General features: G+C 63.6%; 434 protein-coding genes, 1 tRNA gene and 8 pseudogenes (2 of these 443 running past the window's edge). 265 read left to right on the plus strand and 178 right to left on the minus strand.

Features of this window, described 5'->3' with window-relative positions; all coding sequences use genetic code 11:
* The 6 genes from nikE to IVB41_RS17580 all read left to right on the plus strand — a co-directional run.
* Positions 1-1,051, plus strand: partial view of an ABC transporter ATP-binding protein gene (nikE, locus tag IVB41_RS17555; RefSeq protein WP_247433268.1) — the 3' portion only. The gene continues 620 nt to the left of window position 1, outside the view; only the last 1,051 of its 1,671 coding nucleotides appear in the window; the start codon falls outside the window, past its left edge; it ends in the stop codon at positions 1,049-1,051.
* A gap of 141 nt (positions 1,052-1,192) precedes the next feature.
* The gene (locus IVB41_RS17560) at positions 1,193-2,794 is read left to right on the plus strand and encodes an ABC transporter substrate-binding protein (protein WP_027569267.1); all 1,602 of its coding nucleotides are present in this window, start codon (positions 1,193-1,195) and stop codon (positions 2,792-2,794) included.
* 17 nt (positions 2,795-2,811) lie between these two features.
* On the plus strand, positions 2,812-3,753 hold the full coding sequence (locus tag IVB41_RS17565; protein ID WP_007593093.1) for an ABC transporter permease: 942 nt from the start codon (positions 2,812-2,814) through the stop codon (positions 3,751-3,753).
* Positions 3,750-4,673 carry an ABC transporter permease gene (locus tag IVB41_RS17570; RefSeq protein WP_247433271.1) on the plus strand — a complete coding sequence of 308 codons (924 nt, stop codon included), beginning with the start codon at positions 3,750-3,752 and terminating at the stop codon, positions 4,671-4,673. The genes IVB41_RS17565 and IVB41_RS17570 overlap by 4 nt, the downstream gene beginning before the upstream one ends.
* A 19-nt stretch (positions 4,674-4,692) precedes the next feature.
* Positions 4,693-5,682: an ABC transporter ATP-binding protein gene (locus tag IVB41_RS17575; protein ID WP_247433273.1), complete on the plus strand. Its 990-nt coding sequence runs from the start codon at positions 4,693-4,695 to the stop codon at positions 5,680-5,682.
* A complete protein-coding gene (locus tag IVB41_RS17580) occupies positions 5,679-6,671 on the plus strand; it encodes an ABC transporter ATP-binding protein (RefSeq protein ID WP_247433276.1) in 993 nt (330 codons plus the stop codon). The genes IVB41_RS17575 and IVB41_RS17580 overlap by 4 nt, the downstream gene beginning before the upstream one ends.
* Before the next feature lie 177 nt (positions 6,672-6,848).
* Here IVB41_RS17580 and IVB41_RS17585 read toward each other — a convergent pair whose 3' ends face one another.
* The 11 genes from IVB41_RS17585 to IVB41_RS17635 form a co-directional block, all read right to left on the minus strand.
* Positions 6,849-7,136: a YciI family protein gene (locus IVB41_RS17585; protein ID WP_247359720.1), complete on the minus strand. Its 288-nt coding sequence runs from the start codon at positions 7,134-7,136 to the stop codon at positions 6,849-6,851.
* An 80-nt stretch (positions 7,137-7,216) separates the two neighbouring features.
* The gene (locus IVB41_RS17590) at positions 7,217-8,191 is read right to left on the minus strand and encodes a sugar ABC transporter substrate-binding protein (protein ID WP_247433279.1); all 975 of its coding nucleotides are present in this window, start codon (positions 8,189-8,191) and stop codon (positions 7,217-7,219) included.
* 42 nt (positions 8,192-8,233) lie between these two features.
* On the minus strand, positions 8,234-9,211 hold the full coding sequence (locus tag IVB41_RS17595) for an ABC transporter permease (RefSeq protein WP_247407871.1): 978 nt from the start codon (positions 9,209-9,211) through the stop codon (positions 8,234-8,236).
* Positions 9,208-10,158 (minus strand): ABC transporter permease, encoded by a 951-nt coding sequence (locus IVB41_RS17600; protein WP_247433281.1) that lies wholly within the window; start codon positions 10,156-10,158, stop codon positions 9,208-9,210. Before IVB41_RS17600 ends, IVB41_RS17595 begins: the two co-directional genes overlap by 4 nt.
* Entirely contained in the window at positions 10,151-11,677 is a 1,527-nt protein-coding gene (locus IVB41_RS17605; protein ID WP_247433284.1) for a sugar ABC transporter ATP-binding protein, read from the minus strand. Before IVB41_RS17605 ends, IVB41_RS17600 begins: the two co-directional genes overlap by 8 nt.
* Entirely contained in the window at positions 11,674-13,068 is a 1,395-nt protein-coding gene (locus IVB41_RS17610) for an FAD-linked oxidase C-terminal domain-containing protein (protein ID WP_027569275.1), read from the minus strand. The genes IVB41_RS17605 and IVB41_RS17610 overlap by 4 nt, the downstream gene beginning before the upstream one ends.
* 55 nt (positions 13,069-13,123) lie before the next feature.
* The gene (locus IVB41_RS17615) at positions 13,124-14,008 is read right to left on the minus strand and encodes an intradiol ring-cleavage dioxygenase (protein ID WP_247433287.1); all 885 of its coding nucleotides are present in this window, start codon (positions 14,006-14,008) and stop codon (positions 13,124-13,126) included.
* Positions 14,009-14,022: 14 nt separating this feature from the next.
* Positions 14,023-14,925, minus strand: coding sequence for an NAD(P)-dependent oxidoreductase (locus IVB41_RS17620; protein WP_247433291.1), 903 nt, complete (start codon positions 14,923-14,925; stop codon positions 14,023-14,025).
* A 20-nt stretch (positions 14,926-14,945) separates the two neighbouring features.
* Positions 14,946-16,319, minus strand: a complete 1,374-nt coding sequence (locus IVB41_RS17625; RefSeq protein WP_247433294.1) for an amidohydrolase family protein — start codon at positions 16,317-16,319, stop codon at positions 14,946-14,948.
* 2 nt (positions 16,320-16,321) lie between these two features.
* On the minus strand, positions 16,322-17,401 hold the full coding sequence (locus IVB41_RS17630) for a maleylacetate reductase (protein WP_247433297.1): 1,080 nt from the start codon (positions 17,399-17,401) through the stop codon (positions 16,322-16,324).
* Positions 17,398-17,721: a Dabb family protein gene (locus tag IVB41_RS17635; RefSeq protein ID WP_247407882.1), complete on the minus strand. Its 324-nt coding sequence runs from the start codon at positions 17,719-17,721 to the stop codon at positions 17,398-17,400. The genes IVB41_RS17630 and IVB41_RS17635 overlap by 4 nt, the downstream gene beginning before the upstream one ends.
* Before the next feature lie 109 nt (positions 17,722-17,830).
* Between IVB41_RS17635 and IVB41_RS17640 the strand changes: the two genes are divergently transcribed.
* The 6 genes from IVB41_RS17640 (at position 17,831) to mdlC (ending at position 25,556) form a co-directional block, all read left to right on the plus strand.
* Positions 17,831-18,754 carry a LysR family transcriptional regulator gene (locus tag IVB41_RS17640; RefSeq protein ID WP_247433301.1) on the plus strand — a complete coding sequence of 308 codons (924 nt, stop codon included), beginning with the start codon at positions 17,831-17,833 and terminating at the stop codon, positions 18,752-18,754.
* Between the two features lie 43 nt (positions 18,755-18,797).
* A complete protein-coding gene (locus IVB41_RS17645) occupies positions 18,798-19,265 on the plus strand; it encodes a MarR family winged helix-turn-helix transcriptional regulator (RefSeq protein WP_247433304.1) in 468 nt (155 codons plus the stop codon).
* 46 nt (positions 19,266-19,311) lie between these two features.
* Entirely contained in the window at positions 19,312-21,021 is a 1,710-nt protein-coding gene (locus tag IVB41_RS17650) for an FAD-dependent oxidoreductase (RefSeq protein WP_247433307.1), read from the plus strand.
* An 88-nt stretch (positions 21,022-21,109) separates the two neighbouring features.
* The gene (locus IVB41_RS17655; protein WP_247433311.1) at positions 21,110-22,435 is read left to right on the plus strand and encodes an MFS transporter; all 1,326 of its coding nucleotides are present in this window, start codon (positions 21,110-21,112) and stop codon (positions 22,433-22,435) included.
* A gap of 28 nt (positions 22,436-22,463) precedes the next feature.
* Positions 22,464-23,912 carry an aldehyde dehydrogenase gene (locus IVB41_RS17660; protein WP_247433313.1) on the plus strand — a complete coding sequence of 483 codons (1,449 nt, stop codon included), beginning with the start codon at positions 22,464-22,466 and terminating at the stop codon, positions 23,910-23,912.
* A 36-nt stretch (positions 23,913-23,948) separates the two neighbouring features.
* On the plus strand, positions 23,949-25,556 hold the full coding sequence (mdlC, locus tag IVB41_RS17665) for a benzoylformate decarboxylase (RefSeq protein ID WP_247433316.1): 1,608 nt from the start codon (positions 23,949-23,951) through the stop codon (positions 25,554-25,556).
* Here mdlC and IVB41_RS17670 read toward each other — a convergent pair.
* The 3 genes from IVB41_RS17670 to IVB41_RS17680 form a co-directional block, all read right to left on the minus strand.
* Positions 25,553-27,088 carry a hypothetical protein gene (locus IVB41_RS17670; RefSeq protein WP_247433319.1) on the minus strand — a complete coding sequence of 512 codons (1,536 nt, stop codon included), beginning with the start codon at positions 27,086-27,088 and terminating at the stop codon, positions 25,553-25,555. The genes mdlC and IVB41_RS17670 overlap by 4 nt on opposite strands.
* Positions 27,089-27,118: 30 nt before the next feature.
* A complete protein-coding gene (locus IVB41_RS17675) occupies positions 27,119-28,294 on the minus strand; it encodes a glycosyltransferase family 4 protein (RefSeq protein WP_247433322.1) in 1,176 nt (391 codons plus the stop codon).
* Between the two features lie 306 nt (positions 28,295-28,600).
* The gene (locus tag IVB41_RS17680; RefSeq protein WP_247433325.1) at positions 28,601-29,947 is read right to left on the minus strand and encodes a lipopolysaccharide biosynthesis protein; all 1,347 of its coding nucleotides are present in this window, start codon (positions 29,945-29,947) and stop codon (positions 28,601-28,603) included.
* A gap of 435 nt (positions 29,948-30,382) precedes the next feature.
* Between IVB41_RS17680 and IVB41_RS17685 the strand changes: the two genes are divergently transcribed.
* The gene (locus tag IVB41_RS17685) at positions 30,383-31,606 is read left to right on the plus strand and encodes an NAD(P)/FAD-dependent oxidoreductase (protein WP_247433328.1); all 1,224 of its coding nucleotides are present in this window, start codon (positions 30,383-30,385) and stop codon (positions 31,604-31,606) included.
* A 32-nt stretch (positions 31,607-31,638) separates the two neighbouring features.
* Here the strand turns inward: IVB41_RS17685 and IVB41_RS17690 are convergent, their stop codons facing one another.
* On the minus strand, positions 31,639-32,775 hold the full coding sequence (locus IVB41_RS17690; RefSeq protein WP_247433332.1) for a GNAT family N-acetyltransferase: 1,137 nt from the start codon (positions 32,773-32,775) through the stop codon (positions 31,639-31,641).
* Positions 32,776-32,988: 213 nt separating this feature from the next.
* The gene (locus tag IVB41_RS17695) at positions 32,989-33,135 is read right to left on the minus strand and encodes a hypothetical protein (RefSeq protein ID WP_247433336.1); all 147 of its coding nucleotides are present in this window, start codon (positions 33,133-33,135) and stop codon (positions 32,989-32,991) included.
* Between the two features lie 37 nt (positions 33,136-33,172).
* Here IVB41_RS17695 and IVB41_RS35805 point away from each other — a divergent pair.
* The 11 genes and pseudogenes from IVB41_RS35805 to IVB41_RS17750 all read left to right on the plus strand — a co-directional run bounded on the left by IVB41_RS35805 (position 33,173) and on the right by IVB41_RS17750 (position 44,363).
* Positions 33,173-34,307 (plus strand): annotated as a pseudogene (locus tag IVB41_RS35805) (O-antigen ligase family protein).
* Positions 34,304-35,328 (plus strand): annotated as a pseudogene (locus tag IVB41_RS17705) (glycoside hydrolase family 5 protein). The pseudogenes IVB41_RS35805 and IVB41_RS17705 overlap by 4 nt, the downstream one beginning before the upstream one ends.
* Positions 35,329-36,284: 956 nt before the next feature.
* Positions 36,285-37,433 (plus strand): ABC transporter substrate-binding protein, encoded by a 1,149-nt coding sequence (locus tag IVB41_RS17710; RefSeq protein WP_247433343.1) that lies wholly within the window; start codon positions 36,285-36,287, stop codon positions 37,431-37,433.
* Between the two features lie 209 nt (positions 37,434-37,642).
* Positions 37,643-38,347 carry a GntR family transcriptional regulator gene (locus tag IVB41_RS17715; protein ID WP_247433345.1) on the plus strand — a complete coding sequence of 235 codons (705 nt, stop codon included), beginning with the start codon at positions 37,643-37,645 and terminating at the stop codon, positions 38,345-38,347.
* A gap of 51 nt (positions 38,348-38,398) precedes the next feature.
* Entirely contained in the window at positions 38,399-39,367 is a 969-nt protein-coding gene (locus tag IVB41_RS17720; protein WP_247433348.1) for an ABC transporter substrate-binding protein, read from the plus strand.
* Positions 39,368-39,369: 2 nt separating this feature from the next.
* Entirely contained in the window at positions 39,370-40,125 is a 756-nt protein-coding gene (locus IVB41_RS17725; RefSeq protein ID WP_247433352.1) for an ABC transporter permease, read from the plus strand.
* Complete coding sequence (locus IVB41_RS17730; RefSeq protein WP_247359695.1) at positions 40,104-40,910, plus strand: ABC transporter ATP-binding protein; 807 nt, start codon at positions 40,104-40,106, stop codon at positions 40,908-40,910. The genes IVB41_RS17725 and IVB41_RS17730 overlap by 22 nt, the downstream gene beginning before the upstream one ends.
* Before the next feature lie 19 nt (positions 40,911-40,929).
* The gene (locus tag IVB41_RS17735; protein ID WP_247433356.1) at positions 40,930-41,739 is read left to right on the plus strand and encodes an ABC transporter permease; all 810 of its coding nucleotides are present in this window, start codon (positions 40,930-40,932) and stop codon (positions 41,737-41,739) included.
* Positions 41,740-41,750: 11 nt separating this feature from the next.
* Positions 41,751-42,410, plus strand: a complete 660-nt coding sequence (locus IVB41_RS17740) for a polysaccharide deacetylase family protein (protein WP_247433359.1) — start codon at positions 41,751-41,753, stop codon at positions 42,408-42,410.
* Between the two features lie 3 nt (positions 42,411-42,413).
* Positions 42,414-43,283 (plus strand): fumarylacetoacetate hydrolase family protein, encoded by an 870-nt coding sequence (locus IVB41_RS17745; protein ID WP_247433362.1) that lies wholly within the window; start codon positions 42,414-42,416, stop codon positions 43,281-43,283.
* 36 nt (positions 43,284-43,319) lie between these two features.
* Positions 43,320-44,363 carry a 5-methyltetrahydropteroyltriglutamate--homocysteine methyltransferase gene (locus IVB41_RS17750; RefSeq protein ID WP_197031191.1) on the plus strand — a complete coding sequence of 348 codons (1,044 nt, stop codon included), beginning with the start codon at positions 43,320-43,322 and terminating at the stop codon, positions 44,361-44,363.
* A gap of 50 nt (positions 44,364-44,413) precedes the next feature.
* Here the strand turns inward: IVB41_RS17750 and IVB41_RS17755 are convergent, their stop codons facing one another.
* On the minus strand, positions 44,414-45,172 hold the full coding sequence (locus IVB41_RS17755; protein WP_247282331.1) for an SDR family NAD(P)-dependent oxidoreductase: 759 nt from the start codon (positions 45,170-45,172) through the stop codon (positions 44,414-44,416).
* Positions 45,173-45,335: 163 nt separating this feature from the next.
* Here IVB41_RS17755 and IVB41_RS17760 point away from each other — a divergent pair, with 163 nt between their 5' ends.
* From IVB41_RS17760 to IVB41_RS17785, 6 genes and pseudogenes are all read left to right on the plus strand, one after another.
* Positions 45,336-46,595, plus strand: a complete 1,260-nt coding sequence (locus IVB41_RS17760) for an extracellular solute-binding protein (RefSeq protein WP_247433365.1) — start codon at positions 45,336-45,338, stop codon at positions 46,593-46,595.
* Between the two features lie 2 nt (positions 46,596-46,597).
* Positions 46,598-47,539 carry a carbohydrate ABC transporter permease gene (locus IVB41_RS17765; RefSeq protein ID WP_407062491.1) on the plus strand — a complete coding sequence of 314 codons (942 nt, stop codon included), beginning with the start codon at positions 46,598-46,600 and terminating at the stop codon, positions 47,537-47,539.
* 34 nt (positions 47,540-47,573) lie between these two features.
* Positions 47,574-48,381, plus strand: a pseudogene (locus IVB41_RS17770) (carbohydrate ABC transporter permease).
* A 22-nt stretch (positions 48,382-48,403) separates the two neighbouring features.
* A complete protein-coding gene (locus tag IVB41_RS17775; protein WP_247433368.1) occupies positions 48,404-49,501 on the plus strand; it encodes a Gfo/Idh/MocA family protein in 1,098 nt (365 codons plus the stop codon).
* A 10-nt stretch (positions 49,502-49,511) separates the two neighbouring features.
* Entirely contained in the window at positions 49,512-50,156 is a 645-nt protein-coding gene (locus tag IVB41_RS17780; protein ID WP_247433373.1) for a ThuA domain-containing protein, read from the plus strand.
* A complete protein-coding gene (locus IVB41_RS17785) occupies positions 50,153-51,202 on the plus strand; it encodes a LacI family DNA-binding transcriptional regulator (RefSeq protein ID WP_247433377.1) in 1,050 nt (349 codons plus the stop codon). Before IVB41_RS17780 ends, IVB41_RS17785 begins: the two co-directional genes overlap by 4 nt.
* 24 nt (positions 51,203-51,226) lie before the next feature.
* On the opposite strand, the gene IVB41_RS17790 is transcribed toward IVB41_RS17785, so the two are convergent.
* The 25 genes from IVB41_RS17790 to IVB41_RS17910 all read right to left on the minus strand — a co-directional run bounded on the left by IVB41_RS17790 (position 51,227) and on the right by IVB41_RS17910 (position 79,056).
* Entirely contained in the window at positions 51,227-51,853 is a 627-nt protein-coding gene (locus tag IVB41_RS17790; protein ID WP_247433380.1) for an NAD(P)H-dependent oxidoreductase, read from the minus strand.
* A gap of 3 nt (positions 51,854-51,856) precedes the next feature.
* Entirely contained in the window at positions 51,857-53,431 is a 1,575-nt protein-coding gene (locus IVB41_RS17795) for an isochorismatase family protein (RefSeq protein ID WP_247433383.1), read from the minus strand.
* A gap of 18 nt (positions 53,432-53,449) precedes the next feature.
* Positions 53,450-54,298 (minus strand): MBL fold metallo-hydrolase, encoded by an 849-nt coding sequence (locus tag IVB41_RS17800; RefSeq protein ID WP_027569306.1) that lies wholly within the window; start codon positions 54,296-54,298, stop codon positions 53,450-53,452.
* Between the two features lie 42 nt (positions 54,299-54,340).
* The gene (locus tag IVB41_RS17805) at positions 54,341-55,225 is read right to left on the minus strand and encodes an amidohydrolase family protein (RefSeq protein WP_247433387.1); all 885 of its coding nucleotides are present in this window, start codon (positions 55,223-55,225) and stop codon (positions 54,341-54,343) included.
* Positions 55,222-56,343, minus strand: coding sequence for a VWA domain-containing protein (locus IVB41_RS17810; RefSeq protein WP_247433389.1), 1,122 nt, complete (start codon positions 56,341-56,343; stop codon positions 55,222-55,224). Before IVB41_RS17810 ends, IVB41_RS17805 begins: the two co-directional genes overlap by 4 nt.
* Entirely contained in the window at positions 56,340-57,221 is an 882-nt protein-coding gene (locus tag IVB41_RS17815) for a MoxR family ATPase (RefSeq protein WP_247433392.1), read from the minus strand. Before IVB41_RS17815 ends, IVB41_RS17810 begins: the two co-directional genes overlap by 4 nt.
* Positions 57,222-57,228: 7 nt before the next feature.
* Complete coding sequence (locus IVB41_RS17820; RefSeq protein ID WP_247282341.1) at positions 57,229-58,251, minus strand: xanthine dehydrogenase family protein molybdopterin-binding subunit; 1,023 nt, start codon at positions 58,249-58,251, stop codon at positions 57,229-57,231.
* A gap of 1 nt (position 58,252) precedes the next feature.
* On the minus strand, positions 58,253-59,839 hold the full coding sequence (locus tag IVB41_RS17825; RefSeq protein WP_247433396.1) for a xanthine dehydrogenase family protein molybdopterin-binding subunit: 1,587 nt from the start codon (positions 59,837-59,839) through the stop codon (positions 58,253-58,255).
* Between the two features lie 11 nt (positions 59,840-59,850).
* On the minus strand, positions 59,851-60,327 hold the full coding sequence (locus IVB41_RS17830; RefSeq protein ID WP_247359679.1) for a (2Fe-2S)-binding protein: 477 nt from the start codon (positions 60,325-60,327) through the stop codon (positions 59,851-59,853).
* Between the two features lie 5 nt (positions 60,328-60,332).
* Positions 60,333-61,151 carry a xanthine dehydrogenase family protein subunit M gene (locus IVB41_RS17835; RefSeq protein WP_247282343.1) on the minus strand — a complete coding sequence of 273 codons (819 nt, stop codon included), beginning with the start codon at positions 61,149-61,151 and terminating at the stop codon, positions 60,333-60,335.
* On the minus strand, positions 61,148-61,597 hold the full coding sequence (locus IVB41_RS17840) for an SRPBCC family protein (RefSeq protein ID WP_247282344.1): 450 nt from the start codon (positions 61,595-61,597) through the stop codon (positions 61,148-61,150). Before IVB41_RS17840 ends, IVB41_RS17835 begins: the two co-directional genes overlap by 4 nt.
* A gap of 5 nt (positions 61,598-61,602) precedes the next feature.
* Positions 61,603-62,040 (minus strand): SRPBCC family protein, encoded by a 438-nt coding sequence (locus tag IVB41_RS17845; RefSeq protein ID WP_007593021.1) that lies wholly within the window; start codon positions 62,038-62,040, stop codon positions 61,603-61,605.
* 9 nt (positions 62,041-62,049) lie between these two features.
* A complete protein-coding gene (locus IVB41_RS17850; protein ID WP_247433399.1) occupies positions 62,050-64,953 on the minus strand; it encodes a flotillin family protein in 2,904 nt (967 codons plus the stop codon).
* 25 nt (positions 64,954-64,978) lie between these two features.
* Positions 64,979-65,812 carry a phosphoenolpyruvate hydrolase family protein gene (locus IVB41_RS17855; protein ID WP_027517172.1) on the minus strand — a complete coding sequence of 278 codons (834 nt, stop codon included), beginning with the start codon at positions 65,810-65,812 and terminating at the stop codon, positions 64,979-64,981.
* Positions 65,813-65,815: 3 nt separating this feature from the next.
* Positions 65,816-68,029, minus strand: a complete 2,214-nt coding sequence (locus tag IVB41_RS17860; protein ID WP_247433402.1) for an ABC transporter permease — start codon at positions 68,027-68,029, stop codon at positions 65,816-65,818.
* Positions 68,022-68,804 carry an ABC transporter ATP-binding protein gene (locus tag IVB41_RS17865; protein ID WP_247433406.1) on the minus strand — a complete coding sequence of 261 codons (783 nt, stop codon included), beginning with the start codon at positions 68,802-68,804 and terminating at the stop codon, positions 68,022-68,024. The genes IVB41_RS17860 and IVB41_RS17865 overlap by 8 nt, the downstream gene beginning before the upstream one ends.
* Entirely contained in the window at positions 68,797-69,930 is a 1,134-nt protein-coding gene (locus IVB41_RS17870; RefSeq protein ID WP_247433409.1) for a branched-chain amino acid ABC transporter permease, read from the minus strand. The genes IVB41_RS17865 and IVB41_RS17870 overlap by 8 nt, the downstream gene beginning before the upstream one ends.
* A 1-nt stretch (position 69,931) precedes the next feature.
* Positions 69,932-70,942: a branched-chain amino acid ABC transporter permease gene (locus IVB41_RS17875; protein WP_247282348.1), complete on the minus strand. Its 1,011-nt coding sequence runs from the start codon at positions 70,940-70,942 to the stop codon at positions 69,932-69,934.
* Positions 70,943-71,142: 200 nt separating this feature from the next.
* Positions 71,143-71,970 (minus strand): AraC family transcriptional regulator, encoded by an 828-nt coding sequence (locus tag IVB41_RS17880; RefSeq protein WP_027569321.1) that lies wholly within the window; start codon positions 71,968-71,970, stop codon positions 71,143-71,145.
* Positions 71,971-72,099: 129 nt separating this feature from the next.
* Complete coding sequence (locus IVB41_RS17885) at positions 72,100-73,350, minus strand: ABC transporter substrate-binding protein (RefSeq protein WP_247433412.1); 1,251 nt, start codon at positions 73,348-73,350, stop codon at positions 72,100-72,102.
* A 343-nt stretch (positions 73,351-73,693) separates the two neighbouring features.
* Complete coding sequence (locus tag IVB41_RS17890; RefSeq protein WP_247433415.1) at positions 73,694-74,659, minus strand: ABC transporter ATP-binding protein; 966 nt, start codon at positions 74,657-74,659, stop codon at positions 73,694-73,696.
* Entirely contained in the window at positions 74,656-75,630 is a 975-nt protein-coding gene (locus IVB41_RS17895; protein ID WP_247433418.1) for an ABC transporter ATP-binding protein, read from the minus strand. Before IVB41_RS17895 ends, IVB41_RS17890 begins: the two co-directional genes overlap by 4 nt.
* A gap of 3 nt (positions 75,631-75,633) precedes the next feature.
* Complete coding sequence (locus IVB41_RS17900) at positions 75,634-76,494, minus strand: ABC transporter permease (RefSeq protein ID WP_247433421.1); 861 nt, start codon at positions 76,492-76,494, stop codon at positions 75,634-75,636.
* Positions 76,491-77,435: an ABC transporter permease gene (locus IVB41_RS17905; protein WP_247433424.1), complete on the minus strand. Its 945-nt coding sequence runs from the start codon at positions 77,433-77,435 to the stop codon at positions 76,491-76,493. Before IVB41_RS17905 ends, IVB41_RS17900 begins: the two co-directional genes overlap by 4 nt.
* Positions 77,436-77,514: 79 nt before the next feature.
* Positions 77,515-79,056: an ABC transporter substrate-binding protein gene (locus tag IVB41_RS17910; protein WP_247433431.1), complete on the minus strand. Its 1,542-nt coding sequence runs from the start codon at positions 79,054-79,056 to the stop codon at positions 77,515-77,517.
* Positions 79,057-79,295: 239 nt separating this feature from the next.
* Between IVB41_RS17910 and IVB41_RS17915 the strand changes: the two genes are divergently transcribed.
* Positions 79,296-80,252, plus strand: a complete 957-nt coding sequence (locus IVB41_RS17915) for a MurR/RpiR family transcriptional regulator (protein ID WP_247433434.1) — start codon at positions 79,296-79,298, stop codon at positions 80,250-80,252.
* A gap of 148 nt (positions 80,253-80,400) precedes the next feature.
* Here IVB41_RS17915 and IVB41_RS17920 read toward each other — a convergent pair whose 3' ends face one another.
* From IVB41_RS17920 to IVB41_RS17930, 3 genes are all read right to left on the minus strand, one after another.
* Positions 80,401-80,676, minus strand: coding sequence for a hypothetical protein (locus tag IVB41_RS17920; RefSeq protein ID WP_247433437.1), 276 nt, complete (start codon positions 80,674-80,676; stop codon positions 80,401-80,403).
* Between the two features lie 464 nt (positions 80,677-81,140).
* Complete coding sequence (locus IVB41_RS17925; RefSeq protein WP_247433441.1) at positions 81,141-81,437, minus strand: hypothetical protein; 297 nt, start codon at positions 81,435-81,437, stop codon at positions 81,141-81,143.
* A 277-nt stretch (positions 81,438-81,714) separates the two neighbouring features.
* A complete protein-coding gene (locus IVB41_RS17930) occupies positions 81,715-81,999 on the minus strand; it encodes a hypothetical protein (protein ID WP_247433444.1) in 285 nt (94 codons plus the stop codon).
* Positions 82,000-82,321: 322 nt separating this feature from the next.
* Between IVB41_RS17930 and IVB41_RS17935 the strand changes: the two genes are divergently transcribed.
* The 3 genes from IVB41_RS17935 to IVB41_RS17945 all read left to right on the plus strand — a co-directional run bounded on the left by IVB41_RS17935 (position 82,322) and on the right by IVB41_RS17945 (position 84,581).
* Complete coding sequence (locus IVB41_RS17935; RefSeq protein ID WP_247433447.1) at positions 82,322-82,840, plus strand: hypothetical protein; 519 nt, start codon at positions 82,322-82,324, stop codon at positions 82,838-82,840.
* Between the two features lie 447 nt (positions 82,841-83,287).
* Positions 83,288-83,563, plus strand: a complete 276-nt coding sequence (locus IVB41_RS17940) for a hypothetical protein (protein ID WP_247433450.1) — start codon at positions 83,288-83,290, stop codon at positions 83,561-83,563.
* A gap of 265 nt (positions 83,564-83,828) precedes the next feature.
* Positions 83,829-84,581 carry an outer membrane protein gene (locus tag IVB41_RS17945; RefSeq protein WP_247407974.1) on the plus strand — a complete coding sequence of 251 codons (753 nt, stop codon included), beginning with the start codon at positions 83,829-83,831 and terminating at the stop codon, positions 84,579-84,581.
* Positions 84,582-84,659: 78 nt separating this feature from the next.
* On the opposite strand, the gene IVB41_RS17950 is transcribed toward IVB41_RS17945, so the two are convergent.
* Positions 84,660-84,866 (minus strand): hypothetical protein, encoded by a 207-nt coding sequence (locus IVB41_RS17950; RefSeq protein ID WP_247433453.1) that lies wholly within the window; start codon positions 84,864-84,866, stop codon positions 84,660-84,662.
* Between the two features lie 168 nt (positions 84,867-85,034).
* The gene (locus tag IVB41_RS17955; protein WP_247433456.1) at positions 85,035-85,391 is read right to left on the minus strand and encodes a hypothetical protein; all 357 of its coding nucleotides are present in this window, start codon (positions 85,389-85,391) and stop codon (positions 85,035-85,037) included.
* A 369-nt stretch (positions 85,392-85,760) separates the two neighbouring features.
* Here IVB41_RS17955 and IVB41_RS17960 point away from each other — a divergent pair, with 369 nt between their 5' ends.
* The 3 genes from IVB41_RS17960 to IVB41_RS17970 all read left to right on the plus strand — a co-directional run bounded on the left by IVB41_RS17960 (position 85,761) and on the right by IVB41_RS17970 (position 88,776).
* A complete protein-coding gene (locus IVB41_RS17960) occupies positions 85,761-86,849 on the plus strand; it encodes an AI-2E family transporter (RefSeq protein WP_247433458.1) in 1,089 nt (362 codons plus the stop codon).
* Between the two features lie 155 nt (positions 86,850-87,004).
* Positions 87,005-88,210 (plus strand): acetate/propionate family kinase, encoded by a 1,206-nt coding sequence (locus tag IVB41_RS17965; RefSeq protein ID WP_247433461.1) that lies wholly within the window; start codon positions 87,005-87,007, stop codon positions 88,208-88,210.
* 107 nt (positions 88,211-88,317) lie between these two features.
* The gene (locus tag IVB41_RS17970) at positions 88,318-88,776 is read left to right on the plus strand and encodes a potassium channel family protein (RefSeq protein ID WP_247433464.1); all 459 of its coding nucleotides are present in this window, start codon (positions 88,318-88,320) and stop codon (positions 88,774-88,776) included.
* Here the strand turns inward: IVB41_RS17970 and IVB41_RS17975 are convergent.
* Complete coding sequence (locus tag IVB41_RS17975; RefSeq protein ID WP_027569337.1) at positions 88,754-89,437, minus strand: helix-turn-helix domain-containing protein; 684 nt, start codon at positions 89,435-89,437, stop codon at positions 88,754-88,756. The genes IVB41_RS17970 and IVB41_RS17975 overlap by 23 nt on opposite strands.
* 318 nt (positions 89,438-89,755) lie before the next feature.
* Between IVB41_RS17975 and IVB41_RS17980 the strand changes: the two genes are divergently transcribed.
* Complete coding sequence (locus IVB41_RS17980; protein ID WP_027569338.1) at positions 89,756-90,379, plus strand: response regulator transcription factor; 624 nt, start codon at positions 89,756-89,758, stop codon at positions 90,377-90,379.
* Positions 90,380-90,576: 197 nt separating this feature from the next.
* Positions 90,577-90,951, plus strand: coding sequence for a response regulator transcription factor (locus IVB41_RS17985; RefSeq protein ID WP_027569339.1), 375 nt, complete (start codon positions 90,577-90,579; stop codon positions 90,949-90,951).
* A gap of 12 nt (positions 90,952-90,963) precedes the next feature.
* Here IVB41_RS17985 and IVB41_RS17990 read toward each other — a convergent pair whose 3' ends face one another.
* Genes IVB41_RS17990 through IVB41_RS18000 form a run of 3 tightly spaced genes read right to left on the minus strand, consistent with a single transcriptional unit; the run spans position 90,964 to position 94,186 of the window.
* The gene (locus IVB41_RS17990) at positions 90,964-91,575 is read right to left on the minus strand and encodes an invasion associated locus B family protein (protein WP_247433468.1); all 612 of its coding nucleotides are present in this window, start codon (positions 91,573-91,575) and stop codon (positions 90,964-90,966) included.
* Positions 91,576-91,604: 29 nt separating this feature from the next.
* Positions 91,605-92,480, minus strand: a complete 876-nt coding sequence (locus IVB41_RS17995) for a S9 family peptidase (protein ID WP_247282425.1) — start codon at positions 92,478-92,480, stop codon at positions 91,605-91,607.
* 17 nt (positions 92,481-92,497) lie between these two features.
* On the minus strand, positions 92,498-94,186 hold the full coding sequence (locus tag IVB41_RS18000) for a transporter (protein ID WP_027569342.1): 1,689 nt from the start codon (positions 94,184-94,186) through the stop codon (positions 92,498-92,500).
* 130 nt (positions 94,187-94,316) lie between these two features.
* Between IVB41_RS18000 and IVB41_RS18005 the strand changes: the two genes are divergently transcribed.
* From IVB41_RS18005 to IVB41_RS18030, 6 genes are all read left to right on the plus strand, one after another.
* The gene (locus IVB41_RS18005) at positions 94,317-94,991 is read left to right on the plus strand and encodes a YoaK family protein (RefSeq protein WP_247433471.1); all 675 of its coding nucleotides are present in this window, start codon (positions 94,317-94,319) and stop codon (positions 94,989-94,991) included.
* Positions 94,988-96,697, plus strand: a complete 1,710-nt coding sequence (locus tag IVB41_RS18010) for a SulP family inorganic anion transporter (protein ID WP_247433474.1) — start codon at positions 94,988-94,990, stop codon at positions 96,695-96,697. The genes IVB41_RS18005 and IVB41_RS18010 overlap by 4 nt, the downstream gene beginning before the upstream one ends.
* A 204-nt stretch (positions 96,698-96,901) precedes the next feature.
* The gene (locus tag IVB41_RS18015; protein WP_027569345.1) at positions 96,902-99,655 is read left to right on the plus strand and encodes a decarboxylase; all 2,754 of its coding nucleotides are present in this window, start codon (positions 96,902-96,904) and stop codon (positions 99,653-99,655) included.
* Positions 99,656-99,669: 14 nt separating this feature from the next.
* On the plus strand, positions 99,670-101,370 hold the full coding sequence (locus IVB41_RS18020; RefSeq protein ID WP_027569346.1) for an aspartate:alanine exchanger family transporter: 1,701 nt from the start codon (positions 99,670-99,672) through the stop codon (positions 101,368-101,370).
* Positions 101,371-101,401: 31 nt separating this feature from the next.
* Entirely contained in the window at positions 101,402-101,839 is a 438-nt protein-coding gene (locus IVB41_RS18025) for a hypothetical protein (RefSeq protein WP_027569347.1), read from the plus strand.
* A gap of 180 nt (positions 101,840-102,019) precedes the next feature.
* Positions 102,020-102,472: a hypothetical protein gene (locus IVB41_RS18030; protein WP_247433477.1), complete on the plus strand. Its 453-nt coding sequence runs from the start codon at positions 102,020-102,022 to the stop codon at positions 102,470-102,472.
* 82 nt (positions 102,473-102,554) lie between these two features.
* On the opposite strand, the gene ppk2 is transcribed toward IVB41_RS18030, so the two are convergent.
* Both ppk2 and IVB41_RS18040 read right to left on the minus strand, forming a co-directional pair.
* The gene (gene ppk2 / locus IVB41_RS18035) at positions 102,555-103,355 is read right to left on the minus strand and encodes a polyphosphate kinase 2 (protein ID WP_247433480.1); all 801 of its coding nucleotides are present in this window, start codon (positions 103,353-103,355) and stop codon (positions 102,555-102,557) included.
* Between the two features lie 36 nt (positions 103,356-103,391).
* Complete coding sequence (locus IVB41_RS18040; RefSeq protein ID WP_247433482.1) at positions 103,392-103,844, minus strand: hypothetical protein; 453 nt, start codon at positions 103,842-103,844, stop codon at positions 103,392-103,394.
* 181 nt (positions 103,845-104,025) lie between these two features.
* On the opposite strand from IVB41_RS18040, the gene IVB41_RS18045 reads away from it, so the two are divergent.
* The 5 genes from IVB41_RS18045 (at position 104,026) to IVB41_RS18065 (ending at position 109,795) form a co-directional block, all read left to right on the plus strand.
* Positions 104,026-104,433, plus strand: a complete 408-nt coding sequence (locus IVB41_RS18045) for a hypothetical protein (protein WP_035962349.1) — start codon at positions 104,026-104,028, stop codon at positions 104,431-104,433.
* Positions 104,426-105,658: an HlyD family secretion protein gene (locus IVB41_RS18050; RefSeq protein ID WP_247360152.1), complete on the plus strand. Its 1,233-nt coding sequence runs from the start codon at positions 104,426-104,428 to the stop codon at positions 105,656-105,658. The genes IVB41_RS18045 and IVB41_RS18050 overlap by 8 nt, the downstream gene beginning before the upstream one ends.
* A 113-nt stretch (positions 105,659-105,771) precedes the next feature.
* The gene (locus IVB41_RS18055) at positions 105,772-107,139 is read left to right on the plus strand and encodes a TAXI family TRAP transporter solute-binding subunit (RefSeq protein ID WP_247434809.1); all 1,368 of its coding nucleotides are present in this window, start codon (positions 105,772-105,774) and stop codon (positions 107,137-107,139) included.
* Positions 107,140-107,243: 104 nt separating this feature from the next.
* A complete protein-coding gene (locus IVB41_RS18060; protein WP_247433487.1) occupies positions 107,244-108,881 on the plus strand; it encodes a DUF3300 domain-containing protein in 1,638 nt (545 codons plus the stop codon).
* Positions 108,878-109,795, plus strand: a complete 918-nt coding sequence (locus IVB41_RS18065; RefSeq protein ID WP_247433490.1) for a DUF2950 domain-containing protein — start codon at positions 108,878-108,880, stop codon at positions 109,793-109,795. The genes IVB41_RS18060 and IVB41_RS18065 overlap by 4 nt, the downstream gene beginning before the upstream one ends.
* Before the next feature lie 112 nt (positions 109,796-109,907).
* Here the strand turns inward: IVB41_RS18065 and IVB41_RS18070 are convergent, their stop codons facing one another.
* The 3 genes from IVB41_RS18070 to IVB41_RS18080 all read right to left on the minus strand — a co-directional run bounded on the left by IVB41_RS18070 (position 109,908) and on the right by IVB41_RS18080 (position 114,249).
* Positions 109,908-111,602 (minus strand): MASE4 domain-containing protein, encoded by a 1,695-nt coding sequence (locus IVB41_RS18070; RefSeq protein ID WP_247433493.1) that lies wholly within the window; start codon positions 111,600-111,602, stop codon positions 109,908-109,910.
* Positions 111,603-111,704: 102 nt separating this feature from the next.
* Entirely contained in the window at positions 111,705-113,072 is a 1,368-nt protein-coding gene (locus IVB41_RS18075; RefSeq protein ID WP_247433496.1) for an amidase, read from the minus strand.
* Positions 113,053-114,249 (minus strand): MFS transporter, encoded by a 1,197-nt coding sequence (locus tag IVB41_RS18080; RefSeq protein ID WP_247433498.1) that lies wholly within the window; start codon positions 114,247-114,249, stop codon positions 113,053-113,055. The genes IVB41_RS18075 and IVB41_RS18080 overlap by 20 nt, the downstream gene beginning before the upstream one ends.
* Positions 114,250-114,275: 26 nt before the next feature.
* On the opposite strand from IVB41_RS18080, the gene IVB41_RS18085 reads away from it, so the two are divergent.
* Positions 114,276-114,611 (plus strand): hydroxyisourate hydrolase, encoded by a 336-nt coding sequence (locus tag IVB41_RS18085; RefSeq protein ID WP_247433501.1) that lies wholly within the window; start codon positions 114,276-114,278, stop codon positions 114,609-114,611.
* Here the strand turns inward: IVB41_RS18085 and IVB41_RS18090 are convergent, their stop codons facing one another.
* From IVB41_RS18090 to IVB41_RS18105, 4 genes are read right to left on the minus strand one after another with little or no spacing between them, the layout of a single operon-like run.
* Positions 114,612-115,427 (minus strand): ABC transporter permease, encoded by an 816-nt coding sequence (locus tag IVB41_RS18090; protein ID WP_247433504.1) that lies wholly within the window; start codon positions 115,425-115,427, stop codon positions 114,612-114,614. It lies immediately after the preceding gene.
* Positions 115,427-116,290 carry an ABC transporter permease gene (locus tag IVB41_RS18095; protein WP_247433507.1) on the minus strand — a complete coding sequence of 288 codons (864 nt, stop codon included), beginning with the start codon at positions 116,288-116,290 and terminating at the stop codon, positions 115,427-115,429. The genes IVB41_RS18090 and IVB41_RS18095 overlap by 1 nt, the downstream gene beginning before the upstream one ends.
* Before the next feature lie 19 nt (positions 116,291-116,309).
* Entirely contained in the window at positions 116,310-117,356 is a 1,047-nt protein-coding gene (locus tag IVB41_RS18100; protein WP_247433510.1) for an ABC transporter substrate-binding protein, read from the minus strand.
* 30 nt (positions 117,357-117,386) lie between these two features.
* Positions 117,387-118,481 (minus strand): ABC transporter ATP-binding protein, encoded by a 1,095-nt coding sequence (locus IVB41_RS18105; protein WP_247433513.1) that lies wholly within the window; start codon positions 118,479-118,481, stop codon positions 117,387-117,389.
* An 88-nt stretch (positions 118,482-118,569) separates the two neighbouring features.
* Between IVB41_RS18105 and IVB41_RS18110 the strand changes: the two genes are divergently transcribed.
* Positions 118,570-119,961 carry an amidase gene (locus IVB41_RS18110; protein WP_247433517.1) on the plus strand — a complete coding sequence of 464 codons (1,392 nt, stop codon included), beginning with the start codon at positions 118,570-118,572 and terminating at the stop codon, positions 119,959-119,961.
* On the opposite strand, the gene IVB41_RS18115 is transcribed toward IVB41_RS18110, so the two are convergent.
* Positions 119,958-120,707: an aspartate/glutamate racemase family protein gene (locus IVB41_RS18115; protein WP_247433520.1), complete on the minus strand. Its 750-nt coding sequence runs from the start codon at positions 120,705-120,707 to the stop codon at positions 119,958-119,960. The genes IVB41_RS18110 and IVB41_RS18115 overlap by 4 nt on opposite strands.
* 2 nt (positions 120,708-120,709) lie before the next feature.
* Positions 120,710-121,420 carry a GntR family transcriptional regulator gene (locus IVB41_RS18120; protein WP_247433523.1) on the minus strand — a complete coding sequence of 237 codons (711 nt, stop codon included), beginning with the start codon at positions 121,418-121,420 and terminating at the stop codon, positions 120,710-120,712.
* 204 nt (positions 121,421-121,624) lie between these two features.
* On the opposite strand from IVB41_RS18120, the gene IVB41_RS18125 reads away from it, so the two are divergent.
* The 21 genes from IVB41_RS18125 to IVB41_RS18225 all read left to right on the plus strand — a co-directional run bounded on the left by IVB41_RS18125 (position 121,625) and on the right by IVB41_RS18225 (position 147,918).
* On the plus strand, positions 121,625-122,365 hold the full coding sequence (locus IVB41_RS18125; RefSeq protein ID WP_247433526.1) for an aspartate/glutamate racemase family protein: 741 nt from the start codon (positions 121,625-121,627) through the stop codon (positions 122,363-122,365).
* An 11-nt stretch (positions 122,366-122,376) separates the two neighbouring features.
* Positions 122,377-123,786, plus strand: a complete 1,410-nt coding sequence (gene hydA, locus IVB41_RS18130) for a dihydropyrimidinase (RefSeq protein ID WP_247433529.1) — start codon at positions 122,377-122,379, stop codon at positions 123,784-123,786.
* Positions 123,787-124,406: 620 nt separating this feature from the next.
* Positions 124,407-125,069 (plus strand): response regulator transcription factor, encoded by a 663-nt coding sequence (locus IVB41_RS18135; protein WP_027517213.1) that lies wholly within the window; start codon positions 124,407-124,409, stop codon positions 125,067-125,069.
* A complete protein-coding gene (locus tag IVB41_RS18140) occupies positions 125,069-126,490 on the plus strand; it encodes a sensor histidine kinase (protein ID WP_247433532.1) in 1,422 nt (473 codons plus the stop codon). Before IVB41_RS18135 ends, IVB41_RS18140 begins: the two co-directional genes overlap by 1 nt.
* A gap of 87 nt (positions 126,491-126,577) precedes the next feature.
* Positions 126,578-127,654 carry an ABC transporter substrate-binding protein gene (locus IVB41_RS18145; protein WP_247433536.1) on the plus strand — a complete coding sequence of 359 codons (1,077 nt, stop codon included), beginning with the start codon at positions 126,578-126,580 and terminating at the stop codon, positions 127,652-127,654.
* 277 nt (positions 127,655-127,931) lie between these two features.
* Complete coding sequence (locus IVB41_RS18150) at positions 127,932-129,239, plus strand: MFS transporter (protein WP_247433539.1); 1,308 nt, start codon at positions 127,932-127,934, stop codon at positions 129,237-129,239.
* Positions 129,240-129,316: 77 nt separating this feature from the next.
* Positions 129,317-130,114 (plus strand): substrate-binding domain-containing protein, encoded by a 798-nt coding sequence (locus IVB41_RS18155; protein WP_247433542.1) that lies wholly within the window; start codon positions 129,317-129,319, stop codon positions 130,112-130,114.
* 53 nt (positions 130,115-130,167) lie between these two features.
* Positions 130,168-132,879, plus strand: coding sequence for an aconitate hydratase AcnA (gene acnA / locus IVB41_RS18160; RefSeq protein ID WP_407062487.1), 2,712 nt, complete (start codon positions 130,168-130,170; stop codon positions 132,877-132,879).
* A 24-nt stretch (positions 132,880-132,903) separates the two neighbouring features.
* Complete coding sequence (locus tag IVB41_RS18165) at positions 132,904-134,223, plus strand: MFS transporter (protein ID WP_247433547.1); 1,320 nt, start codon at positions 132,904-132,906, stop codon at positions 134,221-134,223.
* Between the two features lie 62 nt (positions 134,224-134,285).
* Entirely contained in the window at positions 134,286-135,323 is a 1,038-nt protein-coding gene (locus IVB41_RS18170) for an isocitrate/isopropylmalate dehydrogenase family protein (RefSeq protein WP_247433550.1), read from the plus strand.
* A 4-nt stretch (positions 135,324-135,327) separates the two neighbouring features.
* The gene (locus IVB41_RS18175) at positions 135,328-136,650 is read left to right on the plus strand and encodes an MFS family transporter (protein ID WP_247433554.1); all 1,323 of its coding nucleotides are present in this window, start codon (positions 135,328-135,330) and stop codon (positions 136,648-136,650) included.
* Positions 136,651-136,724: 74 nt separating this feature from the next.
* Positions 136,725-138,383, plus strand: a complete 1,659-nt coding sequence (locus IVB41_RS18180; protein WP_027569375.1) for an acetolactate synthase large subunit — start codon at positions 136,725-136,727, stop codon at positions 138,381-138,383.
* Between the two features lie 73 nt (positions 138,384-138,456).
* On the plus strand, positions 138,457-138,825 hold the full coding sequence (locus IVB41_RS18185) for a phasin family protein (RefSeq protein WP_247433557.1): 369 nt from the start codon (positions 138,457-138,459) through the stop codon (positions 138,823-138,825).
* A gap of 122 nt (positions 138,826-138,947) precedes the next feature.
* Positions 138,948-140,921, plus strand: coding sequence for an acetate--CoA ligase (gene acs, locus IVB41_RS18190; protein WP_247433560.1), 1,974 nt, complete (start codon positions 138,948-138,950; stop codon positions 140,919-140,921).
* Positions 140,918-141,445 carry an inorganic diphosphatase gene (gene ppa, locus IVB41_RS18195; RefSeq protein ID WP_247433563.1) on the plus strand — a complete coding sequence of 176 codons (528 nt, stop codon included), beginning with the start codon at positions 140,918-140,920 and terminating at the stop codon, positions 141,443-141,445. The genes acs and ppa overlap by 4 nt, the downstream gene beginning before the upstream one ends.
* Before the next feature lie 21 nt (positions 141,446-141,466).
* Positions 141,467-142,081, plus strand: a complete 615-nt coding sequence (locus IVB41_RS18200; RefSeq protein ID WP_247433566.1) for an adenylate kinase — start codon at positions 141,467-141,469, stop codon at positions 142,079-142,081.
* A complete protein-coding gene (locus tag IVB41_RS18205; RefSeq protein WP_247282391.1) occupies positions 142,078-143,250 on the plus strand; it encodes an iron-containing alcohol dehydrogenase in 1,173 nt (390 codons plus the stop codon). The genes IVB41_RS18200 and IVB41_RS18205 overlap by 4 nt, the downstream gene beginning before the upstream one ends.
* 22 nt (positions 143,251-143,272) lie before the next feature.
* Positions 143,273-143,947, plus strand: a complete 675-nt coding sequence (locus IVB41_RS18210; RefSeq protein ID WP_247433569.1) for a poly(R)-hydroxyalkanoic acid synthase subunit PhaE — start codon at positions 143,273-143,275, stop codon at positions 143,945-143,947.
* Entirely contained in the window at positions 143,944-145,065 is a 1,122-nt protein-coding gene (gene phaC / locus IVB41_RS18215; RefSeq protein ID WP_027569382.1) for a class III poly(R)-hydroxyalkanoic acid synthase subunit PhaC, read from the plus strand. Before IVB41_RS18210 ends, phaC begins: the two co-directional genes overlap by 4 nt.
* A complete protein-coding gene (locus IVB41_RS18220; protein WP_247433572.1) occupies positions 145,065-146,987 on the plus strand; it encodes an acyl CoA:acetate/3-ketoacid CoA transferase in 1,923 nt (640 codons plus the stop codon). The genes phaC and IVB41_RS18220 overlap by 1 nt, the downstream gene beginning before the upstream one ends.
* 58 nt (positions 146,988-147,045) lie before the next feature.
* On the plus strand, positions 147,046-147,918 hold the full coding sequence (locus IVB41_RS18225; RefSeq protein ID WP_247433575.1) for an alpha/beta fold hydrolase: 873 nt from the start codon (positions 147,046-147,048) through the stop codon (positions 147,916-147,918).
* Positions 147,919-148,165: 247 nt separating this feature from the next.
* Here the strand turns inward: IVB41_RS18225 and IVB41_RS35630 are convergent.
* From IVB41_RS35630 to IVB41_RS18265, 8 genes and pseudogenes are all read right to left on the minus strand, one after another.
* Positions 148,166-148,420: pseudogene (locus IVB41_RS35630) on the minus strand (trimeric intracellular cation channel family protein); the annotation flags it as partial.
* 159 nt (positions 148,421-148,579) lie between these two features.
* The gene (locus tag IVB41_RS18235; RefSeq protein WP_247433578.1) at positions 148,580-149,437 is read right to left on the minus strand and encodes a universal stress protein; all 858 of its coding nucleotides are present in this window, start codon (positions 149,435-149,437) and stop codon (positions 148,580-148,582) included.
* An 800-nt stretch (positions 149,438-150,237) separates the two neighbouring features.
* The gene (mnhG, locus tag IVB41_RS18240) at positions 150,238-150,588 is read right to left on the minus strand and encodes a monovalent cation/H(+) antiporter subunit G (protein ID WP_247433581.1); all 351 of its coding nucleotides are present in this window, start codon (positions 150,586-150,588) and stop codon (positions 150,238-150,240) included.
* A complete protein-coding gene (locus tag IVB41_RS18245; RefSeq protein WP_027516948.1) occupies positions 150,585-150,866 on the minus strand; it encodes a K+/H+ antiporter subunit F in 282 nt (93 codons plus the stop codon). The genes mnhG and IVB41_RS18245 overlap by 4 nt, the downstream gene beginning before the upstream one ends.
* Positions 150,863-151,351 carry a Na+/H+ antiporter subunit E gene (locus tag IVB41_RS18250; protein ID WP_247282397.1) on the minus strand — a complete coding sequence of 163 codons (489 nt, stop codon included), beginning with the start codon at positions 151,349-151,351 and terminating at the stop codon, positions 150,863-150,865. Before IVB41_RS18250 ends, IVB41_RS18245 begins: the two co-directional genes overlap by 4 nt.
* Entirely contained in the window at positions 151,348-152,979 is a 1,632-nt protein-coding gene (locus IVB41_RS18255; RefSeq protein WP_247433586.1) for a monovalent cation/H+ antiporter subunit D, read from the minus strand. Before IVB41_RS18255 ends, IVB41_RS18250 begins: the two co-directional genes overlap by 4 nt.
* Complete coding sequence (locus IVB41_RS18260; protein ID WP_247433589.1) at positions 152,976-153,317, minus strand: Na+/H+ antiporter subunit C; 342 nt, start codon at positions 153,315-153,317, stop codon at positions 152,976-152,978. Before IVB41_RS18260 ends, IVB41_RS18255 begins: the two co-directional genes overlap by 4 nt.
* Entirely contained in the window at positions 153,317-156,238 is a 2,922-nt protein-coding gene (locus IVB41_RS18265; protein WP_247433592.1) for a monovalent cation/H+ antiporter subunit A, read from the minus strand. Before IVB41_RS18265 ends, IVB41_RS18260 begins: the two co-directional genes overlap by 1 nt.
* Before the next feature lie 797 nt (positions 156,239-157,035).
* On the opposite strand from IVB41_RS18265, the gene IVB41_RS18270 reads away from it, so the two are divergent.
* The 3 genes from IVB41_RS18270 to IVB41_RS18280 all read left to right on the plus strand — a co-directional run bounded on the left by IVB41_RS18270 (position 157,036) and on the right by IVB41_RS18280 (position 158,502).
* Positions 157,036-157,527: a GreA/GreB family elongation factor gene (locus IVB41_RS18270; protein WP_247282400.1), complete on the plus strand. Its 492-nt coding sequence runs from the start codon at positions 157,036-157,038 to the stop codon at positions 157,525-157,527.
* Positions 157,528-157,536: 9 nt separating this feature from the next.
* The gene (gene rnk / locus IVB41_RS18275; protein ID WP_035962398.1) at positions 157,537-157,950 is read left to right on the plus strand and encodes a nucleoside diphosphate kinase regulator; all 414 of its coding nucleotides are present in this window, start codon (positions 157,537-157,539) and stop codon (positions 157,948-157,950) included.
* Between the two features lie 288 nt (positions 157,951-158,238).
* Positions 158,239-158,502 (plus strand): hypothetical protein, encoded by a 264-nt coding sequence (locus tag IVB41_RS18280; RefSeq protein ID WP_247433596.1) that lies wholly within the window; start codon positions 158,239-158,241, stop codon positions 158,500-158,502.
* A gap of 157 nt (positions 158,503-158,659) precedes the next feature.
* Here IVB41_RS18280 and IVB41_RS18285 read toward each other — a convergent pair whose 3' ends face one another.
* Positions 158,660-159,121, minus strand: coding sequence for a tyrosine-type recombinase/integrase (locus IVB41_RS18285; RefSeq protein WP_247433598.1), 462 nt, complete (start codon positions 159,119-159,121; stop codon positions 158,660-158,662).
* Between the two features lie 263 nt (positions 159,122-159,384).
* On the opposite strand from IVB41_RS18285, the gene dusA reads away from it, so the two are divergent.
* A complete protein-coding gene (dusA, locus tag IVB41_RS18290) occupies positions 159,385-160,380 on the plus strand; it encodes a tRNA dihydrouridine(20/20a) synthase DusA (protein ID WP_256464240.1) in 996 nt (331 codons plus the stop codon).
* A 32-nt stretch (positions 160,381-160,412) separates the two neighbouring features.
* On the opposite strand, the gene IVB41_RS18295 is transcribed toward dusA, so the two are convergent.
* The 5 genes from IVB41_RS18295 to IVB41_RS18315 all read right to left on the minus strand — a co-directional run bounded on the left by IVB41_RS18295 (position 160,413) and on the right by IVB41_RS18315 (position 165,149).
* Positions 160,413-160,967 (minus strand): TIGR02281 family clan AA aspartic protease, encoded by a 555-nt coding sequence (locus IVB41_RS18295; protein ID WP_027569395.1) that lies wholly within the window; start codon positions 160,965-160,967, stop codon positions 160,413-160,415.
* A 28-nt stretch (positions 160,968-160,995) separates the two neighbouring features.
* Positions 160,996-161,199 carry a DUF1289 domain-containing protein gene (locus tag IVB41_RS18300; RefSeq protein WP_027569396.1) on the minus strand — a complete coding sequence of 68 codons (204 nt, stop codon included), beginning with the start codon at positions 161,197-161,199 and terminating at the stop codon, positions 160,996-160,998.
* A 44-nt stretch (positions 161,200-161,243) separates the two neighbouring features.
* Positions 161,244-162,839: a HAMP domain-containing sensor histidine kinase gene (locus IVB41_RS18305; protein ID WP_027569397.1), complete on the minus strand. Its 1,596-nt coding sequence runs from the start codon at positions 162,837-162,839 to the stop codon at positions 161,244-161,246.
* A gap of 137 nt (positions 162,840-162,976) precedes the next feature.
* Entirely contained in the window at positions 162,977-164,254 is a 1,278-nt protein-coding gene (gene nhaD / locus IVB41_RS18310) for a sodium:proton antiporter NhaD (protein ID WP_247433601.1), read from the minus strand.
* A 22-nt stretch (positions 164,255-164,276) separates the two neighbouring features.
* On the minus strand, positions 164,277-165,149 hold the full coding sequence (locus IVB41_RS18315) for an NAD(P)-dependent oxidoreductase (RefSeq protein WP_027569399.1): 873 nt from the start codon (positions 165,147-165,149) through the stop codon (positions 164,277-164,279).
* A 182-nt stretch (positions 165,150-165,331) separates the two neighbouring features.
* Here IVB41_RS18315 and IVB41_RS18320 point away from each other — a divergent pair, with 182 nt between their 5' ends.
* From IVB41_RS18320 to IVB41_RS18335, 4 genes are all read left to right on the plus strand, one after another.
* Positions 165,332-165,769, plus strand: coding sequence for a VOC family protein (locus IVB41_RS18320; protein ID WP_027517244.1), 438 nt, complete (start codon positions 165,332-165,334; stop codon positions 165,767-165,769).
* 53 nt (positions 165,770-165,822) lie between these two features.
* The gene (locus tag IVB41_RS18325) at positions 165,823-166,965 is read left to right on the plus strand and encodes an Mrp/NBP35 family ATP-binding protein (protein WP_247433604.1); all 1,143 of its coding nucleotides are present in this window, start codon (positions 165,823-165,825) and stop codon (positions 166,963-166,965) included.
* A gap of 217 nt (positions 166,966-167,182) precedes the next feature.
* A complete protein-coding gene (locus tag IVB41_RS18330; protein ID WP_007592593.1) occupies positions 167,183-168,274 on the plus strand; it encodes a TRAP transporter substrate-binding protein in 1,092 nt (363 codons plus the stop codon).
* Positions 168,275-168,694: 420 nt separating this feature from the next.
* Entirely contained in the window at positions 168,695-169,039 is a 345-nt protein-coding gene (locus IVB41_RS18335; RefSeq protein ID WP_247433607.1) for a hypothetical protein, read from the plus strand.
* Between the two features lie 53 nt (positions 169,040-169,092).
* On the opposite strand, the gene IVB41_RS18340 is transcribed toward IVB41_RS18335, so the two are convergent.
* The 4 genes from IVB41_RS18340 to IVB41_RS18355 form a co-directional block, all read right to left on the minus strand.
* On the minus strand, positions 169,093-170,073 hold the full coding sequence (locus IVB41_RS18340; protein ID WP_407062492.1) for a sensor histidine kinase: 981 nt from the start codon (positions 170,071-170,073) through the stop codon (positions 169,093-169,095).
* Positions 170,074-170,478: 405 nt separating this feature from the next.
* Positions 170,479-171,537 (minus strand): alpha/beta fold hydrolase, encoded by a 1,059-nt coding sequence (locus tag IVB41_RS18345; RefSeq protein ID WP_247433610.1) that lies wholly within the window; start codon positions 171,535-171,537, stop codon positions 170,479-170,481.
* 249 nt (positions 171,538-171,786) lie between these two features.
* On the minus strand, positions 171,787-172,644 hold the full coding sequence (locus IVB41_RS18350) for a hypothetical protein (protein WP_027569402.1): 858 nt from the start codon (positions 172,642-172,644) through the stop codon (positions 171,787-171,789).
* 135 nt (positions 172,645-172,779) lie between these two features.
* On the minus strand, positions 172,780-173,841 hold the full coding sequence (locus IVB41_RS18355) for a class I SAM-dependent methyltransferase (protein ID WP_247433612.1): 1,062 nt from the start codon (positions 173,839-173,841) through the stop codon (positions 172,780-172,782).
* 352 nt (positions 173,842-174,193) lie between these two features.
* Between IVB41_RS18355 and IVB41_RS18360 the strand changes: the two genes are divergently transcribed.
* Positions 174,194-174,868 (plus strand): response regulator transcription factor, encoded by a 675-nt coding sequence (locus tag IVB41_RS18360; RefSeq protein ID WP_027569404.1) that lies wholly within the window; start codon positions 174,194-174,196, stop codon positions 174,866-174,868.
* Between the two features lies 1 nt (position 174,869).
* A complete protein-coding gene (locus IVB41_RS18365) occupies positions 174,870-176,261 on the plus strand; it encodes an ATP-binding protein (protein WP_247433616.1) in 1,392 nt (463 codons plus the stop codon).
* Between the two features lie 88 nt (positions 176,262-176,349).
* Here the strand turns inward: IVB41_RS18365 and IVB41_RS18370 are convergent, their stop codons facing one another.
* Positions 176,350-177,651, minus strand: coding sequence for a M20/M25/M40 family metallo-hydrolase (locus tag IVB41_RS18370; RefSeq protein WP_346770845.1), 1,302 nt, complete (start codon positions 177,649-177,651; stop codon positions 176,350-176,352).
* Positions 177,652-177,934: 283 nt separating this feature from the next.
* On the opposite strand from IVB41_RS18370, the gene IVB41_RS18375 reads away from it, so the two are divergent.
* On the plus strand, positions 177,935-179,023 hold the full coding sequence (locus tag IVB41_RS18375) for a TRAP transporter substrate-binding protein (RefSeq protein WP_027569406.1): 1,089 nt from the start codon (positions 177,935-177,937) through the stop codon (positions 179,021-179,023).
* A 78-nt stretch (positions 179,024-179,101) separates the two neighbouring features.
* On the opposite strand, the gene IVB41_RS18380 is transcribed toward IVB41_RS18375, so the two are convergent.
* From IVB41_RS18380 to IVB41_RS18400, 5 genes are all read right to left on the minus strand, one after another.
* Positions 179,102-180,757 carry a TRAP transporter large permease subunit gene (locus IVB41_RS18380; protein WP_027569407.1) on the minus strand — a complete coding sequence of 552 codons (1,656 nt, stop codon included), beginning with the start codon at positions 180,755-180,757 and terminating at the stop codon, positions 179,102-179,104.
* 27 nt (positions 180,758-180,784) lie between these two features.
* Positions 180,785-181,366 (minus strand): TRAP transporter small permease subunit, encoded by a 582-nt coding sequence (locus IVB41_RS18385; RefSeq protein WP_027569408.1) that lies wholly within the window; start codon positions 181,364-181,366, stop codon positions 180,785-180,787.
* A gap of 169 nt (positions 181,367-181,535) precedes the next feature.
* Positions 181,536-182,570 (minus strand): GTP 3',8-cyclase MoaA, encoded by a 1,035-nt coding sequence (moaA, locus tag IVB41_RS18390; RefSeq protein ID WP_247433622.1) that lies wholly within the window; start codon positions 182,568-182,570, stop codon positions 181,536-181,538.
* Positions 182,571-182,678: 108 nt separating this feature from the next.
* Complete coding sequence (locus IVB41_RS18395; RefSeq protein ID WP_247433625.1) at positions 182,679-183,176, minus strand: hypothetical protein; 498 nt, start codon at positions 183,174-183,176, stop codon at positions 182,679-182,681.
* A 137-nt stretch (positions 183,177-183,313) separates the two neighbouring features.
* Complete coding sequence (locus tag IVB41_RS18400) at positions 183,314-184,003, minus strand: HAD-IA family hydrolase (RefSeq protein ID WP_247433628.1); 690 nt, start codon at positions 184,001-184,003, stop codon at positions 183,314-183,316.
* Positions 184,004-184,179: 176 nt separating this feature from the next.
* Here IVB41_RS18400 and rpiA point away from each other — a divergent pair, with 176 nt between their 5' ends.
* From rpiA to gor, 3 genes are read left to right on the plus strand one after another with little or no spacing between them, the layout of a single operon-like run.
* Positions 184,180-184,893, plus strand: coding sequence for a ribose-5-phosphate isomerase RpiA (gene rpiA / locus IVB41_RS18405; RefSeq protein WP_247286714.1), 714 nt, complete (start codon positions 184,180-184,182; stop codon positions 184,891-184,893).
* A 2-nt stretch (positions 184,894-184,895) separates the two neighbouring features.
* Positions 184,896-185,414, plus strand: a complete 519-nt coding sequence (locus IVB41_RS18410) for a DUF2059 domain-containing protein (protein ID WP_027569412.1) — start codon at positions 184,896-184,898, stop codon at positions 185,412-185,414.
* Positions 185,415-185,468: 54 nt separating this feature from the next.
* Positions 185,469-186,857 carry a glutathione-disulfide reductase gene (gor, locus tag IVB41_RS18415; RefSeq protein WP_247433631.1) on the plus strand — a complete coding sequence of 463 codons (1,389 nt, stop codon included), beginning with the start codon at positions 185,469-185,471 and terminating at the stop codon, positions 186,855-186,857.
* Between the two features lie 6 nt (positions 186,858-186,863).
* Here the strand turns inward: gor and IVB41_RS18420 are convergent, their stop codons facing one another.
* The 8 genes from IVB41_RS18420 to IVB41_RS18455 form a co-directional block, all read right to left on the minus strand.
* Positions 186,864-188,003, minus strand: a complete 1,140-nt coding sequence (locus tag IVB41_RS18420; RefSeq protein WP_247433636.1) for a glucuronate isomerase — start codon at positions 188,001-188,003, stop codon at positions 186,864-186,866.
* 334 nt (positions 188,004-188,337) lie between these two features.
* Positions 188,338-188,523 (minus strand): hypothetical protein, encoded by a 186-nt coding sequence (locus IVB41_RS18425; protein ID WP_247433640.1) that lies wholly within the window; start codon positions 188,521-188,523, stop codon positions 188,338-188,340.
* Between the two features lie 63 nt (positions 188,524-188,586).
* Positions 188,587-189,813, minus strand: coding sequence for a carboxylate-amine ligase (locus IVB41_RS18430; RefSeq protein ID WP_247433643.1), 1,227 nt, complete (start codon positions 189,811-189,813; stop codon positions 188,587-188,589).
* Positions 189,814-189,834: 21 nt separating this feature from the next.
* Entirely contained in the window at positions 189,835-190,662 is an 828-nt protein-coding gene (locus tag IVB41_RS18435) for a class II glutamine amidotransferase (protein WP_027569417.1), read from the minus strand.
* A gap of 92 nt (positions 190,663-190,754) precedes the next feature.
* Positions 190,755-191,381: an FMN-binding negative transcriptional regulator gene (locus IVB41_RS18440; protein WP_247433646.1), complete on the minus strand. Its 627-nt coding sequence runs from the start codon at positions 191,379-191,381 to the stop codon at positions 190,755-190,757.
* Positions 191,382-191,440: 59 nt separating this feature from the next.
* Entirely contained in the window at positions 191,441-192,922 is a 1,482-nt protein-coding gene (locus tag IVB41_RS18445) for a PLP-dependent aminotransferase family protein (protein ID WP_247433648.1), read from the minus strand.
* A 50-nt stretch (positions 192,923-192,972) separates the two neighbouring features.
* Positions 192,973-193,569 carry a redoxin domain-containing protein gene (locus IVB41_RS18450; protein ID WP_247433650.1) on the minus strand — a complete coding sequence of 199 codons (597 nt, stop codon included), beginning with the start codon at positions 193,567-193,569 and terminating at the stop codon, positions 192,973-192,975.
* Positions 193,570-193,584: 15 nt separating this feature from the next.
* A complete protein-coding gene (locus IVB41_RS18455; RefSeq protein ID WP_247433653.1) occupies positions 193,585-195,342 on the minus strand; it encodes an MOSC and FAD-binding oxidoreductase domain-containing protein in 1,758 nt (585 codons plus the stop codon).
* 169 nt (positions 195,343-195,511) lie between these two features.
* Between IVB41_RS18455 and IVB41_RS18460 the strand changes: the two genes are divergently transcribed.
* The 5 genes from IVB41_RS18460 (at position 195,512) to IVB41_RS18480 (ending at position 198,241) form a co-directional block, all read left to right on the plus strand.
* Entirely contained in the window at positions 195,512-195,892 is a 381-nt protein-coding gene (locus IVB41_RS18460; protein WP_027569421.1) for a nuclear transport factor 2 family protein, read from the plus strand.
* A gap of 260 nt (positions 195,893-196,152) precedes the next feature.
* Positions 196,153-196,626, plus strand: a complete 474-nt coding sequence (locus IVB41_RS18465) for a tellurite resistance TerB family protein (RefSeq protein ID WP_027569422.1) — start codon at positions 196,153-196,155, stop codon at positions 196,624-196,626.
* Positions 196,627-196,628: 2 nt separating this feature from the next.
* Positions 196,629-196,991 (plus strand): hypothetical protein, encoded by a 363-nt coding sequence (locus IVB41_RS18470; protein WP_027569423.1) that lies wholly within the window; start codon positions 196,629-196,631, stop codon positions 196,989-196,991.
* Positions 196,988-197,623 (plus strand): TerC family protein, encoded by a 636-nt coding sequence (locus tag IVB41_RS18475; RefSeq protein WP_247433655.1) that lies wholly within the window; start codon positions 196,988-196,990, stop codon positions 197,621-197,623. Before IVB41_RS18470 ends, IVB41_RS18475 begins: the two co-directional genes overlap by 4 nt.
* Before the next feature lie 33 nt (positions 197,624-197,656).
* The gene (locus IVB41_RS18480; protein ID WP_247433659.1) at positions 197,657-198,241 is read left to right on the plus strand and encodes a TIGR00645 family protein; all 585 of its coding nucleotides are present in this window, start codon (positions 197,657-197,659) and stop codon (positions 198,239-198,241) included.
* A 37-nt stretch (positions 198,242-198,278) separates the two neighbouring features.
* Here the strand turns inward: IVB41_RS18480 and IVB41_RS18485 are convergent, their stop codons facing one another.
* A complete protein-coding gene (locus IVB41_RS18485; protein WP_247433662.1) occupies positions 198,279-199,226 on the minus strand; it encodes a helix-turn-helix domain-containing protein in 948 nt (315 codons plus the stop codon).
* Positions 199,227-199,321: 95 nt separating this feature from the next.
* On the minus strand, positions 199,322-200,260 hold the full coding sequence (locus IVB41_RS18490; protein ID WP_247433665.1) for a LysR family transcriptional regulator: 939 nt from the start codon (positions 200,258-200,260) through the stop codon (positions 199,322-199,324).
* 157 nt (positions 200,261-200,417) lie between these two features.
* Between IVB41_RS18490 and IVB41_RS18495 the strand changes: the two genes are divergently transcribed.
* Positions 200,418-200,993, plus strand: coding sequence for a hypothetical protein (locus tag IVB41_RS18495; protein WP_247286690.1), 576 nt, complete (start codon positions 200,418-200,420; stop codon positions 200,991-200,993).
* A 33-nt stretch (positions 200,994-201,026) separates the two neighbouring features.
* On the opposite strand, the gene IVB41_RS18500 is transcribed toward IVB41_RS18495, so the two are convergent.
* Entirely contained in the window at positions 201,027-202,109 is a 1,083-nt protein-coding gene (locus IVB41_RS18500; RefSeq protein WP_247433668.1) for a substrate-binding domain-containing protein, read from the minus strand.
* Positions 202,110-202,222: 113 nt separating this feature from the next.
* Between IVB41_RS18500 and IVB41_RS18505 the strand changes: the two genes are divergently transcribed.
* Together IVB41_RS18505 and IVB41_RS18510 are read left to right on the plus strand one after the other, a co-directional pair.
* Complete coding sequence (locus tag IVB41_RS18505; protein ID WP_247434819.1) at positions 202,223-203,707, plus strand: aldehyde dehydrogenase family protein; 1,485 nt, start codon at positions 202,223-202,225, stop codon at positions 203,705-203,707.
* A 187-nt stretch (positions 203,708-203,894) separates the two neighbouring features.
* A complete protein-coding gene (locus IVB41_RS18510) occupies positions 203,895-204,158 on the plus strand; it encodes a hypothetical protein (RefSeq protein ID WP_027517277.1) in 264 nt (87 codons plus the stop codon).
* A gap of 7 nt (positions 204,159-204,165) precedes the next feature.
* On the opposite strand, the gene IVB41_RS18515 is transcribed toward IVB41_RS18510, so the two are convergent.
* Entirely contained in the window at positions 204,166-205,062 is an 897-nt protein-coding gene (locus IVB41_RS18515; protein ID WP_247433671.1) for an alpha/beta fold hydrolase, read from the minus strand.
* A gap of 181 nt (positions 205,063-205,243) precedes the next feature.
* Between IVB41_RS18515 and IVB41_RS18520 the strand changes: the two genes are divergently transcribed.
* The 3 genes from IVB41_RS18520 to IVB41_RS18530 all read left to right on the plus strand — a co-directional run bounded on the left by IVB41_RS18520 (position 205,244) and on the right by IVB41_RS18530 (position 208,840).
* Positions 205,244-206,632 (plus strand): class II 3-deoxy-7-phosphoheptulonate synthase, encoded by a 1,389-nt coding sequence (locus tag IVB41_RS18520; protein WP_247433675.1) that lies wholly within the window; start codon positions 205,244-205,246, stop codon positions 206,630-206,632.
* A gap of 4 nt (positions 206,633-206,636) precedes the next feature.
* On the plus strand, positions 206,637-206,990 hold the full coding sequence (locus IVB41_RS18525; protein ID WP_085395859.1) for a diacylglycerol kinase: 354 nt from the start codon (positions 206,637-206,639) through the stop codon (positions 206,988-206,990).
* A gap of 92 nt (positions 206,991-207,082) precedes the next feature.
* Positions 207,083-208,840 (plus strand): NAD+ synthase, encoded by a 1,758-nt coding sequence (locus IVB41_RS18530; protein WP_247433679.1) that lies wholly within the window; start codon positions 207,083-207,085, stop codon positions 208,838-208,840.
* Between the two features lie 161 nt (positions 208,841-209,001).
* Here the strand turns inward: IVB41_RS18530 and IVB41_RS18535 are convergent, their stop codons facing one another.
* Both IVB41_RS18535 and IVB41_RS18540 read right to left on the minus strand, forming a co-directional pair.
* A complete protein-coding gene (locus IVB41_RS18535; protein WP_247433682.1) occupies positions 209,002-210,186 on the minus strand; it encodes a DUF2865 domain-containing protein in 1,185 nt (394 codons plus the stop codon).
* 129 nt (positions 210,187-210,315) lie between these two features.
* Entirely contained in the window at positions 210,316-210,621 is a 306-nt protein-coding gene (locus tag IVB41_RS18540) for a hypothetical protein (protein ID WP_007592521.1), read from the minus strand.
* Positions 210,622-210,913: 292 nt separating this feature from the next.
* Here IVB41_RS18540 and cysS point away from each other — a divergent pair, with 292 nt between their 5' ends.
* The 4 genes from cysS to IVB41_RS18560 all read left to right on the plus strand — a co-directional run bounded on the left by cysS (position 210,914) and on the right by IVB41_RS18560 (position 214,944).
* Positions 210,914-212,296 (plus strand): cysteine--tRNA ligase, encoded by a 1,383-nt coding sequence (gene cysS, locus IVB41_RS18545; protein WP_247433685.1) that lies wholly within the window; start codon positions 210,914-210,916, stop codon positions 212,294-212,296.
* Between the two features lie 115 nt (positions 212,297-212,411).
* Complete coding sequence (locus tag IVB41_RS18550) at positions 212,412-212,921, plus strand: GNAT family N-acetyltransferase (protein ID WP_247408114.1); 510 nt, start codon at positions 212,412-212,414, stop codon at positions 212,919-212,921.
* Complete coding sequence (cimA, locus tag IVB41_RS18555) at positions 212,918-214,516, plus strand: citramalate synthase (RefSeq protein ID WP_247433689.1); 1,599 nt, start codon at positions 212,918-212,920, stop codon at positions 214,514-214,516. Before IVB41_RS18550 ends, cimA begins: the two co-directional genes overlap by 4 nt.
* A 50-nt stretch (positions 214,517-214,566) precedes the next feature.
* Positions 214,567-214,944, plus strand: a complete 378-nt coding sequence (locus tag IVB41_RS18560) for a VOC family protein (protein ID WP_247433692.1) — start codon at positions 214,567-214,569, stop codon at positions 214,942-214,944.
* Here the strand turns inward: IVB41_RS18560 and IVB41_RS18565 are convergent.
* Positions 214,941-215,546 (minus strand): TIGR00730 family Rossman fold protein, encoded by a 606-nt coding sequence (locus IVB41_RS18565; RefSeq protein ID WP_018459347.1) that lies wholly within the window; start codon positions 215,544-215,546, stop codon positions 214,941-214,943. The two genes, IVB41_RS18560 and IVB41_RS18565, sit on opposite strands and share 4 nt — an antisense overlap.
* Positions 215,547-215,748: 202 nt before the next feature.
* On the opposite strand from IVB41_RS18565, the gene IVB41_RS18570 reads away from it, so the two are divergent.
* The 4 genes from IVB41_RS18570 to IVB41_RS18585 all read left to right on the plus strand — a co-directional run bounded on the left by IVB41_RS18570 (position 215,749) and on the right by IVB41_RS18585 (position 220,327).
* Positions 215,749-217,704 carry an ABC transporter ATP-binding protein/permease gene (locus tag IVB41_RS18570; protein ID WP_247433695.1) on the plus strand — a complete coding sequence of 652 codons (1,956 nt, stop codon included), beginning with the start codon at positions 215,749-215,751 and terminating at the stop codon, positions 217,702-217,704.
* Positions 217,705-217,781: 77 nt separating this feature from the next.
* Complete coding sequence (locus IVB41_RS18575; protein WP_346770858.1) at positions 217,782-218,486, plus strand: phosphatidylserine decarboxylase; 705 nt, start codon at positions 217,782-217,784, stop codon at positions 218,484-218,486.
* An 87-nt stretch (positions 218,487-218,573) separates the two neighbouring features.
* Entirely contained in the window at positions 218,574-219,455 is an 882-nt protein-coding gene (locus IVB41_RS18580; RefSeq protein WP_018459344.1) for a phosphatidylcholine/phosphatidylserine synthase, read from the plus strand.
* 152 nt (positions 219,456-219,607) lie between these two features.
* Complete coding sequence (locus IVB41_RS18585) at positions 219,608-220,327, plus strand: RraA family protein (RefSeq protein ID WP_027569441.1); 720 nt, start codon at positions 219,608-219,610, stop codon at positions 220,325-220,327.
* 18 nt (positions 220,328-220,345) lie between these two features.
* On the opposite strand, the gene IVB41_RS18590 is transcribed toward IVB41_RS18585, so the two are convergent.
* Positions 220,346-220,639, minus strand: a complete 294-nt coding sequence (locus IVB41_RS18590) for a hypothetical protein (protein ID WP_247433701.1) — start codon at positions 220,637-220,639, stop codon at positions 220,346-220,348.
* 336 nt (positions 220,640-220,975) lie between these two features.
* On the opposite strand from IVB41_RS18590, the gene IVB41_RS18595 reads away from it, so the two are divergent.
* The 7 genes from IVB41_RS18595 (at position 220,976) to IVB41_RS18625 (ending at position 229,640) form a co-directional block, all read left to right on the plus strand.
* On the plus strand, positions 220,976-221,749 hold the full coding sequence (locus IVB41_RS18595; protein WP_018459340.1) for a motility protein A: 774 nt from the start codon (positions 220,976-220,978) through the stop codon (positions 221,747-221,749).
* 23 nt (positions 221,750-221,772) lie between these two features.
* The gene (locus tag IVB41_RS18600) at positions 221,773-222,603 is read left to right on the plus strand and encodes a flagellar motor protein MotB (RefSeq protein WP_007592497.1); all 831 of its coding nucleotides are present in this window, start codon (positions 221,773-221,775) and stop codon (positions 222,601-222,603) included.
* 273 nt (positions 222,604-222,876) lie between these two features.
* Positions 222,877-224,775 (plus strand): potassium transporter Kup, encoded by a 1,899-nt coding sequence (locus tag IVB41_RS18605; protein ID WP_247433704.1) that lies wholly within the window; start codon positions 222,877-222,879, stop codon positions 224,773-224,775.
* A 141-nt stretch (positions 224,776-224,916) separates the two neighbouring features.
* Positions 224,917-226,845 (plus strand): potassium transporter Kup, encoded by a 1,929-nt coding sequence (locus IVB41_RS18610; RefSeq protein WP_247433707.1) that lies wholly within the window; start codon positions 224,917-224,919, stop codon positions 226,843-226,845.
* A 171-nt stretch (positions 226,846-227,016) separates the two neighbouring features.
* Positions 227,017-227,343 (plus strand): rhodanese-like domain-containing protein, encoded by a 327-nt coding sequence (locus IVB41_RS18615; protein WP_015686918.1) that lies wholly within the window; start codon positions 227,017-227,019, stop codon positions 227,341-227,343.
* 8 nt (positions 227,344-227,351) lie between these two features.
* Positions 227,352-228,530, plus strand: coding sequence for an aminotransferase (locus IVB41_RS18620; RefSeq protein ID WP_027569445.1), 1,179 nt, complete (start codon positions 227,352-227,354; stop codon positions 228,528-228,530).
* 3 nt (positions 228,531-228,533) lie between these two features.
* The gene (locus IVB41_RS18625; RefSeq protein ID WP_247433710.1) at positions 228,534-229,640 is read left to right on the plus strand and encodes a polyamine ABC transporter substrate-binding protein; all 1,107 of its coding nucleotides are present in this window, start codon (positions 228,534-228,536) and stop codon (positions 229,638-229,640) included.
* A 132-nt stretch (positions 229,641-229,772) separates the two neighbouring features.
* On the opposite strand, the gene IVB41_RS18630 is transcribed toward IVB41_RS18625, so the two are convergent.
* The 6 genes from IVB41_RS18630 to IVB41_RS18655 form a co-directional block, all read right to left on the minus strand.
* The gene (locus IVB41_RS18630) at positions 229,773-230,705 is read right to left on the minus strand and encodes a lipid A biosynthesis lauroyl acyltransferase (protein ID WP_027569447.1); all 933 of its coding nucleotides are present in this window, start codon (positions 230,703-230,705) and stop codon (positions 229,773-229,775) included.
* An 8-nt stretch (positions 230,706-230,713) separates the two neighbouring features.
* On the minus strand, positions 230,714-231,991 hold the full coding sequence (locus IVB41_RS18635) for a beta-ketoacyl-ACP synthase (RefSeq protein ID WP_027569448.1): 1,278 nt from the start codon (positions 231,989-231,991) through the stop codon (positions 230,714-230,716).
* Positions 231,992-232,090: 99 nt separating this feature from the next.
* On the minus strand, positions 232,091-233,296 hold the full coding sequence (locus IVB41_RS18640; protein WP_247286660.1) for a beta-ketoacyl-ACP synthase: 1,206 nt from the start codon (positions 233,294-233,296) through the stop codon (positions 232,091-232,093).
* Positions 233,293-233,763 (minus strand): 3-hydroxyacyl-ACP dehydratase FabZ family protein, encoded by a 471-nt coding sequence (locus IVB41_RS18645; RefSeq protein WP_007608856.1) that lies wholly within the window; start codon positions 233,761-233,763, stop codon positions 233,293-233,295. Before IVB41_RS18645 ends, IVB41_RS18640 begins: the two co-directional genes overlap by 4 nt.
* Positions 233,764-233,773: 10 nt before the next feature.
* Positions 233,774-234,061, minus strand: coding sequence for an acyl carrier protein (locus IVB41_RS18650; protein ID WP_007592476.1), 288 nt, complete (start codon positions 234,059-234,061; stop codon positions 233,774-233,776).
* 234 nt (positions 234,062-234,295) lie between these two features.
* Positions 234,296-234,637, minus strand: coding sequence for a hypothetical protein (locus tag IVB41_RS18655; protein WP_247360403.1), 342 nt, complete (start codon positions 234,635-234,637; stop codon positions 234,296-234,298).
* A gap of 269 nt (positions 234,638-234,906) precedes the next feature.
* Here IVB41_RS18655 and IVB41_RS18660 point away from each other — a divergent pair, with 269 nt between their 5' ends.
* On the plus strand, positions 234,907-235,530 hold the full coding sequence (locus IVB41_RS18660; RefSeq protein ID WP_027569451.1) for a ParB-like protein: 624 nt from the start codon (positions 234,907-234,909) through the stop codon (positions 235,528-235,530).
* A 59-nt stretch (positions 235,531-235,589) separates the two neighbouring features.
* Positions 235,590-235,823, plus strand: a complete 234-nt coding sequence (locus tag IVB41_RS18665) for a hypothetical protein (RefSeq protein WP_035962418.1) — start codon at positions 235,590-235,592, stop codon at positions 235,821-235,823.
* A gap of 17 nt (positions 235,824-235,840) precedes the next feature.
* Here IVB41_RS18665 and IVB41_RS18670 read toward each other — a convergent pair whose 3' ends face one another.
* The 3 genes from IVB41_RS18670 to IVB41_RS18680 all read right to left on the minus strand — a co-directional run bounded on the left by IVB41_RS18670 (position 235,841) and on the right by IVB41_RS18680 (position 239,404).
* Positions 235,841-236,782 carry a hypothetical protein gene (locus IVB41_RS18670; protein ID WP_027569452.1) on the minus strand — a complete coding sequence of 314 codons (942 nt, stop codon included), beginning with the start codon at positions 236,780-236,782 and terminating at the stop codon, positions 235,841-235,843.
* A 200-nt stretch (positions 236,783-236,982) separates the two neighbouring features.
* Complete coding sequence (locus tag IVB41_RS18675; protein WP_027569453.1) at positions 236,983-237,561, minus strand: peroxidase-related enzyme; 579 nt, start codon at positions 237,559-237,561, stop codon at positions 236,983-236,985.
* A gap of 103 nt (positions 237,562-237,664) precedes the next feature.
* Complete coding sequence (locus IVB41_RS18680; protein WP_247286654.1) at positions 237,665-239,404, minus strand: ATP-binding protein; 1,740 nt, start codon at positions 239,402-239,404, stop codon at positions 237,665-237,667.
* 438 nt (positions 239,405-239,842) lie between these two features.
* Here IVB41_RS18680 and IVB41_RS18685 point away from each other — a divergent pair, with 438 nt between their 5' ends.
* The gene (locus IVB41_RS18685; protein WP_247433713.1) at positions 239,843-240,805 is read left to right on the plus strand and encodes a catechol 2,3-dioxygenase; all 963 of its coding nucleotides are present in this window, start codon (positions 239,843-239,845) and stop codon (positions 240,803-240,805) included.
* Positions 240,806-240,808: 3 nt separating this feature from the next.
* Here IVB41_RS18685 and IVB41_RS18690 read toward each other — a convergent pair whose 3' ends face one another.
* Complete coding sequence (locus IVB41_RS18690; protein WP_247433716.1) at positions 240,809-244,333, minus strand: molybdopterin cofactor-binding domain-containing protein; 3,525 nt, start codon at positions 244,331-244,333, stop codon at positions 240,809-240,811.
* Positions 244,333-244,815, minus strand: a complete 483-nt coding sequence (locus IVB41_RS18695; protein WP_027569457.1) for a (2Fe-2S)-binding protein — start codon at positions 244,813-244,815, stop codon at positions 244,333-244,335. Before IVB41_RS18695 ends, IVB41_RS18690 begins: the two co-directional genes overlap by 1 nt.
* A gap of 282 nt (positions 244,816-245,097) precedes the next feature.
* Here IVB41_RS18695 and IVB41_RS18700 point away from each other — a divergent pair, with 282 nt between their 5' ends.
* From IVB41_RS18700 to IVB41_RS18740, 9 genes are all read left to right on the plus strand, one after another.
* Positions 245,098-246,555, plus strand: coding sequence for a 6-hydroxynicotinate reductase (locus IVB41_RS18700; RefSeq protein ID WP_247433719.1), 1,458 nt, complete (start codon positions 245,098-245,100; stop codon positions 246,553-246,555).
* Positions 246,552-247,448 carry a UPF0280 family protein gene (locus IVB41_RS18705; RefSeq protein WP_247433722.1) on the plus strand — a complete coding sequence of 299 codons (897 nt, stop codon included), beginning with the start codon at positions 246,552-246,554 and terminating at the stop codon, positions 247,446-247,448. Before IVB41_RS18700 ends, IVB41_RS18705 begins: the two co-directional genes overlap by 4 nt.
* Positions 247,449-247,475: 27 nt before the next feature.
* Positions 247,476-248,060 (plus strand): amino acid synthesis family protein, encoded by a 585-nt coding sequence (locus IVB41_RS18710; RefSeq protein ID WP_247286650.1) that lies wholly within the window; start codon positions 247,476-247,478, stop codon positions 248,058-248,060.
* Between the two features lie 25 nt (positions 248,061-248,085).
* Positions 248,086-249,288 (plus strand): ABC transporter substrate-binding protein, encoded by a 1,203-nt coding sequence (locus IVB41_RS18715; protein ID WP_247433725.1) that lies wholly within the window; start codon positions 248,086-248,088, stop codon positions 249,286-249,288.
* A 156-nt stretch (positions 249,289-249,444) separates the two neighbouring features.
* Positions 249,445-251,334, plus strand: a complete 1,890-nt coding sequence (locus IVB41_RS18720) for an ABC transporter permease (RefSeq protein WP_247434822.1) — start codon at positions 249,445-249,447, stop codon at positions 251,332-251,334.
* A complete protein-coding gene (locus tag IVB41_RS18725) occupies positions 251,331-252,122 on the plus strand; it encodes an ABC transporter ATP-binding protein (protein ID WP_027569463.1) in 792 nt (263 codons plus the stop codon). Before IVB41_RS18720 ends, IVB41_RS18725 begins: the two co-directional genes overlap by 4 nt.
* A complete protein-coding gene (locus IVB41_RS18730) occupies positions 252,119-252,823 on the plus strand; it encodes an ABC transporter ATP-binding protein (RefSeq protein WP_027569464.1) in 705 nt (234 codons plus the stop codon). The genes IVB41_RS18725 and IVB41_RS18730 overlap by 4 nt, the downstream gene beginning before the upstream one ends.
* A gap of 26 nt (positions 252,824-252,849) precedes the next feature.
* Positions 252,850-253,305: a MarR family winged helix-turn-helix transcriptional regulator gene (locus IVB41_RS18735; RefSeq protein ID WP_007592445.1), complete on the plus strand. Its 456-nt coding sequence runs from the start codon at positions 252,850-252,852 to the stop codon at positions 253,303-253,305.
* A gap of 43 nt (positions 253,306-253,348) precedes the next feature.
* A complete protein-coding gene (locus IVB41_RS18740; protein ID WP_247433728.1) occupies positions 253,349-253,738 on the plus strand; it encodes a hypothetical protein in 390 nt (129 codons plus the stop codon).
* Between the two features lie 56 nt (positions 253,739-253,794).
* On the opposite strand, the gene IVB41_RS18745 is transcribed toward IVB41_RS18740, so the two are convergent.
* Entirely contained in the window at positions 253,795-254,991 is a 1,197-nt protein-coding gene (locus IVB41_RS18745; protein WP_027569467.1) for an amidohydrolase family protein, read from the minus strand.
* Positions 254,992-255,126: 135 nt separating this feature from the next.
* Between IVB41_RS18745 and IVB41_RS18750 the strand changes: the two genes are divergently transcribed.
* From IVB41_RS18750 to IVB41_RS18785, 8 genes are all read left to right on the plus strand, one after another.
* Positions 255,127-255,900, plus strand: coding sequence for a ferredoxin--NADP reductase (locus IVB41_RS18750; protein WP_247433732.1), 774 nt, complete (start codon positions 255,127-255,129; stop codon positions 255,898-255,900).
* A 106-nt stretch (positions 255,901-256,006) separates the two neighbouring features.
* Positions 256,007-256,333 carry a hypothetical protein gene (locus IVB41_RS18755; protein ID WP_027517320.1) on the plus strand — a complete coding sequence of 109 codons (327 nt, stop codon included), beginning with the start codon at positions 256,007-256,009 and terminating at the stop codon, positions 256,331-256,333.
* Between the two features lie 105 nt (positions 256,334-256,438).
* Positions 256,439-257,695 carry a cytochrome P450 gene (locus tag IVB41_RS18760; protein WP_247433735.1) on the plus strand — a complete coding sequence of 419 codons (1,257 nt, stop codon included), beginning with the start codon at positions 256,439-256,441 and terminating at the stop codon, positions 257,693-257,695.
* Between the two features lie 138 nt (positions 257,696-257,833).
* Positions 257,834-258,016: a hypothetical protein gene (locus IVB41_RS18765; protein ID WP_247433738.1), complete on the plus strand. Its 183-nt coding sequence runs from the start codon at positions 257,834-257,836 to the stop codon at positions 258,014-258,016.
* 9 nt (positions 258,017-258,025) lie between these two features.
* Positions 258,026-258,226, plus strand: coding sequence for a hypothetical protein (locus IVB41_RS18770; RefSeq protein ID WP_247433741.1), 201 nt, complete (start codon positions 258,026-258,028; stop codon positions 258,224-258,226).
* Positions 258,227-258,229: 3 nt separating this feature from the next.
* Positions 258,230-258,457: a hypothetical protein gene (locus tag IVB41_RS18775; RefSeq protein WP_247433744.1), complete on the plus strand. Its 228-nt coding sequence runs from the start codon at positions 258,230-258,232 to the stop codon at positions 258,455-258,457.
* 15 nt (positions 258,458-258,472) lie between these two features.
* Positions 258,473-258,736: a hypothetical protein gene (locus IVB41_RS18780; protein ID WP_247433747.1), complete on the plus strand. Its 264-nt coding sequence runs from the start codon at positions 258,473-258,475 to the stop codon at positions 258,734-258,736.
* Positions 258,737-258,770: 34 nt separating this feature from the next.
* Positions 258,771-259,013 carry a hypothetical protein gene (locus IVB41_RS18785; RefSeq protein ID WP_247433749.1) on the plus strand — a complete coding sequence of 81 codons (243 nt, stop codon included), beginning with the start codon at positions 258,771-258,773 and terminating at the stop codon, positions 259,011-259,013.
* A gap of 37 nt (positions 259,014-259,050) precedes the next feature.
* Here IVB41_RS18785 and IVB41_RS18790 read toward each other — a convergent pair whose 3' ends face one another.
* Complete coding sequence (locus IVB41_RS18790) at positions 259,051-260,301, minus strand: DUF763 domain-containing protein (protein ID WP_247433753.1); 1,251 nt, start codon at positions 260,299-260,301, stop codon at positions 259,051-259,053.
* Positions 260,302-260,428: 127 nt separating this feature from the next.
* On the opposite strand from IVB41_RS18790, the gene IVB41_RS18795 reads away from it, so the two are divergent.
* On the plus strand, positions 260,429-261,577 hold the full coding sequence (locus IVB41_RS18795) for a mechanosensitive ion channel family protein (RefSeq protein WP_247433756.1): 1,149 nt from the start codon (positions 260,429-260,431) through the stop codon (positions 261,575-261,577).
* A 78-nt stretch (positions 261,578-261,655) separates the two neighbouring features.
* Here IVB41_RS18795 and IVB41_RS18800 read toward each other — a convergent pair whose 3' ends face one another.
* Positions 261,656-262,636, minus strand: a complete 981-nt coding sequence (locus tag IVB41_RS18800) for a tripartite tricarboxylate transporter substrate binding protein (protein WP_247408159.1) — start codon at positions 262,634-262,636, stop codon at positions 261,656-261,658.
* 115 nt (positions 262,637-262,751) lie between these two features.
* On the opposite strand from IVB41_RS18800, the gene IVB41_RS18805 reads away from it, so the two are divergent.
* Genes IVB41_RS18805 through IVB41_RS18835 form a run of 7 tightly spaced genes read left to right on the plus strand, consistent with a single transcriptional unit; the run spans position 262,752 to position 268,916 of the window.
* Positions 262,752-263,459: a TetR/AcrR family transcriptional regulator gene (locus tag IVB41_RS18805; protein ID WP_247286633.1), complete on the plus strand. Its 708-nt coding sequence runs from the start codon at positions 262,752-262,754 to the stop codon at positions 263,457-263,459.
* Between the two features lie 29 nt (positions 263,460-263,488).
* Complete coding sequence (locus IVB41_RS18810) at positions 263,489-264,373, plus strand: amidohydrolase (protein WP_247434826.1); 885 nt, start codon at positions 263,489-263,491, stop codon at positions 264,371-264,373.
* The gene (gene dctA / locus IVB41_RS18815) at positions 264,370-265,671 is read left to right on the plus strand and encodes a C4-dicarboxylate transporter DctA (RefSeq protein WP_247433759.1); all 1,302 of its coding nucleotides are present in this window, start codon (positions 264,370-264,372) and stop codon (positions 265,669-265,671) included. The genes IVB41_RS18810 and dctA overlap by 4 nt, the downstream gene beginning before the upstream one ends.
* Positions 265,672-265,710: 39 nt before the next feature.
* Complete coding sequence (locus IVB41_RS18820; protein WP_008552603.1) at positions 265,711-266,424, plus strand: PIG-L deacetylase family protein; 714 nt, start codon at positions 265,711-265,713, stop codon at positions 266,422-266,424.
* On the plus strand, positions 266,421-267,104 hold the full coding sequence (locus IVB41_RS18825; protein ID WP_027569479.1) for a 4-carboxy-4-hydroxy-2-oxoadipate aldolase/oxaloacetate decarboxylase: 684 nt from the start codon (positions 266,421-266,423) through the stop codon (positions 267,102-267,104). Before IVB41_RS18820 ends, IVB41_RS18825 begins: the two co-directional genes overlap by 4 nt.
* Before the next feature lie 19 nt (positions 267,105-267,123).
* Positions 267,124-267,993: a hypothetical protein gene (locus tag IVB41_RS18830; RefSeq protein WP_247433762.1), complete on the plus strand. Its 870-nt coding sequence runs from the start codon at positions 267,124-267,126 to the stop codon at positions 267,991-267,993.
* Positions 267,993-268,916 (plus strand): NAD(P)-dependent oxidoreductase, encoded by a 924-nt coding sequence (locus tag IVB41_RS18835; protein WP_247433764.1) that lies wholly within the window; start codon positions 267,993-267,995, stop codon positions 268,914-268,916. Before IVB41_RS18830 ends, IVB41_RS18835 begins: the two co-directional genes overlap by 1 nt.
* 12 nt (positions 268,917-268,928) lie before the next feature.
* Here IVB41_RS18835 and IVB41_RS18840 read toward each other — a convergent pair whose 3' ends face one another.
* Together IVB41_RS18840 and IVB41_RS18845 are read right to left on the minus strand one after the other, a co-directional pair.
* Positions 268,929-269,240 carry a hypothetical protein gene (locus tag IVB41_RS18840; protein WP_247360687.1) on the minus strand — a complete coding sequence of 104 codons (312 nt, stop codon included), beginning with the start codon at positions 269,238-269,240 and terminating at the stop codon, positions 268,929-268,931.
* Between the two features lie 213 nt (positions 269,241-269,453).
* Entirely contained in the window at positions 269,454-270,692 is a 1,239-nt protein-coding gene (locus IVB41_RS18845; RefSeq protein WP_247433767.1) for an amidohydrolase family protein, read from the minus strand.
* A gap of 143 nt (positions 270,693-270,835) precedes the next feature.
* Here IVB41_RS18845 and IVB41_RS18850 point away from each other — a divergent pair, with 143 nt between their 5' ends.
* The 5 genes from IVB41_RS18850 to IVB41_RS18870 all read left to right on the plus strand — a co-directional run bounded on the left by IVB41_RS18850 (position 270,836) and on the right by IVB41_RS18870 (position 275,680).
* A complete protein-coding gene (locus IVB41_RS18850) occupies positions 270,836-271,255 on the plus strand; it encodes a nuclear transport factor 2 family protein (RefSeq protein WP_247360432.1) in 420 nt (139 codons plus the stop codon).
* Between the two features lie 178 nt (positions 271,256-271,433).
* Positions 271,434-272,342, plus strand: a complete 909-nt coding sequence (locus IVB41_RS18855; RefSeq protein WP_247433772.1) for an amino acid ABC transporter substrate-binding protein — start codon at positions 271,434-271,436, stop codon at positions 272,340-272,342.
* Positions 272,343-272,562: 220 nt separating this feature from the next.
* Positions 272,563-274,614, plus strand: coding sequence for an FUSC family protein (locus IVB41_RS18860; RefSeq protein ID WP_247433775.1), 2,052 nt, complete (start codon positions 272,563-272,565; stop codon positions 274,612-274,614).
* Positions 274,611-274,817 carry a DUF1656 domain-containing protein gene (locus tag IVB41_RS18865; protein ID WP_027569486.1) on the plus strand — a complete coding sequence of 69 codons (207 nt, stop codon included), beginning with the start codon at positions 274,611-274,613 and terminating at the stop codon, positions 274,815-274,817. The genes IVB41_RS18860 and IVB41_RS18865 overlap by 4 nt, the downstream gene beginning before the upstream one ends.
* Entirely contained in the window at positions 274,814-275,680 is an 867-nt protein-coding gene (locus IVB41_RS18870) for an HlyD family secretion protein (protein WP_027569487.1), read from the plus strand. The genes IVB41_RS18865 and IVB41_RS18870 overlap by 4 nt, the downstream gene beginning before the upstream one ends.
* Positions 275,681-275,707: 27 nt before the next feature.
* Here IVB41_RS18870 and IVB41_RS18875 read toward each other — a convergent pair whose 3' ends face one another.
* Together IVB41_RS18875 and IVB41_RS18880 are read right to left on the minus strand one after the other, a co-directional pair.
* Positions 275,708-276,919: an acyl-CoA dehydrogenase family protein gene (locus tag IVB41_RS18875; protein WP_247433778.1), complete on the minus strand. Its 1,212-nt coding sequence runs from the start codon at positions 276,917-276,919 to the stop codon at positions 275,708-275,710.
* A gap of 41 nt (positions 276,920-276,960) precedes the next feature.
* Positions 276,961-278,586 carry a long-chain fatty acid--CoA ligase gene (locus tag IVB41_RS18880; RefSeq protein ID WP_247433782.1) on the minus strand — a complete coding sequence of 542 codons (1,626 nt, stop codon included), beginning with the start codon at positions 278,584-278,586 and terminating at the stop codon, positions 276,961-276,963.
* A gap of 178 nt (positions 278,587-278,764) precedes the next feature.
* On the opposite strand from IVB41_RS18880, the gene IVB41_RS18885 reads away from it, so the two are divergent.
* The 14 genes and pseudogenes from IVB41_RS18885 to IVB41_RS18950 all read left to right on the plus strand — a co-directional run bounded on the left by IVB41_RS18885 (position 278,765) and on the right by IVB41_RS18950 (position 290,714).
* On the plus strand, positions 278,765-280,618 hold the full coding sequence (locus tag IVB41_RS18885; protein WP_247433785.1) for an NAD(P)/FAD-dependent oxidoreductase: 1,854 nt from the start codon (positions 278,765-278,767) through the stop codon (positions 280,616-280,618).
* Positions 280,619-280,657: 39 nt separating this feature from the next.
* Positions 280,658-281,476 (plus strand): lytic transglycosylase domain-containing protein, encoded by an 819-nt coding sequence (locus IVB41_RS18890; protein ID WP_247286612.1) that lies wholly within the window; start codon positions 280,658-280,660, stop codon positions 281,474-281,476.
* Between the two features lie 197 nt (positions 281,477-281,673).
* The gene (locus tag IVB41_RS18895) at positions 281,674-281,895 is read left to right on the plus strand and encodes a hypothetical protein (RefSeq protein ID WP_007592399.1); all 222 of its coding nucleotides are present in this window, start codon (positions 281,674-281,676) and stop codon (positions 281,893-281,895) included.
* Between the two features lie 12 nt (positions 281,896-281,907).
* Entirely contained in the window at positions 281,908-282,330 is a 423-nt protein-coding gene (locus tag IVB41_RS18900; protein ID WP_247433788.1) for a hypothetical protein, read from the plus strand.
* A gap of 403 nt (positions 282,331-282,733) precedes the next feature.
* A complete protein-coding gene (locus tag IVB41_RS18905; RefSeq protein ID WP_247286609.1) occupies positions 282,734-283,180 on the plus strand; it encodes a MaoC family dehydratase in 447 nt (148 codons plus the stop codon).
* 92 nt (positions 283,181-283,272) lie between these two features.
* Complete coding sequence (locus tag IVB41_RS18910) at positions 283,273-283,785, plus strand: hypothetical protein (RefSeq protein WP_247433791.1); 513 nt, start codon at positions 283,273-283,275, stop codon at positions 283,783-283,785.
* A gap of 319 nt (positions 283,786-284,104) precedes the next feature.
* Positions 284,105-285,259 (plus strand): helix-turn-helix transcriptional regulator, encoded by a 1,155-nt coding sequence (locus tag IVB41_RS18915; protein ID WP_247433794.1) that lies wholly within the window; start codon positions 284,105-284,107, stop codon positions 285,257-285,259.
* A gap of 229 nt (positions 285,260-285,488) precedes the next feature.
* A complete protein-coding gene (locus IVB41_RS18920) occupies positions 285,489-286,460 on the plus strand; it encodes an AraC family transcriptional regulator (protein WP_247286604.1) in 972 nt (323 codons plus the stop codon).
* A gap of 82 nt (positions 286,461-286,542) precedes the next feature.
* On the plus strand, positions 286,543-286,791 hold the full coding sequence (locus tag IVB41_RS18925; RefSeq protein ID WP_247286603.1) for a DUF6894 family protein: 249 nt from the start codon (positions 286,543-286,545) through the stop codon (positions 286,789-286,791).
* 167 nt (positions 286,792-286,958) lie between these two features.
* Positions 286,959-288,077, plus strand: coding sequence for a helix-turn-helix transcriptional regulator (locus tag IVB41_RS18930; protein ID WP_247433797.1), 1,119 nt, complete (start codon positions 286,959-286,961; stop codon positions 288,075-288,077).
* Between the two features lie 112 nt (positions 288,078-288,189).
* Positions 288,190-289,309 (plus strand): annotated as a pseudogene (locus IVB41_RS18935) (helix-turn-helix transcriptional regulator).
* A gap of 232 nt (positions 289,310-289,541) precedes the next feature.
* Positions 289,542-289,799 carry a hypothetical protein gene (locus IVB41_RS18940; protein ID WP_247433800.1) on the plus strand — a complete coding sequence of 86 codons (258 nt, stop codon included), beginning with the start codon at positions 289,542-289,544 and terminating at the stop codon, positions 289,797-289,799.
* Positions 289,792-289,971, plus strand: a complete 180-nt coding sequence (locus IVB41_RS18945; protein ID WP_247408195.1) for a hypothetical protein — start codon at positions 289,792-289,794, stop codon at positions 289,969-289,971. Before IVB41_RS18940 ends, IVB41_RS18945 begins: the two co-directional genes overlap by 8 nt.
* Before the next feature lie 14 nt (positions 289,972-289,985).
* A complete protein-coding gene (locus IVB41_RS18950) occupies positions 289,986-290,714 on the plus strand; it encodes a sulfite exporter TauE/SafE family protein (RefSeq protein WP_007592375.1) in 729 nt (242 codons plus the stop codon).
* Here IVB41_RS18950 and IVB41_RS18955 read toward each other — a convergent pair.
* Positions 290,647-293,898 carry an efflux RND transporter permease subunit gene (locus tag IVB41_RS18955; RefSeq protein ID WP_247433803.1) on the minus strand — a complete coding sequence of 1,084 codons (3,252 nt, stop codon included), beginning with the start codon at positions 293,896-293,898 and terminating at the stop codon, positions 290,647-290,649. The two genes, IVB41_RS18950 and IVB41_RS18955, sit on opposite strands and share 68 nt — an antisense overlap.
* Positions 293,899-294,046: 148 nt before the next feature.
* Entirely contained in the window at positions 294,047-295,288 is a 1,242-nt protein-coding gene (locus IVB41_RS18960) for an efflux RND transporter periplasmic adaptor subunit (RefSeq protein ID WP_247433806.1), read from the minus strand.
* A 201-nt stretch (positions 295,289-295,489) separates the two neighbouring features.
* On the opposite strand from IVB41_RS18960, the gene IVB41_RS18965 reads away from it, so the two are divergent.
* A complete protein-coding gene (locus tag IVB41_RS18965) occupies positions 295,490-296,095 on the plus strand; it encodes a TetR/AcrR family transcriptional regulator (protein ID WP_247433809.1) in 606 nt (201 codons plus the stop codon).
* 19 nt (positions 296,096-296,114) lie between these two features.
* Here the strand turns inward: IVB41_RS18965 and IVB41_RS18970 are convergent, their stop codons facing one another.
* Complete coding sequence (locus tag IVB41_RS18970; protein WP_247433811.1) at positions 296,115-297,626, minus strand: amidase; 1,512 nt, start codon at positions 297,624-297,626, stop codon at positions 296,115-296,117.
* A gap of 383 nt (positions 297,627-298,009) precedes the next feature.
* Between IVB41_RS18970 and rnz the strand changes: the two genes are divergently transcribed.
* Positions 298,010-298,912 (plus strand): ribonuclease Z, encoded by a 903-nt coding sequence (gene rnz, locus IVB41_RS18975; RefSeq protein ID WP_247433816.1) that lies wholly within the window; start codon positions 298,010-298,012, stop codon positions 298,910-298,912.
* Between the two features lie 9 nt (positions 298,913-298,921).
* On the opposite strand, the gene IVB41_RS18980 is transcribed toward rnz, so the two are convergent.
* Complete coding sequence (locus IVB41_RS18980) at positions 298,922-299,773, minus strand: IclR family transcriptional regulator (protein WP_247433820.1); 852 nt, start codon at positions 299,771-299,773, stop codon at positions 298,922-298,924.
* Positions 299,774-299,875: 102 nt separating this feature from the next.
* On the opposite strand from IVB41_RS18980, the gene IVB41_RS18985 reads away from it, so the two are divergent.
* From IVB41_RS18985 to IVB41_RS19015, 7 genes are all read left to right on the plus strand, one after another.
* A complete protein-coding gene (locus tag IVB41_RS18985; RefSeq protein ID WP_247433823.1) occupies positions 299,876-300,790 on the plus strand; it encodes a dihydrodipicolinate synthase family protein in 915 nt (304 codons plus the stop codon).
* Positions 300,791-300,814: 24 nt separating this feature from the next.
* A complete protein-coding gene (locus IVB41_RS18990) occupies positions 300,815-302,260 on the plus strand; it encodes an FAD-binding oxidoreductase (protein ID WP_247433826.1) in 1,446 nt (481 codons plus the stop codon).
* Positions 302,257-303,363, plus strand: a complete 1,107-nt coding sequence (locus IVB41_RS18995) for a four-carbon acid sugar kinase family protein (protein ID WP_247433828.1) — start codon at positions 302,257-302,259, stop codon at positions 303,361-303,363. Before IVB41_RS18990 ends, IVB41_RS18995 begins: the two co-directional genes overlap by 4 nt.
* Positions 303,360-304,397 carry a 4-hydroxythreonine-4-phosphate dehydrogenase PdxA gene (pdxA, locus tag IVB41_RS19000; RefSeq protein ID WP_247433833.1) on the plus strand — a complete coding sequence of 346 codons (1,038 nt, stop codon included), beginning with the start codon at positions 303,360-303,362 and terminating at the stop codon, positions 304,395-304,397. The genes IVB41_RS18995 and pdxA overlap by 4 nt, the downstream gene beginning before the upstream one ends.
* Before the next feature lie 14 nt (positions 304,398-304,411).
* The gene (locus IVB41_RS19005; protein ID WP_247433836.1) at positions 304,412-305,542 is read left to right on the plus strand and encodes an iron-containing alcohol dehydrogenase; all 1,131 of its coding nucleotides are present in this window, start codon (positions 304,412-304,414) and stop codon (positions 305,540-305,542) included.
* 59 nt (positions 305,543-305,601) lie between these two features.
* Positions 305,602-306,573 (plus strand): tripartite tricarboxylate transporter substrate binding protein, encoded by a 972-nt coding sequence (locus IVB41_RS19010; RefSeq protein WP_247433839.1) that lies wholly within the window; start codon positions 305,602-305,604, stop codon positions 306,571-306,573.
* A gap of 170 nt (positions 306,574-306,743) precedes the next feature.
* A tRNA-Gln gene (locus tag IVB41_RS19015) sits at positions 306,744-306,817 on the plus strand.
* 42 nt (positions 306,818-306,859) lie between these two features.
* On the opposite strand, the gene IVB41_RS19020 is transcribed toward IVB41_RS19015, so the two are convergent.
* On the minus strand, positions 306,860-307,759 hold the full coding sequence (locus tag IVB41_RS19020) for a caspase family protein (RefSeq protein WP_247433842.1): 900 nt from the start codon (positions 307,757-307,759) through the stop codon (positions 306,860-306,862).
* 35 nt (positions 307,760-307,794) lie between these two features.
* Complete coding sequence (locus IVB41_RS19025) at positions 307,795-309,657, minus strand: caspase family protein (RefSeq protein WP_247433844.1); 1,863 nt, start codon at positions 309,655-309,657, stop codon at positions 307,795-307,797.
* Positions 309,658-309,860: 203 nt separating this feature from the next.
* Here IVB41_RS19025 and IVB41_RS19030 point away from each other — a divergent pair, with 203 nt between their 5' ends.
* Positions 309,861-310,232: a DUF1428 domain-containing protein gene (locus IVB41_RS19030; protein ID WP_247433847.1), complete on the plus strand. Its 372-nt coding sequence runs from the start codon at positions 309,861-309,863 to the stop codon at positions 310,230-310,232.
* Between the two features lie 148 nt (positions 310,233-310,380).
* The gene (locus tag IVB41_RS19035; RefSeq protein WP_247433850.1) at positions 310,381-310,710 is read left to right on the plus strand and encodes a hypothetical protein; all 330 of its coding nucleotides are present in this window, start codon (positions 310,381-310,383) and stop codon (positions 310,708-310,710) included.
* Between the two features lie 13 nt (positions 310,711-310,723).
* Here the strand turns inward: IVB41_RS19035 and IVB41_RS19040 are convergent, their stop codons facing one another.
* From IVB41_RS19040 to IVB41_RS19050, 3 genes are all read right to left on the minus strand, one after another.
* A complete protein-coding gene (locus tag IVB41_RS19040) occupies positions 310,724-311,296 on the minus strand; it encodes an invasion associated locus B family protein (RefSeq protein ID WP_247433853.1) in 573 nt (190 codons plus the stop codon).
* Positions 311,297-311,362: 66 nt separating this feature from the next.
* Positions 311,363-314,509, minus strand: coding sequence for a multidrug efflux RND transporter permease subunit (locus IVB41_RS19045; protein ID WP_247433856.1), 3,147 nt, complete (start codon positions 314,507-314,509; stop codon positions 311,363-311,365).
* On the minus strand, positions 314,506-315,678 hold the full coding sequence (locus IVB41_RS19050; RefSeq protein WP_027569524.1) for an efflux RND transporter periplasmic adaptor subunit: 1,173 nt from the start codon (positions 315,676-315,678) through the stop codon (positions 314,506-314,508). The genes IVB41_RS19045 and IVB41_RS19050 overlap by 4 nt, the downstream gene beginning before the upstream one ends.
* A 364-nt stretch (positions 315,679-316,042) precedes the next feature.
* Here IVB41_RS19050 and IVB41_RS19055 point away from each other — a divergent pair, with 364 nt between their 5' ends.
* From IVB41_RS19055 to IVB41_RS19080, 6 genes are all read left to right on the plus strand, one after another.
* On the plus strand, positions 316,043-316,282 hold the full coding sequence (locus tag IVB41_RS19055; protein ID WP_247433859.1) for a hypothetical protein: 240 nt from the start codon (positions 316,043-316,045) through the stop codon (positions 316,280-316,282).
* A 216-nt stretch (positions 316,283-316,498) separates the two neighbouring features.
* Positions 316,499-318,895 (plus strand): TonB-dependent siderophore receptor, encoded by a 2,397-nt coding sequence (locus tag IVB41_RS19060; protein WP_247434828.1) that lies wholly within the window; start codon positions 316,499-316,501, stop codon positions 318,893-318,895.
* Positions 318,896-318,897: 2 nt separating this feature from the next.
* A complete protein-coding gene (locus IVB41_RS19065; RefSeq protein ID WP_247433862.1) occupies positions 318,898-319,587 on the plus strand; it encodes a Fe2+-dependent dioxygenase in 690 nt (229 codons plus the stop codon).
* The gene (exbB, locus tag IVB41_RS19070) at positions 319,584-320,504 is read left to right on the plus strand and encodes a tonB-system energizer ExbB (protein ID WP_027569528.1); all 921 of its coding nucleotides are present in this window, start codon (positions 319,584-319,586) and stop codon (positions 320,502-320,504) included. The genes IVB41_RS19065 and exbB overlap by 4 nt, the downstream gene beginning before the upstream one ends.
* A 3-nt stretch (positions 320,505-320,507) precedes the next feature.
* Positions 320,508-320,963, plus strand: coding sequence for a TonB system transport protein ExbD (gene exbD / locus IVB41_RS19075; protein WP_247433865.1), 456 nt, complete (start codon positions 320,508-320,510; stop codon positions 320,961-320,963).
* 9 nt (positions 320,964-320,972) lie between these two features.
* Positions 320,973-321,788 carry an energy transducer TonB gene (locus IVB41_RS19080; RefSeq protein ID WP_007592345.1) on the plus strand — a complete coding sequence of 272 codons (816 nt, stop codon included), beginning with the start codon at positions 320,973-320,975 and terminating at the stop codon, positions 321,786-321,788.
* Here IVB41_RS19080 and IVB41_RS19085 read toward each other — a convergent pair.
* The 7 genes and pseudogenes from IVB41_RS19085 to IVB41_RS19115 all read right to left on the minus strand — a co-directional run bounded on the left by IVB41_RS19085 (position 321,776) and on the right by IVB41_RS19115 (position 328,185).
* On the minus strand, positions 321,776-322,198 hold the full coding sequence (locus tag IVB41_RS19085) for a hypothetical protein (protein WP_027569530.1): 423 nt from the start codon (positions 322,196-322,198) through the stop codon (positions 321,776-321,778). The two genes, IVB41_RS19080 and IVB41_RS19085, sit on opposite strands and share 13 nt — an antisense overlap.
* A 65-nt stretch (positions 322,199-322,263) precedes the next feature.
* Positions 322,264-322,943 (minus strand): annotated as a pseudogene (locus IVB41_RS19090) (site-2 protease family protein).
* Positions 322,944-323,091: 148 nt separating this feature from the next.
* Positions 323,092-323,484: a GFA family protein gene (locus tag IVB41_RS19095; RefSeq protein ID WP_027569532.1), complete on the minus strand. Its 393-nt coding sequence runs from the start codon at positions 323,482-323,484 to the stop codon at positions 323,092-323,094.
* A gap of 7 nt (positions 323,485-323,491) precedes the next feature.
* Positions 323,492-324,238, minus strand: coding sequence for an SDR family NAD(P)-dependent oxidoreductase (locus IVB41_RS19100; RefSeq protein WP_247433868.1), 747 nt, complete (start codon positions 324,236-324,238; stop codon positions 323,492-323,494).
* A gap of 27 nt (positions 324,239-324,265) precedes the next feature.
* On the minus strand, positions 324,266-324,997 hold the full coding sequence (locus tag IVB41_RS19105) for an SDR family oxidoreductase (protein WP_027569534.1): 732 nt from the start codon (positions 324,995-324,997) through the stop codon (positions 324,266-324,268).
* Between the two features lie 135 nt (positions 324,998-325,132).
* Complete coding sequence (locus IVB41_RS19110; RefSeq protein WP_247408246.1) at positions 325,133-326,962, minus strand: IlvD/Edd family dehydratase; 1,830 nt, start codon at positions 326,960-326,962, stop codon at positions 325,133-325,135.
* A gap of 122 nt (positions 326,963-327,084) precedes the next feature.
* Positions 327,085-328,185 (minus strand): LacI family DNA-binding transcriptional regulator, encoded by a 1,101-nt coding sequence (locus tag IVB41_RS19115; RefSeq protein ID WP_247433871.1) that lies wholly within the window; start codon positions 328,183-328,185, stop codon positions 327,085-327,087.
* A 202-nt stretch (positions 328,186-328,387) separates the two neighbouring features.
* Between IVB41_RS19115 and IVB41_RS19120 the strand changes: the two genes are divergently transcribed.
* The 14 genes from IVB41_RS19120 to IVB41_RS19185 all read left to right on the plus strand — a co-directional run bounded on the left by IVB41_RS19120 (position 328,388) and on the right by IVB41_RS19185 (position 341,268).
* A complete protein-coding gene (locus IVB41_RS19120) occupies positions 328,388-329,449 on the plus strand; it encodes an ABC transporter ATP-binding protein (RefSeq protein ID WP_007592328.1) in 1,062 nt (353 codons plus the stop codon).
* Positions 329,450-329,527: 78 nt separating this feature from the next.
* Positions 329,528-330,841, plus strand: a complete 1,314-nt coding sequence (locus tag IVB41_RS19125) for an ABC transporter substrate-binding protein (protein ID WP_027517383.1) — start codon at positions 329,528-329,530, stop codon at positions 330,839-330,841.
* 66 nt (positions 330,842-330,907) lie between these two features.
* Positions 330,908-331,855 (plus strand): carbohydrate ABC transporter permease, encoded by a 948-nt coding sequence (locus IVB41_RS19130; protein ID WP_247286573.1) that lies wholly within the window; start codon positions 330,908-330,910, stop codon positions 331,853-331,855.
* Positions 331,856-331,857: 2 nt separating this feature from the next.
* Positions 331,858-332,733, plus strand: coding sequence for a carbohydrate ABC transporter permease (locus IVB41_RS19135; protein ID WP_007592322.1), 876 nt, complete (start codon positions 331,858-331,860; stop codon positions 332,731-332,733).
* Positions 332,734-332,809: 76 nt separating this feature from the next.
* Entirely contained in the window at positions 332,810-333,796 is a 987-nt protein-coding gene (denD, locus tag IVB41_RS19140) for a D-erythronate dehydrogenase (RefSeq protein WP_247433875.1), read from the plus strand.
* A 23-nt stretch (positions 333,797-333,819) separates the two neighbouring features.
* A complete protein-coding gene (locus tag IVB41_RS19145; RefSeq protein ID WP_247433879.1) occupies positions 333,820-334,800 on the plus strand; it encodes a sugar kinase in 981 nt (326 codons plus the stop codon).
* A 13-nt stretch (positions 334,801-334,813) separates the two neighbouring features.
* The gene (eda, locus tag IVB41_RS19150) at positions 334,814-335,464 is read left to right on the plus strand and encodes a bifunctional 4-hydroxy-2-oxoglutarate aldolase/2-dehydro-3-deoxy-phosphogluconate aldolase (protein ID WP_204510940.1); all 651 of its coding nucleotides are present in this window, start codon (positions 334,814-334,816) and stop codon (positions 335,462-335,464) included.
* Between the two features lie 59 nt (positions 335,465-335,523).
* A complete protein-coding gene (locus tag IVB41_RS19155; protein ID WP_027569542.1) occupies positions 335,524-336,693 on the plus strand; it encodes an acetyl-CoA acetyltransferase in 1,170 nt (389 codons plus the stop codon).
* A 128-nt stretch (positions 336,694-336,821) separates the two neighbouring features.
* Positions 336,822-337,028 (plus strand): hypothetical protein, encoded by a 207-nt coding sequence (locus tag IVB41_RS19160; RefSeq protein ID WP_027517389.1) that lies wholly within the window; start codon positions 336,822-336,824, stop codon positions 337,026-337,028.
* Positions 337,029-337,149: 121 nt separating this feature from the next.
* Positions 337,150-338,373, plus strand: coding sequence for a CaiB/BaiF CoA-transferase family protein (locus tag IVB41_RS19165; protein ID WP_027569543.1), 1,224 nt, complete (start codon positions 337,150-337,152; stop codon positions 338,371-338,373).
* On the plus strand, positions 338,370-339,506 hold the full coding sequence (locus IVB41_RS19170; protein WP_247433882.1) for a thiolase family protein: 1,137 nt from the start codon (positions 338,370-338,372) through the stop codon (positions 339,504-339,506). Before IVB41_RS19165 ends, IVB41_RS19170 begins: the two co-directional genes overlap by 4 nt.
* Complete coding sequence (locus IVB41_RS19175) at positions 339,503-339,862, plus strand: Zn-ribbon domain-containing OB-fold protein (protein WP_247286567.1); 360 nt, start codon at positions 339,503-339,505, stop codon at positions 339,860-339,862. Before IVB41_RS19170 ends, IVB41_RS19175 begins: the two co-directional genes overlap by 4 nt.
* Before the next feature lie 549 nt (positions 339,863-340,411).
* Entirely contained in the window at positions 340,412-340,939 is a 528-nt protein-coding gene (locus tag IVB41_RS19180) for a carboxymuconolactone decarboxylase family protein (protein WP_247433888.1), read from the plus strand.
* A 26-nt stretch (positions 340,940-340,965) separates the two neighbouring features.
* Positions 340,966-341,268, plus strand: coding sequence for a nucleoside triphosphate pyrophosphohydrolase family protein (locus tag IVB41_RS19185; protein WP_247286562.1), 303 nt, complete (start codon positions 340,966-340,968; stop codon positions 341,266-341,268).
* A 5-nt stretch (positions 341,269-341,273) separates the two neighbouring features.
* Here IVB41_RS19185 and glsA read toward each other — a convergent pair whose 3' ends face one another.
* From glsA to IVB41_RS19205, 4 genes are all read right to left on the minus strand, one after another.
* Positions 341,274-343,121 (minus strand): glutaminase A, encoded by a 1,848-nt coding sequence (gene glsA, locus IVB41_RS19190; RefSeq protein WP_247433891.1) that lies wholly within the window; start codon positions 343,119-343,121, stop codon positions 341,274-341,276.
* A gap of 22 nt (positions 343,122-343,143) precedes the next feature.
* Positions 343,144-345,219, minus strand: coding sequence for a TRAP transporter permease (locus IVB41_RS19195; RefSeq protein ID WP_247433894.1), 2,076 nt, complete (start codon positions 345,217-345,219; stop codon positions 343,144-343,146).
* 35 nt (positions 345,220-345,254) lie between these two features.
* The gene (locus IVB41_RS19200) at positions 345,255-346,421 is read right to left on the minus strand and encodes a TAXI family TRAP transporter solute-binding subunit (RefSeq protein WP_247433897.1); all 1,167 of its coding nucleotides are present in this window, start codon (positions 346,419-346,421) and stop codon (positions 345,255-345,257) included.
* Between the two features lie 165 nt (positions 346,422-346,586).
* Positions 346,587-346,808 (minus strand): acetyl-CoA carboxylase biotin carboxyl carrier protein subunit, encoded by a 222-nt coding sequence (locus IVB41_RS19205; protein WP_247433900.1) that lies wholly within the window; start codon positions 346,806-346,808, stop codon positions 346,587-346,589.
* A gap of 94 nt (positions 346,809-346,902) precedes the next feature.
* On the opposite strand from IVB41_RS19205, the gene IVB41_RS19210 reads away from it, so the two are divergent.
* From IVB41_RS19210 to IVB41_RS19235, 6 genes are all read left to right on the plus strand, one after another.
* The gene (locus tag IVB41_RS19210; RefSeq protein ID WP_247286556.1) at positions 346,903-347,877 is read left to right on the plus strand and encodes an IclR family transcriptional regulator; all 975 of its coding nucleotides are present in this window, start codon (positions 346,903-346,905) and stop codon (positions 347,875-347,877) included.
* On the plus strand, positions 347,807-349,366 hold the full coding sequence (locus tag IVB41_RS19215; RefSeq protein ID WP_247433903.1) for an acyl-CoA carboxylase subunit beta: 1,560 nt from the start codon (positions 347,807-347,809) through the stop codon (positions 349,364-349,366). The genes IVB41_RS19210 and IVB41_RS19215 overlap by 71 nt, the downstream gene beginning before the upstream one ends.
* A gap of 420 nt (positions 349,367-349,786) precedes the next feature.
* On the plus strand, positions 349,787-351,484 hold the full coding sequence (locus tag IVB41_RS19220; protein ID WP_247433907.1) for a GMC oxidoreductase: 1,698 nt from the start codon (positions 349,787-349,789) through the stop codon (positions 351,482-351,484).
* A 258-nt stretch (positions 351,485-351,742) separates the two neighbouring features.
* Positions 351,743-353,257: an ATPase domain-containing protein gene (locus IVB41_RS19225; protein WP_247433911.1), complete on the plus strand. Its 1,515-nt coding sequence runs from the start codon at positions 351,743-351,745 to the stop codon at positions 353,255-353,257.
* Entirely contained in the window at positions 353,254-354,963 is a 1,710-nt protein-coding gene (locus tag IVB41_RS19230; protein WP_247286552.1) for a response regulator, read from the plus strand. The genes IVB41_RS19225 and IVB41_RS19230 overlap by 4 nt, the downstream gene beginning before the upstream one ends.
* A gap of 297 nt (positions 354,964-355,260) precedes the next feature.
* Complete coding sequence (locus IVB41_RS19235) at positions 355,261-355,824, plus strand: hypothetical protein (protein WP_247433915.1); 564 nt, start codon at positions 355,261-355,263, stop codon at positions 355,822-355,824.
* A 221-nt stretch (positions 355,825-356,045) separates the two neighbouring features.
* Here the strand turns inward: IVB41_RS19235 and IVB41_RS19240 are convergent, their stop codons facing one another.
* From IVB41_RS19240 to IVB41_RS19250, 3 genes are all read right to left on the minus strand, one after another.
* On the minus strand, positions 356,046-357,341 hold the full coding sequence (locus IVB41_RS19240; protein ID WP_027569559.1) for an MFS transporter: 1,296 nt from the start codon (positions 357,339-357,341) through the stop codon (positions 356,046-356,048).
* A 110-nt stretch (positions 357,342-357,451) separates the two neighbouring features.
* Positions 357,452-358,648: an acetyl-CoA C-acyltransferase gene (locus IVB41_RS19245; protein ID WP_247433918.1), complete on the minus strand. Its 1,197-nt coding sequence runs from the start codon at positions 358,646-358,648 to the stop codon at positions 357,452-357,454.
* 142 nt (positions 358,649-358,790) lie between these two features.
* Complete coding sequence (locus IVB41_RS19250; RefSeq protein WP_247433921.1) at positions 358,791-359,561, minus strand: enoyl-CoA hydratase; 771 nt, start codon at positions 359,559-359,561, stop codon at positions 358,791-358,793.
* A 147-nt stretch (positions 359,562-359,708) separates the two neighbouring features.
* On the opposite strand from IVB41_RS19250, the gene IVB41_RS19255 reads away from it, so the two are divergent.
* Together IVB41_RS19255 and IVB41_RS19260 are read left to right on the plus strand one after the other, a co-directional pair.
* Positions 359,709-360,248 carry a PaaI family thioesterase gene (locus IVB41_RS19255; RefSeq protein ID WP_247433923.1) on the plus strand — a complete coding sequence of 180 codons (540 nt, stop codon included), beginning with the start codon at positions 359,709-359,711 and terminating at the stop codon, positions 360,246-360,248.
* A gap of 59 nt (positions 360,249-360,307) precedes the next feature.
* Complete coding sequence (locus IVB41_RS19260) at positions 360,308-360,928, plus strand: TetR/AcrR family transcriptional regulator (protein ID WP_247360498.1); 621 nt, start codon at positions 360,308-360,310, stop codon at positions 360,926-360,928.
* A 111-nt stretch (positions 360,929-361,039) separates the two neighbouring features.
* Here the strand turns inward: IVB41_RS19260 and IVB41_RS19265 are convergent, their stop codons facing one another.
* Positions 361,040-361,948, minus strand: coding sequence for a LysR family transcriptional regulator (locus IVB41_RS19265; protein ID WP_247360499.1), 909 nt, complete (start codon positions 361,946-361,948; stop codon positions 361,040-361,042).
* Positions 361,949-362,049: 101 nt separating this feature from the next.
* On the opposite strand from IVB41_RS19265, the gene IVB41_RS19270 reads away from it, so the two are divergent.
* From IVB41_RS19270 to IVB41_RS19305, 8 genes and pseudogenes are all read left to right on the plus strand, one after another.
* On the plus strand, positions 362,050-363,546 hold the full coding sequence (locus IVB41_RS19270) for a CoA-acylating methylmalonate-semialdehyde dehydrogenase (protein ID WP_247408278.1): 1,497 nt from the start codon (positions 362,050-362,052) through the stop codon (positions 363,544-363,546).
* Between the two features lie 119 nt (positions 363,547-363,665).
* A complete protein-coding gene (locus IVB41_RS19275; RefSeq protein WP_247360500.1) occupies positions 363,666-364,811 on the plus strand; it encodes an isobutyryl-CoA dehydrogenase in 1,146 nt (381 codons plus the stop codon).
* Positions 364,808-365,875, plus strand: coding sequence for an enoyl-CoA hydratase/isomerase family protein (locus IVB41_RS19280; protein WP_247360501.1), 1,068 nt, complete (start codon positions 364,808-364,810; stop codon positions 365,873-365,875). Before IVB41_RS19275 ends, IVB41_RS19280 begins: the two co-directional genes overlap by 4 nt.
* A 21-nt stretch (positions 365,876-365,896) precedes the next feature.
* Positions 365,897-366,796: pseudogene (gene mmsB, locus IVB41_RS19285) on the plus strand (3-hydroxyisobutyrate dehydrogenase); the annotation flags it as partial.
* On the plus strand, positions 366,796-368,514 hold the full coding sequence (locus tag IVB41_RS19290) for an AMP-binding protein (protein ID WP_247433929.1): 1,719 nt from the start codon (positions 366,796-366,798) through the stop codon (positions 368,512-368,514). The pseudogene mmsB and the gene IVB41_RS19290, both read left to right, overlap by 1 nt.
* On the plus strand, positions 368,515-368,994 hold the full coding sequence (locus IVB41_RS19295) for a MaoC family dehydratase (RefSeq protein WP_247433932.1): 480 nt from the start codon (positions 368,515-368,517) through the stop codon (positions 368,992-368,994).
* Between the two features lie 275 nt (positions 368,995-369,269).
* The gene (locus tag IVB41_RS19300) at positions 369,270-370,187 is read left to right on the plus strand and encodes an SDR family NAD(P)-dependent oxidoreductase (RefSeq protein ID WP_247433935.1); all 918 of its coding nucleotides are present in this window, start codon (positions 369,270-369,272) and stop codon (positions 370,185-370,187) included.
* A complete protein-coding gene (locus IVB41_RS19305) occupies positions 370,184-371,410 on the plus strand; it encodes a TIGR03862 family flavoprotein (protein WP_256464245.1) in 1,227 nt (408 codons plus the stop codon). The genes IVB41_RS19300 and IVB41_RS19305 overlap by 4 nt, the downstream gene beginning before the upstream one ends.
* 8 nt (positions 371,411-371,418) lie before the next feature.
* Here the strand turns inward: IVB41_RS19305 and IVB41_RS19310 are convergent, their stop codons facing one another.
* Positions 371,419-372,636 (minus strand): MFS transporter, encoded by a 1,218-nt coding sequence (locus IVB41_RS19310; protein WP_247433937.1) that lies wholly within the window; start codon positions 372,634-372,636, stop codon positions 371,419-371,421.
* A 91-nt stretch (positions 372,637-372,727) separates the two neighbouring features.
* On the opposite strand from IVB41_RS19310, the gene IVB41_RS19315 reads away from it, so the two are divergent.
* The gene (locus IVB41_RS19315) at positions 372,728-373,630 is read left to right on the plus strand and encodes a LysR family transcriptional regulator (RefSeq protein WP_247433940.1); all 903 of its coding nucleotides are present in this window, start codon (positions 372,728-372,730) and stop codon (positions 373,628-373,630) included.
* Here the strand turns inward: IVB41_RS19315 and IVB41_RS19320 are convergent, their stop codons facing one another.
* The 3 genes from IVB41_RS19320 to IVB41_RS19330 all read right to left on the minus strand — a co-directional run bounded on the left by IVB41_RS19320 (position 373,631) and on the right by IVB41_RS19330 (position 377,086).
* Positions 373,631-374,710, minus strand: coding sequence for a D-TA family PLP-dependent enzyme (locus IVB41_RS19320; protein WP_247433945.1), 1,080 nt, complete (start codon positions 374,708-374,710; stop codon positions 373,631-373,633). It lies immediately after the preceding gene.
* Positions 374,711-374,774: 64 nt separating this feature from the next.
* Positions 374,775-376,580 (minus strand): ABC-F family ATP-binding cassette domain-containing protein, encoded by a 1,806-nt coding sequence (locus tag IVB41_RS19325; protein WP_247433948.1) that lies wholly within the window; start codon positions 376,578-376,580, stop codon positions 374,775-374,777.
* Positions 376,581-376,588: 8 nt separating this feature from the next.
* Entirely contained in the window at positions 376,589-377,086 is a 498-nt protein-coding gene (locus IVB41_RS19330) for a YaiI/YqxD family protein (protein WP_007609125.1), read from the minus strand.
* A 141-nt stretch (positions 377,087-377,227) separates the two neighbouring features.
* Between IVB41_RS19330 and IVB41_RS19335 the strand changes: the two genes are divergently transcribed.
* Positions 377,228-378,028, plus strand: coding sequence for a hypothetical protein (locus IVB41_RS19335; protein ID WP_247433951.1), 801 nt, complete (start codon positions 377,228-377,230; stop codon positions 378,026-378,028).
* A 166-nt stretch (positions 378,029-378,194) separates the two neighbouring features.
* On the opposite strand, the gene IVB41_RS19340 is transcribed toward IVB41_RS19335, so the two are convergent.
* Entirely contained in the window at positions 378,195-380,567 is a 2,373-nt protein-coding gene (locus IVB41_RS19340) for a xanthine dehydrogenase family protein molybdopterin-binding subunit (protein ID WP_247433955.1), read from the minus strand.
* 211 nt (positions 380,568-380,778) lie between these two features.
* Here IVB41_RS19340 and IVB41_RS19345 point away from each other — a divergent pair, with 211 nt between their 5' ends.
* Positions 380,779-381,846 carry a Ppx/GppA phosphatase family protein gene (locus IVB41_RS19345; protein WP_247286523.1) on the plus strand — a complete coding sequence of 356 codons (1,068 nt, stop codon included), beginning with the start codon at positions 380,779-380,781 and terminating at the stop codon, positions 381,844-381,846.
* Between the two features lies 1 nt (position 381,847).
* Positions 381,848-382,534 (plus strand): RlmE family RNA methyltransferase, encoded by a 687-nt coding sequence (locus tag IVB41_RS19350; RefSeq protein WP_027569580.1) that lies wholly within the window; start codon positions 381,848-381,850, stop codon positions 382,532-382,534.
* Between the two features lie 107 nt (positions 382,535-382,641).
* Here the strand turns inward: IVB41_RS19350 and IVB41_RS19355 are convergent, their stop codons facing one another.
* Positions 382,642-384,132, minus strand: coding sequence for an MFS transporter (locus IVB41_RS19355; RefSeq protein WP_247433958.1), 1,491 nt, complete (start codon positions 384,130-384,132; stop codon positions 382,642-382,644).
* Between the two features lie 401 nt (positions 384,133-384,533).
* On the opposite strand from IVB41_RS19355, the gene guaB reads away from it, so the two are divergent.
* The 3 genes from guaB (at position 384,534) to IVB41_RS19370 (ending at position 387,808) form a co-directional block, all read left to right on the plus strand.
* Positions 384,534-386,024: an IMP dehydrogenase gene (guaB, locus tag IVB41_RS19360; protein WP_007609139.1), complete on the plus strand. Its 1,491-nt coding sequence runs from the start codon at positions 384,534-384,536 to the stop codon at positions 386,022-386,024.
* A gap of 313 nt (positions 386,025-386,337) precedes the next feature.
* Positions 386,338-387,360 carry an NADP-dependent oxidoreductase gene (locus tag IVB41_RS19365; RefSeq protein WP_247433961.1) on the plus strand — a complete coding sequence of 341 codons (1,023 nt, stop codon included), beginning with the start codon at positions 386,338-386,340 and terminating at the stop codon, positions 387,358-387,360.
* 151 nt (positions 387,361-387,511) lie between these two features.
* Positions 387,512-387,808, plus strand: a complete 297-nt coding sequence (locus IVB41_RS19370) for a hypothetical protein (protein WP_081747964.1) — start codon at positions 387,512-387,514, stop codon at positions 387,806-387,808.
* Between the two features lie 54 nt (positions 387,809-387,862).
* Here IVB41_RS19370 and IVB41_RS19375 read toward each other — a convergent pair whose 3' ends face one another.
* Complete coding sequence (locus tag IVB41_RS19375) at positions 387,863-388,522, minus strand: acriflavin resistance protein (protein WP_247433963.1); 660 nt, start codon at positions 388,520-388,522, stop codon at positions 387,863-387,865.
* A 168-nt stretch (positions 388,523-388,690) separates the two neighbouring features.
* On the opposite strand from IVB41_RS19375, the gene IVB41_RS19380 reads away from it, so the two are divergent.
* Entirely contained in the window at positions 388,691-389,113 is a 423-nt protein-coding gene (locus tag IVB41_RS19380) for an MAPEG family protein (RefSeq protein ID WP_247433966.1), read from the plus strand.
* 34 nt (positions 389,114-389,147) lie between these two features.
* The gene (locus IVB41_RS19385) at positions 389,148-390,446 is read left to right on the plus strand and encodes an RsmB/NOP family class I SAM-dependent RNA methyltransferase (protein WP_247433968.1); all 1,299 of its coding nucleotides are present in this window, start codon (positions 389,148-389,150) and stop codon (positions 390,444-390,446) included.
* A 125-nt stretch (positions 390,447-390,571) separates the two neighbouring features.
* On the opposite strand, the gene IVB41_RS19390 is transcribed toward IVB41_RS19385, so the two are convergent.
* The 3 genes from IVB41_RS19390 to IVB41_RS19400 form a co-directional block, all read right to left on the minus strand.
* Positions 390,572-390,781 carry a cold-shock protein gene (locus tag IVB41_RS19390; protein WP_007592195.1) on the minus strand — a complete coding sequence of 70 codons (210 nt, stop codon included), beginning with the start codon at positions 390,779-390,781 and terminating at the stop codon, positions 390,572-390,574.
* Positions 390,782-391,039: 258 nt separating this feature from the next.
* Positions 391,040-391,372: a DHCW motif cupin fold protein gene (locus tag IVB41_RS19395; RefSeq protein ID WP_219683300.1), complete on the minus strand. Its 333-nt coding sequence runs from the start codon at positions 391,370-391,372 to the stop codon at positions 391,040-391,042.
* 156 nt (positions 391,373-391,528) lie between these two features.
* A complete protein-coding gene (locus IVB41_RS19400) occupies positions 391,529-391,900 on the minus strand; it encodes a nuclear transport factor 2 family protein (protein ID WP_027569588.1) in 372 nt (123 codons plus the stop codon).
* Between the two features lie 148 nt (positions 391,901-392,048).
* Here IVB41_RS19400 and guaA point away from each other — a divergent pair, with 148 nt between their 5' ends.
* From guaA to IVB41_RS19415, 3 genes are all read left to right on the plus strand, one after another.
* A complete protein-coding gene (gene guaA, locus IVB41_RS19405) occupies positions 392,049-393,647 on the plus strand; it encodes a glutamine-hydrolyzing GMP synthase (protein ID WP_027517434.1) in 1,599 nt (532 codons plus the stop codon).
* A gap of 109 nt (positions 393,648-393,756) precedes the next feature.
* Entirely contained in the window at positions 393,757-393,900 is a 144-nt protein-coding gene (locus IVB41_RS19410) for an integrase (protein WP_247408307.1), read from the plus strand.
* A complete protein-coding gene (locus IVB41_RS19415; protein ID WP_247433971.1) occupies positions 393,900-394,283 on the plus strand; it encodes a hypothetical protein in 384 nt (127 codons plus the stop codon). The genes IVB41_RS19410 and IVB41_RS19415 overlap by 1 nt, the downstream gene beginning before the upstream one ends.
* Positions 394,284-394,340: 57 nt before the next feature.
* Here IVB41_RS19415 and IVB41_RS19420 read toward each other — a convergent pair whose 3' ends face one another.
* Positions 394,341-395,279, minus strand: a complete 939-nt coding sequence (locus IVB41_RS19420; protein ID WP_247433974.1) for a LysR family transcriptional regulator — start codon at positions 395,277-395,279, stop codon at positions 394,341-394,343.
* 150 nt (positions 395,280-395,429) lie between these two features.
* Here IVB41_RS19420 and IVB41_RS19425 point away from each other — a divergent pair, with 150 nt between their 5' ends.
* Positions 395,430-396,101 carry a glutathione S-transferase family protein gene (locus IVB41_RS19425; RefSeq protein ID WP_247433977.1) on the plus strand — a complete coding sequence of 224 codons (672 nt, stop codon included), beginning with the start codon at positions 395,430-395,432 and terminating at the stop codon, positions 396,099-396,101.
* Between the two features lie 191 nt (positions 396,102-396,292).
* On the opposite strand, the gene IVB41_RS19430 is transcribed toward IVB41_RS19425, so the two are convergent.
* Both IVB41_RS19430 and IVB41_RS19435 read right to left on the minus strand, forming a co-directional pair.
* Positions 396,293-396,886 (minus strand): NADPH-dependent F420 reductase, encoded by a 594-nt coding sequence (locus IVB41_RS19430; RefSeq protein ID WP_247286502.1) that lies wholly within the window; start codon positions 396,884-396,886, stop codon positions 396,293-396,295.
* Between the two features lie 41 nt (positions 396,887-396,927).
* Positions 396,928-397,662, minus strand: a complete 735-nt coding sequence (locus IVB41_RS19435) for an SDR family NAD(P)-dependent oxidoreductase (protein ID WP_247286501.1) — start codon at positions 397,660-397,662, stop codon at positions 396,928-396,930.
* A gap of 266 nt (positions 397,663-397,928) precedes the next feature.
* On the opposite strand from IVB41_RS19435, the gene IVB41_RS19440 reads away from it, so the two are divergent.
* Complete coding sequence (locus IVB41_RS19440; RefSeq protein ID WP_247433979.1) at positions 397,929-398,825, plus strand: LysR family transcriptional regulator; 897 nt, start codon at positions 397,929-397,931, stop codon at positions 398,823-398,825.
* 148 nt (positions 398,826-398,973) lie between these two features.
* Positions 398,974-399,875: pseudogene (locus IVB41_RS19445) on the plus strand (HNH endonuclease).
* 16 nt (positions 399,876-399,891) lie between these two features.
* Here the strand turns inward: IVB41_RS19445 and IVB41_RS19450 are convergent.
* Positions 399,892-400,791 (minus strand): LysR family transcriptional regulator, encoded by a 900-nt coding sequence (locus tag IVB41_RS19450; RefSeq protein ID WP_247433982.1) that lies wholly within the window; start codon positions 400,789-400,791, stop codon positions 399,892-399,894.
* A gap of 109 nt (positions 400,792-400,900) precedes the next feature.
* Between IVB41_RS19450 and IVB41_RS19455 the strand changes: the two genes are divergently transcribed.
* The 6 genes from IVB41_RS19455 (at position 400,901) to IVB41_RS19480 (ending at position 406,337) form a co-directional block, all read left to right on the plus strand.
* The gene (locus IVB41_RS19455; protein ID WP_247433985.1) at positions 400,901-401,545 is read left to right on the plus strand and encodes a DsbA family protein; all 645 of its coding nucleotides are present in this window, start codon (positions 400,901-400,903) and stop codon (positions 401,543-401,545) included.
* Between the two features lie 72 nt (positions 401,546-401,617).
* On the plus strand, positions 401,618-402,514 hold the full coding sequence (locus IVB41_RS19460) for an MBL fold metallo-hydrolase (protein ID WP_247433988.1): 897 nt from the start codon (positions 401,618-401,620) through the stop codon (positions 402,512-402,514).
* A 1-nt stretch (position 402,515) separates the two neighbouring features.
* On the plus strand, positions 402,516-402,920 hold the full coding sequence (locus IVB41_RS19465; protein ID WP_247433991.1) for a nuclear transport factor 2 family protein: 405 nt from the start codon (positions 402,516-402,518) through the stop codon (positions 402,918-402,920).
* Between the two features lie 238 nt (positions 402,921-403,158).
* On the plus strand, positions 403,159-404,040 hold the full coding sequence (locus IVB41_RS19470; protein WP_247433994.1) for a GyrI-like domain-containing protein: 882 nt from the start codon (positions 403,159-403,161) through the stop codon (positions 404,038-404,040).
* A gap of 167 nt (positions 404,041-404,207) precedes the next feature.
* Positions 404,208-404,966, plus strand: a complete 759-nt coding sequence (locus IVB41_RS19475; protein WP_247433997.1) for an SDR family oxidoreductase — start codon at positions 404,208-404,210, stop codon at positions 404,964-404,966.
* A 111-nt stretch (positions 404,967-405,077) separates the two neighbouring features.
* Positions 405,078-406,337 carry a serine hydrolase gene (locus IVB41_RS19480; protein WP_247434000.1) on the plus strand — a complete coding sequence of 420 codons (1,260 nt, stop codon included), beginning with the start codon at positions 405,078-405,080 and terminating at the stop codon, positions 406,335-406,337.
* 7 nt (positions 406,338-406,344) lie between these two features.
* Here IVB41_RS19480 and IVB41_RS19485 read toward each other — a convergent pair whose 3' ends face one another.
* Entirely contained in the window at positions 406,345-407,895 is a 1,551-nt protein-coding gene (locus IVB41_RS19485) for a carboxylesterase/lipase family protein (RefSeq protein WP_247434005.1), read from the minus strand.
* Positions 407,896-408,020: 125 nt separating this feature from the next.
* Between IVB41_RS19485 and IVB41_RS19490 the strand changes: the two genes are divergently transcribed.
* From IVB41_RS19490 to IVB41_RS19500, 3 genes are read left to right on the plus strand one after another with little or no spacing between them, the layout of a single operon-like run.
* Positions 408,021-408,818, plus strand: a complete 798-nt coding sequence (locus tag IVB41_RS19490; RefSeq protein WP_247434010.1) for a helix-turn-helix domain-containing protein — start codon at positions 408,021-408,023, stop codon at positions 408,816-408,818.
* Between the two features lie 56 nt (positions 408,819-408,874).
* The gene (locus IVB41_RS19495; protein ID WP_247434013.1) at positions 408,875-409,537 is read left to right on the plus strand and encodes an SRPBCC family protein; all 663 of its coding nucleotides are present in this window, start codon (positions 408,875-408,877) and stop codon (positions 409,535-409,537) included.
* A complete protein-coding gene (locus IVB41_RS19500; RefSeq protein ID WP_027569605.1) occupies positions 409,537-409,899 on the plus strand; it encodes a helix-turn-helix transcriptional regulator in 363 nt (120 codons plus the stop codon). Before IVB41_RS19495 ends, IVB41_RS19500 begins: the two co-directional genes overlap by 1 nt.
* A 38-nt stretch (positions 409,900-409,937) precedes the next feature.
* Here the strand turns inward: IVB41_RS19500 and IVB41_RS19505 are convergent, their stop codons facing one another.
* The 3 genes from IVB41_RS19505 to IVB41_RS19515 form a co-directional block, all read right to left on the minus strand.
* Positions 409,938-410,342 carry an MAPEG family protein gene (locus IVB41_RS19505; protein WP_247434018.1) on the minus strand — a complete coding sequence of 135 codons (405 nt, stop codon included), beginning with the start codon at positions 410,340-410,342 and terminating at the stop codon, positions 409,938-409,940.
* Between the two features lie 25 nt (positions 410,343-410,367).
* Positions 410,368-410,781, minus strand: a complete 414-nt coding sequence (locus IVB41_RS19510) for a GFA family protein (protein ID WP_247360539.1) — start codon at positions 410,779-410,781, stop codon at positions 410,368-410,370.
* 110 nt (positions 410,782-410,891) lie between these two features.
* A complete protein-coding gene (locus IVB41_RS19515) occupies positions 410,892-411,389 on the minus strand; it encodes a peptide deformylase (protein WP_247434020.1) in 498 nt (165 codons plus the stop codon).
* Between the two features lie 76 nt (positions 411,390-411,465).
* Between IVB41_RS19515 and IVB41_RS19520 the strand changes: the two genes are divergently transcribed.
* From IVB41_RS19520 to IVB41_RS19530, 3 genes are all read left to right on the plus strand, one after another.
* Positions 411,466-412,050, plus strand: a complete 585-nt coding sequence (locus IVB41_RS19520; protein ID WP_247434023.1) for a TetR/AcrR family transcriptional regulator — start codon at positions 411,466-411,468, stop codon at positions 412,048-412,050.
* 103 nt (positions 412,051-412,153) lie between these two features.
* Positions 412,154-412,732: a DUF308 domain-containing protein gene (locus tag IVB41_RS19525; protein ID WP_247434025.1), complete on the plus strand. Its 579-nt coding sequence runs from the start codon at positions 412,154-412,156 to the stop codon at positions 412,730-412,732.
* 273 nt (positions 412,733-413,005) lie between these two features.
* Entirely contained in the window at positions 413,006-414,226 is a 1,221-nt protein-coding gene (locus IVB41_RS19530; protein WP_247286474.1) for an MFS transporter, read from the plus strand.
* A 22-nt stretch (positions 414,227-414,248) separates the two neighbouring features.
* Here IVB41_RS19530 and IVB41_RS19535 read toward each other — a convergent pair whose 3' ends face one another.
* From IVB41_RS19535 to IVB41_RS19545, 3 genes are all read right to left on the minus strand, one after another.
* Positions 414,249-414,635 carry an ester cyclase gene (locus IVB41_RS19535; RefSeq protein ID WP_247434028.1) on the minus strand — a complete coding sequence of 129 codons (387 nt, stop codon included), beginning with the start codon at positions 414,633-414,635 and terminating at the stop codon, positions 414,249-414,251.
* Positions 414,636-414,692: 57 nt separating this feature from the next.
* Positions 414,693-415,565 (minus strand): bifunctional helix-turn-helix transcriptional regulator/GNAT family N-acetyltransferase, encoded by an 873-nt coding sequence (locus IVB41_RS19540; RefSeq protein WP_247434031.1) that lies wholly within the window; start codon positions 415,563-415,565, stop codon positions 414,693-414,695.
* A gap of 72 nt (positions 415,566-415,637) precedes the next feature.
* A complete protein-coding gene (locus IVB41_RS19545; protein ID WP_247286471.1) occupies positions 415,638-415,991 on the minus strand; it encodes an MmcQ/YjbR family DNA-binding protein in 354 nt (117 codons plus the stop codon).
* Between the two features lie 160 nt (positions 415,992-416,151).
* Here IVB41_RS19545 and IVB41_RS19550 point away from each other — a divergent pair, with 160 nt between their 5' ends.
* From IVB41_RS19550 to IVB41_RS19590, 9 genes are all read left to right on the plus strand, one after another.
* Complete coding sequence (locus IVB41_RS19550) at positions 416,152-416,499, plus strand: Lin0512 family protein (protein WP_027569616.1); 348 nt, start codon at positions 416,152-416,154, stop codon at positions 416,497-416,499.
* A gap of 4 nt (positions 416,500-416,503) precedes the next feature.
* Complete coding sequence (locus IVB41_RS19555; protein ID WP_247434034.1) at positions 416,504-417,190, plus strand: GNAT family N-acetyltransferase; 687 nt, start codon at positions 416,504-416,506, stop codon at positions 417,188-417,190.
* A gap of 80 nt (positions 417,191-417,270) precedes the next feature.
* Positions 417,271-418,455: a serine hydrolase gene (locus tag IVB41_RS19560; protein ID WP_247434037.1), complete on the plus strand. Its 1,185-nt coding sequence runs from the start codon at positions 417,271-417,273 to the stop codon at positions 418,453-418,455.
* A gap of 97 nt (positions 418,456-418,552) precedes the next feature.
* Positions 418,553-418,762, plus strand: a complete 210-nt coding sequence (locus IVB41_RS19565; RefSeq protein ID WP_247434039.1) for a DUF2892 domain-containing protein — start codon at positions 418,553-418,555, stop codon at positions 418,760-418,762.
* Positions 418,759-419,280, plus strand: a complete 522-nt coding sequence (locus IVB41_RS19570; RefSeq protein WP_247434043.1) for a sigma-70 family RNA polymerase sigma factor — start codon at positions 418,759-418,761, stop codon at positions 419,278-419,280. The genes IVB41_RS19565 and IVB41_RS19570 overlap by 4 nt, the downstream gene beginning before the upstream one ends.
* Before the next feature lie 3 nt (positions 419,281-419,283).
* A complete protein-coding gene (locus tag IVB41_RS19575) occupies positions 419,284-419,631 on the plus strand; it encodes a carboxymuconolactone decarboxylase family protein (protein ID WP_247434046.1) in 348 nt (115 codons plus the stop codon).
* Between the two features lie 34 nt (positions 419,632-419,665).
* The gene (locus tag IVB41_RS19580) at positions 419,666-420,337 is read left to right on the plus strand and encodes a DUF429 domain-containing protein (RefSeq protein WP_247434049.1); all 672 of its coding nucleotides are present in this window, start codon (positions 419,666-419,668) and stop codon (positions 420,335-420,337) included.
* 114 nt (positions 420,338-420,451) lie between these two features.
* Entirely contained in the window at positions 420,452-420,595 is a 144-nt protein-coding gene (locus IVB41_RS19585) for a hypothetical protein (protein WP_007609210.1), read from the plus strand.
* A 93-nt stretch (positions 420,596-420,688) separates the two neighbouring features.
* Positions 420,689-421,393: a glutathione S-transferase family protein gene (locus IVB41_RS19590; RefSeq protein ID WP_247434831.1), complete on the plus strand. Its 705-nt coding sequence runs from the start codon at positions 420,689-420,691 to the stop codon at positions 421,391-421,393.
* Between the two features lie 2 nt (positions 421,394-421,395).
* Here the strand turns inward: IVB41_RS19590 and IVB41_RS19595 are convergent, their stop codons facing one another.
* From IVB41_RS19595 to IVB41_RS19605, 3 genes are all read right to left on the minus strand, one after another.
* A complete protein-coding gene (locus IVB41_RS19595) occupies positions 421,396-422,178 on the minus strand; it encodes a sulfite exporter TauE/SafE family protein (RefSeq protein ID WP_247434052.1) in 783 nt (260 codons plus the stop codon).
* A gap of 3 nt (positions 422,179-422,181) precedes the next feature.
* A complete protein-coding gene (locus IVB41_RS19600) occupies positions 422,182-422,814 on the minus strand; it encodes a TetR/AcrR family transcriptional regulator (RefSeq protein WP_247434057.1) in 633 nt (210 codons plus the stop codon).
* Positions 422,815-423,027: 213 nt separating this feature from the next.
* On the minus strand, positions 423,028-423,399 hold the full coding sequence (locus IVB41_RS19605) for a tRNA-binding protein (RefSeq protein WP_027569626.1): 372 nt from the start codon (positions 423,397-423,399) through the stop codon (positions 423,028-423,030).
* A gap of 105 nt (positions 423,400-423,504) precedes the next feature.
* Between IVB41_RS19605 and IVB41_RS19610 the strand changes: the two genes are divergently transcribed.
* Complete coding sequence (locus IVB41_RS19610) at positions 423,505-423,858, plus strand: ArsC family reductase (RefSeq protein WP_247434060.1); 354 nt, start codon at positions 423,505-423,507, stop codon at positions 423,856-423,858.
* A gap of 39 nt (positions 423,859-423,897) precedes the next feature.
* On the opposite strand, the gene IVB41_RS19615 is transcribed toward IVB41_RS19610, so the two are convergent.
* Complete coding sequence (locus IVB41_RS19615; protein WP_247434063.1) at positions 423,898-424,545, minus strand: hypothetical protein; 648 nt, start codon at positions 424,543-424,545, stop codon at positions 423,898-423,900.
* A 371-nt stretch (positions 424,546-424,916) separates the two neighbouring features.
* On the opposite strand from IVB41_RS19615, the gene IVB41_RS19620 reads away from it, so the two are divergent.
* The 7 genes from IVB41_RS19620 (at position 424,917) to IVB41_RS19650 (ending at position 431,401) form a co-directional block, all read left to right on the plus strand.
* Positions 424,917-425,672, plus strand: coding sequence for an ABC transporter ATP-binding protein (locus IVB41_RS19620; protein WP_018459153.1), 756 nt, complete (start codon positions 424,917-424,919; stop codon positions 425,670-425,672).
* Entirely contained in the window at positions 425,665-426,411 is a 747-nt protein-coding gene (locus IVB41_RS19625) for an ABC transporter ATP-binding protein (protein ID WP_007609233.1), read from the plus strand. The genes IVB41_RS19620 and IVB41_RS19625 overlap by 8 nt, the downstream gene beginning before the upstream one ends.
* A gap of 33 nt (positions 426,412-426,444) precedes the next feature.
* Entirely contained in the window at positions 426,445-427,668 is a 1,224-nt protein-coding gene (locus tag IVB41_RS19630; RefSeq protein WP_027517482.1) for an ABC transporter substrate-binding protein, read from the plus strand.
* A 72-nt stretch (positions 427,669-427,740) separates the two neighbouring features.
* Positions 427,741-428,604, plus strand: coding sequence for a branched-chain amino acid ABC transporter permease (locus IVB41_RS19635; RefSeq protein ID WP_027569632.1), 864 nt, complete (start codon positions 427,741-427,743; stop codon positions 428,602-428,604).
* Position 428,605: 1 nt separating this feature from the next.
* Positions 428,606-429,574 (plus strand): branched-chain amino acid ABC transporter permease, encoded by a 969-nt coding sequence (locus tag IVB41_RS19640; RefSeq protein ID WP_007592084.1) that lies wholly within the window; start codon positions 428,606-428,608, stop codon positions 429,572-429,574.
* A 158-nt stretch (positions 429,575-429,732) separates the two neighbouring features.
* On the plus strand, positions 429,733-430,377 hold the full coding sequence (locus IVB41_RS19645; RefSeq protein WP_027517485.1) for a DUF47 domain-containing protein: 645 nt from the start codon (positions 429,733-429,735) through the stop codon (positions 430,375-430,377).
* A 16-nt stretch (positions 430,378-430,393) separates the two neighbouring features.
* Entirely contained in the window at positions 430,394-431,401 is a 1,008-nt protein-coding gene (locus IVB41_RS19650; RefSeq protein ID WP_027569633.1) for an inorganic phosphate transporter, read from the plus strand.
* On the opposite strand, the gene sugE is transcribed toward IVB41_RS19650, so the two are convergent.
* Complete coding sequence (gene sugE, locus IVB41_RS19655) at positions 431,394-431,708, minus strand: quaternary ammonium compound efflux SMR transporter SugE (protein WP_027569634.1); 315 nt, start codon at positions 431,706-431,708, stop codon at positions 431,394-431,396. The two genes, IVB41_RS19650 and sugE, sit on opposite strands and share 8 nt — an antisense overlap.
* 161 nt (positions 431,709-431,869) lie before the next feature.
* Here sugE and IVB41_RS19660 point away from each other — a divergent pair, with 161 nt between their 5' ends.
* The 8 genes from IVB41_RS19660 to IVB41_RS19695 all read left to right on the plus strand — a co-directional run bounded on the left by IVB41_RS19660 (position 431,870) and on the right by IVB41_RS19695 (position 440,696).
* On the plus strand, positions 431,870-433,489 hold the full coding sequence (locus tag IVB41_RS19660) for a peptide chain release factor 3 (RefSeq protein ID WP_247360559.1): 1,620 nt from the start codon (positions 431,870-431,872) through the stop codon (positions 433,487-433,489).
* A gap of 225 nt (positions 433,490-433,714) precedes the next feature.
* Positions 433,715-434,293, plus strand: coding sequence for a hypothetical protein (locus IVB41_RS19665; protein ID WP_247434835.1), 579 nt, complete (start codon positions 433,715-433,717; stop codon positions 434,291-434,293).
* 71 nt (positions 434,294-434,364) lie between these two features.
* Entirely contained in the window at positions 434,365-434,949 is a 585-nt protein-coding gene (locus IVB41_RS19670) for an NnrU family protein (RefSeq protein ID WP_247434066.1), read from the plus strand.
* A gap of 70 nt (positions 434,950-435,019) precedes the next feature.
* The gene (locus IVB41_RS19675; RefSeq protein WP_247434070.1) at positions 435,020-436,612 is read left to right on the plus strand and encodes a class I adenylate-forming enzyme family protein; all 1,593 of its coding nucleotides are present in this window, start codon (positions 435,020-435,022) and stop codon (positions 436,610-436,612) included.
* Between the two features lie 168 nt (positions 436,613-436,780).
* Entirely contained in the window at positions 436,781-437,434 is a 654-nt protein-coding gene (locus IVB41_RS19680) for a tetratricopeptide repeat protein (protein WP_027569639.1), read from the plus strand.
* Between the two features lie 26 nt (positions 437,435-437,460).
* Positions 437,461-438,012 (plus strand): hypothetical protein, encoded by a 552-nt coding sequence (locus tag IVB41_RS19685; RefSeq protein ID WP_247408378.1) that lies wholly within the window; start codon positions 437,461-437,463, stop codon positions 438,010-438,012.
* 48 nt (positions 438,013-438,060) lie between these two features.
* Positions 438,061-439,443 (plus strand): ribosome biogenesis GTPase Der, encoded by a 1,383-nt coding sequence (der, locus tag IVB41_RS19690; RefSeq protein ID WP_247434075.1) that lies wholly within the window; start codon positions 438,061-438,063, stop codon positions 439,441-439,443.
* Entirely contained in the window at positions 439,440-440,696 is a 1,257-nt protein-coding gene (locus tag IVB41_RS19695; RefSeq protein WP_247286444.1) for a TCR/Tet family MFS transporter, read from the plus strand. Before der ends, IVB41_RS19695 begins: the two co-directional genes overlap by 4 nt.
* A 42-nt stretch (positions 440,697-440,738) precedes the next feature.
* Here the strand turns inward: IVB41_RS19695 and IVB41_RS19700 are convergent, their stop codons facing one another.
* The 6 genes from IVB41_RS19700 to radA all read right to left on the minus strand — a co-directional run bounded on the left by IVB41_RS19700 (position 440,739) and on the right by radA (position 448,091).
* Positions 440,739-441,965 carry an ABC transporter substrate-binding protein gene (locus IVB41_RS19700; RefSeq protein ID WP_247434078.1) on the minus strand — a complete coding sequence of 409 codons (1,227 nt, stop codon included), beginning with the start codon at positions 441,963-441,965 and terminating at the stop codon, positions 440,739-440,741.
* A gap of 169 nt (positions 441,966-442,134) precedes the next feature.
* The gene (locus IVB41_RS19705; RefSeq protein ID WP_247434081.1) at positions 442,135-443,283 is read right to left on the minus strand and encodes a hypothetical protein; all 1,149 of its coding nucleotides are present in this window, start codon (positions 443,281-443,283) and stop codon (positions 442,135-442,137) included.
* A gap of 78 nt (positions 443,284-443,361) precedes the next feature.
* Positions 443,362-444,102: an SDR family NAD(P)-dependent oxidoreductase gene (locus tag IVB41_RS19710; RefSeq protein WP_247286442.1), complete on the minus strand. Its 741-nt coding sequence runs from the start codon at positions 444,100-444,102 to the stop codon at positions 443,362-443,364.
* A 214-nt stretch (positions 444,103-444,316) separates the two neighbouring features.
* Positions 444,317-445,822, minus strand: a complete 1,506-nt coding sequence (gene purF, locus IVB41_RS19715) for an amidophosphoribosyltransferase (RefSeq protein ID WP_007609288.1) — start codon at positions 445,820-445,822, stop codon at positions 444,317-444,319.
* A gap of 27 nt (positions 445,823-445,849) precedes the next feature.
* On the minus strand, positions 445,850-446,479 hold the full coding sequence (locus tag IVB41_RS19720) for a CvpA family protein (RefSeq protein WP_027569646.1): 630 nt from the start codon (positions 446,477-446,479) through the stop codon (positions 445,850-445,852).
* Positions 446,480-446,645: 166 nt separating this feature from the next.
* Entirely contained in the window at positions 446,646-448,091 is a 1,446-nt protein-coding gene (gene radA / locus IVB41_RS19725; RefSeq protein ID WP_007592053.1) for a DNA repair protein RadA, read from the minus strand.
* 217 nt (positions 448,092-448,308) lie between these two features.
* Between radA and IVB41_RS19730 the strand changes: the two genes are divergently transcribed.
* Positions 448,309-449,466: an ABC transporter substrate-binding protein gene (locus tag IVB41_RS19730; RefSeq protein WP_035962601.1), complete on the plus strand. Its 1,158-nt coding sequence runs from the start codon at positions 448,309-448,311 to the stop codon at positions 449,464-449,466.
* Positions 449,466-451,535: a bifunctional diguanylate cyclase/phosphodiesterase gene (locus IVB41_RS19735; RefSeq protein ID WP_247434086.1), complete on the plus strand. Its 2,070-nt coding sequence runs from the start codon at positions 449,466-449,468 to the stop codon at positions 451,533-451,535. The genes IVB41_RS19730 and IVB41_RS19735 overlap by 1 nt, the downstream gene beginning before the upstream one ends.
* Positions 451,536-451,546: 11 nt before the next feature.
* Here the strand turns inward: IVB41_RS19735 and IVB41_RS19740 are convergent, their stop codons facing one another.
* Positions 451,547-452,272, minus strand: a complete 726-nt coding sequence (locus IVB41_RS19740) for a sulfite exporter TauE/SafE family protein (protein WP_007609293.1) — start codon at positions 452,270-452,272, stop codon at positions 451,547-451,549.
* A 188-nt stretch (positions 452,273-452,460) separates the two neighbouring features.
* On the opposite strand from IVB41_RS19740, the gene IVB41_RS19745 reads away from it, so the two are divergent.
* The 4 genes from IVB41_RS19745 to IVB41_RS19760 all read left to right on the plus strand — a co-directional run bounded on the left by IVB41_RS19745 (position 452,461) and on the right by IVB41_RS19760 (position 455,782).
* Positions 452,461-453,333, plus strand: coding sequence for a L,D-transpeptidase (locus tag IVB41_RS19745; protein ID WP_247434838.1), 873 nt, complete (start codon positions 452,461-452,463; stop codon positions 453,331-453,333).
* A 164-nt stretch (positions 453,334-453,497) separates the two neighbouring features.
* Complete coding sequence (locus IVB41_RS19750; protein WP_027569652.1) at positions 453,498-454,193, plus strand: alpha/beta fold hydrolase; 696 nt, start codon at positions 453,498-453,500, stop codon at positions 454,191-454,193.
* Positions 454,194-454,500: 307 nt separating this feature from the next.
* Positions 454,501-454,869, plus strand: coding sequence for a GFA family protein (locus IVB41_RS19755; protein WP_247434089.1), 369 nt, complete (start codon positions 454,501-454,503; stop codon positions 454,867-454,869).
* A 97-nt stretch (positions 454,870-454,966) separates the two neighbouring features.
* The gene (locus tag IVB41_RS19760; RefSeq protein ID WP_247360579.1) at positions 454,967-455,782 is read left to right on the plus strand and encodes a DUF4886 domain-containing protein; all 816 of its coding nucleotides are present in this window, start codon (positions 454,967-454,969) and stop codon (positions 455,780-455,782) included.
* A gap of 1 nt (position 455,783) precedes the next feature.
* Here the strand turns inward: IVB41_RS19760 and IVB41_RS19765 are convergent, their stop codons facing one another.
* Positions 455,784-456,304: the 3' portion of an exodeoxyribonuclease III gene (locus IVB41_RS19765; protein WP_247434092.1), read on the minus strand. Its footprint extends 250 nt past the window's final position; only the last 521 of its 771 coding nucleotides appear in the window; its start codon lies off the right edge, out of view — the gene reads right to left on this strand; the stop codon is at positions 455,784-455,786.

Raw genomic sequence — 456,304 nt, forward strand, 5'->3', positions numbered from 1 at the left:
GGCGACGATCCTGATCACGCACGATCTCGGACTTGCGGCGAGATATTGCCGTCGCATTGCGGTGATGGAGCGCGGCCGCATCGTCGAAGAGGCAAGCCCCAGGACGCTGTTCGGGGCGCCGCAGCATGCCTATACCAGGCGCCTGGTGGCGGCGTCGCCAACCGCGACCTCCGGGATCGCGGACCTCGTGACGGAAGAAGAGCGGGAAGGCTACGTGGCTGTCGTCAGCAGGCCCAGGCAGGAACCCGTTCACGGGACTCCGCCGCTCCTGGAAGTGCGCAAGCTCGCAAAACGCTTCGACGAGGGCGCTGCGGCGGTGGCGGACTTCTCGATGACGATGGCCGGCGGCGAGAGCGTCGGCCTCGTCGGTGAGTCCGGCTCCGGCAAGAGCACGACGTCGCGGATGATCTGCCGCCTGATCGATCCGAGCGAAGGCGAGATCGTGTTCGACGGGCAGTCGATCGGCCACGTGGCGTCGCGCGACTTTCACCGCTCGCGCTTCCGCAAAGACATCCAGATGGTGTTCCAGGACCCGAACGAGAGCCTCAACCCGCGCTTCACCGCCTTCGATTGCATCGCCCATCCCCTGATGCGGCTCGACGGCATGCGTGGGGGCGATGCGCTGCGCAAGCGGGTGGAAGACTGCGCCGTTCGTGTGGGGCTGCCGCTGGATCTGTTGCCGCGCTTTCCGCATCAGCTCTCCGGCGGCCAGAAGGCCCGCGTCGGCATCGCCCGCGCCATCGCCTGCCGGCCGCGGCTTCTGGTGCTGGACGAGCCGACCGCCGCGCTCGACGTCTCAGTGCAGGCCGTGGTGCTGCAACTGCTCGACCGCCTGCGGCGCGAGAACGACATCGCGCTGCTGTTCGTCAGCCACGATCTCAACGTGGTGCGCATGCTCTGCGACCGCACCATCGTGCTGCGCAATGGCGGCATCGTGGAGCAGGGCGAGAGCCGGGCGCTGTTCGACAATCCCAAGACCGACTACACGCGCAAGCTGGTCGAGGCGATCCCGCATATCGAGACCGGGCCGGTGCTGGCGGCTGCGCTTTGAGGTCTCGACCGGCCCAAATGGTGCGGATATCCCGCTGGCGAAGGTCCGGTTAGTGGCATACCATTTGCACGCCAATGAGCTCTGGTTTCACCTGTTCTTGGCCAACGATGGCCGGCATCACGGCACTATTGGGAGGATTTCATGGATCGCAGGACCGTATTGAAGGGACTGGCCGGCGCGGGCGGTCTGGCATTGAGCGGCCTCTCGGCCCCGGCGATCGCACAAGGCGCCTCCGCGCGCACCCTGCGCTTCGTGCCGCAAGCAAACCTCGCCAATTTCGACCCGATCTGGGGCACGCAATATGTCGTGCGCAATGCCGCCGCGCTGGTCTGGGATACGCTCTACGGCGTCGATTCCTCGCTGCAGCCGCAGCGGCAGATGGTCGAGTCCGAGGAAGTGACCGACGACGGCACCACCTGGACGTTCAAATTGCGGTCGGGGCTCAAATTCCACGACGGCGAGCCGGTGCTGAGCAAGGACGTCGTTGCGAGCCTGACGCGCTGGGCGGCACGCGACCCGATGGGGCTGATGCTCAAGGCACTGCAGCAGGAACTCACCGCTGTCGACGACCGCACCTTCAAATGGGTGCTGAAGCAGCCGTTCCCGAAGATGCTCTATGCGCTTGGCAAGAACAACTCGCCTTGCGCCTTCATCATGCCGGAGCGCATCGCGCAGACCGACCCGTTCAAGCAGATCGGCGATTATGTCGGCTCGGGGCCGATGAAGTTCGCCAAGGGCGAATGGGTCCCCGGCGCGAAAGCCGTGTTCGAAAAATTCGCCGACTATGTGCCGCGGCAGGAGAAGGCGTCGTGGCTCGCCGGCGGCAAGCAGATGCTGCTCGACCGCGTCGAATGGATCGTGATGCCCGATCCGGCGACCGCCGCGGCCGCGTTGCAGAACGGCGAGATCGACTGGTGGGAGAACCCGATCGCGGACCTCGTCCCGGTCCTGAAGAAGAACAAGAACATCAGCGTCGACATCGGCGATCCCCTCGGCAATGTCGGCTCGTTCCGCATGAACTTCCTCTATCCGCCCTTCAACGACGTGCGGGCCCGGCGCGCAGTGCTGATGGCGATGAGCCAGGAAGATTACATGCGTGCGCTCGTCGGCGACGACAATTCGCTGTGGAAGTCGCTGCCCGGCTTCTTCACGCCCGATACGCCGCTCTACACCGAGGCGGGCGGCGAGGTCCTGAAGGGCAAGCGCGATCTCGACGCTGCCAAGAAGCTGCTCGCCGAGAGCGGCTATTCCGGCCAGCCGGTGACGTGCCTGGTGGCGCAGGACCAGCCGATCACCAAGGCGTTCGGCGATGTGACCGCCGATCTCTTGAAGAAGCTCGGTATGAATGTCGACTTCGTCGCGACCGATTGGGGCACGGTCGGCTCCCGCCGCGCACAGAAGACACCGCCCGGACAGGGCGGCTGGAACATGTTCCACACCTGGCACGCGGGTTCGGACTGCATCAATCCGGCGCCCTACACCGCCATTCGCGCCAATGGCGACAAAGCCTGGTTCGGCTGGCCGAACAGCCCCGGCACCGAGAAGGAGGTTACGTCCTGGTTCGAAGCCAAGAACCTCGACGAGGAGAAGGCCGCGGTCGCCCGCCTCAACAAGGTTGCGCTCGAAGACGTCGTCTACGCGCCGACCGGGTTCTTCCTCAGCTACACGGCCTGGCGCAAGAACGTCTCCGGCATCACGAAAGGGCCGCTGCCGTTCTTCTGGGGCGTGTCGAAATCCGCATGACCCTGCGCTGAAGCCAGATGCTCTCCTACATCCTCCGGCGTATCGCCTCGACCTTGCCAGTGATGGCGATCGTCGCGCTGTTCGTGTTCAGCCTGCTCTACATCGCGCCGGGTGATCCCGCCGTGGTGATCGCAGGCGATCAGGCAAGTCCGGAGGATGTGGAGCGCATCCGTCAGAGCCTCGGCCTCGATCGACCCTTCCTGATCCAGTTCGGCAGCTGGGTCTGGCGCATTCTGCACGGCGATCTCGGCACCTCGATCTTCACCAATCTGCCGGTCTCGACGATGATCGGCCAGCGTCTCGGGCCGACGCTGTCGCTGATGATGGTCACGCTCCTGCTCACGATCGTGGTCGCGGTGCCGCTCGGCGTGCTGGCGGCCTGGAAGGCGGGAAGCCTGATCGACCGGGCCATCATGGCCTTTGCCGTGTTCGGCTTCTCCCTGCCGGTCTTCGTCGTCGGCTATGTCCTCGCCTACGTTTTCGCACTGGAGCTCGAATGGCTTCCCGTGCAGGGCTATACGCCGCTCGCCCAGGGCGTCTGGCCATGGCTGCAAAACCTGATCCTGCCCGCGATCGCACTCGGCTGTGTCTACATCGCACTGATCGCGCGTATCACGCGCGCCACCATGCTCGAAGTGTTGCAGCAGGACTATATCCGCACTGCGCGCGCCAAGGGCCTCGGGCAGGGCGGCATCCTGTTCGTCCACGCGCTGAAGAACGCGGCCGTGCCGATCGTCACGGTGATCGGGATCGGCATCGCGCTCCTGATCGGCGGCGCGGTCGTCACGGAGAGCGTGTTCGCCATTCCCGGCCTCGGCCGGCTCACGATCGACGCGATCCTGCGCCGCGATTATCCCGTCATCCAGGGCATCGTGCTGCTGTTCAGCTTCGTCTACGTCCTCGTCAATCTGATGATCGACGTCATTTATACGCTCGTTGACCCGAGGATCCGCTATTGACCGACACGACCGTCAATCCGCAAGCGCTGCCGGCGGGCTTCGTCCTCGCGCCGCAACTGCCCGAGATCCTCCGGCCAGTTACGATCCGGCGCGGCTTCGTCGGGCTGCTGCGCGGCCATCCCACCGTCGCCATCGGCGGCACGCTGCTGCTCATCCTGGTCCTGATCGCGATCTTTGCGCCTTATCTTGGAACGGTGGATCCGACCGCGCTCGCGCCCGCCAAGCGCACCCGCGCGCCGTCGGCTGCCTTCTGGTTTGGCTCCGACGTGCTCGGTCGCGACATCTATTCGCGCGTGCTGTTCGGCGCGCGGGTCTCGCTCACGGTCGGACTGTCAGTTGCGATATGCGCGTCCGCGGTCGGACTTGCCATCGGCATCGTCTCCGGCTTCATCCGCTGGGCAGACGGCATCTTGATGCGCTTCATGGACGGCCTGATGTCGATCCCGCCGATCCTGCTGGCGATCGCGCTGATGGCGCTGACACGCGGCAGCGTCGGCAACGTCATTCTCGCGATCACTGTCGCCGAAATTCCGCGGGTTTCCCGTCTTGTCCGTAGTGTCGTGCTGTCGCTGCGCGAGCAGCCCTACGTGGACGCGGCGGTGGCATGCGGCACGCGCACACCGATGATCATCCTGCGCCACATCCTGCCCAACACGCTGGCGCCGATGCTGATCCAGGCGACTTACATTTGCGCCAGCGCGATGATCACGGAGGCGATCCTGTCCTTCATCGGCGCGGGAACGCCGCCGACCATTCCGTCCTGGGGCAACATCATGGCGGAGGGGCGGGCGCTGTGGCAGGTCAAGCCCTACATCGTGTTCTTTCCGGCGGCCTTTCTGTCCGTCACCGTGCTCGCCGTCAACCTGCTCGGCGATGGCCTTCGCGATGCGCTCGATCCGCGCATGGCCAAGAGCCTCTGATGGCGAGGGGCTGATCGCGATGGCACTGCTCGAAGTCGAGAATTTGCAAACCCACTTCCGTACGCCCAGCGGCATCAACCGCGCGGTGGAAGGCGTGTCGTTCCATGTCAACGAGGGCGAGACGCTCGCCATCGTCGGCGAGTCCGGCTGCGGCAAGTCGGTGACCTCGATGTCGCTGATGCGGCTGATCCCGGAACCGCCGGGCAGGATCGCCGGCAGCATCCGTTTCGCGGGCAAGGACCTTCTGCAAATGTCGGATCGCGAGATGCGCGCGATCCGCGGCAACGACATCTCGATGATTTTTCAGGAGCCGATGACCAGCCTCAACCCGGTCCTGACCGTCGGGCGTCAAATCCGCGAAACGCTGATGATCCACCAGGGCCTGGACAAGCAAGCCGCGGAGGCACACGCGATCGAGATGTTGATTCTGGTCGGCATTCCCGAGCCGAAGCGCCGCGTGCGCGAATATCCGCATCAGCTTTCCGGCGGCATGCGCCAGCGCGTCATGATCGCCATTGCACTCGCCTGCAATCCAAAACTTCTCATTGCCGACGAGCCGACCACCGCGCTCGACGTGACGATCCAGGCGCAGATCCTGAAGCTGATGCTGGATCTCAAGCACCGGGTTGGCGCGGCGATCATCCTGATCACCCACGATCTCGGCGTGGTCGCCGAGATCGCCGAGCGCGTCATGGTCATGTATGCCGGCCGTAAGGTCGAGGAGGCGCCGGTGGCGGACCTGTTCCGTTCGCCGCGTCATCCGTACACGCAGGGCCTGCTCGGTGCAGTGCCGCGGCTCGGCTCGTCGCTGACCGGCACCGCGAGGCGGCTGGCAGAGATCCCCGAGCAGGTGCCTGATCTGCGCAAGCCCATCGTCGGCTGCGTCTTCGCCGGACGTTGCGCGCTCGCGACCGATCTGTGCCGGCAGTACGCGCCGGGGCTCGAAGAGAAGGGGCCACGTCACGTCGCGGCCTGCCACTATGCGGCCAAGGGAGCGGTCGCGGCATGAGTCCCCCGCTGCTCCAGGTCAACGACCTCAAGAAGCACTTCCCGGTCAAAAAGGGCCTGTTCAGCCGCAAGTCCGAATGGGTCTATGCGGTGGACGGCGTGTCGTTCGAGATCGCGCGCGGCGAGACGCTCTCGCTGGTCGGCGAGTCCGGCTGCGGCAAATCGACGGTCGGCCGTGCGATCCTGCGTCTGTTCGACATCACGGCGGGGCAGGTCATCCTCGACGGTCAGCGTATCGACGACGCCCATCCGAGCACGATGCGCCAGATGCGCCGCCGCGTGCAGGTGGTGTTCCAGGACCCGTTCTCGAGCCTCAATCCGCGCATGCGCGTGCGCGATATCTTGGCCGAGCCGATCCGCAATTTCGGCCTCGCCAAATCCGCGATCGATCTCGAGACCCGCGTGACGGCGCTGATGGATACCGTGCGCCTGCCGCGCGAGGCGCTGAACCGCAGGCCGCACGAATTCTCCGGCGGCCAGCGCCAGCGCATCGGAATCGCGCGGGCGCTCGCCGCCGAGCCCGACCTGATCGTCTGCGACGAGGCGGTCTCGGCGCTCGACGTCTCGGTCAAGGCGCAGATCGTCAATCTGCTGCAGGATCTCCAGCGCGAGTTCGGCCTGGCGCTGCTGTTCATCAGCCATGACCTCGCGATCGTCGAGCACATGACCCATCGCGTCGCGGTGATGTATCTCGGCAAGATCGTCGAGGTGGCGCCGCGCTACGAGATCTTCGCCGCGCCAAAGCATCCGTACACCAAGGCGCTGCTCTCGGCCGTGCCGCTGCCCGAGCCGGGGGCCCAGCGCAATCCGATCATCCTCAAGGGAGACGTGCCGAGCCCGATCAATCCGCCGAGCGGGTGCCGCTTCCACACCCGTTGCCCATACGTGTTCGACCGCTGCCGGAGCGAAGAGCCGACATTGCGCGCGGCGGGACCCGAGCAGTGGGTGGCCTGTCATCTCGAAGATGGTGCAGCGGTGGCGAGCGGCTAGCCGTTAGGCCGGCGGCAAACCTTTCGATCGAGGCTTGGGGGCGACAATCGGGTGAGGATGGCACTCTGCTCCTGTTTTGCCCGACGAGTCAAAGACGTTTGCGACGAAAATTCATGTGTAAAAACAACCTCATTCTACTGTGCATGGGGTTGTTTTCGCGTTTTTGCTTAGCCGCCTTCAACCTTGGCGGCGCAGGAAGCCCGTGATCGTGACCTTTTCCCAGATATCGGCCGCTGCAAACGGATCGGCGCGATTGAAAGCCTCGACGTCGCCACGGCCCGCTGCCTCGATCAGGAACAGGCTGCCGATCATGGTCGCGCCGTCGTCGGAGACGAGCGGCCCCGACATCACGATCTTGACGCCGAAGCGCGAGGTGTCGCTCAGGAAAGCCTTATGGGCGTCGTAATTGGCGAGCCGGGTCGGTAGCGCGCCGGCGCGGTCGAGGGCGTGAATGGCGAACAGCATGATGGTCTCCGTTTATGTCTCGTGTTCTTGGGACGGCCGCGGCTGCGGCCGTCCAGGCTTGTGGGGTTGGGTGCGCTTGGTTACTTGCCGCCGAGCTTGCTGGCTTCCTCGAAAGTCGGGCAGCTGCGCTGCTCCAGCGGCACGTCGAACGGCTGGTAATTGTCCTTGGTGATGACGGTTGGCTTCAGCACGATCTCGGCGATGACAGGCTGGTTGCGCAAGGAGCGGATCGCTATCATGGTGCCGAGGCAGCCTTGAAAAAATCCGTTGTAGTCGCCGCTCGCGAGCAGCTTGCCGGACTTGATCGCGTCGATCGCTTCCTTGGTGCCGTTGATGCCGATCACCTGCGCCTTGCGGTTGGCGCCGTCGAGCGCCTCGATCGCGCCGACCGCCATGGCGTCGTTGGCGGCGAGCACGCCGTCGATCTGCGCGTTCGACTGCATCAGATTCTCCATCACCTGCAGCGCCTGGAGCCGCTGGTAATTGCCGGGCTGCGAGGCCAGCAGTTTTGCACCGGCATTTTCCTTCAGCGCGTCGTTGAAGCCGCGGACGCGGTCGACATTGGTCAGTGAGCCCTTGACGCCCTCGATGATGACGATGTTGCCCTTGCCGCCCAACGTCTTGAGCAGGAATCGCGCGGTCTCGAGCCCGAGGCTGTAATCGTCGGCGCCGACGAAGGACAGGAATTTGCCGCCGGCGGAACGATCGGTGATGTTGACGACGGGGATCTTGGCGTCGTTGATCTTCTCGACGCCCGGTACCATCGCCTTGTAATCGACCGGCGTGAAGACGATGGCGCTCGGCTTCTTCACCACGACGTCCTCGATCTGGCTGAGCTGCTCGGGAATGCTGTCGGGCTTGGTCGGAATGTATTGCAGCGTCTTCGCGTTTAGCGTCTTGGCCATGTTGTCGGCGCCGACCCGCACCGTCTGGAAGAACGGGTTGGTCTGGTTCTTGGTGAAGACGGCGATGGTCTCGCCGTCGGCTCGCGCTGGCGTGGTGAGCGCGGCCGCCATCAGCAGCGGCAGCGCCAAATAACCCAGTGTCTGTTTCATGTTGCCTCCATCCCTCGTTTTGCTTGTTGGTCGTTCAAGAACTCATTGCGCGCGGCGGCGGGTCTTCATGTCGAGCCAGACCGCGAGAATGACGATGATGCCGGTGACCAGCGGCTGCCAGTTGGCGCTGACCGACAAGAGGTTCATGCCGTTCAGCACCAGCGTCAGGATCAATGCGCCGATGAAGGTGCCGAACACAGTACCGACGCCGCCGAACAGCGAGGTGCCGCCGATCAGCACGGCGGCGATCGCGGGCAGCGTCAGGCTTTCGCCGATGTCGGCCTCGGCCGAATTGAGCCGCGACAGGAAGATGATCGAGGCGAGCCCGGCCATGGTGCCCGAGACCGCGTAGACCAGCAGCAGGCGGCGCGCGACCGGAATGCCGGAGAGCCGTGCCGCGACCGGATTGGCACCGATCGCATAGATCTCCTGGCCCCAGACCGTTCGCTGCGCAAACAACGTTCCAATCCCGAGGAACACCAGCAGCAGATAAACCGGGATCGGCAAGCCGAACAGATAGCCGCTGCCGATCTGGCGAAAGCCGGCCGGGAAGCCGTGAAGGGTTTCGCCCGCCATGTACCAATAGGTGAGGCCGTTCAGCACCCAGAGCATGCCGTAGGTGGCGATGAAGGAGGGGATGCGCAGCGCAGTGACCATCACGCCGTTGAGCAGGCCAACGAGGCCGCCGCAGGCAAGCCCGGTGAGGATGCCGAGCGCCGGCGAGCCGGTCTTGTGGATCACTGTCCCGGCGATGCAGGCGGACAGCGCGACATTGGCGCCGACGGAGAGATCGAGGCCCGCGGTTAGCACCACCAGGGTCAGGCCGGAGGCGATGAAGAAGGTCAGGCTCGCCTGCCTGAGCACATTGAGGATGTTGCCGAGGCTCAGGAAGGAATCGCTGAGCACGGCGAGCACCGCACAGATCAGCAGCGCCGCGAGCAGGCGATAGAATACCTGGATCGCGTCCTGTGACAGGAACGAGCGGGGCGGCGCAATGGCGTCTTTGCTGATGTCGGTCATGCGCGGCTCCGCAGGCCGTCAAGGAAGAGGGCAACGATGACGAGGACGCCGACGCTCGCGACCTGCACCGAGGAGGGCAGCGAGATCAGGTTCAGCCCGTTGCGCAGCACGCCGACCGAGAGCACGCCGAGCAGCGTGCCGAGCAGCCAGCCATTGCCGCGCTCGAACGACGTGCCGCCGACGGCGACGGCCGCGATCGCATCGAATTCGAGACCGAGGCCCGCGGCTGGATGCCCGGAATTCATGCGCGCTGTCATCAGCAGGCCGGCGATGCCGGCCATGGCGCCGCCAATTGCATAGACCGCGATCAGCAGCTTGTTCGGTGAGAGGCCGGCGTAGCGCAGCGCCTCGCGGTTGCCGCCGAGCGCGAAGATATAGGTGCCGAAGCGGGTGTGATAGAGCAGGCCGTGGAAGGCAGCATAGGTCACCAGCGCCATGACGATCGGCACGGGCACGCCGAGAAGCGTCGCCGAATAGATGTCGCGCACACTGTGGGGGACGCCGACCACGCTCTGGCCGTCGCTGACGATCAGCGACAGGCCTTGCGCCATGCCGAGCGTACCGAGCGTCGCCACGAAGGGCGGGATGCCCACGATGGCGACCAGCCAGCCATTGGCGAAGCCGAAGGCTGTGCCGACGAGGAGTCCGGCACCTAAGCCCAGCAACATCGAGTGGGTTGCGAGCGAGACGATTGCGACGCAGAGCGAGGTCAGCGTCAGCACCGCGCCCATCGACAGGTCCAGCCCCTCGGTCATGATGATCAGTGTCATCGGCAGCGCGAGCATGGTTAGGATCGTCGACTGCACCAGCACATTGGAGAGGTTGGCAACCGACAGAAAGGCGGGCGCGATCGTGCTGAACAGCGCGATCAGCAGCACCAGCACGATGGCAACGCCGGGAACGCGCTGCAGCGGATTCGGTTGAGAGGCGACCGCGGCCTCACGCATGATGCATCCCCAGTCGCACGATGTTCTCCTCTGTCAGCTCATTGCGCGCGAGGTGCCCGGCGATGCGCCCCTCGCGCATCACATAGGCGCGGTCGCAGACATGGCAGATCTCGACCTGTTCGGACGAGATCATCAGCGCCGCCGCGCCTTCCGCGACAAGGCGGTCGATCAGGGCGAAGATTTCGGCCTTGGCACCGATGTCGATGCCGCGGGTCGGCTCGTCGAAGATGAAAAGTTTCGAGCCGGCGGCGAGCCACTTGCCGATCACGACCTTCTGCTGATTGCCGCCCGAGAGCAGACCGACGATCTGGCGCGCGCTGGGCGTCGCAATGCGCAATTGCCTGATCAGGCCGTCGGCGGTGCGGTGCGCGTGGCGCTGGTCGAACAGACCGCTTGGAAACAGCTTTCGCAGCGCCGACACCACCAGATTGTCGCTCACCGATCGCAGCAGCGCCAGGCCCTCGCTCTTGCGGCTCTCCGGGATCAGCGCAATGCCGCGGCGGGCGGCAAGATCAGGCTCGCCGGAGATAGTCTTGCCGTCGAAGACGATCTCGCCTGATGTCACGGGATCGGCGCCAAAGATCGCGCGTGCGACCTCGCTGCGACCGGAGCCGACCAGGCCACACAGGCCGACGATCTCGCCGCGGCGCACCTCGATGTTGATGTCCGAGATCCCGGTGGCGGCGCTCAGGCCCTTGACCTCGAGCAGCAGCTCGCCGGACTTGTCGGCAAAATTGCGCGGATAGGTCATATCGACGTTGCGACCGACCATCATGCGGACGAGTTGGTCCGGCGTGACGTCGGCCGGGCGAGCACCGTCGATGCGACGACCGTCGCGCAGCACGGTGATGCGGTCTCCGAGCGCGAATACCTCCGCCATGCGGTGCGAGATGTAGACGATGGAGACGCCGTCGGCCTTGAGCCGCGCGATCAGCGCGAACAGCAGCTCGGTCTCGCGATCGGACAGCGCCGCGGTTGGCTCGTCCATCACGAGGATGCGCGCGTTCTGGCTGATCGCCTTGGCGATCTCGACCATCTGCTGCTGCGCCACCCCCAATTTGTCGACGATGGTGGAGGGATCGATCTCGAAGCCGATCGTGCCGAGCACGCGCGCGGCGTCGGCCAGAATCCTGCGCCGGTCGATGGTGCCGGGGATACGGCCCTTCGGCTCGCGGCCGAGGAAGATGTTCTGGGCGATATCGAGATGGGGGACCAGCGAGAATTCCTGGAAGATCACGGCAATGCCGAGCTTCTGCGCGTCCGCGGCCGAGCTGATCGCGACCGGCTCGCCCTTGTAGTAGAACTCGCCGGCATCGGCGCGGTAGGCGCCGCACAGCACCTTCATCAGGCTCGACTTGCCGGCGCCGTTCTCGCCCAGCAGCATGTGGACTTCGCCGGGGAAGACGACAAAGGACACGTCATCCAGCGCCTTGACGCCGGGAAACTCCTTGCTGATACCGCGCAGCTCCAGCAGCGGCGTGGGGGCGGCGGGCTCGACGGCCAATGCGGCGGTGCTCATGCGCGCGCTCCGCCTGCAAAGATCTTTCCGGGGTTCATCAGTCCATCAGGGTCGAGCGCGGTTTTGATTGACCGCATCACATCGACGGCCTCGCCGAGTTCGTCGGTGAGATAGTCGATCTTGCCGAGCCCGATGCCGTGCTCGCCGGTGCAGGTGCCGTCCATGGCAATGGCGCGGGCGACCATGCGGGCCTGGAGCGCCTTGGCGCCCTCGACTTCTTCCGGCCTTGCCGGGTCGATCAGGATCAGCATGTGGAAATTGCCGTCGCCGACATGGCCGACGATAGGCGCCGTGAAACCGTGCTCGTCCGCATCGCGCCGGGTATCCGTGAGGCATTCCGCCAATCGCGAGATCGGCACACAGACGTCGGTGATCACGGCACGCGCGCCGGGGCGCAGGCCCAGGCCGGCATAGAGCGTGTTGTCGCGGGCGTGCCAGAGCCGGCTGCGGTCTTCCTGCGCCTTCGCCCAGGCAAAGCCATGGCCGCCATGGTCGCCGGCAATGGCTTGTGCAGCTTCAGCCTGCTCGGCGACGGAAGTCTCGGAACCGTGGAATTCGAAGAACAGGGTCGGAGCTTCGCGATAGCCGAGCTTCGCATAGGCGTTGATGCCGCGCATCATGACGTCGTCGAGCAGCTCGATACGCGCCACCGGGATCGCGGACTGGATCACGGAGATCGCGGTATCGACGGCGTCGTGCAGGGTGTCGAAGCTGCAAACCGCGGCCGAGATCGCCTGCGGCACGGGATGGACCTTCAGCGTGATCTCGGTGAGGATGCCGAGCGTGCCCTCGGCGCCGACGAACATGCGGGTCAGGTCGTAACCGGCGGCGGACTTGCGCGCGCGCCTGGCGGTCCGGATCACGCGGCCGTCGGCCAGCACCACCTCCAGCGCCAAGACATTGTCCTTCATGGTACCGTAGCGCACCGCCATGGTGCCGGAGGCACGCGTGGACGTCATGCCGCCGATCGAGGCGTCGGCGCCGGGATCGATCGGAAAGAAAAGTCCAGTGCCGCGCAGCTCCGCATTGAGCTGCTTTCGGGTGATGCCCGGCTGCACGACGACGTCCATGTCGCTGTCGTGCACCGCCAGCACCTTGTTCATGCGTGCGAAGTCGAAGCAGACGCCGCCCGCGACCGCAGCCGCATTGCCTTCGAGCGAGGTCCCAGCGCCGAAGGGCACGATGGGCATATTCGCGCCAGCGCACAGCTTGACGATCTCCGCGACCTCCTGCGTGGTTTCGGGAAAGACGACGATGTCGGGCGGCAGGTTGCGATAATGCGACTCGCTCTGCCCATGCTGATCGAGCACGCCACGCGCGACGCTCGCGCGCGGGCCGATCATGCCCATGAGGCGATCGGCCAATATGCTCGTGCTGACCCGCGGTCCCATCCTTGCTCCCTGTCTGCCTTGTTGTCGGACTCTTGTCTGGTCCGCGATGTTCAGCTTAAGCGGCTCTTGCGTTGCTAGCGACCTGCTTCAGGCCGAAATCATAGTTGAGGTGAAAATACTCGCTGTCCACCATGCGACCATCGGGCGCACGGCCGGGCGGGCACCGCACAAATTCGCGGATCAGGCTGTCCTTGACGCCGAACACCACGTCAGAGTCGAGATACTGGTCGCCGGCGACGAACACGTGGGTCACGAGTTGCTCGAAGCCGGGCGCCGAGATCATGAAATGCACGTGTGCCGGGCGCCAGGGATGGCGGCCCTGGACCTCCAGCATGTCGCCGACGGTACCGTCATGCGGGATCGGATAGGCGGCCGGCTTGATCGACCAGAAATTGAAGCGGCCATTCTGGTCGGTGTGGAAGCGCGCCCGCATCGCAAGATCGCCGATCTTGTCGAGCTGCTGGACGTCGTAATAGCCATCATCGTCGGAATGCCAGACGTCCACGACAGCGCCGGCAAGCGGCCGTCCGTCGACGGTCGACACCGAGCCGGTGACGAGCATCGGATCGCCTTCCATCGGGCCGGAGATGTCAGCGCCGTTGTCTTTCTCGGGCGACGCCTGCACGAAGAACGGACCGAGCACCGTGGTCTCGGTCGCGCCTTCCGGCACCGGATGGTTGATGGCGTCGACCAGCATGGAGACGCCAAGCGCGTCCGACAGCAGGATGAATTCCTGGCGCTTGTCGTCGCACATGTGGCCGGTGCGGGTCAGGAAGTCGATGCCGTATTCCCATTCCTTCTGGGTGGGTCGCACCTCGCGGACGAAGGCATGGAGGTGGCGCACCAGCGCTTCGCTGACTTGCTTGATGCGCGGATCGGTTGCGCCCGCGATCCGCTCCAGCACTGCATCCGTGATCGTGTTCTCGTTGAAATTGCGCATGGGTGTCTCCGCGATCAGAGTTTGGGCTCGCCAAGCCCGGACAGACGTTCCAGATGCTTGACGGTCGCGATGAAGTCGGCCTCGCCGTCGCCCTGTGCGACCAGCGAGCCATAGGTTTCGCGCACTTGCGCCGCGAGCTGCAGAGGCACGCCGACGGCGTGGCCGGCGCCGAGGATCAGGTCGAGATCCTTGGCCATCTGCCTGCAGGAGAAGGTCGAGTCGAAATCGCGGCTGCGCAGCGGCGCGGTCTTGTACTTCACCATCGGTGAGGCGACTGCGCTGTCGTCGAGAACTTTCAGAATGTCCTGCCAGCCGATGCCGCCCTTGCGCGCCAGCGCCAGGCTCTCCGCCATCATGGCGGCCGACACCGCGATCATCAGATTGACCGCAAGCTTGGCATATCGCGCTTCCTCGCCGGGCCCGAGATAGGTCTGGGCGCGGGTGAAGGCGGCGAGCAGCGCTTTTGCGTTTTCGTAGGCGTCCTTCGGGCCCGAGACGAAGCAGCTCAGCGCGCCGGTATGGACGATGCTGGCATTGCCCGAGACTGGCGCACGCAGGTAGAGGACACCGCGCGCCTGGGCGGCGGCATCGATCTCTGCGGAAGCCTCGACACTCACGGTGCTGGTCTCGATCAGGACAGATCCAGCAGCCATCGCGGCGATGAGGCCGGTGGAGCCGAGCAATGCGCCGCGCAAGGCCGCGTCATCGGGCAGGGACGTGATGATCGCGGCCTTGCCGTCCACGGCTTCGGCCGGCGAAGCGGCAGTCGAAATGCCTTGCGCGCGCGCCTCGTCGAGCCGTGCGGCACTCCGGTCGAACGCGGTCACGGCGTAACCAGCCTTGGCGACGAGCACCGACATCGGTAGGCCCATCTTGCCGATCCCGATGAAAGCGATGTTCTTTGGCGTATCAGTCATTGTTGTTGTCCTTGACGCCATCAGGCGGAATGTCCCTGTCGTTCGATGTCGTGCACCAGCCGCCGGCCTGATTGCACGAGCAGTTCCTTCTTCGCCTCCAGGCCGTCGGCCAGCAGCCGACCATTCCGCTTCTTCCACACGCCGCCGATCATCACGGCCTCGATATTCGCAAGGCTGGTCTGCATCACCACGGTGGAGACGGGATCGTGCACAGGTACGAGGTTGAGATCGCTGGCATTGATGATGACGAGGTCGGCGAGCTTGCCCGGCGTCAGCGAGCCGATCTGGCCTTCGCGACCGAGCATGCGGGCGCCTTCCGTCGTGATCCAGCGCAGCGCCCCGCGGACGGGGATCGTGGTCGTCGCCGGAATGGCGCCGCTGGTCTCGCGCGACTCCGCGTTGTCCAGTGCTCGCTGCATCGAGAGCGCAACGCGCGCGGCGGAGAAGAGGTCGCCGGCCAGCACGGATTCCAGATCGATGCCCATGGTCGGCCGCACGCCGCGCTTGAGCAGCCGTCCGGTGATCGGAAAGCCGTGGCCCTGGATCATCTCGTTCTCCGGCGTCACCGAGAAGGACACGCCGAGATCGACCATCCGGTCCAGCAGTGCGTCAGGCAGGTCGTTGCCATGAACGATGTTGGTGCTTGCGCCGACGAGACCCGCCTCGATCAGCTTCTCCCAGCCACCGGGCGTCTTGGCGGGACCGCCGCCTTGATGCATCGATGCGATCAGCTTGAACTCGCGCGCCAAACGGAAATCGTGCATGGCGACGTCCAGCGTCGAATAATGTGGGCCGAGGATCGCGAGCCCAAGCGTGACCAGGCCGTCGCGGTCGGCGAGGGGCCCCGCCAGCAGTCGCTCGATCTCACGGCGTGGATGCGGGATCTCCGAGAAATGCGGCTCGCCCGGTTTCGGTTCGGGCTTGGGCGAGCCGTGGAAGAAGGCCGCGCGGATACCGCTCTCGATCAGGCCGCGCACGGCGGCATCGGTATGATCAGGCGTCGGATTGTTGTGGCACCAGTCGACCAGCGTGGTGGTGCCTTGGTTGATCTGGTTCAGCGCGCCCACCAAGGTCGCGATGTAAATGTCCTCGGGCCTGAAGACCGTAGCGAGCCCGGCATGCATGCGGCGGAAATATTCCAGCAGCGTCCAGTTGGCGGCATAGCCGCGCAGGCCCGTCTGCCAAGTGTGCATATGGGCGTTGATCAGGCCGGGGATGACGATGCGGCCGGTACCGTCCACGATCTCGGTCTCGGCCGCACTGCCGCCGACGTCGATCGATGGACGCACGTCAACGATGCGGCTGCCCTCGATCAGCACGTCGCCGATTTCGAGGTCGCCGATCGTGTCATCCATGCTGATGATCGTGGCGGATTTGATCAGCGTGCGCCGCATTTTCAAGCCACCGCTTTGCCGGTGACAGGCGGCTCACCGGCCCAGGCGCGCGCGATCAGGTCGCGGATGGCGTCGCGTTCGAGCGGGCGCGGGTTCCAATAGGCGTTGGTGACCGCGAGATCCGCGGCCTTGTCGATGCCGCTTTCGGGCATGCCGATGTCGCGCAATGCGACCTTCGCACCCAGCCGCTTCGCCAGCTCGAAAAGCCCCTGCGATGCATCGGCGGCGCCGATGGCGCGGGAGATCCGCGCCATCGCGTCGGGCACGGCCGGCGCGTTGTAGGCCAGCGCGTGCGGCAGCACGATGGTGTGGGTCTCGGCATGCGGCAGGTCAAAGGTGCCGCCGAGCGTGTGGCAGAGCTTGTGATGCAGCGCCATGCCGACGGTGCCGAGGCAGACGCCGCACAGCCAGGCGCCATAGAGCGCTTCGGTGCGAGCCTCGCGATCGTCGCCCTTCGCGGCGATGGCGGGCAGCGCACGTGCCAACGCGCGAATGCCTTCTTCCGCCATCAGCGACGTGACGGGATTGGTGTCGCGCGCGTAGAGCGCCTCGACCGCATGCGCGATCGCGTTGATGCCTGATGTCGCGGCCAGGCTCGCCGGCAAAGTCAACGTGAGATCGACATCGTAGATCACCGTCTCCGGCAGGTTGGCGGCATCGCGCACAGTGGTCTTAAGTCCGTTCTCGGTCTGGCCGACGATCGGCGTCATCTCCGAGCCGGCATAGGTGGTGGGAATGCAGAGCTGGTTGATTCCTGTGCGCAAGGCGAGCGCCTTGCCGAGGCCGGTCGTGGATCCGCCACCGAGGGAAATGACGCAGTCGGCCTCGCAAGCCTTCATCGCCGCGAGCGCCCGCTCCGTGACCTCGACCGGCGTGTGCATGGTCGCGCCCGGAAAAATGCCGGCGTAGAGCGAACCGAGCGCCGCGCCCAAGCTCTTGCCTTGCGCCTCCTGCTGGGGCGTCGTCAGCACCAGCGCGCGCTTGCCGCCGAGCCGCTCGACCTCGGCCTTGGCGCTAGCCAATGTTCCGCTGCCGAACACGACGCGGCAGGGCAGGTTTTCAAAGGTGAACGTACCGATCATGCGCCGGTCTCTTTGATGGGATAATCGACCTGGAAGCGCCCGATCCGCAAGTCGCCCAGCGCCTCGCGCACGCGCAAATGTTCCGGGTGGGTGGCGTAGGCCTGGAGCGCAGCGTGGTCGGTGAATTCGGAGAACAGAACGACGTCGCAGGCGTAGTCGACATCGCTGACGTCGAGGCCGACTTCGATATGGGTGAGGCCGTCGATCCGGCCGCGCAAGCCCTCGAACAGGGTCTTGACCTTGACCCGGGCGGCGGCCCGCTCCGCGGGCGTCTCCCCGCGCAGCCGCCACATCACGATGTGCCTGATCCGGCCCGACATTTCCCTGTTTCCTCGCCTGCTATCCTGCTTGTGTTTGGTCCATTTTGACTTGCGGGATGTGGAAATAAAGCTCAATAATCGTAAGTCTCTTTTCCTGTTTGCGAAAAAAATGGACCGCCTGCTCCAATTGGAAGTGTTCGCCAAGACGGCCGAGCTCGGCAGCATGTCCAAAGCTGCCGAAGCCCTGCGCATGTCGAATGCTGCCGCGAGCCGCCATCTCAGCGCGCTCGAGGAGCGCCTTGCGGTCCGGCTGATCGAGCGCAACACCCGTCGGCTGTGGTTGACGGAGGCGGGGCAGGTACTGCTGGAGCGCTCGAGCCGGGTTTTGAGCGAGCTGGCGGAAGCCGAGGACATCGTCAGCGATCGCGCGCTGTCGCCGCAGGGCACGCTGCGGGTCACGAGCTCGCTGTCTTTTGCGGTGATCTATCTGGCGCCGATGCTGCCGGCCTTCCGCGCGCGCTATCCGAAGCTCAACATGCAGATCACCACCGCCAACCGCTACTCCGATTTCATCGAGGCCGGCATCGACGTGGCGATCAGGACGCGCGAGCAGGAGCCGGATTCGAACATTATCGTCCGCCGCATCGGCCAGATGCGGCGGGTGCTCGCTGCTGCGCCGTCCTATCTCGCAAGCTGCGGCGAGCCGGAGCAGCCGGTCGATCTCGCGCGCCATAACATGCTGATCTATAATCTCGCCAACGATCCCTATTCGCTGCGCCTGCGCAAAGGCAACGGCGCGCAGACTGTCCGCATCACGCCGACGCTCGACAGCAATGACGGGCAAGTCATCCGCGGCGCAGCACTGGCGGGGCTCGGCATCCTCATCCAGCCGCTCTATATCGTGCAAAGCGACATCGCGGCGGGCCGTCTCGTCCCGGTTTTGATGGACTGGGAGCTGCCGCTGCTGACGATGAACATCGCCTACCAGAACCGTGCCGGACTGCCCGCCAAGATCAGGGTCTTTTCCGACTTCCTGGTCACCCACATCCGCGAGCATTCGCAGCCGGGGATATGGATCGACGCGGCGAAGTGAGCGACATTTTCGAATTCAGGCGGCTTTGCAGAAGGCACATCCATTGAAAGCCAGGATATCCGGCACCGCATGGCGGCATGCCAACATCGGTCGGCTGCTCAACAACGCGGTGCGGCGCTTCGAAGGTCGTGTGCTCGAGCTGATGAGCGAGAAGGGGCATGACGAAACCCGGATCGCGCATGTCGGCCTCACACGCAATCTCGACGTCGAGGGGACCAGACTGACGGAACTCGCCCGCCGCGCCTCCATGAGCAAGCAAGCGATGGGCGAGCTGGTCGATCAATGCGCCGAGCTCGGCCTGGTCGATCGCATCGCCGATCCGACCGATCGGCGCGCGCGCATCGTCATGTTCACGCCGGCGGGACGCAAATGGCTCGATGCGTTCCGCGACGCCGTCGACGTTGCCGAGCAGGAGATGCGCGCCGAACTCGGCAAGGCCACGATGGACACGATCCTGAAGGGATTGGCAGTCTACGGCGCACAATTCGACACGCTCCACGAGCCCGATTAGTCAGGCTACTTGACTATATCGTCAGGCAACCTTACCATGCAGGATAATGCTGGTAGGGAGAAGCGTCTTGGAAACATGTCTGACGGCCTCGGTGCTCATCGTGGGTGGGGGGCCCTGCGGCCTGATGCTCGCCAACGAGCTCGGCCGGCGCGGCGTGTCCGCGATCCTGGTCGATGAAAAGCCGGGCACGGCATTCAATCCGCAAGCCAATGCGACGCAGGCGCGCTCGATGGAGCACTATCGGCGGCTGGGTTTTGCCGACGAGATCCGACGCGAAGGTCTGCCAGCGGATTATCCAACCGACGTTGCGTATTTCACGCGCTACACCGGCTACGAGCTGGCCCGATTTCAGTTGCCGTCGTCGTCACGCGCGGGCGAACTCGTCAAGGGCATGTCGGGCTCCTGGAGCGCGGCCGAGCTGCCGCATCGGGTATCGCAAAAATATGTCGAGGCGGTGCTGCGCCGCCATGCCGAACGGCTTCCCGGGATACGGCTCAGCTACGGTCATCGTCTGATCAGCTACGTCGAGAGCGATGACGGCGTCGTCGCCGAGATCGAATGTCTCGATGACAACAGCCGCTTTCAGGTCCGGGCCGACTTCCTGGTCGGGGCCGACGGGCCGCGCTCGATGGTCCGGCAATCGCTCGGGATCGTCTACGGCGGCGAAACCGGAGCGCAGCGCGACTTCATGGGCGGCCGCATGCTGGCGGTCTATCTCCGTTCGCCCGGATTCTACGCGAGTATCCCGCACGCCAAGGCGTGGATGTACAATTGCTTCAACGGCGACCGCCGCGCCTTCATGGCATCGGTGAATGGGCGCGACGAGTTTGCGTTTCACACGCAGCTTCGGCCCGATGAGGACGAAAGTGCGATCACGATCGACGAAGCCAAAGCAGCGTTCCAGCGCGCCTGCGGCGCGCCGATCGACTGCGAAGTGCTGTCGTTCCTGACCTGGACCGCCGGGCACGCGCTGGTCGCGAATGGAATGCAGCGGGGCAGGGTGTTCCTCGGCGGCGACGCGGCGCATCTGTTCACGCCGACCGGCGGGCTTGGCTACAACACCGCGATCGAGGATGCGGTCAATCTCGGCTGGAAGCTCGCAAGCGTCGTCAAGGGTGTGAGCCCGGCGGGGCTGCTCGACAGCTATGAGGTCGAGCGGCGTCCGGTGGCGCTGCGCAATACCGATTACGCGCGCCGCTTTGCCGACTCGCTCGGTCTGTTCGCTCCCGCGCCTGACATCGAGGACGCAACGAAAGCGGGAGGCGAGGCGCGGCGGATCGCGGGCGTCTATCTCGAACAGCACGCCCGCGCCGAATTCAACATCCCCGGCGTCACCTTCGGCGGGCGCTACGACGGCTCGCCGATCATCGTCCCTGATGGCAGCCAGCCGCCGCCCGACGCCGCGAACGTCTACGTTCCGAGCGCCTGTCCCGGCGGCCGCGCCCCGCATGCGTGGCTGGAAGACGGCGTCTCCCTGTACGACCTGTTCGGGTTCGAGTGGACGCTGCTCCAGTTTGGCGAGGTCATGTCCGCGCATGCGTCATTCGCCGAGACCATCCGGGCGATCGGGGTCGATGTGAAACTCGTCACGCTGCCGAAATCGCTGCGCGATCTCTACCAGGCGGATCTGGCTTTGATACGCCCCGACCAGATCGTGGCCTGGCGTGGCAGCGCATCACAGGCTGGCATGATCGAGCGCGTGCTCGCCCGAGCACTCGGACACAATGCGAGCGACAGCGCACGGCTGGCCAGCTGATCGACTCTTGCCGTCGCATCCGACCAGCGGCTGCGCGGCCAATAACAACAAGACAACAAAACGGCAAATAACACCGGAGGAGGAAACCGTGACGACAAGAGCATTGGAGCACTACGACGATCATGTTGCAACCGCCGCCACTGCCGGGCAGACGGCGAGCAGCCGCCGGCGTATCCTGATTGCCGGCACCATCGGCACCGCGATCGAATGGTACGACTTTTTCATCTACGGCCTGATCGCGCCGCTGGTGTTCGATCAGCTGTTCTTTCCGAAATTCGACCAGCTCACGGCGACCATTGCGGTGTTCGCGACGTTTGCCGTCGGATTTTTGGCGCGTCCGCTCGGCGGGCTTGTGTTCGGCCATTTCGGTGACCGCCTCGGCCGAAAGTCGGTCTTGCTGTGTACGCTGCTCATGATGGGACTTGCGACCATGTCGATCGGATTGTTGCCGACCTACGCCAGTGCAGGCGTGGCCGCGACCGTCGCGCTCGTGGCGTTGCGCTTCGTCCAGGGGTTTGCGCTCGGCGGCGAGTCGACCGCGGCGATCCTTATGGCGATCGAGACGGCGCCCGGGCACCGGCGCGGCTTCTCGGCCGCGGTGATCCAGGCCGCAGGACCCGTCGGTGTCGTGCTCGCCTCGTTCGCGGCGCTCACGATTTCAAGGCTGCCGGAGGCGGACCTGCTGTCATGGGGCTGGCGCGTGCCGTTCCTGATCAGTGCGGTGCTGGTCGCGCTCGGCGTCTACATGCGCCTGCGCATCGAGGAGAGCGCGACGTTCCGCGAAGCGAAGGTGACTGAAGTGGCGCCTGTGGTCGAAGCCCTGAGGGAGCACTGGCGGCCGATCCTCATCGTGTTCTTCGCCGAGATGGCGCAGACTTCCTATTTCTATCTGACCGCCATCTTCACCATCTCCTTCGCGACCCGTCAGCTCGGCGTCCAGAAGGACGTCATCACGCAGGCCGTGCTGTTTGCCAATCTCGTCGGGCTCGTTGCGATGCCCCTCATCGGCGCCTGGTCCGACCGCATCGGACGAAAGCGTCTGTTCCTGGCCGGCGTCGTGCTCGCAGCCATCTCGATGTTTGCATTCTACGGTGTGGTCGCGAGCCGTGACACGATGCTGGTAACGTGCGCGGTGATCCTCGCCGCGGGGATAATCCATCCGCTGATGTTCGGCAGCGAAGGGAGCTATTTCCCGGAGCTGTTTCCGACCCGCATTCGCTTCACCGGCGTGTCGATCGGAAAGCAACTCGGGACGGTGCTCGGCGGCGGCATTGCGCCGCTGGTCGCCACCAGCCTGTTTGCGCAAACGGGCTCCACCTACGCGATCACAGGATACTACGTTGCGCTCGCGCTCGCGGCGATGATCGCGCTCGGCTTCGCGCGTGAAACCGGCAAGTCGCGGCTGCTCGGCTGAGCTTGGCCACAACACCAGGGAGGTTTTCATGGACGTCAGTCTTCTCGTCAACGGGCAGGATCAGGCCGCTTCCAGCGGCAAGGTGTTCGAGCGGCGCAATCCGCTGTCGCAGGAGGTCGCAAGCCGCGCGGCCGCTGCCACGGCTTCCGATGCCGACGCCGCAGTGGCGGCGGCTTCTGCCGCATTGCCAGGATGGTCGGCACTTGGCCCGAATGCGAGGCGAGCCCTGTTGCTGAAGGCCGCAGATGCGCTTGAGGCCAAGCGCGACGCCTTCGTCCGAATCATGATGGCCGAGATCGGCACGACAGAGATCTGGTCGGCCTTCAACGTCAAGCTCGCGACCGGCATGCTGCGCGAAGCAGCGTCGCTCACCACGCAGATCGCGGGCGAGGTGATCCCGTCGGACAAGCCGGGATGTCTCGCCATGTCGGTTCGCCAGCCAGCCGGCGTCTGCCTCGGCATCGCGCCGTGGAACGCGCCGATCATTCTCGGCGTTCGCGCCGTGGCGACGGCGCTCGCCTGCGGCAATACGGTCGTGCTCAAGGCGTCCGAGATCTGCCCGGGAACACACCGGCTGATCGGCGAGGTTTTCAAGGACGCAGGCTTTCCGCCCGGCGTCGTGAATGTCCTGACCAACGCACCGGCCGATGCGCCCGCGCTGGTCGAGCGCCTCATCGCCAATCCTTCCGTGCGGCGGGTTAACTTCACCGGCTCGACCCGGGTCGGTCGAGTCATCGCCGAACTCGCCGGTCGCCACCTCAAGCCGGTGCTGCTCGAGCTTGGCGGCAAGGCGCCTCTGGTTGTGCTCGACGATGCCGACCTCGATGCCGCCGTCGCGGCGGTCGCGTTCGGCGCCTTCATCAATCAGGGCCAGGTTTGCATGTCGACCGAGCGAGTGATCGTCGACGAGGCGGTGGCGGCCGCCTTTGTCGAGAAGCTTGCGAAGAAAACGGCTGCGCTTCCGGCCGGCGACCCGCGCCACGGTCCGGTGGTGGTCGGCTCGATGATCGACGAGGCGCCGGCCAAGCATGTCATTGCACTGATCGACGACGCGATCGCCAAAGGGGCCGTCAAGCTCGCGGGCGGCGACCGGATTGGCACGGTCGTCCCGGCCACCGTGCTCGACCGCGTGGTGCCCGGCATGCGCATCTACACCGAGGAGAGCTTTGGTCCCGTCGTCTCGGTGGTCCGCGCGCGTGGCGCGGACGAGGCCGTGCGGCTCGCCAACGACACGGAGTATGGCCTTTCGGCTGCCGTGTTCGGCCGCGACGTCGCGCGTGCACTGACGGTGGCGCAGCGGATCGAAAGCGGCATCTGCCACGTCAACGGCCCGACCGTGCATGACGAGGCGCAGATGCCGTTCGGCGGCGTGAAGGGATCGGGCTACGGCCGCTTCGGCGGCCAGGCCGGCATCGCCGAGTTCACCGATCTGCGCTGGATTACCATCGAGACGCAGCCGCAGCACTATCCCTTCTAACCGCGCCGCAAGCGAAGCTCACCAGGACGTCCATTCATGAATTCGAAAGTTCTCACGGTTCGGGAAGCGACCCTCGGTGTGCTTCGCTCCTTTGGCGTCGATCGCGTTTTCGGCAATCCCGGCTCGACCGAGCTTGCCTTCCTGGGCGACTGGCCCGACGACATCGACTACGTGCTCGGTCTGCAGGAAGCCTGTGTCGTCGGCATGGCCGACGGCTATGCGCAGGCGACGGGGCGTCCGGCTTTCGTCAATTTGCACTCGGCGGCCGGGCTCGGTCATGCCCTCGGCAATCTCTTCACCGCGTTCCGCAACAAGACGCCGATGGTCGTGACAGCCGGGCAGCAGGCGCGCAGCCTGTTGCGGATGCGACCCTATCTCTTCGCCGAGGACGCCGCACAATTTCCAAAGCCCTATGTGAAATGGAGCGCTGAACCGGCGCGCGCCGAAGATGTTCCAGCGGCGATTGCGCAGGCCTTCCTCACTGCCATGCAGCATCCGCGCGGTCCGACGTTCGTGTCGGTCCCGTCGGATGATTGGGCGCGGCCCGCAGCTGCTCCGCCGGTCCGCCACATCGCGACGGAATTTGCGCCGGATCCGGCGGCGATCGTCCGGCTCGGCGCGGCGATCCGCGCCGCCAAGAGACCTATCTTCGTTGTCGGACCCGAAATCGATCGCAGCGGCTGCGTCGAGGCGATGGTCGCTGTGGCCGAGCAGGCGAGCGCGGCCGTTTGGGCAAGTCCGATGTCGAGCCGTTCGAGCTTTCCGGAATTGCATCCGCTGTTCGCCGGCTTCCTTCCGGCAGCGCCGGGAGGTCTCGCCCGCGCCCTGCGCGGCGCCGATCTGATCGTTGTGGTCGGCGCGCCGGTGTTTACTTTCCATGTCGAAGGACAATGCGAATTGCTCGACGACGGAACGTCGGTATGGCAGATCACGGATGATCCGACAGAAGCCGCATCCGCTTCTGTCGGTGACACCATCATCAGCACGCTCCCGAAGGCGCTGGCTGGGCTGCTGTCGGCGATGCCTGACATCGCGGAGCGCGAAGTGCCGGCCGCGCGGTTGCGGCCTGCCGCTCCTGCCGCGCAAAATCCGATTCCGCCAGGCTATGCGCTCGCCCGTCTCTCGGCGTTGATGCCGGGCGATGCGATCGTGGTCGAGGAGGCGCCGTCGCATCGCCCCGCCATTCAGCAATTCCTGCCTCGGCCGGGCGCGGACAGCTTCTACACGATGGCGAGCGGGGGACTTGGTTACAGCCTGCCGGCCTCCGTCGGCGTGGCGCTGGCGCGGCCGGGTCGCCGCATCGTCGCCTTGATCGGTGACGGATCGGCGATGTATTGCATCCAGGCGATCTGGACCGCGGTGCAACGCCGCTTGCCGATCACCTTCGTGATCATGAACAATTCAGGCTATGGCGCGATGCGCGCCTTCAGCGAGCTGATGCAGGCGCACCGCCCGCCCGGGATCGACCTGCCCGGGCTCGACTTCGTGGCGCTCGCAAGGGGAATGGGTTGTCCGGGGCAGCGCGTGACCGATGTCGGCGACGTCGACGCCATCTTGACCGAAGCGTTGGCATCGAGCGGTCCCGCGCTGGTCGATATCGCCGTCGACGACGCCACGACCGACCTGTTCAGCCATCCGCGCTAGCTGGCGGTAGAGGGACTGGTCCGCGGCGACAAGACGCCCGATGGCAATTTGCTCGTGAGGGCGCGGGTCTTGGGTTGGACACGCGATCCGTCGATCACCTCGAGGCGGCCGCAGCGGTTCAAGGTGTGCAACTTCCTGCCGGGCCATGCTGGCCCTGGCCGCAGAGAGTGGCGGATGATCTGCTTGAACGTCGTCGGCGAGAGTTCGATGATTTCCGCCAGGGCAAGCGCTGCCCCGTATCCGCCGGCACAGTCCTGGACCGGGCGCCACAATTTGTCATTGATGGTGACGAAATTCCCCGCAGGCCGCGTGGTCGCGCGATCGATCAGCACGGGGTTGCTGGCATGCGGCAACCACGGGCCCATGAGGTGCTCGGCGTAATAGATCGCCAGCGAATCCGAATAGCCGCCGGTGCCGTCGCGCCAAGCCCCGAACAGATAGTTCAGGCCGTTGTGCCGCGTGATCGTGGCATCGGCCAGCTCGACGCCCGAAAGCAGCGTCGCATGCCGCTCCCATTTGTCCGGAAACCGAACGCATTTGTAGATGGCGACGTCCCCATTGGTCGAGCTCTCCGGGATCATCCACAACGCGCCATCGTCCTCGATCAAGAACGGATAGGAGAGGTGCCAAGGCTCGTTCAGCACGGGCACAACCTCTCCGACGGGACCGGCATCGTCGAACTCGATTGCCGAAATGATTCCTTTTCCAACCCGGTGATCGAGGTCTTCAAAGAAGACGAATGTTCGCCCCTGCCAGGTGATGGGGAAAGGATCGGCGTAGAAGTGGTTTCCGGGATCGGCAAGGACGTTCCAGCGGGACCCCGACAGATCTCCGGTCTGCCAGACGCCGGCGCCATCATTGAAGCGCCATCCGACATGCCAGTGCGGGGCATAGCAGCAGAGGCGATAGATCTCCTTGGCGATCGATGTCGCCAGGCCGCGCGCGACGTACGCCGCCGGCGGGCGGCCGTTACCAATTCGGGCGGGTCGTGCCATCAGCGGCACGATGCGCGGCCGTCCCGACAGGATGGCCGCCACCATGGTCAGCGTTCGCGCCATGACGGTTTCCAGTCCGCCGCTCAGACCGGCCGCGATTTCGGCGGAGGGGTGGCCGCGATCGAGGACGGCACCGTCGACCTCGTCGACGATTTCGATCACCGGCAGATCTCCGGCGAGAATGGCGGCAAGAGCTGCGTTTTCGCCTGCGACTCCATTGAACAGCGGGCGGAGATACTGCCGGGCGGAGCAGTTCGGATCCCGCGCGCCACCGGTGAAATCGACGATGACTTCTGCCGTGCCGGCGCGAGCCTGCATTCGTTCGGGATTGATCTTCAGCCTGTTGGCGCCGCTGTGTTTGCCCTTGTGCAACACCAAACGTTCGAGCTCGAACAGCATGTCGAGACCGGTCGGCCGCGGCTCCGCCGTTGCGGTCCATGCGATCTGGACCGGTACATCCCGGCCGTCGATCGACAGCATGTCGCGGCCCATCCACTGCCGCGCATACTCAATTTCACAGCGAAACTCGATGGTCATGTCGAGCCGATCCGTTTCAATGCGTCCCGATCAGATGACCTGGCCGAGAATTCGAACGTATTCCTCCACCATGGCGTCCACTGAATAGCGCAGCTTCAGGCCCTTGGCGTTTTGCCGCAGTTCGTCGCTCAGTTTTTGGTCCGTCAGGAGCCTGGAGACCGCGGCCGACAGCTTGGTATGATCGGCGGCATCGACGAACAGCGCTGTCGGCTTTCCCTCGACGGACAAGACCTCGCGCAAGACCGGGAGATCGGTGACGACCGAGGGAACGCCGGCGTTTGCGGCCTCCACAGCGGCGAGGCCGAAGGTCTCCGCCTGCGTCGGAAATACGAACACGTCGAGAGCGGCGAGAAACTCCGCCATCTGGCGCGGGGTGATTTCGCCGAGCAGATGCAGCCTGTCCGATACTCTCAACTCATCCGCCAACTGCCTCAGCCGGGCCTCGTCGGCTCCCTGGCCCGCCAGCGCGAGATGCCAGGAGGGTTGATCCGGCAACAGACGTATCGCCGCGTCGAGCCGCTTGTGCGGGTGCAATCTTGCTGCGCAGCCGAGCAGGGTGCTTTCCGGTGGCAGATTGAATTTCTGTCGCGCGGCTTGCTTCGTCAGGGTGAGCGCCTTGTCGTCGAAGCCGTGCGGGACGTGCACCATGCGCGCGCGATAAGCTTTGGGGTAGCGCGAATACTCGCGCTGCATGTCCTGCGAGTTGAGCGTGATGCGGTCGAAGAAGCCGAGGCTGCCCATGACGATGTCGGCGGTGCGGACCGGCCAGCTCATCGACAGCGCGGATGAAACCTGATTGGCGATGACAGGCACGCGGCAGATCAGGCGCGCCACACCGGCGCCGATGACATTGCCGAAGTGCTGAAAGGTCAGAACGGCGTCGGGCCTGTTGGCCCTGAGATGGCCGCCCAGCGTCCACAGCATTTGCAGCAGCGCCAGCGGATTTCCCGGCCGGCTCGACGCGCAATAGATGGTGTCGGGCGGCTCATCGAACGAATCGGACTTGCGGAAGAAGAACAGATGGGTGACGCGATAGCCGCGGGAGGTCAGCCCGGCGCCAAGCAGGCGCGAGATCTCCTGCGCGCCGGCGTTCTCGGCCTGGGTCTGTACGAGGAGCACGTGCGGCTTTTGTGCGCTACCGTTAGGCGGCGGGAGTGCTGTCGCAGTCGTCTCGCCCAACGCCTTCTTTGGCTGGTAATGGAGCACGGATCCCGCCCACTGAAGAAAAGAATTTTTCAACTTCTTAACCCCGTATCTACCATGCGGGGATCGAGCGGACACCGACTAGCAATAAACGGAGTTAATGCCCGGCCTGCCGCAACGGCATCGTTCGCGAGGGAATTCCGCTGGTTCCTAACCAAGTGAAGAGGACGGGGGTAATCGTCGATTAACCATCGATATTCAGGTTGGAGCGGGGCACTAAAGCATACGAAAACGATGCACATTCCGCTGGTGCGCTCAAGCCGCGGATGCGCTCTCCTTCATGCGGCACAAGTGACGTATCCTGACGCTCTATTCGCCGGAGTCCGCGCCACGGACCGCGTAGGCGCTAGGCTTCGATGGCGAGAAGCGCAGAAGCCCCAGAATCGAAGGATCGACCCCGGTTCGCCGGCGACAGAGGATGTTGAGGGCGATCGTCGCGAGCGCCAGCGACACAGTGGCCGAGATCGCCGCGCCAAGAACGCCGAGCCAGGGAATCAGGACGAGAAATCCGACCAGCCGCAGCGCTACGTTTCCGGCAATCACGGGGACATACTCGCGCTCATAGCCGGTCAGCTGCAAGATCGCCGCAGAAGGACCGCCCGCCGCCTGGAACGCCGTTCCGATCGCGAGCACGATCAGGACCCAGTGCTGCGCAGCGAAATGCGGCCCGAACAGGTTGAGCAGATGGGGACCGCCAATCCAGATCAGGAGAAGTCCGCTGACCACGCACACCGCGGTCACTTCCGCCATCAGCCGCAACGTTCGCTCGAATTCCTGATGGTTCTTGCTGAAGTACAGCGAGGGGAGCCGACGTGCGCCAAAACTGTACAGTGCCGCCGACAGCATGGCGAAGATGTTGGCCAGGCGCGAAGCGGCGAAGTAAATTCCGGCGGTTGCCGGGTCCAGCATCCAGTAGACCAGGATGACGTCGAAATATTGGTTCGCGGCTTCGAGGATGGATGCGATCCAGAAATGAAGCGCGCTCGATCTCCAGCGCGACGTCTCGGACCTCACCGCCGTGCCGCGGAAATCCGGCAGAGTTCGCGCAATCGCGATGATCTGTGCAATCAGTCCGACCGACATGGCAATCGTCATCACGGCGATCAATTCCGCGGGATCGAGCTGGCGATGGCCGAACATGATTGCGAGCAGGAACAGCACGACGCTGACGCGCCAGAAGAACTCCCTGTTTCCTTCGCCCATGAGAATGCTGACCAGCGAGCGTGCGATCTGGCTGCCAAGCATCAGCCCCGCATTCACGGCCGTGTAGGCCGACACCGCGATGACCAGCAACCACGAGGCGCCTTTGATGTTCGCGCCGATCGCCATTGCGCCGATCGCGATCAGCATCGCGACGGAGGAAATCTTCAGGCTCGACAGCAGCACGCCTTTGGTGAGATCGGGCTGATTTCCCACCCGATACTCGTTCAGAAATCGCACCAGCAGCGATTCCTGGCCGACCAGACCGACGACCGCTGCCATCTGGGCCACCGAAAGCCAGGTCGCAAAGATGCCGAACCCATCGGGCGACATCGTTCGTGCCGCAAGCGAGAACAACGCGAACGCAAGCGCGCCGCTACCAACCTTGAGAAGGATGGTTCCGGCAACACCGCGCGTCACGTCGCGCCGCATGAACTGGACGATGGATTCGATCATGGAAATTTAAGAGGCAACTTCCCCTGAAGAGACATTGTTCCGATTACCTGCAAAAGCCTAGCATGCCGAAAAACCGCGAGTGTTAATGAGCGGCCTCCATGATCCCGCCGACCGCGGCGACGTCGCGGCCATGCCTGTTGCTTCACTATGGAACATCGTTGAGCCCATTGTCCCAGATAGAGCAAACTGCAGCCTGATCGCGTGGCGGCATAGCGCCGCATCGACGGCCAATGAGGCGAGATGAACCGCTGGAATGCGGACCGGCTCGCCGGGAATGGCCATCCCGAGCAAGGCGCGTGCCGGATCTCATGGGGCCGCGCAGGTCTCCGCTGCATTAACCGAGATATCGAGAAATGATCGCGTTTGGTCCTGCGATGCTAGATCAGGCGAGAGAATTGCACGGGTAATCATCATTGACCGTGGGAGCACCGGACCATGACGGCGGATAGCAATGTGCCCGAGCCGATTGCCGCAGCCGGCCCTTGGGCGATCGTCGCCGACATCGCGATCGTTGGCGGCGGCCTCGCGGGCTCGCTGGCGGCGGCCGTGCTCGCGCGGGCAGGGCATCGTGTCGCTCTCGTCGACAAGCGCGCGGTCCATCCGGACGAGTTCCGGGTTGAGAAAATCGGCGGCTACCAGCTGGAGATGCTGCGCAAGCTTGGCTTCCTCGACGCGCTCGACAGCGTCGCCTGCCGATATGATCAGGTGCTTAATATCAGGGACGGCAAGGTAGTCGATGTCAGCGTCGGACGGGCTTACGGACTAGCCTATGCCGATCTCGTCGCCATGGCGCGCAGTCAACTGCCTGATCCGTCCAGCCTGATCGTCGACGAGGTCACGGCCGTCAATTGCAGCGACGATATCCAGCATATCGAGTTCGCGTCCGGGAGGCGCATGACAGCGCGCCTCGTCGTGCTGGCCACGGGCATGGCGGGCGTTCTCGGCTACAAGCTCGGTATCAAGCGGCGGGTGCTGGCCGAGCGCCATTCGGTCACGTTTGGATTCACGATCGCGCGCCGGGACGATGTGCCGTTCGATTTCGAGGCGCTGACCTGTTACGGAGAGCGCACGGCGGACGGCATCGATTATCTCAGCCTGTTTCCAGTGCGTGGCGGCATGCGGGCAAACCTCTTCATGTTCCGCGACCCGGCCGATCCTGTTATGCGCGAGCTGCGCCGCGAACCGGAAGCGACGGTGTTGCGCCTGCTGCCGGGATTGCGGCCTTACCTTGGCGATTTCCACGTGACCGACCGGGTGCAGAATTGGGTGATGGACCTATCCGTCGTGGAAGGACATCTTCAGCCCGGCGTCGTGCTCATAGGCGATGCCTTCCAAACCAATTGCCCTGCCGCCGGCACCGGCGTTGCCCGCCTGTTGGTCGACGTCGACCGCCTCTGCACTGAATATGCGCCGCGTTGGCTGGTGACCGAGGGCATGAGCCGGGAGAAGATTGCAGAATTCTATTCCGATCCTGACAAGGTCATGGCGGATCAGCAGTCGCTGAAGATGGCGCGCTTCCGGCAGGCCCTGACGTCCCGCAACGACATCGGCTGGGACGTGCGGCGGCGGCTGCACTTCCTGCGACGCAATATCACTCACCGGGTCGATCAAATGCGGCCAGGCTGGCTCGCGCATGTTCGAAGCGTGCTACGCGCCTGAAAGCCGTCGTATCGTCCGGGGCCTCGCGCGGGTCAGCGCGTGGGCGTTGACGTCCGCGTCGGCAGAAGCCTGAACTCCGACATTCGCTTGGCGGCCAGTTTGAGCCAGGGAGCCTGTTTCAGTGCGAACAAGGAAATGGCGCCCACGGTGCTGCCGGCCTGCGTGACCGCCCACATCGGCGAGGGCTGCGCGCCGAACAATTTCTTGTAGGGCTCGTCACCGATGGTGAAATCGAGCATCTGATCCCCGCGCTCGATACAGTCCTTCGCGACCTGCTCGAACATCAGCGCGCCGAGGGACTGGCTCTTGTATCCCGCAATGTCGAAGGCGCCCATGATGACGAGGAAGCTGCTTTGATGGCAGAGCCCGAGCACGGCGGCGATCACCTCGCCATCCATCTTCATGGTATAGAGCCGGACAAAGGAGCCGAGGCCGCGCTGCGCCATCTCGGAATAGAAGCCGTAATATTCGGGGCGCTGGAGCAGATCTCCGTCGCCTTGCGCCTGAAAGCGCGGACCGCGGAATTTGCGCATTACGTCCAGCGCCTCAATCACGGAGGCGCTGTCGCCGCAGCATGAAAAACTCAGATTGCCCTTCTTCTGGAGCTGCCGGGATTTCTTTGCGAGCTCCTTCTGGTAGGAACGGTCGATCGCGCTGGCGCGCCATTGCTCGAACGGCGCGACAAGGACGGTCGCGTAAGCGTTGGAGTCCATCGCGACGCGGCGGGGCGTAGCCAGGAGGTTCTCGATCGGAAGCCGTCCGTCCGGCAGCTTGGTCATTCGGAGCAGATCGAACGGACGGACGAGGTACCTGATTTCTGCGCAAGCACTCTCGTCCTTGAGCAGCTCGGAAAATACGTGCGGGCTGCACACCGGCGCCAGGTAGTCGGAGACGCGGAGATCCGCGAATTCGACGGTCCGTATCGGGCCGCGCCGGATCCGTAGCAAGGGCAGCACCATCGCAAGGGCGCCCGTCGCGCGGTGGCGGACCACGACAACCAGAGGCGTTGCGCCTGCATGAGACGCGAGCCTGGTATAGAGGGTGTCGAGCCAGAGCGGATGCTGGAACGCGGTGGCAGCCGAGTTGTCAAACAGCTCCGCGTAATCAGGCGACAGGAAGTCGAATCCCTGCTCGATGGCGATGTTGAACGTGCTGCTAGGTCTGTTCATGATACCAGGGAAACCGGATAGCTCGGGACGGTCGAGCCGGACCTGCGCTTTATAGCAGGGTCGTTACGGGCGAGACACCGGCGGCGTGCAGTTTGCATTAATGCGTCGCGCAAGGCTCATATCGTTACCAAACCGTTAATTTCGCAACGGCGTCGCGTCGCAGCGATCGAGATCGACCTGCGCTAGCAAATTATTAACCGCGCTTAAGGAAGGTCATCTCATGGCCAGCCTGCAGACCGAGGTGGATTCCGGAGCACCCGGGAGCGCGATCTGGACGACGCGCAGCGTTGGCGTCGAGAAGATAGCCAGGTTCGCGATCACCTGTTCGATCACCATCAACGTGGTCGCATCGATGGGCATCTTCAACGCCGCGCTACTGCCGGCGGAGCTGAGCTTTCTGCAACAGGCCATAGCCCTTCTGATGTGGGCTGTCCTGATCTACCGCAAGTGCATTCGTGCAGCCGCGCCTGCGGTTGCAGGTCAACCCCGATATGGCGGCGCTGGTCGCATTCTACGCCTTCGCAATTGTCTCGGTGTTCTGGTCCAGCCTGAGCGTCGCGGCGATCATGAAGAGCGCGGCGCTTGCGATGACAACGTTCGGTGCATTTTGCCTCGTCACGCGCGTCGACCTGGACGAAATCGTGAAAGCCACGGCCTTTGGGCTCTTCATATTGGTCGCCGCGTCGGCTGTCTGTGCGTTGGCCGTGCCCGACATCGGGATCGACCATAGCTGGATGCACAACGGTCAATGGCAGGGCGTCTACGAATCGAAGCAGACGCTCGGCTTCGTCGGCGCGTATCTGATGTTCTTGGCCTGCTATCGAAAGATGACGGGGCAGGGGTGGCTGGCCTTCCTCGCCGTGTTCCTGCTGGCGTCAACCTGTGTCTTCGCGTCGGAATCGCGCGGCGCCGGCGCTGTCGCTCTGGCCGCCTGCGCCATGCTCGTGACCTCGATGTGGTCGGTCGGCTGCATGAGGCTCTATGCGCTCCTGCCGTTCGTCATGTGCGTTCTGGCCGGATTTCTGATCCTGTATTTCTACGCGACGGGATACGACGCCATCCATATCGGCGATTCCAGTATCGATTTCACCGAGCGGACCTTCATCTGGCACTACGCGATAAGTCATTTCAACGATGCGCCGCTGCTCGGCTTCGGCATCAACGGCTTCTGGACAATCCCCTCGATCTACGATTATTTCGAACAGAACCACGGCTGGGTGCTCGACAATTATCATAGCGGCTACATCGCGATCCTGATGGAAACCGGATTCCTGGGGTACATGCTCTTTGCCGCGAGCGTCCTCCTGTTCTCGCACAAGATCCTCCATCTGATTTCCGCTCGCACGATCGACCGATCGCATTGTGCCCTCATCATCGGATTTGTCGTCCTCAGCTTTCAGACCAATTTTACGGAGACGACGTTCCTTCGTTCGACGATGTTCACATCGGTGCTCCTGGTGGGCTTTTTCTTTGCGACGTGCAGGCCGGTGCGACCGACGGAATTCCAGGCTTCAGGAATGGAAGCAGTATGACCGCCATGCGCTCGCGTTGGCCGAGAAGCTTCAATCTTGCGGCTATGGTGGTTTTCCTTGCATCGCTGTCCTCCCACGCCCAGGGGGCCGAGCAGGCCGCCTCCCGTGACACGCCAAAACTGGGTCGCGGTATCAATATTCTCGGCTACGATGGAATCTGGGAAGGCGGCCAAAACGCGCCATTTCGCCTGGACAATTTGACCGCGATCAAGAAGGCCGGGTTCGCGCATGTCAGGATCAATTTCTTCGGCTTCAAGTTCATGGGCCCGGGGAATGTCCTGGACGAGATCGTCCTGAGGCGGCTTGACGCCGTCATCGAGGAGGTTCTCGCGAGGAAGCTCGTTCCCATCGTCGACGAGCACGACACCCACCTTTGCCAGCGCGATGTTTCCGAATGCGCCGAGAAGCTCAAGGCGTTCTGGCGGCAGATCGCCGAGCGCTATGCCGGCAGATATCCGGCACTCGTCTTCGAGGTGTTGAACGAGCCTGGTGGAGAAATGACGTCCGCCAGCTGGAATTCGCTCCTCAATGAATGTCTCGGCATTATCCGCCGCACCAATCCCGAACGGCCGGTCATCGCCGCCGTTCTCAACACCGATGAGATCCCTGTCGACGAGCTGGTTCTGCCGGCCGAGGACAGGCATCTCATCGTCGCGTTTCATTATTACGCGCCGATACGGTTCACCCATCAAGGCGCGCCGTGGTCTCCGACGTTTTCGCGGATCGGGCCCCTGGACTGGGGCAGCCCGGAGGATGAAGCCAAGGCTGCCGCCGACTTCAGGAAGATGAGCCTCTGGGGGAGAAAGAGCAGCGCCCGGTTTATGTCGGCGAGTTCGGAGTGTACGAGCGTGCGCCATCCGACAGCCGGCAGAGATATTTGTCATTCGTGGCGAGAAGCGCCGACAGGCTCGGCTGGTCATGGGCCTACTGGCAGTTCGATCATGACTTCGCGGCGTTCGACAGTGCGCGTCAGGCCTGGAAGCCGGGTATCCTGCGTGCGTTGATGCCGCCGACGCGTTGAAATCGCGTCCCGAGTCCGCTCATTTCGCGGAAGGGGTGCCGGGGCCGGACCCGTCGGGCAAAACACCCGCCATCCCGTCAACCCCATCCCATAAAAAAATGCCGCTTTACCGAAATTCGGTTTTGGCGTATGTGTTGCCCATCCTGGCTCATCCTTGAGGGGCGATCTTGTGGTCGTCATGTTCGCGAGCCGGGCTTGCGGTGGACGCGGCAGCGTTCGGGTACGAGAGGCTAAGGGCAGGGCGGATTGCTCTCCGTGAGCCCGAGGCTTCGTTCCGACGAGCGGCGCTGCTAGGCTTCGTCTCGTCTGTAAGTTTCCGGCTTTGTCGACAGGGCTGGGAAAACTGCGGCGAAATGGCGGGCCGTGCGTACGGCAAAACCGTGTGGTCCTGGCCGTCGTTGCTACGGTCAAGCTCTTGCGGATGCGGCACTTGCGTCAACCGGCGCGGCGCCGGTGACTTTCGCGAAGGCGAGGGAGGCCAAAAGGAACTCGGCTCCCGGGAGAGCACGGCATAAGCCGTCCAACCATCGCGCAGGGAAGGCCGAGTGATCGGCACCACCTGTATGCTGCTGTGCGGTTTTCCTGCGTGTGCTTTTCGCGCAGCGGACCGCGGGTGCCAGCCGGCACCCGGCCTTCCCTGCGCCCTCTTGGACACGAGGGTGAAGTGACGAAGCAAAGCTCGGGCGAAACGCGCCGCGAGAACGCGGCTGTGCGTCCGCCCACCCCAATATTCCGGTTCGGGCACCGATGACTTGTCCCTAACGCTAGGGACAGACACGTTGCTGGGATCCGCTTAGCATGGCCCGTCCCGGTTGCTCGGGACCGCAGGAGGAAACGCGTATGTCGGACGACATGCCTCTTGAGCGGCGACCATGTCCTGGGGAGCACTGCAAGCTCGAGTCGGGGCGCCTGATGCAGCCGGCGGAGTCATCGAAGCGGACAGGGAGGAACAGGACATGAAGATCGGTTTCGCGCGAGCCTCGCTTCTTGTGGCATGCGTCCTTTATGGACATGCTGCTCACGCGGACATCAAAATTGGAATCGTGATTTCGGCAAGCGGCCCGGGATCCGCACTGGGCCAACCGCAGCTCAAGACGGTTGCCGCTCTTCCGAAAGAGATCGGTGGAGAGAAGGTGACCTATATCGTCCTGGACGACGAGTCGGATTCGACCAAAGGGGTCCAGAACGCGCGCCGGCTGGTGATCCAGGACAAGGTCGACGTGCTGGTCGGTTCCTCTCTGACCCCGGTGACCATGCCGATGCTGGATGTCGCGCTCGAATCAAAGACGCCGCTGCTGTCGCTCGCCGCCGCTACCGCCATCGTCCAACCGATGGATGAGAAGCGCGCCTGGGCTTTCAAGGTCGTTCCCAATGATGACCTCATGGCGGCCGCCATCCTCAAGCATATCGCGACATCAGGCGTGAAGACGCTCGGCTATATCGGCGTTTCTGATGGATACGGCGAGGGCTACTACAAGGAGGTGAGCCGCCTCGCGCCCGCGTTGGGGCTGACCGTGACCACACACGAGGTCTATGCACGCGCCGACACCAGCGTCACGGGTCAGGCGCTCAAGGTGATGTCGACCAATCCGGACGCCGTCTTCATTGCTTCCGCAGGAACTCCGGCGGTCTTGCCGCAGCAGGCGCTCCGAGAGCGCGGATACGCTGGGAAGATATTTCAGACACACGGCGTGGCCAGTGAGGAGTTCATCAAGCTCGGTGGCGCGAATGTCGAAGGTGCCGTATTCGCGGGCGAGGCTTTTACCATTGCCGCCGATCTTCCCACGGGGGATCCGTTCCGTCGCTCGACGGAGGAGTTCGTGACCGCGTATGAAGCGGCGAACGGGCAAAAGCCCAACATGTTTGCTGCTCACCTCTGGGATGTCGTCGCGCTGATCGGAAAAGCTGCACCGGATGCGCTGAAGATGGCAAAGCCTGGCACAACCGAATTTCGCGCGGCTCTGCGGGACGCACTCGAGCGAGGGCAGAACATCTATCTCAACAATGGGCTGTCGAACATGAGCAAGGCCGATCACAACGGCTATGATGAGCGCTCGGCCTTCCTGATCAAGGTCGAAGGCGGGAAGTTCCGCCTGGCAAAGTAGCGGCGCGCCAATCAGTCTTGTACGAGGGGCGCGGAAAACCACGACTACGCTGATCCTGGTTGATGGTCCGTTTGGATCCAGAGATGGTTGATCGGGGATAGGGGCGTACCATTCCCGGGCGTTCAGCAGAAAAATCGATTTTCGATTTTCTATTGACCCCTCCGCGTTGCCTTGCCATCATTCGACCCATGGGTCCGCTTCAGTTTCATATGACCGGAAGCCCCGGAGATGGTCCGCGCAGCCTGACATCTGCGTTGCACGAGCGCCTGCGCGCCGACATCCTGGCGACGCGGCTGCTTCCGGGGCAGAAGCTGCATATCGCCGGCCTCGCCAAGCAGTTTTCCGTGAGCCTTGCCGCCGTACGTGAGGCACTTTCCCGACTGGTCGCCGACGGGCTCGTGCTGGCGTCCGACCAGCGTGGCTTCCGGGTGAGCCCGGTGTCACTCGCCGATCTCGCCGACGTGACGCAGACCCGGATCGACATCGAGGGCCTTGCGCTCCGTCGCTCGATCGGGCGGGGCGACGATGCCTGGCTTGCCTCCGTGAAATCCGCCTGGGCGGACCTGAAGGCGGTTCCCTATCGCTACCCCGACGATCCGACAGTGCATTATGAGGAGTGGGTGGTCCGCCATCGCATCTTCCATCGTGCACTGGTTAATGCCTGCGGCTCGCCGTGGCTGCTCGGCTTCCGCGACGTGCTGCACGAACAAAGCGAGCGATATCGCCGCCTCTCGATCCGCAGGGAGGTCGGCAAGCCGCGCGACGTCGAGGCTGAACACAAGGCGATTGTCGCTGCCGTCGTCAAACGCGACGCGGATGCGGCGGTTCGCGCATTGGCAAAGCACTTCGGCATCACCAAAGAGTTTGTCGAGCTCGCCTCGCCTCGCATTGCGGAGGTGAACGGCGCGAACTGACGATCCGGAAAATTCCGGCAAAGAAAAACAGAGACCGGGAGGAAACAGATCATGAAAATAACTCGCCGCAAGGCGCTATTGGCGTCGCTCTTCGCAGCCGGCGTGCTCGCCGGCCCTGCCACCGCCGCCGAAACCATTCGCGTCGGCCTGCCGACCAAGACCTACTGGCCGACGACGATCGCCGAGACGGCCGTGCGGCAGAAATTGTTCGAGAAGGAAGGCATCCAGGCCGAGCTGACGATCTACCGCAGCGGTGCAGAGACGTTCGAAGGCATGGCTGCGGGCGCGGCCGATATCATCCTCGATCCGCCCTCGCTGGTCTCCGCGGGACGCAAGAAGGGTGTGATGTCACGGATCGTGGCCAATGCCGCGATGGGAAATTTTGGCTGGCAGTTGATGGTCCCGGCCAAGTCGACGCTCGACGTCAAGGGCCTCAACGGCAAGAAGGTCGCAATCACCGCCGCCGGCTCCGGTTCCGACCTGCTCGCACTGTGGACACTCCAGGACAAGAAAATCGATTTCACGCGCGTCCCGGTTGGGGGCGGCGGTCTGGTGCCGAACCTCTTGGCAGGCAACGTCGAGGCCGCCGTGGTCTATTCGCCGCTGAGCTTCCAGATCTCGAAGTCGGGCGAAGCCAAGTCGATCCTCGACTACGCCACGGCGGTGCCGCCGAACCTCACGGCAGGCTGGATCGTGCTCGACAAATTGGCGGAGACAAAGCCTCAGCTGGTTCAGAAGGCGGTGAACGCTCTCTATGGCGCGGTTGCGTTCATGCGTGCCAATCGCGATGTGACCGTCAAGCTGATCGCCGAGCTCTACGAAATGCCGGCCGAGATCGCCGCCCTGGAATACGACAACACGATCATGAAGCTCGAGACCAGCGGCGACATGGGCGCGCCTGACGTGAACGCGGCCGTGCAGCTGTCGCTGGACCTCGCCAAGCTCGGCGGGCTCAAGGACATCGTGCCGGTCGAGGACGTGATCTCGACCAGGTTCAAGCCGGTTCCAACCAAGCCGTAACGATGCAGAACTCGCTCGCCATCAAGCTCGCACGGATCGCGATCGTCATCGCGGTCCTGGCGCTATGGGAGTTGCTGTCGCGCACCGGCATCGTCAATCCGCGCCTGCTGCCCTCGGCGTCCGACACGTTTGCGACGCTAGGCGACCTCCTGCAGCGCGCGGCCGTGCGGAAAGACCTGATGGTGACGGCGACCGAAGTGCTGGCTGCGTTCGCGCTAGCCGTCCCCTTCGGTGCCGTGATCGGCTTCCTGGTTGCGGAGAACCGCTACTTCGCCGACGTGGCCAAGCCGCTGCTGTTCTTCGCGTTCAGTATCCCGAAGTCGATCTTCCTGCCGATGTTCATCCTCGTATTCGGCGTCGGCTTCGCCCAGAAGGTCGGCTTTGGGTTCTTCTCCACGATCTTCATCGTGATCATGTCGACGACCACGGCGGTGGAGTCGGTCAAGGTCGAGCATCTCACGGTGGCGCGCTCCTATGGCGCAACTCCGATGCAGACTGCGTTCCGGGTCTATCTGCCGAGCATGCTGCCGGTGCTGCTGGAGGCCCTGCGGATCTCCATGATCTTCAACCTCACCGGCGTGATCCTTGCCGAGATGTACGCCTCGCGCGACGGCATCGGCCACCAGATCGCGACCTGGGGCGAGAACTTCCAGATGAAGCAGCTCCTCGCCGGCGTCGTAATGGTCGCCGCGATCGCCATGACCTTCAACGAACTTGTCAGATGGGTGGAAACGCGATGCAGCCATTGGCGAACGTGACCCCGTTGAAGCCTCCCGCGCGCGCCGGCGCGATCGAGGTGAAGAATGTCGGCCAGGTCTTCAAGACCAGGTCCCAGGACGTGGTCGCCCTCGAAGACGTTTCGCTCGATATCAAGCCGGGTCGCTTCGTCGTGCTGGTCGGCCCGAGCGGTTGCGGCAAGTCGACGCTTTTGATGATGATGGCGGGCCTGCGTCAGCAGACCTCGGGCACGATCACCATCAGTGGCGCGCCGATTCCGCAGCCCGACCCGGACAGGGTCGGCGTGGTCTTCCAGGAGGCGAGCCTGTTTCCCTGGCTGACCGCCGAAGACAATGTCGAGTTTCCGCTGGCCCTGCGTGGCGTGCCCAAGGCGGAGCGCCGCGCCAAGGCGCAGGATGCGCTCACGCTGGTCGGCCTCGACGGATTCGGCAGGCGCCATCCGCACGAGCTCTCGGGCGGCATGAAGCAACGCGTCTCGATCGCGCGCGGGCTGGTGCAGGACCCGCCGGTGCTGCTGATGGACGAGCCGTTTGCTGCGCTCGACGAGCAGACCCGCATGACAATGGGTGACGAGCTGCTGCGCATCTGGGCGGCGACAGGCAAGACCGTCGTCTTCGTCACGCACAGCCTCACCGAAGCGGTCTATCTCGCCGACGAGGTGATCGTGATGTCGGCGCGGCCCGGCCGCATCGTCGATCATCTCCAGGTCCAGCTGCCGCGGCCCCGCACCTACGAGATGCTGAGCGGCGATGCCTTCGGCAGCTTGCGGGACCGCATCTGGCGGCATATCCGCAAATCGGCGTGAGGCGGAGATGAGCGCCAAGATGACCGGGAAGATAAGTGCGAAGACACTGCGATATCTGATCGTGATCGGCCTGATTGCGCTGTGGGAGCTGCTGCCGCGCACCGGTCTCGTTCCCGAGCTGTTCCTGCCGTCCCTGTCATCGACGCTGATGGCCGGATGGACCGAGGCACCCGAATACGGTCATGCGCTCGCGGTGACGCTCTACGAAGTCGTGGTCTCCATGGCCTTCGCCTGCGGCGGCGGCATCCTGCTTGGCGCTATCGTCGGCAGCCTGCCGGGTCCGCGCGTCCTGATCATGCCGATGGTGTCGAGCCTCTATGCAGTGCCGCTCGTGATCCTCTATCCCGTTTTCACGGTGTGGCTCGGCATCGGCTCGGAATCCAAGATCGCCTTCGCCTCGATTTACGGTTTCCTGCCAACGATGCTGGCCACCGCCGCCGGCATCCAGACCATCGACCCTCAGCTCCTGCTCGCGGCACGTAGCATGGGCGCCACGCTGAGCCAGCGGTTGGTTCGCGTCATCATTCCCGCGGCGATTCCGACCGTGCTGTCGGGGCTCCGCGTGGGAGGCGCGCTGGTCATCGTTGGCGTCGTCGTCTCGGAGATGCTGATTTCCTCAGCCGGCATCGGTTATCTGATCTCGCGCTACCGCACGATCCTCGACAGTCCGCACGTGTTCGCCGGCGTCCTCCTCGTGCTCTTCATGGCGATCGCCTTCAACGCCGCGATCCGGTGGATCGAGCGCAAGGCGGCGATCTGGCAGACCGGCACGCGCGCTGGTCTGGCCAACGAAGACATCGCATCGGGCGCGATGCAGCCGGCGACCTGAGGGAATTTCGCGTGTTCGATCTGACCCTGTCATTCGACAACGGCCCCGATCCCAACGTGACGCCGCGCGTGATCGACATTCTCGGAGAGCGCGGCATCAAGACCACGTTCTTCGTCATCGGCGAGAAGCTCGCCGATCCCGCGCGGCATGGCCTTGCGATGCGCGCGCACGGGGAGGGACACTGGATCGGCAATCACACCTTCACCCACAGCGTCCCGCTCGGTGAGCAGCCGGATCGCGATACAGCGAAGAGCGAAATTGGCCGCACACAGGCCGCGATCGGTGATCTCGTCCATCCACAGCGCTGGTTCCGGCCGTTCGGTGGCGGCGGCAATCTCGATACGCGGCTGCTGAAGCCATCCGTCGTCGACTATCTCACCCGCCACAAGCACAGCTGCGTGCTCTGGAACGCGATCCCCCGCGACTGGGACGATCCCGACGGCTGGACCGAGCGCGCCATTGTCCAGTGCAGCCGGCAGCCCTGGACGCTGATGGTTCTGCACGATCTTCCAACCGGGGCGATGGACCATCTTGAGCGGTTCCTCGACCGCGCCGAGGCGGCCGGTGCCCGCTTCCGCCAGGATTTCCCGCCGCAATGCGTTCCGATCCGCAACGACGCGATAGCACTTCCGATCAACGACTATGTTTCCTCCATCGAAGAGAGCGTTTGACTGATGAAAATCGCAAGTTTCACGATCGCCGGCACAGCGAGCTTTGGCATTGTCACCGACAACGGCGTCATCGATGCCGGCAAGCGTCTCAAGACCTGTCCGACGCTGAAGACGCTGCTTGCCAAGGGATCGCTCGACGAACTGAAAAAGCTTGCGGGCGAGAAGCCCGACTACGCGCTGCAGGACGTCACGCTGCTGCCGACGGTCCCTGATCCCGACAAAATCTTCTGCATTGGCGTCAATTACGCCACCCATCTGGCCGAAAGCGGCCATCCCACTCCGCCACACCCGATGATCTTCACCCGCTTCGCCAACAGCCAGGTCGGGCATGGCCAGCCGATGATCCGGCCGCTCGAATCCGAGCGCTTCGACTATGAGGGCGAGATGGCGGTTGTCATTGGCAAGGCCGGCCGCCGCATCTCGCGCGAAGCCGCATTGAGCCATGTCGCCGGTTATGCCTGCTACAATGACGGTAGCATCCGCGACTGGCAGCGCCACACCTCGCAATTCGCGCCTGGCAAGAATTTCGCCGGCACAGGCGGCTTTGGGCCATGGATGGTCACGACCGACGAATTGACCGACGTCAGCAAACAGACCTTGATTACCCGGCTCAACGGCGTCGAGGTACAGAAGGCCCCGATCTCCGATCTCGTCTTCGACGTGCCGGCGCTGATTGCTTATTGCTCGACCTTCACCGAGCTCGCGCCAGGCGACGTCATCGTCACAGGCACGACCGGCGGCGTCGGCGCTTATCGCAATCCGCCGCTGTGGATGAAGGGCGGCGACATCGTGGAGATCGAGATTTCCGGGATCGGGATTCTCCGCAATCCCGTCAAGGACGAAGAGCCGGCTAAGGCGACGCGCGCAGCCTGATTGGCTGCGCTCGACAACAACAAGAAGGAGACCCTCATGCCGATGCCAACGCATATCCTTCCGACCACGGTGGTCGGAAGTTATCCGCAGCCGGAATGGCTCGTGAATCGCGCCATGCTGTCGAAGGTGGTGCCGCGCACCCGCCTGCACGACATGTGGCGGCTGCCAGCGGAACATCTGGAGGAGGCCCAGGACGATGCGACGATCGTCGCGATCCGCGACATGGAGCGTGCCGGCATCGACATCGTGACCGATGGCGAAATCCGCCGCGAGAGCTATTCTAACCGCTTCGCCACGGCGCTCGACGGGATCGACGGAGACAATCCCGCGATGATCGTGGCGCGCACCGGTAACACCCAGACCCCGGTGCCGCGCGTCGTCGGCCCCGTGAAACGCAAGGGACCGGTCGAGCTGCACGACATGCAGTTCCTGCGCAGGAATACCGATCGTGCAGCGAAGATCACCCTGCCGGGTCCGTTCACCATGAGCCAGCAGGCCAAGAACGAGTTCTACAAGGACGACGAAGAGCTCGCGATGGCCCTTGCGGAGGCCGTCAATGCCGAGGCGCTCGATCTGCAAAGAGCAGGCGCAGACGTGATCCAGCTCGACGAGCCCTGGGTGCGGAACAATCCGGATTCTGCCAAGCGCTACGCCGTCAAGGCAATCAACCGCGCGCTGAAGGGCATCACAGTGCCGACCGTCGTGCATCTCTGTTTCGGCTATGCGGCGGTCGTGCCGGGCTCGAACAAGCCGGCCGGCTATTCGTTCCTCGCCGAGCTCGACGATACGACTGCCGACCAGATCTCGATCGAGGCGGCGCAGCCAAAACTCGACCTCGGCGTTCTGAAGGACCTCTCCTCAAAGAAAATCATGCTCGGTGTGCTCGACCTCGCAGACCCCCAGATCGAGAGCGTCGATACCGTCGCCGACCGCATTCGCAACGGCCTGAAATATGTGTCGCCCGATCGTCTCGTTCCCGCGCCCGATTGCGGCATGAAATACATGCCACGCGTCGTCGCGTTTGGAAAATTGAAGGCGATGTGCGATGCGGCGGCCAAGGTTCGGCAGGAGCTTGGTTGACGAGGTTCGAGCCGTTCGCCAGCGATTGCACGATCTGGGTCTGGTCCGCCTTAGACCCAGCCGCCATCGACGATGTAGTGCTGAGCTGTGCAGGCGGAGGCCTCGTCGGAAGCGAGGAAGATGGTGAACTTCGCGACCTCGTCCGGCACGAGCTTGCGCTTCAGGCATTGTCGTTGCATCAGCTCGACTTCGCCCTGTGGCGTCATCCATTTATCGAGCTGGCGCTCGGTCATGATCCATCCCGGCGCGATTGCGTTCACGCGGATGTTGTAGGCGCCGTAATCGCGCGCCAGAGAGCGCGTGAGACCGATCACGCCTGATTTGCTGGCGGTGTAGGCGGCCATGCCGCCCTGTCCGGCGATCCACGACACCGAGCCGAAATTGACGATGGCGCCGGCGTTCGCCGCCTTCATGTCCGGCAACACGGCCTGCGCAGCAAAGAACTGGTGCTTCAAGTTGACCGCGATACGGTTGTCCCAATATTCCGGTGTCATTTCCTCGGTGCTGTGCCGCTCGTCATGTGCGGCATTATTGACGAGGATGTTGATCGCGCCGTGCATGTTGCGCGCCTCCGTAACGCCGGCACGTAACGCGGCGATATCGGTCAAGTCGACACGCATGAAACGCGCGCCAAGACCTTGATCCGACAGCTCGCGTGCCAGGGATTGGCCCTCGTCGACTTTGATGTCGAAGAACACGACATTGGATTTCTGCTGGGCGAAGCGCCGCACGATCGCAGCGCCAATTCCAGATGCGCCCCCGGTGACGAGAACGACCTTGCCGGCGAGGTCGGAATAAACGGCAGCCATGGATATCCCTCGATTTGCGTTGGGGCAGCGCGACGCGCCGCCCGACTCTCCCGCGCACCTTAGCGATCTCCTTCGTGAGGTGCATAGATCAGAATTTCAGTTGCGTACCTCAAAAATCGAAGGCAGGATTGCACCAAGAATAAGAGCCGTTGGGAGGAATGTGATGAGACTGCTCGGGAAACTGGGACTGGCCGTTGTCGCATGCCTGTTCGGAGCGAAACTCGCTGCGGCCGATACGACGGTGAAATGGCTGCACATCGAGGCCAACCCGGCCCAGGTCAAAATCTGGGAGGAGGTCGCGCGCGCCTATGAGGGGGCGCATCCGGGCGTCAAGGTCGAGATGCAGTTCCTCGAGAACGAGGCCTACAAGGCCAAGCTGCCGACCATCCTGCAATCCAAAGACCGGCCCAATATCATCTACAGTTGGGCCGGCGGTGTCCTGAAGACGCAGATCGAGGCCGGCGTGCTCGACGACATCACCGATTCTGTGAAGGACTACAGCGACAATCTTACACCCGCGGCACTCGCCGCCTTCACCAGCAACGGCCGGGTTTATGGTCTGCCCACGGCGCTCTCGCAGGTCGGCTTCCTCTGCAACAAGGAGCTGATGGCCAAGGCGAAGGTCGATCCTGCCGGGATCAAGAGCTGGGACGATCTGCTTGCTGCCGTGAAGGCGTTGAAATCCGCCGGCGTGACCCCGATCGTGGTCGGCGGCGCCGACAAATGGCCGCTGCACTTCTACTGGACGCATCTTGCGGTGCGCATCGGCGGCAAGGTGGCGTTCGATGCGGCGCTGCGCGGCGAGAACGGCGGCTTTGCCGGGGAAACCTTCCAGAAATCCGGCGAGCTGTTCAAGCAGCTCGTGGATCTCCAGCCGTTCCAGAATGGCTTCCTGGGTTTCAAGAACCCGCAGGCGGTCGGCTATTTCGGGGACGGCAAGGCGGCGATGACGCTGGCGATCAGCACAGTCTATCATCTGCAGCGCGCTCTCGCCGCCGACAAGGTCGGATTGACCGAGGACAAGATGTGCTGGTTCGACTTCCCGGTCGTGACCGGCGGCAAGGGTGCGCCCACCGATACGCTCGGCGGCATCACCGGTTGGCTGATTACGAAAGGCTCGCCGAAGGAGGCTGTCGATTTCCTGAAATACTTCGTCTCCAAAGAGGTGCAGACGCGGCTTGCCGCCGGCAACTTCATCATCCCAGTGGTGCAGGGCGCGGACGCAGGGCTGAACAACAGCTTCATGAAGCTGATCGCCGCCAATCTGGCGAAGTCGAACTACCACCAGAACTTTTATGACCAGAGCCTGGGTCCGTCGGTCGGCCGCGTCGTCAACGACGTCACGGCCGAGATCGCCGGCGGCAGCATGAGCCCGCAAGAGGCTGCCAAGGCGATCGAGATGGCGTGGAAGCAGGGCAACTGACGGTGGCGCGGCGGACCGCGAGCGTGTCGACGATCGGCGCTGCTGGCGAGATGGTGCCCCAGGTCACGGTCCGTGGCCCGAGTTGGGACGGCAGGCTGACGGTGCTCATCCTGTTCCTGCCGCCGGCGCTGCTATTGTTCACGTTGTTCGTTGTGCTGCCGATCGGCGAAGCAGCCTGGTATTCGGGCTTCAACTGGAACGGGTTCGGCAGGCCGACCAACTGGATCGGCTTGGACAATTACCGCTTCGTGCTGGAGACCCGCGCCTTCTGGCTCACGCTGCGTAACAACGGGCTGATCATCGCTGTTTCGCTCTCCATCCAGCTGCCGCTTGCGCTCACGCTGGCCTTGATGCTCGCCGAGCGCTTTCGCGGGGCAGTGGCGCTGCGCATGCTGTTCTTCATGCCCTATATCCTGGCGGAGATCGCGACCGGGCTGATCTTCAGCTTCGTCTATGATGGCGACTACGGCCTTGTGGCTTCGATCTGGCGCAGCTTCGGCGCCGAGCCTCCGCATCTGCTTGCCTCGACCGATACGGCCATGCTGGCGGTGCTGATCGTGATCGTCTGGAAGTACTTTGGCTTCCACATGATGCTGTTCATCGCAGCGCTCCAGGGCCTCGACAAGAGCCTGGTCGAGGCGGCGCGTATCGACGGCGCGACCCGATCGCAAGCCCTGCGACATGTGGTCATCCCGTTGCTCTATCCGACGATAAGGCTCTCCGTGTTCTTCGCTATCGTCGGCTCGCTGCAGCTGTTCGACCTCGTTATGCCCCTGACGCGCGGCGGGCCAGCGGACTCCTCGAACACGATGGTGAGCTTCCTCTACAACAACGGCATCTCGCGCATGCGGGTCGGCTACGGCAGCGCCATCGGGGTCATCCTGTTTGCGATCTGCGTGACCTTTGCTTTCACGTACAAGCGATGGTTCATGCGCGATGAGTAACGCCAGGACCTTCCATGCGCCGTTCGAGCTCTCAATGCTGTTCAAGCTGGTGTTCCTGGCCGTCATTGCCATCATCGTAATGGTACCGCTGCTTGCGACCTTGTTCGGTGGCTTCAAATCGCTCGGCGAACTGCGCGTCAATCCGTTCGGCCTGCCACGTCACTGGGAGTGGCAGAACTATGCTGATATCCTGTTCTCTGCACGCTTACTGGCAGCTCTTGCGCAACTCGCTGATCATCTCGACCCTCACGGTGGCACTGACCCTGATCGTCGCCTCAATGGCGGCGTTCACCTTCGCCCATATCAGGTTCTACGGCAGCTCGATGCTGCTGAGCTACCTGACGCTGGGCCTGCTGTTTCCGGCCGCGACGGCGGTGCTGCCGCTCTTCATCAAGGTGCGCGACCTCGGGTTGCTCGATACATATCTCGGGGTAGCCCTGCCGCAGGCGGCCTTCGGTCTTGCGATGAGCGTGCTGCTGCTGCGGCGTTTCTTCAAGGACATCCCCTACGAACTGCTGGAGGCCGCGCTGGTCGACGGCTGCAGCTATGTCAAATTCTTCCGCTATGTAACGTTGCCGTTATCGCGGCCGATCCTGGCGACCGTCGGTACCATCACCTTCGTCAACAGCTGGAACGCCTATCTGCTGCCGCTGGTGATGCTCAACACCGACGCGCTCTATCCCTGGCCGCTCGGCATCATGGTTTATCAGGGCGAGTATTCGTCCGAGTGGCATCTGATCCTGGCCTTCATCACGCTTACCATCCTGCCGACGATCATTCTATTTCTTCTGGCGCAGAAACACATCGTCGCAGGCCTCACCGCCGGTGCGGTCAAGGGATGAACGGTACCTCACGGAGATCACAATGAGAAAAGTAGGCATCGGCATCATCGGCTGCGGCAATATCAGCACCGCTTATCTGAAGGCGGCCCAGCGCTTCGCAGTCATGGAAATCAAGGCGCTCGCCGATATGCGCAGCGATGCGGCAGAGCGGCAGGGCGCCGCCTTCGGGCTGCCGGCAATGCGGGTTGATCAGCTGCTCAAGCGAGACGACGTCGAGATCGTCATCAATCTCACTGTGCCACTCGCCCACACTGACGTCAGCCTCGCGGTGCTGAACGCCGGCAAGCACGTTCATTCCGAGAAGCCGCTCGGCATCAACGTCACGGAAGCCCGCAAGGTGATGGACCTCGCCGCGCAGAAGAGCCTTCGCGTCGGCTGCGCGCCCGATACGTTCCTTGGCGGTGGGCATCAGACCGCGCGCAAGCTGATCGACGGTGGCGCGATCGGCACGCCTGTGGCCGGCAGCGCGTTCTTCGGCTGCCCCGGCCACGAGCGTTGGCATCCGGCGCCGGGTTTCTACTATTTGCGCGGCGGCGGGCCTATGCTTGACATGGGTCCGTACTACATCACCGATCTCGTGCAGCTGCTCGGCCCCGTGGCGAGCGTGATGGGCTCGACCGCGCGTCCGAAATCCGAGCGGCTGGTCACCAGCCAGCCGATGAACGGGACGTTGATTCCGGTCGAAGTTGCGACCCATGTCGCCGGCACGCTCGAATTCGAGAGCGGGGCGGTCGTCTCGATCGCGATGAGCTTTGATGTCCCCAAGCACCGGCACGCGTCAATCGAGATCTATGGCGACAAGGGCAGCATGCTCGTGCCCGACCCGAACCGCTTCGGCGGCGAAGTACAAGTCGCCAAGACCGGCGGCGACTGGGAGCCGGTGCCGCTGACCCACGGTCATGTCGATGGCGAGTTCCGTTCCATTGGCGTCGCGGACATGGCCTCCGCGATCCTGAACAACCGGCCGCATCGCGCCAGCGGCGCGCTCGCGTTCCACGTGCTGGAGGTGATGGAAGCGTTCCAGACCTCTGCCGACGAAGGGCGACGCGTCAAGATCGAGAGCTGCGTCGAGCGGCCGGCGATGCTGCCGGCCGGGCGTGAAACCGGACAGATCGACTAAGGACAGAAACATGCGCAAGGCAATGATTGTATGGGGCGGTTGGCCGGGGCACGATCCCGATCTCTGTGCTTCGATGATCCGTGGTTGGCTGAAGGCGGAAGGCTTCGAGGTGCGGACCGAAACCACCACCGCCGCGTTCGCCGATCCCGCGATTCACGACCTGTCGCTGATCATCCCGATCTATACCATGTCGACAATCGAGAAGGCGGAAGCGCTCAATCTCTGCGCTGCGGTCCGCAGCGGCGTCGGGTTCGCCGGCCATCATGGCGGCATGGTCGACGCATTCCGCGATTCCGTCGATTACCAGTTCCTGTGCGGCGGGCAGTGGGTTGCGCATCCCGGCAACATCATCGACTACAAGGTCGACTTGACGAAGCCGGATGATCCCATCATGAAGGGCCTGAAGAGTTTCGAGCATCGTTCCGAGCAATACTACATGCATGTCGACCCCGCCAACGAGGTGTTGGCGACGACGACCTTCACCGGCGAGCACGCGCCCTGGATCGAGGGCGTGGTGATGCCCGTGGTCTGGAAGAAGCGATACGGCGCGGGCAGGGTGTTCTATTCCTCGCTCGGCCACCGCGCTTACGAGCTCGACGTACCGGAGATCCGGACGTTGATGACCCGTGGCATGTTGTGGGCGGCGCGCGAATGACAGCCGTTGCGACCCAGTCGGTGGTTCGTGCCACGCTTGAGGACGTCGCACGCACGGCGGGTGTTTCGCTCGCTACGGTCGACCGCGTCGTCAACCGGCGCGAGGGCGTGCGCGCCAAGACCGTGGCGCGGGTCGAGGCCGCGGTGGCAAAACTCGGCTATCGAGCCGACGTCGCGGCCGCTCGGCTTGCCCGGGGGCAGACGTTCCGCTTTGCCTTCGTGCTGCCGACCGGTAGCAACAGCTTCATGACCAACCTGACCGAGCAGGTCCAGCGCACCGCGGACTGGCTCGCCGGCCAGCGCGGCTTCATTGATATCCTGCATGTCGACGTGTTCGATCCGGATGTTCTCGCCGCCGCGCTGGAAAATCTCTCGCCTGCCTATCAAGGCGTCGCCGTCATCGCGCTCGATCATCCCAGGGTGCGTGCCGCGATCGACGAACTCACCGCGCGCGGGGTCGCTGTGGTGACCCTTGTGTCGGACGCGCCGAGTTCGCGCCGGCTGCACTATGTCGGCATCGACAACCCGGCGGCAGGCCGGACCGCTGCAACGCTGATGGGACGGTTCCTCACTGGTCGCGAGGGGACGGTGGCCGTGATCGCAGGATCGTTGTCGCTGCGCGATCACACCGAGCGGCAGTTCGGCTTCCACCAAATCCTGTCCAGCGAGTATCCGAACCTGCTCGCGCTGCCGGTGATCGAGGGCCGCGATGACAGCGAGCGGACGCGGGAGCTCACTGCGGCACTGCTCGCGCGCCAGCCAGATCTGCGCGGCATATACTGCTGTGGCGCCGGGAACCGTGGCATCGCCGATGCGCTCGAGGCCTCGGGACGGGCACGTGAGGTGGTCTGGATTGCCCACGAGCTGACTCAGTACACGCGGCGTTTCCTGGTCCGTGGCACCCTCGATGCCATCATCAACCAGGATCCCGGCCACGAGGCCCGGTCCGCAGCGCGAGTCCTGCTCGCGCATTGTTCGGGTGAGCCCATCAGCCCCGACCAGGAGCGCATCCGCATCGACATTTTTCTGCGGGACAATTTGCCGTAACCTTTGAATGGCCTGCGGGGCGCATCAGAAGCTCGCGGCCATTACGGCCAGACGTTGGTGGGCTCTTTCGCGGGCCGCCTCAATGGGCTGTTGCGGTCCGGTGGTTGGCCCGATCGGAATGAAACGAACATTGTTGATACCGACAAAACGCAGCATTTCGCGCAGGTAAGGCGTCGCCATGTCGATGCGCCCGCGGTTCATTCCGGTGGCGAAATCGCTGCCACTGGCAATGATGACGACGGTCGGCCGGTCTTTCAGCAACGGGATGTATCCAAGGGATGGGTCGAACCGAAAGGTGAGCCCGGGCTGGACGATGACGTCGAAGAATTGCTTGAGCTTATAGGGAATGCTGAAGTTCCACATCGGCGTCGAAATCAGCACCCGCTCGGCGAGCGTTAAGCGTAGCGCCATCCGCTCGGCTTCCGCGAAGCTGTCCCGCTGCGCGTCGTTGAAGGCTTGCGCCTTCATCCGTGCATATTTGGCTTCGACAATGGGGCCTGAAAACTCCGGCAGGCGCTCGCGCCAGAGATCCATGACGTCCACGTCCCAATCGGGCCGAGCTCGGCGAAAGCCGTCGAGGAAAACGCGTGCGCCGGCGCTTGACCAGGAGTCGTCGCGGGGCGAGCAGGACAGGTGCAGGAGCTTCGCCACCGCTCATCCCAGCGCTTTGACGACCGCATCGGCCTTGGTCACGACGGCGACATTCTGCATGGCGAAGTTGATCGAGGCAGCGTGCCAGTCGGCATTCATGGTCGAGCAGCAATCCTCAGGAACGATCATGAAGTAGCCCTTGTCGGCACCGGTCCGCGCCGTGTGCTCGACCGACATGTTGGTCCAGGCGCCGGTGTTGATGATCATGTCGCGGCCGGAGGCTTTCAGGATCGTTTCGAGCCTCGTGCCTTCCCAGGCGCTCATTCGCACCTTCTCGACCACGAAATCGCCGGGCCTCGGCTCGAGACCTGACACCGGTGCTGCCCCCCAGCTTCCGCGCACCATCGCCTTACTGTCGACGAGACCCTCGAACAGCGGCGCATTCAGCGTCACGCCGGGCGCGCCGGGCTCGACGACGAACCAGACATGGATGATGGCGACGCCGCGCGCCCGGGCGGTTTCAGCCAGGCGGCGGACATTCTCGACGATGTGCTGCTGCTTCGCGTGACCTGGTGCGCCGGAATCGGCGAATGCGCCCCCATCCATGATGACGTCGTTCTGGAGATCCTGGATGATCATGGCACAGCGTCGCGGGTCGAGCTGCATCTCGCCCTCGGCGAGGACGGGTGCAGCGGAAGCAGAGCCGGCGGCTGCTGTGCCGCCGCCTCGCTTGCCGCTCACATAGGGCTCGTGGCGCGGTCCGACCTTGGTGGGAATGGCATAGACCGAGTGCGTCGAAGTCAGGTACAGCGTACGGAAATCCGGACCGCCCCAGGTAAGGTTCGCCACGAGCTCAGGAAGGCGGAGCTTGCCCAGCAGCTCGCTCCGCGGCGAATAGACCCAGACCCCGCCGGGTGCCGTAACCCAGACGTTGCCGTGCTGGTCGCACTTCATGCCGTCGGGCAAGCCGGGCTCGAGCTCGGAGCGGATGCCGCTCGCGAACACACGCGCACTCGACAGCGAGCCGTCGCCGTTGACGTCGAATACGCGGATCAGTGCCTGCACGGTGTCGTTGACATAGAGCAGTTTCTCGTCGGGCGAGAAGCACAGCCCATTCGGCTGATCGAACAGATTGCGCTCGACGACGAGCTTCGGCTCGGCGCCGGGCACGACGCGATAGACGCCCTGGAAGCCGAGCTGCCTCGGCCGCTCGACGCCATAGACCGGCATGCGGCCGTACCAGGGATCCGAGAAATAGATCGCGCCGGAGGAGTGCACGCAGACGTCGTTGGGGCTGTTGAGCTCCTGTCCCCCAAAGTGCGAGGCCAGCACCTCGCGCCGCCCGTCCGGCCGCTCGCGGATCAACGACGATGTCGCGTGCTCGCAAACGATTAAATTGAGCTCGGCGTCATAGGTCATGCCGTTGCATTTGTTCGAGGGACGCTTGACCTCGGCGACGCCGCGCCGCGCATCCCAGCGCCGGCGCACGTCGCCCGGCATGTCCGAGAAGAGCAGATAATGATCGACCGGATGCCAGATCGGTCCCTCCGTGAAGTCAAAACCGGTGCCGATCTGCGCGACTGGTGCGTAAGGATCGATCAGGGTCTCGAATTCGGAGCGTAAGGTGACGTGCGTCATCGGTCGATCCTCTGGCGTCTAGGCCGGAAACCAGTTGCGCTGAGGCAGGGACTGCACGATCGGTCCGGGGACCTGGTCGTGCAGCCGGCCGACGACGTTGCCGCCTTCGATCTTGGCGGGACGGTCGTGGACCGGCAGCAGATAGCGCGAATTGCTGAGCAGCTTCTTGATGGCGGCCTTCTCGGCGCGTTTGGTAGTGCCGTGGTTGCCCGTGGTGCGTGGCTCCCAGTCGTGGATCTCGTTGAAGGGCGTCACGATCTGGTCGTTGAAATCATAGATCACGTCGCCGCAGATCGTGGCGATGCCGTCGGCGGTTTCGACGATGATGTTCATCGAGCCCTCGGTATGCGCATTCGCTGCGTCGCAGTAGACGCCCGGCATCAACTCGATCGGACCTGTGATCTCGAGGTCGAGAAAGCGCAGCGCGCTCTTGGTGTGCAGACGGTCGATCAGATGCTTGATATCCGGCGCCGGATATTGCGGATGCATCAGGCCGGACACGGAATACTCGAGCTCCCGGCGGTTGAGAACGACGGTCGTGTTCATCGGAAACAGATCGTCCTTGCCGGCGTGGTCGATATGCAGATGGGTGTGGCAGACGAAGCGCACATCGCCCATCCGCACGCCGTGCCGCGCAAGCTGGTTCTCGATCATGTGCTCGTGATACTGCAGGCCGCGCATCCCCAGCGTTTCCATGATCTGGTTGGAGCGATAACCCGTATCGACCACGACAGGGTATTTGCCGCCGAGGATCAGGAAGCCGAGGGTGAGGACACGGCGGGTGCGGCCGCAGTCGTGGCCGAGAACCAGAAAACTCGATTCCAGCTCGATGTCGCCATAGTCCAGGATCTTGATCTCCAGCGGCATTCCGTCCCTCCCTGTATCCGTTTTTGTTCGTTTCCTCAGCCCTCAAAGCCGATAGACGCGCATGGCAGTGGTTCTGAAAATGGCTTCGCGCTGATCATCGCGCAGCGGCGCCGCGGCGGCACGGAAGGCATCGATCAGCTCGCGGTAACTGGTCCACAATTTCTCGATTGGGAAATTCGAACCGAACAGGCAGCGTTCGGCGCCGAAGATCGCGATCGTGTCGATCAGGACGGATGCGATATGCGCGGGGTCGTTGGCGTGGATGAAGGTTCCGAGCCCCGACAGTTTTGACACGACGTTCGGGCATGCGGCGAGGCGGGCCATCCCGGCGCGCCACGCGGCGCGGCCTGAGGGTGAAAGGTCCTCCAGCATGCCAGCGTGCTGCAGGATAAAGGTCACCTTCGGGCAGGCTTCCGCAAGGTGTGCGGCGTCCGGCATCTGCGGCGTGAACACCTGAAGGTCAAAGCTCCAGCCATAGTCCGCAAGCCGGGCAATGTTGCGCTGGATCACGGGATCGGTGCAGAGATCCGGCCGCGCGGCAAAGCGATAAAGCGGGTTCTCGTGCCAATGAAGTTGCATGCGGACGCCGCGCACGAGGGCATAGCGCTTCAGGCGGTCGAGTTGTGGACGCACGTCGTCGACTGAAAAATCGGCGTAAGCCACGATGGCATGCGGCCAGCCGTGCTCCTCGGCCGTCTGCTGCACCCAGGCGGCCTCGTCCTCGTAGCGGTCATTGGCCCAGTTGGTCTGGACATAGACCGAGCGGGTGACGCCGCTGCCTTCGAGGTCGCGGAGATATTCCTCTATCGGGTAATCGCGCCGGATCGGCTCGTACGGACCGAAGATGCGCGGCTGCATCGGACCCACCAGCCAGGGCAGGTCGGCCTGGCGCCAGATATGATGGTGCCCATCGACGATGTCGGTCACGCAACTCTCCTTTGTCCCAGCGCCAGCACATGCGCGACGATCGACGCGCTCGATCCTCCATCGACGAGGTCGTCGACGAAGCGCTCGATCGCGACCAGCGCTTCGGTCTGCGGGCGAAAACCGGGGCCGGACGCGAGCGGCGTCAGCCAGCTCACGCGCCACGCGCGGCGCGATAGTTTCGCGACCGCATCGCGCAACGCATCGGGTTCGCCCCGCTCAAGGCCGTCGGAAACGATGATCACGGCGGCGCCCCGCGCGTATCCGCCGAAGCGGGGCACGGCGAGAAAGGCCTGCAGCGCGTCGCCGATTCGGGTGCCGCCGTCCCAGTCGCTGACTGCATAGGCCGCGGCGTTGAGCGCTTGCTCGCGCCGCTTGAGACGCAACGGCCGGGTGATGCGGGTCAGCCGCGTGCCGAAGGTGAAGACCTCGACGTTGGGCGCCGCCTGCACCAGGGTGTGCGCGAACTTCATATTCTCTTCGGTGCGGGTCTTCATCGAGCCAGAGACGTCAATCAGTAGCAACACCTTGCGTGGACGCTGCCGCCGCTTCAAACGTCCCAGCCGGAGAATTTCGCCGTCGCTGCGAACGGAGTCGCGTAGGGTGCGGCGCAAATCCGCGTAGGGCCCGCTGCGAGCCCGCATGCGGCGATGGCCGCGCCGCTTCGGCAGGCGCCTCGGCGCCTCGCGGGCAAGCCGGCGCAGCGCATCGGTGGTCGAGAGCTGCGCAAAGCGGCGCTCGACCAGGGCTTCGGCGCGCGCAGCTGCGAGACCGGACTCGTTGGCCTCGTCCGACAACAGCGGCTCGTCGTTTCCACGAGCCTCCTCTTGCAGCCGAACTGTCTCGTCGTCCTCACCGTCATCGACGCGCTCGATTGCCTCGTTTCCGCGAAAGTGCAGATCGAACAGCCGGTCGAACGTTGCGCGACGCTCCGGTGGAGGGGCCAGTGTTGCGAGGGCTGCGTGCCGAATGTCTTCCAGGCTACGCGGGCCGAGCAACTGGATCGCGGCCAGGAACGAGGTCGTCTGTTCCGGTGCGACGGCAAATCTGTTCGTTCGCAACAACCCGACGAACGAGATGAAAACACGCGCAGCGCGCGGCAGTTCGGGTTCGGCGCTCATGCAGAGGCCTCCGCCAGCAGGGCGTCGAGGCGCGGCGAAATGAAGTGCAGATCTTCCTCGTCTTTCAGGGCAACGCCGATCGAGCGCCTGAAGGCATCGGGCCAGCGCGCGCCGCCCTTGTGCAGCAGTGTGGCAGCCTCAGCCCAGTCGACGGCTTCGGCGATCCCGGGCGCCTTGCTGAGCGGCTCGCGTCGCAGCTTCTCAACGGCCGCGACGACAGCCCGCGCGGTTCCCTCGGCGACGCTGGAGGCCCGCATCATCACGATGCGTGCTTCGCGCTCGGCGGAGGGATAGCCGATCCAGTGATAGACGCACCGCCTCCGCAAGGCTTCATGAAGATCCCGCGTGCGGTTTGAGGTCAGCACGACGACCGGGCGCTCCGAGGCACGCACCGTACCGCGCTCCGGGATCGAGATTTGGAAGTCGGACAGAAACTCGAGCAGGAAAGCTTCGAACTCCTGGTCGGCGCGATCGATTTCGTCGATCAGCAGCACGGTTGAGTCAGGCGCGCGCAACGTCGCCAGCATCGGTCGCTCGATCAGAAACGTTTCGCCGTAGATATCGATGCTCTCATCGCCGGCCTGGCGGATTGCGAGCATCTGGCGCGGATAGTTCCATTCATAGAGTGCGGCGGATGCGTCGATGCCTTCGTAGCATTGCAGGCGGATCAGGCGGCGGCCGAGGGCAGCGGCAATGGCTTTGGCGGCCTCGGTCTTGCCGACACCCGGCGCACCCTCGAGCAGCAATGGCTTGCCGAGTGCCAGCCCGAGATAGGCTGCGGTCGCCAGTCCCTCGTCGGCGAGGTAATAGGCCGCCCGAAGCGCCTTCTCCAGTGCCTCGGGGCTGTCGATGCCGACGATGTTGCTGCGGACGGCCATCGAGACCTCAGCGCCGCGTCTGAGGGCGCGCGCCGCCCTCGGCCTTGATCGCGCGCAACACCTTCTCCGGCGTAATCGGCAGGTCGTCGATGCGGACGCCGACGGCATTGAAGATGGCGTTCGCAACGGCCGGCAATACGGGATTCGCGCACATTTCCCCGGGGCCCTTGGCGCCGAAGGGGCCATCGGGAGCGGGGCGTTCCAACACGGCGATGTCGTGCGGGCAGATGTCGCCAGGACCGGGCATGACATATTCGACGAAGTCGCGAGGGCCGTGGACAGGATCGGGATAATAGGGCTCAGGCGTCTCGTAGAGCGCGTGACTGACGCCCATCCAGGCGCCGCCGACGAGCTGTTGCTCGACCAGGCGTGGGTTGAGCGCGCGGCCGAGCTCATAGGCAGAGTCCATGCGGATCATCGTGACCTCGCCGGTCTCGTCGTCGACCTCGACCTCGGCGACGAGACAGGCATGGGCGTAGCAGGTCGCCGGCGACATCTCGCCGGTTTCCGGATCGACATTGGACAGAGGAACCAGGAAGATGCCACGGCCGGCGATGGTCTTGCCCTGTTTGAACTGGGCGGCGATGGCGACGTCCTTGGTGGAGATCGAGCGGTGCGGCGCGCCCTTGATGTGGATGTTGCCACGTCCGTCGGTTTCGAGATCGGCGGCGTTGACCTCGAGTTCCTCCGCGGCGGCCTCCATCATCACGCCGCGCGCCTCGCGCGCCGCCGCCATCACGGCATTGCCGACCCGATGGGTGCCGCGCGAGGCGAACGAGCCCATGCAATGCGGGCCGGTGTCGGAATCGGCGGTGTCGACATAAACGTCCTCGACGGGTACGCCGAGCGTCTCTGCGCAAATCTGCCGCGTTACCGACTTCATGCCCTGGCCGAGATCGATCGAGGATAGCGCCACAGTGAACTTGCCGCTTGGATTGGAATGAACCAGGGCCTGGCTGGGATCGCCGCCGAGGTTCATGCCGATAGGATAATTGACCGAGGCGATGCCGCGTCCGCGATGTCGGGTCATCTCAACGTCTCCTGGTGCCGAACACGGATGAGAAGCGGCCCGCCCCATGCGAGGGCGATGCTGGTCGCGGTGGTTGCGGTGCGGGTGGTGGGGGCTCGCGCGGTGGTTCGCGCAACGCGGCCGTCGGCAGCCGATCATAGCTCGTGCGCTGCTGCGCTGGGGTGGTCGTCCTCGCCGGGGTCTCGGCAGGCGTCCGCGGAATGGCGGCGCGGCTGCCGCCGCCGTCCTTGCGGGAGGAGGCGCGCTTGAACTCGTCGCGGATCGGCCATTTGGCTTTCTCCGCGGCGACCTGGACGCACTCGATCAGCGCCGTGTTCTTGGCCTCGCGCCGATGCGCCTTCATGTCACCGTCGCGATAGGCATTGAGAATGCGGAACTCCATCGGATCCATGCCGACGAGGTTCGCGAGCTTGTCCATCTGGCACTCGATCGCAAAATCCATTGCGGTGACGCCGAAGCCGCGCATCGCGGTTGCCGGCGTACGGTTGGTGAAGACGCAGTAGACGTCGCCATAGACGTTGGGGATGGTGTAGGGCCCTGGCAGATGGGCCGCGCATTTCACCGCTGCATAGCTCGAGAGCCGCGTATATGCGCCGCTGTCGAAATATGCGCGGATCTTTCGCGCGACGACGCGGCCGTCGCGCATCACGCCGTCCTTGATGTAGATGCGCTCGGCGCCGCGTGGTGGGCCGTATTGCATCTCTTCTTCGCGTCCGAACACGTAGCGCACGGGACGTCCCGTCAGCATCGCACCGAGGATGCATAAAGGTTCGGTCAGCGTATCCACCTTGCCGCCAAAGCCGCCGCCGACGGTGCCGCCGATGAAATGGAAGGTGTTCGAGGGGACGTCGAGAATCTTGGCGCAGGTGTCGACCGAGAAGAACAGCGCCTGCGTCGACGTATAGACGACAAAGCGCCCGTTGGTGTCGGGCGCCGCGATCGACCCGTTGGTTTCGGTCGGCGCGTGCTCGATAGGCGACATCTGGTAGCGCTGTTCGAGCACGTGATCGGCGGTCGCGAGTGCGGCATCGGCATCGCCGAAGCGGAGTTTCTGGTGATCATATGTGTCGTGATAAATGAAGGCATTCTTCGGATAGGTGTCGTTGACGACGGGTGCGCCGGCCTTCAGCGCATCTTCGACGTCGAACACGGTTGGCAACGGCTCGTAGTCGATGCGGACTTTCGAGATAGCTTCAAAGGCCTCGCGCTCGCTGTCGGCGACGATGGCCAGGATCGGCTCCCCCTTGTAGCGGACCTTGTCGACGGCGAGCGAGGGCTCGTCGTCCTTGCCGAAATTGATCAGGCTCAAGAGCGTATTGAGGTTGCGGGGTACGTCGGAGCCGCGGATGATCCGGCGCACGCCGGCTGAGCGCTCAGCGTCCGTGGTGTCGATCCGCCGGATCCTTGCATGCGAATGGATCGAGCGGACGACTTTCAGGTGCAGCATCCCCTGGAGCTTGTGGTCGTTGAAATAGCTCGATGTGCCTGTGACATGGCCGAGCATGTCCTGGCGCTGCGTGCCCTTGCCGATCTCCTTGAGATTGTCGTCGCGCTCGTCGGCGAAAATATCTTTGCGCAGTTCCAGCATGATGTGGTCCTTCAGGCGCTCACCCGGCCGCCGGAGGCGGCGAGGATGGCGTTGATGATCGGCTCGTAGCCGGTGCAGCGGCAGATGTTGCCGGAGATCGCCTCGACGATCTCGGCGCGGCTCGGGGAGGGATTGTGATCGAGTAGTGCCTTGGCGGCCATCAGCATGCCCGGCGTGCAATAGCCGCACTGGGCAGCAAAATTCTCGGCAAAGGCGCGTTGCAGCGGGTGGAGGTTGGGTCCTTGCTTCAGGCTATCCAGCGTCTCGACGGAGCGGCCGGCGACGGTCTCGGCCAGCGTCAGACAGGAGAGATGGAGCTCGCCGTCGATCAGGACGCTGCAGGTGCCGCAGCCGCCCTGGCCGCAGCCGAATTTCGGCGTCATGTCGCCGATGAATTCGCGAAGCGCGACGAGCAAGTTGGTGCCGCCGTCAACGAAAATGGCAACATCGCTGCCGTTGTGACGAAATTGCAGGGCAGTCTTGGCCATACGATCTATTCCTGACCCAAAAGAAGACGACGCAGATGGACGCCGACGATCTCGCGGCGATACCAGGCGCTGCCGAGCGCGTTGTCGGACGGCGATGTTCCTTCCGCGGCTGCAGACGCTGCGGCCGCGACGGTCGCGGCATCGAGCGCGCGGCCTTCGAGAGCGCGTTCGGCCGCCCGCGCACGTATTTGCGTCGGCGCCATCGATCCCAATGCAATTCGTGCACCGGCGATCCGTCCGCCACTGATAGGCAGATGTGCAGCGAGCGTGATGACGGAGCCGCCTTTAGGCTTGATCCGGGCGACCTTGCGGTAGCGAAAAGCCTCCGCGCTGGTCGGTCGCGTGCACGACACCGACAGCACGAGCGTCCCCGCCTGCCTTTCGCGCGACTGCAAAAACTCCTCAATTGGAATGTCGCGCGATCCAAAGCCGCCTTGCAGGGCCACGGTGGCATCGAGCGCAAGCAGGGCGACGGTGAAATCGCCATAGGGACTGGGCGCGAACAGATTGCCGCCCACCGTACCCATGTTGCGCACCGCCGGGCCACCGATCGAGCGGGCGGGAGCGTGCAGGAAAGCAAGGTCGCGCTCGCCCAGAATCTGGGCGAAAGTGACGCCAGCACCCAGGGTGATCCGCGGGCCGGAGGGGGCGATGCGCGTCAAGGCATGGTCATTTGCTCGCACGACGGTCGAGATCGAGATGTCGCCTTCGTTCAGTGCGCGCATCACCAGCGTGCCGCCGCCGAGATAGCGCGCGTTACGATCGGACGACAGCGCGGCGGCGGCCTCGCTCGAGCTCATGAAGGTCTTCACCGTCACGGTCATGTTGACACAGCCTCCTTGAGGTGCCGGCGGATCGCGTCGAATCCTGCCTGGTAGATGTCTTCCGCGACCATGTGGGTGATCCGATCCTTGTCCTCCGGCCGTGTCGAGAAGCGGGATTCCCAGTGCCAGAAGGTGCGGTCGCCGTCCGTCACGGGCAGCAGGCGGACGTGGGCTACGTAGTTGAACATCGGGACCGGCGTATCGAGCAGGCAATAGCTGAAGGTCTGCTCCAGATCCGACAGCGTCAGCAATTGCTCGCGCAGCTCGGAGCCGTCCTGCAGCTTGAACCGCCTGACACAGCCGATCTTGTCCGAAGCCTGCGCGCGCTCGATCGTGGAGGTCGCAACCGCCGGATGCCAGCGATCGTGCCCGTTGAAGTCGCGCAGTACGGGCCACACGGAGCCGGTCGGCGCGTCCAGGATCGTGCTCTTGACGATGTGCGGCACGGCGCTCAGCCTCCGAACTGGCGTTTGAGGGCGTCGAAGCCGCCCTGGAACACGCCGCCGCCGATATTCGCGACGAGCTCCGCCTCCCGCTCGGGTGCGCAGTCGAACTCGGCGGTCCATTCCATGAAGGTCTGGTCGCCATCCGTGACCGGCGTCAGCCGAAGCGTCGCGACGTAGTCCTCGACCCCCATCGGGGATTCGAGGATCGAATAGGTGCAGAACATGTCGTAATCGGACAGGCCAAGCAGCTTTTCCCGGATACGATCGCCATTGCGCAGGCGAAAATCCCTGACGCAGCCGATCTTGTCGGATGGCTCGCCGCCCTCGATGCGGCTTTCCGCAATCGCGGGATGCCAGTTCGGCAGACCGTTGAAGTCGCGCACCCGCGCCCAGACGCGATCGTTGCGTGCGTTGACGACGGTTGAGACGTAGACCCGGGCCATGGTGCCACCTCAGCTCTTCTTCCGGGGGCTGCGCTCGGGGGGCGGCTCCCCGTCGGGCGAGGGCGCAGCAGCTGGCTTCTCGCCACCGCCACTGTCGCTGCCCTTGCGTGCGGAGTCCTTGATGCCCTGCATGTCGCGAGCTTCCCGGATCAGGCCTGGCATCTTGGCGAGGCTGCCACCTTCGACGCCGATGTCCGCCAGAAGCGAGTCGATCAGCGGCGCCTGGACGCGGTAGCGCAGCGCCGAGTCGATCACCTCGTCGGTGGCGCTACGGCCGCCATTGCCACCATGGCCGTTGCCGTTGAGGCCATCGACCTGAAGGATGCGGATGCCCTCGATCTTCTCCATCGGCTTGACGCTCTCGCGGACGATACCCTCGATGCGGTCGAGCAGCTTTCTACGGAACAGCGAGTAGCGTGCCTGGTCGGTCAGCACGTTCTCGGCCTCGTTGAGCATACGCTGCGCCTCGGCCTCGACTGCAGCGCGGATCCGTTCGGCTTCCGCGGCAATTCGCGTTTCCTCGGCCTGCTTCTCGGCGATCAGGATCTCAACGGTCTTACGGCGCTTCGCGATCTCGCTCTCGCGTGCGGTAATGACGCGCTCGGTGGCTTCAGTGGCATGCACCCGCGCTTCCTCGGCCGAGGCCTTGGCCGCAGATTCTTCGAGCGACTTCAGGTGAATGGCAATCGCCTTCTCCATCAGAACGGTCTCGACCTCCTTCTCGCGATTGATTTCAAGCTTGCGCAGCTCGCGCTCGCGGCCGATGCGGGCCTCGTCGAGGCCGCGATCGGAGGCAATGCGGGCGCGGTCGACCTCTTCGCGCGCGGCAATCTCGGCTTCCTGAAGCGACTGGACACGGGCGACTTCGAGTTGTTCGATCGAACGTCGCCGTTCGATTCGCGCCGCCTCCAGCGCTTGTTCGCGCGAGACGTCCGTGGTCTCGATCTCCTTGCGCGCGACAATCTCGGCCTGCCTGACCTGGCGGTCGGCGTCGATGCGCTCGGATTTCTTGGTCGAGAGCGCAATGACGCGGTCCTCGTCCGCGATCTCGATCGCCTTCTTATGCTCGATGTTGAGGACTTCGCGCTTTCTGGAGGAGGTGATGCGCTCGGCTTCTAGCGCGAGATCGACGCCGATGCGCTGGCGCTCGATGGTGTCGCGACGCTTCAGCTCGGCGGCCTCGAGCACGGCTGTGCGCTCGATCTCGAGCGCACGTGTGTCACGCTCGGCCTGGATACGCTCGGCTGCAACGGACTTCTCCTGCGCGATCCGGGCGGCTTCGATGGCTTCGCGTGAGGCGATGTCGGCTTCCTCGACGGCGCGGTTGCCGGCGATCTCCAGGGAGCGCACGCGTTCTTGCTGAGTGATGCGGGCAGCTTCCGTGGCTTCGCGCGCGGTGACCTCTGCGACTTCCAGCGTCTGGTCGCGTTCGATCTCCAACTGCCGCGTATTCTGCTCGACTGCGATGCGCTCGACAGCGAGCCTGTGCTCGCGGGCGATGCGCGCCGCCTCGACCGCGCGCTGCGCCTCGATCTCGGCTTCCTGGATGTTACGCACCTGCTGGATCTCCAGCGCACGGGTGCGCTCATCGGATGCGATGCGCTCGACATTGACAATCATAGTCTGGGCGATGCGGGCCTTTTCGGTCGTCTCGCGGGCAGCGATCTCGGCTTCGTCCACGGCGCGGGTCCGGTCGATCTCGCGGCGCCGGGTCTCCTCTTCGTTGGCGATGCGGGCGTCGGTCACGACGCGGTCCTGCTGGATACGCGCTTTCTCGATCGCCTCGCGGGCGGTGATCTCGGCTTCCTCGACGGTCTGCATCCGCTCGATTTCGCGCTGGCGCACCTCGCGCTCGGAAGCGATGCGGCTGGTATCGATCGAGCGCTGGTTGGCGATCCGGGCCTTCTCGATTTCTTCCCGTGCGAGCAGTTCCTTCTCCTCGATGGTGCGGGTGCGCTCGATCTCCCGCTGGCGGGTCTCGCGCTCCGAGGCGATACGGGCTTCGGCGATCGCCTGGTCGTTGGCGATTCGCGCCTTCTCGATGGTTTCGCGGGCGGAAATCTGCGCCTGCTCCGCTTCGGTCTCGCGCAGGGCCCGCTCGCGCGCGACCTCGGTGCGTTGCAGGGCGCGGCGCATCTCGATGTCACGCTCTTGTTCGAGGCGCGCCGTCTCGCTTTCGCGCTCGATCTCGAGCGCCTGCCGCTCGGCCTCCAGGTTGCGAGAGCGGATCTTGATCATCGAATCCTGCTCGATGTCGTTGCGCAGCTTGCGCTTGGCCTCGATATCCTCCATCAGGCGGGTCAGACCTTCGGCGTCGAAACGGTTCGAGGGGTTGAAGAATTCGAGATCGGTCTGGTCAAGATCGGTGATCGCGACTGACTCCAGCTCGAGTCCGTTCTGGGCAAGTGCCTCGGCCGCGTTCGCCTTGAGGCGGGCGACGTACTCTCCGCGTTGCTCATGCATCTGCTCGAGGGTCATCTCCGAGGCAACGGACCGAATGGCCGAGATGAATTTGCCGGCGAGGAGGGCGTGGAGCTGTTCGGGCTCCATGGTACGGCGGCCGAGCGTGGCAGCCGCGATGGACACGGCTTCCCGGGTCGCCTGCACTCGGACATAGAAATCGGCTTCGATGTCCACGCGCATGCGGTCACGGGTGATCACGGCGTCCTGGCGCGAGCGCACGATGCCCATCGGCTGCACGTTCATGTTGACCGGCGTGTAGTCGTGGATGAACGGCAGCACGAAGGCGCCGCCGTTGATCACAACGCGCTCGCCGAGCAGGCCGGTCCGAACGAATGAGGTCTCCTTGGACGAGCGATGATAGAGCCAGTTCACGATGTAGACGCCGACCACGATCACCACGACGGCGACGATCAGCCAAAGGATCAATTCACCGACCAGAGTCCCTGACATGTTTCTCTCCCTCGACCTTTCGGCGTTATCGCGCGCCGATCGCCTTGAATTTGCGAACCTGATCCGTCAGCGCCCGTTCGACCGGCAGCCGCTCCATCGAGGAGGCGCCGTAGAAGCCGTGGCAATTGCGTGTGTTCCTCATGATGAAATCGGCATCGTCCGGATCGGAGATCGGTCCGCCATGGGCGAGCACCAGAATGTCCGGATTGACGCCGAGCGCGGCGGAGGCCCAGGTGTCGATGTGCGCTGGGCAATCCGTCAGCTTGAGTGCGGTCTGCGCGCCGATGGTGCCCCCGGTCGTCAGGCCCAGATGACAGACGATGATATCCGCGCCCGCGATCGCCATCGCGGCGGCTTCCTTCTCGCTAAAGACGTAGGGCGTCGTCAGCAGGTCCTTCTCGCGCGCCTTTGCGATCATGTCGATCTCGAGCGCATAGGACATGCCGGTCTCCTCGAGATTGGCGCGGAACACGCCGTCGATAAGGCCGACGGTCGGAAAGTTCTGCACACCGGCGAAGCCGAGCGCTTTCAATTGGTCCAGGAAAAGATCCATGTCGCGGAACGGATCCGTGCCATTGACGCCGGCGAGCACTGGCGTTCTGGTCACGACGGGCAGCACTTCGCCGGCCATCTCCAGCACAATGGCGTTGGCGTCGCCGTAAGCCATCAATCCCGCGAGCGAACCTCGGCCGGCCATTCGGTAGCGGCCGGAATTGTAGATGACGATGAGATCGACACCGCCGGCCTCCTCGCATTTGGCCGAAAGGCCGGTGCCGGCGCCGCCGCCGACGATGGGCTCGCCGCGCCTTGCCATGTCGCGGAAGCGCTTCAACAGTGCAGCGCGTTCAAACCGGGCCATCGGTCACCTCGCTAGTCTCCGGCGCGCCCCAGTGCGGCCGAACAATGTTCGGAACGCGCTGACAATGGTGGAGGCGAACTCGGGGTCATTGATGTTCTTAGGAACGCGGATGAGCTGACGGTTGGCGGTCTGCCGCACGTTGCGCTCAAGCGTGCGGAACAGCGCCGCATCGGTGTCCGGATCCCAGAACGGCTGTCCTCGCGCGTCGAGCGCGGAGACGCCGCCCTCGGGCAGGAAGAAGCGCACCGGGCCGTCCATCCGGTTGAGTCGATCGGAGATCCAGTGCCCCATGCGCTCGTTCTCCTCCGCCGTGCTCCGCATCAAGGTAACCTGCGGGTTGTGGACGTGGAATTTCCTGCCGCGGTAGCGCTCCGGGATGGTCTCGGGCGCGCCGAAATTCACCATGTCCAGCGCGCCCGCCGAGCCGACATAAGGCACCCGGCTGCGGATGATGGCGCCGAAGCGGTCGTCGGTCGCCGGGAACACGCCACCCATCAGGAGGTCCCCGACCTCCGTGGTCGTGAGGTCGATGACGCCTGCAAGCTGCCCGGAATCGACGAGTGCCTCCATTGAGCGCCCGCCGACGCCGGTGGCGTGGAAAACCAGGCACTCGAAATCTTCGCGCAAGTCGGCCGCGATCTTCTGCACCGCCGGCGTCGTGACACCAAACATGGTGATGCCGACCGACGGCAATCCGCTGTCGCTCCGATCCTTTCCTGCATGCTGATCAAGGCGCGCCTTGACCATGCCGGCCAGCGCGTTGGCGCCGTTGGCCAGCACGGCGCGCGAGATCGAGTTGAGGCCCTGCACGTCGGCGACCGAATGCATCATGGTGATGTCCGCGGGGCCGACATAGGGCCCGACGTCACCGGAGGCGATGGACGAGATGATGAGCTTCGGCACTCCGACAGGGAGAGTTCGCATACCGGGCGCGACCAGCGACGCTGCGCCCGAGCCGCCGGCTGAAATCACGCCGGCAACATTGCTCTGGCGCCGCAGCCAGCTGGCGAAGGCCTCGGCCATCGCGGTGACGGCGGCGCCGCGGTCGGGTCCGAATACCGCCGATCCGCCGCGGCCATGGTTCAATGCGATCTCCTGGGCGGAGACGTCGCTGGTCGCGTGCCTGCCGCTGGTGGAGACATCGACCAGTCGGGTTCGCAGGCCGGTCCCGGCGATGATGTCGCGGATGAAGCGGAGCTCGGTGCCCTTGGTGTCGAGCGTACCGACGACGAGCACGACCGGAGAGTCCTGCGTTTGTGCCGCGACCGGTTCGCGCCGGCGTCGTGCCGTCTCGTCGAGACGCATCACCTGTGTCGAGAACGTGCGGGCCGCGGCCTCGATGCGGGCGATCGGCACCGGTTGCGACCAGCGTGTCGGCGGCGTCGGGTTGGACAGGTAGATGCGGATCGCGCCGCCTGGCCGCGTCTGCTGCGGAGAGGGCTTCGGTTCCGTATCCGCCGGCGGCACGCCGAGGTCGAGCTCGAGTCCGGCGTGCATTCCGACACCGAGCAGGCGCTGCTGCAGTTCGCGATCGGCGGCAAGCCGCACCGAATCGATGATGCGGTTGACGCGGCCGTTGACCATGATCGCGACGTTACGCGACACGGCCGTCGCCACGCCGATATTCTGCTCGATCACGAGCACGGACATCTCGCCGTCCTCGCCAAGCCGTAGCAGCATCTCCTCGACCTGGGCCACGATGACCGGCGCGAGCCCCTCGGTGGGCTCGTCCATGATCAGGAGCCGGGGGTTGGTGAGCAACGCGCGGGAGATCGCAAGCATTTGTTGTTCGCCGCCGGAGAGCTGGCCGCCGCCGTGATCCTTGCGCTCGGCCAACCGCGGAAACGTCTTGTAGATGCGCTCGACCGTCCATGCGCCGCGGCGCAAGCCGGCGGCAAGCTGCAGATGCTCGTCGACACTGAGCGAACGCCATAGCCGCCGTCCCTGCGGAACGTAGCCGACGCCGAGTCGGGCTATGTGGGCGGGCGGCTGCCGGGTGATGTCATCGCCGCGGATACGAATCGAGCCGCCGCTGACCGGCACCAGCCCCATGATGGCCTTGCATAGCGTGGTCTTGCCCATGCCGTTGCGGCCGACGACCGAGAACACGCCGGCCTCGAGCGTCAGGTCCACGCCCTGCAGCGCGTGCGAATGGCCGTAATAGACGTCCAGGCCGCGGACTTCGAGCGCGGCGGTGGTACGGCGGACCTCACTCATGGCCGCCTCCGAGGTAAAGCTCCTGCACTTCGGGATCGGACTCGATCTCCTGCGGACGGCCTTCCTTGAAGATCCGCCCGTTGTGCATCATCGTGACGCTCTCGACGACGCGCAGGGCCACGTCCATGTCGTGCTCGATGATGATGTAACCGATATGCGCGGGCAGGGAGATCAATATCTCGATCAGCTCGGCACGCTCGGTCGGCGACAGTCCCGCGGCGGGTTCATCGAACAGGACGAATCGCGGCGCGCCGGCAAGCGCAAGTGCAATCTCGAGCTGGCGCTGCTGGCCATGCGCGAGCTCGGCAACGCGCTGATCCTTCACGCCCGAGAGATGGACGGCCTGCACGAGATTTTCGGCCGCGTGCATCAACGCATCGTTCTGACCGGGGCGGAGAAACGAGAAGCGCCCGCGTGAGACGCCCCGGCAGGCGAGGTAGACATTGTCCTGGACGGTGAGGCCGGGAAACAGCGCGGAGATCTGGTAAGTCCGGCGCAGGCCACGGCGGATGCGCTCATAGGGCGGGAAGTGCGTGACGTCCTCGCCGAAGAAGCGGATGGTGCCACTAGAAGGTGGGAAGTCGCCGGTGATGCAGTTGAACAGCGTGGTCTTGCCGGCGCCGTTGGAGCCAAGCACGGCGCGCCGTTCGCCGGGGCGGACGGTAATAGTGATGTCGGTGAGTGCCGCGAGCGCGCCGAACAGACGCGTCACGCCGCGCAGCTCTAGCGCCGCGCTGGCGCCCACGACAGAGAGGCGTTGCGCGACGCTATCCATGGCGGGATCCTTGGGTGGATCCTTGGCCAAGTTCTCGGCCAAGTTCCCGGCCATGTCGTCCATTTGAACTTGCCGCGCCGGAGCGTTGGCGGCGCCGCCAGCTCTGCCAGAGCCCGATGACGCCGTCCGAGGACCAGAACACGATGGCGAGGAAGCCGAGGCCGATCAGGAGCCGAAAGCGGTTGCCGTCGAGCCCCAGCTTGACCAGGAAGTCGAGTGCGAAGGTGCGCAGCAGCACGAAGATCAGCGCGCCGATAAAGGGTCCGACGGGGCGCGTGATGCCGCCGACGATCGCGATGATGAGGATATCGATGCACGCTCCAACGCTCACGGATCCCGGCGAAATCTGCCGGTAGTTCCAGACCTGGAGTACCCCAGCCAGCGCCGCGACGAAGGACGCGAAGGCGTAGGCCGCAACGCGATGCGCATTGACGTTGAAGCCGAGCGCTGCCATGCGGCGGGGATTGTCGCGTACGCCTTGCAGCGCGAGGCCGAACGGTGCGCGGGAGATGTAGTCCACGGCGAAGTAGCACAGCGCGGAGACCGCGAGGACGATATAATAGAAGGGAATGTCGGCACGCCAGTTGACGCCCCAGAAATGCGGCGTGGCAACGGTATTGATGCCGGTATGGCCGTTGAAAATCGCCCAGTTCTGGTTGGTGAAATAATAGAACGCCGCGCCGATCGCGAGCGTGATCATGATGGTGTAGATGCCCTCGGTGCGCACTGCCAGCGCGCCGCCGAGCGTGCCGAAGATGGTCGCGAGCGCGAGCGCCATCGGGACCGCAAGCCACCACGGCCAGCCCAGGCTGATATTGGCGTTACCGCTGACGCCAAACACCGCGACCATATAGGCGGAGAAACCGGCGATGGTGAGCTGCATCAGGCTGACCATGCCGCCATAGCCGGCAAGAAACATCAGACTCAGCGCCATGGTTCCGAGGATCAGCGTGGTCGCAAAGATCTCGATCAGGAAGAAGCCGTTGGCGATCAGGGGCATGATCAGGAGAATGGCCGCGACGGTCCAGGCCGCCGGATTGTCGATCTCCGGCCATCCGCGCAATCTGGAGCGTTGCACAGCAGCGGTGGGACGAACCGGGACGCGGGCGTCGTGAGCGAGGGACATGTCAGCGCCTCGCCAACAGGCCCTGCGGCCGAATTGCCAGCACCAGAACCATGATCAGGAAGGTCACGACGATGGCGTAGGTTGGGATGTAGACCGAGCCGAGCTGCTCGGCGAGGCCGATGATAAGCGCGCCCAGCGCAGCCCCCGGGATCGAGCCCATGCCGCCGACGATCACGACGACGAGGGAGGCGAGCAGGAAGCGGATATCCTCGCCGGGCGAGAGCGACTGGAACGTTCCGCCGACGACGCCGGCGACGCCGGCGAGGCCGGCGCCGAGCGCAAACACCACCACGAAAACGAGTTGGATCCGCACTCCGGTCGCCGCCAGGATGTCGCGATCGTCGACCCCGGCGCGGATGATCATGCCGATGCGCGTGCGGTTGAGCGCCAGCCACATCGCCACGCCGATCACGACGGAGGCGGCGAAGATCACGAGTCGGACCATGGGATAGCGGAGATAGACCGGCTCGCCTGAGGATTTGACCGCGGTGACCAGCGGCAGCTCCACAGGTCCGATCAACCAGTTCGGGGTCTGGATCTGATAGAAATCGCCGCCGCAGGCCCACAGCATCAAATCGGCGAACACGATCGAGAGACCGATCGTCACCATGGTCTGGCGCAGGTCCTGGCCCTCCATGCGGCGGAAGACGAGGACCTGGAGCAGGACGCCGACCAGTGCCGTCAGGATGAAAGCGACGATGAAGCTGAGGACCCATGAACCGGTCGCGGCGCTGATGGCGTAGCCGACATAGCCGCCGAACAAATAGAGTGAGCCGTGCGCGAGGTTGACGTTGCGCATCAGGCCGAAGATCAGCGTAAAACCGCTGGCGACGAGGAAATAGAGACCGCCGAGTGTGATGCCGTTGAACAGAGCGTTGAGGAAGACCCGCTTGCGGCCGAACGCATCTTCAACGCCCTGCGGCCAGACCGCGAAAATCAGCCAGAGTGCTAACGCGATCGCGATGATGACGATCAGTGCCCAGGCGGGATGGCGTTCGACAAAGCGGGTCATGATCGCCGCTCCGTCTTCACGTCACCCCATCTCTCGCCCCGCAAGCGGGGCGAAGGGGCACGCAGACCGTTGCCGGCCGCAGGCCCTGCCATGCACGTGCGCTCCCTATCGCGCGCGATCCTCGTTTCGGGACCGCGTTTGGCGCATCCTAATGCGGCTGTAAGGGAGGCGCTTGATCGTGAGTATCTTTTCGCGTGGCCTCAGGCGCGCAAAACCTTGGCCGCGCGGCGATAATCTGTCGGCGCCATGCCGACGTTGGCGGCGAAGAAGCGGGTGAATCCGCTCTGCGATGAGAAGCCGAGATCGAAGCCGATATCAGCGATCGGCGCTTCGCTCGCCACCAGCGCCTCCAGTGCCTGCTCCATCATCAGCGTATTGAGATAGAGGTGTGGCGTGACGCCGGTCTGGGTGCGGAAGAGCCGGTAGAAATGCGGCCGCGACAGGCCGGATTCGCGCGCGATGGTGTCGAGCTCGATCTCGGCGCCAGGACTCTCCGACATCATCTTGATGCATTTGCGAACGCGAAAATCCGTGACGGAGCCGTTTGCGCGTGGATCGCGCGCGGTCGCCGCCTGTTGCCAGCTTTCGTCGTAACAGATGTCGATCAGGCTTCTCAGCTCGCCATCGAGGCTGTTGAGCGAGGGAGCGCCGCACACGAGGGCGGCTGCGTGCCTGATATGCTTGTCCAGCGCAACGGACCGCGTGAACTGGGTGCGGCCGAAGCGCAGGCGGTCGGCGCCGGGCGCATCGGGCGCAAACCACTCGGCATTGACGTAGAGCACGAAGAAAACGGCGCCGCCTTCGAGATCGGACGGCAAGAAATTATGCGGCTCCCACGGATTGACCGCGACGACGGACCCTTCGGTGAGCTCGTAGCGTCCGTCGCTGACATCGATGCATGCGGAACGCCCGCCGACATGGAAGATCAAATGACCTTCGCGATGTGCGTGGATGTTGAAAGGGCGGTTCAACTGATAGACCGTCGCCCGACCAAAGCGGCCGTGGAAGACGGCGAGCGCCCGGCTCATGCCTCTCCTCCCAAAAGCTCTTGTATTTTTTGGTAGCGTTCAACAACCGGGGAGAGAATGCAAGGGCGCACGTGTCGCGCTTCTGGCAAATCTCTCCCCGGCCGGTCAACGTTCGCGAATGAGACTAGGTCAGTATTTCTTACATTCCGGTACTGTGCGGCTCGGTAAACCGATTTTGGCGAACACCGCGGGATCGTAGCCTAGGGTTTGGTTGACGTTCGGGATCACGTTCACGACCTTTGAGAACAGCGCGCCCTTGCCGTCGTCGACAACCTCGGTGACGAAGTTGGTGCCGATCGCCTGGCGGTTGGAGTCCAGCTTGATCTTTCCGTTGGGTGCGTCGAGTTCGATCTTGGCAAGGGCCTCCTTGTACTTGGCTTGATTGTTGGAGAGATCTCCGTTGACCTGGCGCAGCGCCAGGATCAGCGCCATTGTCGAGCCATAATAGTTGGTGGCGAGCAGCGATGGGCTCGGGAAGCGCTTGTTGGGCGGGAAGGCGTCCTGATAGTCCTTCACGAACTTCTGCCAACTCGGGCTCTCCCAGGTGTCGGCCTGGCCGCTCGCGGCCAGCGTGCCAATCAGGGCATTCTTGGCGTTTCCCTTGGACGACAGGATGGTCTGGTCGATCATGATCGAGCCGCCCATCAGATGCGCCTTGCCGCCGGCCTGCTGGTATTGGTTCAGGAAGTTGACGGCGTCGGCGCCGCCGAGGCCGAGATAGATTGCGTCGACGTCGTCGGGCAGTGCGGCGATAACCGAGGCAAAGTCCTTGGTGCCGAGCGGCACCCATTGCCGGTTGGTGACCTGTCCGCCAGCACCGCAGAACTCGAGCACGAGGCCGAACACCTGCGTATAGATGAAGGAATAGTCTTCGCCGACGGTCGCGATCTTGCGATACTTCTTTTGGTCATAAGCGTATTTGCCGAGGCCCACCTGCCATTGCGCCCCGTCCATGTTGTAGCGGAAAAAGTTCGGAGCGGGATCGACATAGGTCGTTTCCTGGGCCCCGGAGGCGGCATTGATGAAGGTCAGTTCGGGATGGGTCTTTGCAAAATTCTTGACTGCGATGCCTTCGTCGCCAGAGAGCGGCGACAGCAGGATCTGTACCTTGTCCTGCTCGATCAGCTTGCGCACGGCTCGCACGGCGGAGTCCGGCGTCGCGTCGGTCGAAGCGATGACAAATTCGAGTTCCTTGTCGCCGACCTTCTTGCCGAGCACGTTGAGGGCCGTCTGGAAGCCGCGGATACCGTCCTCGCCGAGCACGGTGTAGGTACCTTCGAGCGTCGCCGTGACGCCGACCTTGATCTTCTCCTGTGCGAAGGCGGTGCCCGAAAGTAACAGGCTGCTCAACGCGATCAGTCCTAGACTGCCTTTCAACATTGCTCTCCTCCCAGGGCGTTCTTTGTCGCTGTTTTTCACCGCGCCCTGACGCGTCCGCCGCGCGGTGCGGCGTTCGGACAAGGCCAACGGTTCTTGAAAGGGAGGCTATCCGAACTCGGATGCAGTGCACGTGTCGGAGCCGTGCGCGGCTTAACGGGCAGTCTCATTTTGAATGTTGCGTCGCGATTAACATCGCGGTGCAACAGGCGTCAGGCATCCCGGAATTGGCACTCGCCAGCCGCATGGCGGTTGCGACTGCGGCCGCGTGAACAGGATCGCTCGAATAGAGCGAGAAATCAATCGTAGGCGTTGCGTGATTTCGCCCGCGCGCGGCACTCGCTGGTTATACGTTGTGGCAAGCGATTGTCCTACCGTCCGCGCCGGCAGATCGAAGTTGTGGCACATCGACGAGACAGCGATCGCTGGCCATTGGACAGCGGGGCGCATATGCACAACCGCGCGGTCGCGTGAAGAGACTTGGCGGTTCACCCATTTCGATCGCGCCCTGGATCCGTTTCGATGGATCGGGCTTCGGAATTGCTGCCACCAACGCGCGCGTATAGGGATGGAGCGGATAATCGAGGACCGTCCGCGTCCCGGCCTGCTCTACGATCCGGCCCATATACATGACAGCAACGCGGCTGCTGATCTGTCCGATCACGCCAAGGTCGTGCGAGATGAAAAGCATCGACAGTCTCAACTGGTCACGCAGATCCATCATCAGATTGAGCACCTGCGCCTGCACGGAAACGTCGAGGGCCGAGACCGGCTCGTCGGCGACGATGATGGACGGGGTGGGCAGAATGGCGCGTGCGATTCCGACCCGCTGCCGCTGCCCGCCACTCAGCTCGTAGGGATAGCGAGCGGCGAAAGAGGGGTTCAACCCGACGGCCGTCAAGGTGGCAGCTATGGCCGCGCTTCGCTCGGCGCGGCTCTTGAAGAAGCCGCTGATGTCGGCCGCCTCCGCCACCGAATCTCCAATTGCGCGCCGCGGGTTGAGCGATGCATTGGGATCCTGGAAAACCATTCGGACGCTTAGACGCTTCTCACGGAGGCCGGAGCCGCCGGCTCCGATCAATTCGGTTCCCTTCAATTTGATGTTGCCGCTGTCGGGCTGGACCAGCCCGACGAGGGTGCGGCCCAGCGTGGTCTTGCCGCAGCCGGACTCGCCGACAATCCCAAGGACCTCGCCTTCGGCCAGCGACAGCGATACACCATCCACCGCCTGCACCCGGTATTTCCGACCGGCTCGCCTGGCACTGAACGAGACCATCATGTCCCGGACGTCGAGGATGGCATTGCCGCTCATGGCAGCTCCCCGCCGGCCAGTGGAAATGCGCAGAGCACCTCGTGCCCTTGGGAGGCCTCCAGGCGAGGTGGGGTCGCCACGCGGCACTCATCGCGTACCGCTGCGCAACGCGAGGCAAACACGCAGCCAGCAGCGACCGAACCTGGCAGCGGCGGCTGACCAGAAATTGTAGGCAGCCGGCGCGCGCCGGAATTTCGCGACGGCATGCAATCCATCAGTCCGCGGGTGTAATGATGACGGGGTGCGCCGAACAGCGCATCGACTGCCGCGGTTTCCACAATCCGGCCGGCGTACATGACAGCAACGCGATCGGCGAGCTGCGCAATGACTCCCATGTCGTGGGTGATGAACAATATCGCCATATCGAGCCGATTGCAGAGCTCGCGCAAGAGCCCGAGAATCTGAACCTGTATGGTGACGTCCAGCGCGGTGGTCGGTTCATCGGCGACCAGCACCTGTGGCCTGCAGGCCAGCGCAATCGCGATCATGCCCCGCTGGCGTTGGCCTCCCGACAACTGATGTGGATACGCGGACAGCTGCATTTTGGGGTCGGGCATGCGGACCAGTTCGAGCAGCTCGCGAGCGCGGACGAGCGCCGCTGCGCCCGAAATTCCCTCATGTACGCGTACGGCTTCGGCGATCTGATCGCCGATCCGACGGACCGGGTTGAGTGAGGTCATCGGCTCCTGAAAGATCATTGCCATGCGGCCGTGGCCGGCTTCGACACGTTGCCAGGGCTGCAGCTGCGTTACGTCGCAGCCCTCCAACAGGACCCGCCCGGCCCGGACCCGAGGACCGGGCTGCGGCAGCAATCCCATGACCGCAAGCGAGGTCATGCTCTTTCCACAACCGGACTCGCCGACGAGACCGAGGATCTCGCCCTTGGCCAATCCGAAGGACACGCCCGCGACGATGTCGACCGGCGCGGTTTCCGGGCCCACTGACACCGTAAGGTCGCAAACTGTCAGCACGGCCTAACCCTTCTCACCGAAGACTTGACGGAACCGCGGATCGAGTCGATCGCGCAATGCATCGCCGACCAGGTTCAGAGAAAATGCCGTCGCCACGATCATCATGCCGGGGAAGAAGAGCAGCCACGGCGCGCGCGTGATGAAGGTCCGCGATTCCGCCAGCATATTGCCCCAGCTCGGAATGTCCGGCGGGGCGCCGAGGCCCAGGAAGTCGAGTGAAGCCGCGCCGAGCTGCGCGAACGCGAAGACGAAGCTGGCCTGCACGAGAAGTGGTGAGACCAGGTTCGGCAAGATGTGCCGACTGATGAGCCACGCCGCTCCGGCGCCCATGCTGCGAGACGCCTCGACGTAGGTTTCCGCGCGCAAGCGCAGTGTCAGTCCATAGACGATGCGGGTCGTCGTCGTCATGTAGCCGATCCCGATGGCCAGAATGACGGTGGCCACGCTCGGGCTCAAGATGACAATCAGGCCGAGTGCGAGAAGCAGAGTCGGGAAAGCCATCAGCACGTCGACCATGCGCATCAGCAGGTGCCCCAGCCGCGGAAACAGAGCGGAAAGTACGCCGGCCGGAACGCCGGTCGCGAGAGCGAAGACGACCACGCCGGAGCCGATCAGAAGCGCCATGCGTGCTGAATGAATGGTGCGCGACAGGGTATCCCGGCCGAATTGGTCGGTGCCGAACCAGTGGGTCACGTTCGGCGGCGTCAGGCGGATCAGGGGATCGATGGCATACGGATCGTAAGGCGACAGCCAGGGTGCGAAGACCGCGGCGAGCACGGTTGCCAGAAGAACCCCGAGCCCGGCCAGCGCGATCGGGCGGGCGATGAACGGCTTGAGCCACAATGTCACGCTGTTGCTACTCATTGAAGTTCAACCCGCGGATCGAGCAGACGATAGCTCAGATCGACAATCAGATTGATCAGGAGATAAACCACCACGATGACCAGGATGACCCCCTGGATCACAGGGTAGTCTCGGCGAAGGATCGACTGAACGACGAGGCGACCGATGCCCGGCAGGGCAAACACGGTTTCGGTCACCACCGCTTCGGACAGTAGTGCGGCGAAGGTGAAGCCGAATGCGGACACGACCGTCAGGAGTGCATTGCGCCAGATGTGGCGGCGCACGACCTGCCACGGCCGGATTCCCTTTGCACGCGCCGTGCGCACGTAGTCCTCCCGGGAGACGTCGAGCATGCTGGCGCGCGTCAGCCGCAGGATCAAAGCGGCATTCGGAGCCGCAAGCGCCAGGCTTGGGAGGACGAGATAGCGGAGATTGACGACACCACCTTCGAAGATCGACGGATAACCGGAGCTCGGAAACCAACCAAGCCAGGCGGCAAAGATCAGGATCAGATAGAGCCCGACCCAGAACGTGGGTATCGAGGCCATCAGCATCGCCCCGCCGGACAATCCCTGATCGAGCCACGTGCCGTGCCGGACCGCCGCAATCATGCCGATCGGCACCCCGATGACCGCAACCCAGATCATCGTCATGGTGGCGAGCAAGGTGCTGGTCTCGGCGCCATCGGCAATTACCGACAGCACGGGCGCCTGGAAGAAGATCGACCGCCCGAGGTCGCCCTCGAGCACATGGCCGGCCCAGGTGAGATATTGCAGGATAATCGGTTGGTCGAGACCGAGCTGGTGTCGCAAGGCGTCGATCTGGTCGGGGGTCGCGGTGTCACCGAGCAGAACATAAATCGGGTCACCCGGCACGATATGGATGAACGCGAAGATGATGATGGACGCTGCCAGCAGCGTCACCGCCGTCGTTGCTGCGCGCTTGAATGCGTAAGACCACATGTGATTGAGCGCCTGGTCAGCGGCAACGATGCGCGCCGGCGCCGGCGCTCGACAGTCTTCGCGGCCTCATTGCCCGTCCTTATTTCGTGGACACATTCCAGAACACGGGGCCGTTTGGGTTGAGCCCCTTGAGCTTGGGAGAAGCAATGTCATAGGTGTAGGCATCGCCTACTTTCATCACCGGTACCTGCTCATAGATCAACGACTGGATCTTGTCCCATGTCGACTTGCGCGCGGCTGGATCGGTCGTGTTGATCAACTCAGCTCTAAGTGAGCCGATCTCGGGGCTGTCCCACCAGCCGGGATAGCTCGCATTCAAGAACGTGAGCAGCAGCGGGTCGGGCGCGAAGGAATGGTGGGTGACGAAGATGTCCCATTGTTCCGGCTGGCCGCGCATCTTCAGAAGGGTCGCCCAATCGACGACCATCATCTGAACATTGATCCCGGCGTCGGCCAGCTGGCGGGTGAAGACGGAGGCTTCGTCATAGTGTGCCTGGTAGTTCGTCGAGACCAGCAGGCGGATCGGCGTCCCCGTGTAGTCCGCCTCCTTTGCGAGCTCCTTGGCCTTCTTCGGGTCGTGCGCACTGTAATTGGAGACGCCTTCGCTCGAGTACCAGGGTGTGCCGTTTGGAAAGATCGATCCTTCGGCATTCCACAGGTCCTTGGGACCGAAGGCGACGCGCAGTGCCTGCGACTTGTCCAGCGCGGTCTGGATGGCGCGGCGGAGCTTGTAATTGTCCTTCAGGATTCCCTGCTTCGAGTTCATGAAGAACAGGCCGAAGATCGGCGCGTTGGTACGCTGCACCTGAACCGATGGATCTTTGCTCAGGGACTCGTACAGATCACCGGAGATCATTTCCGCATAGTCGTAGTCGCCCGCCTGCACGCCGCTCACGCGCGTTCCGACGTCAGGCACCGGAATGAACCGGATCTTGTCGAAGCTCGCAACGCGGGCGCCGGCGAAGCCGTCACCCTTTTCCTTCACCGGCTTGTAGCCGTCGAACCTCTCCACCTCGACATAGCGGTTCGGCCGCCACTCCACGAACTTGTAAGGCCCGGTGCCGATATAGTCCTTTTGCTCGATCGGCCGGTTCCCCGCTTTGGCGGCTATGTCTTCCGGATAGATCGCAAGACCGCCATTGACGTCCGCAATGAGAGCCTTCCAGGCGCCGTTCGGCGCGGACAATTTCAGGGTGACTTCATACTGTCCGGTGGCCTCAACCGACGTAGCCGCCGCCATCAGGAGCTTGCCGCGGGCACCGAAACTGCCCCATCGCGTCATCGAGGCGGCCACGTCCTTGGCGGTCATCTCCTTGCCGTTGTGGAAGAGGACACCTTCGCGGAGCTTGATGACGATGGTCCGACCGCCGTCTTCCGTGCGATCGCTCTCGGCCAGCATCGGACGCGGCGTATAGGTCGAATCCAGCGCGTACAGGGTCTCGAAGATGTGGCGACCGATGACCGATGCGACGTCGGCTGTCGTCAGCATGACATCGAGCGGCGGCGGTTCTCCGATGGTGGCTTCGCGCAGCAGCGTGGCGGCATTGGCCTGTGCAAGCAAGAATGACGCGGTGGCCAGCCCCACGACGCCACGCATCAAGACACTTGGACCGTATCTCATGATCGCCCTCCCGCCTTGCTGACCGCCTGCTTCCCGGTGCAGGGGACGTGCCTTTCAGCTGTTGGGCTGCTAGCACGCTATTGGTTGTTTGAAAGTTACATACACAATTTGCCAATTATCAAGCGGAAAATGCTATTCTTGATGGGGCATGCCGATATACGTTTGGTCGATGCTGAAGGTTTCTTACGGCAGCTTCCCGCCAAGGGCGAAGGTGGATCTGACCTGGGGAAGGGCAGGCAATGGCGCGTGCAAAGCGAAATCATCCGGCGAGAGCCGTTGGTGCAGCGATCTCGAAGCCGTCGGGCGACGACAATGTCGTGGCCGGCGACATCATCTCCCTTATCAGGCAGAGCGCTCCAAGCCTCAGTCCGTCGGAGCAGCGCGTTGCCACGGTGCTGCTGGCCGATATGGAGTTTGCCGTTCACGCCAGCAATTCCGAGCTGGCCCGCCGGGCGCGCGTCAGCGAGCCGACGGTAACCCGGTTCAGCCGTTCCGTCGGTTGCCGGGGCGTCCGCGACCTCAAGGTGAGGTTGGCCCAAGCAATGGCGGTCGGGCGGATTTACGTTGAGCTTCCCCCTCACGTCGGGACGGATCTGGCGCGCCCCGCGCTCTGGCGGTCGGTGTTTCAGGAAATTCGCCGCGCAATTGCCGCCGCCGAGGAAGGACTTCGCAAGGAGGACATCGAGAGGGCTGCCGAAGCTATCTCCCGCTGTTCGAAGCTTGCGGCGTTCGGGGTGGGGGGTGGTTCCACTCTTGCGGCGGCGGAGGTTCAGAACCGGTTCTTTCGTCTTGGGATCGCCGTCTCGCATGCCTCCGATCCGAGCTTGATGCGCATGATCGCCGCGACTTTCGGGCGGGATGACGTCGTCGTTGCCATCTCGACCACCGGTGCGGCGAACGAAGTGATCGAGGCAGCCACTATCGCCAAGCAATACGGCGCCTTGGTCGTCGCAATCACCAAGCCGCAAAGCAGGCTGGCCTCAATCGCCGATATTGCGCTTGGCGTGCACGTGCCCGAAGCGCCAGACGCACTTAAGCCGACGGCATCGCGCTATGCATTTCTCGCCACCATCGATCTGCTCGCAGCGTCAACCGCCTATTGCAAGCCGCTCGAAGCCCAGGCACGCATGCGGCGGATTAAATACGAGTTGCTGAAAGGGAGCGACGGGGACGCCAAAGGGCCGCTGGGAGACTGAAAAATCTACAGTGGCCCAACGAGGATTTGGTCGGTACATCGCCGCTCGTATGTGGCAACGCCAATCGCGCTCCGAAACCTGAACCGCACATCCTGCCGAAAAAAGTTATCTGGCAGGATGCGATGTTCGGAGCCGGCAACGAGGGCTATCAGCGGCAGACGTAGCTGCCATTGACCAGCACGCGGACACATGCCGTGCCGACAGCGGCTGCACCGACTGCCGCGCCGCCGACGACCGCGCGCCTGGTGGTGCGCCGTGCTACGCCGGCGACTGATACGGGTGTCAAGGGCCGCCCGACTCGTGCTTCAGCCCGGCCGAGCGCGAGCGAAAGGCCTTCCTCCGCCGACCAGTCGATCGAGCCGGACACTCCGAGGGCGACCACGGCAACCGCGAGTGATAGCTTTGTGACCAAACCACGCTTCATGATAGTCTCCGCCTGTGAGAGTGAATTTGGATCGCTCCACGGACTGGCGCTCGGACCATTGATCAAGATCAAGGAACCGTCGAAATCGTGAAGCTGTTAAGCGAAAGCGAAACACCAGAACGATTCAGTCGGGTTCGGGTACATGCGTCACCCTTTTCGCCGCTTTTTTACTTCTGTATGCAGAGCGGCCTCAGTGTCTCGTCGCTGCTGCGCGCTTTCGCGTATTCCATCAGCGCCGTCCGGGCTGCTTCGCAACGCTCTGCGCTTGAAATTCATGTGTCGATATGACGGCGCCATTCGCGACGCCAAGCCAGCTGATGACGACCAGAACATAGGTCATGGTATCCTCCCCTCAGCCGTCACCTCCTGAGCGCAGACTAGCGCGAGAGGCGGCTTAATGAGCGCCGCCCATCGCGCCATCATAAAGCTCTATTGGCACACGTACATGATGCCTTCGCCGCCCTTCACCAACGAGCCTGGGACGCAACCGATGCCGTTCGCGCCGCATAGTCGGTCCAGCCGCTATAGCCGTAGCTCCACGGTCCGCCAAAATAATAGGCTCGCACCGCGTACCAGGGCAGACCGTCATTCGTGTAGTAGTGACCGCGATAATAGGGAGTGACGTATAATCGCGTCGCCGCTTGCGCCTTGTCGACCTGCAGCGAAATTCCGCCTTGGTCGTTCCAGCCGATGGACAACGTCGTGCCGCATACGAGGACGGCGACGGCAGCGGCAATCTTCCTTGCGCTCGCTGAGTTCATGGACCTTCTCCAAAAATGAACTTCAACGTCATAAGACCAACGCAGCACCAGGGCCGTGGCTTGCTTTAGATCAAGGGATTCAACAAATCGCATCTGCTTCGTCTTCGATTTTACCGGGTCAAGTTCGGATCGCGTTAAGGGAATCTGGATGACGACGCTTTGACGTCGAGTGCAGCCCGCCGGGTCGCATCGGAAAGCATGCTGTCACGTGGTGCACCGGCTCTCTCCACACTTGAGCCAAGTATGCCATCGTGCGAACGCTTCTCGCTCGAATGCGTCAGGCCGTCGGTGACAAGCTCCGAGACGGCATGACGCGTTTGGATCTGCTCTTCATCATTTCTGCCGGCGTAGGCTCGTGTTGCGCCGCGACCAATTTGTTGAAGGCGAAGAATAGCCGGGCGGTGATACCGCCTTTCCATCGGTGCTCATCAGGAAGCGCCTCGGCCGCCAGGCGTGACCAGCTTCTTGCCTCGGCCATCCAGACCGTTTGGTTTGCCGGATCCTCGCTTGCAAGCTGCCGGCAAAGTGCTGCACGCGAGCTCAGTTCGAATTGGCTCATCATCGGCCCTCCCTGCCAGAAGCTCGATGTACGCGGTGAGAGTTCTGCCTTGCCTGCTGCATCTCTGCAATTGCCCTCCCGGCCATCGTACCAAAGGGCATGTCACTGACACTGACCAAGCCGTGCGGCACTACGCGGGGCCCTGTTTGGGACAATTCAATTCGTTGATCTGGCTCAAGCGAAGCCGCGTTCGGACGCGGTGAACATTAGCCTTGCTGCAGCGTGCATGCGCTTACCGACGAAGTGCCGCCATGCCTCAGCAAGTGCTTCACCAGGGGCGCGCCGCGGCTGACGCAACGGCGGGTCGATTTAGGCTACCACGTCCATGCAGGTTGCATTGCTGCGCCAATTCTGCCGCCGTGGGCCGTTGCTTGCCAGACGAAGATCTGCGGCGGCAATGGCGCTGACGATGCCCGTCTCACGATATCTGTTCTATGTCGGCGGTACGTTGCTCGCGATGCTCTTCGTTGCGGATGCCCTGGTGCCGGATCGGCCTGCCGTACGCGGTGAAGCTGCGCGCTCCGCCACCATCCGCATCCATTCCGATTGGAAATTGCCGGAGCTGGTCGTTCTCGACACGAGCCGGCCCACGGTTGTCGCAACCGACATCGCCAAGGTCGAGCTTGGTGCCCTGCCGGGCGCCGACTTCCAACAGACGCGCGTTCGCGAGGCCTTTGCTCAGGTCGGACCGCTCGATGCCGAACGACCGCCAGCGCGTTCGTCGGCAAAGGCTGATGCGAAGCCGCAGCGTCAAAACAAAATTGTGAGGAGGCACATCGAAAAAAATATCCGGCTCGTCGCGCGGCCGCCGCAGTACGGCTGGTTTGGTAACCAGGTTTGGTGAGCGTCTCCGATGGTCGCATCTTCGGAGTGGGGCGCCCGCCATGATACTGTCAACGAGCGCACGTCGAGGCATTGCCCAATCAAATGTCCTTGAAGATCGGGAGTAACTGACATGAGTGAAACGTTGAGGTCTGGACGGGTCGATCGTCGCGAGGCTTTTTCGTTGCTCGGATGGGCCGCTGTACTCGGATTGGCGACATCCGGCACGTTCCTGTTCGGAACAGAAGCGCCGGCGCAGACGATCGGCATGGAGCGACGCCAGGAGAGGCGGGGAGCCCGCCACGAGCGGCGTCAGGAACGGCGCACGGGGTCGGACTGAACGCCGTCAGGAAAGGCGGACAGGGCGCACGGAGCGCCGCGAAGAGCGGCGCAACTAGGACGTCACATGATCTTACCGATCTTCATTTGCCGACAGATGTCCGCTAGATTGAGATCCGGAAGCTGGCGGATGCCGCAAACCTGGTACGTCACGTTCGAGGTGCACAAGCGCGGGACCTTGCCGAAGCGGCGAAGTCCCCGGGAAACGCGCACATTCGAGAACGAAGCCGAGGCGCGGACCTTCGCGCGAGAGAAATTCAACGAGGGATTGATCGTGTTCGCAGGCACGCTCAATCCCTTTTTGCCGCGACGGTTGATTCCCTCGAGCGACATTCCGTCCTGGATCGAGCAAGGCCGAGGCGACGAGATTACCGGCCCCGATGCCAAGCGCGACCCGGAGAAATAGGCGGGCCATCACGGTGGTTGATGCGGATGACTGGAGGTGACTCGGAGCAGACGGCTGCCTTTCGGCCAATTCGGATACTGGCGCCAGTCGTTCGACTCCGCGGGCGAGGCAAACCGAAACCTGGTTCGAAATGTCTTGAGTGTTGCCATTTTGGCACGTGGAGTTTGCGGCCTCGCCCGTAGAGTTTCAGCTGGAAGTTGGGGGATGATTGCAATGCAACAAGCCGCCGTTCGAGCAATCAAAAAGCGGCCGGCAAGGAGAGAGCATGATGAAAAGACTTCTGCTGACAACAATTGGCCTGGTGGCGTTGGCCATGGGACCCGCCATGGCTGCCGATATGGCCGTGAAGGCGCCGCCTCCGGCACCGATCGTTCCAATCTACAATTGGACGGGGTTCTATATCGGTGGCAATGGTGGCTGGGCGCAGAACCACAACTGCGTGGATTTCCTTGACGCGGCTGGCGTCGCCGTCGCTTCCGGCTGCCGCGATCGATCCGGTGGCGTCATCGGTGGTCAGCTCGGTTATCGCTGGCAAGCCAGCCAGTGGGTGTTTGGTCTGGAAGCTCAGGGCGATTGGGCGGATCTCAGTAACCAGCGCGTCAGCCTGTTCGATCCGACGCTCTCTACGCGCGCCAAAACGAGCGCCATCGGCCTCTTCACCGGCCAGATCGGCTACGCCTGGAATGCGTCACTGCTCTACGTGAAGGGCGGCGCGGCGGTGACAGACAACCGGCTGAGCGTCCTTGATACTGCGTCCGGCGTCGAACTCGCCGCGCAAAGTGCGACCCGTTGGGGTGGCGTCATTGGTGTTGGATTCGAGTACGGCTTCACCCCGAATTGGTCGGTGGGGCTCGAATACGATCATCTGTTCATGGGGCACCGGAATAATTCGTTCACGGTCGCCGATCCGCGCCTTGCCGCTTTTGTGAACGACCGGATCACCCAGGACGTCGATATGCTCACCGTGCGCTTCAACTACCGCTTCGGCGGGGCCAACCCGGTCGTCGCAAGGTACTGAGCTCTCCAGGGTCTGACGTCTTCAGGGGGCCGGCAGTCATGTCGGCCCTCATTTTTGTGGCCGTACCGCGCAAGCCAGTCAGCGCCTGTCGGCGCGATCGACCGGACCGCCGCGGTTGGTCGGAGTGCCGGGCCGCACCGCTTCCCGTGCGGCAGCGCGCGCGACGAGACGCACTCCCAAGACGACGCCTGGCCTCGCGACGCAATGCGCCGGATAGTCCACGTTTTGGCAGTATATAATGACGTTGGCGCTTTCAGGACTCGCGAGAACCAGCTCGGTCGTCATGAATGCAGCTGCTAGTCCGATGCGCCTCCTCTGTTCGAAACCGCAAGTCGATGTCAGCGCTCCTGCCTGCGTGCTGATCCAGATCAATGGAGGTATTATCGCGCTCGCGCTGCCATTGCGCCACGGCGACAACAAGAGCGCGTGTGCTCGAGAGAATCCGAGGCAAATCTACCAGCCGGAATAGTAGCTCCGCCTCGCGTAGTAGCCGCCATAACCGCCATGGCTTCCGTAGGCGCTGTAGGCACTGGGCGGACAATAATCATAGCCGTATCCTCCGCCGTAAGAGGAGTATCCGCCGCCGTAGTGGGGATATGCACCATAGTAGCCGGAGCTTGCGATCGCGCCACCGACGACCGCCCCCGCGACCACTGCGCCGGCGCCCCAGCCACGGTAGCCTCTAGATCCGTAACCTCTGTAGCCATATCCGACGCCGCGATACCCCAAGCCACGATAGCCCAATCCCGCTCCGCGGTAACCTCCGCCCCGTCCGCCGCGATAACCCCAGCCTCCGTAGCGCACTTTCATCACGTCGTTATCAAGCGTGGCTCTCATCGCGCCAACATTGGTGGGCAAAGGCGCTGCTTCGCTTTCGGGTACGGAAATCATGGCGCTCGCGACAGTAAGAAATGCTGCCAATGCCCCTTTGATGAACCTCATAATGTCCTCCACCGCGTTGAAATCTCGACTGACCGGCGAGGGAGGGATTCCGTCGCGCCGGCGGCATGACCGTGCATATGAAATGTTGCGATCGTTACAGTGTTTGAGGCCAAGCGTGAGCTGAACCCGCCCGGACTTCAGCTGTAGGAGAGCCGCGACGCTTGATCTGGATCAAGCCAGCTGAGCGAGAGCAGGGGCTAGTTCGCCTCAGCATGCGCGGCATGAGAAGGCGAGTCCGTGAAAACACTCCGCCAGATATTCTCCGGAGACGAGATCATCCAGCTTCTCATCCGGCTGGGGTTGCTGGGGCTGTTGCTCATCTGGGCGCTCCTCCTGGTCCGCCCATTCGTGCCCATATTGGCCTGGAGTGTCGTGCTTGCCGCTGCCCTTAATCCGGTGTTTCGGCGCCTCAGTGACATTCTCGGTGGCCGACCGAAGCTTGCAGCAACGATCCTTACTCTCGTCAATCTTGCTGTTGTGATCGGACCCGCGACCTGGCTGGGCATGGGCGCGGTCGACGGGATCACCGATCTTGCCGCCCAAATGACGGCTGGCGAACTGCACGTGCCTTCGCCGCCGCAGTCTCTCAAGGATTGGCCCGTCATCGGCCCTCAGCTCTTCGATCTCTGGGACCAAGCGACGACCAATCTCCGATCGCTCTTGCGCGCTGTGGTGCCCTACCTGAAGCCATTCGCGGGGACCCTGCTCGGATTTGCAGGCAATGCCGGGGTAGGTACGGTCAAGTTTCTGCTGTCGGTGGCGGTGGCCGGGGTGCTGTTTCCGTATGGACCTCAGCTCGTGGGGGCGGGGCGCAGCTTTCTGTCGCGCGTCGTGCCCGACCAGAGCGAGCACTTTCTCGACCTGGCAGGTGCCACGATCCGTGCTGTGGCCCAAGGCGTGATCGGCGTCGCCATCATCCAGGCATTGCTGGCGGGCATCGGATTCAAGGTGGCCGGCATCGCCAGCGCGGGGCTGCTGGCATTTGCGGTGTTGTTGTTGTCGATCGTGCAAATAGGCGGCGCTATTGTCATCCTGCCGGTCATCATCTGGATCTGGACCGACAAGGAATTTCCGGTCGCGCTCCTGCTGACGGTGTTTTTCGTGATCGTTTCGGTTCTCGACAACATCCTGAAACCACTTGTCATGGGCCGCGGCCTGACCACGCCAGCGCTCGTGATCCTGATCGGGGTGATCGGAGGAACCCTCTTCCATGGGATCATCGGCCTCTTCATCGGACCTATCATCCTATCTGTGGTCTGGGAGCTGACGGTGGCCTGGATTCGTACCGAACGTGCCGTGCCGGCGAAACTGGCGATCGAGCTTTGACCCATATCAATTCGACCGAGCCTTTCAGGCAAAGCGATACAACCACGAGGTCGGAACGTGGTGGTGGAAATGTCTGGCCCGCCTGGTCCGGCTGCTGTGGCCGCCGGTGCTGATGCAAGGCTTCGACATGCTCCGACGAGTGCGACGTGAGTGCCATGGATACCATCCTTGTCATCGATGCCGGCTCTTCCCGCCTCAGGTTCCGGATCTATTCGATCGAAGGAGAAGGAAGCCTGCGGCAACAGATCAAGGGACGGATCGACGGGATTGGGCGTTGCCCGCGACTGCAGGCGAGCAGCGCCGGCGGCGATCCGCTTGCCAATCGCGCCTATCCGATCGACGCAGTGCCGGATATTCTGGCCGCACTGAACATTGCAGGCGCCTGGTTGCGGGATGAGCTTCATATCAGCCCCATTGCTATCGGGCACCGCGTCGTTCACGGCGGTGCAGAGCATGACCGGCCGGTCCTGATTGATCATGGGATCCTGGCGCGCCTGGAAGGAATGACCGCGTTGGCGCCGCTTCATCTGCCGCATAATCTGGCGCCCATACGATCGATCCTGACTAACTTCCCAACGCTGCCGCAGGTCGCCTGCTTCGAGACCGCATTTCATCGAGCCCATGCTGCGGTGGCCGATCACTACGCGATCCCTCGTGGGCTTCATGCCGAGGGCGTACGGCGCTACGGATTTCATGGCCTCTCCTACGAATACATCGCGAAGACCTTGCTGAGGGTTGCGCCGGAAATCGCGATGGGACGCGTGATCGTCGCGCATCTCGGGAGCGGCGCATCAATGTGCGCGCTTCACGAAGGACTGAGCGTCGAGAGCACCATGGGCTTCACCGCGATCGACGGACTGCCGATGGAAGCGCGACCAGGGCAGATCGACGCGGGAGTTGTGCTCTATCTCATCTCGGAAAAGGGAATGGCGGCGTCCAGGGTGCAGGAGTTTCTCCACGGGGATTGCGGGCTGAACGGCCTCTCGGGTCTCAGCGGCGATGTCCGTCAGCTCGAGGCAAGTGAAGATGTCAACGCGAAATTTGCGATCGACTATTTCGTTCACTGGATCGGGCTTAACGCCGGTATGCTCTCAGCTGCGTTGCAGGGGCTCGATGCGTTCGTCTTCACCGCCGGGATCGGCGAAAGCTCCGCGTCGATCCGTTTGCGCGTGGCGGAGCGGCTCGCATGGCTCGGTGTCGAGCTTGATGTGGCGCGGAACGCGCGGCAATCGCAGCTGATATCGTCGTCCGCCAGCCGCATTCCGGTTTACGTCGTGCCATCCGACGTGGATCTCATGATCGCGAGACACACGTTGACGCTGCTGATGAACAGCGGCTCGACAGCACCAAAGGGGGCATAGTGATCGGTTCTCCTTGATCTGTGTCGCAGTCAAGCCTTGAGGGTTTCGTGGTCGGCGCTTGCCGGATCATCGGACGACTTCTTCGATGTCCGCACTAGGAGTGCGCAATGGCGGTCCAATTCCTGCTCGGTACCTTGATCAGCGTGATCAACATCATGATTCACGCGTTGGTGACCGTTGCGGCCATCGACATCGCCCGTACTGCCGGATTGAAGCACACGGGGCGGCCCCGGTCCCACCTGATGGCGGTGATGGTCACCGCCGCTGTCATTCTGATGGTCGCGCACACTGTCGAGGTTCTCATTTGGGCGCTCGCCTATGCGACAGTCGGCGCGGCGCCTCCGGGAAGCGATCTGCTATATTTCACCTTCGTGAACTACACCACGCTCGGCTATGGGGACATCACGCCCGTGGCGGGCTGGCGGCTGACGGGACCCATGACAGCGATGAACGGCATCCTGATGTTTGGTTGGTCAACCGCAGTTCTTTTCGAGGTGCTGCGCAAGACGGTTGAGCATCTTGCGGCGATCGCGGCGCCCCAGTCTAGTTCTGGAGATCGAGGCTAGCGAGCTTCAGCCTGTCCAGCAGCACGATCTGGCGCTGAGTGTTTCCGATGAAGCCGAGGATACCGAGCTCATGCAACCGCGATAGTGCGCGGGAGACGGTTTCCAGCGTTAATCCGAGATAGTCGGCGATATCACGCCGCGACATCGGCAGCGCCATGATCCCGGCCGCCGTCAGCCGCTTGTCCATCTCGATCAGGAAGGCTGCGACCCGCTCCAGCGACGTCTTGCGGCCGAGCAGCAGCATATGGTCTTCCGCATGCTGAAGGTTGGTGGTGGTCATGCTCAGCAGGTTACGAGCCACCACGGCGTCGTCCTGCGCAACCAGCTCGAGACTTTGGCGCCTCACGAGGCGAACCGTGGTGTCGACGATCGCTTCCGTCGTGAACCTGTGCGCGCTGCCGTTTTCCAGCCCGAAGATGTCGCCCGCAAGATGAAATGCGCCGATTTGGCGTCGGCCGTCCGACAGGAGCTTGTAGCTTCGCACAGCACCCTTCTTCACCTGATAGACGTACTCCGCGGCCTCCTTTTCGCCGTAGACTTCCGAGCCCTTCTTATAGGTAAATTCGTTTAAACTGATGATTGGATTTGACTCGGTGTTTAGCCCGAGCTCCCGGAGCGAATGAAGCGGCGAAGAGGCGTCGGCAGCGGTGCGAACGAACATGGCCAACTCCCGAACTGATGGTGGCGCGATATTTCCATGGCCGGGAGTAAGGAGCCGCCGAAAATCCGCTTCCCGCGAGGGTTGTTTAGGTCATAAGTGGGGTTTTCAACCATTGTCTGTAGGTGCATTGTACCAAGGTACAGGTAGGGTTCGATGCGCTGGATTGAGAATCCGTCAGAGTGTCTGTCAGATGGTGCGGCAATATGCCGAAAACGGACGCTCCGTTCGCGGTTGTGGCATCCCAATCGGGCTGCTTTGCTCAGGCATTAACGGCACGTCTGGTTTCTGCATTTGAAGTACCCGTCGAGGGAGAAAAACTTGCCCGGCTTCGTTTATGTCGTGGACGACGACGCATCCTTCCGGATGGCGATCCAGCGTCGACTCAAACTGGCCGGGTATGAAGTTGTGACCTACGCGTCCGCGCAGCAGCTACTGGATGATCCTCCAGGGTCCAGCCATCCGGGATGTATCTTGCTTGATGTGCAGCTTCCGGGCCTGAGCGGGCCGGAGTTGCAAACCTCGCTCCTCCAATGCCAGTCGCCGCTGCCCATCGTTTTCCTGACCGGACATGCCGATACCGCGACGACGGTCCGTGCGATCAAGGCCGGCGCGGAGGATTTTCTGACCAAGCCGGTATCGTCAGAACAGTTGATCGATGCGATTGAGCGCGCGATGGCTCAACAGGAGGCGGTGCGCAGCCAACAGAGCAAGCTCGATTCGCTGCGTTCTCGCTTGACGTCTTTGTCGCGGCGTGAACGACAGGTGTTCGACCTGATCGTACGCGGTAAAATCAACAAGCAGATCGCCTATGAGCTTGGAACGACCGAACGTACGGTGAAAGCGCACCGCCACCAAGTGATGACAAAGATGCAGGTACTGTCGTTTGCCGAACTGGTGTCCGCTGCCGAGCGGCTCGGTCTTCTGGATTCGGAAAAGGCGTAGTGCAGGCCTATTTTCGTGCGCTTCGTCAGGTCTGCGGTGAGACCTGTACGATGGGCCAATATGAAATGTTATTGACATAGTTCGGCCTGGACCGCCTACATACCGGCGTCGTTAGCCGTCGGATTAGCGCAGGAACCATTGCCGCGTGGCGTCGTTGCGACGCAAGTGCCGGGTTTCCAATCAGAAAGACGGGTCCATTGTTTGCACGTAAGTCGATTTACGTCGTGGATGATGATTCATCGATGCGCCGAAGCTTGGAGCGGCTGCTTCGGAAGCACGGCTTTGATGCGGTTGCTTTTGATTCCGCCGACGCGCTGCTTCGTTATGGCTGCATCGACGAGGCGTGCTGCATCGTTCTGGATATCAATCTGAACGGAGAGTCGGGCATCTCACTCCGCCGCAGGCTCGCTAGCGAGGGTGCCACGACCCCCATCATCTACATTACCGGCAACGACTGCCAGGCGAATCAAGTGGCCGCGATTCAGTCCGGGTGCGCCGCCTATCTGGCCAAGCCCTTCGCGGCAAGCGCACTCATCGACTCCATTGAACGCGCCTGCGCCGGGCATAACTGATCTCGCCGTTGCTCACTCCTCGATATCCTGCTCCAGCGTCTGAGCGGGCGCGCCATTGTGAGCTGAGGCGAATTGTGCCAGCGGCAACGATGTCGTCAGAGACAGAAGATTGGAATCGGTGACCTCGAGCACCAGCGCCTTGCCGGCTTCCATGTCCTTGACGAACTTGGGATCGGCGGCGTCGGCGGCGATACAGGCATTGCTCAGGCACCAGGTGTAGGGCAACGACTGGGAATGTCCCTGATCGACGGTCAGCTTGGCAGGCCGTTGCAGATACATCCCGACGGGGACAAACACTTGTAGCCGGGCAATGGGGTCGGCGTCACGCTCGATCAGGTCCACGCGCACCGCCATCTGGCCGGTTGCAAACTTGCCGGTGATCGAGGTCCGGCACAGCATCGGCGCACCGCCGGGCTTGACGCAAAGCTTCCGCCAGTCGCCATAGGTGATGTCTCTGGCTTCGCGCTGTCCGCGAGGCGCGAGTTCGGTGGGTTTTGCCTCGCGCGCATGCTGTTGCGCTGCAGCATTCTGGGACGAAGCGGGTGCGGCAATAGCCGTTGCGAACAAAAGCAACAGATGGGCTCGCGTAGGCTTACGTCGCGGCTTGAGAGCAGGGTTGATCATATTGCGCCTCCAGGCGTCGGCGTCTGCGGCTACTTTTGCGCATTGAGGAATTTTTCGACCAGTGGTGACCACGTCGCGATCGTGTCGGGCGAGCCGATGAAGAAATGCCCTTCGTTGCCAAAGGGCGGCATCAGATGATATTCGGCCCTGCCGCCGGCAGCGGTAAAGGCGTCATGCATGCGCTTCGACAAGGCCGGACCGAAAAACGTGTCGTTCTCGATATAGAACCACAGCATTGGCACCCGCGAGGTTCGGCCGAAATCGGCAGTTGCTTCGACCAGCTTGTCCGGTGCGCAATTGTTGTTGGGTTTGCCGTCGACGCGCCCGCCGCGTCCTGCGGCGAATGTGATGATTGCCTTCACCTGCGGTGGGTTTGCGCTCGAGAGCGCAATGGACGCCCAGCCGCCCGCGGACTGTCCGACGACGACCACGTCCATCGGCAGAACGCGTTTCTCGGCCACCATGTAGTCGATGATCCAGAGATCGACCTGCGCCACCGCACGCCCGGCGTCGTGGAAGTTCGGATTGGTGCAGTTTCCGACCTTGGAGAAGAACGGTCCATAGAGACCGTGCTCGGGAATATCGATCGCGGCTGCGCCGTAGCCGGTGCCGACTGGTGCCACCACGAGGTAGCCGCGCTTGGCAAACCACTTGGCGGCGTCGCGGAACTCCACCAGCGGGAAGAAGCTGCGATCGACGGCCTTGAGCGACACGCCGTGGTTCATGATCGCCAGCGGGAAGGGGCCGTCGCCGACGGGCCGCACGACATAGGCGAACATCGGCAGCGGTAGCGGCAGGGCCCACATCTCTTCCTGGATCCGGACATTGTCGTCGGCGCGTACAGGGGCAAGAAAGCAGGCCGAAATGCTCAATGCCGCCGCCAGGTAGGTCACTGTTGACCGCAAATTCACGCGCGCCTCCTTCAACCGGCGAAAGTGCTGGCCACGATGATCGGTCCAAGCACGGTCAGCACAACATTGCCGACAGCGTAAGGCACGGCGACCCCGAGCACGGGCGTCTGGCTTTCTGCAACTTCGCAGGCGCCGGTAACGGCGGCGTCGACGGTCATGGCGCCGGCCAGCGCGCCGCAGATGATGACCGGGTTCATGCGGAGCACGCGATGGGCAAACAGGGTCGTCACGATCAGCGGCACCAGCGTGACCACCAGGCCCATGCCGACCAGCAGCATGCCTTGCGACTGGATCGCGACCCAGGCTGCGTGGCCGTTGCCGAGCCCGATCGCCGCGATGAAGCCGCCAAGGCCGAGATCGCTCAGCGTCTGCTGCGCTGCGGGCGGCATTGCGCCCATTGTCGGCCGCCGCGAGCGTAGCCAGCCGCAGAAGAGCCCCGCAATCAGGGCGCCGCCGCCACCTCCCAACGTCAGGGGCACCGACCCGATCTTTACGCTTGCGAGACCGGCGAGCAGACCCACGGCGATGCCTGCGGCAAGGAATGCAATGTCGGTGCGATCTTCGGAGCGCAGAATCTGTCCTACATGCGAGGCGGCGCGCTCGATGTTGCGGGTGCTGCCGACCAGCGTCATGACGTCACCGACATAGACGCGGGTGTCCGCGCTCAAGGGGACTTCACGTCCCATTCGCGTCAAGGTTCGGAGGAACACGCCTCGTGCGGCATCGCCGACACGATCGGCCACGTCCTTGACGGAGCGGCCATGGAGCTTGCGATTGTCGACAAGGACGTCGATCACGTTGCCCGGAAGCGCCTTCAGGATCTCATCGGCGTCGATTTCTGTGCCAACAATCGGTTTCGCGGCGACAATGGCGGCGGTGCGTCCCGCAATGACGATGTCGTCGCTCACTTGAAGGACGGTGTCGCGATGCGGCTCGACATCGGCGCCCTGGCGCACGATCCGCTCGATCACGCTGCGGCTGCCGATCTCGTCTTCGACGGCGCCGACGGTCCGTCCCGCCGCTGCCGACACCCGGTACGCGCGCGCCTGGAATTTTCGATAATGCAGATTCTCATTTTGTTGCGGGTTGCCACCCGAAAGCTCCGCCTCGAGCTTTGCAGCTTCCGCTTTCAGATCGATCCCCATCAATTTCGGCGCGACAAACGGCACGTACAGGAGCGTGAGGATATAGCCGAGCACGTAGGTGACGGCGTAGCCGGCGGCGATATTGGCGTCCTGCTGCTGCAGCACCTCTTTGGCCAGTCCAAGCTGGGCTAGCGCCCCAGATGCGGTGCCGATGACCGACGACTGTGTCAGAGCTCCCGCTGCAAGACCGGAGGCGGTGCCGGGACCGAGCGCGAACACATGGGCAAATACGAGAACGATGATGAGGCCGGTACCACCAAGCACGAGCGCGAGCGCGACCTGAGCCAGGGTCCGGATGCTCAGCGAGGCAAAGAACTCGGGTCCGGACCGGTAGCCGATCGTGAACACGAACAGGCTGAAGAGAATGACCCTGAGGAGGGAAGGAAACGTGAAGGTGCCGAGCTGCCCGATCAGGACGGCAACGATGAGCGTGCACGCCGTGGTGCCGATCGAAAAGCCGCGGATCCGGACGCGGCCAAGAATGGTCCCGAGCGCGACTGACAGCAGCAGGAAGATTTCCGGAGCGGCGGAGATGATCCATCTGACCGTGCTCATGGTGCAGGCCCTCCAGCCATTTGCGCCAATCTGGTTGGTGATACCCGGCGATGCTTGATCCAGATCAACCCTCGCGATCGGCCAGACGCTCCCTATTCAAGCGCAGGATTTCAGAACCCGACGTTGGGACATGAGCACGATGGATGCCACCGCTGCTTCGTCGATACGCCGCGACGAAACGCTGCCAGTCGCGCTGTTGCTGGCCTTCATCGGTGGCTACCTCGACGCCTATACGTGGATCATCCACGGCGTCATGGCTAACGCACAGACGGCCAATCTCGTCCTGCTGTGGGTTTATGGCTCGGTCGGCGACTGGACGAAGGCGCTCCACTTCGTCCCACCGATCCTTGCGTTCGCGGTCGGTATTGTCGCCGCGTCATGGCTGCGTCGGGCGGCGCCCGAGCGCGCCAGTGCCATCAGCACGCTGCTCGAGATTCTCCTGCTCGTCATCATCGCAGTCCTGCACAATCGCTTGCCGGATCTCGCGGGAACGCTTGGGATTTCGTTCGTCGCCGCCGTACAGAGCGCCGTTTTCACGAGGGTTGAGGGCGTGCTCTACAGCTCCGTCATGATCACGGGCAACATGCGGCAAGCGATTGAAGGCATGTTCGCTGTGGCCTCCCGGAATGGCTCGCTACGGCCGCCGGGCATTTTTGCTGTCTTGTGCATCACGTTCGGCCTTGGCGCCGCTCTTGGCGCGTTCGCGACCAAGCAGATCCCGGATCTGGCGCTCGGTGTCCCCGTGATCGCGCTCCTGGTTGTGCTGTTGCGTTGCGAAAGTCCGGACGACGAGGCCAGCCCATGACCTCATTGGACCGTAGATCGCGCCGGCCCTTCCTGTTTCCGCCCGCGGCTTGGCTGGCGGGGTATCACAGTGCCTGGCTGCGTTCGGACGCGATCGCCGGAATCACCCTCGCGGCTTATGCGATCCCCGTGTCACTGGCCTATGCCACGCTGGCGGGCCTGCCGCCCCAGATCGGAATCTACGGCTACATGCTCGGCGGCATCGGCTATGCGCTGCTCGGGTCGTCGCGCCAGCTTGCGGTCGGTCCGACCTCGGCGATCTCGCTGATGATTGCGGCGACGGTTGGGACATTGTCCGGCGGAGACGCGGCGAAATACGCCGAGATCGCAAGCCTGGCCGCATGCGCGGTGGCGCTGCTGTGCCTGATCGCATGGTTGTTCAAGCTCAGCGTTCTCGTCCGCCTGGTGAGCGACAGTATCCTGGTCGGCTTCAAGGCCGGCGCGGGACTTACCATCATGATGAGCCAGTTGCCGAGCCTGTTCGGCGTCGCCGGAGGCGGTCACAATTTTTTCGATCGCGCCATCAAGCTCGCCGGTCAGCTCGGCGGCATCAATTGGCTGGTTCTGGCGATCGGAGCCCTCGCGCTCTTGTTCCTGTTGGTGGGAGAACGGCGGCTGCCCGGAAGGCCGGTCGGGCTCACGATCATGGCGTTGTCGATTGTCGTGGCGACATTGCTTGGCCTTCCGTCCCTTGGCGTGCCGGTCACCGGGAAAATCCCAGAGGGATTGCCGGCTATCGGGTTGCCGAGTTTTGGCCTGTTGGAGCCCGACGAGCTCTTCCCGCTGGCTGCGGGATGCGTGCTCCTGGCCTATATCGAAGGCGTCTCCGCCGCCCGCAGCTTTGCTGCCAAACACGGCTATGCGCTCGATGTCCGGCAGGAGTTTTTGGGGCTGGGCGCGGCGAACCTCGTTACCGCCTTCGGCCACGGCTATCCCGTGGCCGGCGGGCTGTCGCAATCCGCGGTCAACGACAATGCCGGAGCGCGCACGCCGCTGGCCCTGGTGATCTGCTCGGTGACGCTTGCGCTATGCCTGCTGTTCTTCACGGGGTTGTTGACGAACCTACCCAAGGCAGTGCTTGCGGCGATCGTCTTTGCCGCCGTTTACAGGCTGGTGGACATCCGCGCGCTGTTGCGAATGTGGCAAGTCAGCCGCATCGACTTTCATGCCGCGGCGATTGCGCTGCTGGCCGTGTTGCTCCTGGGGATATTGCAAGGCGTCCTGCTGGCGGCTATTGCGTCGATCGTTCTGCTGCTGGCGCGGGCCTCGCGTCCGAATGTCGCGTTCCTCGGCCGGCTCCCCGGTACTGGCCGTTACTCCGACAATGCGAGGCACGATGGCGTCGAGCCATTGGTCGGCATCATCGCGTTTCGACCCGAAGCCTCGCTGCTTTACATCAATGCTGAAACGATCCTGGAAACAGTGTTAGGCACCTTGCCGCTATCGGTCGGCGTCAGGCTGGTTGTCTGCGATCTGTCGGCGTCACCCTACATCGATCTGGCCGGCGCGCGCATGTTGCATGACCTCTATGACGAACTCGCCTCCCGAAATATCACCTTCCGCATCGTCGGCGCGCACGCGCAATTGCGCGATCTGCTGCGGGCTGAGGGGCTGGCGGAAAAGACCGACAGCGGGGCGTGGCTTCGTTCGGTCGACAGCGTGCTCGGGGAAAGCATGACCGGACAATCATCTGATCCCAATCCATAGGATCCGCCCGACTTATTGGCCGGTCGGCTCTGATGCGATCTCACCATCGTCCTCGATCCGTCATGCGGCAGCGCTTTGGACGATGTCGCACCGGAAATTACTCCAGGCCTCTTCAAGATGCTCGACCCTTGACTTGGATCAATAGACCGAGGTGAGCGGGCACCACGATCCTAGCCGTGACATCGCAATGATCCGGAGAGAGACATGTCCAAGGACGCCAAGGCTGCAGAAAAGCGCATCGATCAGTTCATTTCCGGGCCCGGCGGCCGGGCGGACGACTGGCGCGATCTGGTCGAAGCAGCCAAAGCATGGGCGCGCGCCGGCGATCGCGCCAGGTACGATGCGGCACTGGCCGATCTCTCCGTCATTGAAGAGTTTCACGGGTATCCCGGGCTACAACTGATGGCCGCTTTGCGCGAAGCGGCCTCGGCCGGGGATGCGGCGGGTTCACTTGGTCTTGCGACGCGGATTACGCAGGCCCTGATGACAAGATCCTTCCGCCAACATGCCGGCGATTGGGATCCCAAGGACGACGGCAGTGGCGACGCACCCGAACTCGTGTCCTCGACTTTCGGCTCACATGCAGCCCGGCGACCCTATTTCGAAACGTTGGTCGTCACCGGCATCTCCTCCGAGAAGTGGCCGGCTCTCGCTGCCGAATGGCGCAAGTTGCGCCGTCCGGTCGATTCTTTCGTCTATGAGCCGGTGATCGTCGGCAGCCTCGAAGACGCCTTCTGCGCGACAATGCTCAACCCCAATATCGCCGCCGTCGTCATCAACGAAGGTTTCGGCCTGCGCTCGCGTCACGACGCGCCGATACTCCGCACCATGACCGCCGCCGCCGGCATCAATGACGAGGCGGACGCGTCCGCGCTCCGGCTCGCGCACGTCATCAAGCGGGTCCGTCCCGAGCTCGACATCTATCTGATGTCGAATCGCGACGTGGAGGCAATGGCGGGGAACCCCGAAGCCAATGTGGTCCGGCGGATATTCTACTCCATCGAGGAGCTCCTCGAGCTCCATCTCTCCATCCTCGAAGGGATCCAGGACCGCTTCGATACGCCATTCTTCGACAATCTCAAGAAATACGCGCAACGCCCGATCGGCACGTTCCACGCGCTGCCGATCGCTCGCGGCAAGTCTGTCTTCAGGTCGGACTGGATCCGCGATATGGGCGAGTTCTACGGCTTGAACCTGTTCCTGGCCGAAAGCAGCGCGACCACCGGCGGCCTCGACAGCCTGCTGGAGCCGACCGGCACCATCAAGAAAGCACAGGACAAGGCGGCGCGAGCGCTCGGCGCCGATCGCGTGTTCTTCGTGACCAACGGCACCTCGACTTCAAACAAGATGGCAGTGCAGGCGCTGCTTGGGCCGGGCGACATCGCGATCGTCGATCGCAACTGTCACAAGTCGCACCACTACGGCATGGTGCTGGCCGGCGCCCAGCCGATCTATGTCGAAGCGTTCCCGATGACGGAGTATTCGATGTACGGCGCGGTGCCGCTGAAGACCATCAAGCAGGCGCTGTTGAACGCGAGGGCCGACGGCAGGCTGGATCGCGTCAAGATGCTCGACCTGACCAACTGCACCTTCGACGGCCACATCTACAACACCCGACGAGTGATGGAGGAGTGTCTCGCGATCAAGCCGGATTTGATCTTCCTGTGGGACGAAGCCTGGTTCGGCTTCGCGCGCTTCTCGCCGTTCCTGCGGCGACGGACCGCGATGGGCGCCGCCAACGAGATCGAGGCCTGGATGCACGACCCGAAATCGGTCGCGGCTTACGAGAAGCAGCAGGCCGAGCTCGGCAAGACTCCGTCGGACGAGGTACTGCTCAAGACCCGACTGGTTCCCGATCCGCGGCAGATCCGCTTGCGCGTCTACCAGACCAACTCGACCCATAAGTCGATGTCGGCGATCCGTCAGGGCTCGATGCTGTCGGTCAAGGACGTCGAATTCCACACCGTCGAGCAGCAATTCAAGGAGGCGGTGTTCACGCACGCGTCGACCAGCCCGAACCAGCAGCTCATCGCCAGCCTCGACGTCTCGCGTCGCCAGATGGAGCTCGAGGGCTACGGCCTGGTGGCCAACGCGATCGAAATCGCGTTCGCGATCCGCAGGGCGGTCAACGGCAATCCGCTGATCTCGAAATACTTCCGGATTCTCGGCGCGGACGCGATGGTGCCGGCGCAATATCGCCAGAGCGGCTTCACCGACTATCTCGCAACAGGCATGAATTGGGCGAGCATCCTGAAGAGCCTGGACGACGACGAGTTCTGCCTCGATCCGACCCGCATGACCTTGGTGTGCGGCACCGCCGGCTACGACGGCACGCAGTTCAAGGGCATCCTTGCCAATGATTACAATATCCAGATCAACAAGACGTCGCGCAATTCGGTGCTATTCCAGTCCAACATCAACAACACCCGTAGCGATGTTGCGCATCTGGTGAGGGTGCTGGCCGAGATCGCGGGCGAGGTCGACCGCGGGCTGGTTCAGGGCGGTGCCAATGCGAAGAAGACCTTCGAGGCGCGGGTCAAAAGTCTGATGACCGATGTGCCCGACCTGCCGAACTTCTCGCAGTTTCACGACAGTTTCCGTGGCGATGCCGGCACCAAGACCAACGAGGGCGACATCCGCAGCGGCTTCTACTCGGCCTATGACGCAGCGGGATGCGAATATATCCGGCTCGGCGATTCCGAGATCGACCGTCGCCTCAAGGCCGGGCCGGACCTCGTCTCCGCGAGTTTCGTGATCCCGTATCCGCCTGGCTTCCCGATCATGGTGCCGGGGCAGGTCATCACCCAGGAAACCATCGACTTCATGCGCAAGCTCGATGTGAAGGAAATCCACGGCTACGACGCCAAGGAAGGGCTGAAGCTCGTACGCGCCGAAGCCCTGGCAAAGATCGGTCGGCCCAAGCCCGGCGCCGCGCCGAAGCTGAAGGCCGCATCATAATAAAGGGGACGGACATGCAAGGGTTTTTCACGTTCTTGCAGCAGAACCCGTTTCTGTTGCTGTTCTTCGTCGTCGGGCTCGCCGTCTGGATCGGCCGGGCCAGCATCAAGGGGTACGGCCTCGGCATGGTTGCCGGCGCCATCGTAGTGGGCGCAGCCCTTTCGGTCTGGGCCTCGACCTACGGCGTGAAGCTTGAGCTCAACACCTTTGCCAAGAGCCTCTTCTACTATCTGTTCATGTATGGCGTCGGCCTGCGCGTGGGGCCGTCCTTCATCAACAGCCTGAAGGGCGATGGGCTGAAATTCTGTATCCTTGCCCTGGTGTCGAGCGTCCTTGGTCTGGCGCTTGTCGTCATCTGCTCAAAACTCTTCGCGCTGCCGATCGGGGCTGCCGGCGGCATGCTGGCGGGGTCGCAGACCATGTCGGCCGCGATCGGTTCGGCCGAGCAAGCCATCACCTCCGGTGTCGTGAAGCTTCCTGACGGCATGAAGGCCGAGGACGCGTCGGGCATGATCGCGCTGTCCTACGGCATCACCTACATCTGGGGCACGGTCGGCATCATCTTGATCTGCAAGTACCTGCCGCGCTGGTGGGGCGTCGACGCCAAGGCGGCTGCCAGGCAGTACGAGCAGGAGTTCGGCGTCAAGGATCTCGAAGGCGGCGGCCTGACGGGTTACCGGCAGTTCGGCCTGCGCGCCTACCGGCTCGAAAACCCGGCCCAGGTCGGCATGAGCATCGCCAAATTCCGTGTGATGAATCCCGAATACCGCATCGTCAACGTGGCGCGCGGCGGAGAGCCGCAGGGCGCCGATCCCGAATTCGTCCTGCAAAAGGGCGACGTCGTCGCGCTCGGCGGCTCGACCGAACATCTGACCGACAAGATGGGCCTGATCGGTCCCGAGGTTGCCGACGCCAAGGCGCTCGGCATTCCCATGGATCAGGCGGACATCCTCGTCACCAACAAGGAGATGGCCGGACGGACCTTTGAATCCTTCCGCGATACGGCCATCGCGGGCCAGCTGCAGGTCACCAAGGTGGAACGTGGCGGCGTACAGATCCCTGCGGGTCTCAAGACTGAGTTGCAGCGGATGGACATCGTCTCGGTGGTCGGCATCAAGTCGGCAGTCAGCGAGCTCGGTGAGATGTGGGGACGTATTGCGCGGACCAACACCTCGACCGACCTGTTGACGCTTGCCTCAGGCATGATCATCGGCTTCCTGATCGGGATGATCGAATTTCCAGCCTTCGGCGCCAAGATCGGCCTCGGCAATGCCGGTGGATTGTTGCTGTCCGGCGTGATCGTCTCGTCGCTGGTCTCGCGGCTCCGCTTCTTCGGCAATACGCCGAACGCGGCGCGCAACGTGCTGGAGGATCTCGGCCTCGTGGTCTTCGTCGCCATCGTCGGTATCAATGCCGGCGCCGGACTGTTGGCGCAACTCACGGGCGCGGTTGCCTTGAAGATCTTCGTCGCCGGCTTCATTGCCTGCACGATCCCGCCGTTCATCGTCTGGGCAATCGGCTATCACGTGTTCAAAATTAATCCGGCCGTGTTGATGGGCGGCGTTGCCGGTGCGCGGTCGCACTCCGGTCCGTGCCGCGAAGCCGCGGTGGAAATCCAGAGCTCCGTGCCCTGGATCGGATTCCCGGTCGGCTACGCGGTGTCCGGCATTCTGCTCACCGTGTTCGGCTACTTCGCGATGATCCTGGCTCAATAGTTCGGCGTCACAACCAGAGGAAATAAAACTCATGAGAAAAGTCGCTATCTATGCTGCCCTGGTCGCCTCGCTGGCAGGCGTCGCCGGCTTCAGCACGCCCTCGCGGGCAGAGACCGGTCAGGTGGCCGTTGTCTTCACCAAGGGCGGTTTCATCGTTGGTGTCGGTGGCGGCGAGGGCGTTCTGCTGCTCCGGGGCCACAAATATCCCTTCACCGTCTCGGGCATGAGCGTCGGCTTCACGATCGGCGCCTCGACCACCAAGCTGGTCGGCCGCGCCCTCAACCTGAGGGGGCCGGAGTCGATCGAAGGCTCCTATGCTGTGGGCGGGGCGGGCGGTGCCATCGCCGCCGGCGCAGGTGCCGTTCAGCTGCAAAACGGCAACGGCGTGATTCTGCAGCTCAGCGGACCGAAGGTCGGAGCCGAGCTGTCAGCTGCGGTGGGGGGCGTGACGATAAGTTTGAAGCGCTAGAGCGGCAGTCGGGCCGCTTTGGCGGTCGCGGCGGCGTTCAAGCCAGAATGGCGGCTGCTTCTCTCAGGCACGTAAGTCAGGGAAGCGGCCGCAGATCAGCGCCAGGTTCGGGTGCCAACCGCGTTTCGCGAGGCATCGTCGAAAAGCGGATCACGGCACCCATACCGAGGAGGACATGCCATGCTTCGTTCTCTCCTAGCTCTTGCTGCGACCTTCGTTCTTCTCACGGCCACGCTCATTCCTGATGACGCCTATGCCCGCCGCGGAGGCGGTGGCGGCTATCGCGGAGGTGGAGGGGGCATGCGCGCCGGAGGTTTCCATGGCGGCGCCGTTCACGCCGGTCGGATCCATGGCGGAGGCGGACGCCATTACGCAGGAGGTCCGCGGCCAAGCCATCCGATCGCCGGTCGTCCGGGTCGCCCCGGTTACCCTGTTGCGGGCCGTCCCGGCCGTCCGATCGCCGGTTATCCTGGAGGCTATCCGCGATATGGCTATCGAGGCGCGGCTTACGGTGCTGCTGCCGTCGGTGCGGCCGCCGCCGGCGCCTATGGATACTACAACAACAACTACAACAACGGTTGTTATCAGGACACGTATGGCAACTGGGTCTGTCCCAATCAGTACCCGTATTGAAAGAATGCGTTGCTGACGGGCCCGGCGAAGTCCGTCGGCAGCATCGATCGGACCGCGCCCGCCGTGCGGCCCGATCACCTCGTCAATAGCGTTCGGTGACGAAGTTCATCCCGCGCAGGACCGCCTGGTCATTGTAGCGCCCCTTGTCTGAACGCTTCGGCAGCTTCACCTTGTCCTTCTTGATCCGCTTGTGCGGGATAGCCTTCAGGATGTGCGCGATACAGTTCAGCCGCGCCCGCCGCTTGTCGTCGGAGCGAATGATGTACCAAGGCGCGTCCTTCGTGCTCGTCTTCTTGAGCATCAGGTCGCGCGCGCGCGAATAATCATACCAGCGTTTAAAGGATTCGAGGTCCATCGGACTCAGCTTCCATTGCCGCACCGGATCGTCGATGCGGGCGTTGAAGCGGCGCTCCTGCTCGTCCATCCCGACCTCGAGCCAGATCTTGATCAGGATGATGCCGCCGTCGATGGCGTACTTTTCCATCTGCGGGCAGAGCGCGAGGAAACGATCGTGCTCGGCGGGCGAGCAGAACCCCATGACATATTCGACGCCGGCGCGATTGTACCAGCTCCGGTCGAAGATCACGATCTCGCCGCCGGCCGGAAACTGCTTCATGTAGCGCTGGAAGAAAAGCTGCGTCTTTTCGCGATCCGATGGCGCCGGCAGCGCCACCACCCGGAATACGCGCGGGCTGACCTTTTCTGTGATCGCCTTGATCGTGCCGCCCTTGCCGGCCGCGTCGCGGCCTTCGAACAGGACGATGACTCGAAGCTTGTTTTCCTTTACATAATCCTGGAGATGGCAAAGCTCGATCTGGAGCTTTTCGAGCTCCTTCTCGTAGTCCTTGCGTTTCATCCGCTCTGAGGCTTCGTCCTTTGCCATGCCGCTCCGCCTTCTCTTAACTCGGCCGAAACGTGATCAGTCGCCCCAGGAAATGATGACGCCGATGTCGCCGGGCACGCCGTCAGGAAAATCGATGACCTGATAGCCGATGCGATAGCCGCGAGGCTTGAGGTATTCGGACCAGAGCTCGAAGATCTCTTTTGGAATTCCCGTCAGCGTTTTCTCCCAGCCCGCCTCCATTTGGTTGATCGCGCGGCCCTTGTCGGTGCACAGGGTGTTCGGGAAGCGATAGACCTGCACTTCGGTCAGGCCGTTGCGAACCGCGCGCTGGATGATGGTCGAGGCGAGCTTGATTTTCTCCTCCTCGGATTTGCCGGACGGTTTGCTCAGCCGTTCGATCAAGTCGCGCTTCTCGGCTTCGGCCGCGGCGGCGAGGCGAACATATTCCTCGGCCTTTCTGGCTTCCTCGAGTGCAGCTTCCTTGCGAATTTGCAGTGCGTTGGCAATGAGCTCATCGATGCCGGGCATGATTGGTACGTTCCTGGCTTGCTGTGGGAGCGGAGTCAGGGCTAAGCTAGGTTTCGCGCCGTTCGGACCTTTGATTCATATCAAGCAATTTTCTCACCTGCGCGGCCACGGTAACGAGCCGGCGCGCAGACCGCCCTGATCCCTTCTGTGGAGGCGACCATTGAGCGAGCAACTTCATCCGATGGCCCCGCATCATCTGCCGTTCTATCTCGCGCCGGGAAGCGGCACGGACGTGTTGATGGTCGTGATGGGAATCTTCCTGGTCGGCACCGTGCTCTGGGTCGGTACGCTCTATTGGAAGCTGCACAGCCTGCCCGAACGAATGGCGCACAAGTCGCAGAAGCTGCAGTTCGAGATCGTGGCCGTGCTGGGCATCATCTCGCTCTTTACGCACATGCACATTTTCTGGGTGGCCGGCCTTCTGCTCGCGATGATCGACTTGCCAGATTTCGGCACGCCGCTGCGGAGTATCGCAGGCTCGGTCGAGAGGATCGCTGACGCCGCGCCAGGTGAGGGTCGGGAGCCCGAACTACCAGGCTTGCCGCCGGTCGAGAAGCCGATCGCCAAGAAGGAGCATAGCCATGTTTGAGCTCATGTTCTGCTCCCTTCTGACCATCCTGCCGGACTACCTCTACCGCCGCTATGCCCAGGGCAAACGTTTCGGCAAGGAGATCACCTTCTTTTCCATCTGGTATGAATTGCGATGGGGCATCACCGGCTGCCTGATGCTGACGATTTCTCTGATCACCATGATCTTCTACTTTCACCCGTCAACCACCTCGGCCACGCTCTATTTTCGCACGGTGCCGATCCTGCCCGAGGGCTCCGGCCGGGTGGCGGAAGTCAATGTCGGCTACAGCGAGGCCGTGAAGAAGGGTGACGTGCTGTTCAGGCTGGACGGTTCGAAGCAGAAGGCTGCTTTGGAAACAGCCACCCGCAAGATCGCCGAGGTCGACGCTGCGATGACAAGCGCCGAAAACGACGTCGTCAAAGCCGAAGCGCAAATCCAGGAAGCCAAGGCCAGCCTTCAGCAGGCCAAGGACGAGCTGGATGTCAAGACGGAGTTGCAACGCCGCAACCCCGGTATCGTCCCGCAGCGCGATATCGAGAAATTACAGGTCGTGGTCAATCAGCGGCAGGCTGGTGTGGACTCTGCCACCGCGTCCAAGACGTCAGCGACGTTGCGACTTTCAACGCTGTTGCCGGCTGAAAAGGCGAGCGCCCAGGCGGCCTTGGCGGAAGCGCAGGTTGATCTGGACAAGACCTTTGTTCGCGCCGGGGTCGACGGCCGCGTGGAGCAATTCCTGGTCCGCACCGGCGATGTCGTCAATCAGCTGATGCGCCCGGCCGGCGTGCTGGTTCCGGACGGTGCCGGCAGGCGCGCCTTGCAGGCCGGCTTTGGTCAGATCGAGGCGCAGGTGATGAAGGTCGGCATGGTGGCGGAAGCAACCTGCATCTCGAAGCCGTGGGTGATCATTCCCATGGTCGTCACCAGCGTCCAGGATTTCATCGCGGCCGGGCAGTTCCGAACCGGCGAGCAACTGATCGAGGCGCAGAATGTCGGGCGACCTGGAACGATTCTGGCTTTCCTGGAGCCGCTCTACAAGGGCGGGCTAGAAGGCGTGACGCCGGGCAGCAGCTGCATCGTCAATGCCTATACCAGCAATCATGAGGAGATCTCCGCGAAGGAGACGGGCACGGGGCGGGCAATTGCCTTGCACGTCGTCGATGGTGTTGGCCTCGTGCACGCCATGCTCTTGCGAATTCAGGCGCTCTTGCTGCCGATCAAGACGTTGGTGCTGAGCGGGCACTGACAGGCTTCGCTTTGGTTTGAATCGCACTTCGGTTCAGCGATGCGCCTCAGTTGAGCCGGTCTGGCCTCATGAGCCAGTCCGACCACCGAGCGCATATCAACTGTGAGCGCCACATGGTCCCTGCGAGAATGCCGGTTTGGCTTCGTTCTATCATTGTCGCCAGCGCTGTTGTGCTTGTGCTTGGAGCTGGCCTGTTCGGCTACCGCTGGTACTCTCGCCCGACGACGCTGACCATCGCGGTCGGATCGCTGGATGGCGAAGCCACGCGTCTGGTATCGGCTTTGGCAAGCCGGCTTGCCGTCGCGAACGCACCGGTCCGGCTCAAGCTGGTGGAAACCACCAACGCGCTTGATGCTGCCGAGCAGTTTGCGGCGGAAAAGGTCGAGCTTGCTGTCGTTCGCGGTGACGTCGGCGACCTATCGCAGGCGCAGGCTATCGCGGTCCTCGCCCATGCCGTCGTCCTGTTGGTTGCGCCGCCGGGCTCCTCCATTACCGAAATCGCTGGTCTGAAGCGCACCAGCGTCGGCGTGATCGGCGGCGAGATGAATCGCAAGGTCGTCGACGTCCTCAGCGACGAATACGGCCTTGGACGCGCCAACGTGACATTCCGCAATCTCCAACCGGCAGACGCGCGGCGGGCACTCGATGCCAAGGAGGTACGGGCGATTTTGATCGTCGTTCCTCTTGTCGAAAAGTATCTGGCCCTCTTGCGCGGCCTCTTTCTGCAGACCCCGAAGACCGCGCCGGTCCTCCTTCCCGTCGAGGCGGCTGGTGCCATCGCGGAAAAGCAGCGCGCCTACGAAAGCTTCGATGTCCCGAAGGGCACGCTGCGCGGTTCGCCGCCTGTCCCGAGCGAGGATCTCACCACGCTGCGGGTTTCGTTCTATGTGGTCGCGCAAAAGCAGCTCAGCGTAGAGGTGGCGGGCAGCCTGGCCGACGCGCTGATGAAGGCACGCAGGGACCTGCTCGGCGAATTGCCGATCCTCTCGCAAATGACCGCGCCGAGCACGGATTCGGACGCTTTCCTCCCGGTCCATCCCGGCGCCGCAGCATTCTACAACGGAACGCAGCAGAGCTTTCTGGACGAATGGGGAAACGCGATCTTCCTCGCGCCCATGATTTTCGGCGGCCTCATCTCCGTATTGGCGGCGGCTTGGAAATTCCTTCAGGTGCGTGATTCCTCTAAAGACGAACGGGGCCTGGACTTGCTGTATGCGCTGGGCGCGCGGATACGCAGGACTGAGGCGGAGGCCGAACTGTCCGATATCGAGGTCGAGATCGACCGGGTGCTCCAGGGCCAGCGCGCCAAGGCCGCTGCAGGAGACGAGAATGCGCTCGATGTCTCCACACTGAATGTAGCCGCGCACCGCCTTCAAAGCCTGATCCACGATCGCCGGATCTTACTTTCTGCGCGGCTGGGCAGCAGCGGCCAAGCGGTGCGGCCGGACATCGACCGGATCGAACGTCCGGCCGCGGAGTGAATAGCTCCGACCTCCGGGAGAGCTCCATCTTCTTTGATCTTGATCAATAGAAGACACTGATCGTCCAAGATGCTTGGTCCAACGGGAGCTCAAGGGAGGACGTGATGCTTCGTTGCCGGAACACTCTGATCGCGATGGCGTTGCTCTTGGCGATGCCGGTCGCCGCAGTAGCCCAAACCGCAGACGCTCCGGCGGCCCCAAGTAGCCAAGTCCAAACCGCCGGCAAGCCTCCAGCGGCTGCTGAGTTGCTCAAGCCCGAGCAGCTCGAAGCTCTGGTCGCACCGATTGCGCTCTATCCGGACGAACTGCTTGCAAACATGCTGGCCGCGTCCACCTATCCCTTGGAAGTCGTTCAGGCCGATCGCTGGCTGAAAGAGCGCAAGACTCTGAAGGGTGATGCCCTGAAGACTGAAGTCGAGAAGCAGCCTTGGGATGACAGCGTCAAGGCGCTGGCCTCAACCGCCGAAGTGTTGACCATGATGAGCGACAAGCTCGACTGGACCAAGGCGCTGGGCGACGCCGTGCTCGCGCAGCAACCGGATCTGATGGATGCGGTGCAGCGGCTGCGGACCAAGGCTTATGACAACAAGAAGCTGGTGACCACCACGCAGCAGAAGGTCAGCGTTAAGACCGAGGAAAGCAGGCAGGTGGTCGTGATCGAGCCGGCAGTTCCCGACACGATGTACGTGCCGTACTACGAGCCTGCGACAGTCTACGGCGCGTGGTCCTACACCGAGTATCCACCGTATTACTTTGGCTATCCCTCCTATATCGGCGCGGGTGTGGTCGCGGCTGGTCTTGCATTCGGCACGGCTTGGGCCATTGGCCGCTGGGGCAATTATTGGGGCGGCGGCTGCAACTGGGGCAACCGCAACGTCTATATCAATCACCGAACTACCAACATCGGAAACGCCTGGCAACACAATCCGTCGCATCGCCAGGGCGTTCGCTACAACAATTCAAATGTTCAGCAGCGCTTCGGCAATAGCAATCTGAAGGCCGGCGCCGCCGACCGGATGGATTTCCGCGGCCGCGACGGACAGCAGAAGCCGGGACAGGATCGGCCTCGTGCGGGAGATCGTGCCGGCGAACGCGCAGGTGATCGAGGCGGTGACCGACAAGGCCCGGGGGATCGTGCCAAGGCGGGGGGCGATCGTGCTAAAGGTGGTGGCGATCGCGCGGCCAAGGGTGGTGGTGCCAAGAATGCCGGCGCAAAAAGTGCCAGCTCTAAAGCGGGCGGTGCCAAGGGCGGCGGTGGCGCCAAGGCAGCGAACCGCGGGGGTGGCGGCGCCCTGAACGTGTCGTCGGGCCGCTCGGCGGCTGCAGCATCGGCCCGTGGCCAGGCGAGCTTGGCGAGCATGGGACCGCGCGGTGGCGGCGGCGGAGGTGCGAGCTTCGCCGGCCGAGGCGGCGGCGGAGGCTTCCAGGGTGGCGGTGGCGGTGGCCGCGGTGGTGGTGGTGGCGGTGGCGGACGGCGTTCCGATATCGGGCTGAAGCATGATGTCGTTCTGCTCGGCCATCTCGCAAGCGGCCTTGGTTACTACCGCTTCAGCTATATCGGCAGCGACAAGGCCTATGTCGGGGTCATTGCGCAGGAAGTCGAAGAGGTGAAGCCAGAAGCCGTTACCCGCGGAGCCGATGGTTATCTCCGGGTCTATTACGAGAAGCTCGGTCTAAAATTCCGTACGTATCGGGATTGGCTCGCCGGCGGCGCGACGATTCCTGCGCAGGTGATGCCATGATAAGCTTCAAGTCGCTTCATCGCGTCGCCCTGCCGGCCATCATGGCGCTGGCGCTCACGAGTTCGCCATCCCGGGCGCAGCAATCGTATCCGACACCGGAGGATGCAGCGGCGGCGCTCGCGTCGGCCGTCAAGAGCGGACCGGAACGGGCCGTCCTGAAAGTGCTCGGCAGCGCTGCCGAGGACATCGTCTCGTCCGGTGATGAGGTCGCCGACATCGACATCCGGAAACGTTTCACCTCGATGTACGACGCCAAGCATTCGATCAAAGCGGAGGGTAACAAGAAGGCAATGCTGATGTTGGGTCCGGACGAATTCCCGTTCCCGATCCCGCTCGTCAACACCAGGACCGGCTGGGAATTCGATATCGCCGAAGGTCGCATCGAGGTGCTCTATCGCCGCATCGGCCGCAATGAGCTCGACGCCATCCAGACCAGTCTCGCCTTTGTCGATGCCGAGAACGACTACGCCGACAAGGATCGCGGCGAGGGGGCCGGCGTGTACGCACAACGCATCGTCAGCAGCGCGGGCAAGAAGGACGGGTTGTTCTGGCGTGACGACAATGACCAGAGCCCGCTTGGCGCGTTAGCAGCGCAGGCTTCGGCTGAAGGCTACAAGGCCGAGGAGGGTGCGGCGCCCTACCACGGCTATTATTTCCGGATCCTGAAGGGGCAGGGGTCGAACGCGCCAGGCGGCGCGCTCAACTATGTGGTCAAGGGCAAGATGCTCGGAGGTTTTGCACTGGTCGCCTGGCCTGCCGAGTACGGCAATTCCGGCGTCATGACCTTCCTGGTCAACCATGCGGGCGTTATCTATCAGAAGGATCTCGGTTATCGGACCAAGGTTCTCGTTTCCCGCATGACTGCATTCGATCCGGACCAGACCTGGAAGAAGGTCGATGGTACAAAACCCTGAGCGACGCACGCAGATAGTGCGTCTGGCACCCTCGTATCGGTCGCCAACCTTAGCGCGATCATGATCTCTATGAAGTGAGCGAAAGGCGGAGCGATGTGACGGCCTCGTAGTGTCATTGCGACGAAGTGGGAGCGGAGATTGGCATCTCCAACTCGAAAACGGAGCCCCTGACGTCCGATTTGACCAGCCTCAACTTTCCTCCGCACCTTGCGACCAGGTTGGAGGAGATGGCCAGTCCCAACCCCATACCGCCTTGCTTCGTCGTAAAGAAAGGGTCGAAGATGCGCTCTTGATGACGCGGTGTGATGCCGGTGCCCGAGTCCTCGACGGACAAATGGACCGTTGCGCCACCATCGAGGGCGGTTTTCAGACGGAGCTCTCGTTGGTCGGCGGGGACAGAACTCATTGCGTCAATCGCGTTTTTGCAGAGGTTCAGGACAATCTGCTGAAGCTCAGTGCCGTCCAGTGCGACTGGAGGTATGTTGCCCTGAAGCTCCGTCGTCACTGATACGCCATTGGCCAGGAGATCGTGCTTCAACAGTCTCAGCGTAAGCTCCGCGATGTCCTCGACGTTTGCCGAAGCGCCGCCGCGCGCCGTTTTGATTGTCATCTCGCGAATGCTCGATATGATGTCAGCCGCCCGACCGCCGTCGGCTTCGATGTCACAGAGGATGTTCTCGAGTTCCTCGAGTTCAGGGGAGGCAGCTCGCAAGTGACTCAACCCTGTCGCAGCATTGAGCGAGATGGCCCCTAATGGCGACCTCAGCTCATGGGCGATCGCGCCAGTGACCGCGTCGATGCTGAGAAGCCGGTTCGCTCGTTCGCGTCGCTGCAGGGCAATGACGCTGGCAAGGCGCGAATAGATAAACATCGTTTCGATGAGCAATACGGTCAGCAACATGCAACTGCCGACCAGAACGAAACCGCGTGCTGCGTACCAACCGATGGTGAACCGAACCGAGCTGCCGATGATCGCCACCAGGAAATTGGGCAGGTAGGCGAGTAAAGTCACCATTAGCCAAAGGTCAAGAATGGTGCGCATGCGCGCAAACAGGACGGTGAGAGCGGTCACATTCCAAAGCAAAAGTATCAGGTTGACCTGATTACCGAGAGGGGTCTGATGCCTGACGTCGTTCACGTAGAAGCTAGGGAGAAATTCGGCTTTCGCGGTCACCATCCACGTCAGTGCTGCCACGGTGGCAGCGATGCAGCCGAAAGCTAGTGCGATCGCGGCTATTGCAGGTCTGCCTGGTCGGCCGGCGGCGGAGTGATCTTTTGTGAATCCGTACACCAGGATAGCCGCGGGAAAAGCCGTGTGCCAAAGCACGTAAAGCCAAGCGGGGCTATCCAGTCCATTTCCAATGACACCTGCGGTGGCGTATCCGTTCGGAAAGGCGAGCGTTTGCAGGAATGCGAACGATCCGCTGAAAACGTATCCGCTCGCGAGTGCGAGAAGTGCCCGCTGAGGCTGGATCGAAAATTGAGCAAACAGCAGGGCTGCCGTGATGAATTCGGCCAGGGCCAACGCGGTCTGCAATACTGGAACGAAACCATTGATCTGGCCCAATTGGATCCGGGCGAACGGCGCGATGGCCGCTGCAAGGACGATGAGCAAGACGGCGACACCCACCGCCCAGGCCTTTTGGCGAGGGGTTGCGGGCATGTTCGCGATGATCAATGGGAATTCTTGCTCATCATCGTAGGCGGGCTCGGCGGCTGCGTTGGCCGATCGTTGGCTCGCTCGCGCAATGCCCGGCCCCGATGCTGTCGCACCGCCGCCAAGTCCCATGAACTTGCGCTGGCTCATTCCGCCTCCGAGACCACGAGACAGCATCTTACTCGTCCCCGCGCCCGTTGAAAGCCCATAAGGGGGATCGGCGTGTTCGGAAGAGACATCTGACGGCCGGACTTATGTTCGCAACATGGCCTCGATCTCTTGCGCTGCTTCAAGCAGCGTGCGGTCTTGTCCGCGCGCGGCGACGACCTGAAGGCCGAATGGAAGCCCGTACCGATCCGTTCCGCACGGTATCGAAATCGCCGGCAGGCGGGCATGATTGACAAAGGGAGTTAACGCCGCGTGCGCGCGCGGACTCGCCGCGCGGCCACCGATCCTGTCGGGTCCGGACTGGGTGAATGGCCACGCGACACAGGGGACGGTGGGCGCCAGCAGCAGATCGACCTCGGCGAAGAATGCCGCGAAAGCATTGGCGATCCCGGCACTTGCCAGCAACGCACCGGCAACGTCGGCGCCCGACCACGACATCCCCCGCTCGATCTGCCTGGCGATGTCAGGATCGAAGACGGTCGGATCCTCGCGGAAGGCGTCACGATAGAGTGCGGCAAGGCCGGCGTGCTGAAGCGGCATCATGGCTTCTTCCGTCGCGCCCGGCGGCCAGACGGGATCGCGCTGCGCGATGCCGAGGCCCGCGGCGGAGAGACGCGCGATGGCGAAAACGAGCCCGTTAGCGACAACATCATCGACGGCGACGTCGAGCCCAAGGCGTGGCGAGAACGCGATGCGCAGACCGGCGATGTTTTTAGCCCCTTGAGCGATGGGGGCTGAATCCGGGTCGCGCGGATCGATACCGGCCATGGCCTCGAACGCCAACGCGATATCGGCGATATCGGTGGCGATCGGCGCGATGACGGAGAGGCCGAAGAACGGTTCGGCGAAGCCGGGCCCATAGGGGATCGCGCCATACGACGGCTTGAACCCGGCGATGCCGACATGAGCCGGCGGCCTGCGGCTCGATCCGCCCGCATCGGTGCCGATCGCCAGCGGCACGAGGCCGGCCGCAACCGCGGCAGCAGGGCCGCCCGACGAGCCACCGGGTGTCAACGTGGGATCGAGCGGATGCCGCGTCGGCCCATACAGCGGCGAGGTTGTCACGCCCTTGCAGGCGAATTCGGACGTTGCGCCGATGCCGACGACGACGGCGCCGGCCTTGTGCAGCCGCTCGATCGCAATCGCGTCGCGCGGCGCAATGAAATCGGCGAACAGGCGAGAGCCCTGCGTTACGCGCCAGCCGCCGACCCAGATGTTGTCCTTGACGACGACGGGGACACCGGCGAGCGGCATCGTCTCGCCGGCGCGCAGGCGATCGTCGACCGCTGCGGCGTCGGCAAGCGTACGCGCGGGAGCGGTCGTCACCACTGCGTTCAGCGCCTTGGCGGCCTCGATGCGCGCAAGCGCGGCCTTGGCGGTCTCGACCGCACTCGTCCGTCCGGCGGAGACGTCGGCCGCAATCTCGCACGCGCTACTTTTTCGGGTTGTCATGGCCTCCCCAGATCAGTGCCAATGTGCCGCAGAGGGCGAGGCACGCCAAGGCGAAGAAGGCGGCACCGAGACTGGCTGCGCCGTCCAGGAGCGACACCAGTGCCGGTGCCGCCAAGAGGCCGGCGTAGGATGCTGTCAGCACCGCGCCGGTGGTTTCGCCGATCCTGTCCTGCGGCGCGAGGCGGGCGATCTCGGCCACGAAGACACCGTTCCAGCCCGAGGCCGTCAGGCCGAACAGAGTTGCAATCGCAAACTGGCCCGTCCGTCCGAGCGATGCGCCATCGAGACCCAGCAGCGCGGCGCAGAAAGTCATGCCGAGGCTGATGACGACGAGAACTCCGCGTGAGGCGTTGAGGCGCATTGCGACGAGGCCCCAGCCGAGCCGGCCGACCAGCCCGCCGGCCTGGGCGCAGGCGAGCGCCATACCGGCCTCGACATGGCTGAGGCCGAGTTCGCGGGTGCCGAGCGTGACGAAGACCGTATTGAGCGACACCTGCATTGCGCTGAACGGCATCGAGGCCAGCGCCAGCATTCCGATGCGTCGATCCGCGGTCACCAATGCCAGCCGCATGCGAAGGCCAAGCTGTGGCTGTGGAATGATCTTGGCGGCGTAAGCCGGCCGCAAGCACTCGAACCACGCTATCGCCAGCAGCGCACAGGCACCCACGGCGGCATAGCACCAGGCGGGCCCGAGCGAGATTGCGATCGCGGGCAGAACCAGCGAGCCGCAGACGGCGCCGATCTGGTTTCCGGTCTGGCGAACCGAGAACACGAACGCGCGCCGCTCGGTCGTCACGAGCCGCGCCAGCAGCGCCGCGCTTGCGGGCGTCTCCGGTCCGAAGGTGAGGCCAAGACAGAGGCCGGCTGCGAGCAGGGCCGCCGTCGAGCCGAGCGAAGCCAGCGCCATGCTGGCGATGATCGCCGCCGCGCAGAGGCTCGCGATCCGCAGCGAGCCCAAGCGGGCGATGAACCCGCCGCCCCAGAACGAGGCGGGAATGCCGACCGCGAACACGGCGCAGGAGAACATCGAGAGCTGCCAGACTTCGATCTGGGCGCGCGGTGCCACCACGCCCGGCGCGAACAGAGCCAGCGCCACCAGCGCCTGCAGTGAGGTCATGGCGCCAAGCGCCGGCAGCAATGCCGGCGCTGGTCGAACGGCCGTGTTTGCGTCTACCATGGTGCTGCGCTCACGGGAGGAACATTGTGGCAGGCGGTATTTCCATTCACGCGGTCGATGTGGCAAGCGGACGTCCGGCGCAGGGTCTGCGTGTCGAGATCTGGCGGATCGATCCGGACTCGCTGCGCGTCGCCGACGGTCGGCTTGGTGCCAACGGCGTGCTCGATCATCCCGTTGCGCAGGGCGCGGGCGTGACGGCAGGCGAGTACGAGGTCCTGTTTCATCTCGGCGAGTTCTTTGGCGAGCGCGAGGCGTTCCTTACGGTGACGCCGTTCCGCTTTCGCATCAAGGATGTCGACGAGCATTTTCATCTACCGCTGAAATTCACGCGCTGGGGCTATTCGCTGTTCCGCGGCGCCTGATCAGTTGGTCAGCCGCCGCGACAGTCCCGTGACACGCTCCATGATCGCGACCAGCGCTACGGTTGTGATGATCAGCACGCCCGACAGCGCGGCGATGGTGACGTCGAGCTTGCCTTCGAGGTCCTGCCACATCCGAATCGGCAGCATGTCGGTGGCGGCATCACGCAGGAACAGCGACACCGGCACGTTGTCGAAGGACGACATGAAGGCGATGAAAGCGCCCGCAATGATGCCCGGCCGGATCAGCGGCAGCACAATCCTCCGGAACGTGTAAAGCCGGCTCGCGCCAAGGACCGCCGAGCTTTCGAGCAGGGTCGGCTCCAGCTGAGCGAGCGCGGCAATCGTGTTGCGCACCACATAGGGGACGCAGACGACGGTGTGGCCAATCACCAATGTCAGCGGCGACACTGGCAATCCGACCAACGAGAACAGCATCAACGCGGCCAGGCCGAAGGCCAGCGCCGGCAGCACCAGCGGCGACATGAAGAGGGAATCGAGCAGCCGGGCCGACAGCCTCGGCGAGCGCGAGATCGCGAGCGCGGCGGCAACGCCGAGCACCACCGACAGGCCCGTCGCCCACAGTGCCACGATGAGGCTGTTCTTGGCTGCGAAGTGCAGCTGCCAGGCGTTCCACAATTCGGCGTACCAGCGCAGCGAATAGCCCGGCGGCGGAAAACGCAGCGAGAAGCCGCTGGTGAAGGAGACGATCAACACCACCAGCGACGGCGCGATGATGATGATCAGCGCGATCACGGCGATCAGGCTCATGACCAGCTCGAAACTGAACGCCTCCAGAGTAGGCTTGCGCCGGCTCATCACGCACCTCCATAGCCGCGCGACAGGCGGCCGAGTGTGGTGAAGACGGAAACGACCGCGAGCACGGCCAGCAAAAAGATGATCGAGATTGCGGAGGCAAACGGCCAGTTCTGCAGCGTCGAGGCCTGCTGATAGAGATACATCGGCATGAACAGCATCTGGCCGCCGCCGATCAGCGACTGGGTTATAAAGGCCGTGATTGCGGCGGCGTAGGTCAGTGTGCAACCAGCGATCACGCCGGGCAGCGACAGCGGCAGCACGATCTTGAAGAAGGTGCGCCAGCTTCCGGCGCCGAGCGAGCAGGAGGCATCGTCGAGATTGGAGTCGATCCGGCCGAGCGCGGTGATCAGCGGTAGCGTCATCAGCGGCATCTGCACTTGCGCCAGCGCGAGCACGACGCCGAACTGGGTGTAGAGCAGTTTTAGGGGCGTATCGATGATGCCGAGCGATTGCAGCGTCGCGTTGATAATGCCTTGGCGGCCCAGAATGACGATCCAGGCGAAGGTGCGCACCACGACGCTGGTCAGGAGCGGTAGTAGCACGATCAGGATAATGATGGTCTGAAGCCGCGGCCCGACCCGCTGGTAGAGCCAGGCGATGGGAAAGCCGAGCACGAGGCAGACGGCTGTCACCTCCGCCCCGAGCAGCAGCGTCGAGCCGAGCACGCTGAGGCTGAAGGGGTCGGTGAGGAAGTGCAAATATTGGCCGAGCCCCCAATGGAGCGCGGCCGTGTCGTTGTGGAGCGAGAGCCAAAGCAGTTGCAGCAGCGGCGCCACGAAGAAGACCAGGAAGAACAGCGCCAGCGGCACTGCCAATCCCATCCCGTGGGAGGTCACGTCCCGTGGTGCCGGTGCTGCGCCCATCGTCGGGTCCCTAAAGCTCTTAGATCTTGATCTCGCGGTTGAAACGCTCGATCCAGGCCGAGCGCTGCTCGTTGATCTTCTTCCAGTCCTGGAACACGAATTTCTGCTTCAGCTCGGCGGTGTCCTTGGCGAGCACGCGCGCAATCTCGCCGCCCATCGTCACCTTGGAATTGGTCGGCACGATCAGGTAGGGCGGGTTCATCAGCGTGGTCTGCACCTCGGGCGTCAACGACGCCTCGATCAGCTTGAAGGCGAGCTCGCGGTTGGGCGAGTTCTTGACGATGTGGATCGTGGTCTTGAAGGCGATGGCACCTTCCTTCGGGGCCACGAACTCGACCGGCACGCCGCGCGCTTTCAGGATCTGGATGGCGTTGAAATTGCCGGGCGAGATATCGATCTGGCCCTGCTGGAACAAGGTGGCAAGCGCGCCGGGATTGGCCGCGACCGCGGCGAGATTGGGCTTCAGCTCCTCGATCGCCTTGAAGCCGGGATCGACATTGGCTTCCGAGCCGCCGCGCATCTTGGCGATCTCGACGAGCCAGCCGGTCCCGAGCGTCGAGTTAAGATTGGTGATGCCGACGCGGCCCTTGAACTCGGACTTCCACAGATCGGCCCATGAGGTCGGCGGCGTCTTGACCGCCACCGGATTGTAGGTGAGGCCGACGACCTGGAAGAACGGGGCGGGGCCCATCGGCTCCTGTGCCTCGGCGATGAGGTCCTTGTAATAGGCGCTCTTCTCGACCGGATAGGGCTCAACCAGGTCCTGGCCGATCGCGACCAGGGCGGGGCCGGGATCGTGCAGCATGACGTCGATCGGCGGATTGGCCTTGGCGGCGTTCACCTTGGCGATCTGGTCGACCGAGAGCATGGGGTCGAGCACCATTGCGGCGTCCGCGTTGGCCTTGCGGAACGCCGGCACCAGCACGGCCTTGTGCGCCTCCTCCCAGCTTCCGGTGAAGGTCGCAAACACCAGCGGGCGGGCCTGGGCATAGCTCAATCCGGGAAACGCCTTCATGGCACCGAGTGTGAGTGCGGTTGTCATCAGGCTTCGGCGGTTCATGATCATGGTCGAACTCCCTTTGGACAAATGCTGAATTTAAAGCGTTGCAGGAAAAGCGTTGGCGAGCGATGGGGCGAGCGGCGCGAGGCGCACCGCGGCGCCGCTCTCGAGCGTGCGCGTCTCGCCGATGCGCGCCTGTGAGATCTTGACGCCGGAGCCGTCGGCGGTGGTGACCTCGTGCACGACCGTGGCCCCGAGGGGCAGCGACATGCCGACCACGCCTGCAAAGCCGGTCTCGTCGCCGACGAATTGCAGATGCTCGGGGCGGATACAGATGGTGACGCGACCGCCTTCAGTGAGAGCGCCGCCGGCGGGACGCGCGATGATTTCCGCGCCGGCATCGAGACGGACTTTTGCTGCCGTCCGATCCGCCGAGACGACCACGCCGGGCATGCGGTTGCTGGCGCCGACAAAAGTGTTCACGAACAGCGTCTGCGGTCGGTCATAGACGTCGGATGGCGATCCGAACTGCTCGAGCTTGCCGTGGCTCAGCACCGCGACGCGGTCGGCCATCGACAGCGCTTCTTCCTGGTCATGGGTCACGATCACCGTGGTGATGCCGGAGACGCGCTGGAGCCGCTTGACCTCGATCTGCATGTCGAGCCGCAAATTCTTGTCGAGCGCGGCAAAGGGCTCGTCAAGCAGCAGGATCGACGGCTTGATCGCCAGTGCGCGAGCGAGCGCCACGCGCTGCTGCTGGCCGCCGGAGAGCTGCCGTGGCAACCGTTCCGACATGGTCGGCAGTTGCACCAGATCCAGCAGGCGCTGCGCTTCGCGCTGGCGGGTCGTCTTGTCGATGCCGCGCGCGGCAAGCCCATAAGCGACGTTCTCGCCGATGCTGAGATGGGGGAATAGTGCGTAGTTCTGGAACACGATGCCGACCGCGCGACGGTTCGGCGGCAGCGGGTCGACGATGTCGTCGCCGATGATGATCCGTCCCTGGGTCTGCGCGATGAAGCCGGCGATGATGCGCAGCAGGGTGGTCTTGCCGCAGCCGGAGGGGCCGAGCAGGGCGACGATCTCGCCGCCCTTGATGTCGAGATTGATGTTCTCGACCGCGAGCGCGCCGCTTGGATAGCGGTGAGTGACGGCGTCGACGACGAGCGATCGGCCGCCTTGCACTTCAGCCATGATGTTGCCTCCCGTTGCCCCAAAGCAGAAAGCAAGTCTCGTGCCCGCCGCGCTCGCCTTTCGATGCGAGGTTTGGCATGGTGGGGCGATGACATCGGATCGATCGGTTTGCGACCTCACTGCCACAACCATTGCGCGCGCCATTGCGAAGGGCGAGCTGTCGTCGTGCGAGGTTGTCGAGGCGCATCTCGAACGGATCGCGCACCGAGACGTGCAATTGGCGGCATTTGTGACCGTCGATGCGGAGGACGCCCGCCGTGCCGCGCAAATCTGCGATGCCGCGCCCGCGCCGATCGGCCCACTGCACGGCGTGCCCGTAGGGATCAAGGACCTCACGGACACGGCGGGGCTTGCGACCACCTATGGGTCGGTTCTGTTTCGTGATCACGTTCCGGCCGAGGACGATCTCGTGGTCACGCGGCTGCGGCGCGCCGGCGCGATCATTCTGGGAAAGACCAACACGCCGGAATTCGGCTTCGGTGCGGTCTGCACCAACAAATTGTGCGGACCGACCCGCAATTCCTTCGATCCCGCGCTGACCTCGGGTGGATCGTCCGGCGGCTCCGCCGTCGCGGTCGCGGCCGGCATGGTGCCGCTGGCCCATGGCACCGATTTCGGGGGCTCGGTGCGCACACCTGCGAGCTTCTGCGATGTCGCCTCGATCCGGCCGACGCCCGGCCGCATTCCATCGCCGCGCCGCCCGCTCGGCTGGGACATGCTGGCCTCCCACGGTTTTCTGGCCCGCGGCGTCGACGATCTCGAACTGGCGCTGTCGATCTGTGCGGGAGGCGATGTGCACGACCCGCTCTCGATCGGCGTCGTCAATGACGACCGGCCGGTTGCAGCACGTCCCCGCATCGCAGTGACGCCCGATTTCGGTGTCGCGCCCGTGGCGCGCGAAGTCCGTGCGCGGTTCGCCGCGGCCTGCGAGGCGCTCGCGGCCGCTGCCGATGTGGTGCCGGCCGCGCCCGATTGCGGCGGTGCGATCGAGACATTCCGGACGCTGCGCGCCGCGCACATCGCCAACAGCTATGGCGAGCTGCTGAAAACGCGCCGCGTCGAGCTCACGCCCACCGTGATCTGGAACATCGAGGCGGGCGCAAAGCTCTCCGCGGAGGATTATCTCAACGCCGAGCGTCGCCGCACCGCGATCTACCGCAGCTTTCGCGAGCTGTTCACCCGCGCCGATTTCCTGGTGGCGCCGGCGGCGTCCGTCTTGCCCTGGCCGAACGAAATCAGCGATGTCACCGCGATCGATGGCGCGGCGCTGGAGACGCCGATCGACTATCTCGCCATCACCTTCATCGTGTCGCTGGTCGGTTTCCCGGTCCTGACCCTGCCGGCGCCGCGAGGGGAGAACGAGCTGCCGTTCGGCATCCAGATCATTGCCCCACCGGGATGCGAATCCCGCCTGTTTGCCTTCGGCCGTGCCATCGAGAACGAACTCGGTTTTTCCCATCGCTGGCCGAAGCTCCCCTAGCTGTCGCGATGCTCGAGCCGGGCGGCGAGCGCATCGGCAAGGCCAAGGGCGGGTTTGGCGGCGGGGCGGCGGTACGTGCCTGCAGTTGCCTTGCGCAGGCGCAGCGCTACCAGCGCCTCGGCCTGCTTCACCGAGGCTATGACTTGATCGACCAGGGGGACGGAGATCCGGTCGGCGACGCGCTCGGCGAGGCCCGAGAGCGGCGCACCCGCAAAAATCAACACGTCCGCGTCGTCTTCCACGATCGCGCGCCGGGCGAGATCGACCAGCACATCCTCCTTCTCGGTGCCGACCTCGGAGATCGCCTGGAATGGCGTATCGAGCATGCGGATACCGGCGCAGCGCTCCCACAGCCCGTGGGCGCGGACGCATTCCTCGTACCAGGGGCCGAGCGCCTGGGCGAAGGTGACGATGGCGAAACGCCGTCCGGCCATGCAGGCGGTCAGCATCGCCGCTTCCGCCATGCCGACCACGGGAATGTCGAAGGTTTCGCGCGCGGCGAACAGGCCGGGATCGCCGAAGGCGGCGATGATCGCTGCATCGACCTTGCGGTGCTGCTCGGCCAGCATTTCCAGTGCGATAGCGCCGCCGATCTGTGCCTCGGTGCGCGTCGAGATGTAGGGGACGCCGCGGGTCGCGGTGCAGGGGATCAACTCGGTCCCGGCCGAAGCCGCGCGCTGCCCGACATCCGTCATCAACCGGGTGACAGCGGTGCTGGTGTTCGGGTTGAGCAGCAGCAGCTTCATGATTACGCCGCCGTCTGCTTGGCTTGAGAGGTGCCGATCACTTCGAGCAGAGCGGTGCCGGTGCGCCGGACATGAGCGCCAAGCAGGCGTCCTGCGGTTTCGCTATCGCGCGCCTCGAGCGCGGCAAGGATGCCGGCGTGCTCGTCGACCGAATTGCTCCAGCGGCGGTCGGCGCCGAGCGCGAGATAACGCGCGCGTTCGGCGCGGGAGATCAGCGTCTCGTGCGCCTCGCGCAGCGGCGTGTTGCGCGCCATGCGGACGATGGTGTTGTGGATCTCGCCGTTGATGGCGAAGTACTCGTCGAGCTTGCCGTTGCGATGATGACCTTCCATGCGGGTCTGGAGCGTGCGCAGGCGGGCGAGATCGCGCTCCGTGGCGCGCTCCGCGGCGAGCTCCGCGGCGAGCCGCTCGATGCCAGCCAGCGCCTCGAACAATTCCGAGATGCCGTCGACGGCGATGTCGGCGATGCGCGGGCTGCGGTTGGGGCGCAGTTCGATCAATCCCTCGACCGCCAGCACCTTCATCGCCTCGCGCAAGGGCGTGCGCGATACGCCCAGCTCCTTCGACAACCTGGTCTCCTGGGTCTGCGATCCCGGCGGCAGCTCGCCGCGAATGATCATCGTTCGCATCCGTGCGGCGGCGCGCTCATGCAGGCCCATCCGCTTGAGTTTGGGCGACTTTCGTCCCGGGGTCGGCTCGGATTTTTGCTGCACGCAAGCCTCGCTGCTTGCGCGCAATCCTAGTCAATCGCTGTCAAACTCCGTGCTCAAATAGAAGACGTATGTAGCTCAAAATAAAAGCATTTCGAACAAATTGCATGCAGTATGCAGATTGCGGGTTGCGCGGGTACGCGGGATGCGGATGATCCTGCCGAGGAGCGCAACCGCGCTTCGCCGAAAATGGAGCGGACGCGATCGATGTTAGTTCTGCGCAAGCGCCTCGGCATGATCACGCCGTCCTCCAACTCGGTGCTCGAGCCCGTTACCGCGGCGATGCTCGCCGATGTTGATGGCGTCACCGCCCATTTTTCACGCTTCCGGGTCACCGAGATCGCGCTCGATGCTGCGGCGCTGAGCCAGTTCGACGCCTCGGTGATGCTTCCGGCGGCGGACCTGCTGGCCGATGCGAAGGTCGATGCCATCGCCTGGAACGGAACGTCCGCAAGCTGGCTCGGCATCGGCCGAGACCGGAGCCTTTGCGAGGCAATCACGGCGCGCACCGGCGTGCCCGCGACGACGTCGACGCTTGCCTGCATCGATGCCGCCCGTGCGCTCGGCGCCAAGCGCGTCGGTCTCGTATCGCCCTATACCGATGACGTGCAGCGGCGGATCGGTGACGTCTGGGCCGAGGAGGGGATCGCCCCGCACACGGAGCGGCACCTCGGCCTGCGCGACAATTTCTCGTTCGGCGAGGTCGCGCCTGCGACGATTGCTGGCATGATCCGCGCTGTGGCGGCTGACGGCGCCGATGCTGTCGTCATCCTCTGCACCAACCTCGACGGCGCCGCGCTGGCGGACTCGCTCGAACGGGAATTGAAAGTCGCGGTGCTCGATTCGGTAGCGGTTACGCTATGGCGAACCCTGGAGCTCGCGGGTGGCGACATCGGGGCTCTTGTCGATTGGGGCCGGATCTTCCAGACATCGGCGGTCATCAAGTGACGGAGACTCCCGTGACGCAGTTCGATCTCGCCATTCGCGGCGGCACCATCGTGACGGCTAGCGACGAGTTTCGCGCCGATATCGGCATTCGCGACGGCCGCATCGTCAGTATTGCTGATCATCTCGAGGGTGCTGCCCGCGAGATCGACGCAACAGGTCTGCTGGCGCTGCCCGGCGGGATCGACAGCCACGTCCACATCTCTCAGGCCTCCGGCCCCGACGTGGTGATGGCCGACGACTTCGCCTCAGCGACCCGTTCGGCAGCCGCCGGCGGCAACACCATGGTCCTCCCGTTTGCGCTTCAGGAGAAAGGCACGTCGCTGCGGACCTGCGTCGAGAACTACCGCAAGCTTGCCGAAGGCGAGTGCTATGTCGACACGGCGTTCCATCTCATCATCTCGGATCCGACCGCGGTCGTGCTCGGGCAGGAACTACCGGCCTTGGTCAAGGACGGCTACACCTCGTTCAAGTTATTCATGACCTATGACGACCTCGTGCTCAGCGACAGGCAACTGCTGGAGGTCTTCGAGGTCGCGCGCCGCGAGGATGCGCTGGTGATGGTTCATTGCGAAGGCTACGACGCCATCCGCTTCCTGACCAACAGGCTGGAACGCGAGGGCCATATCGCGCCGTATTATCACGGCGTGTCGCGGCCACAGGCGGTCGAGCGCGAAGCCACGCATCGCGCCATCAGTCATGCCGAGGTGATCGGCGTTCCCATCATGATCGTGCATGTCTCCGGGCGCGAGGCGATGGAGCAGGTGCGCTGGGCCCAGCAGCGCGGATTGCCTGTTCATGCCGAGACCTGCCCGCAATACATTACCCTGACGGCCGACGACATGAAGGGCCTGAACATGGACATCACGGGCGCGAAATACGTCTGCTCGCCGCCGCCGCGCGATACCGAAAGCCAGCAGGCGATCTGGGAAGGCATCACGTCAGGCGTGTTCCAGACTTTCTCGTCCGATCACTGCCCGTTCCGTTACGACGATCCCAGGGGCAAGCTGACGCCGAACGGCCGCACCTCGTTCCGCTGGGTGCCGAACGGCATTCCCGGTGTCGAGACCCGGCTGCCGATTCTGTTCTCCGAAGGCGTGTCGAAGGGACGGATCAGCCTGCAGAAATTCGTCGAGCTGACCGCGACCAACCATGCACGCATCTACGGCCTCTATCCGCGCAAGGGCTCGATCGGTGTCGGCTTCGATGCGGATATCGTGCTGTGGGACCCCAAATTGAAGAAACCTATTCGGCAGGCCGATCTGCATCACGGCTCGGACTACACGCCATGGGAAGGGTTCGACGTCACGGGATGGCCGGTAACGACGATCGCCCGTGGCCGGGTGGTGTACGAGCACGGCAGGATCGTCGGCGACAAAGGCGCAGGCGACATTCTCAGCCGCGGCAGGTCGAGCCTGATCTGATCGGGCTCAACACGTTGCTGCTCAACTGTGCCGCTCGTGCGCGGGGGCGATGGCCGTCTCAAGTCCGAAGATCATACCGGTCACATGTTCGTATCCAGCCTTCGCATGCGGCAAAACTAACCGCTCAATTCGGACAAGGTTGGCCGGCCGCCCGCCATAAGGCGACGTCCTTGACGTGATCCTCGAATCGCAGTTGCTGTCCTTAGTTGGAGAGACCGTCTCTAATTGGATCTGGTTGGGCCTCGGTTGCTGTAGGGGCCAGCATGGATTGGAGCGAGAGTTTAGGTTTTCCAATTGGTTAGAGAGCGACGTGTGCACGATGCGTGGACTGGGAAAATTCTGGAAAGTCCGAACGCCATTTGAGCGACCTCGATCTGAATCGCGCAAAGGGCTCTCGAAAGGGAGCAGGGCGGAATTTGCGCTCGATCTGTTTGTGTTTGGAGCCAAGACTGCGTCGACATCGCTGGTCAAGGGCAATACAGGCCGCGCGCGAGTGATTTCTGTCTGCGCCAGGACCTCGTATCCGCGAGGAAGCTCCGATTTGATCTTTCGATACTGTCCTTCTAGCCTCACGGTGACGTCTCCCTCGCACGGGTGGTGCGAACGCAAGGGCTTGTTCAGTGAGGATTCTGATTGTCGAGGACGATGCCGCCATGGCGAGGGGCCTTGCCGAGCGGCTCAAGCTGTCCGGGTTCGCTGTCGATATCGAGTCTGACGGGGCTTCGGCGGCGCAGACCGCGTTGCTTGAACCCTACAGCCTCATCATCCTGGACATCAACTTGCCGAACGTGTCGGGTTTCGGAGTCCTGCACAAGATACGGCAGGCGGGGTCAACCGTTCCGGTCATGATTCTGACTGCCCGTTATACGGTCGGCGACAAGGTCAGCGGGCTCGATCTCGGCGCCGACGATTACCTCTCCAAGCCGTTTGATATCGCCGAGTTTGATGCCCGCGTCCGTGCGCTCGTGAGAAGGGGGCAGGGGCTGCCCAATCCGACCTTGATCTGTGGCCCGCTCGCGTACGACCGCGCCGCGGGCACGATTACGCTGAGCGGCCGGCCGCTTGAGTTGCGCCGGCGCGAGTTTGCCGTGTTGGAAGTGCTGATGACCCGCGCCGGCAAAGTCGTGTCCAAGGAGCGTCTGATCGCGGAGGTATTTGGCTTCGACGAGGCGGTAGCGCCGAACGCGGCGGAACTCTATGTTGGTCGCGTTCGCCAGAAACTCGGTCCCGACGGGCCGCGGATCCGCACCGTCCGCGGGCTAGGGTATCTGCTGGAGGTATAGTGATCGCCACCTGGCGGCCGTCGTTGAGGCGAACGCTCCTCACCAATCTGGTGGCGCCCGCCATTGTATTGGCGATCGTGCTTGGAATCGGCGGTATGTTGCTGATCCAGCGCGTTGTTCAGACGGTCCATGACCGGTTGCTCGATGGGTCGGTTCTCGCCATCGCCGAACGTGTCGGCGTGGAAGATGGCGAACTGACCGTCGACTTGCCGCAGGTTGCGCTCGGCATGCTGGAAAGCCAGTCGCACGATAGCATTTACTACAGCGTGACTTACCTCGGCGAATTGATCACCGGGTACAAGGATCTTCCATTGGCCGGCTTCGATCGATTGAAGGCTGGCGAAACCGGCCATCGCGATGGTGCGTATCGCGGCAAGACGGTTCGTATCGGCGCGCAGGCGCGGCAGGTCTACGGCAGGCCAGGGCTGGTCCTCGTCGCAGTGGCCGAAACGGTGCAGGCGCGCCGCGTCGTCGAACGTGAAATGCTGATCGGACTGGCGATGCTCGAGGCCGGGTTGATTAGCCTCATCGCTTGCCTGGGCTGGTACGCAGTCGATCGAGGCCTGAGGCCGCTTGGCGAACTCAAGCAAGAAATCGATGCGCGCGGTATTCAGGGCGGTCCAAATCTCAGTTCGCTCGACCTTTCCCGGGTGCCGCAGGAAGCTTTAGCACCGGCGCTCGCGGTAAATTCCCTGCTACAGCGGCTGGATCTGGCCATTGGACTGGTGCGCCGGTTCACCGCCGATGCCTCGCATCAGATGCGAACGCCATTGGCGATATTGCGGACGCATCTCGATCTGGTGCGACGCCTGGGGTCGGAGACGCCGGCGGGCCAATCTGCCCTCAACGAGGTCGATAACGCCATCAACCGCCTTGAACGGCTGCTCGGGCAACTTGTGACACTGGCTCGGGCCGACGAGCAGAACATTGCGCAACCGGCCGCGGAGAACGTTGACCTGAACGAGGTCGCCTTCAATGTCCTGTCGGAGCGTGCCCCACAGGCTTTCGCGCGCGATATCGACGTCCAGTTCGATCGATTTGACGGTCCCGCGATTATCGCCGGCAATACCGTCCTGATTGGCGAGTTGCTGGCAAACCTGATCGACAATGCCATCCGCTACAACCGACCCGGCGGGTTGGTCCTGGTTCGCGCGGTTGTTGACGCCACGACCGCGCGAATTGAAGTCGAGGATACCGGTCCGGGAATTCCGGAGGCCCATCTGGCCCGTGTCTTCGAACGCTTTTATCGGATTCCGATGGCGAACGGCCCTGAGGGAAGCGGCCTTGGCCTGGCAATCGTGAAAGCGTTGTCGGACCGTCTCGGGGCTCAAATCGTGCTCGCACCTGGCCCGGAAGGCCGGGGCCTGCGGGTTTCAGTGAGCTTTCCTCTTGCCAAGCGTGATGGTGAAAGCTCAAGTTGAGGCCGGATTGTGCGCTGCTGTAGAAGTGGCTGCAGTCCCGAACAAACTGAAGTCCGCAAAGCGGATTATCGATGAGGAAACGTCCCGATGGGGGCTGCCACAGCCTTGGCCTTGTGCGTTGGAGTCTTGCTCGCATGGCCTGCCAGGTCGGAGCAGGTGCAGCTCGGCCCTCTCAAGGGGCAAGCATCCGCTATCGCCGGAGCTCGAGAGCAACTCAACATCGTATCGACGACCCAGGACGCAGACGTCGCCGACTTGCTTGCCGATTTCCGGGCAAGTCATCCGGACATCGAGATCGTCCATACAAAGATCAATTCCAACGAGATCTACAATCAAGTCGTGGATCCCTCGACCTCCAGCGCAGCACCCGGAGACATTGTCTGGAGTTCCGCGATGGATCTGCAGATCAAGCTCGTCAATGACGGCTATGCCCAACCCTATGTGTCGAAGGAAATTGCGCATATCCCGGATTGGGCAATCTGGAAAGACGAAGCCTACGCCATCACGGCGGAACCGATTGTCATTGTTTATAACAAGAACCTCGTTGCGGAGTCTGATGTTCCCCGAACCCGCGCTGATCTGAAGAGCCTTCTAAGCCGAAAGCCTGACACCTATCGGGGCAAGATCGCAACCTATGACCCGGAGCAGAGCGGGACCGGATTCCTGTTCATCACGCGCGATGCCGGAATCACGAGGACAACGTGGGATTTGGTCCGTGCCTTCGGCGGCGCCGGTATCAAGCTCTACTCGACCACCGGAACGGTGCTTGATCGAATTTCATCCGGCGAACATTTGATTGCCTACAATATGATAGGGTCTTACGCGATCGAACGGGCCAAGGAAGACGCCTCAATCGGAATAGTGTTTCCTGCCGACTACATCACGTTGATGTCGCGCATAGCCTTCATACCGGTCACCGCGCCGCACCCAGAATCCGCGAAACTGTTCCTCGATTACTTGCTTTCGGAACGCGGTCAGAAGTTTCTCCTGGCCCGGTCGGTCGGTCCTGTGCGCCTCGGCCTCGGTGCAGAAGGTGTCATACCTGCGGATCGCAGCAACGCGGTCAAACCAATCCATATTGGTGCAGAATTGCTCACCTATCTCGATCAGTCGAAACGAGCGAGCTTTCTCAAAGAGTGGCGCCGCGCGTTGCAGGATCGATAGAAATCCAAGGATTTGGAATTCAAACGGAATAACATCCGAGAGACCCCCCATATCTCCCGGCTCGCCAAGCGCACCGTCTTCACTCCGACCTCGATCAGATTTTCCTGCAGGGTGCATCAGCGACAGGTTGATGACAGGCAGCTGATATACGGTGAGACAGCCTAGTTTGAACGATAGCGCCTCGCGTATCGGTCAATCCAGCCGCCATCAAGTTTGCAACACCTGCCTGACGGGTGAACAAGACAAAGAATCACAAACGATAAAAAGGGAGGACGGCATGACGGCTACCACCGGACAGTCGAAGCTTGGCATGGTGCTCCGCGTCACCAGTGGCAACTTTCTTGAGATGTTCGATTTCTTTCTGTCGGGCGTCTACGCATCGTACATCGCCAAGGCATTCTTCCCGCTCGAAAATGAATACGCGTCACTGCTGCTGACCTTTGTCGCGTTTGGCGCAGGCTTTCTGATGCGTCCGCTCGGCGCCATCATCCTCGGAGCCTACGTGGATCGGATCGGCCGGCGCCAAGGCCTGATCGTTACATTGTCCATCATGGCTGCCGGGACGGTGCTCATCGCGTTCGTGCCAAGTTACGCAACCATTGGCATCTTGGCCCCGATCCTCGTCTTGATTGGACGCCTGCTGCAGGGCTTCTCGGCTGGCGTCGAGCTTGGTGGTGTTTCCGTCTATCTCTCGGAAATGGCCACGCCGGGAAAGAAGGGTTTTTACGCCAGCTGGCAATCGGCGAGTCAACAGGTCGCGATCATCGTCTCGGCCTCGCTGGGTTTCGCTCTGAATGCATGGCTTGCACCGGCGCAACTTGACGATTGGGGCTGGCGCATTCCGTTCTTCATCGGCTGCCTGATCGTTCCTTTCGTATTCTTCATTCGACGCTCGCTGCAGGAAACCGACGAATTCCTGGCGCGGAAGCATCATCCAACACCCCGCGAGATCTATCGCTCCATCCTCGCAAACTGGAGCATTGTTCTTGCCGGGATGATGATGGTGATCATGACCACGGTGTCTTTCTACCTCATTACCGTCTACACGCCGACATTCGGCAAATCGGTCCTCAAGCTGACCGCGGCCGATGGCCTGATCGTGACGATTTGCGTGGGAATATCGAACTTCATCTGGCTTCCCATCATGGGCTCGTTGTCCGATCGGATTGGTCGTCGGCCGATCCTCATCGCCTTTTCGACTTTGGCATTTCTGACTGCATATCCCGCGCTTTCTTGGTTGGCCGCAGGCCCGACGTTCCCGAAAATGTTGACGGTCCTGCTTTGGTTGTCTTTCATCTACGCCAGCTACAACGGCGCGATGATCGTCGCATTGACCGAAGTCATGCCGGTGGGTGTACGAACGTCGGGATTCTCCCTCGCATATAGTCTGGCAACGACGTTCGGCGGGTTTACAGCAGCGATCTGCACCTGGCTGATCGCTGCCACTGGTGACAATGCGTCGCCGGGATATTGGATGAGCGCGGCAGCACTCTGTGGTCTGGCCGGGACGTACCTCGTTTACAGGCCTCAGGAACGACGCGCGCTATCCGGGGCCAGTTCGGCGGAGACGGTGATAGGGACGTGACCACCAAAGTGCTCGATGACGTCGACCATCATCGAGCAAGCACAGTCCCCGAATAATTGCATCGAAGGAAATTGCCGATGAGCGTGACGATCGTCGTGCGCAGGCTAGTTGCGCTGAGCTTGCTGATTGTTTTGACGGCCTCGGCGGGACTAGCCGGGGCGTCCGAGGTCAGGGTCATGATTTCGGGAGGCTTGGCTACACCTTACAAGGAACTCGTACCGCAATTCGAACGCGCGACGGGAAACACGGTTGTCACGGCCTATGGCCCATCGATGGGAACGACGGAGAACGCCATCCCCGTGCGACTGGCGCGCGGCGAGGCGGCGGACGTGCTCATCATGGTCGGCGATGCGCTTGGCGAGATGATCGAGCAGGGCAGGGCGGTCAGAATCAGCCGCGTCGGCCTGGTACGCTCGCCGATCGGGATCGCTGTACGCGCCGGGACCCCAAAGCCTGATATCGGTACGCCTGACGCATTGAAGCAGGCACTGTTGAACGCGAAGTCAGTTGCATACTCCGATAGCGCCAGCGGCGTCTATGTAGGCACCGAGCTGTTCAAGCGTCTCGGGATTGCCGCTGAGATGAAGGACAAAGCCAAAATGATTCCCGCGGAGCCGGTAGCGAGTGTTGTTGCACGCGGCGACGCCGAACTCGGCTTTCAGCAGATCAGTGAACTTCTGCCGATCGCTGGTGCCGACCTTGTCGGGCCGCTCCCGGCAGACGTCCAGAAAATCACGATCTTTTCTGCAGGCATAACCTCCAGTGCCAGTCAGCCGGAAGCCGGACGGGCTCTCATTGCCTTCCTCGCTTCAGCTGCAGCCGCTCCGGCCCTGAAAAAAGCGGGTCTCGATCCCTTTGCAGCATCGGAGAAATAGACCGGCTTCAGATCTGCGGGAGGCGGACGATTCCAGCGAAGGGGGACTCGATTGTGAAGCAGTATCTCGACAGCTTCGGCGCACGCCAGACACTTGTCGTCGGTGCAAAGACCTACGCCTACTATTCGCTTGCCGCGGCGGAAAAGAATGGCCTTCCCAGCGTCTCGAGACTGCCATTCTCCCTGAAAGTTATCATCGAGAACATGCTGCGCAACGAAGACGGCCGCAGCACGAGCAAGGCTGATATCGAGCATGCCGCGCTGTGGAGCCAAGACAAGGGCTCGGCCGAGAAGGAAATCGCCTTCAGGCCGGCCCGGGTGCTGATGCAGGATTTCACCGGCGTTCCGGCCGTGGTCGATCTTGCCGCGATGCGGGACGCTATGAAATCCCTCGGCGGCGATCCACAAAAGATCAATCCGCTGGTACCTGTGGATCTCGTCATCGATCACTCCGTCATCGTCGATGCTTTCGGCAATGGTCAGGCACTGGCCAGGAACGTCGAGCTCGAATACCAGCGCAACGGTGAGCGATATCGCTTTCTGAAATGGGGACAGGGCGCATTTTCGAATTTCCGGGTGGTCCCTCCGGGGACCGGTATCTGCCATCAGGTCAATCTGGAATACTTGGCTCAGACGATCTGGATCGGCCGGGCTGAAGACGGCGGGAATGACCTGGCCTATCCCGATACGCTCGTCGGCACGGATTCCCACACCACGATGGTCAACGGCCTGGCCGTGCTCGGATGGGGCGTCGGCGGAATCGAGGCCGAGGCTGTTATGCTCGGCCAGCAAATTTCGATGCTGCTGCCGCAAGTCGTCGGTTTCAAGCTCACCGGCCGGCTCAAGGAGGGCGTCACGGCGACCGATCTCGTGTTGACGGTGACGCAGATGCTGCGCAAGCGCGGTGTGGTCGGCAAATTCGCCGAGTTCTACGGCCCGGGGCTCGACGACATGACGGTGGCGAACCGTGCGACCATCGCGAATATGGCGCCGGAATATGGCGCGACCTGCGGCTTCTTCCCGATCGATCAGCGAACAATCGATTATCTGACCACCACCGGCCGTGATCCCGCGCGCGTCGCGCTGGTCAAGGCCTATGCCGAAGCCCAGGGCATGTGGCGCTCCGCCGATACCCCGGATCCGGTGTTCACGGACACCCTGCAACTCGACATGACCGATGTCGTGCCGTCGATCGCCGGACCAAAGCGGCCACAGGATCGCGTGACGCTCGATGCCGCGAAAAGTGCCTTCCTCGGCGCCATGGATCAGGAGTTCCGGCAAATCGCGCAGACCGGCAATCGGCATCGTGTCGAAGGCGAAAACTTCGATCTCGGTAACGGCGACGTGGTGATCGCCGCCATCACGTCATGCACGAACACCTCGAACCCCAGCGTCATGCTCGCGGCAGGATTGCTGGCGCGCAATGCCGTCGCCAAAGGGCTGAAGACAAAGCCGTGGGTCAAGACCTCGCTCGCGCCGGGTTCGCAGATCGTCGAAGAGTACTTCAGGAAATCGGGTCTTCAAGCCGATCTCGACAGGCTCGGCTTCAATCTGGTCGGTTTCGGCTGCACGACCTGCATCGGCAATTCCGGCCCGCTCCAGCAAGAAATCTCCGACACCATCTCGGGCAACAACCTCGTGGCGGTCGCGGTTCTGTCCGGCAATCGCAACTTCGAGGGGCGGGTCAATCCGGACGTCCGGGCGAACTATCTGGCGTCGCCGCCGCTGGTCGTCGCCTATGCGCTTGCCGGATCGATGGCATTGGATCTGGTGAAGGAGCCGCTCGGCTTGGGCAGCGACGGAAAGCCGGTGTATCTGCGGGATATCTGGCCTTCGAGCAAGGATGTGCAGGATTGCATCGATCGCACGATAGGCAGCGAGATGTTCAAGGCGGGCTATTCGGACGTCTTCAGCGGCGATACCAACTGGAAGAATATCGGCGTCACCGAGGGGCAAACCTACGAGTGGGACTCGATTTCGACTTACGTTCAGAACCCGCCTTACTTCGCCGGGATGAGCAAAGAGCCGACGCCGCCGACGGATATCGTCGATGCCCGCATCCTCGGCATGTTCCTGGATTCGATCACCACCGATCACATCTCGCCGGCGGGTTCGATCAATGAGAGCAGCCCTGCCGGGCGCTATCTGCGCGATCACCAGATCCGCGTCGTCGACTTCAATCAATACGGCACCCGCCGCGGCAACCATGAAGTGATGATCCGAGGCACGTTCGCCAACATCCGCATCCAGAACCAGATGGTGAAGGACGAAGCCGGCAAGGTGGTCGAGGGCGGCTATGCCATTCACCAGCCGAGTGGCCAGCGGATGTCGATCTACGACGCCGCCATGTGTTACCAAGCCGACAAGGTGCCGCTGGTGGTCTTCGCCGGCAAGGAATACGGCACCGGTTCGTCGCGCGATTGGGCGGCCAAGGGCACCAACCTTCTTGGTATTCGCGCGGTTATTGCCGAAAGTTTTGAGCGCATTCACCGGTCCAACCTCGTTGGCATGGGCGTGATGCCGCTGGTGTTCGAGGAGGGGACGTCCTGGCGGTCGCTCAGATTGAAAGGCGACGAGATCGTGACCCTGCGCGGAATCGAGAGCGGCCTAGTGCCGCGCCAGAAGCTTGCGATCGAGATCCGCGGGTCCGATGGCGTGAGCAAGATGGTCGTTCCTTTGACCTGCCGTATCGATACGCTCGACGAGCTCGAATATTTCCGCAACGGCGGAATTCTTCAATACGTCCTACGCCAACTGGCTGCCTGATCGTCAACCCGAAACGAGGACGCCATGCCAAGGACTTCCGCGCCGCTACCGAGGATCGAAGCGGAAACCATGCGCCGCATTACATGGCGCCTGCTTCCGTTTTTCATGCTTTGCTATTTCATTTCATACGTCGACCGCGTCAATGCCGGGTTTGCGGCCCTGCAAATGAACAAGGATCTGGGCCTGACGCAGGCTGCCTTCGGGGCGGGCGGGGCGCTGTTCTATATCGCCTACATTATTTTCGAGGTCCCCAGCAATCTGGCGATGCAGAAAGTCGGCGCGCGGATCTGGATCGCGCGCATTATGATCACATGGGGGATAGTCGGTATTCTCTCCGCTTTTGCGGTAGGGCCGATTACTTTTTATCTGAGCCGCTTTTTGTTGGGTGCAGCGGAGGCCGGGTTCTTTCCTGGTGTGATCCTGTATCTGACCTTCTGGTTTCCGGCGGCTTTTCGCGCACGGATCGTTGCGGTTTTCATGGTGGCTATACCGCTATCGAGCTTTCTGGGGTCGCCGATATCCGGCGCGTTGTTGGCGATGGATGGCTTGCTGGGTCTGCGTGGTTGGCAGTGGCTTTTCATCGTTGAAGCCATTCCGGCCGTCCTGCTCGGCCTGGTCTCGTTCTTCGGGCTTCCGAACAAACCCGCTGATGCAAAGTGGCTCGAGCCGGAGGCGCGCAATTGGCTCGACGCTCGCCTGCAGTCCGAGCGATCGATGGCGAAGCAGGTCGGCCACATGTCGCTGTGGCAAATTCTGACCAACAAATATGTGCTCATCCTAGGTCTGATCTATGCGGGAAGCTCGGCCACGAGCAACGCGTTGTCGTTGTGGCAGCCTCAGATCGTGAAATCGTTCGGGATGTCCAACATGGAGACCGGCTTCCTGAATGCCATCCCATTTGGCATCGCCTCCGTCGCGATGATCTTCTGGGGAAGATATTCGGACAGGTCGAACGCCCATGCCCAAAACACCGCAATACCACTTGCGCTATGCGCAACGGCGCTGCTTGCGACCATGCTCACGAGCTCATTACCCGTGACGCTTGCTATTCTGAGCGTGGTCTTGATCGGTAATTATTCGATCAAGGGACCATTCTGGGCCCTGGCGACTGGGACACTCTCTCCGGCAACTGCTGCGGCCGGAATTGCCGGCATCAATACCCTGTCGCACATCGGCACTTCTGGCGCGGTGTGGCTGCTCGGCGTCATCAAGGAGGCGACGGGTAGCTTCCCCGTGGCCTTGATACCGCTGGCTTTGCTTCAAATCGCCGGGATCATCGCGGTGCTTTGGATCAGCAAGCAGGAAACGCTACCCGCCGCCTCCGCCGCAAGCCCCGTACATTGAGTGCAAGGCAGCATGTCTGACATTCACAAAACCCCGCGGCTCTCACCTTCGAGGACATAGTAATGCCTGCTCAATCCAAAACGAAGCGGCCCGCCACGCTCATTCCAGGCGATGGCATCGGCCCCGAGATCGTGAAATCGGCCGTCGACATTCTCGAAGCGCTCGGCTCTCCATTCGAATGGGACATCCAGCAGGGTGGCCTGGCAGCGATCGAGGCAAGCCGTGATCCGCTGCCGCAGGCGACGCTGGACAGCATCCGACGCACGCGGCTCGCCCTGAAGGGCCCGCTAACGACGCCGGTGGGGGGCGGATTCCGCTCGATCAATGTTCGTCTGCGCGAAGAATTCGGCCTCTACGCCAATTTGCGGCCGGTTCGAAGCATGGTTCCCGGAGGACGATTCGACGAAATCGATATCGTGCTGGTGCGAGAGAATCTCGGCGGCCTCTATGTCGCTTTCGAACACTACATCCCGATCGGGGACGATCCGCACGCGGTTGCTATTTCGACCGGGGTCAACACCCGCGAAGGATCGCGCAAGATCATCGAATTCGCATTCGACTACGCTCTCAAGAACGGTCGCAAGAAGGTGACCGTCGTGCACAAGGCCAACGTGCTGAAGGCGCTGACCGGCATCTTTCTCGAGGTCGGTCACGAGGTTGCGAAGAAGTACGAGGGCAGGGTCAACATGGACGATCGCATCGTCGATGCCACGGCAATGCAGCTCGTCATGAATCCCTGGCAGTTCGACGTCATCGTCACCACCAATTTGTTCGGCGACATCCTGTCCGATCAGCTCGCCGGGTTGGTCGGCGGTCTCGGCATGGCGCCCGGTGCCAACATCGGACCGGATGCGGCGATCTTCGAGGCCGTGCACGGCTCGGCGCCGGATATCGCCGGCAAGGGAATCGCCAATCCGCTCGCTTTGCTGCTGGCGGTCGGGCTGATGCTGGAGCACATTGATCAGCCTGATCTCGCAAACCGTCTTAGAGCGGCCATTGATCAGGTCTTGCGCAAGGACGGCGTTCGCACGCCCGATCTGGGCGGCAAGGCGTCCACTGGCGACTTCACGCAAAGCATCGTCCGTCGATTGGGAGGGTAAGCAAATGACCGCCATTGCTGCATCGCACCCGGCAATCCCCGCTGATAGCACGGCGCAAAAGCTGTCACGTATCAAGGCGATCGTGGCTGCCTCGTCGGGAAACCTGGTCGAGTGGTATGACTTCTATGCCTACGCGTTTACCTCGATCTACTTCGCGGCCGCGTTCTTCCCGTCGGGCGACCAGACCAGCCAGTTGCTGGCGACGGCCGGCATTTTCGCCGTAGGGTTCTTCATGCGGCCGCTCGGTGGCTGGCTGTTCGGCTGGATCGCCGACGCGCATGGGCGCAAGAATTCGATGGTGCTGTCTGTGCTCCTGATGTGCGCCGGATCGCTAATGATCGGGATGCTGCCCACCTACCAAACAATCGGCGCCGCGGCGCCTGCGCTGCTCCTGTTTGCGCGCATGGCACAAGGCCTGTCGGTCGGCGGCGAGTATGGAACGGCGGCAACTTATATGAGCGAGATTGCCGGCAAGGGCAACCGCGGGTTCTATTCGTCCTTCCAGTATGTCACGCTCATCGGCGGGCAACTTCTCGCGCTCCTCGTTGTCGTGGTTCTGCAACAGACATTGTCGCTCGACGAGTTAAAGGAATGGGGCTGGCGAGTTCCGTTCCTGTTCGGAGCCGTCGCAGCCGTTGTGGCCTTGTATCTTCGCCGCTCGTTGCAGGAGACGGCGTCGGCCGAGACCATGCATCGCAGGGAGGCTGGTTCTCTATCCGGCCTTTGGCGTCACAAGCGCGCTCTCCTGATCGTTCTAGCATTCACGATCGGCGGGTCGCTGTTTTTCTATACGTTTACGACCTACATGCAGAAGTTCCTGGTCAACAGCGTCAAGCTGGATGCCAAGACGGTCAGCTCGATCATGACCGCCGCCCTGATCGCCTTCATGCTGCTGCAACCGGTGTTCGGTGCACTCTCGGACCGGATTGGTCGACGCAACAACATGCTTCTGTTTAGCGGATGCGCGACGCTCGCCGCGGTGCCGCTGTTGATGATGTTGTCCAGTACGACCAACGTCTACGCCGTCTTCGGCCTGATCATGGTCGGTCTCATGATTGCATGTTTCTACACTTCAATTAGCGGCGTCGTGAAGGCCGAGCTGTTTCCGCCCGAGGTGCGCGCTCTTGGGGTCGGGCTTCCTTACGCCATCGCAAATGCGATGTTTGGCGGAACCGCCGAATACGTTGCGTTGTCACTGAAATCGTCCGGATACGAAACGGTATTCTTCTGGTACGTCGCTGCGATGGCGTGCGTCGCCTTTATTGCCTCGCTCTGGATGCCAGATACGAGGACGCGAGGCTATCTCGAAGGCGATGGCCGGATCTGAATCGAACACCACGGGCTTCGTCCATGCGTGTGACGGTGTCTGCTGAGAAGTGAATTGAAAAAGGAGTCGCGCTAATGCCGAAGGGGTCAGATCTATTGGTTGCCGCACTCGAGAACGAGGGCGTCGACCGAATTTTCGGCGTTCCCGGTGAAGAGAATCTCGACGTCGTGGAAAGCCTGCGCAACTCGTCGATCAAGCTGATCTTGACACGCCACGAGCAGGGCGCGGCCTTCATGGCCGCGACTTATGGACGGCTGACCGGGAAGCCCGGCGTGTGCATCACCACGCTGGGCCCTGGCGCATTGAACCTGACGACTGGCGCCGCCTACGCGCTGCTCGGCGCCATGCCCATGATCATGCTCACGGGTCAGAAGGGCATCATGAGCAGCCGGCAGGCCAAATTCCAGATTGTCGATGTGGTTAGCGCTTTCAAGCCGTTGACCAAGCTGTCGCTCCAGATTGTCAGCACGACCAGCATTCCGACGATCGTTCGCGATGCCTTCCGGATCGCCATGGAAGAACGCCCGGGTCCGGTGCTGCTCGAATTGCCGGAGGACATCGCCGGCGAAGAATCCGAGGATGTCGCGATGGTGGCGCAGCATCCGATCGAGATCCCGGTCGCCCATCGTGCCTCGCTGGACCGCGCCGCCGACATGATCCTCAAGGCCAAGCGGCCATTGATCATGCTCGGTGCCGCGGCATCCCGGCCGCGGAGCACGGCGGGCATTGGCGGCTTTGTCCGCCGCACGCAAATTCCGTTCTTCACGACGCAAATGGGTAAGGGGACCGTACCCGGGGGCGGCAATCTCTATATGGGGACGGCGGCGCTCAGTGAACGTGACTACGTCCACGAGGCCGTTGATCGTGCCGACCTCATCATCGCGATCGGCCACGATACGATCGAGAAGCCGCCGTTCATCATGGGGCCGAAGGGTCCCCAGGTGATCCACGTCAGCTATACGCCCGCCAACGTGGAGCGGGTTTACTTTCCGCAATGCGAGGTGGTTGGCGATGTAGGGCCCAGCCTGGAACTGCTAGCGGATCGCGTGGAGGGTCGTCTGCACAACGCCGGCGCGTTGCTCGGGCTTCGCGAAGGCATTTTGAAGCGGATCACCGACCGCAATACCGAGGATCGCTGGCCGCCGACCCCGCAACGCATCGTGCACGATGTGCGAAAGGTCATTCCTGAGGACGGCATCGTCGCGCTCGACAACGGAATGTACAAAATCTGGTTCGCCCGCAACTACCGCACCTATGTGGCGAACACGCTGCTGCTGGATAATGCGCTGGCGACAATGGGCGCCGGGCTGCCATCCGCCATGATGGCGGCGATGCTGCATCCGGAACGTCGCGTGCTCGCGGTTTGCGGCGACGGCGGCTTCATGATGAATTCGCAGGAGATGGAAACCGCGGTTCGCCTTAAACTGAATCTCGTCGTGCTTATCCTGGAAGACTCTGCTTACGGCATGATCCGCTGGAAGCAGGCGGTCGATAGTTTCCCGGATTTTGGCCTCACGTTCGGCAATCCGGATTTCGTCAAATATGCCGAGAGCTACGGCGCGAAAGGCTCGCGGGTCGAAAGTACGGATTCATTGATTCCGACACTCGAAAACGCGTTCAAGGGCGGCGGTGTGCACCTCGTCGTGGTGCCGATCGACTACAGCGAGAATACGCGCGTGCTGGTGGATGAACTTCGCGAGAAGCTGAAACAGGTCGTTGAGCCGACCGTGTGAGCCGTCGGCAAGGGTCAATTGATGAGCTGAGCTGAAATTGGCGTGATCGCAAACGCCGGCAATGGAGAGTGCAATGAGTGAGCAGATCAACGAGCAGGCCGAGAAGATGCGGGAAATGGCGCAGACCACGCTCGACAAGGCGAAAGAGGCTGTGTCGAAATACATAACCGAATCCCAGAAGTTGAGAGAGAAGGCCGATTCCAGCGTTCGCTCAACCTATTCGGCGGCCAAGGAGATGAACGAAAGGGCCGTCGCGTTCGCCGAGGAAAATGTGGCTTCGGGCTTCGAGCTTGCGCAACGGCTGTTGCATGCCGAGGACCCGCAGGAAATGGGTGCGGTTTATCAAAGCCATCTCAAGGAGCAGATGGAAAAAATGAACGCACAGTTTCGCGAGCTTGCGAGTGCGATGAGCCAACCGTCGACCGTCGACCTGAAAAAGTAGGGTCAGTCGCCTCAAAGCGAAATAAAATCGCTTGATCACGGGATGTTGCCTGGACGCAGTCCGAGCGCGGACGATGCAACATCCTCTCAAGGCAATTGCATCCGGTGCGCCGGGGAGGCTCCATGGTGGGCACGGAAAAGTCAGATACGTTGATCCATGACGTACCGGCCGGCTGGGCACGGCGCGCCCATGCCGACGCTGCGAAGTACGGCAGCATGTATGCCCAGTCGATATCGACGCCGGACGCTTTCTGGGAGGAGCACGGCAAGCGGATCAACTGGATCAAGCCGTTCACGAAGGTGAAGAACACGTCCTTCGCGCCCGGCAATGTCTCGATCAAGTGGTTCGAGGACGGCACCACGAATGTGGCGATGAACTGCATCGACCGGCATCTTGCCCGGCGTGCCAGTCAGGTCGCGATCATCTGGGAGGGCGACGATCCCGCCGAATCCAGGCACATCACCTACGCGCAGTTGCACGATCAAGTCTGCCGCTTCGCGAATGTCCTGAAAAGTCACGGTGTGAAGAAAGGCGACACCGTCACGATCTACCTGCCCATGATTCCGGAAGCCGCCTACGCCATGCTCGCCTGCGCGCGGATCGGGGCGGTCCATTCCATCGTGTTCGGCGGGTTCTCGCCGGATGCCCTGGCCGGGCGTATCGAAGGCTGTCAGTCCAAAGTCGTGATCACCGCCGATGAGGGGTTGCGTGGCGGCCGCAAAGTACCGCTGAAGGTCAGTGCCGACGATGCGGTGAAGAAGGTGGCCGGCATCGTGAAGACGATGATCGTGGTCAAGCGCACCGGCGGTGCAATCGACTGGGTCGACGGCCGCGACGTCTGGTACGCGGACGAGGTGGCAAAGGCCTCGGCCGATTGCACGCCGGTCGAAATGAACGCGGAGGACCCGCTATTCCTTCTTTACACGTCGGGTTCAACCGGTGCTCCCAAGGGTGTCGTTCACAGCACGGGTGGCTATCTCGTTTTTGCGTCGATGACGCACCAATATGTGTTCGACTACCACGACGGCGACATCTACTGGTGCACAGCCGATGTCGGCTGGCTCACCGGCCACAGCTACATCGTCTACGGCCCGCTGGCCAACGGCGCGACCACGCTGATGTTCGAGGGGATACCGAACTATCCCTCGACATCGCGCTTTTGGCAGGTCGTCGACAAACACAAGGTCAACATCTTCTACACCGCGCCGACCGCGATCCGTTCGTTGATGGGTGCGGGCGAAGAGCCGGTCAAACAGACCAGCCGCGCATCGCTGCGGTTGCTCGGCTCGGTCGGCGAGCCGATCAATCCGGAAGCCTGGGAATGGTATTACCGCGTTGTCGGAGATCAGCGCTGCCCGATCGTCGACACTTGGTGGCAGACCGAGACCGGTGGCATCCCGATCTCGTCGCTTCCCGGCGCGACAGCCTTGAAACCGGGCTCAGCGACCCTGCCGTTTTTCGGGGTGAGGCCGGAGGTCGTGGACGCAAATGGTGCGGTGCTGACGGGTGCGTGCGAAGGCAACCTCGTCATTGCCGATTCCTGGCCGGGACAGATGCGCACGGTCTATGGCGACCACGAGCGCTTCATGCATACCTATTTCGCAACCTATCCGGGCAAGTATTTCACTGGCGACGGCTGCCGCCGCGATGCCGACGGGTACTACTGGATCACCGGTCGCGTCGACGACGTCATCAACGTATCCGGCCATCGCATGGGGACGGCCGAAGTCGAAAGCGCGCTGGTGGCCCATCAGAAAGTTTCCGAAGCCGCCGTTGTCGGTTTTCCGCACGACATCAAGGGGCAGGGCATCTACGCTTACGTCACCTTGATGGCCGACGCGGAGCCATCCGGGGAGTTGCGCAAGGAACTGGTGGCCTGGGTCCGCAAGGAGATCGGCCCGATCGCCGCACCTGACGTCATTCAGTTTGCGCCGGGTCTGCCCAAGACCCGCTCTGGCAAGATCATGCGTCGGATTTTGCGCAAGATCGCCGAGGACGAAGTTGGCGCGCTCGGCGACACCTCGACCCTGGCCGATCCCGCCGTGGTCGATGATCTGATCAAAAACCGCCATAGCCAAAAGGCGGCGCCGAAATGAATATCGACGCGATTTCGATTGGCGACAATCCACCGGAAGACATCAATGTCATCATCGAGGTTCCGATCGGCGGTGAACCGATCAAATACGAAATGAACAAGGCGGCCGGCGCGCTGTTCGTCGATCGCTTCCTGTATACGCCGATGCGCTATCCAGGAAATTATGGCTTCGTGCCGCACACGCTTTCAGACGATGGAGATCCGATCGACGTGCTTGTGGCCAACTCGCGGCCGATCGCTCCTGGCGCTGTGATCAATGTCCGGCCGATCGGCGTGCTCAGGATGGATGACGATGGCGGCGGGGATGAGAAGATCATCGCCGTGCCGATGCCGAAACTGACGATGCGCTACGATCATGTCCGCGGGATCGCCGATATGCCGCAAATCACGATCGAGCAGATTCAGCACTTCTTTGAGCACTACAAGGATCTGGAGCCGGGGAAGTGGGTGAAGGTGATCGGATGGGGCGACAGTGCCGAAGCGCGCCGGCTGATCGTCGAGGCAATCGCGCGGGCAAAGAGCTAAAACCGAGATGTGGGCAACGATATGAGACTGGTTCTGTTGGGGCCGCCAGGCGCAGGCAAGGGCACGCAGGCGACGAGGATCGTCACTCGATTTGCGATCCCGCAATTGTCGACCGGCGACATGCTGCGTCAGGCGGTCGCGGAAGGCACCGCTGCGGGATTGCGCGTCAAGCACATCATGGATCGCGGTGAACTTGTGCCCGACGATGTCGTGGTATCGGTGATCGCCAATCGTATCGATCATTCCGACGCGGCAAACGGCTTTATCCTTGACGGTTTCCCGCGCACGGTCGCGCAGGCCGAGGCGCTCGATCGGGAACTCGCCACCCGGAGCATCAAGCTCGACGCGGTACTTGAGCTCGAGGTCGACGAAGATGCACTGCTCGAGCGCATCAAGGGGCGCGCCGACGAGGCGGCAAGCCGCGGCGAGCCGGTGCGCCGCGACGATAATCCCGAGGTCTTCAAGACCCGGCTCGACGTTTATCGCGAGCAAACCGCGCCGGTCACGGAATACTACCGGTCGCTGGGACTGCTCAACATCGTCGACGGTTTGCAGCCGATTGACGCCGTGACCGAACAGCTCGCCGCGGCGCTTGCGGCAGTAATGTCCGATCAGATCAGGAGTGATGTCAGATGAAAGCTTTTACCTTCCAGGCGCCGCCCAACATCCTGTTCGAGGCAGGCGCATCGAAAAAGCTGGCGGAGTTGGTTGCGGGATACGCGGCAAAACGTGTCCTGCTGGTGACCGACAAGGGTGTACGCAATGCCGGCCTTACCAAAAACGCCGAGGCTGGCCTGATTGCCGGCGGCTGCGAACTGACAATATTCGAAGATGTGGAGGCGGATCCGCCGTCGCATATCATCGAGCGGGCGGTCGCACTTTGCCGTGACAAGGACATCGAGCTGGTTGCCTCGATCGGCGGCGGCAGCGCGCTCGATACCGCGAAGTTGGTGGCCTATCTGGCCAAGACGCCTGATCGCCTCGAAGATATCTACGGCGTCGGCCTTGCGAAGGGCGAACGCCTTCCGCTGCTGCTGGTGCCGACAACGGCCGGAACGGGCTCGGAGGTAACCCCGATCGCGATCGTCACCACGCCGACGACCGAGAAAAAGGGCGTCGTTGCGCCCCGCCTGCTCCCTGACTGGGCGATCCTCGATCCGGAGCTGACACTCGGCCTGCCCGCGCATGTCACCGCGGCGACCGGCATCGACGCCATGGTCCATGCGATCGAAGCCTATACCAGCAAGCATCGGAAGAACCCGATGTCGGACCAGTTGGCGCGGCAGGCTCTCGCCCTGCTGTCGGCGAATGTCCGGACGGTCTGTGCGGACGGATCTAATCTCGAAGCGCGGTCGCAAATGCTGCTGGGTTCGATGCTGGCTGGCATGGCGTTCGCCAATTCCCCGGTCGCCGCCGTCCACGCGCTGGCCTATCCGATCGGTGCGCTGTTCCACGTGCCGCATGGCCTGTCGAATGCCTTGGTGCTGACCCAGGTGCTGCGCTTCAATTTGCCGGAGGCAGAAAGCCTCTACGCCGAACTGGCGCCGATCGTCGATCCCAAATCGGAAGGAATGAGCGTCAGCCAGCGGGCACGGCTGTTCGTCGATGCGATCGCGGCGATCTGCCGGGATTGCAACGTGCCGGCCTCGCTGGCCGATGTCGGCATCGCGAGGGGCGACCTGAAGAAGCTCGCCGAGGATGCGATGAAGCAAACGCGGCTTCTCGTCAACAATCCCAGGGAATTGGGCTTCGACGATGCGCTGGCGATCTACACCGAGGCTTTCGGCAACCGCGCGGCGGCCTGAGCGGGCACAAAGAGTGAGCAGCATGAGCGAGAAGGATAAATCGGCTACCGCTGAGTCCGATCCCGGCCTGGAATGGGCGAAGCTTTGGCAGACGATGGCCGAATCCTCGAACCGCATGGTCGAGGCGTGGTCGGGGTCGATGGCACCGTTCATGCTGGCGCGTTTGTCGGAAAAGCCGGGTGGTTTTGGCGACGGCAACGAATTGTCGGCGGCGATCGAGCGAATGGCGCAGGGCCCGAGGCTAGCCGACGTCTGGGACATCGACCGGAAAATGGCGTTGGCCTTTGGCGCCTGGATCGAGATGCGTCAGCGGCTTGCGAGCTACAATGCGGTCGCCGCCGCTCCGTGGCCTGAAGCGTCGAAGCGGTTTTACGAGACGATGTCCGCAACGGCTACCGGTGGCTCCCCGCATCCGGAGTGGCGCGAGGCGTTCGCCAAATGGAGCGAAATCTCCAACGAGGAACTGATCCGTAACCAGCGCACCGACGGCTTCTTGCAAGCTCAGAAAGAGTTACTCCAGGCGGGACTCAAATTACGGAGCCGGCAGGATGACGTGGCTGAAGCGGCGTCAGCCATGTTGGGCCTGCCGACTCGCAAGGACTTCGACGACGTGACGCGGCAATTGACCGAACTCCGCCGTGAAGTCCGTACGCTCACCCGCCAGATGCGTGACCAGAAGAGCGCAGGCGCACGATGAGCGACCAGGAGAATCAGACCTCGCGCTTCGCCCGCGACATGGCGGCCAACGCCGAGAAAATGTTCAAGGCGACACAGCTGATCGCCAATACGCGGGATGAAGACGTCGCCATTGGCACCACGCCGAAGCATCTCGTCATGCGCCGCGACAAGGTCGAGCTGTTCCACTACGAATCGATGGCGGAAGCGACCGCGAAGACACCCGTCCTTTTAGCCTACGGCCTGATCGGGCGGTATACCATGGCTGATTTACAGCCTGACCGCTCGCTGGTGCGCAGCCTGCTCTCAAAAGGGCTCGATCTCTGGCTGGTCGACTGGGGCCAGCCGGGCCGAACCGAGCGATGGCTGAAAATTGATGATTACGTCGATGACTACATCGATGCCGCAGTCGACCGCATCGCGCAGGAAACCGGCCATGACAAGATCACGCTGCTCGGCATCTGCGAAGGCGGCGTCTTTACGACGTGTTACGCTGCTCTGCATCCGGAAAAGGTGAAAAATCTCGTCATCACCATCACCCCGATCGACTTCCATGCCGACGTCAAGGACAAGGCCGCGCACCACGGCTTCCTCAACCTCTGGACCCGCAGCCTCGATCCTGATGACATCGACAAGCTGGTCGATACCTATGGCGTGCTGCCGGGCGAGTTCATGAGCTCGGTATTCTCGATGATGACGCCGATGCGCTCACTGACGAAGTACAATGTCGATCTCATCGACGTCGTCGATGACGAGGCCAAGTTCATGAATTTCCTCCGCATGGAAAAGTGGCTCGCGGACCGTCCGCATCATCCCGGCGAAGCGGCGAAGCAGTGGCTGAAGGATCTCTACCAGGAGAACCGCCTGGTCGATGGCAGCTTTGAACTGTCCGGCCGTCGGGTCGATCTGAAGTCGATCACGGCTCCCGTGCTGAATGTTTTTGCGCTGGATGACCATATCATTCCGCCGGACTGCTCGCGCGCGCTCGGAGCGAAGATCGGCAGCACGGATTACACTGAAATTCCGCTGCCCGGCGGCCATGTCGGCCTGTTCGTCTCCAGCAAGTCGCAGGGCAAGCTGAGCCAGAGCATTGCCGACTGGCTGGTCGCCCGCGACGCCAATCCCGGAAGTGAAGCCTGATGCGCAACAAGATCGTCGACGCCGCAGAGGCGGTGGCCATCATCCGTTCCGGTGACACCGTCGCCTCGTCCGGCTTCGTCGGCGTGGGAACGCCCGACGAGATCATCAAGGCGCTGGAGCGGCGCTTCGTGCAGACCGGAGAGCCGCGGGACCTTTCGCTGGTGTTCGCGGCGGCGCCGGGGGACGGCGCAGATCGCGGCCTCAACCGCCTGGCGCATCCCGGCCTGATCAAACGCCTGGTCGGCGGACATTTCGGCCTGGTTCCGAAGCTCGCCCGGATGGCGGTCGACAATCACGTCGAGGCCTATAATTTGCCGCTAGGATGCGTATCGCATCTGTTTCGCGAAATTGCGGGGCGCAAGGCCGGGCTTCTCTCCAAGGTCGGGCTCGGCACCTTCGTCGACCCGGCCAATGGCGGGGGAAAGCTGAATGCGCGCACCACCGAAGAGCTGGTGCGGCTGATCGAAATCGACGGCGAACAATGGCTCTTCTACAAGGCATTTCCAATCAACGTTGCGATCATCAGAGGTACCACCGCCGACCACAACGGCAACATCTCGATGGAGAAAGAGGCGTTGACCCTCGACAATCTGGCGCTGGCAACGGCCGCCAAGAATTGCAAGGGATTCGTCATCGCGCAGGTGGAGCGCATTGCCGCCTCCGGTTCGCTCAATCCGCGTCATGTCAAGATTCCGAGCGTGCTGATCGATTGCGTCGTCGTTGCCCAGCCCGAAAACCATGTTCAGACCTATGCCACCGGTTACAACGGAGCATTCTCCGGCGAATTGCGCGCGCCGGCCGATCGCAATGTTCCGATGGCGCTGGACAACCGCAAGATCATTGCGCGCCGCTGCGCCCTGGAATTGCCGATGGGCGGCGTGGTCAATCTCGGCATCGGCATGCCCGAGGGCGTTGCGTCGGTTGCCGCCGAGGAGAAGCTATTCGACTTCGTGACGCTGACCGCCGAGCCCGGCATCATCGGCGGTATTCCGCAAGGCGGCCTCGATTTCGGCGCTTCGATCAATGCAGAATCGATCATCGACCAGAACCAGATGTTCGATTTCTACGACGGCGGCGGGCTCGATCTGGCCTGTCTCGGCATGGCTCAGGTCAATGGCCGCGGCGACGTCAACGTCAGCCTGTTCAATGGCCGCCTGGCCGGCGCCGGCGGCTTCATCAACATATCCCAGAATGCGCGCCGGCTGATCTTCGCAGGCACTTTCACCACCGGGGGGCTCAAGACCTCGGTCGTGGATGGTCAGCTCAAGATCCTCAGCGAAGGCAAGTCCTCGAAATTCATCGACAAAGTGGATCAGATCACGTTTTCGGGCCAGCTTGCCGCAACCAACAGGCAGCCCGTTCTCTATGTGACCGAGCGATGCGTGTTCAAGCTTACCCAGGAAGGTCTCGAACTAACGGAGATCGCGCCGGGTGTCGACATGGAGCGCGACATTCTCGCGCTGATGGGCTTTCGCCCCATCATCCAAGCGCCGAAATCCATGGATGTTTCGCTGTTCAGCGAAGCGCTGATGCAGCTCGACGACCGGCTGCTCAACAGGCCTCTCGCGGAGCGGCTGTCGTACGATGCTGATCGCAACACACTATTCCTCGGGCTCGACGGCTATCGGGTCCATAGAGATGCCGACGTCGAGGTAATCCGGGCGTCGATCCTCGAGCTCTTCCATCGTGTCGGACGCCGGTTTTCCGCAGTCGTCAATTACGATTCGTCTTACATCGCGCCCGACATGGCGGACAAATGGTTTTCGATGGCCGCGGAGGTCGAGCGGACCTGCTACGATCATGCATCGCGCTACACCACTAGCGCATTCATGCGTCTGAAGCTCGGCGACGCGTTGTCACGTCGCGACGTCGCGCCGCATATCTTCGAGACCTCGGCCGATGCTCATCGGTTTGTCGAATAGACCGATGCGGCTGAAATCCAGGGAGGTGCGCCCCGCGGATTGGCCTGAAGGACGGCAGATGGCGCCCGACCGTATCGGATCGGTGCGCGGGCTGACCCGCCGCAGCTTCCATCGCATCGCATTCACGGATTGGGGACCGGCGTCCGCGGTGCGGCCAGTACTCTGTGTCCACGGATTGACGAGAAACGGCCGGGACTTCGATCATCTCGCCGCAGCTCTCGCCAGCGCGGGCCGGCGCGTCATTTGCCCGGATTTGCCGGGCCGGGGACAAAGCGAGCGGCTGCAGGACAGCAGCGACTATGCCTTGCCGCAATATTGCAGCGATATGACAGTGCTGATGGCAGGCCTCGGTGCAACGGAGATCGACTGGGTCGGCACGTCGCTCGGTGGCCTGATCGGGATGGTGCTGGCCGCCCTTCCGGGCAGTCCGATCCGCCGCATCGTCATCAACGATATCGGACCCTATCTGCCCTGGACTGGATTGCTTCGTCTCGGTGCCAATCTCAACGAGGCGCCAAGATCCTTTGAGACGATCGAACAGGCCGAAGGCTACTACCGGCGGGTTCTGGCGCCTTTCGGGCAATTGGAGGATGCGCACTGGCGGCATCTGACAACGCATAGTGTGATCTGGAGCGCGGAGGGGCGCTGCTTCAGGCCGCTGTGCGATCCGAATATCGCCCATGCCTTTCGAAACCCCTGGCACTACAGCATCGATCTCTGGAAATACTGGGACGCGATCGACTTCCCCATTCTTGTGATACGCGGGCAGCAATCGGATTTGCTTCCCGAAGCCGTCCTCAGGGACATGATGCGGCGCAATCGCAATGTCCGCGTCCACACCCTTGCGGATTGCGGCCATGCGCCGGCCCTGATCGCTGACGACCAGATCGAGGTCGTTGCGCAGTTTCTGAGCCGCAACGACCCCACTTAACCGTGAGCGCTTTATGCCGAACCGCACCATTAACGGTGTTAATTCCAACCTGGCTGTACTCACGATGATGTCGAAACTCATACTCGCCAGGACCGGTACGCGCGCCGTCAGGTTGACCTTGTGCGCCGAGTCCTGTGCTCAGCCGCTGCCTACGTCGTCGGATCACGCGAACGAATTGCAACCCCCCGGCGTCGAATACTAGTACAGCGCTGGAACGGCGCACCACTGCGGAGGGAAAGAAGAACGTGATCCCGCCGGCGGTCGGCGATACGGCGAGGTAACGCCAGTCGTCAATTGCGCCCGGCGGAACCGCCCCAATCAGGATATCGCGAGTGATCCCGCCCGTGTTCGCTGCCACGAACGACAGCACAAGCACACCGAACAGGTCCAGCTTGCGCTTGACGCCAGCGATTGCTCCGCTCAAGGCGAAGACGAACGTACCTGCAAGGTCCAAGAAATAGGGTAGCGCAGCGCCTGCAAGACCTGCTTCCTCGCTTGTCAAATCAATCCTAGAATAGAGACCCCTTCTTTAGACGCAGCGTTCGTTTGATGTTGATCGGCTCCGCCGCTATCAAGCCGGCCCCACGACCACAAGCGTCACTGCGCGCATCCGCCTTCGCCGGCTTTACAGGGAGGAGCTCGCCGATTCGGATATCTGAACCTAATGGCTCAAAGGAGGCACAGCCAGAACGTCCACATCGACGGACCGCAGAGTTTCCTCCGTTACGCTGCCGATGAATGTTCGAAACAGTCCCGTCCGGCCGTGCGTACCCATCAAGAGCAAGTCTGGCTGCTCCTCTGCAACAGCGCGAGCGATAACTTGCGTCGGCACACCCTCGGTGACCCGCAGCGACCAGGGTCGAGTGTCAAAGCCATTCGCAACCAGAAACTTACTCAGCTCCTCCATTGCTCGTTCGCGCTCGTTCTCCACGTATCTCCTGACGATGGAGGGGTCCGCACCAGTGGTCTTCAGGCGTGCTTTTCCCATTGCCGAGAAGGCGTGAAGCAGCGATGTCCGGTCGTCTCTAAGAAATCCGGCGGACAGGCCGATTCGGATCGCATCAGCCGATGTATTTGACAGATCCGTCGGGACTAAAACGCGCTCGTACTGCCGCTGGGCCTCGTTGTTCACCATCAAGACCGGATACTTGCCTCCACGAATTACACGCTCGATTGTGGTGCCTGTGAAGATATCGCGCAGAAACTGCTTACGATGGGCTCCCATTACAACCAGATCCGCGTCGACCGCTGCAGCCGTTCGCAGTATGCCATCAAAGGGATGGCCCTTGACCACGATCGGATAGCAATGAATGTTTTGCAACTCCGGCATGGCCGCGATCTGCTCAACCAGCATCCGCTGCGCCTCACGCTCTTCGATGCGGACCAATTCCGTTGGCTGATCCTCGTCGACGACATGAACAAGGTGCAGTTTTGCATCAGGGGAGCGCACCAGGAGGCCGGCCTGCCGCAGAGCGCGATTGGACCGCGTCGAGAAATCTGTCGCGGCGACGATGTTCATGTCAGACTCCTTATGATTGCGAACGGCCGCGAGAACGATGGCTTGCCAAGTAGACCAGCGCGGCAACTGGGTTCTGTTGCGAAGGGCCTTCGATGCTGCTGCGGGCGGGCTCCAGTCGCCTGATCCAGCAATTTGGCCTGGACCGACGATCTGGAGGCGACAAGGAACAGACATCGCGCACCGCGAGCTGCGGAGTACAATATCTTTCTCTCTCATACGCAACTATTGTATGCGGTGACGGGAGGTGAACCTCCCAAGGTCACCTTTTAGGATCGTGAGGAATTGGCACTCGGCGGCGAGCGAATGCCTCGCGGAAACCATCGGGATCTGAAATCCAGATGAACATGACCCAAGAGGTCAGGACGAGCAGGGCGAAGAACACCGACATAAGAAGCTCCTGGCTTTGGTTGCAGAACTAATAAGGTACCGTCTCCCGGACGATGTGAATCGTCCGGGTTACCGGCGGATCTGCAGCTGGGTCCTATAAATCCGGCGTCGTAGCGTTGTAGTCATCACTGCCTCTGTTTGCGGTGCGGCTCGCTTGCGAGCGGCACGTGCGTTGCTCTGTCGGGCACCGAGCTTCCAGCCCTCGCGGACGCGGCATGGATTGAGTTCGGGGCTGATTGCCTATGATCAGGCGGCCAACATGCAAAGACTTCGGCGAACTCGCCTACTACTCAGCATCACGCATCATGTACTTAGAGGTGGGCATGCGATGCGGGAAATCAAATGCGACATTTAGCCTGGATTAGCCGACTGGCCGGTCAAGGAACCTGCCGCAAGAAATCGCGCGTCTCGCGCTAATTGCCCTCTGGTTCGCGAACCTGCGCACTCTGTTCGGCGGTATCGCGAAATCGCGCTGCGCCGACCAATACGGTCAGGGCAATAGGCGTGGTTACCAAGCCAAGCCCGATGATCAGGATTTCGTGCAGCACGGGCCTGCTCTGAAGTACCGAAAAGCAAACGATTGAAGCAGCTGCAATGAATACGGTGCCCAGCGTCGTCCCGAGCGTCGGCGCGTGGACCCGCTCGTAGAATGTGCCGAACCGCAAAAGGCCCAGCGAACCGACCAGTGTGACGATGGCGCCAGCAAAAACGAGAAGTGCCGTGAGAGCAGCAGCCCAGGGCGGCAGGTGTTCGATGCCGTTCATTCGATCACCTCGCCGCGCAGCAGAAACTTCGCCAGCGCAACCGTACCCACGAAGCCGAAGAGGGCCATGGCGAGAGCCGCCTCGAAATAGAGCGTTTCGCCGGATCGAATCCCGAACGTCAGAAGCAACAACATCGCGTTCACGGACAGCGTGTCGAAGCCCAGAACGCGATCCTGTGCTCGCGGCCCCCGAAAGATGCGAACCGCGCCACAGCCGATAGCCAACACCAGAAGTACCTGCGCGGCAACCAGCGCGTAGATCAGCAAGAGCTGGCTCATTCGAATATCTCCAGCAGATGGCGTTCGTAGCGTTGCTTGATCGTGCGGACCCACTCGGCTTCATCGACCAGGTCGAGAACATGGATCATCAACAACCCTTTCTGTGTATCGAAATTCACCCACAGCGTTCCGGGGCTCGAGGTAATGATGCAAGCCAGCAACGCCAGTCCATAGGGATTGCGCATATCGAGCGGAATGTTCACGAACCCGGATTTTCGCTGTCGGCGCCCAAAACCGAGAATGATCCGGCCAACCGCGAAGTTGGAGCGGATGATATCGATCGCCACCAGTCCCAACAGGCGTAGGAGGACGCCGGGTCGCCTGACGCGCGTGCTTGGCAACTCCAGCACGGTGAGAAACCGCCCGCCGACGAGCGCGATTACACAACCGAGGAGGACATGTCCGACGGTGACTGCCTGATTGAGCAGTAGCCACAATGCGAGCAGACAGAAGCTCATCCGCGGAAAGGGCAGGAATCGCGTCATTTGCCGCCCGCCTTTCGGCTGCCTTGGGCGCTGATCTCCAGGACGTCGCTGATGTAGCCCGCCGGCGCGTGCAGCGATTGCGCCGTTGCCTGCATGAAGCGCATCACCGGACCGGCGAGCACTGTCTGGGCCGCGCAAATGATCAACAGGAACATAATGGGCGCCATCTCGATCAGGCGCACACGCGGCGCGGTGCGGTCTGGCGACGCCCAGAAGGAGCGTATACCTGCTCGGGTCAGCGCGACCAACGCCGCAAAACTAGATACGAGGAGCGCCAACAAGAGCGCCCACCCACTGCCAGGAACGGCACCGCCCGGATGCATGCCTGAAGGATGAAGCGCCGCCGTCAGCAGCGCGAATTTGGCTATGAAACCCGACAGTGGCGGGAGCCCGGCGATGACCAGTGCGCACCCGAGGAAGGCGACGCCGAGCAACCCCATCGTGGCCACAATGGCCGTGCCGACTTCCTCTTCGGTATGGTCCGCATCGTCGTCTTCTCCGTACGCTTCTCGCGTGACGGCGATCACGTCAGCTCCGGGTTCGCGGCCGCGCTCGATGAGTTCGGCCAGAAGGAAGAACGCGCTGATGCCGAGGGTCGAGCTGACCAGGTAAAACAGTGCTCCACCGGTGACACTGACTTGCCCGGTCCCCGTGGCTGCCAACACGGTTCCGGAGGATACGAGCACCGAAAAGCCGCCGAGACGGGCGGTGGCCTGGGATGCCAATGTGCCGATTGCTCCGAAGGCGATCGTCGCCAACCCACCCCATAACAGCCAGTCACTGCCGAAGCCCGCTGACGCGCCACTGCCCTCACCAAAAAGCAACAGCGATAGACGCAGGATGATATACACGCCGACCTTGGTCATGATCGCAAAGATCGACGCCACCGGTGGACTCGCGGCTGCGTAGGCCGTCGGCAGCCAGAAACACAGGGGCCACATGCCGGCCTTGAGCAGGAAGGCCACGGCCAGCATGCCGGCGCCTGCTTCGAGCAAACCGCGGCTCTCCGCGGCGATTGCAGGTATCCGCGCCGAGAGGTCCGCCATATTGAGCGTCCCGGTGACGCCATAGATCAGGCTGACCCCGATCAGGAACAATAGAGACGCGACCAGATTCATGACGATGTAGTGCAACCCAGCCTTCACCCGTGCGAGACCGGAACCATGCAGCAGAAGTCCGTACGAAGCGGCCAGCAACAACTCGAAGAAGACAAACAGGTTGAAGAGATCGCCGGTCAGGAAGGCACCATTGAGGCCCATCAACAGAAACTGAAAGAGCGGATGGAAATGCGCGCCTGTCCGGTGCCAACGGGCAAGAGAGAACACAACTGACGCCAGCGCCAGGATGCTGGTCAGGAGCAGCATGAGCGCGGAGAGCCGATCGAGAACGAGGACAATTCCGAACGGAGCAGGCCAATCGCCCAGGCGATAGACTTCCCTGATTTCGGGGTGACCCGAATTAGACATTCCGAGCAAGATCACCGCGACACAAACGAGTGCAACCGTTGTGGCGACGTTGACCGCAGCCACGATGTTGCGGTGCCGCTCTCCATTCAAGAGCAGCATGCCTGCGCCGGCAAGCAGGGGCAGGACGACGGGCGCAACGACCAGATTTGCAATTCCGCTCACGTCTCGGGCTCCTGACCGTCGACGTGATCGGTGCGAGCCAGGCCGCGCGACGCGAGGAGAACGACAAGGAACAACGCGGTCGTCGCAAAACTGATGACGATTGCAGTCAGTACGAGCGCCTGTGGTAGCGGGTCAGCATGTTTCGTTGGATCCCCGATCTCCTTTGCGATCAGCACCGGCGCTCCCGTCCGCACCCGTCCCATGGCCACGATGAAGAGATTGACGGCGTAAGAGAGCAACGAAAGCCCGATGATGACTTGAAACGTGCGCGGCCTGAGGATCAGCCACACTCCGGACGCGGTAAGCGCACCTATGCCGATGGCCAGGCTAAGCTCCATTACACCAACTCCTCTTTCGCTCGCTCATCGGGCGCGCGTTGCCCCGCCTGGAGCGGCACGCCATAGCGACGCAGCGATTGATGCGCGATTGCGATGAGCATCAAGACCGTGGCGCCGACGACGAGCGAGAATACACCGATATCGAAAAGAAGAGCGCTGGCCGTGGGGACGCGACCGAGCAGAGGCAGTTCGGCATATGCAAAGTACGAGGTCAGGAAGGGGTGTCCGAAAACGCAGGCGGCAGCTCCCGCAAATCCTGCCAGCAAGAGGCCGAAACCCATCCAACGCACCGGCATGACGTGAAGACGAGCTTCCACCCACACCGTGCCGCGAGCCATATACTGCAGGATGAACGCCGTTGCCATTGCGATGCCGGCGACGAAGCCGCCGCCTGGAAGGTCGTGCCCGCGCAAGAGAAGGAAGATGGCCACGACGCCGATCACGGGAAACAGCAAGCCCATCATCAATGCCGCAGTAGCCAGCGTGTCCTTGGCAGTGTCGCCCTTCTGTCGATCGGGATGAGCCTCGTCGTGGGCATCCTGGACATGCTGCTGTTCGGGAACGGGAATGCTTTCGGGGGCCGGGCGGAAACGGCGCAAAAGCGCAAAGACGGTCAGCGCGACGACCGCAAGCACCGTGATCTCGCCGAGCGTATCGAACCCGCGAAAATCCACCAGGATGACGTTGACCACGTTAGTTCCGCCCCCCTTCGTGTATGCGTTTTCCACGAAGAATCGCGAAATGCTGTGATTGTCCGGGAGCTGCATGGCTGCCAGCGCAAGGGTGGCCAAACCGAGCCCGGCGAGGAGCGCGATGGAGAAGTCGCGAACGCGGTGCCACCGAATGCTGTCGGGCGCCTCGGCCGGGCCTGGTCGCGCAATGCGTTTCGGCAGCCACCGCAAGCCGAGCAACAGGAGAACCGTCGTAACCGTCTCAACGACGATCTGCGTCAGCGCGACGTCGGGAGCGGACAACCAGACGAAGCTGACGCAGGTGACGAGACCCGCGGTTCCGAGCAGTATCAGCGCCACCACCCGATGAAATTTGGCCTGGACCGCGGTCCCCACCGCGCAACCAACGCCGACCACCCAGAGTAATCCAAAGACGAGGTCGAATTCCCTCTCTGACGGTCCCGTCAGCGAGAGGCCGCGGGCGTAGAGGGGCAGCAGGGCAGCGACGAACGCCACGCCAGCCAACAGTCTCAATTGTGGTTGGAGACGCCTCGTGCCGAGATTTGTGGCGAGCCATCGTGCAAGCCGCCAGGACAATGTCACCAACACCCAGTCAAATATCCGCTTGCCATTGATGCGACCGAGCAAGGGCGGTCCCTCATGCGAGAGCAGGTAGGACCGCAGCATGACGTAGACGCCCAAACCGCCGGCCATCGCTACGATGCTCATCAGAAGTTCAGGCGTAATTCCGTGCCAGAGACGAAGGCTGTACTCCGGCATCGCGGAGCCGAGAACCGCCCGGGCAGCCGTATCGAGGATCGGCGCCACAGTGAGAGCCGGCGCGACGCCGACGATGAGGCATGCCAGCACGAGCAGTTCGGCCGGAAGTCGCATCAACAGTGGCGGCTCATGTGGAACGCGTGGCAAGCCGGTTGGAGCCGGGCCGAAGAACACGTCGCGAATGAAGCGCAACGAATAGGCAACCGTGAACGTGCTGGCGAGAGTGACGATGTACGGCAGCGCCTGATCGACGAGGGAATTGTCATGGACCTCGATCGTCTCGGCAAAAAACATTTCCTTCGACAGAAAACCGTTCAGCAACGGCACTCCCGCCATTGCCGCGGCAGCCACCATGGCCAGCGTCGCCGTAATCGGCATGAAGGCCCATAGCCCGCTAAGGCGGCGGATGTCGCGCGTGCCGGTTTCGTGATCGATGATGCCGGCCGCCATGAACAGCGATGCCTTAAAGGTCGCGTGGTTCATGATATGGAAAATCGCCGCGATCTGCCCGAATGGGGTGTCAAGTCCGGTCAAAAGCGTGATCAGTCCGAGATGGCTGATCGTCGAGTAGGCCAGTAGCCCTTTCAGATCCTGCTGGAACACGGCGAGAAACGCGCCCAGAAAAAACGTGATCAGGCCGATCGAGCCCACCAGCCACAGCCATTCATTCGTTCCACCCATTGCCGGCCAGAGCCGCACCAGAAGGAACACTCCGGCCTTCACCATTGTTGCCGAATGGAGATAAGCGGAAACGGGAGTTGGAGCGGCCATCGCGTGCGGCAGCCAGAAATGAAACGGGAATTGGGCGCTTTTTGTGAGAGCGCCGAGAAGGATCAGAACGAGTGCGGGGACATAAAGCGCGTGCGAACGGATCGCGTTTCCGGAAGCCAGCACCTGCTCCAGGTCATAGCTGCCGACGATGTGTCCGATCAGCAGCACGCCGGCGAAGAGGCAAAGCCCACCCGTCGACGTGATCACCAGCGCCATCCGCGCGCCGTCTCTCGCCGCCGCGTTGTGGTGCCAGTAACTGATCAGCAGGAATGAAAAGAGACTGGTCAGCTCCCAGAAAAAAACCAGTTGGAGCAGGTTGCCGGAGAGCACGATTCCCAGCATTGCTCCCATGAAGGCGAGCAGCAGGGAGAAGAACCGCGGAACGGGATCACTGGGTGACATGTAGTACCGGGCATACAGCACCACCAGAAAGCCGATGCCGGTGATCAGCATGGCGAAGGCCCATGCGAACCCGTCAAGCCTCAGCACAAATGCGAGTCCAAGTTCAGCGACCCAGTCCGTTCGCCACCCGACAACGCCGCCATTCGTCACGTTCGGATAAGCCGCGCCGATGAGGCAAAAAGCTGTAAGTGCGACCGCTCCAGCGAGCCATGCCTCAGCGTTGCGTGCGTTGACCCGCAAGAGTGCCGCAATAAAGCTTCCTGCGAAAGGAAGGACGAGAACGGCAAGCAGGAACATTTGCGTTCATTGCCCCCAGGCTGCGAGGTGGAGAGATGCTTTCGCTGATCCTCAATTGCTTAGCCGAGGCGGATCGATATCTCCACTGCTAGATTTAGCGCCATTGTGATGGTTTGGCCCGGAAATCGCCATTCTGGCGGACACTGGCTCCGCAATCGAGCTGTTCAAATCCAGTGTGGAAGGGTGCCAGTCGCGGCGGCAACGAGGGCCGCGAGAGCGCCGAGCAACGCGTAGAATCCGCAGAGCGCGATACCCGCCAGCCACTCATCTCGACCGGCTCGGTGTCCTCAGCGGGGCTGACCTCGGAGCGGTACGCATGTCATGGCGCCCGTTCAGTGTTCCATCGCCAGGTGCAAGCGATCGATGCCGACTATAATAATGGTTCGGCAGAAGTACGGCTCACATTCATGTCAAACCGCCGCCCAGGCCTACCGGTGCGACAAGAGCGATCGCCTGCAGCAACGCCAGCTTGGCCATCCCACGCGGTGCAAACTTCGACACACGTTCTTGCGCAGCTGGGTAGACCCGCGTGATTGTCCGCCCCTCTCACTTCAATGACGCTCCTTTGTCCCCTCTCGATATTTCGTGTGCACAGGTGCTGTGCGGTTTCGTCGCAATGTTTCCAGGAATATGAACTACTATAGTTAGAGCATCATGGCTTATGTCATCGACATTGATGCGCGCACCGCGCGTTTTGCTCTTCACGCCGGCCGCCTCCAAGCAGGCGGTTAGCCGGACGGTGTTCGCGCCGTCCGGGCTCTTTTCCAGCTTTCGTGACCTCCACTCGAGAGGTCGTCTTGAAGCAGAAGGAGTGCGCCGTGCTGCCTCTTCCAAAAATCGCACTGACCTCATCAGACTATCCGCGGCTCGAACAGCTCGCCCGCCTCGCCGTCCAAAAAGGAGATTTGGACGGGATGTTCCTCATGGGCGAAATCAACCGCGCCGATATCGTCCCGGACGAAGCGGACAACGTCCGTCCTTTCGTGACGATCGGATCATGGGTCACCCATTGCACGAATTGGGGCGTTCCGCGTCGCACCGTGCAACTGGTCTGGCCCGAGGAGTGCTGGTCGGATCCCGCCTGCATTTCGGTGTTGACCCCACTGGGTACAGCTTTGATCGGACTGCAGGTCGGCGACCAGATGCCGTACTTCGTCGCCGGATGCCTGAATGTCGTCAGGGTCCAAAGCCTGACCCCATCGGATTCAAAGGTCGTCCCACTCTTCCGGAGAGGGACGAGGCGGCCAGGCAACCCTTTCGACGACGACCCCGGACCAACTGCAGCATAGGAGCGACCAATGCGCAATTTCGAAGCTGAGAGCCGGCGAGAACAGCCGGCGTTGCCACCGATCAAGATCACTGAGGACGAATCACGGCGCCTCAGTTCCTTGGCCAATTCGAGCATGGATCTGTTTCCGCGAGTGGCCCATTTTCTGGCTCGAGAGATGGAACGTGCCACGGTGACGGACGAGAACAACTTGCGAGGCGTGATCAGGATGGGGTCGAAAGTGACTTATCGCGACGACGAGACGGGTGCGAGCCGAGAGGTCGTGCTGGTCTATCCGCATGAGGCAAACATCGAGCTCAATCAGATCTCGGTCCTGACGCCTGTTGGAGCGGCCTTGATCGGCCTATCGCCGGGGCAGCGGATCGACTTCGAGACGCCCCACAGGCGCACCAGGGGCCTGACCGTTCTCGCTGTGTCCGAATAAGCCCTCGCGTTAAGTCAGATCGAACATCGCCGCCTCTGCGATGTGGGCGCGCCGTCCCGAGGCGTCGCGCCCGGATGTGGGCGTGTTTTTTGATTGGATTCGATGGACCGGATTGCCTGCGACGGAGGTTGCTGCCGTGCAGCAAGTCACTCGCCGTAAGCTTCGCGAATCAGCGCCCGGCACGTTCCGGCACCGAACTCAGACGAGCCACTCAGGGTTTGGCATTGTTCAGGAACGCCTCCTCGCTCTTCGCCGTTGACCCTCGTTAGACACACAGCGGAAACAGCCATGAAGAACATCAGTGCCGGCCAGATCGCGCTGATGGTTGCTCTGGGAGCCATGTTGATCCTGACCGGCGTTTGGGCTGTCTCGATCTGGGGAGCCAGCAGTGGGGTCGAAATGGGCATGCATGGCTGGATCGCGCTTGGGCTCGGAGCTTTCTTCTCGCTGGTTATCGGCTGCGGGCTGATGGCCCTGATGTTCTTCAGCAGCCGCAGCGGCCACGACGATGTCGCCGATCCCTTCCGTCGGCGGAGCGGCGAAGACAGATAGTCGGGCCCGCGAGCGAGCAGGGGGTAGTCACCCTAGCTTGCTGCCAGCGTTGCCAGGAACTGCTCCAGCGACGGCTGAGCGGCTGTCTGCATCTTGTGCAGATCCTCGGGCTTGAGGTTTGTATAGCGTTGCAACATTCGCCAATCCTTATGGCCCGTCACCATAGCGACCGGCTGTATTGAGAACCCGCTTCGAAGAGTCTGCTTGTCCCTTCGTGACGCGAATCGTGAAAGCAAAGATCATCGATATCGATCGCGTTGCAAGACCTGCGGAAAGCGGCCCCGACGGACTTCGAGTGGTAAGGAAATACGCGCCCGAGACCGCGCGTCAGAATGCGTTGCTCCAGCATGATCTGCCACGCAGCATAGTCTGTCGAATTTAGGAGAGGGACGATTTGATGGTTTCCGTCCTTGCACCTCGGATCTTTGCGGTCGCGAATGGTGACAGTTCGCTTCGTCATACCGACATCGGACCATTCGATCCGGCAGATCTCGGCTTGGCGCATGGCCTGCGCAAGATCGTCGAGGTGCAGCGCGATCAAATCGGAAAATATTCGAGGCTGCTCAAAAGGCCGGCAGCGTCGAATTGGGGTGCCGCGGTCGATTGAACGCTCGAACATCCAGTGCCCACTCTTCCGCATCACGCCGCCGGACGAAGGTGTTTGCGACGTACTCGTTCTTCCTCCTGACTTGAACGCGCCAGCTGCCCGACTTGACCTTCGTAAAGGTCGGCATTGCGTGTGCACTCCACCCCGATTTCGTGTGCGCTACGTGTGCACCGGGAGATCAAACGCGGTACAAACGTGTGCAATTTGGGCTAGTTTGGGGTGCACACGTGTGCACTTGTTCCTGCTCTAGTCTATTGTAAGGATAGGATAACTACTTGGAATATCAAGGCTATCGCTTTTCTGTGGCGCCCATGATGGACTGGACCGACCGGCATTGCCGGGTGTTCCACCGTCACCTGACGCGGCGGGCGCTGCTCTATACGGAGATGCTGACCACTGGTGCCATCATTCATGGTGACCGGGAGCGGCTGCTTGGGTTCGACGTGGTCGAGCACCCGGTCGCGCTTCAGCTCGGCGGGTCGGATCCGCGCGAGCTGGCGCTGGCGGCGCGGATCGGCGAGGAGTTCGGTTATGACGAGATCAACCTCAATGTCGGCTGCCCATCCGACCGCGTGAAGGACGGCCGTTTCGGCGCTTGCCTCATGGCAGAGCCCGATCTCGTGGCGAGGTGTGTCGAGGCGATGAAGGGTGCGGTTGCCGTGCCCGTCACCGTGAAGTGCCGCATCGGTATCGACGACCAGGATCCGGAGATCGCACTCGACCACCTTGCGCGCGCGGTCGTCGCCTCCGGCTGCGATGCGCTGATCGTGCATGCCCGGAAAGCATGGCTCAGTGGTTTGTCACCGAAGGAAAATCGCGACATCCCGCCGCTCGACTATGATCGCGTCTATCGCCTCAAGCGAGCAATGGCCGATATGCCTGTCATCATCAACGGCGGCATCCCCGGCATCGACGAGGCAAGAGCACATCTCGATCACGTTGACGGCGCGATGCTTGGACGAGCCGCCTATCAGGAGCCGTGGCGGCTGCTCTCGGTCGATACCGACATTTTCGGCGAGGCGGCGCCGCATGCCTCGATGCAGGATGCGCTCGAAGCGATGATGCCCTACATCGAACGACAGCTCGCGCGCGGCACGCGGCTGCACTCCATGACGAGGCATTTCGTCGGCGCATTCCATGCCGTGCCCGGCGCGCGCGCCTTCCGCCGCCATCTTGCCGAGCAGGGGGTGAAGCCGGGCGCCGGCCTCGAGGTGCTGCGCGATGCGATTGCGCGTGTCGGTGCCCGCGCGCCGGCGGAGGCGGCAGCCTAGCCGAGGCACATGGCGAGCCGGATTGCAAAAGTCTAGTCGACTGCCAGGCGCGAGCGGCGTTGACTGGTCTGGAGCTCCGGATAACCGGTGAGCATCAGCTTGTCGGCGCGCACGCCCCAGCTCTCCAGGCGGTCCAGGAAGCTCATGCCGAGCAGGTTGGTCTTCATCTGCCCGCGCTGCACGACGAGGGCCGGCACCGATTTCTCGACGAGGTGACCGACGGAGAGGCGGTCGATCGTGAGGCGGGCCGCCTTGGTGTGACCGCCCGCGGTTTCGAGATCGACGTCGTATTCGAGCATCTCGAGCGGCAGCCCGATCGCTTTCGCGGTTTCCCAGGTAAGCACCACCGAAGTCGCGCCGGTGTCGATGACCATCGGTGCGGCCACGCCGTTGATCTTCGCGCGCAGCGCGAATTCGCCGCCCTGGCCGCGCGGGATCTGCACGGCGGGGGCGGGCGCTGCGGTCTGCGCGCGAAAGATATGCGAGACCTTGCTGCTCGCGCGCGCGATCTGGTCGGAATCGCCATAGGCGACGACGGCACCTGCCGTGCAGGCGAGCATGGTGAGAACGAGCAGGAATCGGATCATTGCGCACCTCCCGATGCGCTCAGGCCGGTCAGGTGCGTTCCGGCGATCCCGCGATGGGCGCAAGTCCAGCCTGATTCATGCGCGCCGGCAACAGCGCCATGACCGCGAGCCGTTCCGCGCTCTCCATGGCGTGCCAGCGCGCGATCTCCGGCAACGTGCGTCCGCAGCCGAAGCACAGCCTGGTCTTGGGATCGATCATGCAGACGGCCACGCACGGCGTTTCTTTGCTCATTCGGACATAGTGGCGGATGGTCGGGCATGTCTGCAAGCATCTCGTTACGAGCCCGTACCTGCGCTCATGATCGGCTTGCGACGGGGCCGGCGCTTCTCGTCCGCTACCGCGGAACTCTCGGGCTGGAGCGGCGGAGAATCATCCGACATCGGCGCCAGCGCGCTCATCACGCGCTCGGGCGGGAAGGTGACGATCACTTCGGTGCCGATGCGCAGCTTCGATTTCAGCGTGAACGTACCGCCATGCAGGTCGACCAGATTCTTGGCGATCGGCAGGCCGAGACCGGCGCCCTGTTCGGCCGACTTGATCGAGTTGGAGCCTTGGCCGAACGAGGCCAGCACGACCGGGATCTCGTCCTCGGGGATTCCGGAGCCGGTATCCTTCACCGAGAGATATTGTCCGCCTGAGGCCGTCCAGCCGGCCTTGAGCCAGATCTCGCCGCCCTGCGGAGTGAACTTGATCGAGTTGGAGAGCAGATTGAGCACGACCTGGCGGATCGCGCGCTCGTCGGCCCACAGTCGCGGCATCGCCTGCTCGAACACCTCGTGGATGGTGATACCACGGCTCGAGGCGCGCAGCTTCATCAGATGATGGCAGTCGGCGACAATGCCGACCAGCGAGACCGCCTCCTCGTTGAGCTCGTAGCGGCCGGCCTCGATCCGCGACAGATCGAGGATCTCGTTGATGAGGTTGAGCAGGTGGACGCCGGAATTATGGATGTCCGCCGAGTACTCCTTGTAGACCGGCACGGCATGCGCGCCGAAAATCTCGCTCTTCATCACCTCGGAAAAGCCGAGGATCGCATTGAGTGGCGTCCGCAATTCGTGGCTCATCTGAGCGAGAAAGCGCGACTTGGCGACGTTGGCGGATTCGGCGCGGTGGCGCGCCTCGTCCGAGATCGCCTTGGCCTGTTCGAGCTCACCGATCAGCGCGTCCTTCTCGGCGCGCGCCTCGAGCGTGGCGAAGGTCGAAGAGTGCAGGCGGTGGGCCAGCAGCACGAAATAGCCTTCGGCGGCGAGGGCGAGCGCGGCCAGGATGTAATTGTCCAGCGAGCCCGTCATCACGAAGCTCAGCGCCATCGCGACCGCGACCGGTGCAGTGGCGGCGAGGGCGGCGATCGGCAGATTGGCGGCCAGCATGCTCGATACTGCGATCACCAGCAGCATCAGGAACATCATCAGCGATTCCGTGATCATGTCGAGCACGGGATGGATTAGGATCGCCATCCAGCAAAGGCCATAGAGCAGGTCGAGCACGACGAAACGCGTCTGCCATGCGCGCGTTGCTGCGGGCGAGGCGGGTTCGGCCAGGAAGCGGTGGCAGCTGCGGATCATCGCAGCATGGATGCACAGCATGCCGGCGGTCCAGGCCGCCGCCGGGATCGGCTGCATCCACAGCCCAAACAGCACGCCCGTCGCGACCACAAGCAGCATCACGACATAGGAGGCCGACAGCCGGGTCTGGGCGTAGTGGCGCAGCATCTCGGCGTCGAAAGCCGGTCGGGTTCCACTGGTCGACGTTAACTTGTCGCGCGCCTCGCGTACCCGCTGTGCCGCAGCCCGGCGATGGCTCGCCGACGGCACGCTCACCGGCTCGGCCGGAAGCTGCACAACCTCGGGCTTTTCAGCGGGTTTACTCATCGCACAACAACAATTCCTGCCCGCGCGGGACGGGCCTTCTGCATTCTCTATCTCTGGCAAGAAATCCTTAAGAGGTGACTTAAGGAGCTAAAGAATTACGTTAACCCGGCGTTAATTTTGGATCCGACGTGAGCCGCTCAATGCAGCGCCGCGTGCTGCGCGATGTGCACCACGGCTCCCGCCAGATAGCCGGCGAGCGCCGGGAGGGCGATGCGACGGGCGTACCAGAGGAACTCGATGCGCTCGAGCCCCATGGCGGCGACGCCCGCGGCCGAGCCGATGATCAGGATCGAACCGCCGGTGCCGGCGCAATAGGCGATGAACTCCCAGAGGAAGCTGTCGGGTGGATAATGCGCCAGGTCGTACATGCCCATGGTCGCGGCGACCAGCGGCACGTTGTCGATGACGGCGCTAAGCAGCCCGAGCACGATCACGATGATGTCCTGTCGGCCGATCGCGGTGTCCAGCCATTTGGCCAGCATGGAGAGCAAGCCGGCATGTTCGAGGCAGGCGACCGCGAGCAAGATTCCGAGGAAGAACACGATCGAGCCCATGTCGATCCGCGTCAGCGCATTCGCCAGCGTGAGCGGACCACGGACATGCTCATCCTTGTCGCGATGAACGATCTCGCCCACCAGCCACACGACGCCAAGCCCGAGCAGGACGCCCATGAAGGGCGGCAGGTGCGTGACCGTCTTGAAGGCGGGCACCGCGATCAGTACGCCGAGTCCGAGATAGAACATCACGTTCCGCTCGAACGGATCGACGCCCTGCAATCCGTCCTCTTTCGGCGGCGGTGCGATGGTCTTGCCCTTGAGCGAAAAGCTGATGAATGCGAGCGGCACCAGCAGGTTCAGCAGCGAGGGCAGGAACACCGCGCCCATGATTTTCAGGGGCGAAATTTGTCCGCCGATCCACAGCATGGTCGTGGTGACGTCGCCGATCACGGTCCATGCACCACCGGCATTTGCGGCGATGACGATGAGGGAGGCGAACAGCAATCGGTCGTCGCGCTTGGCGATCAGCCGCTGGATCAGCGAGATCATGACGATGGTGGTGGTCAGATTGTCGAGAATCGCGCTGAGGAAGAAGGTCACGAAACCGATCAGCCATATCAGACGGACCTGGCTGGTCGTGCTGATGCGTGAGGTGATGACTTCGAAACCATCATGGGCGTCGATGACCTCGACGATCGTCATCGCGCCAATCAGGAAGAACACGATCTGCGCGGTGGAGGCGACGGACTCATCTAGCTGACGGCCGACCACCGTGTGGTCACCGGTCGCGAGCGCATAGATTGTCCAGAGCACGCCGGCGCCGAGTAGCGCAGACGCGCTCTTGTTCACCCCGATCGGATGCTCAAGCGCGATCGCCGCATAGGCGAGGACGAAGATTGCGGCGAGTGCGATCAGCAAGGCAGGATCACTTCGTCAGAGGTCAGCGATTAAGGCGCGCGAGCAGGCTCGACGTATCCCAGCGCTTGCCGCCCATCTTCTCGACCTCCGCGTAGAACTGGTCGACCAGCGCGGTCACCGGCAAATTGGCGCCATTGCGGCGGGCTTCGGCCAGCGAGATCGAGAGATCCTTGCGCATCCATTCGACCGCGAAGCCGAAATCGTATTTGTCCTCGTTCATGGTCTTGTAGCGGTTTTCCATCTGCCAGGACTGCGCGGCGCCCTTTGAGATGGTTTCGATCACGGCGGCGACGTCGAGGCCACTCTTCTTGGCGAAGTGAACACCCTCGGAGAGGCCCTGGACGAGGCCGGCGATGCAGATCTGGTTGACCATTTTGGTCAGCTGGCCGGAGCCGGCCGGCCCCAGCAATTTGCACATTCGCGCATAGGCGCCTGTGATGATCGGCTCGGCACCCGCATAGGCGTCCTGCGCGCCGCCGCACATCACCGTCAGCACGCCGTTCTCGGCGCCGGCCTGCCCGCCGGACACGGGTGCGTCGATGAACTTGAAGCCGGCCTTGGTCGCGGCCGCATCGAGCTCACGCGCGACCTCGGCTGAAGCGGTGGTGTGGTCGACGAAGGTCGCGCCCTTCTTCATGCCGGCAAACGCGCCGTCGGCACCGATCGTGACCGCGCGCAGATCGTTGTCGTTGCCGACGCAGCACATCACGAAATCCTGGCCCTCGGCTGCAGCCTTCGGGGTCGCCGCGGTCTTGCCGCCGAACTTGTCCGCCCACTCCTTCGCCTTGGCCGCGGTGCGGTTGTAGACGGTGACCTCATGGCCCCCTTTTTTCACGAGGTGTCCGGCCATGGGGAAGCCCATCACGCCGAGACCGAGGAAAGCGACTTTAGCCATCTGTGGTACCTTGTCCGTAGTTTGGGTTTTACGGTTCTTGCCGGGCGAGGGCCGTCCGGTTCCGCCATTGCGGCAGATCGGCCGCACCATAAACCCTTGAGGCCGGAGGGCAACGGGTTCGTTTGGCCCCCGCTTGTGCTAGGGTGGCGGACCTAAGGACTTCAAAAAAAGGGAGCGAAGGCATGGGCGGCGTAAGCGTGGGCGTGCTCGATCATTTCAACATCCGGACCCGGAATCTGGCCGAGACCGTCCGCTTCTACGAGGACGTGCTGGGCCTGGAAAAGGGCGCCCGGCCGAATTTCGCCTTTCCCGGCGCCTGGATGTACAGCGAGGGTAAGCCGGTGGTGCACCTCGTCGATATTTCTCCGACTGCCGAGCCACAAAAGCCGGATTCCGGCGTTGTCCACCACGTCGCCTTCGCCAGCCGCGGGTTTGACGGCATGAAGCAGCGGCTGGCCTCAAAGGGGATGAAGTTCGACTCCCGCCAAGTGCCCGGCGGCGAACTCTGGCAGATCTTCGTCCATGACCCCAACGGGGTCATGATCGAGCTGAATTACGAGGCTGCCCTGGAGCAGGGCGCGGCGCCCGCCGAGATGGCTGACGATATCGGCAGGCAGTAGCCTTTTGGGCGTTTCCGCTCTAATGGGGCATCTTGAATTCTAGGAGATGCGCTTTGAGCGTGACGCAGCAGCAGGTTCTCGACAGCCTCGCCAGGATCAAGTCGCCCCGCGGGGTCGCGCTCACCAATGCCAATGTGCTGAGCGCGATCAGCGCGGCCGATGGCAAGGTGTTCTTCTCGATCAATGTCGATGCCGCCGAGGCGCGCGCCTGGGAATCCGTCCGGGCCGAGGCCGAGGCCGCTGTGCGCGCCATTCCCGGCGTCACCACCGTCATGGTGGCGCTCACGGCGGAGCGGAAGGCGGGCGCGGCACCACCGCCGCCGCCAACGCCCAGTCGCGGCACGCCGGGCGTGCAGCCGGTCCACGCCCACAAGCCGCCGCCGCAGGGCGGCGCCCAATCGCCGATGGCGCGGCAGTCCGAGATTCCGGGCGTCGCGGCCGTGATCGCGGTCGCCTCGGGCAAGGGCGGCGTCGGCAAGTCCACCACCGCGCTCAATCTTGCGCTGGGCCTGCGCGATCTCGGCCTCAAGGTCGGGCTGCTCGATGCCGACATTTACGGCCCCTCGGTGCCGCGCCTGACGGGCCTGCATGCGAAGCCGGAGCTGGATGGCGAGCGCAAGATGATTCCGCTCAGGCGCTTTGGCCTGGCGATCATGTCGATCGGTTTCCTGGTTGAGGAAGAGACCGCGATGATCTGGCGCGGGCCGATGGTGATGTCGGCGGTGACGCAGATGCTGCGCGACGTCGCATGGGGCCAGCTCGACGTCCTCGTCGTTGACATGCCGCCAGGCACCGGGGATGCCCAGCTCACCCTGGCGCAGAACGTCCCCTTGAAGGGCGCCGTGATCGTCTCGACCCCGCAGGACCTGTCCCTGATCGACGCAAGACGGGGGCTTGCGATGTTCAAGAAGGTCAACGTGCCCGTGCTCGGCATCGTCGAGAACATGAGCTATTTCCAGTGCCCGCAATGCGGCACGAAATCCGACATTTTCGGCCATGGCGGCGCGCGCCACGAGGCCGAGAAGCTCGGAGTACCGTTCCTGGGCGAGGTCCCCCTGCACATGGCGATTCGCGCCACCTCGGACGCCGGCACGCCCGTGGTCGACAGCGAGCCGGACGGGCCCCATGCGGCGATCTACCGCGCCATTGCGGGACAGGTGCGGGACCAGCTCAAGGGCGTCATCGCCGCGGCCTGAGCGGATCCAAGCAATCCCTTCAAACCAATACCCCGGGGACATGCGACTTTCGTAGAGCCCTGTCATGCCAATGTCGCGTTTCGAAAGCGGGGCTTCCGTGTTAAAGGCCCACGGCAGTCAAGCCCCTTCGGTTCGACGCGGCCAAAGAACGCGTCGCCGGAATGAGCGGCAGCAAAGAGGAAGTTAGGGGAAACGCCCCAACAAGGAGAGACTGAAGATGAAGCGTCGTGATTTCCTGAAAGTGTCGGCAGCCGGTGCGGCGGCGACCGCAGCGGTGGCCTCGCCGGCGATCGCGCAGTCCTCGCCCGAGATCAAGTGGCGCCTGACGTCGAGCTTCCCGAAGTCGCTCGACACCATCTATGGCGGTGCCGAGCAGATGGCGAAGTATGTCGCCGAGATGACCGACAACAAGTTTCAGATCCAAGTCTTCCAGGCGGGTGAAATCGTCCCGGGCCTGCAGGCGCTGGATGCGACCCAGAAAGGCACCGTCGAGATGTGCCACACGGTGTCGTATTACTACGTCGGCAAAGACCCGACCTTCGCGATCTTCGCGTCGGTGCCTTTCGGCCTGAACGCGCGCCAGCAGAATTCCTGGCTCTACCAGGGAGGCGGCAACGAACTCGCCAACGAGTTCTTCAAGAAGTCGAACGTGATGGGCTTCCCCTGCGGCAACACCGGCACCCAGATGGGCGGCTGGTTCCGCAAGGAGATCAAGACCGTTGCCGACCTCTCGGGCCTCAAGATGCGCATCGGCGGCATTGCCGGCCAGGTGCTGCAGAAGGTCGGCGTGGTGCCACAGCAGCTCGCCGGCGGCGACATCTATCCGTCGCTGGAGAAGGGCACCATCGACGCGGCCGAATGGGTCGGCCCCTACGATGACGAGAAGCTCGGCTTCGCCAAGGTCGCCAAGTACTACTACTACCCGGGCTTCTGGGAAGGCGGTCCGACCGTTCACGCCTTCGCCAACATCGACAAGTGGAACGAGCTGCCGAAGAACTACCAGGCGATCCTCACCAACGCGACCGTCAACACCAACACCTGGATGGCCGCGCGCTACGACATGGTGAACCCCGGCGCCCTGAAGCGCCTGGTTGCCGGCGGAACGCAGCTTCGCCCGTTCACCAATGAAGTTCTGGAAGCCTGTCTCAAGGCGACCAACGAATTGTGGGGCGAGATCTCGGCCAAGAATCCCGACTTCAAGAAGTCGATCGACGCCATGCAGGCCTACCGCTCCGACGAATATCTGTGGTGGCAGGTCGCCGAATACACCTACGACAGCTTCATGATCCGCTCGCGCACCCGCGGCTGATCTTCGAGCAAGTCGCAAGACGACACGCCCGGTCTCGTTCGCGAGGCCGGGCTTTTTCTTTGGGGCGACGCGATGGGAATAGGCGACGCGGAGGCCGCCGAGCGGCGGCGTCCCCGCGGGACGGGCGGGGCCTCCAACAAAAAATCTGAAAAACAACCCCATGCACAGTAGAGGAGGGGTGAGAGGACAAGGCGTTGCGAGTGCAGCCAAGCGCTTGATGCGATGGAGGTAATTGGGAGGCAGGCCGGAGCATCGCGGGGCGATGAGAACTTTGCAATTTGGGCGTAAAAGCGGGGTGTGCCCAGGAGTACCAAGCGAGCGCTTCAGCGACGGCCGTTTGACTCGTCGGGCAAAACAGTGGCATAAAAGCATTATCGTAAAATCCGAAATCATCGCCTCGATGGCCAGCCTGGATTGACGATGAGCTTCGATCCCGATGAGGTTCAAAGCGCGTTGCGCAAGGCCTGGTCGTTGGCAACCGCCAGTCAATGGACGGCGCGCAATCCGGCGGCAGGGCAATGCAACGTCACCTCGCTGTTGATTCACGAGCTCTTTGGCGGCGATCTGCTGAAGACGCCGCTGCCGGCGGGCGACCATTTTTACAATCGCATCGGTGGTCGGCGGTACGACTTTACGGCCAGCCAGTTCGATCAGCCGATTGCTTACAGGAATTTACCTGCAAGCCGTGCCGATGCGGAATTGGGAGCGACAAGCGATGAACTGGCCGAACTCAGGGTCGCTTTTCACGAGCATCGTACGAAGTAAAGTCAAGGGCGCCAATCGGCAGACAGGAGTGGGCGCGGGAAATCAGCTGAGCATTAATTCGCAAGGCGGTCTTTGCTCATGCGCAGGATGATCACCACACCCTCTTCCGACCAGTCAAAACTTATAGCCCCGCCAAGCTGGGCGGCCATACTTCGGTGCACCAACTGGCTTCCGAAGCCTTCGAGCTTTGTTGGAGCGACAACAGGGGGACCACCCCGCTCCGTCCACTTGACCAACACCTCGTCCTCGTGGGCGTTGCACGATACGTCCAAGGTGCCACTCGAAAGCGACAGTGCACCGTATTTCGCAGAGTTGGTTGCCAGTTCGTGCATCACCAAGGCGAGTGCTGTGCTGGAAGCCTCTCCCACGTTCATCTTGGGGACCGAGACGCGAATACGAACACTGGCTCCCTCCTCGTCGTACGGCGCAAGCAGAACGGAGATGAGGTCTCCAAGCAGCGTCCCCCCTCTGTTTTGTCCTGGTACCGGGCGAACGAGGTCCTGAGCACGTCCAAGAGCGATCAGGCGGCTGGTCAGCTCCTGGGCCATATCTTCTTTTGATGCTGCCGAGCGTGAGCTGATTTGAGTCAGCGCCGTTGCGACGGTGAGAAGGTTTTTCAGCCGGTGGCTCATCTCGCCCGCCAGTAGCTCGTTGGCTTCCTCAGCTTGCTTGCGTTGGGTGACATCCAGGAAAATACCGAACATCGTTCGATCCGCTATGTCGGCGTCGTCGCCTTGGCCCCGAGCGGAAATCCAACGAATATCGCTTCCGGTTAGAATACGAAAATCGATCTCGTAAGAGCCCACGACTGCGCGAGTAGCCGCAAATGCTGATCTGACCCTCTCAAGATCGGCCGGGTGGATACTCTTGGAGAGTATTTCGAACGTAATGTTCTGCTCGTCCTTGGACACCTCCCAGAGGTCGTACGCGGGTTCATCCATGGTGATGGCGTCGGTATCAACGTTCCAGGACCATAGAGCGACACCGGCCGCGCGAGTGGCAGCCCGAAGGTGCTTTTCGTGCCACAACGGCATCGTCACCTGGCTAGGAAACATCGCGCTTTGCTTTCCTGCTGATCCGACCAGATCGGCATCTCTGCCGACGGGCGATCGACAGATACCATACCCCATAGAAAAGGTCTCGGTTCGACCGGGAGGGCGGGTCGAAGTGTGGTCCCGTGCCCGAGTTGGCTCAGAAGCGATCCTCAAACGAGCCATGAGGCTCGCCGACGGCCATAAGTGGCGCTGTTCGTCTGCGACTACGCATTGCTTCGCGAACCTTCATTCAGCAATTTGAGCTGGTGCCGATTGAACACATCTACGAACCGATGGGCATCGCCACGAACCGTTGGCGCTATGCCGGGTCATCACGTCCTTTGGGGCGCTCGGCATTTTATTCGGAAATTCCGTGCCGCCGCTTTCTCGCCAACAATCTGCCCGTCAGGTGCCGGTAGTCTCTCGGGGCTGTTGTACGCCCGGACCCTCTTTTCCATGGATCAACACGGCCTCGGCAGCAGCTTCGTCGATGGCTGCCATCACGTCAGCGGTTGCGGAATAATGAATCATGTGTCCCGCTCCGTCGATCCGGCGCAATTTGCTCTGCTTGACCTCGCCGTGCAGCCTGACCGACTGCTTGATATCGATCAGACGATCGTCCTGGCCTGCGATAATGATCGTCGGCATCTTGAGCTCTGCATAAGTCTTCGAACCTGAGAATGCGGCGGGGATCAACATCGTCGCTTCAGCCGCTGTGGCCCGCATCTGTGATGGGCGGAGCGCCATTTCTTTCGGAAAGCCCGCGAACTTGTTCGGGACCGGCCGGGGGCCAAACAGCTTGCGCAACATCGCGGGCCACATCATCCGACCGGCTAGCGGCGAAATCGTGGAGCTGATGACGTCCCCGACCACTGGTAGGGCGGACAGCACCGACGCGGCGCTGTCCGCGCGGGGAGTCGGGAAATAATAGCCCGAGGCCAGCACGAGAGCCTGCACGAACGAGGGATGTCTTGTCGCCAGCGCAACCGCAACCGACGCTCCCCACGAATGGCCAAGGACAATCGCTTGAGAGACCCCCAACTGATCGAGCGCCTTCTTGAACAGGTCCGCTTGGGCATCCGGGGTCCAGACGACGTGCCTCGGCCGCGAGCTATGCCCAAAACCGGGACGATCGAACACCATGACCCTGTAGTTCTCGGCCGCGAGATCGATCAATCCACTCGCGTCGAAATCCTGGACCATGCTGCCATTGCCGTGAAACAAGACCAGCGGCTTGCCCCTGCCGCGTTCCAAATAGTGCAGGCGGACCCCCTCGACGTCGATGAACCGCCCCTGCGGAGGATTATCGCGTTGCGCTTTGTTCGCGAGCCGCCGGTTTATGATTGCGGTAGCCGCGATGAGAGTACCTGCGGCAGCAAATGCGGTGGCGCCCGGATGTCGCGTGAGGGCGGCCAGGCAGTCGGACAGAAGCGAGGGGGAACGTGTTCGTCGTGCAACCCGCATGTGCATTACCTTCGGTGGTCTGCACGACGCCTCATGCAAGTGAGAAATGTTGCAGCCGAGGCAAACGGGGATGCGGGGTGTTTGGTTCCTCGATGAAAAGCAGACGTCCGAGCGGGCGCGAGGTTCCGGCGAACGGCCTCTGGCGTTGGTGCAGACTCGCGCGTGCATACGGGGCGCGAGTAGCCGATAACGGCGCCCCCTCAGGCCGCGCCGGCCTCTTTGCCGAAAACCACGGTTTAGAACGCCGATCTATAGCTGTGGACCAGACAGTCTGACTTCTCGCTCAGCGCGTAGGACATTGCCATACAGGCTGCTGATCCATTGCCGTCCGCTCGAGGTTACATTCAAGCAGCGGATGGCAGCCTGGATTTGGGGTGCAACCTTGGTCCAGTAGAATTGAGGGTATTTGTACACCACATCCGCGGGCGTGGCGTATCCGAGCGATTTGTTGAGCCCGATCTCCTCAAATTCATAGAAGAGCGCATTTGATTTTTTCATGTAGTTCGGATCGCCGAGCTGACCAATCAGATCAGCGGCGCGGAGCAGCAAACCTTCCTCCTCGTCCAAGTCATCCTTGAGTTCGCTCGTTGGTTCGTCCGTATAGGGAAAACGGGTATACTCGATGGCCCTGGCAACGCGAGCGGCGTCGATCTGGTCGACGGCGTCGAGACGCTCCGCGGCGAACAATTTCGAGCGGTCCACGTGATAGGGTGCAAGCGCTGCATCGGAGGAGCCGATCGGCAACTCCACCGTTCGGCCGGTACCATCAACGACATAGGCTCCCTCTTGGTCTCCATGGATTATTCCCCGAACGTAGCCGATATCGTGAATCAGACAGGCCAGGATGAAGTGAGCATAGTCGCTCGCCGTCGTCGGCCTCAGGAGGGAGCGGCCGATCAGAATGTCGTGCCCGACCAGCGTGACCAACAACGTGTGCTCGACATTGTGGTATAATGCATCGCTGTTGCCGATACATTCCAGGGCAAGCTTTGCCGCGTAGGGGAGCAATTCCGGTAAGGTGGCATGCGACGAGCCGAAGCGGCCTCTTGTCTCCGAGATCAGGAACGCACCGAGCGCCTGGGACGTCAGTTCTGGAATCGTTATCACCGGCAAGCTCCTCAGTTCGTCAGGGCACGGACCAATGCGATACCGACTTAGAAGTTGCTAGCGCGCGCCGCGACGCCGGGGCATCTGTCCATTAGCGCGCGGCGGCTTGCAGGACGGAGGCAACGGCCGGATCGGTCAAGGACGCACTTCGAAGATCATGTTGAACGGCGTCTCGGTGGCGCGGCGGAAGCGCCTGAAGCCCGCTTCAGTCGCCACTTGACGCAATCTGCTTTCACCGGCCTGTGCGCCGAGCCCCAAGCCCACTTCCTGAGACAGTGATGCCGGCGTACAAATGAATGTCGAGGCGTGATAGTAGACGCATCCGACCGGGTTGAGATTGTCCTTGAGATTGTCATGAGCAAACGGCTCGACGATCATCCAAGCCCCATCCTTGGCTAGCGTTTCCTTGACATGCTTGCCTGCACCCACGGGATCGCCCATGTCATGCAGGCAATCGAAGAACGCCACCAGATCATAGTCTTTGGCTGGAAAATCCTTGGCACTGGCCTGCGCGAACGTGATGCGGTCTCCAACGCCCGCTTCTTGTGCAAGGACCTTGGCGCGTTCAATCGAAGGCTTATGGTAATCGAACCCGAAGAACTCTGAATTGGGGTAGGCCTGCGCCATCACAATCGTAGAGGCGCCGTGGCCGCATCCGACGTCGGCTACCCTGGCGCCGGCTTTCAGTTTCGCTTCGACGCCTTCGAGCGTCGGAATCCAGTTCGAAGCCAGATTGGCGTTATAGCCCGGCCTGAAGAAGCGTTCGGTGCCGGAGAAAAGACACTTCGAATGCTCGTGCCAACCAACGCCTTTCCCGGTTCGAAACGCTTCGGCGACTTTGGGTTCGTCGAGATAGGTGGATTGCACGACATCGAATGCGCCTGCAAAGAAGGCTGGCGACCCCTCTTCGGCGAACGCCATGGCTTGCTCCGCCGAGAGTGAGAACGCATTTTTTTCCGGATGGTAGTCGATGTATCCGGAGGCGGCCTGTCCGGACAGCCATTCGCGCACGTAACGCTCATGCAGTCCGGTCTTCTTCGCAAGCTCGGACGGAGTGATCATGGCACCATCCGCCATCGCCTTGTAGAGTCCGAGGCGATCGCCGAGCAGTATGCTGGCGCCGCCAAGCGCGATGCCGAGGTCGCCGACCAGCTTTCCCACCAGCGCGTTCAGCTTTTCAAGGTCTGGTTCACGCATTGCAGCTTCCTCCTCTTTGAGAACAGCCTCATCGTTATCCAAAAAGCCTAGGGCGACCGGCGGATCGGAAGCATGAAAGGGTTCGCGTTCCGGCGAATAGCCGTGGGCCGCTTGATGTCAGAATGGGCCAGAAGCGGTAACGTTTGATCGAGCCGCGGATTCCTTGCCTGCAGCCCAGCAGCCGACATGCGCGGCCATATGGGCACCGGCCCGACTAGCTTACACCAACCTGACAAAGTTAAAAGCGAAACCGGGCTCGCTTGTGTTCTGGCCGAAATCGTGCGGATGGTGGAAGAGGTCGTAGATGCGGCGCGAGCCGTGCTTGCACCGGAACATCCCGCGGGAAAATGCGATGCGCCTTCTGATCGTCGAAGACAATGCCGAGCTGTCGCGGCTCGTTGCCGGCGGGCTGTCGGCGGCCGGCTATGAGAGCGACATCGTCGGCAGCGTCGCCGAAGCGCGCGAGGCGGTCAGCAGCGTCAGCTATGCCGCGATGATCCTGGACCTCGGACTGCCCGACGGCGATGGCCTGTCGGTGCTGCGCGAGCTGCGCCGGCAGATGGAGCCGTTGCCGGTGCTGGTGCTGACCGCGCGCGGCGGCTTGCAGGACCGCGTCAGCGGCCTGCGCAGCGGCGCCGACGACTATCTCGCAAAACCTTTCGCGATGGAGGAGCTAGTGGCGCGGCTGGAGGCGATCCTGCGCCGTCCGGGCCAGTTGCTCGGCCGCTCGCTGCGCCTCGCCAACCTTGTCTATGACACCGAAAGCCGCCAGATCTTCGTCGACGACCAGCCGCGCATCATCTCCGCGCGCGAGACCTCGGTGCTCGAGATCCTGCTGCGCCGGCAGGGGCGGGTGGTGCCGAAGAAGAACGTCGAGGACCACATCTTCGGCCTCGACGGCGAGGTCGCCTCCAACGCGGTCGAGGTCTACGTCTCGCGGCTGCGCAAGCAGCTCGCCGAGCACGGCGCCAAGGTCGTGATCCACACCATCCGTGGCGTCGGCTATCTCATGGCCGAGGAGAAATAGCGTGGCCCGGATCGGATCTCAGGCCGGATTCCGCGCCGGGATCCATGCGAGGTCGCCCACATTCAAATCGCTGATCTGGCGCATCGTGTTCCTGCACATCGTGGCGGTCGCGGTGGTCGCGATCTTCCTGCCGCTGGTGCTGTTCTGGCTGCTCAACTCCGAGATCGACCAGCTGCACCGCGACGCCATGCGCGCCCAGGCCGAGGTGTTGGCCGAGCGCATCGTCGTCCAGCCCGACGGGCTGCTGACGTTCAACCTGCCGGACAGTCTCAAGGGCCTATATTCGGAAGCCTATGGCCGCTACCAGTACGACATTCGCGATGCCGAGGGACATCTGCTGTTCTCGTCGCGTCGCAAGACCGGCACTGCCACGGTCGCGCCACCGCCGCTCTCCGAGACGATTTCCGGCGCTGGCGTCACCCGCACCATCGACGGCAAGGTGATACGCATTCGCGTCGCGGAGGACCTCGCGCACCGCGACGTCATCATCGACGACATCGTGTCGAACTTCTTCCGGCGGGTCGGGTGGATCACCATTCCGATCCTGCTGGTCCTGCTCGCCATCGACATCATCATCTTTCGCCGCGCTGTCGCGCCGCTGTGGAAGGCCTCCGAGGAGGCAAGCAATATCGGTCCGGCGCGCACCGACATCCGCCTGCCGACGGAGCAGATCCCGCGCGAGATCATGCCGCTCGTCACCGCCGTCAACCAGGCGCTCGACCGCCTCGAGGACGGCTTTCGGGTGCAGCGGCAGTTCACCGCCGACGCCGCGCACCAATTGCGCACGCCGCTCGCGATCCTGCGTACGCGAATCGAGACGCTCGGCGACGGCGCTGCACGGCAGGCGCTGCATGCCGACATCGAGGGCATGAGCCGCATCGTCGCGCAGCTGCTGGAGATCGCCGAGCTCGACACGCTGGTGCTCGATCCCGGCGAGACCGCGGATTTGCGCGCGGTCTGCGCCGAGGTGGTCGGTTCGATCGCGCCGCTCGCGATCGCGCAGCACAAGGACATCGCGCTGAGGGGCACCGAGGGGCCGGTGCTGATACACGGCAATTCCGTGATGCTCCAGCGCGCGATCTTCAACCTCGCCGAAAACGCCATCAAGTTCACGGCAAAGGACACGTCGGTCGATGTCGATGTGAGCGAGGACGGCGCGGTGCGCGTGCGCGATTGCGGACCGGGAATTGCGGAAGCCGAGCGCGAATTGATCTTCCAGCGCTTCTGGCGCGCCGACCGCCAGCGCAGCGACGGCGCCGGCCTCGGGCTGTCGATCGTGCGCGCGGTGGCGGATGATCACGCGGCGACGGTTGCGGTGGAGAATCTTCCGGGGGGCGGCGCGCAGTTCACGCTGCGGTTCAGGCTGGCGGAGAAGTCGGCGACGTTGATTTGAACGCGGTGCGGCACTGACGCGCCACCTTCTCCCGCATCCGCCTTCGCCAAGGCTTCGGCGGACATGAGGGAGAAGGCGAAAGCGACGGCTATTTCAGCTTGCGGGTGGACAAATCCATGATCATGCGCGTGGTCAGATAAAGACGCGGCACGATGCTGTTGAGCTGCACATATTCGGCATCGTTGGAATGCGCGCCGAAGCCCGACAGACCCATGCCCTCCACCACGGCTCCGCTGGTCTTGAGTGCGGCAAACGCCGCGTCGGTGCCGCCGCCCGTCGCTTTCTCGTCGACCTTGAGGGGCAGTCCGAGCTCCCCATAGATCGTCTTGCCGTGGGCCGCGACGCGACGTGAGGCGTCGTTGGCCTCAAGCGGCGGACGGCGCACCTCGAATTTCAGCGCGACCTTGGAATCGGGCAGCAGGTGATTCTTGATTTTCTCCTGAAGTGTCTTCTCCAGCTCGTCGAAATCGGCGACCTTGAGTGCACGTGCGTCGGCCTGGGCCGTGGCCTCCGCGGGGATGACGTTGCGGTTGGTGCCGGCCTTGGAGACCGTCCAGTTCAGTTTCAGGCCCTGCTCTGGTCTGGACAGGTCCTTCATCTGCAGCACCTGGTGCGAGAGTTCGTACAGCGCGTTGACGCCGCCCTCGGGCCGTGAACCTGCATGCGAGGACTTGCCCTGCACCGTGAGATAGGCCGAGCCGATACCGCTAGTGGCCAGCCGCAGCGTGCCGTCGGTGCCGCCGCCTTCAAACGAGAACACCACGTCCTGATCCGAGGCGAATCTGGTGATGGTGCTGCGCCAGCCCGGTGAGGAGATCTCCTCGTCGCCGTTGGTGAGCACCGTGAGCGTGCCGTAATCCCGGAAGCTCAGCTTCTGCAGCAACGCAACGGTGTGGAGAATGAGCGCGACGCCCTGCTTGTCGTCGGCAATGCCGAGGCCGTAGGCCTTGTCGCCGTCGATGCGGAACGGTTGATCCTTCAGCATGCCCTTCAGGTACACGGTGTCCATGTGGGCGATCAGCATGATCTTCTTGCTGCCTGTGCCCTTGAATACGGCGTGTACGGCCGGGCCGATCTTCTCGGGTGTGTCGTCGAGGCGATAGACGTCTGTGGCTTGCAGGATTTCCACCGTGCCGCCGAGCTGCTTGAGCTGGCCGGCAACGCGCTCGGCGATCTGGTTCAGGCCTTCGACATCCTTGCTGCCGGATTCGATGCTGACGAGATCGCGCAGCGTGTCGAGCAGCGGCTGCTGCTCCTTTTGCGCCAGCGCATGGACGTCGGCCATGACATTCGCGCTGGGCTCGGCATGGGCCGGCATTGCAGCACAGGCCAGCCAGAGCGACGCGATCAAGGGACCAACGAGCGATGGAGCAGGGTGCGATCGAGGCATGCGTGGCGGCCTTGGGTTGGGGGGGGATGGCGCGGTATGCCCGTGTTTCCGGCGCTTGTCACGCGCCCGGCGCAGCCGTCATGCCGGGCCGAGGCGGACATGATGTCGAGAGGCAGGGCCGCTCGCCGCCTAAGCCTAAAGTCGTAGGATCGGAGGGGTGCGGGAGCTAGGCATTTTCGTCCCTCACATCGTGAGGGATGGAAATCGGACGACACATGTTCCATGCTGGCCTCCAAGCCTCGGCAAGAAGGCCCACCGTCACAATCCATCAGGGTAGGAAATCATGAAAAGACGAGATTTCATCAAGGTCACCGGGCTTGGTGCGGCGGGTGTCGCGACGCTCGCCGCTCCAGCGATCGCGCAGACGACGCCCGAGATCAAATGGCGCATGCCGACGAGCTGGCCGAAATCACTCGATACGCTCTATGGCGGTGCCGAGATGATGGCCAAGATGGTCGCGGAAGCGACCGACAACAAATTCCAGATTCAGACATTTGCCGGCGGCGAGATCGTGCCGGGCCTCCAGGTGCTCGATGCCGTGCAGAACGGCACCTGCGAAATCGGCCACACCGCGTCCTACTATTATTTTGGCAAGGACCCGACCTTCACCTTCGGATCGTCGGTGCCGTTCGGACCGAACATGCGCATCAACCAGGCCTGGTACACACTGGGCGGCGGCAGGGAGATCCTCAACGAGTTCTACAAGAAGTACAACGTCGTCTCGCTGCTTGCCGGCAACACCGGCTGTCAGATGGGTGGCTGGTTCCGCAAGGAGGTCAAGACGCCCCAGGACTTCAGCGGGTTGAAATTCCGCATCGGCGGCTTCGCCGGAAAAGTGATGGCCAAACTCGGCGCGGTGCCGCAGCAGATCGCCGGAGGCGACATTTATCCGGCGCTGGAGAAGGGCACCATCGACGCCGCGGAATGGGTCGGACCGTATGACGACGAGAAGCTCGGCTTCGTGAAAGTCGCGCCGCATTATTACTTCCCGGGCTGGTGGGAAGGCGGGCCCATGCTTCTGGCCTTTGTCAACCAGGACAAGTGGAATGCGCTGCCGAAGCACTATCAGAGCATCCTCGAGCAGGCAGGGCACTACGCCAACAACTGGATGATGGCGAAGTATGACCAGGCCAATCCGCCGGCGCTGCGGCGCCTGCTCGCGGCCGGCGCCAAGCTGCATCCGTTCTCGCCCGAGGTCATGCAGGCCTGCTTCAAGGCATCAAAGGAGCTGCACACCGAAGTCTCGGCCACCAACCCGGACTTCAAGAAGGTCTACGAATCGCTGACCGCGTTCTCGAACAACGGATATCAGTGGTTCCAGGTCGCCGAAGTCGGCTATGACAACTTCATGGCGCGCAATTCGCAGAGCTGATCGCCGGGAGCGATCCGCCTAAACGAAAAAAACCCGGAGCGAAAGCTCCGGGTTTTCTTTTTTGCGGCGGGCCGGGCGCTATTGCTTCGGCTGGCCGAAGTCGAGCGGCGGCAGATCGATCTGGGGAATGTCGATCTTGATGCTGTTGGGATCGACTGTGGACTGCACGCCCTTGTAGTGCATCACCATCGACGGGAACGTGATCACCAGCAGCACCATGATGAGCTGGATGACGACGAACGGAACCGCGCCCCAATAGATCTGTCCTGTCGTGACCGGCTCCATGCGTTTGCCGGTGACGCGATCGGTATAACGTTCCTTTGGCGCGACCGAGCGCAAATAGAACAGCGCAAATCCGAACGGCGGGTGCATGAACGACGTCTGCATGTTGACGCCGAGAATGACGCCGAACCAGATCAGGTCGATACCGAGATGCTCCGCCGCGGGCCCGAGCAGCGGGATCACGATGAAGGCGAGTTCGAAGAAGTCGAGGAAGAACGCCAGCACGAACACGAAAGCGTTGACGAAGATCAGGAAGCCAACCTGGCCGCCGGGTAGGGAGGTCAGCAGGTGCTCGACCCAGACGTGGCCACTGACGCCGTAGAACGTGAGCGAGAATACGCGCGCCCCGACCAGGATGAAGACGACGAAGGCGGAGAGCTTTGCCGTCGATTCGACCGCCTGACGAACGAGGTCCCAGGTCAGCCGACGTTTCATGGCACCGAGAATGAGGGCGCCGGCTGCGCCCATCGCACCACCTTCGGTGGGCGTCGCGACACCGATGAAGATCGTGCCCAGCACCAGGAAGATCAGGAACAGCGGCGGCACCATCACGAAGGTGGTCTGTTGCGCCATCTTCGAGAGGAAACGGAAGCCCGTGAGCTTGTCGATGGCCCAGTTCGCGATCGCGACGAAGAAGGCGAAGAGGATGCCGAAGAACATGCTGAGCACGACGAAGTCGGCGCCGTGAGTCTCCGAATTCCGCATCATGAACCAGCCAAACACGCAGCTCGCCAGGAACAGCACGCCCAGCGACCTCAGGCCGCGGTCACCGCTCTCCTCGCGGAAGCCGATGGCTTCCTTCGGCAGGCCCGGAGCGGCGTTCGGGAAAATCAAGGTCACGAGGAACGCGTAGCCCGCGTAGAGGGCCGCGAGCACCAAGCCCGGAATAAACGCGCCCTCGTACATGTCGCCGACCGACTTGCCGAGCTGGTCGGCCATCACGATCAGAACGAGCGAGGGTGGGATGATCTGCGCCAGCGTGCCGGAGGCCGCGATGATGCCGGTCGCCACGCGGCGGTCATAGCCGTACCGCAGCATGATCGGCAGTGAGATCAGGCCCATCGAGATCACCGAAGCCGCCACGACGCCGGTCGTCGCCGCGAGCAGGGCACCGACGAACACCACGGCGTAGGCGAGGCCGCCGCGGATGGTGCCGAACAACTGACCGATGGTGTCGAGCAGATCCTCCGCCATGCCGGAGCGCTCGAGCACCAGTCCCATGAAGGTGAAGAAGGGAATGGCGAGCAGCGTGTCGTTGTTCATCACGCCGTAGACGCGCTCCGGCAGGGCCTGGAGAAAGTCCGGGTGGAATTGTCCGAGCTCAACGCCGATGATGGCGAAGAACAAGCCGACGGCGCCGAGCGAAAATGCCGCCGGATAGCCGAGCAGCAGCACGACGACGAGCGTCGCGAACATGATGGGCGCCAGATTGGCGATAATAAACGCGGTCATGACTTCCCCCTAAACCGTCGCCAACGGCTACTTCTTTTCGATCGCTTCGACGAGGTGCTCGACCTCGGCCTCCAGTGCGGACACCTGCGACTCGTGTGGGTCCGGGATCATGCCGCGCATGATGGCGATCCGCTTGATCAGCTCGGAGATGCCTTGAACGAGCAGGAGGGCGAAGCCGACCATGATCAGCGACTTGGCCGGCCATTGCGGCAGGCCGCCGGCGTTGCCGGATTGCTCGTTGATCTGGAGCGAGCGCAGGAAGAACGGTACCCCGGTGACGATCATGACAACGGTCAGCGGGATCAGGAAGAAGATGTGCCCGATGATGTCGATGATGTTGCGAGCCCGCTTCGGCATCATGCTGTTGAAGATGTCGATCCGGATGTGCTCGTTGTCGAGCAGCGTCCAGGACGCGCACAGCAGGAACACGATGCTGAAAAGCACCCATTGCAGCTCGAGCCACGAGTTGGAGGACGTGTCCAACGTCTTCCGAATGATCGCGTTCAGCGCCGAGATGATCACGGCGAGCAGGATCAGCCAAGCCAGACGCTTGCCCGTCCAACGTGTGAACGCGTCAATTCCATTGCTCAGCTTCAGGAGCGCTTGCAAGATTGGTCCTCCCCGATTTGCCCCGGCCGTCTTGACTGCGCCGAGTGGCGCGTTGGCTTGTCTCGCCGCGCAGGCATGAGGCAGCCGCACCAAACCAGCGAGTTTGCCGCCAGTCAATCGGAAGTTTGTTGATAGTTAAGGGGAATAAGCCGCGGCCGGCCAGCCGATGCTAGCCGCCGGTGACGCTCATGTGCCTGCTGACGCTGGGGCGGTCGTGGCGGCGGTCGATGATGAAGTCGTGGCCCTTGGGCTTGAGCCCAATGGCGCGGTCGATCGCATCCGCAAGCAGCGAATCGTCGTCCGATGCACGCAAAGGTTTGCGCAAATCGGAGGCATCCTCGTGGCCGAGGCAGGTGTGCAACGTTCCCGTGCAGGTGACGCGCACGCGATTGCAGGATTCGCAGAAATTATGAGTCATCGGGGTGATGAAGCCGAGCTTGCCGCCGGTCTCGGCGACGCTGACATAGCGCGCCGGCCCGCCGGTGCTCTCGGCCAGATCCGTCAGCGTGAACTGCTGGGCGAGGCGCGCGCGCACCAGCGACAGCGGCAGGTATTGGTCGATCCGTCCCGATTCGATCTCGCCCATCGGCATGACCTCGATCAGCGTCAGCCCCATGCTCTTGCCGTGGGCCCAGCGCATCAGGTCGGGAAGTTCGTCCTCGTTGAGGTTCTTCAGCGCAACGGCGTTGATCTTGACCGCGAGGCCCGCAGCGCGCGCCGCCTCGATGCCCTCCAGCACCTTGTCGATCTCGCCCCACCGGGTGATCTTGCGAAACTTCTGCGGGTCGAGCGTGTCGAGCGAGACGTTGATGCGGCGGACGCCGCAATCGGCGAGCTCGCTGGCGTATTTCGCAAGCTGGGTGCCGTTGGTGGTCAGCGTCAGCTCGCTCAGCGCGCCGCTCTTGAGGTGCCGCGACAGCGAGCGCACCAGCGTCATCACGTTGCGGCGGACCAGCGGTTCGCCGCCGGTGAGCCGCAGCTTCTTCACGCCCTTGGCGATGAAGGCCGAGCAGAGCCGGTCGAGTTCCTCCAGCGTCAGCAGGTCCGCCTTGGGCAGGAACGTCATGTCTTCCGACATGCAGTAGAAGCAGCGCAGGTCGCAGCGGTCGGTGACGGAGACGCGCAAATACGAGATGGTCCGTCCGAACGGATCGGTCATCGCGCTCGACAGCGCGGCGCGGGGGCTCGCGGAAAGTCCGTTCATACCAAATGCCTTGTCACTTGCGGCAACGCGAGCAGTTTTGCTTCAGCGGCGTCCTGGAAGCAATCTAAGCATCGAACGCGTCAGAGACAATTGGGGGGATGACGGAGGTCAGCGCTTGCCGGTGTTCGGATCGGGGAACGGCGAGCCCGCGGCCGGTGCGGCAGCAGCCGGGGCAGCGGCGGGCGCCACCGGTTTCGGCCTCTTCGGCCGGTGCGGCTTGCGGACCGGTTTCGGCGGAACGGCCGGCTGGAGCTCCGCGAAAATCGGGTTGGGGTCGGTGGTGACCGAGGCGGGGGTGGTGAAGTCGCCGGGATTCCTGATGACATTCACCGGCACGCTCACCGGCTGGTATTTCGGCAGCGCGAAAGCGACCGTGAAGGGGACCTCGGGGGCGGGAACCGACACGGAGCAGGGGGTCTTGCAGCCTGCACCCAGTGAGGTCATGGCGTCAGCGCCCGGGGGATTGGATTCGAGCCGGACCTGAACGGTCGGCGGGGCCGATTTGAACATGTCCCAGGACGTCGAAGACATTGAGGAGCAGCCGGCAAGACTTGTTGCCCCGATGACGCTTACTCCAGCTAACGCAAACGAGATGACACGACGCATGACATCCACCTAGTGCGACGAACCGCCACATCGCCCGGGCGAACTTAGGAGCGTCGTTCTAAGCAAGCAACCGGCCGGCCGCGCATAGTTAGTAGATGGTTAACGCGGGATTCTGCGGAATAATAAAGATATTTCAGCTACTTGAGAGCTTCCTGCGCAGTCATCAGGCTGCTGGCGGCGGCCGGAAGGTCGCGCATGTGGTGGATCAGCCGGTCCGGCTTCAGCTCGGCGATCGGCACGTCCGTATAGCCGAAGCTGACCCCGATCACGGGAACTCCGGCGCGCCGGGCCACGCCGACATCGGGTCCGGCATCGCCGACCATGATGCTGGCTTTGACCTCGCCGCCGGCCCGCGCCACCGTTTCCCGGAAAATGGTCGGATCGGGCTTCTGGACGCCAAAAGTGTCAGCGCCGCAGATCGCGGCGAAGCGCCGGCTCAGGTCGAGCTGGTCCAGCAGGCGCTTCGACAGCCATTCCAGCTTGTTGGTGCAGACGGCGAGGCGATGGCCCTGGGCCGCAAAATGGTCGAGCGCGGCCTCCAGCCCCTCGAACGGCCGGGATTCGACGGCGATATTGTCGGCGTAATAGGCGATGAAATCGGCCGTCATCCGGTCCATGTCGGCAACCGTGACGCTGCGGCCCTCGGCCTCCAGCCCCCGCTCGATCAGCTTGCGGGCGCCGGCGCCGATCATGTTGCGGGCCGAGGCCATCGGCACGGGCGGCAGCCCTTCGCGGTCGAGCACGTAATTGAGCGCGGTGATCAGGTCGGGCGCCGTATCCACAAGCGTGCCGTCGAGATCGAAGACGATGGTGTGGGAGGAGGTCATGGTCCAGCGCTACCGGCCCGGCCCCGCCCACGCAAGGGCCGAAGCCATAAGATCACCTTATAAGGTGAGCCCGGAGGCCTGTTCCCCCAGACCCTGTTCTCCGAGGGAAAACGAGGCTACACAAGCCGCCGCAAGCCTATCGGGCAGCACACTCGTAATTCAGGGACGGCGCAAACGTGAACATGGACCAGTTGAAGCGGCAGGCTGCGGCGCGCGCCCTCGAGGACGTCCGAGACGGCATGCAGCTCGGGCTCGGCACCGGCTCGACCGCAAAACATTTCGTCGAGCTGCTCGGCGAGCGGGTCCGCGCCGGACTGAAAGTGATCGGCGTGCCGACCTCCGAGGCGACGCGCCTCGATGCAATTCGCTGCGGCGTGCCGCTGACCACGCTGGACGAGATCGACCATCTCGACATCACCGTCGACGGCGCCGACGAGATCGACACAGAACTCAATCTGATCAAGGGCGGCGGCGGCGCGCTGTTGCGCGAGAAGATCGTGGCGGCCGCCTCGGATCGCATGATCGTGATTGCCGACGACACCAAATGGGTGCCGACACTCGGCCGCTTTCCGCTACCGATCGAAGTCATCCCGTTCGGGCTCGGCGCAACGCGACGCGCGATCGAGAAGGCGTTTGCGGAATGCGGCGTTTCCGGGCAGATGGCGGTCCGCAAGGGCAAGGACGGCCACGTTTTCGTCACCGATGGCGGCCACTGGATCGTCGATGCCCAGCTCGAAAAGATTGAGGATCCCGCCCGCCTCGCCACGGCGTTAAGCGCGATCCCCGGCGTCGTCGAGCATGGTTTGTTCATTGGCTTGGCCAGCTCGGCTGTTTTGGCCGGTGGCGAGGGAATTCGCGTGATTGAACGGCGAAAGCCGAAAGGAGACTAGGAATGAAGAGCGTTTTGAAATTGTTGCCGGTCGTGACCCTCGCTGTGGGACTGGCCCTCTCGGTCGCCCCGGCCGGGGCCCAGCAGGCAGCGGCGCCGAAATCGTCGCCGGCCGCCGTGGCGGCGGCCAAGGAGATCCTGACGATCAAGAACGCCAGTGCGATGTACGCCAACGCCGTGCCCGGCCTGGTCGATAAGACCAAGATCGCGCTGATCCAGCAGAACCTCAACTACCAGAAGGACCTCACCGAGGTCGCCCAGATCGTAGCCCAGCAGCTCAAGGGCCGCGAAAGCGAAATCGGCGATGGCATGGCGCAGGTCTATGCCAGCGAGTTCACCGAGCAGGAGTTGAAGGATCTCGTCACTTTCTACAAGTCGCCGCTGGGCAAGAAGCTGATCGAGGCCGAGCCGCGCGCCATCGGGCTGAGCATGGCCTTCATGAACTCCTGGGCCCAGAACTTCTCCGAGACCGTGATGGGCAACTTCCGCGCCGAGATGCGCAAGCGTGGCAAGGAAATCTGACAGTCCCTATCTGATCAGAATCCGGATCATGTTCTGAAGAGGTCGGAGTGGACAATGGCTGAATTCGACGTCGACCTCTTTGTCATCGGTGGCGGTTCGGGCGGCGTGCGTGCCGCCCGCATCGCGGCCGGTTACGGCGCCCGCGTGATGATCGCGGAAGAGTACCGCATGGGCGGGACCTGCGTGATCCGCGGCTGCGTGCCGAAGAAGCTGTTCGTCATCGGCTCGCATTTCCGCCATGAGATCGAGGACGCCGCCGGTTTTGGCTGGACCGTTCCGCCTGCGACCTTCGACTGGCCGACGCTGATCGCCAACAAGGACAAGGAGATCGCGCGTCTGGAGGCGGCTTATACCGCCAATGTTGAGAAGTCAGGCGCGCAAATCGTCAAGAGCCGCGCGGTGATCGAGGACAAGCACACCGTCCGCCTGCTCGAGAACGACAAGAAGATCACCGCAAAATACATTTTGATCGCTACCGGCGGCGCGCCCAATCATGGCGCTCCGATTCCCGGCATCGAGCACGTGATCTCCTCCAACGAGGCGTTTCACCTAACCAGGCTGCCGAAGCGGATCGTGATCCAGGGCGGCGGCTACATCGCGCTGGAGTTCGCCGGCATCTTCGCCGGCTTCGGCTCCGACGTCACGGTGATCTATCGCGGCGACAACATTCTTCGCGGTTTTGACGAGGATGTTCGCGCCCACGTCCGCGCCGAGATGGAGAAGCAGGGCATCACCATCCTCACCGGCTGCACGGTGGCGAAGGTCGATCGCCACGGCGAGGAATTCACCACGCATCTGTCTAACGGATCGAGCCTCGCCTCCGACCAGGTGATGTTCGCGATCGGCCGCCATCCCGCCGTCGCCAATCTCGGCCTGGAGAAGGCCGGCGTCGCCATCAACCCGCGGAACGGCGGCATCGCGGTCGACCATTTCTCGAAGAGCTCGGTCGACAACATCTATGCGATCGGCGACGTCACCCATCGCTTCAACCTGACGCCGGTCGCGATCCGCGAGGGCCACGCGTTCGCCGACACCGTGTTCGGCAAGCGCGAGGTGCAGGTGGATCACGCCAACATCCCGACCGCCGTGTTCTCGCAGCCGGAGGTCGGCACCGTCGGCCTCACCGAGACCGAGGCGCGCGCGCAATTCAGCCATGTCGACATTTACAAGACCACGTTCCGCCCCATCAAGGCGACGATGTCAGGCCGCGATACCCGCGTGCTGATGAAGCTCGTCGTCGACGGCGCCTCCGATCGCGTGCTCGGCTGTCACATCGTCGGCGATGCCGCGGCCGAAATCACGCAGGCGGTCGCGATTGCGGTGAAGATGAAGGCGACCAAGGCCGATTTCGATGCGACGATCGCGCTGCATCCGAGCGCGGCCGAAGAGCTCGTCACCATGCGCACACCGACCGCACGCCACGTCCGCCAGGCGGCGGAGTAACTCCGCTCAGCCGTAGAGGTAACCGACTGGCTTGCCCTCGGTGCGCAGGGGACGGATGTCCTTCTGTGAGATGATCTGACCGGCGAGGCCGTCGATCTCGTCGCGTTGCGTCGGCGTCCAACTGCGGAGGTCGTTCATGCCTTTGAGGAGGCCGAGCCGAAGGACCTGCGTGTTCTCACCCACGCCGACGAGACTTGTGGCGTTCTTGCCCGCTGTCACCACATCGCCGGCCGTGAGCTCAAAGGTCTCACCAGTCTTGTTCCTGAATTCGGCCGTGCCGCGGATCACGCGGTAGATCACGACCTCGCCCTTGGCGAAACATGTAGTGTTGGCTGCTGCCGACGCGCTCTTGGGCAAGAGCGATTGGCCGCGCGGATCGGTTGCGATGATGTGGCCGGTGACGAGATGGCCGCTCGGGACTTCGATCCCGATATCGCGCACGTAAACCGGCATGGCCGATTTGATCGGGCTGTCGGTGAGCGGCTTGAACAGCGCATCGAGCGCCAAGGGGTCTTGAAGCCAGAAACCTGCATCGACCGGGCGATCGTGCAGGGAATGGCTCCAGGCCACCCGCGGCGTCTCGGCCTCGTTGATCTGGTCGGGACCGACGATGGTCGGGTTTGGAAACGTCGTGGGGTCAGTGATGAACGCTTCGAGGAATTTGCCCGAATAGCCCATCGAGATCGGATCCGGCACCACCGTCTGCGGCGTCTTCAAATTCTCTTCGGTCGACAGTCCCGACCAAGTGTAGAACAGCTGGCGGTGCACGATCGCGCTTTGCAGCATCACCGCGCCGGGGCCAACATTATAGAAGCGCCCGTCATAGTCGAAGGTGAACGCGCCCGAGGTGACCAGCACGAGCTGAAAGCCGCCCGGCGGCAGATGAAGATGGAAGTCGGTCGGGCCGGTGTCGGGCAGGTAGATCGGCAGATTGGTCGCGACCTCGTGCAGCAGGAAGGTCTCGTTGTTGGCGTGAAAGCCCTCGTTGGCGCGATTGTAGAGGGCCTGCGGCCGGTACGTTGCCTCGAACTTCGCATTCCGGTCGCGATCGATCGCCACGAACTCCTGATCGTTGAGGCGAAGGGGCGCGCCGTCCGGACGGGTGAGGCCGGTGATTTTGAGATCGCCGGCGGCATGCACGTTCATGGCATTCTCCGATCTGGCCCGCTCACCCTCTCTCGGCGCACGCTTCTTGCCGCTCCAATCGGGAGAGCAGGGGATCAGGACTGATGCTGCCTTGCGAATTTTGGGCCAGTCGAGGTGCTGTGCGACACGCAAGGTTTGGCGACTCGCCGCCACGCGAGGAAAAATCGAGGTTGCACCTGAGGTTAGCTGACACGCTTCGCCAGCCTGCATGGCCATGTTCGCCCGGTCTGCAAACCTCGCCACGAAACGTGTCTTGTCTAATTTGTCGGCATCCTGGCGCGGACGTGCAGCTGCGCCGATCAGAGGAAGTCGGCGGCCGGATGTCTGAAGCCGTTCATTCGAAAGATCGACGGAGGGTCCGCTCGGGCTTGCCGTACGGGCTGTCAGCCCATTTCGCCATGTCCACTGCACGCGCCTCGATGAGCTCGCACCACAGGCAGCTGAGCTCCGCGAGACCTTTGGCCGAGAGCATCGGAATGAGGCCATGGCCACAGCCGGCGCAACATTTGACGCGATTCATGGTTCTCTCCGCGACTTTCCGGATTCAGGAGCGACATCGTTGCTCCCGAAGCTTGCGCGGGCGCTATGAGGGCGCGGCGACGCCTGCGGCCGGGGTGCTCGTCCCCGAGATCGTCGCGTCTGCGATCCAGCGCGACACCGCGGCGATGTCCTCCGCATTGTCGCGGAAGGCGCGAAGCTGGAATTCAGCCGAGCTGCCACGTTCGACGATGGTACGACAGTGTTCGACCTCGGCGGCGCAGTTCAGCGCGGCGGCGTCTTCGGCGATGTCCTCGATCACCCGGGAGAGCAGCTCGGAGATCTCGACCGGCCCGTCCTTGGAGGCAAAGATGCAATCGGTGCCGTAGCGCTGGGCGCGCCATTTGTTCTCCACCGCGATCGCGCGTTCCACCGCGGTGACCTCTTTCGACAGATGAGGCCGCAGGTAGAGATAGCGGGTCACGCAGCGATAGAGCGAGGCAATGGCAACGGCGTCGTCGACGAAGGTGCAGGTATCGGGCGCACGCAGCTCGAGCGTCGGGTGCTTCATGGAGGGGCGCATGGCCCACCAGATGTGGCTTTCATCGGGGATCACGCCGGAGCGCTGCAACGCGCCGACATATTCGTCGTAATCCTGCCTGCTCTCGAACAATTCTGGCAGGCCGGTGCGCGGCAGCTCGGAATAGGCGGCGAGCCGATAGCCCTTCAGCCCGGTCTTGTGTGAATTCCAGAACGGGGAGGAGGCCGACAGGGCGATAAACAACGGCAGATGCGGCAGCATCGCTCGCATCACCGCCATGCGCTTCTCCGGATCGGGCAGCTGGACGTGGACATGCATGCCGCACATCAGGTTGCGGTGGCCGATGCTGCGCAGATCCTCGATCATCTCCTCGTAGCGCGGCTTCGGGCTCGGCTGCGACATGCGCCAGACCGCGGTCGGATGTGTGCCGCAGGCCATGATCACGAAGCCGTATTGTGCCGCGACGTTTGCGACTTCGCGACGCAGGAAGCGAAGCTCTTCGCGCGCGTCGGCGACGTCGACATGAACGTTGGTGGCGACCTCGAGCTGCGACTGCAACATCTCCCGCATCGCCTGGCCGCCGGTGGACCAGTTCGCAGATTCGAAAAGCTCATTCGGGGTCTGGATCGCGACCTCAAGGCTGCGCCGATCGGCGAGGAAGTATTCCTCCTCGATGCCGAACGAATATTCCGCGGCTTTGCCGCGTCCGCCGGCGGAGCGAATGACGAGGTGCTGCTTGTCTTCCGAGGAATCGAGCCGCAGAAGTTTCAAAACGTCTGATGCAAATGTCATTGTGCCACCCGGCCAAGGTATTTACCTGCGGGCGATAATCCTTCTGACAGGGGCGGGTTCCGCGTCGGCCCCACCGGAAATTGCAAGGTCGAACGGAACAATTTTCGCGCTTTCGGACGCACGTGCGACCAGCGCGTGATTCGGGGGCACTTCTGTCCAGTCCGTTTCCTTGTCGAACGGCTCGGACACCACGATGACCTGGCCGCCGGCCTCGCGGAAATACAGCGTGTTGGCGGCATCGTTGACGGCGACCCGGAAGGCATAGAGATCCCGGCCGTTGGCGATGGCGCTGGTGAAGCGGAGCCGCTCACGAAGCTCGCCTTCGTTGACGAGGCCGACGAGGGCTCGCAGCACGCGATGCGTTGCGCCGAGCGGATCGGCATCGAGTCCCGCGCCCATCATGGCGAGAAACACGGCTTCCGAATCGGTCGTGCCTGTCCGCGAGGGGTAGTAGGCATCGGGGATCAGCGCCTCGACCTTGCGCCGCAGGCGATTCCAACTGCCGACGAAGCCGTTGTGCATGAACATCCACTGGCCGCAGGCAAAGGGATGGCAGTTCTGCCGCGTCACTGCCGTGCCGGTGGCGGCGCGCACATGAGCGAAGAACAGATGCGAGCGCAAATGGCGGCAGAGGTAGCGGAGATTCTCGTCCGACCAGGCCGGGCGTGTTTCACGATAAAGACCAGGCTCCGGATGCTCGCCGTACCAGCCGAGACCAAAGCCGTCGCCATTCGAGCCGGCGGTCGACTGGAGCGAGCGGATGCTTTGCGCGATCAGCGAATGCTCGGGCTCGGTGACGTAGGGTTCGAAAGACGTGGTCTCGCCCCGGTATGCGATCCAGCGACACATGGGAATCCTGTCAGGAGATGCTTGCTGAAATGTATCAACGAACCTGACGGGACGATGGTTCCCGGCAGCGAGTGTCGGGAACCAGGTGGCCACTACACCGGAACCGGAATCAATGGCGCAACTTCGCGATCATCTGCATTCTCGCTAGCTGCGAGACCTTGTGCGACGCCGACGCGGTCGGCCTCGGGACGGTTCTGGCTCATCTTGCGCTTGCCTTCGAACCGCACGACGGGAATGCGCACGCCGACGATTCCGCGCAACTGCGCGGCGATAAAATCGGCAGGGGCATCCGTAACGGCCCAAGGCTTGGCACGCGATCCTTCATGCCTGTTCGTGAGCCGCGTCACGGCCTCGAGCAGGCGCTCGGGGTCTTGAAAGAATTCGACTGGGCCGTAGGCATGCACGGCGACGTAGTTCCAGGTCGGCACGACCTTTTCTGTCTCCTGCTTGGTTGCGTACCAGGACGGCGTCACATAGGCGTCGGGACCGCCAAAGATCGCCAGCGCATCTCCGATCGGCGGCAGTTTCCATTGCGGATTGGCTTTCGCCACATGTCCGTACAGCACGCCATGCTCGCCTTCGCCCTCGTCGAGAAAGAGCGGCAGCGGCGTGGCGACCGGGCCTTCGCTGGTGGCCGTGACCAGACTGGCGAGGCGCGCGCCGTGAATGGTCGCCCGGATGCTCTCGATGTCGTCCTTGAAGGCGGGAGGGATGTACATGGTCTATCTCCGATGTTGGTCTGAAGATAGCCGGAATCTGGCCTGTAAGAAACTGCCAGTTATCGTCTATTTGATAAGTCCAGTTCGGCGACGGCCTGTGCAAGAAGCCTGCAGCCGCGCTCGATCTGTGACACCTCCAGTGCCGAATAGCCCATGACGAGGCCGATTGTCTTCCGCGGTCGGCGAGGTCCGACGAACAGTGCCGAGACGGGATAGATGCCGACGCCCTTGGCATGGGCCGCCTTGATCAACGCGTCCTCTCGCTTCTGCGGCAGATTATCGAACCACGCCACGATGTGCAGGCCGGCGGCAGTGCCCTCGATCCGGACGCGATCCCCGAACCGGCGGCGAAGCGCGTCGAGCAGCGTGCGCTGGCGTTCGGCGTTGCGCCGGCGCACGCGCCTGATGTGGCCGTCATAGGCGCCGCTTTCAAGCATCGACGCGAGGGCATCCTGTTCGATCAGCGGCGTGTGCCGGTCCATGATCTGCTTGGCCGCGGCGAACAGGGATCGCAGGGCGGCGGGCACAACAAGATAGCCGATCCGCAAGGTCGGCGAGAGCGTCTTGGAGACGGTGCCGAGATAGATCACATTGCCGCCGCCTGCCAGCGCGTGCAGGGGCGGGATCGGCTTGGTGTCGTAGCGATACTCGCTGTCGTAATCATCCTCGATCACGTAGGCGTCGTTTGCCCTGGCCCAGGCGAGCAATTGGTGCCGGCGTCCGATCGGCATGACGCCGCCGAGCGGATATTGGTGCGACGGCGTGACATAGGCGAGGCGGGCTTCAACGCCGTCGAGCCGCGTGGTCTCCAGTCCATCCGCGTCGACCGGGATCGGGATCGTCTCGGCGCCCGTCGCCGCAAAGGTGTGCCGCGCCATCTGGTAGCCGGGATCCTCCATCACGAAGCGGTCGCCGGCGTCGAGCAGCAGGCGCGCGCAGATGTCGAGGCCCTGCTGCGAGCCGTTGACGACGACGATCTGATCGACCTCGCAGCGGACGCTGCGCGACCGCCAGAGATAGCCTTGGAGTGCGGTCCGCAGGCGCAGCGCGCCGCAGGGATCGTCATAGGCCAGCCGCTCGGGCTTGCGCGCCATCGCGGCAGTCACGGCCTTCTTCCAGGCCACTGCCGGGAAATCCGACGGCGCGAGCTCGCCATAGCGGAAGTTGGCGACGAGCCCGCGCGGCGGCTCGGTCCAGCGCGGCGGGTCTTGAAGCAACCGGTCCCCGAAGGCCGACAGCCGCACCTTCCGCGCCGACGCTCGCGACACTACGCGCGCGTGTCCCCGCTCGACGACGGCGCGGGCCACCCGCGGCCGCGCGCCATGGCGTGTCTCGATGAAGCCCTCGGCGGCGAGCTGTTCGTAGGCGATCGTGACGGTCGAGCGTGCCACGCCCATTTCGCCGGCCAGCGCGCGCGAGGACGGCAGCAACCCGTCGATCCCGTACACCCGCGCCAGGATCTGATCTCTCAAGGCCTCGTAGATCTGGCGCGCGCCCATGCGGTCGGCACGGAGAGCAGGATTGGTCTTCATCTGGATCATCCACATTCCAAGCCGGCATTCGCCCGAGCGGACGATGTCGGAATGTGGTTCTAGTCCCGTTCGCCGAGAGTTTCGACGTAAGCCTTGCCGTAGGGATGAAAATGCTCCTTGCGGCCCTGGTCCCACAGTGCCCTGAGGCCGGGCGCCGCGATGTCCCAATCCGGCCGGCACTTCATGCCGACTGCCCTGAGGTCCTGGCGGAGTTCTTCGACGGTTGGACGGCCGAAGAACCAGTAGCCGTTATAGATCTTGTGAATGACAAGGCCGGGCTCGAGCACGACCACGTGCGGAATCATCGGATTATGGACGGGGTCGGTGTATTCGGCGATGTCGAGATCTTTCTGAACGAGGCGCCGCGAATCCGAGAGGAAGGGCCAGTGCGCTCCGACGCCGCTGCGATATTCACTGGTCTGGATGATATTGTCGGTCGTGATCGTGACCATCCGGCAATAGCCCACCTCCATTTCGCGATGGAGTTGCAGCAAGCCTTCGGCCTGGCGGCGATCCTTGGGACAAAATCCACCGCGGCCGAGCACGAGCACCGTCGGATCGCCCGCCTGCAGCTCGGAGAGCTTTCGATGTTTGCCGGTGTGGTCGCTGAGCTCGTAATCAGGGAAAGTTACTCCCGGTATCATGTCAGGTCGCATCACGCTCTCCCAGTTTTACAGATCAATCACGACGTCGTTTCGGGGCCGTGAGCAGCAGATCAGGACATTGCCGTCCGCAGGCGGATCGAGCGGATCCGGCGCATAGTCGACCGTCCCCGCGATCAATCCGCTCTCGCAATTATGGCAGACGCCGGTCCGGCACGACCAGCGCACGGGGACGTCGCAAGCTTCGGCCAATTCCAGCAGGCTGGCGTAGGCCGGTCCCCAGCACACGTTGAGGCCGCTGCGGGCGAACGAAACCATCGGGCCGGGGCCAGGAGCGCCAACCGGCGAGTGCGCTCGCTTCTGCGGGGAGGACGCTATGCCGGGCGTCAAGGATGGTCCGGCGCCGAACAATTCGGTGTGGATGCGATCCGGTGCGATGCCCAGCGTTGCGAGGCCAGCTTTCAGATCGCTCATGAAAGCTGCCGGTCCGCACAGATAGAAATCGCCGTCACGCGGCACGCTCAGGGTCTGGAGCAGGCGTCCGTCGAGATGTCCGGCTGTATCGAACGCCACATTGAGACGATCGTCCGGGTCAGGCGCGCTGTAGCAGACGTGGCTATGGTGACGAGAGAGCCCACCTAGCAACTCGCGCGCCTCGGCGGCGAATGCATGTTCGCGGCCGTTGCGGGTGCCGTGCAGCCACCACACGTCCCGCGTCGTCCCTTCGGCGGCGAGGGCGTGGAGCATTGCGAGTACCGGAGTGACGCCGATGCCGGCGCTCAGCAGGACGACGGGACGCGCATCTTGCCGGAGCGTGAAACTGCCGCGTGGCGCACCGAGCTGCACGGCAGCGCCGTCCACCAGCTCGTCGGCGATGTAGCGGCTGGCGGCGCCGTGCGCTTCGCGCTTGACGCTGATGCGATAGGACGCGGCATCGGCGCCGCTCGACAGCGAATAGCTGCGCGTCATCGCCTGCGCAGCGGAAGGTTCGAGCCTGATGACGACGAATTGACCGGGCAGGGCGGCCGCCACGGGATGTCCGTCGGCGGGTTCGAGGATCAGCGACGTCACGTTGCCGCTTTCGGCGATCTTGCGCGCCACGCGAAATGAGCGGAATCCGCGCCAGGCGGGAGGAGGGCTCGCCGCCGGCCCAAGTCCGGCGTTTCCCGCGATCTTGTTGTCCTTCTGCTGCTCGAGCAGTGCCGCGAATGAACGCTGCCACCCGCGGCTCAGCGCGGGAATCCGCAGCGCGCGCTCCAGGCGTTCGCGCGGATGAGGCGGCAGGTAAAGCAGCGCATTGACCTCGAACACGCTCATGCGCTCGGGTCCCACAGCGATCTGTTTGATCTCGTCACCGGCTTCGACGTCGCCTTCCTCGAGCACACGGAAATAGAATCCGGGCCGCCCGTGCCTGACCAGCAGCGCGGCCATGTCCGGCTCGTCCATCCGAATGCCGAGCCGGTAGCAGGTGACGCGCGGCTGCGTCACTTCGAACAGGGCAGAGCCGATCCTGTAGCGGTCTCCGATGCACACGTTGGTGTCGGCGAGGCCCTCGACCGTAAAGTTCTCGCCGAACTGGCCATGAACGAGGTTCGATCGACCGAGATGCTCCTGCCAGTACCGATAGGATTCGTCCTGATAGACGAATACGGCACGATGTTCGCCGCCATGACCGGCCGTATCGCCCTGGCCGTCGCCATCGATGTTGAGCCGGCGCACCCTGCGCGGGCCTGTGACCTGCGCCTTCCAGATGCCGGTGTGGACGGTCCGACCCTGCCAGGCGACGTCGCGCGGCAGGCCGACATTCATTGAAAGCAGACGTGCCATTGCGTGTTCCCGATCTGGCTGCGCGGTTCTGCCGTCATCCTTGCAGCAAGAGGGCGTTTTTGGCTCGTTAGTCGTTGTTAGAGGTTGCGAGCAAGCCTTGCCACCGGCGGCCCTGAGGCCAATCTGAGAAGCCGTAACGCCAACGCAATCGGGACAACCGGAGGCCACGATGGATGATCAGGGCAAGCTGGCCGCGCTCCAGCGGCATTGGGACGCTTCGGATGCGAACGATTTCGAGGCCGAGCACGACATCTATCGCGGGGACGCGGTGCTCGACTATCCGCAATCCGGCGAGCGCATCCGCGGTCGCAGCAACATCCAGCAGAGCCGGTTCGTGCAACCGAACAAGAAGCGCTTCACGGTTCGGCGAATCGTCGGCGGCAACGATCTCTGGGTGAGCGAATTCGTGCTGACCTATGACGGGGTGCCGTCTTACGTGGTGAGCATCATGGAATTCCGCGACGGCCTGGTGGCGCACGAGACGCAGTATTTCGGCGACAGGTTCGAGCCCTCGCCCTCGCGGGCGCATCTTGTCGAGCGGGTGGAGTAACACACGGAACCCGATGCGGCGGCTGGTCGCAGTCGCGTCGCCTTGATTCCGACAGTCCCATCTTTATGTGTGGAAGGAACAAGAATCCGGGCCCCTCTGGCGAGGACGCCGACGCTGTCGGCAAACCTCGTGATGTCGGATGACCTGTCCCGCGCGAATGCGATGGATCGGCCGATCGTCGGGCCTTCTTGAGAGTCTCTCCGACCCAATCGTCCCCATCGCAGCTCCGTGCGGTCATTTCGCAAGATAAGGGAGCAACGATGTCCGACGCCAAGCATTCCAATCCGATCGAAATCGAGATCACCGAGCCGTCCAGCCTGAACGAGCAGGCTGCGGTGGCGCTGGTGATCGTCGGCGCGCTGGTTGCGGTTGCCGACCGCCAAGTTTCGCCGGTAGAACGCGACGAGGTCGTCCGTTTCATCCGGGATCGCAAGCTCGCACCGCACATATCGGAGGACCGACTCTACGCCATGTTCGACGAGCTTGCCGAACGACTCGAGGAGCCGGATTTCGCCAATGTGGTGATCGAGAATTTGCGTCCGGTTTCAGACCTGCCGCTGTCGGCTCATTTGATGGAACTGTCGGAGCGCGTCGCGGCCGCCGACGAGGACGTGCATCCCCACGAAGTGCAGGCGATCAAGCTGTTGCGCCTGCTGACGCTAGTGCTGCCGCGCGCAAAGCAGGTGGCGCCGGGTGCAGTGCGGGCCGAACAACGCATCGCCGCCGAGGAGTAAGCATGAGCGTAGTTTCGGACGAAGATAAGACAGGGACTGCGGGTGCTACCGGCCAGATGGCCGGCGGCGACCCGCGCCTCGACAAGCTCGTCCGTCGCCTCCCGCCTCGCATGGGTGACACCGTCACCTATCTGCTCAAGCCGTCCAGCCGCTGGGTGAGAATCCCCTCGGGCGCGCTGCTTATTGTCGGCGGCGTGCTCTCGTTCCTGCCAGTGCTCGGAATCTGGATGCTCCCGCTCGGCCTGGCTTTGCTCGCAGAAGACGTTCCCGCACTGCGATCCTCGCGCGGCAAGGTTTTGGATTGGGTCGAGCGGAAGAAGCCGCAATGGCTCGATCCTGCCGCACCGAAAAATGACCAGTCATGACTGAATTCATCACCACCGAAGCGCTGACCGCGCTGCTTCAGGTCGTCCTGATCGACCTCGTGCTCGCCGGCGACAATGCCGTCGTCATCGGCCTTGCCGCAGCCGGCCTGCCGGCCGAGCAGCGCCGGCGCGCCATCGTCGTCGGCATCATCGCCGCCACTGCGTTGCGCATCGTCTTCGCCGGCGTCGCGACCCAGCTTCTGCAAGTGATCGGGCTGTTGCTCGCCGGCGGCGTGCTGCTGCTCTGGGTCTGCTGGAAGATGTGGCGGGAGCTGCGCGTGCAGTCCGCGCACGCGAACGAGCTCGCGTTCAGCCATGGCGGCAGCCGCGCCGCGCCTGCCTCCCGAAAGACCTTCAGGCAGGCGGCCGTGCAGATCGTCGCCGCCGACGTCTCGATGTCGCTCGACAACGTGCTCGCGGTCGCGGGCGCTGCGCGCGAGCATCCCTATATCCTCGCCTTCGGCCTGCTGTTGTCGGTCGCGCTGATGGGCGTCGCCGCCGATTTGCTCGGCCGCGTGCTTCAGAAGCAGCGCTGGATCGGCTATGTCGGCCTCGCCATCATCGTTTACGTCGCCTTCGAGATGATCTATCGCGGGTCGCTCGAGCTCGCGCCTGTGATCGCGAGTCTCTGAGGCAACGTGCCTGTCCATCATCCGGAGTGATCAATGACATCCGAACCCAAAGCACCTTCGGCGGTTTCCGTGCCGGCGCCGCAAATCGGCGCGTTTGCCCAACTCATCTTTGGCTCGCGCTGGCTGCAGGTCCCGCTTTATGTCGGCCTGATCGTCGCGCAGGCCGTCTATGTGCTGCTGTTTCTGAAGGAGCTCTGGCACCTGGTCGTGCACTCGTTCGACGCCACCGAGCAGCAGATCATGCTGGTCGTGCTCGGGCTGATCGACGTCGTGATGATCTCGAACCTGCTGGTGATGGTGATCGTCGGCGGTTACGAGACCTTCGTCTCGCGCCTGAACCTCAGCGGTCATCCGGACGAGCCCGAATGGCTCAGCCACGTCAACGCCAGCGTGCTCAAGATCAAGCTTGCGATGGCGATCATCGGCATCTCCTCGATCTCTCTGCTCAGGACCTTCATCGAGGCAGGTAATCTCGGCACGACGCGGAGTAATTTCACCGAGGGCGGCGTGATGTGGCAGGTGCTGATCCACTTGACCTTCATCATCTCCGCGATCGGCATCGCCTGGGTCGACCGCCTCGGCGATAGCGGCCAACGCAAGGGAGCCGGCCACGGCTGAGCGTGACACACGGGCGCTCAAAGACCGAAGGCTGCGCTCAGGGACGTCGGCTCCGCGCCAGCGTCTCGGAGGGCGTCTCGCCGAACGCCAATCTGTAGCCGCGCGAGAACTCACCAAGATGCCAGAAGCCGTTGCCGAGCGCTGCGGCCTTGACGCTCATGCCGCCGCCTCCGACCATGAGCTGGATGCGGGCGGACCACAGCCGCTTGAGGCGCAGATAGTGGTGCAGGCTCACGCCGTGCACTGCGTGCGCGGCCGTCTGGAGCGTACGCACCGATACGCCGAGCGCAGAGGCGAGGTCGTCACTGTAGAGTGCCTTGCTGCCGGACCACATGACCATTTCGTCGAGGCGCGCGATCAGCTTGCGGTGCTTGGCGAACGATCCCCGTCGCGCGGTCAGCCCGCCTGCCGGCGCGAGCGCATCGTCGAGGCAGGCGAGCAGCGTCTCCTGGATGGGTCGGTTGAGCGCCTCGAATTGCCGGGGATCGTTGCACGCCGAGGCGAGCGAGAACATCTCCAGGATAGCGGTACGCAGGCGCGCCATCGGATGGTCCTGCGCGCGAACATATGCGAGGCCCGTGTCGAAATCCGTCCAGCCGCGATGACGCATGTCCGAGTTGAAGCGCAGCATCAGGTAAGTGTTGGGATGATGCTCGATCGCATCTACGGGCGCTTTGCCGCGCATCATGGCAATCGTGGAATTGTCGACCTCGCGGCCGTTGGAGGTGGAGTGAAACGCGAGGGGGACAACGAGGCCGACACCATTGTCCGTGCCGATCTCGGCCTCAAACCGCCGTGCAAAGGAGCGCTGGAGCACGAACAGCCCATCCTGGAGCGGCAGGATGGCGCGAGACAGCGAGAATTCGCGCGGGCGGAGCGGCGTGCTGATGCCGAGGCCGAGCACCTCGTTGGCGCGAAACTCGGAGAAATCCGAGAAGCGCTCGATGCCGAGGATTCGCGAAGGCTTCAGCCGACATAGCGGCATCTCGGAATCCTGGCGTGAGGGATGAGCCGCAAAATACAAACGCTATCAGATGGTCGACCATCGGCCCTATCCCGGAAGACTACTGCGACGCTTCATCACGCAACCTGCGGATAGGCCGCGTTTTCCCGCCGCTCGCGCTCGCCCAATTCGCGCACCAGCTCCTGGAGGAAGGATTCCGTGTGGGCGGGCAGGGTGCGCTCGGCGCGAACGTAGATGCCGAGATCTGACCACACCGGACTGCCGGCGTTGTCGAGCGGCAGGAAGACGAGCCGGCTGTCGCGCGACAGTCGGTCGATGCCGAGCTGGGTCTGGAAGGCGACGCCGACGCCGCGCGCGGCGAGCTCGCGCATCAGGTCGATCGAGTTGGCCTGGATGGCAGGCTCCGGCGTCTCGGGCAGCTGCGCGATCAGCGGCTGGAGCAGATGGTAGATCGATAGCTCCGGCAGCGCGTGGATGACTGGAAAGGCGAGACATTGGGTCAGCGTGACCGTCTTGCCGCGCGCCAGGGGATGATCGCACGCCACGACCGCGCCGAGGCGAAACCGCTTCAAGGCGACCTGGCGCAGATCCGGCGGATGGCGAAGCGCCATGGCGATACCGATGTCGGCCTCGCCGCGGCTCAGGGCCTCCAGCACATCCGACGATCCCTTCACCTCGGTGGTGAAGCTGACGCGCCGGGCGCGGCCGCGATGGGCGGCTATCAGGTCCGGCAGCACCGACTCCGTGAGCGACTCGATGCAGGCAATGCTGACAGTGCCGTGCCACGTCCCGGACAGGGACGCGACGTCCGAGCGGAAGCGGTCGAGGTCCTGGAGCACGTTCATGACGTGCCGGGCCAACATCTCGCCGACCGTCGTCAGCGTCAGGCCGCGCGCATTGCGCTCGAACAACGGTGACCCAACCTCTTGTTCAAGCTTGAGAATCTGGCGACTTACGGCCGACGAGGCAACGTTCAGCAGGCGCGCCGCGGCCCGGATCGAACCGGTGCGGCGAACGGCGTGGAAGTACTGGATGGCCGGTGAGTGAAAGCGCATGGGACCCCCGGCTGGACTATAGCTGTTGCTGAAACGGCATCAACATGTGCGAAATTCTGTGCTTTTCGAGCGCGCTCCTCCCACCTAGGTTCGCCGCCGGATTGCCGGTTCCGCCAGACCGTCACGCCATGCGCAACGAGGCGCCAGGGGATTCGGGGTGGACGAGAACATTGTTTGCGAGGTCGCGCCGGACACGCGCCTGGTCGATCGCCGTCGCGCGGCCGCCTATGTCGGCGTGACCGCCGGACGCTTCGAGCAACTGGTGCGCGACAGCGTCGTGCCACCGCCTGTTATGGTGGACAACAAGCGGCGCTGGCCGCTCGCGCTGCTCGACGTTGCGAAGGACGCGGTTGTCACCAGCAGTATGCCGAGCCTGCCGCAGGTGATGGTTGAGATTGCGCAGGACGCGCGTCTCTGCGAACGGGCCCCGGCACCGGCCTTGCACGAACTGCCGGACCAGGCCTGGTTCGAGCAGCGCGCGCGGTTCGTTCAACGCGTGCGCCGCTCACTGCTGTCGGGCAACGAGATCCGTCTCTTGCGCGAGTTCAAGCTGCTCAGGCAGAACCAGATCAGCATGTTCGGCTATTACGGCAGCTTCGAAGCCCTGATGGTGCGCGGCTACATCGTCGAGCTCGCGCGAAAGCCGCCGTCGAGCCGTCCGCTGGTGACGTACCGGCTGACCGCGCAGGGCGAGCGGGTCCTGTCGGCGCTGAAGGACGAGCCGGCGATCTGACCGGCGCGGACAAGGCGACGGCATCCTTCGGCATCATCGCACGGCGTGCATCTCCAGAAACGCCTTCACGCCGGTGACGGTGCCCGTGTCCGACGGCACATAGCCGGGTAGTGTCGCGACGGCCGCGCGAAAATCGGCGCTGCGGATGATCTCCAGGATGCGCTGCATCGGCTCGGTGTCCAGGAACGCGCGCTTGCAGACGAAGAAATAATCCTCGGTCAAGAGCCGGATGAAATCGAGGCCGAAATGCCGGGCCGCGGCTTCGACGCCGAAACTCGCGTCAGCCATGCCGCTCGCGACATAGGCTGCGACCGCGGCGTGGGTGAATTCGATCTGCTGCGCGCCGTTGATGCGGCTCTCGTCGATGCCGTTTGCTGCAAGCAGTTGGTCGAACAGAAGCCGCGTGCCGGAATCGTGATCGCGGTTGACGAAGCGGACTTTGGGTCCGGTGAGATCATCAAGCGAAGCGATGCGCAGCGGATTGCCGCGCGCGACCATCAATCCCATTTCGCGTGTGACGAAGCTGATGATGCGATCCTCGCGCGGATCGAGCCATTCGCGCGCAGCCTTGATGCCCTGGGCGCGCAGCGCGCCGTGCGGCAGATGCAGGCCGGAGAGATCGCAGGCGCCCTGCGCCAGCGAGACCAGCGAATGCTGGTTGCTGACATAGCGCAGATCGACGCCGATGCCGGGCTCGCGGTCAAGGAATTCGCGCAGTTTTGCGACCGCAAAGCCGTGGCTGGCATGCACGCGGATCACCGACGGGCGCTGCTCGAGGAATGGCTTGATCTCGCTTGCCAACTCCTGCGCCAAATTTTCAAGCTGAGGTCCGAGCCGGGCCTGCATGCGCTCGCCCGCCCACACCAGCCGCTCGCCGAACGGTGTGAGCTTTGAGCCTTTGCCGCGCTGGGTCTCGACCAGCGGCGTGCCGAAGAACTCCGACCATTGCTCGATCAGATTCCAGACATGGCGATAGGAGAGATGCGCGTCGTTGGCCGCGCTGGTGATCTTCCCGGTTCTCCTGATCTCGTTGAGGACGCCGAGCATGATGATGGCGGTGCGCGGATTCCCCTCGCGGCGAAACCGCCAGACGGCCTCGATCTCGATCTGAAGCATCGGTCTTCCTTATGAACTGCACTTCATATGATGGTGGTCCATTTGCAATCCATATCATATTTACTCCCGCCCCTAGGCGCCTAGTCTGGTATACCAGAACTGGAGAAAATATGATGTCTGTTGCATATGACTTTGTACATTCGCCTGCGAGCGAGTTCATGTCCCGCCCACAGCATCTGCTGATCGACGGCCGCCGCGTCCCCGCCAGCTCCGGTCGCACCTTCAAGTCGCTCAATCCGGCCACCGGGCAGGTCATCGCCGTCGTCGCCGAAGGCAACGAGGCCGATGTGGAGCATGCGGTCGCCGCCGCGCGCCGCGCTTTCGAAGGTCCCTGGCGCACGATGCGGGCGTCCGAACGCGGCCAGATCCTGCTGCGCTGGGCAGACCTGCTCAAGGTCCACGCCGAGGAGATCATCGAGCTCGAGTCGATCGACGCCGGCAAGCCGATCTCCGCGACATCGCGGCAGGATTTTCCGGCCGCCGTCGACACGCTGATCTACTACGCCGGTTGGGCCGACAAGATCAGCGGCGACGTCGTGCCCGTGCGCGATGATGCCCTGACTTACACCGTGCGCGAGCCGGTCGGCGTGGTCGCGGCGATCGTGCCCTGGAATTTCCCGCTGATGATCGGGATGTGGAAGCTCGCGCCGGCGCTGGCCTGCGGCTGCACCATCGTGATGAAGCCGGCCGAGCTGACCTCGTTGTCGGCGCTACGCATCGCCGAGCTCGCGCTCGAAGCCGGCCTGCCGGCGGGCGTCTTCAACGTCGTCACTGGCCCCGGCCGGGTCGTCGGCGACGCGCTGGTCAATCACCCTGACGTGGACAAGGTCACCTTCACCGGCTCTCCCGGTGTGGGGCGGGGAATCATGAAGGCCGCCGCAAGCAACTTCAAGCGCATCTCGCTCGAGCTGGGAGGCAAGTCGGCCAACGTCATTTTCGACGATGCCGATCTCGAAGCCGCATCGAAAGCTGCGGCTTCCGGCATCTTCTTCAACGCCGGCCAGGTCTGCTCGGCCGGCTCCCGGGTGCTCGTGCAGGAGAAGGCCTATGACGAGGTCGTCGAGCGACTGGCGGCGCGCGCGAAGTCGCTCAGGATCGGCGACCCGCTCGACCGCAAGACGACGCTCGGTCCCGTGATCTCAGAGAAGCAGATGAAGTCGATCCTCGACTATGTCGAGATCGGCCGGAAGGAGGGCGCGACCCTCGTCACCGGTGGCGAGAAGGTCGGCGACCGCGGCTACTTCATCAGCCCCGCGGTGTTCGCGAATGTCGCGCACGAGATGCGGATCTCGCAGGAGGAGATCTTCGGGCCAGTCGTCAGCGTCATCAAGTTCAAGGACGAGGCCGACGCTTTGCGGATTGCCAACGGCACGGCCTACAGCCTCGCCGCCGGCGTGTGGAGCCGCGACATCGGCAAGCTGCAGCGCTTCGCCAAGCAGGCGCGCGCGGGCACGGTCTGGATGAACACCTATGGCTATACCGACGTGCGGCTGCCCTGGGGCGGCGAGCGCGACTCCGGCCTCGGCCGCGAGCATGGCACCGCCGCGCTCGACAATTTCACCGAGCCCAAGGCTGTCTGGATGAATCTGGCCGTCTGATACCTCCCGAGCGGCCAAGCCTGGAGCCCGCCTGATCACCCGCGCAGGCGGGCTCTTTTTTCGAGATCGATAAAATTGTCTGCATTCCGCTCAGCGGCGGCAAACCCTGCGGACAAGAACTGTGCGGCCTTAAACTCCGGCTTTGGAACCGGCGTGCATCCTGCCTGCAACAGGGTGGGGCATCAGCATGTCAGTTCTCAGGGAGGTCGTCGTCGCGGTCGCGGGAGTCTATGCGCTCCTGTTCGCGTGCGACGCAGTGTTCGGGGTCGGCGAGGCACGCTTCGACGACGCCTATTACAGCGCCAGCTTCTACGCGCCGCGGCCAAAGGAGTTTCGTTTCGCCGGCGATACGCCGCCAGCCGTCCGCGTCAGCGAGGCGTTTGCGCAATTCGCGCCGGGCGAAGCCAAGCCGAACAAGCGCTACTCGTCGCTGACCACGATCCTCCGGTAAGCGCCGTCTACTCTCCCTGGATCCATTCCGCGACGCCGCGCCACAATGTGTCGCGGTGGTCGGGGCGGAAGAAGCCGAAATGGCCAATCGCCTTGGCGCCGACGTCGGAGGGCTTCACGTTGAGCACCTCCGGCTTGATCGCGGTGAATCCGCTCGCAAGCAGCTCGACCGCGGGCCGCGTCGCCCAGGGATCGTCGGAGAAGCAGAGGGTGCGCAACTCGCCCTTGAACCTGGCGAAATTCTCCAGCTCAGGCAGCTTTGAATCGAAGAGATAGCGGGGGCTCGAGACCCACTCGGCCCATTGCAGGAAGACGCCCTTGGGCAAATCCTCACCGATGCCGGCCCAGCCCGGCGCGTAACCGAGCGCGTGCACGAGCGGCACACCGACAAAATTCATGAAGGCAAAGACGCGGTATTTTTCCGGCGACGTCATCAGCCGCCAGGTCGCGGCCTGCGAGGCCACGAACGCGGCGCGCGAAATCTCCGTGTTGTTCGCGATTAGCCCGAGGGCCTGGCCGCCAAAGGAGTGGCCGATATAGGCGAGAGGGAGAGTGTTGTAGCGCTCGCGCATCCAGTGCACTGCGGCGGTAACGTCGAGCGCGGCCCAGTCCGACATCGAGGCCTTGAAGCCGACCAGCGATTTCGGCTGGTTGTAGCCAACCATCGCCGGCAGCCGGGAGTCCCCGATGCCGCGATAGTCGTAGGTCAGGACCGCGCAGCCGCGATGGGCGAGATAGGAGGCAAAGCCGCGATAGATTTTTCGCGGGACGGCCGTCGCCGAATTGACCAACACGGCATGACGTTTGGTGCCGCGCGGCAAGAATAGCGTACCGCTCAGCGCATACCCGTCGGTCGCCGGGAAGCTGATCTCGTCGATGAAAACGTCGTCCAGTGCCACGTCCATGGGCCGAAGGTATCTTGCCAGTTTCCAAGCCGTTTCCCAGCAAATGCGAATTTGGCTTTCCCCGCAAGGCTTTGCAGTGCCAGATGGATTTACAACTGGCGGCCGGTGGCCAGCCTGTGTATAAGGCGACCCTCGCAACCCACAGATCAGGTTGTGCTTTTTGCTTCACGGAGAGATTGCGATGTCCGAGCGGTGGACGCCCGAGTCCTGGCGCAGCATGCCGGTGCTACAGGTGCCCGATTATCCCGACGCCAAGGCCCTGGCCGACGTCGAGGCGCAGCTTGCGACCTTTCCGCCGCTGGTATTCGCGGGCGAGGCGCGCAATCTGAAAAAGGCGCTGGCGCGGGTCGCGGCCGGTGAGGCCTTCCTGCTGCAGGGCGGCGACTGCGCCGAGAGCTTTGCCGAGCACGGCGCCAACAACATCCGAGACTTCTTTCGCGTGCTGCTCCAGATGGCGGTGGTGCTGACCTATGCCGGCGCCGTCCCGGTGGTGAAGGTCGGGCGCGTCGCCGGCCAGTTCGCAAAACCCCGGTCCTCGCCGATGGAGAAGATCGACGGTGTCGAGCTGCCGAGCTATCGCGGCGACATCGTCAACGACATCGCCTTCACCAAGCAAGCGCGCGTCCCTGATCCGCAGCGCCAGCTGATGGCCTATCGCCAGTCGGCCGCGACGCTGAACCTGCTGCGTGCGTTCGCGACCGGCGGCTACGCCAATCTCGGCAGCGTGCATCAGTGGATGCTCGGCTTCCTCAAGGATAGTCCGCAGTCCCGCCGCTACAAGGAGTTGGCCGACCGCATCTCTGATGCGCTCAATTTCATGCGCGCCTGCGGCCTCGATCTCGAGGCCCACCCGGAGCTGCGCGCCACCGATTTCTACACCAGCCACGAGGCCCTGCTGCTCGGCTACGAGCAGGCCATGACCCGCGTCGATTCCACCACCGGCGACTGGTACGCGACCTCGGGTCACATGATCTGGATCGGCGACCGCACCCGCCAGCTCGACCACGGCCATATCGAATATTTCCGCGGCATCAAGAATCCAATCGGGCTCAAATGCGGACCGTCGCTCAAGCCCGACGAACTGCTGAAGCTGATCGAGGTGCTCAATCCCGACAACGAACCGGGCCGGTTGACGCTGATCGGCCGCTTCGGCTCCGACAAGATCGGCGAGCACCTGCCGAACATGATCCGCGCCGTGAAGCGCGAGGGCAAAGTGGCGGTCTGGTCGTGCGACCCCATGCACGGCAACACCATCACCTCGACGTCAGGTTACAAGACGCGGCCCTTCGACCGCATCCTGTCGGAGGTGAAGTCGTTCTTCGCGATTCACGCCGCGGAAGGCACCCATGCCGGCGGCGTGCATCTGGAGATGACCGGCCAGGACGTCACCGAGTGCCTCGGCGGCGCCCGCGCGATCACCGACGAGGATCTCAACGACCGCTATCACACGGTCTGTGATCCCCGGCTCAACGCCGAGCAATCCATCGACATGGCTTTCCTGGTCGCAGAACTGCTCAAGCAGGAACGCGCCGGCAAGGTCAGGCCGATGCCCGCCGCAGCGGGGCTCTAGAACCTTGCTGCGGATCTGGAAGGCCACGATCAATTCCCGTAACGGTCTGGCCTTTGCGTTCCGCTCGGAGCAGGCCGTCCGCGAGGAGATCGTTGCGCTCCTCTTGTCGCTGCCGCTTGCGTGGTTGGTCGGCGCGACCGCGATGCGCGCGGTCGAGCTGATCTGCGCGGTCGCGTTCGTGCTGGTGGTCGAACTGCTCAATACGGCGATCGAGAAGCTTGCCGACCGGCTGACCATGGATCACGACAAGCAGATCGGACGGGTCAAGGACATGGGGTCGGCCGCGGTCGGTGTTGCGCTGCTGATGGCCGGCGCGTTCTGGATCATCGCCATCATCGAGCGATTGGGATTCCTCTAGAGCGCTAATCGCGCTTTAGGTTGTTGTTTTGGGCATGATCTTTTCGGAAGACCGCTTCGCACTTTTCCGGATCATGCTCTGATCGGAGCGCCATGACCGAACGTCTCAACGCATTCGCGGTCACGCTCGCCCAGCTCAATCCGACCATGGGCGACATCGAGGGCAATGCCGCGAAAGCGCGCGCGGCGCGCGTGCAGGCGGCCGCCGACGGCGCCGATCTCGTGCTGTTTCCGGAATTGTTCATCGCCGGTTACCCGCCGGAAGATCTGGTGCAGAAGGCTTCCTTTCAGGCGGCCTGCCGCGCTGCGATCGAAGCGCTGGCGCGCGAGACCGCCGATGGCGGGCCGGCCATGCTGATCGGCACGCCCTGGGTCGAGGAGGGCAGGCTCTACAATGCCTGCGCGCTGCTCGATGGCGGTCGTATCGCTGGCTTGCGCTTCAAATGCAATCTGCCGAACTACGGCGTGTTCGACGAGAAGCGGCTGTTTTCGCGTGGCCCCGCGGCCGGCCCCGTCACCGTGCGCGGCGTGCGCGTCGGTGTGCCGATCTGCGAGGACATCTGGCTGGAGGAGTCCGAGGATTACGAGAACGTGGTCGAGACGCTGGCCGAGACCGGCGCCGAGATCATCCTTGTGCCGAACGGATCTCCTTATGCCCGCAACAAGGCCGACGTGCGTTTGTCGGTCGCGGTCGCGCGCGTCACCGAGTGCGGCCTGCCGCTGGTCTATCTCAACCAGGTTTGCGGGCAGGACGAACTGGTGTTCGACGGCGCCTCCTTCGCGCTCAACGGCGACCTTTCGCTCGCAGCGCAATTGCCGGCGTTCGCGGAGAGCGTCACCACACTGCGGTTCACACGAAGCGGCGACGATTGGCGCTGCACCGGTCCGATCGCCGCGCAGGCCGAGGGCGACCACGCCGACTACGCGGCCTGCGTGCTGGGTCTGCGCGACTACGTCGCCAAGAATGGCTTTCCTGGTGTGCTGCTCGGGATTTCCGGCGGCATCGACTCCGCGCTGTGCGCCGCGATCGCGGTCGACGCGCTGGGTGCGGATCAGGTGCATGGCGTGATGCTGCCTTATCGCTACACTGCGGCAAGCTCGATTGCTGACGCCGGCGAGCTCGCCGGCCATCTCGGCATCCGCTACGAGGTGCTGCCGATCGCGGAAGCGGTGAACGGGTTCGAGACCATCCTGTCCGGCGTCTTCAAGAATCTGCCGCCCGATGTCACCGAGGAAAATCTCCAGGCCCGGACTCGCGGCACGCTGCTGATGGCGATCTCCAACAAGACCGGCCTGATGGTGGTGACGACAGGCAACAAGTCGGAGATGTCGGTCGGCTACGCCACGCTCTATGGCGACATGAACGGCGGCTTCAATCCGATCAAGGATATCTACAAGACGCAGGTGTTTCGGCTGGCAAGCTTGCGCAATTCGTGGAAGCCCGAGGGGGCGCTGGGGCCGGAAGGCGAGGTGATCCCGCCCGACATCACCACGCGTCCGCCGACCGCGGAGCTGCGCGAGAACCAGACCGACCAGGATTCATTGCCGGCCTACGACGTGCTCGATGCCATCCTGGAGCGTCTGATCGAGCGCGAGGAGCCGCTCGACACGATCATCGCCGCCGGCTTCGACCGCGAGACGGTGACCCGCATCGACCATCTCCTTAACGTCGCCGAATACAAGCGCCGCCAGGCCGCGCCCGGCGTCAAGGTGACGGCCAGGAATTTCGGCCGCGACCGCCGCTATCCCATCACCAACCGCTTTCGCGATAAAGGCGAGCAGCTCGCCGCCCCGGACGAGACGCTGGTGTCGCGTGGGAGCAAAGCCTCGATCGACGCATTCGAGGGGTGAGGCTGGCCGAAGGTCGTGGGATGGACGGTTCGTCACGTACGACGCTGTCATCATCCGCGAAGGCGGATGATCCAGTACGCCGCGGCGGACGTTGTCGAAACCCAAGTGATGACACGGAGTACTGGATGCCCCGCCTTCGCGGGGCATGACAGTTGTGCCGCCTACTTCTGCTGTTGCGGCAGGAAGCTCGGCCCGACCGATCGGATGGGCTTGTTCTCGGACGAGGTCGTCGCGGCGCCGGTATCGGCAGGCGGAGTCGCGACAGGTGCAGTCGCTGTGTTCGGCGTCGCACCCTTTTTGCCATTGGCAGAAGGCGTGCCCTTGTTGAGCTGCCGCTGCTGCATTTTCTTGGCGCTCTCCTCGGTGACGATGATGTCACCCTGCTGCTCGGCCGATGCCTTGTCGTCTGCCGATTTGAGCGCGTCCGCCCAGGTCTGGCCAGCGGCCTTGCAGGAGCAGGACGGGTTGAACTCGCTACGGAATTTGAACGCGGTCGGCAGCGCTGTGTAGGGCTGGCCGCTGGTGGAGACCGCGGAGTTCATGTCCTCGCCGGGATTGCGATGGGTGTAGAGCACGGCTTCGGCGGCCGGGCACAGCGCCTTGCAGGTCTTCTCGTCGTCGGGGAAGCGCGCCGGCACGGTCGCAAACGAGACCGGGAAGTAGGCGCCGTCGCAGGTGCGCACGCACACGGTGCGATAGGTGCCTGATTGCGGGCCGAGATCGGACGGCGGCACGCCTTGCGGATTGTTGGGGTTGTTGCCGCCGAACAGATTGCTCAGGAAGTTGCCGCCGCCTTGCGACTGCGCGGCGTTGGCATATTGCGGGCCGCAATTGTTCTGCGCCAGCGCTGCCAGCACCGAGCGGCGCTGGTTGTCACGCTCGGGGCTGAAGCCGCCGGCGCCGCCGCGCAGGCGTTCGAGATTGCCGGTGATCTGGTCCAGATTGGCGCGCATCTGCTGGATCTGGGTGTTGACCGGACCGCATTGCGCCGACTGGCCGCTGAACAGCGAGAAGAAGCCGGAGGAATCGCAGCCCATGCGCTTGGCCTGCATGGTGACGCGGTCGAGCTCGGCCTGCTGCTTGGTCTGGGACTCCTGATAGCGGCGGATCTGGTCTTCGCGTGCGGGATCACCGCCGCCGCCGCGATCGAGCCCGGCGAGCTGGCCTTCCAGGCGCACGCACATCGGGTTGGGTCCGAGCCCGTTCTGGCCGGGCTGAGGCGGCGGTCCCGGCGGGCCGGCCTGTGCGAACGCGTTATTGGCGAGCGCGACCATGCTCAAGAGCACGGCGCAGGCAAGAATCGAGCGAGCACGGGAGAGAGACAAAAATTCAGGCATATCCGCCATTCTAGCGAGGTCACGGCCACGCGTGATGTGGGGGCCGAAGCGCGCCCTCCCATAGCCGCTTCCTGCGGCATCGTCACGTCGTTTCAGAGGCCAGGGATTGGACCTAAGGTACGCCAGTTCCGAGCGAATTCAGCGCTGGCAGGTGATTGCGACATATTCATCGCAGTGGCCATGAGAGCAGTTTGCGCCGGATTTGGGGACAGAGCCGGTAATTTCGTCGGGATCGACCCGGCGATAAGCCGAAGCCTGGGCAAAATCGCGTGACTGGCAGTAGGTGCGGGCGACCTGCGCGCCGCATTTGTCGCTTTTGGCCAGGCACTGATCGACGCCGTAGCCATCCGCCTGGTTGGGGATGATGAAGACGCGGGTCTCGGCGAGAGCACTGGAAACGACGAGGATGGAGGCGCAGGAAATGAGCGCGAGCAATGATCGCATGAAAACACCGGGGGCAAAAAATAAGAACTGCCAGTTCCAGAATGGGCTCAAATGGTTAAGGATATGAACCATCTATGCGCGGCGGCTGCGCATTGCGGAGATAAAGCGGCATTTTCGCGGCTCTCTTGACGCGGGGCCGCCTCATAGCCCATATGTTCCGTCATGAACGGTCTCCTCGTCATTTGCGCCATTTGCCGCGAGATTACGAGCTAGCGATTCGCTGGCTGGAGCCGTCTTTTCTCAAAACCATTGAGAGCACTGGACGCCCGGCCAACAGCCGACGGGTATCCTTATGGAATTGCGCCTTTACGATACGCTGAGCCGGGAAAAGCGCACCTTCGTGCCGCTCGATGCCAAGGACGTCCGCATGTATGTCTGCGGACCGACCGTCTATGACTTCGCCCATATCGGCAACGCCCGGCCGGTGATCGTGTTCGACGTGCTGTTCCGGCTGCTGCGCCATCTCTATGGCGCGGCCCACGTCAAATATGTCCGCAACATCACCGACGTCGACGACAAGATCAACGACCGCGCCGCGCGTGATTTCCCCGGCCTGCCGCTGAACGAGGCGATCCGGAAAGTCACCGAGCAGACCGGCAAGCAGTTTCACGCCGACGTTGACGCGCTCGGTGCGCTGCGGCCGAGCGTCGAGCCGCGTGCGACCGAGCATATCGGCGAGATGCGCGAGATCATCGAACGGCTGGTCGCCGGCGGTTTTGCCTATGCTGCCGAGGATCATGTGCTGTTCTCACCGCAGGCGATGAACGCGGCCGATTCCGGGCTGCCGCGCTATGGCGCCCTGTCCAATCGTTCGCTGGACGAGATGGTTGCCGGCGCCCGCGTCGATGTCGCGCCCTACAAGAAGGGCAACACCGACTTCGTGCTGTGGAAGCCGTCCAAGCCCGGCGAGCCGTCATGGCCGTCACCGGCCGGTATCGCCGCGCAGGGGCGCCCCGGCTGGCATGTCGAGTGCTCGGCCATGGCCTGGAAGCATCTCGGCGAGCACTTCGACATCCATGGCGGCGGCATCGATCTCGTGTTTCCGCATCACGAGAATGAGGTCGCGCAGACCTGCTGCGCCTTCCACCGGGAGCGCATGGCGAACTACTGGATGCACAACGGCTTCCTGCAGGTCGAGAGCGAGAAGATGTCGAAGTCGCTCGGCAACTTCGTCACGATTCACGAGCTGCTCGCGGACTGGCCGGGCGAAGTGCTGCGCCTGAATATGCTCAAGACGCATTACCGCTCGCCGATCGACTGGACGATGAAGTCGCTGGACGAGAGCGCCAGGACGCTCGACGACTGGTATCGGGTTGCGGCTGACGTCGCGCCCGGCAAGCCGGCCCCCTCAGTGGTCGAGCCGCTGCTCGACGACCTCAACACGCCGCTGGCGATCGCGGCGCTGCATGGCCTGCGCGGCAGCGACGTTGGTGCCCTCGCGGGTTCGTTGCGGCTGCTCGGCTTTCTCTCTGAGAGTGCCGCGCAGTGGGAAGGGCGCAAGCAGCAGGCGAGCGGCGTCGATGCCAACGAAGTCGAGCGCCTGCTCTCGGAGCGGACGGCGGCGCGTGGGCGTAAGGACTTTGCGGAGTCCGATCGTATCCGCGATCTGCTTGCCGCGATGGGCGTTGCGATCAAGGACTCCAAGGAAGGCACGACGTGGGAGGTCGCACGATGAAGCGGCCCGACACACCGTTTCCGCGGCACTGGTTCTATTACATCGCGCTGAAAATCCTGCTGCTCGGCGCTGCCGTGGCGCTGGCGCTGAAACTCTATGGGATGTGGTGAAGACGATGGCACAAGCACTCCCAAAGCCTGGTTTGCGGCCTTTCCTGCCGGAGGACGTGCCGGTTCTTGCCGCGATCTTCACCGCCAGCATCGAAGAGCTGACCGGCGACGACTATAGCGAAGCGCAGCAGCAGGCCTGGATGGCGGCGGCCGAGGACGAAGAATTCGGCAAGCGGCTCGCCTCCGACCTGACGCTGATCGCTACGCTGGAGGGATCACCGGTGGGCTTTGCCTCGCTGCGCGGCAAGGATCATGTCCGCATGCTCTATGTGCATCCAGCCGTGGCCGGGCAGGGCCTGGCGACGATGCTCGTCGATGCCTTGGAAAAGCTTGCGGGCGGCCGCGGTGCCGACAAGCTGACGGTCGACGCCAGCGACAACGCGCAGGGCTTTTTTGCCAAGCGCGGCTATGTCGCCATGCAGCGCAACAGCATCACCGTCAATGACGAGTGGCTGGCCAACACCACCATGCAGAAGACGCTCGGCAGCGGCCCTGCGACGGGAGCGCTGCAATGAGCAAGGAGCGCCTTTATCTGTTCGACACCACGCTGCGCGACGGCGCGCAGACCAACGGCGTCGATTTCACGCTGGCCGACAAGCAAATCATCGCCCAGATGCTCGATGAACTCGGCATCGACTATGTCGAGGGCGGCTATCCCGGCGCCAATCCGACCGACACCGAGTTCTTCGGCACCAAGCCGAAGTTTTCGCATGCGCGCTTCACCGCCTTCGGCATGACGCGGCGGGCGGGGCGCTCGGTCTCCAACGATCCCGGTGTGGCCGGGCTGCTGGAGGCCAAGGCCGACGTGATCTGCTTCGTGGCGAAAGCGTCGGCCTACCAGGTGCGCGTTGCGCTGGAGACGACGAAGGAGGAGAATCTCGCCTCGATCCGCGACAGCGTCGCGGCGGCGAAGGCCGCCGGCCGCGAGGTGATGCTCGACTGCGAGCATTTCTTCGACGGTTACAAGGAGGATTCCGGTTTCGCGCTCGCCTGCGCGAAAGCTGCTTATGAAGCCGGCACGCGCTGGGTGGTGCTGTGCGACACCAACGGCGGCACCATGCCCAACGAGGTCGAGGCGATCGTTGCCGAGGTGGCGAAGCACATCCCCGGCGATCATCTCGGCATCCACGCCCATAACGACACCGAACAGGCGGTGGCGAATTCGCTCGCGGCGGTGCGCGCCGGCGCGCGCCAGATCCAGGGCACGCTGAACGGCCTCGGCGAGCGCTGCGGCAACGCCAATCTCTGCTCGCTGATCCCGACCTTGAAGCTGAAGGCCGAGTTTGCCGACGCCTTCGAGATCGGCGTCACGGCGGAAAAGCTCGCAACCCTGGTCAAGGTGTCGCGCACGCTCGACGACATGCTCAATCGCGTGCCGAACCGGCATGCGGCCTATGTCGGCGAGAGCGCCTTCGTCACCAAGACCGGCATCCATGCCTCCGCCGTGCTGAAGGACCCGCAGACCTACGAGCATGTCTTGCCGGAGCTGGTCGGCAATCATCGCAAGGTGCTGGTGTCCGATCAGGCCGGCCGCTCCAATGTCATCGCCGAGCTCGACCGCGCCGGTATCGCCTATGAGAAGAGCGATCCGAAGCTGTCGCGGCTGGTCGAGGAGTTGAAGGAGCGCGAGGCGCAGGGCTACGCCTATGAATCCGCCAACGCCTCGTTCGAGCTGCTGGCGCGGCGCACGCTCGGCAAGGTGCCGCATTATTTCGAGGTCGAGCAGTTCGACGTCAATGTCGAGCAGCGCTACAATTCGCACGGCGAGCGCGTCACCGTGGCGCTGGCGGTGGTCAAGGTCGACGTCGCCGGCGAGCATCTGATCTCGGCGGCCGAAGGCAACGGTCCCGTCAACGCGCTCGACGTCGCGCTGCGCAAGGATCTCGGCAAGTACCAGAAATATATCGAAGGCCTGACGCTGATCGACTATCGCGTGCGTATCCTCAACGGCGGCACCGGCGCGGTCACACGCGTCCTGATCGAGAGCGAGGACGAGAACGGCGACAGCTGGACCACGGTCGGGGTGTCCCCCAACATCATCGACGCCTCATTCCAGGCGCTGATGGATTCGGTGATCTACAAGCTGGTGAAGTCGGGCGCGCCGGCATAGGGGACATGGCGCCAAGAACGCAATGACGAGGAGAGAGGGGAGCGCGACCCATGATCGACCACATCTCCGTCGGCGTCAGCGACCTGCAGCGCTCGGCGACATTTTACGAAGCGGCGCTCAGGGCCCTCGGACTCGCGCGCGTCGTCACGCGACCGCGGACGATCGGCTTCGGCAAGGCCTATCCCGAATTCTGGATCAATCTGCGCGAGGGCATGCCGCACGTCACGTCGGAGAGCGGCGTGCATATCTGCCTGCGGGCCAGGACGACCGCCGAGGTCGATGCATTTCACGCCGCAGCGCTGTCCGCCGGCGGCGCGTCCGACGGCGCGCCCGGTATCCGCCCGCACGATCGCGTGCGCTATTACGCAGCCTTTGTCGTCGACCCCGATGGCAACCGGATCGAGGTGGTGACGTTTCCTGCGGACTAAAGCTTGCGCGCCATTTCCGGGGCGAGCTGCTTTTCCGCGTCTTCGATCTGCGCCGCAGCCGATTTCAGCTTCGGCAAAATCTCTTCGATCCGATCGGCCTTGAGGATGTCGACCGAAAGCCCGGCGCGGATGAACTCGGTCTGGCGCATGTGCGACAGCAGCGAGAACAGCGGCTCCCAGAAATTATCGATGTTGGCCAGCAGCACCGGCTTGGCATGACGTCCGAGCTGCTTCCAGGTCAATTGCTCGACCAGCTCTTCCAGCGTGCCGACGCCGCCCGGCAGCGCCACGAAGGCGTCTGAGCGTTCGAACATCAAGCGCTTGCGCTCGTGCATGTCGGGGGTGACGATCATCTCCTGCACGCGCGTCAGCGCGTTTTCGCGCATCCGCAGGAAGTCGGGGATGATGCCGGTGACGGTGCCGCCGTGATCGAGCACGGAGGTCGCGACCGAGCCCATCAGGCCGAGCGAGCCGCCGCCGTAAACGAGGCGGATGTTGTTCTCGGCGAGCGCCTTGCCGAACGCCTTGGCGCCTTCGGTGAAACGGGGATTGGTTCCTGGGCCGGAGCCGCAATAGACACAGACGGTTTTGATCGTGCTCATTGGTGCCATGATGCATTGCAGCGGAGAGGCGTCAAGCCCAATCGGTGATTCGGGACTTCCGGAGATCTACCGGTAAACGACGGCGAACAATCGAAGATTCGCCATCTGGCGGGGTGCATGGGCATCGGTAAGGCTCTATATGACAAACGAAAATCCTTAATGGCAACGCAGCCCGCATCCGACGGGCTTTTCAGGCTTCTTGATGGACCAAGCTCAATCGCCCGCCGGCCCCAACGTTCCTGATCCCGCCGGAGGGCCGCTGGAGCGGGCCACGCTGATGGGCACGCTGGCGCATCTGTGGCCCTATATCTGGCCGGGCGACCGTTTCGACCTGAAGATGCGCGTGGTCTGGTCCATGGTGCTGCTGCTCGCGGCCAAGCTGATCACGCTGACGGTTCCTTTCAGCTTCAAATGGGCGACCGACGCGCTGACCGGCGCCAACACGGCGCCGGTTCAGGCCGACAATTGGCACCTCTGGGTGATTGCCTCGCCGCTGCTGCTGACCGCCAGCTACGGCGTGATGCGCATCGTGATGGCGGTGCTGACGCAATGGCGCGACGGCATTTTCGCGCGCGTCGCCATGCACGCGGTGCGCAAGCTTGCCACCATCACCTTCATCCACATGCATGAGTTGTCGCTGCGCTTCCACCTGGAGCGCAAGACCGGCGGCCTGACGCGCGTGCTCGAGCGCGGCCGCGAGGGCATCGAGGTCATCGTGCGCATGGTGATCCTGCAGTTGATCCCGACCATCGTCGAGGTCTCGCTGCTGATGGCCGTGCTGCTGTGGCAGTTCGATTGGCGCTACGTGCTCGCGACCCTCGTCACTGTCGCCGTCTACATGTACTACACCTACATCGCGACCGAGTGGCGGATTGGTATCCGCCGTAAGATGAATGATGCCGATACCGAGGCGAACACCAAGGCGATCGACTCGCTGCTCAACTACGAGACCGTCAAATATTTCAGCGCCGAGACCCGTGAGGCGCAGCGCTACGACCGATCGGTCGCGCGTTACGAGGCGTCGAGCGTGCAGGCTTATACTTCGCTTGCAGTCCTCAACACCGGGCAGGCCGTGATCTTCACGCTGGGGCTGACCGCGACCATGCTGATGTGCGCGATCGGCGTCCGCAACGGCACCAACACGGTCGGCGATTTCGTGCTGGTCAACGCCATGATGATCCAGCTCTACCAGCCCTTGAATTTCATGGGCATGGTCTATCGCGAGATCAAGCAGGCGATCATCGACATCGAGAAGATGTTCAACGTGCTGGGGCGCGAGGCCGAGATCAAGGACGCGCCGGACGCAAAGCCGCTGGTAGTCTCAGCGGGCAATGTGCGTTTCGAGGACGTGCGCTTCGCCTATGACCCTGCGCGCCCGATCCTAAAGGGCATCAGCTTCGAGGTGCCGGCCGGCAAGACGGTGGCGATCGTCGGCCCGTCCGGCGCCGGCAAATCGACCATCTCGCGGCTGCTGTTCCGCCTCTACGACATCTCCGGCGGCCGCATCCTGATCGATGGCCATGACATTCGCGAGGTCACGCAGGCGAGCTTGCGCGCGTCCATCGGCATGGTGCCGCAGGACACCGTGCTGTTCAACGACACCATCCGCTACAACATCCGCTACGGTCGCTGGGACGCCAGCGATACCGAGGTCGAGCAGGCAGCGCAGCTGGCGCAGATCGATCATTTCATCCGCATGGCGCCGAAAGGCTACGAGACCCAGGTCGGCGAGCGCGGCCTGAAACTGTCCGGCGGCGAAAAACAGCGCGTCGCGATCGCGCGCACCGTGTTGAAGGCGCCGCCGATCCTGGTGCTGGACGAGGCGACCTCCGCACTTGACACCCACACCGAGCACGAAATCCAGGGCGCGCTCGAGCGCGTGGCGAAGAACCGCACTTCGCTGGTGATCGCCCATCGACTCTCGACTATCGTCGGCGCCGACGAGATCATCGTGCTGGACCAGGGCCGCATTGCCGAGCGTGGCACCCACGCAAAACTGCTCGCGGAGGGGGGACTTTACGCCAGCATGTGGAACAGGCAGCGCGAGGCCGAGGCGGCGCGCGAGAAACTGGCCAGGATGGCCGACCCTGACGAGGCGCCCAACCGGGAGCCACCGCCGGTTGCCGATGTCCTGACGACGCCTGCGGCGGCGGAGTGACCTTGTCTCCGGTCCCAACTCTGGCCTAAACAACACCACCGCGCGGGACGACCTGCGCCATCAACCCTGAGCGGCAGATAGCGATGTCCATTCTCGATTCGATCCAGCGTCAGATCCCGCCGATCCACAAGGAGGGATATCCCTTCATCGGCGGCTTTGCGCTGGCAAGCCTCCTCCTGTTCTGGCTGTGGTCGCCTTTGGGGTGGATCGGCACCATCCTGACCGTGTGGTGCGCGCTGTTCTTCCGCGACCCAGTGCGCGTGACCCCAGTGCGCGAGGGGCTCGTGGTGTCGCCCGCCGACGGCCGCGTCTCCATGATCACTATGGCGCTGCCACCGGCCGAGCTCGGGCTCGGCGATCGGCCGCTGCCGCGCGTCTCAGTGTTCATGAGTGTATTCAACTGCCATGTGAACCGCAGCCCGATCGCGGGCCGGGTGGACCGTATCGCCTACCGTCCCGGCCTGTTCGTCAATGCCGAGCTGGACAAGGCGAGCGAGGACAATGAGCGCAACTCGCTGGTGATCACGACGCCGACGGCGCGGATCGGCGTGATCCAGATCGCGGGTCTGGTCGCCAAGCGCATCGTCTGCTTCGTCAAGGAGGGGCAGGCGATCGGCGCCGGAGAGCGTTTCGGCCTGATCCGCTTCGGATCGCGGCTCGACGTCTATCTGCCGCTGGGCACCAAGGCGCTGGTCTCGGAAGGCCAGACCGCGATCGCCGGCGAGACGATTCTGGCCGATCTCGCCGGAGACGACCCGAGTCGCGCCTACCGTGCCAATTAACCAATAAGTCGGTCCTGAGGGGCCTTCCGCCGCAATGGCGGAGGGGAACGCGGCTTGCTATATCTCGCCCCAAGGTGAGGACGAGCCATGACACCCTATGACTTCAAAGATCCTGATGTGCGCCGCCGGCGGTTCCGCCCGATCCCGGTGCGCATGCTGGTGCCCAACGTCATCACGCTGCTGGCGATCTGCGCCGGCCTGACCTCGATCCGGCTCTCGATCGAGGGGCGGATGTCGCTCGCGGTCTACGCCATCGTGTTCGCGGCGGCACTCGACGGCATCGACGGCCGCATCGCGCGCATGATCAAGGGGCAGTCCAAGTTCGGCGCCGAGCTCGACAGCCTCGCCGACTTCGTCAATTTCGGCGTGGCGCCCGGCCTGATGCTGTATTTCTGGCAGCTGCACGAGCTCGGCAATGCCGGCTGGATCGCCGCCATGGTGTTCGCGATCTCCGGTGGCCTCCGCCTGGCGCGCTTCAATGCCACCATGGACGATCCCAACAAGCCGGCCTTTGCCGCGAATTTCTTCACCGGCGTGCCGGCGCCGGCCGGCGCGATCACGGTGCTGCTGCCGATCTATGTCGCTTTCCTCGATCTCGGCCGGCTGCCTGCGGCGGTGACGGCTGCGTATACGCTGCTGATCGCCTTCCTGATGGTGTCGCGCCTGCCGGTGTTCTCCGGCAAGACCAAGCGCATGCGCGTGCCGCCCGAACTGGTGCTGCCGGCGTTCGTCGCGGTGGTCGTGTTCATCGCGATCCTGATCGCCTATCCCTGGCACGTGCTGTCCATCGGAACGGTGCTGTATCTCCTCGCGTTGCCGCTCGGCTACAAATCCTATCGCGACCAGGCGCGCGCGATGGAAGCCACCGCGCCGGCTGGAGGTGAGGTCTCTTCGCCGCCGTCGGCGCCGACGCTGGCAAACCTGTCGGAGCCGCCGCGCGAAGACGACCGGCCCGACCGGCTGCACTGAACGGGCAAGCGCCAAGCAGCAAGGCGCTGAACAGCGAGACTTGGATATCTGCCATGAGGCGCCCTGAGTTGGGTTGAGGCCCGATCTCGGCTATATCGCCCGGTGCCGGCGGCACCGCGCCAACAGCGGCCGCCAATCTGGGAGAGAACGCCGTGACGAATACTGCGACCGGGCCGCTGCCCGCTTCCGTCCTCGAAGCGCTGGGCCGCTATGACACGCCGACGATCTGCAATGCCATGGAGATCGTGGCGCCCGAGCGCCGGCTAATCGGCTACACCACCAAGCCACTGGTCTGCCCATTTCCCGATCTGCCCCCGATCGTCGGCTATGCCCGCACGGTCGCGATCCGCTCGGTGCTGAAAAATTCGCTACCGCCGGAAGAGCAGTCCAAGCGCCGCATCGACTATTACGAATATGTCGGGACTGGCCACGGTCCGCGCATCTCGGTGATCCAGGACATCGACGGTCCCGACGTCGGCTACGGCGCGTTCTGGGGCGAGGTGCAGAGCAACGTGCACAAGGCGCTCGGCTGCCTCGGCGTCATCACCGACGGTTCGATCCGCGACATTCCGCAATGGGCGCCGGGCTTCCAGGCACTGGCCGGCTCGATCGGCCCGTCGCATGCCTGGGTGCACGCCGAGAGCTTTGGCGGCGAAGTGCGCGTCGCCGGCATGACCGTCAAGTCGGATGATTTGATCCATGCCGACCAGCACGGCGCCATCGTGATCCCGCACGATATCGCCGCAAAGCTGCCCGAGGCTGCCGAGCTCTGCGGCCGTCGCGAGACGCCGATCCTCGAGATCGCCCGCAGCCCCGACTTCTCGCTGGAAAAGCTCAAGGCCGCGCTGAAGCGCTCAGCGGAGATCCACTAACGGCGGGACCGCAATGATCTACTGTTGCGAAGCCGCTCGCAGGCTGCCCTGTTCCGTGAGGAACAAGGCGGCCTGATCCGGCTCGCCGAGCACCGCGGCAGCGCATCCGATCAAGGTGAAGCCGCCGGCAAAATCCCACAGGGTGATATCTTCCGCATTGTCCGGCATGTGGATCAGGCGTGCTGCGATCACGGCCAGGGCCGCCTCGACAAAGAGCAGCACGCTGAAGGCCGGCAGCACGAGCCCGGGTTCGAGCATGTGGAGCGCCAGCACTGCGGGAAGCGCGGTGAGAAGACTGAACAGCGTCACCATTGCGATGCCTTCCGCCCTGAGGAGCCGGCCCGCTCCAGAATACCAATTGATCGGGTCGCCCCGATGTGGCGCAGGCCCGCAGCCGAAGGGATCGCGCGCGCACGGCCTTGGGTGATGGGGTGCGCGCAACGCCCTATGGTTAGCGAAATGTTGAAATCCTTGTCGGCACTCGGCAAAAGTCGGCGCCTTTCAGCGCGCTGCGGCCGCCAGGCGCGACGGCTCAACTTAACCTTTACGCGTCTTTAATCGCGGCTCACTAGGGTTTCCGATGCGGTTCGGGGTTGGGCCGCGCCATCGGCCAGGACGGCCGTTGTTGCGTTCGCGTTGGAGTCTCCCATGGATATCATGACGAGCATCGGGCTCGTGGCGGGTATTGTCGTCATCGCGACGATGATGCTGCTGGGCGGCGATCTCCACATGTTCGTTTCCGAGCATGCGATGATCATCATCTTCGGCGGCTCGACGGCTGCGACCATGATCCGCTTTCCGCTCTCGACGCTGATCCACGGCCTGCCGCTCGGCGCCAAGTTTGCCTTCACGATGAGCCGTCTGTCGGCGCACGATCTGGTCGACGAGCTCGCCCGTATCGCCGAGATCGCCCGCAAGCAGGGCCCGGTGGGGCTGGAAAAAGTCGAGACCGACGAGCCGTTCCTCGCCAAGGGCATCCGCTACGTCGCCGACGGCTATGACCTTGATTTCATTCGCGACAATCTCGAGCGCGACCGCGATAATTTTTTGATGCATCTGGACGAAGGCAGCAAGATCTACCGCGCCATCGGCGACTGCGCCCCGGCCTTCGGCATGGTCGGCACGCTGATCGGCATGGTGCAGATGTTCGCCAACATGACCGACCCTTCAAAGCTCGGCCCGTTCATGGCCACCGCGTTGCTCGCGACTCTCTACGGCGCGCTGGTCGCCAACCTGTTCTGTACCCCGATCGCCGACAAGCTGCATGGCAAGCTCCTGGACGAAGAGACCAACCGCACGTTGATCATCGACGGCATCCTGATGATCCGCGACTCCAAGAGCCCGACGCTGGTCCGCGAAATGCTGCTGGCCTACCTGCCCGAGAAGCACCGCCACGCCGAAGGCGAGCCGGTGCCGGCCTGAGGCCGCGCGTCGGGATTTGAGACATGGCCAAGAAGAAGCGCGGCGATTCACACGGAGGCGGTCACGGCTGGTTCGTGACCTTCGCCGACCTGATGGGCCTGATGATGAGCTTCTTCGTGATGCTCGTCGCGTTCTCGACGCAGGATGCCAACAAGCTCAAGGTCGTCGCAGGCTCCATGCGCGACGCCTTCGGTGTCCAGACCGAAGCGCGCTATTCCGGTATCGTCGAGTCCGACGGCCTGCCGACCCGCCCTCGGCTGAAGAACGTCGATCACATTCAGCCCGAGGACTCCTCCAACACGCCGACGCCGGACCAGGAGGATCGTGACCGCACGTCGGGGGCCAAGATCAAGGTCGACCGCAATTTTGCGCTGGCGGCGGCCTCACTACGCCAGGCATTGCAGGACATGCCGGAACTGACCGAGATGTCCAAGCACATCATGTTCGAGGAGACCAAGCAGGGCCTCAACCTCGAGATCGTGGACCAGGACGGCCGCTCGATGTTCGCCGACGGCTCCAAGGTGCCCTATGACCGCACCCGTCGCCTGATCGAGAAGCTCGCTGTCCCGCTCAAGGCGACGCCGCTGCGCGTCTCCATCGCCGGCCACACCGCGGCTGGATTCGTGCCGACCCGCAGCGACTACGGCGCCTTCGACCTGTCGGCCGACCGCGCCAATGCCGTGCGTCAGATCCTCGAACGCGAGGGCCTGCCGGCCGCCCATGTCTTCGCCGTCGCCGGCAAGGCGGATACCCAGCCTCTGTTTCCGGACGATCCTTCGCTCGCGGCCAACCGGCGGGTGACCATCACCCTGATGCGCGAAGATCCGCCGCTGCCACCGAATCTGAAGCCGTAGGGCGCATTCGAGCGAAGCGGGCCCTGTTTCCCGCGAAGAAAGCGCGACAAAACAAGGATGTAGAGCCAATTCCCCTTCGATCGGGGACGGAAAGGCTCAGGGCTCTTGTGCCACCGTCTTACCTGAGGCATGTCGTCGCGTGGGCGACGACCGTTGCTGCGCCGTCACAGCATCTGCCCCGGCGCCTGCTATGGTGATGTGCCGATTGACAGGGGCGCCGGAACCGTCAAAAGGCGCCGGATCAATTCTCGGGCAAAAGCGTTCCAGTTTCATATGACGGCGAGCATCACATCGACCGAAGCTCCGGACGGACCGGTCAGCTCGGGTTTCTGGGGCCTGACGCTCGGGAGCATCGGCGTCGTCTTCGGCGACATCGGCACCTCGCCGCTCTACGCATTCCACGAGGCGGTCAGGGGCGCGGCCCACGGTCAGCCGGTCTCGCGGGTCATGGTGCTCGGCGTGCTCTCGTTGATCCTCTGGGCGCTGCTGATCGTCGTCACCGCCAAATACGTTCTGCTGCTGCTGCGCGCCGACAACAACGGGGAGGGCGGCACGCTTTCCCTCATGGCGCTCGGTCAGCGCGCGCTCGGGCGGCGGAGCTGGTTCCTGACGGCGCTTGGCGTGGTCGGCGCCTCCATGTTCATCGGCGATTCCATGATCACGCCGGCGATCTCGGTGCTGTCGGCGGTCGAGGGTCTGAAGCTCGCAACACCCGCCTTCGAGCACTATGTCGTTCCCCTGACCGTTCTCATCCTGGCGCTGCTGTTCGCGGTCCAGAGCAAGGGGACGGCGCTGGTCGCCTCGGCTTTCGGCCCGGTGATGGTCGTCTGGTTCACCGTCCTTGCCGTGTTGGGCGCCGTTCACATCGCCGACGATCCGTCGGTGCTGGCAGCAATCAATCCCTATTACGCGCTGGAATTCCTGCTGTCGCACGGCACGATCGGCTTGGTGACACTGGGCGCGGTGTTCCTCGCGGTGACCGGCGGCGAGGCGCTTTACGCAGACCTCGGCCATTTCGGCCGCAAGCCGATCCAGTCAGCCTGGATGTTCTTCGTGCTGCCTGCGCTCCTGATCAACTATTTCGGGCAGGGCGCACTGGTGCTGTCGGATCCCAGCGCGATCGAACACTCCTTCTATCGCATGGTGCCCGAGCATTTCGTGCTGCCGCTGGTCGGACTTGCGACCGCGGCGACCGTGATCGCGAGCCAGGCGGTGATCACAGGGGCCTATTCGCTGGTCTATCAGGCAGTGCAGCTCGGCCTCCTGCCGCGCTTCGAGGTGCGCTTCACCTCGGAAACTCATGCCGGCCAGATCTATCTGCCGCGTGTAAACCGGCTGCTCCTGATCGGTGTGATGCTGCTGGTGCTGTTGTTCCACACCCCCAGCAATCTGGCTTCGGCCTACGGTATTGCGGTCTCCACCACCATGGTTGCTGACGGCATCATGGGCTTCATCGTGATCTGGAAATTGTGGAACTGGCGCGCGGCCACGGCCGCAGCGGTGATCCTGCCCTTCGTCGTGGTCGACATCAGCTTCTTCAGCGCGAACCTCCTGAAGCTGCTCGAAGGCGCCTGGGTGCCGCTGCTGTTCGGCGTGATCATGGCCGGGACAATCTGGACCTGGCGACGAGGGTCCGGGATCCTGATCCAGAAAACGCGCCGCATCGAGGTGCCGCTGGACGATCTGATCCGGAGCCTGGAGAAGCGGCCGCCGCACATCGTCAAGGGCACCGCGGTGTTCCTGACCAGCGATCCCTCCTTCGTGCCGACCGCGCTGCTGCACAATCTCAAGCACAACAAGGTGCTGCACGAGCACAACGTGGTCCTGACCATCGAGACCGCGCATACGCCGCGGGTCGATCTGTCGGAGCGTTTCCGGATGGAGAAGATCAGCGACAAGTTCTTCAAGGTCCGCCTGCGCTTCGGTTACATGGAGCAGCCCAACGTGCCCAAGGCGCTCGCGATCGCGCGCAAGCAGGGCTGGCAGTTCGACATCATGTCGACCTCGTTCTTCGTGTCGCGGCGCTCGCTGAAGGCGTCGGCGCAATCCGGCATGCCGCTTTGGCAGGACCATTTGTTCATAGCGCTGAGCCGGTCCGCCAACGACGCCACCGACTATTTCCAGATTCCCACCGGGCGGGTGGTTGAAGTCGGAACCCAGGTCACCATCTAAGCGGCGATTGCCGAAGACATGCAAAATTGCATGTCTAAGGCCCAAAATCGGGCTAGGCTATGCCGGTAGCGCAGGCCTATAAGCCGCGCGCCCTTCTGCCGTTGTGCAGTGAAGCATTTTCAGAGGCCATCAGGCTCTCCCATGACAAGTGATGTAGCGATTTCCGCCCCGGAAACGGCGGCGGCCAATGGGCATGGCGATGCCCACACCACCGCCGGTTTCGGTGCGCTGACACTCGGCAGCATCGGCGTCGTCTACGGCGACATCGGCACCAGCCCGCTCTACGCGTTCCGCGAGGCGGTCATGGCGGCTTCTGGCGCGGAGGGGCTGCCGACGCCGGCGGCCGTGCTCGGCGTGCTCTCCCTGATCCTGTGGGCGCTCATCATCGTGGTGACGCTCAAATACGTCGTGATCCTGCTTCGCGCCGACAACAACGGCGAGGGCGGCACGCTGGCGCTGATGGCCCTGGCCCAGCGCGCAGTCGGCACCCGCGGAACAACCATCGTCCTGCTCGGCATCATTTCCGGCGCCCTGTTCTACGGCGACGCCGTGATCACGCCGGCGCTCTCGGTGCTGTCGGCGATCGAAGGCATGAAGGACGTCACCCTGCACTTCGAGCCCTACATCGTGCCGCTGACCGTGATCATCCTGGTCGGCCTGTTTGCCGTGCAGTCCCGTGGCACCGCTCGCGTCGCCGCTTTCTTCGGCCCGATCATGTGCGTCTGGTTCGCCGTGATCGCAATCGCGGCGATCCACCCGATCATCCAGCAGCCGCAGGTGCTGTTGGCGCTGAACCCGCTCTACGCCGTGTCCTTCATGATCCACCATGGCATCATCGGCTTCGTGACGCTCGGCGCGGTGTTTCTGGCGGTCACCGGTGCCGAGGCGCTCTATGCCGACCTCGGCCATTTCGGCAAGCGGCCGATCCAGACCGCCTGGCTGTTCATCGTGGTGCCGTCGCTGGCATTGAACTATCTGGGGCAGGGCGCCCTCGTGCTCGGCGATCCCGGCGCGATCGTCAGCCCGTTCTTTCAGCTCTTCCCGCAAGGTTTTTTCCGCGGCTGCATGGTCGTGCTGGCGACCGCCGCAACAGTCATCGCGAGCCAGGCGGTCATCACCGGTGCGTATTCGCTGACGCGTCAGGCGATCCAGCTCGGTCTGTTGCCGCGTTTTGAAATTCGCCATACCTCTGAAGCCCATTCGGGCCAGATCTTCATCCCGCGCATCAACCAGCTCCTGCTGGTGGCGGTGGTCCTGCTGGTGCTGCTGTTCCGCTCTTCCACCGCGCTAGCCTCGGCCTACGGCATCTCCGTCACCGGAACCATGGTGGTCACGGCGATGATGGGTTTTGTGGTGATCTGGAAGCTCTGGAAATGGTCGCCGTTCACGGCCGCCGCCCTGATCGCGCCGTTCCTGTTCCTCGATCTGACTTTTCTCGCCGCCAATCTGCTGAAGGTGTTCGAGGGCGGCTGGGTGCCCCTGGCGCTCGGCGCAGTCATGATGATGCTGATGTACACGTGGCGGCGCGGCAGCCGGCTGCTGTTCGAGAAGTCGCGCAAGCTCGAATTCCCGCTCGCCGACCTCGTGGCGATGCTGGAGAAGCGGCCGCCGCAGCGCGTGCCCGGCACCGCGGTGTTCCTGACCAGCGATCCCGTCAGCGCGCCGACCGCGCTGATGCATAGTCTGAAGCACTACAAGGTGCTGCACGAGAAGAACGTCATTCTCACGATCGAGACCGCACAGACCCCGCGCATCGATCCGGCCGAGCGGGTGAAGCTGGAACAAATCTCGCCGACCTTCTCCAAGGTAACGCTGAAGTTCGGCTTCATGGAATCGCCCAACGTGCCGAAGGCGCTGGCGATCGCCCGCAAGCTCGGCTGGCAGTTCGACATCATGTCGACCTCGTTCTTCCTGTCGCGGAGGGCGCTCAAACCGGCCGCCCATTCCGGCATGCCGCGCTGGCAGGACCGGCTGTTCATCTCGCTCAGCCGTTCCGCCAACGACGCCACCGACTATTTCCAGATCCCCTCTGGCCGCGTCGTCGAGGTCGGCACCCAGGTCACCATCTAAAGTGACGATCTGATCCTCCGTTGGAAGGTCGCGCTTCAAGTCGCTGCGATTTAGCTTTAACTTGCGCAAGGCAGCTCAAGCCTTTGTAGCGCTTGATTTTCACCGGCCGAGAGGCGAGGTTGCCGGCCGCCGGGATCGCCCCGGCAGCGGCCCGCGACGTTGGAGGATGATGTGGCAAATCAAGTACAGGATCTGACCCCGGACGAGGTCTCCAAGGGTGTCGCGGAAGGGCGCTATCTCCTTGTCGACGTGCGCGAGCCGAACGAGGTCGAGGCCGAGGCTTATCCCTACGGCGTGGTCGTGCCGCTCTCGACCTTCGATCCCAAGGCGATCCCCGATCCCGCCGGCAAGGAGGTCGTGTTCGCCTGCCGCTCGGGCAAGCGGTCGGTGACGGCCTCGCTGGCGGCGCAGGCCGCGGGCCTGCCCTACGACAAGCATCTGGCTGGCGGCATGCTGGGCTGGAAGGCGGCGGGTCTTCCCAGCAAGGTCGGCGGCTGACCCCGCCGATGTCCAAGAGCTCGTCCCTCAATAAGGTCTTCGCGGACCTTCCCGTCACCATCTTCGAGGCGATGTCGCAGGCCGCGCGCGACAATGCCGCCATCAATCTCGGCCAGGGCTTTCCCGACGATCCCGGCCCTGAAGACATCCGCCGCGCCGCAGCCGAGGCCTCGCTGAACGGCTACAACCAGTACCCGTCGATGATGGGCCTGCCGGAGCTGCGCCAGGCGATCGCGAGCCATTACGGCCACTGGCACGGCCTCGAGCTCGATCCGATGAGCGAGGTGATGGTGACCTCCGGCGGCACCGAGGCGCTGACCTCGGCGATCCTCGCCGTCGTCCAGCCCGGTGACGAGGTGGTGTGCTTCCAGCCGGTGTACGATTCCTATCTGCCGATCATCCGTCAGGCCGGCGGCATTCCGCGCCTGGTCCGGCTCGAGCCGCCGCATTGGCGGCTGAATGAGGACATGCTGAAAAGCGTCTTCAATTCAAAGACCAAGGCGGTGCTCTTCAACAATCCCCTGAATCCGTCCGCGGTGGTGTTTCCGCGCGAGGACCTCGAGCTTTTGGCGCGCTACTGCCAGGAGTTCGACGTCATCGCGATCTGCGACGAGGTCTGGGAGCACGTCACCTTCGACGAGCACAAGCACATCCCGCTGATCACCATCCCCGGCATGCGCGACCGCACCATCAAGGTCGGCTCGGCCGGCAAGATCTTCTCGCTGACGGGCTGGAAGATCGGCTTCGTCTGCGCCGCGCCGCCGTTGCTGCGCGTTGCCGCCAAGGTGCACCAGTTCCTGACCTTTACCACCGCGCCGAACCTACAGGCTGCCGTCGCCTACGGGCTCGGCAAGCCGGACGAGTATTTCCTGTCGATGCGCAAGGACCTGGCGCGGAGCAGGGACCGCCTTGCCAAGGGACTGGAGAGCCTCGGCTTCCCGGTGCTGAAGTCGCAGGGAACCTACTTCCTCACCGTCGACCTGTCCCCGCTCGGGCTGAACGAGAGCGACACCGAGTTCTGCTGGCGGATCGTGAAGGACTACAAGGTCGCGGCAATCCCGGTATCGGCCTTCTACGAGCAGGACCCTGTGACCTCGGTGGTGCGCTTCTGCTTTGCCAAGAAGGACGAGACGCTCGACACCGCGCTGGAGCGGCTGTCGGACGCGGTGCGCGGGCGCAAGAGGTAGCAGATGACGATCGTCAGCCGCTTTGGTTTTGGCCTCGCGATCGCCGCCGCGCTGACGTTGCTCTCCGCTCCCGCCGGGGCCGAGGAGCGGGTCGTCAACTTCTACAATTGGTCGAACTACGTGGCGCCCGACGTCCTCGAGGCCTTCACCAGGGAGACCGGTATCAAGGTGGTCTACGACACGTTTGACGCCAACGAGACGCTGGAGACGCGCCTGATGGCCGGCAAGTCCGGCTATGACGTCGTGGTGCCGACGGCCTATTTCCTTCAGCGCCAGATCAAGGCCAACATCTTCCAGAAGCTCGACAAGTCGAAGCTGCCGAACCTGGCCAATGCCTGGCCGGTGGTGACCGAACGTCTCGCGATCTACGACCCCGGCAATGTCTACGCCGTCAATTACATGTGGGGCACGACGGGCATCGGCTACAACGTCGCCAAGCTGAAGCAGATTCTCGGAGCGGATGCCAAGATCGACAGCTGGGACATCGTGTTCAAGCCGGAGAATCTCGCGAAATTCAAAGACTGCGGCGTCCACATGCTGGATTCCGCCGACGACATCTTCCCGGCGGCGTTGAACTATCTCGGGCTCGATCCGAACTCGACCAAGCAGGCCGACCTCGACAAGGCCGCCGATGTCGTGGCCAAGGTGCGGCCTGCCGTGCGCAAGTTTCATTCGTCCGAATATCTAAGCGCGCTCGCCACCGGCGAGATCTGTTTCGTGGTCGGCTGGTCCGGCGACATCATGCAGGCCCGCGCCCGCGCTGCCGAAGTCAAAAGCGGCATCGAGATCGGCTACGCCATCCCGAAGGAGGGCGCGCAGATGTTCTTCGACAATCTCGCAATCCCTGCGGATGCCAGGAACGTCAAGGAAGCCTACGAGCTGATCAACTATCTCTACCGTCCGGACGTGGCCGCCAAGAATACGGACTTCCTGTCCTACGCCAACGGCAACCTCGCCAGCCAGAAGCTGGTCGACCCGAAAATTCTGAACGACAAGAACATCTATCCGGACGAGGCGATGCTCGCAAAGCTGTTCGTCATCACGGCGCGTGAGCCGGCGACCCAGCGGGTCATCAATCGGCTGTGGACCAGGGTGAAGACGGGAAGGTAATCGCGCCCATCATTGCGAGGAGCGAAGCGACGAACCAATCAGAATCTTTCCGCGGGAGGATTCTGGATTGCTCGCTTCCGCCTTCGCTCTTCGAGCTACGGCGGACAAGTCGCTCGCAATGACGGAACAAGATTACCGCCACCTGCGGTGCAGCCACAGCCACTGCTCGGGATGCTCGCGGACCCAGCCTTCCACCACGCTCGTGATCGCCTGGGTGGTGCCCTGGATGTCGATCTTGCCGTCGGCGTCGCGCACCGGCTGGACCTCTTCGGTGATCTCGGCGGTGAAGCGGCCGCCGGGCAGGCGGATGACGCGGACGCCGTGGATCGGGCATTCGACCTGGCGCAACAGGCGTGCCAGCATCGGATTGGCGCGGGTCTTGCGGCCGAAGAAGGTGACCTCGACGCCGCCGGTCAGATACTGGTCGATCAGCATCGCGACGTGCTTGCCGTCCTTGAGCGCCTGCGCGAGCCGCAGCGGCGCGTCGCGCCCCGCCGGGATCAGCGTGCCCATGTTGACCTGGCGCATCTCCTGGATGATGCGGTCGGCGGAGGCGATATTGGGGCGGCGGTAGAGGATCGCCGTATCCAGCCCATGCGCGACCGCGGCGAGCGCCGGCAATTCCCAGTTGGCGAGATGCGCGGCGAAGATCAGCGCCGGCTTGCCGTCGTCGCGGATCCGGTCGAACAGCTCGATGCTGCGGCTGGGCAGTTCGATCCGGCTGTTTTCCGGATGGGCGCGGTCGTAGTCCCAGACGTGGTCCATATGGGCGAATTCGGCGCCGACGCGACCGAGATTGTCCCACACGCCCATCAGGATGCTTTCGATCTCTTCGGGCGATTTCTCCGGAAAGGCCGCGCTGAGGTTGGCGCGGCCGATGCGGTGCTCGCGCAGGCGCGGACCGATCGTCTTGGTGACGCGCGCGAAAAAGTCCGAGGTCTTGACCGGATCGAAATAGCGCGTGGTGCGCAACATGCCGACGGTGGCGGCGCCGATCAGCCCTCCACCGATCGACTTGGCCGTCTCCCGCGCGCGGGCCTTCGTCCTCGCAGGAAGCAGCGCCATGCGTCCGGTCAGGCCGGTTCGCGGGTCAGGATCAGCGAGGCGTTCTGGCCGCCGAAGCCGAACGAGTTCGACATCACCGCGGTGACGCGGGCATCGCGTGCCTTGTTGCCGACGACGTCGAACAGGATCGTGGGATCCGGATTGTCGTAGTTGATCGTCGGCGGGATGCGCTGATGTTCGAGCGTGAGCAGCGAGAAGATTGCCTCGACCGCGCCGGCGGCCGAGATGGTGTGGCCGACCATCGACTTGTTGGAGGTGACCGGAATCTTCGAGACGAGATCGCCGAACACGGCCGATGTCGTATTGTACTCCATCTTGTCGTTCTCGGGCGTCGCGGTGCCGTGCGCGTTGATGTGGTCGATCTGGTCCGGCGTCATGCCGGCATCGGCCAGCGTCTTGTTCATGCAGCCGATGATCGGCTTGCCGTCGGGCGAGGAGCGGGTGCGATGGAAGGAATCGGTGAGCTCGCCGCAGCCGGCGATCACGCCGAGAATTTTTGCGCCGCGCGCGGTGGCGGCTTCATAGCTTTCGAGCACCAGCGCACCTGCGCCTTCGGCCATGACAAAACCGTCGCGGTTCTTGGAGAAGGGACGGGAGGCCGCCTGCGGCGGATCGTTCTGGGTCGACAGCGCCGAGAGCAGCGAGAAGCGCACCAGCGCCTCCGGATTTACGGTGCCGTCGGTCGCCACGCACAGCGCGGCATCGGTTTCGCCGCGGCGGATCGCCTCGACACCGAGCTGGATCGAGGTCGCGCCCGAGGCGCAGGCCGTCGACAACGAGATCGGCGAGCCCTTGGTGCCGAAGGTCTCGGCGAGGTAGGCCGCGACCGAACCGAACATGAAGCGGTGGTGATAGGCGCTGTACTTGCCGCCACCGGAGATGCGCAGCAGATCGTCGTAATTGAAGTCGAGCTTACCGACCGCGCGGCCAAGTTCGCGGCGCTGCGGCCATTCGACTTCGACAGGTGCGACCGCAAGGAAGAGAGGGCCCGGGAAATCCGCCTTGGCGCCGATGCCGGCCTGGTCCAGCGCTTCCTGCGTCACCAGTTCGGCCATCCGCTCGGACAGGCCGGTGGAGGAGAACGGATCGACGCTGACGAAATCCACCGTACCGGCCATCGTGGTTTTCAGGCCGTCGACTGGAAAGCGCGTGATGGTGCGGATGCCGGATTCGCCGGCGACAAGCTTCGCCCAATTGTCGGTCTTGCCGTTGCCGAGCGAGGTCATGATGCCCATGCCGGTGACGACGACGACGGGACGCCCGAGTTTGTCGCGTGGTGCAGTCATGTCGATCCCCGCTTGAGCTGGAGCATGATCCGAAAAAGCGTGACGCGATTTTCCGAGAAGATCATGCCCAAACAATAACCTGCCAAAGCGCAACGCGCTCTAGCTTACTGCCTCGACCAGCGCCATGCCTTCGCCGCGCCAGTGTCCGGCCCCCACCACCACAATCTGGGTGGGCGCTCCCTGCATTTCAATCTCGGTGCCCGTGGAATCGTTCGGCGGAAACAGCGCGCCGCGAGAGATCGACAGCGCGGCGAGCGCGATACCGAGCGGGAATTGCGTCTCCATGGTGTGGCCGAACATCGTGCCGGTCGAGCGCACCGGGAACTCGGCGTGGCCCTTCAGGAAGCCGCGCTCTTCCGATGTCGCCGGCTCAGCGCCGGTCGCACCGGATATGATCGCGCCCTTGCCGTCGCGCTTCGGCAACTTTGCCCAAAGCTTCTCCAGCGTCGCGGCCATGTCGCCGGGGGTCTTGCGCCGGGCGAGGTCGGCAACGACGCTCGACAGCTTCGCGAACGGCTTGGCACCGCGCGCTTCCGCATGCGCCTTGGACTCCAGCACCAGAAACGCGCCAGCCGAGCCGAGCGCGAAGCCGGCGTTGTCCTCGCGCGCCCACACGGGTGCGAACTTGTCCTTGAGATTGAAGTCGCCGAATTCGTAGAGGACCATCAGGTCCTTGCGCTCGCCATTGTGCGAGCCGCCGATCAGCGCGATGTCGCTCTCGCCCGAGGCGATGCGCGACAATGCAATGCGGGCGGCATCGGCGCCGGCAACCTCTTCACCCATGAAGGTGCGCGAGGTGCCGCCAATGCCATGCACGATGGCGATGTTGCCGGCGAGCAGGTTGGAGAGCTGGGCCAGGAACAGCGTCGGCCTGAGATCGCTCATCAGCCGCTCGTTGAGGAAGCCGGGCGCGTTGGCACCCTTGGCCTCGGCCGTGAGCACGCCGGTGTCGACGTTGAGATCGCGCTCGCCGCCGCCGGCGGCGACGACCATGTCGATCTTCGACAGGATATCCTTGTTGCCCTTGATCCCGGCGGAGTCGAGCGCAAGCCCGGCCGCATAGGTGCCGATGCGCTGCCAGGCTTCCATCTGGCGCTGGTCGCCCTTCTTCGGGATTTGGCTGTCGAAGGTAACCGGCGTCAGGGGGTGCACGATGTAGGGCGCAAAGCCCTTCTCGTCGACATTGATGCGCTTCTCCTGAAGCGCGGCCCAGTTGGCGTCCAGGCCCTCGCCGAGCGAGGTGGCCAGGCCAATGCCGGTGATCCAGACTTCCGTCTGGGCGGGCTTCGAAGCAGTCTCGGTCATGGCGATACGGCCTGTTGCGGAAAGCCGACGCGTTTGGCGACCGCGTCCATGTGGGCGCGCATATCCGCATGGGGAAAGGGAATCTGCGTGAAGGTCAGCGTCGAATTCGCGCGCAGCTTGCCGCCGACCTTGATCTTGGCTTCGGTCACGGCGTAGCCCGAGCCCTGATGGGCCAGGCTTGCCTCGATGCTCATGAGATCGCCGGGGAAAACCGAGCCGCGGACCTTGGCCTCCTTGACGGCAGCCAGGATCGGCATGCGCTCGAATTTGAGCACGCCAAGCTGAAGCCAGCCAGAGGCCTGCGCCATCGATTCGATCAGGAGCACGCCGGGCATCAGGGGATAGCCCGGGAAGTGCCCCTCGAAGATGGTGCTCTCCATCGGGACCTGAGCCTCGACGACAATCGTCTTCGCGTCGACGTTGAGGTCGACGACGCGATCTATCATGTGGAAGTATTCGAGTTGCATGACCGCGCGCTTAGGCGCTCGCGCCCTTGGCCGCAACCAGCTCGTCGATGCGGGCGCACAGGTTTTTCAGCACGAAATACTGCTCGGTGGTGGCTTTGCCGTCGTTGACCTCCTGGGTCCACTTTTCCAGCGGCAGCTTGATACCGAACTGCTTGTCGATCGCGAACGCGATGTCCAGGAAATCGAGGCTGTCGATGCCGAGGTCATCGATGGCATGGCTATCCGGCGTGATCGTGTCGCGCGGGATGTCGCAGGTTTCAGCGATGATCGTAGCGACCTGATCGAATGTGGAGGACATCACTAAGCCTTTGATATATTGCAGATGTTTGTCAGATTTTCCAGAGTGGAACGGTGGGTGGGCATCGCGCCCCGATGACGCCCTCAACCCCCCTCTGGCCGGGTCGAAAGCCCGTATATCGGAGCGCCGCCCTGAGTTCAATGGAGCCGGCGGGTGTGGGGACAGGGCTGGGGACGCCCCGGCTGAGCCGCTTCGGCCGAAGGACCGTCGGCGGGCCTCGCCAGACGTCTTGCCTTAGATGTGCGGCGTCGTGATCTTGACGCAGTCGCGGCGGCCCATCAGCACACAATCCTGGGTCCGGCGCAGGTCGGCGATGCTCACCGCGAGCCAGATCCCGATCGCGGTCAGTGCGATGGTGAAGGCCAGCGCCGCGATATTCGCGAGCATGCGATGGCGGAAATCGTCCGGTTCAGTGCGGGGCTGCTCGTAGCGCGACAGGTCGAGCGGCTCGGGCGCGACGCGCAACTGCTGCACGCTAGCGTTGCCGCGGTAGCCTGTCGGGGAAGGCGAGGTGCGCGGCCTGAACTGGAGCACCCGGTGCTCGTCATCCGAGCTTATGGGCCGCTGGGTTGTCATGGTGCAGGGATCACTCCGAAGCAGCGATTTTTAGATAGCATACGTGGTGAACACGTTGCAGAAAATCTTCTCAACGCGCACGTGCATTGCGCGTTCGCACTATCTAGCAGGGTTGCGAACGAAGGACCGTGGAACCGTGGTCGTTCCGGGCCTGCAGAGGGTGCAATGCAATAATCTCCGCCCAGCCGAATGCATTGCCGGCGCAATGCCCATGGCATAGTCCAGGGAACCTGATCACGCAGCTGCAACCATGTGAAGGGCTCTCAACCATGACCAATACGCGCGAACCGAGAGTGCATCCGGTGTCGATCCTGTCGCTGCGGCCGACGCAGATGACGGTCGGGATGCGCGAGGTCAAGGAGAAGCGCAAGCGCTGGCGCGAGCACGACAAGAAAAAGCAGGCCGATCTGCTTGGCAAGCATATGATCCCCGTCGTGCATGGCCCCGACGAGCGCTATTACGTGATTGACCATCATCATCTCGGTCGCGCTCTGCACGACGAGGGCGTCAAGGAGGTGCTGGTCACCATCGTCGGCGACCTCAGGATGGTGGAGCGCGAAGCGTTCTGGGGCGTGATGGACAACAAGCGCTGGGTTTACCCTTACGACGCCAAGGGCGAACGGCGCCCGTTCCGCGATTTGCCGAAATCCGTCGTCGCTCTCAAGGACGATCCCTTCCGGAGCCTTGCCGGCGAGCTGCGCCGCATGGGCGGCTTCGCCAAGGACACCACGCCATTCTCCGAATTCCTGTGGGCCGATTATCTGCGCCGAAAGCTGTCGCGCAAGGCTGTGGACGCCAATTTTGACAAGGCGCTCGAGAAGGCGATGTCCTCAGCCAAGAGCAAGGACGCGATCTATCTGCCCGGCTGGTGCGGTCCGGCTGACGATGATTAGGCGCAACGCTCACGTCAGTACGGCATGCGGCTCCGCAAACCGGATCTGATCACAGCCTCTTGAGCGAAACCATCTTCCGTCCGCACGAAGCGGTGCCGAAACAAAGCCGTGCCATCTGTGGGATTGTCGAGCTCACACAGGAGGCCGAAATGCGCCGTCTGGTTTTCGCCGTTGCCCTGCTCGTGGTCGCTTCAGCCGGGATATCGGCATCGTTTGCCGCAGTACACCATGCCAAGACGTTGACGTTTTCCGAGCGCTTTGCCCCGGCGCTCGAGTTGATGGCGAAGCGCTAGGACAGATCCCCGCCAGTTCAACCAGCAGCGTCGCGATCGATTTTGCGCAGCCGCACAAAGGCGCCCCAGGCCCGCGGATAATCCTTGTCCGTGGGATCGATCGTAAGTAGCGCGCGGCATGCTTCCTTGATCTCCTCAGGCGGAGGACGCTTGGCCGGAACTCCGGACGATTTGGCGTCTTCCCAGCGAGCCTCGACATCTCTTGCAAAAGCCAAGGCCTCGGCGCTCGTCCGCTTCTGCGCCGATTTCGCCAGCGGGTGGTCCGAGGGGAAATTCGGCCATGCGGCCGGCGGCTGGTCGACACGCCACGTCAGTTCATCTGCTTGTCGCGCCTCCACGCCCGAACCTGAATGCTGCGCTGCTGGCGCCCATCCTGCCCCCGCTGAGGCTGCCGAACCCGATGAGCCGGCCGATCTCCGCGGGACCGCCGAACCTGGCGCGACCGCCGCTGTCTGTCCGGCGAGCTGGCCAAGCTGTTGTTCCATCGTTCCGCCGCTGGACTTGGGGATGATTTTTTCGACGGTCTTGATCATCGACAGCGCGCCTGGCGATATCAGCGTGTTCTGGTCGGCAATTTTGTCGTCGGCCGCGCCTGGGCAGGGCTTGTAAGGAGAGCGCTGCGACGTCATCCGGCCGTCGTCGTCGATACGGGCAAAATCGATCGCGACGGTGTAAACGAACGCGGCCTCGACATACTGCCTCTCCTTGTCCATCGCCTTTACGGAGCCGCATACGTATCTTGCCTGGTCTGCATCGATCGTTCGCAGGCCGTTGAAGTGAGCTGAATTCGGCGCAATGAGGACGCGTAAGACGGCAGCCCGCGCCTTTCCATGCTCCGATTCGAACATGCTCCATATCTCGTTCGCGTTGATGATCTCGGGCTGATAATTCCATGCGTACCCGGCCGCGAAGAAAGCCGTGCCGATACAGGTCGCGACAACAAATGCCCGCACGTTCATGAGAAGCCCCTCGACAGGCACGACTCATCCGCGTCTCCGGTGACGGAAACTGCGCAAGTTGTGCCAAAGCGTTTGTGCTAGTTGAGGGTGAGATTCTTAATTAAACGTGTGCGATTGCGAAAACACAGAGTTCCCGTCAGACGGGAACTCGTCCACTGCGTTTGTCGGCTATGCGTTCCTTCCGCGTTCGCGGCAGTCGGTCATTTCTTTGGCAGCCGTCCCATCAGATAGAATTCGTCATTCGGCCGCATGCCGGTGAAGTTCGCCAGCCGGTTCGACAGTGCGAAGAAGGCGGAGATTGCGGCGATGTCCCAGATGTCGTCGTCGCTGAAGCCATGCGGCGCGAGCGCGGTGAAATCGTCCTCGGAAATCCGCTGCGCATCGGCCGAGACCTTCATCGCGAAGTCGAGCATCGCCTTTTGCCGCGGCGTGATGTCGGCCTTGCGGTAGTTCGTGGCGATCTGGTCGGCGATCAGCGGGTTCTTGGCGCGGATGCGCAGGATCGCGCCATGCGCAATCACGCAATACTGACACTGATTGGCTGCCGAGGTCGCGACCACGATCATCTCGCGCTCGGCCTTGGTGAGGCCGCCGTCCTTCTCCATCAGCGCGTCGTGATAGGCGAAGAAGGCGCGGAACTCGTCCGGGCGGTAGGCCAGCGTCAAGAACACGTTCGGCACGAAGCCGCTCTTCTCCTGCACGGCGAGGAGACGTGTGCGGATGTCGTCAGGGAGCGCATCGAGGGCGGGAGCGGCGAAGCGTTGCGCAGGCTTTGTCATGGGCATGGATTCCGGCTTGGGGCCGGCAACCATAGTCGATGCCGGCGCCATGCTCAACGTGATGCCAGGCTCGCAATGCCGGAGCTGGAAAACGAGCGTTGCTTTACCGCAGCGGCTTCTTCAGCAGCGAGAAGCGGTCCGGATCCAGCCCCATCGACGGTTGCAGCATCGGGGCTTCGACGTTGGAGAGCGTCTTGGCGGGCGGGGCCGAGAACACCGGATCGTTCGGCACGTCGCGCTGCGAGGTGGCACCGCGCCAGCGCTCGAGCACAGCGCCGACGAAATGCATGTCGTGACCGGAGGTGACGGACGGCACGCTGCTGATGGTGGCTTCGCCGCGCGGCAATTGATGTGGCGGCACCTCCTTGAAGCGCAGCCGCGTCGGCAGCGCGACACCTTCGCCAAATGCCAGCACTTCGCGGGTGCCGAGCGAGGGCACGAACGAGAGCAGATTCGCGGCCGCATCCGACACCGCGGCGCGCAGCAGCGCCTGGTCACGCTCGTTGGCAAGACGCATCGTGAACAGCGTGTTGCACTGGGAGATGATGGTCGCGTCGAGCTCGGCCGGACGCTGGGTGATGAGGCCAAGATAGACGCCGTATTTGCGGCCTTCCTTGGCGATGCGCGACACCGCCTTGCGGGTCGGCCCGAAGCCCACATTACGATCGGCGGAGGCGTAGCGGTGAGCCTCTTCGCAGACGAACAGCATCGGTGAAACGCCGTCGCTCCACAGGCCGAAGTCGAAGGCCATGCGGCAGAGCACCGAGACGACGGAATCGATGACCTCGGCCGGGAAGCCGGCGAGCTGCATCACCGTCATCGGCTTGCCGTTGGCCGGCAGGCGGAACAGATGGCTGATCACCTCGGCCATGGTGTCACCGCCGACATTGGCGTTGTCGAACATGAAGGCGTAGCGCGGGTCGTTGCGGACCGCCTCGATGCGGGAGATCAGCTTGTGATAGATGATGCGCGAGGAGCGGTTCTCGAGCTTGCCCATGCGCTCGTCGATCAGCGACATCAGATCGACCAGGCGATAGGGCACCGGCGTATCGACGGTGTAGCCGATCTGCTTGGGATCGATGCGCTTCAGGCCGATGCGGTCGGCGTTCTGGTACTGGGTGTAGACGCCCTTGGCGAGGGGAATGACCTCGGCGAGGACGTCGAGCTCCTCGGGCACGCCGGCGCGGCCGCCGAACAGCACGTCGACGATTTCCTCGAAATTGAACAGCCAGAATGGCAGTTTCAAATTGCGCGGGTTGAGCACCAGCGCGCGGTCGCCGAAGCAGCGGCCATATTCGTTGTGCACATCGAGCAAGAAGATGCGCAGGTTCGGGCGTGCCTTGAGGATCTCGTTGAGCAGCAGCGACACACCGGTCGATTTGCCGACGCCGGTCGATCCCAGCACCGCAAAGTGTTTGGAGAGCATTTCCTCGATGTCGACATAGGCGACGACGGAGCTGTCCTGCTGAAGGAAGCCGACATTGATCTGGTCGGAGCCGGTGGGCGCGTAGATCGTGCGCAGCTCCTGGCTCGTGATCAGGTCGACGGAATCGCCGATGGTCGGATAGTTGGTGACGCCGCGCTGGAATTTGGCCTTGCCGGTGGCGTTGAGAATTTCCCCGAGCAGGTCGACCGAGGCGATGGCGATCAAATCGTCGTTGCTCGAGAGGTTCTCGCAGGACACCTCGGTGATCATGGCGACGATGACCGAGCTGGCGCAGCGGATACTGACGAAGCGGCCGACGGTTGCCCGCACTTCCGAGACCGGCATCCGGCTTTCAGGCAGTAGCCCGACCCGGGCGAGCGATCCGCGAACCGAAATCACGCGTCCAAAGGATGTCACAATGAATGAACCTGGCAAGAGCAACGGGTTGCCCGGACTATGCACGGCCGTCGCTGGACAAACGGTTAAACGGCAGGCGCCGGCGCTTCGTTAAATCCGCGACAATTCGGGTGCGAAGTTTGTTCCCAATGCATATTCCCTGGCAGAAGCGCCCGGAAAATGCTGCTTTTTCCCGGCCGACGGGCCTGAGAGCGCTTAAGAGAGATTTTACCATTCGGGCAGTCGGTCCGCGGTTCCGGGACGGGTTGGTCATCCTAGACGGTTCGTCATCCACCCTCGGCGGTCTTGCTTGATTTGTTGACGGGACCTAATCATTTGTACATTGGTACAAATGAACCGTCGGCCTAGTGCCGCCCACCGGCGCGTGAGCGGATTGCCGCCTGCGCCAGATCGCGGGATCCGGTCCAGCGGATCGCAAGCCACGTCTTGGAGGACACCATGCAACCCGAACCGATCCTCGATCTCGCTCATCTCGGCCACATGGAGCTGTTGACACCGAAGCCGGACGAGAGCCTGAAATTCTTCGTCGACGTCATGGGCATGACCGTCAGCGGACAAAAGGGCGAGTCGGTCTATTTGCGCGGCTGGGACGATTACGAGCGCTATTCGCTCAAACTGACGGCGTCGAAGACATCGGGCATGGAGCACATGGCGTTGCGCGCGCGCAGCCAGCAGGCGCTGGAGCGCCGCGTCGCGGCGCTGAAGGGGTCCGGCTTCGACATCGGCTGGATCGACGGCGATATGGGGCAGGGGCCGACCTTCCGCTGTCGCGATCCCGATGGACACATCGTCGAGCTCTATTACGAGACCGAATGGTATCAGGCGCCGCCCGAGCTGAAACCCGCACTGAAGAACCAGGCGCAGCGCTTTCCCGCGCGCGGCGTCAATGTCCGCCGCATCGACCATCTCAATTGCCTCGCCGTCGACATCAAGGCGAACCGCGAGTTCTTCGAGAACTATCTCGGCTGCCGGCTCACCGAGCAGATCGTGCTCAACGACGGCCGCGAAGCGGCGATGTGGCTGACGGTGTCCAACAAGAGCTACGATTTCGCCTATTCGCTCGACCATTCCGGCACGCCCGGCCGCTTCCACCACGTCACCTACGCGCTCGACAGCCGCGAAGAGATTCTGCGCGCTGCCGACATCTTCCTGGAGAACGGCATCCACATCGAGACCGGCCCGCACAAGCACGCGATCCAGCAGACCTTCTTCCTCTACGTCTACGAGCCCGGCGGAAACCGTGTCGAAGTCGCCAATGCCGGCGCGCGCCTCATCCTCGCGCCCGACTGGAAGCCGATCGTGTGGACGGAAGAGGAGCGCAAGAAGGGGCAGGCGTGGGGCCTGAAGACGATCGAATCGTTCCATACGCACGGCACGCCGCCGGTGGAGCACAAGAAGTAGCGCTCAGTTCGCGGCGGCTCTCACACGCGCAATCGTCTCCTTCACGCCGGTCCATGCCGGCCTGTCCGGGGCGAACTGCTTGCGCAGGAAGGTGACCAGTTCCTCGACCTGCGCATCGCTCATGCTGTTCTTGAAGGCCGGCATGTAGCCGAGATCGCTCGACGCCGGCTCGGCGATGCCGTGCAGGATGATTTGAACGAGATTGTCTGATGTGACGCTGTGCAGATTGCTGTTGAGTGCCAGCGAAGGCCGGCTGCCGAACAGCGGCAGGCCGCCGACCTCGTGGCAGACGGCGCAGGCGCCCTGATAGAGCCGTGCGCCGGTGGAGGACGCAATTGTAACTTGCGTCGCGCTTTCGAGACGTGCCGCAAGCGCGTCCGGTGCTTCGGTTGCGGTGTCGTTGAATGAGTTGAGATAGACCGCCATGGCGCGGATGTCCTGGTCGGGCAGGGCTTTGAGGTCCCTGACAATCGGCGCCATCGGCCCGGCGGCGACGCCATGATATCGCGAGTAGCCGGTGCGCAAATAGGCGAAAAGCTCGTCCTCGCTCCATGGGATCGGCGCGTGCGAGAGCGAGGTCAGAGGCGGCGCCTCCCAGCCCTCGGCAAAGCCGCCGGCGAGATAGGCGCTACGCTGCTCGGCGCCGAGCGCGTTGCGCGGCGAATGGCAGCCGCTGCAATGGCCGAGACCTTCGACGAGATAAGCGCCGCGATTCCAGACGTCGGATTTGGCGGGATCGGGCTTGAACTCGCGCGTCTGGTGGAACAGCGCATTCCATCCGGCAAGTAGCGGGCGGAGATTGAACGGGAAGGCGAGCGCATTCGCCGCTGCCGGTGCGCGCACCGGCGGCTGCGCCATCAGGTAAGCATAAAGCGCCTGCATGTCGGCATCGCCAGTCTTCGCAAAGTGCGTGTAAGGGAAGGCGGGATAGAGCTGCCGTCCGTCGCGATGCAGCCCGTCGCGCATCGCGCGCTCGAAGGCGGGATAGGACCAGGCGCCGATGCCGGTCTCGACGTCTGGCGTGATGTTGGTTGCATAGATCGTACCGAACGGCGTCTCCAGGGCGCGGCCACCGGCGTTGAGCGCCCCGCCGATCATGGTGTGGCACTCCGCGCAATTGCCGAGTGCGGCCAGTTGTTGCCCGCGCGCGATCGTCGCTGCGGAATAGACCGATGGGTCAGGCCGCGCGATCGGCGCGATGGCGCGGCCAGGCAAAAGCGCCGCACCGATGCCGATCGCCGCGGTGCAGACGGCCGCGATCGTCGCGAAGATGCCGGCGCGTTTGGCGAAGGGATTCTCCCAGATGCGGGATGGTTGTGGCGTAGCGGGAGCGGGCAGCGCCTGCGGCGTGGCTGGTGCGCCGCCATGCAGCCCGTTGAGGATGCGCTCGGGCGTGAACGGCGGCTCGCGAAAGCGCACGCCGGTGGCGTCGAAAATCGCGTTCGCAATAGCAGCCGCGCTCGGGACCGAGGCGGATTCGCCGACGCCGAGCGGCGGCTGGTCCGGCCGCGGCAGCAACAACACGTCGATCTTGGGCACGTCAGGGAAGGGGATGATCGGATAGGCGCCCCATTCACGCGCCGCGACTGCGCCGCGCTCGAACGAGACCTCCTCCATCAGCGCGCGGCTGGTGGACTGGATGACGTTGCCATGGATCTGGTGGCGCACGCCGTCCGGGTTGATCATCAACCCAGAGTCCTGCCCGGCGACCACGCGCGTCACGCTGACGTCCCCGGTCGACTTGTTGACGGCAACGTCTGTGACCCAGGCCGACCACGCGGCGCCATAGCCGGGGAATTTGCTGTGGACGTAGAGCGCATAGGCAAAACCGCGCCCATGCACGATCTCGCCGTCTTTCTCTTGTCGCACCGGCCGCGGCGTCCAGCCCGCGCGCTCGGCGACCGCATGGACGAGATCGACGGCGCGCTGATCCCTAAGGTAACGCAGGCGATATTCGATCGGGTCGACGCCGGCCTCGGACGCGGCCTCGTCGATATAGGATTCATGCGCAAAGGTGTTCGGCAGGGCCGAGACGCCGCGAAACCAGGACGCGCGCACGATCGGCGCCATGTCGTGGGCGACGACGCGCATGTGGTCGTAATCGTAAGGCGGGATCGCGGTCCGGTCGCCCATCTGGAGGACGTCCGCCTTCGGCGATATCCGCCCCGTCAGCAACAGCGCCAATGTCGGCGCGGCATTCGATGGATAGCGCGTGGCAAGATCGTAAGCAGCGACGCCGCCCTCCGCGTTCAGGCCGCCATTGACGTCGATGAGCTGCGCGGCGCCCTTGGGCTCCCAGGCGTGCTCCTGCTCGCGCGTCAGCTGCACGCGCACGGGCCGGCCGACCGCGCGCGAAAGCAACAGCGCGTCCGCGGTGACATCGTCGGCGCAGTTGCGGCCATAGCAGCCCGCGGCCTCCAACCTGATGACCTCGATCTCGCTCTCGGGACGCTCGATCAGCAGCGACAGGTCTGCCCGCAGCAGGTGCGGATTTTGCGTGCCCGACCAGACGCGGATGTTGCCGTCCTGGAAGTCGGCGACCGCGCAGGACGGGCCGATCGAGGCATGCATCTGATACGGCCAGACGTAAGTGCGCTGCATCGGCTTGGCCGCGCGGGCAATGGCAGCATCGACGTCGCCCTTGTCGATCAGCGTGCGCGGCGTCGATGGATTGGCGCGCAGCGCGTTCTCGACGTCGGCGAGATCGGTCAGTTCAGGCGTCGGTCGCCAGTTCACCGCAAGCTGCTCCGCCGCGCGGATCGCGTTCTCCTCGCGCTCCGCGACGATTCCGACGAAATCGCCGATGCGCACGACGGCTATGATGCCGGGAATGCCGCGCACCGAGGATTCATCGACCGAAATCAGGCTGGTGCCGACAAACGGGCCGGCGTCGACGCCGGCATAGGGCGGTCGCACCACGCGGCCGTGCAGCATGCCGGGCATACGGATGTCGTGCACGAAGGTCAGCTCACCCGTGGCCTTGGCCGGCAGGTCGACGCGGGGCATCGATTGGCCGACAATGGCGTAATCGCCGACCGGCTTGACGGCGACGCCGTCGGCAAGCTCGAGACGAATGGTCTCTCCGCCGATCAACTCGCCATAGCTGACGCTGCGATTGTCGTGGCCGCGCACGAGGCCGTCTTCGATCCTGAGATCGGCTACCGGCAGCTCCAGGCGCTCGGCCGCACGTGCGATCAGAAAGTGTCGCGCCTGCGCGGCGGCTTTGCGCAGGGGAACGGCGGTGATCTGGATGGTCTCGCTCGCGATCGTCGCGCCTTGGTTCGGCACCACCGCGGTGTCGCCGAGCACGACGACGACGCGGGCAAAGGACACATCCAACTCCTCGGCCACGATCTGGCCCAGCGCCGTGCGGATGCCGGTGCCGAGATCGACATGTCCGTTGTAGGCTGTGACGGAGCCGTTCGCGGTGATGCGGACGAAGGTCTCGGATGTGCACTCGTCCACAGTGCGGACGACGACGAGCGAGCCGGATTGCAGCTCAGCTCCGTTCGGATGCGGGGAGGCCATCAATCACCGGCCTCGGCGAGCTGGCCAGACGCACGCATCACGGCTCGCAGGATTTCGATATGCGTGCCGCAGCGACAGAGATTGTAGCGCAGCGCCGCTAGCGCCTCCTGTTCGGTGGGCCGCGGGTTGATCGCAAGCAGCGCCTTGGTGGTCATGATCATGCCGTTGAGGCAGTAGCCGCATTGCGCGGCCTGCTCGTCGATGAAAGCCTGCTGCACCACATCAGGTTTGTCGCGGGTGCCGAGCCCCTCGAGCGTGACGATGTCGCGGCCGCCGCAGCCGCTGATCGGAATGACGCAGGAGCGCGCCGCCGCGCCATCGATCAGGACAGTGCAGGTGCCGCATTCACCGAGGCCGCAACCGTATTTCGGACCGTTGAGCGCGAGATCGTTGCGCAGCACGTAGAGCAGCGGCGTATCGCGCGCCGCAGTGATCTCGTGGATCCTGCCGTTCACGGTGATGCGGATCGGTGTCTGCGTCATCTCGTTCCCAAGTCGACTCGTTGAGCGCCGCGGCCAAAGCTTCGCGAAAATTCCAAGTCCGCTCAAAATCTACGTTGCGACGATACCGTTTGTACACAAACGTGCAAGCCGTGCATGCCGCAGTGCAGCGCGAATGCCTTCTTTGTGGACAGAGCGGATAGGCAAATGAGGTTTTATGCGGCAGGCGTATGTTTTGCGCCGCACCGCCGCTTGACAGCCATCGGGAGGGCGCGCAACATCGTTCGTGTACAAATGATAACTGCACTGTCGGCTGGCTTTGACATGGTGACTGAACCTACGAGCGCCGCCATCGACAAGATCCGCTGCGATGCGTGTCCGGTGATGTGCTACATCAAGCCGGGCGCGGCGGGCGCCTGCGACCGCTATGCCAATCACGAGGGCAAGCTCGTCCGCGTCGATCCGCATGTGATCCTGGAACGCACCGTGTCGCATGGCGGCAAGCTCGTTCCGTTCAGCCGCACCGAAGATTGGGACGGCAAGATCGTCCACGAGCCTTCCACCTTTGTAACGGCGATCGGCGCGGGGACGACCTATCCCGACTACAAGCCGGCGCCGTTCATCGTCTCGGCGGAGGTCGACGGCATCGACATGGTGACTGTCGTCACCGAGGGCATCTTCTCCTATTGCGGCATCAAGGTGAAGATCGACACCGACCGCTATCTCGGGCCGGAGACCGCGACCGTCCGCGCACAAGGCGAGGCGGTCGGTCACGTCACCACCAGCGAATACGGTTCGCAGATGCTGTCGCTCGGCGGCGTGCATCATCTGACCGGCGGCTCCAAGAAGGAAGGCCGCGTCACCTGCGACACGCTGATGGACCTCGCAAACTGCAAGGCGGTCGAACTCACCATCGACGGCGGCGCGAGCGTGGTGGTGCAGGCCGGCCAGCCGCCGATCGTCAACGGCATGAAAGAAGAGCGCATGCGCGTCGGCTGCGGCTCGGCGACGATCGGCATGTTCGCCAAGCAATGGCACGGCAAGGTCGACGAGGTCGTCGTGGTCGACGACCATATCACCGGCGTGCTCTCGGAACACCAGGCCGGCAAGCTGCTCGACATCGCCGACACCGGCATCAAGATGAAGGGCCGCCGCTCGACGCCCGGCCGCTATTTCCAGGTCGCCGATCCCGGCACGGGTTGGGGCGGCACCAATATCTCCGATCCGCTGGCAATCCTGGGACCGTTTGACGCCAAGGAAGCCAGGGCCGGCCTCTCCATGCTGATGGTCTCCACGACCGGCGAACATTCGTCCTATTACGTGCTCGACGAAGCCTTGAAGCCGGTCGAGACGGAGATGCCGGATGACCTCAAGTTTTCGGTCGAGCGCATTCAGGAGAATTGCGAGCCGGCGCTGTGTACGGTGCTGTTCATGGCGGGCGCGGGCGGTTCCTTGCGGGCGGGCGTGACCGACAATCCGGTGCGGCTGACGCGCTCGGTCAAGGACGCGCTGACGCGCGTCACCAGTGGCGGCGCACCGGTCTATGTCTGGCCGGGCGGCGGCATTACCTACATGGTCGACGTGACGCAGATGCCGGCGGGCGCATTCGGTTACGTGCCGACGCCCGCGCTGGTCGCGCCGATCGAATTCACGATGAAGCTGTCGGACTATGCGGCGCTCGGCGGGCACATGGATTATGTAAAACCGCTGTCCGAGGTGCAGGGCGGCGACGATGTCCGCCAATTGCCCTGGCAGAACCCGATCCCGGGACCTCGGGCATGACAAGGCTCCCGCAAATCGCGTTGCTGTCTGATGGCCGGCGGCTGCATTTGCAGGATGGACCGATTGATCTGATCGTCGAGGCGAGGGGGCCCACCGACGCAGTGCGCGCGGCCTATGAGGCTGCGGCCGAACGGTTCACCGGACTTCTCGACGAGCTCTGCGCGGAACTGCCAGACCTGCGGACCGCTGTCGAGGAGCGGACCTCGTTGAGAGGCGTTGTGGCGCGTCGCATGCACGCCGCGGTGGCGCCCTATGCCGGTAATGGCTTCATCACGCCGATGGCCGCTGTGGCCGGCAGCGTGGCGGAGGAGGTGTTGGGCGCAATGCTGGACGCTGCGGCGCTCGATCGGGCCTATGCCAACAATGGCGGCGACATTGCCCTGCATCTCGGCGAGGACGAGCATTTTTCGGTCGGCCTGATGGACCGGCCCGATCGCGACGGCGTGATGCGGACAATTAGGGTGGACGCCGATGATCCCGTGCGCGGCATCGCTACCAGCGGAAGGCACGGCCGCAGCTTTTCGCTCGGGATTGCCGATGCGGTGACCGTGTTGGCCGGAACGGCCTCGCAAGCCGATGCCGCCGCGACGATCATTGCGAATGCCGTCGATCTGCCGGGGCATCCCGCCATCATCCGAAAGCCAGCGAACGAACTTCAGCCCGACAGCGATCTCGGCGCGCGGCTCGTGACCCGTGGCGTCAGTGGTTTGTCACAGGATGAGATCACGACCGCACTCGAATCTGGCGCGGAATGTGCACGGCAATTATTCAATCGCGGATTGATCGAGGGTGCCGTGTTGCAGCTTTGTGGTGATATGCTTGTCATCGGGACCAAGGATATTGAACGGCAACGATCGCGTCCGCTTGTACAAGAGAACGCGGTTCATGCCTGAACAGGGAAGCGGCTTGAGGAAACAATCATGAGCGCGATCATCCGCAAGATCGTCACCGTCGTCGAAGAGACGCATATGGAGATGGGCCGCCAGGTCTCGCCGCCGACGCGGCGTGCGGCGGCAATCGCCGTGATCGAGAATCCGTTTGCCGGAAAGTATGTCGAGGATCTCTCGCCGCTGATCGCGATTGGCGAGGAGCTCGGCGAGCTGCTCTCGAAGCGCGCGGTGGCGGCGCTCGGCATCGAAGGATCCAAGGCGCAGAGCTATGGCAAGGCCGCGGCCGTCGGCGAGAACGGCGAGCTGGAGCATGCCGCTGCCATCCTTCACCCGAAAATGGGCGCGCCGGTGCGTAAAGTGCTGAGCAAGGGCGCTGCGTTGATCCCGTCGTCGAAGAAGCGCAGTGGACCCGGCACGACGCTGGATATTCCGCTGGGCCACAAGGATGCAGCCTTCGTGCGCAGTCATTTCGACGGCATGGAAGTGCAGATCAACGACGCGCCGCGCGCCAACGAGATCATGGTCGCGGTCGCCGTCACCGACAGCGGCCGTCCTTTGCCGCGCGTCGGCGGGCTGACGGCTGCGGAGATCAAGGGCGAAGACGGACTGCGTTAATCTTTTCAGAAAAGTGGAGGTTGGGATGCGAGCAAAGAACTATTTCGCCGGCGCGGCATTTGCGCTGTTGGCGAGCGGCATGGCTCATTCGGCTCTGGCGCAGGACATCAAGATCGGCGAGATCAACAGTTATTCGTTGCTTCCGGCGTTCACCGAGCCCTATCGCAAGGGCTGGCAGCTCGCGGTCGAAGAGATCAACGCAGCCGGCGGCATCAACGGCAAGAAGCTCATCGTCGTCTCCAAGGACGACGGCGGCAAGCCGGCGGATGCGCAAACCGCGGCCAACGAGCTGGTGTCGAGCGAGGGCGTGGCGATGCTGACGGGTACGTTCCTGTCGAACATCGGTCTTGCGGTCAGCGACTTCGCCAACCAGAAGAAGGTGTTCTTCCTGGCAGCCGAGCCGCTGACGGACGCCATCACCTGGTCCAAGGGCAACAAGTACACGTTCCGACTGCGCCCCTCCAATTACATGCAGGCGGCGATGCTGGTGGAGGCAGCCAGCAAGCTGCCGGCAAAGCGCTGGGCGACGATCGCGCCGAACTATGAATACGGCCAGTCCGCAGTCGCAGTGTTCAAGAAGCTGATGTCGGAGAAGCGGCCGGACATCCAGTGGGTCGATGAGCAGTGGCCGCCGCAGGGCAAGATCGACGCGGGTCCGGTGGTGCAGGCGGTTGCCGCGGCCAATCCCGAAGCGATCCTCAACGTCACCTTCGGCGCGGATCTCGTCAAGCTCGTGCGTGAAGGCAACACCCGCGGTCTGTTCAAGGGACGCGAGGTCGTCTCGTTCCTCACCGGCGAGCCCGAATATCTCGACCCGCTCAAGGAGGAAACGCCCGAGGGCTGGATCGTCACGGGCTATCCCTGGTACTCGATCAAGACGCCCGAGCACGACGCGTTCCTGAAGGCCTATCAGGCCAAGTACAACGACTATCCGCGCCTCGGCTCGATCGTCGGCTATCAGACCATCAAGTCGGCGGCGGCGATCCTGGCGAAGGCCAATTCGACCGATCCGGAGAAGCTGATCAGCGCGGCGGAAGGACTGTCGATGCCGTCGCCGCTCGGCGAGATCACCTTCCGCAAGATCGATCACCAGTCGACGCTCGGTGCCTATGTCGGCAAGACCGCGCTGAAGGACGGCAAGGGCGTGATGGTGGACTCGTCTTACAAGAAGGGCGCGGACTATCTGCCAAGTGATGCCGAAGTCGAGAAGCTGCGTCCGAAGGATTGATCTCCGCTGCCGTAGGTGGGTTAGCCGAAGGCGTAACCCACCACGGTCTGTACCCGCAGAACCAGAACAGGTGGGTTACGCTGCGCTAACCCACCCTACGAAGCTCTCTCTCCCCGCAAGCGGGGAGAGGTGATGCAACACCAACCCGGACCGCTGATGGCCTTTTACGTCGTACAGTTTCTGACCGGCCTCGCCAGTGCGGCGTCGCTGTTCCTGGTGGCATCGGGCCTGTCGATCATCTTTGGCGTGACGCGGATCGTGAATTTTGCGCACGGCGCCTTCTACATGATCGGTGCCTATATCGCCTTCACGCTCACCGAGCGCCTATCGGGGACGTTCGGCTTCTGGGGCGGGATCGTCATCGCAGCGCTTGCCGTGGCAGTGATCGGCGTCATTGTCGAGATGGTGCTGCTCCGGCGCATCTATCACGCGCCCGAACTGTTCCAGCTGCTTGCGACCTTCGGGCTGACCTTGATGGTCGAGGACCTCGTCGTCCTGATCTGGGGCCCGGACGATCTCGTCGGGCGCCGTGCACCCGGCTTCAAGGGGGCGATCGACTTCTTCGGCCAAAACATCCCGAGCTATGATTTGTTCCTGATCGTGCTCAGCCCGGTCGTGCTCGGCATCCTCTGGCTCTTGTTCCAGCGCACGCGCTGGGGCGTGCTGGTGCGCGCAGCGACGCAAGACCGCGACATGGTCGCAGCGCTCGGCGTTAACCAGAAATGGCTGTTCACGAGCGTGTTTGCGGTCGGTGTTTTCCTCGCCGCTCTAGGCGGTGCGCTCCAGATTCCGCGCGATGCCGTGCATCATGCGATGGATTTGCGTATCATCGTCGAGGTCTTCGTGGTCGTCGTGATCGGAGGCCTCGGCAGCATCATCGGCGCTTTCGTCGCGGCGGTGCTGGTCTCCGAACTCAACGCCTTCGGCATCCTGATCTTTCCAAAAATCTCCATCATCCTGGTCTTCCTGGTGATGGCGGCAGTGCTGATCGTGCGGCCCTGGGGCCTGTTCGGCAGACCCGAGGCCCCCGCGCGCAAGACGCCGGGTCTCACGGTCAATCCCTGGCGACCGCTGACGTCGAACGAGCAGCTGGCCGCGCTTGCAGCGCTCGTCATCGCAGCGACGCTGCCGCTGTTCGCCGGCAACTATGCACTGACCGTCGGGTCGGAGATCGCGATCTCCGTAATCTTCGCCGTCAGCCTGCACTTCCTGATGTCGGTCGGCGGGCTCGCCTCCTTTGGTCACGCCGCTTATTTCGGCCTCGGCGCTTACGGCGTCGCTTTCCTCGCCAAGATGGCGGGACTGCCGATGATCGTCTGCCTGTTGCTCGGGCCGCTGCTCGGCTGCATGGGCGCTGCCGTGTTCGGCTTCTTCGCGGTGCAGCTCTCCGGCGTCTATTTTGCAATGCTGACGCTCGCCTTCGCGCAGATCGTCTGGTCGATCGCGTTCCAGTGGGTGAGCGTCACCGGCGGCGACAACGGCATCCTGGGCGTCTGGCCCGCGAGCTGGGCGGCGAGCCCATCGCATTTCTATTGGTTGTCGCTCGGCGTTGCGGCGCTCGTGACGATCGCGTTGCGGGCCATGGTGTTCTCGCCGTTCGGTTATGCGCTGAGGGCGACGCGCGACTCGCTGCTGCGCAGCGAAGCGGTCGGCATCAACGCCAAGCGCATCCAGTGGACCGCCTTCGTGATCGCGGGCACGACCGCGGGCATCGGCGGCGCGCTGTTCGCCTACCTCAAGGGCAGCGTCTTCCCGGACAATCTCGGCATCTCGCTCTCGGTCGATGCGCTTGTGATGGTGCTGCTCGGCGGCGTCGAGACGGTGTCGGGCGCGGTGATCGGCGCCATCGTCTACAAGGCCTTGAACATCTGGCTGGTCAGCCAGACCGACCTGTCAAAGCTCGTGCTCGGCGGCTTCATCGTTCTGATCGTCGTCGTCTTCCCCAAGGGCATCGTCGGCATGCTGGAGATGCTGGCGCAGCGCCGCAGGAAGGCATCGCCGCCGGGCTCCCCCTTGCTTGCAAAGCCGATCGAGTCCGCCGAATGAGCGTCGCCCCCCCACTTCTCGCGGTCGAAAGCCTGACCAAATCCTATGGCGGCGTTCACGCCGTGCGCGGCGTCTCGTTCTCGCTGCGATCAGGCGAGATCCTGGCGCTGATCGGACCGAACGGCGCGGGCAAGAGCACCTGTTTCGACATGCTCAACGGCCAGAACAAGCCTGATAGCGGCCACGTCCGCCTGCTCGGCGAAGACACAACCGGCAGGAAGCCGCGCGAGATCTGGCGGATGGGCGTGGGCCGCACCTTCCAGATCACCGCGACCTTCGCGACCATGACCGTGCGCGAGAATGTGCAGGTCGCGCTGATCTCGCACGGCAAGCAATTGTACAATCTTTGGGGCTCGGCGCCGAACTTCGACCGCGGCGAAGCCGGGCGACTGCTCGAGCTGGTCGGTATGGGCGGTTACGCGGATCGCCCCTGTGGCGAGCTTGCCTATGGCGATCTCAAGCGGCTCGAGCTCGCCGTCGCGCTCGCCAACCAGCCAAAGCTGCTGCTGATGGACGAGCCGACCGCCGGCATGGCGCCGCGCGAGCGCGTCGATTTGATGCGGCTGACCGCGCAGATCGCCCGGGAAAAATCGATTGGCGTTCTCTTCACCGAGCACGACATGGACGTGGTGTTCGAGCACGCCGATCGCATCATCGTGCTCAACCGCGGCACGTTGATTGCCGAGGGCTCGCCGGCGGAGGTGCGCGGCAATCCGCAGGTGCAGGCGGTCTACCTCGGCGAGGGCCTCCTTTACGAGGCCGGGCATCGCGAGGGAGCATCGGTATGAAGCTCACGGTGCAAGATCTCAATAGTCATTACGGCCCGGCGCATATCCTGTTCGACATCGGCTTCGAGGTCGGCGAGGGGGAAGTCGTGGCGTTGCTCGGCCGCAACGGCGCCGGCAAGTCGACGACGTTCCGCTCGATCGTCGGGCTCGTCGCGCAGCGCTCGGGACGGATCATGTTCGAAGGCAAGGATGTCTCGGCGCGTCCGACACATGAGATCGTGCGGGATGGGCTTGGTTACGTGCCGGAGGAGCGGCGTATCTTCACCGACCTGACGGTGGAAGAAAATCTCGAGGTCGGCCGCCAGCCGAAGCGCCCGAACGCGCCGCACTGGACCCGCGACAAGCTGTTTTCGCTGTTCCCTAACCTCGGCGAGATGAAAAATCGCCCGGGCGGCCGCATGAGCGGCGGCGAGCAGCAGATGCTCACCATCGCCCGCACGCTTATGGGCAATCCGTCGCTGGTGCTGCTGGACGAGCCCTCGGAAGGCCTGTCGCCGAAGATCGTGGAGCAGATGGTCGATGCCATCCTGACCATGAAGAAGGAGGGCGTCAGCATCGTCGTCTCCGAGCAGAATCTGCATTTTGCGCGGCTGATCTCCGATCGCGCCTATATCATCGAGCGCGGCCGCATCTGTTTCGGCGGCACCATGGCCGAGCTCGACGCGCGTCCGGATATCCGCGACGCGCATCTGTCGTTGTGAAGGCAAAGGGCAAGGGTATCGAGCGGATGGCGAGAAGCGTCGCTGCGAAGAAAAGCGTCAAACCGGCAAAGCCGCCTTACGTGCTCGACGAGCAGGTTGGGTTCATCCTTCGCCAGGTCTGGCAGCGCCACAGCGCGATCTTCTCTCGCGAGATCGGCACCAACATTACGCCGACGCAATGGGCGGCGCTGTCGAAGCTCGCCGAGGCCGGGCCATGCTCGCAGAACCAGCTTGGACGCCTGACGGCAATGGATGTGGCGACCATCAAGGGCGTGATCGATCGTTTGACGGCGCGCGGCCTCACCGAGACCAGCCAGGATCCCGAGGACGGACGGCGGCTTCTGGTCAGCCTGACCCGCGCGGGCCAGCAGCTGGCGGAAAAGGTCGCGCCGAATGCGCTCGCGATCACCCGGGAGACGCTGGCGCCGCTCGAAGCAAAGGAGCGCGAGATGCTGATGGCGCTGTTGAACAAGCTGCGGTGAGGCGCGACTAACCTCGGTGAAGGTCTTATCGAGGTCTTTCGGTATGAGAGCGGCGACCCGTTTTGCGATGGCTCTGAGTCTGAGTGCGGTGCTGGCGGGCCAGTGTGCTCCCGCCCTCGCGGCGCAAGCCTATGAGGGGTTCTGGGCGTCAACCAAAAAGGATTGCCGCGACCAGGACAGTGTCAGCCGCCTGAGCATCGAAGGCGGCAACCGCCTCTATTGGTACGAGACCCGGTGCCGCGCCAGTGAGATCACTGCCGATGGGAAGCTCGCCTGGAAAATGAAGCTCGCCTGCGAAGGCGAGGGCGAGAAGTATCGCTCCAGTCCCCGGGTTTCCATTGCCGCGGATGGCAAGCTGGTGATGGACAACAGCCCGGTCGGGCAAGGCAAGCGCCAGACCTATGTGCGTTGTGAGATCGCTAAGCGCCACTGATTGGGTGATCAGCTTTTCCCGAGGGTCCGCGCGGAGCGCGAGCCGCTCCGGCTGCGTCACTTCGCCACCACCTCCGGCACCCTGCCGGCCGGCGGGGTGTTGCGGCTGCGCTGGGTGCGTACGATACCGTCGATGATGGTCATGCCGATGCCGGGGAGGTCACCGAGCTGGACGCTGTCCAAAATGTTCTTGCCGGCCGAATGCTGCGCCTTGTCCATGATGACGAAGTCGGCGGAACGGCCGACTTCGATCAGGCCGCAATCCAATTCGCGCATCCGCGCCGTGTTGCCGGTGGCCAGGCAAAACGCGACCTCTGCCGGCAGGTCGCCAAGCGAGGACAGCATCGACACCATGCGGAGAATGCCGAGCGGCTGCACGCCGGAGCCGGCCGGCGCGTCGGTGCCGAGGATGACGCGGTGCAGATCGCCCATCTCGCGCGCGATGCGCAACGTGAACAGCGCCGAGCGCTCATTGCCGTTGTGCACCAGCTCGAGGCCTCGCTTGCAGCCCTCGCAGATGCAGCGGATCTGGTCGTCGGGAAGCGCGGTGTGGCCACCATTGATGTGGCCAACCACGTCGGTGTCGGCCTCCAGCACCACGTCCTTGTCGATCAGGCCGGAGCCGGGGATCGAGGGCCCGCCGGTGTGGATCGTGCTCTGGATGCCGTATTTGCGGGCCCAGCCGACCATTTTTCGCGCGGTCGGGCCATCCTTGACGCCGCCCAGGCCCACTTCGCCGAGCAGCTTGACACCGGCTGCGGCCAGCTCCTTGAAGTCCTCCTCGACCATCTCGCATTCGATCACAGGCGCGCCGGCGTGAACCTTCACGCCGCCAGGCCGCAGATTCCAGAATGCGCGCTGTGCGAAGATGGCCATCGCCTTCAACCCGACGACATCGCGCGGGCGGCCGGGCATATGCACCTCGCCTGCGGAAATCATCGTGGTGACGCCGCCATGCAAATTGCTGTCGATCCAGCCGATCTGGTTCTGGCGAGGCGTCCAGTCGCCCGCAACAGGGTGGACATGGCTGTCGATCAGGCCGGGCGCCACCGTGGTGCCGTTGGCCTCGACGATGGTGGTCGCACCTTCGGTGTCGAGGTCCTTGAAGCGGCCGATCGCGGTGATCTTGCCGTTCTCGGCGACGATGGTGTCGCCGTCTAGGATCGGCTTTTCCAGCGCGCCGGACAGGATCAGGCCGATATTGCGGATCACGAGCTTCGAGGGTCCGGTGGCCTGGGGTGCGTCATGCGCCATGGAATGGCTCCTTGTCCTTAACTGCAACGCTTCCGATCTTGGGCAGCCTTGACCGCGGGATCAAGCCGGATTATTCATTAGTATACAAATGATCGTGTACAAACGACGCATAGCTGCCGCCTACGGAAGGGTGAGATGAGCAATTTCAATCAGGAAGCCGTTTTGGGCGTCCACCACTGGACCGACACGCTGTTCTCCTTCAAGACCACCCGCAGCCCGACCTTCCGCTTCCGCAACGGCGAATTCACCATGATCGGGCTCAAGGTCGGCGAGAAGCCGCTGCTGCGGGCCTACAGCGTCGCCAGCGCCAATTACGAGGACACGCTGGAGTTCTTCTCGATCAAGGTGCCGGACGGCCCACTCACCTCACGGCTCCAGCATCTGAAGGAAGGCGACGAGATCATCGTTAGCCGCAAAGCCACCGGCACACTGGTGATCGACAATCTGGAGGACGGCCGCAACCTGTACCTCATCGGCACAGGTACGGGCCTTGCGCCGTTCCTGAGCGTGATCAAGGACCCCGAGACCTATGAGCGGTTCGAGAAGGTCGTGCTGCTGCACGGTTGCCGGCACGTCAAGGAGCTCGCCTATGGCGAGATGATCACCGAAACTCTGCCAAAGGACGAGCTGATCGGCGAGTACATCCGCAACCAGCTGATCTACTATCCGACCGTGACGCGCGATCCCTTCCGCAATCGCGGCCGCATCACCGACCTCATCACCTCGGGCAAGCTGTTTTCCGACATCGGCCTGCCGGTACTGGAAGCCGCCCACGATCGCGTCATGATCTGCGGCAGCCCGGCGCTGGTGGCGGACACCCGCGTGCTCCTCGGCGAGCGGGGTCTTATCGAGGGCAATCACGGCGAGCCGGCCCAATTCGTGGTCGAAAAGGCTTTCGCCGAGCGCTAGGCCCGGAACTCTCGCGCAATAAGACCGTATTTTCGCCGCCGCGCGCCCGTTGCGGCGCCGATTCGGCGCGCGATACACTGTGGGAACGAATCAGCGGAGTTCCCACATGGTTGCGGACAGCGACAGCAACATCGCCTGGCACCGGGTTCAGTTGAAGAAGAACCGCGCCGAGTTGAAGGCGCTCGAGACCGCGCGCTTCACGATGGGCGAGATCGCGTCTTCGAAGCGGAACGGCCAGACCCAGAAGGCGGTCGGGGAACTCAAGCGCAAGATCGTGCAATCCGAGCGCGTGATCGCCGATCACGACAAGCGCACGCGCCGTCCGCTCACCACCGACCTGCGAAGCCTCAGCAACGGCAGCTGGAGCAATTGGGACGCCTACACCAATCAGCAGCAGCGCAAGATCGGCCCGCGTTCGCCCGGGCGGGGGTAGCGACTCTCACACCTGAACCGATGACGAGGCGGAGGTTCCGCACCCCTTGCGCGGGCGGCGTCGTGCACCATCTCGGTGAGACCCCGTCAACCGCTGCGGTGATCCATGGCACCACGCCTCGATTTCACCAGCGAGGCCTTCTTTCGCGATCCGCCCAAGGCGATCGCAACGTTGCGCATGTCCGGTCCTGTGGTCGCGATCCGATTTCCTCTCGTCGGCGATGTCTGGATCACCACGACCCACGAGGCCACGGCGCAAGTCCTGAAGGACGGCAGCAATTTCACGCTGCGCAAGGAGGATGGCCACGTCGCAGGTCTGCGCTGGTGGATGCCGAACTGCGTCAGAACCATCGCCAACAACATGCTGACGATGGACGAGCCGGACCACACAAGGCTGCGCAGCATCGTGGACGAGGCTTTCCGCCGCCGCGCGACCGTCGCGATGGAGCCGCGTATCCGCGCCATCGCGGACGGTCTCGCCGACGAGCTATTCTCGGCAGGAAGCCCGGCCGATCTCGTCCAGCGCTATGCCCGCATCCTGCCGCTCGCGGTGATCTCCGAGCTGCTTGGGTTGCCGTTGGCCGATCGCCCTCGCTTTATCGCGTGGGCCAATACAATGTCCTCGCTCACGAATGTCGCCAGCTTCTTCCGCCTGCTGTTCGCGTTCCGAAAGATGCGAGCCTACCTCGAACGGCAGTTGCAGATTGCGCGCGTGCGGGGCGGCGACGGCTTGATTGCGGAGCTGGTCCAGGTCGAGCGCGAGGGCGGCCAGATCACGCCCGACGAAATGGTGTCGATGGTGTTCCTGCTGCTCGCGGCGGGCTCCGAGACCACCACGCATCTCATCAGCGGTTCCGTCTACGAGCTCCTCAGAAATCCTGGCGTCCGCGACTGGCTGGCACAGGACTGGAGCCGCGTGGGGCTTGCGGTGGAGGAATTCCTGCGCTTCGTGTCGCCGGTGCAGTTCTCCAAGCCGCGCTATGTGAGGCGGGATATCGAGCTCGCGGGCGTGCGTCTCAAGAAGGGCGATCGCGTCATGGTGATGCTCGCGGCCGCGAACATGGACCTGGCGGTGCATGAGCGTCCCGAGAGCCTCGATCCCGCGCGCAAGCCGAACCGTCACTTGTCCTTCGGAACGGGCATCCATTTCTGCCTCGGCCATCAACTTACCCGGATCGAGGCAGCGTGTGCCTTGGAAGCGCTGTTTGTGCGATGGACGAAACTTGGCTTTGCTGTGGACGTGTCTCAGATCCACTGGCGCAAGCGACCGGGCATGCGTGCGATCGCGAATCTCCCCGTCGTGCCCGACGGCCACGGAGCAGCTGGATCGATGATGGTTCGTTCCCAGCGAGCGGCCTGCTGAGACTTACACCTTGCGAATAATTTTCTCTGCACTCGTCGGTAGGAACGGCATGTCGTTTCTCTCGTTGTTTTTCGGACATTAGAGGCCGCGATGAGTTCCTCCGGTCGATGTCGCAGACCAACAACAGGAGACAGCATCATGACCGGCAAGATGCCACCTGTTCCCGCCGAGAACCAAAGCCCGAAGGGAACCGGCGACAGCAAGCAAGTGTCCTCGACTGCCCCGCACGGCCAGCAGCGTGCGCAAAATCCGGACCAGCAAGGGCAGCAGGGCAACATCAAGCAGAACACCACCAACCAAGGCCATCAGCAAGATCGCTGAGGAGGTGACATGTCGACATCCACCAAGACACCGAACAGCATCCGTCAGGGCGGACCTGGCGCTTCGCATGAGAATGCGAAGGCACCGCTCGAATTGAAGAAGCCACCGGCGGACGACCCGCAGCGCAACTACAGCCGCGTCTCCGGAGGCGGTGGCGAGCACGATTCACACCATAGACATGACGAAGCCGGAAAAGGCGGAGGGAGGTGAGGCATGACCAATAAGCAACCCAAACTCTACGCACCGACCGAAAAGGATCTGCACGAAAATCCCATGATCGGCGGATCGAAGGGCGCAACGATGGCCGGTATCTCGCCTGAGGACCTCGAGGACGCCCTAGGCGAGAACACGATCGAAGGCGATGTCGAGAACGACGTAAACGCCGCTGGCGGCATCGACAAGGACGTCGCGCGCAGCGGCGCGCGCCGACGAGACCGATAGCTCCGGAGGACGAGCATGCAAGGCAAGAAGACCCACGAGCAACAGGTTCGCATCCTCGAGCGCAAGCCGGATGTTCCAGACGCGCGAGAGCTTGACCAAGCGATCGGCCACAATCCGGAGGACTCGGCCGTCCATCGCGCGCGACCTGAGGCGCGGCAGAGTGAATTTCCGGTGAGCCGGGGCGGCCTCAACCAGGAAAGCGACCACAACAAGCACAACGATCCCGGCCAAAGCGGACACAAGCCCCCGAAACCGACGCCGGCACAGCAGAAGCACTGAGCTTCACGGGCGATCAAAGCAAGAGGAGAAAAAGATGCCAGGTGGTCATGGCAGCAAGACGCATTTCAGATCGGGCATGCACGGCAAGGGCGACGGCACCGGCGCCATGACGGACGTGCCCAAGGACAAGATCGGCGACAACATGGTCCTGTCCAACCGCGACAAGGCGCAGCACTTGGACATTCGCGGCATGGACGGCAAGGCGATCCAGACCGACCAATATCAGGATCATTCGGCCAACCGGCTCGACGAGGAGCCGGGCACCGACGAGACCTGAGAGAGGCGTTCCTCCCGACCAACTCGCGGACCGGTGTTCAGCCGGTCCGCTTTTTTGTCGATGCAAGGTCGCGTTCCCAGCCAAACACTGAGCGGCCGTCGAGATCAGGCGAGGCCGCACGCTCCCCGGCGATGAACGCATCGACAGACGGCCCACGCGCAGTGCGCTCCAGCCGCCGCGCCTGGTCGTCGAGACGCTTGAGGGCCTGCATCGCTTCCTCGCGCCCGAGCTTTGCGCTCTGAATCGCCCCCTTCAGCACGCGAATGGTTTCGTCATATACCTTGATCGGAACGGGGTAGGGATACCGGTCCTTGCCGCCGTGGGCGAGCGAGAAGCGGGCGGGATCGTTGAAGCGGTAGGGCGCGCCGTGCACGACTTCGGCGACCATCGCCAGCGAACGCACGGTACGCGCGCCGACGCCGGGCGTCAGCAGCAGCTCCGGAAAGTCGACCGGGCCGCGTTCGGCCGCCGCCGCGAGTGTGCCGTGCAGGCGGCGCGCAAACACGTCCTTGGGCCGCACGTCGTGATGTGCCGGCATGATCAGGTGCGGCAGCATCGCCTGCGCTGGCGCGGACGCAGTCCCGGTGAGTCGCTCGAATTCGCAGACGATGCGATCCGGGCCGAGATCGCTCAGAAGCTCAAGCTGCGCGGTGCGGGAGATATCGGCGCGATGGTCGGTGAGATTGACGATCTCGCCTTGCAGCGGCCCGTCGATCGCGCTGTGCGGCGTATCGACAAAACTCTTCAGCGCCTCGGAATGCCAGTGATAGCGGCGGGCCTGCCGCTTGTCGCCGTTCATGCCCTGCTGCACCACGGTCCATTTGGCGTCGGCGGTGACAAAGAAGCCGTGGAGGTAAAGGTCAAAGCCGTCCTGGACCGCGGCGCTGTCAACCTTCGCAACGAGGCGACTCGCACGCGTGAGCTTTGCGCCGTCGAAGCCGACGCGGTCGCCGAGCTGCATCAACTCGTCCGGGGTCTTGCGCGAATGCTGGCCGCGACCGCCGCAGACGTAGATTCCGAGCTCATCCTGGAGCGGGCCTAACCCCCGCTTCAACGCGCCTATCACGGAGGTCGTGATGCCGGAGGAGTGCCAGTCCATCCCCATCACAGCGCCGAACGACTGGAACCAGAACGGGTGCGAGAGCCGCTGCAGGAATGCATCGCGTCCGTAGTGATGCACGATCGCCTGCGTGACGATCGCGCCGAGCGAAGACATGCGGGTCGCCAGCCAGGGTGGAACCCGGCCGGTGTGAAGGGGAAGGTCGGCGCTGCCGGTCCGTCGAGTCATGATCGACCAGAAATAGCGCAGTTCGGCGATGATTGCACCAGAGGGGATGCTGCATTGCACCGATCAGGGGAGCGAACCACGCTGCAATGCGTTGAACGGCAAGCGCGAAGCAAATGCGGGGACTTTAATGAATCGGCAGACCCTCTTGGCCGACATCGACAGGATGTTCGGGTGGATACCGTCGTGGTTCGTCGGCCTCTGCCTGGTCGCTGGCGCGATCCTGATTGCCCTGTCGATGTATCATCTCTCGGTTTGGCTGTTCAACCGCGCCTTCGGAACCCGCCTCCCGCTCATGAGCGTGTTCATCGCGCGCACGGCTGGCCCTGCTCAGCTGGCCCTCAGCCTTGCCGCCGTAGCATTGGTGCTGCCGCTCGCGCCGCTGGACGACGCTTTCCGCACGCCGCTGACGCGCCTGTTCGTCGTCGCCTTCATCGCGCTGATCGGCTGGATCTCGATCCGGATCGTGGATATGAGCGCGGCACGGTATCTCCTGAACTTTCGCGACGTCACCGAGAATTTCGTCGCGCGCAAGCACGTCACCCAGGTCCGCGTTTTCAAGCGCGTCACCGATATCATCATCGTCATCATCACAGTGTCGACCGCGCTGATGACGTTCGACTCGGTCAGGCAATACGGCGTCAGCCTTTTCGCCTCCGCCGGGGCCGCGGGTATCATCGTTGGTCTTGCCGCCCGGCCGCTGCTGAGCAATCTGATCGCGGGCATGCAGATCGCGATCACCCAGCCGATCCGCATCGAGGATGCCGTCATCATCGAGAACGAGTGGGGCTGGGTGGAGGACATCGCCGCGACCTATGTGGTGATCCGGCTGTGGGACTGGCGCCGCATGGTGGTGCCGCTGTCCTATTTCATCGAAAAGCCATTCCAGAACTGGACCCGCGACACCGCGTCCCTGATCGGCGTGATTGCGTTCCATGTCGATTATCGTGCCGACGTGCCGCGGATCCGGCGTTGGCTGGAAGAAGCAGTGAAGGAGTCCAAGCTCTGGGACGGCGAGGTGGTCAATCTCCAGGTAATCGACGCGGATGCTCGCACCATCGAGCTTCGCGCCCTCGTCAGCGCCAGGAACGCGCCGCAGTCCTGGGACCTGCGCTGCGAGATGAGAGAGAAGCTCATCGCCTTCATCCGCGACGAGATGCCGGAAGCGCTGCCGCGCGAGCGCGCGATCCTGATCCCGTCGGGAGGAAACGACGATGACGCCGATTTCGTGCGGCGTGCCGCGCCGCCGGAGAAGATGCGGGCGAGCGCACGCAACTGACCTACGTCGCCTTCGTGGCGCCGCAAGCCGGTCTGGCGCTGGATCGTGTCCAGCGCGCCGGTCCTCATGCGAAGCACCTCATTGCGCTCGGATGTCGGCGGCCTTCAGCACCGGCTCCCATTTGGTCGCCTCGGAATGCATGTAGGCGTCGAATTCCCTCGACGACGAACCGACCGCGGCTGCGCCGATCTTGCCGAGCGTCGACAGCACGTTCGGGTCCTGCAGCGCCGCCTTCAGATCGGTTTCGAGCTTCGCCACGATCTCCGGCGGCATTTTTGCCGGGCCAAGAACGCCCCACCAGACGGAGACGTCGTAACCCGGCACGCCCGACTCGGCGACGGTCGGAACATTGGGTAGCGCCTTGGAGCGTTCGGCCGAGGTCACCGCGAGCGCGCGCACCGGACCGCCTTCGATCTGGCTGATGGCTTCCGCAAGTGGATTGATGCTGAGCGGGATGTCGCCGGCGATCACAGCGGTCAGCGCGGGGGCGCCGCCCTTGTAGGGGATCGCGACGATCTTGGTGCCGGACATGTATTTCAACAGCTCACCGGCGAGATGCGCCGAGGTGCCGTTGCCGGACATACCGTAAGAGAGCTTGTCAGGGTCCTTCTTCGCCGCAGCGAGGAGATCGCCGAGCGTCTTGTAGGGGCTGTCCTTGGCGACGACGATCGCCAGCGGCGAGGAGGCGACTTCGGTGATCGCGGTAAAGTCCTTGAAGGTGTCGTAAGGCACGCTCGGATAGATGAACTGGTTGAGGGGATGACCGCTCGCGACCAGGATCAGCGTGTAGCCGTCGGGGGCGGCTTGCGTCAGTGCCTGCGAGGCGACGATGCCGCCGGCGCCGGGGCGGTTGTCGATCACCGGCTGCTGGCCCCAGGTTTTCGCCAATGCCTGTCCGAGCGTGCGCGCGAGCACGTCGACCGCGCCGCCGGCAGCGTAGGGCACCAGGATGTGAACCGGTTTGCTCGGATAGCTGTCGGCGGCCTGCGCGGCGCCGCCTCCCAGCAGCAGACCGGCACCCAGCATCAAGCCGCCGATCTTCTTGTTCAAACCCAGCATTTTCCAGCACTCCTTGCGAGCATTGCGTGTGGACCGTCGGTCTTTCGAACCGTCCGGACGCCGCCCATGGTTCTTGTTGACGAGACCTGATCTTTTGTACGATAGTACAAATCACATGACGCGCAACCCCGCCAGCAAGGAAACGGCCCGCAAGCCGAACATGCGCGAGGCAATTCTCGCCGCGGCCGAGGAGCTGTTCGCCACCAACGGCTTCAACGCCGTGTCGGTGCGCGATATTGCACAGGCCGCCGGCGCCAATCCCGGCAGCGTCACCTATCATTTCAAGACCAAGGACGGCCTGCTGCTGGAGATCTACCGGCGCCATTGCGGGCCAATGAATTTGCGCCGTTCCGAGCTGCTCGCGGCCGCCAAGCGCGTGCGCGATCTCCAGGACCGGCTCGAAGCGGTGGTGCGGGCCTATGTCGTGCCGGCCTTCACCTCGGGCAGTGATCTTGCCGGGGGCGGGGCGCGGTTCACGCGGCTGCGCGCGGTGATGTCCGCGGAGGGCAATGAAGTCGCGCGAAAGATCATCGCACAGACTTTTGACGACACCAGCCACGCCTTCATCGATGCTGTTCACGAAAGCCTGCCGCACGTTCCGCGCACCGATATCGTCTGGCGCAGCCACTTCCTGCTTGGCGCACTCTATTATTCGCTGGTGACGCCGGATCGCGTCTCGCGCCTGTCGCGCGGCGAGGCCGACGGTAGCGATGCCGCAAGTGCCATCGAGCAATTGGTGCAGGCCACCGTGGCCGCGTTTCAGGCGCCGGCGCTGGATCAGGCGCCAGCACGGCGACGGCCGGTCGTCAGCAGCAAGACTTGAAGACACGATCTGGTCCGGCGGTTTATCCGATGGCAATGATGTACACGCCGACCATTCCGCCGCCCAACCCGAACACGCGCACGCCGAAGTTCAAGCTGCCGAAGCTGGCATGCGATGCGCATTGCCACATCTTCGGGCCCGGCGCGAAATACCCCTACGCGCCGGACCGTTCTTACACGCCGCCGGATGCGCCGCTCGCCGATTTCCGCACGCTACATGCCAAGCTCGGAGTCGGGCGAGCCGTCATCGTCAATGCCAGTGTGCACGGCACCGATAATACGGTGGCGCTCGATGCCATCGCGCAGAGCAACGGAGCCTTTCGCGCGGTTGCCAATATCGACGACACCATCACGGAGCGTGGGCTCCGCGTGCTGCATGAGGGCGGATTCCGCGGCTGCCGCTTCAATTTCGTTCGCCATCTCGGCGGCGTTCCCGACAAGCGGGTGTTCGACCGCATCGTCGCGATGGTCGCGCCGCTCGGCTGGCACATCGACCTGCATTTCGACGCGATCGACCTGCCCGAATATGCCGACACGCTGACAAGGCTGCCGCTGAGCTACACGATCGACCATATGGGGCGGGTGAAGGCGTCCGAGGGGCTCGATCAATTGCCGTTCAAGATCCTGGTTGAGCTGATGCAGCGCGACGAGAAGTGCTGGGTCAAGATCTGCGGCTCGGAGCGAGTGTCATCGGCCGGTCCGCCGTTCACCGACGCCGTGCCGTTCGCGCGAAAGATCGTCGAAACCGCGCCCGACCGAGTCATCTGGGGTACCGATTGGCCACATCCCAACGTCAAGGCGATGCCGAACGACGGCGATCTCGTCGATCTGATCCCGCTGTTCGCGCCGGAGCCGGAGTATCAGCAGAAGATCCTCGTCGATAATCCGTCGCGCCTGTTCGAGTTCGAGCAATGACGGCGCTTGCAATCGACAAGCCACGCGGCCGCGCCTGGTGGAAGGAGCTCTGGATCCAGGTGCTCGTCGCCATGGCGGCAGGCATCGCGCTTGGGATCGTCAATCCCGAGGTTGGCGCCAGGATGCAGCCGCTTGGCGACGCCTTCATCAAGGCGATCCGGATGCTGATCGCGCCGATCATCTTCTGCACGGTCGTCCATGGCATCGCGCATATGGCCGACATGGCGCGGGTGGGGCGGGTCGCCGTCAAGGCAATTGTCTATTTCGAGATCATGACTACGATCGCGCTGATCATCGGCCTCATCGCGGTGAACGTGCTCAAGCCCGGCGTCGGCATGAACATCGATCCAGCCAGCATCAATGCCAGCGCGATCGAGCCCTATGTCAAGCAGACCGGCGTGATCGGCTTCGTGCCGTTCCTGATGAACATCGTGCCTGCGACGTTCGTCGGCGCCTTTGCCGAGGGCAACATCCTCCAGGTGCTCTTCATCGCCGTACTGTGCGGATTTGCGCTGGTGCAGCTCGGCGAGCGCGCCGCGCCGCTGGTCAGTCTCATCGACATCGCCGCCAAGATGGTATTCACCGTGGTCGGCTTCGTGATGTGGGCGGCCCCGATCGGCGCGTTCGGCGCCATCGCCTTCACGGTCGGCAAGTTCGGCGTCGGCTCGCTGGCCTCGCTCGGCAAGCTGCTGGGCGGCTTCTATCTCACCTGCGTGATCTTTATCATCGTGGCGCTCGGCCCGGTCGCGCGGCTGTGCGGCTTCTCGCTGCTCAAGCTGATCCGCTACATCTGGGAAGAGCTCCTAATCTGCATTGCCACGACATCGTCCGAGACGGTGCTGCCGCGCATGCTGACCAAGCTGGAGCAGGCCGGCTGCGAGCGCAGCGTCGTTGGGCTGGTGATCCCGACCGGCTATTCCTTCAATCTCGACGGCACCTGCCTCTACCTTGCCGCCGCCTCGGTGTTCCTGGCGCAGGCGACCAACACGCCGTTCGGTCTCGCCGAGCAGATCGAGCTGCTCTTGATCCTGCTCGTGACCTCCAAGGGCGCGGCGGGCATCGCGGGGGCCGCCTTCGTCGTGTTGGCGGCAACGCTGTCCGCCACCGGCAGCATTCCGGTGACGAGCGTGGCGCTCGTGCTCGGCATCCACCGCCTGATGTCGCAGGGGCTGACGCCGACCAATCTGATCGGGAACGCGGTCGCGACGATCGCGATTGCCAAATGGGAAGGCGCGCTTGATGGCGACCGCCTGAAGCGCGTGCTCGACGGCGAGGAATCCGCTGTCGCGGCTCGATGAACCGATGACATTGACGAACGAAAGAGGGGAGTTTGTCCCATGAAAACAGGTCTCGTGATCACGGCCCATCCGGGCGATTTCGTCTGGCGCGCCGGCGGCGCCATCGCGCTGCATGCGAAGAAGGGCTATCGCATGAAGATCGTCTGCTTGTCCTTCGGCGAGCGCGGCGAGAGCCAGTTCGCCTGGAAGGAGAAGGGTGCGACGCTGGAGTCGGTCAAGGCCGGCCGCAAGGATGAGGCGGAGCGCGCTGCAAAACTGCTCGGCGCCGAGATCGAGTTCTTCGATTGCGGCGACTATCCGCTGAAGCTGACGGAAGCGCATTTCGACCGCATGGTCGACATCTACCGCGAGCTCAATCCAAGCTTCGTGCTGACGCATGCGCTGGAGGATCCCTATAATTTCGACCACCCGAACGCCGCGCACTTCGCGCAGGAAACGCGCGTGGTCGCGCAGGCCATGGGCCACAAGCCGGGTGCGCAGTACAAATATTCGGCGCCTCCGGTGTTCCTGTTCGAGCCACACCAGCCCGAGCAGTGCAATTACAAGCCGGACCTGCTGCTCAAGATCGACGAGGTCTGGAAGGAGAAGTACGAGGCATTCCAGATCCTCGCCGCGCAGAAGCACCTGTGGGGCTATTACGAGCGCGTCGCGCTCAATCGCGGCATTCAGGGCAGCCGCAACACCGGCGTGCCGATGACGTATGGCGAGGCTTATCAGCGCCTGTTCCCGACGGTTGCGGAGGAGCTGGCATGAAGCCGGTCGTCGTTCGCAACATCAAGCGTGCCGATCCCGCCGGGATGGCGGAGTACGGCGTCTCGACCGTGCACGAGGCCTATGGCCGCATCGGCCTGATGAAGCCGTATCTGCGGCCGGTCTGGCCGGGCGCGGCGATCGCCGGTCCCGCCGTGACCGTGCTGGCGCAGCCGGGCGACAACTGGATGATCCATGTCGCGGTCGAGCAGTGCAGGAAGGGCGACATCCTCGTCGTCGGCTGTACCGCCGACAACACCGACGGCATGTTCGGTGAGCTGCTCGCGACCTCACTGCAGGCGCGCGGCGTGCAGGGGCTGATCATCGATGCCGGCTGCCGCGACGTCAGGGCGCTGCACGAGATGGAGTTTCCGGTGTGGTCGCGCGCGGTCTCGGCCAAGGGGACGGTGAAGGCGACGCTCGGCGCGGTCAATGTCCCCGTGGTCTGCGCCGGCGTCAATGTTGATCCCGGCGACATCATCGTAGCCGATGACGACGGCGTCGTAGTGGTGCCGAGGCGCCATGCGGCCGAAGTCGCCGAGAAGGCGAAGAAGCGCAACGCGGACGAAGCCGGCAAACGCACGCGGCTGGCTTCGGGCGAACTGGGCCTCGACATGTACGGCATGCGTGAGGCCTTGGCGAAGGCCGGGCTCGTCTATGTCGACAATCCCGAGGATGTCTGAAGAGAAGTGGAGCGGGCCGATGGATCGTCTCAAGCTGAAGGCCGTGCTCGGCAGTCACCTCCATGTCCAGGCGGTGAGGAGCGGTGAGCTCCGCTCCGACCCCTTCGATCTCGATTTCATCGCGTACACGCCGACCAACACCGCGTTCAAGCCGATGGTGCGCGAGCAGGCCTTCGATGTCTGCGAGATGGCGATCGTCACCTATCTGATGGCGAAGGCGCATGGCAAGCCGCTCGTGCTACTGCCTGCCACCATGCTCGGTCGCTTCCAGCATTCCTACGCGCTCTATAATCCTGCGCATGGAATGCTCGGACCGTCGGATCTCGAAGGCAAGCGCGTCGGCATCCGCTCCTTCACGACCACCACCGGGGCCTGGATCAGAGGCATCCTCGCCAACGACTACGGCGTCAATCTCGACAACATCCGCTGGGTCACCTTCGAGGATCCGCACGTCGCCGAATATGTCGACACCACTGAGCGCGCGCCGAACGGCAAGAAGATCTTGCAGATGCTGATCGACGGCGAGCTCGACGCCGTCCTCGGCGAGACCTCGACCGATCCCAAGCTGAAGACGCTGTTCCCCGATCCGGCCGCGGAAGCCGCCAAATGGTACGCCCGTCGCGGCGTCGTGCCGGTCAACCATCTCGTGGTCGTGACCGAACAGTTGGCGAAATCGCGTCCTGACGTGGTATCGGGCATTTATGATCTCCTCAAGGAAAGCAAGGCGCAGGCGGGATCGGCGGCAACGCCCGATCTTGTGCCGTTCGGGATCGACGCCAACAGGAAGCCGCTGGAGCTGATCGTCGACTACGCCTTCCAGCAGGCGCTGATCCCGCGCCGTTATGCGGTCGAGGAGCTGTTCGACGAGACAACGCGAGGACTGAACTGATGGCGGGCGATCCCAAGCGATGGCAGATCGGACTGGTCGGTTACGGCGAGGTCGGCAGGATCCTGGCCGAGGATTTGCGCCAGCAGGACATCAAGGTCTCAGCCTTTGACATCAAGCTCGGTGGCGAGCAGGGCGCACCGCTGGTGGAGCATGCGGCGAAATTCGGTGTGGCGCTGGCGGCGTCTCACGCCGAGCTGACCGCCAAATCCGATTTCATCATCTCCGCGGTCACGGCGAGCCAGGCCGTGCCGGTGGCAAAGGCCTGCGCGGCCGCGATCAATCAGGGCACCTGGTTCCTGGATTTCAATTCGGCGTCTCCCGGCGCCAAGCAGTGCGCCGCCGCGCTGATCGATGGCGCCGCCGGACGCTATGTCGAGGGCGCGGTGATGACATCGGTACCGCCTTGTCGCATCAAGGTGCCGCTGCTGCTCGGTGGTCCCGGTGCCAGGGAGCTTGAGCCGCTCTTGAACGCGATCGGTTTTGCGGCAAAGGTTGCGAGCGACGAGCTCGGTGTTTCCTCGGCGGTGAAGATGTGTCGCAGCATCATGATCAAGGGCCTGGAGGCCATGGTCATCGAAAGCTTCACCACCGCGCGCGCCTATGCCGTCGAGGATGCGGTACTGGCTTCGCTGGCGGAAACCTTTCCCACGATCGATTGGGAGAAGCAGGGCGCTTATTGCTTCCAGCGCGTGATCGAGCATGGCCGCCGCCGCGCCGAGGAAGTCCGGGAGGTCGCCGAGACCGTGCGTGAAGCGGGGCTGACGCCGTGGTCCGCGCAGGGCACCGCCGAGCGGCAGGCCTGGGTGGCGGACCTTGCCGATGAGGGCCTGTTCGGAACGAAAGGCACCAAGGAGTTCGCCCGCAGCGCTGATTGGCGCACCGAGGCGGATCTAATCCTGGCGAAGATCAATCGCGAGAAATAGGGTGGCTCCTGCTCAGGACTTTGGCGTGCGACAGCCGGTGAGCTCGTCGCGGGTGCGTTCGATTAACGCCATCAGGTCTTCGGCCTTGTGGGCAAGCCGATCGTTCGCGACTTCGGTCCGGAATTCTGCGCGGATCGATCGAATACACTTGTCGGCGGTATCGAGCGTCAGGAGCATGCGCGTCAGGTCATCCTGTGTCCGGACGCCCGCCAGATCGAGGTCCGACAGGACGTGCCCGATGCCGTCGAGCCGCTTCAGGGCGGCCTCGCTGGGCGTTCTCGCTCGAATGGAGTGAGTGTCGATGCCGCTGAATGCGCTGAACATGTCGATGCTTCCCCGTTGAATGCAGACATCAGTGCCGGTCCTACTATGACCGGCACCGCGGGACTTGCAATGCGCGCAGCTATCGAGAATCAGCAAGAATCTACTATCCGGGAATCTACCGGATTCGGACTTGCGGAACGATCAGCGGTAACATCGAACGGAAGCTGCTCGGAAACAGGCCGCCCTTCAATGCAGATATGCATCGAGAGCGGATCAGCCGGGACTGAACAGAGTGGGCCGTTGACGCGCAAAAGTCTGCCGGCCGCTCTTGAAGCCCATCACGATATCCGGCAGCTCGGCGATGGCGAAGCGGCTGTCTTGTGTGTCGAGCACGACGAGATCGGCTGGATTCCCAACCTCGATCCCGTAATCCAGAAGGTTCATCAGCCGCGCCGGCAGCTCGGTCACGAGATCAAGGCAGGTATCGAAGTCGTTGACCGAGGCATGCGCGACGTTGGCGTAGAAATTCGCCATTCGCAGCAGTGAGGCATCACCGAACGGCGTGAACGGATTGAGCACGTTGTTGGTCGCAATCGAGCACACCACGCCGTCGCCGACGAGCTTGTGGGCGAGCGTCAGCCCGCGCGGCGCGTTGTGGGTCGCTTCGCGCCCCATCAGATAGAGATCGGTTGCTGGCAGCACGGTGACGGCAACGCCGGCCTTCGCCAGTTGCGCGGTGGCGGCCTTCAGCCGCTCCGGTGGCAGGGCGGAGAGTTTCGTCGCATGGCCGATTGCCACGCGCCCCCCGTAGTTGCGCCGCTCGGTCTGCCGGCAGACCTCGTCGAGGTGCCACCAGGAGGGATCGAGATCGAAATCGAGATGGAGATCGACGTCTACATCGAACGCCTCGGCGAGATCGAAGATGCGTGCGAGATGGGCGTTCGGATCGGTGTCCGTGTAAGGACAGCCGCCGATCACCTCGCCCCCGTCGCGCAGCGCCTGGACCAGAAGCTCCTCGCTGCCGGGATCGTTGGTGAGGCCTTCCTGCGGAAAGGCACAGAGCGACAGGTCGATCGCCCAGGCATAGTCACGCTTCAGCGCCTTCACCGCCTCGAAGCCGCGCAAGCCGATGCGCGGATCGATCTCGACGTGGGTTCGCATGCGCGTGGTGCCGTGGACGATGGCACGTTCGAGCACCCGGGCGCCGCGCGCGTAGACGTCCTCGACCGAGAAATCCTTCTTCATCCCGGAGACGGCGCGGATCGCTTCGGAGACGCTGCCGTGATCATGCCCGCAGCGGCCGAGCAGGCAGGCCTTGTCGAGATGGATGTGGCTGTCGACGAAGCCGGGCAGGGCGAGACGCCCGCCGACATCGACCTCGACGGCCTCGCAGGCGAGCGTCGGTTCGATGGCGGTGATCCGGCCGCGCGTGACGCCGATGTCCATCGGGTCGGCGGCACCACGCAGCAAGGCGTTGCGAAAGATGAGGTCAAAGGCGGGTTGCGCGGTCATGGCTCTTGCGGAAGGAATTTAGTGCATTCGGCCGCGTTTGGCGGCTCCAGATTGTCGGCAGTGTAGCGACGGAAATGTTCAAAATATATGCACGTATTCCCCGAGAGCGGCGTTAGTATTGCGCAAGCCCGGGAGAATGAGCCATGTCCGCTGCCGCAAAAGCCGAAGCCGGTCCGTCGTCCGACGCCGAGATCGTTGAAGCCTATCTCACGGCGTCGATGATCCCCGATCCGGACGCCGCGGCGGCCTATATGGCGCCGGGCACGGTGATCACCTTTACCGGCGGGCGCGAGTTCGATCATCCGCGGGGCCCGACCGGGTTCAACGCCAAGCGCTACCGCTGGGTCAAGAAGAAGATGGATCGGTTCGACGTCTGCCCCGGCGACGGTGAGACCGTGGTCTATAGCGTCGGCACGCTCTACGGCGAATGGATGGATGGGACCGCGTTCGAGGGCAACCGCTACGTCGACCGCTTCGTGGTGCGGAATGGCCAGATCACCAAGATGGACGTCTGGAACGACAGCGCCGAGCGGATCCTGGTCCAGCGCGGCATCGACGCGTAACAGCCATCCTGGCGCTTGAGGCGCCTCGACTCCAGGCGGACAAAAGGCCGGTCACCATATCGCAAGCCGCGATAGCTGATAGACGCAAGCTCGTCTGGCGGCTGCTGCGCGCCTGCGCTATCACCGATGCGATCGCTGCGCCCGGCATGGAGGCGCGAGCCTCCTCGAGGAGTTCCCGATGCGTTTACCCACTGTTGTCCTGGCCCTCACATGCCTTGCAACTGCCGCCTCCGCCGAAGACCTGTCGGGTACGCTTCAAAAGGTCAAAGAGACCAAGAAGATCACGCTGGGCTATCAGGAGGCCTCGGTCCCCTTCAGCTACCTCGACGGCAATCAGAAGCCGGTCGGCTTTGCCATGGATATCTGCCTCAGGATCGTGGATGCCGTGAAGAAGCAGCTCGGCATGCCCGACATCGCCGTCGACACCCTCGCGGTGACGTCGTCGAACCGGATTCCGCTGATGGTCAACGGGACGCTCGACCTGCATTGCTCGGCGACCACCAACAATGCCGATCGCCAGAAGCAGGTCGCCTTCACCAACACGCACTTCCTCAGCGCCACGCGATTTGCGGCCAAGAAAGCCGCAAAGATCAACACCATCGACGATCTCAAGGGCAAAGCGGTGACCGCGGTGGCCGGCTCCGTCAACCTGACGCAGCTCGCCAAGGTCAACACCGAGCGAAATCTCGGCATCAATGTGATGCCGGCCAAGGACCAGGCCGAAGCCTTCCTGTTGCTGGAAACCGATCGCGCCCAGGCCTACGCGCTCGACGACGTGCAGCTCGCGGTCGCGATCGCGCGCTCGAAGGAACCACAGCTCTTCATGATCAGCGAGGAGACGTTCTCGAAGCCCGAGCCTTATGGGATCATGCTGCGGCGGGAGGACGCGCCCTTCAAGGCGCTCGCCGACCGCGCGACCGCGGAGCTATACGCCAGCCAGGAGATCGAGGTCCTCTACAAGAAGTGGCTGGAATCGCCGACGCCGCCGAGCGGGCTCAACTACAACGTCCCGATGTCGCGCGCCTTGCGCAACGCCTTCAAGAAGCCGAGCTCCAGCTTCGATCCAGATGTCTACGTAGCGAACTGAGGCGAGGGCTGTCGCCGCCAGAGGGAGCGCGCGCAAGCGGCCCGCCGAGATGTCAGCAGGCCGTCGGGAACCCGCGCCGCCCTCGGGCCCTGCCGGGTGCGGGCCAGCTTGCTGATGCCGGCTCCGAGGAACTTGCGGTCACCTTCGCGACTCTCCAGCGCATAGGACCGCGGGTAAGCCGCCTGCAAGCCATGAAGACCGACGCCAAAGCGAAATAGCCATGCGCGCAGATGAGCCCTTCCTGGTCCGCCACGCGGACCTCATTTTCGCTTTGAAGACGTTCGCCGCGTCAATCCTGGCGCTCGTCATCGCGCTGGCAATGGATCTGCCGCGGCCCTATTGGGCGATGGCGACCGTCTACATCACTTCGCAGCCGCTGGCGGGCGCAACCAGCTCGAAGGCTTTCTTCCGCGTGATGGGCACGTTGGTCGGCGCGGTCATGACGGTGGCGCTCGTTCCGAACCTGATCGATGCACCCGAGCTGCTGTGCCTGGCAATCGCGCTCTGGGTCGGGCTCTGTCTTTACCTTTCGCTGCTCGACGGCACACCGCGCAGCTATGTCTTCATGCTGGCCGGGTATACGGTGGCGCTGATCGGCTTTCCTTCGGTGTCCGAGCCGGGCGCCATCTTCGACACCGCGGTGGCAAGGCTCGAGGAAATCTCGCTCGGCATCATCTGCGCCAGCCTGGTTTCGACCATCGTATTCCCGCGTAGCGTCGCGCCGGCTGTTGCCAATCGCATCGACAACTGGCTGGCGGACGCGCAGCGCCTGAGTCAAGTTGTCCTGCTGCGTCACGGGACCAACGAAACGCGCCGCGGCAAGCGCATCAAGCTTGCGACCGACATCGTCGAGATCGACACGCTTTCGGCCCATCTTGCCTATGACCGGCTGACCGACCGCAATGCCGTCGTCGGGTTAGGCGAAATCCGGCTCCGCATGCTGATGCTTTTGCCCGTGATCGCTTCGCTCGAGGACCGGCTGGCCGCGCTGGGGGAGGAGGCATTGCGGCGGCAGCCCGAGCTGAAGCGGCTCTTGCAAGATCTCGCGGGATGGATCACGAGCGACGTCAACGCTCGGCAGCCCGCCGAGCGGATTCGTGCCATGATCGCAGGGCAGCAGGCGATCCTCGACCACAGCGCCTCCTGGGAGCGGATCATCGTCACCAGCCTGTTGTGGCGGCTGCGCGAGCTGGTCGACCTCTCGCGCGATTGCCGCGCCCTGACGGAAGCGATTGCGGAGAACCGGATCGTCTCGTCCCTCGATCTGGACTTCCATTCCGAAGCCGGTGCCGCGCCGGTGCGCCACAGGGATCGCGGCCTTGCCCTGTGGTCGGCCGCCGGCGCGGCGTCGGCGATCCTGATCTGCTGCGCCTTCTGGATCGGCACCGGCTGGCCTGACGGCGCCTCGGCGCCGATGATGGCGGCCGTCGCGTGCTCGTTCTTTGCCGCGCAGGACGAGCCTGCACGCTTCATCCGCAGCTTCGGCCTGTGGTCGCTGGTCGCCATTGTCGTCGTCGCGATCTACCTGTTCGCGCTGGTGCCCGCAATCTCCCATCTCGAGGTTCTGGTCGCCGCGCTGGCGCCGACCTTCTTGCTCTACGGCTTCCTGATCGCGCGGCCGGCGACGGCGGGTACCGGCATGGCGCTCGCGGCCAACACCGCAACGCTGCTGGCGCTACAATCGACCTACAGCGCGGACTTCGCGGCCTACGCCAACTCCGCCGTTGCCTTCTTCGTCGGCGTCGCCATCGCCGAGCTTGTGACACGGATCGCGCGTGGGGTGGGGGCGGAGTGGATCGCAAATCGCCTGGTGCTGTCGAACTGGGAGACGCTGGCTGTTGCCGCCGAGCGGCGCGGCAAGGGCGATCGCGCTGAATTCGCAGGCCTCATGCTGCACCGGCTCGGATTGCTCGTACAGCGCATCGCCTTTCTCTCGGAGAGCGACCGGCGCGATACCGACAGCCTGGTCCAGCTCCGTATCGGAATTAACGTGATCGATCTGCGCCGTGCCCGCTATGGACTTGCGGCGTCCACCATTGCCGTCATCGACGACATGCTCGATCAGCTCGCTATCGCCTGCCGCAAATATGCGGGCGATGGGATGCCCGCCGAGCTTCTGACGAGCGTCGATCGGGCACTGGCCCGGGCGGTGAAGGATCCCAACGAAACGGCGCGCGAGGACGCCCTGGTGGGCCTCGTCGGCATCAGGCGCGGCCTGTTTCCGGATGCGCCGGCCTATCGGCCGCGTGCAGGCGAGAGTGTTGCGGCATGAGATACGTGATCGATATCTACGGTGTGCTCGTGCCAGCGCTGCTGTTGTGGATCATCATCGCCTTTGCCCTGAGTGCTCTGCTGCGCCGCTTCATGCAGCGCTTCGATCTCTATCGGCTGGTCTGGCACCGCGCGCTGTTCGATTTCGCGATCTTCGTCTGCCTTCTCGGCGTCGTCGTCTATCTCTCGGAGTATCTCGCATGAAGGGGAATTTCGCCTGGCTCGGTCGCCTCCTGCTGACTGCGATCGTCGTCGTCGCGGCGCTCGCTGTCGGCCGCGAACTCTGGGTCTATTACATGGAGCAGCCCTGGACGCGCGACGGCCGCGTGCGTGCCGACGTGGTGCAGGTCGCGCCCGATGTGTCGGGCTTCGTGACCGAAGTGCTGGTGAAGGACAATCAGAAGGTCCATCGCGGTGACGTCCTGTTCAAGATCGATCGCGAGCGTTTTGCGCTGGCGCTGCGGCAAGCCGATGCGTCGGTGGCCGGTCATCAGGCCACGCTCGATCAGGCCAATGCCGATTTGAAGCGCTACAGCGCGCTGACGACGGATGCGGTGTCACAGCAGAAGCAGGAGCAGGTTCTGGCCACCCAGCTCCAGGCCAGGGCTGCCTTTGACCAGGCCGTTGCCGACCGCGCGGTCGCCCAGCTCAATCTCGATCGCAGCGAGGTGCATGCCTCTGTGAACGGCGTGATCACCAACATGGATCTGCGTCCCGGCGCTTACGTGACGGCCGGGAAGGGCGTGATGGCACTCGTCGACATCGACACGCTGCATGTCGAAGGCTATTTCGAAGAGACGAAACTCGCGCGGATCCGAATCGGTGACAAAGTCCAAGTCCGCCTGATGGGCGAGAAGGTCACGCTTTTAGGCCATGTCGAGAGCATCGCTGCCGGCATCGAGGACCGCGACCGAGCCGAGGGCGCGAGCCTGCTCGCCAACGTCAACCCGACCTTCAGCTGGGTACGCCTCGCTCAGCGCGTGCCGGTGCGCATCGCGCTGGATCCGGTGCCTGAGAATATGTCGCTGGTCGCGGGACGCTCGGCGACGGTCGAGGTGTTGAAGTAGATGCGATTGCGATTGCCATCGCCCGATTCAAGCGTTCGAATATTTCTTCAGCTCGAACCGCGCGATCTGGTTCCTGTGGACCTCGTCCGGGCCGTCGGCGAGACGTAGCAAACGCGCGGTCGCATAGGCCTGGGTCAATCCGAAATCGTTCGACGTGCCGCCGCCGCCATGGGCCTGGATCGCCCAGTCGATGATCTGGCAGGCCATGTTGGGCACGGCGACCTTGATCATCGCGATCTCGGCTTTCGCCACTTTGTTGCCGACGGTATCCATCGCGTAGGCGGCGTTGAGCGTCAGCAGCCGGGCCTGCTCGATCATGATGCGGGCTTCTGCGATGCGTTCCTGCGTCACCGTCTGCTCGGAGACCGGCTTGCCGAAGGCGACGCGGCTGCGCACCCTCCGGCACATCTTCTCCAGCGTGCGTTCGGAGAGCCCGATCAGCCGCATGCAGTGGTGGATACGCCCCGGGCCGAGGCGTCCCTGCGCGATCTCGAAGCCGCGACCCTCGCCGAGCAGCATGTTCTCCTTGGGCACGCGCACATCGGTGAAGACGACCTCGGAGGCACGGTCGGGCACACCGTAGAAGCCGAACACGGGCAGGGCACGCTTGACCTCGACGCCTGCTATGTCCATCGGCACCAGGATCATGGATTGCTGCTTGTGGCGGTCCGCATTGTCGGGATCGGTCTTGCCCATGAAGATGCAGATCTTGCAGCGCGGGTCGGTCGCGTTGGTGGTGTACCATTTGCGGCCGTTGATGACGTAATGGTCGCCCTCGCGAACGATCGAGCTTTCGATGTTGGTCGCATCGGACGAGGCGACGGCAGGCTCGGTCATGGCGAAGCAGGAGCGGATTTCGCCCGCGAGCAGCGGCTTCAGCCAGCGCTCCTTGTCCTTCTCCGTGCCATAGCGCTCCAGCACCTCCATGTTGCCGGTGTCGGGTGCCGAACAGTTGAAGACTTCGGGTGCGAGATGCGAGCGGCCCATGACCTCGCAGAGCGGGGCATACTCAAGATTGGTCAGGCCTGCACCGTGGCCGGAGTCCGGCAGGAACAGATTCCAGAGGCCTTCGGCGCGCGCCAGCGGCTTCAGCTCCTCGACGACCGGATAGACTTTCCAGGGACCCAGCTCCTCCGCCTCGCGATAAAAGCGTTCCTCGTTCGGATAGATGTGCCGGTCCATGAAACTTTCGAGCCTGCGCTTGAGTTCGACGACTTTGGGCGACATCGGGTAGAGCATCTTTGTCTCCTTGATCGATGGACAGGCCGGGCGCAATCGGCTCAGGCGACGCGATACCCTTTGAATTTCTCGCGCAACGCTGATTTGAGCACCTTGCCGGTGCCGGTCATCGGGAACTCGTCCATGAACTCGACGGCGTCGGGCATCCACCAGCTCGCGATCTTCGGGCGCATGTGCTCGAGCAGCGTCTTGCCGTCGACGGTCGCGCCCTTCTTGCGGACGACGAGGAGCAGAGGCCGCTCCTGCCATTTCTCATGATTGATCGCGACCACGGCGGCTTGCAGCACATCGGGGTGAGACAAGGCGACGTCCTCGAGCTGGATCGAGGAGATCCATTCGCCGCCGGACTTGATGACGTCCTTGGAGCGGTCGGTCAGCGTGACGTGGCCCTGGGGGTCGATCACGGCCATGTCGCCGGTGATCAGCCAGCCGTCGCGGTCCAGGCCTTCTTCGAGTTTCATGTAGCCGGACGCAACCCACGGTCCCCGCGCGCGCAGATGGCCGACGCTCTTGCCGTCGCGCGGCAGCTCGTTGCCGCCGTCGTCGACGATCCGCAAGGCGGTGCCGAAACAGGCGCGGCCGGACACCTGGCGGCGGCCGAACTTCTCCTTGTCGTCGAGATGCTCGGAGCCCGGCCGCAGGCCAGGCATCGAGCAGCCGAGCGCCTCGGTCATGCCCCAGGCCTGGACGTAGTCAATGGCATACTCGCGCTTGAGCTTCTCGACCATCGCGCGCGGCGGCGCCGAGCCTGACGACAATGTTGCACGAAGCGTCGAAAACCTGTTGCCGGTGCGTCCGAGCCAGTCGAGCAGGATCAGCCAGAAGCTCGGCACGCCCGCGGACAGCGTCACCTTCTCGCCTTCGAGCAGCTCGTAGAGCTTGTCGGGCTCGTAATTGCGGCCGGGCAGCACCAGCTTCGAGCCGGTATAGGGCGCGGTGAACGGCATGTTCCAGCCGTTGCCGTGGAACAGCGGCGCCATCGGCATCATCACCTCGCGCACGCCTTCCAGGTGCCCGGGCAGGAAGTCGAAATTGCAGGAGACCATGGTCTGCAGGATCGCGGCGCGGTGCGAATAGATCACGCCCTTCGGATTGCCCGTCGTGCCGGAGGTGTAGCAGATGGTGGATGCCGATTTTTCGTCGAACTCCGGCCAGGCGAAGCCGGCGTCGTTCTCGTTCTCCAGCAGCTCCTCGTAGCAATGCACGTTGGCAAGCTTGGTCTGCGGCATCCGCTCGCGCGAGCACATCACGACATAGGCTTCGATCGATGTGAGCTGCGGCGCGATCGCCTCCACGATCGGCAGCGTGGCACGGTCGATGAACAGCAGCCGGTCGTCGGCGTGATTGACGATGTAGACGAGCTGCTCGGGGAACAGCCGCGGGTTGATGGTGTGCAGCACATAGCCCATGCCCGGCGCGGCGTAGAACATCTCGAAATGCCGGTGTGTATTCCAGGCCAGCGTGCCGACGCGGTCACCGGGCATCATGCCGAGCCTCTTGAGCGCCAACGCCATGCGCTTGATGCGCGGATGGGCGTCGGCATAGGTGTAGCGATGGATGTCGCCTTCGATCTCGCGGGCGACGACCTCGGCCTCGCCGTGATAATCGGCGGCATACTGGATCAGGCCGCTGATCAGGAGCGGCATGTCCATCATCAATCCCTGCATCGTCTCCTCCGGACCGCCATGTCGTTGCATGACGTACGCTTGTGATGTGCGTTTGAGGTTAGCGGAACGCCAGGCGACGTTCACGCCAAAAAGCGAGCGACGTGATTGCATGCGTCACTTTTTCAGGGCTAAGTGATGCGAGCTGCCGGCGAAGCAGTATCCGCCGGGGAGGAAACGGATGTCAGCGCAAAGACACAAGACCGGCGCAGCCGGCGAATCTACACTCGACATTGACGCACTCCGTGCGCGCTATCGCGACGAGCGCGATCGGCGCCTGCGCACCGAGGGCAAGGCGCAATATGTCGAGGTGACCGGCGAGTTCGGGCGCTATCTCGACGATCCCTGGGCCAATTCCGGATTCGCGCGCGAGGCTGTCAGCGAACAGACCGAGGTGCTCATCGTCGGCGGCGGCTTCGGCGGCCTTCTGTGCGGCGCACGACTGCGCGAAGCCGGCATCGATGATTTCCGGGTCGTGGAAAAGGCCGCCGATTTCGGCGGTACCTGGTACTGGAATCGCTACCCTGGCGCGGCCTGCGATACCGAGAGCTACATCTACCTGCCGTTGCTGGAAGAGACCGGGTACATGCCCGTTCGCAAATATGCACGAGCACCGGAGATCTACGAGCATTCGCGCCGCATCGGCCGCCACTTCGATCTCTATGAGCGCGCGCTGTTTCAGACCGTCATCACGCGCATGGAATGGCAAGAGCAGGAGGCAATTTGGCTGGTCGAGACCGATCGCGGTGATTGCATCCGCGCGCGCTTCGTCATCCTTGCTGGAGGCCCGCTGAGCCGTCCGAAGCTGCCCGGCATTCCCGGTATCGAAAGCTTCAAGGGACACAGCTTCCACACCAGCCGCTGGGATTACGCCTACACCGGGGGCACGGCCGAAGGTGATCTTAGTGGTCTTGGCGACAAACGCGTCGGGATCATCGGCACCGGCGCCACCGCCGTGCAATGCGTGCCGCATCTCGGCCGCTCGGCCAAGGAGCTCTACGTTTTCCAACGTACGCCGTCGGCGATCGGCGTGCGGGACGACCGCCCGACGGATCAGAGCTGGGCGCAGCGGCTCAGGCCCGGCTGGCAGCGCGAACGCATGGACAATTTCACCGCCGTGATCTCGGGCGAATCATTCGAACAGGATCTGGTGCAGGACGGCTGGACCGGCCTGCTCGGCGAGATACTGCTGGCACCGCGCCGCCAGTCCCAGCCGGTGACCTCGATCGAGGAGGCGCTCAAGGTCATCGAGCAGGCCGATTATCGCAAGATGGAGGAGATCCGAGCGCGCGTCGATGCGATCGTCAAGGACGAGGCGACGGCTTCGGCGTTAAAGCCCTGGTACAAGGCCTTCTGCAAACGGCCGTGTTTCCACGACGAATATCTCGACACCTTTAATCGCCCCAACGTGCATCTCGTCGACACCAGGGGACAGGGCGTCGATCGCATCACCGAGAATGCCGTCGTGGTCGACGGCCACGCCTACGAACTTGACTGCCTGATCTATGCCAGCGGTTTCGAAGTCGGTACCGATTACGCCCGTCGCATGGGCTTTGAGGTCTACGGCCGTGACGGCGTCAGCCTGTCCGAGCGCTGGCGCGACGGCGTCAAGACGATGCATGGCTTCTACAGCCGCGGCTTCCCGAACTGCTTCCTGATCGTCATGGTGCAGGCCGGCCAGAGCGCCAACTTCCCGCACATCATCGACGAGCAGTCGCAGCACATCGCCTACGTGATCGCCGAAGCGCGCAAGCGCAAGGCGCGAACCCTCGAGCCGACGCTGGCGGCCGAAAACGCCTGGGTCGAGGAGGTGGTCAAAGCCGCGCTCGGCCGCCAGACCTATCTCGCCGAATGCACGCCCGGCTACTACAACAATGAAGGCGTGTTCGATCCGATCGCGGCGAGAAACAGCCAGTATTGGCGCGGGCCGGTGGCATTCCTGCGGCTGCTCGACAAGTGGCGCAAGGAGGGCAATTTGGTTGGACTGGAACTGTCGTATGATCATGCCATGGAGTCGGCGCCTTCGTCCGGGTAAGCTCGGGCATCGGATCGCGGCAGAGAGAGGACATCGGACATGATCAGGGGCAGAACTGTAGCTGCGGCGGTTTTTGGGGCGATGACGCTGCTCAGCTGCGTGGCGCCCGCCGCCCACGCCGCGCAATGCGGCAGCTCGTCGGCCGGCTTCGAGGCCTGGAAGCGCGAGTTCAGCGCGGAGGCGCAGGGCAAGGGCGTTGGCCAGACCGCGCTCGCGGCCCTGGTGCAGACCAATTACGCCAGTGCCACCATCGCGGCCGACCGTGGCCAGCGCAGCTTCTCGCTAACGCTCGACCAGTTCCTCGCCAAGCGCGGCGCCACAACCATTGTGGCCAAGGGCCGCCAGCTCAAGCAGTCGCAGGCTGCCTTGTTCGCCTCGATCCAGCAGCGCTATGGCGTTCCGCCGGGCCCGTTGATTGCGATCTGGGGCATGGAAACCGGATTCGGCAGCCAGCGCGGCAACCAGAACATGCTCTCCTCGATCGCGACGCTGGCCTATGACTGCCGCCGTCCCGAATTCTTCACCGAGCAGCTCTATGCGGCGCTGAAGCTGATCGATCGCGGCACGCTGTCGGGGGCAACCCGCGGCTCGATGCACGGCGAAGTCGGCCAGACCCAGTTCATGCCCAAGAACATCCTGGCCTATGGCACCGGCAATCTCGAGGTTGCCGCCAATGCGCTGAACTCGACGGCGAATTTCCTCAAGGCCCATGGCTGGCGTGCAGGAGCCGGTTACCAGCCGGGTGAACCGAATTTCGTCGCCATCGAAGCCTGGAATGCCGCCGGCGTTTATCAGAAGGCGATCGCCCTGATGGGACGGCAGATCGACGAGGGCGGAGGAACGGCCGCCTCGCGCTGACCAGAGCCCCGTTTCGAAGGGGGTTCTAGCTTCTTGTTCTTGGCGCGTTTTCTTTGTGCGAACCGGCATCCACTTCGCTTGAACACGCTCCTGCTCAGCAAGGCGTGATGCGCCGACAAGAGAAAGTTGTTGCCATCAGGAACCGACGGCACGAGGTTTGCTTTGATCGAACAGGGCTGGGCATGAGGAGACTCAACATGGCAACCCAGATCGTGATGGACCAGACTGGCGACACGCGCCACGAGTTTGATCCTGGCAATGCCGAAGCGCTAGCGCGGGCCGAACGGCGCTTTCGGGAGCTGACCGGAGCGGGCTTCACCGCCGCGCTGCGAACCGGACCTGGCGAGGTCACCCGGATCCGATCGTTCGACCCGACCGCGCAGGAAACGCTGTTCTATCCCCGCCTAGTCGGCGGTTGATCTGAGCTGCTCATGATCTCGGCGGTCTGGCTCCGCGCGCCGGCGCGTGCGCGTCTGCATGCGCTACGCGAACTCTATCGGCGCTTCTTCGGCGAGAACACGCCGGATGCCCGCGGCCGCCGGCTCCTGGCCGAATGGCTGTCGCCGGCGCAGCGCGTCCAATTTGAGCAGTACCGGCATTTCGATGTCGTCGGCTGCGATACCGGCAAGACCTATCGCATCCATTATGGCACCGCCGCCAATGTCCATGAGATCGATGCGGCCGGAAATGCGACGATGGGGTGGTGCTTCGTCCCGTCAGGCTTTCTCGTCCCCGGCGACGTCATGCTCGCACAGAAGATCGCGCTCGAAACCGACGAGAGGGGAGCTCTCGCGCTCGCCAACAGGTTTCCGCCGGCAACACATTCGGAGCACTTCTACCGGCGGCCGTTCTAGGGCAAGGCTATCAGCCTAGAGCAAGGCTATCAGTGCAAGGCTATCAGTAATGTGTGGTGCGATAGGCATCCACCGCGTGCGCTGCGAAAACGCCGACGCTGCAAAGCGCGAGCAAGGCCGAGATCAGCTCGATCATAGCTCACCCTCCTGCGGCGGCAGGGCGACGAGGTGCTGACAGCAGGAATAATCCCAGATCAGGTCAAGGAAGAATTGCATGGTGGCCGTCCCTGTATCATTTTGACAACCAGATAACCGACCATCTGTTTCAGGCGTGTTTCGTCGCATCTGGAAACGGGTTTCTTGGGGAACCCCGGGCTGGTTTGTGCGCTGCGGAGCCGCTACATCCCGCTCTTGCTCAATCCCATTAGCCGCGAGGCGGCGCATCACATGGCGAGGCGAAATCATGGCGCAAGTCGAGTGGTTCGACGATCTCACCATTGGAATGCAGTTCAAATCCCCCGAAGTTCACGTCACCGCGGCCGACATCAAGCGGTTCGCGGCCGAGTTCGATCCGCAGCCGATGCATCTCGACCACGAAGCCGCCAAGCAGACCCTGTTCGGGGGTCTCGCTGCCTCGGGATGGCACACCGCCGCGATTGCCATGAGCCTCGCGATCCAGACCCGCCCCTTCGGCCCGCATCCGCTGATCGGCGCTGGCGTCGATGGGCTGCGCTGGACCATCCCGGTACGGCCCGATGACCGTCTGCATCTGGTCGGGGAGGTCATGAGCCTGACGCCGTCGAAGTCGAAGCCCCAGGGCATCGCATTGGTGAAATGGACGATGTTCAACCAGAACGGCGAGGAGGTTTACACCTTCACCCCGATCGCGATCGTGCCGCGGCAGGAGTAGGGCAGGGCCGGCGCCCTACGCACCCCCCGAAGCCCTTGCGGGTCACCGGCAGAGGTGGTCATCTCGGTCCGGGGAACACGCTGGAGGCTGACATGAAACGATCTCTTCTCGCCGCCGGGTTGCTGGCCGGCGCCTTGAGCGCCGTCGCTTTCACCGCGAGGCCGGTGCAGGCGCAACAAGCCAAAGTCGGCGACTGGACCATCGAAAAGCGTACGCAAGACGCACATTGCAATGCGAGCCGCGGCTACAAGGACAAGGAAGACGAGAACCGGGACTATGTCATCGTCATCACCTATTCCGAGAAAGCTATCGTCATCGTCATGATCTATGACGGCTGGGAGTGGGACAAGGTCGGCGAGATTCTCCGGGCCGATGTCGGGACCGATGACGCCGATATCATGAAGAAGGCGAAGTGGGAGGTCATGGACAAGACCACCGTTCGCGGTATCTTCGAATACGATCAGTCCATGATGGACCGGCTGTCCAAGGCCAAGCGTCTCTCGCTCGATTTCGAGGACGATGACGACGACAGCATCGAGATGCAGGTGCCGCGTGCCGGTGAAGCGCTGGCGGCGCTGAAATTCTGCGAGGAGAATCGCAAGTAGATGCCGGAGCCGGATGCGAGGCCGGCGGGATCGGTGGCGACAGGGTTCTGCAGCACGAACGGCGCCTGACGCATCGCACGCGTGACTCATCGCACACAGTCCGCGCGCTGTTCGCTTTAATCCTAGTCTTTGGCGAAAACGTCCAAGCCGCATCCTGCGGTTGACGTTACGCAAGGACGATGTTCGATATTCCAGCATTTCGTTGCAACGTTTTCTCGGCTTGGAATGGGGCGATTGACTGGCCCGTCTCCTCCGCCAGTGTCCGGATCGCGATCTCTCTCGCGCGTGCGAGCCATACGCGGATTGCGTCGTCCGGCCGATGACAATCCTCCACGCAAATCGATTCTCGTCCCTCGTCGGCGAGATCTACGACGCGGCGGTCGATCCCGCGCTGCGCAGCGGGATGCTGGAACAGGTTTCGCATTTCGTCGGCGGATGTGCCGTGACCATCCTGTCCAGGGACAGAGCCAGGCTCTCGATCGAGATCCATGAGCATTTTGGCAGCGAACCCCGCTTCCGCCAGCTTTATCGCGACCGATATGTGGAGCTCGACCCTCTGCTCGATCGTCATCTCACGTTCGCGGCGGAACAGACGATTGGCGTCGCCGACATCATGTCTCAGGCGGATTTCCTGGCAACAAGCTTCTATCGCGAGTGGGTGGAACCGCAAGGAGCGATAGACCTTGCAACCGTTGCCCTCGAGAAGTCGGAGACGCGCACCACGATCCTGCAGGTGTTGCGCCACCGGTCGCGCGGACTCGTTGACGAGCCGATGCGAGAGCGCATGCGGCTGCTTGCTCCGCACCTCCAACGCTCCAGAGCCATGGGCCGGCAGATCAGGGCGCGCGCTCATACCGTGGACGACCTTGCCGATGTCTTGGATGGGCTGAGCACGGCGATCTGCCTGCTCGACGCAGATGGGGTCGTGCATGCCAACGCAGCATGCCGCGGGCTGTTCGCCGATGCCAGCCTGCTCGCAATGGTCGGCGACCGGATCGTGGCCCGCAACACCCAGACCGACAAAATATTCCGCGGCCTGTGCGAAATCGATTCAGGCAGCGAAACTCGTTCCGCTGCCCGCCGCCAGATCGAGCTTGCGACGTCGGTTGATGGGCAGCACTATCTGCTCCACGCTTTTCCCCTGAAGCGCGATCGCATCCCATCGCGAGATGCCGCAGCCACGGTGCTGTTCGTGCAGAAGGCCTCGGCGGCGACATGGCTCGCAGCCGATGCGATCGCTGCGGCCTTCAGGCTGACACCGTCCGAACTGCGCGTATTGATGGCCATTATCGAGATTGGCGGCGTTCCCGACATCGCTGCAAAGCTCGGCATCGCCGAAACGACGGTGAAGACGCATCTCGGCCGCCTGTTCGAGAAGACCGGCGCCGGCAGGCAGGCCGACCTGGTCAAGATCGCCACCGGTTTTGCCGTTCCATTCGCGCGTCGAACGAACGGCAGTGGCGAGGCCGTGTGATCCATTTCACATGGTTCGCCGTTATGTGCCGCAATCTCAATCCATTGTGATGAGCCTAGCTCCCGTGTCCTCCGAATGCAGGACGCGAGTCATTTGATACTTTCGTATATCGCGATCCAGAAAAGTGAAGAGCAGCAAGCGCCGCGAAGAGATGCCACGACGGCGTCAAACGCGAGTGTGAGGAAACGACAGCGCACGGCCGGACCTGCTCGTCGGTTGGAGGATTGCAGTGAGCCAATTTGATTTTTCCGTTATCAATGTTTCAACGAACGAAATTCCCGAAAACGAGCGTATCCCGCTGCTTCGCGATTTCTACTGCCGCGGGGTGTTGAAGGCGGAGGTCGAGGTGAGGGAAGGAAAGCCGTTTGCGGCGAGCTTCACCTCCCACGTCTTGCCGGAAGCCCAATTGCTGATGGGAGGATTGTGCGGAGCGCGGGTCATTCGCACCAAGCACCTGGTTGCCGACGGCGACGACAGTCTGGCCCTGATCGTGAATCGATCTGGCGTGCTTGGGATATCCGAGCGGGGACACGATCTGAGCCTTCGTGCGGGAGAGGCCGTCCTGACAAGCGCGGAGGACGTCACGACGTTCGAGCGATTGTCCCTGGGTAGCTGTTTCTCGCTCCGTGTGCCGAGACGCGTGCTGGCGCCGATGATCGTGGATGTCGATGACGCCGTGATGCGGGTGATGCCGGAGAGCTCGACGGGACTTCGATTGCTGGTCGATTACGCGGTGACGCTGGTGCGGGAGAAGGCATTCGCGATGCCCAATTTGCGCAAGCTCGGGGTCGGGCATCTGCACGATCTTCTGGCAATCGTCCTCGGTGCCACCAACGAGCCGCGGGAGCTGGCCGGGCGGCGCGGCGTCAAGGCGGCACGGCTGCAGAAGGCCAAAGTCTCCATCGCCAACAATTGCTGGCGGCAGGATCTCTCAGTTGCCACGGTCGCTCAGGAGCTCGGCGTGACGCCGCGTTATCTCCAGCGCCTGTTCGAGGCCGACGGCAAGACGTTCTCGTCCTTCCTGATCGAACAACGCGTCAAGCGTGCGCATCGCATGTTGCGCGAACCCGGATACGCCGAGCGGACGGTCAGCTCGATCGCCTACGATGTCGGTTTCGGCGATCTCTCCTATTTCAACCGCTGCTTCCGGCGGACTTATGGCGCCACGCCCAGTGACGTCAGGAGCCGCGAGATGTCGTGACCGCGCGCGATTGAATGTCAGGTCAAATGCCGATTGGAGACGGCACGGGCGTGCGCCGCCCGCAGTTGGAGTGTTGTGTTGCATGCGCCGTTTTTTCTTTGATCTTATGCTCGGCAATATCGTGAAGATCGATCCGGGTGGCATGGTGTTCGAGTGCCCCGAAGCGACATTCGTGGTGGCCAACGAGATGGCAAGCCACCTGTTCGTCTGGCGCGACGATTTGCGCGGTCGCGATGCCTGCATCCGGGTCAGAGACACCGACGGGCGCGAGATCTATCGCGCCGCGGTCTGGTCGGAGAATGTGGAGAAGGTCGGCTGGGACGAGACGTGAGCGTCCCGGTGCGGTATCGCGACTCTGCATCAGTAGCGCCCGAAACGGATATCCGTTCGTTCCGGCCCGGGCTCCATCCGCCGGGCCGGCGTCCTCCGATCGGAGGATGCCGCATGCTGTGGTTGTGGTATGCTTGGTGATATTGATCACCCAGGCCATTTATAGCCATGCACGGACCACGGAAACTGCCCGACCTGGTCGAGGCCATCTACGATGCCGGGCTCGATCCCTCGCTGTGGAATAACGTCGTCACCGGCATCCGCGACTTCGTCGGCGGCCAGGCCTGCGGGCTGTTTTCCAAGGACTCGATCAGCAAATTCGGCGTCACGCACTATTATTGCGGGGCGGACCCGCACTACATCCGGCTCTATTCCGAGACGCATTCGAAGTTCGATCCACTGACGGTCCTGCCGCCGCATGGCCAGATCGTCAGCATCCCGGATCTCGTCAATTTCGATGAATATCGGCGAGGACGCTTTTACCAGGAATGGATGCGGCCGCAGGGTTGCAGCGATGCGGCCAACGTCGTGCTCGAGAATTCGAATGCGAACTGCCCGGTGATGATGACGGTGCTGTCGGGCCGCCGGATGGTGGATCCGGTGATGAAGCACCGCCTCTCGCTGGTCGTCCCGCACGCCAGTCGCGCGTTGCTGATCAACCGCGCCATGACCTCGCAACTGACGCTGGCGACGGCGCTGGCGGAGGTCCTGGACAATCTTGCCTGCGGCATCTTCCTGCTCGATGGTTTCTGCCGGGTGGTGTACGCGAATTCCGCGGGGCACGATTTGCTTGCGGCCGACGATCTGGTTCGGTCCGTTGCCGGGCAATTGGTGACCAGCAGTGCGGAGGCCAATCAGACGCTGCGGGAAGCGTTCGCGACCCGCAATGAAATTACCCTGCTTGCCACACAGGGGCATGCGTTTTCGCTGCTTTCGCCTTCCGGCGAGCGCTACGTCGCGCACATCCTGCCGCTGTCGTCCGTCCTGCGGGACCGCAGCGAGCGGGTGATCGATGCCGTCGGTGCGCTGCTGCTGCGCAAGGTATCGCCCGGCGGACAGTCCTACGGCGAATTGATCGCGCGGACATTCGACCTTACACCGGCCGAGCTGCGCGTGTTCCTGTCGATCGTCGAGGTTGGCGGCGTCCCGGAGACGGCGGTCGCGCTCGGTATCGCGGAAACGACGGCGAAGACGCATCTGCATCGCGTGTTCGCCAAGACGGGCGTTTCGCGTCAGGCTGATCTTGTCAAGCTTGCTGCAGGATTCTCCAATCCGCTCGTCAACTAGACCGTTGATTTTGCCATCACGATTGAACCTTTCGCTCCCGCGAAAGACTCACGGAAGCCGCCAGGCATGAAGAACATGTCGCCATCTCCATGTGTCAGTATTGGCTCTTCCAATGCCCCGACCTCCAAAGCCGTCCGAGTTGATCGAGACTATCTATGACGCGGGTCTCCACCCGGAGTTGTGGAGCGAGGTCGTTGTCAAACTCAATGCCTTCATCGGCAGCCAGGCCTGTGGTCTGATTTCGAAGGACCCGGTCAGCAAATCGGGCGCGACGCATTATTACTGCGGGGTCGATCCGCACTACATTCAGCTCTATGCGGAGACCTACTCCCGGTACGACCCACTTGCTCGGCTTCCGCGCTATGGCGAGGTGCGCAACATTCCCGATCTCGTGGATTTCGACGAATATCGCCGCGGCCGCTTCTACCAGGAATGGCTGCGCCCCCAGGGCTGCGTCGACGTCGCCAATGTGGGTGCTGGAGCAGTCGAAGTCGCCCTGTCCGATGCTGATGACGGTGATTCCGGGCAGGGGGATGCTCGACGCCGAGCAACGGGCGCGGATGCAGTTCCTGGTTCCGCATGCGAGTCGGGCGTTGCTGATCAACCGGGCGATCGAACGGAAGCAGCAGCGCGCGATCGCGCTCGCCGACGTCGTGGATCAGTTGAATGCGGGTGTCATCCTGCTCGATTCGGCCTGTCATATCGTCCACAGCAATCCGGCCGCGGGGACAATCCTGGCCGTCGATGATGTCCTGCGGTCTGTCTCGGGCCGGTTGGTGGCAAGCTCCTCCACTGTAAATTCGGCGTTGCGCGATATTTTCCGCGACCCAAGCGAAGTCGCTTTGGCGGCATCTTCGGGTCGGAAAATTCCGCTGATATCGCGTGACGGCTCCTACTACGTCGCGCAAATCATCGCGCTGCCATCATTGCTGCGCGAGGGTACGGCCGAGCGCAGTTCGGCCGTCGGAGCCTTGTTCATCTGGAAAGCGGAACTCGACGGCCGGTCGTGTGCCGGTCTCATTGATCGCACCTTCGAACTCACGCCTGCGGAACTGAGGGTCTTGCAGTCGATCGTCGATGTCGGCGGCGTGCCGGAGACCGCGGTTGCGCTCGGCATCGCGGAGACGACGGTGAAGACGCATTTGCATCGGGTGTTCGCCAAGACCGGCGTTTCTCGTCAAGCCGATCTCGTCAAGCTGGCAGCTGGATTCTCCAATCCGCTCGTGCACTGAGACGCGTTCAAAAAAACGCAGGCGAGTCGCTGCAGCTCGCAATAGGTTCAATCAGAAACATCATTAGAAAGTTATCGCGCGTCGTTCGATCGAATGACGCGATTTTCCGCGCTCTATTCTACTGAACATCACACGGTCTGTTGTTCGACGTATCGGGCATTTGTGTGAAGCAATTCACTGCAGACGGAAGTGGATCCCGTCAACCTCTCGAGCAGGTTGAGAGGAGATTGTCATGCGAACGGCGTCACCAGTTCTGACAGGCAGGTTCCGCGATATCGTCGCCCGCATAGGCGCGGTACTCCGCGCGCAGCGAGAAATCGACGCGCAGCGCGTGTTGCACCGCTATCGCCATCTGCTGGAGCAGCCGCACGAAACATTGCGTTTGAATGAAATCATTCCGGTCAGCAACGAAGAGGATATTGCAGAAAATGCCCACGGATCTGATGGGTGCGAGCGCGCCGCCGAACACCCCAAATTCGAACGTGCGTAACGTCAACTTCGTCGCGATCGCGCTGACCGCGGCGCTCGTCACGCTCCAACTGGTCGGCCTCGCGATGGTGGAGCGATCTCACGCTTACGCGATGCATCCGTCGGCTCCACTCGAGCCGGCCGCTTGCACGGAGAGCGCCGAGGTCCCTGTCTCGCAAATTACCTACGATTGACCGGAGGGCGGATTGTGCCTGATGTCACGACTCTGATGCTGCTCAGCGTTGCCGTGTTCGCCGGTGCCTTCGTCTCCGGGCTCTCGGGATTTGCCTTCTCGGCGGTCGCGGGCGCCATCCTGCTCCGGGTGTTTCAGCCGCTCGAAGCCGTGCCGTTGATGATGGCGTGCAGCATTGGCGTGCAGGCCACCAATCTGTGGGCGCTTCGACGCAATATCCGCTGGGAAGGCAGCCTGCTGCTGATCGTCGGTGGCTTGATCGGAGTTCCCATCGCGGTATCGCTGCTCCAGAGCACCGATACGCATCTGCTCCGGCGCGGCTTCGGCATCATCGTTGCACTCTATGCCGCCTACATGTTGCTGCGGCCAACGTTGGTGACGGCCGGCGAGGCGGTCGGGCGGCATTGGGTTGCCTTGATCGGGTTCGGGGGAGGGCTGGTCGGCGGGCTGACCGCGATGCCCGGCGCGATCCCGACGATCTGGTGCGACATGCGCGGCATGCCCAAGAGCGAGCAGCGCGGCCTGGTGCAGCCGTTCATCGCCGCGATGCAGCTGTTCGCGATCGCGCTGCTGGTCGGACATCAGGATCTGTCGTCAAAAGTCTTCGTCGATCTCGCGGTCAGCCTGCCGGCGCTGTTCGCAGGCTCCGCGCTCGGCGTGATCGCCTTCCACAGGGTCAACGAGACGGTCTTTCGCAAGACCGTGCTCGTTCTGTTGTTGCTGTCGGGGATTTCCCTGATCTAGTGCCCGACGGGTGCACCGGCGCTGCGCTGGTATCGCTGCCGTGATGCGTCAGCGGCTTCATGCCGGTGACGGTCCGCAGCAGCACATAAAACACCGGCGTCAGGAACAGGCCGAACACGGTGACGCCGATCATGCCGGAGAACACGGCGACGCCCATGGCGCGCCGCATCTCCGAGCCTGCGCCGGTGGACAACACCAGCGGCAAGACGCCCATGATGAATGCCATCGACGTCATCAGGATCGGGCGCAACCGCAGCCGGCTCGCCTCGATCGCCGCCCGGATCGGCGTGCGGCCTGCGAACTCGAGCTCGCGCGCGAATTCGACGATCAGGATCGCGTTCTTGGCCGAGAGTCCCACCAGCACGATCAAGCCGATCTGGGTGAAGACGTTGTTGTCGCCCTTGGAGATCCAGACGCCGAACATCGCAGCCAACAGGCCCATCGGCACGATCATGAGGATCGAGAGCGGCAAGGTCAGGCTTTCATAGAGTGCGGCCAGCACCAGGAACACCAGCAGGATCGCCAGTGGGAACACCCAGAGGCCGGAATTGCCGGCGATGAACTCCTGATAGGTCAGGTCGGTCCATTCGAAGGCGAAGCCGGGCGGCAATGTCTCCGCCGCAATCCGCGTCGCTACCTCCTGTGCCTGGCCGGAGGAAAAGCCGGGCGCAGCCGCCGCGTTGATGTCGGAGGACAGGAAGCCGTTGTAGCGGATCGTGCGCTCGGGGCCCGCGCTCTGGCGGATCGTGAGCAACGCCGACAGCGGCACCATGTCGCCGGAGGACGAGCGCACCTTCAACTGCCTGATGTCGTCGGCACGCGCGCGGAACGGCGCGTCGGCCTGCACGTAAACGGAATAGGTGCGACCAAACTTGTTGAAGTCGTTGACGTAGTAGGAACCGAGATAGATCTGGAGCGTGTTGAACACCTCCGTCACGGGGACGCCGAGCTGGAGCGCCTTGGTGCGGTCGATATCGGCAAAGAGCTGGGGCACGTTGACCTGGAAGCTCGAGAACACGCCCGCGATCTCCGGTGCCTTCTGCATCGCCGCCATGAACGCATTCGTCGCCTGGTTCAGCGCCTCATAGCCGAGGCCGGCGCGATCCTCGATCTGCAGCTTGAAGCCGCCGATGGTGCCGAGACCGTTGACCGGCGGCGGCGGGAACATGGCGATGAAGGCCTCCTGAATCCCCGCGTATTTCTTGTTGAGGTCGGCCGCGATTGCATTGCCGCTCAGCGCGGGGCCCTTGCGCTCGTCGAACGGCTTCAGCGTCGAGAACACGATGCCGGCGTTGGAGGAGTTGGTGAAGCCCGAGATCGACAGGCCCGGGAATGCAACCGAGCTCTCGACACCGGGCTGGGTCAGCGCGATGTCGCTCATCTTGCGGATGACGTCTTCGGTGCGGTCCAGCGTTGCGCCATCAGGCAGTCGCGAGAACCCGACCAGATACTGCTTGTCCTGACCCGGCACGAAGCCGCTCGGGACCTGCTGGAACAGGAAGGCGGTGAGGCCGACCAGGACCAGATAGAGGCCCATGATTGCCGCCTTGCCCGAGATCACCTTGGTGACGGTGCCGCTGTAATTCTCCGACGAGCGTGTGAACACCTTGTTGAAGCCGCGGAAGAACCAGCCGAGGCCCTTTTCCATGATGATGGTCAGCCGGTCCTTCGGCTCGTTGTGTCCCTTGAGCAGCAGGGCCGACAACGCCGGCGACAGCGTCAGCGAGTTGACGGCCGAGATCACGGTCGAAATCGCGATCGTCAGCGCGAACTGCTTGTAGAATTGCCCGGTGAGGCCGGAGATGAAGGCGAGCGGCACGAACACGGCGATCAGAACCATGGCGATCGCGATGATCGGCCCCGACACCTCGCGCATCGCCTGGTAGGTCGCATCGCGCGGCGACAGCCCGCCCTCGATGTTGCGCTCGACGTTCTCGACCACCACGATGGCGTCGTCGACCACGATGCCGATCGCAAGCACCAGGCCGAACAGGCTGAGCGCGTTGATGGAGAAGCCGAAGACGTGCATCACGGCGAAGGTGCCGACGATCGACACGGGCACCGCCAGCAGCGGAATGATCGAGGCGCGCCAGGTCTGGAGGAACAGGATCACCACCAGCACCACCAGCGCGATCGCCTCCAGCAGCGTGTGGATCACGGCCTCGATCGACGAGCGGACGAATTGGGTCGGGTCGTAGACGATCTGGTAGGACACGCCTTCCGGCATGTTCTTCTTGATCTCGGCCATGGTGGCCCGAACGTGGTCGGAAATCTCGAGCGCGTTGGAGCCGGGCGCCTGGAAGATCGGGATCGCAACCGCCTGCTTGTTGTCGAGCAGCGAACGCAGGCCGTATTGCGAGGCGCCGAGCTCGATGCGTGCGACGTCGCGCAGCCGGACCACCTCGCCACGCGTGCCGGTCTTGACCACGATGTCGCCGAACTGCTCCTCGTTCGCAAGCCGTCCCTCGGCGTTGACGGACAGTTGCAGGTCGATGCCCTTGACGTTCGGGGACGAGCCGACCACGCCGGCGGCGGCCTCGACGTTCTGCGCCTGGATCGACTTGACGATGTCGCTTGCGGTGAGGCCGTGCTCGGCTGCCTTCTGCGGATCGACCCACACCCGCATCGAATAGTCGCCGGCGCCATAGAGTTGAACGTCGCCGACGCCGTCGATCCGCGCCAGCCGGTCCTTGACGTTGAGCACGGCGTAGTTGCGCAAATACGTCATGTCGTAGCGATTGTTCGGCGACAGCAGATGCACGACCATGGTGAGGTCGGGCGAGGACTTCTTGGTGATGATGCCGAGCTGCCGCACCACGGCGGGCAGGCGCGGCTCGGCCTGCTGCACGCGGTTCTGCACCAGCTGCGTCGCCTTGTCAGGATCGGTGCCGAGCCGGAACGTCACCGTCAGCGTCATCGCGCCGTCGGTGGTCGCCTGGCTCGACATGTAGAGCATGTTCTCGACGCCGTTGATCTGCTCCTCGATCGGCGTCGCCACCGTTTCCGCGATCACCTTCGGATTGGCGCCGGGATAGGTTGCGCGCACCACCACCGAGGGCGGCACGACGTCGGGATATTCCGAGATCGGCATCGCGAACAGCGAGATCAGGCCCGCGAGAAAGATCAGGACCGACAGCACGCCGGCGAAAATCGGACGATCGATGAAGAATTTCGAGAGATTCATGGCCTTGCCCCTGCGCGAGAGATGACTCTCCCGTCATTCCCGGGCGCGGACAAAGCCGCGAACCCGGAATCCAGAAGTATGTCTAGGTAGTTCAACGATTTCGACATTCCGGTTCGCGCTGCCCGCGCGCTCCGGCATGGCGGAGACGCTAACGCTGCACGACGTCCTGATTGCTGTGGTTGGATGCCTGCTGTGGCCCGCGCGCGCCCATTGCCGCGATCTCCGTCTTGAGCAGGGCACCCGGGCGCACGCGCTGGAGGCCGTTGACGATGATGCGGTCGCCGGTCTTCAGCCCCGCCGTCACGATACGCAACCCGTCCACCGAGCCGCCAAGCGTGATCGATCGGTAGACCGCGCGGCTATCGTCGCCGACCGCCATTACGAACTTCTTGTCCTGATCGGTGCCGATCGCGCGCTCGTCGATCATGACCAGCGATTGCTGCTTGGGTTGGCCCATGCGCACGCGGGCGAACTGACCGGCGATGAAACGCCCGTCCTCGTTGTCGAACACCGCGCGGACACGGATGGTGCCGCTCTGGCCGTTGACCTGGTTGTCGATGAGCTGGATGTGCCCCTTCGCCGAGAGACCACCGGAGGTCGCCATCGCGACCGGGATCTGGTCGAGATTGCCGCGCTTGCCGGAGTCCTCGGAAATCGAGTTCAACGCCCGCACCACCAGCTCTTCATCCGCATCGAATGACGCATAGATCGGATTGACCGAGACCAGCGACGTCAGCACCGGAGAGGCGGTGCCGGCGGCGACGAGATTGCCGACGGTGATTTCGATCTTGCCGACGCGGCCGTCCACGGGCGCACGTACCTCGGTGTAATCCAGATTGAGTTTTGCGGTCTGGAGCGTCGCCTCGGCCGCCTTCACGTTGGCGATGGCCTCGCGGTTGGCGTTGTCGCGCTGATCGTAGTCGCGCCGCGTGACCACCGCGTTGCCTACCAGTTGCGCGCCGCGCTCGAGCTCATTCTGCGTGAACACGACGCGCGCTTTCGCAGCTTCGAGTTGGGCCGCGGCCTTGTCGACCTCGGCCGCGTAGGGCGCCGGGTCGATCTTGAACAGGACGTCGCCTGCCTTCACCAGCGCACCTTCGGTGAAGTTGGTCGACAGGATCGCACCGGCCACGCGCGGGCGAAGCTCGACGCGTTGGATGGCCTCGAGCCGGCCGGAGAAATCGTCCCACAGCACCGTCTGCTTTGGTTCGATCAGCGCGACAGTGACGGGGACGGCTTGCTCGGCCGCGGCGGTCGCGGCCGCCTGCGCGGCACGAAAGTAATGGCCGGTCGCGATCGAGCCGGCTACGACGAGAGCGCCCATGATGGCGACGCCGCCGAGAAGGCGGCGGACACGGCCAGGGCGAGAGGTATTTTGGGAGGGGGGCATTTGCGCGCTCCAGATATGTAGTGTTCACTACAGATGTGGAGCTGGATACCGCAGCGCAAGATACTTATGTACCGTCCGCTAAGAAAATTGTAGCCGCTTACCGCAAGAGTTGGCAAGTGGAAGAGAAAATAAAGCGAGAACAAAGAGATAGGATCGGGCGTTAGGCTCAGGGACGACGCCGATTTCGAGGAGAACAGGCACATGGGCATGGGACGCCCCCGCGAATTCGACGCCGAAAGGGCGTTGGACCAGGCGATGGAAGTGTTTTGGCGCCATGGCTACGAGGGTGCCACGATCGCTCAGTTGACCGAGGCCATGGGGATCAACCCGCCTAGCCTCTATGCCTGTTTCGGCAACAAGGAAGGGCTGCTGAAGGCCGCACTCGACCGCTATACCAAACTGCGCAACGTCTGGATGGACGAGGTGGTGGCGGCACCCACCGCCCGCGACGTCGCCGAGCGGATGCTGATGGGCATCGCCGACAAGCAAACTGATCCGGCCAACCCGCCGGGCTGCCTGCTTGTGCAGGGCGGCATTGCGTGCGGCACCGGATCAGAGAGCGTCCCTTTTGAACTCGCCGCCCGCCGCGCCGAGAACGAGGACCAGCTTCGCGACCGTTTCATCCGCGCCAAGACCGAAGGCGATCTCAAGCCGGGCTCGGATCCCGCAGCACTTGCGCGCTATGTCTCGGCCGTCTCGGTCGGCATGGGCGTGATGGCGTCGTCAGGCTCCGATCGCGAAGCGCTGCAGCAGGTCGCGAGCGTCGCCGTGCAGGCGGTCGAGGCGCAGTCGACTGAAAGAACCTGACGACCGTTGCCGCCTTCCTCTACCATGTCACCGATTGCGTGGCAGCCAACGAGGGCGGCGGGACGAAGCCGCCGAACGCGCGTTCGATCAATCCGGCGAGCGCAATCGTGGTGCGATCCTCGAGATAAGGCCCGATGATCTGGACGCCGATCGGCAGGCCCGATGGCGTGCGCTCGATCGGAACGGCGGTCGCAGGCAGTCCGCAGGTCGAAGCGGGGTCTGCCCAGATGAAGCACGCATCGGCATAGGGATAGAGCTGTCCATCGATATCCAGTTGCCGCGCGTCGAACGGCTCGGACTGGTCCTGTGGAAACGCCGGCACGGCCGCGGCGGGGTAGATCACTGCGTCGAAGTCGCGGAACAGCTCCTGCCACCGTTGTTGCAGCCGCAAGCGCGCCGCATCGGTCGCCAGCCATTCGCGATGGACCATCGCCCAGCCGCGCGCGCGCTCGGCCTGCAGGCTGCGGTCGTCGGGCGAAAGTGCCGCGGCAACTCCTTGCGCCTCCGCGAGGGCGGCCGGTGTCAGGCGCGGGCTGCGCGCGGCGTTGAGCAGCTTCATGTAAAGCCGCGCGGACTCGGCGAGATCGGGCAGCGATGCGCTCGAGCGCGCAACCCGCGCGCCTGATCGTTCGAGCCGTTCCGCCAACCGCCCGATGGCGGAACGCACGGCATCGCCTGTCGGCATCAACGGATGCGTATCGATCACGAGAATCCTGAAATCCCTGAGCTGGTCGTGTCGGGGGGCCGGCAACGCAAGACGATAGCCGATCCCGTCGCGCGTCTCGTCGGGGCCGGCGATCACGTCGAGGGCGAGCGCGAGGTCCGAGGCGGTGCGCGTCATCGGCCCGACGACGGCCAGATCGCCCTGGCCAGGCACGGGCGGCGCCGGCGGCAGGCTGTATCCGCGCAGCGGGACCAGGCCGAGGCTCGGCTTGTGTCCGAACACACCGCAGAAATGCGCGGGCACCCGGATCGAGCCGCCGATGTCCGAGCCGATCGAGAGCGGTCCGAATCCCGCAGCCAGCGCCGCACCCGATCCGCCTGAGGAGCCGCCGGGCGACCGGCCGAGATCCCATGGATTGCTCGTCGTCCCGTAGATCTCATTGTAGCTCTGAAAATCCCGCAGACCGATCGGGATGTTGGTCTTGCCGATGATGACAGCGCCCGCTGCCTTCAAGCGCGAGACGACAAGGGCGTCCTCCGCCGGCTGGAAATCCCTGAAATGCGGAAAGCCCCATGTCGTCGGCAGGCCGGCGACGTTGAACGGTTCTTTCAACGTCACGGGGATGCCGAGCAATGGCTGCTGCTCGCCGCGGCCAAGCGCGGCATCGGCGGCGCGTGCGGCGTCTCTTGCGCGATCGAAATCGCGAACGACGACGGCATTGATCCGCCCGTCCAGCGCCTCGATGCGCGCGATCGTATGCTCGATCAACTCCGACGCAGAAACCTTGCGCGCGTGCAGGGCGCTCAGCAGTGTGCTGATCGAACCGTAGTCCCAGTCAGTGGGCATCGGCGGCAGTCCCCGTTGCATCACGATCTCCATTGTCTCGCCTCGCCGTGTCGAGGTCGTTCGGCTGCAAGCCGCGAGTCGATTCATGTATCGAACATGCGGCGGGAAAAGGTGCGGTCGGCCATGCCATCCGAACCGCTCACGGCGTCGGCGCGACTTGCGGATTCAAAATCTGGGATCATGCAATTCTGCGCCTGTTTTGCCCGACGAGTCAAACCGTCTTTGCGGGCAGGATACCCGCCACGCGGTGCGAAATTCTTCAATGATTTGTACTGTGCATGGGGTTGTTTTCGCGTTTTTTTCGAGCGTCCTGCGGGGACCGGCGCTTGATGCGGATCGATGGGCTCTGTACGCGCTGCTGCTCGCGTGGCATTGGGGGCGGTGAAGTCTGGATACTGACGAGCATGTTCGCCCTGACATTCCTTGGGACCTCGGCAAGCGTTCCGTCGACGGAGCGCAACCATCCGGCTCTCCTCGTGGAGGCTGCGGGCAAGCGGGTCCTCATCGATTGCGGCGAGGGTACGCAGCGCCAGTTGCTGCGCGGCGGTGCGGGGTTTCGCCGGCTTGACCGCATTCTGCTGACGCATGCCCATCTCGATCACGTGCTCGGCATCCCCGGTCTCTTCTCGACGCTGGGGTTGCGCCAGCAATCGGACGTGATGACCGTCCATGGAGGGCAGGGGACACTCGACATCGTCATCCGCATGCTTGCCGGCCTGTGGGGCACAGGCAGGGCGCCGATCCCTGTGGAGTTCGCGCCGCTGATTGAAGGACAAGTTATCGACGCCGGTGACTTCACCATCGACTGCTTTCCGGTCCGCCACCGGGACACCGACAGCTTTGGTTTTTCCTTCCGGAGCCCCGCACGTCGCCATCTGGAGCGGGAGCGACTCGCTGAGCTCGGTGTTCCCGATGGGCCGATGCGCGGAGAACTGGCGGCGGGACGACCGGTCGTGATCGCCGGCCGTACGATCGATCCGGAAGACGTTCTGGGGCCGCCGAGCGGCGGCAGGAAGCTCGTGGTAATCGGCGACACCGAAACTACCGACGGGCTATCCAAACATGTCGTCGACGCCGATCTGCTGGTGGTCGAGGCGACCTTCCTCGATCGCGACGCCGCGACCGCACGGGACTATGGCCACCTCACCGCCCGCGAGGCGGCTTCATTTGCCGCAGCGAACAACGTCGGGCAACTCGTGCTGAATCACATGTCGGGGCGTTATCGGGACGAAGAAATTCTGGCCGAAGCGACAAGGATTTTTCCAAGTACCCGGATCGCTGCCGACTTCGATCACATCGTGATTTGAACGCCGCCCTCAGCTCGTCAATCCCGACTTGATCGCGAGGTCCTGCACCTCTCGCGTCGCCTGCATCAGCCTTGGCAGTGCCTGGTCGCGGAAGGTCTGCATGTCCATGCGCATCGCATCGACAGTGACGCTCAATCCCCCGATCACGAGACCCCGGGCATCGAAGATCGGCGTTGCCAGCGTGCGCAGGCCATAGGCGTTCTCGCCGTCGGAGACGGCATGACCCTTCTTCTTCACCTGATCGAGCCGGGCGAGCAGGGCATCGAGATCGGTCAGCGTTCGCTCCGACAATTTGACGCGAGGGCGCGCTTCCAGTCGCTCGATCTGCTCGTCCCGCGCCAGATGCGCCAGCATGGCATGACCGAGCGCGGCGCTGTAGGCGGGAATGCGCGTCCCCGGCCGGCGATCCATCTTGTGGCGGTCGAGGCCCGCGCCGATGCGCGCGAGATAAACCACGTCGCCGCCGTCGAGGATCCCGAGCGAAGCCGCATCGCCGACATCAGGCACGAGATCGCGCAGCAGCGGCTCGACGATCGGTCGCAACGATCCGTGCGACAGCACGGTGTAGCCTAGGTCGAGACAGGCAACCCCGAGGCGGAACCGGCGGCTTTGCGGAACCGCCTGGACATAGCCGAGCTCGACCAGGGTCTGGATCAGCCGGAACGCCGTCCCGCGATCGAGATCGGCGCGTGCGGCAATCTCACTCAGGGTCAACTCGAAGGCCTCGCTGGTGAAGCCTTTGAGCACAGCGAAGGCCTTGCCGACGGAAGCGACATAATTCTTGGGATTCTTCGGGATCGTTGCCGGTGCGCGCTTCGTGGCCTTCTTTTCGATCTTGGCCATGCTGTAATGTCTCGCCATGACATGTCGCCCTTGACGTGGCGGCAAGCTGATTTTACGACAGGCCAAACTAATAACAAATGTTCGCATTCCGAACAACATCGATTGACGATCGGAGGAAGTTTGTCGACATCATCGCTGCACCCTCATGGGGTGTTCTCCGCCGCGCTGACGCCGCTCGACGCCGAGCTCGCTCCCGATCATGCGCGCTTCGTCGCGCATTGCCGCCATCTTCTGGACGAAGGCTGCGACGGCATCGCGTTACTGGGCACGACAGGCGAGGCGAACTCTTTTTCGGCGGCCGAGCGCATCGCACTGCTCGAGGCCGTTGTCGCCGCCGGTATCACACCGCAGCGGCTGCTGCCCGGCACGGGCGTTGCCGCGCTCAGTGAGACCATTGCGCTGACGCGCCACGCACTCTCGGTCGGCGTCGATACCGTCGTGATGTTGCCGCCGTTCTACTACAAGGGCGTCACCGACGACGGCATCTTCGCCTCCTACAGCGAAGTCGTGCAGCGCATCGGCGATGCCAGGCTCAAGGTCGTGCTCTATCACATCCCGCAGATGTCGGCGCAGCCGATCTCGCATGCCCTGATCGAGCGGCTGCGCGCGGCTTATCCGTCCACCTTCACCGGCATCAAGGATTCCTCCGGCGACTTCGCCAACATGACCGCGATGGTCGAGCGCTTCCCGGGCTTTTCGGTCCTGGTCGGGGCCGATCCGCTGCTGTTGCCGCTGCTGCGCAAGGGTGGCGCCGGTTGCATCACCGCGACTTCCAATCTCGTCGCGCGCGATCTTGCCTATGTCTACAAGCATTTCCGCGACAGCGACGACGACGCGGCACTCAAGGCTGCGCAGGCGCGCATCGTGAAAGCGCGCGAATTGGTGTCGCGTTTCCCGCAGATGGCTTCCCTGAAGGCGCTGGTGGCCGAGCGCACCGGCCACGCCGGATGGCAGCGCCTGCGGCCGCCGCTGGAATCCTTGCCGCCGGAGCAGGTCAAAGAGCTGCTCGCGAACGCGACGGCAATCGCTGCCTAGCGCGGCGCGCGACGAGGCCATCCGATGTCCGACCCTTTCCGTGATGCGTTGACCGGGCTTGCCGCCATCATCGGCGACAAGCACGTCATCGCGTCCGGGGCCGACCAGGAGCCGTACGTCGTGGACTGGCGCGGGCGTTATCACGGTCGCGCCGCCGCCGTGGTGAAGCCCGGCTCGACCGCGGAGGTCGCCTCCGTCGTCGAGTACTGTGCGGCAAGGCAGCTCGCGATCGTACCGCAAGGTGGCAACACCGGGATGTGCGGCGCCGCGACCCCGGATGATCGTGCGGGCAATGTCGTGATCCGGCTCGACCGGATGCGGGCCGTGCGCGACGTCAGCCCGCTTGCCAACACCATCACGGTCGAGGCCGGATGCATTCTCGCCGTGGTGCAGAATGCAGCCCGGGACGTCGATCGCTATTTCCCCCTGAGCCTGGGTGCCGAGGGCTCCTGCCAGATCGGCGGCAATATCTCGACCAATGCGGGCGGCACGGCTGTGCTACGCTACGGGCCGACGCGCGATCTCGTGCTCGGGCTGGAGGTCGTGCTGCCCGACGGGAGAATCTTCAACGGCCTGCGTGCGCTTCGCAAGGACAACACAGGTTACGCGCTCAAGCAGCTCTTCATCGGTGCAGAGGGGACGCTCGGCATTGTCACCGCTGCCGTGTTGAAATTGTTTTCGCCGCCGCGCAGCTCGGCGCTGGCGCTGCTCAAATTGCAGGGCGTCGAGCAGGCGCTGGAGATCATGCAGCGCCTGCGCGGTGCCGTCGGCGACCGGCTCGGCAGTCTCGAGATCATGTCGCGATCACAGGTCGAAGCGATATCGGAGACCGTGCCGCATGTCACGATCCCGTTCGAGCTGACGACGCCGTGGTATCTGATCGTCGAGCTGACCGACACGCTCGCGGGCGTCGACCTCGATGAGCCGCTCGGCACGGTGCTAATGGATGCGATGGAGGCGGGGCTCGCCGAGGACGTCATCCTGGCGTCCAACCTGGCGCAGGCGAAGGCCATCTGGGCCGTCAGGCACAGCGTGTCCGAAGGCAACAAGCGCAGCGGCTATGTCGTGTCGCACGACAGCGTGGTGCCGCTGGAGCGTCAGGCCGCCTTCGTCACCAATGTCGAGGCCCGGATCAACGCCGCCGTGCCGCATGCGCGCGTCGTGATGCACGGCCATATCGGCGACGGCAACATCCACGTGATCGCCCTGATCGAGCGCGCGCATGGCCGGGATCCGGATGCGATGGCCGCGCTGGTCGCTGAGATCAACGAGATCGTGGACGACGAGACCGTGGCGCAGGGCGGGGCGATCAGTGCCGAGCATGGCATCGGGACCACCAATCGCAGCCGGCTCGCCCGCGTCACCGATCCCCTCGATATCAAGCTGATGCGCGATATCAAGCAATTGCTCGATCCCAAGGGCCTGATGAACCCGGGCAAAATCTTCAATGTTGGAGGCGCGCGGGGATGACGAGCGTCCGCCTGCTTGCCGATGATCTCACCGGTGCGCTCGACACCGCGGCGGAGTTTGTCGGGCTGTGCGGACCGTTCAACGTCACCTGGCCGGAAGCGTCTGCGTTGCAGGATTCCGGAAGCCTCGCGATCGACAGTGGCAGCCGCGAGCGGTCGAAGGCCGAAAGCACCGAGATCGTCGGACGGCTGGCGCCGCGGCTTCAGGGTGGGACGATCGCCTACAAGAAGGTCGACAGCCTGCTGCGTGGCTCATGGGCCGCTGAGCTCGGGGCCTGCCTGCGCAGCGGCCATTGGGCGTCCTGCGTTGTCGCACCTGCCTTCGACTATCAGGGGCGCCGCACCGTGGCTGGACAGCAATTTGCGCGTACGGTGCAAGGCGACTGGCATCGTGTCGGAGAGAATCTCCTGACCCAGTTGCAGGTGGAGGGCATCGAGGCACGACAGGGCGGAGCCGATACGCTCTCGCGGGGCGGCGTTCAGGTCTTCGACGCCGAGAGCGATATCGAGCTCGATCGGGTGGTCGAGATGGGACGGCGCATGCCGGGGCCCGTGCTCTGGTGCGGAAGCGGCGGACTGGCCGGTGCGCTCGCCCGCAGTCATCGCGCCGATGCGCCGGACCAGTTGAAGCTGCCGGTGCTGGGGCTGTTCGGCTCCGACCAGGTCGCCACCGCCTCTCAACTTGCAGCATGCGGTGAGGCAACCATCACGCTTGCGGAAGCCGAGGGCGCGCCGCGCGTCCAGCGCAAACTGGCCGCCGACGGCGTTGCGCTGGTCAGGTTCTCCCTCGCCGACGGTCTGACCCGTGCCGATGCGGCGCGACGGATCGCGCGCGAGATGACGGCGGTGATTGCGACACTTGAGCGGCCGGGCACGCTGATCGTTGCCGGCGGAGAGACTTTGAAGGCCGCATGCGTTGCCCTCGGCGCGCATGCGCTGCAGGTGACAGGACGTATCGTGCCGGGATTGCCGCGCTCGATCTTGCAGGACGGCCGCTGGGCCGGCGTCGACGTGATCTCGAAATCCGGCGCGTTCGGCCCCAGCGAGCTGTGGCGCGATCTGCTCCGGACCAATCATTTGCTCAACTTGGAGAGTCCGACATGACCTCTCGCCATCTTGCTATTACCATGGGCGATCCGGCCGGAATCGGACCGGAGATCATCGTCAAGGCCTGCGTCGGCCTGAAGGACCGGATCGCGACGGGCGATCTGCGTCTGTTGATCATCGGCAGCGGCGCGGCACTCGATGGGGCGAAAGCCACGCTCGATGCGGGCATTGCGATCCCGGAGGTTACGCCCGACGATCGCGAGTGGCCAAACTTGTGCTTCCTGCAGGCCGACGTCGAAGGCGACCCGATCAAGCCCGGCGCGCTCTCGGCCGATGGCGGCCGTTTTGCCTACAAGGCGATCGAGCAGGGCGTCCGCCTGACGCAGGCGGGACGGACCGCGGCCATCGTCACGGCACCGCTCAACAAGGAAGCGCTCAACAAGGCTGGCTATCATTTCCCCGGTCATACCGAGATGCTGGCGCATCTCACCGGTGTGCGCGGCTCGGTGATGCTGCTCGCCCATGGCAACATGCGCGTCAGCCATGTCTCGACCCACGTGGCGCTCGAGGACGTGCCGAAGCGTCTGACGCCGGAGCGCCTGCGCATGGTCATCGACCTCACCAACGATGCGCTGCTCAGGCTCGGCATCGCCAAGCCGAAGATCGCGATCTCCGCGCTCAATCCGCACGCCGGCGAGGGCGGCCTGTTCGGCCGGCAGGACATCGACGTGTCCGCGCCGACGATTGCCAAAGCGGTCGCCGACGGCCTCGATGTCGTCGGTCCCGTGCCCGGCGACACTGTCTTCGTCAAGTTGCGGGCCGGCCAGTACGATGCCGTGGTAGCGATGTATCACGACCAGGGGCACATCCCCGTCAAACTGCTCGGCTTCCAGATCGATCCTGCGACCGGGCGCTGGCAGGAGCTCTCCGGCGTCAACATCACGCTGGGCCTGCCGATCATCCGCACCTCCGTCGATCACGGCACTGCCTTTGATATCGCCGGCAAGGGCATCGCCAACGAGCACAGCCTGATCGAGGCCATCGACTATGCCGAACGGCTGGCCGCTGGCGCCTCCGCATCCAAATCATGAGATCGAGCGCGAGGATGACCAACGCTTTCACACCCATCGAAATCCTTCGTCCGACCGTCCTCGAGTTCGGCTGCGGCACGATCGCCGCAGCGGCGCGCTTCGCCGAGCGCGTCGGCGCCAAACGACCGCTCGTGATTTCCGACCCGTTCAATGCGCGCCGTGTCGACACGCTGGCGCTGCCGGGTGCAGTGAAGGTGTTCGGCGAGGTCAAGCCCGAGCCAGACCTGCCCAATCTCGACAAGGCCGTGGCGATGGCGCGCGACGTCAAGCCCGATCTCGTCATCGGCTTCGGCGGCGGCAGTGCGATGGATCTCGCCAAGCTGGTCGCGGTGCTGTGTACCTCCGAGGCGGCCTTTGCCGATATCGTCGGTTCCGAGAAGGTGGCCGGCCGCAGCGTGGCGCTGATGCAGATTCCGACGACGTCAGGCACCGGCAGCGAGGCCGGCGCCCGCGCGCTCGTCACCGATCCCGTCAGCAAGAACAAGCAGGCAGTGCAGAGCCGCTTCATGCTGGCGGATATCGCCATCGTCGATCCGGACCTGACGATGACAGTGCCGAAGGAGGTCACTGCCGCCACCGGAGTCGATGCTCTGGCGCATTGCGTCGAGGCCTATACCAGCCGCAAGGCGAATCCGGCGATCGACCTCTACGCGCTCGAAGGCGCCCGGCTGGTCGGCCAATATCTCAAGCGCGCGGTCGCCGACGGCGGCGATCGCGAGGCGCGCGCGGGTCTGGCGCTGGCCTCGCTGTACGGCGGCTATTGCCTCGGACCGGTGAACACGACCGCCGGTCATGCGGTGGCCTATCCGCTCGGCACGCGCCATCATGTGGCCCATGGGCTCGCCTGTGCAGTGATCTTCCCGCATACGCTGGCGTTCAACATGCCGGCGGTCGAGGCGAAGACGGTGGCGGTGCTGGCGGCACTCGGACTGCCGGCGCAGAGTGATGCGAAGTTTGCATTCGAAGCGACTTATGGGTTCTGCAAGGCTCTCGGCATCGAGATGCGGCTATCCGCGCTCGGCGTGCCCCGGGACGATCTGGGCGTCATGGCCGACGAGGCGCACGCCATTCGCCGCCTGCTCGACAACAATCCGCGCGACCTCAGCCGGGATGGGATCCTGAACATGTACGAAGTCGCGTTCTAGCCATCTCCGCGTACGCGCGCGGCAGCCAATCAAAAACAGGAAATGCAGAGGAAACTTCGATGAGATCGATGTGGCTTGTTCTTGCCTCAACCGTGCTGCTGGCGACGTCGCCGGCAAAGGCCCAGGACGGCTATCCGTCCAAGCAGGTAACGGTGATCGTTCCCTTCGCTGCCGGCGGCACCGCGGATATTTTTGCACGCATGGTGTCCAACCATCTGCAAATGAAGTTCGGCAAGCCGTTCGTGGTTGAGAATGTCGGCGGCGCTGGTTCGATTCTCGGCGTGACGCGGCTGGCGAAGTCGGCGGCTGACGGCATCACGCTCGGGCTTGCCAGCACGTCCGCGCTCGCAATCAACCCCACGCTCTACGGGCCGAAGCTCAGCTACCAGCCGGACAAGGATCTGGCGCCGGTCGTCCAGATCAGCGTCGTGCCCAACGTTCTCGTCGTCAACCCCGACAAGATCAAGGCGCGCACCGTGCCGGAGCTGATCGCCTTTCTGAAGGCAAACCCGGACAAGGTCTCGTTCGGCTCGGCCGGCGTCGGCACCTCGCAGCATCTCGCCGGCGAGCTGTTTCAGCAGATGACCGGCACCAAGATGGTGCACGTGCCCTATAAGGGCTCAAGCCAGATGCTGACGGATCTGCTGAGTGGCCAGATCGATCTCGCCTTCGACAACGTGCCGCTGCTGCTGCCGCAGGTGAAGACCGGCCAGCTCGCGATGCTTGCGACCGCAACGCCCAAGCGTGCCGCCTTCGATCCGGGAACGCCCGCGGTCGCCGAATTCCTGCCCGGCTTCGAGGCCGTCGCCTGGCATGGCTTCTTCGTTCCCGCCGCGACGCCGAAGCTGATCGTCGAAAAGCTCTCGGCCGAGATCCGCGCCTTCATGCAGCAGCCGGAGACGGTGCAGAAGATGGCCGAGCTCGGCGCAACCGCGGCTGCGGTGGATTCCGAACCGTTCGCGGCCTACATCGCCGCGGAAACGGCGCGCTGGAAGAAGGTGATCGAAGCCGCGAACATCAAGCTGGAGTAGCTGTCCGCGGGATCTCCGGGGGAGGCACGCAGCCCATCCACTGCAGCGCTTGCCAGCCCACGGCCGAGCGGGTAGAACGCTGCCACGCCTGAGCCGTGATTTGCGCTGAATGCGCTTCCGGCCCCAGCCGGGCTGTTCAATAAGCCATTGAATTTGTTCGGCTATTCCGTTGGGGAATGGTGTAACGGTAGCACAACAGACTCTGACTCTGTTTGTCTAGGTTCGAATCCTAGTTCCCCAGCCAATTCCGGCGCCTTTCTGTTTCGCCCGCTGCGCCGTGTCGGCGTTACCTCGAATTTCTGCGCGCCGGATTCTTTCCTTTTTTCGCTGCTGATTTCTTTTTCTTCGCTACGGCCTTCTTCGTCTTGGCCAGGGTGAAGGGGCGGGCGGCCATGAAGGCCGGATTGCTGGCGCCCACCAGCGACAGTTTGGGTGACTGATCCGGGGGCATCTTGGCGCCGATGGCGGTGTGGAAGCGCCGGTAAGATCCCTTGAATGTCCCGCCGTTCCAGACCGCCTTCAGCGTTCCCGTGAACAGGCCGTTGAATGTGCCGTCCTGCGAGAGCTGGTTGTCCTGGCAGCCGGAGATCAGCAGCACCGACGCCTTGACGTTGGAGAAGGCCTCGGAAAGATCGCGCCGCTTCAGGATCGGATCATAGGTCTTCCTGTTGGCCTGGTAGACGCGCAGCGCCATCTCGTCCGGCATCGCACGATAGATGGTGCCGGGGACGGTGCGTGCCCTAGCCTGATAGTGCAGGGCTTTGCTCACGCTGCCGCTATGACAGCTATCCGAGAGCTGCAGAATGCGCACGCCGGCTGCAAATGCGCCCCATGAGGAATACAGCTCGTCATCGACCAACTCGCCGTCGTAGAGGCACCAAGTCTCGTCCTTGCCGTCAGGCTCGTCGCCGTTGAGGTCTGGCAACTGACCGCCGTGGCCCGAATAGGTCAGGAAGAACATGTCGCCGGATTTGAGGGACTTGGCCGCGTGCGCGATGCCGCCCAGGACGGCCGCGCGTGTCGCCTTGCGGGTGACGAGCCTGGTCGGCGCGAAGCCGCTTGTGTGGGCGAGATCCGCCATGTCGTTGGCGTCTGCTTCGCAGGCGTTGAGAGGACCGCTCCAGCCTTCGTAATGCTGCGGATCGACCGCGTTCAATCCGATGTGCAGGGACATGCCTGTTGCCATGATTACTTCTCCAAAGCCTGATCGCGCGTGCTTTGCTATCTCTTCTTTCTCGTCGCCTTCTTTGTCGCCGGCGCCTGCTTGCGCCCCGTCTTACGCGGCCGCCTGGACGGTGTTTTCGCAGCAGGTCTGGCGGACGCCGCGCCTTGCGAATTGCCCCACGGCACAGGAGCCGCACAGCGAACCTTGGCGCCGACCAGATTCGGCGTCTGGCTGTATCGCATCCGCCTCAGTTTCTCCGTGACCAGCTCGTTGAGCGTCTTGAACGAGGGATTTTCGCCCTTGGCCCTCAGCTCGCGCAGAGTGCCGGCCATGGAGTAGGTGTAGATGCCATAAGACGTCACGCCATCCCGGTATTCGTAGGAGAGCTGCTGCTCCTGACAGGCCTCGAGCAGGATCGGCATGTACGGCCCGAGATGGTCGAGCTCCTTGCGCGTCTTGTCGTAATCCTTGTCCGGCTTGGTTCGCAGCATCATCGCGCGCCCCAGCCGTTGTGTTGCCCCGTTCTGCCCGAGGAAGTCGGCTCCATTCTTTCTGTCCTTCAAGCTCCTGTTCAGCGGCGTGAAGTCGCGCGGCACCCACATCCGCTCGGTGGCATCCCATTTCAGCGCACGGTGGCGGATGTCGTCCGGCGGGCTCAAACCCCGGACACGAGGACCGCCATCGCGCGTCATCCCGCCCGAATGGCAGCAATCGAACATCGCCACGAAATAGCTGTCATAGGGCAGCTGCGAATACAGCTCGGCGAACTGGCGGTCCAGAATGGCGTGGGCCGGGGACCAGTCGAAATCATAGGGAACGAGACATTCGTCGACGTGATCAGGCTCGCCCTGGATGTTGTAGCGGGGAATTTGGGCGCCGTGCCCCGAATAGAACAGCATGCGCTCGTCACCGCCACGAACGCCGTCGAGCAACCAATGCAACCGGTCCATGATCCCTTGCGTCGTCGCGCGGTCGTTGAGAACGATGCGGATATCTTCCGGCTCGAAACCGCTCTCCTGGAGCACCGAGCTCATCAGGAACACATCGTTGACGCAACCTTCGAGCCTGCTGGCCGGGTCAGGATAGTCGTTGATGCCGATCAGCAGCGCGCGGCGGCCGGGTTTGACAGCAAGGCTCGCCATCTCGCGCGCAGCGCTCACGATCGCGCGCGAGGCAGGCGCCGGAGCGCCCTCATGCCAGACCGTCGCAACTGTGCTGGTGTGCGACAGGTACCATGTCGCATCGTGATTGAGCGCGTCGTTGGGAACGTCGAAGGACACGACGACCTGCTGATAATTATCCGCACGAATGTCGAGCGGATAGGTCAGCACGTGATCGCCGGGGTTATAGAGGTGGTACCATTTTCGGCAGGTTAGGGGCTGAATGCGGCCGGCAAAGACGTCGCGCACCGCCGGGTTGCCGATTTGCGAGCCGAAGCTGACGAAGATCGCATCCTTGATCGCGTCGCCGTCGTGCAGGAAGGTGTCGTAGCAGATCAGCGAGCCGAGGCTGTGCGCCAGGACCATATCGTAGGTCTTGCCGTCGATCTTGTCGAGAATGAGCCGGCGGAGGTCCTTGCGGAGCTGTTCGTCGGTTGACCACTGGGCGATCATGCCTGCGGTCCATTTGATGACGGCGGGGATGTCGCCGATGTCGCGTGCGCCGGTCAGGAGGTCGCCGATGCCGTGAACGACCGCGCTCGCCAGCAGCTTGGCCGCGGCCGCGGCGTAGGTGAGGGAATTGAGCGGGGCCCTCTCGAACAGATCGTCGTAGCGAACGAAATCAATCTCGAGCTGGACTCCCTGGTCGACCTGCTCGACGGCACGCGTGATGACTTCGGACCAGGACTGCTGAAACCCGGCATCGATCTCCGCGTGACCGACGCCGTGGACGCAAAGCAACGACAGGCGGGTGCTCATGAAAGCGGCCTCCTCGAATACAATCTGAAATAGCGGCTGTGCGGATGCAAACGTCAGGGATGATGTCACGGGGCCGCGACGGGCGAATGTGAAGTAGCGCACGAATTGCTCGCGACAGTTTGCCTCACCTTGTGGGTGCCACGACGAGTCGGGCCACCGCGCGCTGGATCGTCCTCCGGACACACAACCCAAGGAGATCCGTGATGCCCTATGTCGATGGTTTCGTGCTGGCCGTGCCGAAGGACAACATCGAGGCCTACAAGGCGCTGGCGACAACGGCCTGCGCGATCTGGATGGAGCACGGTGCGCTCGATTACGTCGAATGCATTGGCGACGACGTGCCCTATGGCGAGCTGACCTCGTTTCCGCGCGCGGTGATGGCGAAGGAGGACGAGATCGTGGTGTTCTCATGGATCATCTATCGCGACCGGGAGACTCGCGACGCCGTCAACAAGAAGGTGATGGCGGACCCGCGGCTGAAGTTGGAGGGCATGCCGTTCGACGGCAAGCGCATGATCTATGGCGGCTTCACGACGCTGCTGAGGGCGAGCGACCCCGTGAAGGAAGGGCGCTGACCAGCCCCACACATCGGTGCTTGCCCATGCAGCAGCATCGTGGCTAGCCGTTTCACTTGCCGGCTACAGCCTTTACGTCAAGGACGGCGATCTCGTGCATGACCTCAGCATCGGCGGCAGTCACCAGATCGTCCGCTCGGAGCGCTAGGTGCCGTCGGGCGCGCGGCGGCTCGGCGTGCATGTCGAACGTCTCGTGCGCAAGGAGCCGCCGGCCAAGGGCTCGCGTACCGGCGTCACCGGCGTCACCGGCTACACGCGGCTGATCGACGGCGAGCCGGCGGGAGCGCTGCAGACCCAGCTCGGATTCCACATGCTGATCTCGTGGTCCGGCCTCGACATCGGCCGCGACAGCTCGGTGTCGCATTACGATGCGCCGTTCGAATTCGAAGGACGGCTCTCGCGCGTCACTGTCGTCATGCACGACGACCAGAAGCTCGACGGCGACGCCGTCGGCAACGCGCAGATGGCGCGGCGGTGAACGCGCGAAAGAGCTACTTGATCTTGTCGTAGGCCGCCACGAAATCGCCCAGCGGCATCGGGATCGCGATCGTTTCCTTGGCCATGTTCTGGAAGGAGACCTTCAGCTGCTTGCCTGACCTTAAAGTGGCCAACAGGTCTGGCGCGATCGGCGTCGATGCGTAGCAGCCGCGGTTCTCGCAGGTCTGGATCTGGAGATCGACCGTCTTGCCGTCGTCGACCTGGAGCTTGGCGCCGATGGGAAGGTTGAGGCCAAGCGGCAATTGCAGCAGCGCCACGGGTGTGCGGGTGTCGGGTGCGATGCGGATGTTGATCAGGACGATGGTCTGGCCGGTCTTGGTGAGCACCGCGTTCTGCTCCATCGCGCATTCGAGCGGCGCGTCGCGGCTGACGCTGGTGCAGCGCACGACCCAGCCGGGCTGCTGCGCCGCAGCGCCGTCAGCCTGCGGCTGCGTCGGAGCCGGCGCGGGCTGTGCCGCCGGGGCAGAGGGAGCCGCGCTCTTCTTGGCGCCTTGCTGGGCATGCGCGCCACCCGCAGACAACAGGACAGCGGCGGCAAGGGCGACAAGTCTGGATTGCATGGGCATGGCAAGACCGCGTTGACGTGAACCGAGGGGCTCGCTGTAACGTCGTGAGGCGTGCGGTGCAAGCTGCTACTCGGCAGCTTCCTTAACGGTGCCGTGCTCGACCGTCTCGTCGCCTTCACCATCACCCTTACGGCCCCAGCCCGAGAACCAGTTGTTGAGCTCGTCGAGATAGAGATAGACGACCGGGGTGGTGAACAGCGTCAGCGCCTGGCTGACGATCAGACCGCCGACCATGGCGTAGCCGAGCGGCTGGCGAATCTCGGCGCCGGTGCCGTGGCCGAGCATCAGCGGCACGCCGCCGAGCAGGGCAGCCATCGTCGTCATCATGATCGGACGGAAGCGCAACAGCGCCGCCTGCCGGATCGATTCCGCCGGCGTCTTGTGCTCGTCGCGCTCCGCGGCGATGGCGAAGTCCACCATCATGATGCCGTTCTTCTTCACGATGCCGATCAGCAGAATGACTCCGATCAAAGCAATGAGGCTGAACTCGAAGCCGGCCGCCATCAGGATCGCGAGCGCGCCGACGCCGGCCGAGGGCAGGGTCGACAGAATCGTGATCGGATGGATGTAGCTCTCGTAGAGGATGCCGAGGATCAGATAGACCACGACCAGCGCTGCGAGGATGAGGAGCGGCACGGTGCCGAGCGATTGCTGGAACGCCTGTGCCGTGCCCTGGAAGCTCGAATTGAGCGTCGGCGGCGCGCCGAGATCGGCCATCGCCTTCTGCACAGCCTCGGTGGCCTGGCCGAGCGCGACGCCCTGGGCGAGGTTGAAGCTGATCGTGATCGCGGGGAACTGGCCCTGGTGGCTGATCGAGAGCGGGCGGACCGGATCGGTGCTCCAGGTCGCGAAGGTCGACAGCGGCACCTGGTCGCCGGTCAGCGGAGATTTCAGGTAGAGCTTGTTCAGGCTCTCGAGGCTGCCCTGCATCTCCGGCAGGATCTCGAGGATCACCTTGTAGGTGTTGAGCTGGGTGAAATACTGCGTGACCTGGCGCTGTCCGAAGGCGTCGTACAGCGTGTCGTCGATCAGCTGCGGCTGGATTCCGTAACGCGCTGCAGTATCGCGGTTGATCTTGAGCTGAACCGTGGTGCCCTGGGTCTGCTGGTCGGTCGCAACGTCGCGCAGTTGCGGCAAGGTCTGCATCTTGGCGAGGATCTTCGGCGCCCAGTCGTTGAGCTCGGCGAGATCGGCGTCCTGCAGGGTGAACTCGAACTGCGTACGCGTCGGCCGGCCGCCGAGCCGGACGTCCTGGGCCGCCTGCATGTAGAGGCGGGCGCCGGACACCTTCTCGAGCTTGGGACGCAGCCGGGCGATGATCTGCTGCGCGGAGGCTTCGCGCTCGTTACGCGGCTTCAGCGTGATGAACATGTTGCCGTTGTTGCCGGCGCGGCCGCTGCCACCGATGTTCATGGCGATGGATGCGATGTCGGGATCGTCCATCACGATCTTGCCGAGCTCGACCTGGCGGCGCTGCATCTCCGCGAACGAGATGTCCTGGGAGGCTTCCGAGGTCGCAGTGATCAGGCCGACGTCCTGTTGCGGGAAGAACCCTTTCGGGATCAGCACGAACAGATAGACGGACAGGGCAAGGGTCGCGAAGAAGATCGTGAGCGTGGTGCGGCGCCAGGCCAGGGCATGGTCGAGCATCCATTCGTAACCGCGCAACATCCGGTCGAAGCCGCGCTCGCTCCACTGGTAGAACTTGCCGTGGGTGACCTCGCCATGGGCGCGCAGGAAGCGCGAGGCCATCATCGGCGTCAGGGTCAGCGACACGAACATCGAGACGAAGATCGTCATCGCCAGCACGACGGCGAATTCGCGGAACAGGCGCCCGATGATGCCGCCCATCAGCAGCAGCGGAATCAGCACCGCGACCAGCGAGATGCTGATCGAGACGATGGTGAAGCCGATTTCCTTCGAGCCCTTGAAGGCCGCCGCCATCGGCGATTCGCCTTCCTCGATGTAGCGCGTGATGTTCTCCAGCATCACGATGGCGTCGTCGACGACGAATCCGACCGCGATGGTGAGCGCCATCAGCGACAGATTGTCGAGCGAGTAGCCGAACACCCACATCAGCGCGCACGCGCCCAGCAGCGCCAGTGGCACCGTGATGGTGGGAATGACCGTTGCCCAGAAGCTGCGCAGGAAGATGAAGATGACCATGACGACCAGCGCAATGGTCAGCAGCAGCGTGAACTGGACGTCTTCGACCGCGGCGCGAATTGTCGTGGTGCGGTCGCTGATGACCTCGATCTTGATCGCGGGCGGGATCGCTGCGACGAGGCGAGGCAACGTCGACTTGATCCGGTCGACGGTCTCGATGACGTTGGCGCCGGGTTGCTTGAACACCACCAGGAACACGCCGCGCTTGCCGTTGGCCCAGGCCGCCTGCTTGGCGTCCTCGGGGCCGCTGACCGCCTGGCCGATGTCGCGGATTCGCAAGGGACCGCCGTTGCGATAGGCGATGATGACGTCGTTCCAGTCCTTGGCCTGGGTGAGCTGGTCGTTGGCGTAGATCGTGTAGGCGCGCTTCGGGCCGTCGATGTTGCCCTTGGGGCTGTCGACCGTGGTGATCGCGATCTGGCTGCGCACGTCCTCCATCGACAGGCCCTTGGCGACGAGCTTCGCCGGGTCGATCTGAATGCGGATCGAGGGCTTCTGCTGGCCGCCGATGAAGACCTGCGCGACGCCCGAGAGCTGGCTGATCTGCTGGGCGAGCTGGGCATCGACCGCGTCGCTGACACTGGTCAGCGGCATTGTCTCGGAGGTTGCCGACAACAGCAGGATCGGGGCGTCGGCCGGGTTGACCTTGCGGTAGGTCGGCGGCGAGGGCAGGTTCTTCGGCAGCTGACCGCTCGCGGCGTTGATGGCGCCCTGCACGTCGTTGGCGGCGCCGTCGATGCTGCGGTTGAGGTCGAACTGGATGGTGATCGACGCGGTGCCCAGATAACTCGTCGAGGTCATCTGGGCGATGCCCGGGATCTGGGCGAATTGCCGTTCGAGCGGTTGGGCCACCGACGAGGCCATGGTCTCGGGACTGCCGCCCGGCAGATTGGCGGTGATCTGGATGGTCGGGAAGTCCACCTGCGGCAGGGGCGCGACGGGCAGCAGAGGATAGGCGACGAGACCGACGAAGAGAATGCCGGCCATCAGCAGCGAGGTGCCGATGGGATAACGGATGAAAGGTGCCGAAATCCCGCCCGCGTTCATTCCTGTCGAACCTTGTTCTGCGCCGGATCCGTACTCGCCACGGCCGTGGAGACGAGGCTTCCGGGCTGGACCTTGAATTGGCCGCCGGTGATCACCTGCTGCCCGGGCGTCAGCCCTTCGTCGACGACCGAGCGTCCGTCAATCGCGTAGCTGACCTTGATCTTGTGCACCTCGGCCTTGTTGTCCTGATTGACGGTATAGGCGTAGAGGCCGTTGGTGGAGTGCTGGACCGCGTCATCCGGGACAACGGTCGCATCCTTCAGAGTGCGCACCAGCAGGCGCGTCGACACCGACTGCCCGGGCCACAGCGCGTGGTCCTTGTTGTCGAACACCGCCTTGAGCCGGATCGTGCCGCTGCTGGTGTCGACCTGGTTGTTGATGACGGCGAGCTTGCCCTCGGCCAGAGTCTTCTTGCCGTCGGTGGTGAAGGCGATCACCCTGAGCGCGCCGGCCTTCTGGCCTTCGCTGATATAGGGCAGCTGGTCTTCTGGTGCGGTGAAGATCACCGAGATCGGCTCGACCTGCGAAATCGTGACGATGCCGGTCTGCGTCGAGGAATTGACGATGTTGCCGACGTCGACCTGCCGCAGGCCCGCGACGCCGGTGATCGGCGCCTTGACCTGGGTGTAGTCGAGCTGGGTCTGCGCGTTGGAGATCGAAGCTTCGTCGGCGGCGATCTGCGCGGTGAGCTGGGCGACCGTGGAGCGCTGGGTGTCGACCCGCTGTGCGGTGGCGAATTCGCCGAGTTTCATGGCGCGCTGGAGCTCGAGATTGGCGTTGGCCAGATTTGCCTCGTCCTGCGCCTTCTTGGCCTTGGCCTGGTCGAGCGTGGCCTGATAGGGGCGGGGATCGATCGAGGCGAGGAGCTCGCCCTCCTTGACGATCTGGCCTTCGGTGAAGGCAATCTTGTCGATCTGCCCATCCACCCGGGTCCGGACTTGGACGGTGTTGAAGCCCGCAACCGTGCCGAGACCGGTCAGGTAAACCGGAAAGTCCACCTTCTGGACCGGCGAAACGCTCACGGGGACGGCGGGCGGGCGCTGCGGCCCCTTCTGTGCGGTCTGGGTTTTTCCAGCGTCGGGCGAGCCGAATTTCTGCCAACCATAGTAACCCGCGGAGGCCACGGCCGCGATGATCAGAATCCAGAGGATCGGCCGGGACTTTTTCATATCGTCTCGCGTCGGCTCTTGTGCCTTAAGCTACGAATTGTGAGGCAATCATAGGGTTCCAACGCGCTTGTATAATACACGCCAAGTTCCAGTGTAAACAGCACTATCGGCTGAGAATCCTAAACAATTGGAAAGCTTTGCACTGTCTAGGCAGCTCCGTGTCACTACGGTGTGCAGTGCTGCATTCTCCCGCCACGAACGATCTGCGAGCAAATCTTGTGCAATGCTCGGAAGCGGTGTGCGCGGGATAGGGATGTGCTACGCGGGGCGGCTCCCAAGAACGGTTCTAAGTCGCGCAGAGGCCGTTTCGGTTGTCAGGAAATTCGGCATCGGTCATATCGGCGCTCCACAACGGGAGCGCAGCATGGACGACCTGAACGGCAAGCTGATCGCGTGTCAGATCCTGATCACGGGACTGATCGCACGCGTCGCCAACGAGCAGCGTGATCCCTTGCGCTTTCTCACCGACTTCCGCGACGAGATCAGAGCCGTCGTCGGGGGCGTCAACATTGCCGGCATGGACAACAGCGATCGCGTGCGCGCGGTGGCGCAGAAGACCGTCGATGAATTGTTCTCGCTGATGAAGCCGCCGAGCAGTGATTGACGATGCGCGCGCGACCGCCGATCTCGCGCTCGCTTTAGAACAAATCCAATCTTGATTTAGAACGATTTCAAGCTGCAGTTTAGAATCGTTTTGATCTGGACTTATTCAAGGGTTCTCGCGGCTTGCTCGCATTGACCCGCTATTTTGCGGCCGATACCAACACTCCAATCGCTCATCGAAGTGAATGGGCGAACAGGAATATGGGGCGTGTTGGTAATGGGGCAGGTGGTCGCACCGAAGTCGTTGCGTTCGGTCGCAGCATTCGATGAAAAGTTCACGGGCGTTTCCGGCAAGAAGGTTTCGGCTGTCGCGGGCCTGATCGCGGCAGCATCGGTGTCGAGCGGCGCGGAGGCGCAGCAGTCGAACCTGCCGCCGGTAACGGTCGATGCGCCGGTCGCGCGTCCGCGCCCGGTGGCTTCGAAGCCGACGGCGGACCAGGTCCGCGCGCGCAATGCGCTTCGCCGCGCCGCGCCGCGGCAGCAGGCGGCGCAGCAGACCGCTCCCACCGTTCCAGCCGGCGAAGCCGATCGCAATCCCTATTCCGATCCGGCGGCACCCTACAAGGTCGACCACGTCCAGGCCTCCGGCAAGTTTCCCGAGCCAATGCTGAACACGCCGAAGACCATCACCGTGCTCAGCAAGGAAGTGCTCGAGGACAAGAACGCCACGACGCTGAAGGAGATCGGGCGCTCGACCGCCGGCGTGACGCTGGGATCTGGGGAAGGCGGCAACGCGTTCGGGGATCGCTTCTTCATCCGCGGCTTCGATGCGCGCAACGACGTCTTCATCGACGGTATCCGCGATCCCGCGGTCTCTATCCGCGAGAACTTCTTCACCGAGCAGATCGAGATTCTGCGCGGGCCGGCCTCGTCCTACGCAGGCCGCGGCACCGCCGGCGGTGCCATCAACATCGTCACCAAGCAGGCTGGCGACGTCAATTTCAAGCGAATGGACACCGAGTTCGGCACCGACCGGACCAAGCGGGTCACGCTCGACGTCAACCAGGTCATCGATCCCACTTTCTCGGTGCGCGCCGGCGGCCTGTTCCAGGACGCCAACGTCGCCGGCCGCGATTACGTCACCGACAATCGCTGGGGTTCGTTCATCGCGACCAAGTATACCCCGACCAACGACATCAAGATCACGACGAACTACGTCCACACCGACCTCAGCGGCTATCCTGATTTCGGCGTGCCCTACTACAAGCAGGGCAACGTCCCGGTGACGTCGGCGGGCATTCCGCGTGGTAACTGGTACGGCTTCCTCAACCGCGACTTCCAGACCGCGCGGCAGGATTTCGGCACCGGCACGATCGAGTACAAGGTCAACGAGGCCATCACGCTCAGCAGCAAGGTGCGCGGCGAGCACTCGCTGCTGAATTATATCGGCACGCTGCCGCAGAACCCGGTTACGACGAGCCCCAATCCGCTGCTCTGGACGACGACGGCCAGTGCGCAGAGCCGCTACCAGAACGTCGACGTGTGGGCCAACCAGAACGAGGCCACGTTCAAGCTCGACACCGGCGGGGTCAAGCACACCGCGGTGTTCGGCGTGGAATATGCCAACGAGAACATCTCGATCGACCGTTACACCGGCCTCTCGTCGGAACTGTTCGGCGGCGGCTCGACCAGCAGCGGGGCGGTCCCGGGGGTCAACCTCTACTCGCCGCAGTACACCTACATTCCCTTCAGCAACACGCCGTCGCTGGTTGGAAATCCGACGCGCTATGGCGTCAACACCAGCAGCGTCTACGTCATGGACACCGCGAACTGGCAGGACACGATCATCGTCAATGGTGGCGTGCGCTACGACGGTTACAGCCAGAGTTCGTCGACCAACGCGGATCATCTCAAACAGAATGCTGATCTCGTCAATTACAACGTCGGCCTGGTCTACAAGCCAATGTCGATCGGCAGCCTCTATGCGGCCTATGCGACCTCGGCCAATCCGTTCGGATCGGAGCTTGACGCGACCGCCACCGACTACGGCGGCATTCCTGCCAACACGGCTATCTTGCTCGGGCCGGAGCGCAACAAGGCAGCCGAACTCGGCACCAAATGGGAGCTGGCTGATCGCCATTTGCTGGTTAGCGCCGCGTTGTTCCAGACCACGAAGGACAATGCGCGCGAAACCGTCAGCGGCCTGCTGACTTCGGGCGCTGCCTACAGGATCCAGGGCATCGATATCGAGGCCGAAGGCAAGATCACCGATCGCTGGAGCATCTTCGGCGGCCTGGTGTTGATGCAATCGAAGGTCACGCAGAGCGGTCTCGCCTCAAATCTCGGCCTGCAGCTTGCCAATGTGGCTCATCAATCGTTCAGCATGCTGACCAAGTACAAGTTCGACGACGGCTGGGAGCTGGGCGGTCAGGCGGTGTACCGTTCGAAGGTGTATGGCGGCACGTTCGCGGCCAATACCGGCAACGAGTTGCCGAGCTACTGGCGCTTCGACGCGTTCGTCGAGAAGAAGATCGACAAGAACTGGACAATGAAGTTCTACGCCCAGAATCTCACCAACAAGCTCTACTACGATACGCTCTATCGCAGCGCGGTTCCCTTCGTCGCGGTCGCGCCGGGGCGGGCGTTCTACCTCATCACGACGGCGAAGTTCTGATCATGTTGACCTGCCTTCCTGGCGTTCTGAGCAAGGATGATGTGGCGGATTTCCGCCGCATCATGGACGCTAGCGAATGGGAGGACGGCCGTTCCACCGCCGGCTCGCAGTCGGCGATGGTCAAGCGCAACGAGCAATTGCCGCCGGACGGCGAGGTCGCGCGCAAGCTCGGCAACCGCATCGTTACGGCGCTGACCTCGAACCCGCGCTTCATCGCGGCGGCGATCCCGCTCCAGATCTTCCCGCCGCTGTTCAACCGCTATGCAGCCAGCAGCGGCCACCATTTCGGCCTGCATGTCGACAATGCCATCCGCGGCGACCGCCTGACCGGCCTCCGTATCCGCACGGATCTGTCGGTGACGCTGTTCCTGGCCGAGCCGGAGGAGTACGACGGTGGCGAACTTGTGATCGAGGACAGTTACGGCTCGCACGAAGTCAAGTTGCAGGCCGGGGACTGCGTGCTCTATCCCTCGACCAGCCTCCATCTGGTCACCCCGGTGACGAGGGGAACGCGGGTTGCGTCTTTCTTCTGGCTTCAGAGCATGATACGGGACGATCAAGCCCGGAGCATGATCTTTGACCTCGACACCGCGATACAGGCGCTGGTGGAACGGCTCGGGCGTGACGATCCCGAAACGGTCAAATTGACGGGTATCTATCACAATCTCATTCGCTACTGGGCCGAAGTATGAAGATCATGTCCTTCCAAGCAAGCCTTGCCGCAGCTCTGGTGCTGGCGGCCGCCTGGCTTGCATCCCCTGTTTCTGCCCAGACACAGGCCGCGCCCGCGGCACCGGTCCAGTCGACGGCTCAGCCGTCCGCGGTCAGCCCGGCCCCGGTTGTTGCTCCGCCTGCGGCGCCCCAAGCTGTCGTGTCCGCGGCTGCAAAGTCCGATACGGCAGCCGGCATCGCGCCCGCCATGAAGGAATTGTCGCCCTGGGTGATGTTCCAGTCGGCGGATATCATCGTGAAGGCGGTGATGATCGGGCTCGCCTTTGCGTCGCTCGTGACCTGGACGGTGCTGATCGCCAAGTCGATCGAATTGTCGATCGCCTCGACCAAGCTTCGCTCGGCGCTGAAGAAGATCGCGGAGGCGCGCTCGCTCGCGGAAGCGCAGATGGCGCTCGGCTCCAAAGCGGGGATCCTGCCGTCCTTCCTGGCGGCGGCGCTGCGGGAGGCGCGGATGTCGGCCGGCCTGTCCAGTGACACCGGCATCAAGGAGCGGGCGGCTTCGAGCTTCTCCGAGATCATGCGCGCGGAGGCGCGGCGCATCCGCGTCGGCATGGGCGTGCTCGCGACCATCGGCTCGACCTCGCCCTTCGTCGGCCTGTTCGGCACGGTGTGGGGCATCATGAACAGCTTCATCGGCATCTCGAAGTCGCAGACCACGAACCTCGCCGTCGTCGCGCCCGGTATCGCCGAGGCGCTGCTCGCCACCGCGATCGGCCTGGTCGCCGCCATTCCCGCCGTCATTATCTACAATTACTTCTCGCGCGTGACGAAGAGCTATCTCGAGCTCGTCAGCCGTGCTTCGGGCGCTGCGGGACGGTTGCTCTCGCGCGATCTCGACCGCAGCCACGGCAGCGTGCATTCGCGCGCGGCGGAGTGACCCATGGGCGTCTCGCTCGCAGACAATGATGACGACGACGATTTCGGCGAAACGCACGAAATCAACGTCACGCCGTTCATCGACGTCATCCTGGTGCTGCTGATCATCTTCATGGTCGCAGCGCCGCTCTCGACCGTCGACCTGCCGATCGATCTGCCGACGTCGAGCGCGACGCCGCAGAAGAAGCCGGACAAGCCGACCTATCTCAGCATCAAGCCCGATTTGACCCTCGCCATCGGAGAGAACCCGGTGCACCGCGCCGAGTTGCTCGGCACGCTGGACGGTCTGTCCGACATGAGCAAGGACAAGTACGTCTTCCTGCGCGCCGATCGCTCGGTGCCGTATGGCGAGTTGATGGGCGTCATGGAGCTGTTGCGCTCAGGCGGCTATTCGCGGGTGAAGCTGGTTGCGCTGGAAGGCGCTCCGGGGGCGCCTGCGGCAGGCGCAGCTCAGCCTTAGAGGCCCGCGATGTCGGACGAGTCCAGACCAGCCCGGACGCTTTGGATTTTGGCAGCGCTGGCGGCGCTCGCGCTCCATCTGGGTGGTGCCGCGCTCGCGCTGGCGCACCTGCGGGCCGATGACGGCGACGACGGCCTCGGCGCGGCCGGCGCGGAGTTCGCTGTCGAGATGGCCTCGCCGAAGGCGCCCGATACCGACCTTCCGCCGGGACCGGATAGTGAAGCGATGCAGGAACAGCAGGCGCTTCCCGAGCAAAAGGCCGAGACCAAGGAAACCGAGCTTCCAAAGGATCAGTCGCAACAGGTCGACGATCCCGATCGGGTCGTCACCGAGAACATCTCGAAGAAGCCGCAGGACGAGGATCCGAAGATTGCGGCGGTCGAAACGCCCGCTGCGGAAGCCTCGCCGAAGTCCGTTGCGACGGCGCGGCAGACGCTCGACGAGGACGCGCGCGAGGCCGAGAAGGCGCTGGCGCCTGTGCTCGGCATCGGCAAGGACATTCTGAAGCTCACGGCGGACTGGAATCGCAAGATCAGCGCGCATCTCACGGCCCACAAGGTCAACCCGGAGGGCAAGGAGCCCAACAATCAGAAGGTCAAGGTCAGCTTCGCGATCAACCGACGGGGCAACGTGCTTTCAGTCGACGTTGTCGAGTCGTCCGGGGATGCAGCTTACGATGCGGCGGCGATCTCGATTGTCCGCAAGTCCGATCCCATCCCGCAACCGCCCGCCAGCCTGACCGACGACCGGTTCGAGCGCACCGTCGACATCATCTTCACGCCGCCGGACGCAAAGAAAAAGAAGAAGACGGCTCAGCGCCAGTAGAGCCGGATCCCGACATAGACCACGACCAGGCAGGCGAAGATCAGCGCCACTGGGAGCGGCCGTTTCTGGCTTGCGCCCGCGGTCGCTGCTCCGAAGAAACTGGCCTTTTTCGGCTTCGGGTCTGGGCGGCGGAACGCGGTAACATTGTCCGCCGCCGGCTCGGCCGCCCGTGGGCGGACGTCAGGCGGGGTTCCCGCGCCGCCCATCTCGGCATAGTAGGCCTTGTAGATGGCGCCGATGGTGGCCTCGGTAGCCTCACCCTCGTTCATCTGTGCCTGCAGGTTCTTGTAGCTCACGAGGAATTCCTGCGCCCCCGGAGGCAGCGCCGACGACCCGTTGAGCTTGGCCATCATCTTCCAGGTGGCGAAATCGGCGCGGGCGCGGGTATCGGCGCGTCGCGCGATCAGCATGTCGGCAGCTTTGACCAAGTCGGCCTCGAGCCCTTCGGCTTGTGTTCGGGTGTGTTGCTGTTCAACTAAGCATTGCCGGTCAGAATGAGAACAGCCTGAATCACATAACCGGTCAACGTTCGCAGTATTGCTGAAATAACATCAAGATTTAGACCGAACTGGGAGCCTGCCAGCGGTAGCAGGATCAGCAAGCCGATCAGGATCAGCATCCCGAAAGGCTCGAGCCGCGCCAGCGGCAGGGCAAGCGGCTGGGGCAGCAGCCCCACCGCGACGCGCCCGCCGTCGAGCGGCGGGATCGGCATCATGTTGAACACTGCCAGCACCGCGTTGATCAGCAGTGCGTTCTTGAGATTGTCGAAGATCCATTGCGCCGAGTTGGCCGGAGCCCAGGGCAGGGCGTGCAGGGCAAGAGCTGCGGCCAACGCCAGCAGGATGTTGGTGGCGGGCCCGGCCAGCGCCACCCACACCATGCCGAGCCTGGGGTTGTTGAGTTTGCGAAAATTCACCGGCACAGGCTTGGCGTAGCCGAACAGGAACGGCGAATGCGCGAACAGCAGCATCGCCGGCAATATCAGCGTGCCGAACGGGTCGATGTGGCGGAGCGGGTTGAAGCTGACACGGCCGAGCTGCCATGCGGTGTCGTCACGAGACGATATGCGACGAAGGCGTGCGCAGCCTCGTGGAAGGTGATGGCGAGCAGCAGCGGCAGCACCCACACCGAGAGGTCATACAAAGAAATGTTCACGGCTCGTCCGTCCCGGTTGCCTGCGGTCATGCAGCCGACCCAGCCAACCGGCGGTGCAGCAACGCTTCACCTCAACATAGGGTGGCCGGTTCCGAAATGCCACGCCGCAAATGATCGGCGCCCCGAACCTGCCGTGCAGTCGTGCAATTCATGCAGGAATGGTCCCCGGATATTGCGTCAGCCCGTCGTCGAGCTTCAGCCAGGCGAGCTTCTCGGAGACCCAGATGTGCTCGGTCGGCGCGAAGGCGTTGCGATCGTCGAACGTCGTCAGTGCGACGCCCGCCAGCGTGCCGTTGCGCCGCCAGGAGAACAGCCGCGTGCCGCAGCGTTTGCAGAACACGCGGTCGATGTTCTCGGACGACGCATAGCGGGCGGTGTCGCCCTCGACGGTCAGTGCGCGCTGGTCGAACTGCGCGCGGACGAAGTAGGGCGAGCCCATTGCCTTTTGGCATATGCGGCAATGGCAGATGCGAACGTTGAGCGGCTCGCCTTCCGCCTTGAATCGCACCGCGCCGCACAGGCATCCGCCTTCTCTGACCATGACGCCCTCAGTAAGTTGCGCGCCCGCCGGAGATGTCGAACACGGCGCCGGTCGAAAACCCGCAGTCCTCGGATGCGAGCCAGCTCACCATCGCGGCCAACTCCTCCACCAGCACGAAGCGGCCTTTCGGAATCTTCGACAGCATGAAGTCGATATGCTGCTGCGTCATCTGGTCGAAGATCGCGGTCTTCGCAGCCGCGGGCGTCACCGCATTGACGAGGATGTCATGTGCGGCCAATTCCTTGCCGAGCGACTTGGTCAGCGCGATCAAGCCGGCCTTGGACGCCGAATAGTGCGAGGCGTTCGGGTTGCCTTCCTTGCCGGCGATCGAGGCGATGTTGACGATGCGCCCGTATTTCTGCTTGAGCATCGCGGGCACGATCGCCTTGCAGACGATGAAGGGGCCGTCGAGGTTGATGCGCAGAACTTTCCGCCATTCCTCGAGATCGGTCTCCCAGACCGGCTTGTTGACCCCGGCAATGCCGGCGTTGTTGACGAGGATGTCGATCTTGCCGAAGGCGGCAAGCGTGGCGTCGCGGGCCTGCTCGACGGCCGCGGCATCGGTGACGTCGACCTTGAAGACGCGGGCATTGTCGCCGATTTCCTTTGCCGTCCTCTCGGCGAGGGCTGCATCAAAATCCCAGATCGCGACTTTGGCGCCGGAGGCGACGAAGCGCTGAACGATGGCGCGGCCGAAGCCCTGCGCGCCGCCGGTGACGATCGCGACACGGTCGTTGAGATCGATCTTGTTCATGCTGGATGCCTTCTGGATGCCTTGGCGTCAGAGCATGTAGCCGCCGTCGACGACGAGGTCGACGCCGGTGGTGAAGGCGCTCTCGTCACTGCCGAGATAGACCGCCATGGACGCGATCTCGTCGGCGGTGCCGAGCCGGCCCATCTTCTGGCGGGAGACGAACATCTCCTTGCCCTGCGGCCCTTGCGCCGCGGCGCGGTCGAGCATCGAAGGCGTCTCGACGGTGCCAGGGCAGATGCTGTTGCAGCGGATGCCCTTGGTGATGAAGTCGAGCGCGACCGCGCGCGTCAGCAGCGACACCGCGGCCTTCGAGGAGCTGTAGACGTAGCGGTTGGCCGGCGGCCGCAGCGCCGCGCAGGAGGAAATGTTGACGATACTGCCGCCGCCGCCCGCGAGCATGTCCGGCAGGAAGGCCCTGATGGTCCGGTGCATCGACTTGACGTTGAGGTCGAACGAGAAATCAAAATCCTCTTCCGAACACTCGAGAATGGTGCCGTGATGCACGAAGCCCGCTGCGTTGAGCAGGATGTCGACCTTGCCGACGCGCTTGGCGAAGGCGTTGACGTCGGCGGTGTTGCGAACGTCGAGCTTCGCGGTCTCGGCGATACCTTCCTTGGCCAGGCTCGCGATGCCGCTCTCGTTGATGTCGGTGGCGATGACGGTCGCGCCTTCACGCGCGAATGCGACGGCGCATGCGCGTCCGATGCCTGCCGCTGCAGCCGTGATGACGGCGCGCTTTCCCTTGAGGCGGTCTGCCATGGTCTTGTTCTCCTCGCTTATCGAATTTTGTCTGTTGCATCGTCATTGCGAGCGAAGCGAAGCAATCCAGAATCTCACCGCGGAGACAGCCTGGATTGCTTCGTCGCTTCGCTCCTCGCAATGACGATGTGGCTATCAGTGATTATCCCGCGCCACGCCAAATGTGCCGGCGACGTTCTGGTAGCGCGTGGCGAGCTCCATGCAGGCACCGGTCGACTGCTGTCCAACGGTGTTGCGATAAAGCTCCTGCCACGGCGTCTGGTTCGGCGGATGCTTGAAGCCGCCATTGGCCGTCAGCTCGGCGTGGCGCTTCTTCACCTCGTCGTCGGAGATGAGAATGTTGGCGCTGCCCTTGTTCAGATCGACGCGCACCTTGTCGCCGTTTCTGAGGATCGCGAGCCCGCCATTGGCGGCGGCTTCCGGCGAAGCATTGAGGATCGAAGGCGAGCCCGAGGTGCCCGACTGGCGGCCGTCGCCAATGCAGGGCAGGGACATGATGCCGCGTTTGATCAGCGCCGCAGGCGGCTGCATGTTCACGACCTCGGCGCCGCCGGGATAGCCGATCGGGCCGGTGCCGCGGATGAACAGCACGCAACGCTCGTCGATCTCGAGCGAGGGATCGTCGATCCGCTCGTGATAGTCCTCGGGACCCTCAAACACGACGGCGCGGCCTTCGAAAGCGTTGAGGTCCTTGGGGTTGCTGAGATAGCGGTCGCGAAACTCCTTGGAGATCACGCTGGTCTTCATGATCGCGGAATCGAACAGATTGCCGCGCAGCACCAGGAAGCCGGCGTCCTTCACCAGCGGCTTGTCGTAAGACCAGATCACGTCGTTGTCGGGCTTTGGCGCATTGGCGCAGTTCTCGCCGATGCCACGGCCGTTCACCGTGACCGCGTCCTCGTGGATGCGCTTGTGCTTCATCAGCTCGCGCACCACGGCCGGCACGCCGCCGGCGCGGTGGAATTCCTCGCCGAGATAGAAGCCGGCCGGCTGCATGTTGACCAGCAGCGGCACGTCATGGCCGACCTTCTGCCAGTCGTCGATCGAGAGCTCGACGCCGATGTGGCGCGCCAGCGCGTTGATGTGGATCGGCGCGTTGGTCGAGCCGCCGATCGCCGAATTTATCACGATGCAGTTCTCGAACGCCTTGCGGGTCAGGATGTCCGAAGGCTTGAGGTCTTCCCAGACCATCTCGACGGCGCGCTTGCCCGTCTCATAGGCGATCTGGCCGCGCTCGCGATAGGGAGCGGGGATCGCCGCACAGCCCGGCAGCGAGAAACCGAGCGCTTCCGCAAGCCCGTTCATGGTCGAGGCGGTGCCCATGGTGTTGCAATGGCCGACCGAGGGGGCCGATGACGCCACGATCTCCATGAACTCTTCATAGTCGATCTCGCCGGCGGCAAGCCGCTCGCGCGACTTCCAGACGATGGTGCCGGAGCCGGTGCGCTCGCCATTATGCCAGCCGTTCAGCATCGGCCCGCCCGACAGCACGATCGCGGGCAGGTTGACGGTCGCCGCCGCCATCATGCAGGCCGGCGTGGTCTTGTCGCAGCCGGTGGTCAGCACCACGCCGTCGAGGGGGTAGCCATAGAGGATCTCGACCAGGCCGAGATAAGCCAGGTTGCGGTCGAGCGCCGCGGTCGGGCGCTTGCCGGTCTCCTGGATCGGATGGGTCGGGAATTCCATCGCAATGCCGCCGGCCTCGCGGATGCCTTCGCGGACGCGATGGGCAAGCTCGATGTGGTGGCGGTTGCAGGGGGAGAGGTCGTTGCCGGTCTGGGCGATGCCGATGATCGGCTTGCCGGACTGAAGCTCGGCGCGGGTGAGACCGTAGTTCAAATAGCGCTCCAGATAGAGAGCGGTCATGCCTGGATTATGCGGATTGTTGAACCATTCCTGAGAGCGAAGGTGGCGGCGAGCGCCGTTGCCGGCGGGGGCATGCCCATTGGTTGGTTTTTTTGTCATTGGTTTCTCCTGCAATGCAAACGCACCGGCGTCCGTTTTATGATATCGGCTTGTGCGATGCCCAACGGCGCGAGCGACGATTTGCCTGCCCGCTGGCGGGTCGTTTCCTCACAAATCCGATACTAATCATGGCCGCTTGGTAACGCTACCATTTTGTTCGCAGCGCCCGCGCCCGAGACGGCTGGCCGGTTGTCCGAACGCCGCGCCGACGAGCTTTGCCGCTCGATCACCTTGAAGCCGAGATCGAGCACCGGATGCTCGGGGCGACGTCCGTCAATCGCGTCGATCAGCATGCTGGCGGCCGTGTTGCCCATCTCGTAGCGGTTGGTGCGCACGCTCGTGAGAGTCGGGACGGCGGAGGCCATGAATTCGAGATCGTTGAAGCCGACGATCGCGATCTGTTCTGGGATCGCGATCTCGCGGCGCCTGCATTCGAACAGCACACCCAGCGCGAGGTCGTCATTGGCGCAGAACACCGCGTCCATGCCGGGCTCCCGCGCCAGGAGATCGGTGAACAGGGCGCCTCCGAGCGTTACCGAGGTCGGAGTCGCCGTCGTGACGACGAGGCGTTGCTCGAACAGTCCGGCGTCCTTCATGGCCGAGACATATCCGTCGAGCCGCCGCTGCACCCGCGGATCCATCCGCGCGCCGACGAAGCCGATCTTGCGGTGACCTTGCGCGAACAGATGCGCAACCGCCGCACGGGCTGCGTCATAGTGCGAAAAGCCGATCATCATGTCGACCGGATTGGGTCCGATCTCCATGATTTGCACGATCGGGCAGTCGGCGGCATCGAGCATCGCGCGCGATTCCGTGGTCTGGTCGATGCCGGTGACGATCAGCCCGGCCGGCTTCTGCGCAAGAAACAGGCGCAGCAGCTTCTCCTCCTGGAGAATACTGTAGCGTGTGTTGGACAGCTGGATCGAGTAACGGCTGTTTTCGGAGGCGTCGTAGATGCCGCGCAACACGTCGGAGAACACATTATTGGTTAGTGACGGAATCAAGACACCGATCACCTCGGTGCGCTGCGAGGCCAACGCGCGTGCCGCCAGGTTCGGCACATAGCCGAGCTCTCTGGCCGCGCTCTCGACCCGGGTCCGCTTGGCGACCGACAGCGCCTCGGGATTGCGGAAGAAGCGGGACGCCGTGATCGGGCTTACGCCGGCAAGCTCGGCGACTTCCGCCAGCCGGATTTTGCCTGACTTGGTGCGGTTTCGACCCATTTGCTGCTCTTAACACACTCACTGTCGCAAACAAAGGAACGTTGACAGCGCTACCAGCACAGACTAACCAAAGACAAATTGCCAAAACCGCACAAACTGCCGACAATGGCGCCCGCTAAGGTTGGGCTTCGTTCGGTGAAGTCTGAAAAAACAAGACGGTCGCGGCGCGAGATGCGTCGTGGACTTTCGAGGAGGGAGCTAGATGTCGTCTGTGCAAATCCGCGACGTGCGGAAATCGTTCGGCAATTTTGAAGTCCTGCACGGCGTTTCGATTCCGATCGAGGACGGCCAGTTCGTCGTCCTGGTTGGTCCCTCCGGCTGCGGCAAGTCGACGCTTCTGCGCATGCTCGCCGGTCTCGAGAACATCACCTCAGGCACGATTTCGATCGGCGACCGCGTCGTCAACAATGTCCAGCCCAAGGAGCGGGACATTGCGATGGTGTTCCAGAACTACGCGCTCTATCCGCATATGACGGTCGGCGAGAACATGGGCTTCTCGATGAAGCTGCGGGGCGAGAGCACCGAAGAGATCAACAAACGCGTCAAGCGCGCCGCCGAGATCCTTGCGCTGTCGCCGCTGCTCGAACGCTATCCCCGCCAGCTCTCCGGCGGGCAGCGCCAGCGCGTCGCCATGGGCCGCGCCATCGTGCGCGATCCGCAGGTGTTCCTGTTCGACGAGCCCTTGTCGAACCTCGACGCCAAGCTGCGCGTCGCGATGCGCACCGAGATCAAGGAGCTGCACCAGCGGCTGAAAACCACGACGGTCTACGTCACCCACGATCAGATCGAGGCCATGACCATGGCCGACAAGATCGTCGTTATGCATGACGGCATCGTCGAGCAGATGGGTACGCCGCTCGAGCTCTACGACAAGCCCGAGAACCAGTTCGTCGCCGGCTTTATCGGCTCGCCGTCCATGAACTTCCTGAAAGGTCATGTGCGCGTTAACGGCGTTGCGACCTTCGAGGGGCCGAATGGCGTCAAGCTGCCGCTCAGGAACGCGCCGGCGGCATCCGACGGGCGTCCTGTCGTTTACGGCGTGCGTCCCGAGCATTTCACCATCGCTGACGACGGTGCCGATGCCGAGATCGTGGTGGTCGAACCGACCGGCTCGGAAACGCAGGTGTTTGCGAAGCTCGGCGGTGAGCAGGTCGTCGCGGTCTTCCGCGAACGTCACCAGTTCAATCCGGGTGACAAGGTCAAGCTGAAGCCCGATCCCTCCGTGATTCATCTGTTCGACGAGGCGACGGGCAAACGCGTGTAGCGACGCCAAAGAACTGCCCAAGCAGAACTGCCCAATACAAGACGACCCAATACAAATATAAAATTTAGGGAGAGAACGATGAGCGATTTCGACAGGCGAAGTGTGCTTAAAGTCGGTCTGGGCGGCGCGGCCCTGCTGGCCGGCCCGGGTATCGTCCCGGTGCGCGCGGCGGAGTGGACCAACACGCCCGAGCCGAACGCCTCCATCCGCGTGCTGCGCTGGAAGCAGTTCATTCAGGCCGAGTTCGACAAATTTGCCGAGCAGACCAAGGCGTTCTCCGAGAAGACCGGCGTCAAGATCAAGCTCGAGGCCGAGAGCTGGGAGGACATCCGTCCCAAAGCCGCGGTCGCCGCCAATGTCGGCGCCGGTCCTGACCTGATCATCGGGACGCTCGATGATCCCCACAAATTCCCGGAAAAGCTGATCGACATGACTGACGTCGCCGACTATCTCGGCGCGCAGTATGGTGGCTGGTACCCGGTTGCCGAGCGCTACGGCAAGAAGGGCAACAGCTGGATCGCCATTCCGCAGGGCGCGACCGGCGGCTGCCTGAACTACCGCGTCAGCCACGTGAAGGCCGCCGGCTTCGATGAATTCCCCAAGGACACTGCCGGCTTCCTCAAGCTCTGCCAAGCGCTGAAGAAGAACAACACGCCGGCCGGCTTCGCGCTCGGCCACGCCACGGGCGACGCCAACGGCTGGTGCCAGTGGGCGCTGTGGGCCTTCGGCGGCAAGGTCGTCAACGACAAGAACGAGGTCGTGATCGACTCGCCGGAGACGATCGCCGCGCTCGAATACGTCAAGCAGCTCTACGAGACCTTCATCCCCGGCGTGCTGTCGTGGAATGACTCGAACAACAACAAGGCGTTCCTCAACGGCGAGCTCAGCCTGACGCTGAACGGCATCTCGATCTGGACCGTCGGAAAGAACTCGACCGATCCGAAGCAGCAGGAAATCGCCAAGGACATGAACCACGCGCCGATGCCGATCGGTCCCGTGGGCGTGTCGACCGAGCAGCAGAACGTGCTCGTCTATTACGGTTACAAGCACTCGAAGTATCCGAAGGCCGTCAAGGAATACATCAAGTTCATGATGGACAAGGCGAACTACGACGCCTGGGAGGTCTCCTCCAACGGCTACGTGTCGCCGCCGCTTCCGGCCTACAACGACAACCCGGTGTGGACGTCGGATCCGAAGATCACGCCGTATCGCGACTGCCTGAAGCGCTGCCGCGACAACGGCTATGCCGGCGATCTCGGCTATGCCTCGGCCGCCGTGATGGGCGACTTCGTCGTCGTCGACATGTTCGCGGAGGCCGCGTCAGGCTCCGTGACGCCGAAGGCGGCAGCCGCACGCGCAGCCGAGCGCGCCAAGCGCTACTACCAGGTCTGATCAGATCCAATCTACGCGGCGTCCGGTTCGCCGGACGCCGCGACTTTTCGTCGAGGGGAATCCGACATGGCAGTTATGGCCGAGCCCGTTGCCGCGCAGGTCAAGCGCAGCAGCTTGTGGACCAGAGCATTCGAGAGCCGGAATTTCCTCGGCGCGATGTTCATGGTGCCGGCGATCGCCATCCTCATCCTGTTTCTGGCTTACCCGCTGGCGCTGGGCTTCTGGCTCGGCATGACCGACACCAAGATCGGTGGCGCCGGGCGCTACATCGGCTTCCAGAATTTCGTCTCGCTGGCGAAGGACTCGGTGTTCTGGCTTTCGGTGTTCAACACCATCTTCTACACGGTCGCCGCCAGCGCGGTGAAATTCGCCATCGGCCTCTATTTGGCGCTGCTGCTCAACGAACGGCTGCCGATGAAGTCGATGGTCCGCGCCATCGTCCTGTTGCCCTTCGTCGTGCCGACGGTGCTCTCTGCGATCGCGTTCTGGTGGATCTATGACAGCCAGTTCTCGATCATCTCCTGGGTGTTGATGAAGGCCGGCCTGATAACACGCTATATCGACTTCCTCGGCGATCCCTGGAATGCGCGCTGGTCGGTCGTCGCCGCCAATATCTGGCGCGGCGTGCCCTTCGTGGCGATCACGCTGCTGGCGGGATTACAGACCATCTCGCCCTCGCTCTATGAGGCCGCCAATCTCGACGGCGCCACCAATCTACAGCGCTTCCGCCACATCACGCTGCCGATGCTGTCGCCGATTATCGCGGTCGTGATGACGTTCTCGGTGCTGATGACCTTCACCGACTTCCAGCTCATCTACACCATCACGCGGGGTGGGCCGATCAACTCCACCCATCTGATGGCGACGCTGTCGTTCCAGCGTGCCATCACCGGGGGCAATCTGGGCGAGGGCGCGGCGATCTCGAACGCGATGATTCCATTCCTGGTTGCGGCGATCCTGCTCAGCTTCTTTGGGCTTCAGCGTTCCCGCTGGCAGCAGGGCGGGAGGGACTGACCATGACCACGGCAGACGACCAAAGCGTCGGAATGGACTACCTCGAGAGCTTCCCGCGGAAGTTTTTTCGGGTCTACCTTCCGCTCGGCCTGATCATCTTCTTCCTGCTGTTCCCGTTCTACTGGATGGCGGTCGCGACGTTCAAGCCGGACGCGGAAATGTACGACTACGAGAAGTACAATCCGTTCTGGATCGTGCATCCGACGCTGGAGCACATCAAGAAGCTCTTCTTCGACACCGACTATCCGCTCTGGATGTGGAACACCGTGATCGTTTCGGTATCCTCGACCTTCATCTCGCTGTTCGCCAGCGTCTGCGCCGCCTATGCGATCGAGCGCTTGCGCTACAAGGGCTCGCGCTATGTCGGCCTTGCGATCTTCCTCGGCTATCTAGTGCCGCCCTCGATCCTGTTCATTCCGCTGGCGGCGATTGTATTTCAGCTCGGCCTGTTCGACGGCAATCTGGCGCTGATCCTGACCTATCCGACCTTCCTGATCCCGTTCTGCACCTGGCTGCTGATGGGCTATTTCCGCACCATCCCCTATGAGCTGGAGGAGTGTGCGCTGATCGACGGGGCGACGAGGTTGCAGATTCTGATGAAGATCACGCTGCCGCTTTCGCTGCCGGGCGTGATCTCGGCGGGCATCTTCGCCTTCACGCTATCCTGGAACGAGTTCATCTACGCGCTGACCTTCATCTCCTCGTCCGAGAACAAGACGATCCCCGTCGGCGCGATCACCGAGCTCGTCAATGGCGACGTCTACCATTGGGGTGCGCTGATGGCGGCGGCTCTGACCGGCTCGGTTCCCGTAGTTATCCTTTATTCCTTCTTCGTGGAGTATTATGTGTCGGCGATGACCGGCGCCGTGAAGGAATGATCGCGGGGCCTGCCTCGAGAGCGTGCCAGGACGAATCGCCAAGGGCGCGTTCCGGCCAATAAAAAGGAGTAGGCTCTTGCACATCCTGGTTCTCGGCGCCGCCGGCATGGTCGGCCGCAAATTGTGCGAACGGTTGTTGCGCGACGGCCGGCTTGGCAAGAGCGACATCACCAAGCTGACCATGCATGACGTGGTCGAGCCGAAGACGCCGGAAAAGGCCGGTTTTGCCGTCGAGACCGTGTCGAGCGATTTTGCCGTCCCGGGTGCGGCCGAAAAGCTGATCGCCGGCCGTCCGGACGTGATCTTTCATCTCGCCGCGATCGTCTCGGGCGAAGCCGAGCTCGACTTCGACAAGGGCTACCGCATCAATCTCGACGGCACGCGGATGCTGCTCGATGCCGTCAGGGTCGCAGGGGGCGGCTACAAGCCGCGCGTGGTCTTCACGTCCTCGATTGCGGTGTTCGGCGCGCCGTTCCCCGATGCGATCGGCGACGAGTTCTTCCACACGCCGCTTCTGAGCTACGGTACGCAGAAGGCGATCGGCGAATTGCTGCTGGCCGACTATTCCCGCCGCGGCTTCCTCGATGGCATCGGCATCCGCCTGCCGACCATCTGCATTCGGCCCGGCCTGCCCAACAAGGCGGCATCGGGCTTCTTCTCCAACATCCTGCGGGAGCCGCTGGCCGGCAAGGAAGCGGTCCTTCCGGTGTCCGAGGACGTCCGCCATTGGCATGCCACGCCGCGCTCCGCCGTCGGCTTCCTGCTGCATGCGGGCACCATGGACCTCGCCGCGGTGGGGCCGCGCCGCAATTTGACCATGCCGGGCCTGTCGGCGACGGTTGGCGAGCAGATCGCTGCGCTGAAACGCGTCGCCGGCGACAAGGTCGCCGCCCGCATCAAGCGGGAGCCCGATCCCTTCATCGTCGGCATCGTCGGCGGCTGGCCGCGCAACTTCAATGCAAAGCGGTCGCTCGAGCTCGGCTTCACCACCGCCGAAAAGACTTTCGACGACATCATCCGCATTCACATCGAAGACGAGCTCAGCGGCAATTTCGTCGCCTGATCTCTGACTGAGCGGGTAAAGTGATGGCGAGCGTTGCTTGCATCGGCGAATGCATGGTCGAGCTCCGGCAGGCCCAGGGTGGACAATCCGCCGGACATTCCAGCGGGCAGGGCGGGGGCCTCTACTCGCGTGGATTCGGCGGCGACACTCTCAACACGGCCGTGTACCTCGCGCGGCTCGAGGTCAAGGTCGACTATCTCACCGCGCTTGGCGACGATGCCCTGAGCGATGAGATGATCGCAGCCTGGACTGCGGAGGGCGTCGGCACGAGGCGCGTCGCGCGGCTGCCCGGCAAGCTGCCCGGCCTCTACATGATCCAGCTGGACGCGAAGGGCGAGCGCCAGTTCTTCCACTGGCGCGACAGTGCGGCGGCGCGCCAGCTGATGAATCTGCCGGAGACGGACGATCTCCTCAACTCCCTGATGAGCTACGACATCGTCTATCTCTCTGCGATCACGCTCTCGATCTACGACGCGGCCGGGCGCGAGCGCCTCTTCGCGGCGATCAAGCGCGCGCGCCTGCTCGGCACCCGCTTCGTGTTCGACACCAATTTCCGCGCGCGGGGATGGCCGGATCGCGACGTCGCGCGCGAGGTGTTTTCAGCCGCCTTCGCGGCTGCCGACATCGTGCTGACCTCGACCGAGGATCTGCTCGCTCTCTATCCCGGCGAAAGCCACGAGCAGTTGATGGCGCGCATCCCGACCCCCGAGCTGGTGTTCCGGCTCGCCGAGCCCGTCAGCCTGCTGCGCTTTCCCGGGGGCCCCTACGAGGTCCGCGCCGAGCCCATGACCAAACCCGTGGTCGATACCACCGCGGCCGGCGACAGCTTTGCGGCGGCCTATATCGCGGCGCGGCTCGCCGGTTCCGACCCGGTCGAGGCCGCCCAGGCCGGGCACCGCCTCGCCAGCCTCGTGATCTGCTATTCCGGCGCCATCATTCCGGGTTATGCCATGCCGCCGAAGAAACGGCACCGGCCGGCGACGACGCGTCAAGCGACCAAGTGAAACGAAAGCCAAGATGACCACGACTGCCCAGCAGAACCACCTCGCCGCGCTGTTCAAGGCCGCGACCGTCATTCCCGTCCTCACCATCGAGCGTATCCAGGATGCTGTGCCGCTGGCGCGTGCGCTGGTGGCCGGCGGCGTCCGTACGCTGGAGGTGACCATGCGTACCCCTGTTGCGATCGAGGCTGCGAGGGCGATGATGGCCGAGGTGCCCGAGGCGGTGGTCGGCATCGGCACGATTCTCAATCCGGCTGACTTTACGCGTGTCGAGAAGCTCGGCGTCGCCTTCGGCATCAGCCCGGGCTTGACCCCGGACCTGTTGAAGGCCGCCACCCATAGCTCCTTGCCGTTTGCGCCGGGTATCGCCACGGCGTCCGAACTGATGATGGCGCTGTCCTACGGCTTCGACATTGCAAAATTTTTCCCGGCCGAGCAGGCCGGCGGCATCAAGGGGCTGCGTTCGCTGGGTGGGCCGTTCCCGAACGTGCGGTTCTGCCCGACCGGGGGGGTCGGCGAGGCCAATGCGGCGACCTGGCTCGCGGAGCCCAATGTGGTCGCGGTCGGCGGTTCCTGGCTGTGCCCGACGGCGGAGATCAGGGCCGGGAACTGGGCCGGCATAACTGCCATCTGCCAGCGCACCCTCCAGGCCCTTAAACCCGCGTGAAGTCTTGCCATCCCTGGGCTAAGACTTAGGTCAGCAAGAGACCGCCAGGGAGAAAGACCATGACCGCCAGCATCGTCGGATGGGCGCATACGCCGTTCGGCAAGTTCGACACCGAGACCGTGGAAAGCCTTGTGGTGAAGGTCGCCAATGAGGCGCTGGCGGATGCCGGCATTTCCGCCGGCGATGTCGACGAGATCGTGCTCGGCCATTTCAACGCCGGCTTCTCGCCCCAGGATTTTACCGCCTCGCTGGTGCTCCAGGCCGACCCGAAGCTGCGCTTCAAGCCGGCGACCCGGGTCGAGAACGCCTGCGCCACCGGCTCCGCCGCCGTCCATCAGGGCGTGCGCGCGATCGCGGCCGGCGCGGCCAGGATTGTCCTCGTCGTCGGGGTCGAACAGATGACGCGCACGCCGGGGCCGGAGATCGGCAAGAACCTGCTCAAGGCGTCCTATCTGCCTGAGGACGGCGACACCGTCGGCGGCTTCGCCGGCGTGTTCGGCAAGATCGCCAGCTCCTATTTCCAGAAATACGGCGACCAGTCCGATGCACTGGCGCTGATCGCGGCCAAGAACCACAAGAACGGCGTCGCCAATCCCTTCGCCCAGATGCGCAAGGACTTTGGCTTTGAGTTCTGCCGCGCCGAGAGCGAGAAGAACCCCTACGTTGCCGGCCCCCTGAAGCGCACCGACTGCTCGCTGGTCTCAGACGGTGCCGCTGCCCTGGTGCTGGCCGACGCGGAAACCGCCAAGGGCATGAGCAAGTCGATCGGCTTCCGCGCCACCGCGCACGCCCAGGATTTCCTGCCGATGTCCAAGCGCGACATCCTCCAGTTCGAGGGCTGCACGGTCGCCTGGCAGCGCGCGCTGGAGAAGGCGGGCGTTACACTGTCCGATCTTTCCTTCGTCGAGACCCATGACTGCTTCACCGTCGCCGAGCTGATCGAGTACGAAGCGATGGGCCTGACGCCGAGGGGGCAGGGCGCCCGTGCCATCAAGGAAGGCTGGACGCTCAAGGACGGCAAGCTGCCGGTCAATCCGTCCGGCGGCCTGAAGGCCAAGGGCCATCCGATCGGCGCCACCGGCGTCTCCATGCACGTGATGACCGCGATGCAGCTCGCCGGGCAAGCGCCGGAGGGCATGCAGCTCAAGAATGCAAAGCTCGGCGGCATCTTCAACATGGGTGGTGCGGCGGTCGCCAACTACGTCTCCGTGCTGGAGCCGTTGAAGTAAGCCCCGATCTCGTAGGGTGCGCAAAGGCGCGCAAGCGCCGTGCCCACCATCTTGTTTGCGCTAGATCATGGTGGGCACGCTTCGCTTTGCCCACCCTACGGCACTGATTGATTCGCGGGACATGCATCATGAGCAATGACTACGAAGATTCGCTGTCGATGGACGCACTCAACGATCGCATCGCGATTCTCGAGGACAATATCCGCCAGCTCATCGAGCAGGCCGCGGCCGCCTCGGGTGAGCAGAACGAGTCGCGGATCGCGGACCGCATCAACCAGCAGAATGAGGAGCTCGACCGTCTCCTCAAGATTCGCGAATCCCGTCAGAAGAAATAGCGGCCCTTCGCCGCCGGCGCATGCGGCCATACGCCGGCCACCCTTGCGCACGCGACGCCGCTGCCGTTAGCTGGACCGAAATCGCAGGGCTCATCTGAGCCCGCGCAATCGGGAGCGAACGATGGGACCGCTGAAGGGCATCAAGGTCGTCGACATGACCACCGTGCTGATGGGTCCCTATGCGACCCAGATGCTCGGCGACTACGGCGCAGACGTCATCAAGGTGGAATCTCTGGACGGCGACGTCACCCGCCTGATCGGTCCGATGCGGCACGCCGGCATGGGCCCGGTGTTCCTCAACACCAACCGCAGCAAGCGCTCGATCTGCCTCGACCTGAAGAAGCCCGCCGGCCGCGGGGCCGTGCTGCGCTTGCTGAAAGATGCCGACGTTCTCGTCTACAACGTCCGCCCGCAGGCAATGGCGCGGCTTCAACTGGGCTATGACGTTGTTGCCAAGATCAATCCGCGTTTGGTCTATGCCGGCGTGTTCGGCTTCGGCCAGGACGGGCCGTATGCTGCAAAACCCGCCTATGACGATCTGATCCAGGGCGCCACCGCGCTGCCGGCTCTGATGGCGCAGACCGGTGACGGCGTGCCGCGCTATGTGCCGAACGCACTGGTCGATCGCATTGTCGGCCTTACCGCCGTCGGCGCGATCTGCGCCAGCCTCGTGCACCGCGACCGCACCGGACGCGGTCAGCGCGTCGACATCCCGATGTTCGAGACCATGGCCGGCTTCGTCATGGGCGACCACATGGGCGGGCTCACCTACGAGCCCCCGCTGGACAAAGGCGGTTACGCCCGCCATCTCTCGCGCGACCGCCGGCCCTACAAGACGTCGGACGGCTATCTCAGCGTCATCGTCTACAACGACAAGCAGTGGGAAAACTTCTTCAAGGCGACGGGACGCGACGATCTGCGGGCCGACGCGATGTTCGCGACATTCGCCGGCCGCGCCGCCAATATCGACGTGGTCTATGCCGAGCTCGCGCGCATCTTCGAGACGCGTTCCACAACGGAATGGATCGACCTGCTCACCAAGGCCGACGTGCCTGTGATGCCGATGCACGACCTCGCCTCGATGCTGCACGATGAGCATCTGGAGGCGACCGGCTTTTTCCCGGTGGTGAACCATCCAACTGAAGGGCCGATCCGGAGTATGAGGGTGACGGCGACCTGGTCGGAGACCGAAGCCGAACCGGTGCGGCTCGCGCCGCAGCTGAACGAGCACGGCGCGGAAATTCTCCGTGAGGTCGGCTACTCCGCGGACGAGATCGACGCCATGGTCCGCGATGGCGTCACCCGTTCGCCGCCCCGGAATGACGATGCACAGGTGCGCTCATGAGCTTCATCACCGGCGTCGGCCTCACGCCTTTCGGCAAGCACGAAGGCTCGTCCTCGCTCGACCTGATGAGCAATGCCGCGCAGGCCGCGCTCGACGACGCCGGGCTCGAGCGCGCCGACATCGACGGCATCCTCTGTGGCTACTCCACCGTCTCGCCGCACATCATGCTGGCGACCGTCTTTGCCGAGCATTTCGGCATCCGTCCCAGTTACGCCCACGCCGTCCAGGTCGGGGGCGCGACCGGCCTCGCGATGACCATGCTGGCGCATCACCTCGTCGAGGCTGCAGTCGCCCGCAACGTGCTCGTGGTCGCCGGTGAGAACCGTCTCACCGGGCAGAGCCGCGATGCCTCGATCCAGGCGTTGGCGCAGGTCGGTCATCCCGACTACGAGGTGCCGCTCGGCCCGACCATTCCCGCCTACTACGGTCTGGTCGCCAACAGATACATGCACGAATACGGCGTGACGGAAGAAGATCTCGCCGAATTCGCCGTGCTGATGCGCGCCCACGCCTGCACCCATCCCGGTGCGCAATTCCGCGATTCCATCACTGTTGGCGACGTCATGGCCTCGAAGCCGGTGGCGATGCCGCTGAAGCTGCTCGATTGCTGCCCGGTGTCCGACGGCGGCGCCGCCTTCGTCATCAGCCGCGAGCGGACCGGAGAGGCCGGCGTGCGCATTCGCGGCTGTGCCCAGGCTCATACCCATCAGCACGTCACTGCAGCGCCCGCCCTAAGCGAACTCGGCGCCGAGATCTCCGTCGCCCGCGCCAGGGAGGCCACCGGCCTCGCGATTTCCCACGTGCGCTACGCGGCGATCTACGACAGCTTTACGATCACGCTCGCGATGCTGCTGGAAGATCTTGGCCTTGCTGGCCGGGGCGAGGCAGCCGCACGCGTGCGCGCCGGCCATTTCAGCCGCGACGGCGCGATGCCGCTGAACACCCATGGCGGCCTGCTCAGCTACGGTCATTGCGGCGTCGGCGGCGCCATGGCGCATCTGGTCGAGGCCCATCTGCAGATGACGGGGCGAGCGGCGAATCGTCAGGTGCGCGACGCCTCGATCGCGCTGCTGCACGGCGACGGCGGCGTGCTGTCGTCTCACGTCAGCATGTTCCTGGAGCGGGTGCGATGAGCGAGCGTCTAGCCGACTGGACCAAGGGCGAACAGGCCGTCATTTATCAGACCTGCACCGCATGCGGCCATGTGCAGTATTTTCGTCGCGCCTTCTGCGCGGCCTGCGGCGCGTCCGATTCGCGCGAGCAGCGCGCCAGCGGCAAGGGCAGGGTCTACGCGACGTCGCTGGTCTGCCGCGCCGCCACGCCCGAGACGCGCGCGCACGTGCCTTACAACATCCTGCTGGTCGATTGCGCCGAGGGTTTTCGCATGATGGCGCATGGTGAGAATGATCTCGCCATCGGCGATGAGGTCAGCGCGAGCTTCAAACGGTTCGCCGGCAAGCTGGTGCCGTTCTTCGCCAAAGACGGATAGTGAAATTGGATGTAGCCCTGATTGCGCTGCGCTCCATCTGGGCTACTGCAGCAACGCAAGCGGTGGGATCCGTCATTCGGGGGCGGTCCTGAGAGACCGAGCCTGGAACGGGAATTCTGGGCCTGGCCTGTGCGAGGGCCACCCCGGAATGACGAAAGCACTCACCCGACTCTTAGCTAGCGCCCGTAGAACAGGATGCTGGCGATGACGAGCATCGCCATCACCGCCAGCATATGCGCGAACGCTTCCGAGGCCGCCCCCTTGGTGGCTTCCTTCATGCCGTTTTCTCCCTAGACTTGGGCGTGACTCATCGATGCGCGGTTAGCGCCCAACGGCCAATTGTTTTTACTCGGAACACCCCTTGCGAGTATCCGCCGCGATCAAGTCCCCACGCGGCGAATATCGACTGTACCAAGGTCGTTCAGCAATGCGGCGGCATTTTGACTCGATGTTGTTGCTCCTGCGGACGCGCAAGAATACAGTTTCGTGGAACTTTCGCCGCTAACGACAAAAAGCATCAAAGGCTTAGGGAAAAACTTCAGGAAAATCATGGCCCGTATCAACTACAGCGACCCATCCCAAGCATCCGACCGCACCCGCGAAATCCTCGACAAGAATCGTAATGCCAACATCTTCCGCATGATGTCGCATTCGCCGAGCTACTTTGAGCAATACTGCCGCCTCGGCGGTGCCATCCGCCACAAGGGCGAACTCGATCCGATCGTGCGCGAGCTCGCGATCACTCGCACTGGCATCCTGTGCGAGGCGCCGTATGAGATCGTCGCGCACAAGCGCATCGGCAAGAATGTCGGCGTCACCGACGAGCAGAATGAGGCGCTCGAGAACTGGCAGACCGCGAGCTGTTTCGACGAGACGCAACGCGCCGCGCTCGCGTTCACCGACGAGATCGTGAAGCTGAACAAGCCGACGGATGCGACCTTCAAGGCGATCGCGGCGAAGTTGACGCCAGCCGCGCTCGTCGAGCTGCAGCTCTCGGTCGGATTCTACATCATGACGTCAAAGTTTCTGGAGACCTTTGAGATCGACCTTCAGCCGGTCACCGAAGTGGTAGGCTGATCGAGCAACTGCTGTGAGGGACCCTCATGACGATCGATGAATATGCCGCCTGGGCTGCAACGATTGCGAAAGTCGATGAGCGTCCGTCCAACGAACGGCTGTCCTATCTAGGGCTCGGCCTCGCCGGCGAATCCGGCGAAGTCGCCGACCACATCAAGAAGCTGCTCCGCGATGACTGGCTCGACCAGGCGGGCCTCGTCGAAGAGCTGGGTGATGTCATCTATTACTGGGCATGCCTGTGCGTGGCGACCGGCCAGCGGCCATCCGAGCTGCTCAAGACCAGTGCCGCCAAGATCAAGCGGCGGATCAGCGAGGCGGCGAGCCGCTAGGCCGCTCAGGTCGACGTCAGGATATCCACCCTGGCGTTGGCGACGATCAGGCGGTCGGCGAGAAGCTGCGCAAGGTTGCGCATGATGCGTTCGCTGGCGTGCGGGTGCTGCTTGCGGAAGCGTTCGAACGCTTTCAGGGGCGCCTCGAACGCGGTCGCCGCCATATCCGCGAACACGTCGGCGGAGCGAGTGGTCTCGATCAGCGCCATCTCGCCGAACGCCATGCCGGCGGTGAGTGTTGCGAGCCGTACTCCGTCGGGCAGGGTGACATGCACCGCGCCGCTGCGCAGGAAGAAAAGGGAATCGGCTGCGGCGCCCGTGGTGAGGATTTTCGCGCCAGACTGATAGGTCCGGATCGTGCAGATCGAGGCGAGGTCGGTCAGCTCTTCCTCGCTCATGCCGGCCAGCAGCGGCTGCTCGGCAAGCTCGGTGGTCTCGTGGAAATCGATCGAGCCTCCGTACCGATAGATGATCTGGTCTTCGGCCCATTCGATCGCGGTGTCGAGCAAATAGAAGTCGCGGACGTTCTTGAGCTCGGCGGTCCATTCCCGCAGGCTGTCCCATTCCTTGGAGGCACGCCTGACGCCTGACAGCACGACGGTCACATTCAGCACCGCGAGTTCCTCGAACGCTTCGGCCACCAACCGCGCTCCGGCGCGTGTGGTGGAGGTGACGCGGTGGAGATCGAAGATCACGAATTGCGGCCGCGGCCGCCCCGCAAGCCGGCGCGAGACATAGTCGACCGCCGACAGCGACAGCGTGCCGACCAGCTCGATGATCCGCACCTCCTCCTCGTGGGCTGCGAGAATATCGCGCTCCTGCGGGCGCCGCACGCGCCGCGACGGACTCTTGCCGATGTCGTAATCGGCGATGACGGCGTTGCGCGCGTCGTCGCTGCGGTTGAGCATGTGCAAATCGTAGTGCGAGGACAGCGCCTCGCACACCTTGATGCCGCGCACGCTGTTGCCGTGCTTGTCGAGCCTTGGCGAATAGCTGCCGAGCCCGAGGCGAGCGGGGAGGGCGGCGAGAATTCCGCCGCCGACGCCACTCTTGGCGGGGATGCCGATCCGGTAGATCCATTCGCCGGCGTAGTCGTACATGCCCGACGACGTCATCACCGAGAGCGTGCGCGAGATCGCGTAAGGCGTCAGCACCTGCTCGCCGGTAACCGGGTTGACGCCGCGATTGGCGAGCGTTGCCGCCATCACCGCGATGTCGCGCGCGGTGACCAGTACCGCGCATTGCCGGAAATAGACGTCGAGCACGGCGGCGACATCGTCCGAGATCACCGCATTGGTCTTGAGGAGATAGCCGATGGCGCGATTGCGGTCGCCGGTCTGGCTTTCGGAAGCGTAGACGGCCTCGTCGACGGCGAGGTCGCGGCCGGCAAAACGACCGAGCGCGAGGCGAATGTGCTCGAAAGCGTCCGGACCCTTGCTGTCGTGGATCAACCCGGTGCAGGCGATCGCGCCGGCATTGACCATCGGGTTGAACGGATGGTTCTCGGAGTTGAGCCGGATCGAGTTGAAAGGATCGCCGGAGGGCTCGACGCCGATCGAGCTCTCGACCCTGTTTGCGCCGAGCAGGTCCAGCGCCAGTGCGAACACGAACGGCTTTGACATCGACTGGATGGTGAAGGGTACCCTAGAGTCGCCGACCTCGTAGACATGACCGTCCAGGGTCGCGAGGCTGATGCCGAAACAGGCAGGATCGGCCTTGCCGAGTTCGGGAATGTAGTCGGCGACGGCGCCCGAGGTCTCCGCCGAGAATTCGTTGAGGCAATTGTCCAGAAACCGCAGCAAAGGCGGCTTCGAGCGGGTCCAGGCGGTGTCGAGTGGCGAAAGCGGTTTCATCGCCTCTCTTTGTGCAACGCAATCAGGGCACGCGCAACCCGTCCGGCACCATGGTCTGCCGCCGGACCAGCAGCAGGGCGAGCAAAACCGTGGGGACGAGGATGGCGAGGCCGAGCAGCGTCACCTGCATTTGCGATAGCGGCATGATGCCGCCGCCGGGGGTGGCCACCACGAACCCGCCGATCACCAGCAGCACGCGGATCGGCCATTCCAGGGCACCGGCGCCGCGGAGATCGCCGACGAAGGGCTGGTAGCCCTGGATGCCGCCGCAGATGAACAGCGTCCCGAACGCCGCAAGCGCCATCAAGCCGAGGCCGGCCAAATAAGGGCTCGGCCCCTGCAGCACCAGCGCGGGATTGAGCACGAAGAAGAACGGGATGAAATAGATGATGCTGCCGACCCACATCGATTCCCAGCCCGTCTTCATCGCGGGCGAGCCGGCAATACCTGCCGCTGCGAACGAGGCGATCGCCACCGGCGGGGTGATCGACGACAGCATGCCCCAGTAGAAGATGAACATGTGCACGGCCATCTTGTTCAGCCCGAGCTTCTCTAGCGCCGGTGCGACCAGGATGGCGAGGAAGATGTAGCAGGCCGTCGTGGTCAACCCGAGGCCGAGGATCAGGCTGGTGAGGGCGCACATGCCGAGCAGCAGGAACGGATTGTCACCGGCAATGCGCAGCAGATCGTTGGCGAGGCTCGACACCACGCCGGTCATCGAGAAGGCGCCGATCAGTAGGCCGCAGCCCGCGAGGATGCCGACAAGCTCGACGAAGGTGCGCCCGTTGACCTCGAGGAATTTGCCGATGGTCGCCACAGTCCAGCGCGTGTCCTTCGAGAACAGCTGGTTGAGGACCAGAAGCAGGGCGGTGGCGTAGAATGGCGCATGGCTCTCGCGCTTGAAGTAGAGCAGCATGACGATCAGCAGCGCGATCACGAAGACGTAGTACCAGCCGTCCCGGATCGTATCCATGACCCGCGGCAGCTCCGCGCGCGGAATGCCCTTCAGCCCGTGTCGTGCGGCGTAGGAATCGACCTGCATGAACAGGCCGATGTAATACAGCGCGGCCGGAATGATGGCCGCGATCGCGACATCGGCGTAGCTGACATTGAGGAATTGTGCGATCACGAAGGCGGTTGCACCCATCACCGGCGGAGCCAGCACCGCGCCGGTCGAGGCACAGGCCTCGATCGCGCCGGCATAAGATGCGCGAAAGCCGCTCTTCTTCATCACCGGAATGGTCATGGTGCCGGCGGTGAGCACGTTGGAGATGATCGAGCCCGACATCATGCCGAGCAGGCCGCTGGCGAAGATGCAGACCTTCGCCGCGCCGCCGCGGAACGTGCCACACAGCGCGAAGGCGAGATTGATGAAGAACTTTCCGGCGCCGGTCATCATCAGTGCGGTGCCGAATACCAGGAAGCCGATCACGGTGTCGGCAAACGCCTGGATTGGAATGCCGAGCAGGCTTTCGCCCGACAGCACGTGATAGGCGGTCGCTTGCTCCAGCGTCGACTGCGTGCCGCGGAACGGCCCGAGCCAGCTGGATTCCGCGAACAGCGGATAGACGGTGAAGGGGAGCACGCTCAGAAGCAGGCTCCAGCCGCCGGTCCGGCGCAGCGCCTCCATGAGCATCACCCACATCACGAGACCCGCGGCGATCACGTTGTTCGGCGCGCCGCCGAATTCCCAGCCGGCCTCCGCGGCCTTGCGCACGTTCGACATCAACACAAGCGCTGCGGCAAAAGTCACGACGAAGCAGAGGAGATCATACCAGGGAATGCGGTCGAGCGGCGCGCGTGCGGTCCCCGGGAAGATCAGGAACGTGAACGGCAGCATCAGGGCGATCAGGAGATAGAAGTACTCCGTGTTGAGCTGGGTGTAGCCGACGAAGAAGCGCAGCGAGAATTGCTGGTTGATGCAGAGCAGGACGGTCGCGGCGGTCGCGACGACGAGCATCCAGCGCCACGCGCCGGGCAAGCTTCGGACGCGCGTGACCTCCGCTTCCTGCATGTTGCCGGCGGCGCCATGCGGATCGTCGAACACGATCCGCTTGGCCTCGTCCTGCGCGGCGGTGGAGACTGAAGCAGACGACATGATCGACCCCGCGCGTGGGCAATAAACGCTGAGAACTAATCCTCGAACCCGTTCGGCATGTCGGCCTTCGCAAGGGCTGTGGCACGCGCCTTCATCCAGCCGTCGAGGAACGCCTTGTCATCCGCAGGCGGATTGGATTTTCCGTAGTCGGTCCACGCTGCGCCAAGCACCTCCTGGCGCTTGATCAGTCTGTTGTTGTGCGCGTCCTGCGCGTCGCTCCATTGCCCGGCTTCCTTCAGCGCCTTCACCGCGCCGGGATGCACCGGCACCACCCAGTTCTTGGTCTGGCGATCGGCCGCAAGCCCGCCGGCGCCGGGCGCGGCGTCCTTGTAGGAATCGTAGTTCACGATCATGGCTTTGGTGATCGCATAGACCTGGTCGGGGGCTTGCGAGGCGTAGGCGACGAAAATCGGGTAGGGGTAGTTGCCGAGCTCGATCGGTTTGTCCGGCGAGATGCCGGCGCCGCAGGTCGCGGTCTGCGGAAAGAAGAACGAGCCGACCTTCTGCATCCGCGCCCAGCCTTCCTTGTCCTTGGCGGGCAGCGGCGGCCAGATCAGGCCGCGCGGCGAGGTCTCGGCTTCCTTGGCGGGGCCAGTGATGGTGGTGCCGAAGGCCGCGTCGGTGTCGTTGTTGATCAGGCCCTTCCACATCGCGCCGTAGCTTGCGAACTCGACGACCCTGACGTCCTTCTGCGTCAGGCCCGCGAAGGCGAGCACCGCGAGCGAGTTCTGGTTCAGCGCCGGCGAGCCGACGACGAATCCGACGCGCTTGCCCTTGAGATCCTTCAGCTCCTTCACGCCCGTATCCGCAGCGACGCCGAGCGTGCCGCAATTGCAGTCGACGGATGAGAGCAGGATCTGGAGCGGTTGCGGGCCCCACTCCCTGGAGCCGAACTCGAACACGCCTTCCTGTGCGAAATAGGTCCCCGATCCCATCGCCGCGGAGACCGCACGCTTGGCGCGCAGCGGCGCCAGACGCGCGACGTCGTTACCTGCGGGGAGCACGCGCACGTCGGTTGAGTATTTGTCTTTCATCATCTTGCCGACGCCGACCGCGATGTTGAAGCCAGCGGTGCCGGTGTCATAGGCGGTGAACGTCAATGTCGCCGGTAGCTTGATGTCTTCGGCGAATGCATAGCGTGTAGACGCAAAAGAAAGGCCCGCCACCAAGGCAGGCGCGAGCATGACCAGCCCACGATGCATGTTTCCCTCCAATGATCCTCGCGTTTGCCGCGACGATTTCTTTCTTTGTTTGAAACAGGTTTTGTTTGAAACGGATCATGTCATCGCGATCAAGCAATGGCAACGCCGTACCGCGAACGCAGCAATGAGGCTGACAGATTGTCGCGGAAACGACGGAGAATGCAGTCAGTTCGCAACGATCGCGATCGCCTGTCCCTCGGCAACGACGTCGTCGATCTTCACCAGGATAGATGTGATCTCGCCGCTCACAGGAGAAAGCACAGGTATCTCCATCTTCATCGCTTCGACCACCACAATCTCATCACCATCCGCAACGGTTCCTCCAACTTGCACGGGAGTTGAGCAGATGCGACCCGCGATCTCCGTGACGATCTTAATCTCTGGCATGCCATCGCCTTCTTCTTGTGGTCGCAAAATGCCTGAGGTAGTTTCTTCTGCAAGCGGAATTTAATTCCGCACAGCGGAACAAGCGGTAGGGATCATGGGACGACGTTCAGAGCGGTTGAGTAGACAAGGTGCGCTCGCCGGCGATGCCGGTGAGGGTGATGTCATCCAAGTGGTGTCGCGCGCGTTCGACGTGTTACGATGCTTCGAGGGCCACGATAGCAGGCTCGGCAATCTCGAAATTTCAAACCGCTGCGGCCTGCCGCGCTCGACCGTGTCGCGGCTCACGCACACGCTGACGCGAATGGGTCAGCTGGTCTATCTGCCGCGCGATCAGAAATATCGCATCGGGCCGAGCGCGGTGGCGATGAGCGCCTCGATGATGAAGGGCGCGCAGCTGCGCAGCATGATTCGCCAGCGGCTCCAGGAAGTCGCCGAGCAACTGCCCGGCACGGTTGGTTTCGTGGTGCCCGATCGCTTCCATCTGGTCTATCTCCAGTTTGCGCGCTCGGCCTCGGCACTCGGCCTGCACGAGGGCACCGGCAGCCGCATCTCGATGGCCTCCACTGCTGCGGGCGCAGCCTACACCGCGGCATTGGCGCCCGAGGTCGGCGATGCCTTCATCGCAGACATGGAGCGGGAAGCTCCCGAGGCTGCGAAAATCCTGCGGCCCCGCATCGAGGCCAATCGGCAGTCGCTGCATGAGCGCGGCTATGTCGTGGCCTGCGGCTTGTGGAGCCCGCACATCAACGGGCTCGCGGTGCCGATCTGGTCGCCGCAGTATCAGACGTTTGTGGTGATCACGATCGGTCTTCTGTCGTCGATGTATGACGAGCAGCGTCTGCATGCCGAAGTCGCCCCGTTGATGGTCGCGCTCGGCCGCTCGCTCGGCAGCCTGATGGACGGCGCGGAGGGCGACGTATTCAACGCCCGCATCCCGCGCAAACCGGTCGCCATGGCCGTGCACAACAATAACAAGCCGATCAATTCGGAGGGAGTGAATGAACTGGAAGTCGGAACTCGACGAGCTCGCCCGGCGCGAAGCCTTCGCGCGGGAGATGGGCGGCGTTGACAAGGTCAAGCGTCAGCATGACCAGGGCCGACTGACTGTTCGGGAACGTATCGACAGACTGACCGACAAAGGCAGCTTTCACGAAATCGGTGCCGTCTCCGGCGTCGGCGAGTACGATTCCAGCGGCGAGTTGCAGAAATTGACGCCGGCGAACTGCGTGTTCGGCCGTGCCCGCGTCGAAGGCCGCACCGTCGTCGTGGTCGGCGACGATTTCACCGTGCGCGGCGGCTCGGCGGACGCGTCCATCTCCGCAAAACCGCTGATGGCGGAGGAGATGGCGCATGATCTCCGCCTGCCCATCGTCCGCATCATCGAAGGCTCGGGCGGCGGCGGCTCGGTCAAGACCATCGAGACCAAGGGCGCGGCGAACCTGCCGGGTGGTATCGGCGGCACACGCTGGTATCGCTTCACCACCGAAAACTTGTCGCGCGTGCCCGTGGTCGCGCTCGGCCTCGGCTCGGTCGCAGGGCTCGGTGCCGCGCGTCTTGCCGCCAGCCACTATTCCATCATGACCCGGAAGTCCGCGATGTTCGTCGCAGGCCCGCCGGTGGTGAAGGCGCTGGGGCAGGATCTCTCGAAGGAAGAGCTCGGCGGCGCCGACATCCAGACCCGCGCCGGCGCGGTCGATCATGCCGTCGACACCGAGGAGGAGGCCTTTGCCTGCGCGCGGCGATTCCTGTCCTATCTGCCGTCGTCGGTTGACGGGCTGCCGCCGACCTTGCCCTGCACCGACAATCCGGAGCGCACCGAAGAGGCGCTGATGAGCGCGGTGCCACGCAACCGCAAGCAGGTCTACAAGATACGGCCGATCGTCGAACAGGTCGTGGACAAGGGCTCGTTCTTCGAGGTCGCCAAGAATTTCGGCAAGCCGATCATCGTCGGCCTCGCGCGGCTCGAGGGCAGGGCGGTGATGGTGCTTGCCAGCGACAGCTTTCACTATGGCGGCTCCTGGACGGCGGACGCCTGCCAGAAAGTGGTGCGCTGGGTCGACTTCGCAGAGACCTTCCATTTGCCGATCGTCTATCTCATGGACTGCCCCGGCTTCATGATCGGGCTCGATGCGGAGAAGGCGGGCACCATCCGCCATGGCGTTCGCGCCATGGCCGCGGTCAACCAGACCACGGTGCCCTGGTGCACGGTGATCCTGCGCAATGCCTTCGGCGTCGCCGGCGTGGTGCATCAGCCCGCCGACCGCTTCTCGATCCGCTACGCCTGGCCGTCGGCCTATTGGGGCTCGCTCCCGCTCGAAGGCGGCATCGAAGCCGCCTACCGTGCGGACATCGACGCGGCTGAGGACAAGGCGGAGAAACTGAAAGAGATCGAGGACCGCCTCAACAAGCTGCGCTCGCCGTTCCGCTCCGCCGAAAAATTCTGGGTGGAGGAGATCATCGATCCCAGGAAGACGCGGTCGCTGCTGTGCGAGTTTGCGCGGCTGGCGGAGCCATTGCGAAAGCCGGGGCCGCCGGGGAATTTTTCGATCAGGCCGTAGTTTCAGCCGTCACTGCGAGCCGCTGATGCCGACCTCTGCCCAATGCCAGTTGAGCAAAATTGATCTATCGCAACGCCACGCGTCCGATTGTCTGCAAGCGTCTCGTTTGAAACGAGGGAGAGACGTCATGACAAATGCGGGTAACGCGCTGCTTTGGACGGCCATATTTTTCTGTCTGTCGTTTGCTTCAATTTTTGTAGTCTGGTTTGCCGAGCGGTTGCGCGCGGGCTTCGTGAGGAAGCCGTAAAGCTTCCCAGGTTCGGTAGCTCGTCAACTGCTGACCCGACGATGGGTGCCTGCCGATAGGGCGCCTTCGATGTTGCCGCTGTCTGTGCTCCGCTTTGCCGCGGCAGTGATGACGTGACCTCAAAACAATTACGCGCTACGCTTCCCGGGCAAGAACAAGAGGAAGCGCCAATCGTGTACGACTTCATTATCGTGGGCGGCGGCTCGGCGGGGTCCGTGCTGGCCCACCGGCTCTCCGCGAGGAGCGCCAACAAGGTCCTGCTCTGCGAGGCTGGACAGGACACACCGCCCGGCGACGAGCCGGCCGAGATCAGGGACAGCTATCCGGGTACGGCCTATTTCGATCCGCGCTTCCACTGGACCGAGCTCAAGGTCACGACCCAGATCGTCAGCCACAACAATCCGGACGAAGGACGTCCGCCCTTACGCAAATACGAGCAGGCACGCGTGCTTGGCGGCGGCTCCTCGATCAACGGCCAGATGGCCAACCGCGGCGCGCCGACCGACTACGACGAATGGGAAGCGCGCGGCGCTGCGGGGTGGAGCTGGAACGATGTGCTGCCCTTCTTCAAGAAGGTCGAGCGCGACCTCGATTTCGACGGTCCCTACCACGGCAAGGACGGCCGGATCCCGGTTCGCCGGATCCCGCGGGAGCACTGGACGCGACATTCTCAGGCGTTCGCCGATGCCTTCCAACAGGCCGGCCACCAATACTTAGCCGACCAGAACGGCGAGTTCGTCGACGGGTTTTTCCCGGTGACGCACTCCAACCAGGCCGAGCAACGCGTCTCGGCTGCCATGGGCTATCTCGATCGCGACACGCGCAAGCGCGCCAACCTCACGATCTCCACCAACACGCAAGTCAGAGAATTGCTGTTCGAAGGCACGCGTTGCGTCGGCGTGAAGGCCGTGGTCGACGGACGGGAGCAGGAATTCCGAGCCCGCGAGATCATTCTCTCCAGCGGCGCCATCCATTCGCCGGCGCATCTGTTGCGCGCCGGCATCGGCCCAGTCGGACACCTCAAGGACATGGGCATTCCCGTGCTGATGGGGCTACAGGGCGTCGGCCAGCGCCTGATGGATCATCCCTCGATCTCGCTGTCGTCCTTTGTCCGCCGCGGAGCGCGGATGAACGAGCACACCAGGCGCCACATGCAGCTTGGCCTGCGTTACTCGTCCGGGCTCGAAGGCGTACCGAAAGGCGATATGTTCGTCGTCCTGCTCAGCAAATCAGCCTGGCACGCGGTCGGTGAGCAGATCGGATCGCTGCTGACGTTCGTCAACAAGACCTATTCCGAGACAGGACAGGTCAAACTTGCCTCGCGCGACCCGGCAGCCGAGCCGATCGTCGAGTTCAACTTGCTATCCGACCGCCGCGATCTCGATCGCCTGATGAGCGGTTTCCGCAAGATGGCGGCCGTCCAGATGAGCGACGTCGTCAGGGCCGTGACGGACAAGCCGTTCCCGGCCTCCTATACCGACCGCGTGCGCAAGATCGGCGTGGTCAACACCAGGAACCGGATACTGACAAAAATCGCCGCGGCCCTGATGGACGGGCCGGCGGCGCTGCGCAACTACATGATCGACAATTTCGTGGTCGAGGGCTTCACCTTCGACGACGTCATCAACGACGACGAGGCGCTGGAAGCCTTCGTGCGCAAGGCGACCATCGGCGTGTGGCACGCCTCCTGCTCATGCCGCATGGGCCGGGCCGACGATCCGATGGCGGTCGTCGATCCAGAGGGCCGCGTCAAAGGCGTGCAGGGCCTGCGCGTCGTCGACGCCTCGATCTTCCCGGTGGTGCCGTGTGCCAACACCAATTTCCCAGTTCTGATGTCGGCAGAGAAGATCGCGGCCTCGATGATGCAGTGAGCTGGTGCTGCATTTCGGGGCCAGCGTACTGGTTTTGTCGATATTGACCTTCTGACCCTCCAGGAATCTGAAAGAAGGCCCAAAACGGTTCCGCCGGAGACGGTCTGGCGGACATGCGTCGTAACGCGGAACTTGGAACCCCGCCTAGGCGTTCTTCGCCAGCTTTCGCCTTTTGGTTGGAACCGGACCGCTAACCTGCGCGACCCGTCTTCCGGCCGGAGCGCAGATTGTTAGCGACGGAACTTTCACGGGGGTCCAATGACCGATTCATCCAGCGGGGCGCAAACCAGCGACCCCGAAGACTTGCCCAGGATTTCGACCGGCAGCGACGGGCTGGACGACATCCTCTGTGGCGGGCTCGATCCCAATCGCATGTACCTCTACGAGGGTCGGCCCGGCTCGGGCAAGACCACGATGGCGCTTCAATTCCTTCTCGAGGGCGTCCGCTGCGGTGAACGCGTGCTCTATATCTCCTTGTCGGAAACCAAACGTGAGCTGACGCTGGTTGCGCAGCGGCACGGCTGGTCGCTGCGAGGTGTCGACATCTTCGAACTGGTTCCGCCGGAGACGACGCTGGATCCCGAGCGGGAGCTCACCGTCTTCCATCCCGCTGAAATGGAGCTGAGCGAAACGACGGGCCTGATATTCAAGGAAGTCGAACGGATCAATCCCGCGCGCGTGGTGCTGGACAGCCTGTCCGAGCTGCGCCTCCTCGCGCAGAACCCGCTGCGGTACCGGCGCCAGGTTCTGGCCCTGAAGCACTTCTTCACCAACCGCAATTGCACGGTCATCCTCCTCGACGACCTCTCGTCCTCCCAGGACGATTTGCAACTCCATTCGATCGCGCATGGCGTGGTGATGCTCGAACAGCTCGCCATCGATTATGGAGCAGAGCGCCGGCGGCTGCGCGTCATCAAGATGCGCGGCATTCGATTTCGCGGCGGCTTCCACGATTTCACCATTGAAGCAGGAGGTGTGCGGATATTCCCCCGGCTGGTCGCGGGGGAACATCACGCATCGTTCATCGGTGAGTTGACGCCGAGCGGCAATGCGCAACTCGACCAGCTCCTGGGAGGAGGGCTCGAGCGCGGCACCAGTGCGCTTCTTTTGGGCGCCGCCGGTGTCGGCAAGTCGTCTCTCGCGCTGACCTATGCGATCGCGGCGGCAGCCCGTGGTGAGCATGCGGTGTTCTTTGCCTTCGATGAAGGTCGCGGCACGGTGGAAGCCCGGGCTCGGACGCTAGGCCTGCCCCTTGAAACGCACCTGCAATCGGGACTCATCCGCTTTCAACAGATCGATCCCGCCGAGATGTCCCCCGGGGAATTCGCCGCGAGTGTACGAAAGAGCGTCGAAAAGGATAACGCCCGGATTGTCATCATCGACAGTCTAAACGGTTACCTCAACGCGATGCCGGATGAGCGATTCCTCATCCTTCAGATGCATGAGCTCCTGAGCTATCTCGGGCAGAAAGGCGTGCTGACCGTCCTGATCCTCGCTCAACATGGGCTGATCGGTCCGATGGAAACGGCTCTCGATATCAGCTATTTGAGTGACGCGGTGCTCATGCTGCGCTATTTTGAGGTCGGCGGAACGGTGCGGCGTGCCCTCTCCGTCGTGAAGAAGCGCAGCGGCAATCATGAAAACTCAATCCGCGAGTTTCGTCTTGGCCGCGCTGGCGTCACGCTAGGCCCTCCGCTGAGCGAGTTCAGCGGCATTTTCTCCGGAAATCCGCGTTATACGGGCACGAGCATGCCAGAGGGGCCGGCGGAATGAGCGCGGACCGCGATCATTGCGTTCTCGTGTTTGCTCCGATCGGCCGTGATGGGGCGGCATCGGTCGAGCTTTTCCGCAATTCGAATCTCGTCGCAATCAATTGTCGTGGTCTGCCTGAACTGGTCAGCGAGATGTCGGCGGGAGTGGGCGCGGTCCTTCTCGCCGAGGAGGGCTTGTTCGGGAAGGATACCCAGCCGCTGGCACATTGGATCGAGCGGCAACCGCCCTGGTCCGACCTGCCCTTTGTCATTCTCACCAGCCACCGCGAGCAGCCGGCGGTGGTTGCTTGGCGCCGCAGCATCGTCGAGACACTCCGCAACGTTTCGCTGCTTGAACGTCCGGTTCAGCCGATCACGCTGACGAGCGCAATTCAATCCGCAATGCGGGCCCGCCGGCGGCAATATGAAATTCGAACCTTGCTGCAGGCGCGCGAGCGGACGGCCCAGGAGCTCGAGAAGCTCGTGGTCGAGCGCACCCGTGCTCTCGAGGAGGCCAACAAGCATCTGCGGGCCGAAATGGAAGAGCGCGCCCGGGTCGAGGAGACCCTTCGTCAAGCCCAGAAGATCGAAGCCATCGGACAATTGACCGGCGGAGTAGCTCACGACTTCAATAATCTGCTGATGGTGATCTCCGGTGGATTGGACATGCTCGATCGGCAGACAGATCCTGATCGGCGGCGTCGGCTGTTGCAGGGAATGGTTCAGGCGGCGCAGCGCGGTGCCGGCCTGACCCGGCAGCTTCTGGCTTTTTCACGGCGGCAGAAGCTCCGGCCCGAGGCCGTCGACATCGCATCGCAGATCGGCGGCATGCGCGAACTGCTCGATCGGAGCCTGAGAGGCGACGTTCACGTCGAGTTCGATTTTCCGGATGGTCTTTGGCCGGTGGAGGTCGATCCGGGAGAGCTCGAACTGGTCATTCTCAACCTGGCGGTCAACGCCCGCGATGCGATGCCGAACGGCGGCACGATCGTTGTTCGTGGCGAGAACCTGGCCGGCTTCGACGAGGATGAAATTTCGGGCGATTACGTCCGCCTGTCCGTGGTCGACAGGGGCGTCGGGATGAGCCCCGAGATCCTGGCGCGGGTCTTCGAACCGTTCTTCACGACCAAGGATGTCGGGAAAGGCTCGGGCCTGGGGCTTGCGCAGGTGCACGGATTTGCGACGCAATCACGCGGGATGGTTCGAATAAAATCGATCGTCGACGAGGGCACCAGCATCGAGCTCTATTTGCCGCGATCCAGGAATATTCCTTCGGGTGAACGGCATCTCATCGACCTGAACAGGGCGCGTCCCAAGAAGGCTAATCATGGCCGGGTTCTCCTCGTCGAAGACGACGACGAGGTCGCCGCGCTGGTCAGCGAAATGCTTGCGCAGCTCGGTTACCAGGTCACGCGCGCGGCCAGTGCTGCGGCGGCCCTCGGTGCTCTGGCGGACGGCCGCTCCGTCGATCTGGTGTTTTCCGATATCATGATGCCGGGCGGCATGAACGGTGTCGAACTCGCGTCCGAGATAAAGAGGAGGCGAAGCGACATCCCGGTCCTGCTGACGAGCGGATACGCCGAAGCCGCGGTTCACGACGCCGAAATGGCCGGGATCCGGATCCTGTCGAAGCCCTACCACATCGACGAGCTCGCCGCAGCGCTCAGTGCTGCAAAATCGGACTTTGCGATAGCCACAGGAGCGGGTTTGGCGACGACTCGGGGCTGACCACGCGCGCAACAATTACTGCCCGGGTTTATGGCTCGAGGGGCGCCCTGGGCGTTTGCGCGCTCGGCCGGTCGACGCCCGTCGCTGGGCGGCGTGCACATGCGGTAGCGTCTCAGTTGCGACGACACGCATTCGTTCTCTGCGAGTAGTCCATCTCTGCCGCTACGTCTGGGCTATGAGGACTGCAGAAATCGGCCCGCAAATGAAGCCACTTTCGGCCGCTTTTTAGCCCATTTCAGCCAAACTGTTATTGGTTTCTCATTGCCGGGGCAGGGATCTTCAATTTGGAGCCCTGCAATGTTCAAGGCGGTTCTTTCTGCGTGTCTCTTGGTTGCCCTCAGCTCCGTCGCTTCCGAAGCACGGACTTATCGCATTCATCAAGTACCTGAATGCAACGTCACGATGCCCTGCGACTTCTCGTATGCGCAAACGCGCCGTGAGCGGACTTCCCGGTCCCCACTGAATCCCAGGTCCTCGCTACAAGCCTATCGCGCGACGCAATTGACGGTGACCAGCGCGGGCAGCGCCCCGACGGCGGACATCTCCGGCGCTCGCATTGTCGGTAGTCGTCCGGCAGGTTGCCCTTCCTCGTTCTGCGGCTGCGGCGCGGCTCTGCGCGTGTTCGGCCGTATCGTGCCGGAATTAAATCTTGCGGCCAATTGGCTGCGCTTCCCGCGGACATCACCCGCACCGGGAATGGTCGCAGCGCGACGTGGACATGTGTTCGTCCTCGAGCAGCACCTGGAAGGGGACACCTGGATGGTGTACGACGCCAACTCGGGCGGACACGCGACGCGAATGCATGCGCGTTCATTGCGTGGCTATACGATCGTCAACCCACGCGGGGGTTCCGTCGCCTGAGAGGCCAGCCGACACAATTGCGACGCATGAACATCCGCAAGGCGTCTGTTGACGGCTACGGCAGGTTCGCCTTGCTGATTTTTTCGATCTGCTACGGCTGGTCGCGCTTTATTTCAGGTACGTCTTCCGCAATCGAGCGGCATCCCGAACCCGAACGACCCGCCTCGTGTCGGGCGGATCGGTGACGCCGCACTCTACGGCGTCACCGGCACCATCAGATACTAAGCCATCGCGGCTTGCGGCTTTGGCTTCGGTTGTCGCGACAGCGTCAGCACGATCAGCGCGGCGAACACGCAGAGCGCGCCGGCGATGAAGAAGGCGGGCAGGTAGCTCTGATAGACCGTCCGCGAGAAACCGGCGCCGAAGGCGGCGGTGCCCGCGCCGAGCTGGTGGCCGGCAAAGATCCAGCCGAACACCAGATTGGCGCGCTCAGGTCCGAATTTCTGCGCGGTCAGGCGCACCGTGGGCGGCACGGTTGCGATCCAGTCGAGTCCGTAGAACATCGCGAAGATCGAGAGCCCATAAAACGAGAAATCGCTGAAGGGGAGGAAGATCAGCGAGAGCCCGCGCAGGCCGTAATACCAGAACAGCAAATAGCGGTTGTCGTAGCGGTCCGACAGCCAGCCCGACATGATGGTGCCGAAGAAGTCGAAGATGCCCATGGCAGCCAGCAAGCCCGCGGCCTGCACCTGCGGGATGCCGAAATCGAGGCACATCGGAATCAGATGCACCTGCACGAGGCCATTGGTGGATGCGCCGCAGACGAAGAACGTCGCAAACAGGACCCAGAACGCGCTGCTCTTCGAGGCGTCGCGCAGCGTGCCGAGTGCCACGCCGGTGATCGAGCCATGGCTGACGGGCGGGGCGGGCAGGGGTGTGGTGCCTTCGTCGCCGAACGGGCGCAGGCCCAAATCGCTCGGACGGTCGCGCATCGCGAGCAGGACCGCGAGGGCGGAAACACCAAGCGCGATGCAGACGAAGCCGAGCGCAAGCCGCCAGCCGAAACGTTCGGTGAGGCTTGCCAGCAGCGGCAGGAACACGAGCTGGCCGGTGGCGACGCTCGCGGTCATGATGCCGACGACGAGGCCGCGCCGCGCTGCGAACCAGCGCGTCGCGATGGTGGCGCCCAGCACCAGCGCAGTCATGCCGGTGCCGATCCCGATCACGACGCCCCACAGCGCGACGAGCTGCCAGACCTCTGTCATGCCGAGCGAGAGCACCAGCGCCGAGACTACGATGAGCTGCGCGGTCAGCGTGACGTTGCGCAGGCCGTAGCGGTTGAGCAGGGCTGCCGCAAACGGCGCCATCAGCCCGAACAGGATGAAGCGGATCGACAACGCCGACGAGATCTCCGCCGTGCTCCAGCCGAACTCCTTCTGAAGCGGAACGATGAACACGCCGGGCGCCCCGACCGTGCCGGCGCTGATCAGCGCGGTGAGGAAGGTCACGCCGACCATTACCCAGCCGTAGTGGATGTTGCGGCGACCGAGTGTTGCCGCGAGCCAGTTCGAGATCATTGGGCCTCAATCTTGGTAGGCAGGATTTGAAACACCTGCGCAAGTTTGCAGAGTGGCACGAGACGCGTCTGTCTGAAATGACGGAGTTCCCTCATTTCCGGACTTTCACCTCAGTGCGTCAGGCGCTCCACCGCGATCGCAGTGGCTTCGCCGCCGCCGATGCAGAGCGCCGCGACACCGCGCTTGAGGTTTCGCGCCTCGAGCGCATGCAGCAGCGTCACGATCAGCCGTGCGCCGGTGGCACCGATGGGATGGCCGAGCGCGCACGCGCCGCCGTTTATGTTGAGCTTCTCGCGGGGAATGCCGAGATCGCGCTGCGCCGCCATCGCCACCACGGCGAAGGCTTCGTTGATCTCGAACAGGTCGACGCCGTCGGCGCTCCAGCCGACTTTGTCCAAGAGCTTGCGGATCGCCGGGATCGGAGCCGTGGTGAACCATTGCGGCTCCTGGCTGTGGGTGGCGTGGCCCTTGATCACGGCGAGAGCCGGCAGGCCGTTGCGATCGGCGAGTGAGCGCTTCGTCAGCACCAGCGCAGCGGCGCCGTCGGCGTTGGCGGAGGAGGCCGCCGGCGTGATGGTGCCGTTGGCGCGGAACGCCGGCTTCAGCCCGGGGATCTTTGCGGGATCGACCTTGAGCGGATGCTCGTCATTAGCGACGATGCGGGGGCCTGCCCTCTCGCTCAGCGTGATCGGCGCGATCTCGGCCTTGAACGCGCCGCCCTCGACCGCCTTGCGCGCGCGGCTCAACGTTTCCATCGCATAGGCGTCCTGGTCCTTGCGGGTGAACTGATAGGCTTCGGCGGTGGCCTCGCCGAAATCGCCCATGGAGCGGCCGGTCTCGTAGGCGTCTTCAAGGCCGTCCATCATCATGTGGTCGATGATGCGGTCGTGGCCGGCGCGATAGCCGCCACGCGCCTTGGCGAGCAGATACGGCGCGTTGCTCATGCTCTCCATGCCGCCGGAGACGACGATCTCGGCCGAGCCGGCGCGAATGATGTCGTGCGCCAGCATGGTCGCTTTCATGCCGGAGCCGCAGACCTTGTTCACGGTGGTGGCGCCGGTGGCGTCGGGCAGGCCGGCCGCACGCGCAGCCTGGCGCGCCGGGGCCTGGCCCTGGCCCGCGGGAAGGACGCAGCCCATGAAGACCTCGTCGACCTTCTCCGGCGCAAGCTTGGCACGCTCGAGTGCCGCGCCGATCACGTGCGAACCGAGCTTGTGTGCGGGAAGCGGCGACAGCTCGCCCATGAAGCGCCCGAGCGGGCTACGGACGGCGGAGACGATGACGACGGGATCGGCGGCTTCGGCCATGGGGGAGACTCCCTACGATGTCGGACATGTAAGATTATGACCATCATATGATGCGGCGCAAAAAATGCAACTGCGTCCGGCATGAGAAAATCTTGTGGTTCGCATGAGATTTGGTCGTGCGAACGGAAGAGGTTGAGAGCGCCTACCGCTTCCGATTCACAAACGCGCCCATCAGCCGCGTCGGCTCGTCCGTCAGGAACGACTCGCCGAACACCTTCACGCTCAAATTCACCGACTCCGTCAGCGGCAGTTCCTCCCAGCGCCGCAGCAGTGCTTTCTGCGAGCGCAGCGCCTCGGGGCCGCATTCGAGCAGCGCCTGCACAAGGTGCTCGACCTCGGCATCGAGCCCGCCTTCCGGCGCGACCTTGTCGACCAGCCCCCAGGCCAGCGCCGTCGACGCGTCGATGTTCTCAGCGGTCATCACCAGCCAGCGCGCGCGGGCCCAGCCGATCAGACGCGGCAGCAGCGCGGCATGGATCACCGAGGGAATGCCGACGCGCACCTCCGGCATGCCGAAATGCGCATCATGGGCTGCGATCCGGAAATCGCAGGCGGCAGCGACTTCGAGCCCGCCGCCGAGGCACCAGCCGGGCATGCGCGCGATCATGGGAGCCGGGAAGGCGCGCACGGCCTCGCAGAGGTCGCGCAGGCGGCTGATGAAGGCTTCGGCGGACTTCTGGTCGAGCCTGGCCATCTCCTTGATGTCGGCCCCGCCGATCATGCTCTTCTCGCTCTGGCCGCGCAGCACCGCAACCCGGATGCTGCGGTCGGACGAGAGCTGCTGCAAACCTTCGCGAACCGCATCGGTGACGGGCGAGCCCAAAATGTTCAGTGAGCCGGCATTGCAGATGGCGACGTGAACGACGCCGCGCGCATCGCGCGTCACGCCGCAGTGGTGGTTGAGCATTTCCATGAGGGGATCTCTGAGTTCGTGGACGCGCGAATAGGCCTGTCGGGATCACTTCCGGGCCGAAACGTCTTGCTTGTCAAGCGGGCGGGAAGGAGTTGCCAGCGCGAAGTCCGCAGAATAGTATGATGGAAATCATACCAAGAGGTCACGATGACCAGCAACGATCAACTCGACCTGTTTTCGCCTGCGGGCCGGCGCGAGCGGGTGGTGGAGTGGCAGGTGCCTGCGCCGGTCGCGAAAGTGGCGATGGGCCTGTCAGGCATGGATGCGATGCTGGGTATCCGCGACGGACGGTTACCGCCGCCCCCCTTTGCCAAGCTGATCGGCTTCGTAATGGCCGTGGTCGAGCCGGGCCGGATCGTCATGGAACTCAAGCCGCGCGAGGATCTCGAAAACACCATAGGCCTCCTGCACGGGGCCACAGCCGCCGCGCTGCTCGACACCGCGATGGGGTGTGCGATCTCGACCAGGCTGGAGCCCGGGCAGGGCTCCGTCACCCTCGATCTGAAAATGACCTTCCTGCGTCCGCTCTCGGTCCGGTCCGGGCTGATCGCCGCTGAGGGCAAGGTGATCAAGCTGGGACGCCAGACCAGCTACACCGAGGGCTTCGTCCGCGACGGTAAGGGGGCGCTTGCGGTGCACGCAACGGCGACCTTTTCCATGATCGGCAACAATTTTACCGAGAATTAATGCGCCGTCCTGCCGATATCCGTGTTATTAGATGACCTCCGACATCCAATGAGATCCGCATGCGCTATTCTCGGGAACACAAGCAGGAAACCCACGACCGCATCGTGAAGAAGGCCTCCGTGCGGCTGCGCGAAAAGGGCGCCCACGGCATCGGCGTCGCCGACCTCATGAAGGAGGCGGGCCTGACCCATGGCGGCTTCTACGCCCATTTCGATTCCCGCGAGGCGCTCGTGATCGAGGCGTTCGACTACGCCATGGATCGCTCGATGGAGCACTGGCGCAAGCAATCTGATCAGGTCGCGCCGGAGAAGCAGCTCCCCCAGATCGTGGAGACCTATCTCTCGACGGTGCATCGCGACAACCCCGGTCACGGTTGCTCGATTCCCGCGCTCGGCGCCGAGATCGCCCGGGAGAGCCCGAAGACACGAAAGGCCTTTGCGGGCAAGCTCGACGAGATGATCGAGATGATCACGGACTTCATCCCGAATCTGCCGCGCAAGGCCGCGCGCAAGCAGGCGATCGCGACGCTGGCGACCATGGCCGGCACCATGCTGCTCGCGCGCATTGCCGGCTCGAGCGAGCTGTCGGACGAGGTGTTGAAGACGGGCAAGGACAGTGCGCTCGATGGCGCGCGGCGTGAGCCGAAGGTAACGGCGGCGAAGAAGGTGAAGCAGAGTTAGGCCGAGGTGCGGTAGGTGGGCAAAAGCGAAGCGTGCCCACCATCCAACCGCGAGTGTGGAGACATGGTGGGCACGGCGCTAGGGCGCCTTTGCCCCCCTACGAGACCGTCCTTACCGCCCCGCAAACAGCGCCCGCTCGCGCTCGACAATCTCGGAAATATAATCCGCCACCGCGCGGATGCGTGCGAGGTCCTTGCTGTCGGCGTGCATCAGCATCCAGAAGGTGCGGGTGATCGAGACCTCTTCCGCCAGCACCGCAAGCAGCTGCGGATAGTCGGCCGCCATGAAGTGCGGCAGGACGGCGATACCGAAGCCGGCGAGCGTGGCATTGAGTTGTGCGATCAGATTGGCGCTGCGCAACCGTGCGGAGATCTTCGGCGACACCTGCGGCAGATAGTCGAGCTCGGGCGTGAACAAGAGCTCCTCGATATAGCCGACGAATCGATGCTGCGGCAGCACCTCGCGCGAGGTGATTTTCGGGAAGCGGTCGAGATAGGCGGGCGCGGCATAGAGTCCGAGGCGGTAGTCGAGCAGTTTGCGGCCGACGATGCGGCCTTCCTTCGGCATGGTCAGGCTGATCGCGATATCGGCCTCGCGCTTGGAGAGGCTGAACAGCCGCGCGGTGGCCACCAGTTGCAAATCGAGATCGGGATACCGGTCGGCGAACTGAGCGAGCCGGGGCGCCAGGAAGGCGGTGCCAAATCCGTCTGGCGCGCCGATCCTCACTGTGCCGGTCAGCCGCGCCACGGAGCCACCGACCTGCTCCTGGTTGGCGACGATGGTCGATTCCATGGCTTCCGCGCTGTCGGCGACGCGCTGGCCGGCCTCTGTCAGCAGGTAGCCGGTCTTGCGCCGGTCAAACAGCTTGGCCGAGAGGTGCTTCTCCAGCCGGTCGACGCGGCGGATGACGGTAGCATGGTCGACGCCGAGCTGTTTTGCCGCAGCCGAAACCGAGCCGCCCCGCACGATGGCCAGCACGAAGCGGAAGTCGTCCCAGTCGATAGCGCCTTGATCCAGCATTTTCGCACATCTATGGTGCATTATCTCAGACTTGAATCCTATAAAATGCAGGTCGATAGGATTTGTCAAAGCGTTCAAGCTCGCCTTAAGGAGACCATTCCATGCGTTCAGTCGGACATTTCATTGGTGGCAAGGAGGTCAAGGGCACCTCGGGCCGCACCGCCGACGTTTTCGAGCCGATGACGGGTGACGTCCAGGCCAAGGTGGCGCTGGCGTCCAAGGCCGAGGTCCGCGCCGCCGTCGAGAACGCCCGCTCCGCGCAGCCGGAATGGGCCGCGACCAACCCGCAGCGCCGCGCCCGCGTCATGATGAAGTTCGTCGAGCTGGTGCAGCGCGACTACGACAAGCTCGCCGAGTTGCTCGCCCGCGAGCATGGCAAGACCGTTCCTGACGCCAAGGGCGACATCCAGCGTGGCCTCGAAGTCGCGGAATTCGCCTGCGGCATCCCGCATCTGATGAAGGGCGAATACACCGAAGGCGCCGGCCCCGGCATCGACATCTACTCGATGCGCCAGGCGCTCGGCGTCGTCGCCGGCATCACGCCGTTCAATTTCCCGGCGATGATCCCGATGTGGAAGTTCGCTCCTGCGATTGCCTGCGGCAACGCCTTCATCCTGAAGCCGTCGGAGCGCGATCCCGGCGTGCCGATGATGCTCGCCGAGCTGATGATCGAGGCGGGCCTGCCGGCCGGCATCCTCAATGTCGTCAACGGCGACAAGGAAGCGGTCGACGCCATCCTCGACGATCCCGATATCAAGGCCGTCGGCTTCGTCGGCTCCACTCCGATCGCGCAATACATCTACGAGCGCGCAGCCCAAACCGGCAAGCGCTGCCAGTGTTTTGGCGGCGCCAAGAACCACGCCATCATCATGCCCGACGCCGACATGGACCAGGCGGTCGACGCACTGATCGGCGCCGGCTACGGTTCGGCCGGCGAACGCTGCATGGCGGTGTCCGTCGCGGTCCCCGTCGGCAAGTCCACTGCCGACCGCTTGATGGAAAAGCTGGTCCCGCGCGTCGAGTCGCTCAAGATCGGCACCTCGATCGATCCGTCCGCCGATTACGGTCCGCTGGTGACGCGCGAGGCGGTCGAGAAGGTCAAGGGCTATATCGACATCGGCATCAAGGAAGGTGCGACGCTCGCGGTCGACGGCCGCGGCTTCAAGATGCAGGGCTACGAGAACGGCTTCTATCTCGGCGGTTCGCTGTTCGACAACGTCACGAAGGACATGCGGATCTACAAGGAAGAGATTTTTGGTCCCGTGCTCTCGGTCGTGCGCGCGCACGATTACAAGGAAGCGCTGGCGCTGCCGTCGGAGCATGATTACGGCAACGGCGTTGCGATCTTCACCCGCGACGGCGATGCCGCGCGCGACTTCGCGGCCAAGGTCAATGTCGGCATGGTCGGCATCAACGTGCCGATCCCGGTGCCGATCGCCTATTACACCTTCGGCGGCTGGAAGAAGTCGGGCTTCGGCGATCTCAACCAGCACGGCCCGGATTCGGTGCGCTTCTACACCAAGACCAAGACGGTGACCTCGCGCTGGCCGTCCGGCGTCAAGGAAGGCGCGGAGTTCTCGATCCCGCTGATGAAGTAAGGCTGTAGCCCAGCCCGTCATTGCGAGCGTAGCGAAGCAATCCAGACTTTCTCCTCGGACCCACTGGATTGCTTCGTCGCTTCGCTCCTCGCAATGACGAGAACAGTGAGCAGCCCAACATGCAGTTCGCTCTGAACGAGGATCAGATCGCGGTTCGCGACATGGCGTTGGCGTTTGCGGCGGAAAAGATCGCGCCGCACGCGCTTCGTTGGGACGAGGAGAAGCATTTTCCCGTCGAGGTGATGCGCGAGGCAGCAGCGCTCGGCATGGGCGGCATCTATATCCGCGACGATGTCGGCGGTTCCGCGATGTCGCGGTTCGATGCCGCGCTGATCTTCGAGGCGCTGGCAACGGGCTGTCCGACCACCTCGGCCTTCATCTCCATCCACAACATGGCGTCCTGGATGATCGATGCCTACGGCAGCGACACCCAGCGCCACACCTGGCTGCCCAAGCTCTGCACCATGGAGCTGATCGCGAGCTACTGCCTCACCGAGCCCGGCGCCGGCTCGGACGCGGCAGCGCTCCGCACCCGCGCCGTGCACGACGGCGACCATTACGTGCTCAACGGCCAGAAGCAGTTCATCTCCGGCGCCGGCGGGACCGATCTGCTGGTCGCGATGGTCCGCACCGGTGGCGACGGTCCGGGCGGCATCTCGACGCTCGTGATCGACGGCAGGACTCCGGGCGTCTCTTTCGGCGCCAACGAGCGCAAGATGGGCTGGAACGCGCAGCCGACCCGCGCCGTGATCTTCGAGAACGCGCGCGTTCCGGTTGCCAATCGCTTGAGCGAGGAGGGCGTCGGCTTCAAGATCGCGATGGCGGGCCTCGACGGCGGGCGTCTCAACATCACGGCGTGCTCACTCGGCGGCGCGCAGACCGCGCTCGACAAGGCGCGCGCCTACATGAAGGAGCGCAAGGCCTTCGGAAAGCGCCTCGACGAATTCCAGGCGCTGCAATTCAAGCTCGCCGACATGGCGATCGAGCTCGAGGCCGCGCGCACCTTCCTGTGGCGCGCCGCCGCGGCGCTCGATCGGAAGGATCCCGACGCCACCATGCTCTGCGCGATGGCCAAACGCTTCGGCACCGATGTCGGCTTCGAGGTCGCCAACCAGGCGCTCCAGCTTCATGGCGGCTACGGCTATCTCAGCGAATACGGCATCGAGAAGATCGTGCGAGATTTGCGCGTGCACCAGATTCTCGAAGGCACCAATGAAATCATGCGGCTGATCGTGGCGCGCAAATTGATCGAGGGCGCGCGATGAGTGGAGTGGAGGAGGGCGATCTGGTCGCACGGGTCGAGGGCTCGGCCGGCATTATCAGGCTCAACCGCCCGAAGGCGATCAACGCCGTCACGCTGGAGATGTTTCGCGACATCGACAGGGCGCTCGACCGTTTTCAGACCGATCCAGCCGTTGCCGTGATCGTGCTGGAAGGTGCCGGCGAGCGCGGCCTGTGTGCCGGCGGCGACATCCGTGCGCTCTGGGAGAGTTCGAAGATCGACGGCGATCTCGGCAAGATCCTGTGGCGGGAAGAGTACATCCTCAACGCGCGGATCAAGAAATTCCCAAAACCCTATGTCGCCTTCATGGACGGCATCGTGATGGGCGGCGGCGTCGGGCTTTCGGCACATGCGAGCCATCGAATCGTGACCGATCGCACCAGGCTCGCGATGCCCGAGGTCGGGCTTGGCTTCTTCCCTGACGTCGGCGGCACCTGGCTATTGTCACGCTCGCCGGGCGAGATCGGCACTTATTTCGGCCTGACCGGCCAGACCATGAACGGCCCCGATGCGATCCACGCCAGGTTTGCCGATGCAGTGGTGCCGGCAGCCAAATGGCCGGAATTGCGGGAAGCGCTGACCAAGGTTCGCCAAGGCGTCACAGCGGCCGATGTCAGTAAGCTCATCAACGGCTTCGCGACCGGGGAGACCGCTGGGCCGGTCGCCGCGAAGGAGCCGGCGATCGACGCACTGTTCGGCTTCGACCGCATGGAAGACATTTTTGCCGCGCTCAAGCGCGACGGTTCCGAGTTCGCGCTGGCGACATTGAAGACGCTCAACGAAAAATCGCCGCGCGGCATGGTGGTGACGCTCAAGCTGCTGCGGCTCGCTCGCACCGCGTCGAGCCTGGGAGAATGCCTGGTGCGCGAATATCGGGCTGCGTTGGAAGTCTTCCGCAGCGACGACTTTCGCGAAGGCGTGCGCGCCGCCGTGATCGACAAGGACCGCAATCCGACCTGGTCGCCGTCGCGGATCGAGGACGTCACGCCGGACATGCTTGCGCACTATCTCGCCGAGATCGGCGCCGACGAATTGAAGTTCAACTAATCAACGAAACGTTCAGCGGAGGAAACCAAGATGGCCACGATCGCATTCATCGGTCTCGGCAACATGGGCGGCCCCATGGCCGCCAATCTGGTCAAGGCCGGCCACAAGGTCGTCGCTTTCGACCTCGCCGAGGCCTCCCGCAACCAGGCCAGGGCCGACGGTGCCGGCATCGCCGAGAGCGCCGCGGGCGCGGTGAAAGACGCCGATGTCGTTGTCACCATGCTGCCGGCCGGCAAGCATGTGCTCGGCGTGTGGGGCGAGGTCGTTCCTGTCATGACCAAGGGCGCGCTGATCATCGACTCCTCCACCATCGACGTCGAGAGCGCGCGGCATGCGCATGCGCTCGCGGCCAAGCACGGCGTGCTTTCGGTCGATGCGCCGGTCTCCGGCGGCACCGGGGGTGCCAAGGGTGCGACGCTCACCTTCATGTGTGGCGGCGAGGACAAGGCGTTTGCAGCGGCAAAGCCCGTGCTGGAGAACATGGGCAAGAAGATCGTGCATTGCGGTGGTGCCGGCGCGGGCCAAGCCGCAAAAATCTGCAACAACATGATCCTCGGCATTTCCATGATCGCGGTGAGCGAGGCGTTCGCGCTGGCTGAGAAGCTCGGGCTCTCGCATCAGGCGCTGTTCGACGTCGCCTCGACCTCGTCGGGCCAGTGCTGGTCGCTGACGACCTATTGCCCGGTGCCCGGGCCGGTGCCGACCTCGCCCGCCAACAACGATTACAAGCCGGGCTTTGCCTCGGCGCTGATGGTGAAGGATTTGACGCTGGCGCAGGACGCCGCCAAGGCCGCGGGCGCGGCAACGCCGCTCGGCAAACATGCGCAGGAGATCTATCAGTCATTCGACGCAGCCGGCCAGGGCGGGGTGGATTTTTCCGGAATTATCAAGCACGTTAGGGGGCTGGCCGGGAAAGCTTGATGACGACATTTCAGGAAGCGCGCGCGTTTCTGCTTCACAACCGCACGGACTACGAGACAGCGGTCAAGGGCTTCCGCTGGCCCGATCCTGTTCCCTTCAACTGGGCGCTCGACTGGTTCGACGCCGAGCTGGCGGCGAATGCGGACAGCAAGGATCGTCCTGCGCTCTGGATCGTCGATGCCGCGCAGGACCGGCAGACCAAGCTCTCGTTCGGGGCGCTGTCGCGCCGCTCCAACCAGGTCGCGAACTTCCTCCGCGCGCAGGGCCTCAAGCGCGGCGATCATCTCCTGCTGCTGCTCGGCAATGTGGTTCCGCTGTGGGAGACGATGCTGGCCGCGATCAAGCTCGGCGTCGTCGTAATTCCCGCGACGACGCTGCTCACGGCCGATGAACTTCGCGACCGGCTCGATCGCGGCCAGGCGAAGGCGGTGGTGGCAGCGCAGGACCAGGTTGCGAAGTTCGCAAGTCTTGGTGCCGACAATATCGTCCGCATTGTCGTGGGCGAGGCCTCCGATGGCTGGCTCTCCTATGATGACGCGGCAGAGGCGTCGGAGAGCTTTGCAGCCGACGGCCCGACCAACGCCGACGACCCGATGCTGCTCTATTTCACCTCAGGCACCACCGCAAAGCCAAAACTGGTGCGGCACAGCCAGCGCAGTTATCCCGTCGGCCATCTCTCGACCATGTACTGGATCGGACTGAAGCCCGGCGACGTCCATCTCAATATCTCTTCGCCCGGCTGGGCCAAGCACGCCTGGAGCTGTTTCTTCGCGCCGTGGAACGCAGGCGCGACCGTCTTTGTGGTCAACCAGCCACGCTTCGACGCCAAGGGCCTGCTTGCCACCATCGGCCGCTGCGGTGTCACAACGCTGTGCGCGCCGCCGACGGTGTGGCGGCTGTTCATCCAGGAGAACTTGGCGTCGTTCAAGGTGGCCTTGCGCGAGGTCTGCGGTGCCGGCGAGCCGCTCAATCCGGAAGTGATCGATCAGGTGCAGGCCGCCTGGGGCCTCACCATCCGCGACGGGTACGGCCAGACCGAAACGACGGCGCTCGCCGGCAACTCGCCGGGGCAAAAGATCAAGGTCGGCTCGATGGGCCGGCCGCTGCCGGGCTATCGCGTGCAGGTCAGCGACGCCGACGGTCATCCGGCCAAGGAGGGCGAGGTGGCTCTGGTGCTCGGCGAAAACCGCCCCGCCGGCCTGATGCAGGGCTATCAGGGCGACTACGGTGAGCTGTCCGGCGCCGAAGGCGAGCTCTATCGCAGCGGTGACGTCGTGTTCGAGGACGACGATGGCTATCTCACTTTCGTCGGCCGCTCCGACGACGTGTTCAAATCCTCCGACTACCGCATCAGCCCGTTCGAGTTGGAGAGCGTGTTGCTCGAGCACGAGCTCGTCGCGGAAGCCGCCGTGGTACCAAGCCCGGATCCGATCCGGCTGGCGATTCCCAAAGCCTTTGTGCTGCTGACAGCCGGCGCGGAGCGCTCGCCGGAAACCGCGCTCTCCATCTTCAGGCATCTGCATACGCGCCTTGCGCCGTTCAAGCGCATCCGCCGCCTCGAGATCGTCACGGAGCTGCCGAAGACGATCTCGGGCAAGATCCGCCGCGTTCAGCTCAGACGTCTCGAGCGCGACGACGACCGCAACGATCCCCTGCGCGGCCGGGAATTCCGCGAAGAGGATTTTCCGGAGCTGCCGAAAACACGGAGTGAGACCTAAGTGAACGAAGTCTGGAAGAAGCCGCCGATCACGCTTCAGGCCTATCAGGCCATGGTCGGCAAGGAGATCGGCGTGTCGTCGTGGCACATGGTCGATCAGCCCCGCATCGACACCTATGCCGACGTGATCGAGGATCACCAGTTCATTCACGTCGATCCGGAGCGTGCGAAGAAGGAGACGGCGTTCGGCACCACCATCGCGCACGGCTTCCTGACGATGTCGCTGCTGTCGATCATGTCCTACGAGGTGATGCCCGTCATCGCGGGCACCACGATGGGTGTCAATTACGGCTTCGACAAGCTGCGCTTCATCTCGCCGGTGCGTTCGGGCAAGCGGGTCCGCGGCCGTTTCGTGCTGGCGGAAGCCAAGCTACGCAAGCCGAACGAGCTGCTGTCTCGCACCAACGTCACGGTGGAGATCGAAGGCGAAGACAAGCCCGCGTTGGTCGCGGAGTGGCTTGGGTTGATCTATTTCGCGTGAGGGCTGGCCGGGCTTGACCCGGCGACTCAACGCTGCTCAAAAGCTGTCAATTCTCGCGCGGAGCGAACCCTCTCCCCTTGTGGGAGAGGGTGCCTCGCGGAATGCGAGGCGGGTGAGGGGTTTCTCTCCGCGAGCACATCCGTTGCGAGAGACCCCTTATCCGGCGCCGTAGCCAACGCTACGCGTTGGCGTTTTAACTGGGAACGGCGGCCGTTGGCCGCCTATGCCACCTTCTCCCACAAGGGGAGAAGGAAGAAGAAGCAGGAACTGCACTCATGGCAATCAGGTTCGACGGACGCGTCGCCATCGTCACCGGCGCGGGCAATGGTCTCGGACGGGCGCATGCGCTGGGATTGGCCAGCCGCGGTGCGAAAGTCGTGGTCAACGATTTCGGCGGCGCGCGCGACGGCAGCGGCGGCTCGCTCTCGCCCGCGGGAGCCGTGGTCGAGGAGATCCGCAAGGCCGGCGGCATCGCCATGGCCGACGGCGCCGACGTCTCCAATTTCGAGCAGGTCACCGCAATGGTCGAGCGCGCCACCAAGGAGTGGGGCAGCGTCGACCTGTTGTGTGCCAATGCCGGTATTTTGCGTGACAAATCGTTCGGCAAGATGGAAGCGGCCGATTTCCAGAAGGTGCTCGACGTGCACCTCGTCGGCACCTTCTATTGCTGCAAGGCGGCCTGGGCCGGCATGCGCGACCGCAACTACGGCCGCATCGTGCTGACGACGTCGTCCTCCGGCCTCTACGGTAATTTCGGCCAGGCCAATTACGGCGCGGCGAAATCAGGCATGGTCGGCCTGATGAATGTGCTCGCGGAAGAGGGCCGCAAGACCGACATCCGCGTCAACATCATCTCGCCGACGGCGGCAACCCGCATGACGGAAGAGCTGCTGCCGCCGCAGGCGTTGCAATTGATGAAGCCGAACGCGATCACGCCCGCGGTCGAGTACATGCTAAGCGAGGACGCGCCGACCCGCACCATCATGGGTGCTGGCGCCGGCTCGTTCGCGGTGATCAAGATCGTCGAGAGCGAAGGCATCAACCTGCCGGAGTCCGAGTGGACGCCGGACGCGGTCGCGGCGCATTTCGCCGAGATCAGCGACATGTCGAAGGCGAAGGCGCTGCAGGGGGCTTTCGAGCAGACGCAGAAATACGTAGCGCAGGCCGCTGCGCGCGCCGGGGTGAAACTCTGACAGCCGTCGCCGTCATTGGCGCCGGCCCTGCCGGGTTGATGGCGGCCGAGGTGCTCGCGCAGGGCGGTGCTCGCGTCACGATCCATGACGGGATGCCGTCCGCGGGCCGCAAATTTCTGATGGCCGGCCGCGGCGGGCTCAATCTCACCCATAGCGAACCGCTGCCGCAGTTCATGGCGCGCTACCGGGAGGCGGCGCCGAAACTGCAAGCAGCGATCGAAACGTTTCCGCCTGACGCGCTGCGCGCCTGGAGCGAGGCGCTGGGCGAGCCGACTTTTGTCGGCACCAGCGGGCGTGTGTTTCCGAAAGCGTTCAAGGCATCGCCCTTGCTGCGGGCCTGGCTGCGACAGCTCGATGCCGCCGGCGTGCGCTTTGCGTTTCGCCATCGCTGGATGGGCTGGGACGGGGACGGACGACTGGTCTTTGACACACCCGGCGGCGACACCACCATCGCCGCGGACGCCACGGTGCTGGCACTCGGCGGCGCCAGCTGGCCGCGACTAGGCTCCAATGGCGGCTGGACGACGATCCTGGCCGACAAAGGCGTTGCGATCTCGCCGCTGCGGCCGGCGAACTCCGGCTTCACAGTCGCATGGTCCAAAATCTTCCGCACGCGCTTCGAAGGCCAGCCACTCAAGGGCATTACGCTGTCCTTCGGCCCACACCGGGCGCGCGGCGAGGCCATGATCACAAGGGGCGGAATCGAGGGCGGGGCGATCTATGCGTTGTCGGCCGAACTGCGCGAGGCGATCGCGGCGAGCGGCGAAGCGGTCCTGCACGTCACCTTGCGGCCGGATGTCGAGCATGGCGAACTCGTCAAGCGCCTGTCCGCCTCGCGCGGCAAGCAATCCTTCTCCAACTTCCTGCGCAAGGCTGCGCAGCTGTCGCCGGTCGCGGTCGGGCTGTTGCAGGAAGCCGCCATCGGTGCTGGCCAGTCGTTGCCGGCAATATCGGCCGAGCGATTGGCCGAACTCATCAACGCCGTGCCGATCAAGCTCATAGGCGTCGCGTCGATCGCGCGCGCGATCTCCAGCGCCGGCGGGATTTCCTTCGATGAACTCGACTCGGACTTCATGATCCGCAAGCTGCCGGGCGTCTTCGCAGCCGGTGAGATGCTGGACTGGGAGGCGCCGACGGGGGGCTATTTGCTCCAGGCCTCGTTCGCGACGGGAGCGGCGGCGGGCAGGGGTGTGTTGCGACGGCTCGCCCAATCGTCGCCCTGACTATCCCATCATGACGTTCCGGTCCGGGTTGTGAGATCCGTGAGGAGGCCGAGCACGCCGAAGCTGGCCGCCACTGCGCAGACCATCGTCCAGCCGCCAAAACTCCAGGCCAGCGATGCCGCCGCCGCGCCGACGCCACCGCCGATAAAGAACAGCGCGACGAACAGGCCGTTCATGCGACCGCGGGCCTCGGGGCGCAACAGGTTGATGGCGCGGCGGCCCAGCGTCTGGTCGGTGGTGATGCCGACGTCGAGCAGGATCGTGCCGAGGCTCAGTACCAGCAGACTGGTGATCTGGGAGTCCAGCATGCCCGCCCAGGCGCAGAGCGCGAGCGAGCCGATGATGAGCAGATGAGCGGCAAAGAACATCGGCCGCGCGCGGCCCTTATCGCCCCAGCGGCCGGCCATCGGTGTCGCCGCGGCGCCCGCTACGCCGATCAGTGCAAAAGCGGCAACACCCTTGGCATCGAGCTCAAACGGCGCCTCCGGCAGCCGCAGCGCGACCGCCGACCAGAACGCCGTGAAGGAGGCCATGACAAGCGACGCGGTCCAGGCCCGCACGCGCAGCACCGGCTCTTCGCGCAGCAGCCTCGGAAAGGACAGCAGCAATTCGGCGTAGCTCGCGCGTCCCGTCGGTTGAAGGGTTGGAAGGTAACGGGCGAGTGCGCGGGCAAGCAGAGCCATCAAGGCTGCCGAGACGACATAGTAGGCACGCCAGTTCCAGAGATCTGCAATCAGGCTCGCCGCAGGTCGTGACAGCAGGATGCCGATCATCAATCCGCCCATCACCTCGCCGATGGCCTGGCCGCGGCGATCCGGTGCCACCATGGATGCGACCAGCGGAACCATCATCTGGATCGCCGCGCAGCAGGCGCCGAGGATGAAGGTGGCGAGCAGCAGGAGCGAGGGCGTCGGCGCGAGCGCCGTCGCGAGAGCGGCAACGATCGCGCAGCCGAGGGTGCGGAGGATGACAAGCCGGTTCTCGACCAGATCGACCAGAGGTACGAGCAGCAGCAGGCCGAGTGCGTAGCCCAGCAAGGTCAGCGTGCTGATCAGCCCCGCCTGCCACGCGGGCATCGACATTGACCGGCCGATCAAGCCGAGCAGGATCTGCGGCGCGAACAAATTGGTGACGACGACACCGGCGGTGATCGCGCCGAGCCAGATCAGCGGCCGCTCGGCGAGCTGGTTTCGGGGCGCAGGCCTGGTGGTTTCGGAGACAGTCATGGGACCTCGCAGCTGTGGCGCGGGACCCTTTAAGCGGGGGCATCAATATGCTACAATTCAAATAAGACTATAAAGAATATGCGAGTTTGTTATGAACACCCATGACCTTGTTGCTTTCGTCGCCGTGGTCGAGACCGGATCGATTGTCGCAGCGTCGGCGCGTCTCAATCTCACCCAGCCTGGCGTGACCCGACGTATCCAGAATCTCGAGGAGATGTTGGGGGCGCAGCTTCTGGACCGGCTCTCGAAGCCCCTGAAGCCAACGGCGGCGGGCCATGAGGCCTACGAGCAGGGCAGGCGTCTGCTCAGGATGCTGGACGACCTCAAGTCGGGCGTGGCCAACGACGGAATGGTCCGCGGCGAGTTCAGGCTCGGTCTGACGCCGTTTCTCTCGGAGGCAGGCCTGACCGCACCACTCGATGCGGTGCGCGCCGAATTTCCCGCGCTGGCCGTGCGGGTGGTCTCCGGTTGGTCGCCGAACCAGCTCGAGCGTGTCTGCCGCAACGAGCTCGATGCAGCCGCGATTTGTCTCCCCGACGGTGCAGTGCCGCCCGCCGATCTGGCGGCCGACGATCTCGGCGCGCAGCCCGTCGTCTTCGTCGTCGCACGCGACATGAAGATCCCGCGCACCGTCGACCTGGAACGGCTGTCCGAACTGTCGTGGGTGATCAACCAGGACGGCTGTGGATTTCGCGATACGCTGAAGCGAAAATTCGATGCCTCGCATCTGCCGTTCAAGATTGCCGTCGAGGCGCTGGACAGTGAGCTTCGCCTGTCGCTGGTGTCGCGCGGCCTCGGCGTCGGGCTCGTCACCCCGATCGCCCTGAAACGCAGCGCATTTCGCGACAGGCTCAAGCCGGTCGCTGCGCGCGACTTCAAACCCGCCGTGCGCGCATGGGTGGTGCATCGCGCCCCCGCCGGTCGGCTGGAGCGGCCGATCAAGCTCTTCCGCGATGGCCTGGTCCAGGAACTCCAGGCGCTGATCGGGGGATAGCTACCGCAGCTTCCCCCGCGCTGCGATCGGCAGCGTGCCGATGATCTCATCGCCGCGCACCATCACGACTTCGTCCATCATGTTGACGACGACGCAGACATGATTGGGCACGATGCGGACGACGTCGCCGACATTGGGCCGGGTGTTGCTGCGGGAGAGGTCGAGGAAGCCGTGCTCCTCGGCGAAGCGCGCGATCTTGGCTTCGGGGTGCTCAAGGATCAGGCCGTGGCCGTCGAGGCCGCCGGTATCCGTGGTCAGCGTCTTGGAGCCGGCATCGAGAATGCCGCGCTCGGGCGCGGCACGGCTCACCACCGTCGAATAGATGTGAAGCGCGCAGTCGTCCCAGGTGGCGGAGCCGGCGGCGACCTGCATGCGGTCGTTGTAGATGTAGGTGCCGAAGCGGTGCTCGGTGCCGCCCTTGAGCTTGCCGAGATTCTTCAGGTTCGGCGTCCCGCCGGTCGAAACGATTTTTGCATCCAGCCCGTGCGCGCGCACGCCAGCCAGTGCTTCGTCGTAGAATTTTTGCGCGTCCGCCCAGCCAGTCTCGGTCGGATACATCATGAAGCCGGCGAATTGCAGGCCCTTGGATGCGGCAATCTCCTGTGCCAGCGCAATGGCCTCGGCTGGCGTCTCGACGCCGGCGCGCTTGCGGCCCGTGTCGCATTCGACCACGACCGACAGCGGTCGGCCTGAGGCCGCAGCGGCCTTGGGCAGGCCGGCAACGACGGTCGAATTGTCGGCGGCGACCGTCATGTTGGCCTTCGCCTGCAGCGCCCCTAACCGCGCCATCTTCTCCTCGCCGAGCAGATTGTAGCTGATCAGGATGTCATCGATGCCGGCATTGGCCATGATCTCGGCTTCACCGAGCTTTTGGCAGGTGATGCCCTTGGCACCGGCAGCGATCTGCATCTTGGCGATCGTCGGGTTCTTGTGCGTCTTGATGTGGGGACGGTTGGCGATCCCCGCGCCATCGCAGGCCTTCTGGATGCGCGCGATGTTGCGCTCGACCTTGTCCATGTCGATGACGGCGCAGGGCGTGCCGTATTCGCGGGCGATTTTGGCGGCAAGGGTCGTTGTCATGGAAGTCTCTGAGTTGGCGCGCATTCCGTTTGCAAAAGCGGTGCCCACTTTTGCGGAATGCACGCTAGGCCTGTTCAATCTCTTCGCGCCGCACTTCGAGCTCCAGCCATTTGTCCTCGGCCTCGGCCAATTCCTTTTGCGCCTTCGTCAGAGCGTCGGAGGCCTGGTCAAAGCGCTTGCGATCCTTGCGGAAGAGATCGGGGTCGTCAAGGAAGCGCTGCTGCTTGGCAATTTCGGCCTGCAGCTTGACAATGGTCTTGGGCAGCGTCTCCAGCGCGTGTTGCTCGTTGAAGGTCAACCGTCGTCTCGCGACGCCGGACGGCGCAACTGATCGCTGCTCTCTCGTCTCTTCGACGGCCTTCGCTGTCGCCCGCTTCACGTCGGCGCCGCGCTGGGCCAGCATGTCGGTATAACCGCCGGCATATTCGAGCCAGCGTCCGTTGCCCTCGGGCACGATCACGGATGTCACCACGCGGTCGAGAAAATCGCGATCGTGGCTGATCAGGATCACGGTGCCCTCGTAGTCGCTGAGCATTTCCTCGAGGACGTCGAGGGTCTCCAGGTCGAGGTCGTTGGTCGGCTCGTCCAGCACCAGGAGGTTTGAAGGCTTCGCCAGCGCGCGTGCCAGCATCAGCCGGCCGCGCTCGCCGCCCGACAGCACCTCCAGCGGCGTGCGCATCTGTTCCTGGGCGAACAGGAAGTCCTTCATGTAGCTGACGACGTGCTTCGGCTTGCCGCCGACCATGACATGGTCGCCGCGGCCGCCGGTCAGCGCCTCGGCCAGCGTCGTCTTCGGATCGAGACTTTCACGATGCTGGTCGAGCGTCGCCATCTCGATGTTGGCGCCGAGCCGTAAGCTGCCGCTGTCCGGCGCGCTGCCGCCGGTCAGCATCTCGATCAGCGTGGTCTTGCCGGCGCCGTTCGGACCGACGATGCCGATGCGGTCGCCGCGCTGGACGCGGATCGAGAAGCCGTCGACGATCTTTCGCTCGGCATAGGACCGGCTGATGTTCTTGGCCTCGATGACGAGCTTGCCGGATTTGTCGGCTTCGGCAGCCGCGAGGTTGGCGTTGCCCGTCGCGCCGCGATGGGTGCGGCGCTGGTCGCGCAGCGCGTGGAGATTGCCGAGCCGCTTGACGTTGCGCTTACGGCGGCCCGAGACGCCGTAACGCAGCCAGTGCTCCTCGTTGACGATCTTGCGGTCGAGCTTGTGCTGGTCGCGCTCTTCCTCCGCGAGCACCTCGTCGCGCCAGGCCTCGAAGGCACTGAAGCCGCGGTCGATCTGCCGTATCTGGCCGCGATCGAGCCAGGCGGTGCTGCGCGAGAGATTGCCCAGGAAGCGCCGATCGTGGCTGATGATCACCAGCGCGCAGCGGCGGCTCTCCAGTTCGCTCTCCAGCCATTCGATGGTCGGAAGATCCAGATGGTTGGTCGGCTCGTCCAGCAGCAGGATATCGGGTGAGGGCGCCAGCACGCGTGCCAGCGCGGCGCGGCGCGCTTCGCCGCCGGAGACATGCGCCGGATCTTCTTCACCGCTGAGACCGAGCTGTTCGACCAGATAGCGCGCCTGATAGTGATCGTCGCCGGCATTGAGGCCGGCCTCGACATAGGCCAGCGTGGTGGAGAAGCCGGAAAAATCCGGCTCCTGCGGCAGGTAGCGGATGGTGGCACCGGGCTGCACGAAACGGCTGCCGCCATCCGGTTCGACCAGGCCGGCGGCGATCTTGAGCAGCGTCGATTTGCCGGAACCGTTGCGGCCAATCAGGCAGACGCGCTCGCCGGTCGAAACCGACAGTTCGACGCCCGCCAGGAGCGGCGTGCCGCCGAAGGTCAGCTTGATATCGCGCAGTTGAATCAGCGGTGGCGCCATGCGGTGTCTCAGTCCTGTCTTGTTGCGGCCTGGTCGGCGCGGCGGCGCTGAATGCGGCGGATGGTCTGGTCGAGCGTCGACAGAAACGTCGAGCGGTCGCGCGGCGAATAGGATTTCGGACCGCCGGTGACTTCGCCGGCCGAGCGCAAATCAGTCATCAGGTTGCGGACCGCGAGCGTCATCCCGATCGATTCCTCGGTGAACGCCTTGCCGTTGGACGCAATCACATCGGCGCCGGCCTTCACGCAGCGGCTCGCGAGTGGAATATCCGAGGTAATGACGATATCGCCGGGCCCGGCACGTTCCGCGATCCAGTCATCGGCCGCGTCCATGCCGGCACCCGCGGCGACCCGCTCGATCAATGGATCCTGGGGCACGCGGATGAAATTGCCCGCGACCACGCTCACGGGCAGGCCGTGCCTGCCGGCGACGCGATAGATCTCGTCCTTCACCGGACAGGCGTCGGCGTCGACATAGATGCGGGTGGTGTTTTGAGGGTTCGTCATTGTCCGTAGATGGGGCTTGCGAAGCGGTTCCGCAGCAGCCGCGTGGTACCCCATTCGGGCCGCAAAGGCGAGGGGATTGACCCCGGTTCCTCAGGGCCTACGATCGGCCCGAAACAACAAGAATTTGGGGAAAGCCAAGCCATGCCGAACCGACTCGAAACCTATCGCGTCGAGGCCTACAACACGGCCAAGCAATCCGAAAACAAGATGCATGACGATGCAGTGGCGCGCCGCTTCGGCTTTTCCGGTGGGCTGGTCCCCGGCGTCGACGTCTTCGCCTACATGATGCATGTGCCGGTGGCGCGCTGGGGCCGCGATTTCCTGTCGCGCGGGCTGATCGAGGCGCGTTTCATCAAGCCGGTCTATGACGGCGAGACCGCCGATGTCGATGCGACCGAGCACAACGGCCTGCTCACGATCGAGGTGTTCAGCCGCACCGAGCTCTGTGCCACCGGCACGGCGTCGCTGCCGGCAACGGCGACGGCGGTGTCGTTGAGCGACTATGTCGAGGTCCCCGCTATTGCCGAGCGCAAACCGGTCAGCCCGGCAACATTCGAGACCGGCAAATGGCTCGGCACGACGCCGCGTCGCTGGGCCGGGCAGGATGCCGCCGACTATCTCGCCGACATCCGTGAGGCCGATCCGATCTTCGCGCGCGAGGGGCTCGGCCATCCCGGCCTGATCCAGCGCGTCATGAATCGCGTGCTGGTGGACAACACGATCCTCGGCCCGTGGATCCATGTCGGCAGCCGCATGCAATTGCTGTCGGCCGCACGCGCCGGTGACGAGATCACCGCGCGGGCCAAAGTCACCGCGAACTACGAGAAGAAGGGCCACCGCTTCGTCGAGCTCGACGCGCTGGTGGTCGGCAACGGCACGACGCCGCTGGCGCACTGCCAGCACACCGCGATCTACCAGCCGCGCGAGCAGGCGGCCGCGTAACTGACAGCTGGCCGTAGGTTCACCGACCGAATTCGCCGTCATGCCCCGCGAAGGCGGGGCATCCAGTACGCCGAGGCTTCTCCGTGAATCACTGCCGTCTCAGAGTACTGGATCGCCCGGTCGAGCCGGGCGATGAAAGTGTGCTTGTGGAGGCGGAAGGGCAGCTTCACGCCGCTTTCCCCTTCGCGTCCTGGATCGCACGCCACACGCGCTCCGGCGTCAGCGGCATGTCGATGTGCTTGATGCCGTAGTCGGAGAGCGCGTCGATCACCGCGTTCACGACCGTCGACAAGCTGCCGGCGCAGCCGGCTTCGCCGCAGCCTTTGCTGCCGAGCGGATTGGTCGTGGCCGGCACCGGGTGGTCGCCGACCGTCATGTTCGGGACGTCCTCGGCGCGGGGCAGTGCGTAGTCCATCAGCGAGCCCGTGATCGGCTGGCCGCTCTCGTCGTAGCGGACGTGCTCCATCAGCGCCTGGCCGATGCCCTGGACGACGCCGCCATGGAGCTGGCCCGCGACCAGCAGCGGATTGATCACCGTGCCGAAATCGTTGACCGCGCTGTAGCGCACGATCTGCACGACGCCGGTCTCAGGGTCGATCTCGACCTCGGCGACATGGCAGCCGTTCGGGAAGGCCGACGGCACCGGTTCGCTGGTGTGATCGACGTCGAGGCTGTCGGGCACGCCCTCGGGCATCTTGCTGTCATGCAGGCGCTTGGCGAGCTCCATGATGTCGATGCTGCGGTCGGTGCCGGCGATCGTGAAACTGCCGCCTTCGAATTCGATGTCGGCTTCGGACGCCTCCAGCATATGCGCGGCGGCGCGCTTGCCCTTCTCGATCACAAGCTTGGCGGCGCCCACGATCGCCATGCCGGTCGCGGTAATCGAGCGCGAGCCGCCGGTGCCATTGCCGGTGTGGACGATATCGCTGTCGCCCTGCACCAGCTTGACGCTGTCGAAGGGCACGCCGAGCTGCTGGCAGAGTACCTGCGCGAATGCGGATGCGTGGCCCTGACCGTAATCAAGCGTACCGGTGATGAGCTGCACGGAGCCATCGGGATCGAACACGAGCTTGCCGAGTTCGACGCCGGGAGGTGCGGTCACCTCCAGATAAGAGCCGACGGCGACGCCGCGCAGCTTGCCGGACTTCTTGCTCTCCTTCTTGCGCTTGGCAAAATTCTCGTGGTCGGAGATTTCGAGCGCTTTGTTGAAGACAGCCTGGAAGTCGCCGCTGTCATAGGTGACGCCGGAGGACGCGGCGAACGGCATCTGGTTCTGCTTGATGAAGTTGCGTTTGCGCAAGGTCAGCCGGTTGATGCCCATCTCGTCGGCGGCGCGGTCGATCAGCCGCTCCATGTAGTAGTTCGCCTCGGGCCGGCCGGCGCCGCGATAGGCGCCCATCAGCGTGGTGTTGGTCAGCACCGTCTTGATGTCGACGGCCATCAGCGGCGTGCGATAGACGCTGGAAAAGTTCTTGCTGGTGTTGAGCGAAAGCGGACTGGGCGCAACGCCGGTGATGTAGGCACCGAGATTGCCGTAGCCCGAGAGCTTGGCGGCGAGGAAATGCCCCTCGGCGTCCAGCGCGAGCTCGGCGTGAATCTTCTGCGCACGGCCGTGGCTGTCGGACAAGAAGCTGGTCGAGCGTTCGTCCAGCCATTTCACCGGCCGTCCCAATTCCTTGGCCGCGTACAGGATGCACATGTACTCGGGATAGTTGACGTTCTTCATGCCGAAGGAACCGCCGACATTGGCGGTGAGGATGCGGACCTTCTCGTTCGGCACCTTCAGGTTCTTGGCGAGGTTGGCGCGGTTGCCGGCGACGCCCTGCGTCGGCATCTGGATGGTATAGCGCTCGGTCGTCTTGTCGTAGGAGGCAAGGCCAACGCGCGGCTCCATCGAGACCACGGCGACACGGGTGTTTTCGATGTCGACCTTGGTCACGTGAGCGGCGCTGGCGAAGGCGGCGTTGACCTTCTCGATGTCGCCATAGTGGTAGTCGAGCGCGACATTGTTCGGAATGTGGTCGTAGAGTTGCGGCGCGCCGGCTTTTGCGGCGTCTTCAGGGTCGGTCACCGCCGGCAGCGGCTCGATATCGAGCTCGACCGCCTCGGCCGCGTCGCGCGCCTGGGCCAGCGTCTCCGCCACCACGAAGGCGACGGGATCGCCGACGAAGCGGACCTTGTCGGTTGCGAGCGGCTGGCGGTTGGTCTGGAGCAGGGGCGAGCCGTCGCGGCTCTTCAGCGGCAGGCCGCAGGTGAAGGGGCCGTAGCCGGCCGCATCGAGGTCTTTGCCGGTCCACACCCCCAGCACGCCCGGCATCGCCCTGGCGGCGTCGATGTTGATGCCGCGAATGACGCCGTGGGCATGGGTCGAGCGGACGATCGCGGCATGGGCCTGGCCGGGCAGGTTGAAATCGTCGGTGTAGCGGCCCTTGCCGCGCACCAGCGTGTCGTCCTCCTTGCGGCGGACCGGCTGGCCGACGCCATATTTTTGCAGTGCAATAGCGTTTTCGAGCGTGGAGGATTTGGTGTGTTCTTGCATGGAATTGACCTGAAAAGCCGGCAAATGCGCGGTTTGGGGGGCGCCTGGGGGACCGGACCCTTCAAAAATAACCCACCGGCCCGTTCACGACAACGCACGAATGGGCATGGTCCCATGTGATGCGTTGTTGCGCAGGATTGGCGCGCTGCTAAGGTTTCAGGCGAAAAAGCAATTCCAGATCGGCCCAACCGGCCGCGGAAAGACAGTTTGTATGAATGACCACACGCGGCTCCGCGACGGCCTTGCGCCGCACGGTGAGCTGGGGTCGATGGCGGCGGCGTTCGCCACTGAACCGGCCGTCGGCGCGCAAGCGCCGGGAACCGGCGTCTACGCGGCGCTCGACCTCGGCACCAACAATTGCAGGCTCCTGATCGCCTGTCCGACCCACGACGGCTTTCGGGTGGTCGATTCCTTCTCGCGCATCATCCGGCTGGGCGAGGGCGTCTCGGCAACCGGGTGCATCAGCGAGGCCGCGATCGAGCGCGCCATCGTGGCGCTCGGCATCTGCCGCGACAAGATCAACCTGCGCAAGGCGCGGCGGTTGCGGCTGATCGCCACCGAAGCCTGCCGCGCCGCCTCGAATGCCGAAGGCTTTCGCAGCCGCGTCGCTGCCGAGACCGGGATCGAGCTCGAGGTGATCGACCGCCAGACCGAGGCGGCGCTCGCGGTGCTCGGCTGCTCGCCGCTGGTCGACCCCAGGGGCCGCGGCGCGATCCTGTTCGACATCGGCGGCGGCTCGACCGAGCTGGTGCGGATCGAGCGCGACGCCGCAAATCCGGAGCCGCGCATCAAAGCCTGGATGTCGATTCCATTCGGTGTGGTCACGCTGGCCGAGCAGTTCGGCGGCCGCGACGTGACGCCGGAGATCTACGCCGCGATGGAGCGCGAGGTCGCCCATCACATCGCGCCGTTCGCCGAACAGCATGGCGGCGATCTCGCCGACATGCATCTGCTCGGCACCTCAGGCACTGTGACGACGCTCGCCGGCATCCATCTCAATCTCGCGCGCTACGACCGCCGCCGCATCGACAGCGTCTGGATGAACGACACCGACGTTACCGCGACCATCAACAAGCTGCTCGGCATGAGCTACGAGGAGCGCGCGGCGAACAGCTGCATCAGCGTCGAGCGCGCCGATCTCGTGCTGGCCGGCTGCGCCATCCTCGACGCGATCCGCCGCGCCTTTCCGCTGCCACGCCTGCGCGTCGCCGACCGGGGCCTGCGCGAAGGCATGCTGGTCGAAATGATGCGCGAAGACGGCGCGCTCAGGAGCTGGTGAGATGGCCAAGGATACCACCGGCCGCTTGCACGTCCAGGTCAAGACCCACGGCAAGCGCAAATTGTCATCGAAGCTCTGGCTGGAGCGGCAGCTCAATGATCCCTATGTGGTGAAGGCGAAGGCGCTGGGTTATCGCTCGCGCGCCGCTTTCAAGCTGCTCGAGATCGACGACAAATACCGGCTGCTCAAGCACGGCATGGCGGTGGTCGATCTCGGTGCGGCGCCGGGCGGCTGGAGCCAGATCGCCGCCAAGCGCGTCGGCTCGGTCGACGGCAAGGGCAAGGTCATCGCGATCGACCTGCTGGAAATCCCCGAGATTGCCGGGGTCGAGTTCGCGCAGCTCGACTTCATGGACAATGACGCGCCGGACAAGCTCAAGGCGATGCTCGACGGCGGCGCCGACATCGTGATGTCCGACATGGCTGCCAACACCACCGGTCACCGCAAGACCGACCAGCTTCGCATCGTCGGCCTGATCGAGACCGCCGCCGCGTTCGCCTGCGACGTGCTGAAACCGGGTGGGACCTTCCTGGCGAAGGCGTTCCAGAGCGGCGCCGACGCCGAGCTGCTCGCCCAGCTCAAGCGCGATTTCGCCATGGTGCGTCATGTGAAGCCCGCCGCGAGCCGTGCGGATTCCTCGGAGCGCTACGTTCTCGCGACGGGATTTCGGGGCGGGGCGACGCAGTAGCCGCGAATTCCGTCATTGCGAGGAGCTCTTGCGACGAAGCAATCCAGACTGTCTCCGCGGAGGGATTCTGGATTGCTTCGCTGCGCTCGCAATGACGAGAAGAGAGGCTACCCCAGCCGCTGATCCCGCACGTCCTGCGTATCCTCGGTCGCCGCCTTGACGGCCGCCTTGGCCGCGCCCTTGCCGGCACCCTTACGGCTCGCGATCTCCACGGCCTTGCGGCCGGAGACTTCGTGGCCGGCATCGGCGGGCATCTGCCAGAAGAACCAGCTCGACGCGGCCGAGGTCAGCGCGATGACGACGAAGGCGGGCGCGAACACGGTGGCATTGAGCTCGCTGACGTGGCTGAGCCACATCGTCGTCTCCACCGACGCGGCGCCGACGGCGACGCCGGCCGAGACCGCGAGCTGCTGGTTGACACTGACGAGCGTGGTGGCGCGGCTCATCTGCGCGTGCTCGACCTCGGCATAGGCAACCGTGTTGATCGCGGTGAACTCGAGCGAACGGAAGAAGCCGCCAACCACCAGGATGATCATGATGATCAGCAGCGGCGTCGTCACCGTGAAGAGGGCACAGGCGGCGAGAAAGACTGCGCTGATGATCGCGTTCACCGTCATCAGGTTGCGGAAGCCGAAGGCGCGGATGATGCGTGCGGCCAGCGCTTTCATACCCATGGCGCCGAGCGAGGAGCCAAACGTGACGAGGCCGGACTTGAACGGCGAGAGGCCGAAGCCGATCTGCATCAGCAGCGGCAACAGGAACGGTAGCGCGCCGATGCCGAGCCGGAACATGAAGCCGCCGAGAATGGCCGCGCGCAGTGTCGGCAGCCTCAGCAGCGTGAAGTCGAGCACCGGCGAGCCGGTTCGCCGCGCGTGAATGACATACAGCGTCATCGAGATCGATCCGCCGACGACCAGGGCGGCAACCGTGCTCCACGGCAGCAGATTGAGCCCGGCAACCGACAGCCCGAAGGCGATGCCGGCGAGCCCGAGGCCCGCGAGCACCATACCGTAGAGGTCGAACGGCTCTCGTTCCTCGCTTTTGATAGGATCGATGAAGCGCAAGGCCATGAAGATGCCGAGCAGCCCGATCGGGATGTTGATCAGGAAGATCCAGTGCCACGACGCATAGGTGGTGATGAAGCCGCCGAGCGGCGGCCCGATCACGGGACCGATCAGGGCAGGGACCGTCACCCACGCCATGGCATTGACCAGCGCGCTCTTGTCGACCGACCGCAACAGCACGAGGCGCCCGACCGGCGTCATCATCGCCCCGCCCATGCCTTGCAGGATGCGCGCGAATACGAAATCGGTGACCGATGTCGAGAGCGCGCAGCCGACCGAGCCGACCATGAACACGCCGACGGCAATCGCAAACACCATGCGCGCGCCGAACCGGTCGGCGGTCCAGCCGCTCGCCGGGATGAACACCGCAAGCGACAGCAGATAGGAGGTGATCGCGAGCTTGAGCGTCAATGGGCTCGTGCCGATGTCGGCCGCGATCGCGGGCAGCGACGTGGCGATCACCGTCGAGTCCATGTTCTCCATGAAGAGAGCGGTGGCCACGATCAGCGGAATGATGCGTTGCTTGTCGACCATGACGGGGGTGGTAATGGAAATCAGAAGGAAGGGCGAGAATTGCGGCTTATCACCGCCACTGGGCCGCGACCATTGCGGATCGACGCATGGCACCTAAATCCTGCGTGACCCCAGGGTGGGGTGCGTCCTGCGTCGGAGAACGTGATGATCTGCCGGCACAGGAGGGGCGTGGACGCCGTCCGCGGGCACGAGCTGCCGCCGGTTATCCCGGCTGAATCTGCCTAAAAAGCCTGTGCATGGCTGGCCGGCGGTCCGAATTGCTTTGATTCGTCGCCCGCCCGTGCTATCGACCCGCGTCAACCCCACCGATGGGCTCCGATTCTCCGGCGTTGCCGCAAGGTACGCCGAGGGCGGCGCTCATCCATAGCTATTTGCGGCAGGGCCGCGGAAGGAGTTGGCACATGGCCACGGTGCAACAAGGCATTCGCGAAGCCCTCACATTCGACGACGTGTTGCTGAAGCCGGGCCTGTCGGACGTCATGCCGGGCGAGGTCGACATCCGCTCCCGCGTCACCCGCGCCATTCCGCTCAACATTCCGATCATGGCTTCCGCCATGGACACGGTCACCGAAGCCCGCATGGCGATCGCCATGGCGCAGGCCGGCGGCATCGGCGTCATCCACCGCAATTTCGATCCCGAAGGGCAGGCCGCCCAGGTTCGGCAGGTCAAGCGCTACGAGTCGGGCATGGTGGTGAACCCGCTCACCATCAGCCCCGACGCCACGCTGGACGACGCGCTCAAGCTGATGAGCGATCACGGCATCTCCGGCATTCCCGTCGTCACCGGTGCGGGCAAGTCCACGCCGGGCAAGCTGGTCGGCATCCTCACCAACCGCGACGTCCGCTTCGCCACCGACCGCCAGCAAAAAATCTCCGAACTGATGACGCATGAAGGTCTCGTCACGGTTCGCGAGAATGTCAGCCAGGACGAGGCGCGGCGGATGCTGCACCAGCACCGCATCGAGAAGCTGCTCGTGGTCGACGAGCAATATCGCTGCGTCGGCCTGGTCACAGTGAAGGACATGGAGAAGGCGGTCGCCCATCCGCTGGCCTGCAAGGACGCGCAGGGCCGCCTCCGGGTCGCTGCCGCCACCACGGTCGGTGACAGCGGCTTCGAGCGCACCGAGCGGCTGATCGACGCCGGCGTCGATCTCGTCGTGGTCGACACCGCGCACGGCCATTCCCGTCACGTGCTCCATGCGGTCAACCGCATCAAGCGTCTCTCCAACTCGGTGCAGGTCGTTGCCGGCAACGTCGCGACCTCAGAGGGTGCGCAGGCGCTGATCGATGCAGGCGCGGACTGCATCAAGGTCGGTATCGGCCCGGGCTCGATCTGCACCACGCGGATCGTCGCCGGCGTCGGCGTTCCCCAGCTCACCGCGATCATGGATGCGGTCGAGGCGGCGAAGAAGTCCGACATCCCCGTCATCGCCGACGGCGGTATCAAGTTCTCCGGTGACCTCGCCAAAGCGCTCGCTGCCGGTGCCGACATCGCGATGGTCGGCTCGCTGCTCGCCGGCACCGACGAGACGCCCGGCGAAGTGTTCTTGTGGCAGGGCCGCTCCTACAAGGCCTATCGCGGCATGGGTTCGGTGGGCGCGATGGCGCGCGGCTCGGCTGACCGCTACTTCCAGCAGGACATCAAGGACACGCTCAAGCTCGTGCCCGAAGGCATCGAGGGCCAGGTGCCTTACAAGGGTCCGGTCGGCAACGTCATGCACCAGCTCGCCGGCGGCCTGCGCGCCGCGATGGGATATGTTGGTGCAAAGGACATGAAGGACCTGCACGACAAGGCCCAGTTCGTCCGCATCACCGGCGCGGGCCTGCGCGAAAGCCACGTCCACGACGTCACCATCACGCGCGAAGCCCCGAACTATCCGGGCGGGGGCTAGTCTCCGGCTGCGCGTTGGAATTCGCGCGCTTGCCCAAATGACGGTGTCATGCCCCGCGAAGGCGGGGCATCCAGTACGTCGCGGCCTTTCGGCTCAATCATAACCGTCTCGGAGTACTGGATCGTCCGCCTTCGCGGACGATGACGGCGAGTGTGTCGCGTGCGCGTGCCAAAAGCTCGTCATTGCGAGGAGCCCGCGACGAAATTGCGAAGCAATTTTGCGCTGGTGCGACGAAGCAATCCAGCCCTTTTGTGTTGACGAGACTGGATTGCTTCGCTTCGCTCGCAATGACAGAAAATTGGAGGAAGCCATCATGTCCCAAGGCAAACGCATCGTTCTCGCCGCGCGTCCCGTCGGCGAGCCAAAGCCGTCCGATTTCCGCATCGAGGAATTCGCGGTTCCTGCGCCTGCCGCAGGCGAAGTCCTGCTGCGCACGATCTGGCTCTCGCTCGATCCCTACATGCGCGGGCGCATGAGCGACGGTCCGTCCTACGCGACGCCGGTGCCCGTCGGTGGTGTGATGGAAGCCGGTACGGTCTGTGAGGTCGCAGCCTCCAACAATCCGAACTTCGCCAAGGGCGACATCGTGCTCTCGCGCGCGGGCTGGCAGACGCACGCGATCTCCGACGGCAAGGGGCTGAACAAGATCGACCCGAAGCTCGCGCCGATCTCGACGGCCGTCGGCGTGCTCGGCATGCCCGGCATGACGGCCTATACGGGCCTGCTCGATATCGGCAAGCCGCAAGCAGGCGAGACCGTCGTCGTCGCCGGTGCCTCCGGTGCGGTCGGTTCGGCCGTGGGACAGATCGCGAAGATCAAGGGCGCACGCGCGGTTGGAATCGCCGGCGGCAAGGACAAATGCGATTACGTCGTGAAGGAGCTCGGCTTCGATGCCTGCATCGATCACCGCGATCCCGATCTGGCTGCGAAGCTGAAGGACGCCTGCCCGAAGGGCATCGACGTCTATTTCGAGAATGTCGGCGGCGCCGTGTTCGAGGCGGTGTTCCCGCTGCTCAATGCGTTTGCGCGCGTACCCGTCTGCGGCCTCATCGCCCATTACAACGACACTGAAGCGAAGCCGCCGAAATGGGCCGCCAGCATGATGCGCGCGACCCTGACCAAGCGGCTGACCTTCCGCGGCTTCATCGTCTCCGACTTCGCCTCCCGCCATGGCGACTTCCTGCGCGACATGTCGGGCTGGGTCCGCGAGGGTAAGGTCAAGTACAAGGAGTTCGTCACCGAGCGCCTGGAGAGCGCGCCCGAAGCCTTCATGGGGCTTCTCAAGGGGGCCAATTTCGGCAAGCAGCTGGTGCGGGTCGGGCCCGACAAAGCTTGACCGACCGCTCTCGGCCCCTTCGGGGGCCGGGTATGGTTAACAAAGAGTGACCAATCGGCCACACCGGCCCGTAAAAGCCGCAGGTGTGACCGTCGGTTCATTGACGAGCAGGCGAAGGCATTGAATCATTGCGCATATTTCAGGTGCGATGATGTTAGAGCTTGTTGTTTTCTGCGTAATCCTTGTGGCCGCCGGTTATTGGGCGACGATGTTTGTCATGGGACGTCGCGACGACGTCATCCATGGCAAGTTCGTTCACACCGAGGACGCCGGCGCGTTGGCGCAATCCGCGATACCCACGCCTATGCCGCCGTTCCCCAAGCGTCCGGTCCAAGCCACGCGGCCTGCCAATGCTGCGCCTGCCAACACCGGGGCTAAGCCAGTGAACAGCGACGCGCTGCAGTCCTTGCTTGCCGCGATCCAGCAGGATCTCAAAAGCGTCGCTTGAGCAGCGACGGGCAGCGCTAATCCTCGCCGCCCATCTTGGCCCGATCGAACAAGGTTAAAGCACGCGATAGCGGATCATGTAGGCGGCCTGCGGCGCGACCGGGCTCGCCAGTGGCGAGGCGATGCGGTCGGCGAGGTGCCAAGGGCCGAACTGAGGGCCGAATTGGGCGCCCGACTGCTCGGAGCGATGCGGCTCGGCCGGCAGGCGGAGGCGGAATTCGAAGGTGCCCTTGCCGGGCAGGTTCACGACCAGCACGTGGTCCGCGGTGCGGTGGTTGAGCGCCACCGCGCCACGCAGGACGGAGCGGCCATCACCGAGCTCCCGCACGCCCTCGACCAGTGCCAGCGTCTGGTTACGGTCGGTATGCAGCTCGATCTGGGTGTCGGACACCGCCGCCAAGGTCTCCCTGGGCATGCGGATCTCGAACTCGACCGCGGGTTTTGACGGATTGAGGCCGAGATAGGCCAGCGCGGCATGGCGCATGTCGTAGGCGGCAAAGGCGAACAGAGCGAGGGCGGCGAGCGCAGCGAGGCCGTGCCTGAGGACATCGCGCCAGGTCCGATAGCTCATTCGGAAGTAGACCGTCATCGCCAGCGCCACCGCAAGCGCCGTCGCGATGCCTGCCAGCGCCGACATCAGGATGCCGAACTGGCCATCGGCGGACTCGGTCAAAGCGCCGGTCAGGCTGCCGATCTGGCTGAAGAGGGTGTTCATGGCGGTCTCTCGCCTTGCGCGCCCCAAGGGGCGAAATCGCTTTAACTGTCGACAGTTGGTCGCCTCATCGGGAACGCCGGTTCAACTCGTTGATTGTCAGGACCAGCGGTGACCGCTAATGGACGCTAGCTGTGGCTTCCGCCGGATGGGACAACCCCGGGAATTCCGATGTCCGTTCAAATGGTTTTGCTGCCGGTCTTCGTGCAGGTCGGTCTCACCTTCGCGCTCCTGATCGCCATGGCGATGGGACGCCGGCGCGCGCTCGTCTCCGGCGAGACCAAGAGTCGTGACATTGCGCTGGGCGAGCCCAACTGGCCGAAGGGGGCCACACAATTCGCCAATTGCTACCGCAACCAGTTCGAACTGCCGGTGCTGTTCTATGTCCTGATCGCGCTGGCGCTCCCGTTGCGCCATGCCGATCTCTTCATCGTGCTGATGTCCTGGGTGTTCGTGGTGACGCGCTTCGTCCATGCCGGAATCTTCGTCTCCTCCAACGATCTCGGCCGCCGCTCCACGATCTGGCTCGCCGGCGTGCTCGTGCTGCTCGCGATGTGGATCTACTTCGCACTGAAGATGCTCTTGTTGATCTGACGGTTAGCCGTCGGATTTGATCTGAAAGATTCAAATGACTCCCGCTGCCCGGCTGTCCGCAGCCATCGAACTGATCGACACCATCGAGAAAGACCGCGTGCCCGCGGCCAAGGCGCTGAAGGAGTGGGGCACCGCGCACCGCTTCGCCGGCTCCGGCGACCGCGCCGCCATAGCCGGCCTCGTCTGGGACGTGCTGCGCCGCTATGCCTCGAGCGCCTACCTGATGGATTCGGATACCGCGCGGTCGCGGCTGATCGGCATGCTTCGCCTCGAGCGCAACATGGATACGGCCACCATGGCCGCGCTGTTCGACGGCAGCCGCTTTGCCCCCGCGCCGTTGACCGAGGCCGAGCAGGCCGCGCTCGCCTCGCGGTCCCTTGAAGGTGCCCCGGCCGCGATCGCCGGCGACTATCCGGAATGGCTGGATCCGTATTTGGCAAAAGCGTTCGGCGACGAGCGCGTCGCGGAGGCGGCCGCGATGGCGAGCCGGGCGCCGCTCGACCTGCGCGTCAACACGCTAAAATCCAATCGCGACAAGGCGCTGGGGGCGCTTGCTCATCTTCATGCGAAACCGACGCAGTGGTCCGCAACCGGCCTGCGCATCGAGCTTTCGGCCGATGCGCGCAACCCCGGCATCCAGGCCGAAGAGGATTTCATCAAGGGCGCCATTGAAGTGCAGGATGAGGGGTCGCAGCTTGCGGCTGCCTTGACCGCGGCAAAACCCGGCGAGCAGGTGATCGATCTCTGTGCGGGGGCCGGCGGCAAGACGCTGGCGCTCGCCGCGATGATGCAGGGCAAGGGCCGGCTCATCGCGACCGACAGCGACAAGCGGCAGCTTGCGCCTATCCACGAACGCCTGTCGCGCGCCGGCGTCCACAATGCCGATGTGCGCACTCCCAAGGGCGAGGCCGATCCGCTGGCCGAGATCAGCGCCACCGCCGACCTCGTCGTGATCGACGCGCCCTGCACCGGAACCGGAACCTGGCGCCGCAACCCCGATGCCAAATGGCGCATGCGCCCGGGAGCGCTGGAGATTCGCCTGCGGGACCAGACCGAGGTGCTCGAGCGCGCGGTGCCGCTGCTCAAGGCCGGTGGCCGCATCGCCTACATCACCTGCTCGGTGCTTTCCGAGGAGAACGGCGAGCAGGTGAGGGCGTTCACCGCCCGCCATCCCGAGTTCGCGGTGGTGCCGCCCGAGCAGACCGCGAGCGTGCTCTGGGACAAGGCGGAGGAGTTTGCGCAAGCCGCGCTGCAATCGCCGGAAGGCTGGCTGATGACGCCGCGGCGCACGGGCACGGACGGGTTCTTCGTCTCGGTGCTGAAGAAGGCATAACTCACCCCCGTCACCGCCGGTGCGGCGGGCCCCAAAACAAAAACCCCGCGAACCGGAACCCGGTCGCGGGGTTTTCTAGCTCTACGTTCTGCCGGTACGTCCGTGGTCAGAACGGTGCGCTGGCGTTAGCCGACGCGGAGATTGTCAGCCGAGGACTTGCCGCTGCGACGATCGGCGACGATGTCGAACGAGACCTTCTGACCTTCGTTGAGGGTCGAGAGGCCAGCGCGCTCGACGGCGCTGATGTGCACGAACACGTCCTTGTCGCCGTCATCCGGCTGAATGAAACCAAAACCCTTTTGATTGTTGAACCACTTCACGGTGCCCATAGCCATGGGAATTTCCTTTGCTTAAGAAGTTAACACGCGGACCGGTACGCACTATTGCGCCCATAATCCTGATCAGTCGATGTTGGAGAAATCATCTGAAGCGTGCGCGCCCGTCAGCAACGAAGCGAAGCGGCCCAGTCGTTCGGCCAAGTATCGATGATCACAATATAGCGAGATTTTGGGGCCACTTCAAGGCACCACCCGCCGCTCGGGATGTCCCCGAATTTTGCTATTTTGCGGTGCAAATTAACCCTCCCGGGGCGCTCAATCGACGATAAACAGCGTCGCCCCCGTCGCGGTCGAGGACCGGTGCGCTGCGTCGCCGAAATCCGAGACCTGGTAGCTCATCCCCGCCGTGAGCTTGAACTTGCGCCCGTCGCGCAGCTCGCTGTCGAGCTCGCCCTGCAGCACGTAGAGCACGTGGCCGCGGTCGCACCAATGATCGGCGAGATAGCCCGGCGTATATTCGACCATCCGCACCCGGAGATCGCCGATGTTGAGCGTGCGCCACTGCGCCTGCCCGGTCTCGCCGGGATGGATGGTCGGCTCGACCTTGCTCCAGTCGGTGACGGTGAAGGGGGAGGTGGGGAGCTTCATCTGGAATCCTGTGTCAGAGCCGGCGCCGGTGTTGTTAGCGTATGTGCTCGCCACAGTCTCCGTCATTGCGAGGAGCCCTTGCGACGAAGCAATCCAGACTATCTCCGCGGACAGATTCTGGATTGCTTCGCTACGCTCGCAATGACGGGGGACAGGCTAGTGCACCGGATGATTCGCTGATCCCTGCACGATCTTTCCGGCCGCATTCACCCGCAGATATTCGCAGATCCGCTTGCCGCGCTCGTTCTCGTAGAACACCACGACACTGTCCGGGCTGACGAACAATTCGATCAGCGAGAAATGCAGGTTCGGCAACAGCGCGAGCGCCTTGCCCCAATAGGCGCGCAACGCATCCTTGCCGCGCACGGTCCCGCTTTCATCGAACCCCATCGCTGGGATGCGGTCCGACGTCATCACGACGTCCTCGTCATAGAGCGTGAGCACGCGTTCGAGGTCGCGCGCGTTCCAGGCCTCGACCCAGGTGCGGCCGAGTGCGGCGAGATTCGACGGCTGATGATGGTGTGGCATGACGTTCTCCCTGTTCGGCCCTTGGTGAATGATGGGCCATATTAGGTCAATAATACTTACCTATATTGATTTGTCCATGCCCAAAGAAGAATGTGGGCCGGCGGCGCGCGCGGTTGCGGGAAAAGTCCCCGTCGCGTATTTGCTTGCCATGACAGCAGCACAGACCGACCGCTCCGCGTCGACGCCCTCCGTGGCCTCGGCGCATGACAAGATTCTCATCGTCGACTTCGGCAGCCAGGTGACGCAGCTCATTGCGCGTCGCGTGCGCGAGGACGGCGTCTATTGCGAGATCGTCCCATTCAACAAGGCCGAACAAGCCTTCAACGAGATGAAGCCGAAGGCGGTGATTCTCTCCGGCGGGCCTGAGTCGGTGCATGAAGCGGGCTCGCCCCGCGCGCCGCAAGCGATCTTCGATTCCGGCGTGCCGGTGATGGGCATCTGCTACGGCCAGATGGCCATGGCGGAGCAGCTCGGCGGCACCGTCGAGGGCGGCCATCACCGCGAATTCGGCCGCGCCGATGTCGAGGTGAAGGCGCCGAGCAAGCTGTTCGAGGACGTCTGGTCGCCAGGCGGCAAGAACCAGGTCTGGATGAGCCATGGCGACCGCATTACAAAAATGCCGCCGGGCTTCTCGGTGGCCGGCACGTCGCCGAACGCGCCGTTCGCGATCATCCAGGACGAGACGCGCAAATATTACGGCCTGATGTTCCACCCCGAAGTGGTGCACACGCCCGACGGCGCCAAACTGATCCGCAACTTCGTTCGCAAGATCGCAGGCCTGTCCGGCGACTGGACCATGCGCGCCTTCCGCGAGGAGGAGATCGCCAAAATTCGCGCCCAGGTCGGCAAGGGCAGGGTGCTCTGCGGCCTCTCCGGCGGAGTCGATTCCGCGGTCGCAGCCGTGCTGATCCACGAAGCGATCGGCGAGCAGCTCACCTGCGTGTTCGTCGATCATGGCATGCTGCGCCTCGACGAGGCCAAGACCGTGGTCGATCTGTTCCGCCACCACTACAACATCCCCCTGGTGCACGTCGACGCGTCGAAGCAATTCCTCGGCGAGCTCGAAGGCGTCACCGATCCCGAGACCAAGCGCAAGACCATCGGCCGCCTCTTCATCGAGGTGTTCGAGGCCGAGGCCAAGAAGATCGGCGGCGCCGACTTCCTGGCGCAGGGCACGCTCTACCCTGACGTGATCGAGAGCGTCTCCTTCACCGGCGGACCTTCAGTCACCATCAAGTCGCACCACAATGTCGGTGGTCTGCCCGAGCGCATGAACATGAAGCTCGTCGAGCCGCTGCGCGAGCTGTTCAAGGACGAGGTGCGCAAGCTCGGCCGCGAACTCGGCCTGCCCGAAATCTTCGTCGGCCGCCATCCGTTCCCGGGCCCCGGCCTCGCCATCCGCTGCCCCGGCGACATCACCCGCGACAAGCTCGACATCCTGCGCAAGGCCGACGCCGTCTACATCGACCAGATCCGCAAGCACGGCCTCTACGACGACATCTGGCAGGCTTTTGCGGTGCTGCTTCCTGTGAAGACCGTCGGCGTCATGGGCGACGGCCGCACCTATGACTTCGTCGTGGGCTTGCGCGCCGTGACCTCCACCGACGGCATGACCGCGGACTTCTATCAGTTCGACATGAAGTTCCTCGGCGAGACCGCCACGCGTATCATCAACGAGGTGAAGGGCGTGAATAGGGTGGTGTACGACGTGACGAGCAAGCCGCCTGGGACGATTGAGTGGGAATAGTTTTTAGAGACTGAGTGTCGAAGGCGCGCTTTTTGGGGCTCCGTTTCGGTCGGTTCTGTACCATCATGCTCCATGATGGTATCTGGCGGCAAACCGAACGGAGAATGCCTTGTTGACCGATACGGGACTTCAGGAGCTCAAATCTGGCGAGACGCTTTACAAGCGCGACGGCATGTGCGTTGCCGTCCTGCCCATCAAGAGGCGCAAGCAGATCTGGGAAAGTGGCGACCGCACCATCAAGGTGGTGCAGTGATGCGCGCCGCGTTGAAAGTGGTGATGGCCGCGATATTTGTGATGCCGGCTGCGGTGGCTCTGGCGAAGTCTCCGGACTGCGCGAGTTGGCCCACCAACATGGCCCTCGTGCACCTCAAGAACGCCGGCCTGATTGATATCCCATCAGTGATCGGGGCGCAGACCAAGGCGGTTCGTCTCGCATCCGAAAAGATCGGCAAAGACCTCCACCAGCAGGTCTACGACATCACGTTTCGCACCAGGGATGGCAAGACGATCGAGGTCATCACGAAAAACCAGGCATCAAGCGAGGAATGCTCGATGAGCGGCGTCGACGTCTACGTGGTCTCGACGAAAATCGGCGGGTCGGCACAGCTGCCGTCTGAGGGCACGACTAAAAAGTGATCCGGAGTGACGGTGACGGCGCACCAAACCAGTCTCAAGTTTAGTGCACCGTCACGGTCACACCGTCCGCTCCCTGACGCTTGAGCCCTCGACCACTCTTAATTCCGGCTCCTCGGCGCAAATCGCGGCGAGGAAATCGATGAAATGCCGCACCCGGGACGGCATGCGCCGGCCGGCAGCGGTCACTGCGTTGATCGGGAAGGGCGGCGGCGCATGCTGGTCCAGAATGCGTACGACCTCGCCCGACGCCAGCACATCCGTGAACAACCAACTCGCGTGATGGGCAATGCCGAGGCCCGCGAGAACCGCGCCGCGGACATGCTCGGCGTCATTCGTGCGGAATGCTCCCCCACCATCGACCGTGACCTGCCCGCCGTCTACGTGGAAACCCCACCCGATGATGTCGCCCTGGTAGACATAGCTGATGCGCTGGTGGTTGCGCAGTTCGCCTAGCGTTTGCGGCGCGCCGTGTTGGGCAAGATAGCTGGCGGAGGCCACGGTTATCATCCGCATGTCGCCGATGCGCCGGGCGACGAGTGCTGAATCCGAAAGCCGACCGATACGGATCGCGACGTCTATCCCCTCCTCGATGAGGTCAACGTGCCGGCCGGAGACTTCCATCTCAATCGCGACGTCGGGGAAACGGTTCCTGAAATCCGATAGCCGGGGAATAACGAACATCCTCCCGAAGGCTGGCGAGAGGGTCACGCGGACCAGCCCTGAAGGGGCGGACTGCCCCTCAAGGACTCTCTCTTCGAGCGAGTCGATATCCTGAAGGATACGGACGGTGGCCTCGTAATAGTCCTGTCCTGCCGGCGTCACGGCAAGGGCACGGGAATTTCTCGCGAGGAGTTGCGTCCCGAGCCGCGCTTCGAGCGCAGCGAGCTGTTTGCTGACCGTCGGCTGGCTGACGTTGAGGTCACGCGCCGCCTGCGAAAAGCTTCCGCTTTCGACGACGCGCACGAACATCCGCATCGCGTCCAGCTTATCCGTCACTTGTTTTCCGGACACGCCGGGCCACGCATGCAATCCTCAATCCATTCCTCTCAAGAATAGATACCATTCTATAGGCGTCAATTTCATTTGCAAAACGAATATGCGACTCGGCAGTCGGCCGCCCGCTGGGCCGTGCTGAAAGGAAGAGTGATGGCAATCAAGATCTATGGTGATGCGGGCTCGGGCAGCTTGCGTCGCGTGACCACGGCTGCGAAGATCATGGGCATTGAACTCGATCGCGTGAGCGTCGACCTTTTCAAAGGCGAGAGCCAAACCGACGCGTTCAAATCACGTCTCAATCCCAACGGTCTCACGCCGGTTCTGGAGGATGGGGACACCATTGTCTGGGAAGCGTCAGCGATCAATCTGTATCTCGCCAGCAAGGTGAACTCGCTGCTGGTCGGAACCACGCCGGAGGAGCAATTCCAGGTGCTTCAGTGGATGTTCTGGTCCGGCGAACAGTGGCGCACCTTCACGACCACTCTCTTCGACGAGCGCGTCGCCAAGACGATCATGGGCTTGCCGAAGGACGAGTCCCTCATCGCGTTCGCGGAGCGTAAGATCCGCGCCGCAGCGAAGGTCCTCGACCAGCATCTTGAAGGCCGCAAGTTCATGGTTGGCGATGCGTTGACCTTTGCTGATATCGATATTGCGGCGCCTTTCTCCCAGGTCGATCGTGCAAAGTTTCCGTTCAAGGACTATCCGAACTTGATCGCCTGGCACGACAATCTTCTTCGGTCGTTCCCGGCGTGGGCGGAGACGAAGGCCGAGGTTGACAACCGTATGGGAAGCTTTCTGACGAGCGTCGGTGTTAAGCTATAAAAATCCAGGCTTGCCCATACGCGAAATTGAATTCGCGATGCCAAGGCCAGGTTCTCCGCGGTTGTCGACGCGGCGGTAGAGGGCACGCCTGCGGTCGTCACGGCCAGTGCGCAGGGCGGATTAGCCGCAAGGCGTAATCCGCCCGCTTCGCCGGGCGTCGCTCCGCTCTTGGAACGGCGCCGATACGCCGATTACTGCTCCTTCCTGAACAAATCCTGGAAGATGAGCGGGCCCCAAACCCGGCCGCGTGCGTGCACCAGCGCGCCACCCTCGTTGAGCTTTCCCAGCTTGACGGGTGCGAACCCGAGTTGTTTGGCCAGCGCCGCCACGGGAGCAATCGCGTCGTCGTCGTCGCTCGAGAGAAAGACGACGCGGTGGCCGCCCTCGACGACCGGATCGGTGGCCAGAGTGGCCGCACCCAGGTGATTGAAACCTTTCACGAGCTTGGCGCCGGTGAACGCCTTCGCGACGACAGCGGAGGACAGAAGACCATCCAGCTCTTCTCCAAACCCGTTCGTCGCGTCGATGATCGTCTTGCCTTTCCAGCTCGGCAGGGCCTTCGCAACCTCGCGATGCTCCCCGAACGGGACCGCCAGGATGATCGTGTCGGCCTCCAGTGCTTCCCGCAGCGACTTGGCGACGACCGTGGGTCCAATCGCCCGGGCCTGCGGCGCCAACGCCTCGGGCGGCCGGCGGCTCGCGACCGTTACGGCGATGCTTTTACGGGCGAAGGCATGGGCGAGGGCCTGGCCGATCTTGCCGAATCCTATGATTGCGTAGCTCATAATATTTCTCCAATCCGTGTTGATATTGATTTCCGGGCCGTTCAGATGGCCGAGAAGCCGCCGTCGACCGACAACTCCACCCCATTCACGAAGCTCGAATCGTCTGAAGCAAGAAACAGCGCGACCGCCGCGATTTCCTCAGGACGACCCATCGTTCCCCTGGGGATCAGGGATTCGAACATCCGCTTCGCTTCCTCGGTGAGAACCTGATCCTGCATCGGTGTGGCGATCGGCCCCGGGCTCAGCACGTTCACCCGGATATTCCTGCCCTTCAGTTCGTTGAGCCACGTGCGTGCAAATGAGCGCAGCGCCGCCTTGCTCGCCGCATACACGCCGTAACCAGGAAAACCTTTCACCGACGCAACGGACCCCGTCATGAAGATCGATCCGCCATCGCGAAACAGCGGCAACGCCTTCTGCACAGTAAACAGCGTGCCGCGCGTATTCAGGCCGAAGGTTGCATCGAAATGCTGCTCGGTGATCTCGCCCAGTGGGACGGCTTCGCCCATGCCGGCGCTCGCGTACAGGACGTCGATCCTGCCCTTGTCCCGCTTGACCGTTTCGAACAGGCGGTCGAGGTCGTCGAGATTGGCCGCGTCGCCGCGCACGCCCGTCACGTTCCGGCCAATCAACTTGACGGCGTCGTCGAGCGCCTCCTGCCTCCGGCCCGTGACGAAAACATAAGCGCCTTCTTCAACGAACCGCCTGGCGCTCGCCAGCGCCATGCCGCTCGATCCGCCCGTGATGACCGCAACCTTGCCGTCAAGCTTTCCCATGATTTCTCCTGTCGTGGTGTCGGGACAGCGTCTGCCCCGAGACCCGCGAGATAGGTCCGGCGGCGGCAGGCGTTCAGTGCGGAAACGCGCACATCGGTGGTGCGAAATCGATCCGGCCGGACGACTGACGCCAGCGGCGACGATCGACGTCGGGCCGTTGGGAAGGGGCTGCGCCTGCCGGAACGGGGCTATGATGACCGCCCATACTGCGGTACGAGGCGTTCGATTGGACTTGGAAGGCGCACCGCGCGGTGCGGGATTGCACCATGATCGACTGGGACGATGTTCGCTATTTTCTAGCCGTGGCGCGGGGAGGCTCGGTGCGGGCGGCCGCCGAGCACATCGGTGTGAACCACGCGACCGTGCTGCGACGCATCGCCCAGCTCGAGGAACGCCTCGGGGTCCAGATGTTCGAAAAGCTGCCTTCGGGCTACCGCCTGACGGCTGCGGGCGAGGAGGTCCTCGAATTCGCGGACCAAATGGAAGCGTCGTCGCACCAGCTGGAGACGCGCGTGTTCGGGCGCGATCAGAGCGTGCGCGGGCGTCTGCGGGTGACGCTGGCGCCGCCGATGGCGACACATTTGCTCATGCCTGATTTCGCCGATTTCGCGCGTCTGCATCCCGATATCGAGATGGATATCCTGTCGTTCGGCGAGCTGGCAAATCTGACCAACCGGGAGGCCGACGTCGCGATCCGCGTCGTCTACGATCGCAAAACGCTGCCGCAAAATCTTCACGGCATGAAGGGACCGGAGCTGTTCGGCGGCGTCTACATGTCCAGGGATCGACTGGCCGCGTGGCGTGCCGGCGCGCCTGATCCCGTCCGCTGGATCGTCATCAGCATGCACGGCATCCCGGACTGGGCCAGCGCCGGTGAGGTTCGCACCACGGGCGTTCCATTCAGGGTCACGGACGCCGGGGCGCAGATCGTTGCTGTCCAGCAAGGGCTCGGCATCACGACACTGCCGTGCTTCGTCGGCGATGTCGATCCATTACTGGTGAGGGTGCCGGGCACCGATCTGCACATGTACGGAACGGTCTGGCTCCTCACGCAAGGCGAGACACGCAAGACCAAGCGCGTGCGGCTCTTCACCGAGCTCGTATCCCGCCGGCTCGCCGCGTATGCGCCGCTGCTGGCGGGGTTGGTGGTATCGCGCGACTGACGCGCGGTGGGTCGCTGTCGGAAAGGTTGGCCTCGACAGATCGTTGCGTTATCGTGCTTGAGAACAATCGAGTGGGAGTAGGGTGGTGACTGCTATTGGTCCAGCATCGCTGAGTGTTGTTTCCTGGAGAGGCAGCGCCGCTTAGGTCATGGGATTTGGGGTATTCATCCATCGATTGGACTCGATCTACGATGACAGCCCCGCTGAGCAGTACCAATTTCCCAGTCAATATCTTCATCGCGTTGAAGCCTGCATCGGCGATTGGATAGTATATTACGAACCGAGCAAGGTCGTAGAAACGCGCGGTTACTTTGCAATTGCTCGGGTTCGGCAGGTTATCCCGATCCCGGTACTTCCGGGATGTATCTCGCTTTGATTGAACCCGGAAGCTATCTCGATTTTGCCAATCCAGTCCCATTCAACGGACCGACAGGTCCAGTAGAGCGCGGCGTCCTTAACGAGCAGGGACGGATTTCAGGACGCGCTCAGTCCGCAGTCCGCCCAATCTCCGTCGACGATTTCAATAGGATATGCGAGATTGGTTTCGCAGAGAACGCGCCTCTGCTGCCGCGGCGCGACGGCGACCTCCCATTGCTCGATCTTAACGACCAGCCGCAGGTGCCGTTCACGGTTGAGCAGCAGCGCGACCGTGTGAGCGTGACGGTATCGAGAATTCTGCGCGACCGAGTGTTTCGCCGTATCGTCCTCCGCGCCTACGATGAGCGTTGCGCCGTCACCGGCCTCAAGCTCATCAATGGGATGGGGCGCGCGGAGGTCGCGGCGGCTCACATACGACCCGTCGAGGCAAACGGGCCGGACATCATCAGCAATGGGATTGCTCTTTCCGGCACCGCACATTGGATGTTTGATCGTGGTCTCATCGGCTTCGCGGATGATTTGGAGATATTGATCTCGCGCCAGACAAATGATCTGGATGGAGTGCGATCGATCATCAACAGGACAGGGCACGCTCTTGCGCCGCGCCGGGCATCGGACCGTCCACATCCGCACTTCCTGAAGTGGCACCGCGAGCATTGTTTCAAACAATAAGCAAAAGCCGTGCGGCTCATACGACCGAACCCGCCCCTCGCTGAGCCGCGATCAGCATCTCCACAAACGCGGTGACCTTGGGCGGGCGGAAGCGAGCCGCAGGGTAGACCGTGTGGATGCCGCCGGATGGCAGTTGCCATTGCGGCAGGATGTGGATGAGGCGCCCCGCCGCGAGATCGTCCGCCACCAGGAAATCCGGCAGCACCGACAGACCGCCGCCGGCGAGCACGGCCGCGAGCACGCCCGGTGTCGTGTCGATGGCGATGCTCGCCTGCAGGCGCACGGCGCGTCGATCGAGATCGCCGCGCGAGAACTGCCACAGCAGCGGCTCGCGCAGCGCCATGTTGGCGACGAACGGGAGCGTCACGAGGTCGTCGGGATCGCGCGCGGCGGCGATCCGATCCGTGAATGCGGGAGCGCCGACCAGACATTGCCGGAACGATCCGATCTTGCGCGCTTGCAGGCTGGAATCGACCAGCCAGCCGACCCGGATCGCCATGTCGATCTGGCCTGAGGCGAGGTCGACCGTCTGATCTTCGAGCGTCAACTCCACCCGGCAGTTGGGATAGCGTGCCGCGTAGGCGGTGACGACGGCGACGACGACGGCGGTGCCGTAGTCGTTCGGCGCCGTGATCCGCAATGTGCCGGTCGGCGCAGCGGCTGCCTGGGCGAGTTCGTCGAAGGCATCCTCGGCTTCGCGCAGGATCATGACGCAGCGCGCATGAAACATGCGGCCTGCGTCGGTCGGATGGACCCGGCGCGTCGTGCGCACGAGCAGGCTGGTGCCGAGATCGCGCTCCAGCTGCGCCACCTGCTGGCTGACCACGGCCTTGGTGATGCCGAGCCGCTCGGCGGCCCGCGTGAAGGATCCGGTGTCCACGACGGCTGCGAAATAGGCGAGGCGGTTCAGGTTCATAGGCTCGTCCGGTCAGATTTATTGTCAGCCAATACCAAACATTCTGTCTATTTTGTTGATATTTATCTACCAATTCGCACGTGCCACATTGCGATTCAAGGAGATCGCCATGTCCGCGCCCATTCAAATCACCTACCTGTTCGACCCGCTCTGCGGCTGGTGCTACGGCGCCTCCACGCTGATCGAGCAACTCGTCGCCCGACCGGATTTTGCGGTCGAACTTGCGCCGACAGGCCTGTTCGCCGGCGAGGGCGCGCGTCCGATGGACGACGGCTTTGCCGCCTATGCCTGGACCAACGACCAGCGGATTTCGCGCTTGAGCGGTCAGCCCTTCAGCGAAGCCTATCGCCGCGATGTGCTGGGCGACCGCACGCGCCTGTTCGACTCCGGCCCGGCCACATTGGCGCTCACGGCTGTCGCGCTCACGACGCCTGATCGGGAGTTCGCGGCGCTGAAGGCCTTCCAGCTCGTCCGCTATGTCGAGGGCCGCGACAGCACGGACATGTCCGTTCTGTCGGATGTGCTCTGCGCGATGAATTTGCCGGAGGTTGCCGCCCGACTGGCGAGCCCCGACACCGTATTGATCGCCGCGTATCGCGCGCGTCTCGAGGCTGGGCGTGCCGAGATGCGCCGGTTCGGCGCCAACGGCGTCCCGGCCCTGATCGTAGGCACCGGCAATGATCGCCGCCTTGTGCAGGCAAGCGCGCTGTTCGGCAGCCTGGACGTCCTGATCGATGGACTGAAGGCGGCGTGAGCGCAGCGATCAACACAGTCGAGACCATCCCATTTGAATTTCGAAATCGCAGACCAGCACCAGGAGACCAACATGCTGACAAGGAGAACCATCATGAAAACCACTCTCACCGCGGGCGCCGCAGCAGTCTTCGCACCCGCAGGCTTCGGCCATGCCGCGGGCGGACTCACCTGGAAGCATTTTCCAGCCGGACAGAACGGCTTCTTCCGGGCTCCCGTTCTGGTGTCCGGGCCGAGCGAAGCCGTGCTGATCGATGGCGGCTTCACGTTGTCCGATGGCAAGGCTGTCGCTGACGCCATCAAGGCCACCGGCAAGAAGCTCACCACCATCTATATCAGCCAGTCGGACCCGGATTATTATTTCAGCCTCGGCGCCATCAAGGCGGCGTTCCCGGAGGCCCGCGTGCTCGCGACGCCCGCAACATTGGCGGCCATTAACGCCAGCGTCGAAAAGAAGCTTGCCGTCTGGGGGCCGCAGCTCAAGGCGAACGGCCCGCAGGTGCTCGCCGATGTGGTCATCCCCGAAGCGTTCGACGGCAAGACGCTCAGCGTGGACGGCGAGACCATCGAGATCGTCAGCGCGGATGGCCTGGCCAACCGGCGCTACCTGTTCGTGCCCTCGCTCAACGCGGTGTTCGGCGGCGTGCTGATCTTCTCCGGCGTCCATGTCTGGACCGCCGACACGCCGACCCGAGAGCAGCGCGCCGCCTGGATCGCCAATCTCGAAAAGATCGCGGCGCGCAAGCCGGCGGTCGTCGTCCCCGGCCATCTGTCGGTGGATGGGAAGACCGACCTATCCGGTGTCGAGCACACCATCGCCTACCTCAAGGCGTTCGACGAAGAGCTGGCCAAGGTCAAGGAGTCCGCGGCGCTCAAGGCGGCGATGGAAGCGCACTTCCCCGGCCTCGGCATGGGCGTTGCACTCGACATCGGCGCCAAGGTCGCCACCGGCGAGATGAAATGGGGTTGAGATGGGGGCGAACCTCGACCTGATCCGCGCCACCTACGAGGGATCGTCGTCGGAAGAGAACGGCCGCAATCTCTTGGCCGCTCTCGCTCCCGATGCCGCATGGACCGAGGCGGAAGGATTTCCGTACGCGGGCACCTATGTCGGACCCGACGCGATCATCTCAGGTGTGTTCCGGCGTCTCACCACTGAATGGACCGGCTACCGCGCCGATGTTCACACCTATCTCGAAGACGGCGACCGCGTCGCCGCCTTCGGCGTCTACTCAGGCACCTACAAGGCGACGGGCACATCCATGCGCGCGACGTTCGCGCATCTCTATCTGCTGAAGGACGGCAAGATCGCCAGCATGACGCAATATGTCGACACCGCGATGGTGCAGAAGGCGTTGGAGCCTGCTGACCGCTAGCAGCGGTATGATGTCGGAACATACGAGAGGGGAGCCCGCGACATGCGGGCTCCCTTTTTCCGTTTTGACGGCCGCCAGATCTGATGAAGTTCGCCACGTCCGTTGCCGCCGTCTTGATCCTTGCGCAGGCACCCATCACGCTCAAAATAGGATCGACGGGATGCCTGCCAAACCGCAAGATCGGTCGAGCGTGTCATGGCCGTCAGCGACTAGATGGAGCCGCCACGGAGGAGGGACGATGAAGGCGGCGCTGCAAAACTATCAGGACCGGATGCGACGGGTGCTTGATCATATCGACCGGCATCTCGACGATGATCTGGATCTGGACACGGTGAGTGCTGTTGCGGCTTTCTCAAAATTTCATTTCCACCGGCAGTTCTCGGCAACCTTCGGATTATCAGTGCATCGCTATGTCCAGCTGGCCCGCATGAAGCGAGCTTCGCATCAGCTGGCCTACATGGACGCCCTTGATGTCACGGAGATTGCGATGGATGCCGGTTACGATGCACCGGATGCCTTCGCCCGCGCCTTTCGGCAACGGTTCGGGCAATCGCCGTCGTCGTTCCGGAAGTCTCCCGACTGGGAGCCGTGGCTTGCGGCCTTCGGGCCTCTCGACAATGCGAGGAACAAGCTCATGCAGAAGACCTTTACCTTTGACGACGTGACGATCCGCGATGTGCAACCCACCAAGGTGGCGATCATGGAGCATCGCGGCGACCCGGCGACGCTTCCCGCCACGATCCAGCGCTTCATCGCGTGGCGCAAGGCGGCGAACCTGCACCCCAGGACAAGTCCGACCTTCACGGTCTGGCGCTCCGAGCGGCGTCCTGCCTCGCCGGCCGAGTACAGCACGGACCTCTGCGTCGGGACCGACCAGCCGATCGCGGCGAACGGCGAAGAGATCAAGACCGGCGAGATCCCCGGCGGACGTTGCGCGGTGCTGCGCGTCGTCGGCTACACCGACAATCTCGAGCCGGCCGCGCTCTTCCTTTATCGCGACTGGCTTCCCGCCAGCGGCGAAGAAGCGCGCGACTTCCCGATCTATTGCCAGCGGCTGAGCCTGTTCCCGGAGGTGCCGGAGCACGAGACGGTCGCGGACGTTTTCTTGCCGCTGAAGTAGCGTCTGCTGACGGCGGCCTGTCACTCCGATCACGGAAACCGGCAGGCCGCCATTCGCGGATCAATACCGCCACGATGTGATCCCGCGTTCAACTCGGGAAACGGGTGGCAGCTCGCTGGTGCCTGATGTCTTGTTCGGCTCCTCTTTGACATCAGGAGAGTCTCGCGGTGGAACTGGCAAACAAAACGATCATCATAACAGGCGCCAGCAGCGGCATCGGTGCTGCCGCAGCATCATTGTTCGCGTCCGAAGGCGCCGATGTGGTGCTCGGGGCGCGTCGCGGCCCCGAGCTGCAGGCCGTTGCTGCAAGCATCAAGAGCGCCGGAGGGCGCGCGACGTTTCTCGCCGGCGATGTTCGGGACACCGGCTATGCAGCCCGCCTTGTCGAGCACGCCGTCAAGACTTTCGGAAAGCTCGACGGCGCCTTCAACAATGCCGGCATTGTCGGCGACATGACGCCAGTCCCCGAGATGAGCGTCGACAACTGGACCGATGTGCTTGCGGTGAATCTCACCTCGGCGTTCCTCAGCGCAAAGGCGCAGATCCCGGAGCTGCGCAAGCAGGGCGGCGGTTCGATCGTTTTTACCTCGTCCTTCGTTGGCTTCAGCAACGGAGGCCTGCCGGGAATGGCGGCGTACGCAGCCTCAAAGGCAGGACTGATCGGCCTGGCTCAATCACTGGGCGCCGAGCATGCGGCCGAAGGCATTCGGGTCAACGCGCTCCTGCCTGGAGGGACCATTACCCCGGCGGCAGGCGAGGGAAATCCCGACGCCTTGAATTTCATCGCCGGGCTTCACCCGATGAAGCGGATGGCCAGTTCCAAGGAGATCGCGCAAGCGGCGGTTTTTCTCCTGAGCGACCGGGCATCGTTCATGACCGGCAGTCCCATGACGGTGGATGGCGGCATGTCGGTGCGCCTGACCTGACGACGAACCCGCCAAGCGCGCGGCGACGGTCACCTCGGCGCAAACATTGGATGTTCGCCACGTATCTCCATGATACGAGACCCCGTCGTTCGCTTCCGGAGCCCAATGCCCATGTCCGCCGCCACCGCCGCGAGTCAGCCGTCCGCAACCGCCGCCGAAACCGATTCCGAGACACTCGGCTGGATGAAGGGCTTCCCGCCACCGGAAAACCGCACCATCTCCTTCCAGAACGGCTCGTTCCGCAGCTTCCCCGAGCTGCGCTGGGCATGGAGCAACATTCGCCAGCTGGTGCCGACCGTGAACGTCTGGCGCGGGGCGGAGCCTGCATCGGTGCTGCCGCGCCAAGACCATGACATCGGCGCCTCCGCGTCGACCACGATGGACGGCCGGCCCATGACGTTCGCGAGGATGCTCGAGGAGACCTACACCGACGGCATCGCCGTGCTGCATCGGGGCAGGCTGATCTATGAGCGCTATTTCGGCGCGTTGAAGCCGCACAAGCCGCATATCGCGATGTCGGTGACGAAATCGTTCACCGGCGTGCTCGCCGGCATTCTGGTCGCCGAGGGCAAGATCGATCCGCAGGCGCCTGTCACGGAGTATGTGCCGGAGCTGAAGGCCAGCGCCTTCGGCGATGCGCGCGTACACGAGGTCATGGATATGACCACCGGGCTCGAATACACGGAGGTCTATACCGACAAGAACTCTCACGTCTGGGGCCTCCGGCGGGCGAACGGCATGGCACCGATTCCGCCGGATTACGACGGCCCGACCACCATCTTCGAATTTCTGATGGCGCAGAAGAAGCAGGGCGAGCACGGCAAGGCCTTCGCCTACAAGACCGTCAACACCGACGTGCTCGCCTGGATCATCCGGCGCGTCAGCGGCATGAACTTGTCCGATCTGCTCTCCGAGCGCATCTGGCAGCCGATCGGCGCCGAGGAGGACGCGCATTACCACGTCGATCGCATCGGCACCGAAAGCGGCGGTGGGGGTCTCTCCACCACCTTGCGCGATCTCGCCCGCTTCGGCGAGACCATGCGCAATCACGGCCGCTTCAACGGCCGGCAGATCGTGCCTTCATCTGTTGTCGAAGACATCGCGCGCGGCGGCGATCCCGAGAAATTCAAGCCCGCCGGTTACACCACGCTACCCGGTGCCTCCTATCGCAATCAATGGTGGGTCACGCACAATGCCCACGGCGCCTATATGGCGCGCGGCGTTCACGGGCAGGGCATCTATATCGATCGCAAGGCCGAGATGGTGATCGCGCGCTACGCCTCGCACCCCGCAGCGGGCAACGCCGCCAACGATCCCGTGACGCTGCCGGCCTACATGGCGCTGGCGAAGGAGCTCATGGCGGGCGGGTGAGGTACGCCTACGGCAGCTCCCGCCAGCGCATCGGCAAAATGCCGTCCTGCCTGAAACTGGCGAGGAAGCGGAAGCGGGCGGCTTGCGGATTGGGACGGGCTTCGATCGTTGTGCCCAGGATCTGCACGACGTCCGTCTCGTCATAGGCCGGCCAGGGTGGCAGGCCCGATCCGTTGGGATTGCCATGCGCCGCGAAATTCACCCAATAGGCCATCATGGTCCGCGCCAGGGCGCGGTCCTCTTCGGCCGCCGGTGCCGAGCTGCCGATCACCTGTTGCGGTGTGAGTGTGCCGAACACGAACGGAATTTCGGTGACGTGCGAGGCGATCGGCGTGTAGCGCGAGGTATAGCTGAAGTGATAGTCGTAGACCGGCGCGCGTCCCCCGCGCCAATGCAATCGCAGCCACTGCCAGCATTGCTCGCCAACTACATAGTCGCCGTTAAGCGCCGCCGCGGAAGTCCCGGCCTCCGCGTCGGTCGCCGCGGGGTAGACCTTCAGGAAATCGGCCAAGCGCTCCTTGCCGAACATCGCCTCGGCCGCGGAGACAAAGGCTTGCGCTGATTGATCGGGCAGTGACTGCGAACGGAAAGGAAATTCCTCGGCCGCATTCCAGCCCGCCAGTAGCGGGATGTGCATCTGTTCTCCGCGCAGGAAGCGCCGCGCGGGCACATCAGGCACAACATGACCATCGATGCTCGGCGAGAAGGCCGTCACGACCGGGCTGGTCCTGAAACTCCACGGCGCGGATGCATTCAACCGATCGGCCGGCATGCTGCGCAAAGCTGCGATCGACGCGTTGTGCTGTTGCCGGGCATAAGCCAGACCACGCGCGCGGGCTTCTTCAAAGCCCTGGAGTGGGCCGTGCTTGCCGTCCCAGAACGCACCGCTCTGCCCAATGGCCTTGTGAAACAGTCCATGTGCAAGCGGCGAGGCCATCAGGATGCCGACGGCCATGGCGCCGGCGGATTCGCCGAACAGGGTGACGTTGTCGGGGTCGCCGCCAAAGCCGGCAATGTTGGCCTTGACCCAGCGCAGCGCCGCCAGTTGATCCTGCAGGCCGTAATTGCCCGAGGGCGCCTCCGTATCGAGATCGGGATGGGCGAGGAAGCCGAGGATGCCGAGGCGGTAGTTGAAGCTGACGACGACGACACCCTTCGCTGCTAGCCGGCCGCCATCGGTTGCCGGATTCGCCGAGGAGCCGAACTGAAAGCCGCCGCCGTGAATCCACACCATCACGGGCCGCTTCTCATCCGCGTGCTTCGCCGCGGTCCAGACGTTGAGATAGAGGCAATCCTCGTCACGCGGTCCCGGCCGCTGGTCGTTTTCGAGCGCCGATAGACACCCCGCGCCGAACACAAGCGCATCGCGCACGCCATCCCAGGGCGCAGGCGGCTGCGGTGCGCACCAACGCAGAGGCCCGACCGGCGGTGCTGCGTAGGGAATGCCTTTGAACGCGATCACGCCGCTTGCGTCGCGCGGGCCGCCACGCACGGCCCCCGCTTGCGTGCGGACCACGCGTTCCAGCCCGGCTGCTGTCGTACTTGTGAAACCATGCATGGCCGTTTCTTTCGATCACGTGGGCGGCGCCCGGACGCCCCGGGCAGGTTCAGGCGGCACCCTATCGACATTCCTCTCCGCTCGATTTAGATGTTCCGCCAATCAATTGCTAAAAACCGGCAAGCATGCGGCAGCCGCTCCGTTTTCCATGGCCTGATCTCAATGTGGATGATGTCTCCGCACCTGTCATCGCGGTGCGCGTCGACGTGATCGGGACCAAGGATGAGGTGCCCGATCACAGGCACCGCAAGGGGCAACTTGTCTTTGCGCTGGGCGGCGCTGTCACCTGTCGCGTTCCCACCGGCCTGTGGATGGTCCCGCCGCATTGCGCGGTGTGGATTCCCGGGGGCCTGCAGCACAGTAACCTCGCGACAGAAAATGCCCGGCTGTTCTTCGTCTATATCGAGCCTGATCTCGTGGACCTGCCGGATCGCTGCTGCACGCTTTCGATCTCCCCGCTCCTGCGTGAAGTGATCGTCGAATTGTCCGATCAGATCGCGGATGACGAGGCGAGGGGGGACCTTCTGGCGAGCGTCCTTCTGCGCGAGCTTCCCCGCATGCCGGTTCAGCAGCTTCATCTGCCGCTCTCTCCCGAGCCGCGCTTGAAGAAGATTGCCGCAGCGCTGGCGAAAAACCCTTCCGACCGCAGAACGCTGGCCGAATGGGCCGATCGCGTCGCGCTGAGCGAGAGCAGCCTCGCGCGTCTCGTCGTCAGGGAGACGGGCTTGAGCTTCGGGCGCTGGCGCCAGCAATTGCACCTGATCGTCGCCTTGAGGGAGCTTACGTCCGGCGCCAGCGTCCAGCAGGTATCCGCCGATCTCGGCTACGACTCCGTCGCGGCCTTCATCACCATGTTCAAGAAGGCGCTCGGGAAACCGCCGGGCAAATATCTGAGCGGCATCTCCTCAGAATATAAGAATTGACTTATATTAGCTTCGACCGATATTCATCATGGCACGCAACGACAAGGAGGAGCGCCATGGAGATCGACGTCGTCAGGGTATTGGGGCTGGTTACGCGCTCGGTGAGGAATTTCGAGAGGGACGGGAAAGCGGCCAGTGCGGTGACGCTGACGCGGCTATACGAGACCAGCGTCGATGATCTCTGGGACGCAGTGACCAGCCCACAACGCATTCCGCGCTGGTTCTTGCCGGTCGATGGAGATCTCCGGCTCGGTGGAAAGTACCAGCTCAAGGGAAATGCCGGCGGCACCATCACGGCGTGTACGCCGCCGACCCATTTCGCGGCGACGTGGGAATTCGGCGGCGCGATGAGCTGGATCGATGTCAAGCTGACGGCAGAACGAAGCCAGGCGCGGCTGACGCTTGAGCACACCGCGATCATCGAGGATCATTGGAATCAGTTCGGTCCAGGGGCAGTCGGCATCGGCTGGGATCTCGCCATTGCGGGGCTGGAGCGATATGTTGCGACCGGGGCATCGGTCGACCATGAGACGGCCGAGGCATGGATGGGCTCTCCCGCGGGCAAGGAATTCATGACGAGCAGCGGCGAGTATTGGCGCGCGGCGCACGTCGCAAGCGGCGTGGATCCTGCCTCCGCCAAGCAGCGGTCGGACCGCACCATCGCTTTCTATCGCGGCGAGACGCCGCCCGACGTTGCGCATCCGGGCACAGGAAGCTGATGCAAATCTTCGATGTCCTTGCCGATCCCGTCCGCCGTCGCATCCTCGAGCTGCTTGCGCCCGGCGAGATGGCGTCCGGTGAGGTCGTCGAGGCGATCGGAGCGGAGTTCGGGATCACGCAGGCCGCCGTGTCGCAGCACCTCAAGGTGCTGCGCGAGAGCGGCTTCGCGACCGTTCGGGCGGAGGCGCAACGACGGCTCTATTCGGTCGATGCTGCGGGGCTTCGCGCGGTCGACGCATGGGTCGGCCAGTTCAGGAATTTCTGGGAGCCGAAGCTGGACGCCCTGGCGACGGAGATCGCGCGCGGCAAACGCGAGCGTCGCAATGCTCCAATGAACAAGCGGAGCGGGAAGCGGGCGTGAAGGCATCGCGGCAAAGGCAAAGTCGCCAAGGCGTCGCTTCAGTGAGGCACGAAAGGCGCTGCCAAGACTGCAAGCATGCCAAAGCTGGCGATATTCCAGAACAGTGAGCGGACGAGCGGTACGCCGGATAGGTAAAGCGCGGTGTAGGCGATGCGTCCGCCAAGATAGGCGATCGATCCCCAATAGGTCAGCTCGTTGTGAGCGCCTGCGGCGTGAGAGATGAGGATCGCGGCGGCAAAGAACGGAAACGTCTCCATGTAGTTGCGGAAATTTCGGTTGAGCCGGCCGGCGATGGGCTTGAGCGGCGGCATCTCGGTGTCGCGCGGGCTCGCAGCCCATCTGAGGCCGTATTGCAGGTTCGCGGCTTGCGCGGCGGCGACAAGCTGTACGAAGCCCCAGACGATTGCGGCGGCCAGCATCGATAGCTCGAAGCTCATCGCCATTGGCTGTCTCCCAATCTGCAAAAAATCAGCGCGATCCCGGGTGCCATTCCGGGAGTTTGGGAATCTCGGGATCGAGGTGATCCCAGGCATATCCGCGCGAGCAGAACAGCACGACGGACGGTTTGAACGTGCTGGCATCGTCAAGCGTGCCGACATAGATGCCGATAAACTCCGGCTTCTCGTCCGGCTTGTTATAGATCGGCGAGCCGCAGTTCGGACAAAACCCCTTGCGCTTGACTGCGCCGCTGTCGGCAGTGCGCTCGATTTCGCGCACCTCGCCTGTCACCGAGACTGCGCTGCGCGCGAACACGAAGATGGAGCTGTGGCCGCTGCCGGTGTCGCGCTGACAGTCGCTGCACTGGCATTGGAAGCCGCGGATCGGCGCGGACGCGATGGTGTAACAAACCGCGCCGCAGGCGCAACGACCTGAATGAGTCATTCGTGTCCCTCCCGACGGGGCCGACCGGTCTGATCATATCAGGCTGGTTTGACTTCTCCATATCGAACAGGCGGCGCGACTTCACACAAGTCCGATCTTTGCCGGCCCGCTCACCCGCGCGACATCTTCTCGAACTTCTTCACCAGCCGCTCCCGCTTCAGCCGCGACAGCCGCTGGATCCAGAACATCCCGTCGAGCTGGTCGATCTCGTGCTGGTGGCAGACGGCGCGCAAGGAGTCCGACTCCTCGCTGTGCATGTTGCCGTCGAGATCCTGATAGCTGATCCGCAGGCGGGCGTGGCGCTGCACCTCGTCGTTGACACCGGGCATCGAGACGCTGCCTTCGCGATGCAGGATCATCTCGGGTGAGGCCCACTCGATCTCCGGATTGACATAGGTCTGCGCACCCTCCCTGGCGTCGAGCTCGAGCACGACGACGCGCAAGGGCACGCCGATATGCGGCGCCGTGATGCCGATGCCGGGCGCGGCGCGCATGGTCTCGTGCAGATCATTTGCAAGCTCGCGGAGCGTTGCGTCGAATGCCGTGACGGGGCGGGCCGGCAACGTGAGGCGGCGGTCGGGATAGCGGACGATCGGGCGAATGGTCATGCAGGCTCCTAGCACTCACGGATGGTTGAAGCATCCCGTTCTTGACGCCCTACCAACTGGAAGGTAGCTAGGGACCATGACCAACGTTTCCTCGACAGCCGACGACATCCTGGCGTGCGCGCGCAGCTTGATCATCGCGGGCGGCTATAACGGCTTCAGCTACGCCGACGTGGCCGAGGTGGTCGGCATCCGCAAGCCGAGCATCCACCACCATTTCGCCAGCAAGGTCGATCTGGTCCGCACCCTCGTGTCGCGCTACCGCGCCGAAGCCGAGGCGGGACTGTCCGCGCTCGAGCGCAATGTCCCTGATCCGCGCGAGCAGCTCGAAAACTATGTCGCGTACTGGAAGGCGTGCATCAATGATGCGACGGCGCCGTTCTGCGTGTGCGCGCTGCTGGCCAGCGAGCTTCCGATCCTGCCGGAGCAGGTTGCGCTCGAAGTCCGTGCGCACTTCCGCTCCTTGGCTTCCTGGCTGACGTCCGTCATGGAGCGCGGCAAGCGGAAAGGGCAATTCAAGCTCTCCGGCACAGCCCGCGTCGAGGCCGAAGGATTCATGGCGACCATTCACGGCGCCATGCTGTCGGCGCGTGCCTATGGCGATCCAAAGATGTTCGGTGTGATTACCACCCCGCTGCTGGACCGGCTGTCCAACAAACACTGAGAGCCATCAGCGAAACGATGACGACAGCCTGCAAGTGGGCTGGTCGAAGACGGTTTCGTTGTGTGTAAGAAAACTACCAACTAGTCGGTATGGAGAGACTGCGATGGCGCGATATCAATTGGATCCGGTTCATACCGACCGCGAGCGATGGCTGAAGCAATACTACTTCGTGCGAGCGGCGTTCTCGGTGGCCTGGGTCGCTGCTGCGTTTGCCGCCGGGGCTTCTTCTCCAGTGATCGCCGGCGCCTTGCTCGTCCTCTATCCCGCATGGGACGCCGCAGCCAACTTCGCGGACGCTGTTCGCAGCGGCGGACTCGCTCAAAACCGCACGCAGGCTCTGAACGTTGTGGTCGGCCTGGCGACCACCGTCGCCGTGCTTGTGACCTTGCAGATGAGCATGAACCGGGTTCTCGGAATCTTCGGGGCATGGGCGATTGTGTCCGGACTGCTGCAGTTGGGGACGGCCATTCGCCGCTGGCGGAGTCTTGACGCGCAATGGGCCATGGTGCTCAGCGGTGGCCAGTCGGCGCTTGCAGGCGGCTTCTTCATCTTTCAGGCCATGATGCCCGCGGTTCCCTCGATCGCGAACGTCGCAGGCTATGCTGCAGTCGGTGCGCTCTACTTCCTGGTCTCGGCGGTCTGGCTCACAGTCGGCGAGTGGCGGCGCGGCGTGGCTGTTTGAAGGCCTGTTCGCGGGGGACGAATTAATAGCAGCGGGATGATGCCATGATGCAGGTGTTTTGCCCGACGAGTCGAACGGCGGGTCTTCCTTCGCACTGCAAAGAGCTGCGCTGTAAGTCCTTGATCGCAAAGCGCCCGGCTACTGTGCATGGGGTTGTTTTCGCGTTTTTTGTTTGGCAGGTCACAAAAGCGTGCCGCAAAAACTTGCGTCGGCCTGTCGGCCCACCATGTTCCCATTCGTCTTCCACCCAGACAGATCTGACGGGAGACCAAAATGAACGCTTCCTCCTATCGCTGGGTGATCGTCGCCGCGGGCGGCTTGCTCGGCTGCGTCGCCATCGGCGGCATGTTTTCGCTGCCGGTGTTCCTGCAGCCGATCGCAAAGGATACCGGCTGGTCCGTGACCGGCATCTCCAGCGCGATGACAATCGGCTTTCTGGCGATGGCCTGCACCAGCATGGTCTGGGGCACGCTGACGGACCGGTTCGGACCGCGGCCGGTGGTGCTGACCGGATCGTGCGTGCTAACCGTGAGCCTGTTCGCGGCGAGCCACGCCACCTCGCTATTGGCGTTTCAGTTCGTCTTCGGCCTTCTGGTCGGGGCGTCCTGTGCCGCGATCTTCGCGCCGATGATGGCGACCGTGACCGGCTGGTTCGACACCCATCGCAGCCTCGCGGTCTCGCTGGTGTCGGCGGGCATGGGCATGGCGCCGATGACGATGGCGCCGCTCGCGGCCTGGCTCGTCTCCGGCCATGACTGGCGCACCTCGATGCAGATCGTGGCGCTGGTGGTCGGCGCCATCATGATCCCGGTCTCGTTCCTGGTGCGCCGCCCGCCGGCGCTCGCGCACGCCGTGGCCGCGCCTGTGGGCGAGACGGCTACGCAAGGTGAGATGTCGATGGGAGAGGCGCTGCGCTCGCCGCAATTCCTGATCCTGCTCGCGACCAATTTCTTCTGCTGCGCCACCCATTCCGGCCCGATCATTCACACCGTCTCCTATGCGGTGAGCTGCGGCATCCCGCTGGTAGCGGCGGTGACGATCTACAGCATCGAGGGTTTTGCCGGCCTCGGCGGCCGCATCGCCTTCGGCCTGATGGGTGACCGCTTCGGCGCCAAGCGCGTGCTCGTCTCGGGCCTGCTGTTGCAGGCCTTCGGCGCACTCGCCTATGTCTTCGCGCATCAGCTCGCGACGTTCTACGCGGTCGGGGCCGTCTTCGGCTTCATCTATGCCGGCACCATGCCGCTCTACGCGGTGCTGATCCGCGAAAATTTCCCGCTCAAGATGATGGGCACCGTGATCGGCGGCACCGCCATGGCCGGCAGTCTCGGCATGGCCACGGGCCCGCTCGCCGGCGGCCTGATCTACGATGCGTTCTCGAGCTACGCCTGGCTCTATATCGCCTCCTGGGCGATGGGCCTCGGCGCCTTCCTGATGGCGATGAATTTCAAGCCGTTCCCGAAGCCGCAAGCGGAGTTGGCGCCGGCAGCAGCGTAAGCAGGTTCGTCGAGGCGCAACGCTAGAGTTGCGCCTCGATCGCGGGCTTGTCGATGATGGACCACACGTGTCGTATTTTTCCGTCGCGAAATTGATAGAACACGTTTTCGCAGAAGGACACGCGCCTGCCGTTCACATCCAGCCCCAGAAACGTTCCAGCCGGCGTGCAATCGAACTTCAGCCGGGAGGCGATGTGGGGCGGCTCGCAGACCACCAGCTCGATCTTGAAATGCAGATCTGGGATTGAGCGAAAATCCTGCTCCAGCATGGCGCGATAGCCGGACAGTCCGAATGGTCGCGCATTGTGGGCGACGTCATCGTGGACGAACTGTCCGAGTGCGGGCCAATCCTGCCGGTTCAGGCAGGCGATGTAGTCGCGGTAGATGTCGGCGAGGTCGGACCTGGTCATAGCGTTGCTCCTGCGGCTTCGGCCATAACGCGGCAACGGAAGGAAAGGCGCCGGCGCTCACAGACGTTTTTCGAAGAACAGGTCCGGGTAGGGGTCGTCATTGAAGCGGGGGATCTCGCTCCAGCCGCTTCGTCGGTAGAGCTGGCCGGCCTCCGCCAGCGCGCTGTTGGTGTCGAGCCGCAGCAGCTTGATGCCGAGCATGCGCGCGGCGTTCTCGGTCATGTCCATCAGGCGCCTGCCGAGCCGCAATCCGCGCGCCGCCGGTGCGACCCACAGACGCTTGATCTCGGCATAGCCGTGATCCGTGCCCTTGAGCCCGACGCAGCCGATCGGCAGCGTGTCCGACATCGCGACGATGAATGTGCCGCGCGGGCGGCGCATATCCTTGGCGTCGGGATCGCGCGACAGCGAGACGTCGAACCCCTGCTTGAATCGGCGGCCGAGCTCGCCATAATATTCGCCGAGGCAATAGCGCGCCTGTTCGCTCCGCGGGTCCATCTCCTCCAGCGTGACGCGCTCGCGCGTCAATGCGCAAGCAATCAAATCCATCGCTGCCAGCAGCGCTTCGCGTTGCGAATGCTGGGCGAGGAAGCCCTCGGCCTGCGTATTCGACAGCGCCTCATAGGCCGCGAACTCGCGCCGGCCCGCACGCGTCAACGTCGCCACGCGGCGGCGCGCATCGTCCTCATGCGCATTGGTCTCGACCAGTCCTTCGTCCTCGAGGCTGCGGAGCAGGCGGCTCATCAGGCCGGAATCGAGGCCGAGATAGTCGCGAATCTCGGCCACGTCCGAACGTCCGTGCCCGATCGCGTTGAGCACGCGCGCCGCGCCCAGCGGCCGCCCGCGTCCCAGGAATGACGTGTCGAGCGCGCCGACGGCGGACGTGACGGCGCGATTGAAGCGGCGGACGCGTGAAACAGGGTCGAGCATATGTCTGACTTTAGTCAGGCATATCATCGATGTCAATCAGCGCAGGCTTTCGCTTCACCAGCGAACTGCGCTTCAATCCAGGCCCAGCGCCTTGCGGGATTTCCGCGTGAGTTTCGTCGCGACCATCGCGTGCGCCTGCGCCAGATAGGCCGTGAGCTCGGCGTCCGGCAGCGCGTTGTTGCCGACGAGCTGCACCCATTTGGCGCGCGCCAGATACGGTGCCGGCCGCGCAAGGCCGTGCTCGATCAGCATGGCATAGGCCATGTTCGAGACCTTGAACATGTAGCCGCCGGAGCGCGCGGCAAAGCCGCCGCCGAGTGCGAACATCTTGCCGCCGACTTTGAACACCGAGGTGCCCTCCCACTGCACCACCTTGGTGACGGCGGGCAGGCGCAGGCAGCGGGTTTCGAAAGTTTTGGGAGTCATCGCCTGAGCGATAGCACAGCGCACGCGGCTTGCAACGCCGCAACCTCGGAGCGCCACTGCGTGCCGCGCCGCGTCCGGGATACGAGGGACGACCCCACTTGTATCGTGCCGTTCGATCCCCCACACTCTCCACCACTCAATCAGTCACAGGAATAAGAACATGGCTCGCGTTCGCTGTATCACCGAGATGGGCATGGGCGTCGACGTCCACGGCAGGGACGCCACCAAGGCGGCGAGGCGTGCCGTCTCTGATGCGATCAGGCATTCGAGCCTCGGCTTCTTCCGGATGATCGACAAGACTGCGAACGACATGTTCGTGGACGTCACGATCGCGGTGCCGAATCCGGAAAGCGTCGACAAGGACGCGGTCGCGAAGGAGCTGCCTTACGGCACTGTCACCGTCAACGCGGTGAAGGGCGGCCTGGAGATTCCCTCGGCCCCGGAACAGGGCAACGACCCGATCCTGATCGCCAATGCCGCCGTCATCGTCAGCTTCGACAAGGACTAGGCCGGTGTCCGATCGTGATGAGCGGCTGCTGGATCGCCCGATCTGGAGCGCGCTGACGACCAGCCACAAACATCTGGCCGAGGGTGGCCCGCGAGCGCTGCGCTATCCGGTGGACGTGACGCCCTTTGCCGACATGGTCGATTTGTCTGAGGCGAGCTTCGCCGCGCTTCGTGATCTCCTGTCGGGCTCGCAGGTCGCCGCGCTGTTCACACCGGACGCCGTCGACGTTCCCGCAGGTTTCAAAGTCGTGCTGGCCGGACCCTGCGAGCAGATGATCGGCTCTCCGGCCGACAGTCGGCTTCGCGATGCCGAGATCGTTCGACTGGGTGCGGCCGACGTTCCCGCCATGATGGCGCTGACGGAGTTGACCAAGCCCGGTCCATTCGCGCGGCGCACCCACGAACTTGGGACGTTCCTCGGCATCCGTGCTGTCGGCGAATTGGTCGCGATGGCCGGCGAGCGCATGAAGCCGGGAAATTTCGTCGAGATGACGGCCGTCTGCGTCCACCCCGACCATCGCGGGCGGGGCTACGCGCAGGCGCTGCTGGCGGCTGTCGCACGCCAGATCGAGGCGCGCGGCGAAATTCCGTTCCTGCACGTGTTTTCGAGCAATTCGTCGGCCATCGCGCTGTACCAGCGGCAGGGGATGCGGACTCGGCGCCGCCTGCACGTCACCGCGTTCATGAAGTAGGAATGAGCTGCGCCGTCCGGTCAGGCTTCATATCCGGCGAATTCACGCTATACCGATCCCTGCCATCATTGGGGAAACACATGGACGCCAGAACACCTGATTTTTCCGCCGCGCGGACGGCAATGCAGCGTTACGTCGATCAGGAGATCATTCCGGGTGCATCCTGGGCGGTGCTGCGGGGCCGCGAGGTCGTCGATCATCAGTGCGTCGGTTTTGCCGACCGCGAGGCGAGCACCGCGCTGCGGCCCGATCACATTTTTCGTGCGTTTTCCAACACCAAGATCTTCGTCACCTGCGCGGTCATGCTGCTGGTCGAGGAGGGCCGCATCGGGCTCGATGACGTTGTCGAGAAATTCCTGCCGCAACTCGGCAATCGCAAGGTTCTGAAGCCGGGCGCTTTGAGCCTTGCCGCGGTCGAGCCGGCGAAAAGCCCGATCACGATCCGGCAGCTTTTGACCCATACCTCCGGCCTCAGCTACGGCATCTTCGATCCCGGTACGGTGCTGTTCAAAGGCTATAACGAGGCGCGCGTTCTCAATCCGTTGACGCCGCTGACCGACATGATCGACCAGCTCGCCGATCTGCCGCTGTCCTTTCATCCCGGCGCGTCCTGGGAATATTCGGTTGCGACCGACGTGCTCGGGCGTGTCGTGGAGGTCGTTTCCGGCAAGCCGCTCGACGCCGTCCTCAAGGCGCGCATCTTCGAGCCGCTCGGCATGACCGACACCGGCTTCCACGTGCCGGACGCGCAGCAGGGCAGGCAGGTCGCGCTCTACAAAGGCACGGATGTGCTCGATCCCCTCAAGCCCGGCCTCACCCGGGCCGACGACCTGCCTTATCCGCAGGCCTATCGGCGGCAATTCCCGCGGCTGTCGGGCGGCGGCGGACTGGTCTCGACCTTGCCCGACATGCTTGCTCTGGCCCGCGCGCTGCTCCCGGGCTCGGATGCTCTGCTGAAGCCGGAGACGCTGCGGCAGATGATGACGAACCAGTTGCCCGCCGGCGAGAACATCCGCTTCGCCAATCTCGGCCCGATCCCCGGCAAGGGCTTTGGCCTCGGCGGCGCCGTCACCTTCGCGCCGATGCCGTTCGATCCTTCGAATTCGACCGGCGACTTCCAGTGGGGCGGCCTTGCCGGCACCCATTGGTGGATCTGCCCGCAGGCCAATACCGCCGGTGTGCTGATGGCGCAGCGCTACATGGGCTTCTGGAATCCGTTCTTCTTCGAATTCAAGCGTCTGGCCTATCAGGCCGTCGGAGGCTGATCGCGAAAAAAATTGCACTTGCCGCGAATCCTTTCCGCTCGTCGCACCCTCTCTTGAGGGTCGAGGCATTTTGCTTCGGCTCGTCTCGGAGGATGTGATGGCATTTTACAGGAAGAACATCGGCGGCCTGCATCAGGCCGTGCGGATCGCCTTTGGCGTCGCGGTGGCCGTCGGGGCATTCGTGTACCTGACCGGCGCCGCGGCCTGGCTGGTTGCGCTCGGCGGCGCCGGCTTCGCACTGACCGGCCTCGTCGGCTATTGTCCGATGTGCGCGATGGCCGGCATCGGAAGAGGAGGCGTGTCGTGAGCGCCGCTGGGATCTCGCCGGACCTGTTCGAGGCCGCGCGCCTCGGCGATCCCCAGGCGATCGCGTCTCTGCTCGAGACGGCGCAGCCGAACATCCGCCGCTATGCCCGCGCCACCTGTCGCAGCTCGGCGGATGCCGAGGATGCGACGCAGGAGGCGCTATGGATCCTGTTTCGCCAAGTGGGCACGATCCGCTCGTGGCTGGCGTTTTCGGCCTGGCTGTTCAGTGTGGTCCGCCGCGAATGCCTGCGGCTCGCCCGTAAGGCAGGCCTCGCGTCGGCGATCGACGACGAAGAGGCGGAGGCGCTGCTGCTGTCGCGTCCTGAAGCCGATTTGCGGCTCGACGTCGCGGCGGCCTTCGAGGCGCTGCCGCCGCACTACCGCGATGTCGCGCTGATGCGCGACGTCAAGGAAATGACCATCGACGAAATCGCCGACGCACTCGGCGCAACCCGGCAGGCCGTGAAAGCACGTCTGCATCGCGCCCGCGCCCTGATGCGCGAATATCTGACGAGATGAGCCATGACCTGTTATCAAAGCCCTGACGATCTGAAATCCATCCCGGGCTTCGCGGCGCTCGCGCCGGTCGAGGCCAACGCGTTCCTTGCGTTCAACCACGCGGTCGAGCGCAAGGACGGATTGATTCCGCCAAAATATCGCGAACTGATCTCGCTCGCAGTCGCGCTCACCACGCAATGCGCCTATTGCCTCGATGTGCACACGGCGCAGGCGGCGAAGGCCGGTGTAACGCGCGAAGAAATCGCGGAAGCCGCGCTGATTGCGGCGGCGGTTCGCGCCGGCGGCACACTCGGTCACGGGTTGCTGGCGCAACGCCTGTTCGAGCAGCACCGGGGCGAGGAACCGGGATAGAGGAGCGGGCGGATGTCCGTCAGGGATCAGGAAATTGCCAAACTATCTCGGCCTTGACGGATTTCGCTTCGGCTGGGTCGCCGCCTGGATCGACGACCGCGGCAATCACGCGTTCGATTATTCGCCGGGTCTCGTGCGGCTGCTTGCGCTGCCGCATGCCCGGGCGATGATCGACATGCCGATCGGATTGAAATGGAACGGATATCGCATCTGCGATTTGTGCGCGCGCGAGCTGGTCGGTCCTGCCGTGTTTCTCGGCGCACGCCGCGACCTCTGGAAATTTGCCGACATGGCCGCAGCTAACCGTCACTACTGGGAGTGCGAGGGCAAGGGCAAGGGCAAGGGCGTGTCAGCGCAGCTCTGGAACATCAGGGACAAGATCAGGGACGCCGACGAGATCATGACGCCGACGCGGCAGACAACGATCGGCGAAGCGCATCCGGAATTGATTTTCTGGAATCTCGCTGGGCGGGCCCGGCTTGCAAAGAAGACCTCTGCAGAGGGCCGGGAGCAGCGCATCGCACTCGTGCAGCAGCGCGGCTTCGTGCGCTTGCCGACATGGCTGTCTCAACGACATGGCACCGGCATCGGCCGCGACGATCTCATCGACGCCTGTGCCTGCGCGGTCGCGGCGCGTGACAGCACGCAGCGGTTCGGCGGGGAGGAGACCGATTCGCGGGGCTTGCGGATGGAGATCAATTATTGAGGTCGTCGGGGTGCGAGGGATCGGGAAAAAGCTGCAATTTATTTGAAGCTTGCAGGAACAGACGATGGCCGGCCCGCGTTCCTCGTGCGAACCGAACACGGAGAAGCTCGTCCGATGAGGGATGCCAGTCAATTCGCGACCGCGATGCTTGCGCTCGTCTTCACCGGAGCACTGCTCGTCACCGGCCAGCTCTTCATCGAGCAACGCGCACAGCGCGACGTGATGCACGCCACCAACCATTTGCTGCGGCCGCTGTGACCTGTGCGGGAAAATGATCTGACCACTCGACCTTGTGTCGTTCGTCCGCTGGCCTAGACTAGGCGGCATCTCATGAACGAAGCCGGGGTCCTGATGTCCGATCTGTCCGCCTTTCCCATCACCAAGCGCTGGCCGGCCAAGCACCCGGAGCTGCTCCAGCTCTATTCGCTGCCGACGCCGAACGGCGTCAAGGTCTCGATCATGCTGGAAGAGATCGGGCTTCCCTACGAAGTCCATCTCGTCGATTTCGGCAAGGACGACCAGAAGACGCCGGAGTTCCTCTCGCTCAATCCGAACGGCAAGATTCCGGCGATCCTCGATCCCGATGGTCCCGGCGGCAGGCCGCTGCCGCTATTCGAATCCGGAGCGATCCTGCAATACCTCGCGGAGAAGACCGGCAAGCTGCTGCCGCAGGATGCCTCGCGCCGTTACCAGACCATCCAGTGGCTGCATTTCCAGATGGGCGGCATCGGGCCGATGTTCGGCCAGGTCGGCTTTTTCCACAAATTCGCCGGCAAGGACTTCGAGGACAAGCGGCCGCTCGAGCGCTATGTGGGCGAGGCCAAGCGGCTGCTCGGGGTGATGGAGATGCATCTTGCCGGTCGGCAATGGTTCATGGACGACGACTACACCATCGCCGACATCTCCATGCTCGGCTGGGTGCGCAATCTCATCGGTTTCTACGGCGCCGGCGATCTCGTCGAGTTCAGCCAGTTCAAATCCGTCGCCGCCTGGCTCGAACGCGGGCTGGCGCGTCCGGCGGTCGAGCGCGGGCTCAACATTCCGAAGCGGCCGTAAGATCAGGTTAGCGCCTTGTGGGTCATGTAGAGCGCCATCAGCAGGATGACGGCGATCATGACCCGGCGCAGCACCGATTTGCTGACGCGATTGGCTGCGCGCGCACCGAGATCAGTGCCGACCCAGAGGCCGGCAAGAATGCCGATGATGGCGGGCCAGCCGACCATGAGTCCCTTGCTCCAGTAGATCCCGGCGGCCGGAATATTGGTCGGGATGACCGAGAAGACGAGGCTGACGAGCTGCGCCTGGTGCTGCGGCACCCGCAGGCCCGCCGCGAGCCCGACGGTGATCGCCAGCCCGCCGCCGATGCCCATGAAGCCGGAGGAAAATCCGGCAAGCATGCCGATGAGGAGCAGCGGCAGCCAGGGCAGCTTGTCTCGGTCGCCGGTCTCGCTGCTTTTGTCCTCGCGGTCGCGACGCAGGATCAGGAGAGCGATCAGCGCGACGAGATAGACGACGTAAGTCCATTGCAACACCGAGTCGGAGACCGCCGCCGCAGCGTAGCCGCCGCCGGCGCCGCCGAAGAGAAAGCCGATGCCGATCCAGACGATCCATAGCAACGGGCTGCGATTGCCGCTCTGCCAATAGCGGCGAACGCCCGCGAGTCCGGTCGGTGGAACCTGCGTGATCAGCGACGTCCCCTGGGCGACGTGTTGCTCGGCGCCGAGCAGCAGCACGCTGAAGATCACGAGACCGCCTCCGGGACTCGTGCCCATGAAGCCCGATGTCAGTCCGCCGATGAGGCCGACCCCAATGCCTGCGAGCAAGTCATGGATCCACGACATCGCTCAGCTCCTGGTCCGTCGCTTGACGTCGGCCTTCGTGGTGCGAAATCCATCGATCACGCCGGTCACGGCTGCCATGCAGGCCTCGATGTCAAAATCCTGGCCCCAGCATTTTTGCAGCACAAAGCCCTGGAAGATCGCGATCAGCACGCGCGCGATCGCTTCCGCATCGAGATCGCGCTTGATGAGGCCGTCATGCTGGCCGCGCTCGACCAGCGCGACAATCAGGGCGCGCGGCATGTCGATGCCTTCTACGATGCTGGTGCGGACGCGGCGGTTGCGCAGAGCCTCGGCCCAGCCGTGGATGCCGACACGGCGGCGCGCTTCGCCGGCGGGGTCGGTGAGCCATTGCGCATAGACGCGGACCAGCGCGTGAAGTCCTTCGATCGGATCGCCCGATCCTTGCGCGACCGAGTTGAGCACGGCCTCGCGCCGGTGCCGGTCGTCGGCGAGTGCCTCGATCAGATCGTCCTTGCTCTGGAAGTAGAGATAGACCGCACCATGGCTCAGCCCCGACCGTTTGACGATGTCGGCCATCCCGGTCTGGTGAAAACCGTCCTCGGCGAAGCAGGCGAGGGCGGCTTCGAGAATCTGCTGTCGGCGGCCTTCACGTTGCTTGTCGCTGATCTTGGGCATCCGGCCACCATAAATAACTGACAGATCGATCGTTTTAGTCGCTCTGCGGGCTAAGCATCCCAGAGCGCTGATCAATATAAAAAACGATCAGTCAGTCATTTTTATTACCGACCTGGATCCCGGTCAACCCCGACAACCCGGACCGGACACAGGCGGAGCGAATCGTTAAGGAGCGTCGCCGGCGGCCTGAAGACCGCCCTCGATCGCGCGGGGCTAGAACAGCCGTCCGCCGTTCGGGACGGGCTTGCTCGGCTGCACCAGCACGACCTTGCCGCTGGCATCAGGGAAACCGAGAGTCAGCACCTCCGAGACAACAGGGCCGATCTGGCGCGGCGGGAAATTCACGACCGCAGCCACCTGTTGGCCCACCAGCGTTTCAAGCGGATGGTTTTCGGTGATCTGCGCAGAGCTCTTGCGCACGCCGATCGCGGGACCGAAGTCGATCCACAGCCGCCAGGCCGGCTTGCGCGCCTCCGGGAACGGCTTTGCATCGATGATGGTGCCGACGCGGATATCGACCGCAAGGAAGGTGTCGAAGTCGATGGTCGGCGATGCGGTCGCGGCTGGATCGTGGGTGACGTGCATGGAGTGTCCGTCCGAAGAGCTGGCATCATTCGCAATATTGTCGTGCGAACTGGAGTTGCGTACAACGCCGGAGCATTACGCTGCGACGCATGCGCGAGGACTGTCTTGCCCAACATCATCTACGGCATCAAGAACTGCGACACCATGAAGAAGGCGCGCGCCTGGCTCGACACCCATGGCGTCGCCTACACGTTCCACGACTACAAGGCGACGGGGGTGGAGAAGGACAAGCTCAAGCAGTGGAGCGACAAGGTCGGTTGGGAGACGCTGCTCAATCGCGCCGGAACGACCTTCAAGAAGCTGTCCAATGCGGACAAGGAAGGCCTTTCGGAGAAAAAGGCACTGGCGTTGATGCTAGCGCAACCATCGATGATCAAGCGACCGGTGCTTGAAGTTGGCGGCAAGCTGCTGGTCGGCTTTAAGCCGGACGTCTATGCCAAGGAAGTCACGACCAAGTAAGTCACGACCAGGGAAGCCGCCGCCAAATCGCGCTGACCGCTAGTTCAGCTCGATGATCTCGGTGGGAACACCGGAGCCCTGCTGGTCCGCGAACTCGACCAACTCGGCCGGCGCGATGCGGCCGGGGGTGCGATGGAACAGGTCCCGATCGATCACCGCGCGCAATCTCGAGCGCGGCAGCGCGTCATTTCCGCGCATCAGATTCTTGATCTCGAAGCCGCCGTCCTCGCAGAAGGTCTTGAGCGACGCGATGATGTGACAGACCTTGCCGTCGGTCTGGAACGGCAGCAGCAGGCGCTCATAGGCGACGATACGGCCGTAGATGTCATCGACGTCGGCAACGCTGTAGACAGGCAGCCCGCGCGCCACGCATTCATGATAGACCGGCATCACCAGGGGCGCGAGACGCGGCCCGATATAGTCGTCGAGCAGAGCGCCCTTGCCGGTGTGTCCATAGGCCCGCGAGATGCGCGTACCTTCGCTCTGAATGGTTAGACGCGGCGTCGGCGTCGACATGTCCACCGTATAATAGATCAGATCGGAGAGCTCTTCCTCGAGCCGCGCAGGCTGGTACTCCCAGATCGCCGGGGTCGTCTGCTGGCGCGCATAAAGCCGCAGCCACGTGTTCAGGAGATCACGCTGCCTGATCGACTTGACCACGGAAGGAGCCGCGCTTGCAAAATCCAAGGCAATATTCCCGACGAATAGAAATTCCGGACGCTTGAAACCAGCGCATGATCCTCACTGCGGGAAAATTTTCCATGAAGGCTGGCGCATGGAACGAAAGACCGTTAACGACGGCTTGATGACCGGCGCTTTGCGAACCGGGAAGCCGGGCAGGCGCGACATCAAAACACGTCCGACTAAGGGAGCATAAGTCTCCCGGCCGGAGGCCTGACCTGCTCAGCTTTCCGCCTTGCCTAACCCCCGTCACCTCCGGCATATTCCGCGCCCGGAGACGGCGTTCCGGATGGGCTCCAGGGAGTGGCTCCAAGGCCTCCGGAAAGCCGAAGCAACAAGGATAGCCACGCGCGTTGTGCGGGCAGGGGGAAAACTGTTTGGCCGATGAGTTCATTCTCGAAACGGAAGGCTTGACCAAGGAGTTCGCGGGCTTCTTCGCCGTCCGCGACGTTGCGCTCAAGGTTCGCCGTGGGAGCATTCACGCGTTGATCGGCCCGAACGGCGCCGGGAAGACGACGTGCTTCAATCTTTTGACCAAGTTCCTCAAACCGTCTGCCGGAAAAATCCTGTACAAGGGGCAGGACATCACTGCGATGGCGCCCGCCGACGTGGCCCGCCTGGGGCTCGTGCGCTCGTTCCAGATTTCGGCGGTATTTCCCCATCTTACCGCGCTGGAAAACGTCCGCGTCGCGCTTCAGCGCCAGCACGGCAGCTCCTTCGATTTCTGGCGCTCAAAGTCCGTGCTCAACCAATTCAACGATCGCGCGCGCGAGCTGTTGAACGATGTCGGCCTCAGCGAGTTTTCCAATACGCCCGCGGTCGAGATGCCCTACGGGCGCAAGCGTGCACTGGAGATCGCAACTACGCTCGCGCTCGACCCCGAGATGATGCTGCTGGACGAGCCGATGGCCGGCATGGGCCACGAGGACATCGACAAGATCGCGGCGCTGATCAAGCGCATCTCCGCGAAATACACCATCCTGATGGTCGAACATAATCTGAGCGTCGTGGCCAATCTCTCCGACATCATCACCGTGTTGACGCGCGGACAGGTGCTGGCGCAAGGCCATTACAGCGAGCTCACCAAGGACGAACGCGTCAAGGAAGCCTATCTGGGAGCCGGTCATGGCTGAGACTGCAACGGCGGAAGCTCCCGCAAAGGCCGCGAGCGGCGGCAACCTCCTCCAGGTCCGCAACCTGGAAGCCTGGTACGGCGAGTCCCACATCCTGCACGGGATCAACTTCGACGTGAACGCGGGCGAGGTCGTCACCCTGCTCGGGCGCAACGGCGCCGGCAAGACCACCACGCTGAAGTCGATCATGGGCATCATCGGCAAGCGCACCGGCTCGGTGAAGTTCAACAACCAGGACATCATCCGCACGACCTCGGACAAGATCGCGCGGATGGGAATCGCGTTCTGCCCGGAGGAGCGTGGAATTTTCGCCAGCCTCGATGTCCGGGAGAACCTGCTGCTGCCGCCGGTGGTGCGTCCCGGCGGATTGCCGCTCGAGCAGATCTTCGATCTGTTTCCGAACCTGAAGGAACGGCTCAACAGCCAGGGAACCAAGCTCTCCGGCGGCGAGCAGCAGATGCTTGCGATCGCGCGCATCCTGCGCACCGGCGCGAACTTCCTGATGCTGGACGAGCCGACCGAGGGTCTCGCGCCCGTCATCATCCAGCAGATCGGCCACACCATTGCGCGGCTCAAGAAGGAGGGTTTTACGATCCTCCTGGTCGAGCAGAACTTCCGGTTCGCATCCACCGTCGCCGACCGCTATTACGTGGTCGAGCACGGCAAGATTATTGACGGATTTTCCAATGCGGAGCTTGCCGCCAACATGGACAAGCTCCACACCTATCTCGGCGTCTAGAACTGCCAACAAGAAGATTCATAGGGAAGTAGCATGATGACAAAGTCGATTGCGTCGTTTCTGCTCGGCACGGCGCTGGCCGTGACCGCCACCGGTGCAGCTTTCGCGCAGGACAAGACCGTCAAGATCGGCGCGCTGTCCGATCAGTCCGGGCTCTATGCCGACCTCGGCGGACCGGGCTCGACGCTCGCCGCGCAGATGGCCATTGAAGATTCCGGCCTGGCTGCGAAGGGCTGGAAGATCGACATCATCTCGGGTGATCACCAGAACAAGCCCGACATCGGCACCGCGATCGCGCGGCAATGGTTCGACGTCGACAAGGTCGACGTCATCGTCGACGTGCCGAATTCCGGCGTGGCCCTCGCGGTCAACAACGTCATCAAGGAAAAGAACGGCGTCTATATCAACTCGGGCGCGGCGACCTCGGATTTAACCAACGCGCAGTGCTCACCCAACACCGTGCACTGGACCTACGACACCTACATGCTGGCCCACACCACCGGCCAAGCGCTGGTGAAGGCCGGCGGCGACACCTGGTTCTTCCTGACCGCGGACTACGCCTTCGGCGCGGCGCTGGAGCGCGACACCACCGCTGTCGTTACCGCAAATGGCGGCAAGGTGGTCGGCGGCGTCAAGCACCCGCTGAACACGCCGGACTTCTCGTCCTTCCTGCTGCAGGCGCAGGCCTCCAAGGCCAAGATCATCGGCCTTGCCAATGCCGGCGGCGACACCACCAACACGATCAAGCAGGCGGCCGAGTTCGGCATCGTCAAGGGCGGCCAGAAGCTCGCGGCGCTGCTGCTGTTCCTCACCGACGTCAAGGCGATCGGGCTCGAGACCGCACAGGGCCTCAACTTCACCGAGACCTTCTACTGGGACATGAACGACCAGACCCGGGCGTTCTCGAAGCGCTTCGCCGAGAAGATGAAGAACAACGCGCCGCCCACCATGGTGCAGGCCGGCGTCTATGCGGGCGTGCGTCACTATTTCAAGGCACTCGAAGCGCTCGGCGGCAACCCGCATGACGGCGCCAAGGTCGTCGAGAAGATGAAGTCGATGCCGACGGAAGACGATCTGTTCGGCAAGGGTGAGATCCAGCCCAACGGCCGCACCATCCACAATGCCTATCTGTTCGAGGTGAAGAAGCCCTCCGAGTCCAAGGGACCGTGGGATTTCTACAAGCTGGTCGGCACGGTGCCGGGCGACCAGGCCTTCACGCCGCTGTCCGAGAGCAAGTGCGCTCTGTTGAAGAAGTAAGATAACCGCCCGCAGGCCATCAGGCCTGCGGGCGGCTTTCAGGGAACGCCGAAGGGACCGGGTGCGGGATCGATGCAGGCTCTTTACGCTCAGCTACTGGTGGGACTGATCAACGGCTCGTTCTACGCGCTGCTCAGTCTCGGGCTTGCCGTGATCTTCGGCATGCTCAACATCATCAATTTCGCCCATGGCGCGCTCTATATGATGGGCGCGTTCGTCGCGTACTTCCTGCTGAACCTCGGCGGCATCAACTACTGGTGGGCGTTGCTGTTTGCACCGATCATTGTCGGCATCTTCGGCATGATCCTGGAACGGACCATGCTGCAATGGCTGACCGGGCTGGATCATCTCTACGGCCTGCTTCTGACCTTCGGCATTGCGCTGATCGTGCAGGGCGTGTTCCAGAACTATTTCGGCTCCTCCGGCCTGCCTTACGCCATTCCGGACCAGCTCAAGGGCGGCATGAATCTCGGCTTCATGTTCCTGCCGGTCTATCGCGGCTGGGTCGTCATCTTCTCGCTGGTGGTCTGCATCGCGACCTGGTTCCTGATCGAGAAGACCCGGCTCGGCGCCTATTTGCGCGCCGCCACCGAAAACCCGACGCTGGTGCGCGCCTTCGGCGTCAACGTTCCGCGCATGATCACGTTGACCTACGGGCTCGGTGTCGGCCTTGCCGCGCTCGCCGGCGTGCTGTCGGCGCCGATCAACCAGGTGCGACCGCTGATGGGCGCCGACCTCATCATCGTGGTGTTCGCGGTGGTGGTGATCGGCGGCATGGGATCGATCATGGGCTCCATCATCACCGGCTTCGCGCTCGGTGTGATCGAGGGCCTGACCAAGTATTTCTACCCCGAGGCCTCCAACACCGTCGTGTTCGTGCTGATGGTGCTGGTGCTCTTGGTGAAGCCAACGGGATTGACGGGAAGGGCGGCCTGACATGACAGCCTTGACGGACGACACGCTGCCGGTAACCCCGCGCGCGATCCGCGACGAGATGATCGTCTTCGTGGTGATGGCGCTGCTGCTGGCTTCGGTGCCATTCACGGGGGTCTACCCGTTCTTCGTGATGCAGGCGCTGTGCTTCGCGCTGCTCGCCTGCGCCTTCAACCTGCTGATCGGCTATGGCGGTTTGCTGTCCTTCGGCCATGCGATGTTCCTGGGCACGGCCGGCTATTGCAGCGCGCATGCGCTGAAGGTGTGGGCGCTGCCGCCGGAGCTCGGCATCCTCGTCGGCGTCGCCGGTGCCTTCGTGCTCTCGCTCATCACGGGCTATATCTCGATCCGCCGCCAGGGCATCTATTTCTCGATGATCACGCTGGCGCTGTCGCAGCTTCTGTACTTCATCTACCTCCAGGCCCCGTTCACCCATGGTGAAGACGGCATCCAGGGCATTCCGCAGGGACGCATGTTCGGCGTCTTCGATCTGACCAAGCCGACCGTGCTCTACTACGTGGTTCTGGTCGGCTTCCTCGCCGGCTTCCTGTTGATCTTCCGCATCATCAACTCGCCGTTCGGCGAAGTCCTCAAGGCGATCCGCGAGAACGAGCCGCGCGCGATCTCGCTGGGTTACCGCACCGATCAGTACAAGTTCCTGGCTTTCGTCCTGTCGGGCACGCTGGCCGGCTTTGCCGGTGCGCTGAAAGTCTTCGTGGCGCAGAACGCCTCGCTCACCGACGTGCACTGGTCGATGTCGGGCGAAGTCGTGCTGATGACGCTGGTCGGCGGACTCGGAACCGTGTTCGGTCCCGTGGTCGGTGCCTTCGTGATCATCGCCATGCAGCAATATCTGGCGGGGTTCGGCCAATGGGTGACCGTGATCCAGGGCTCGATCTTCGTGATCTGCGTGCTCACCTTCCGCCGCGGCGTCATCGGCGAAATCGCGCATTACTTCCGGCGGTCGCTGTAAGTAATTGATATAACAGAAGATAGGCTGACGCGCGAAAGCGGTGGATGATCCGGCTCCACGGGCGTGAGGTGGCACGCGCGTGGATCGAAAATGGTCTATGACAGTTTCATGACGGCCCGCTCGGGCCAGGCCATAATCCAACCGGTAGTCTCTCTCCCATGATGCGATTGTTTCGCGCTTTCCTGCCCAAGGAAGAACGGTTCTTCGACCTGTTCGACCGCCACGCCCAGACGGTGATCCAGGGCTCGATCGCGCTCCAGAGCATGCTCAACGGGGGTGAGGAGACGCCGGTCTATTGCCAGCGCGTCAACCAGTTCGAGAACGATGCCGACAACATCACCCGTGAGGTGCTGACGGCGGTGCGCCGGACCTTCATCACCCCGTTCGACCGCGGCGACATCAAGAACCTGATCACCTCGATGGACGACGCCATCGACCAGATGCAACAGACCGCCAAGGCCGTGATGCTGTTCGAGGTCCGCAGCTTCGAGCCGCCGATGCGGGAGATCGGCGGGCTTCTGATCGAATGCGCCAATCTGGTCGGCCGTGCGCTGCCGTTGATGCAGAAGATCGGCCAGAACGTGGCCATGCTGACCGCGATCACGGAAGAGCTGGGCAAGCTGGAAGGCCGCGTCGACGATCTCCATGATATCGGGCTGAAGGAACTGTTCCTCAAGCATCGCAACGGCAACGCGATGGATTTCATCGTCGGCGCGGAGATCTACGACCATCTCGAGAAGGTCGCCGACCGCTTCGACGACGTCGCGAACGAGATCAACAGCATCGTCATCGAGCAAGTTTAGGGCAGGGGACCGCGCCGTGGATGTTGCGTTGGGTCTTCCCGTCCTGGTCGGACTGATCGCCGTCGCGCTGCTGTTCGACTTCCTGAACGGCCTGCACGACGCCGCCAATTCGATCGCGACCATCGTCTCGACCCGCGTGCTGCGGCCGCAATACGCGGTGTTCTGGGCCGCCTTCTTCAATTTCGTCGCCTTCATGGTGTTCGGGCTGCACGTCGCCCAGACCATCGGCACCGGCATCATCGATCCCGCGATCGTGGATGCCCAGGTGATCTTCGCTGCGCTGGTCGGCGCCATCGTCTGGAACCTGGTGACATGGGCGCTCGGCATCCCATCGTCCTCGTCGCACGCATTGATCGGGGGCTTGTTTGGTGCCGGCGTGGCCAAAGCGGGCCTTTCGGCGGTGGTCTGGAGCGGATTGTCCAAGACGGTGATCGCCATCGTGCTGTCTCCGCTCGTCGGCTTTCTGCTCGCGATGGTGCTGGTTGCGATCGTCTCCTGGGCCTCGGTGCGCTCCACGCCCTTTGCCGTGGATCGCGCCTTCCGCATCCTGCAATTCGCCTCCGCCTCGCTCTATTCGCTCGGCCACGGCGGCAACGACGCGCAGAAGACCATGGGCATCATCGCCGTGCTGCTCTATTCGCAGGGCCAGCTCGGCGGCGAATTCTTCGTCCCCTTCTGGGTGGTGCTTTCGTGCCAGGCCGCAATGGCGATGGGGACGCTGATGGGCGGCTGGCGCATCGTTCGGACCATGGGCCTGCGCATCACCAAGCTGACCCCGATGCAGGGCTTTTGCGCCGAGACCGGCGGTGCCGCGACCCTGTTCATGGCGACCTTCCTCGGCGTTCCCGTCTCGACCACCCACACCATCACCGGCGCCATCGTCGGCGTCGGCGCCGCCCGGCGCCTCTCGGCCGTGCGCTGGAACGTCGCCAGCTCGATCGTCTATGCCTGGGTGATCACGATGCCGGCCTCGGCCATCGTCGCCGCGCTGAGCTGGTGGGCGGTCAAGATCTTCGTCAGGTAACCAGCTTCAGTCCGACAATCCCGGCGACGATCAGCCCGATGCTGGCGAGGCGGAACGCGGTGGCCGGCTCGCCGAACAGGATGATGCCGAGCGTCGCGGTACCGACCGCGCCGATACCGGTCCAGACTGCATAAGCAGTTCCAATCGGCAGCGATTTGAGGGCGAGCCCGAGCAGGATGATGCTGCCGGCCATGGCGCCGAGCGTGAGAACCGACGGAACGAGCTTGGTGAACCCCTCGGTATATTTGAGGCCGATCGCCCAGGAGATCTCCAGCAGACCGGCGACGAACAGGATGCTCCAGGCCATGACGACCCTCCATTCAAGGCAGGGTCGTCCCCGCGACTGGTGTGCTGATGGAAAGGGAAGGTCGTCCCTCCCAACCAAGCGGATATGGGACTGGTCGGAAGGCTCCGCAATCACCAGATGAGGCTTGATCAGGCTCATTTTCCCTGCCAAACGCTGCCGCAATGTCCGACATCGCCACCACAGCCGAATCGACGGCCCGTTCCTCGCTTGCCGCTGAAGTGTCGCGGCGGCGTACCTTTGCGATCATCTCGCATCCGGACGCCGGCAAGACCACGCTGACCGAAAAGCTGCTGCTGTTCGGCGGCGCCATCAATCTGGCCGGGCAGGTCAAGGCCAAAGGCGAGCGGCGCAACACGCGTTCGGACTGGATGAAGATCGAGCGCGAGCGCGGCATCTCGGTCGTGACATCGGTTATGACCTTCGAGTTCGAGGGCCTCGTGTTCAACCTGCTGGACACCCCGGGCCACGAGGACTTTTCGGAAGACACCTATCGCACGCTCACGGCGGTCGATTCCGCCGTCATGGTGATCGACGCCGCCAAGGGCATCGAGGCGCGCACCCGAAAGCTGTTCGAGGTGTGTCGTCTTCGCGACATCCCGATCATCACCTTTATCAACAAGATGGATCGCGAGAGCCGTGACGTGTTCGAGCTCCTCGACGAGATCGAGAAGACGCTGGCGCTCGATACCACGCCGATGACCTGGCCTGTCGGCCGCGGCCGCGAGTTCCTCGGCACCTATGATGTCGTCAATGGCGGCGTGCGCTTGCTCGAAGGCGGCGGCGCCAAGACCGGCGCGGCGCAGCAGATCGAGATCGCCGAGCTCGCCAAGCTCAACGCCAATCTCGACGTGTCGGCGGTCAAGGACGAGCTCGAGCTCGTCACCGCGGCTTCAAAACCGTTCGAGCTCGAAGCGTTTCGCGAGGGCCATCTGACGCCGGTTTATTTCGGCAGCGCGCTCCGCAATTTCGGCGTCGGCGACCTGCTGCAAGGGCTCGGCAAGTTCGCGCCCGAGCCGCGCGCGCAGGAGAGCGACCAGCGCAAGGTCGAAGCCACCGACCCGCGCATGAGCGCCTTCGTGTTCAAGATCCAGGCCAATATGGATCCCAACCACCGCGACCGCATCGCCTTCGCCCGCCTGTGCTCCGGCAAGCTGAGCCGCGGGATGAAGGCGAAGCTCGTGCGCACCGGCAAGAGCATGCCGCTGTCCAGCCCGCAATTCTTCTTCGCGCAGGACCGTTCGGTTGCGGACGAGGCTTATGCGGGCGACGTCGTCGGGATTCCCAATCACGGCACGCTGCGGATCGGCGATACGCTGACCGACGGTGAGGATTTCAACTTCGTCGGCGTGCCGAGCTTTGCGCCGGAAATCGTCCGCCGCGTGCGTCTTACGGATGCGATGAAAGCGAAGAAGCTGAAGGAAGCGCTTCAGCAGATGTCGGAAGAGGGTGTTGTGCAGGTGTTCCGCCCGCGCGACGGCGCGCCCGCGTTGGTTGGCGTCGTCGGCGCACTGCAGCTCGACGTGCTCAAGGCGCGGCTGGATGCGGAATATTCGCTGCCGGTCGAATTCGAGGTCAGCGAGTTCCAGCTTGCACGCTGGGTCTCCTCGGAGGACCGCAAGAAGCTCGATACGTTCATCGCTGCCAACACCTCGAGCATTGCCGACGATGTCGACGGCGATCCCGTCTATCTGGCGCGGAACGAGTTCTATCTCGGCTACACAAGGGAACGGGCCGAGGGCATCGAGTTCACCAACGTCAAGGACGTCAAGAAGAAGGGGTAGGCGCGTTCCGTCCGCTCCTCACGCTCCGCTGTCATGCCCCGGCTTGACCGGGGCATCCAGTACGCCGCGGCTTCCCGGCTCAATCACAAACGTCTCGGAGTACTGGGTCGCCCGGTCAAGCCGGGCGACGACACCGTCCTTGGACGCGCGCATGTGAACAGCCGCAGGCTTGACGTTGCCGGCGGCAATGCCACGTTCACCCATGTGGCCTTGCGAGTTCACTTCATGTGGCGCGGCATCCTTGTTTTCCTCCTGCTGGCGATCTCGACGATCGCCGCCAATGCGCGGCCCCGGCAAATCAACCCAATTCCGTTTTCGCACGAGCCGTGCAGCGTGCTCGATGGCAGGCCCTGCACGCCGTCCTATTGCAGCCCGCTCGAGCCTGGTCCCTGTATTCCCGAGATCGACTATCCCTACGGCCAGAACCTCCAGCTCACGATCCAAAGCGTGCCGTCAGAGGCCGATCGCGCCAAATACCAAAAGCCGGATCACGATCTCGATACGATCGGCGATCTCTTCGCCGAGCTGCGCAGCTGCTGGTCGCCGCCAACGGACAATGCGCGCGCGGGCATGCAGATCGCCGTGCGTTTCAGCTTCAACAAATCGGGCGGCCTGATCGGCCCGCCGCGCCTGACCTTTGCGACCGCGGGGGTGGCCGCCGAGACGAGAACCACCTACCTCGATGCGGTCAATTCATCGTTGAACGGCTGCCTGCCGCTGAAATTCACCGGCGGTCTTGGCGGTGCCATCGCCGGGCGGCCGATCGCGATCCGGTATGTCGACAATCGCGAGATCCACAAGTAGCGCATTAGTTGCGACCCGCCGCCAATCGATGATACGCCATGGGCTGGGGCGCTGGTTGAGGGGAGAATCTCGTGGGTCTGCTGGTTATGATCCTGGGGCTTGCGCTGTTTTTCGCGGCGCATGTATTCACGACGAAACGCGAGGCGCGCGCGCAGGCCATCGCGAGACTGGGCGAGGGGACCTACAAGATCCTCTATTCGCTTGCTTCGCTTGCGGGGCTCGCGTTGATCATCTGGGGCTTCGCGCATTATCGCGCGACCGGCTGGATCGACGTTTGGTATCCGCCGAAGGCACTGAAGCATATCACGCTCGCGCTGATGCTGCCCGCGGTCATCCTGGTGGTCGCATCCTACTTGCGCGGGCGCATCTATGCGAAGCTGAAGCATCCGATGCTGGCCGGCATCAAGCTGTGGGCGGCGGCGCATCTTCTGGCCAATGGCGACCTCGGCTCCATCATCCTGTTCGGCTCTTTCCTGGGCTGGGCGGTGTACGATCGCATCACGCTGAAGCGTCGGACCGATGGCGGCGGTCCGCCGATTCCGGTCGGCGGCGTCACCAACGATCTGATCGCGGTCGTGGTTGGAATCGTCGCTTATCTGGCGCTGGCGTTTGCGTTCCATCCTGTCGTCATCGGCGTTCCCGTGATGGGCGGCTAGCCGATCAGCACAAGACAGGACCGCATGCCATGCGCGGAAGATAACGAGAGCAACAAGCCAAGGCATTTCGATGGACTGGTCGCATTCTCAGATCCCTCCAATGCGGTTCGAGGCGCGCTTCGGCGATCGGATCGTGCCGGCATTTTGCGATCGGCCGTCGAGCCTGTGGGCGATGATTGCGGACGCCTGCGCCCGCAATCCCGACGGCGAAGCGCTGATCTCAGGCCATGTCCGGCTGAACTGGCGGCAGGCCGTCGAGCAGGCTGCGCGGATTGCGGCGGGATTTCGCAAGCTCGGATTGCAGCGCGGCGATCATGTCGCGATCCTGCTCGGCAACCGCGTCGAATTCCCGCTGCTGCTGTTTGCTGCCGCGCATGAGGGGCTCGTGACGGTGCTGCTCAGCACGCGCCAGCAGAAACCGGAAATCGCCTATGTCCTCGCCGACTGCGGTGCCAAAATCCTGATCCACGAGGCGGCGCTCGTGGAGCGGCTGCCGGATGCGCGGGATGTACCCGAAATAATCCACCGCATCGCCGTTGATGACGATCCGGCTTTGTCACGTTTCGCGGTGCTGGCAGACAACGTCCCGGCCGCGGCGCCGGTCGAGACCAGCGAGGAGGACACCGCGATGATCCTCTACACCTCGGGCACGACAGGCAAGCCGAAGGGTGCGATGCTGGCCCATTGCAACATCGTCCATTCGTCGACGATCTTCGTGTCCTGCCTGCAATTGACGGCGGCCGACCGCTCGATCGCGGCGGTGCCGCTCGGCCATGTCACCGGCGTCGTCGCCAACATCACGACGATGATCTGCTGCGGCGGCGCGCTGATCATCATGCCGGAGTTCAAGGCGGGCGAATATCTCAAGCTCGCCGCGCGCGAGCGCGTCACCTACACGGTGATGGTGCCGGCGATGTACAATCTCTGCCTGCTCCAGCCCGATTTCGAGAGCTACGATCTATCGAGCTGGCGCATCGGAGGCTTTGGCGGCGCACCGATGCCGGTCGCCACCATCGAGAAGCTCAAGGCGATCATTCCCGGCCTCGAGCTGGCGAACTGCTACGGCGCGACCGAGACCACATCGCCGTCCACGATCATGCCGGGCGAGTTGACGGCAACCCACATCGACAGCGTTGGCCTGCCGTGTCCGGGTGCGCGCATCCTGGCAATGGGGGCGGACGGGCGTGAGCTGCCGCCTGGGGAGATCGGCGAGCTCTGGATCCAGAGTGCCTCCGTGATCAAGGGCTACTGGAACAATCCTAAAGCCACGGCCGAAAGCTTCACCAGCGGGTTCTGGCATTCCGGCGATCTCCGCTCGGTCGACGCGGAGGGATTTGTCCGGGTGTTCGACCGGCAGAAGGACATGATCAACCGCGGCGGCCTCAAGATCTATTCGGCCGAGGTCGAATCCGTGCTGGCCGGCCATCCCGCCGTGGTCGAGAGCGCGATCGTCGCCAAGGCCTGCCCGGTGCTGGGCGAACGCGTTCACGCCGTGGTGGTGACGCGCGCACCAGTGGACAGCGAAGCCTTGCGCGCCTGGTGCGCGGAACGGCTGTCCGACTACAAGGTCCCGGAGACCATGGTGATCACCGCTGAGCCGCTGCCGCGCAATGCCAATGGCAAGGTGCTGAAGCGGCAGCTGCGGGAGCTGTTGGGAACCTGAGCCGGGGAGGCGGTCTGTCCGGGCTGTCTCGGGTGGTTAACGCCTTGATCCGGCTTGCTTTGCCTTGCCACCGCCATATCGATAGGGTACCCCGCCGCCACGTGGGGACGGGATTCCTAACGCGAACGCTTTGGCGCGCGCACCCGGACGGGCATGGGATTAGCATAAGTGTCTGAATTATTTGACGAAGTCGACGAGGAAGTACGTCGCGAACAGCTCAAAAAGCTGTGGGACAAATATTCGATCGTCTTCATCGCCTTGATGGTGCTGATCGTCGCCGCCGTGGGTGGCTGGCGCGCTTACCAGTATGTGGAGGCCAAGAAGGCTGCCGAGGCCGGTGCTGCCTTCGAGAAGGCCGCCGAGCTGTCCGAGCAGGACAAGCATGCGGAGGCCGAGGCGGCCTTCACCGAGCTCGCTGCCAAGGCTCCATCAGGCTATCGCACCCTGGCGCGGCTGCGTGCTGCGGCCGAGGCGGCGGCCCGCGATCCCAAGGCAGGCGCCAAGCTGTATGACGACATCGCCGCCGACCGCAGCGTAGGCGGCGAGTGGCAGGATCTGGCAAAGATCCGCGCCGCCGGTCTCCTGCTCGACAGCGCGGGCTATGCGGACATGCAGCAGCGGCTGGAAGCCTCCACCGCGCCCAAATCGACCTTCCGCCATACCGCCCGCGAGATGCTGGCGCTGTCGGCCTGGCGCAACAACGACATGACTGCGGCCCGCAAATGGCTGGACGCGATTGCCGAGGACGGCGAAACGCCGCCCGGCCTGCGCTCACGCGCCGAGGCGCTGCAGGCCCTGCTGCCGCCCGTAGCGAAGAGCTGAGCCGAGAGCTGAGACGAGATCCCGATATGCGCCGCACGCCACGCTTGATCGCAGCCGCCGTCCTGATCGCCTTCACGGGCGTGCTGGGCGGTTGCTCCAGCTTCGATCCGAGCGACATGCTCGACTTCCTCGATACCAAGAAGAAGCTGCCGGGCGACCGCAAGCCGGTGTTCCCGGAAGGCGTGCCGGGCCTCGAGCAGGGCGTTCCGAAGGATATGTACAAGGGCGCGCAGCAACAGCCCGATCCGAACGGCCCCGCCGTCGCGGCTCTGCCCACCGAGCCTCTGCCCGAGCCAGCCAAGCCGGCGAAGGGTGCCAAGGCGAAAAAGACCAGGCAGCCGGCCAGCGCGGCCGTTGCGCCGGCTGAGGCGCCCGCCGGCGAAGTCGATGGCGAGGCCCAGCCCGAGGTCGCGCCGCCCGCAGCCACTCCGCCGCCCAGGCAGAAGATCGTGCGCAAGCGCACCACCGCGCCGCCGCCCGATCAGCCGGTCCAGCAGGCGCAACCGACCCAGACCACCCAGCAGCAATCGCAGGGCGCCTTCCCGGCACCGATGCCGAGCGGCAGCTTCTCGCGCTAATTTTTCATTTCATTGACAGGCGCGGCTCCGGCAGCGCACGAATGACCCATGTCCTTTAAGATTGCCATTATCGGCCGGCCGAATGTCGGCAAGTCGACGCTGTTCAACCGCCTGGTCGGGCAGAAGCTCGCGCTTGTCGATGATCTGCCGGGCGTCACCCGCGATCGCCGCGAGGGCGAGGCCAGGCTCGGCGATCTCGACTTCACGATCATCGACACCGCCGGCCTCGATGAGGGCGCCAAGGGCTCGCTGACCGCCCGCATGCAGGAGCAGACGGAGGCCGCGATCGCACAGGCCGACGCGCTGTTCTTCGTGATCGATGCCCGCATGGGCCTCACGCCCAACGATCGCGCCTTCGCCGATTTCGCCCGCAAGGCCAACAAGCCGGTGCTGCTCGTCGCCAACAAGAGCGAAGGCAAGCATGGCGATGCCGGCGCGATGGAGGCTTTCGCGCTCGGCCTCGGCGATCCCATCCAGATCTCGGCCGAGCACGGCGAGGGCATGGGCGAGCTCTATGATGCTCTGCGCCCGCTGATGCCGGAGCCGGTGGAAGAGGATGAGTTCGAAGACGATGAGCCGCTGACGGAGGAAGAGGCCGCCACGCGCCCGATCCGGGTCGCGATCGTCGGCCGGCCCAACGCCGGCAAGTCGACGATGATCAATCATCTGCTCGGCGAGGAGCGCCTGCTGACGAGCCCGGAGGCCGGCACCACGCGCGATTCCATCGCGGTCGAGATCAACTGGAAGGGCCGCGAGTTTCGCGTGTTCGACACCGCAGGTCTGCGCCGGCGCTCCCGGATCGAGGAGAAGCTCGAAAAGCTCTCGGTCGCCGACGCACTGCGCGCGGTGCGCTTTGCCGAAGTCGTCGTGATGATGATGGACGCGCAGAACCGTTTCGAGGAGCAGGATCTTCGCATCGCCGACCTGATCGAGCGCGAGGGTCGCGCCGTCGTGCTCGCCGTCAACAAATGGGACCTGATGGAGAGCAAGGGCGGCGGCGCGATCTCGAACCTGCGCCGCGATGCCGATCACTTGCTGCCGCAGATCAAGGGCGTGCCGATCGTCGCCGTCTCCGGCTTGATGGGCGAGGGCATCGATCGATTGATGCAGGCGATCCAGGATGCCTATGCGCTTTGGAACAGGCGTGTGTCGACCGCGGCGCTGAACCGCTGGTTCGAGGAGGCGGTCCAGGCCAATCCGCCGCCGGCCGTGTCCGGACGACGACTCAAGCTGAACTACATCACGCAGACCAAGGCCCGCCCGCCGAGCTTCGTGCTGTTCTGCTCGCGTGCGGATGCGGTGCCGCAGTCCTATCTGCGCTACCTCACCAATTCGCTGCGTGATGCCTTCGAACTGCCGGGCACACCGGTGCGCATCACCTTGCGCGAGAAGGCCAATCCGTTCGCCCACAAGCGCAAGCGGCCGTCGTGAGCAACGACGCCGGCGAGGCGATGGCGCAGGGCGCAGCGCCAGTCCGGCGCGGTGCGGTCGCCTTCATCTTCGTCACGATCCTGCTCGACATGCTCGCGCTCGGCGTGATCATGCCGATCCTGCCGAAACTGATCGAGAGCTTCGTCGACAACGACACGGCGCATGCGGCCCGCATCTTCGGGCTGTTCGGCACCGCCTGGGCGCTGATGCAGTTCGTGTTCTCGCCGGTGCTTGGCGCGCTGTCGGATCGCTTCGGGCGGCGGCCGGTGGTGCTGCTGTCGAATTTCGGGCTCGCGGCCGATTATGTGCTGATGGCGCTGGCGCCGTCGCTGGTCTGGCTGTTCGTCGGCCGCGTCATCTCGGGCATCACCTCAGCCAGCATCTCGACCGCCTTTGCCTATATCGCAGACATCACGCCGCCGGAGCGGCGCGCGGCGGTGTTCGGCAGGATTGGCGCTGCCTTCGGCGCCGGCTTCGTGCTGGGCCCGGCACTGGGCGGCCTGCTCGGCGATATCGATCCGCGCCTGCCGTTCTGGGCCTCGGCCGCCCTGAGCTTTGCCAATGCGCTCTATGGGCTCTTCGTCCTGCCGGAATCGCTGGCGCCGGACAAGCGCGCACCGTTCCGCTGGAGGAGCGCCAATCCGCTCGGCGCGCTCCGCCTGCTGCGTTCCAACGCGGTGCTCGCTGCGTTGTCAGTCGTCAACTTCATCGCGCAGGTCGCGCATGTCGTGCTGCCCTCGACCTTCGTGCTCTACGCGACCTATCGCTACGGCTGGGATTCGAAGACCGTGGGATTGACGCTGGCGATGGTCGGCGTCTGCGCCATGGTGGTGCAGGGGCTCGCGATCGGCCCGATCGTGCGCGTGCTCGGCGAGCGCAATGCGTTGTTGATGGGCCTGTGCTGTGGCGCGATCGGCTTCGTGATCTTCGGCGCGGCGCCGACCGGGCCGCTGTTCTGGATAGGCATTCCCGTGATGTCGCTGTGGGGCATTTCGGGCGCTGCCATGCAATCGCTGATGACGCGGCTGGTCGCGCCTGATCAGCAGGGCCAGTTGCAGGGCGCGACCGCGAGCGTGCAGAGCGTGTCGCAGCTCGTCGGCCCGTTCCTGTTCACACTGACGTTTTCATACTTCATCGGCGCCAGCGCGCCGTGGCAGCTGCCCGGCGCGCCGTTCCTGCTCGCGGCGGTGCTGATGGTGGCGTGCGTGGCGATTGCTGTGCGGGCGCTGGGCGCGGCAACATCAGAATCGTAGGATGGGTTACGCCTTCGGCTAACCCACCCTACAAAGCCTCGTTTACTTCTTCACCAGCGGGCACTCGCTGTCCTTGAGCGGCTTGGCCGCGTCTTCCGCCGCGATCGTGGCGATCTGCTTGTAGTAGTCCCACGGTCCCTTCGATTCTTCGGGCTTCTTCACCTCGAACAGATAGGCCGGGATGAGACGACGCCCGTCCTCGCGCAGGGGACCCTTGCCGAACAGCGGATCGTCGGTCGGAAGCTCCTTCATCTTGGCAACGACCTTGGCGCCGTCATGCGGATTGCTGCCGAGCGCGTCCATCGCCTTGAGATAATGCAGCACCATCGCGTAATTGCCGGCCTGCGTCATCGAGGGCATCGCATTCTTGTTGGCCAGCGCCGAGAAGCGCTTCGACCAGCCGCGGGTCTGGTCGTTCATGTCCCAGTAGAAAGATTCGGTGAAGGTCAGGCCCTGTGCGGTCTTCAGACCCAGCGAATGCACGTCGTTGATGAACAGCAGCAGCGCCGCCAGCTTCTGCCCGCCCTGCACAATGCCGAACTCGGCGGCCTGCTTGATCGAGTTCGTGGTGTCGCCGCCGGCATTGGCTAGGCCCACGACCTTGGCCTTGGACGATTGAGCCTGCAGCAGGAAGGACGAGAAGTCCGCAGTATTGATCGGATGCTTGACGCTGCCGAGCACCTTGCCGCCGTTCGCGGTCACGACAGCGGTGGTGTCGCGTTCGAGCGCATGGCCGAAGGCATAATCTGCGGTCAGGAAGAACCAGCTGTCGCCGCCGGCCTTGGTCAGCGCCTTGCCGGTGCCGTTGGCCAACATGTAGGTGTCGTAGGTATACGAGACCGTGTTCGGCGTGCAGGCCTTGCCGGTCAGGTCGGCCGAGGCCGCGCCGGAATTGAGCAGCACCGCATTCTTTTCCTTGACCAGATTGCTGACCGCCAGGGCGACACCGGAATTCGGCGTGTCTGCAATCGCGTCGATCTTGTCGTTGTCGATCCACTGCCGGGCAATGTTGACGCCGACGTCCGGCTTGTTCTGATGGTCGCCGCTGATGACGTCGATCTTCCAGCCCTTCTTGAGCAGGCCGGAATCCTCGACCGCCATCTTGATCGCGACCACGGAGTTCGGGCCGCCGATGTCGGCATAGAGGCTGGACATGTCGTTGAGCACGCCGATCCTGACGGTCTTGTCCTGGGCGAAGGCGGATGTGGCAAAACCGAAGGCGGCACAGGCCAGAAGGGCCGCAGAGCGGCGCGCGAACGTCGTCGTCATAAAAGATTTCCTCCATTGTCAAACATGCGGACGGCTCTCTTGAACGGAGCCTTGTTCCGGCTGATGGCTCTACCGTGTCCCACGGCCGGCGGCAATGCGCCTAAAGCCGGATGACGCTGCGTCGCAGCGTCATCCCTCCGTTAACTTTTGGGCAAAATGCGTCGAGACGCTATTTCAGCGCGTCCGATGTCAGCTTGAATTTCTGGACGCGCTTTCCGGTGTCGACCTCGGCGGTATAGACGTTACCCTTGGCGTCGATCGCCATGGCATGCACCCAGTGGAATTGCCCGGCATTGCGGCCGTTGTGGCCGAAGCTGCCGACCACGCTGCCGTCCTCGCGCCTGATCACCCTGATCTCGTTGTTTTCGCCGTCGGCGCTGAGCAGCCAGGTCTGCTTCGGATCGGGCCAGATCGCGATGTCCCACACCGCGCCGTTGCCGAGCGTGTTCTTCTCGAAGAAGAACTCCTTCACGAAGGTGCCGTCCTTCCTGAACACCTGGATGCGGTTGTTGATGCGGTCGCAGACGTAGACGAGCCCGTCATTGGCGAGCTTCACGCAGTGGACGGGATTGCCGAATTGCTGGGACACCGGCGCCTTGGGATCGTACGCCGCCTGCTTGGTGTCGTCGGGCCTGTTGCCGTAGGCGCCCCAGTGCCGCTTATAGGCGAGGGTGGTTGCGTCGAACACGATGACGCGGCGATTGCCGTAGCCGTCGGCGACGTAGATCTCGTTGGCGGCCTTGTCGATCGCGGTCTCGGCGGGCTTGCCGAGCTGCGTCGTGTCGTTGCTGCCGAAGCTCGGCGCGATCTTGCCGATCTGGGCGACGAACTTGCCGTCGAGCGTGAATTTCAGGATGGCGTTGTCGTTGTCGGCATTGCCGCCGACCCAGACGAAGCCGCGCTCGTCGACCTCGATGCCGTGCTCGCGGCCGACCCATTCATAGCCTTCGCCCGCGCCGCCCCACGATCGTAGCAGGTTGCCGTCGCTGTCGAATTCGAGCACCGGCGGCGCCGAGACGCAGCATTTCGAGCGCGGCGGGGTGAGGCTTGCGCCTTTCTCGTCGTCGGTGAGCGAGCGCGGTCGATGGATCACCCAGATGTGGCCTTGCCAGTCGACGGTGATGCCGCCGACCTGGCCGAGGATCCAGTTGTTCGGCAATGGCTTTGGCCAGGACGCATCGACCGCGAAGGTCGGGACATCGCCGGCGGTCGCCGCGCCCGGAAGCGCGAACGCCACGGCGGCGATCAGGACGGAGAGGACGCGAGAGACATTTGCGAGCGCACGCGTAGAGCCTGCGCGATTCCGCCATGGTGCCATGGCAACCTCCCTTTTTTGGCCTGCAGCTTGCTGCCGCTTGAGCGCGGGCAGTCAATCGCGGGGAGGCCGTCAAGTCAATCAGGCCGGAGAGCGGAAGCTCATCAGGCTGCGGGTCTTGTAGTCGTAGAACTTGCCGGTCTCGGTCCAATCAGGCGCGCACATCGGCACGATGAATTCGGCGACCTGCTCGGCCGTATCGAGCGTCGCCGGGTCTTCGCCCGGCATCAGCGTGGCGCGCATCCGAGTGCGGACGGGGCCCGGATTGAACAGATTGACGCGCAGCTTGGTGTTCGCGGTCTCCTGCGCCCAGGCGCGCGCCAGCGTTTCCAGCGCCGCCTTGGAGGCGGCGTAGGGGCTGACATAAGCGGTCGCCTTGTTGGCCGCGCCGGAAGTGATGAACACGGCGCGGCCGGCGTCGGATTGCCTGAGCAGCGGCTCCATGCAGCGGATCAGCTGGAAGTTCGCGGAGACGTTGACCGCCATCACGTCGGTGAAGGCCTTCAGCTCGATATGGCCGATCGGTGAGGAGGGCCCAAGCACGCCGGCATTGCCGACGAGGATGTCGAGCTTACCGTAGCGCTCATGCAGGCCGGCACCGAGGCGCGCGATGCCGTCGGAATCGGTGAGGTTGAGCGGCACCAGCGTGGCGCTGCCGCCGTCCTTGCGGATCTCGTCGTCGAGCTCTTCCAGCCCGCCCTGCGTGCGCGCCACGGCGACGATATGCGCGCCGGCCTTGGCCAGCGCTTTTGCCGTGGCGAAGCCGATGCCGCGCGAGGCGCCGGTGACGAGAGCGATGCGGTCGGCGAGAGGATTTGTCATGGCGGGGTTTTACAGGCGTGGATGGCCGGGACAAGTCCGGCCATACAAAAACAAGCCAGACCTAGTAGTCGTTGCCGGTCCCAACCGCGGGTCCACGGTCTTCGCAGTCATCGGGAGTGACCTTCGTGCCTTGTCGAAAGGCAAAGAAGATAAACCCCATGAGCAATGAACCGCCGATAATCGCAATTACCGACTGGGTCATGGCATGCCTTCGTCAGCTCGCCTCCGCCAGCAATGACAATTGCCGCGGCTGCTGCTCGGTCTGGGTCTGGTCGGTGAGGTGGGTCGGATAGGCCCCGGTGAAGCAATGATCCGAGAATTTCGGATTGGCGGGGTCGCGGCCGGGCTCGCCCATGGCGCGGTACATGCCGTCGATCGACAGGAAGGCGAGCGAGTCGGCGCCGATGATCTCGCGCATCTCTTCCAGCGAATGTGTCGCCGCAAGAAGACCACCACGGTCCGGCAGGTCGATTCCGTAATAGTCGGGATAGAGGATCGGCGGCGAGGCGAGGCGGAAGTGCACTTCCTTGGCGCCGGCATCGCGCATCATGCGCACGATCTTCTTCGAGGTGGTGCCGCGTACCAGCGAATCGTCGATCAGGATGATGCGTTTGCCTTCGATCGCGGCGCGGTTGGCCGAATGCTTCATGCGCACGCCGGATTCGCGGATCGCCTGCGTCGGCTGGATGAAGGTGCGGCCGACATAGTGGTTGCGGATGATGCCGAGTTCGAACGGGATGCCGGAATGCTGGCTGTAGCCGACCGCGGCGGGCACGCCGGAGTCCGGCACCGGCACCACGACATCGACCGGCACGTGGCTCTCGCGCGCAAGCTGCGCACCGAAGGCCTTGCGGACCTCGTAGACCGAGCGGCCGTGAACGATGGAATCCGGACGGGAGAAGTAGATGTATTCGAAGATGCAGGGACGCGGCGCGATCGGCGGGAACGGCTTGTGGATGTCCTGCCCGTTCTCGTCGAACACGATGACCTCGCCGGGCTCGATGTCGCGGACGAAGCGTGCGCCGATGATGTCGAGGGCGCAGGTCTCGGAGGTCAGGATCGGGCAACCATCGAGTTCGCCGAGCACCAGCGGACGGATGCCGCGCGGATCGCGCGCGCCGACCAGCTTCTTGTTGGTCAGCGACACCAGCGCATAGGCGCCCTCGATCTCGCGCAGCGCGTCGATATAGCGCTCGATGAAACGGCTGCGCCTGGAGCGCGCGACCAAATGCAGGATCACCTCGGTGTCGGTGGTCGACTGCATCATCGCGCCGTTCTTCACGAGCTCGCGGCGCAGCGTCAGGCCGTTGGTGAGGTTGCCGTTGTGGGCGACTGCAAGGCCGCCGGCATTCAGTTCGGCGAACAGCGGCTGCACGTTGCGCAGGATGGTCGCGCCGGTGGTGGAATAGCGGACATGGCCGACTGCCATCGTGCCGGGCAGGCGGTCGATCACCTCACGGCGGGAGAAGGTGTCACCGACGAGGCCGAGGCGGCGTTCCGAATGAAAGCGGCCGCCGTCATAGGAGACGATGCCGGCGGCTTCCTGGCCGCGGTGCTGAAGGGCGTGGAGGCCGAGCGCCGTGATGGCCGCGGCATCTGGGTGGCCGTAGATGCCGAAGACGCCGCATTCCTCGCGCAGCGTATCCCCCTCCAGATCGTCTTGAAGTTCCAGCGCGGCCGGGCCGAGATCAAGTAGGGCGTCCTGGTCAGGATTTCGCATCTCGTCCGAGCCTCTCGTTAGGGCTTATCAACGCGCCGCGGGTTTCTCGATCAGCTTTTTAAGGCTGTCACGAGCCGGTTTGCTGTATCCGTCGGCACTGCCCGAAGGCTGCTGCTCGGAATCAGTTTGCTCTTCATCTGGTTTGTTTTTCTTGAATCTCTTCAAGATGGTGTTCTCGGGGTCGTCAGGCAAGAGGGCCATCAGCCAATCGCCGGTTCCCTGCAGCACCACGCGGGATTTGGCCCCTGTGACCCAATCCGGGCGCTGCTTGTCCGGCACCAGCCAGGTGAAGAACAGGAAGGCGACCACGACGATCAAAAGCCCGCGCGCCAGCCCGAACAGAAAGCCGAGGGTGCGGTCCAGCGCGCCGATGCGCGAATCCAGGATCATGTCGGAGATCCGGACCGTGATCACGGAGACCACGACCAGGGTGCCTACGAACACGCCGGCGACCACGACCACGCTCGCGACGGTATCGTTGTTGAAATAGGTCTTTGCGGTCGGCAGCAGCTTCGAGAACGAATAAAGGGTGACGATCGCCGCCGTGCCCCAGGCCGCGATCGACAGGATTTCGCGCATGAAGCCGCGAACCATGGCGAGCAGGCCCGAAATCAGCATCACACCGAGCAGGATCAGGTCGAGGATGGTTACTGGCATCGGCTGGTCTGGTCCGCTCGTACTTCAAGGTGCTCAGCGAATCGGTGTTTGGCCGCCGCCCCTAAGTGAGGGCCAGACGACGTTCCCGGCAAGGCCGCAACCACGCAATCCCATGCTGCTTTTGTGACGGCTGTATAGCGGCGAGGGCGGGGGACGTCACCACCGGCTAACCCTCTCCACGGCGGAATCTTGCCGGTGTGGCATTTTTCTCTGCCGGCGCGCTCGAGTCGCCCCGCCGGGACCCGCGCGCGGCGATCTCGGCGACCAGCGTCGTCAGGCTGTTGATCGCGTTCAGCGACAGGCCGGCATCGCCGGCGGCTTCGCCCCGGGCCGATTCGGGCAGCACGGCGCGCTGAAAGCCGAGTTTTGCCGCTTCTTTCAGCCGGGCCGGGGTCTGCGCCACCGGGCGCACCACGCCGGAGAGCGAGATCTCACCGAAATAGACCGCATCGGTGGGTAACTGCGCATTAACCAGCGAGGACACCAACGCAGCCGCGGCGGCCAGATCAGCCGCGGGCTCGTGGATGCGCAGGCCGCCCGCGACGTTCAGATAGACGTCGTGGCCGGACAGCTTGACCCCGCAATGGGCTTCCAGCACCGCCAGCACCATCGACAGCCGGCTCGGATCCCAGCCGACCACGGCCCGGCGCGGCGTGCCAAGCGAGGTCGGCGCCACCAGCGCCTGCAATTCGACCAGAACGGGCCTTGTGCCCTCGATGCCCGCGAAGACTGCGGTGCCGGGCGTGCCGAGATCGCGCTCGGACAAAAACAGCTCGGAGGGGTTGGTGACTTCGCGCAGGCCAAGCCCGGTCATCTCGAACACGCCGATCTCGTCGGTCGGCCCGAAACGATTCTTCACGGCGCGCAGGATGCGGAATTGCTGCGAGCCTTCGCCCTCGAACGACAGCACCGCATCGACCATGTGCTCGACCACGCGAGGGCCTGCGATCTGTCCGTCCTTGGTGACATGGCCGACCAGGATGATGGCCGCGCCGGTCCTTTTGGCAAAACGAATCAGGGCCTGTGCCGAGGCGCGCACCTGGGTGACCGTGCCAGGCGCCGATTCCACCGTGTCGGTCCACATCGTCTGGATCGAATCGATCACGATCAGCCGGGGCACCGCGCCCTCGGACAGCGTCGACACGATGTCTTCGACCGACGTCTCGGCGGCGAGCTGCACCGGCGCATCCGACAGCCCGAGCCGCTCCGCGCGCAACCGCACCTGTGCGACCGCCTCTTCGCCGGAGATGTAGACGACGCGGTGACCGGCGCGCGCGAGCAGGCTTGTGGCCTGCGTCAGCAGCGTCGACTTGCCGATGCCGGGATCGCCGCCGACCAGAAGCACCGAGCCGCGCACGAAGCCGCCGCCGGTGACGCGATCGAGCTCCGTCATGCCCGAGGATAGACGCGGGGCGTCCTGGGTTTTTCCGGACAGGCTCTCCAGCGCGAACGTCCGCCCCTTGCGTTTGGAGCGGATCGACACCGGCACGCTGCCGGTCGTGTCCTCCTCCGCGAGCGTATTCCACTCGCCGCAGGACTCGCACTTGCCCTGCCAGCGGTTATAGGCCGCGCCGCAGTTCTGGCAGACGAAGGAAAGCGTGTTCTTGGCCATGGGGACAGCGAGTCCGGGGACAGCGAGTCGGGGGTTTCAGGTTTGCTGATAGCACGGAATGACGGGTCGAGAGCGTGAGTCCGAGCGGACCGCATATCGCAGTTCGGCAGGCCTGATACACCCTTTGTTAGCTCTATGCCGCCGCAACAGGCCGGACTTTGCCAAATGTTAGCGGACGCGGGTCCAGTTTCGGAACCAATACGGGATGGCGAAAAGAATGACCGGACTTTTGCGGATATTGCTGGCTTTCGGCATCACCTGCGGCGTTCTGATGCCGTCTGGCGGCGCTGTTGCGGCCGATGCGAAGCGTCTCAACGTCGTCTTCGTCAACCCGGGCAAGACCGGCGAGGTCTATTGGGACATGGTTTCGCTGACCATGCAGGCCGCCGGCCGCAAGCTCGGCGCGCATGTCGAGGTGCTGACCAGCGAGCGCAATTACCGCACCATGCAGGAGCTCGGGTTCGGCGTGGTGGCACGCAGCGACAAGCCCGACTTTCTCATTCTCTCGAACGAGGAATCGGCCGCCGTTCCGATCATGGAGGCAGCCGAGGCCGCTGGGATCAGGACGCTGCTGCTCTCGAACACGCTGATCGGTGACGATGCGGCGCGTCTTGGACCGCCGCGTCAAAAGCTCAAGACCTGGCTCGGCGACATCACGACGGATCTTCAGACCGCGGGCGCGCGGATGGCCAATGCCCTGATCGACGCGGCGCGTGCCGAGAAATGGCAGAGCCCGGACGGCAAGATCCACATTCTCGGCATCGGCGGCGACGAGATCACGCCGGCCTCGATCGCCCGCAACGCGGGCCTCAAGCTCGCGGTGGACGCCGCGCCGGACGTCGTGGTGGATCGGATGCTGTTCGCCAACTGGACGCGGTCGGAGGCCGAGCATGTCACCACGAATTATCTGAGCTGGGCCGCGCGCAAGGACATCCGGCCCGCAGGCATATGGGCCGGAAACGATCCGATGGCGCTGGGAGCGCTTCGCGCGGTGATCGCTGGCGGCCTCACGCCCGGGCGGAACATCCAATTGGTCGGCCTCAACTGGTCGGAGGATGCGCTGCGCGAGATCAAGGCGGGCCGCTTGCTTCTGACCGACGGCGGGCATTTCCTGCTCGGCGGCTGGTCGATCGTTCTGTTGCGCGACTACGCCGACGGCTGCGATTTTGCGGACGTATCACCCCGTGTCGAGGTCAAGACGTCCGCGATCACGCGTAACAACCTCGCTGCGGTCGACGACCTCATCACCACGCGCGCCTTCGACCGGATCGATTTCGCGCGTTTCAGGGCCAAGGCAGGGCGTTGCGGCCAGTACGACTTCTCCGTCGATGCGCTGATCTCGTCGCTGACCCCTGTGGAAGGCGCTGCCGACTGATGCGAAACGGCGACGACATGACCGATCCGGATCGCAAGCAGCAGGCGCCGCCGCCGCGCTTGCGCTCGGTCGTCCGCGCGATGATCTGGGCGACAGTACCTGTTCTGTTGCTGGTTCAATTGCTCGCCTCCGCCGGCGTCGAGGCCTCGAGCTTCTGGTCGCAGATCAGGCAGCTCGACGCGCGCATCGCCCGCCTCGCGGAGAGTCGTGCCGAGCTGATCGCCGAACCGCTCTGGAAGATGCGCTACGATCAGGTCACGAGCGTGCTCAACGAGATCATGCACGACGAGAGCATCGCCGCGGCGGCCGTTTACGACGATACCGGAATCGCGATTGCCCGCGTGGTGGCGCGCCCGGTGGGACAGGCGGTCGCGGAGATCTCGCGTCCGATCAACTACAGCAACGGCAACATGGCGGTCCAAGCCGGCCGCATCGCGATCGTATATTCGCATGCGGCGCTCTACGCGGACACGGGCAGCCGTCTGGTGCTGCTGCTGGTCGTCGGCCTGTTGGCAACGTTTGCGACCCTGATCGCCATGCGGATCTCCGCCAACCTCTTCATCGGCAGGCCGCTGGCGGCGATGATGTCCGCGATCCAGCGCAGCAAGCAGGACGGCCGCGCCTATCCGGCGGAGGTCAAATCCTCGAACGAGTTCGGTCAGCTCGCGCATGCCTTCAACGCCATGCAGCACACGACGTCGGGTGCGCTCGACCGGCTCGGCCACATGGCCGCGCACGATCCGCTCACGGGGCTGCCCAATCGCCGTTCGCTCTCAGAGCACCTCGTGACCCTGAGTCACGATGCCGGCTCACCGGACGCGCTGATCGCACTCTGCTTCATCGATCTCGACGACTTCAAGGGCATCAACGACACCTTTGGCCATGACTCTGGCGACAAGTTCCTGGTGCACATTTCCGAGCGCCTTCGTGGTGCGGTCGAACCGCAAGATTGGGTAGCTCGGCTCGGCGGCGATGAATTCGTCGTCATTCGACCCGAGGTCAGCAACGAGGAGACCGCGCAGAGATTTTCGCGCCACTTGCTGGATGCGATTTCCGAGCCGATCCGACTTCACGACAAGCAAGTCGTGCCGCGTGCCAGCATCGGCCTTGCCGTGCGCCGTGCCGGAGATCCCGAGCTTTCGCACCTGCCGGCGCTCGCCGACATCGCGCTCTACCATGCCAAGAGCAAGGCGCCCGGCACGGTTGCGGTGCTCGACGAAGCGCTTCAGCGCGACTATCGCCGCCGCCGGGAGCTCGAACTTGCCATTCCCACAGGCTTCGACGAGAGGCAATTCGAGGTCTGGTATCAAAGCCAGGTCGATCTCGAAAGCCACGACATCGTCGGCCTGGAAGCGCTGATCCGCTGGCGCCATCCGGAACATGGCGTGATCGGTCCGGGCGAATTCTTGCCGCTGATCGAGCGCAGCGGCAACAATGCGCGGCTGACGCGCTATGTGCTCACCGACGCCTGCCGCGCGCTGCAACATCTGGCTGCGGCCGGCAGGCCGCATATCCGGATTGCGATCAATCTGCCGCCGTCCGAGCTCGCCGACCATTCGTTCGCCGCCGAGCTGCGCGCGACCTGCGCGCGCTTTGACGTGGCGGCATCGTTGCTGGAGCTCGAGATCACCGAGGGATCGCTGATCAACAACATGGCCAGCGCATCCGAGACGCTGCACCGCCTGCGGCGCCTGGGTGCCACCATCGCGCTCGACGATTTCGGCACGGGCTACAGCTCGCTCGCCCATCTCAGGCGGTTTCCGCTGGACAAGGTCAAGATCGACAAGGCCTTCATCAGCGAGATCCCCGATAGTGCGGAAGACAAGGCGATTGTTGGCGTCATCGCGTCGCTCGCCGGCACGCTGGGCCTCACTTTGGTGGCCGAAGGCATCGAGCGCGCCGAGCAGGCCCAAGCCATGCGCGAGATGGGCGTGAGGTTCGGCCAGGGCTTTCTCTATCATCGGCCGCAGCCACTCGAGGCCGTGTTGCTATGGCTCGAGGGACGGCCGGCCCACCAGAGCCGCGTCATCGAGGATAGCCCGTCGATCGCGCCCGAATTTGCGGTCTGAGCGCAGCGCGGCTACGGCTGCGCCGCATTCCACAGCATGGAGAGGCCGGCGGCGATCATGATCGCGTCCATCACGACGCGGAACATCTCCGGCTTCAGGCGCAGCACGAAGCGTTTGGCGATGAAGGCGCCCGCCATCAACGAAGATCCAGCGATCAGGCCTTTGACGAACACGTCGCCGGTCAGCGCGCCGAACCGTTCGAAGGTCACGGATTTCGCGGCATAGAGCCCGAGCGAAGAAGCCGCTTCGGTCGCGAGGAAGGCGCCCCGGGACAAGCCGTAGAACAGGAACAGCGGGACACTGAGCGGGCCGGTGGAGACGACGATGCCGGTGAGATAACCGATGACGGCCCCGCCGATCGCCAGATGCCAGAGATTGGCCTTGAGATCGTGCCGCGCCAGCCAGTGTCGCACCGGCACCATCGCGATCAGGAAGACCCCGATGGCGAGATCGACGGCGTGAGAGGGCAGGGCCAGCAGCGTCCGCGCGCCGAGCACGGCGGCCGGAATGCCTGTCACCGAATAGGCCGCGCAGGCCCGCCAATCGACCTCGCGCCACCAGGCCAGGATTCGTGAGAAGTTGGCCATGACGGCGGCCACCGCCATGATCGGCACCGCCTCCTTTGGCCCATAGGCATAGACAAGCACCGGCATCAGCATGATCGACGAGCCCGTGCCGACGATGCCGGAAATGGTGCCTGCGATGAGGCCGACGATGAGGACGAAGAGAAAAGCCAAAACGGTCTCCACGAATCGGGAGTTTAGCCGCGGCCAGCGGCGCAGGCGATCTGCGAGGCGAGGGAACCCTGTCTTGCCGAAGCCCGGCGTTAACCATCGGCGACGGTTCCAGTCTGAGCGAAATCGCTTCGAAGTTTCTTAAATCTTACTGGGTACCTCTCTTGGGCATAGTGATCTGGGGGAAGAGTATGGGTAAACGGGCCAAACGCGGAAAGGCGGAGACCTTCGCGATCCCGATGGCCGCGAGAGTTGCAATTGGCGCTGTGGCCGTTGGCGCGTTGGGGTACGGTTTGCTGTCCCGGCCGGCGAACGTGCAACCGGCACGAAAGCCGCCCGCGCACGAAGTCCAGGCGTCGTCAACTCCGGTTTACGTCGCAACGCCGGTTCATGCATCAGCTCCGGCTCCGACGCCGGCTTCGGCTCCGCTTCCGGCCCCCGCGCCTCTGATCGAACCGCCCAAAGCGGCCGACGTTCCCGGAGCATTGGTTCGGCAGGTGGTCGACTACGCCAGCCGCCAGACGCCGGGCACCGTGATCATCGACACCAAGAACACCTTCCTCTATCTCGTCCTGAACGACGCGCAGGCACTGCGCTACGGCATCGGTGTTGGCCGCGAAGGTTTCACATGGTCGGGTGAGCAGACTGTGGCTCGCAAGGCGGAATGGCCGGATTGGCATCCGCCCGCGGAGATGGTCTCGCGTCAGCCCTATCTGCCGCGGTTCATGGCCGGCGGTCCCGGCAACCCGCTCGGCGCTCGGGCGATGTATCTGGGCGAGACGGAATATCGAATTCACGGCACCAACAAGCCCGATACGATCGGGAAGCGGGTCTCGTCCGGCTGTATCCGGCTGACCAATGAGGACGTCGTTGACCTCTATGATCGCGTGAAAGTCGGCGCGAAAGTGATCGTGCTTCCGACAACCGTTGCCCGTCGACCACCCCAGGGAGCGCCGGCCGACGCCGCTTTCCGATTACCGGACCCGGCATCCCCGTTGAACCGGCCCTCCGCAACCCACGCGCAGATGCCGTCATCCGGACCGAAGATCGCCGAGGCCCAGTAACTCGTCCTTCGTCCTCCTCCTGCAACGGAGGACAAGGAGGCAAGTCAAGTCGCCCAATCGAGCTATTTTCAAAAGACCACACCTACCCGTGCCATTCCGGAAGACGCGCCTTACCGCCTCGCTATCCTGTCGCTCTTCAATTGTGATCAGGAAGGCAAGTTCCCATGAACGGCAAACCAACGATCGTTTTCTGCCACGGCATTTGGGCCGATGGCTCGTGCTTCAGTAAGGTCATCCCTGCATTGCAGGCCGATGGGCACGAGGTGATTGCCGTTCAATATGGTTTGGACTCTTACGAGGAGGATCTGGCGACGGTTAAGCGCACGCTCAATCGTGTGGGCAGCCCCGTCCTCCTCGTCGGTCATTCTTACGGCGGGGCAACGATTACAGGCGCAGGCACGGATGAGCGCGTGGTTGGGCTGGTGTACATTGCGGCGGTGGCTCCGGATGCCGGCGAAACCGTACAGGATCAGCTCGACAAATATCCGTCGGACATTTTCTCTCGCGTCGAGGTGGCGGATGGGCGTGCCTGGATGCTTCCGAGCGGCACCGAGTTCTTCGCAGGTGACCTCTCCGAGGCAGACCAGAAGCTGGTTTGGGCCACCCACTATGCGCCCGTCTACGATCTGTTCCAGCAGCAAAAGCTCAGCGCGGACAAGGTCGCGTGGAGATCGAAGCCAAGCTGGTACGTCCTGGCCACGAAAGACCACACTGTGCATCCCGATCTGCAACGTTGGGTCTCGAAGCGTATGGGAGCGACAGTGACCGAGGTCGCGAGCAGTCACGTCCCAATGCTGTCCCAGCCTGGCGTGGTGATCGACGTCATACGCAAGGCCGTGGCCGCCGTTCAAAAAGGCTGATCGCCGTCACTGCGCTGAATGCGAAGGAGAGGTCGCTCGTGGGCGATCTCTCCTGTTCACTGTCTGGTGCGCGACGACTGCTTCCAGAGACATGCCGCGGGTGTTTTGCCCGTTTCGGAGCATGCGTAACCCATTGATTCGCCAGCGGTCGGCTACTGTGCATGGGGTTGTTTTTCATGTTTTTGTCGAGTTGGCGCGGCAAGTCGGGGTTCGCAGCACACCGGTCAAGGCCGGCTGCGCGCTGCTGACAGCATGTTGGCAGCAGGGTCCGGCTACGACCATCTCCTGACAAAACGGAGAGCGGGTCATGCCGATCGAGGCAAGTTGTCATTGCGGTGAGACGGTGTTCGAGGTGACGGAGGCGCCCTCGAGCGTGACCCGCTGCACCTGCTCGCTCTGCGCCAAGCGCGGCGCGTTGTGGGCCTATTACACGCCGGCGCAGTTTCGGCTGCTGTCGCCCTCGGAGAACGTCGCGACCTATCTCTGGGGCAGCCGCACGGTCAAACACCATTTCTGCGCAAGCTGCGGCTGCGGTACCTATTCGGAGTCGCCCGACTGGTCGACCGGCAAGCCCGATTTCGACAATCCCAAGGTCGGCGTCAACGCGCGCCTGTTTGACGAGTTCGATCTCGAGGCCGTGCCGGTGACCATGATCGACGGCAAGAATCTGTGGTGAGCATGCGCTCTCACGCATGTCTGCTGCTCGTCCGTGCTCTTGAGACACTCTTGAAAAGCTGATCTGTTTCCGCCCGACAGAAAAGGGGAGGAAGCCAATGATGCGTCTTTTCGCGCGAGTGATGCTCGCGATGTGTCTGGCCGTTGTAGCCGGCTTCAATGCGCAGGCGCAGACCAAGCCCAAGGTCACGACATCAGGACCGGATTTCCCCAAGGCCGCGCTGTTCGTCGGCAACAGCTTCTTCTACTACAACAACGGCATGCCCGGGCATCTCTCCTTCATGGAGCGGGCTGCGTATCCCGAAAACAAGGCGGCCTATCGCAACACCATGGCAACGATCGGCGGCTCCGGCCTCGATTGGCACGATATGGACAATCTGCTGCGGCCGGGCGGCCTTGGCGCCTATTCGTTCGACGAGCAGAACAACGTCGTCTTCAACAAGCCGGGCAGGCAGTACGACGCCGTCGTGATGATGGATTGCAGCCAGTGCCCGATCCATCCGCAATTGAAGGACGCGTTCGCGACCTTCGCGAAGAAGGACAGCGAGATCGTCCGCGCCCACGGCATGCGGCCGGTCCTGTTCATGTCCTGGGCCTACGCCGACAAGCCTGAGATGACGGAAGCGTTGGCCGAGGCCTACACGATCGCAGGCAACGCCAATGATGCGCTGGTGATCCCCGCAGGTCTCGCCTTCGCGCGCGTGCGCAAGCTGCAGCCCGAGCTCAATCTGTATGCGCCGGACAAGCGGCACCCGAGCCCCGCAGGCACGTATCTGGCGACCTGCGTGACGTTCGCCGCGCTGACGGGCCGCTCGCCGGTCGGCAATTCCTACACGATGGGACTGGACGCACCGACGGTGGAGCTGCTGCAAAAAGCAGCGTGGGATACGGTGCAGGAATATTACGGGCGCTGACCTAGCGCAGCACGACCCAGGCCGGTGCGTGATCGCTCGCGCCTTCCTCGCCGCGAACCTTCTTGTCCACGCCGGCTTTTGCCAGGCGTGAGGCGAGGGCAGGGCTGAGCAGGAGATGGTCGAGCCGCAGGCCCGCATCGCGCGGCCAGCGGTTTCGCTTGTAATCCCAGAAGGTGTAGATGCGCTTTTCTGGGTGCAGTTCGCGGATCGCGTCACACCAGCCTTGCGCCACCAGCGACGCAAAAGCCGCACGGCTCTTCGGCTGGATCAAGGCATCCTTGTCCCACGAGCGCGTCGGATAGATGTCGATCTCATCAGGCGCAACGTTGTAGTCGCCGGCGAGCACCACGGGCAGATCCTGCTTGATCAACGTTCTGGCATGGCGCTTGAGCCGCGCGAACCAGTCGAGCTTGTAGTCGAATTTCGGTCCCGGCTGCGGATTGCCGTTCGGCAGGTAGATGCTGGTGACGATGACACCGCGTACCGCGGCCTCGATGTAGCGGGCTTCGTGATCGGCAGGCT

Source organism: Bradyrhizobium sp. 44, assembly GCF_023073095.1.
GTDB lineage: Bacteria > Pseudomonadota > Alphaproteobacteria > Rhizobiales > Xanthobacteraceae > Bradyrhizobium.

Bases quoted from the DNA above. Each gene is read 5' to 3' on its own strand.
- IVB41_RS17560 (WP_027569267.1), top strand. From the start codon at position 1,193: ATGGATCGCAGGACCGTATTGAAGGGACTGGCCGGCGCGGGCGGTCTG.
- IVB41_RS17565 (WP_007593093.1), top strand. From the start codon at position 2,812: ATGCTCTCCTACATCCTCCGGCGTATCGCCTCGACCTTGCCAGTGATG.
- IVB41_RS17575 (WP_247433273.1), top strand. From the start codon at position 4,693: ATGGCACTGCTCGAAGTCGAGAATTTGCAAACCCACTTCCGTACGCCC.
- IVB41_RS17580 (WP_247433276.1), top strand. From the start codon at position 5,679: ATGAGTCCCCCGCTGCTCCAGGTCAACGACCTCAAGAAGCACTTCCCG.
- IVB41_RS17585 (WP_247359720.1), bottom strand. From the start codon at position 7,136: ATGCTGTTCGCCATTCACGCCCTCGACCGCGCCGGCGCGCTACCGACC.
- IVB41_RS17590 (WP_247433279.1), bottom strand. From the start codon at position 8,191: ATGAAACAGACACTGGGTTATTTGGCGCTGCCGCTGCTGATGGCGGCC.
- IVB41_RS17595 (WP_247407871.1), bottom strand. From the start codon at position 9,211: ATGACCGACATCAGCAAAGACGCCATTGCGCCGCCCCGCTCGTTCCTG.
- IVB41_RS17600 (WP_247433281.1), bottom strand. From the start codon at position 10,158: ATGCGTGAGGCCGCGGTCGCCTCTCAACCGAATCCGCTGCAGCGCGTT.
- IVB41_RS17605 (WP_247433284.1), bottom strand. From the start codon at position 11,677: ATGAGCACCGCCGCATTGGCCGTCGAGCCCGCCGCCCCCACGCCGCTG.
- IVB41_RS17610 (WP_027569275.1), bottom strand. From the start codon at position 13,068: ATGGGACCGCGGGTCAGCACGAGCATATTGGCCGATCGCCTCATGGGC.
- IVB41_RS17615 (WP_247433287.1), bottom strand. From the start codon at position 14,008: ATGCGCAATTTCAACGAGAACACGATCACGGATGCAGTGCTGGAGCGG.
- IVB41_RS17620 (WP_247433291.1), bottom strand. From the start codon at position 14,925: ATGACTGATACGCCAAAGAACATCGCTTTCATCGGGATCGGCAAGATG.
- IVB41_RS17625 (WP_247433294.1), bottom strand. From the start codon at position 16,319: ATGCGGCGCACGCTGATCAAATCCGCCACGATCATCAGCATGGATGAC.
- IVB41_RS17630 (WP_247433297.1), bottom strand. From the start codon at position 17,401: ATGATCGGTACGTTCACCTTTGAAAACCTGCCCTGCCGCGTCGTGTTC.
- IVB41_RS17635 (WP_247407882.1), bottom strand. From the start codon at position 17,721: ATGTCGGGCCGGATCAGGCACATCGTGATGTGGCGGCTGCGCGGGGAG.
- IVB41_RS17640 (WP_247433301.1), top strand. From the start codon at position 17,831: ATGGACCGCCTGCTCCAATTGGAAGTGTTCGCCAAGACGGCCGAGCTC.
- IVB41_RS17650 (WP_247433307.1), top strand. From the start codon at position 19,312: ATGCTGGTAGGGAGAAGCGTCTTGGAAACATGTCTGACGGCCTCGGTG.
- IVB41_RS17660 (WP_247433313.1), top strand. From the start codon at position 22,464: ATGGACGTCAGTCTTCTCGTCAACGGGCAGGATCAGGCCGCTTCCAGC.
- mdlC (WP_247433316.1), top strand. From the start codon at position 23,949: ATGAATTCGAAAGTTCTCACGGTTCGGGAAGCGACCCTCGGTGTGCTT.
- IVB41_RS17670 (WP_247433319.1), bottom strand. From the start codon at position 27,088: ATGACCATCGAGTTTCGCTGTGAAATTGAGTATGCGCGGCAGTGGATG.
- IVB41_RS17680 (WP_247433325.1), bottom strand. From the start codon at position 29,947: ATGATCGAATCCATCGTCCAGTTCATGCGGCGCGACGTGACGCGCGGT.
- IVB41_RS17685 (WP_247433328.1), top strand. From the start codon at position 30,383: ATGACGGCGGATAGCAATGTGCCCGAGCCGATTGCCGCAGCCGGCCCT.
- IVB41_RS17690 (WP_247433332.1), bottom strand. From the start codon at position 32,775: ATGAACAGACCTAGCAGCACGTTCAACATCGCCATCGAGCAGGGATTC.
- IVB41_RS17695 (WP_247433336.1), bottom strand. From the start codon at position 33,135: ATGCCCATCGATGCGACCACGTTGATGGTGATCGAACAGGTGATCGCG.
- IVB41_RS17710 (WP_247433343.1), top strand. From the start codon at position 36,285: ATGAAGATCGGTTTCGCGCGAGCCTCGCTTCTTGTGGCATGCGTCCTT.
- IVB41_RS17715 (WP_247433345.1), top strand. From the start codon at position 37,643: ATGACCGGAAGCCCCGGAGATGGTCCGCGCAGCCTGACATCTGCGTTG.
- IVB41_RS17720 (WP_247433348.1), top strand. From the start codon at position 38,399: ATGAAAATAACTCGCCGCAAGGCGCTATTGGCGTCGCTCTTCGCAGCC.
- IVB41_RS17725 (WP_247433352.1), top strand. From the start codon at position 39,370: ATGCAGAACTCGCTCGCCATCAAGCTCGCACGGATCGCGATCGTCATC.
- IVB41_RS17730 (WP_247359695.1), top strand. From the start codon at position 40,104: ATGCAGCCATTGGCGAACGTGACCCCGTTGAAGCCTCCCGCGCGCGCC.
- IVB41_RS17735 (WP_247433356.1), top strand. From the start codon at position 40,930: ATGACCGGGAAGATAAGTGCGAAGACACTGCGATATCTGATCGTGATC.
- IVB41_RS17745 (WP_247433362.1), top strand. From the start codon at position 42,414: ATGAAAATCGCAAGTTTCACGATCGCCGGCACAGCGAGCTTTGGCATT.
- IVB41_RS17750 (WP_197031191.1), top strand. From the start codon at position 43,320: ATGCCGATGCCAACGCATATCCTTCCGACCACGGTGGTCGGAAGTTAT.
- IVB41_RS17755 (WP_247282331.1), bottom strand. From the start codon at position 45,172: ATGGCTGCCGTTTATTCCGACCTCGCCGGCAAGGTCGTTCTCGTCACC.
- IVB41_RS17760 (WP_247433365.1), top strand. From the start codon at position 45,336: ATGAGACTGCTCGGGAAACTGGGACTGGCCGTTGTCGCATGCCTGTTC.
- IVB41_RS17775 (WP_247433368.1), top strand. From the start codon at position 48,404: ATGAGAAAAGTAGGCATCGGCATCATCGGCTGCGGCAATATCAGCACC.
- IVB41_RS17780 (WP_247433373.1), top strand. From the start codon at position 49,512: ATGCGCAAGGCAATGATTGTATGGGGCGGTTGGCCGGGGCACGATCCC.
- IVB41_RS17785 (WP_247433377.1), top strand. From the start codon at position 50,153: ATGACAGCCGTTGCGACCCAGTCGGTGGTTCGTGCCACGCTTGAGGAC.
- IVB41_RS17795 (WP_247433383.1), bottom strand. From the start codon at position 53,431: ATGACGCACGTCACCTTACGCTCCGAATTCGAGACCCTGATCGATCCT.
- IVB41_RS17800 (WP_027569306.1), bottom strand. From the start codon at position 54,298: ATGCCGCTGGAGATCAAGATCCTGGACTATGGCGACATCGAGCTGGAA.
- IVB41_RS17810 (WP_247433389.1), bottom strand. From the start codon at position 56,343: ATGAGCGCCGAACCCGAACTGCCGCGCGCTGCGCGTGTTTTCATCTCG.
- IVB41_RS17815 (WP_247433392.1), bottom strand. From the start codon at position 57,221: ATGGCCGTCCGCAGCAACATCGTCGGCATCGACAGCCCCGAGGCACTG.
- IVB41_RS17820 (WP_247282341.1), bottom strand. From the start codon at position 58,251: ATGACCCGACATCGCGGACGCGGCATCGCCTCGGTCAATTATCCTATC.
- IVB41_RS17825 (WP_247433396.1), bottom strand. From the start codon at position 59,839: ATGCTGGAACTGCGCAAAGATATTTTCGCCGACGAGCGCGACGACAAT.
- IVB41_RS17830 (WP_247359679.1), bottom strand. From the start codon at position 60,327: ATGGCCAAGACTGCCCTGCAATTTCGTCACAACGGCAGCGATGTTGCC.
- IVB41_RS17835 (WP_247282343.1), bottom strand. From the start codon at position 61,151: ATGACCGTGACGGTGAAGACCTTCATGAGCTCGAGCGAGGCCGCCGCC.
- IVB41_RS17845 (WP_007593021.1), bottom strand. From the start codon at position 62,040: ATGGCCCGGGTCTACGTCTCAACCGTCGTCAACGCACGCAACGATCGC.
- IVB41_RS17850 (WP_247433399.1), bottom strand. From the start codon at position 64,953: ATGTCAGGGACTCTGGTCGGTGAATTGATCCTTTGGCTGATCGTCGCC.
- IVB41_RS17855 (WP_027517172.1), bottom strand. From the start codon at position 65,812: ATGGCCCGGTTTGAACGCGCTGCACTGTTGAAGCGCTTCCGCGACATG.
- IVB41_RS17860 (WP_247433402.1), bottom strand. From the start codon at position 68,029: ATGAGTGAGGTCCGCCGTACCACCGCCGCGCTCGAAGTCCGCGGCCTG.
- IVB41_RS17865 (WP_247433406.1), bottom strand. From the start codon at position 68,804: ATGGATAGCGTCGCGCAACGCCTCTCTGTCGTGGGCGCCAGCGCGGCG.
- IVB41_RS17870 (WP_247433409.1), bottom strand. From the start codon at position 69,930: ATGTCCCTCGCTCACGACGCCCGCGTCCCGGTTCGTCCCACCGCTGCT.
- IVB41_RS17875 (WP_247282348.1), bottom strand. From the start codon at position 70,942: ATGACCCGCTTTGTCGAACGCCATCCCGCCTGGGCACTGATCGTCATC.
- IVB41_RS17880 (WP_027569321.1), bottom strand. From the start codon at position 71,970: ATGAGCCGGGCGCTCGCCGTCTTCCACGGCCGCTTTGGTCGGGCGACG.
- IVB41_RS17885 (WP_247433412.1), bottom strand. From the start codon at position 73,350: ATGTTGAAAGGCAGTCTAGGACTGATCGCGTTGAGCAGCCTGTTACTT.
- IVB41_RS17890 (WP_247433415.1), bottom strand. From the start codon at position 74,659: ATGAGCGGCAATGCCATCCTCGACGTCCGGGACATGATGGTCTCGTTC.
- IVB41_RS17900 (WP_247433421.1), bottom strand. From the start codon at position 76,494: ATGAGTAGCAACAGCGTGACATTGTGGCTCAAGCCGTTCATCGCCCGC.
- IVB41_RS17905 (WP_247433424.1), bottom strand. From the start codon at position 77,435: ATGTGGTCTTACGCATTCAAGCGCGCAGCAACGACGGCGGTGACGCTG.
- IVB41_RS17910 (WP_247433431.1), bottom strand. From the start codon at position 79,056: ATGAGATACGGTCCAAGTGTCTTGATGCGTGGCGTCGTGGGGCTGGCC.
- IVB41_RS17915 (WP_247433434.1), top strand. From the start codon at position 79,296: ATGGCGCGTGCAAAGCGAAATCATCCGGCGAGAGCCGTTGGTGCAGCG.
- IVB41_RS17920 (WP_247433437.1), bottom strand. From the start codon at position 80,676: ATGAAGCGTGGTTTGGTCACAAAGCTATCACTCGCGGTTGCCGTGGTC.
- IVB41_RS17925 (WP_247433441.1), bottom strand. From the start codon at position 81,437: ATGAACTCAGCGAGCGCAAGGAAGATTGCCGCTGCCGTCGCCGTCCTC.
- IVB41_RS17930 (WP_247433444.1), bottom strand. From the start codon at position 81,999: ATGATGAGCCAATTCGAACTGAGCTCGCGTGCAGCACTTTGCCGGCAG.
- IVB41_RS17935 (WP_247433447.1), top strand. From the start codon at position 82,322: ATGCAGGTTGCATTGCTGCGCCAATTCTGCCGCCGTGGGCCGTTGCTT.
- IVB41_RS17940 (WP_247433450.1), top strand. From the start codon at position 83,288: ATGCCGCAAACCTGGTACGTCACGTTCGAGGTGCACAAGCGCGGGACC.
- IVB41_RS17945 (WP_247407974.1), top strand. From the start codon at position 83,829: ATGATGAAAAGACTTCTGCTGACAACAATTGGCCTGGTGGCGTTGGCC.
- IVB41_RS17950 (WP_247433453.1), bottom strand. From the start codon at position 84,866: ATGACGACCGAGCTGGTTCTCGCGAGTCCTGAAAGCGCCAACGTCATT.
- IVB41_RS17955 (WP_247433456.1), bottom strand. From the start codon at position 85,391: ATGAAAGTGCGCTACGGAGGCTGGGGTTATCGCGGCGGACGGGGCGGA.
- IVB41_RS17965 (WP_247433461.1), top strand. From the start codon at position 87,005: ATGGATACCATCCTTGTCATCGATGCCGGCTCTTCCCGCCTCAGGTTC.
- IVB41_RS17970 (WP_247433464.1), top strand. From the start codon at position 88,318: ATGGCGGTCCAATTCCTGCTCGGTACCTTGATCAGCGTGATCAACATC.
- IVB41_RS17975 (WP_027569337.1), bottom strand. From the start codon at position 89,437: ATGTTCGTTCGCACCGCTGCCGACGCCTCTTCGCCGCTTCATTCGCTC.
- IVB41_RS17990 (WP_247433468.1), bottom strand. From the start codon at position 91,575: ATGATCAACCCTGCTCTCAAGCCGCGACGTAAGCCTACGCGAGCCCAT.
- IVB41_RS18000 (WP_027569342.1), bottom strand. From the start codon at position 94,186: ATGAGCACGGTCAGATGGATCATCTCCGCCGCTCCGGAAATCTTCCTG.
- IVB41_RS18005 (WP_247433471.1), top strand. From the start codon at position 94,317: ATGAGCACGATGGATGCCACCGCTGCTTCGTCGATACGCCGCGACGAA.
- IVB41_RS18010 (WP_247433474.1), top strand. From the start codon at position 94,988: ATGACCTCATTGGACCGTAGATCGCGCCGGCCCTTCCTGTTTCCGCCC.
- IVB41_RS18015 (WP_027569345.1), top strand. From the start codon at position 96,902: ATGTCCAAGGACGCCAAGGCTGCAGAAAAGCGCATCGATCAGTTCATT.
- IVB41_RS18020 (WP_027569346.1), top strand. From the start codon at position 99,670: ATGCAAGGGTTTTTCACGTTCTTGCAGCAGAACCCGTTTCTGTTGCTG.
- IVB41_RS18025 (WP_027569347.1), top strand. From the start codon at position 101,402: ATGAGAAAAGTCGCTATCTATGCTGCCCTGGTCGCCTCGCTGGCAGGC.
- IVB41_RS18030 (WP_247433477.1), top strand. From the start codon at position 102,020: ATGCTTCGTTCTCTCCTAGCTCTTGCTGCGACCTTCGTTCTTCTCACG.
- ppk2 (WP_247433480.1), bottom strand. From the start codon at position 103,355: ATGGCAAAGGACGAAGCCTCAGAGCGGATGAAACGCAAGGACTACGAG.
- IVB41_RS18040 (WP_247433482.1), bottom strand. From the start codon at position 103,844: ATGCCCGGCATCGATGAGCTCATTGCCAACGCACTGCAAATTCGCAAG.
- IVB41_RS18045 (WP_035962349.1), top strand. From the start codon at position 104,026: ATGGCCCCGCATCATCTGCCGTTCTATCTCGCGCCGGGAAGCGGCACG.
- IVB41_RS18050 (WP_247360152.1), top strand. From the start codon at position 104,426: ATGTTTGAGCTCATGTTCTGCTCCCTTCTGACCATCCTGCCGGACTAC.
- IVB41_RS18055 (WP_247434809.1), top strand. From the start codon at position 105,772: ATGGTCCCTGCGAGAATGCCGGTTTGGCTTCGTTCTATCATTGTCGCC.
- IVB41_RS18060 (WP_247433487.1), top strand. From the start codon at position 107,244: ATGCTTCGTTGCCGGAACACTCTGATCGCGATGGCGTTGCTCTTGGCG.
- IVB41_RS18065 (WP_247433490.1), top strand. From the start codon at position 108,878: ATGATAAGCTTCAAGTCGCTTCATCGCGTCGCCCTGCCGGCCATCATG.
- IVB41_RS18070 (WP_247433493.1), bottom strand. From the start codon at position 111,602: ATGAGCCAGCGCAAGTTCATGGGACTTGGCGGCGGTGCGACAGCATCG.
- IVB41_RS18075 (WP_247433496.1), bottom strand. From the start codon at position 113,072: ATGACAACCCGAAAAAGTAGCGCGTGCGAGATTGCGGCCGACGTCTCC.
- IVB41_RS18080 (WP_247433498.1), bottom strand. From the start codon at position 114,249: ATGGTAGACGCAAACACGGCCGTTCGACCAGCGCCGGCATTGCTGCCG.
- IVB41_RS18090 (WP_247433504.1), bottom strand. From the start codon at position 115,427: ATGAGCCGGCGCAAGCCTACTCTGGAGGCGTTCAGTTTCGAGCTGGTC.
- IVB41_RS18095 (WP_247433507.1), bottom strand. From the start codon at position 116,290: ATGGGCGCAGCACCGGCACCACGGGACGTGACCTCCCACGGGATGGGA.
- IVB41_RS18100 (WP_247433510.1), bottom strand. From the start codon at position 117,356: ATGATCATGAACCGCCGAAGCCTGATGACAACCGCACTCACACTCGGT.
- IVB41_RS18105 (WP_247433513.1), bottom strand. From the start codon at position 118,481: ATGGCTGAAGTGCAAGGCGGCCGATCGCTCGTCGTCGACGCCGTCACT.
- IVB41_RS18110 (WP_247433517.1), top strand. From the start codon at position 118,570: ATGACATCGGATCGATCGGTTTGCGACCTCACTGCCACAACCATTGCG.
- IVB41_RS18115 (WP_247433520.1), bottom strand. From the start codon at position 120,707: ATGAAGCTGCTGCTGCTCAACCCGAACACCAGCACCGCTGTCACCCGG.
- IVB41_RS18125 (WP_247433526.1), top strand. From the start codon at position 121,625: ATGTTAGTTCTGCGCAAGCGCCTCGGCATGATCACGCCGTCCTCCAAC.
- IVB41_RS18145 (WP_247433536.1), top strand. From the start codon at position 126,578: ATGGGGGCTGCCACAGCCTTGGCCTTGTGCGTTGGAGTCTTGCTCGCA.
- IVB41_RS18150 (WP_247433539.1), top strand. From the start codon at position 127,932: ATGACGGCTACCACCGGACAGTCGAAGCTTGGCATGGTGCTCCGCGTC.
- IVB41_RS18155 (WP_247433542.1), top strand. From the start codon at position 129,317: ATGAGCGTGACGATCGTCGTGCGCAGGCTAGTTGCGCTGAGCTTGCTG.
- IVB41_RS18165 (WP_247433547.1), top strand. From the start codon at position 132,904: ATGCCAAGGACTTCCGCGCCGCTACCGAGGATCGAAGCGGAAACCATG.
- IVB41_RS18170 (WP_247433550.1), top strand. From the start codon at position 134,286: ATGCCTGCTCAATCCAAAACGAAGCGGCCCGCCACGCTCATTCCAGGC.
- IVB41_RS18175 (WP_247433554.1), top strand. From the start codon at position 135,328: ATGACCGCCATTGCTGCATCGCACCCGGCAATCCCCGCTGATAGCACG.
- IVB41_RS18180 (WP_027569375.1), top strand. From the start codon at position 136,725: ATGCCGAAGGGGTCAGATCTATTGGTTGCCGCACTCGAGAACGAGGGC.
- IVB41_RS18185 (WP_247433557.1), top strand. From the start codon at position 138,457: ATGAGTGAGCAGATCAACGAGCAGGCCGAGAAGATGCGGGAAATGGCG.
- acs (WP_247433560.1), top strand. From the start codon at position 138,948: ATGGTGGGCACGGAAAAGTCAGATACGTTGATCCATGACGTACCGGCC.
- ppa (WP_247433563.1), top strand. From the start codon at position 140,918: ATGAATATCGACGCGATTTCGATTGGCGACAATCCACCGGAAGACATC.
- IVB41_RS18200 (WP_247433566.1), top strand. From the start codon at position 141,467: ATGAGACTGGTTCTGTTGGGGCCGCCAGGCGCAGGCAAGGGCACGCAG.
- IVB41_RS18205 (WP_247282391.1), top strand. From the start codon at position 142,078: ATGAAAGCTTTTACCTTCCAGGCGCCGCCCAACATCCTGTTCGAGGCA.
- IVB41_RS18210 (WP_247433569.1), top strand. From the start codon at position 143,273: ATGAGCGAGAAGGATAAATCGGCTACCGCTGAGTCCGATCCCGGCCTG.
- phaC (WP_027569382.1), top strand. From the start codon at position 143,944: ATGAGCGACCAGGAGAATCAGACCTCGCGCTTCGCCCGCGACATGGCG.
- IVB41_RS18220 (WP_247433572.1), top strand. From the start codon at position 145,065: ATGCGCAACAAGATCGTCGACGCCGCAGAGGCGGTGGCCATCATCCGT.
- IVB41_RS18225 (WP_247433575.1), top strand. From the start codon at position 147,046: ATGGCGCCCGACCGTATCGGATCGGTGCGCGGGCTGACCCGCCGCAGC.
- IVB41_RS18235 (WP_247433578.1), bottom strand. From the start codon at position 149,437: ATGAACATCGTCGCCGCGACAGATTTCTCGACGCGGTCCAATCGCGCT.
- mnhG (WP_247433581.1), bottom strand. From the start codon at position 150,588: ATGAACGGCATCGAACACCTGCCGCCCTGGGCTGCTGCTCTCACGGCA.
- IVB41_RS18245 (WP_027516948.1), bottom strand. From the start codon at position 150,866: ATGAGCCAGCTCTTGCTGATCTACGCGCTGGTTGCCGCGCAGGTACTT.
- IVB41_RS18250 (WP_247282397.1), bottom strand. From the start codon at position 151,351: ATGACGCGATTCCTGCCCTTTCCGCGGATGAGCTTCTGTCTGCTCGCA.
- IVB41_RS18260 (WP_247433589.1), bottom strand. From the start codon at position 153,317: ATGGAGCTTAGCCTGGCCATCGGCATAGGTGCGCTTACCGCGTCCGGA.
- IVB41_RS18265 (WP_247433592.1), bottom strand. From the start codon at position 156,238: ATGTTCCTGCTTGCCGTTCTCGTCCTTCCTTTCGCAGGAAGCTTTATT.
- rnk (WP_035962398.1), top strand. From the start codon at position 157,537: ATGCGCAATTTCGAAGCTGAGAGCCGGCGAGAACAGCCGGCGTTGCCA.
- IVB41_RS18280 (WP_247433596.1), top strand. From the start codon at position 158,239: ATGAAGAACATCAGTGCCGGCCAGATCGCGCTGATGGTTGCTCTGGGA.
- IVB41_RS18285 (WP_247433598.1), bottom strand. From the start codon at position 159,121: ATGTTCGAGCGTTCAATCGACCGCGGCACCCCAATTCGACGCTGCCGG.
- IVB41_RS18295 (WP_027569395.1), bottom strand. From the start codon at position 160,967: ATGATCCGATTCCTGCTCGTTCTCACCATGCTCGCCTGCACGGCAGGT.
- IVB41_RS18300 (WP_027569396.1), bottom strand. From the start codon at position 161,199: ATGAGCAAAGAAACGCCGTGCGTGGCCGTCTGCATGATCGATCCCAAG.
- IVB41_RS18305 (WP_027569397.1), bottom strand. From the start codon at position 162,839: ATGAGTAAACCCGCTGAAAAGCCCGAGGTTGTGCAGCTTCCGGCCGAG.
- IVB41_RS18315 (WP_027569399.1), bottom strand. From the start codon at position 165,149: ATGGCTAAAGTCGCTTTCCTCGGTCTCGGCGTGATGGGCTTCCCCATG.
- IVB41_RS18320 (WP_027517244.1), top strand. From the start codon at position 165,332: ATGGGCGGCGTAAGCGTGGGCGTGCTCGATCATTTCAACATCCGGACC.
- IVB41_RS18330 (WP_007592593.1), top strand. From the start codon at position 167,183: ATGAAGCGTCGTGATTTCCTGAAAGTGTCGGCAGCCGGTGCGGCGGCG.
- IVB41_RS18335 (WP_247433607.1), top strand. From the start codon at position 168,695: ATGAGCTTCGATCCCGATGAGGTTCAAAGCGCGTTGCGCAAGGCCTGG.
- IVB41_RS18340 (WP_407062492.1), bottom strand. From the start codon at position 170,073: ATGCCGTTGTGGCACGAAAAGCACCTTCGGGCTGCCACTCGCGCGGCC.
- IVB41_RS18345 (WP_247433610.1), bottom strand. From the start codon at position 171,537: ATGCGGGTTGCACGACGAACACGTTCCCCCTCGCTTCTGTCCGACTGC.
- IVB41_RS18355 (WP_247433612.1), bottom strand. From the start codon at position 173,841: ATGCGTGAACCAGACCTTGAAAAGCTGAACGCGCTGGTGGGAAAGCTG.
- IVB41_RS18360 (WP_027569404.1), top strand. From the start codon at position 174,194: ATGCGCCTTCTGATCGTCGAAGACAATGCCGAGCTGTCGCGGCTCGTT.
- IVB41_RS18370 (WP_346770845.1), bottom strand. From the start codon at position 177,651: ATGCCTCGATCGCACCCTGCTCCATCGCTCGTTGGTCCCTTGATCGCG.
- IVB41_RS18375 (WP_027569406.1), top strand. From the start codon at position 177,935: ATGAAAAGACGAGATTTCATCAAGGTCACCGGGCTTGGTGCGGCGGGT.
- IVB41_RS18380 (WP_027569407.1), bottom strand. From the start codon at position 180,757: ATGACCGCGTTTATTATCGCCAATCTGGCGCCCATCATGTTCGCGACG.
- moaA (WP_247433622.1), bottom strand. From the start codon at position 182,570: ATGAACGGACTTTCCGCGAGCCCCCGCGCCGCGCTGTCGAGCGCGATG.
- IVB41_RS18395 (WP_247433625.1), bottom strand. From the start codon at position 183,176: ATGCGTCGTGTCATCTCGTTTGCGTTAGCTGGAGTAAGCGTCATCGGG.
- IVB41_RS18400 (WP_247433628.1), bottom strand. From the start codon at position 184,003: ATGACCTCCTCCCACACCATCGTCTTCGATCTCGACGGCACGCTTGTG.
- IVB41_RS18410 (WP_027569412.1), top strand. From the start codon at position 184,896: ATGAAGAGCGTTTTGAAATTGTTGCCGGTCGTGACCCTCGCTGTGGGA.
- gor (WP_247433631.1), top strand. From the start codon at position 185,469: ATGGCTGAATTCGACGTCGACCTCTTTGTCATCGGTGGCGGTTCGGGC.
- IVB41_RS18420 (WP_247433636.1), bottom strand. From the start codon at position 188,003: ATGAACGTGCATGCCGCCGGCGATCTCAAAATCACCGGCCTCACCCGT.
- IVB41_RS18425 (WP_247433640.1), bottom strand. From the start codon at position 188,523: ATGAATCGCGTCAAATGTTGCGCCGGCTGTGGCCATGGCCTCATTCCG.
- IVB41_RS18430 (WP_247433643.1), bottom strand. From the start codon at position 189,813: ATGACATTTGCATCAGACGTTTTGAAACTTCTGCGGCTCGATTCCTCG.
- IVB41_RS18435 (WP_027569417.1), bottom strand. From the start codon at position 190,662: ATGTGTCGCTGGATCGCATACCGGGGCGAGACCACGTCTTTCGAACCC.
- IVB41_RS18440 (WP_247433646.1), bottom strand. From the start codon at position 191,381: ATGTACATCCCTCCCGCCTTCAAGGACGACATCGAGAGCATCCGGGCG.
- IVB41_RS18445 (WP_247433648.1), bottom strand. From the start codon at position 192,922: ATGATCCAGATGAAGACCAATCCTGCTCTCCGTGCCGACCGCATGGGC.
- IVB41_RS18450 (WP_247433650.1), bottom strand. From the start codon at position 193,569: ATGCGACCTGACATGATACCGGGAGTAACTTTCCCTGATTACGAGCTC.
- IVB41_RS18455 (WP_247433653.1), bottom strand. From the start codon at position 195,342: ATGGCACGTCTGCTTTCAATGAATGTCGGCCTGCCGCGCGACGTCGCC.
- IVB41_RS18460 (WP_027569421.1), top strand. From the start codon at position 195,512: ATGGATGATCAGGGCAAGCTGGCCGCGCTCCAGCGGCATTGGGACGCT.
- IVB41_RS18465 (WP_027569422.1), top strand. From the start codon at position 196,153: ATGTCCGACGCCAAGCATTCCAATCCGATCGAAATCGAGATCACCGAG.
- IVB41_RS18470 (WP_027569423.1), top strand. From the start codon at position 196,629: ATGAGCGTAGTTTCGGACGAAGATAAGACAGGGACTGCGGGTGCTACC.
- IVB41_RS18475 (WP_247433655.1), top strand. From the start codon at position 196,988: ATGACTGAATTCATCACCACCGAAGCGCTGACCGCGCTGCTTCAGGTC.
- IVB41_RS18480 (WP_247433659.1), top strand. From the start codon at position 197,657: ATGACATCCGAACCCAAAGCACCTTCGGCGGTTTCCGTGCCGGCGCCG.
- IVB41_RS18485 (WP_247433662.1), bottom strand. From the start codon at position 199,226: ATGCCGCTATGTCGGCTGAAGCCTTCGCGAATCCTCGGCATCGAGCGC.
- IVB41_RS18490 (WP_247433665.1), bottom strand. From the start codon at position 200,260: ATGCGCTTTCACTCACCGGCCATCCAGTACTTCCACGCCGTTCGCCGC.
- IVB41_RS18500 (WP_247433668.1), bottom strand. From the start codon at position 202,109: ATGCTTCAGATCGAGATCGAGGCCGTCTGGCGGTTTCGCCGCGAGGGG.
- IVB41_RS18505 (WP_247434819.1), top strand. From the start codon at position 202,223: ATGTCTGTTGCATATGACTTTGTACATTCGCCTGCGAGCGAGTTCATG.
- IVB41_RS18510 (WP_027517277.1), top strand. From the start codon at position 203,895: ATGTCAGTTCTCAGGGAGGTCGTCGTCGCGGTCGCGGGAGTCTATGCG.
- IVB41_RS18515 (WP_247433671.1), bottom strand. From the start codon at position 205,062: ATGGACGTGGCACTGGACGACGTTTTCATCGACGAGATCAGCTTCCCG.
- IVB41_RS18520 (WP_247433675.1), top strand. From the start codon at position 205,244: ATGTCCGAGCGGTGGACGCCCGAGTCCTGGCGCAGCATGCCGGTGCTA.
- IVB41_RS18530 (WP_247433679.1), top strand. From the start codon at position 207,083: ATGACCGAACGTCTCAACGCATTCGCGGTCACGCTCGCCCAGCTCAAT.
- IVB41_RS18535 (WP_247433682.1), bottom strand. From the start codon at position 210,186: ATGGCGGATATGCCTGAATTTTTGTCTCTCTCCCGTGCTCGCTCGATT.
- IVB41_RS18540 (WP_007592521.1), bottom strand. From the start codon at position 210,621: ATGCGATCATTGCTCGCGCTCATTTCCTGCGCCTCCATCCTCGTCGTT.
- cysS (WP_247433685.1), top strand. From the start codon at position 210,914: ATGGAATTGCGCCTTTACGATACGCTGAGCCGGGAAAAGCGCACCTTC.
- IVB41_RS18550 (WP_247408114.1), top strand. From the start codon at position 212,412: ATGGCACAAGCACTCCCAAAGCCTGGTTTGCGGCCTTTCCTGCCGGAG.
- cimA (WP_247433689.1), top strand. From the start codon at position 212,918: ATGAGCAAGGAGCGCCTTTATCTGTTCGACACCACGCTGCGCGACGGC.
- IVB41_RS18560 (WP_247433692.1), top strand. From the start codon at position 214,567: ATGATCGACCACATCTCCGTCGGCGTCAGCGACCTGCAGCGCTCGGCG.
- IVB41_RS18565 (WP_018459347.1), bottom strand. From the start codon at position 215,546: ATGAGCACGATCAAAACCGTCTGTGTCTATTGCGGCTCCGGCCCAGGA.
- IVB41_RS18570 (WP_247433695.1), top strand. From the start codon at position 215,749: ATGGACCAAGCTCAATCGCCCGCCGGCCCCAACGTTCCTGATCCCGCC.
- IVB41_RS18580 (WP_018459344.1), top strand. From the start codon at position 218,574: ATGACACCCTATGACTTCAAAGATCCTGATGTGCGCCGCCGGCGGTTC.
- IVB41_RS18590 (WP_247433701.1), bottom strand. From the start codon at position 220,639: ATGGTGACGCTGTTCAGTCTTCTCACCGCGCTTCCCGCAGTGCTGGCG.
- IVB41_RS18595 (WP_018459340.1), top strand. From the start codon at position 220,976: ATGGATATCATGACGAGCATCGGGCTCGTGGCGGGTATTGTCGTCATC.
- IVB41_RS18600 (WP_007592497.1), top strand. From the start codon at position 221,773: ATGGCCAAGAAGAAGCGCGGCGATTCACACGGAGGCGGTCACGGCTGG.
- IVB41_RS18605 (WP_247433704.1), top strand. From the start codon at position 222,877: ATGACGGCGAGCATCACATCGACCGAAGCTCCGGACGGACCGGTCAGC.
- IVB41_RS18610 (WP_247433707.1), top strand. From the start codon at position 224,917: ATGACAAGTGATGTAGCGATTTCCGCCCCGGAAACGGCGGCGGCCAAT.
- IVB41_RS18620 (WP_027569445.1), top strand. From the start codon at position 227,352: ATGTCCAAGAGCTCGTCCCTCAATAAGGTCTTCGCGGACCTTCCCGTC.
- IVB41_RS18625 (WP_247433710.1), top strand. From the start codon at position 228,534: ATGACGATCGTCAGCCGCTTTGGTTTTGGCCTCGCGATCGCCGCCGCG.
- IVB41_RS18630 (WP_027569447.1), bottom strand. From the start codon at position 230,705: ATGGCGCTGCTTCCTGCGAGGACGAAGGCCCGCGCGCGGGAGACGGCC.
- IVB41_RS18635 (WP_027569448.1), bottom strand. From the start codon at position 231,991: ATGACTGCACCACGCGACAAACTCGGGCGTCCCGTCGTCGTCGTCACC.
- IVB41_RS18640 (WP_247286660.1), bottom strand. From the start codon at position 233,296: ATGACCGAGACTGCTTCGAAGCCCGCCCAGACGGAAGTCTGGATCACC.
- IVB41_RS18645 (WP_007608856.1), bottom strand. From the start codon at position 233,763: ATGCAACTCGAATACTTCCACATGATAGATCGCGTCGTCGACCTCAAC.
- IVB41_RS18650 (WP_007592476.1), bottom strand. From the start codon at position 234,061: ATGTCCTCCACATTCGATCAGGTCGCTACGATCATCGCTGAAACCTGC.
- IVB41_RS18655 (WP_247360403.1), bottom strand. From the start codon at position 234,637: ATGACAACCCAGCGGCCCATAAGCTCGGATGACGAGCACCGGGTGCTC.
- IVB41_RS18660 (WP_027569451.1), top strand. From the start codon at position 234,907: ATGACCAATACGCGCGAACCGAGAGTGCATCCGGTGTCGATCCTGTCG.
- IVB41_RS18670 (WP_027569452.1), bottom strand. From the start codon at position 236,782: ATGAACGTGCGGGCATTTGTTGTCGCGACCTGTATCGGCACGGCTTTC.
- IVB41_RS18675 (WP_027569453.1), bottom strand. From the start codon at position 237,561: ATGACAAAGCCTGCGCAACGCTTCGCCGCTCCCGCCCTCGATGCGCTC.
- IVB41_RS18685 (WP_247433713.1), top strand. From the start codon at position 239,843: ATGCAACCCGAACCGATCCTCGATCTCGCTCATCTCGGCCACATGGAG.
- IVB41_RS18690 (WP_247433716.1), bottom strand. From the start codon at position 244,333: ATGGCCTCCCCGCATCCGAACGGAGCTGAGCTGCAATCCGGCTCGCTC.
- IVB41_RS18695 (WP_027569457.1), bottom strand. From the start codon at position 244,815: ATGACGCAGACACCGATCCGCATCACCGTGAACGGCAGGATCCACGAG.
- IVB41_RS18700 (WP_247433719.1), top strand. From the start codon at position 245,098: ATGGTGACTGAACCTACGAGCGCCGCCATCGACAAGATCCGCTGCGAT.
- IVB41_RS18705 (WP_247433722.1), top strand. From the start codon at position 246,552: ATGACAAGGCTCCCGCAAATCGCGTTGCTGTCTGATGGCCGGCGGCTG.
- IVB41_RS18710 (WP_247286650.1), top strand. From the start codon at position 247,476: ATGAGCGCGATCATCCGCAAGATCGTCACCGTCGTCGAAGAGACGCAT.
- IVB41_RS18715 (WP_247433725.1), top strand. From the start codon at position 248,086: ATGCGAGCAAAGAACTATTTCGCCGGCGCGGCATTTGCGCTGTTGGCG.
- IVB41_RS18720 (WP_247434822.1), top strand. From the start codon at position 249,445: ATGGCCTTTTACGTCGTACAGTTTCTGACCGGCCTCGCCAGTGCGGCG.
- IVB41_RS18725 (WP_027569463.1), top strand. From the start codon at position 251,331: ATGAGCGTCGCCCCCCCACTTCTCGCGGTCGAAAGCCTGACCAAATCC.
- IVB41_RS18730 (WP_027569464.1), top strand. From the start codon at position 252,119: ATGAAGCTCACGGTGCAAGATCTCAATAGTCATTACGGCCCGGCGCAT.
- IVB41_RS18735 (WP_007592445.1), top strand. From the start codon at position 252,850: ATGGCGAGAAGCGTCGCTGCGAAGAAAAGCGTCAAACCGGCAAAGCCG.
- IVB41_RS18740 (WP_247433728.1), top strand. From the start codon at position 253,349: ATGAGAGCGGCGACCCGTTTTGCGATGGCTCTGAGTCTGAGTGCGGTG.
- IVB41_RS18745 (WP_027569467.1), bottom strand. From the start codon at position 254,991: ATGGCGCATGACGCACCCCAGGCCACCGGACCCTCGAAGCTCGTGATC.
- IVB41_RS18750 (WP_247433732.1), top strand. From the start codon at position 255,127: ATGAGCAATTTCAATCAGGAAGCCGTTTTGGGCGTCCACCACTGGACC.
- IVB41_RS18755 (WP_027517320.1), top strand. From the start codon at position 256,007: ATGGTTGCGGACAGCGACAGCAACATCGCCTGGCACCGGGTTCAGTTG.
- IVB41_RS18760 (WP_247433735.1), top strand. From the start codon at position 256,439: ATGGCACCACGCCTCGATTTCACCAGCGAGGCCTTCTTTCGCGATCCG.
- IVB41_RS18765 (WP_247433738.1), top strand. From the start codon at position 257,834: ATGACCGGCAAGATGCCACCTGTTCCCGCCGAGAACCAAAGCCCGAAG.
- IVB41_RS18770 (WP_247433741.1), top strand. From the start codon at position 258,026: ATGTCGACATCCACCAAGACACCGAACAGCATCCGTCAGGGCGGACCT.
- IVB41_RS18775 (WP_247433744.1), top strand. From the start codon at position 258,230: ATGACCAATAAGCAACCCAAACTCTACGCACCGACCGAAAAGGATCTG.
- IVB41_RS18780 (WP_247433747.1), top strand. From the start codon at position 258,473: ATGCAAGGCAAGAAGACCCACGAGCAACAGGTTCGCATCCTCGAGCGC.
- IVB41_RS18785 (WP_247433749.1), top strand. From the start codon at position 258,771: ATGCCAGGTGGTCATGGCAGCAAGACGCATTTCAGATCGGGCATGCAC.
- IVB41_RS18790 (WP_247433753.1), bottom strand. From the start codon at position 260,301: ATGACTCGACGGACCGGCAGCGCCGACCTTCCCCTTCACACCGGCCGG.
- IVB41_RS18795 (WP_247433756.1), top strand. From the start codon at position 260,429: ATGAATCGGCAGACCCTCTTGGCCGACATCGACAGGATGTTCGGGTGG.
- IVB41_RS18800 (WP_247408159.1), bottom strand. From the start codon at position 262,636: ATGCTGGGTTTGAACAAGAAGATCGGCGGCTTGATGCTGGGTGCCGGT.
- IVB41_RS18805 (WP_247286633.1), top strand. From the start codon at position 262,752: ATGACGCGCAACCCCGCCAGCAAGGAAACGGCCCGCAAGCCGAACATG.
- IVB41_RS18810 (WP_247434826.1), top strand. From the start codon at position 263,489: ATGGCAATGATGTACACGCCGACCATTCCGCCGCCCAACCCGAACACG.
- dctA (WP_247433759.1), top strand. From the start codon at position 264,370: ATGACGGCGCTTGCAATCGACAAGCCACGCGGCCGCGCCTGGTGGAAG.
- IVB41_RS18820 (WP_008552603.1), top strand. From the start codon at position 265,711: ATGAAAACAGGTCTCGTGATCACGGCCCATCCGGGCGATTTCGTCTGG.
- IVB41_RS18825 (WP_027569479.1), top strand. From the start codon at position 266,421: ATGAAGCCGGTCGTCGTTCGCAACATCAAGCGTGCCGATCCCGCCGGG.
- IVB41_RS18830 (WP_247433762.1), top strand. From the start codon at position 267,124: ATGGATCGTCTCAAGCTGAAGGCCGTGCTCGGCAGTCACCTCCATGTC.
- IVB41_RS18835 (WP_247433764.1), top strand. From the start codon at position 267,993: ATGGCGGGCGATCCCAAGCGATGGCAGATCGGACTGGTCGGTTACGGC.
- IVB41_RS18840 (WP_247360687.1), bottom strand. From the start codon at position 269,240: ATGTTCAGCGCATTCAGCGGCATCGACACTCACTCCATTCGAGCGAGA.
- IVB41_RS18845 (WP_247433767.1), bottom strand. From the start codon at position 270,692: ATGACCGCGCAACCCGCCTTTGACCTCATCTTTCGCAACGCCTTGCTG.
- IVB41_RS18850 (WP_247360432.1), top strand. From the start codon at position 270,836: ATGTCCGCTGCCGCAAAAGCCGAAGCCGGTCCGTCGTCCGACGCCGAG.
- IVB41_RS18855 (WP_247433772.1), top strand. From the start codon at position 271,434: ATGCGTTTACCCACTGTTGTCCTGGCCCTCACATGCCTTGCAACTGCC.
- IVB41_RS18860 (WP_247433775.1), top strand. From the start codon at position 272,563: ATGCGCGCAGATGAGCCCTTCCTGGTCCGCCACGCGGACCTCATTTTC.
- IVB41_RS18865 (WP_027569486.1), top strand. From the start codon at position 274,611: ATGAGATACGTGATCGATATCTACGGTGTGCTCGTGCCAGCGCTGCTG.
- IVB41_RS18870 (WP_027569487.1), top strand. From the start codon at position 274,814: ATGAAGGGGAATTTCGCCTGGCTCGGTCGCCTCCTGCTGACTGCGATC.
- IVB41_RS18875 (WP_247433778.1), bottom strand. From the start codon at position 276,919: ATGCTCTACCCGATGTCGCCCAAAGTCGTCGAACTCAAGCGCAGGCTC.
- IVB41_RS18880 (WP_247433782.1), bottom strand. From the start codon at position 278,586: ATGCAGGGATTGATGATGGACATGCCGCTCCTGATCAGCGGCCTGATC.
- IVB41_RS18885 (WP_247433785.1), top strand. From the start codon at position 278,765: ATGTCAGCGCAAAGACACAAGACCGGCGCAGCCGGCGAATCTACACTC.
- IVB41_RS18890 (WP_247286612.1), top strand. From the start codon at position 280,658: ATGATCAGGGGCAGAACTGTAGCTGCGGCGGTTTTTGGGGCGATGACG.
- IVB41_RS18895 (WP_007592399.1), top strand. From the start codon at position 281,674: ATGGCAACCCAGATCGTGATGGACCAGACTGGCGACACGCGCCACGAG.
- IVB41_RS18900 (WP_247433788.1), top strand. From the start codon at position 281,908: ATGATCTCGGCGGTCTGGCTCCGCGCGCCGGCGCGTGCGCGTCTGCAT.
- IVB41_RS18905 (WP_247286609.1), top strand. From the start codon at position 282,734: ATGGCGCAAGTCGAGTGGTTCGACGATCTCACCATTGGAATGCAGTTC.
- IVB41_RS18910 (WP_247433791.1), top strand. From the start codon at position 283,273: ATGAAACGATCTCTTCTCGCCGCCGGGTTGCTGGCCGGCGCCTTGAGC.
- IVB41_RS18915 (WP_247433794.1), top strand. From the start codon at position 284,105: ATGACAATCCTCCACGCAAATCGATTCTCGTCCCTCGTCGGCGAGATC.
- IVB41_RS18925 (WP_247286603.1), top strand. From the start codon at position 286,543: ATGCGCCGTTTTTTCTTTGATCTTATGCTCGGCAATATCGTGAAGATC.
- IVB41_RS18930 (WP_247433797.1), top strand. From the start codon at position 286,959: ATGCACGGACCACGGAAACTGCCCGACCTGGTCGAGGCCATCTACGAT.
- IVB41_RS18940 (WP_247433800.1), top strand. From the start codon at position 289,542: ATGCGAACGGCGTCACCAGTTCTGACAGGCAGGTTCCGCGATATCGTC.
- IVB41_RS18955 (WP_247433803.1), bottom strand. From the start codon at position 293,898: ATGAATCTCTCGAAATTCTTCATCGATCGTCCGATTTTCGCCGGCGTG.
- IVB41_RS18960 (WP_247433806.1), bottom strand. From the start codon at position 295,288: ATGCCCCCCTCCCAAAATACCTCTCGCCCTGGCCGTGTCCGCCGCCTT.
- IVB41_RS18965 (WP_247433809.1), top strand. From the start codon at position 295,490: ATGGGCATGGGACGCCCCCGCGAATTCGACGCCGAAAGGGCGTTGGAC.
- IVB41_RS18970 (WP_247433811.1), bottom strand. From the start codon at position 297,626: ATGCAACGGGGACTGCCGCCGATGCCCACTGACTGGGACTACGGTTCG.
- rnz (WP_247433816.1), top strand. From the start codon at position 298,010: ATGTTCGCCCTGACATTCCTTGGGACCTCGGCAAGCGTTCCGTCGACG.
- IVB41_RS18980 (WP_247433820.1), bottom strand. From the start codon at position 299,773: ATGGCGAGACATTACAGCATGGCCAAGATCGAAAAGAAGGCCACGAAG.
- IVB41_RS18990 (WP_247433826.1), top strand. From the start codon at position 300,815: ATGTCCGACCCTTTCCGTGATGCGTTGACCGGGCTTGCCGCCATCATC.
- IVB41_RS18995 (WP_247433828.1), top strand. From the start codon at position 302,257: ATGACGAGCGTCCGCCTGCTTGCCGATGATCTCACCGGTGCGCTCGAC.
- pdxA (WP_247433833.1), top strand. From the start codon at position 303,360: ATGACCTCTCGCCATCTTGCTATTACCATGGGCGATCCGGCCGGAATC.
- IVB41_RS19005 (WP_247433836.1), top strand. From the start codon at position 304,412: ATGACCAACGCTTTCACACCCATCGAAATCCTTCGTCCGACCGTCCTC.
- IVB41_RS19010 (WP_247433839.1), top strand. From the start codon at position 305,602: ATGAGATCGATGTGGCTTGTTCTTGCCTCAACCGTGCTGCTGGCGACG.
- IVB41_RS19020 (WP_247433842.1), bottom strand. From the start codon at position 307,759: ATGGCAACAGGCATGTCCCTGCACATCGGATTGAACGCGGTCGATCCG.
- IVB41_RS19025 (WP_247433844.1), bottom strand. From the start codon at position 309,657: ATGAGCACCCGCCTGTCGTTGCTTTGCGTCCACGGCGTCGGTCACGCG.
- IVB41_RS19030 (WP_247433847.1), top strand. From the start codon at position 309,861: ATGCCCTATGTCGATGGTTTCGTGCTGGCCGTGCCGAAGGACAACATC.
- IVB41_RS19040 (WP_247433853.1), bottom strand. From the start codon at position 311,296: ATGCCCATGCAATCCAGACTTGTCGCCCTTGCCGCCGCTGTCCTGTTG.
- IVB41_RS19045 (WP_247433856.1), bottom strand. From the start codon at position 314,509: ATGAACGCGGGCGGGATTTCGGCACCTTTCATCCGTTATCCCATCGGC.
- IVB41_RS19050 (WP_027569524.1), bottom strand. From the start codon at position 315,678: ATGAAAAAGTCCCGGCCGATCCTCTGGATTCTGATCATCGCGGCCGTG.
- IVB41_RS19055 (WP_247433859.1), top strand. From the start codon at position 316,043: ATGGACGACCTGAACGGCAAGCTGATCGCGTGTCAGATCCTGATCACG.
- IVB41_RS19060 (WP_247434828.1), top strand. From the start codon at position 316,499: ATGGGGCAGGTGGTCGCACCGAAGTCGTTGCGTTCGGTCGCAGCATTC.
- IVB41_RS19065 (WP_247433862.1), top strand. From the start codon at position 318,898: ATGTTGACCTGCCTTCCTGGCGTTCTGAGCAAGGATGATGTGGCGGAT.
- exbB (WP_027569528.1), top strand. From the start codon at position 319,584: ATGAAGATCATGTCCTTCCAAGCAAGCCTTGCCGCAGCTCTGGTGCTG.
- exbD (WP_247433865.1), top strand. From the start codon at position 320,508: ATGGGCGTCTCGCTCGCAGACAATGATGACGACGACGATTTCGGCGAA.
- IVB41_RS19080 (WP_007592345.1), top strand. From the start codon at position 320,973: ATGTCGGACGAGTCCAGACCAGCCCGGACGCTTTGGATTTTGGCAGCG.
- IVB41_RS19085 (WP_027569530.1), bottom strand. From the start codon at position 322,198: ATGCTGATCGCGCGACGCGCCGATACCCGCGCCCGCGCCGATTTCGCC.
- IVB41_RS19095 (WP_027569532.1), bottom strand. From the start codon at position 323,484: ATGGTCAGAGAAGGCGGATGCCTGTGCGGCGCGGTGCGATTCAAGGCG.
- IVB41_RS19100 (WP_247433868.1), bottom strand. From the start codon at position 324,238: ATGAACAAGATCGATCTCAACGACCGTGTCGCGATCGTCACCGGCGGC.
- IVB41_RS19105 (WP_027569534.1), bottom strand. From the start codon at position 324,997: ATGGCAGACCGCCTCAAGGGAAAGCGCGCCGTCATCACGGCTGCAGCG.
- IVB41_RS19110 (WP_247408246.1), bottom strand. From the start codon at position 326,962: ATGACAAAAAAACCAACCAATGGGCATGCCCCCGCCGGCAACGGCGCT.
- IVB41_RS19115 (WP_247433871.1), bottom strand. From the start codon at position 328,185: ATGGGTCGAAACCGCACCAAGTCAGGCAAAATCCGGCTGGCGGAAGTC.
- IVB41_RS19120 (WP_007592328.1), top strand. From the start codon at position 328,388: ATGTCGTCTGTGCAAATCCGCGACGTGCGGAAATCGTTCGGCAATTTT.
- IVB41_RS19125 (WP_027517383.1), top strand. From the start codon at position 329,528: ATGAGCGATTTCGACAGGCGAAGTGTGCTTAAAGTCGGTCTGGGCGGC.
- IVB41_RS19130 (WP_247286573.1), top strand. From the start codon at position 330,908: ATGGCAGTTATGGCCGAGCCCGTTGCCGCGCAGGTCAAGCGCAGCAGC.
- IVB41_RS19135 (WP_007592322.1), top strand. From the start codon at position 331,858: ATGACCACGGCAGACGACCAAAGCGTCGGAATGGACTACCTCGAGAGC.
- IVB41_RS19145 (WP_247433879.1), top strand. From the start codon at position 333,820: ATGGCGAGCGTTGCTTGCATCGGCGAATGCATGGTCGAGCTCCGGCAG.
- eda (WP_204510940.1), top strand. From the start codon at position 334,814: ATGACCACGACTGCCCAGCAGAACCACCTCGCCGCGCTGTTCAAGGCC.
- IVB41_RS19155 (WP_027569542.1), top strand. From the start codon at position 335,524: ATGACCGCCAGCATCGTCGGATGGGCGCATACGCCGTTCGGCAAGTTC.
- IVB41_RS19160 (WP_027517389.1), top strand. From the start codon at position 336,822: ATGAGCAATGACTACGAAGATTCGCTGTCGATGGACGCACTCAACGAT.
- IVB41_RS19165 (WP_027569543.1), top strand. From the start codon at position 337,150: ATGGGACCGCTGAAGGGCATCAAGGTCGTCGACATGACCACCGTGCTG.
- IVB41_RS19170 (WP_247433882.1), top strand. From the start codon at position 338,370: ATGAGCTTCATCACCGGCGTCGGCCTCACGCCTTTCGGCAAGCACGAA.
- IVB41_RS19175 (WP_247286567.1), top strand. From the start codon at position 339,503: ATGAGCGAGCGTCTAGCCGACTGGACCAAGGGCGAACAGGCCGTCATT.
- IVB41_RS19180 (WP_247433888.1), top strand. From the start codon at position 340,412: ATGGCCCGTATCAACTACAGCGACCCATCCCAAGCATCCGACCGCACC.
- IVB41_RS19185 (WP_247286562.1), top strand. From the start codon at position 340,966: ATGACGATCGATGAATATGCCGCCTGGGCTGCAACGATTGCGAAAGTC.
- glsA (WP_247433891.1), bottom strand. From the start codon at position 343,121: ATGAAACCGCTTTCGCCACTCGACACCGCCTGGACCCGCTCGAAGCCG.
- IVB41_RS19195 (WP_247433894.1), bottom strand. From the start codon at position 345,219: ATGTCGTCTGCTTCAGTCTCCACCGCCGCGCAGGACGAGGCCAAGCGG.
- IVB41_RS19200 (WP_247433897.1), bottom strand. From the start codon at position 346,421: ATGCATCGTGGGCTGGTCATGCTCGCGCCTGCCTTGGTGGCGGGCCTT.
- IVB41_RS19205 (WP_247433900.1), bottom strand. From the start codon at position 346,808: ATGCCAGAGATTAAGATCGTCACGGAGATCGCGGGTCGCATCTGCTCA.
- IVB41_RS19210 (WP_247286556.1), top strand. From the start codon at position 346,903: ATGGGACGACGTTCAGAGCGGTTGAGTAGACAAGGTGCGCTCGCCGGC.
- IVB41_RS19215 (WP_247433903.1), top strand. From the start codon at position 347,807: ATGAACTGGAAGTCGGAACTCGACGAGCTCGCCCGGCGCGAAGCCTTC.
- IVB41_RS19225 (WP_247433911.1), top strand. From the start codon at position 351,743: ATGACCGATTCATCCAGCGGGGCGCAAACCAGCGACCCCGAAGACTTG.
- IVB41_RS19230 (WP_247286552.1), top strand. From the start codon at position 353,254: ATGAGCGCGGACCGCGATCATTGCGTTCTCGTGTTTGCTCCGATCGGC.
- IVB41_RS19235 (WP_247433915.1), top strand. From the start codon at position 355,261: ATGTTCAAGGCGGTTCTTTCTGCGTGTCTCTTGGTTGCCCTCAGCTCC.
- IVB41_RS19240 (WP_027569559.1), bottom strand. From the start codon at position 357,341: ATGATCTCGAACTGGCTCGCGGCAACACTCGGTCGCCGCAACATCCAC.
- IVB41_RS19245 (WP_247433918.1), bottom strand. From the start codon at position 358,648: ATGGCCGAAGCCGCCGATCCCGTCGTCATCGTCTCCGCCGTCCGTAGC.
- IVB41_RS19250 (WP_247433921.1), bottom strand. From the start codon at position 359,561: ATGGAAATGCTCAACCACCACTGCGGCGTGACGCGCGATGCGCGCGGC.
- IVB41_RS19255 (WP_247433923.1), top strand. From the start codon at position 359,709: ATGACCAGCAACGATCAACTCGACCTGTTTTCGCCTGCGGGCCGGCGC.
- IVB41_RS19260 (WP_247360498.1), top strand. From the start codon at position 360,308: ATGCGCTATTCTCGGGAACACAAGCAGGAAACCCACGACCGCATCGTG.
- IVB41_RS19265 (WP_247360499.1), bottom strand. From the start codon at position 361,948: ATGCTGGATCAAGGCGCTATCGACTGGGACGACTTCCGCTTCGTGCTG.
- IVB41_RS19270 (WP_247408278.1), top strand. From the start codon at position 362,050: ATGCGTTCAGTCGGACATTTCATTGGTGGCAAGGAGGTCAAGGGCACC.
- IVB41_RS19275 (WP_247360500.1), top strand. From the start codon at position 363,666: ATGCAGTTCGCTCTGAACGAGGATCAGATCGCGGTTCGCGACATGGCG.
- IVB41_RS19280 (WP_247360501.1), top strand. From the start codon at position 364,808: ATGAGTGGAGTGGAGGAGGGCGATCTGGTCGCACGGGTCGAGGGCTCG.
- IVB41_RS19290 (WP_247433929.1), top strand. From the start codon at position 366,796: ATGACGACATTTCAGGAAGCGCGCGCGTTTCTGCTTCACAACCGCACG.
- IVB41_RS19300 (WP_247433935.1), top strand. From the start codon at position 369,270: ATGGCAATCAGGTTCGACGGACGCGTCGCCATCGTCACCGGCGCGGGC.
- IVB41_RS19310 (WP_247433937.1), bottom strand. From the start codon at position 372,636: ATGACTGTCTCCGAAACCACCAGGCCTGCGCCCCGAAACCAGCTCGCC.
- IVB41_RS19315 (WP_247433940.1), top strand. From the start codon at position 372,728: ATGAACACCCATGACCTTGTTGCTTTCGTCGCCGTGGTCGAGACCGGA.
- IVB41_RS19320 (WP_247433945.1), bottom strand. From the start codon at position 374,710: ATGACAACGACCCTTGCCGCCAAAATCGCCCGCGAATACGGCACGCCC.
- IVB41_RS19325 (WP_247433948.1), bottom strand. From the start codon at position 376,580: ATGGCGCCACCGCTGATTCAACTGCGCGATATCAAGCTGACCTTCGGC.
- IVB41_RS19330 (WP_007609125.1), bottom strand. From the start codon at position 377,086: ATGACGAACCCTCAAAACACCACCCGCATCTATGTCGACGCCGACGCC.
- IVB41_RS19335 (WP_247433951.1), top strand. From the start codon at position 377,228: ATGCCGAACCGACTCGAAACCTATCGCGTCGAGGCCTACAACACGGCC.
- IVB41_RS19340 (WP_247433955.1), bottom strand. From the start codon at position 380,567: ATGCAAGAACACACCAAATCCTCCACGCTCGAAAACGCTATTGCACTG.
- IVB41_RS19345 (WP_247286523.1), top strand. From the start codon at position 380,779: ATGAATGACCACACGCGGCTCCGCGACGGCCTTGCGCCGCACGGTGAG.
- IVB41_RS19350 (WP_027569580.1), top strand. From the start codon at position 381,848: ATGGCCAAGGATACCACCGGCCGCTTGCACGTCCAGGTCAAGACCCAC.
- IVB41_RS19355 (WP_247433958.1), bottom strand. From the start codon at position 384,132: ATGGTCGACAAGCAACGCATCATTCCGCTGATCGTGGCCACCGCTCTC.
- guaB (WP_007609139.1), top strand. From the start codon at position 384,534: ATGGCCACGGTGCAACAAGGCATTCGCGAAGCCCTCACATTCGACGAC.
- IVB41_RS19365 (WP_247433961.1), top strand. From the start codon at position 386,338: ATGTCCCAAGGCAAACGCATCGTTCTCGCCGCGCGTCCCGTCGGCGAG.
- IVB41_RS19370 (WP_081747964.1), top strand. From the start codon at position 387,512: ATGTTAGAGCTTGTTGTTTTCTGCGTAATCCTTGTGGCCGCCGGTTAT.
- IVB41_RS19375 (WP_247433963.1), bottom strand. From the start codon at position 388,522: ATGAACACCCTCTTCAGCCAGATCGGCAGCCTGACCGGCGCTTTGACC.
- IVB41_RS19380 (WP_247433966.1), top strand. From the start codon at position 388,691: ATGTCCGTTCAAATGGTTTTGCTGCCGGTCTTCGTGCAGGTCGGTCTC.
- IVB41_RS19385 (WP_247433968.1), top strand. From the start codon at position 389,148: ATGACTCCCGCTGCCCGGCTGTCCGCAGCCATCGAACTGATCGACACC.
- IVB41_RS19390 (WP_007592195.1), bottom strand. From the start codon at position 390,781: ATGGCTATGGGCACCGTGAAGTGGTTCAACAATCAAAAGGGTTTTGGT.
- IVB41_RS19395 (WP_219683300.1), bottom strand. From the start codon at position 391,372: ATGAAGCTCCCCACCTCCCCCTTCACCGTCACCGACTGGAGCAAGGTC.
- IVB41_RS19400 (WP_027569588.1), bottom strand. From the start codon at position 391,900: ATGCCACACCATCATCAGCCGTCGAATCTCGCCGCACTCGGCCGCACC.
- guaA (WP_027517434.1), top strand. From the start codon at position 392,049: ATGACAGCAGCACAGACCGACCGCTCCGCGTCGACGCCCTCCGTGGCC.
- IVB41_RS19415 (WP_247433971.1), top strand. From the start codon at position 393,900: ATGCGCGCCGCGTTGAAAGTGGTGATGGCCGCGATATTTGTGATGCCG.
- IVB41_RS19425 (WP_247433977.1), top strand. From the start codon at position 395,430: ATGGCAATCAAGATCTATGGTGATGCGGGCTCGGGCAGCTTGCGTCGC.
- IVB41_RS19430 (WP_247286502.1), bottom strand. From the start codon at position 396,886: ATGAGCTACGCAATCATAGGATTCGGCAAGATCGGCCAGGCCCTCGCC.
- IVB41_RS19435 (WP_247286501.1), bottom strand. From the start codon at position 397,662: ATGGGAAAGCTTGACGGCAAGGTTGCGGTCATCACGGGCGGATCGAGC.
- IVB41_RS19440 (WP_247433979.1), top strand. From the start codon at position 397,929: ATGATCGACTGGGACGATGTTCGCTATTTTCTAGCCGTGGCGCGGGGA.
- IVB41_RS19450 (WP_247433982.1), bottom strand. From the start codon at position 400,791: ATGAACCTGAACCGCCTCGCCTATTTCGCAGCCGTCGTGGACACCGGA.
- IVB41_RS19455 (WP_247433985.1), top strand. From the start codon at position 400,901: ATGTCCGCGCCCATTCAAATCACCTACCTGTTCGACCCGCTCTGCGGC.
- IVB41_RS19460 (WP_247433988.1), top strand. From the start codon at position 401,618: ATGCTGACAAGGAGAACCATCATGAAAACCACTCTCACCGCGGGCGCC.
- IVB41_RS19465 (WP_247433991.1), top strand. From the start codon at position 402,516: ATGGGGGCGAACCTCGACCTGATCCGCGCCACCTACGAGGGATCGTCG.
- IVB41_RS19470 (WP_247433994.1), top strand. From the start codon at position 403,159: ATGAAGGCGGCGCTGCAAAACTATCAGGACCGGATGCGACGGGTGCTT.
- IVB41_RS19480 (WP_247434000.1), top strand. From the start codon at position 405,078: ATGTCCGCCGCCACCGCCGCGAGTCAGCCGTCCGCAACCGCCGCCGAA.
- IVB41_RS19485 (WP_247434005.1), bottom strand. From the start codon at position 407,895: ATGCATGGTTTCACAAGTACGACAGCAGCCGGGCTGGAACGCGTGGTC.
- IVB41_RS19490 (WP_247434010.1), top strand. From the start codon at position 408,021: ATGCGGCAGCCGCTCCGTTTTCCATGGCCTGATCTCAATGTGGATGAT.
- IVB41_RS19495 (WP_247434013.1), top strand. From the start codon at position 408,875: ATGGAGATCGACGTCGTCAGGGTATTGGGGCTGGTTACGCGCTCGGTG.
- IVB41_RS19500 (WP_027569605.1), top strand. From the start codon at position 409,537: ATGCAAATCTTCGATGTCCTTGCCGATCCCGTCCGCCGTCGCATCCTC.
- IVB41_RS19505 (WP_247434018.1), bottom strand. From the start codon at position 410,342: ATGGCGATGAGCTTCGAGCTATCGATGCTGGCCGCCGCAATCGTCTGG.
- IVB41_RS19510 (WP_247360539.1), bottom strand. From the start codon at position 410,781: ATGACTCATTCAGGTCGTTGCGCCTGCGGCGCGGTTTGTTACACCATC.
- IVB41_RS19515 (WP_247434020.1), bottom strand. From the start codon at position 411,389: ATGACCATTCGCCCGATCGTCCGCTATCCCGACCGCCGCCTCACGTTG.
- IVB41_RS19520 (WP_247434023.1), top strand. From the start codon at position 411,466: ATGACCAACGTTTCCTCGACAGCCGACGACATCCTGGCGTGCGCGCGC.
- IVB41_RS19525 (WP_247434025.1), top strand. From the start codon at position 412,154: ATGGCGCGATATCAATTGGATCCGGTTCATACCGACCGCGAGCGATGG.
- IVB41_RS19530 (WP_247286474.1), top strand. From the start codon at position 413,006: ATGAACGCTTCCTCCTATCGCTGGGTGATCGTCGCCGCGGGCGGCTTG.
- IVB41_RS19535 (WP_247434028.1), bottom strand. From the start codon at position 414,635: ATGACCAGGTCCGACCTCGCCGACATCTACCGCGACTACATCGCCTGC.
- IVB41_RS19540 (WP_247434031.1), bottom strand. From the start codon at position 415,565: ATGCTCGACCCTGTTTCACGCGTCCGCCGCTTCAATCGCGCCGTCACG.
- IVB41_RS19545 (WP_247286471.1), bottom strand. From the start codon at position 415,991: ATGACTCCCAAAACTTTCGAAACCCGCTGCCTGCGCCTGCCCGCCGTC.
- IVB41_RS19550 (WP_027569616.1), top strand. From the start codon at position 416,152: ATGGCTCGCGTTCGCTGTATCACCGAGATGGGCATGGGCGTCGACGTC.
- IVB41_RS19560 (WP_247434037.1), top strand. From the start codon at position 417,271: ATGGACGCCAGAACACCTGATTTTTCCGCCGCGCGGACGGCAATGCAG.
- IVB41_RS19565 (WP_247434039.1), top strand. From the start codon at position 418,553: ATGGCATTTTACAGGAAGAACATCGGCGGCCTGCATCAGGCCGTGCGG.
- IVB41_RS19575 (WP_247434046.1), top strand. From the start codon at position 419,284: ATGACCTGTTATCAAAGCCCTGACGATCTGAAATCCATCCCGGGCTTC.
- IVB41_RS19585 (WP_007609210.1), top strand. From the start codon at position 420,452: ATGAGGGATGCCAGTCAATTCGCGACCGCGATGCTTGCGCTCGTCTTC.
- IVB41_RS19590 (WP_247434831.1), top strand. From the start codon at position 420,689: ATGTCCGATCTGTCCGCCTTTCCCATCACCAAGCGCTGGCCGGCCAAG.
- IVB41_RS19595 (WP_247434052.1), bottom strand. From the start codon at position 422,178: ATGTCGTGGATCCATGACTTGCTCGCAGGCATTGGGGTCGGCCTCATC.
- IVB41_RS19600 (WP_247434057.1), bottom strand. From the start codon at position 422,814: ATGCCCAAGATCAGCGACAAGCAACGTGAAGGCCGCCGACAGCAGATT.
- IVB41_RS19605 (WP_027569626.1), bottom strand. From the start codon at position 423,399: ATGCACGTCACCCACGATCCAGCCGCGACCGCATCGCCGACCATCGAC.
- IVB41_RS19625 (WP_007609233.1), top strand. From the start codon at position 425,665: ATGGCTGAGACTGCAACGGCGGAAGCTCCCGCAAAGGCCGCGAGCGGC.
- IVB41_RS19630 (WP_027517482.1), top strand. From the start codon at position 426,445: ATGATGACAAAGTCGATTGCGTCGTTTCTGCTCGGCACGGCGCTGGCC.
- IVB41_RS19635 (WP_027569632.1), top strand. From the start codon at position 427,741: ATGCAGGCTCTTTACGCTCAGCTACTGGTGGGACTGATCAACGGCTCG.
- IVB41_RS19640 (WP_007592084.1), top strand. From the start codon at position 428,606: ATGACAGCCTTGACGGACGACACGCTGCCGGTAACCCCGCGCGCGATC.
- IVB41_RS19645 (WP_027517485.1), top strand. From the start codon at position 429,733: ATGATGCGATTGTTTCGCGCTTTCCTGCCCAAGGAAGAACGGTTCTTC.
- sugE (WP_027569634.1), bottom strand. From the start codon at position 431,708: ATGGCCTGGAGCATCCTGTTCGTCGCCGGTCTGCTGGAGATCTCCTGG.
- IVB41_RS19660 (WP_247360559.1), top strand. From the start codon at position 431,870: ATGTCCGACATCGCCACCACAGCCGAATCGACGGCCCGTTCCTCGCTT.
- IVB41_RS19665 (WP_247434835.1), top strand. From the start codon at position 433,715: ATGTGGCGCGGCATCCTTGTTTTCCTCCTGCTGGCGATCTCGACGATC.
- IVB41_RS19675 (WP_247434070.1), top strand. From the start codon at position 435,020: ATGGACTGGTCGCATTCTCAGATCCCTCCAATGCGGTTCGAGGCGCGC.
- IVB41_RS19685 (WP_247408378.1), top strand. From the start codon at position 437,461: ATGCGCCGCACGCCACGCTTGATCGCAGCCGCCGTCCTGATCGCCTTC.
- der (WP_247434075.1), top strand. From the start codon at position 438,061: ATGTCCTTTAAGATTGCCATTATCGGCCGGCCGAATGTCGGCAAGTCG.
- IVB41_RS19700 (WP_247434078.1), bottom strand. From the start codon at position 441,965: ATGACGACGACGTTCGCGCGCCGCTCTGCGGCCCTTCTGGCCTGTGCC.
- IVB41_RS19705 (WP_247434081.1), bottom strand. From the start codon at position 443,283: ATGGCACCATGGCGGAATCGCGCAGGCTCTACGCGTGCGCTCGCAAAT.
- IVB41_RS19710 (WP_247286442.1), bottom strand. From the start codon at position 444,102: ATGACAAATCCTCTCGCCGACCGCATCGCTCTCGTCACCGGCGCCTCG.
- purF (WP_007609288.1), bottom strand. From the start codon at position 445,822: ATGCGAAATCCTGACCAGGACGCCCTACTTGATCTCGGCCCGGCCGCG.
- IVB41_RS19720 (WP_027569646.1), bottom strand. From the start codon at position 446,479: ATGCCAGTAACCATCCTCGACCTGATCCTGCTCGGTGTGATGCTGATT.
- radA (WP_007592053.1), bottom strand. From the start codon at position 448,091: ATGGCCAAGAACACGCTTTCCTTCGTCTGCCAGAACTGCGGCGCGGCC.
- IVB41_RS19730 (WP_035962601.1), top strand. From the start codon at position 448,309: ATGACCGGACTTTTGCGGATATTGCTGGCTTTCGGCATCACCTGCGGC.
- IVB41_RS19735 (WP_247434086.1), top strand. From the start codon at position 449,466: ATGCGAAACGGCGACGACATGACCGATCCGGATCGCAAGCAGCAGGCG.
- IVB41_RS19745 (WP_247434838.1), top strand. From the start codon at position 452,461: ATGGGTAAACGGGCCAAACGCGGAAAGGCGGAGACCTTCGCGATCCCG.
- IVB41_RS19750 (WP_027569652.1), top strand. From the start codon at position 453,498: ATGAACGGCAAACCAACGATCGTTTTCTGCCACGGCATTTGGGCCGAT.
- IVB41_RS19755 (WP_247434089.1), top strand. From the start codon at position 454,501: ATGCCGATCGAGGCAAGTTGTCATTGCGGTGAGACGGTGTTCGAGGTG.
- IVB41_RS19760 (WP_247360579.1), top strand. From the start codon at position 454,967: ATGATGCGTCTTTTCGCGCGAGTGATGCTCGCGATGTGTCTGGCCGTT.